The following is a 439,462-nucleotide window of genomic DNA, read 5'->3' as shown; positions in this document are numbered from 1 at the left end:
TCGCCGCGATGGCTCGCGAGATCGGCATCGCCCGCAGTGCACTCGACAACTACGTCACGGGCAAGCGTGCGATCCCCGTGCCCGTCCTCTATGCCGTGAGCACGGCGCTGGACGTCGAGCCCCACGTCGTGCTGAGCCGCGCGGAGGAACGACTCCGCGCCGAGGGCGGACGCCACATCGCGACGGTCACGCCACTGCATCCGCGCACCGATGTCCCCGGTCGACGCCAAGATGAGTCCGAGGTGGCATTCGAGTCGCCTCTCGCACACGACGACGACACCGACGATCTCTACGATTGACGACCCCGCGATGAGGAGGCCTCTTGGAGCTCCTCCTTCGCCTGCTCGAAGAGAACGGCCTGCACCTGGTCGAGCGGCCCGGGCGCTCGCGTGGAGGGTACGAACCGCGCACGGCGACGATCAGGGTGGCTCCCGGCCTGAGCCGCAGAGCGACCTGCAGCGTGCTCGCCCATGAGCTGGGCCATGCGATGCTCGGCCACACCCCCGCCACGGATGCCGCGACGCGGGCCCGACAGGAGACCCGCGCCGACGAGTGGGCCGCGCGCCTGCTGATCACCCCCGCCGCCTATGCCGCCGCAGAGCAGACGCGGGGGTCCCATCCTGCCAGCCTCGCCTTCGAGCTGGGTGTGACGATCGAGATCGTGACCGCCTACCAGCGGCTGCTCCGCCGCACCGGCCTCACGGCTGGTTGAATGGCTGCATGACGTTCCGCACCACCCCCGCTCCGGTCACCCTCACCGGACGCCTCGTCGAGCTGCGACCGCTCGAGGCGTCGCACCACGACGGACTCCTCGACGCGCTGCTCGAGGGCGATCTGTGGAAGAACGCCTGGTACACATCGGTGCCGTCACCGGACGGTCTCGCGGCCGAGATCGACCGCCGCATCGGCCTGGTCGAGACCGGCGGGATGATCCCGTTTACCGCGTTCGACGCGTCAGGTCGCATCCTCGGCCTCACGTCGTACTACGACCTCGACGACGACGCTCCGCGCCTGCACATCGGGTACACCTGGAATCGTCCCTCGGCGCACGGGACCGGAACGAACGCCGAGTCCAAGCTGCTGCTGCTCCGGCACGCGTTCGACGTGCTCGGAGTGTTCCGCGTCGGCCTGACCACCCAGTGGGTGAACTTCCAGTCGCGTGCGGCGATCGAGCGGCTCGGCGCGAAGCAGGACGGCGTGATGCGCGCCATGAGCCGCTACCGCAACGGCGCGTTGCGCGACAGCGTCGAGTTCTCGATCATCGAGCCGGAGTGGCCCGCGGTGAAGGCGAACCTCGAGATGAGGCTCGCCAAACGGGGGTGATCGCCCGGGCGAGCGGCGCCGACTACTCGGTGGGGTTGCCCGACCAGTTGTCCTTGCGGCGGGTGGCCGACCCGCGCTGACGCATCATGAAAGCCAGCGACAGGCTGGTGATCAGGAGACCGGCGACGAAGACGATCGCCTGGAAGTCCTCCAGCGACTGAGCGAACCCCATGAGCCAGATACCTCCGAGGAAGAGGATCATGAAGAAGATGAAGCTGAGGATCACGGGGTCTCCTGTCGTAACGGCCGTCATCCAGGATACCGTCTAGCGCAGACGCCCCGGCGACGGAACCCCCTGGGGCATCCGCGCCGATGATGGTTTCGTGCAGTCATGACCGCACAACTGACAGCCCTGGCCATCTCCTGCACCCTGAAGCCCTCCCCTGCAGACTCGAGCACCGACCTCCTCGGATCGCAGATCCTCGCCGCGCTCGGCGAGCACGGGGTCACCGGCGAGAGTGTCCGAGCCGTCGATCACGTGATCAGCCCCGGTGTCGAAGCCGACATGGGCGGCGACGACCAGTGGCCGACACTGCGTGAGAAGGTGCACGCCGCCGACATCCTCGTGTTCCTCACCCCGACCTGGATGGGGCAGCACTCGAGCGTCGCTCAGCGCGTGCTCGAGAGACTCGATGCGGAGCTGAGCGAGACGGATGACGCAGGAAGGCCGATCCTGTTCGACAAGGTCGCGATCGCCGGGATCGTCGGCAACGAGGACGGCGCGCACCACATCGCCGCGATCCTGTTCCAGTCACTGAACGACATCGGCTACTCCGTCCCTGCGCAGGGATCGGTGTACTGGAACGGCGAGGCGATGCAGACCGTCGACTACAAGGATCTCGCCGAGACGCCCGAGAAGGTCGCTCAGGCGACGGCGACCGCGGCGCGCAACGCGGCGCACCTCGCGCGGCGACTCAAGAGCGACGGATACCCCGCGGAATAGCTCAGGCTCGCGCCTTGCTGTCGCTCGCTGCGCTCGGCTCGACGTAGTCGTCGATCACGAGCTCACCGGTCGCGTTGAGACCGCGCATCATCTCCTCGATGCGGTGCTTCTCGACCGGGAGGGACTCGGCCGAGGTGAAGAGGAACTGCAGCGGGATCGCGGGATGGATCCACACCGTCAGACGCCCGGTGTCGCCGCCCTCGCGGGGGTGCCACGTCATCATGAAGCTCTCCTGCCGGCGCAGCTTCGTTCCGACGATGACCTTCAGATGCGCGAGCGTCGCGTCGTCGATGAGGATCGGCTCCGATGTGCCGTCATACCGCAGTCTTCCCATGAAAGAAACCGTACCTCGTGCGCGCGCTCGCGCGTGCACGCGCGAGGGATCACGCGGCTCGGCGGAAGCGCACCGTCTCGGCACGACGAGAAGGCTCGAGCGTCACGCCCGCGAGCTCGAGGCGGCGGACGACGCGTCGGGGCAACGCGGGGAGCTCCGCCGTGCGGCCTTCCGACGGCTTCGCGAGGCCGACGATGAGGGAGAGGTCGGTGTCGGCTCCGCGGACCTCCACCCGTGCGTAGTCGCTGCGCATCCGCCAGACGAGCGTCTCGAGTTCCGTGAAAGGGATGCGATGGGTCGACGAGTCTGTGCGGATGCGCAGCTCGTCGTTGCCGAAGGCCACCGCGCATGACAGCGTCCGACGACGCAGAGCCGACCTGAGCAGCAGGTACGCCGGAAGCCCGACGACGGCGCCCATCACGATGATCGCGACCCGCGGCCCCATCCTCATCACGGCGTCGTCGAGCGCGATCAGCAGTGCGGTTCCCGCCAGACCCAGGACCAGGACCACTCCGACGACCACGAGCGTGAGCGCGCGCATCCGCAGGTCGAGGGCCCGGAACTCGACACGCGATCCGTCGCCGTGCTCCTCCCGCTGCCAGTCGGGGGGCGTGGGCGCCGGCCGCGTCGCCGTGTCCCGACGCCGGAACAGGTCGGTGATCCGCGAGAGCAGGCCGAGCCAGATCCATCCCACCGCCGGGCCCGCCGCGATCTGCAGCACCAGGATCACCGCTCGTGCGGGCTCGGGAAGGTCTGCGAGCAGGTCTGCTCCGCCGAACTCGATGACGAAGGTCATCAGGGCGGTCAGCACCACGGCGACGCCGATCTGCAGAACCACGCCCGTGCGGGCGAGGCGCATCTCCATGGTCGCGTTCACGAACGAGAACGCGAGGCCGAAGCCTCCGAGCAGCATCAGGAGGAACGGGAAGAAGCTCAGGTCATCGCCCGCGAGCGTCCAGGCGATCGCGGCGGCGAGCAGCACGAGGCCGACGATGAGCGGATCCCGCACGAACCTGCGGGTGACGGTGTCCCTGATCCGCCTGTCAGCGGTGTTCTCGGGGGCCGTGTCGGTCATCGCAGCAATCCTAGAGCGAGCTCGCGCGTCATCACGGGCTCATCGCCCCTCCTGCCGCAGTACCGTGGATCCATGACCGCTCCTGTTGATCCGACACACACCCCCGCCTGGTCCGAGCTCGCCGCACTGCGCGAGTCGATCAGCCCCGATCTGCGCGGGTGGTTCGCCGCCGATGCGGATCGCGCCGAGCGCTTCTCGTTCCCGCTCGCCGACCTCCACGTCGACCTCTCGAAGAACCTCGTCACCGACGAGGTTCTCGCAGCCCTGGTGCGCCTCGCGGAGCAGACCGGCGTCGCCGATCGCTACGCGGCGATGCTCGAGGGCAGCCACCTCAACACCTCCGAGGATCGCGCAGTGCTGCACACGGCCCTGCGACGCCCCGCCGGCATCTCCCCCGCACTCGTCGTCGACGGGCAGGACGTGGATGCCGACGTGCAGGCGGTGCTCGACGCGCTCAGCGCGTTCGCGACGCGAGTGCGAGCGGGCGAGTGGCTGGGCGTCACGGGCAAGAAGGTCACCCACGTCGTCAACATCGGCATCGGCGGTTCCGACCTCGGTCCCGTCATGGTCTACGAGGCGTTGAAGCCCTACGCGGATGCCGGCATCGAGGCGCGGTTCGTGTCGAACATCGACCCCACCGACCTCGCGCAGAAGACCGCCGACCTCGACCCCGAGACCACGCTCTTCATCGTCGCGTCGAAGACCTTCACCACCCTCGAGACGCTCACCAACGCGCGCCTCGCGCGCGACTGGCTGTGGGCGGGCCTCGAGGCATCCGGAGCCATCACCGCCGATGACGACGCCCGCACCGACGCCGTCGCGCACCACTTCGTCGCCGTGTCGACCGCGCTCGACAAGGTCGCCGCCTTCGGCATCGACCCCGCCAACGCGTTCGGGTTCTGGGACTGGGTGGGCGGGCGCTACTCGGTCGACTCCGCGATCGGCCTGTCGCTCGCGATCGTGCTCGGTCCCGACGCGTTCCGCGACCTCCTCTCCGGCTTCCACGCCGTCGACGAGCATGTGCGCACCACCCCGCTCGAGCGCAATGTGCCGGTCCTGATGGGCCTGCTCAACGTCTGGTACGTCAACTTCCACGGTGCGCAGTCGCACGCCGTGCTGCCCTACGCGCAGCAGCTGAGCCGGTTCCCCGCCTACCTGCAGCAGCTGACGATGGAGTCCAACGGCAAGTCCGTGCGCTGGGACGGCACACCCGTCACCACCGACACGGGCGAGGTCTTCTGGGGCGAGCCCGGCACCAACGGCCAGCACGCGTTCTATCAGCTCATCCACCAGGGCACGCGACTCATCCCCGCCGACTTCATCGCCTTCGTGAACCCGGCCTACCCGCTCACCGACGGCGGCCAGGACGTGCACGAGCTGTTCCTCGCGAACTTCCTCGCCCAGACCAAGGCGCTGGCGTTCGGGAAGACCGCCGAAGAGGTCGAGGCCGAAGGCACCACGGGTGCTCTCGTCGCGGCCCGCACCTTCGCCGGCAACCGCCCGACGACGTCGATCTTCGCCCCCGCCCTGACGCCGCAGGTGCTCGGGCAGCTCATCGCCCTGTACGAGCACATCACGTTCACCCAGGGCACGATCTGGGGCATCAACTCGTTCGACCAGTGGGGAGTCGAGCTCGGCAAGCAGCTCGCCATGCAGATCGCCCCCGCGATCGGCGGCGACGAGTCGGCGATCGACGCGCAGGATGCCTCGACCAAGGCCCTGCTCGCGTACTACCGGGCCAACAGGGCGTAGCCAGGACCACACGACGAGAAAGACCCCCGAGCTGATGCTCGGGGGTCTTTCCCTGTCTGTGGACCTAAGGGGATTCGAACCCCTGACCTCCTCGATGCGAACGAGGCGCGCTACCAACTGCGCCATAGGCCCTGACGTCTTCTACGCTATCACGATCGACGGGGCACTCACGCCCATCGATCAGCCTGCGGCCCGCTTGGCCAGGAGGTCGCGGACGTGCGCCTCGATCTCGGCGTCGTCCACGTAGCCCATCTTCGCGAACGGCGACGTGGCGACCGGGATCTGCACCGGAGTCGCCGGCGCCATCCGCTCGGCGCGCTCGCGCAGTTCGGCGAGGCGCGCGGCTGTGCGACGCTCCTCCTGAGCATCCATCTCGGCGCGGGCAATCTGCGCACGAGAGCCCGCCACCGAGACCAGCGGCTCGGGAAGCGGGCGTGGCGTCCACGTGGCACGACCCTGATCATGCAACGTCGGCTCGGCCCGCACGACCGGCTCCTCGGCGATCCGCACCGAGCGACGCGCGGCGCGGCTCGCGACCGACGACATCCGCTGAAGAGCGAAGCCCGCAGCGATCACCACCGCTCCCCCGAGCCAGAGAAGCGTCTGGGCCTGCGTGGCGAGCAGCTGCCACACCCCGAGACCCGCCACGACGAGACCGAGCAGAAGAACGGAGGTCGCGGCCATGCGCACACGCCGACGCGCTCGCGCCTGGCGCACGACGGGATCGGCTCGAGCGGCAGCGAGCTCCTGACGGAGAGCGGTGAGCTCGGCCGCCTCCCTCTCGGACTGCAGACGCTTCGCGAGCTTCTGCTGTGCGAGCGCGGTGCGGGCGTTCAGTTCGAGCCGCACCTCACCGGGTGTCTCGCTGGTCTCGGCCAGCACCCGGAGCGCCTGATTCAGCCGTACGGCGTTGCGCTCGGCGGCGTCGTACTGGAAGCGACCGCGCCACGAGGGCAGCAGATACAGCATCCACAGGAGCACGGCGACGAGCACGATCACTCCTCCGCTCAGCACCGGCCCGTCCATGTCGACAACGGTACGGGAACATCGGCGGCAACGACCCTCAGTCCGGGCGTGTGTCGCGACCAGTTCGGCGTGTCGCGCCCTCAGATCGCCAGTCGGTCGGACGGCGGGATGGTCGCCGCGTCGGGCGGCACCTGACCGTTGAGCCACCGCGCCAGCACACCCTGGGGCACGTCCTCCCGGGTGAGCGCGAATGCGTAGTGGTCGCGCCAGTCGCCGTCGATGTGGATGTAGCGGCGGCGGAGGCCCTCGTAGCGGAAGCCGAGCTTCTGCACCACGCGCAGGCTCGCCGCGTTCTCGGGGCGGATGCAGATCTCCATGCGGTGCAGCGCGTACTCGGTGAAGCACGCGTCGGTCGCGAGCGCGACCGCCGTCGGGGTGATGCCCTTGCCCGCGAAGCGCTCGCTCACCCAGTAGCCGATCGTCGCCGAGCACAGCGACCCCCTGGCCACACCCCAGACGTTCAGCTGACCGGCGACCTCGCCGTCGTACTCCATGACGAACGGGTAGCCCTGCCCGTCGCGATACTGCTGCAGCAGACGCCGGATGCTGAGCCGCATGTCGAACGACACGGAGCCGTACGGCACCGTCGCCTCCCAGGGCTGCAGCCACGCACGGTTGCTCAGCAGCTCGTGCTGCAGCGGCCTGGCGTCACGGGAGCGCACGAGGCGCAACTCGATCGGACCGTGCCGCATCCCCGTCGCCTGATCCATCCGAGCGCTCCGAAGCCGCAAGGACGCCTAGAGGCGTTCCGCGAACTCCTTCAGCCACGGCCGCAGCTCGGGGCCGAGGTCGTCGCGGTCTGAGGCGAGCTGCACGATCGCCTTGATGTAGTCGACGCGGTCGCCGGTGTCGTAACGGCGTCCACGGAAGATGACGCCGACGACGCCAGGGCCCTCGGGCCTGGTGGCGAGCTCCTGCAGCGCGTCGGTGAGCTGGATCTCTCCGCCCTTGCCGGGCTCGGTGCGCTCGAGCACCTCGAAGATCGAGGCGGGCAGCACGTAGCGACCGATGATCGCGAGGTTCGAGGGAGCGTCCTCCTGCGCCGGCTTCTCGACGAGACCCGTCACGCGCACGGCGTCCGAACCGTCGATCTCCTCGACGGCGGCGGCGCCGTACATGTGGATGTTGGCCGGATCGACCTCCATGAGAGCGATGACCGCGGCACCGCTGCGCTCGTGCTCGGCGATCATCTCGGTGAGCAGCGGGTCGCGCTCGTCGATGAGGTCGTCTCCGAGGAGCACGGCGAACGAGCTGTCACCCACGTGGGTGCGAGCACGCAGCACCGCGTGTCCGAGACCCTTCGGCTCACCCTGACGGACGAAGTGGATGTCAGCGAGATCGCTCGACTGCACCACCCGCGCGAGGCGGCCGGTGTCGCCCTTCTCCATGAGCTTGACCTCGAGCTCGGGCACCGAGTCGAAGTGGTTCGAGATGGCGTTCTTGTTGCGTCCGATGATCACGAGGATGTCCTCGATGCCGGCGGTCGCGGCCTCTTCGACCACGTACTGGATGGCCGGCTTGTCGACGACCGGCAGCATCTCCTTCGGCATCGCCTTCGTCGCCGGCAGGAATCGTGTCCCCAGTCCTGCGGCGGGAATGACGGCCTTGATCTTCTGAGAACCCATCTTCACAGCCTAGTGGGGATGCCCGCCGTAGACTCGGAGCCATGTCGAACGACGTCGAGCACGAGAAGCGCGCGCTGCGGGCCGAGCTCCGTGAGCGCCGCCAGCTGCTGAGCGATGCCCAGCGCGAGAGCGCGGCATCCGCCCTCACGCAGAGACTGGACGAACTCGTCGAGTCGCTCGGCGCGCGGTCGATCTCGTGCTTCCTCTCCACCACCACCGAACCGGGGACGAGGGAGTTCGTGACCGGTGCCGTGCGCCGCGGGATCCGTGTGCTCCTTCCGGTCACCCGGGCGGACGGACTTCTCGACTGGGCGGTCGCGACCGACGACGACGACGTCGCCGAGGGCCTGTTCGGGCTGCCCGAGCCGACGGGCGAGGTGCTCGGCCCCATCGCGGTGAACGACGTCGACCTCATGGTGATCCCCGCCGCGGCCGTAGACCGCACCGGGATGCGCATGGGGTGGGGCCGCGGCTACTTCGACAAGACCATCGGATCGATGGAGAAGTGCCCGCCCGTCTACGCGGTCATCTATGATTCCGAGGTACTCGACTTCCTGCCGAGAGAGGTTCACGACCAGCCGGTCACCGGCGTCGTGACCCCCACGCAGACCCTTCTCCTGTCGCAATCGCGACGCTGACCCCCGCGAGGACCGCAATGCCCACCTATGCCTATGCCTGCCGTTCCTGCGGCCACGCCTTCGACGCCGTGCAGAGCTTCTCCGACGACGCCCTCACCGTCTGCCCCGAGTGCGGCGGCGAGCTGCGCAAGCAGTACGGGTCCATCGGCGTGACGTTCAATGGCTCGGGCTTCTATCGCACCGACTCGCGGTCGGGGTCCGGCTCTTCCGCATCCGCCCCGGCATCATCGAAGTCGGAGCCGACGAAGAGCGCCACCCCGGCGCCCGCGTCGAGCACCACCTCTTCCTGACACACAACGGACCTCCGGAGGTTCCCATGCTCAAAGGTTTCAAGGACTTCATCCTCCGCGGCAACGTCATCGACCTGGCTGTCGCGGTCGTCATCGGCACCGCGTTCACCGCGATCGTCACCGCCGTGGTGAACAGCATCATCACCCCGCTCGTGTCCCTGTTCTTCAAGGCCGACGCGGCCGGCAACTTCGGACCGCAGCTGACCAGCCTCTACGGCGACCAGGTCACCTTCCCGATCGGCGATCTGATCTCGGCGATCATCAGCTTCCTCTCGGTCGCCCTGGTGGTCTACTTCGTCTTCGTGCTGCCGATGAACACCTTCAAGGCGCACGTCGAGGCCCGCAAGGGCACCGCCGCAGAAGAGCCGGCGGAAGAGCCGGCCGCCGCGACCGAGGCCGAGCTGCTCGTGGAGATCCGCGACCTGCTCGCCCGGAACGCCCGCAGCTGACACGCATCGCCTCGACGCACGAAAGCGCACGGTCCTCTCGGGCCGTGCGCTTTCGTCATACCGGGCGCGTGGTGCGGCGCGGTCAGTAGTGCGGAGGCACGTCCTGCATCAGGCGGTCGTCGTTGGGACCCTTCGGACCTTTCGGGCCCGTGGATGCAGGCGCCGCCGGCCGCGTCGTCGGCGATGCCGCCGTCTCGGGGTCCGTATCGGTGCCGGGCACCGGGGTCAGCCGCGCACGCCGAGACCCCGCGACCCGCACGACCTTCTGCCGCGGAGCACTCGGGTCGGACTGCTCAGCCATTCTTCGGATCGTCGAGATCGATCGGCTGTGTGTCGTTGTCGGCGCGGGCGGCGGATGCCGAGATCCCCAGCACCCCCGCGATGCGTGACGCCGCGGTGACGGGGTCGCTGTACAGGTCGAAGGCGTGCACGCGGACGTAGTGCCACCCGAGTCGGCGGAGCACGTGCGGCCTGAGACGCAGCGTCTCGCGCAGGGACTCGCCTCGCGACTCCGGGTCGGACTCGATCACGACCGCCTTGCCGCCGTGCTGCGCGACGAGCGGAAGCAGACCGCGGTAGTCGACATCGACAGAGGCGCCGAGGCGGCGCAGCTCCCGCGCGAGAGCGAGCGTCAACGGGTCGGCGAGATCCTCGAGGCGCGCGTCACGACCGCGTGCGGCCAGGCCGCCCAGGATCGACATCAGCATGGCCGCACCGTATTCGAGTCTTCCGTCGTCGAACGAGGAGGGCCGGATCGACGAGACGATGACCATCGAGCGACGGGCCCTCGTCATGCCGACGGTCAGCAGCCGCTCGCCGTCGGGAGTCGACAGGTCGCCGAAGTCGCTGAGCACGCGACCGTGCTTGGTGAGACCGAAGCCCAGAGAGAAGATGACCCGGTCGCGACTCTCGGCGACGGACTCCTCGAGAGTGAGCACCGCGAAGGGCTCTGCCGTGTCCCGCCCCACGAAGTCGGCGACGTCGGATCGGCCCGCGAACGCCGAGGTGACCGCCGCACGCACGCGCTCTGCGTGACGTTTGCTGGCGGTGACGACCATGAGGGACTCGTCCGGGCGATGCACGGCATGCTCGACGACGAGAGTGACGACCCTGGCGACTTCTGCCTCCGGGCTCTCCACGGCTCCCGAGACGGGGTCGGGGGCGCCGGTGCCGCCCTCGACGTAATCGACGGTCAGGCTGCCGCGCCCGAGGTACGAGCCCGCCCAGGGCAGCGAGACGATCTCGCCGCCGTAGAACGCGTCGTTGATCAGTTCGGCGAGGTCCTCGCCGCCCGCGCGGTAGCTGCGCGTGAGCGTCATCACGGGGAGCAGCTCCGACAGGCGCTCGAACACCGACACGGAGTCGAACGGCACCTCGTGCTCCCAGTCGACCCCGGGATCGACGGCGACATGGAACGGCGTCGGAAGCTGGGTCACAGGATCGCCGAACGCCACGATCTGCCGCGCACGGCGGATGGCCGGCGCGGCCTCGGCGAGGTTGATCGCGGCCGCGTCGACGAGGAGCACCGCGTCGAACTCCACCGAGTCGGGAATGTGCGGCACGAGGTACGGCGACGAGATCCACACGGGGGCGAGCACGTCGACCAGCGCGGGAGCGGCGCTCACGATCTCCGCCGTCGTGGTGGTGGGCTGCTTCAGCGCCCGACGCAGGTTCTGCGACTCCTGCGGCTCGTCGACGATCGCGATCTTCCACTGGTTGGCGAGCTGCCAGGCGAGCAGAGGCCCCGCCATGGCCGCATGCGCCTCATCGACGAGGCGGAAGTCGCGCTCGAGTCGGTCGACGACGGCCGTGTTGGCACCGAGGAGAGCCCGGTCGTCCTGCAGCGCGCGCTCGAGAAGCGTCTGCCACCAGGCGAATTCCAGCTCGTCGCCCACGCGTGCTTCGGAGACGTGCCGTACCGAGAGCTCGGCGAGGAGCGGCTCGAGACCGAGTTCGGCGAGTCGATCACGCAGCTGCGCGCGCTCGACCAGGTTGTCGAACACGTCGGACTTGGCCGCGAGCCCCGCGAGGGTGCGCACGAGTCGCGCGACGGGTAGAGTGGACAACGGCTCCCGACGGCCGAGCGCGACGTCGAGTTCGGCGAGCTCGGCGGTGACCCGCTGCCAGGCGACGTAGACGTCCGCGAGGCCGAGAGGGATCTCGGGGGCGACGCCCGCGTCGACGTACCGCTGCCACTGCGTGCGCTGCGTCTGGATGCGCAGCAGCGCCTCATGCATCTCGGTGACATGGACGCCGGGACGCACATACTCCTTGGCCAGACGGCGCAGGCGACGGCGGTCGGCACCCGACAGGTTCGGCGCGTCACGACGCGAGCCGTGGGCCTTGATGAGCTCGCCGAGCGGACGCTCGAACACGGTCGGACTGAAACGGTCGAGGGAGTCGCGGATGCCCTGCAACAGGCGCAGGTACTCACCCAGTTCGTCGATGGTCGAGAACGGTCGCATGTGGGTCTGCGCGATCAGGGCATACCCCCGCTCGAGCAGTGCCGGCACGCTGTCACCGTGCAGACGCCCTGCCAGCTGGTGCGCCGCCCTCGCGGCCTCCGTGCTCGAGAAGCTCACGCCGTACCAGGGTGAGTCGTTCGGACCGAACCGGAACTCGCCGAGACGCGCGGCCTGGGCCAGAGCGGCAGCCGCGGCGGAGCGGTCGTCGGAGAGGCGTCGGAGAGTCTCGGGGCTCAGTCGGGCGGTGGTCGACGGCGGGGTCGGCAGTGACGCGAGCCGCGTGAGGTGACGGGTGGCGTCGAGCACCGAGGCGTTCGTCCCCGCGACCGGGGCCGTGAGCGCCTGCCGGTAGTCCCGCAGCACGGTGCGCAGACGCACGAGCGCGTCGTCGACGTCGCTCACCTTCGGCGCGGTCGCCTTCTCGTTGCGGCCGATCGCGCGCACCAGATCCCGGCGGACGCTCGCGGGCGAGACCGCGAGGCTGTCGAGACCGATGCCGGCGAGACGATGCCGCACGCCGTCGAGGGTCGAGCGGCGCGCCGAGACCACGAGCACCCGCTTGCCTGCGCGCACCAGCTCGCCGAGCGCGTTGATCACGGTCTGGGTACCGCCGGTGCCCGGCAGCGTGGCGACCGTCAGCGAGTGACCGGCGGCGATCCTTGCCAGGACCGCCTCCTGCTCGGCATCCGCATCCAGGAGCAGGTTGTCGGATGCCGGTGCCCTGTCATCCGGGCCGGTGTGATGCGGCGCCGGTCGTCGTGCGGAGACCTGCTCGCGGTCGCCGACGTGTCCGGCGAGCGCGTTGAGCACGATGTGGTCGAGGCTTCCGCCGTCACGCGACATCGCACCGCCGACGTCGGCGAAGGTCGACACCACGAGCCGCGGGAGGACCGTGAAGGTGTCGATCGAGCGGGTGGTCGCCCGCAGGCTGTCGATCACCGGCTGAGGCTTGAAGATGCCGCCGTCGTAGGCGAGCGCGGCGAGCGCCGTCGCGTCGATCGTGATGCCGAAGTGCTCACGCGCGATGCGCACGAGTTCGGGGTTGACCTCGAAGGCGCCCTGCAGCTTGAGTTCGAAATCCGAGTGATGACGACGGATCGCGAGAGGACGCAGGAGGACGGGAGCGGCGAAGTCCGCGCCGCCGATGCGCCACCCTGCGACGCCGACGGCCAGGTGCACGGCCTCGATGCCGCGGACTGTGCGCAGCTCCGTGTTCTTCGCCGTGATCCGCTCGGCGGCGAGGCGTGCCGTGCGCAGACCGACCTCATCGCGATACAGGTTCGAGAGGAGCGTCGACTTGCCGGTGATGAACTGGGGAAGGCTTCCGGGGTGCGCCTTGGAGATGTCGATGCCGGATTCGACGGTGTCACGGAAGGTGACCAGCGGCGAAGAACCGCCCAGATCCGCCGCTTCGGCGCGCAGGCGCGTCCGCTCGGCCTCTGCGGCGTGAGCGATCTCGACGCCGGGGGCCGACTCCTGCAGCCCGCCCAGGGTCACTGAGGCATCGGTCGCTGCATCATCCGCAGCCTTGCCTTCACGTCGCCACACATCTCACACACTAAGCGCGGCTCGCCGTACCGCCGGTATCCCGGGCGGGTTTCACCGTATTTCCGCCTTTCTCCGCGCCTTCGGCACCCGTCCGACCGCTCCTGCACCTCCGCGGCGATCGGACGCGCTCTCCCCCGGTCGCGTACGCGCGCACCCCGGCAGTCGGCCGCGACGGTCAGGATGGTGGCATGACCTTCCGCTACGACTTCGCTCCGACCCCCTTCGGAGACGCACTCGCCGTGTTCTCCGACGACGGGCTCGTCCGATTCGATCTCTCGGAATCCGACGATCCCTCCGTCCCCTGGCTTCTGGAAGAGGTCTCCGGCCGGTTGCGCTCGGTTCCCGACCCCGATCCCGGTGCCGCCGACGAGCTCACCGAGCTCCTCGACGAGTACTTCGCCGGAGTGCCGGTGAGGTTCGACGAGCATCTGACGCTCGACTGGCGTCTGTCGGAGGGATTCGCCCGCACCGCGCTGCAGGCCATCAGCACGATCGAGTGGGGCCAGACGCTCAGCTACGGCGAGGTGGCGATGCTGGCGGGGCGACCGGGCGCCGCACGTGCGGTCGGCACAGCCTGCAGGCTCACCCCGTTCTCGATCGTCGTCCCGGTGCACCGTGTGGTGCGGTGGGACGGCACCCCGGGCCAGTACGGAGCCCACCCCGAGCGGAAGAGGTTCCTTCTCGATCTCGAAGCGCACGGGTGAACAGAAGCGCACGGGTGAGGGCGCACCGCGCCGAGACGGCGTGGACCCCCGACGAGTAGGCCGTCGGGGGTCCACGTGCTCATCCTCTGAAAGCGGCGGGGGATGAGAGATCAGGCGGAGTTCAGTGATCCGACGCCTTCTCCGCACCGAACCCGGTGAGCGAGCGCACCTCCATCTCGGCAGCGAGATGCGGCGATTCCTTCGTGCGGCTGGTGATGGTTCCGAGCCAGCCGAGGAAGAACCCCAGCGGAATCGAGACGATCCCGGGGTTGTTCATCGGCCAGAGCACGATGTCGATACCGGGGATCATCGACGTGGGCGATCCCGAGAACACCGGGGACAGCACGATCAGGATGATCGCCGCCGAGAGCCCGCCGTACATGCTCCACACCGCTCCTCGGGTGGTGAAGGGGCGCCAGAACAGCGAATAGAGGATGGTCGGCAGGTTCGCCGACGCGGCGACGGCGAAGGCCAGCGCGACGAGGAAGGCGATGTTCTGCCCCTGCGCGCCGATGCCACCGACGATGGCCAGGATGCCGATCACGACGACCGTGCGCCGTGCGACCCGCACCTCCCCGTTCGGATCGGGCTCCACGGCGTTGCCGGACGCGTCCTTCTTCCCCCTCTGGATCACGTTCGCGTAGATGTCGTGCGCGAACGAGGCCGCCGCCGTGATCGTGAGACCCGCCACCACCGCGAGGATCGTGGCGAACGCGACCGCTGAGATGAACCCCAGCAGCACGGGGCCGCCGAGGTACAGCGCGAGCAGCGGCGCTGCGGAGTTCGGCCCACCGGGTGCCGCCGCGATGACGTCGGCACCGACGAGGGCGCCGGCACCGTACCCGAGCACGAGGGTCAGCAGGTAGAAGCCGCCGATGAGCCAGATGGCCCAGACCACCGAGCGGCGCGCCTCCTTGGCCGTCGGAACCGTGTAGAAGCGCATCAGCACGTGCGGGAGTCCGGCGGTTCCGAGCACGAGCGCCATGCCCAGAGACAGGAAGTCCCAGGGGTTCGCTCCGTACTGCAGGCCCGGTCCGAGGATCGCGTCGCCCTTGTCGGAGTTCGCCACTGCCGCCTCGAGCAGCGTGTTGAGGTTGAACCCGTTGATCGCGAGCACCCAGATCGTCATGGCGATGGCTCCGCCGATCAGCAGGAAGGCCTTCACGATCTGCACCCAGGTGGTGCCCTTCATGCCGCCGATCAGCACGTACACGATCATGAGGACGCCGACGACGGCGATCACGATCGACTGCCCGACCCTGCCGTCGATTCCGAGCAGCAGAGAGACCAGGCCTCCGGCGCCCGCCATCTGCGCGAGCAGATAGAAGAAGCAGACCGCGAGGGTGGTGATCGCCGCCGCCATCCGCACCGGGCGCTGCTTCAGACGGAACGACAGCACATCGGCCATCGTGAACTTGCCCGTGTTGCGCATGAGCTCGGCGACGAGCAGCAGGGCCACGAGCCACGCCACCAGGAACCCGATCGAGTACAGGAAGCCGTCGTAGCCGTTGATCGCGATCGCACCGCAGATGCCGAGGAACGACGCGGCTGACAGGTAGTCCCCCGCGATCGCGAAACCGTTCTGCGGTCCGGTGAACGAACGCCCCGCCGCGTAGTAGTCCGCCGCGGTCTTGTTGTTGCGGCTGGCGCGGATCACGATGAAGAGGGTGACGGCGACGAAAGCGACGAAGATCGAGATGTTCAAGACGGGATTGCTCTCGACCGCGAGCTCCGCAGCCGCGGAGTGGATCACGTTCATGCGTCGGCCTGCGCCTTCTCGAGTTCTTCCCTGATCTCGGTCGCGATTGGATCGAGCTTCCGATTGGCGAAAGCGACATATCCCATCGTGATCGCGAAAGTGGTCACGAATTGTCCGAGCCCCATCAGGAGCCCGACGGTGATATCACCCCACACCCGCTGTGACATGAAATCGGTGGCGAATGCCGCGAGCAGGACATAGACGAAATACCAGATCAGGAAGAATGCCGCGAGCGGGAAGATGAATGACCGCTGCGTCTTCTTCAGCTCTTGGAATCGCGGGGATTCCTCGACGGCGACGTAGTCGATCGCGCCTGCCGGTTCGGCCGTTGGATGGTCGGACATGGGGCCTCCTTGCCACATGGTCTACGGCTCGCCCTCGTCTGCCGGGCGAATGGTAGGGTCGACGCTACGAAACGGGGAACAGGGCCGTCACCCCCGAAAGTAGGTAGTCGTGAGCACACCGACCGGGTGGGAATCCGAGACCGAGCTCGTCGCCAGAGCGGTGCGCGAGCTCGCCCAGCGCACCCGCTTCCCGGTTGCATTCGGCGGCCTGATCGACGAGGGCGTCGTCAGCGTCACGAGCATCGTCGGCAACCGCACGCACAGCCTCGACGGCCTCAGGGTCCGGCCGGAGCGCGGGCTCGGCGGACGGGCGATGATGGAACTGCGTCCGCGCATGACCAACGACTACGGCTCCTCGCAGCAGATCACCCACGACTACGACGTGTTCGTGCTCGGCGAGGGGCTGCGGACCCTGCTCGCTCTACCGATCGTGGTCGGCGGCCGCCCACGGGGCGTGCTCTACGCCGGCGCCTGGGACCGCACACCGGTCGGCGGGGTGACCACTGCTCCCGCGATGCAGGTCGCTCAGTCCGTCGCGGAGGAGCTCCGCATCCGCGACGAGGTCGAGCGGCGCCTGCGCTCTGCGGGTCCGACATCCGAGTCTGTGGCGCCGCGCCAGCGCGAGGAGCTGCGCGAGAGCTTCGCCGAGCTCCGCAGCATCGCCGCATCCATCGACGACGTCGAGCTGCGGGCCCGCATCGCCCAGGTCGAGCAGCGACTCGTCACGCTCGCAGAAGACGCCGCTCCCGCGGCCGCCACGGGGCCCATTCCGACCGTGCGTCTGTCCCGACGTGAGACCGATGTGCTCGCCTGTGCGGCCCTCGGCGCGACGAATGCGGAGGTCGCAGCGCAGTTGGGCCTGCGGGAGGGAACGGTCAAGGCGTATCTGGGCACGGCGATGTCGAAGCTGGACGCGTCGACGCGCCATGCCGCCGTGGCGAAGGCGCGGCGCGCCGGGCTGCTTCCCTGACCGCTCAGCGGCACCGGATGCGTCGACGCCGGCGCTGCACAGTCCCTGCCCAGACCCGGTCGCTACCATGGATACTGGTCGGTGAACCCCGGCCCCGGACGAGGCAGACCAGTACCCGGTGAGCGAAAAGACTGGTCCGAAAGGACCATCATGTCGTGGATCGTATTGGTCGTATCCGGAGTCCTCGAAGCCGTCTGGGCGACGGCGCTCGGCAAATCGGAGGGACTCACCAAACTCTGGCCGAGCATCATCTTCGTGGGCGGTCTGATCCTCTCCATGATCGGGCTCGCATTCGCCATGCGCGATATCGCGACGGGCACCGCTTACGCGGTGTGGGTCGGAATCGGCGCCACTCTCACCGTCATCTGGGCGATGGCCACCGGCGACAGCGATATCTCCTGGCCGCGAATTCTTCTGCTGCTCGGACTCGTCGGCTGCATCGTCGGCCTGAAGCTGATCGACCCCGGCCACGAATAGACACGACTCGACGTGTCATATTTCGCATTCCCGGGGTAATGTCACTCCCATGGCAAGAAGAATTGTGCACCAGCTGGTCGATGACATCGACGGAACCGTACTCGAGGTCGGCGAAGGCGAGACCGTGCATTTCTCGCTCAACGGCGCCTCCTATGAGATCGACCTGAACACCGCGCACGCGGAGGAATTGCGCAAGGCTTTCGAGCCGTACATCTCGGCCGGACGACGCGCGGGCTCCTCCGGCGCCGTGCGCTCCGCCGCCCCGAGGAAGCGCCCAGGGCGCAACCCCGAGGTGGCCGCGATCAGGGCATGGGCGAACGACAACGGCTACACGCTCTCGGAGCGGGGCCGCATTCCGGCTCCCGTCGTCGAGGCGTACAACGCCGCGCACTGACTCACTCGGAGGTCGCGACTCCGGCCTGAGCCCACGGCTCATCCCGGAGCGTGATCTCCTGCGCCATGTCCGACAGGAACCTGATCACGACGTCACGCTCGTCGGGCGTCAGCCGCGCCGCGGAGTAGAACCGCTTCGCCTGCTGGCGCCCCACCGTCTCCATGGCCGCCTGACGGGTCTCCGGGGTGATCGTGATCGCGAGAGCTCGCCGGTCGGTGGGATGCGGTGCTCGGCGGATGTGTCCGCCCTTCTCGAGGCGGTCGAGCAGCTTCGTCGTCGACGCCGTGGAGATCCCCAGATGCGTGGCGATGCCGCCGGGAGTGGCCGTCGCGCCGCGATTCGCGCACACGATCAGGTAGTGGAGCGCACGCATGTCGGTCTCATTGAGCCGCATGTAGCGTCGGGACGCGAGCGACAGCTTCTGCTCGGCATCCCTCAGGTCCCCCAGAGCGCCCATGACGAGAGCGATCTGCCGGAGGTCTTCCGGGTCGACCCCGGAGCGATCGACCAGCGTGCTCCGAGGGTCGCTCGACTCGACGTCGTAGATCGCCGAATGGGCGAGCCCGTCGGGCGACATCTCGCCACGGAGGGGGATCACCTCTGACGCCCCGATCCCCCGGGGACTGGCGTCAGATCCGTTGTCCATGCCATCATGCTACACACCATTGGATTCATGTTATGTTGATTATTAGCTAAGCTAGCGAAATCGAGGAGGTTCCCCGTTGGATGAGGTCACCCTCCTTTCCGCAGATGGAGTCGCGATCGGCGTGCTCTCGAAAGCCGCGGTGCACACGACGGACACCCCTCTGCATCTCGCCTTCTCGTGCCATGTCCTCGATCGCGACGGGCGCCTGCTGGTGACCCGACGGGCGCTGTCCAAGCTCACCTGGCCGGGCGTCTGGACCAACAGCTTCTGCGGGCATCCTCGCCCCGGCGAAGACATGCTCGATGCCGTCCACCGCCGCGCGCACGACGAACTCGGCCTCCGCATCACCGAGCTCTCCCTCGCGATCCCCGACTACCGGTACCGGGCCGTCGACGCGAGCGGGATCGTCGAGAACGAGATCTGCCCGGTGCATGTCGCCATCGCCGACGGCCCTCTCTCCCCCGACCCCGATGAGGTCTCGGAATGGGCGTGGGTCGATCCGGCGGAGTTCGCCGACGCCGTCTCCGCCGCTCCGTTCGCGTTCAGCCCCTGGCTGGTCGAGCAGCTTCCCCGATTGCGCGAGCTCGGGGCGGTCTGATCGTGTCTGCCACCGCGATCCGAGAAGACATGAGCACGAGGGTCGAACAGCTGCTGCGCCAGCGCTTCACCTTCCACTGCGAGAACGCCGAGGTCTACGGTTCCGAGTTCGCAGCCCTGTGGCGCTCGACGGCCGATCACGCCCTCGGGGGAAAGCTGGTGCGGCCGCGACTGCTTCTCGACATCCACCGTGCCCTGGTCTCGGATGCCTCCCCTGAGCCCAGCATCGCTGCGGTCGACGTCGCCACCCACATCGAACTGCTGCACTACGCGTTCCTGCTGCACGACGATGTGATCGACGGCGACCTGACCCGACGCAAGCGGCCGAACCTGATCGGTGAACTCGCCGCCACCACCCCGGGGGCGACGGAGGAGGATTCGCTGCACTGGGCGCGCTCGAGCGCGATCCTGATGGGAGATCTGCTGCTGTCGGCGGCGATCATGGGCTTCGCCAGAGCCGATGTCCCGCAGAGCGTGCGGGTGCGCCTGCTCGATCTCGTCGAGCAGACGATCCTCGAGACCGTGGCCGGCGAGCACACCGACGTGGCGCTGAGCCACGGGATCATCGCCTCCGACGTCGCCACCGTGCTCACCATGAGCGTGTACAAGACGGCGACCTACTCGTTCTCGCTTCCGCTGCGGGCAGCCGCGCTGCTCGCCGGTTCCTCCGAATCGGCGGAGGAGACGCTGAAAACGGTCGGGCGGCACCTCGGCCTGGCCTACCAGCTGCAGGACGACCTGCTCTGCGTGTTCGGAGACCATCGCAAGCACGGGAAGGATGCCTTCTCGGATCTGCGCGAGGGCAAGGAGACCGCGATCATCGCGTTCGCCCGTTCGACGAGCGCCTGGGCGCAGATCGCCCCTCGTTTCGGATGCCCCGATCTGAGCCTGGACGACGCCACCGCCATCCGCGATCTCCTGCAGGAGTGCGGAGCCGAGAGATTCGTCGTGAGTCTGATCGGCGAGCAGCTCGACGCGGTCTACGCCCTGCTGTCCGACGCGGAGGCTGCCGGCGAGATCAGCTCCGACGCCGCACGATCGATCCTCGTCTCCGCCTCGCAGCTCGAGGGGCGGCAGGCATGACCCCGACGTCGCGCGACGATTCGGGCGAGAGTCTGGGGCGGTTCAGCCGCGCCGCCGACACCGCGTCCACCGAAGTCATCCGCAGCTACTCGACCTCGTTCGGACTCGCCACGCGCCTGCTCGGCGAGCGTCACCGCCAGCACGTGCGCAACATCTACGCGATGGTGCGCATCGCCGACGAGATCGTCGACGGAGTCGCCGCCGAGGCCGGACTCGACGCCTCGGCCCAGTCCGAGGCCCTCGCCTCGTACGTCGCCGAGACCCATCGATCGATGCGAGTCGGCTACAGCACCGACCTGGTACTGCACGCCTTCGCCCGCACTGCACGCGAATGCGGCATCGATGAGGACCTCACCCAGCCGTTCTTCGACTCGATGAGAGCCGACATCGACACCGCCACGGAATTCACCGCCTTCGACGCCGACGCGCACGAGCGCTATGTGTACGGCTCCGCCGAGGTGGTGGGGCTCATGTGCCTCCGCGTGTTCCTCCGAGACGAGAACCCGACGACCGCGCAACGCGAGATCCTGACCCATGGCGCCCGCCAGCTGGGGGCCGCGTTCCAGAACGTCAACTTCCTCCGCGACCTCGCCGATGACACCGACCGGCTGCAGCGCGGGTATCTCGGCGACTCCGGCCGTCTCACCGATGCCGATCGAGACGCCTGGGTGCGCACGATCACCTCGCAGCTCGCCGACGCTCGACGCTCGATCCCCCTCCTCCCGAAGGATGCCCGTGCCGCTGTGCGCAGCGCCCTCGCCCTCTTCGAGGCGCTGACACGTCGCGTCGCGAAGACACCGGCATCGACACTCTACGAAAGGCGGGTTCGGGTGCCCGATCCCATGAAGGCGCTCCTCGCCGCGCGCGCGGTCATCGTCACCTCCGTGGAGCGCGACCGATGAGTCGGGTCGCCGTCGTCGGCGCCGGTGTCGCCGGCCTGGCGGTCGCCGGTCTGCTCGCACGCGAGGGACACGACGTCACCGTCTACGAGAAGAACAGCCGGGTCGGCGGTCGCGCAGGCACCATCGAGCGAGAGGGCTTCCGATTCGACTCGGGACCCTCGTGGTACCTGATGCCGGAGGTGTTCGACCACTTCTTCGCGATGATGGGCACCTCGACCGCCGAACAGCTCGACCTCACACTGCTCGATCCCGGCTACCGCGTCTTCCGGGCGCCCACCGCCGACGGTCACCCCTCGCCGGCCATCACCGTCCCGTCGGGGAGAGCCGAGGTGTCGCGCCTGTTCGAGTCTCGCGAACCCGGCGCCGCGAAGGCCCTCGATGCCTATCTCGACTCGGCGCACGACGCGCGTGTCATGGCCGAGCGCTACTTCCTCTACAACCCGTTCACGCGGCTGCGCGGGCTGATGACGCCCGAGGTGCTGCGCGCTCTCCCCCGACTGTTCACGCTCCTGGGCACACGCCTGCAGTCCTTCGCCGCCCGCCGCTTCCGCGACCCGGTGATCCGCCAGCTGCTCGGATATCCGGCGGTCTTCCTCGGCACCGACCCGCGCACGGCCCCCGCGATGTACCACCTGATGAGCGCGCTCGACCTCGACGAGGGTGTCAGCTATCCGCAGGGCGGGTTCTGGCGCGTCGTCGAGCGCATCGCCGAACTCGCCGAGAACGCGGGCGCCCGGATCGTGCTCGATGCCGATGTCACCGCGATCAGCACCGGCACCCGCTCCGGCGAGACGGCCGTGACAGGCGTCGAATGGCGCGACGGCGACGGAACCACGCACCGCGCCGACGCCGACGTCGTCGTCTCCGGAGCCGACCTCCACCACACCGAGACGGCGCTCCTTCCTCCGCACCTGCGCACGTATCCCGAGTCCTGGTGGCAGCGACGCACGAGCGGACCCGGCGCCGTGCTCGTGATGCTCGGCGTCCGAGGTTCCCTGCCCGAACTCCCGCACCACTCCCTGTTCTTCACCGACGACTGGGATGCCAACTTCGACGCCATCTTCGGCGATCACCCCTCGGTCCCCTCGCCCGCATCGACGTATGTCTGCCGTCCGAGCGCGACCGACGACACGGTCGCGCCGGACGGGCATGAGAACCTCTTCGTCCTGGTTCCGATCCCCGCCGACACCGAGCTCGGCGGCGGCGGCTCCGACGGGAGCGGCTCCGCTCGGATCGAGCAGACCGCGGATGCGGCGATCGATCAGATCGCGCGATGGGCAGGCATCCCCGACCTCCGCGACCGCATCGTCGTGCGTGAGACGAAGGGCCCCGCGGACTTCCGCGACGACTACAACTCGTGGCGCGGAGGCATGCTCGGGCCGGCCCACATCCTCTCGCAGAGTGCGATGTTCCGCGCCCAGAACGCCTCTCGTCGGGTATCGGGCCTCTACTACGCGGGTGCCACCACAGCGCCCGGCGTCGGCGTGCCGATGTGTCTCATCAGCGCCGAGATCGTGCTCAAGCGCATCCGCGGGGACCACTCGAGCGGGCCGCTCGACGCCACGACCACCGCCGCGTCGACGAGCGGGGCCGCGTGATGGGGTTCGTGTATCTGGCGCTCCTCCTCGTGGCCCTCGGCTGCATGCTGTTGCTCGATCGCCGTTTCCGCCTGTTCTTCTGGCGCGACGCGGTGTCGGCATCCGTCGTGACCGCCGTGGGACTCGCGTTCTTCCTGATCTGGGATATCGCCGGTATCGCCGGAGGGATCTTCTTCCGCGGTGAAGCCGCCGTCGCGACCGGGATCGTGCTCGCGCCCGAGCTGCCGATCGAAGAGCCGGTGTTCCTGCTCTTCCTCGTGATCTGCACGATGATCGTCTACACCGGCGCAGTGCGCATCCTCTCGAGCATCCGCAGCAGCGCCGCCGTGGAGGAGCCCTCATGACGTACCTGCAGCTCTCGGCGTGGTTCGTCGGCGCGGCCATCGTGGCGGCCATCCTGCTCTCGGTCCTCGCAGGTCGGCATCGCGCCCACGTGGGTGGGATCGTGCTCACCGTCGTCGTGCTCGTGATCCTCACCGCCGTCTTCGACACCGTGATGATCGCGACAGGCCTCTTCCACTACTCCCCCGAGCACCTGCTCGGCGTGCACATCGGTCTCGCCCCGCTCGAGGACTTCGCCTATCCGATCGCCGGCGCCATCCTCCTGCCCGCCCTGTGGGCCGCGCTCCGCGCCCGCCGCGCGAAGGCCGACCGACGAGCAACCGGCGAGGACGCCTCATGACCGCGCCCGCCGCCCGGGGATCCGTCGGCCGCGACGTCGCACAGATCGTCCTGTCGTCCCGCCCCATCAGCTGGATCAACACGGCGTTCCCCTTCGCGGCCGCCTACCTGCTCAGCACCCGTGAGATCGACCTCACGCTGATCATCGGGACCCTGTACTTCCTCGTGCCCTACAACCTCGCGATGTACGGCATCAACGATGTCTTCGACTACGCCTCCGATCTCGCCAACCCGCGCAAGGGCGGCATCGAGGGCGCGCTCCTCTCGCCCCGCATCCACCGAGCCACCCTGTGGGCTGCCGCGGCGACGAACATCCCGTTCCTCGTCTACCTCGTCGTCGTCGGCAACCCGGCGTCGTGGGTCTGGCTGGCGATCAGCGTGTTCGCCGTCATCGCGTACTCGGCCCCGGGCCTCCGGTTCAAGGAGCGGCCGTTCCTGGACTCGACGACCTCGAGCCTTCACTTCGTGACGCCGGCGATCGTCGGCCTCACCCTCGCCACCGGCGCCGTCACCCCCACAGCCGTCATCGTCCTCGTCGCCTTCTTCCTCTGGGGAATGGCCGCGCACGCGTTCGGCGCCGTGCAGGACATCGGCCCCGACCGTGAGGGCGGCATCGGCTCGATCGCCACGGTGATCGGCGCACGAGCCACGGTGCGGCTGTCGATCGCGTTCTGGACTCTCGCCGGCGCCGCGATGCTCTTCACCACGTGGCCTGGGCCGCTCGGCGCAGTACTCGCTCTGCCCTACATCGTCAACGCCGCCCCCTGGTGGAATGTCACCGATGAGACCTCCGGTGGCACGAACCGCGCCTGGCGACGCTTCATCGCCCTGAACTACTTCGCAGGCTTCCTCGCGACGATGATCCTCATCCTCGCCTGGGTCTCCTGATCGCCCCGCTTGACTCCCCCCATCTGCACGCCCCGAGAGGAACCTGATGTCCAGCCCTGAGCACGCGCCCATTCCGCCGACCCGCGAACGCACGCGTCGACACTCCTGGGTCCGCGTCCTCATCCCTGTGGCGCTGATACTCGTCTGGCTGGTGGGCGCCGGCCTCGGCGGCCCCCTGTTCGGCAAGGTCGACGAGGTGTCCTCGAACGACCAGACCAGCTACCTGCCCGAGTCGGCCGATGCGACGCAGGTGCAGAAGCTCCTCGGCGAGTTCAACGACAGCGACGCCATCCCGGCGATCGCCGTGTTCGTCTCGGACGACGACCTCTCGGAGTCCGACATCACGACCATCTCGGATGCCGTCGCGGACTCCCCCTCGGTGGAGGGCGTGAGCGAGGATGTCTCGCCCGCGCTCGTCTCGGATGACGGCCGTGCGGTTCAGGCCTTCATCCCGATCGAGGGCGATGCCGAGCTCGCCGATGCGATCGATGCCCTGGCCGCGCAGCTGCGCGATGCGGCTCCCGACGGAGTGACGGTCTACATCACGGGCCCTGCGGGCTTCAGTGCCGATCTCGTCGCCGGGTTCGCCGGCATCGACGGGCTGTTGCTCGGAGTGGCGCTCCTGGCCGTGCTGGTCATCCTCGTGCTGGTCTACCGATCGTTCCTGCTGCCCATCGTCGTGCTGTCCACGAGCCTGTTCGCCCTGTGTGTGGCGCTCCTGGTCGTGTGGTGGCTCGCGAAGTTCGAGGTGCTGCTGCTGAGCGGCCAGACCCAGGGCATCCTGTTCATCCTCGTGATCGGCGCCGCGACCGACTACGCCCTGCTGTTCGTGGCGCGGTTCCGAGAGGAGCTCCGCGTCGCGCAGGACAAGGGAACCGCCGTGCTCGCGGCATGGAAGGGCTCCTTCGAGCCCATCGTGGCGTCCGGCGGAACGGTGATCGCCGGGCTCCTGTGCCTGCTGCTGAGCGACCTCAAGTCGAACAGCACGCTCGGCCCGGTGGCCGCGATCGGCATCGTCTTCGCGATGCTCGCAGCGCTCACCCTGCTGCCGGCGCTCCTGCTGCTGTTCGGGCGGGCGGTGTTCTGGCCGAGACGTCCGAAGTTCGAGCCGGAGGTCGTCGCCGAGGAGCACGGCATGCGCAAGACCGGCCTGTGGGCTCGCCTCGCGGGCCTGATCACCAAGCGCCCCCGCGCCATCTGGGTCGTCACGACGCTCGTGCTGCTCGCCGGCGCCGCCGGTGTGCTGCAGCTCAATGCCGTCGGCGTCCCGCAGTCCGATCTCGTGCTCGGCGCGTCCGAGGCTCGCGAGGGCCAGGTCGCGCTGGGCGAGCACTTCCCGGGCGGCTCCGGCAGCCCGGTGTACGTCGTGGTCGCGGAAGACCGGCTTCAGGATGCCGCTGACGTGCTGCTCGCCGATGACGGCATCGACGGGGTGTCGGTCACGGCATCCGATTCGCCGAGCGGTTCGGCGACGGTCACCGCCGACGGGCTCGAGGCCGTCGGCCCTCCCGGAACCCCTGCCCCCGAGCCGACGGTGGTCGACGGAGAGGTGCTGCTGCAGGGGACCCTGACGGATGCCGCCGACTCCGACGCGGCGGCGGCGACCGTCCGCGACCTGCGCACCCAACTCGACGACCTCGACGCACTGGTCGGTGGCGTCACAGCGACGGCGATCGATACGAACGACGCCTCGATCCATGACCGCAACCTGATCATCCCGGTGATCCTCGTCGTGATCATGCTCATCCTCATGCTGCTGCTGCGCTCGATCCTCGCGCCGGTGCTGCTGATCCTCACGACCGTGCTGTCGTTCGGCACGGCGATGGGCGTCTCTGCTCTGGTCTTCAACGGAGTGTTCGACTTCCCCGGCGCCGACCCCGCGGTTCCGCTCTACGGATTCGTGTTCCTGGTGGCACTGGGCATCGACTACAACATCTTCCTGATGACCAGAGTGCGCGAGGAGTCGCTCGAGCACGGCACTCGCGAAGGCGTGCTGCGCGGACTGTCGATCACGGGAGGGGTGATCACCTCGGCCGGCCTCGTGCTCGCGGCGACGTTCGCAGCGCTCTCGGTGATCCCGATCCTGTTCCTCGTGCAGCTCGCGTTCATCGTCGCGTTCGGCGTGCTGCTCGACACGTTCGTGGTGCGCTCGCTGCTCGTGCCGGCGCTCGCCTACGATCTCGGCCGTGTGATCTGGTGGCCGTCGAAGCTGTGGCGTCGCGGTCGCGACTGACGGGGTGCCCTCGACTGGATTCGAACCAGCGACCTGCCCTTTAGGAGAGGGCTGCTCTATCCTGCTGAGCTACGGGGGCGAGGGTTCCATTCTAGAGGAACCCTCGCTTCCCGCTCACGCGGCGAGTGCGAGGTACGGCTCCCATCGTGGGTCGCTGCGCTCGATACCGCGGACCGTCCAGGCGCTGCCGTGGGGCGGACGCGGAGCGAACCGCAACTCCCAGCGCATCTCCTGAGGCGTGCGGTCGCTCTTGGTGTTGTTGCAGCGCAGGCAGCAGGCCACGAGGTTCTCCCAGGAGTCCGCTCCCCCGCGCGAACGCGGCATCACGTGGTCGATGGTCGAGGCGGCTTTGCCGCAGTAGCCGCACCGGTGGTTGTCGCGACGCAGGACTCCGCGTCGGGTGACGGGGACCCGGCGGCTGATGGGGATGCGGACGTAGCGCGAGAGGACGATGACGGCGGGGCGATCGTAGACTCCGTGACTCCCCCAGACGGGGTCGTCCTCGACGCGTTCGATCACGGTCGCCTTGTCGTTCATGACCAGGACCAGGGCTCTCTTGAACGACACGATCGCGAGCGGTTCGTATCCTGCGTTCAGTACAAGTGTGCGCATCGTCATCCTCTCGATCCGCCGGGACGGCTTCCCGGCACTCTCGACTCACACGAAGCCGCACAGGGCGGAGGCGTTCGCGGGGATGCAAAAAAGGCGCTGTCTACAGACAGCGCCTCATGCGCACGGCAAGACCGTGGCGTCCCTGCGGACGATGCAGCAGGACGTGACGACCGAGGGCATCCATGGTTCGGATGTTCGGTATTCGCTCCATCAGCTTCTCCCGACTATGCGACAACGGGTTCAGGCTAACCCATCAGAAGCAGGGGAAGGTCAAACTGCGGGTGAACGCGCGAAGGCGTGTCCCCGAATGAGCGAACGGCAGCGGCCGGCGCTCAGCCGGCGTTGGCGCCGAGCCAGGCGATCGGCTCCATGAGGCCGCCGTTGACCCAGACCTCGAAGTGGAGGTGGTTCGCGGTCGATCGACCGGTGCTGCCGACGAAGCCGATCAGCTGGCCTGCGGCGACGGTCTCGCCGGCCTGGACCTGACGCGAGCCGTACGTCATGTGGCCGTAAGTGGTCTGCACGCGCTGACCTCCGACGACGCTGTCGAGCATGACGCAGACGCCGTAGCCGCCGATGCTCTCGGCGGACGCCCGGACGACTCCGGCAGCTGCCGCATAGATCGGGGTTCCCGCCGGGGCGAGCATGTCTGCACCCTGGTGCGCGCCGCCGACCGTGCGGCTGACGTTGTACGACCCCTGCGGGAGCGGGTAGCGGACCTCGCCCGAACCGGGCGAGACCAGGGCGTAGTTGCCGATGTCGAAGCTGCTGCTGCTGTTCGACGCCGAGGCTGCCGACGCTGCCGCAGCGGCACGCGCCTTCGCCGCCTCTTCGGCCTTCTTCTTGGAGATCTCGTCAGGAGTCGTGGCTGTGAACGTGCCACGGCTGAGCGGCGCAGCCGTCGCATCCGAGGCGACGACGAGCGACTGTGCGTCGACGGCCGCGAGCTGCTGGACCGTCGCGGTGGCGTCGGCAGGCTTCGAAGCGGCGTAGGCGGGCAGCGCGACGGCGGCGACCAGAGCACCGACCGCCCCGAAGATGGCGATGGAGCGGAGGGGCTTCACAGCCTTTCTCGCGTCGATCCGGGTTCCGGAACGGCGGGCGACCACTCGATCTTCAGTTGTCTTCGCGGGCGATTCGATGTCTTTTGCCAAAACTTGATCCTCCTGCGCCTGCACGCTCGGGTAGCGCTGGCTCGTCGGCACTCTGCTCTCGGGGCACCAATGTAGCTCGGGTACGTTGTGCGGTCTGACCGGGAGGGCGACGAGCCTGGAAGGCGAATCCTCTCGGGTGTCGTCAGCGGGCTTCTTCGACGACCTGTCCGAGGTTACCGGAAGATAACGATCCTGTCACCCTGCGAACCTGGCAATCCTCGGAGAGGCGGAATCACGCGGATCTCAGGGCTGATCAGCCGTGGATCAGGCCGGCTCGCCGACCAGGAAGATGTGCGAGGCGAGCTCGACGGGCAGCTCGAGGCCGTCTTCCTTGCCCTCCATCTGGATGAGGACGTACCCCTCGTTGAAGCGGTAGTCGCCCTTCGCGCCCGGCACCACTCCGGCGTCGCGGAGCTGCTCGAGGAGCTCGGGATCGACCTGAGCGGGCTCTGCGAGACGACGCACCGTGCCGTCGATCGGAGCGCCGGCGGCGTTCAGCTTCTGCACGAGGCCGATGACTCCCTCGTCGAACGTGCGCGCCGGGGTGTCTCCGAGCTGGTCGAGCCCGGGGATCGGGTTGCCGTAGGGCGACTCGGTCGGGTGACCGAGCAGCTCGACGAGTCGACGCTCGACCTGCTCGCTCATGACGTGCTCCCACCGGCAGGCCTCTTCGTGCACATAGGCCCAGTCGAGCCCGATCACGTCGGAGAGCAGGCGCTCGGCCAGACGGTGCTTGCGCATGACGTTGACCGCCTTGCTGCGACCGGCGTCCGTGAGCTCGAGCGTGCGGTCTTCGGAGACGACCACGAGACCGTCGCGCTCCATGCGTCCGACGGTCTGCGAGACGGTGGGGCCCGAGTGACCGAGGCGCTCGGAGATACGTGCGCGCAGCGGCACGATGTTCTCCTCCTCGAGCTCGAGGATGGTGCGGAGATACATCTCCGTGGTGTCGATCAAGTCGGTCATGTGGCCCTCCGGGTCTTCTTAGGCAAGCCTACATTCCCGGGGGACATCAGGCGTCACGCGGTGAGGCGGCCGTCGGGTCACGCCGTAGTATCGATCCATGGCGATCGAGATTCCCCGTGACCTCCTGCCCGCTGACGGCCGCTTCGGATGCGGTCCCTCGAAGGTGCGCACCGAGCAGCTCGACGCGCTGCTCGCCGCAGGGCCGACCCTGCTCGGCACATCGCACCGACAGGCCCCGGTCAAGAACCTCGTCGGCAGCGTCCGCGAGCAGCTCGCGGCGCTCTTCCGCCTCCCCGAGGGCTACGAGATCATCACCGGCAACGGCGGATCGACGGCGTTCTGGGATGCCGCGGCTTTCGGCCTGATCGAGCGCCGCAGCCAGAACCTCGTGTTCGGAGAGTTCGGCGGCAAGTTCGCCGCCGCGGCCGCCGCCCCGTGGCTCGAGACCCCGGACGTGCGCAAGTCCGAACCCGGCTCCCGCACCGCGGCGGAGATCGTCGAAGGCATCGACGTCTATGCCTGGCCGCACAACGAGACCTCGACCGGTGTGTCGGCACCGATCGAACGCGTCGTCGCCGACGGAGCGCTGACGGTCATCGACGCGACCAGTGCCGCGGGTGGCATCGACTTCGACGCCACCGAGGCCGACGTCTACTACTTCGCGCCGCAGAAGAACCTCGGCTCCGACGGAGGCCTGTGGTTCGCCGCCGTCTCCCCCGCGGCGATCGACCGGATCGAGCGCATCGCCGCATCCGACCGCTACATCCCCGAGTTCCTCAGCCTGAAGAACGCCGTCGACAACTCGCGGCTCAACCAGACTCTGAACACCCCGGCGCTGACCACTCTGCACCTGCTCGACAGCCAGCTGAGCTGGATCCTGTCGAACGGCGGCCTCGCCTGGGCGGGTGCGCGCACGGCGGAGTCGTCCGGCATCCTCTACGACTGGGCGACGGCGTCGGACGTCGCCACACCATTCGTCACGGATGCCGCGCATCGTTCGCCCGTCGTCGTCACGATCGACTTCGATGACAGCGTCGATGCCGCAGCCGTCGCCAAGACCCTGCGCGCGAACGGCATCGTCGACACCGAGCCCTACCGCAAGCTCGGCCGCAACCAGCTGCGCGTCGCGACGTTCGTCTCGATCGAGCCGGACGACGTGCGCCAGCTGACCCGGTCGCTCGACTACGTCCTCGCGAACACCGGCGCCTGACACCGAGACGACGGAGAAGGGGCCGCGCTCGCGCGCGGCCCCTTCTTCCGTTCATGGACGTCGAGCGTCACTCCTCGTCGTCGGAGTCATCCTCGTCGTCGGAGTCGTCGGAGTCGTCGTCCGACTCGTCATCCTCGTCTTCGTCATCGTCCGACTCGTCGGAACCGTCGTCGTCCGACTCGTCATCGTCCGCGACGGCGGAATCGTCGAGTTCGTCGATGTCGACGCCATCGAGATCGCCGGCATGGAGTTCACGCGGTACAGCGGCCAGATCGAGTTCGTCGTCTTCGTCGTCTTCGTCGTCGTCGTCATCGTCGTCGTCGTCGTCGAGATCCTCGTCCTCCTCGAGGTCCTCATCGAGCTCATCGTCTTCGTCGGACTCCGCCTCGTCCGCGTCGCCCTCACCGGCTTCCGCGTCGGCATCGGCGGCGGCTGCGGCGGCCTGCTCGGCGAGCTCCACCTGGTGGGCGCGGTACTCGGCGAGCCGTTCGGCCCACGGCACCCACTCCGGAGCGAGAAGCGCACCGTCACCGGGGAGCAGCTCGACCTCGAGCACGGTCGGCTCCTCGTCGTCGACGCGGGCGACCGTCACGGTCCAGAACCAGCCGGGGTACCCCGGGAGGCGATTCTCGAAGCGCAGCGACACCGAGCCGTCGTCTTCGGGGAGGTAGTCGGCAGCGGGTCCGACCGTCGACGTCGGCGTGATCTCGTGCAGCGCGGCGAGCGCGAGATCGTGCGCGTCGATCAGACGCTGGTCGACATCAGGCTTCGAGGTCATCGGCTACCTTGCGCAGGACTGCCGCGATCTTGCGGCCGTGAGCGGATGAGGGGTATCGGCCGCGGCGGAGGTCGCCGCCCATTCCGTCGAGGAGCTTCACGAGATCCTCGACGATGATCGCCATGTCGTCGGCCGGCTTGCGCTTCGCCTTCGCGAGGCTCGGCGGCGCTTCGAGCACACGAACCGACAGTGCCTGCAGACCTCGCTTGCCGTCGGCGACACCGAACTCGACGCGGGAGCCCGCCTTCACCGCCGCCCCGGTGGGCATCGCGGAGGCGTGCAGGAAGACGTCCTGGCCGTCATCGGTGGCGATGAAGCCGAAACCCTTGTCTTCGTCGTAGAACCTGACCTTGCCGGTGGGCATGGGAGAAACCTCGCTGAGTCGGTGTGGAGCTGGATCGGACGCACGTATGCGGCCGGTTCCAGCCTACCGGTCACCGGGCGGGTAATCCGTAGGTCACGCCAGGGAACAGGACGCGCCTGCAGCGACTAGGCTGAGACCGATGAGCACCAAGAGTCCCGAACCTGAGGTTCCCGTTCGCCGTATCGATCGCATCCTGGCGTTCTCGGCACTCGGACTCGCTGCGGCATCCATCATCTGCTTCTTCGCCATCATCATCGGCACCGCCGTGGGTATGCAGCAGAAGGACTTCGGGGCCGGCGTGTGGCCGTTCGTCGCCGCTATCCCCTATTGGGGACTCCCTCTGGCATTCGTGATGATCATCGTGCTGCTCACCATGAGCTTCATCCGCAAGGGTCGCGCGGCATCGCGGCCCTGAGGAATCCGGCATGAGCACGCACGCCCGCCCGCTGGCCGAATGGCTGTCCGCGGCGAGCGACGAGCAGCTCACCTCCCTGTTCACCGCCCGGCGCGTGCGTCCGGATGCCGGCTGGCAGGACTTCTTCGATGCGGCCGAAGCCCTCCTCGACCCCGCCTCCATCGCGCGGGCGCTTCCCGCCCTGACGCACGAAGAGGCTGCAGCACTGCTCGTCGCCGCCTCCCGGCCCCTCGACGAACACGCGCCGGAACGGGCGACGCTCGAGCACCTCGCACTCATCCGACCCGACGGCGCCGCCTTCCCGCCGGTCGCAGCCGCGATCGCAGACCGAGACCTCCCCACTCCGCCTCGCATGTCGGCACCGCAGCCCGCCGGAGAGGCTGACAGCGCTCATGCCGCCGAGCGCGCGTTCACGACAGTGTCGGCACTCGCCGACCTCCTGCTGCTCGCCCGCGAGAAGCCGTTCGCGCTGCTCGCGGGCGGCAACGTCAGCGCCGGCGAGAAGCGGGGACTCGGAGAGTCCGGAGTCGCCGCGGAGTCGGTCGACGCTCTCATCGCGATCGCCGTCGACTCGGCGCTCGTCGCACCGGACGAACGCCGATTGCGCACGACCGTTCGCACGGAGGAGTGGCTGCGATCGCCCGTCTCGGACCGGTGGGGTGCACTCGCCGCCGGTTTCCGCGACGCCCTCCCCCGCGGAGTGCGCACGGCGGACGGCGGATGGACTCCGACGACCTCGTGGCCACACGCTCACCCGTGGGATTCCGCCTGGCCCGAGCACAGTGCCGCTCTCCTCGAACGCGCGCGCCTGCTCGGCCTCATCGCCGACGGCGACGGTGAGCCCGCATGGGCCGAGCCCCTGCGTCTCGGCCGCGCCGTGGATCCCGCGCCCCTCACCGCGCTGCTGCCTGCCGAGGTCGACCGCATCTTCCTGCAGAACGATCTGAGTGCGATCTCGCCGGGCCCGCTCGCTCCCGCGCTCGACGTGCGGCTGCGCACGATCGCCGCCCGCGAGTCGGCGGCGCAGGCCTCCACCTACCGGTTCACGCCCGAGTCGATCGCCCACGCACTCGTCGCCGGAGAGACCGAGGAATCGATCCTGGAGTTCCTCGAGGCGCTCTCGCTCACCGGCATCCCGCAACCGCTGCGCTACCTCGTGTCGCAGACGGCGCAGCGGCACGGACTCGTGCGCGTGTCGGTCGACTCCGAGACCGGCCGCACCCGCATCGAGAGCAGCGACCGGCATCTGATCGAGGCGATGGCCGTCGACCAGAGCCTGCGGCCGCTCGCGCTGACGAAGCACGTCGCCGCGCTCTCGACGCGGGTCGGACGCGACACCGTCTACTGGGCGCTCACCGACGCACGCTATCCCGCGACCCTCGTCGCCGAGGACGGCACCGTGATCACCGGGGAGCGGAATCCCGCGACCGAGCCGGCGCCTGAGAGCGCCGCGGACTACGCGCCGCTCATCTCGGCCCTGCGCGCACACCAGGGCCCCGACGCCGATGCCGCCTGGCTCGATCGCGAGCTCGACGCGGCGGTCCGAGCGAAGGCCGTGCTGCGAGTGACCGTGGGAATGCCCGACGGCTCGACGAGAGACCTGATCCTCGAAGCCACGGGACTGGGCGGCGGACGCCTGCGCGGGCGAGACCGCGCAGCCGACGTCGAACGCACGCTGCCGGTGTCGAGCATCCGCGCCGCCACCGTGATACCCCAGTAAACTGGACAGCTATGTCTGATGGACCCCTGATCGTCCAGAGCGATCGCACCGTGCTGCTCGAAGTCGCCCACGCCGATGCCGAGAGCGCCCGCCACGAGCTGGCGATCTTCGCCGAGCTCGAACGCGCCCCCGAGCACATCCACACCTACCGCATCACCCGACTCGGGCTGTGGAATGCGCGCGCCGCCGGACACACCGCAGAGGACATGCTCGAGACGCTCGACCGCTGGTCGCGGTTCCCCGTGCCGCCGTCGGTCTCGGTCGACCTTCGCGAGACGGTCAACCGCTACGGCCGCCTCGTGATCGAGCGCGACGACGAGGGCACCCTCGTCCTCCGCTCCAGCGACCCTGCCGTCCTCGCCCAGGTGGCGAACAACAAGCGCATCCAGCCGCTGCTGATCGGGCACCCGACGCCCGAGACCTTCATCGTCGACGCCTGGGCACGCGGCCAGATCAAGCAGGAGCTGCTCAAGATCGGCTGGCCCGCCGAAGACCTCGCCGGCTACACCCCCGGCACACCGCACGAGATCGAGCTCGCCGAGGACGGGTGGGAGATCCGTCCGTACCAGCAGGAGGCCGTCGACGCGTTCTCGAAGGACGGATCGGGTGTCGTGGTGCTGCCCTGCGGCGCGGGCAAGACGATCGTCGGCGCCGGCGCGATGGCCGCGACCAAGACCACCACGCTCATCCTGGTGACCAACACGGTGTCGGCGCGTCAATGGCGCGACGAGCTGCTCAAGCGCACGAGCCTCACCCCCGAGGAGATCGGCGAGTACTCCGGCCAGGCCAAGGAGGTCAAGCCGGTCACGATCGCGACCTACCAGATCCTCACGGCGAAGCGGAAGGGCGAGTACGCTCACCTGGCGCTGCTGGATGCTCTCGACTGGGGCCTCATCGTCTACGACGAGGTGCATCTGCTTCCGGCTCCGGTCTTCAAGCTCACCGCCGACCTGCAGGCACGCCGTCGCATCGGCCTCACCGCGACGCTGGTGCGTGAGGACGGCCGCGAGGGCGACGTGTTCAGCCTGATCGGCCCCAAGCGCTTCGATGCGCCGTGGAAGCAGATCGAGGCTCAGGGGTTCATCTCCCCCGCGGTCTGCTACGAGGTTCGCGTCGACCTCCCGCCGGAAGACCGGCTCGAGTACGCCGCCGCGACCGATGACGAGCGCTACCGCCTCGCGGCGTCCGCTCCGGCGAAGATCGACGCCGTGCGCGAGCTGATCGCCAAGCACACCGGCGAGCGGATCCTCGTGATCGGCCAGTACCTCGACCAGCTCGACTCGCTGTCGCAGTCGCTGAACGCGCCGCAGATCACCGGCGCGACCCCGATCGACGAACGCGAAGAGCTGTACCGCGCCTTCCGCGAAGGCGACATCTCGCTGCTCGTCGTCTCGAAGGTCGCGAACTTCTCGATCGATCTCCCCGAGGCATCCGTCGCGATCCAGGTGTCCGGTTCGTTCGGCTCCCGTCAGGAGGAGGCGCAGCGCCTCGGCCGGCTCCTGCGTCCGAAGCAGTCCGGCCACACCGCGAGCTTCTACACGCTGGTGGCCCGCGACACGATCGACCAGGACTACGCGCAGAACCGCCAGCGGTTCCTCGCCGAACAGGGGTACAGCTACACGATCATGGATGCCGACGCCATCGCTGCCTGACGGGTCGGACGGGGCTCCCCGGCAGCCGGTACGCGGTGGGCGAAAGCGGCGCTCCGACGGATAATCAGCATCCGCATGGCCGAAGTCACCATAATGGGGACATGACTGATGCGCGCATCCTGGTCGTCGATGACGAACCCAACATCCGCGACCTGCTGTCCACGGGTCTGAGCTTCGCCGGGTTCCAGGTGAAGACCGTCGCCAACGGCGCCGCCACCATCTCCGCCGTCCTCGAAGAGGAGCCGGACCTGATCATCCTCGACGTCATGCTCCCCGACATGAACGGGTTCAGCGTGACCAAGCGCCTTCGCGGCGCCGGGTTCACCGCTCCGATCCTGTTCCTGACGGCCAAAGACGGCACCGACGACAAGATCGAGGGACTCAACGCCGGTGGCGACGACTACGTCACGAAGCCGTTCAGCCTCGACGAGATCGTCGCGCGCGCCCAGGCGATCCTCCGGCGCACCATGCAGGCCGACGAGGAGTCGATCATCCGCGCCGGCGAGCTCTCGATGGATCAGGACACCCACGACGTGCATGTGGGCAAGGAGGCCATCGAGCTCAGCCCGACCGAGTTCAAGCTGCTGCGCTACCTCATGCTCAACCCCAACCGCGTGCTCTCGAAGGCCCAGATCCTCGACCATGTCTGGGAGTACGACTTCAACGGGGATGCGGGCATCGTCGAGAGCTACATCTCGTACCTTCGACGCAAGATCGATCCGCACACCGAGGAGTCGGTCATCCAGACCAAGCGCGGCTTCGGCTACATGCTCAAGGTCGGCAAGTAGTCCGGCCCACCGCCGCACGTCGACGCCGCAGAGCATCCGTCTCCAGGGAGGACCGTATGGCGCGCAAGCCTGACGCGGTCACCCGCTGGTGGCGCTCGATCAGCCTGCGCGCGAAGGTGACGGGAGTCACCGTCGGCGTGCTCGCACTCGGCCTGCTCGCCGCGGGCCTGGGCACCGTCCCGATCCTGCGCAACTCCCTCGTCGACAACATCGACGCGCAGCTTCCCGCACTGGTCTCGGCCGATCTCGCGAACCGCTACTTCGATGTGTCGGTCGACGACGACAAGACGATCTACACGCCCACGGATTCACCTCGGGACTTCTTCGTCGCGATCTACGACGCCGAGGGCGTGCTGCAGGCGACGACCGGGAACTCGGCGAACGGCGCGCCCCTGTTCCCCTCCTCGTACTCGCCCCTCGACGTGCAGGCCAACGAGGACACACGGTTCACGATCGAGGGCACCAAGGGGACGAGCTTCCGCGCGGCCGTCGCACGGGTGCCGGGTGAGGGCGACGGCTCACTGAGGATCCAGATCGTCGCGATGCCGCTCGAGTACGCGGACCGCATCATCAGCCAGTACTTCGGCATCTACATCACGGTCGCCCTCGTCACGATCGTCATCGCCGCGCTGCTGACCCGCGGACTCGTCACCCTCACGTTCCGACGGCTCGGACAGGTCGAGTCGACAGCCATGTCGATCGCCGCGGGAGACTTCACGCAGCGCCTCACCGACCTCGAGCCGACGACGGAGGTCGGCCGTCTGAACAGCGCCATCAACACCATGCTCGATCGCGTCGACGGCTCGCTTGCGCAGCGCGACCGCACCGTGCAGCACATGCGCCGCTTCATCGGCGATGCCAGCCACGAGCTGCGCACCCCGCTCGTGAGCGTCCGCGGCTATGCCGAGCTCTATCGCATGGGCGCCATCAAGGGCGAAGAAGACACGGCCCGAGCCATGGAGCGCATCGAGAAGGAGGCGATCCGTATGGGCGTGCTCGTCGAGGATCTCCTCGCTCTCGCCCGCCTCGACGAGGAGCGCGAGCCCGAGATCGAGGCGCTCGACCTGCGTCCGATCGCCCGCGACGCCGCCCTGGACCTGCGCGCGGCTGCGCCGGCCCGCACGGTGACGGTCGTCGATCGCACCGTCGAAGCGCCCCTGATCGAGGTGACGACGCGCTCGAACCCGATCGTGCCGCCTGCGCAGACCCCCGCCCCCCGAGGGCTGTCGAGGGGCACGCTGGCCCGGCTGCGGCGGCGCCCCCGCAACTCCGCGGCCGAGGTCCCAGCGATCGACTTCACCGAAGCCGCGGACATCCCGGTGCGCACGCCGCCCATCGTGCTCGGCGAAGAGAACAAGGTGCGGCAGGTCGTCACCAACCTGCTGGGCAACGCACGCCGCTTCTCGCCCGAGGAGAGCCCGATCGAGCTCGTCGTCGACGCGGATCGGGTGCGCGGTACGGCGAGCATCTCGATCGTCGACCACGGCGAAGGCATCCCCCCGCAGATCCGCGAGCAGATCTTCGAGCGATTCTGGCGAGCCGACACGTCGAGGGCGCGCGAGACCGGAGGCTCGGGCCTGGGGCTCGCCATCGTCGCATCGATCGTGAAGGCGCTGCACGGCGATGTGGCCGTCTCGGAGACCCCCGGTGGCGGCGCCACCTTCACAGTCACGTTCCCGCTCGCCCCGTCCCGCGCGACTCCGGCGCATCTGCTCGAGGACACGCAGCCGATCGAGCCGCTGAACCTCTGACCCTCTCTCCTGCACGCCACCGCGTCTCTGCGGGTTCTGCACAGTGATCGGAGATCGAAGACCCGCGCGCGGATGCAGGCATCCTCTCCCTCCTATCGTCGGAGCACCACACGAGAGGAGTTCCCATGTCCGTCATCACCGTCGACACCGAAGCCGTAGGTGCCGCCCAGGGAGCGGCACTGGCCACCATGGAGCGTCTGCAGACCGAATCAGCCACACTCATGTCGCAGCTCACGCAGCTGCAGTCGTCATGGGTGGGCACCGCGTCGCATGCGTTCCAGTCCTGCGCGGAGCAGTGGCGCGGGGCACAGCTGCACGTCGAGCAGGTGCTGGAGTCGATCGGTCACTCGCTGGGCAGCGCTGCGACGCAGTATGCGGATGCCGATCAGTACTCGGCCAGCCTGTTCCGCTGACGCGACCGATCGAACGCCCGGACCACCCGGGAAAGCAGAAACGCCCCGACCGAGGTCGGGGCGTTTCTGTCAGTGCGGATGGATCAGAAGTCCATGCCACCCGACGGGTCACCCATCGGAGCAGCGGCCTTCTCGGGCTTGTCAGCCACGACGACCTCGGTGGTGAGGAAGAGAGCCGCGATCGAGGCTGCGTTCTGCAGCGCCGAGCGGGTCACCTTCGCCGGGTCGATGATTCCTGCGGCGAACATGTCGACGTACTCGCCCGTTGCCGCGTTGAGGCCCTGGCCCGAGGGGAGCTCGGAGACCTTGTTCGCGACGACGCCCGGCTCGAGACCGGCGTTCAGCGCGATCTGCTTGAGCGGAGCCTCGATCGCGACGCGAACGATGTTCGCACCGGTCGCCTCGTCGCCCGAGAGCGACAGAGCGTCGAGAGCCTTGGTGCCCGACTGGATCAGCGCGACGCCACCACCGGGGACGATGCCCTCCTCGACGGCTGCCTTCGCGTTGCGGACGGCGTCCTCGATGCGGTGCTTGCGCTCCTTGAGCTCGACCTCGGTCGCCGCACCCGCCTTGATGACGGCGACGCCACCGGCGAGCTTGGCGAGACGCTCCTGGAGCTTCTCACGGTCGTAGTCGCTGTCGGTGTTCTCGATCTCACGACGGATCTGCGTGACGCGACCCTCGATCTGATCTGCCTCACCGGCACCCTCGACGATCGTGGTCTCGTCCTTGGTGACGATGACCTTGCGCGCACGACCCAGCAGGTCGAGCGTGGCGTTCTCGAGCTTCAGGCCGACCTCTTCGGTGATGACCTGTCCACCGGTGAGGATCGCGATGTCCTGCAGCTGCGCCTTGCGGCGTTCGCCGAAGCCGGGAGCCTTGACGGCGACCGACTTGAAGATGCCCTTGAGCTTGTTGAGCACGAGAGTCGCGAGAGCCTCGCCCTCGACGTCCTCGGCGATGATGACGAGCTCCTTGCCGTCCTGGATCACCTTGTCGACGATGGGCAGAAGGTCCTTGATGTTGGAGATCTTCTGGTTCGCGATGAGGATGTAGGCGTCCTCGAAGACAGCCTCCTGGCGCTCCGGGTCCGTCACGAAGTACGGGTTCAGGTAGCCCTTGTCGAAGCGCATGCCCTCGGTGAGCTCGAGCTCGGTGCCGAAGGTCTGCGACTCCTCGACGGTGACGACACCCTCCTTGCCGACCTTGTCGATCGCCTCGGCGATGAGCTCGCCGATCGCGGGGTCGGCGGCGGAGATCGACGCGGTCGCGGCGATCTGCTCCTTGGAGTCGATCTCCTTCGCGCTGGCGAGGAGCTCCTCGGTGATCGCTGCGACGGCCTTCTCGATGCCGCGCTTGAGCGAGATCGGGTCGGCGCCGGCTGCGACGTTGCGCAGGCCCTCGCGGACCAGAGCCTGGGCGAGGACGGTGGCGGTGGTGGTTCCGTCGCCGGCGACGTCGTCGGTCTTCTTGGCGACCTCCTTGACGAGCTCCGCACCGATCTTCTCGTACGGGTCGTCGAGCTCGATCTCCTTGGCGATGGAGACGCCGTCGTTCGTGATCGTGGGGGCGCCCCACTTCTTCTCCAGCACGACGTTGCGGCCGCGCGGGCCGAGGGTCACCTTGACCGCGTCGGCGAGGATGTTGAGGCCGCGCTCGAGGCCGCGGCGGGCCTCCTCATCGAAAGCGATGATCTTTGCCATGAGTTTTGTCGTCCCTCCTGGACGTAGACGTTGGGTTTAGCACTCAGAGTGAGAGAGTGCTAACGCCATTCTGGCACTCGACCCCATCGAGTGCAAGCTGCGGGGAGGGACCGCGCGGCGGCTCAGGAGGCGGGAGTCTCCGCCGGAGTCGCGGGTGCCGACGACGAGCGGTCCACGCCGATGACCACGGTGAGCTGCTTCGCACCCGTGTCGTTCAGATCCGCGTAGAAGTCGCTCTGCTCGACCGCTGCCCCGCCGATGAGGTTGGCCAGCCCGATGGCTGCCAGCTCGTCCTCATCCGCGACGTAGTAGACGGTCGTGGTGGCGAAGTCCTGGCTGGCGCTGTCGCTCGCGAACACCACGTCGGCAGCCCACCCGCTGTTGATGAGCTTGTCGCGCATCTGCTCGTCCAACCCCTCGTCGGGGGAGGCGTTGAGGATCATCACCGAGTACGTCACGTCGACGACGCCCGTCTCGACCGGCGTGGGGGTCGACGACGGCACGGCCTCGGGGAACAGGCTGATGCGCCCCATCACCACGAGAGAGCCGAAGATCCCGCCGATGATCAGCACCAGTGCAGCCACGAACGACCAGAGCAGCACCACCCAGCCGTTCATCCCGGGGGCTTCGGCGCGATGCGCTCCGACGCGTCCGGACGTGGGGGGAACGTCGTCGAATCGATCTCGGCTGGGCTTTGACACCCCTCGATGCTAACGGCACGGGCCCGAGGATCCGCATCCCGCGGCCTCAGCGCGTGGCGGCGGTTCTCTCAGCCGACGAAACCCGGAGTGCGCGAGGCCCTCTGGAACGCCCGCGAATCCCGGATGCGGCGCAGCCGTCGCACCAGCATGGGGTCGTACTCCAGGGCCTCCTCGGAGTCGATCAGACGCCCGAGCAGCTGGTAGTACCGGGCGGCACTCATCCCCAGCTGGGTGCGGATCGTCTCCTCTTTGGCACCGCCGTGCCGCGGCCACGCGGTCTCCAGCGCGAGGATCGCACGATCCCGCTCGCTCAGCTCTCCCAGCATGTGACCAGATTAGGTCGCCGTGGCGCCGACACCGGCGCGCCACTCCCACCACCGGCCGAGTGGGTCGGACGCGGCACGCACCTCTGCGTCGAGCGCCACGACGAAGCCGGGCCACGTGTCGGGGTCGACCGCCGGATCCCACACGTCGAGCAGCGCGGGAGGATCGATGGTCACCCATCGGGCGTCGAGACCACGGATGCGGTCGACGAGAGCGGTGCGCGCCTCGCGGGGGATGTGCACCAGCACGCCAGGGGTCGTGATGACCAGTGCGGCATCGGCGGGGGCCTCGGCTGCGAGCGCGTCGATCCGGTCGAGCGCGTCACCCGCGACGAGGTGCGGCGGGTCGAAGGCGGCGATGTCGAGAGCGGCGGTCACCCGGCGCTCGCGTCCCTCCTCCCCCGGCCACACGAGTCCCTGCAGCCAGCCTCGGTCCCGCTCGACACGGGCGTCGAGGGGTGCGAGGTCGATGCCGGCCCGCCACACCACCTCCGGCATCCGCATCGCCGGGAGCTCGCCCTCGACGCGGCTCTCGAGGACGACGCTCGAGGGCCCATCCACGGGGTCGAGCGACGCGCGCAACCGCCCGTCAGCATCCACGAAGCGGTACGAGTAGCGGTCGGGGTAGAGGCAGAGGCCCGCGGAGGCTCCGATCTCGAGCAGCGCGATCGGGCCGTCGATCTCCGAGAGCACGGGCAGCAGCGGGGCCAGACGCAGCGGCTCGTTCGTCTGCAGACGCCGACCGGTGCACTCGGCGACGATCTCGTCGGCCCGCACCACGACGAACTCCCGCCAGGCGTCGTAGCCGACGAGGCCCGCACCCAGCATCCGCGTCACCGCGAACACGAGCGGAGGCTGTCGCCGGTTCTCCGGGATGCGAGCGAGGATCCCCTGCACCTCCCGGTCGGCTGCGACGCCGGCCGCCCACTCGACATACAGGTCGCTGCGCCCCGGCGCCTCCTGCTCGGCGAAGCGCGCATAGCGCTGCTGCACGGCATCCGTCATGGATCCATTCTCTCGTGGCGCCGAGGGTCGCCGAACGCGAGAGAATGGATCAGACCCCAGGAGGACCTATGTCGTACAGCGTGGACAAGACCGAAGAAGAGTGGCGCGAGGAGCTCGGCGACGAGCAGTACGCCGTGCTGCGTGAAGCCGCGACCGAGCGCGCGTGGACGGGTGAGCTGCTCGACGAGGGTCGCGCCGGCCTCTACACCTGCGGCGCATGCGGCGCCGAGCTGTTCAAGAGCGGCACCAAGTTCGACTCCGGATGCGGATGGCCGAGCTTCTACGAGTCGATCCGTCCGGACGCGGTGCAACTCATCGAGGACACCACCCTCGGCATGGTGCGCACCGAGGTGCGCTGCGCGACCTGCGGCTCGCACCTGGGCCATGTCTTCCCCGACGGCTTCGGCACGCCGACCGGCGACCGCTACTGCATGAACTCGATCGCTCTGAACTTCACGCCCGAAGAGTCGTGAACGCCCTCGAGGCCGTCAGAGCGCGACAGTCCTGGTCGAAGGTCACGGACGACGCGCCGTCGCGCGATGAGCTGCTGAAGCTCGTCGCGGCGGCTGGTCGCGTCGCCGACCACTCGTCGCTGCGTCCGTGGCGGCTCATCGAGCTGCGCGGGTCGGATCGTGAGGTGCTGGGCGCGGCGATCGCGAAGGCCGAGGGCGACAAGTCGCCGTCGTCGAAGCCGCTGCGAGCGCCGCTGCTGATCGCCGTGGTCGCCAGCTACCGCAAGAGCGACAAGGTTCCTCGGTGGGAGCAGGAGGCGGTCGCCTCGGGCGTCGCGCACATGCTCAGCCTGCTCCTCGACGAGGCAGGATGGGGCGTGCTCTGGCGCACCGGGCGGTACACGCGAGCGAAGGCCGTGGCCAAGGCACATGGCATCGGCAAGAACGAGGAGCTCCTCGGCTGGCTGTACGTGGGCGGCAAGCCCGCGGGCAAGAAGCCGGGACGCCGCAAGCCGGTCGATGCCCGCGCTCTCGTCACACGGATGCCGCAGCCGAAGAAGAAGTAGTCAGCCCCGTCGGCGGCGCGGCAGCGCGACGACGACGGATGCCACGGCGACAGCCACCATCCCGACGATCTGCCAGAGCTCGGGGCCCGCGGCCGCGGGCCAGACCAGGTCGATGACCACCGACGTCGCGAGCTGACCCAGCACCGAGCCGAGTCCCATCAGCAGCACGCCGGTGTGCGCCACGATGAAGGCGCCGAGCAGGATGTAGGCCGAGCCGAGGAATCCGCCGAGGTACAGCCACGGCTCGGCCGGCGGCGCCTGCGGCACGCCGCGTACGGCGATGCTGATGCCCGCAGCGACGAGCAGCGCGATCGTGCCGGCGATGAAGCTCATGAACGTCGCAGACAGAGGCGACTGCACCCGCTGGGCGAGACGACCGTTGGTCGCCGCCTGCCAGGCGATGCCGACACCGGCGGCGAACGGCAGCAGGAGCATCCACAGCGGCGCGGTGGCGAGCACGTCGCCGCTGAGCGAGATCCCCACCGCGGCCAGCGCCAGCACTCCGCCGAGCACGCGCCCCGGTGTGACCGCGACGACACCGGCCGGCCCGAAGCCGATGCGATCGAGGACGAGGCCGTGGAGTGTCTGCCCCGCGACGACGCCGACCGTGAACAGCGAGACGCCGAGCACGCCGGCCGTGAGGCCCTGGGTCGAGACGGTGAGGGCTCCGCAGGCGCCGCCGAGCAGCATCCAGAACGGGATGGTGCGATCGCGGATGCCGTCGCGCAATCGGCCGACTCCCCTGCGGGCCGAGGGGATGCAGACGATCACGACGCTCAGAGCGGCGAGCCCGACCGCGAACGAGATGAGACCGGCGACGATGCCGTTGTCGACCTCGACCCCGAGCACGCCGTTGATGCGCGCCTGGACGGCGGTCATGACGCCGATCGCGACTGCTCCGCCGAGGGCCAGGGGCGGGGAGAGTCGGCGGGTCTGGGGCACCTGTCGACCCTAGCCGAGCGCGTGCGGCACGCCACCGCCCGACCCGATGTCGGCGGCCGGGCGTACCCTGGCGGCATGTGCGCGAGTTATGGTCTGGATCCGCGGTTCACCGACAGCGAGCTCCTCGCCGCGGCCGACGAGGCGGTGCTCGAGGGGCTGCGCGGGTGGGCCGAGGCGAACGCCGGTGAGACCGTGCGCCCGACCGGCAAGAACCTGCGCAACCTCAACCCGATCATCGTGCAGCCCGAGACCGCTCCGACGCTCGAGCCGGCGTGGTGGGGTTTCCTGATCGGCGGAGAACCGTCGAAGTTCCCGTCGATCAACACGCGTTCCGAGCGCCTGCAGGACCGCCCCGGCGGGCTGAAGACCAGAGCGCTCGTGCCCGCCACCGGCTGGTTCGAGATGAAGAAGCCCGAACGCGTGTGGCACGAGTTCCTCGTCGACGACGGGGCCCTGTTCGGCATGGCCGCCGTCACCCAACGGGGGCGCACCGCCGACGGAGAGTCGTTCACCTGCTACTCGATCGTGATGCGCCCGGCTCCTCCGCACCTCGCCGACATCCACGACCGGATGCCGTTGCTGATCCCCGCGTCACTGAGCGAGGACTGGCTCACCGCCGAGCCCACGAGAGAGATCATCGACGAAGCACTGGCCGCGGCCACGGCCCTCGACGAGCGGGTGCAGGCCTCCCCGCGAGCGGATGACAAGGGCGCGGATCGGCTGTTCTGAGCACATGGACTCGACACAGTTGAACACTGCCGCCACAGAGCGCGCAGAAGAGCTGCCCGGAGCAGAGCGAGAGAACCCGTTCGGCCCCGAGTGGGACGTGTACAAGGTCCGCGGACGCGTCTTCCTGCTGGTCCCCCTCGACGGCACGGGCAGGATCACGCTCAAGTCGCATCCCGACGACGCCGTGGCTCTGCGCGAGACGTTCGCGGACATCGTTCCCGGCTATCACATGAACAAGAAGCACTGGATCACGCTGATGCCGGGGTCGTCCCTCGAGGAGGACCTCGTGACCGAGCTCGTCACCGAGTCGTACCGGCTGGTCGTCGAGAAGCTCCCGAAGGCGCAGCGACCGGTCGATCCGAATCTGTTCGGACGCCCCGCGCCGTAGACGGGCCCCGCACCCGGCACCACAGGACACTCGGCATCCGCCGGAAGGATGACCCCCGGCATCGGCGGAACGGTACCCCGGGAGGACGCGCCGGCCCACGGGCCGTCTGTAGCGTCGAAGACATGATCACAGCAGAAGGCCTCACGAAGAGATTCGGAGACAAGACAGCCGTCCAGGACGTGTCGTTCACGGTGCAGCCGGGAACGGTCACGGGATTCCTCGGGCCGAACGGCGCGGGAAAGTCCACCACGATGCGCATGATCGTCGGCCTCGACCGGCCGACCTCGGGCACCGCGACCGTCGGCGGCCGCGAGTACCGCACGCTGCGCGCGCCGCTCACCGAGGTGGGCGTCCTGCTCGACGCGAAGGCGGTGCACACGGGCCGCACCGCACGTGATCACCTCCGCGCGATGGCGGCGACGCACGGCATCCCCTCCTCCCGCGTCGACGAGGTCATCGACCTCGCGGGCATCGGACCCGTCGCCCGCAAGCGCGCGGGCAAGTTCTCGCTCGGCATGGGGCAGCGACTCGGCATCGCCTCAGCACTGCTCGGAGACCCGCACACGCTGATCCTCGATGAGCCGGTCAACGGTCTCGACCCCGAGGGCGTGCGCTGGGTGCGTCAGTTCGTGCGCCACGCGGCATCCGAGGGGCGGACGGTCCTGCTGTCCAGCCACCTGATGAGCGAGATGGCGCAGACCGCCGATCACGTGATCGTGATGGGCCGCGGTCAGGTGCTCGCCGATGCCCCTCTGCAGGAACTGGTGCGCGCGTGGACCACGAACACCGTGCGCGTCCGCACCCCTCGCGCCGCCGACCTCGCGGCCGCCGTCGGGGGTCCGTCCGTCGAGATCGTCAGCTCCGCTCCGGATCTGCTCGACATCGTCGGTCTGCCCGCATCTCGCATCGGCGACCTCGCCGCAGATCGCGGCATCCCCCTGCACGAACTCACCCCGACCACGGGATCGCTCGAAGACGCGTACCTCGCGCTCACCGGCGACTCGGTCGAGTACCGCACCAAGGAGATCTCATGACCGTCCAGGCTCCTCCCCTCACCCGCCGTCACGTCGACACAGGTCGACGTCTCACGTTCGTCCGCGCCGTCCGCGGCGAGTGGATCAAGCTCTCGACGCTGCGCTCGACCTGGTGGTCGATCGGCATCGCGGCGGTCCTCACGATCGGCATCGCCGTGCTCATCGCCCAGGCGATCGACATGCCGGGCTTCGAGCCCATCCAGGCCGTCGTGATGCCGATCCAGTTCACGATGCTGCTCGCCGGCATCCTCGGCGCGATCGCTGTCACCGGCGAGTACTCGACCGGCATGATCCGCTCGACACTCGCGGCCAACCCGAAGCGCGGATCCGTGCTTGCGGCCAAGGCCGTCGTGGTCGGCCTCTTCATGTTCGTGTCGTCGCTGGTGATCTTCGCGGCCGCGGCCGTCGCGGTCTCGGCCCTCGTGGCCTCCCGCGACCAGAGCATCGACTGGAGCGACCCGTCGGCGTCGATCCTGCCGATCGTCGTGTCATCGCTCGCCATGGCGGTGTTCGCCCTGATCGGCGTCGCCTTCGGGTTCATCCTGCGATCGGGCGCCGGAGCGATCGCGGCCACCGTGGGGCTCCTGTTCGTGCTGCCGATCGTCGCGAGCTTCTTCGCGATCGCCGGTGAGGCATGGGCCTGGGTGATGGATGCCGCGAACTACCTGCCCGTCGCCGCGGCGCAGAGCGCGATCCTCCCCGATGGCGCAGCCCTCGAGGGCCCGGTCGCGTACGTGACGCTGGCCGGCTGGGTGGCCGCGGGGATGCTCACAGCCTGGGCCGTGCTCCGCACGCGCGACGCGTGATCCTGATGCTCGACGATGCAGCCGCGTAGAGTCGCCCGGTGACCAGAACGCGCAGCCGCAGCACCTCAGTCCGCGAGGACGAGGCGCTGCGGCTTCCGCGTACGCCGGGGGTTCTGCGGCGCTTCTGGGCGCGGCATCCGGTGTTCGCCGACGTCCTGATCGCGCTGGTGTGTCTGCTGCTCTCGCTGGTCCCGGCCGGCGTCATCACGAACGATCTGCCCACGCCTCTCGCCATCGGCGTGGCCATCCTGGTGCCCGCGTCCGTCGTCGCCGCCTGCGCGACGCTGCTGTGGAGGCGCCGACGTCCGCTCGTGCCGTTCGTTGCATCCTTCGCGCTCGAGGCCGGGTTCCTCTTCGCCCTGCAGCCGATCGGCTCGCCTCTGCTGCTGGTCACCTGCTACTCGTTGGCGGTCTACCGCTCGTCGAGGGTCGCCTGGATCGGGTTCGGCATCGGCCTCGCCTCCCTCGCCGCCTTCGGCGGGCTGCTCACGCTCACCGGCGTCATCACGTTCCAGATCGCCGCCAACGCGGTCATCATGTCGCTCGTACTCGGCCTGATCGGTACCCTGATCGGCGTCAACGTCGGCGGGCGCAAACGGTATCTGGATGCGGTGATCGACCGCTCCCGCCAGCTGCTCGTCGAGCGCGATCAACAGGCCCAGCTCGCGGCCGCGGGTGAGCGCGCGCGCATCGCCCGCGAGATGCACGACATCGTGTCGCACTCGCTGACTGTGATCGTCGCCCTGTCCGAGGGAGCCGCCGCGACATCCGACCCGGACCAGGCTCGGGCGGCCGCCACGGCCTCGGCCGAGACCGCGCGCAGCGCGCTCACCGAGATGCGGGCGATGCTCGGGGTCCTGCGCGCCGACGACTCCCCGCTGCCGCTCGCTCCCCTCGCCCCGACGCCTCCGCAGGAGACCGTCGCGCACGCGCAGCGTGCGGGCTACCCCGTCACGCTCTCCGTCAGTGGAGGCACCGATCTCTCCCCCGCTGTCTCCCACGCCGTGGGGCGGATCGTGCAGGAGGGCGTCACCAACGCGATGCGCCACGCACCCGGCGCGACGTCGATCGCCGTGCGCCTGATCTACTCCGCGGATACCGTGACGGCCGAGATCATCAACGACGGAGCCACGGGCCCCCTCGGCACCTCGGGGTTCGGCCTGCGCGGTCTCGCGGAGCGCGCCGCGCACGCGGGCGGCAGCGTCGTCTCGGAACCGATCGAGGGCGGCAGATGGATGCTGCGCGCCGAGCTGCCGACTGCGCCGCCCGATCCCACCCCGACCGCACTCGCCGCTCCCGATCTGAAGGACAGACCATGACCGCCCCGATCTCCCTGCTGCTCGTCGACGACCAGCAGCTCATCCGCCTCGGCTTCCGCATGGTGCTCGAGGCCGAGGCCGACATGGTCGTCGTCGGCGAGGCGGAGGACGGGCACGCGGCCATCGCGCAGGCCGCAGCACTGCAACCGGATGTGGTGCTCATGGACATCCGGATGCCCGGGCTCGACGGCATCGCGGCGACCGAGGCGATCGTGCGGGCGCACCCCGAGACACGGGTGCTCGTGCTCACGACGTTCGATCTCGACGAGTACGCGTTCGGGGCGATCCGCGCGGGTGCCAGCGGATTCCTGCTCAAGGACGCGCAGCGGCAGGAGATGATCTCGGCCGTCCGCGCCATCCATCGAGGCGACGCGGCACTCGCGCCGAGGGTCACGCGGATGCTCCTGGAGCACGTGACTCCCACGCTGGGTGCGTCGTCCGCGGAACCTGCACTCGTCGTCGACGACCCCACCACCGAGCTGACGGACCGCGAGCGCGACGTGTTCCTCGAGATCGCCCGCGGTCTGACGAATGCCGAGATCGCCCAGGCGCTGTTCGTCAGCGAGTCGACGGTGAAGACCCACGTGGGGCGCGTGCTCGCGAAGCTCGGCGCCCGCGACCGCATCCATCTGGTGATCCTGGCCCACCGGCTCGGACTCATCGACGACGACTCCCTGCCAGCCGACTCCTGAGCCGGCGGGCAGGGCGCGAGTAGTGTCAGCCCTTCGCCGGAGTCCACTCCGAGACGCTGTTCAGCGCGTCGACCTCGTCGCTCGTCAGCTCGAGCCGTGCGCCGGCGAGGAGATCCGGCACCTGTTCGACGGTGCGGGCGCTGGCGATCGGAGCAGCCACCGTCGGCTGGGCGCGCAGCCATGCCAGCGAGGTCGCGGCGATCGACGCACCGTGCGCGTCGCCGATCTGCTCGAGCGTGTCGATGATCCGCAGGCCCGCTTCGGTCGCGTACTTCGCGGCACCCGAGGCGCGCGGAGACGTCTGGCCCTCGGTGTCCGCGGAGCGGTACTTGCCGGTCAGGAAGCCGCTCGCGAGCGAGTAGTACGGCACGAGTCCGAGACCGAACTCCTCGGCGACGGGGATGATCGTCTCCTCGACGTCGTTGCGGTGCACGAGGTTGTAGTGCGGCTGTACGGCGACGGGGAGCGCCACACCGGTGCGGTCGGCGATCTCGACCCATTCGCGGATGCGGTCGGCGCTGTAGTTCGACACCGCGATGTTGCGCACCAGGCCGTCGGCGACGAGCTGACCGAAGGCACCGACCGTCTCCTCGAGCGGCACGGTCTCGTCGTCGAAGTGGGCGTAGTAGAGGTCGATCGCGTCGACGCCGAGGCGGCTCAGGGATGCTTCGGCGGCCTTGCGGACGTTCGAGGCAGAGAGACCCGGGAAGTCCGGATGCTGGCTCACCTTGGTCGCGACAGTCACTCCCGCGGGCTTGCGCGAGGCCAGCCACGCGCCGATGATCGTCTCACTCTCGCCGCCCGAGTTGCCGGGCACCCACGCGCTGTACGAGTCGGCGGTGTCGATGAAGTCGCCTCCCCCGTCGACGAATGCGTCGAGCACGGCGAACGAAGCGTCGCGGTCGGCCGTCCAGCCGAACACGTTGCCGCCGAGCGAGAGGGGGAAGACGTCAAGGTCACTGTTTCCGATACGAGTCATACTCGGGACAACCGGAGCACCCCGTGCACTATTTCGTCTGTAACGATGTGTGTCGGTCGCCTGACACGACGCGCCGGCATCCGTTGTGTAGCCTGTCGCCATGAGTCAGACCGACGGTGGGCGGCGGGTGCGCTGGGTGTGGCTCGTCGCTGCCGCGGTCCTCGGCCTCGCACTGCTCCTGACGAGCGGGATCCGCTATGGCGAGTGCTCCGATTCGGTCGAGCCGTTGCTGAGTCGGTGCACTGACGGCTCGGTGATCCCCGGCGAGATGCTCCCCTGGGTGTGGGTCGGGTATGCGGTGCTCTTGGTCGTGGCGATCACCATGGCCGTGCGTCACCGACGGTAGGGGTGCCGGACGCGGTCGCCGTGGCGATCGGATCGAGACGCGGGAGCGGAAGCCCGGCGGAAGCCTCGCCGCCGAGAAACGGGACGTGTGGCGCCGACTACGGGACTCGAACTCCACTTCTCGGGGCGTGAGAATCGACGTTCCGCGGAAATACGGGGACCATCAGGCACCATGACCCATGGTGAACCACGTCTACATGTGGGCAAAACGTGGGCACGCGTCCTATGTGTTCTCTCGTTCCCAAACCGCACGACTCTCTCGCCCCCGATACCGATACCATGCTGAGCGTCGAACTCGGATCAATCTGCTCGCGCAATCGGGACGCCTCGGACCCCGGACCGGTGATCGCTCCGTTACTCGCGACCGCCGGAGACTGCATCGACATCCTGCAGCACTCCGTCGGCTCCTGGATCGGCTACTACGAAGACAAGCACACGAGCACGCTCGCGACGGCACTGCGCGAGCTGCCCGGGCTCGGCCCTTGGATCGCAGAAGGCCCGACCCGGCGCTCGCAGGAAGACCACCGCACCCCGGCCGCAACTACGGGTGCGTCACGGCCGGAACAGCGCGAATCGGCTGGGACGATGCTCATCGCCCTGATTCGCCCCCGAGACCAGCACTTTCTAAGTCATCGGAACCACTCTCGCGGGCGTGCAGACGAAGTCCGAAGAGTAGCGGCAACCTGGTTTGGGCCCCGTGTCAGCACCGGTGCGAACTCTCAAGGCGAGGGCACGACGTTCTCGAGGATGATCGCCGTGCAGCGGTGGTGCTCGGCGAAGCGAGGGATATCCCACATCGTCGCGCGGGACCGGTTCGCGGCCTCGTCGGGCAGCGGTGCGCTGCCGTCGATCTCGAACAGTGCGAGATCCTGCTGGCGCTGCCGCTTGATGCCCTTCGCGATCGAGTGGTTCGTGCACTCGGGCGACCCCCACAGGACGTGCGTCTTCGGGAAATAGCGCGGGTCGACCTGCGAGATGTCCGCCTGCGAGTGATCGGTCTCCAGGTGATTGATCTGGTGCGACTCGATCGCGAGGGCCCAGTGGTTCGCTGCAATGACGACGCGGTATCCGGCCTCCCGGAGGTCCGACGACGATCCGCCAGCACCACAGAACAGGTCTGTCACTGTGAGGCCATTCCACTCGACTGCGGGCGGCGGGTATCCGACCTGCGCGCTCATCGGGTCACCCCCGATAGAGTGCGCAGGTGAATATCGCTGCCGTCCCCGCTATCGATCCGACGCTGACGGACATCGTCATACCCAGCGCGGCGATTCTGGTCAGCGCGGCGATCGCGTTCGTGGCTTTGCGCATCCAACTGGGCGCGACGCGACGCGACAGACGCTCCGACGCGATCGGTAGAGTCGCTTCGTCGATCTCTCATATCCTCGGGGAGGCGGGCCGGAAACGAGGTGGCGAGAACGTCGATCTCGAGCCGGCTTTCAGCGCTTTCGATGCGGCGATCATCCAATTGACCATCGCGGTCCGTGCGAAAGACAGGGTGACTGTCGGCGTCATCCGAGATCAGCTGTTCATGGCCTACCTGAACCAGCCGGCAGATGTCGAGGCCACGGGCTGGGTGGTTCGAACCGAGCTTGAGCAGTGGGCGATCGGAAACATGAAGAACCGGGAGTTTCGCAAGCTGGCCGCTTGGGGCGCCCATTACCGTCTGCGTCTCCGAGTCCCTGTCCATGGATGGGATGAGCTCATCAGGGCCGCGGAGGTCGGGCCGGACATCACGCCCGAAGTCCTCGCGAAGATGACGCGGAATCGAGAGCGGATGCCCCGGGCTTGGCGGGACCAACTGAGCGATCACATTTTTCAGTGGTGGTATCAGCGCTAACGGCGATGCTGCGCTGGCCAGCTTGAACATCATGCTGCGGCTCCTGTCTCGATCGAGCCGAGCCGCTGGCGGAGATGCTCGTGTCCACGGACGGTGACGCGCACCTGAGGTGCGTCGAGGATGAGTTTCGCTCGTGCGCGGGTGGTAGTGTGACTGCGGCTTCTCGGTGAGATAGCCCTTGCCGACGGTCACCGCGTACGCGCGCCACTTCCCGTCGTGCGCCCGGTGCACCCACCGGATGCCGGCGAGCTGCTCGAACAGGCGCTGTGGGCCCGTCTTTACCCCGGCGCGAGCGAGGATCTTCGCGGCATCCGCGACGGAATCGTCTCGCTCGCTACGATGAGCACATGCTCTCCGGAATCTGCGCTTTCTGCGGCAACCACACCCATTTCACAGCCAGATCAGCCCGCGTGAAAGGATCACGAATCAATCCTCATAGCGGCTACGTGTACCGGTTTGAAGTGGCTGCTACTTGCGATGCGTGCCACCGATTTAACACGGCTTACGGCGTCACCGCCGACGTTTCTCGCACTCTTGAGGACGGTCAGATCCTCGTAGGTGCTGCCGCGGTGACTGAGGGGGAAAGCATGAAAATCGTGTCATGGTCGCCCCCTGCCATGCTCCCCGTTGACACCACTTTCATCCCGAGCGGAGTCGCGGGTTTCCTCAAGGAAGCTCACGACGCGTTCAGCATCAGCGCGTATCGGGCGGTTCTGCTCTTGGTACGCAGCGTCGTAGAAGCAACCGCGAAGGACCGCGGAATCCTCAAGGGCGAGTTGGTCGGAAAGATCAACAAATTGTTCGAAGCCGGAGAGATCCGCAAGGGCACTAAAGACATGGCGCACGCGCTGCGCATCCTCGGGAACGACATGGCTCACGGCGACATCGACGCCGTGCCGACGCGAGAGGACGCAGATGACGCCCTCAAGATCGCCCGATTCGTTCTCGATGACGTCTACGTAGCTGACGCCATTAGAGCAGACATGCTCGAACGTCGCGGGGAGGCTAAGTCGTCCGTGCAGCCCTCTGCCGACGCAACGCCCGCAGCCTAAACCGAAGCCCCGGCCCTCACGCAGAGGACACCGGGGCTTCGCTCGTACCGTCAATCATTCACTGGCGCCGCTGCCGGGCTGAGGCCCGCCCGCTGCGTACCGGTAGGCCAGCGCAAGATCCTGCACGACCTTCACCCGCGAACCAAGCGCAGTCAGCTTGCTCACGCTCGCAAGTTCCGCCTCGATCGCCGCGAACAGCGCTGCCCTAGTACTTTCCCGATCTGCCACGATCATTCCTTTCGTAGCCGAGCCCCATGCTCAGCACTCCTCCCCAACGTACGGCGTAGCGCCGACACCGCACAGGGCAAGAGGCCCGAGTCGAGGTGAACGATCATGGCGATCTCTGACGACCAGAAGGCCCGCGTCCTCGCATTTCACACCGAAGGCCTCGCCCGCAACGAGTTCGCCCGCCGCGTCGGCATCAGCGCCGGGTCCGTCACCAACATCTGCCGCGATGCCGGTCTGACCTTTGACCGGTCAGAGACCAAACAGGCGACCGAGGCGCGTCAGGTTGATCTGGCTGCTGGTCGTATCCGTCCGGCGGAGAAGATGCTCGCGGCGTCGGAGGACATGCTCGATCGCATCGATGACGAGTACGTGGTGTACAACTTCGGCGGCAAGGACAACACGTTCGAGCAGCGCACGCTGGACTCTGCCCCGGTCGAGGTGCGTCGGAACGTCATCACGACGGCGGGTATCACGTTCGACAAGCTGACCCGCATCGTCGAGAAGTCGGACTCTGGCCTCAAGCAGGCCGTGGGCGTGCTCGACACGATCGCCGAGGGCTTCGCTGCTGCGGCAGAGCGGTACAGGGGGTCGACGACCGATGAGACTTGACGAGCTCGAACGCCTCGTCTCCCCCGCGCAGCTCCTGTCCCTCGTCGATGCGATGCGGTTCAATTTGGCGCTGTGGTTCGGGGCCGTCTCGTCGGCAGAAGCAGATCGCATCCGGCGCGACGGGCAACCTCGAGATCACGCACGGCGCGAACGCGTCGCTCAACGGTATCGGCCTGCAGATCCTGATCCCGGCGCCAGGGTCCTCCCCCGCATCGGGCAGGGCCGCGGCATCGTCGACCATCACGGGCTCGCCGAGCACCCGGGCGCCCGCGACAGGTGCAGCGGCGTCCTCCACGACCGTCCAGGGCACCGCGGCTGCGCGCACCCCGGCGGCCGGCACGGCTGCTGCCACGACCGAGGCGAGCGGGTCTGTGGGCTCACGTCACCCAGCAGTCGGGGTGGCCGATGTCGTCTGCTCGACGACGGGCGCACCATCCGCGCGCCATCCCGCCTCTGGGACAGTATCGGGCGCTCTCGATGCTCGACGGCACACCGGACGTTCTCACCCCCGGGACCGCCGAGGGGATCGTCCAGGCGACGTCTGCACTGGCCGGTAGCCCGGGATCGGTTCATCCGATTGAGGGTCGCACCGTCGCCTCGAGCGCGATCATCGGCGCGGCTGCCTCTCAGTCGCCGGCGAGCGGCCTGGTGGCTTCCGACTCGCACGTCATTGGAACGGCCCGAGGCCCCGGTCTCGCGGATGGTGCTGACGCCGACCTCACACAGGCCCGCGACCCCTGTCATCCGGTCGCGACAACTCCCGACCCCCCTCGTCCGACCGCGGCCACCGCGGCAACCGATATGGCCGCCAGCCCGACCGACCCCCACCCAGCCACTCCGGCTGGGTGGGGTCTTTCGTCGTTACACGTGACCGGCGGCCGGCGAGACGAACCCGCGCGTCGAGTGCGTGCCGCTCAAGCGCCGCTGCCGACCGCGCTCGATCCAGGCGTCGAGGTCCAGCGCCAGCGCCCTTAGTGCATCTGTGAGGGGCCGCGTTGCGTCGTCCGCATAGAAAACCCGACCCAGAGGCCGATCTCCTCGGCGAGCAACTCAACGCGATCGCCCGCTGTGGCATAGAGCTCAGCGATGACCGGGGCGGGGTCGCGCGCGTACTTGTGTCTCGACATCACACACCCGATATCGATGCGGAGAATCGCTTCGCGAGAGAGCCCATGTGAGGGCATGACCGGGGTTTCTTCCTCCGGCCGAGACGAGAATCGAGTCTACGCCGCAGCGGGGACGCTACCCCAGCGTCCAGTCGACTCGCTCGTTCGTAGCGGGCGACACGTAGCGCGCCGTGGTGAGCGTGACGTCGTCGAGCACAGGGAACGTTATCCACCCCCGCACGCACTCTCCTGCGGGGAGGTCAACTTCCCCCCACGCGTACTGAGGGTTGGGGAACTGGCTGTACCCAGTGCTCGAGGAGTCGAAGCTTCGCGACTCGGCATCCCGAAGCGCCCATGGGTTCGTGGTCGCGTAGCTGTCCTCATCCGAGTTGTTGCACACCTGTACATCGATAGACACCCAGTGGTTGCCAGACGCCTCGGGCAACGGAGCTTCCGGAGCGGATGCGGGTTCGTAGTCCAAGACCGCCACAGTCGAGCCGCTGCTGAGTTCGACCGTGTCGCCGACGGTGTGGACCTCTGGCGCTGCCGACGGGGTGGGCGAGGCTACCGGCGCAGCCGTTGCTGATGCGGACGGCTTGGGCGCGCTTTCCGTGGTCGGTGATGCCGCGCACCCACTGACGACGAGGCCGGCGAGAAGGGCGAGGGCGGCCGCTGGTCGAGTCTTCATGTTGGCGAGCATATCGCCTGCGGTGTCTCGCTCATTTCCGCTGGGTTTCCGCTGGATCTGAGGCGATGTTCTCACTCTGATCCTCCGTATCCCCTACTCTCGTAAGGGATCTGAGAGCCGACTACGGGACTCGAACCCGTAACCCCCGTATTACAAGTACGGTGCGCTACCAATTGCGCCAAGTCGGCGGACGCCACCCAGCTTAGCGAGGGGTGACGGGTGCCGAGAAAACTACGGCGTGGTGGTCGGGGTGGGCGTCGGTGTCGGGCTGGGCGACTCCGTGGCGTAGTAGGCGTCGCTCGCGACGGTGAGCACGAACTGCGAGAACTCGCTCGGGTCGTCGAGCGCACCGACGTAGGCCTCGCCGTTGACGACGATCATGGGCGCTGCGGTGAGCACGAGGTCGTCGGAGCCGACCAGCGGTCCTTCGAGAGCGCGTGAGGTGGCATCCTTCGCCCAGGTCACGTAGTCCTGGTTCTCGATGCACGAGCGCACGCTCTTGACGTTGTCCGAGCCCACGGCTCCCGCGATGTCGGCGAGCTGCGAGTCGGAGAAGCCATCGGTGTTGACGTCGGGCTGGTCGTCGAGCAGATCGTGGTTGAAGGCGTAGAACTGTGCGGGCGAGTGCGTNCACGCCGCGGCCGCCGCCGAGCGCAGCGAGTACTTGGTGCCGTTCGAGCTGGCGGTGAGCAGGGCGACCGGGTGGTAGGTGACGGTCGCGGCGCCCTCGGTGATCCAGTTCACGAGCTGGCGAGCGTTCGCACGCTCGAATTCACCGGCGTCCGGCGAGAGGTAGTCGACGTAGATGTGGATGTCGACGGTGCTTGAGGTGGTCGGCGCGGGGGTCGGAGTCGCCTCGGTGCCGGCCTCGGTCTCGTCGGGGCTGGGGGCGGGCACGCCCTCATCCGATGCGGCGGTCGCGCTGATGTCGGAGACGAGGATGCCGTCGTGGTCCATGCCGCCGGGCGTGAGCTGCGGCTTCGACACCTGCGCCGACACGGCGAGAGTGATGGCGGTGCCGATGGCGCCCACGGCGACCACGGCAATGGCGCCGAGGATGACTCGTCGCATCACGCGCGCCCTCGACTGCTGCGCATGCACCTTCTGTGCCTTCTCCCGCACGACCTCACGCGAATTGCGAGGGCTGGGGACGTTCGGCGTCTCGTCGCTCGACATCGTTCCTCTAGACAGTCTCAGGGGGGCAGGGTGGCCCCGGACGCCACTCGGGCGGCGAACGCCGCGTTGAGCGGCCGAGAACGATGTTAACCAGCCAGGCTGAGAAATACCCAGATAGACAGGTTTCTGGCATACTGAACCCGACCCAATGAGGGGTCACGGCGGATCACTCCGCCGCTCTATCACTACGGATCGTCCGGCACGTACCTGCCGGTGAAGGAGAAACACAATGGCATCTGTGACTTTCGACGAGGCCACCCGCCTCTACCCCGGCGGAACCCGCCCGGCTGTCGACAAGCTCAACCTCGAGGTCGCTGACGGCGAATTCCTCGTTCTCGTCGGCCCTTCCGGCTGCGGAAAGTCCACCTCGCTGCGTATGCTCGCCGGCCTCGAAGAGGTCAACGCCGGTCGCATCCTCATCGGTGACCGCGACGTGACCGACGTGCCGCCGAAGGACCGCGACATCGCGATGGTGTTCCAGAACTACGCGCTGTACCCGCACATGACGGTCGCCGAGAACATGGGCTTCGCGCTCAAGATCGCCGGCGTCGGCAAGGAAGAGCGTGCCAGCCGCGTTCTCGAGGCCGCCAAGCTGCTCGACCTCGAGGAGTACCTGACCCGCAAGCCGAAGGCCCTCTCGGGTGGTCAGCGTCAGCGTGTCGCGATGGGTCGCGCGATCGTGCGTCAGCCCCAGGTCTTCCTGATGGACGAGCCGCTGTCGAACCTCGACGCCAAGCTCCGCGTCCAGACGCGTACCCAGATCGCATCGCTGCAGCGTCGCCTCGGCGTCACCACGGTCTACGTCACCCACGACCAGACCGAGGCCCTCACCATGGGCGACCGCATCGCGGTCCTCAAGGACGGTCTGCTGCAGCAGGTCGGCACGCCGCGCGACCTGTACGAGAAGCCCGAGAACGTGTTCGTCGCCGGCTTCATCGGCTCGCCCGCCATGAACCTGTTCTCGGCCGACCTCGCTGAGGGCGGCATCCGCTTCGGCACCGAGGTCGTCCCGCTCGACCGCGACACCGTGGGTCGTGCCAACGGCTCGCAGGTCACCGTGGGTGTGCGTCCCGAGGACATCACCGTCGGCCCCGCCGACGGCAAGGGCCTCTCGGTCGTCGTCGACCTCGTCGAGGAGCTCGGCGCCGACGGCTACCTCTACGGTCACACCGAGATCAACGGCAAGCGGGCCGACCTGGTCGCACGTGTCGACGGTCGCAGCCACCCCAACGCGGGCGAGACCGTCACCCTCGCAGCGAACGCGGGCCACGTGCACGCGTTCGACATCGAGTCGGGTGTCCGCCTGAACGACAAGCCGATCGTCTCCGCCTGATCGGATCCACAGACGCGGCGCGNCCGCTTCTGCTTTTCCCGCCCCCACCGTCTGGAGAGCCATGCAGGATGCGCTGCGGATCACCGCGAGCTCGATCGACCCGGGGCTGCTCGCACTCCCCTGGTCGACGACACTGGCCAAGTGGCCGTCCGAGCAGATCGTGTCGCTGCCCAAGGGGCTCTCCCGGCATCTCGTGCGGTTCGCCGACCTCTCCGGCCGTGTCGTGGCGGTCAAGGAGACCACCGACGAGATGGCCAGGCGCGAGTACGAGATGCTCGGCAACCTCGCCCGTCTCGACGTGCCCTGCGTCGACCGCGTCGCAGTGATCGCCGGACGCACGGATGCCGCGGGCGAGCCGCTTCCCGCCGCGCTCGTGACCTCGCACCTGCGCTTCTCGATGCCCTACCGCGCCCTCTTCACGCGGGTGCTGCGCCCCGACACCGCCACGCGGCTGGTCGACGCCCTGGCCGTTCTGCTGGTGCGCCTGCACAACGTCGGCTTCTACTGGGGCGATGTGTCGCTCTCGAACACCCTCTTCCGACGCGACGCCGGCGCCTATGCGGCATACCTCGTCGATGCCGAGACGGGCGAGCTGCATGAGGAGGGTCTCACCGACGGCCAGCGCGCCTACGACCTCGATCTGGCCCGCACGAACATCGCCGGCGAGATCATGGACCTCGCCGCCGGCGGCAGGCTCGAGCACGGCGTCGACGCGATCGCGATCGCCGACGGCATCGTCTCCTCGTACCGCTCCCTGTGGGCCGAGTTGACCGTGCAGGAGTCCTTCGCCTCGGCCGAGACCTGGCGCATCACCGAACGCGTCGAGCGCCTCAACGCCCTCGGCTTCGACATCGACGAGATGTCGATGTCGACGACCGCCGATGGCACGGTCGTCGAGATCCAGCCGAAGGTCGTGGATGCAGGACACCATCAGCGCCGGCTCATCCGCCTGACCGGACTCGACGTCGAGGAGAACCAGGCCAGGCGCCTGCTCAACGACCTCGACGAGTTCCGCGCCCGCTCGACCAAGCAGTGGGCCGACGAGGAGATGTACGCGCACGAGTGGCTGACCCGCGTGTTCGAGCCCGTCGTGCGTGCCATCCCGTGGGAGCTGCGTGCCAAGCTCGAGCCGGCCGAGGTCTTCCACCAGGTGCTCGAGCACCGCTGGTACCTGTCACAGGCACAGGGACGCTCCGTGCCCCTCGCCGAGGTGCTGACCAGCTACATCAACGAGGTGCTGCGGCACCGCCGCGATGAGGCGACGATCATGGGACCACCCACCGAGACCATGAGCCTGCCCGTGATCACGGGCGCGAATCCCGTCGCCGATGACGACGACGAGATCGACTGGCGCGACCTCGTCTGACCCGACCCGCGGGATCAGTACCCGACGGTGAACCGCTGACGACGGTGAGCGCCCCGCTCGATCTCGTCGACGACGGCGATCGCGAAGTCGGCGCCCGAGATGAACGACTTGCCCTCGGCATCCCGCACGAGGACGTCGCCGCCGTCGCGGTAGTGACCGGTGCGCTCGCCCTCGGCCCAGGGCCCGAACACCTCTGCCGGATGCACGAAGAACCAGTCGAGCGACTCGTCGGTCGACTCGAGCAGCGCGAGCGAGTCGATGCCGACCTGCGCCTCGTGCTTGTACTCCTCGGGGAAGTCGAGGTCGAACAGACGAGGCCCGCCGGGGGCGACGAGGCTGCCGCCGGCTCCGCCGACAACGCCGATGCGGGTCTTCGTACCGCTCAGCTTCTCGACGAGGCCGCGGAGGGCGTCGAGCACCGAGTCCTCCATGTCGCCACGGGGAGACAGCGCCGACACGACAGCGTCCGCACCGTCGAAGACGTCGCCCAGGCTCGCGAGGTCGAGCACGGAACCCTGCACGTTCCGTGCGCCCTCCACGGGGTTCGACGGCTCCGAGCGCGAGACCGAGACGACCTCGTGGCCGCGGCTCACCGCCTCCGAGACGATGTGGCGTCCGGCGTAGCCGGTTCCTCCGAGGACGACGATGCGAGCCATGTGCTTCTCCCCTACTTCTTCGCGTTGCGGATCGACGAGACCTGGTAGAGCGCGACGGACGTCGCGATGCCGGCGTTGAGCGACTCGGTCACGGCCGAGATCGGAATCGAGACGATCTGGTCGCACGTCTCGGCGACCAGACGCGACAGGCCCTTGCCCTCGGAGCCCGTGACGATCACGACGGGGCGATCGGCGAGCTGGAGTTCGGGCAGCAGCACGTCGCCGTCGCCGTCGAGGCCGAGCACGAAGACGCCCTGCTTCTTGAACTCCTTGAGCTGCGTGGTCAGGTTCGTCGCGAGAGCGACGGGCACGCGCGCGGCTGCGCCGGCGCTGGTCTTCCACGCCGCCGAGTTCACACCGGCCGAGCGACGCTGCGGCAGGATGATGCCGTGGCCGCCGAACGCGCCGGTCGAACGGATGATCGCGCCGAGGTTGCGGGGATCCGTGATGCCGTCGAGGGCGACGAACAGCGGAACCTCACCCTTGTCGATGACGGCTTCGAGCAGGTCCTGCGGGTGCGCGTACTCGTACGGCGGCACCTTGACGGCGACGCCCTGGTGCACGCCGTCGAAGCCAGCCATGCGGTCGAGCTCCTGACGTGTCACCTCGAGAACCGGGATGCCGCGGTTCGTGGCGATCGACAGCATCTCCTTGACGCGGTCGTCCATCTCGACGCGCTGCGCGATGTAGAACGCCGACGCGGGGATCTTCGCGCGCAGGGCCTCGAGCACCGAGTTGCGGCCGGTGACGACCTCGACCTCGGTGGTGTTGTCCTTCGAGCGTGCCGAGCGGTTCGGGTTGCCGCCGGACGTCTGACGCTGCCCCGGCTTGCCCTTTCCGCCCGATGCCGCGTAGCGCTCGGCCGCGGCCTTGCGCTTGCCGGCGGGGTGCCAGGCGCGATCTTCCGCCTTCGGCGTGGGTCCGCGACCTTCGAGCGAGCTGCGGCCCTTACCGCCGGAGCCCTTGGTGGGGCCCTTCTTGCCCTTGCCTGCCGAGGGATTGCCCTGCTTAGCCATCGATACTCCAATGAGTTCCGGCCGGAGAGTCCTCCAGCGTGATTCCTGCCGCGNGATCGGCCGCCGCCCAGTCCTTGTCAGCGCGCGCCTGCGCACGCTGGGTGATCATCGTCTGCACGAGCGCGTCGAGAGCGGATGCCTCGGCCGACGCATCCGTCGTCGACCACGCGTCGTCGAGCGGGTCGAGGCCCAGGATGCCCGTCATCTTGCTGACCTGCAGCGCCCACTCCCATGCCGTGGAGTCGTCGCCCGCATCGAGAGCCGAGTTGCCCGCGCGCACGGCTTCGTGGATCACCGCAAGTGCCTGCGGAACCCCGAGGTCGTCGTCCATCGCCTGGGCGAAGGAAGCCGGCGGCTCGTCGGAGAAGGCGCTGCCGGACTCGGGCCCGAACGGCTCCGCGTCGTCATCGCGACCCTCGCAGTCGGTCTCCTCCGGCCGGTCCGCGCGCCACTCGAACGGGCTCGGCATGCGCCTCACGCGCTCGAGGAAGGTGCGGATGCGCTCCACCGCGGCACCGGCCTCGTCGAAGCCGCGCTGCGAGATGTCGAGGCTCGAGCGGTAGTGTGCGGCGGCGAGCGCATACCGCACGACGAGCGGATCGTACTCATCCAGCACATCGCTCGCGAGCGTGAAGTTGCCGAGGGACTTCGACATCTTCTGTCCGCCGACGGTCACGAGTCCGTTGTGCACCCAGTACCGGGCGAAGCCGTCGCCGGCCGCGGTCGACTGGGCGAGCTCGTTCTCATGATGCGGGAAGCGCAGGTCGAGACCCCCGCCGTGGATGTCGAATTCCGGCCCGAGGTACCGCTTCGACATCGCCGAGCACTCGATGTGCCAGCCGGGGCGCCCTGAACCCCACGGCGACTGCCATGTGGCATCCGCCTGCTCGTCGCGCTTCGCGCCCTTCCACAGCGCGAAGTCCTGGGGGTTGCGCTTGCCTCGGGGGTCGGCATCCTCCGCCGCCTCCATGGCATCGACCGACTGGTTCGTGAGCGACCCGTACTCCGACCAGGAGCGGACATCGAAGTAGACGTCGCCCGAGCCGTCGGGGGCAGGGTACGCGTGGCCGCGTTCGATGAGGGTCGCGATGATCTCCTGCATCTGCGGCACAGAGGCGGTCGCGCGGGGCTCATAGGTCGGCGGAAGGATGCCGACTCCGGCATACGCCGCGGTGAACTCCTGCTCCATGCGGTACGCCAGCGCCCACCAGGGCTCGACGTCGGTCGCGTTCGCGAGCACCTTGTCGTCGATGTCGGTGACGTTGCGCACGAAGGTGACGCGCCCGTACCGGTTGGTCAGCCAGCGGCGCAGGAGGTCGAAGCTCAGAGCCGCGCGGACGTGCCCGATGTGGGGGCCGGACTGCACCGTGGGTCCGCAGACGTACATCGTGATGTTCTCGGGATCGAGAGGCACGAAGTCGCGCAGCTGCTGTGCGCGGGTGTCGTAGAGGCGGAGAGTCACCGCACAAGCTTACCGGGCCGCCGATTCCGAAGACTGGATGGCTCCTCCGTCCCGTCCCGCCGACACCGCGGCGTCACGATCTGCGGATGCGGACCCGATGCGCGGATCGGACGGGGCGCATGCTCCGCGGATCGAGACGCCGCCCGCAGATCGCGCTCACTCCGGTCGCCGCAGACCTCAGTCGACGGGGAAGACCTGCCCCGTCTGCACCCCGAGCACGCTCTTCACGTACGCCTGTCCGACGCGGTGAGACGACACCGGCACGAACCCGGGGAACGACGAGTGATACGACGGGGCGTCCTCGAGCACCGACGGGCTCACGGCGTTGATGCGGATGCCTCGGGGCAGCTCCGTGGCCGCGGCGAGCACGAAGGACTCGACCGCCCCGTTGACGAGCGACGCCGCAGCACCGGTGGCGATCGGCTCGCGCGAGAGGATGCCGGAGGTCAGGGTGATCGATCCGCCGTCGCGGACGTACGGAGTGCCGATGCGCACGACGTCGAGCTGCGAGAGCACCTTGCCGCGGAACGCCGACTCGTAGTCCGCGCGACCGAGCTCGCCCAGCGGACGGAAGGGAACCTCGCCGACCGCGACGATCACGGCGTCGACCTGTCCGACCGACGCGAAGAGACGCTCGACGGATGCCGAGTCGGTGACGTCGACCGACGGCTCTCCGCTGCGCGACGCCGAGACGATCTCGTGTCCCTGCAGCGCGTCGACGGCGGTGCGACCGACCTGTCCGGTGGCTCCGATGACCAGGATCTTCATGATGCCTCCTCCTCGTCGCACGACGGCCGCGCGACGCTCTCCGACAACGAACGCGGATGCCGAGGCATTCCCGCGTCCACGATGCGCCGTGTCAGCGCGGGTGCACCATCGCGACGGCTGTCACGGCGATGCCGTCACCGCGTCCGGGGAATCCGAGTCCGTCGGTGGTCGTCGCCGTGATCGACACGGGCGCCCCTCCGAGGGCAGCGGACAGCACTCGCTCGGCTTCGGCGCGGCGGGCGCTGAACCGCGGTCGATTGCCCTGGAACTGTGCAGAGACGTTGCCGATCGCGAAGCCGGCCTCGTCCAGAAGCTCCCTCGTGCGGGCGAGGAAGACCTCGGCGTGCGCACCGGCGTACTCGGGGTGGGCGGTTCCGAAGTGCTCGCCGATGTCGCCGAGGCCCGCGGCGCCCAGCAGCGCATCCACGATCGCGTGGGCGACCGCGTCGCCGTCGGAGTGGCCCGAGAGCGCCGGCTCCCCGGGCCATTCGAGTCCCGCGAGCCATAGGTCGCCGTCGCCCCCGAACGCGTGCACGTCGGTTCCGAGCCCGACCCGCGGCCCGCGCCACGCCGCGGGGGCAGCAACAGCGGGGGCAGCGTCGCGCGCCTCCGCAGGTGCCTCGGAGACCGCCGCGAGCAGATGACGCGCACGCTCGAGGTCGGCGGGCGTGGTGATCTTGAATCCGCGCGCGGAGCCCGTGATCTGCCGGACCCGATGACCGGCGGCGGCGAACAGGGCCGCGTCGTCGGTGTAGTCGACGCCCGAGGTCAGCGCCGCCTCGTACGCGGACTCGAGCAGCGCGCGAGGGAACCCCTGCGGTGTCTGCGCCGCGGCGAGCTCCGAGCGATCGATCGGACCGACGACCGCATCGCCGTCGACCCGCTTCAAGGTGTCGACCACGGGAAGCGTCGGGATGACCCCCGTCGCGTCGTCGACGGCCGCGGCCACGGCGTCGATGACCTCGGGAGGCGTCAGCGCCCGCGCGGCGTCGTGCACCAGCACCCGCGTGACGTCACCCCACAGAGCGTCGAGCCCGGCCGCCACCGACCGTTGGCGGGTGTCGCCGCCGGTGACGACCCTGCCGAGGTCGACACGGTCGCCCGCTGCGGCGCGAAGCTCGGTCTCGGCATCACCCTCGAACCCGGCGGGCGCGACCACGATCACCTGGGCGGGCGACGCCGCGAAGACGCCGTCGAGGGCGTGGCGCAGGATCGAATGGCTGTCGATGCCCACGAACGCCTTGGGCGCTCCGGCATCCAGTCGCGTGCCGGAGCCGGCAGCGACGACGATGATCGCGGTGTCAGGGACGGGAAGCATGCTCACCCGGTTCACGTTACCGGCGCGCACGAAAAAAGGCGGATGCCGGAGCATCCGCCTTGTCTCGATCCGCTCAGGACGCGAGGACCTCGTCGAGCAGCGCGCTCGCCTTGTCTTCGTCGGTCTTCTCTGCGAGAGCCAGCTCGGAGATGAGGATCTGACGAGCCTTCGCCAGCATCCGCTTCTCACCGGCCGACAGACCGCGGTCCTGATCCCGACGCCACAGGTCGCGCACGACCTCGCTCACCTTGATCACGTCGCCGGAGGCGAGCTTCTCAAGGTTCGCCTTGTAACGGCGCGACCAGTTCGTGGGCTCTTCCGTGAACGGGGCGCGGAGCACCTCGAACACGTGGTCGAGCCCTTCACGGCCGATCACATCGCGGACCCCGACCAGATCGACGTTCTCCGCAGGCACCTCGATGATGAGGTCTCCCTGCGTGACGTTGAGCTTCAGGTATTTCTTCGCCTCACCCTTGATGATGCGCTCCTTGACCTCGATGATGGTCGCAGCGCCATGGTGCGGATAGACGACAGTTTCGCCAACCTCAAAAAGCATAAAAACTTGTCCTTTCGGCAACCTCAAGGATACCACAGGGGACATGCGCTAAGGTTCGCGCCCCCACGTCCTCGGGCGCCCCCTCGCATGCGCATAGAATGGGATGCGGATATCCCGTCGGACCTCAGGAGGACCCGTGAAATCGCGCCTTGTTGCGTCTGCCGCCATCAGCGCCCTCGTTCTTCTCGGCGCGACGGGCTGCACGTTCATCTCGCCGCAGGCGACGAAGATCGAGTACTCGGCCTCGGACGGCGTCAACGTCTCCGACTCCGACGGACCGATCGACGTCCGCAACGCGTTCGTCGTCGCGAATGAAGACGGCTCTGTGGGCAACTTCATCGGCGCGGTCGTGAACCCGACCACCGACAAGGCGACGCTCACGATGCGGGTCGCCGGCGTCGACGAGCCGTTCATCGTCACTGTGCCCGCAGGCAAGACGAAGAGCTTCGGCACCGAGGGCGAGGAACCGCTGCGCATCATCGGACTCGACACGATGCCGGGCGCCACGATCGAGATCCACTTCCAGTCGGGTGACGGCGCAGGCACGAAGACCGAGGTCCCCGTGCTCGACGGATCCCTGCCGTACTACTCCGACCTCGTGCCGTCCGCCGAAGAGCCGACGCCGATGCCGACCGACACGGCGGCGCCCGCTCCGCAGGAGTGATCCGCACCACAGCGTGACGAAGAGGCCGGCACCCCGTGGGGTGCCGGCCTCTTCTGCGATCCGAGAGGGTGCCGACTCAGCCCTCGAAGCGGTAGCCGAGTCCGCGCACGGTCACGAGCATCACCGGCTCGCCCGGGTTCTCCTCGATGCGCGAGCGGATGCGCTTGATGTGCACGTCGAGCGTCTTGGTGTCACCGAAGTAGTCGCTGCCCCAGACCCGGTCGATGAGCTGACCTCGCGTGAGCACACGCCCCGAGTTGCGCATCAGCACCTCGAGCAGCTCGAACTCCTTCAGCGGCATGTTGATCTGCTGGCCCGCGACCGACACCGTGTGCCGGTCGATGTCGAGCGAGACCCGCCCGCCGTCGAGAACGCGCTCGTCGAGCTCGCTCTCGGCCTGCACGACCCGACGCAGCACCGCCCGCATCCGGGCCAGCAGCTCGCGCGACGAGTAGGGCTTGGTGACGTAGTCGTCGGCACCGAGCTCGAGCCCGACCACGATGTCCACCTCGGAGTCCTTGGCGGTGACCATGATGATCGGCACGGCCGAGGTCGATCGGATCTGCCGGCACACCTCGGTGCCGGGCATCCCCGGCAGCATGAGGTCGAGCAGCACGACGTCGGCGCCGCGCTCGCGGAACGCCGTCAGAGCGCCGGGGCCGTCCTCGGCGATCTCGACCTCGTAGCCCTCGCGGCGCAGCAGGTACGCGAGCGGGTCGGCGAGGTCGGGTTCGTCTTCGACGAGAAGGATGCGGGTCATGCGTTCTCTCCGTTTCGGACGCGAGTCGCGGCCTTCGCCGCTTTGCGCTCGCGCTTCTTCTTGTTCTTCTTGTCCTTATCGATGCTCGGGGGAGCGTCGATCCTCGGAAGCCTGATGGTGAAGGTCGATCCGCGTCCGGGGCGCGACCACAGCCGCACCTCGCCGCCGTGTCGCTGGGTGGCGTGCTTGACGATCGACAGTCCGAGACCGGTGCCACCCGTACGACGCGACCGTGCCTCGTCCGCGCGGTAGAAGCGCTCGAAGATCCGCTCGCGGTCGCCCTCGGCGATGCCGATCCCCTGGTCCGAGACGGCGATCTCGACGACGCCCTCGTCGGCCTTCACACCGATGCCGACGCGAGACCCCTTCGGCGAGTACGCGATCGCGTTGGCGATCAGGTTGCCGAACGCCTCGATGAGGATCTGCGAGTCGCCGCGCACCCACACTCCCCTGTCGCCGCCGCGCGCGATCTCGACTCCGGCCGAGTCGGCCTGCACGACGTGCGCCTCGAGGGCGGTGGCGAGCACCTCGTCGATCGCGACCGGTCGCACATCCGACAGGGCATCCTCCGCCTGCAGCCTCGACAGGCTCATGATGCGGCCGGTGAGCTGGCCCAGACGCGAGGCCTCGGCAGAGATGCGCGTGGCGAAGTGACGCACCTGAGCGGGATCGTCGGCCGCCGACTCGATGGCCTCGGCCAGCAGAGTGACGGCCCCCACCGGCGTCTTGAGCTCGTGGCTGGTGTTCGCCACGAAGTCGCGGCGCATCTGGTCGAGGCGCTCCTGCTCGGTGACGTCGCGGATGATCAGCAGCGTCATGCGCGGGCTGATCACACTCGCACGGGCCGAGACCAGGCGGGGGTCGAGGCTGAGTCCGCCTCGCGTCAGGCGCATGGACTCGGAGGCCGATCCTCCCTCGCTCCGGCCACCGCGCACCAGCTGGCGGAGCTCGGGGTTCTCGAGAGGCGCCCCCACCTCGATGCCGAACCGCGTCGCCGCCTTCGACACTGCGAGCACGAGACCCGACGAGTCGACCACGCACGCCGCGTCGTCCATGCTGCCGAGCACCGCGGTGACACCGTCGGGCACCGCGAGCGAGGTCTCCTCGGCCACCCGCGCCCTCGCGCGGTACGCCCACGCCACGAGGAGGGAGAGGCCGATGCCGATCACGAGGCCGACGGCCAACGCGAGCAGCGCGATCTGCGGCAGGGTCATAACCCCAGCGTAGAGTGCGTTCACCTGCCGATCGGCGGGTTCACCTGCCCTGGCGGCAAGGCGAGAAGTACTATTCACGTGCTGGGCACCGTTCGTTAACCTTCGGAGCAGACAATCGCTTTCGGGCCTGTGCGGGAGCGCTGCGCTCCTCTCGCGCGGACGACCCAGCCGTCTCGCGTTGACACACAGCCGAGACCCGAATGAAAGGTTGCGCCGACATGCGCGAAGTCTTCCACCAGTCCCTCGAGGACCTGCAGTCCCGCCTCGTGGAGATCGCCGACCTCGTCACGGTCTCGATCGACAAGGCCACCCGCTCGTTCGCCACGAGCGACGTCGAGCTGGCCGAAGAGGTCATCGCCGATGACGCCAAGATCGACGAGCTCGCCGTGCGACTCGACGAGCAGGCGATCGAGATCCTCGCCCGCCAGCAGCCGGTCGCCCGCGACCTGCGCGTCGTGGTCACCGCACTGCGCGTCAGCGCCTCGCTCGAGCGCATGGGCGACATGTCCGAGCACATCGCCCAGCTCGCGCGCCTGCGCTTCCCCGAGCGCGCGATCCCGAAGGGTCTCAAGGGCACCTTCACGAAGATGGGCGAGCTCGACGTCGAGATCTCGCGCACGCTCTCCGAGCTGCTGCGCACGCAGGATCTGAAGCTCGCCGACACCATCCGCAACACCGACGACGACATCGACGAGCTGCACGCCAGCGTGTTCGAGAAGGTGCTCAGCGACAACTGGAAGGGCGAGGCCACCGCGACCGTCGACGCCACCCTCGCCAGCCGCTACCACGAGCGCTTCGCCGACCACGCGGTCGCCGTCGCGAAGAAGGTCATCTACCTGGCGACGGGCGACTGGCGCATCGAAGAAGAGGACATCGCCCTGGCGATCGAGCAGCAGCAGGAGCTCGGCCACGCCTGATCCTCACGGGGCACACGAAGGGGGCGGATGCTGACAGCATCCGCCCCCTTCGTCTGTGTTCTTACTTCTTGCCCTGCGCGGCGACCGCTGCGGCACCGGCGGCGGCGGCCTCGGGGTCGAGGTAGCGACCGGGGCCCGTGGGCACGTTGTTCTCATCGAGCTCGTACACCAGCGGGATGCCCGTGGGGATGTTCAGCTCGGCGATGTCGTCGTCGCTGATGCCCTCGAGGTGCTTCACGAGTCCGCGCAGCGAGTTGCCGTGCGCGGTGACGAGGACGGTCTTGCCCGCCTCGAGATCGGGGACGATCGCGTCGTTCCAGTACGGCAGCAGACGGTCGATGACGAGCTTGAGCGACTCGGTGCGCGGCACCTCGCCGTCGATGCCCGCGTAGCGCACGTCGTGCACCTGGCTGAACTCGCTGTCGTCGTCGAGCACGGGCGGCGGCACGTCGAACGAGCGACGCCACAGCTGGAACTGCTCGGGACCGAACTCCTCGAGCGTCTGCGCCTTGTCCTTGCCCTGCAGGGCGCCGTAGTGGCGCTCGTTGAGGCGCCACGAGCGCGTCACCGGGATCCACAGGCGGTCTGCGGCGTCGAGGGCGATGTTGGCGGTCTGGATGGCGCGGCTGAGCAGCGAGGTGTGCAGCACGTCGGGCAGGATGCCGGCCTCGGCCAGCAGCTCACCACCTCGGCGCGCCTCGTTCCTGCCCTGCTCGTTCAGGCGGACGTCCACCCATCCGGTGAAGAGGTTCAGTTCGTTCCACTCGCTCCGGCCGTGACGGAGCAGGATCAGGGTGCGCTTCGAAGTCATGCGCCCAGTTTATCGGCGCAGCTCGACGCGTCCACGCCCGAGCCCTGCGAGGATTGACGCATGGCGTCATCTCCTCTCGGTCGGCCGACCCGCGGCACCACCGGGACGAACCGGCTGCGACGCAACGACCGCTGGATCGCCGCGAGCCCCGCCTTCCGTCGTGCGGCCGATCCGCTCGTGATCGACCTCGGCTACGGAGCCAGCGGAGTCACCGCGTTCGAGCTCGCGACGCGCCTGCAGCGCGTGCGGACGGATGCCGAGGTGCGCGGCCTCGAGATCGACCCGGCCAGGGTGGCGACGGCGGAGCGGCAGCTCGTCGAGGTGCAGGCGGGCCGCACGCCCTTCTCCCCCGATCTCCGGGTGTCGTTCGCCCGCGGAGGGTTCGAGGTGCCGCTGCCCGCGGGACGACGACCCGCGGTGATCCGCGCGATGAACGTGCTGCGCCAGTACGACGAGGCCGACGTCGCCGCCGCCTGGCGCACGATGACGGCGAGGCTCTCACCCGACGGCCTGCTCGTCGAGGGCACCTGCGACGAGATCGGGCGTGTGTCGAGCTGGATCGATGTCGACCCGACCGGGACGCCACAGCGGTTCACGATCTCGCTGCGGCTCGCCGACCTCGAGCGTCCGAGCATCGTCGCCGAGCGTCTGCCGAAGGCCCTGATCCACCGCAACGTGCCCGGCGAACGGGTGCATGCGCTGCTCGTCGATCTCGACCGCGAGTGGGACAGGGCGGCGGCTCTGTCGACGTTCGGGGCGACCCAGCGGTTCCTCGCGGCCGTCGCAGCCCTTCGCGACCAGGGCTGGCCGGTGCTCGGGGGCAAGACCCGGTGGCGGCTGGGTGAGATCACGCTCCCGTGGGATGCGGTCGCACCGCTCCCCTGAGGCGAGACCCGGCCCGCGGTTCGGCGCTCAGCCCGCCCGGCGGGGATCCGGCGCGCTCGGGCGCCGCGACAGTCGCGTGAGCCGCGGGATGTCGGCCGTCGCTCCGGCATCCGCGGGAACGATGACCTGCTGCGTCGCAGCGATGTCCGCTCCCTCCGCCCGCACGACGAGGTCGCCGACCGGGGTGCGGCGCGAGAGGATCGCGAGCGCGATCGGTCCGTCCTCATGGTGCCGCGCGACGGACGTGATGTGCCCGACCTCATCGTCGCCGGACAGCACCGGATCGCCGACAGCGGGGAGCACGGCTTCGCTGCCGTCGAGGTGGAGAGCGGCGAGGCGCCGAGGAGGGTGACCGAGGTTGTGGACCTTCGCGACCGTCTCCTGGCCGCGGTAGCAGCCCTTGTTCAGGTGCACGGCCGTGCGGATCCAGTCGGACTCGTGGGGCAGCGAACGCTCGTCGACCTCGGCGGACCAGCGCGGACGCCAGGCGGCGATACGCAGCGCCTCGGCCGCGAGGAGTCCCGCGACCTCGTCGGACGACGCCGTCGCGGCGAACGCGTCGGCGGCCTCCTCGGTCACGATCGCGACACGCCAGGCGAGCTCGGCACCGGGGTGATCGGCGATCTCGGCGTACTGGTGGCCACCGGCGCTCACGCGCTGCCAGGGGTCGACCCACACGAGCGGGACGTCAGCGGGAGCAGATGCCGCGGCGAGCACGCGATCGGCAGCGGCACCGCCGTCGACGAAGCCGAGAAGCGTGAGATCGGTACGCACCTCGACCGTGGCCTGCGTGCGGAACTTCATGCGCGTCAACCATGTCGCGAGCGCCTCGGCATCGTCGGCATCCGCGATCAGCCACGTCGACGAGCCGTCGTCCACGACGCCGGCTGCATGCTCGACGCGCCCCTGAGGGTCGAGCACCAGAAGCTCGGTGCTCTCGCCGGGTGTGAGCCGACCGACGGACTGCGAGGTGATCGAGTCGAGCCACCCCAGCCGCTCAGGGCCTGCGACCTCGATGACCGTCCGGTCGCCGAGCGGCACCACCGCGGAGCCTGCCGCGAGACGACGCTGCTCGCGGAACGCGTCACCGAAATGATCGATCCCGTTCTCGCCGATCACGGCGCCGGGGATGTCGGAGAATCCGGCCATGTCAGACCTTGGCCAGTCGAGCGGACGCGTGCGCCCGCATGGGAGTTCCGAGGGCCGCGATGTCCCATGCCCAGAGGAGGTGATTGTCGACGAGGCCGTACATGCGCGTCGCGGCGCCGTACTCCTTGGCTCCCGCACCGCGGACGATCGCGTCGGAGGCGATGTCGATGCGCGGTCCGGCGATCTCGCCGAGGTAGAGCTCGAGCGTCCCGTCGGCGTGGGCGATGGAGACCTCGATCGGGAAACCGCCCGATGCGGCGCGCAGCTCCTCGACATCGTCGACTCCGCGCGTCACGGGCTCGCCCAGCGGCGGCAGCAGGGCGGGTCCGGGATCCGCGTCGGTCGCCGGACGGCTGAGTCGCCAGAACCCGGTCTCGGCGACGAGCGGGATGGAGACGGCCTGATCGTCACCGGTGAACGTCGCGGTGGCCGAGTAGTTCAGGAACGGACCGCCGTCGTGGCTGAAGCTCACCCGATGGGTGAACTCGCCCTGCAGACGGTCATCGCCGACCGGATAGTCGATGACGCCTGTCCCCTCCCACACGCCGATCAGCCATGCGAACGGCGCGAGGTCTGCGGGGAGGTCTGTGGGCAGATCGAGCACGACGTGCTCAGCGCTGGCCGCGGAAGAGGTTGCGCAGCACCACGACCGAGACGAAGACGATCGCGAGGCTCGCAAGACCCAGAAGGCCGATGAAGAAGAGTTCGAGCGCCATGAGATCCATGACCATCACTTTACCCTCCGTGCGCGCGGGTGTCTCGTCGGAGCCTCAACGTCTCGTCCTGGTCTCAGGTGACGAGCGCGGCGAGGCCGAAGCCGACCGAGATCACACCCATCAGAAGCAGCGCTCCGATCGCGCTGCCGCCCACGCGGAAGATGAATCCCTGGGTGCGTCCGTGCCAGAGCTGCACGGCGAACGAGAGCAGCACGATGCCGCCGAAGGCCACGAGAAGCCACGGCACGCGCCACTCCTCCGGCACGAAGATCCCCACCGCGATGGAGGCGACGAAAGCGACCGCCCAGACGACGAGCACGCCGCCGAGGGCGTTACGCGGTGCGAGTGCTGGTTCCGACATGAGTCCATTGTCACCCATCGGCGCCCGGTATCATGGCGGCACGGCGTACCCCGCCGTCCGGAAGGAGTGCGTGTGGCCCAGGTCCTGGTGTTGACCAATGCTCCGGTCTCGGAGCAGGTCCTTCCCGCACTCGAGCTTCTCAGCCATCGAGTGCGCCAGATTCCGGCCGAGCCCGCCCAACTCGTGAACGCCCCCGACTACGACATCGTGATCGTCGACGGGCGTCTCGACCTCGTCGCCGCGAAGTCGCTCTGCCGTCTGCTGCGCGCCACGGGTCAGGATGCTCCGCTGCTGCTCGTCGTCACAGAGGGCGGCATGAGCGCGCTCTCCGGTGAGTGGGGGATCGACGACGTGCTGCTCTCCACCGCGGGCCCGGCAGAGACCGACGCCCGTGTGCGCCTCGCTCTCGCCCGCCGTGACGAAGTCGCCGAGCCGTCCCGCGTGCAGGCCTCGGGCGTCACCATCGACGAGCAGTCGTATTCGGCGAAGCTCCGCGGCCGCCCCCTGGATCTCACATACAAGGAGTTCCAGCTCCTGCACTTCCTCGCCACCCACCCGTCGCGTGTGTTCACCCGCGAGCAGCTGCTCAGCGAGGTGTGGGGCTACGACTACTTCGGCGGCACCAGGACGGTCGACGTGCACGTGCGGCGCCTCCGCGCGAAGCTCGGCGACCAGGAGCAGATCATCGGCACCGTGCGCAACGTCGGCTACCGGTTCAACGTGTACGACGACGAGACGGTGGCCGCGGCACGGTGACGGATGACGCGTCCGTTCACGCGCGCGTCACCTCACGGTGCTTAGATGTACCCCATGATCGATCCCGCTCTCGCCGACGCAGGTCTCGGTGACGCTGAAGACGACGACTTCGATGCCGTCGAGTCCCCGGACGCGCTCCTGCCCGACCACCGCTACCTCGATCGCGAGCTGAGCTGGCTCGCGTTCAACCAGCGCGTGCTGGAGCTCGCCGAAGATCCGTCGTTGCCCGAGCTCGAGCGCGCGAACTTCCTCGCGATCTTCGCCAGCAACCTCGACGAGTTCTTCATGGTGCGGGTCGCCGGCCTCAAGCGACGGATCATCACGGGTCTCGCCGTCCCCACCAACATCGGCCGCTCCCCCGCCGATGCGCTCGCTGACATCGCCCGCGAGGCGCACGCGCTGCAGCTGCGCCACGCCGAGGCCTGGACGTCGCTCGTGCGCCCGGCACTCGCGGAGTCGGGAATCGAGATCACCGAATGGTCCGAGCTCACCGACGAGGAGCGGGCCAAGCTCTCCGAGTACTTCGGCGCCCAGGTGTTCCCGGTGCTCATGCCGCTGGCCGTCGACCCCGCGCATCCGTTCCCGTACATCTCGGGCCTGTCACTCAACCTCGCGATCCGCATCCGCAACGCCCGCACCGGTCGCCAGGAGTTCGCCCGCCTCAAGGTGCCGCCCATGCTGCCCCGCTTCGTCGAGGTGCCGGGCTCGGGCGAGATCAAGCGCTTCCTCACGCTCGAGGAGCTCATCGCCAACCACCTCGGCGACCTGTTCCCCGGCATGGAGGTCCTCGACCACCACGCGTTCCGCCTCACCCGCAACGAAGACGTCGAGATCGAGGAGGATGAGAGCGAGAACCTCATCCAGGCGCTCGAGGCCGAGCTGCTGCGTCGCCGCTTCGGCCCGCCGATCCGGCTCGAGATCACCGACGACATGGACGAGGTCACGATGGACCTCCTGGTGCGCGAGCTCGAGATCACGGATCAGGAGATCTACCGTCTCCCCGGGCCGCTCGATCTGCGCGGCCTGTTCGACCTGTCGCGCATCGACCGTCCCGACCTGCGCTACCCGCCGCATCTGCCCACCACTGCGGTCGCCTTCCAGCCCACCGGCAGCAACACGCGCGCCGACATCTTCAAGGCGATCCGCAAGTCGGATGTGCTCGTCCACCACCCGTACGAGTCGTTCACGACGAGCGTGGTCTCGTTCCTCGAGCAGGCGGCCCGCGATCCGCACGTGCTCGCCATCAAGCAGACGCTCTACCGCACCTCGGGCGACAGCCCGATCGTGGAGGCCCTGATCAACGCCGCCGAGGCGGGCAAGCAGGTGCTGGCCCTCGTCGAGGTCAAGGCCCGGTTCGACGAGGCCAACAACATCGTCTGGGCACGCAAGCTCGAGAAGGCCGGTGTGCACGTGGTCTACGGCCTCGTGGGGCTGAAGACGCACTGCAAGCTCGCTCTCGTGATCCGCGAGGAGGACGGCGTGCTGCGCCACTACTCGCACATCGGGACCGGCAACTACAACCCGAAGACCAGCCGCATCTACGAGGACTTCGGGCTCTTCACGACCGACGCGCAGGTCGGCAAGGACCTCACCCGTCTGTTCAACGAGCTCAGCGGCTACGCGATCGAGAAGAAGTTCAAGCGCCTCCTCGTCGCGCCGCTGCATCTGCGCAAGGGGCTCGTGCGTCAGATCGACCATGAGCGTCGCAATGCCGAAGACGGCAAGCCCGCGAGCATCCGCATCAAGGTCAACTCGATGGTCGACGAAGAGGTCATCGACGCGCTGTACCGGGCGAGCACGGCCGGTGTGAAGGTGGATGTGTGGGTGCGAGGCATCTGCAGCCTGCGCACCGACCTCGAAGGCGTCAGCGACAACATCACCGTCCGCAGCATCCTGGGCCGCTACCTCGAGCACTCGCGCATCTTCGCCTTCCACAACGACGGCGACGATCAGGTCTACATCGGCAGCGCCGACATGATGCACCGCAACCTCGACCGCCGCGTCGAGGCCCTGGTCAGGGTCACCGACCCGGGCCACATGAAGGATCTGCTCGACTTCTTCGACCTGGCCATGGACCCGGGCACCACGTCGTGGCACCTGGGCGCGGACGGTGTCTGGACACGCCACTCCGAGGATGCCGACGGCAAGCCGCTCATCGATCTGCAGGACAAGACGATGGGGTTGATCCAGCGGCGCCGTCGCGCTCGGGCGGTGCGATGACTCCCTCCTCGACGGCCGAGGCGACGCGCTCGAAGTGGACGGACAAGGCCGTGTACGCGGCCGGGGCCGTCGTCTGGCGCCTCATCGACGGCAAACTGCGGATCCTGCTGATCCACCGGACCAAGTACAAGGACATCACCCTGCCCAAGGGCAAGGTCGACCCCGGCGAGATGCTCGCCGAGACCGCGGTGCGCGAGGTGCACGAGGAGACGGGCATCCGCGTCTCGCTCGGGGTGCCCGTCGGTGTGAGCCGCTACCACCTGCCCTCGAGCAAGCAGAAGGTCGTGCACTACTGGGCGGCCGAGGCCACGGCCGACGCCATCCGGGCCTCCACGTTCGTTCCGAACCGCGAGATCGCCGCTCTGGAGTGGGTCAGCGTGAAGAAGGCGCGTGCGCGCCTGAGCTACCCCGTCGACCTCGAGATCCTCGACTTCTTCGCGAAGCTGGTCGACGACGGCGTGCTGCGCACCTTCCCGATCATCGCCCTCAGGCACGCCAAGGCTCTCTCCCGCTCGGACTGGGACGGCAGTGATGCCGCTCGTCCCTTGACCGACCGCGGACGACAGCAGGCGAAATCCATCGTCGGCCCGCTCCGGGCGTTCGGCGTCCGCAAGATCGTCACGAGCGACGCCGTGCGCTGCGTGCAGACCGTCACGCCGCTCGCGAAAGCCCTCGACCGCAAGACGGTGCAGACGTCGAAGATCAGTCAGGACGCCTGGGAGGACGGCGAGGACGACCTGCGATCGGTGATCGGTCGCCGGGTGCGATCGGGCAAGCCGGCGGTGCTGTGCAGCCACGGACCGGTGCTTCCCGGCCTCCTCTCCGAGATCGCCCTCGCGACCGGAACCATCCGCGGCTCGTACGTGAGCAGCGCCGCCGACCTCGAACCCGCCGCGTTCTCCGTGGTGCATCTGTCGGCCTCGAACCCGGGCTCCGGGATCATCGCGATCGAGACGCACATCCCCAAGGTCTGACCGGTCTCCGGCGTCGGAGCGAGACACGAGTGCGTCCGGGTGCCCACCCCAGAGAGTCGCGCGCCGTTCACCTTCCGTTCACCTGCCCGGGAGAGTCTCGTTAACCGTCGCGCATAGCGTCACTGTGTGCCCTGCACCGGGCCCCACCCATCCATGATCGAAGGATCCACAGTGAAGATCTCCCGAATCGCACGTATCGGCGCCATCGGCGCCGTCGCCGCTCTCGCTCTCGCCGGCTGTGCCGCGAACGAAGGCGGCACCGGCGGCTCCACCGACGCGCCCGCAGAGTCCACCCTCTCGGGCACCATCGAGGCCACCGGCGCCTCCTCGCAGGAGGCCGCGCAGCAGTCGTGGGTCGCCGCGTTCCAGACCGCGAACCCTGACACCACGGTCAACTACACCGCCACCGGATCGGGCACCGGCCGCGAGAACTTCATCGCCGGCTCGTCGAACTTCATCGGCTCGGACCGTGCGTTCAACGCCGACGAGCTCGCCGCGGGCGGCTTCGGCTCCTGCGCATCCGACGAGATCGTCGAGATCCCCGTCTACATCTCCCCCGTCGCGGTCGCCTTCAACCTCGATGGCGTCGACGAGCTGAACCTCGACGGCGAGACCATCGCCAAGATCTTCGCGGGCACCATCACGAAGTGGAACGACGACGCGATCGCCTCGCAGAACGAGGGCGTCGACCTGCCCGACCAGGCCATCGTGACCGTGCACCGCTCCGACCCCTCGGGCACGCAGGAGACGTTCACCAAGTACCTCAGCGCCGTCGCCCCCGACGTGTGGACCTACGAGCCCAGCGACGAGTGGCCGCTGCAGACCGGCGAGGCCGGCGACGGCACCTCGGGCGTCGTCGACGCGATCACCAACGGCTCCGGCTACATCGGCTTCGCCGATGCGTCGCGCACCTCCGAGCTCGGACAGGTCGCCGTCGAGGTCGAGGGCGAGTACGTCCCCTACTCGGCAGACGCCGCAGCCGCGCTCGTCGAGGCATCGCCGCTCGAGGAGGGCCGCTCGGACCACGACCTCGCGTTCGCCGTCGACCCCGCCGCCGCACCGGCAGGCTCCTACCCGATCGCGCTCGTGTCGTACCTCATCGGCTGCGTCGAGTACGACGACGCCGAGACCGCCGGCCTCGTGAAGGCGTACTTCCAGTACGTCGCCTCGGCCGAGGGCCAGGATGCCGCAGCCGAGGCCGCCGGCAGCGCGCCGATCTCGGACAGCCTGCGCGACCAGATCAGCACCGCGATCGACGCGATCGTCACGGAGTGACCGACGGCTCAGCCCACCGCTGAGCCCCGGTCCGACGCCCCCGGGTGTNGACCGACACCCGGGGGCACCCGCATGAAAACCCCCGAAAGTCCCTCAGAGCCTGGAGTCGCTCCGATGTCCACAACCACAACGGGTCCCGATACCACCCGTTCAGCCGGGACACCCCCCAAGCTGCGCCGACGGGGAGACCTCGTCTTCTCGGGCACCGCGCTGGCCGCGGGAATCATCATCCTCGTCACGCTCGCCGCCGTCGCGCTGTTCCTCATCGTGCAGTCGATCCCTGCCCTGTCGGGAGACACGAGCGGCAACCACATCCTCGAGGGCCAGTCGTTCCTGTCCTGGGTCTGGCCGTTCGTCTTCGGAACGCTGTGGTCGAGCTTCATCGCCCTGGTGATCGCGGCACCCATTGCGATCGGCATCGCGCTGTTCATCTCGCACTACGCCCCGCGGCGCCTCGCCGGCTTCCTCGGCTACATCATCGACCTGCTCGCGGCGGTCCCGTCGGTCGTCTTCGGCCTCTGGGGAGCCCTCACCTTCGCCCCGATGCTCGTGCCCTTCTACAAGTGGCTCAACGAGAACCTCGGCTGGATCCCGATCTTCAGCGGCACGCCCTCGGGCACGGGAAAGACGATCCTCACCGCATCCCTCGTCCTCGCCGTGATGATCCTGCCGATCATGACCGCGATCTGCCGTGAGGTGTTCCTGCAGACGCCGAAGCTCCACGAGGAGGCCGCTCTCGCGCTCGGAGCCACCCGCTGGGAGATGGTCCGCATGGCCGTGCTGCCCTTCGCACGCAGCGGAATGGTGTCGGGTGCCATGCTCGGCCTCGGCCGCGCACTCGGCGAGACCATGGCCGTGACCCTCGTGCTCTCACCTCTGGGCATCATCACGTTCAACCTCATCAACCCGGAGAACCCCACCACGATCCCCGCGATCATCGCACTGCGGTTCCCCGAGGCCCATGACGAGGGTGTCAACACGCTCATCGCGGCGGGTCTGATCCTCTTCATCGTCACCTTCGCGGTCAACTTCGTGGCCCGCTGGATCGTCTCGCGCCGTGCCGAGTTCTCGGGAGCCAACTGACATGACCGCCACCCTCACGCCCTCGCCCTCCTCCGCGTCCGTCGCGGCGCCGGTGCACAGCACGTCGGCGGGACACCTGCCCAAGTGGGCGCCCTGGGCACTGCTGCTGGTCGCCTTCGTCGTATCGGCCACGATCTTCGCCTTCGTCAACGCGGGCAACGATCCCGCCGACTTCAACATCGCGCTCACCCTCGTGGTCGGCCTCATCTTCTACATGGTTCTGATCCTCGTGATCTCCACCGTGGTCGAGAGCCGCCGCCACGCGATCGACCGGCTCATGACAGCGCTGGTGTCCGGCGCATTCGTGGTCGCGCTCCTCCCCCTGATCTCGCTGCTCTACACGGTGGTCGTCAACGGCCTCATGCGCTTCGACGGCGAGTTCTTCAGCTTCTCGATGCGCAACATCGTCGGCGAGGGCGGCGGCGCCGTGCATGCCATCTGGGGCACGCTCCTCATCACGCTGGGCGCGACGATCATCTCGGTGCCGATCGGTCTGATGACCTCGATCTACCTCGTCGAGTACGGCGAGGGACGCAAGCTGGCCCGCGGCATCACGTTCCTCGTCGACGTCATGACCGGCATCCCGTCGATCGTCGCCGGTCTGTTCATCTACTCGGTGTTCTCGCTCATCGTCGGCCCCGGCACCCGGATGGGCATCATGGGCTCGCTCGCCCTGTCGGTGCTGATGATCCCCGTGGTCGTGCGCGGCTCGGAGGAGCTCCTGCGGATCGTCCCGAACGAGCTCCGCGAGGCCGCCTACGCGCTCGGCGTGCCGAAGTGGCTGACGATCCTCAAGGTCGTGCTGCCCACCGCGATCGCGGGAATCCTGACCAGCATCATGCTCGCAATCTCGCGCGTGATCGGCGAGACCGCGCCGCTGCTGCTCACCGTCGGAATCGTGCAGGGCATGAACCTGAACATGTTCGGCGGGCAGATGGCGACACTACCGGTGTTCTCGTACATGCAGGCCAAGTACCCGGGCATCCCCGTCGACGCCTACCTCGAACGCGCATGGGCCGCAGCCCTCACCCTGATCGTGATCGTGATGGTGCTGAACCTGCTCGCCCGCATCATCGCCAAGGTGTTCGCTCCCAAGATCAACGGCCGCTGAGCCGTCATACCCGACTGAACAAGAAGGATTCCCCCGTGTCAAAGAGCATCGAAGTCAACGACCTCAACGTCTACTACGGCGACTTCCTCGCCGTCGAAGGCGTCAGCATCGACATCAAGCCCAACACCGTGACCGCATTCATCGGCCCGTCCGGCTGCGGCAAGTCCACGTTCCTGCGCACGCTCAACCGCATGCACGAGGTCATCCCCCGTGCGCGCGTCGAGGGCGAGGTACTGATCGACGGGAAGAACCTCTACGGCGCCGGAGTCGACCCCGTGCTGGTGCGTCGCCAGGTCGGCATGGTGTTCCAGCGTCCGAACCCGTTCCCGACGATGTCGATCAAGGAGAACGTGCTGGCGGGCGTCAAGCTCAACAACACGCGCATGGCGAAGAGCGACCAGGACGCCCTCGTCGAGAAGTCGCTGCGCGGCGCGAACCTCTGGAACGAGGTCAAGGACCGCCTCGACCGCCCCGGCTCCGGCCTCTCCGGCGGTCAGCAGCAGCGTCTCTGCATCGCGCGTGCGATCGCCGTGTCACCCGACGTGATCCTCATGGACGAGCCCTGCTCGGCCCTCGACCCGATCTCGACCTTCGCGATCGAGGAGCTCATCGCCGAGATCAAGTCCCAGTACACGGTCGTCATCGTGACGCACAACATGCAGCAGGCCAGCCGCGTCTCCGACAAGACGGCCTTCTTCAACATCGCCGGCACCGGCAAGCCCGGCAAGCTCATCGAGTACGACGACACCCGCACGATGTTCACCACCCCGTCGGTGCAGGCGACCGAAGACTACGTCTCGGGCCGCTTCGGATAAGCATCCGCCGGTTCATGAGGTGAGGGCTCGACGCTACGGCGTCGGGCCCTCATTCGTCTGCCCGGTTGTGGGGTCGGAAGCCGGCCGGGGTCAGTCGCGGGGCGAGAGCAGGTACCGGTTCAGCTCGGCCGTGAGAGCGTGGTCGACCGGCAGGTCGACGCCGTCGACCGCGGTGATCGGGGCGGCGAGTCGCACGCTCGAGACGAGCCATGCGGCATCCGCACGCGAGAGGTCGGATGCCGGGATCGTGCCGTACTCCGCATCCGAGCCGCGGCCTGCGAGGTACTCGTAGACGCTGAGCTGGGTCGTTCCGTGCAGGATGCCGCCGTTCGGCGCAGGTGTGACGAATCGATCTCCCAGACGTAGGATCAGCGACGCCGTCGGCGCCTCGAGCACGAAGCCGTCGCGGGAGAGGAAGATCGCGTCATCCGCTCCCCTCCGGTGCGCCTCGCGCAGCGCCGCCATGTTCACCGCATACGAGAGGGTCTTCGCTCCGAGCAGCAGCCACGGTGCGCTCTCGGCGACGTCGAGGTCGTATCCGCGGTCGAGGGTCACCACGCGGATGCCTCGCTCGCGCACCTCGGAGAAGTCGGATGCCGGCGCCGCGGTCGCCCACGCGGTCGGCGTCGGCCCGTGCTCCACTCCCCTGCTCAGGATGAGCTTGATGACGTACTCGCCCCGCTCGCAGTGCGCCGCGGCCTGCTCGATCGCCTGGCGCCACTGGGCCTGGTTCGGCAGGGGCAGGTCGCACAGCTGCGCCGAGTGCGCGAGCCGCTCGAGGTGTGGGATCACCTCCTGCGCGTGTCCGTCGACGACACCGATCGACTCGAACACGCCGTCGCCGCGCTGGGTGCTCAGCTCGCCCACGCTCAGGGCGGGAGCCGCTGCATCGACGAGAGTGAACGTGTCTGCGAAATCGGAGCGGTCTGCGTCAGCGGCCGCAGGATCGATCATGAGAGCAAAGCGCCGGGTCATGATCCGAGCCTAGGGCTCCGGGAATAGCAGCGGTGCGATCTTGTTACACTGGAGTGGCCGGGCCGCATAACCCCGGGCTCCAATTTTTGCCGCTGCGAGCGGCCTTCCGCCGAGAGGCGTTCTTGCGGCCCGGTCCTTTCATGTCCGGGCGCAGATCCTCTCGCGGCCGTCGCGGGCTCAGGACAGCGCGTCCATCCTCCACAGCACCGCTGAAGCAGACAGATCCTGCGCGTAGCTGCTCAGCCGCAGCGCCCTGGTCGTGAGCTCGCTCGCGCGTGCCGGCTCGGTGGCCTCGTAGTCGTCGGCGGTGTGGGTCGCCCCGGATGCCTGCAGCCGACAGAAGGCCGCGGCCCGGTCGAGCGCCACGGCGAAGTCGCCGCGGAACGCGCCACGCAGGATCGTGTCGATCAGCGCGACCAGCTCATCCGGGCTCGCCGGAGCGGGCGCACCGGCGATCACCGCGTCTGCCGAGGCCAGCTCGACCCGACCCCGCTCGTAGAGCAGGGCCGCCGTCTGCGGATCGCCGTGGATCGCGAGCTGCAGCAGATACAGGCGCCACAGGGCTCCGGGGAGGGTCCGAGACGGCGCCTTCGACCACAGCTCCGCGATCTCGTCGATGCCGTGCTCCGCGGTGAACGCCACGAGGCGATCGGCGCTCACACCACTCTCGTCCGCGCGCACACGCGTCAGCAGAGCGGATGCGGTCGCGTGCGCGATCCGCGTCTCCTCCGCAGGGTCGTGGGTGCCGACGATATTGTCGAAGGCGCTGGTGGGTCGGCGCACCGGACGGGAGAACTGCTCAGGCATCAGTCCAGGGTACGCGCGATCCGCCGCGTCAGGCGGTCGGGATCACGACGACGGGGTCGGTGGTCGGAGATCCCGAGGGCGATCCTCCGGCCTGTTCCACCGTCACGGCGATCACGTCGCCCGCGTGCATGTCGCCGGCGAGCGCGGCCGTCGCATCCCCGCCATCGGCGGCGAACACGCCCGCGGACACCGGAGTGTCTCCGCGGACGTACCAGAGCTCGTACGTCTCGCCCTCGGGCAGCGACGGCATTCCGTCGGTCACGAGGACGGACTTGCCCAGCGATGCCGACCAGTGCGCGGTGGCCGTGCCTCCGCTCTCGAGCGTGACGGAGGCCTGCTGGGCGTCATCGGCCGACTGGATGTCCTGCAGAGCGATCACGCTCGCCGGACGATTCAGGTACGTGTTGATCGCGACCGTTCCGGCCCCCACTCCGACGAGCAGAGCGAGGCACGCGGCGAGCGCGAAGAGGATGCGAAGACGACGGACCGGTGCCTTGGGAGTCGATTCCGCACCGAGCGGCTTCTGCCCGGCATCCGGGAGTCCCTCGGGGACGGTGTCCGGTGCAGAGACCGTCTGGATCACATCGCCGTTCTGCGGAGTGATCGCGATGCGGGCGAGGAGCGCCGCACGGATGTCGGGCGACGGTACGACCGGGGTCGCCCCACCCGAGAGGAGTCCCGCAGTGTCGGCATCCTCATCGGCGATCCGCTGCCACTCAGGGTGCGCGGCGAGTGCGGAGTGATACCGCTGCTGGTCGTCGGGCGACAACGCGTCGAGCGCTGCTCCTGCCGCGAGTTCCGCGAATTCCTGCTCGTTCATGCCGTCACCCCCATAGCTGTCCTCAGGCGCGAGAGCCCATCTCGCATCCGTGTCTTGATCGTCCCCAGCGGTGCTCCCACGAGCGCCGCGACTTCATTTTGACTGTATCCGCCGTAGTAGGCCAGTACGAGGGCTTCGCGCTGTGCCTCGGGAAGACCGGAGAGCGCGTGAACCACCTTCTCGCTCTCGATGCCCAGTTCCACCGTTTCCGCGACACTGTCGTGCGCGACCCCGATATCCCTGAACCCGGCCCGTACGTCTCTGTCCGCGCTGGACTGGGACGCCCGTACCCGGTCGACCGCACGACGGTGCGCGATCGTCATCACCCAGGTTCTTCCCTGCCCCTTGTTCGGAGCGAACTTCGTAGCGGATTGCCAGATCTCCAGAAAAACTTCCTGAAGCACCTCTTCGCTCTGCGAGCGGTTGACGAGGACACGGAGAATGAGCCCGAACACTCTCGACGAGAGCGAGTCGTAGAGCTCGGCGAACGCGCGCTGATCTCCGTCGCCGATGCGGAAGAGCAGGTCAGCGACAGCATCCCTCGGCGTACCGTCTTCGGGTACGTCCATCCCATCGATGACCATCTCAACCAGCATGCCGCATCCCCGCGCTTTCCCCTGCAACCGCCACCTGAAAGTGACGGAAAAGTTGTGGAGGAGAAGGTCGGCGCCGACATCGTCCGCGTCGCCCTCGTGTCCTCTTAAGTGCTTCTCGTTGAAAGCTGTTCGCGACCGACCCCCGAAACGGATTGGATCGGGGCGGTCTGAGATTTCTTTCGAGAATTTCCCATCCGATCTCGGAGGGGCTCCGAACAGCTGTCAACGCCACGGAGAGGCCGTGGCAAAGTTCTGAAGGAGCTCGAGATGTTCAGCACCAAGAAGAAGGTCACCGCAGCCATCACCCTCGGCCTTGCGAGCGCATTCCTGCTCTCCGCATGTTCCATGGGCGGAACCACCGACGAGCCGTCGGAGTCGACGGCACCGGAGTCGTCCGAGACGACTGCTCCCGAGACGATGGACCCGGCCGCGGACCTCGTCGGCCCCGGCTGCGCCGCATACGCAGAGGCAGTGCCGGACGGCGCAGGATCGGTCGAGGGCATGGCTCTTGACCCGGTCGCCACCGCCGCGTCCAACAACCCGCTTCTCAAGACCCTGGTCGCCGCAGTCAGCGGTCAGCTCAACCCCGACGTCAACCTCGTCGACACGCTGAACGGTGACGAGTTCACCGTCTTCGCTCCGGTCGACGACGCTTTCGCCAAGATCGACCCGGCCACCATCGAGGCTCTCAAGACCGACAGCGCCACGCTGAGCTCGATCCTGACGTACCACGTGGTCCCCGGCCAGATCGCTCCCTCGGACATCGACGGCACGCACGCCACCGTCCAGGGCGCTGACCTCGAGGTCACCGGCAGCGGCGACGACCTGATGGTCAACGACGCGAAGGTCATCTGCGGTGGCGTCAAGACCGCCAACGCGACCGTGTACCTCATCGACTCGGTTCTGATGCCCCCGGCTGAGTAAGCCATGGGACGCCGAGGCAGGACTCGGCACACACCATCTCGCCACTCAGGGGGAGGACGGTGAGATGGAGAAGGAGCCGCTGGCGACACGTCGTCAGCGGCTCCTTCTTTGCGCCCTAGACTGGAGGGGCGGGCCTCTAGCTCAGTTGGCAGAGCATCGGACTTTTAATCCGCGGGTCGTGGGTTCGAGCCCCACGGGGCCCACCGTTATCACCGCCGGAGCCATCCGGCCACCCCCTTCACGGCATCCGGCACCTGCGAGAGTGTCGAGTCATCCCCACCGGGACCTCCACCTCCACGAAAGGACGCATCATGGCGACTCTCACCGACAGCCGAGTGGCATTCCTGGCCACAGACGGATTCGAGGACAGCGAGCTGACCAGTCCCTGGGAAGCGGTGCAGGGCGAGGGCGCGAGCGCCACGCTGATCGCACCCGAAGGACTCCAGATCACCGGCAAGAACGGTCATGTGCAGCACGTCGACCTGACCTCCGACACGGCGAAGGCCGACGAATTCGATGCGCTCGTGCTTCCGGGCGGAGTGGTGAACGCCGATCACCTGCGGCTCGACAAGCCGTCGATCGACCTCGCCCGCTCGTTCTTCGAGCAGCACAAGCCCGTCGCCGTCATCTGCCACGGCGCCTGGATCCTGATCGAGGCCGGCGTCGTCGACGGACGCACGCTCACGAGCTACCCGAGTCTCGCGACCGACCTCCGCAACGCCGGAGCGACCTGGGTCGATGAGGAGGTCGTGGTCGACGCGGGCCTCGTCTCGAGTCGCACTCCCGACGATCTGCCCGCTTTCAACGCCAAGCTGATCGAAGAGGTCGCCGAAGGGCGGCACGCCGAGCAGACCGCGTGATCTGAACCGAGCATCCGGCGGTCCGGCGTCAGGCGCCCGCGCGCGCCCTGTGACGCCGGACCGCCGCTCTGTTCGCGCAGCGCACCGAGCAGAAGCGCTGCCGACCGTTGCGCGTCACATCCACGACGACGTTCGTGCACGGCGACGCCTCGCAGCGACCGAGGCGATCCATGCCGCGCGTGACGAGGTGCAGCGACGTGCCGACCGCGAAGATCGCCCGGAGCACGTACGGCAGTGACTGCACGTCGTCTCGGTAGTGCAGATGCCATCCCTCGCCGTCGTGGTTCGTGAGGCGCGGATACGCCGCAGCCCTTGCCATCTGGGCGTTGAGCACTTCGGCCCTCGCCGAGGGATCCCGCTCGTCGACGATCCGCAACCAGTCGTCGACGACCTCACGCACCCGCTCGTGATCATCAGGTGCGGGCGGGAATGTCATCGTCATGCCCATCTCGAGCGTTCTCGCCTCGATCCCGACGCGATCGGCGGGAAAGTCGTCGGCGAGCGATGCGGCCAACAGCACCGCATACTCGCCGTAAGGGTTGAGATGCATAAGGCCATTACATCACGCTGGATGCATGACCTCGCTGAACACCCTGCCGATCCCCCACCCGACCAGAACCGCGCACGAGCACGCCTGGCTCGTCGAGTCGAGGCATCCGACGAGCGAAGGCGTCGTCGTCTACGTGCGGTGCGGCGACTGCGCGACGCGACGGGTCGACCTGCAGTCGCACCCGCAGGTTCCGCCGACAGCGCTCAGCCGCGAGGCTCGGCACGTCGATCCGCTCATGCCGTGAGCTCGGCGAGCTTTCGCACCGTGCGGAGGTTGCGAGCCGTGCCGGCGACTCCGAGCGCACGGTCGAGCACCGCCTTGGTGAGCTTCGTGCTGTGCACGCCACCCTCGGCGTAGTCGATCCAGAGATCGTCGCCGACGAGCGCGATCCGCTCCCCCGGCACGAGACGCTGCTGCAACGCTTCGATCGCCCCGGCCGCGGGGCGCCCTTCGAGGAACATCGCGTGCAGCAGCTTCTCGGATGCCCCGTCGAAGCGGTGCGAGTCGAGGGCACGCACGAGCGCCTCGTGGGTCCGCAGGATCACAGGAGTGTCGACGCCGAACTCACGGGCGATCAGCGCGCGGACCTCCGCGCACGCGGATGACGGATCGTCCGGATGCGCGCACACGATGTTCCCGCTCGCGATGTACGTCGACACCTCCCCCAGCACCGGGACGAGCGCCTCCCGCAGCTCCGCCATCGGCACGCGGTTGCGCCCGGAGACGTTGACCGCGCGCAGCAGCAGGGCACTGCGCGTCACGCAGCGCCGCTCTCGATCAGAGTGGCGCCCGCATGAGCGAGCTCCGCGAGCGCCGCCTCGCTCGGCTCGGGAGCGACACCCGCGACGAGGTCGGTGAGGATCCGCACCTGCACACCGTGCGCGATCGCGTCGAGGGCGGATGCGCGGACGCAGTGGTCGGTGGCTATCCCGACCACATCCGCACTCAGCACGCCCGCGCTCGTGAGGATCGCCGCGACGGTGTCGCCCTTCTCCGTCGCACCCTCGAACATCGAGTAGGCGGGCTTCCCCTGACCCTTCTGCACGTGGTGCGTGACCGCGTCGGTCACCAGCAGGGGGTCGTACTCGGCACCGTTCGTGCCCGCGACGCAGTGGACGGGCCACGTGTCGACGAAGTCGGGGGCTTCGGCGAAGTGACCGCCGTTGTCCCCGTCGGGGTCGTGCCAGTCCCGTGACGCGACGATCACGTCGTAGTCATCGGCGTGGGCCTCGAGGAAGACGGAGACGGCGGATGCGACCGCATCGCCGCCCTCGACGGCCAGCGCACCGCCCTCGGTGAAGTCGTTCTGCACATCGACGATCAGAAGCGCTCTGCTCATGGTTCGAGGGTACGCCTGTGCATTACGCATCCGTCGTCATGCGATCTGCGGAGAATGGCCACAGGTCCACGTGGACGCCGACGATCTCTGGCCAGGAGTCTTAGATCGGAAACCTCATACACGCTTAGAGTGACCCCGAACGAAGACATAACGTCTTCATGTATAGAGAAAGGTGAGAACAGTGGCACGAAGAAAACTGGGGTTCGTGGCCTCGCTCCTGACCATGGTCGTACTCGCGACATCGATAGGCGCTCCGGCGCAGGCAGAGGATGACACCTCGCGCGCCGAGCAGGCCTCCGAGGCCATCGGGGCAGCAGCTCCCGCATCCGACCTGGCGAAACCGGGCATCGTCGACGACGGACAGGTGCTCACGAGCGCGAACGACACGAGCGCGGCGGTGCCGCTCTCACCGGACGGCGACATCGTCGTCACGGTCGCCGGCGCTGACGGGACGCAGACCGCGAGGATCGCCCTTCCCGACGAGATCGCCGTGGGCTCGGGTGTCGTGACGGACGACGGAACCGTGGTCTACCCCGCCGCCGACGGGTCGGCCGACGCGGTCGCGGTGCAGACGCTGGCAGACGGCTCGACCCGCGTGCAGACGGTGATCGCGGATCCATCGAGCGCGCATGAGTTCGGTTACCGGATGCAGGGCTACCGCCCGTACGAGAGCGACACCGGAGAAGTCGTGTTCGTCAACGCCGCGGGCGACTTCGTCAACGTCGACGCGCCTTGGGCCGTGGATGCGAACGGTGCCAGCGTCGACACCCACTACGAGATCCACGGAAAGGAACTGGTGCAGGTGGTCGAGCCCGACGAATCGACTGCCTACCCCATCGTCGCCGATCCCAGCTGGATCTGGTACGCACCAGCCTGGGGCATGAAACTCTCTCGCACCGAGACCTCCCGGGTCAGGGACCTGGGTGCTGCCGGCTCGATGTGCGCGATCTTCGCACGCGGTGCCCCCGGATTCACCGTCGCCTGCGGTGCATTCGCCGGATACATGAGCGTGCAGGCGAATCTCGCCCAGAGCGACAGCCCGCGGTCGTGCCTGTTCTTCACTGCGGCTCCCATTCCGGGAGTGATCTGGAGGATCAAGTGCTGAGCCTCGCGCGTTCAGAGGGGCGTCGCTGATGTCGGAGGTGCAGCTCGCCACCGTCGTCTGCGTCACGACAGCGGCTCTCGCCGTGAGCGCCGGCTTGTCCTTCGGCGCACCTCTCACCGGCCCGGCACGGTGGATGGGAGTCGCAGCGGGCGCGCTCATCGTCGGGGCGGTCACCGCGGGTGGTCTCGCGTTGGCGTCTCAGACGCCCTGGGTCGGTCCGATGTTCGCGATCGTCACCGGTGCGACTGCCGTCCTGGTGTCTGCTCACGCTCGTCGAGACGAGCCCGGATTCCGTTCCGAGCCCTTCTGGCGGCGCGTGAGGATGGCGCTGAGCACCCGCCGCTGAGAGCGCCTGTCAGAGGAAACCATAAGGCCCCGTGATCTTTTCAGATCACGGGGCCTGCTGGAGCCGCTTGTCAGAATCGAACTGACGACCTTTTCATTACGAGTGAAATGCTCTGCCGACTGAGCTAAAGCGGCGCGATCATCGATATTACCCGTTCCGGAGCCGCACCGCGAATCGAGCCCGACTCACTCGCAGCGAAGGCCGTCTTCGGGCACGACATCGTCGAGGAGGAAGGCCTCCACAGCACTGTCGACACACGTGTTGCCCTTGTTGTATCCCGTGTGTCCCTCGCCGACGCGAGTGATCAGCACACCCTCTTCGAGCTGGTCGGCGAGCGACTCCGACCACTCGTACGGTGTGGCCGGATCGTTGGTGGTACCGACGACGAGGATCGGCCCCGCACCCTCTGCGGTGATCTCGCCCCGAGTGCCGGTGGGCGGGTACGGCCACACCGAGCAGGAGTCAGGCCCGTCCCAGTACGGCGCGATGGTCGGCGCGCCCTCGGCGATCTTCGCGTCGCTCGCGGCCTCGGCGGCGGGGTCGTCTTCGACGGGGTAGTCCATGCAGTTGTACGCGCGGAAGGCTTCGCTCGAGTTGTCGAGATAGGCGCCGTCCTCGCGCCCGTTGTAGAAGTCCGCGAGGAAGAACGCCGTTGTCGGGTCGCCCTGCAGCGTCTCGTCGAAGGCCTGGGTCAGGTACTGCCAGCTGTCGGCGGAGTAGAGCGCCGCGATGATCCCGGTCATCAGGGCGTCGGCTCCGAGCATCCGCCCGTCGCCGTTCTCGAGCGGGTTCGCATCGACGCTCGAGAGCAGAGCGCCGAGGTCGGCCATCGCCTCGTCGACAGTGCCGTTGAACGGGCACTCCCCCGAGTCGAGGCAGTCCTTCATGTACGCGCGCAGGGCCGATTCGAACCCCAGCGCCTGAGTCGCGCCCACGTCGAGACCCGACACCGCCGGATCGATCGCGCCGTCGAGCACGAGGCGCCCCGCCTTCTCGGGGTAGAGGTTCGCATAGGTGGCACCGAGGAACGTGCCGTACGAGTAGCCGAGGTAGTTGAGCTGTTTGTCACCGAGAACCGCACGGATGAGATCCATGTCGCGCGCTGCGTTGATGGTGGTGATGTAGGGAAGGATGCCACCGCTGTTCGCCTCGCACGCGTCGGCGAACTCCTTGTGCGCCTCGAGCAGCTCGGCCTCCCAGTCCTCGCTGCCGCGGGGTGCGTCGGGGATCGAGTACAGGTAGTCGTCCATGCCTGCGGCATCGAAGCAGGTGACGGCGGTCGATTGTCCGACACCGCGGGGATCGAAACCGATCACGTCGTAGTTCTCGATCAGGTCGGCGCCGACCGCGAAGTCGAGGCTGTCGCGGATGAGCTCCACACCGCTGGCGCCGGGCCCTCCGGGGTTCGTGAGCAGGGATCCCTGCGCGGTCCCCGTGGCCTGATGGCGCACGACGGAGAGGGTGATCTCGCCGTCGCCCGGGTTCTCCCAGTCGAGGGGCGCGGTCACGTCGGTGCAGTCGAATCCCGTGCCGCACTCGGTCCACGTGAGCGTCTGCCCGTAGAACGGCATCAGGTCTTGCGCGACGCCCTCGGTGTCGGGTGCGTTGGTGACCGAAGGCTTGGGCTCGGCGCCCTCGGGGATCATCGCGTACAGACACCCGGACAGTGCGACGGATGCGGCGGCGAGACCGGCGACCACCGCCACGGCGCGTCGGATGCGGGAAGTCGGTCGAGTGTTCACGGTGTCCTCCCGCTCGTGACAGTCACGAGCAAGCTCTCGAGGGCGAGCAGTGGTGCGACGTTGCGCTCCAGCGACTGGCGCGTATCGGCAAGGTGGTCGAGTACGACAAGGGTACGGGTCTCGGGCCATGCGGCCGCCAGCGCCGCCAGCTCTTCGCGCAGCTCACGGTTGATCAGCTCGCCGTCCCGGCCGAACTGCAGCATGACCACATCACGGAAGAGCGACTGCAGATCGGTCAGGACCCTGTCGATGCCGTCGCGCAGGCTCCGGGTCGCACGCTTCTTCTGATCGTCTTCGAGCGCGGAGATCTGGCTGCGCAGTGCTGGCGGAACTGCCTGCCCCTCTGCGACGCCGACCATGCGCAGCAGATTGGCGCGCTCGGCCGCATCGCGTTCGGCGGTGAGAGCCTTGGCATCGTCTGTGGCCGCCTGGATGATGCGCCCGGCGACCTCGACCGCGTCGCCGACCCCGCGCACCCCCAGCACGGATCGCAGGGTCTCGTCGCGGCGCCTGCGCGCGGCGTCATCGGTCGCCAGACGCTGGGCCATGCCGATATGACGCTGCGCATGCCGTGCAGCCTGTTCGGCGATCGCCTCGTCGACCCCGGTGCGCAGCGTGATCAGCCGCGCCACGTCTGCGACGTCGGGCTCGCGAAGTCGCAGCGAGCGCACCCGCGAGCGGATGGTGGGCAGCAGATCGGCCTCACTGGGTGCGCAGAGGATCCAGACGGTCTGCTCGGGCGGTTCCTCGAGCGCCTTCAGGAGGACGTTGGAGGTGCGCTCGACCATGCGATCGGCATCCTCGACGACGATCACCCGGTAGCGCCCCGCGGACGGTGCGAAGTACGAACGCTCGACCAGGGCGCGGGCCTCGGCGATCGTGATGATGACCTTGTCGGTGCGCAGCGCCGTCACGTCGGGGTGGGTTCCGGCGAGCACCTGTCGCATCGCCGCTTCGTCGTCGGGATGATCCGCGACCAGTGCGGCGGCGAAGGCGTGGGCGAGCGTGGAGCGCCCTGACCCGGGAGGCCCGGTGATGAGCCACGCATGCGACAGAGCCGTCGGGTCGGATGCCGCGTTGCGCAGCGTCTCGACCGCGGCGTCCTGCCCCCACACATCGGCCCACGGAAACGGGGCGGCGACAGTCTGGGGCATGGTCTCAGCCTAATCGGGAGCGCCGACGTCGGCGGCACTCCCGGCCTGAGGCGAGCGCGCCGAACGACGAGGAGCCCGCGGATGGCTCGACGGGCGTGGTCGAATGCGCGACAGGCGGGCGCGAAAGCCCTCAGCCGAGCAGGGTCGAGACGCGTTCGCGGATCTGAGCGGCGATGGCCTCGGGTGTCGCCGAGGCGTCGAGCACGAGGAACCGCTCGGGCTCCGCATCCGCGAGGCGCAGATACGCGTCTCGCACGCGCGCATGGAACTCGGTCTTCTCGGCCTCGAGCCGATCGAAAGGCTTGTCTGCGGAGTCGAGGCGCACGCGTGCCGACTCGGGATCGAGGTCGAGCAGCACGGTGAGATCGGGAAGCGCACCCTCGGCGGCCCACAGCGAGAGGTTGCGGATCTCGTCGCCGTCGAGCACACGGCCAGCCCCCTGGTACGCCACGGAAGAGTCGAGGTATCGATCCTGCAGCACGACCTCACCGCGGGCGAGCGCCGGCCGGACGATCGTCGCCACGTGGTGCGCCCGATCTGCGGCATAAAGAAGCGCCTCGGCACGCGGGGCGATGTCACCGCGATGGTGCAGGACGATGTCGCGGATCAGCTGCCCGACCTCCGAGCCGCCGGGCTCGCGGGTGCGCACCACCGTGCGGCCAGCGTCGATCAGCCACTCGGCGAGCAGGTTCGACTGGGTGGTCTTGCCCGAGCCGTCTCCGCCTTCGAGCGTGATCCAGACGCCGGAATCCGACGTCACGAACCGGCCTTCTTCGCAGCGTTCGCGGCGCGTGTGGCCGCTGCCTTCTTGGCCGCGGCGGAACGAGCGGCAGCCTTCTCGGCATCCGTCGCAGATGCCTTCGCGGCGGTGGTCTTCTTCGCGGGAGCTTTCTTCGCGGGAGCTTTCTTCGCGGGAGCCTTCTTGGCCGCGCCCCGCTTGGGAGCCGGCCCCTTCGCACGCTTGTCCGCCAGCATCTGCACGGCGATCTCGAAGGTGATGTCCTCGACCTTCTGGCCGCGCGGGATCGTCACGTTGGTCTCGCCATCCGTGACGTACGCGCCGAAGCGACCGTCGCGGATGCGGATCGGCTTGCCGCTGACCGGGTCGGCCTCGAACTCGGCGAGCGCGCTCGACGCACGGCGGGATCCCGCTCCATACTTCGGCTGAGCGTAGATCTCGAGGGCCTTCTCGAGGGTCACGTCGAAGATCTGCGATTCGCTCTCGAGCGACCGGGAGTCCGTGCCCTTCTTGAGGTACGGACCGAAACGGCCGTTCTGCGCGGTGATCTCGTCGCCGGTCTCGGGGTCGGCACCCACGACGCGAGGCAGGCTGAGCAGCTGCAGCGCAGTGTCGAGCTCGATCGTGTCGACCGACATCGACCGGAACAGCGAGGCGGTGCGGGGCTTCGGTGCCGCATCCTTCTTCGCGCCGCGCTTCGGCTTGGGCGCCTCGACGACCTCGCCGGTCGCCTCGTCGACCGCGGCGTCGTCGGACACCGGGTCGGTCTCCTGCACGTACGGACCGAAGCGTCCGTCCTTGACGACGACGATCTTGCCGTTGTCGGGGTTGGTTCCGAGCACGCGATCGCCGGCGACGGGAGCATCGATGAGCTCCTGCGCCTTCGCCGCCGTGAGCTCGTCGGGCGCGAGATCCTCGGGCACGTTGACGATGCGGGGCTTTTCGTCGGGAGCCTCGGGGTTCGCGACCTCGAGGTACGGACCGTACTTGCCGAAACGCAGCGTCGCCGTCTCGGTGATCGGCGTCGAGTTCAGAGCACGCGCATCGATCTCGCCGAGGTTGTCGACGGTCTGACGCAGGCCGACGTGCGAGTCCGAGCCGTAATAGAAGGAGCGCAGCCACTCGACGCGCTTCTGCTCGCCGCGGGCGATCGCATCGAGGTCGTCTTCGAGCGCGGCCGTGAAGTCGTAGTCGATGAGGTCGGCGAAGTGCTCTTCGAGCAGACGGACGACGCTGAACGCGAGCCACGTGGGCACGAGGGCCTGGCCGCGCTTGGTCGCATAGCCGCGATCGATCACGGTGCCGATGATGCTCGCGAACGTCGAGGGGCGTCCAATGCCGTGCTCCTCGAGCGCCTTGACCAGGGATGCCTCGGTGTAGCGCGGCTTCGGGGTCGTGCGGTGCCCCTTGGCCTCGGACTCCGACATGCGCAGCTCGTCGCCGACGGCGACGATCGGCAGCGACTGGTTCTCGTCGGTGTCCTTGTCGTTGCGCTTCTCGTCGCGTCCTTCTTCATAGGCCTCGAGGAAGCCCTTGAACGTGTACACGGTTCCGGATGCCGTGAACTCGGCCTTCTGCCCCGCCGCATCGACGAGGATCGTGACCGTCGTGGTCTCGTACTTGGCGTCGGCCATCTGGCTGGCGACGGTGCGCTTCCAGATCAGGTCGTAGAGACGGTGCTCCTCGCGGTCGAGCTCGGAAGCGACCGACTTCGGGGTGCGGAAGTTCTCGCCCGAGGGTCGGATCGCCTCGTGCGCCTCCTGCGCGTTCTTGCTCTTCGACTTGTAGACGCGGGGCTTGAGCGGCACCGCCGAGTCGCCATAGAGCGCGACGGCCTGGCTGCGCGCAGCCTGCACCGCCTGCGTGCTCAGCGCCACGGAGTCGGTACGCATATAGGTGATGTAGCCCTTTTCGTACAGACGCTGGGCGACGCTCATCGCCTGCTTGGCGCTCATCGAGAGCTTGCGTCCTGCCTCCTGCTGCATGGTGGAGGTCGTGAAGGGGGCGTACGGGCTGCGGGTTCCGGGCTTCGCCTCGACCTTCGTCACCGCACCGGTGCCAGCCGCGTCGACAGCGTGCGCCAGAGCAGCGGCCTTCTTCTCGTCGAGGATGACGACGGCCTTCTTGAGCTTTCCGTCGTCGTCGAAGTCCGTGCCGCGGGCGAGCTGGCCACCGTCGACGCGAACCAGGCGCACCTTGAATCCGGACGACGACGAGGCGAGCGCCTCGACGTCCCAGTACTCGGCCGACACGAAGGCCATGCGCTCGCGTTCGCGCTCGACGATCATGCGGGTCGCGGCGGACTGCACGCGTCCTGCCGAAAGGCCGGTCTTGACCTTGTACCAGAGCACGGGCGAGACGTCCCACCCGTAGAGGCGGTCGAGGATGCGGCGCGTCTCCTGCGCGTCGACGAGGTCGGTGTCGAGCTCGCGGGTGTTGCCGATGGCAGCCTGGATCGCGTCCTTGGTGATCTCGTGGAAGACCATGCGCTTGACCGGGACCTTGGGCTTCAGGGTCTCGAGCAGATGCCACGCGATGGCCTCGCCCTCGCGGTCCTCATCAGTGGCGAGCAGAAGCTCGTCGGCCGTCTTGAGCGCACGCTTGAGCTCGGCGACGGTCTTCGTCTTGCGATCGGAGACCACGTAGTAGGGGTCGAAGTCGTTGTCGACGTCGATCGAGTACTTCCCGTAGGCCTGCTTGTCGGCCGCGGGGATGTCCTTCTTGTCTGCGAGGTCGCGGATGTGTCCGACCGAGCTGAGCACCTCGTAGCCATCGCCGAGGTACCCCTGGATCGACCGCATCTTCGTCGGAGACTCGACGATGACGAGCTTCTTGCCTTCAGCCAAGGGAGCATCCTTTCTTCGAAGCACACCATACACACCGCCGTGATGGGTTGGTCACAGAGGTCGCCTGCATTTTCGCGGGAAAGTGCTTCGTGCCGCCGTCAGGATCCCTCGGGTGGCCCAGCACGGGCTCGGGACACGGCAGCGAGTCCAGCGTACGCCGCGTTCACCTGCACGGTCGCCACGAAGCTGTCGAGGGCGCACGCGATGAGTGTCGCCCCCGACGCCGCAGCCACGCGTGCGGCAAGGGTGCACGGGTCGTCGCCTGTCGCGATCGCTCCGCTGGCGGCGTCCGCTGCGGCGAGCGCTGCAGCGTCGGCGGCCCCGGCTGCGCGCTGCGCCGTGACCGCCGCTCCCCCGACGGCCGCGAGCCCCAGAGAGAGGGCAGCCGCGACCGAGAGGAGCCCTGCGGCGAGAGCTGATCCGGCCATCAGCGCACCCTCCGTCCGGTCGTGGGCATCAGAGTCCGCCACCGAGCGCGCAACTCGACGCCTGCAATCCGAGCCTGATGAATCCGCCGATCGCGTAGTCGGTGCGCGCGGACACGCACACGAGGTCTCCGGAGGACGAGCTCGTCATCCCCGCTCCGGGCACAGCTGCGGTCACAGCCTGCGCCGCTGCCCCATCGTCCTCCCCTCGGCCGAGAAGCCGTGCGGCATCGGCGGTCGCATCCTGCAGCGCGACCTGCCGGGCGGCGGCGCCGAGTGCTCCCGCTCCGAGCAGGAGGGCGAGGACGACCGCCGGGAGGGCGAGCGCGAGCTCTGCCGCCACGGATCCTCGTTCAGCGTCTCGGTCGGGGAGCATCACGACACCGTGAGGGCCCGACGCACCAGGTCGGTGAGGATGCCTCGCACCTCGTCGGAGCGCATGATCACGACGAGCAGTCCGGCGAAGGCGACGGCGGCCATGGTCGTGATCGCGTACTCGGCGGTGGCTGCGCCGGTGTCGTCCCCGAAGAGAGCGGAAGCGCGGCGGCGGGTGAGCGGAGGGACGGCGTTCATGGGTTCCTTCTTTCTGTGGGTGGATGCGACGTGCATCCGGTGGGTTGCGGCAGCGGTCACAGCGGCAGCGGTCACAGCGGCAGCGGGGTCGAGGCGAGCACGCTGAGAAGCAGAGGGGCGACGCCGAGCAGCAGGAACGCCGGCAGCGTGCAGACGCCGAGGGGGATGAGGAGCTTCGTCGAGAGCCTGGCTGCTCGCATGCGGCCATCGATTCGAGAGGCATGCCTGTCTTGTGCGGCGGAGGCACGCAGCAGTTCACCGGCCGGCACGCCCGCCGACGTCGACAGCTCGAGCACCGAACGGATGCGGGCGGCATCACCGCCTCTCGTCGCGGGGGTCTCCGCCACGAGGCGCAGCGCGCGCGGTATCGATGCACCTCCCGACAGCGCGACGGCCATCAGCTCGGCGTGCATCCCCGGGGTGCCGGGCTCCGGCCGGGCACGCCTGAGAAGTCCTGCGGTCCAGGCACGCGCGACGAGCACGAGCAGAAGTCCGGCGACGACGCATCCGGCCCCGGCCGGAGTGCCGACGATCACGCCCAGGGTGTCGAACCCCAGGGCGAAGCCGAGCAGAAGCCCCGCGAACGGCATCCACAGCAGCAGTCGCGCCGTGCCCGCCGGCTCGGCCAGCGCGATGCGCACGTCGTCGGCTGCCGCAGCGGCGTCGCGGAGCGTCTCAGCGATCATCCGCAGCACCTCGGCGAGCGGGGCGCCCACGGTCGTCGCGATCTCCCAGGCGGCGGCGAGGTCTCGCCATGCGCCGCCCTCGGCCTCGATCGCGGCGACCAGCGGAACACCCTCGTCGACGCGCTCGACGACCGCTGCGGCATGCGCGTCGCCGATCGAGGCGAGGTGATGCCAGGCGACCATCGGGACCGCCCCGGCCTGCAGCAGCACGGCGAGCGTCTGCACCGAGGTCGCCGCGTCGGCCCCGCCGCTCGGCTCTTCCCGCCGCGCCCTCCCCCTCACCACGGTCGCACTTCCGCGATGCCGAGTCGGTCGCCGACCACGGCGAACTCCCCGGCCTGCGTGATTCGCCTCTGCCCTCCGGGCGAGCGCTCCAGGTGCAGGACGACGGTGAACGCGCTCACCACCTGACGGGCGAGTGCCGTGGCATCCATGTCGGCGAGCGCACCGAGCGCCTCGAGCCGCGCGGGTACATCGTTCAGACCGCTCGCGTGCAGAGTGCCCGCTCCTCCGTCGTGCCCGGTGTTCAGCGCGGTCAGCAGCTCTCTGACCTCCTCCCCTCGGCACTCCCCCACGACGAGCCGATCCGGCCGCATGCGCAGCGACTCCCGCACGAGACGGGCCAGGCTGATGCCACCTGCACCTTCGAGATTCGACTGCCGCGCTTCGAGCGCGACGTGGTGCGGGTGCCTCGGTCGCAGCTCGGCGACGTCCTCGATCGTGACGATCCGCTCCGAGGCGGGCGCCGCCGACAGCAGAGCGGAGAGCAGAGTGGTCTTGCCCGTGCCTGTGCCGCCGGTGATGAGGATGTTCGCGCGCTCGGCCACCAAGGTGAGCAGCCAGCTGTGCTGCCGCGCGTCGAACGCCCCGAGGGCCGCAAGGGCATCGAGATCGGCGGCACGCACTCTCGGCACGCGGATCGACAGCGCCGTCCCCGACGTCGAGATCGGCGCGAGCACCGCGTGCACGCGGATGCCGGTCTGCAGTCGCACGTCGACGCACGGCGCCTGGTCGTCGAGATGTCGGCCCCCGAGTCCGACGAGCGCGACCGCCAGATCGCGCACCTCGCGTTCGGAGGCGCTCCACGCCGGCACCGGTTCTGCGCCGTGGCCCCGGTCGACGAAGAGACCGGCGGCTCCGTTGACGAAGATGTCGGTGACGTCGTCATCGCGGCAGTACTCCGCGAGCGGCCCGAAGACCGGGTCGATGTCGAGCGGGGCATGGCCGACGGCAGGCACGCCGGGGCTCGGTGCCGACGCGGCACGCGGGCGGATGACGAAGGGATCAGGCATCCCCCGAAGGTAGGCGGCATGACCGACCGGCATCCGTCGCTGCGTCCGGCACGGACGTGTCCTGTGGGCAACTGCGTCGCCGCCGCATCCGTGCAGAACCGATACCGACTGCGGTGCATCGATCAGGTGGGCCCTGGGAGCGCTCACATGCAGAGAAGGGCGGCACCTCACGGGGGGAATGAGATGCCGCCCACGGCGTCCCCTGATGGGGGAATCGGGCACGCCAAGGCCAGAATGAGAATTCGGCTGTCGTCGAGTGTACGCAAGGCAAGCGTCCTGACAAAACCCGTCGCACTACCTACTTTCGACAGTATGCGACGTCGGTGGCCGGGACTAGATTCGCCCTGACCTGATCGTGCCCCCGTACGGTCATGCCCGCAGTACCTGCCATGCCGCAAAGGAGCGCCTGCCGATGAGCAGCCAGATCGACCATCTTCTCGATGAGACCCGCCAGTTCCCGCCGTCCGACGAATTCGTCGCCCAGTCGGTCTCGTCACCGGCCCTGTACGAGAACGCCGCGGCAGACCGCGAGGCGTTCTGGGCAGAGCAGTCGCGCGAGCTGCTCGAGTGGCACAAGCCCTTCACGCAGGTGCTCGACTGGTCGACGCCCCCGTTCGCGAAATGGTTCGACGACGGCGAGCTCAATGTGGCCTACAACTGCCTCGACCGCCACGTCGAGGCGGGCAACGGCGACCGCGTCGCGCTCCACTGGGAGGGCGAGCCCGGCGACTCCCGCTCGATCACCTATGCCGAGCTGACCGAAGAGGTCAAGCGCGTCGCCAACGTGCTCGAGGGCCTCGGCGTCGGCCACGGCGACCGCGTCGCGATCTACCTGCCGATGATCCCCGAGGCAGTCGCATCGATGCTCGCCGTCGCGCGCGTCGGAGCCATCCATTCGGTCGTGTTCGGCGGTTTCAGCGCCGACAGCCTGCGTTCGCGCATCGATGACGCCGGCGCGAAGCTCGTGATCACCGCCGACGGCGGCTATCGCAAGGGTCGCGTGTCCGCTCTCAAACCCGCCGTCGACCAGGCCCTCGCCGACCGGGGCGACGGTGAACAGCAGACGGTCGAGCACGTGCTCGTCGTCCGCCGCGGCGAGAACGAGGTCGAGTGGCACGAGGGCCGAGACCTGTGGTGGCACGAGGTCGTTCCCACGGCATCCCCCGAACACACCGCTGAGGCGTTCCCTGCCGAGAACCCTCTGTTCATCCTCTACACCTCGGGCACCACCGGAAAGCCGAAGGGCATCCTGCACACGTCCGGCGGCTACCTCACCCAGGCCGCGTACTCGCACAAGTACGTGTTCGACCTGCACCCCGAGACCGACGTCTACTGGTGCACGGCCGACATCGGCTGGATCACCGGCCACAGCTACGTCACCTACGGCCCCCTCGCCAACGGCGCGACCCAGGTGATCTACGAAGGCACTCCGGATGCTCCGCACCCCGGTCGCTGGTGGGAGATCATCGAGAAGTACAAGGTCTCGATCTTCTACACAGCGCCGACCGCGATCCGCTCGTTCATGAAGATCGGTCGCAGCGTGCCCGCGAACTTCGATCTGTCGTCGCTGCGACTGCTCGGATCGGTGGGCGAGCCCATCAACCCCGAGGCGTGGATCTGGTACCGCGATGTGATCGGCGCCGGTAAGACGCCGATCGTCGACACCTGGTGGCAGACCGAGACGGGCGCGATCATGGTCTCGGCGCTTCCCGGCGTCACCGCGACCAAGCCCGGTTCGGCGCAGGTCCCCCTCCCCGGCATCTCCATCGACGTCGTCGACGAGTCGGGCGTCGAGGTCGGCAACGGCAACGGCGGCCTGCTCGTGATCACCGAGCCGTGGCCGAGCATGCTCCGCGGCATCTGGGGCGACCCCGAGCGCTACCGCGAGACCTACTGGGAGAAGTTCGAGAAGCAGGGCTACTACTTCGCCGGCGACGGAGCGCGCCTGGATGCCGACGGCGACCTCTGGCTGCTCGGACGCGTCGACGACGTGATGAACGTGTCGGGCCACCGCCTCTCGACGGCCGAGATCGAATCCTCCCTGGTCGCGCATGAGGCCACGGCCGAGGCCGCGGTGGTCGGCGCCGCAGACGAGACCACCGGCCAGGCCGTCGTCGCGTTCGTGATCATCAAGGAGAGCTACCTCTCGGCTCACGACCCGGCCGGCCTCGCCCAGCAGCTGCGCCTGTGGGTGGGCGAGCAGATCGGTGCGATCGCACGGCCCCGCGACGTCTACATCGTCGGCGAGCTGCCGAAGACACGCTCCGGCAAGATCATGCGGCGACTGCTGCGCGATGTCGCAGAGGGCCGCGAGGTCGGCGACACCACGACCCTGGCCGACACGGCTGTGATGAGCATCATCTCGGCTCAGGTCAAGTAGTCCGACGAAGAACGCCCCCAGCCGATGTCCTCATCGGGTGGGGGCGTTCTTCGTGAGAGCGGGCTCAGGCGAGGATGAAGGTGACCTCGACCTCGACCGGGCTGTCGAGGGGCAGCACCGGCACCCCGACGGCCGCGCGGACGTGCTGTCCGGCCTCGCCGAAGATCTCGCCCAGCACGAGGCTCGCACCGTTGATCACGCCGGGCTGACCGCTGAAATCGGGCGTGGATGCCACGAATCCGCCGACCCGGAGGACTCCGGCGATCCTGTCGACGCCACCGGCTGCCGCGGCGGCGGCCGCGAGAGCGTTCAGGGCGCAGGTCCGAGCGTAGGCATTCGCGTCATCGGCACCGACCTCGGCGCCGACCTTGCCGGTGGCGGGCAGCGCGCCGCCGGAGAACGGGAGCTGACCCGAGGTGTAGACGAGTCCGTCATGCACGACGGCCGGCACGTACGCCGCGACGGGGGCGGCGACGACGGGCAGCTCGATGCCGAGCTCGGCGAGACGCGAGGAGACGCTCATGCCGCACCTCCCTCGAACTGGCGAGACGCCTCGGCGGCGGCAGCGAGTCCGGCGTTTCCCGTGGCTTCTGCCGTCACCGGGCGCTTGAAGTAGGCGACGAGGCCTCCTTCGGGTCCCTGGATGACCTGCACGAGCTCCCACCCCTGCTTGCCCCAGTTGTTGAGGATCGCAGCGGTGTTGTGGATCAGCAGCGGGGTGGTCAGGTACTCCCACGTGGTCATGGCACTCCTGTCTGGCAGCACTCGCGCGCGCGGGTGCGTCAAAGGCGGTATTCAGGGAACTCCCCTACGATCAGCGTATGCCTCAAAAGAATCGCACGGTGAAAGGTGCGCTCGGCGGAGTCCTCGGACTCGTCGGGCTCAGCGCCGTCGCCGGTCTCCTCGTCGCGGCCAGCGTCACCCCTGTTCTCGCCATGACGGGTATCGCCGGATCCCAGGCCCTCACCATCTTCGAGAAGCTCCCCGCGAACCTCCAGGTGAACCGGCCGATGGAGCAGTCGACCATCTACGCGATGGACGCCGACAAGAATCCCGTCGAGCTGGCGTCGTTCTACGAGCAGAACCGCATCCCGCTGACGTACGACCAGATCAACCCGGTCGTCTACGACGCGATCCTCTCGAGCGAGGACAAGGACTACTTCAGCCACGGCGGCGTCAACGTCGGCGCGACGGCCAAGGCTCTGGTCGACAACCTCCGAGGCACTGACGACCGAGGCGCATCGACCATCACGCAGCAGTACGTGAAGAACGTGCTGATCCAGGAGTGCGAGCAGGAGGCCGACCCCGCGTCCGGCACGTACGCCGACGACCTCGAGAAGTGCTGGACCGAGGCGACGAACGCCGACGGTGCCAAGGGCATCGAGCGCAAGCTGCAGGAGATGCGCTACGCCCTGCAGATCGAGAAGGAGTACTCGAAGAACGACATCCTCCTCGGGTACCTCAACATCGCGAACTTCGGCGGCACGGTCTACGGCATCGAGGCCGCCGCCAACTACTACTTCTCCACCACCGCGGCGAAGCTGACGGCTGCCCAGGCAGCCACGATCGCCGGCATGGTGCAGAACCCGAACCAGTACCGGATCGACAAGCCCGCGGGCACGTGGACCGACAAGGACGGCGTCGCACACAACACCGAGGAAGACGGCTACGCCCTGACGCTGGATCGCCGTCACTACGTGCTCGACCGCATGCTCACGCTCGGCAAGATCACGCAGGCGCAGTTCGACGAGGCGGATGCCTCCCCCATCACCCCCGCGATCACCCAGCCCACGCAGGGCTGCGTCTCCGCAGGAAACGTCGCGCGCAGCGCCTATTTCTGCGAGTACGTGAAGTCGATCGTGCTCACCGACCCGGCATTCGGCGACGATGAGACGGCCCGCCGGGATCTGCTCCGCCAGGGCGGCCTGAAGATCTACACGACGATGAACATCGACATCCAGACCGCTGCGGCCAACGCCATGGCGGACATCGTGCCGACGAACCCCGACAACCAGTACTTCGGTTCGGCCGGGGTGTCGATCGAGACCGGCACGGGCAAGGTGCTCTCCATCACGCAGAACACGACCTTCAGCGAGACGGTGACGAACGATCAGGCATATTCGGCACTGGTCTGGGCGTCCGACCAGGCCCATGGCGGGTCCGGTGGATTCTCGGTCGGATCGACGTACAAGCTCTTCACGCTGATCGACTGGCTCGAGAAGGGGCACTCGGTCCGTGAGACGCTGAACGGCGCCAACCGGACGATGCGCATCACGGCCTCTTGCGAAAACACGACGACGACCTTCAACAGCAAGGACGTCGGAAACTTCAACGGCGCTTCGGGGTACACCGGCTCCGTGATGACTTTCACGCGCCAGTCGCTGAACACCGGCTACTTCGCGATGGCGGAGAAGCTCGACCTGTGCGACATCAACAAGGTCGCCGACAGAATGGGCGTCACCCTCGCGAAGGGCGGCAAGACCACCGACGAGAACGTGCCGTTCGACGTCCTGGGGTCGAAGTACATCTCGCCGCTCGCCATGGCCGGTGCCTACGCGACGGTCGCGAACAAGGGCATCCACTGCACCCCGGTCGCGATCGAGCGCGTCGTCGACGGCGACGGCAACGACATCCCCGTGCCGAAGTCGACGTGCTCGCAGGTGATCTCGCCCGAGGTGGCCGCCACGGCCGCGTATGCGCTGCAGGGCGTCATGACCTCCGGAGGAACCGGAGCCAACGCGAACACGTACGACGGAACCCCACTGATCGGCAAGACCGGTACCCACAACGGGTGGCAGACCATGATGATCGAGTCGAGCACCAAGGTCACGACGGCCGTGTGGGTCGGTCGCACTCTCGGCGAGGCACCGATCAATCGGAGCTACTACAAGGACCGCAAGCTGAGTGACCTCCGGTACCCGCTCGCTCGCGCCTCGCAGGAGGCCGCGAACAGGATCTACGGCGGCGACCGGTTCCCCGAACCCGACAACAAGCTGATCCGTCAGGTGCTGACCGACGTGCCGAACGTCGTCGGACAGACCGTCGAAGAGGCCACGGCGACCCTGAAGGACAAGGGATTCCAGGTCACGGTCGGTGCCGCGGTCGACAGCGACAAGGCGACCAACATCGTCGTGGCGCAGGACCCTGCCGGTCAGGCCCCGAGCGGTGCGACCGTCACGCTCTCGCCGAGCAACGGCCAGGGAGCGACCGTGCCCGACATCACCGGGCAGGCGAAGGACAAGGCGCAGGAAGCACTGTTCGGCGCCGGCTTCACGTCGATCGATTTCGACGGTTCGTGCAACGGCAACGGGGCGAAGGTCGCGTCGACCTCACCCGCTGCCAACGCCGCAGCGAACAAGAGCACGACCATCAAGGTCACGTGTCAGTGACCTCACGCCGTGCGGCACACCCGGCCCTCATCGCGCTCGGCGCGGTGGGGGCCGCTGGTGCTGCGGCCGCCGTCTGGGGCATCGGCATCGAGCGCTACCTCTTCACGGTGCGGGAGGCGACGGCATCCGCACTCCCACCCGGCTCCTCTCCCCTGCGCGTGCTCCACGTCTCGGATGCGCACATGGCGCCGTGGCAGCACCGCAAGCAGGACTGGCTCGCCTCTCTCGCGCAGTTGAAGCCCGACCTCGTGATCAACACCGGCGACAACCTCGGGCACCGCGACGGCCTGGTGGGCATCCGTCGGGCCTTCGAGCCCTTCGCCGGCATCCCCGGTGTGTTCGTGCACGGCTCGAACGATGTGAACGGCCCCGCCCCACGCAACCCGATCCGCTACTTCGCCGGACCATCGAAACGGCACAGCGAACCGACGTTCCTCGACACGGATGCGATGGATGCGTACTTCACCGACGAGCTCGGCTGGACGGATCTGAACAACACCGCCGCGCGGCTCACTGTCGCAGGGAACCCGCTCGACTTCTTCGGCGTGAGCGACGCGCACCGGCAGTGGGACCGGCTCGAAGACCTCCCCGCCGCGATCAGGACCCTCGGCCCGCAGGATGCCGCGACATCCGTGCTCGGCGTCACGCATGCGCCCTACCAGCGTGTGATGAACCGCTACATCGAGCTCGGCGCCGACGCGATCTTCGGCGGCCACACGCACGGCGGCCAGGTGTGCCTGCCCGGCTTCGGCGCCCTGGTCGCGAACTGCGACATCCCGCTGAAGCAGGCCAAGGGCCTCAGCACCTGGACGCAGGGCGGGCGCACCGTCCCGCTGAACGTCAGCGCCGGCTGCGGTCACTCGATCTACGCTCCCGTGCGCTTCGCGTGCCGCCCCGAGGCGACGCTGCTGACACTCATCCCACGTCGCCGCTGAATCCTCTTGCATGTGCTCGACGCACATAAACCCGACTTCGACTATTGCAACAGTCCAAGGGCTGGTGTTACTGTCAGGTCAAGTCTCGGGGGAAACGAGACTAACCGGAGGATTCAAATGCAAATAAGGTATGCTTTCGCGCCCATCGTGATTGTCACAGCGCTCGCTGTCTCAGCCGCAAGCCCCGCCGTCGCCAGCACCGCTGTGGCCAGCTCACCGCAGGTCAAAACATTCTGGAACGGTTGCAATTCGACTACGTGGAGCACGGGCGTCCCTACGAAGTGCTTCTACCAAGACGTACAAGGCTTTATGCTTTTTGGTTACTACACCGGCTCCGTCGATGGAGCCTTTGGTGTCAATTCTTGGAAGGCAATGCAACGGTATTTGAATGCGGCAGGTTGGAACGCCGGCACAGTGGACGGGATCGCGGGTTACCAGACGAAGACCGCACTGCAGAGACTACTCAAGCACGAGGGACTATACACCGGGCCGATTGATGGAATCTTCGGCGCCGGAACGTACCGAGCATGGGCTGTTCACGTGAGCGGCACCGTGAACTAAGTTCACAACACTTCCGTCTCCTCGGGGCCCTTGAGGCCTCTAACGCAGATTGGCATTGTGCATGCCTGCTGCGACTCACAACACTTGAGAGATAGCGACTGACGCACGTTCCCCTGTTGAACTGCTTGCTCCCCTCCAGGATCGATACGTCCGGGTTTGCTGTCAGACTAGAACGGACCGAGACAAACGAAAAGCATTGCAAAAACACTCGCGACAATATTGTTGACGGCTTACTTTGCCACCACCCCAGCAGGAGCACAAGCAGCAAACGGTCAGACCGCTGAAAGCGCGATCACCCCCTTCTCGGGCGGCTACCCAGAATACAGCTTCTCGGTCAGAATGGGGCCAAGCAATTCGGGCGTCCCCCGCATCCCGGTGCCTTCAACCTCGAACAGCGGCGTGTCCAATTGCACGCTCAACCAGGGCACGGTAAATGACGCAGTCCGCGGAATGCAGCAAGCACTCAATCAGTGCTACGGGAAGGGTCTTACTGTAGACGGCAACTTCGGCCCGGCGACACGAACGGCCCTAAGATCTGTTCAGTCTGCCATCGGCGCGACGTCAGACGGCATCTTCGGTCCAAGCACGCGGGACCGAATGACATTCAAAGGCAATGGTTCAACGTGCCAAACTGGTCTATACATACGCACAAACCACATCGCGTATTTTAACTGATCACCGCGCAGAGAGATAGACATCCGGAGCACTTCATAGATGCTTTACTGTCCGTTTCAGGATCTCGTATCCTGACACGGACTCCGTCGCCATTCGATGAATCGCTAGCCCTACACTCGGCTCCGCTTGCCTCTCGTCGTTGTCTTCGCGTTGAGCCTTCTCTTGCCAGCTGTCAGGGCGGTGCCGGCTCTCTCGCGGCTTGTACCTCGCGGGGCCGTATTCGCGCTCGCCGTTTCGATGCGCGCTTTCGATCTCATGGATCGCGTTCGTCGGATGGTCGTTCACACTCGGCGCGAGTGGCGGAAGAATCGGGCCGCTCACGTCCACGAGCGGATTCGTAGCCGCGCTGATCTGCGTGGCTGTCAGCGCGTGACCTGCCATGCTGCCTGCCCTAGCGATGATGGTCCCCCATCGATTCGTGAGGTTGACAAGTCTGATGGTGATCTGAGTTCTGGGAGCGACGACACTTCTGATCTCGATGACACGCGTGGCGGATGAGCCCTCGATTCGGCGCTGAGACCATTTCGCTGTAGACTCGGAGGGTTGCAAAACGGGGTGTGGCGCAGCTTGGTAGCGCGCTTCGTTCGGGACGAAGAGGTCGCAGGTTCAAATCCTGTCACCCCGACCAGTAACACCGGAAGGCCGCCCTCACGGGCGGCCTTCTCTGTACCAGGACCGAGGCGAAAGGGACCGCGTGAGCAACCTGTTCCCTCCCCCGCGCCGCCTCACCCGCGGCATCGCACTCGGTCTCGGCATCCCGTTCCTCGCCGGTCTCGCCCTGCTCACGCTGACGCCCGCGCGTGTGGAGGAGACGATGCCGAACCTGCTCGATCTCGTGCTCTCGGCGGCTCACCGCCTGGGCTGGGAGTCACTCGACTTCACGCGCCTCGAGATCATCGCGAACGTGCTCGTGTTCGTGCCGGTCGGCATCGTCGCGTTCGTCCTCGTGCCGCGCCGCCTCTGGATGCTCGCGGTGATCGCGGGTCCTGTGCTGTCGTTCACGATCGAGATCGCACAGCGGCTCGCCCTCCCCCACCGCGCTGCGACGATCACCGACGTCGTCGCGAACTCGGGCGGCGCCCTGATCGGCGTCTTCATCGCGATCGCCGGAACGCTGCTGTTCGCCCCGCATCCCACTCCCCGTCCGCCACATACCCAGGAAGCATCATGACCTCGCCTGCTCTGGTCGCCTTCGATCTCGACGACACCCTCGCCGCCTCCAAGGCCGCGATCGACCCGCGGATCGCCCGTCTGCTGCTTGCGCTGCTCTCGAAGGTCGATGTCGCGATCATCTCGGGAGGCAATGAGGCCCAGTTCCGCTCGCAGGTGATCGCTAAGCTCGGCGACATCGATGCGACGGCCGCCGCTCGACTGCACCTGCTCCCCACCTGCGGAACGCGGTACCTGCGGTGGGACGGCACAGGATTCGCTCCGGTGTACGCGCAGGATCTCAGCGCGGAGCAAAAGGCGCGAGCGCTGAGTGCGCTGCGCGAAGAGGCGGAGCGTCTGGGGCTGTGGGAACCCCAGCCCTGGGGTGAGATCCTCGAAGACCGCGGTTCGCAGATCACGTTCTCGGCCCTCGGCCAGAGGGCACCGCACGGCGCCAAGCGCGACTGGGACCCGAGCGGCGCGAAGCGGGAGGCGCTGCGGGATGCCGTCGCCACCCGACTTCCCGACCTCGAGGTGCGCTCGGGCGGATCGACCTCGATCGACATCACGCTCGCAGGAATCGACAAGGCATACGGCATGCGACAGCTCGCCGAGCACACCGGTATCCCCCTGACCTCGATGCTGTTCTACGGCGACCGTCTCGACGAGGGCGGCAACGACTACCCGGTGCTCGCGATCGGCGTGCCCTCGGTGGCCGTGGAGGGCTGGGAGGACACCGCCGACAAGCTCGACGCACTCCTCCCCACGCTCTGACGGCTGCCTACACCCCGCGCGTGCGGCGGAGTTCTAGCATGTCGGTATGGAACCGCTGCTGATCGTCATCCTGACCGCAGCTGTCGCGAGCGCGGCCTGCTGGATCCTGTCTCTCGTGACCCGCGACACCTCGTGGGTCGACCGCGCCTAGTCGATCGTGCCCGTCGTCTACGTGTGGATCTTCGCCGGTGCGGCACTCGCGGGCGGCGACGAGGCCGGCCGCCTGGTGCTGATGGCCGTTCTCGTGACCTGTGGGGTGCGCGTCTGACCTTCAACTTCGCCCGCAAGGGCGGATACACCGGCATGGAGGACTACCGGTGGGCGATCCTGCGCGGACGCATGAAGCCGTGGCAGTTCCAGCTCTTCAATCTGCTGTTCATCATCGGGTATCAGATGACGCTGCTCGTGCTCATCACGCTCCCGGCTGAGATCGCCCTGCAGCATCCGGCTCCGCTGAACGCGTGGGACCTCGTGTTCGCCGCGGTCTTCCTCGCGCTGCTGCTCGGCGAGACGGTCGCCGACCAGCAGCAGTGGGAGTTCCACCGGCGCAAGAAGCAGGCGGGCGGCGCACTCGCTCCCGGCTTCGCGACCGAGGGGCTGTTCCGTTACAGCAGGCACCCCAACTTCTTCTTCGAGCAGAGCCAGTGGTGGGCGCTCTACGCGATCGGCGCGACGGCCGCCGTGGCCTCGGGCGAAGGCCTGCTCGGCGGGGCGTTGAACTGGTCGATCATCGGACCGTTCCTGCTCAGCATCCTGTTCATCGGCTCGACGGTCTTCACCGAGTCGATCACCGCGGGAAAGTATCCCGCGTACGCGGAGTACCGTCGGACGACGTCGATGCTCGTGCCCTGGCCACCGCGGACCCGGCGGGTCGCCGAGTCCGCGGTGTGAGGGTCAGCCGACGACGACGTCGGACGCGGCGCGCGCCACCGGAACGAGGCGCGTGAGCTGCGTGACGTGCGCGGGCTCGAGCTCGGCGAGCGAGGCGACGCCCAGCAGGCGCATGGTGCGCTCGATCTCGGTGCGGAGGATGCTGATCGTGCGGTCGACCCCCTGACGGCCACCCGCCATGAGCCCGTACAGGTAGGCGCGGCCGATGAGCGTGAAGTCGGCACCGAGCGCGACGGCGGCGACGATGTCGGCACCGTTCATGATGCCGGTGTCGATCATGACGGTGAAGTCGTCGCCCACGGCCTTGCGCACCTCGGGCAGCAGGTGGAACGGGATCGGCGCACGGTCGAGCTGGCGCCCGCCGTGGTTCGACAGCACGATGCCGTCGACACCGGCGTCGCGCAGCCGCACCGAGTCCTCGACGTTCTGCACGCCCTTGATCACGATCTTGCCGGGCCAGATGTCGCGGATCACCGCGAGGTCGTCGTAGCTGATCGTCGGGTCCATCGCCGCATCGAGCAGCTCCCCGACGGTGCCGCCGGTGGTGCTCAGCGACGCGAACTCGAGCTTGGGCGTGGTGAGGAAGTCGTACCACCACCACGGACGAGGGATGGCGTTGACGATCGTTCCGAGCGTGAGCTGCGGGGGGATGCTGAAGCCGTTGCGCTTGTCGCGCAGACGCGCTCCGGCGACCGGGGTGTCGACCGTGAACTGGAGTGTGTCGAAACCGGCGGCGGCGGCGCGACGGGTCAGCTCGTACGAGATCTCGCGGTCGCGCATGACGTACAGCTGGAACCAGTTGCGGCCGTGCGGGTTCGCGGCCTTCACACCCTCGATCGAGGTCGTGCCGAGCGTCGACAGCGTGAAGGGGATGCCGGCAGCGGCTGCGGCGCCGGCGCCGGCGACCTCGCCCTCGGTCTGCATCAGACGGGTGAACCCGGTCGGCGCGATGCCGAAGGGAAGCGCGGACGGGCCTCCGAGGATGTCGACGGACGTGTCGACGGTCGGCGCCGGGCGGAGGATGCCGGGGTGGAACTCGACATCCTGGAAGGCCTGGCGCGCACGCGTGAGCGACAGCTCGCCCTCCGCGGCCCCATCGGTGTAGTCGAACGCGGCCTTCGGCGTGCGGCGCTTCGCGATGGTGCGCAGGTCGTCGATCGTGAGTGCCGAGTCGAGGCGGCGCTTCTTGCCGTCGAACTCGGGCTTCTTGAACTTCATGAGCTCGAGCAGCTCTACGGGGTTGGGAAGCTGGCGCTGGACCATCTCGTGTCCTCTCAGTCGGTGGATCGGGTGCTGCGGGTGAGCCCCGCCGCGGTGTAGTAGCCGGTGATGTGGGCGCGCACGAGTGCCTGAGCCGTCGGCGCGTCACCCGCAGCGATGGCCGCGACGATCGCGCGGTGCTCGGAGCGCAGCACGGCCGCCATGGCATCCCAGTCGGCGATGGCCGCGGCCCCCTCCTGCACATACGACTCGATCGAGGTGCGGAGCCCTGCCATGATCGCCGCGACGACGGTGTTGCCACTGGACTCGGCGAGGGCGAGGTGCAGCTGTGCGTCGAGCGCCAGGAACTCGCCAGGGGTCAGCCCCTCGGCATCCATCGCATCGAGCACGCTGTGTGCGTGCGTGAGATCGGGATCGCTGTGCTGCGCCAGGGCTGCGGCGACCGCGTCCTCGAGCAGCAGTCGCGTCTGCACGACATCGGCCAGAGGGAACCCCTGAGCGGCGACCTGCAGCCGCAGCAGCGTCGACATGCCACCGGACGGGGTGGCGATGACGATCGCTCCCGACTGCGGCCCTGAGCCCGTCGCCGTGCGGATCAGACCCATGACCTCGAGCACGCGCAGCGCCTCTCGGACGCTCGAGCGTCCCACTCCGAGGTCGGCGGCGAGGTCGCGCTCGGAGGCGAGTCGGTCTCCGGGGCCGAGGCGTCCGTCGAGCAGATCGCGCTCGACATGTTCGAGCACGAGACGCCAGGCGCGTGCGGGTTGCTCCGGCATCCGCTCTCCTCGTCGTTCGCGTGTCTGCGGGGGTCGATCACCGACGCCCTCCTGTGGTCTGACCACAGTATCGCGTGTGGTCAGACCACGCAATCGGGGCGCACGAGAACACCGCCCGAAGGCGGGGGCACCGGCGGTGTGGCTCTCAGCCCAGGCGTCCGCCGGACTCGTCGAGGTAGCACGCTCCGCACAGCGACTCGTAGGTCGTGAGCTCGGGTGCCGCGGACCCGTCGGCACCCTCGTCGATCGCCACCTGGTCGCCGTCGAACACGAATCGTCCGCCGATCACACGACCGTTGAAGACCGCCTTGCGTCCGCAGCGGCAGATCGTCTTGAGCTCTTCGAGCGAGTGGGAGATCGCGAGCAGGCGCGCAGAGCCGGGGAACGCGTGGGTGAGGAAGTCGTTGCGGATGCCGTACGCCATCACCGGGATGCCGTCTTCGATCGCGATGCGGAACAGATCGTCGACCTGCTCGGCGGTGAGGAACTGCGCCTCGTCGATCAGAAGACAGGCGACGTCGACCGGGCCGCTGGGCAGCAGCTCGTCTTCCGTGGCCCGGCGAACACGTTCGCGGTGCGTCGCGAACAGCGAGCGGACGTCGTCCTCGGGCCCGACGAGGAAGTCGACGTCGCGCGACACACCGAGTCGGCTGTCGATCTGCGACGCGCCCTTGGTGTCGATCTCGGGCTTGGCGAGCAGCACGTGCTGACCGCGTTCCTCGTAGTTGTACGCGGCCTGGAGCAGCGAAGTGGACTTGCCCGAGTTCATCGCCCCGTAGCGGAAGTAGAGCTTCGCCACAGGCCGGTTACTCGTTGATGCCGAGCGTCGCCGCCGTCGCGGAGGTCGACTTCGCGGCGAGAGCGGCGTCCCTGTTCAGCTGCTCGCCGAACGTCGGGATGAGCTCGCGCAGCGCGGACTCCCAGCCCGGGTACTCGGCGGGGAAGCACTTCTTGAGCAGGTCGAGCATGATCGGCACGGCGGTGGATGCTCCCGGCGAGGCGCCGAGCAGGCCGGCGATCGACCCGTCGGCTGCCGAGACGACCTCGGTGCCGAACTGCAGGATGCCGCCCTTCTTGGCATCCTTCTTCATCACCTGGGCGCGCTGACCGGCGTCGATGAGGGTCCAGTCCTCATCCTTGGCGGTCGGCATGAACGTGCGGAGGCTGTCGACCTTCTTCGCGTGGTTCTTGAGCAGCTCGCCCACCAGATAGGTGATGAGGTCGGGGTTCGCGAAGGCGACCCGCAGCATCGGCCACAGGTTGTGCGTGCGCACCTGCGACACGATGTCGAGCATCGACCCGTTCTTGAGGAACTTGGGGCTGAACGTCGCGAACGGCCCGAACATCAGCGAGGCCTCGCCGTCGACCACACGCGTGTCGAGGTGCGGCACCGACATGGGCGGGGCCCCGACGGACGCCTGCGAGTAGACCTTGGCCTTGTGCTGGGCGACGATCTTCGGGTCGGAGGTCTTGAGGAACTGACCGCCGATCGGGAAGACGCCGTAGCCCTTGATCTCGGGGATGCCTGAGCGCTGCAGCAGTTTGAGAGCCCAGCCACCGGCGCCGACGAACACGAACCGTGCCTTGATCTGGTTCGGCGTGCGCCCGATGGTCGTGCGGTAGTTGATGAGCCAGGTGCCGTCCTTCTGCTTCTTCAGGCTCTTGACCTCGTGGTTGGTGCGCAGCGCCACGCCCGAGTCCGTGAGGTGGTCGAAGAGCTGGTGCGTGAGCGCACCGAAGTCGACATCGGTGCCGGCGGGCACGCGTGTCGCGGCGAACGGCTCGCCCTTGCGACGCTGCTGCATGAGCAGCGGCGCCCACTTGTTGATGACGCGGGAATCCTCGCTGTACTCGATGCCGTCGAACAGCGGCTGCTTCTTCAGCACCTCGTAGCGGTCCTTGAGGTACGCGACATCCTTCTCGCCGCGCACGAACGTCATGTGCGGCGTGGCGTTGATGAAGGTAGAGGGGGCGTCGAGCACTCCCCTGTCGACCAGCGACGACCAGAACTGACGACTCTGCTGGAACTGCTCGTTGATCGAGACGGCCTTGGCGGGGTCGAGAGGAGCGCCCTTCTGCTGCGGCATGTAGTTCAGCTCACAGAGCGCTGCGTGGCCCGTGCCCGCGTTGTTCCACGGGTTGGACGACTCCTGAGCCACATCGGAGAGTCGCTCGAACGCGACGATCTTCCAATCCGGCTGCAGCTCGTGCAGAAGGGTACCCAGGGTGGCGCTCATGATGCCACCACCGATCAAGACGACATCGACGGTTTCGGTCACCACGACAGTCTAGTTCGCGGTCACGGCACGACTGACCATGCGGACCGGTCTCGCGAGACCGGTTCCGCATGGCGGCGATGCGGTCAGGCTATGACGGCCAGACGCTCGGCGAGGATCTCGGCGATCTGCACGGCGTTGAGCGCCGCGCCCTTGCGCAGGTTGTCGTTGCTGATGAACAGCACGAGGCCCTTGTTCTCGGGGGCGGACTGGTCGGCGCGGATGCGTCCGACGAAACTCGGGTCCTTGCCGGCGGCCTGCAGCGGTGTGGGGACCTCGTCGAGGACGACCCCGGGAGCGGCGGAGAGCACCTCCGCGGCACGCTGCGGCGTGATGTCGCGGGCGAACTCGACGTTGATCGAGAGCGAGTGGCCGGTGAAGACGGGAACCCGCACGCAGGTGCCGGCGACGCGGAGGTCGGGGATCTCGAGGATCTTGCGGCTCTCGTTGCGGAGCTTCTTCTCCTCGTCGGTCTCGTTCTGCCCGTCGTCGACGAGGTTGCCCGCGAACGGGATCACGTCGAACGCGATCGGAGCCACGTACTTCTCGGGCTCGGGGAAGTCGATCGACGAGCCGTCGTGCACGAGGCGCAGCGTGTCGCCCTGGGCGAGCACGCCCTCGACCTGGCCGAGGAGCTCCTGCGCGCCGGCCAGACCCGAGCCGGAGACCGCCTGGTACGTCGAGACGATCAGGCGCTCGAGGCCCGCCTCGGCATCCAGAGCCTTCAGAACCGGCATCGCAGCCATCGTCGTGCAGTTGGGGTTCGCGATGATGCCACGGGGGCGGTCGTCGATCGCGTGCGGGTTGACCTCGCTGACGACGAGCGGAACCTCGGGGTCGTTGCGCCAGGCGCTGGAGTTGTCGACGACGACGGCCCCGGCCTCGGCGAAACGCGGCGCGTAGGCGCGGCTGGCGGTCGCCCCGGCGGAGAAGAGTGCGATGTCGATGCCCCCGGCATCCGCGGTCTCGACGTCTTCGACGATGACCGTCGCGCCGCCGAACTCGATGGCGGTGCCCGCGGAGCGCGACGACGAGAACAGGCGAAGCTCGCGGATCGGGAAGGACCGCTCGGCGAGAATCTCGCGCATGACGGTGCCCACCTGGCCGGTGGCGCCCACGATGGCGACGGAGAGTCCTGAGTCGGAGATGCGGGTCATGATGTTCCTTGGCGTCGTGCAGTACTGCAAGAGAGGCTTCGGGCGCGACGTCGGGATGCGGATGCCGCGCCTGGCGCCGATGTCAGGGTTTCGGTGAGTCTACCGTGCCGTCCGGTGCTCGAGGACCGACGGCCGGGCGCTCAGCGACCGGTGCCGGCGTGGACGGTCGCCTCGGCGTCGCCGTCGAGACCGTACGCCGTGTGCACGGTGCGAGCGGCCTCGGCGAGGTCGGTGTCACGGAGCACGACCGAGATGCGGATCTCGGACGTCGAGATCATCTCGATGTTGATGCCTCCGGCCGACAGCGCCTCGAACAGCACCGCCGAGACTCCCGAGTGCGTGCGCATTCCGGCGCCCACGACCGAGAGCTTGCCGATCTGGTCGTCGTGCACGAGGTTCTGGAAGCCGACCTCGGCCTGCTCGCCCGCCAGCGCCTTGAGCGCTGCCGCCGAATCGGCCTTGGGAACCGTGAACGAGATGTCGGTGCGCCCGGTGGCCGACACGTTCTGCACGATCATGTCGACGTTCGCGCCCGACTTGGCGACGATCTTGAAGATCTCAGCCGCCTTGCCCGGCACATCGGGGACACCCGCGACGGTGATCTTGGCCTGGCCGAAATCGGTGGCGACACCGGCGACGATCGGTTCTTCCATGGCTTCTGCTCCCTCGGCTTCGCGAGGGTTCTTCATGCCCTCGCCCAGAACGTATGTGCCCTCGGACGACGAGAACGTCGACCGGGCGTGGATCAGGACGCCGTGCCGGCGTGCGTACTCGACGGCGCGGATGTAGAGCACCTTGGCGCCGTTGGCGGCGAGCTCGAGCATCTCTTCGCTGCCGATGTGGTCGAGCTTCTGCGCCTTCGGGATGACGCGGGGGTCTGCCGTGAAGATGCCGTCGACGTCGCTGTAGATCTCGCAGACGTCGGCGTCGAGGGCGGCGGCCAGAGCCACGGCGGTCGTGTCGGAGCCGCCGCGTCCGAGCGTGGTGATGTCGCGGGTATCGCGGTTGAAGCCCTGGAAGCCGGCGACGATGACGATGGCGCCCTCGTCGAGCGCCTCACGCAGACGGATCGGTGTGACGTCGACGATACGCGCGGCGCCGTGCTGCGAGTCGGTGATCATGCCGGCTTGGCTGCCCGTGAACGAGCGGGCCTCGAAGCCCATGGAGTGGATGGCCATGGCGAGCAGCGCCATCGAGATGCGCTCGCCGCTCGAGAGCAGCATGTCGAGCTCCCGCGGCGCGGGGATCGGCGCCACCTCGTTGGCGAGGTCGAGCAGCTCGTCGGTCGTGTCGCCCATGGCGCTCACGGCGACGACCACGTCATGGCCTGCACGACGTGTGTCGACGATGCGCTTGGCGACGCGCTTGATGCTCTCTGCGTCGGCGACAGACGAGCCGCCGTACTTCTGCACGATGAGGGCCACGATCACTCCCTGGGATGTCGGGCGGATCCGCCCACGGCCCATTCTACGATCGGCGCATATGCGCTTCGTCGCATGTGACGGTCGGGCGGCTGCGTCAGGGAGCCGGAGGGAGCGGCGCCGGGGCGAGATCGGTCGCGACGGATGCCGGAGGACGGAATCTCCCACCCGTGGCGGCGAACCAGCATCCGGCGATGATCAGCGGGAACCCGATGAGGAGTCCGGGTGTCAGGGGCTCGGCGAGCACGATCGCGCCCAGGAGGATCGCCACGACCGGGTTGACGTAGGTGAACAGCGGCGCTCGGACGGGACCCACCTCGCGGATGAGCGCGAAGAAGGCGAGGAAGGCGACGGCGGTGCAGATGACCGCGAGCGCCAGGAGGGCGAAGATCGACGGCAGGGTCGGCACCTGATGCTGGGTGAGGAGTCCGATCGGCAGATAGATCACGCCGATCATGAGCAGCGACAGCGTGATCGTGCCGAGGGAGGGCACGTCGGCGAGCTTGCGGGCCACGATGAACGGCGCGATCGCGTAGAGGATGGCGACCAGCAGCACCTCACCCGCGGCGAGCAGGCTGACCTGGCCACCGAAGAGCCCCGGGCCGGCGACGACGATGGCCACCCCGATGAAACCGACGAGCAGGCCGATCGCGCGCGCCGGGCGCAGGACGCCGCGGTCTCCGCCACCCAGGGCGATCAGGGCGGCGAACAGCGGAACCGTGGCGACGAGCAGCCCGGTCATGCCCGAAGGAAGCGTCATCTCGGCATGGCCGAGCAGCACGAAAGGGCCCGCCATCTCGACAGCGCCGAAGGCGAGGATCCACGGCCAGTGCCTCCATGCCGCGCGAAGCGCTCCCCCGCGGATCGCGAACGGCAGCAGGAGCAGGGCCGCGATGAGCGTGCGCCCGGCGACGATGGCCGGTGGCGAGAGCGACTCGACCGCGATGCTGATGAACAGGTACGGCACGCCCCACAGCAGGGCCATCGCTCCGAAGAGCAGCCACCCACGGCGTGAGAAGCCGCCCTGGGTGTTCACCGCACGCGCCGGGGGTTCACAGCACGCGCCGCCCCTCGAAGGCACGACCGAGGGTGACCTCGTCGGCGTACTCGAGGTCGCCGCCGACCGGGAGGCCCGAGGCGAGGCGCGACACCGTGATCTGCATGGTGGTGAGGAGGCGGCTGAGGTAGCTCGCGGTCGCCTCGCCTTCGAGGTTCGGGTTCGTGGCGAGGATGACCTCCTGCACGGTTCCGTCTGCGAGTCTCGTCATGAGCTGCGCGATGCGCAGATCATCGGGACCGATGCCGGCGATGGGACTGATCGCCCCGCCGAGCACGTGATAGAGACCGCGGAACTCACGTGTGCGCTCGATGGCGGCCACGTCTTTCGCATCTTCGACGACGCAGATCAGCTCGGGATTGCGGCGCGGATCACGACAGATCGCGCAGCGCTCCTGCTCTGCCACGTTGCCGCAGATCTCGCAGAAGCGCACCCGCACACGGATCTCGACGAGCAGCTCGGAGAGACGCGCGACGTCGAACGTCGGCGTCTGCAGGATGTGGAACGCGATGCGCTGCGCGGACTTGGGTCCGATTCCCGGCAGCCGACCGAACTCGTCGATCAGCTCCTGGACGATTCCGTCATACATCAGGAGAACCTCGTCGGGGGCTCGTAGGGCTCTTCGCGCACGAATGTCGCGCCGAGCACCTGGCGGATCACGGCCTCACCGTAACGCTGGACTCCCCCGGCGGGGGTGCGCTCGGTGATCACCGGGGCTGCGGCGGCTGAGGCCACCTTGCGCGCCGGCGCAGCAGGCTGCACGGGCGCCGGCTGCGCGGGAGTCGATGACGACGGGCCGGCCTGAGCGCGACCGGCGGACGACGCGGCCTGCGTCGTCGGCACCGGCTCGTACGCCGGGTCGTAGGGCGGCTCGTCGTCGAAGTACGGCGGTTCGTCATCGAGCGGAGGCGGAGGCTCGTCGCCGTAGGCCGGCCGGTCTGCGGCGGGAGCCGTCGGAGCATTCGGAGCTGCCGAGGACGGGGTTGCCGAGGACGGGGCTGCCGGTGCTGCCGCGGCCGAAGCTGCCGGGGTCGCCGCGGCGGGAGGCGACGACGGCGCGGCTGCAGCGACGGCCGGCGCCGCGACAGGAACAGGTGCGGGGTCGGCGGATGCCGGGATGGCGGCGACAGCCCACTCGGTCACCGGCCCTGCAGAAGCACTTCGAGTCTGAGGACGCGGTGACCCCGCTGACGCAGGCTCCGATGCGGTGGCGTCGCCTGCCGGCGCGCCGGATGAGGGGGTCGCCGGCTGACGTGGAGCCCCGCCCGCAGGCATCGGGGCGGGACGGTACTTGACCTTGACGCCGACCTCGTGCTCGATCGCCATGCGAAGGTGATCGGACGGGCCTGCACCCGGAACCGTGCCCTTGAACTTCGCGACGTCGTGCTGACTCGTGAATCCGAGAGTGAGCACGTCGGAATCGGTGTCGAAGGCGAGCGGCTGAACCGCGGTCGCGAGCAGCCACGAGGTACGGCTGAGGCCCTCGAGCCGCTTGAGCACTCCGGGCCAGGCGGCGGTGATGCCGTCGAATGTCACGGGACCTGCCGATGCCGCGGGCGCGGATTCGGGCTCCGCCGACGTGGATGCCGAGGGGGATGCAGACGACGCGCCGGCTTCGCCCGCCCCGGCGTTCTGCGCGGGGGCCTCCGACGAGTCGGGGATGGTCTCGGCCTGGGCCGTCGATGCAGCGGCGATCGCGGCGCCGGGTGCGGTCTGAGCCGCCTGCGCGGCCTGATCCGCCTGAGCGGCCTGATCCGTCTGAGCGGGAGCGGCCGTGGCGGGCGTCGCCGCCGTCGGTTCCGCAGCGCGAGCACGCGGCTCGGATGTCGTCGGGATCGCTGTCGCCTGAGTGCGCGCGGATGCACCCGCTGCTCCGACCTGCGAGGGCGCGGCGACCGTGCCGGTCTCGGCTCCCGCCGCGAGCACGCGCGCGACCATGAGCTCGAGGTGGAGTCGCGGCGAGGTCGCTCCCGACATGTCATCGAGTGCCGCGCTGACGACGTCGGCGGTGCGAGACAGACGCGCGGATCCGAAAGCATCCGCCTGCGTGCGCATGCGGGCGAGCTCGTCTTGGGCGGTACCTCGGAGCACCGACGAGGCGCCCTCCCCCACGGCCGCGATCACGATGAGGTCGCGCAGTCGCTCGAGCAGATCGTCGACGAAGCGGCGAGGATCCTGCCCCGTCTGCACGACGCGGTCGATCGCGGGGAACGCCGCGGCCGCGTCGGCGACGGCCAGAGCGTCGACGATCTCGTCGAGCAGCGCCGCATGCGTGTAGCCGAGCAACGCCACGGCACGCTCGTACGCGACCGTCACGGTGTCGGAGCCGGCGGGCGAATCGGAGCCGGCGATCAGCTGGTCGAGCAGCGAGAGAGTGTCTCGCGGAGACCCTCCTCCGGCGCGCACCACGAGGGGAAGCACACCTCGTTCGGCGACCACGCCCTCTTCGGTGCACAGCTTCTCGACGTACTCGAGCATCGCGGCCGGCGGCACCAGACGGAACGGGTAGTGGTGCGTGCGCGAGCGGATCGTGCCGAGAACCTTCTCGGGCTCGGTGGTCGCGAAGATGAACTTGACGTGCTCCGGCGGCTCTTCGACGAGCTTGAGCAGCGCGTTGAACCCCTGAGGCGTCACCATGTGCGCCTCGTCGAGGATGAAGATCTTGTAGCGGTCGCGGCTGGGTGCGAAGGTCGCGCGCTCGCGCAGATCGCGGGCGTCGTCGACACCGTTGTGGCTGGCGGCGTCGATCTCGACGACGTCGAGCGAGCCTCCGCCCGCGCGCGACAGCTCGACGCAGCTGGGGCAGGTGCCGCAGGGGACGTCGGTGGGACCTTCGGCGCAGTTGAGGCACCGGGCGAGGATGCGTGCCGAGGTCGTCTTGCCGCAGCCGCGGGGCCCGGAGAAGAGGTAGGCGTGGCCGACGCGGTCGCCGCGCAGCGCGGTCATCAGCGGTTCGGTCACCTGGGACTGCCCGATCATCTCGCCGAACGACTCGGGGCGGTAGCGGCGGTAGAGGGCTGTGGTCACCACAACAGCCTACGGCGTGCCACGGACGTTCCGGCAGGCGCGACCGGTCGATCGACCACGCTCCGTGGGCGGCGATGCCGAGATTCCGGTCGCGGCGCCGGGAATCACGTCGAGACGGCCTCGAAGACCCCGCCGACGACCTCGACGATCCCGCCCGTCGCGTCGACCAGATCGCCGACCGCTCCGACGAGGTGCACGACTCCGCCGACCAGCTCGATCGCATCGAACAGGGTGACCGCGATCTCGAGCGCGTCCCCCGCTCCCTCTGCGACCCGCAGCTCCTGCGACTCCGTACGGAGCGCTGCGGTCCACGAGCGTTCCAGCCCGAAGAGCACGGCATACGGAAGCAGCCGCTCGTTCACCAGGAACCGCTGCAGTCGCTCCGACGCCGCCTCCGGCGAGACATCCGACCGCAGCTCCGCGCCCGCCGTCGACTGCAGGAACCGCAGCGGCTCGGCCTCGGCCAGCGCGACGTACTCCCGGATGCCGGCGAGATGCCCGCGGAGCGGCTGCGCCGCGGGCAGGAACCGTCGCCAGGGCCGCGGTGCGACGACGATCACCGCGACGGCGGCCAGGAGACCGATGCTCAGGACCGCGTACAGTGCGGCGCCGGGTTCGCTCACCGCGAGCGCGGCGAAGAGCAGCAGCAGGCAGACCCCGATCACGAGCCAGGCGCCCACGCGCAGCAGGTAGGTGGCCCACGCGCGGCGTCCCCGCGCGATCAGGCCCGCGGCCGCGAGACGCTTCTCGGCCTCGTCGAGCACTGCGCGCACTCGGCGATGCAGCGCACGGGCATCCGAGCTGAACCGTCGCACACGGCCGGGCGTGTGATCAGGGCCGAACAGCGCTTCGAGGACGCTCAGCTCCTCCGGAGCGAACGTCGCGCCCTCCACGACCTCGATGCCCACCGGCGCCCGGCGGCCCGATCCGCGCGCCGGCGGAGCCTCGGCATCCACGAGCAGCCTCACCTTGCGGCGCACCGCCAAGTCGATCAGAGCAGCCGCGATCGCCCTGCGGTCGGCGTTCAGCAGCAGTGCGTCGTGCAGCACCGTCGCACCGGGCGACGGCTCGAACCGCGGTCCGGGCGACGCCACGCGCTGCACCGATCGTGCCCGCTCGACGATCGCGAGCACGAGCAGCAGCAGCGCGGGCGCGAGCCCGAACAGCGACGCCGTGATCAGCACGCTCAGTCGATCGGCTCGATCACCGGGATCGCTGTGGTGATGACGGGGACGGATGCCGACAGCCGCGTGCCATCTTCGCGCAGTGCGTCGGCGAACTGGCGCAGCGACGGGCGGCCCGGGATCAGGGGTCCCTGGTCGTCCAGCGGCACGACGACCTCTTCCTCCGTGGTGGCCACGTACGCCACGTCGCGCACCGTGAACGGCACGGGGTCGCCCGTACGCACCTGCACGCGCAGAGCATCCTTCGTCAGAGTGATCTGCAGCGCAGACCCCTGCCACTGCAGCGGGTACGACAGCGAGGGCCAGTCAGCGGGCAGGCGCGGGTCGAAGCTGAGCTCGCCCGCATAGTCGCGCATGCCGCCGAATCCGCACACGAGAGCCGTCCACACACCGCCGGCGGATGCGACATGCACGCCATCGGCCGCGTTGTGGTGCAGATCGTGGAGGTCGACGAACAGCGACTGCCGGAAGTACTGCAGCGCGAGGTCCTGGTATCCGACCTCCGCGGCCAGGATCGACTGCACGACCGCCGACAGCGTCGAGTCGCCCGTGGTCAGCGGGTCGTAGTAGTCGAAGTCGGCCTTCTTCTCCTCGGGCGTGAAGTGGTTGCCCTGCAGGAACAGGGCGAGCACCACGTCGGCCTGCTTGAGCACCTGGAACCGGTAGATCACGAGCGGGTGGAAGTGCAGCAGCAGCGGACGCTGCTCGGACGGGGTGTGCGCGAGATCCCAGACCTCGCGCTCGAGGAAGAGCGAGTCCTGCGGGTGGATGCCGAGCCGCTCGCTGAACGGGATGAACATCGCATCCGCGGCGCGCTCCCAGCCCTCGGCCTCGCCCTCGGCGAGACCGGTGCGCTCGACGACCCTGGCGAACTCCTCGCCGTTCGCCTCCTGCGCCTCGCGGACGACCTTCGCGGCATAGCGCAGGTTGTAGCGCGCCATCACGTTCGTGTACAGGTTGTCGTTCACGACGGTCGTGTACTCGTCGGGCCCCGTGACGCCGTGGATGTGGAACGTCTCGACCCCGTCGTCGGCCTGGGTGTCGGCCACCAGGCGCGACGTGCGCCAGAACCCGAGCGTCGCCCACAGCCGGGCCGTCTCGATCGCGATGTCGATGCCCTCTCGGCGCAGGAAGTCATCGTCGCCGGTCGCTCGCACGTACTTGCCGAGAGCGAAGCTGACGTCGGCGTTGATGTGGTACTGCGCGGTGCCTGCGGCGTAGTACGCCGAGGCCTCTTCGCCGTTGATCGTGCGCCACGGGAACAGGGCCCCCGCCTCGTTCAGCTGCGCCGCACGCCGGCGCGCGGCCGGGAGCATCAGCGCCCGTGCGCGCAGCGCGTTCCGAGCCCACTGCGGCGACGTGTAGGTGAGGAAAGGGAGCACGTAGATCTCGGTGTCCCAGAAGTAGTGACCGCTGTAGCCCGACCCCGAGACGCCCTTGGCCGGTACGCCGGTGCCGTCGGCACGGGCCGATGCCTGAGCGAGCTGCAGGAGGCACCAGCGGGTGGCCTGCTGGATGTCGTCGTGCTCGCCGATCTGCACGTCGCTGCGGGCCCAGAACGCCGCGAGCCACGCGGCCTGGCGGTCGAACTGCGCCTGGACTCCCTCGAAGGCGACGCGGTCGAGCGAGCGGCGGCAGCGGTCGACGAGCTCTCGAGCGGGCACGCCGCGTGAGGTGTGGTAGCTCACGAGCTTGGTGACCGAGATGGGCACACCGGCTTTCGCCTGCACGCGGAAGACGTTCTTCGAGATGTCCTCCTCGATGAGCGTGCGCGAGGTGTAGTCGTTCTCGGTATCGATGATGTGGTCGGCGACGACCGCCACCGTCATGCCCGATGCCGCGACCGAGTACGACAGAGCGGATCGGAGTCCGTCCTGCCAGTGCTCGGCGGGCTCGAGCACGCGCTCGGCGATCTTCTCGGCCTTGCGGGGGTCGAACCCGCCCTTCGCCTGGTTCGGTGTGCCCGCGTACACGCCGGCCCCGTCCTGACGATTGATCATCTGGCAGCTGATCGTGACCGGGGCGTCGGCGTTCTCGACGACGACCTCGAGGCGGAGCACTGCGAGGTGTCGCTCCTCGAAGCTGACGATGCGCTCGTCGCGCATCCGCACGCGCTTGCCCGAAGGGGTCTCCCACACCACGACGCGCTCGAGCACGCCGGTGCGCATGTCGAGCGTGCGGCGGTATTCGCGCACGTCGGCCTCGTCGAAGGAGATCGGCTCGTCGTCGACGTAGACGCGCATGACCTTGGCGTCGGGCGCGTTGACGATCGTCTGCCCGACCTCGGCGAAGCCGTAGGCCTGCTCCGCGTGACGGATCGGCCACGTCTCGTGCAGGCCGTTGATGAAGGTGCCGTGCTCGTGCGCGCCGCGTCCTTCGATGTGGTTGCCGCGGAGCCCGAGGTAGCCGTTGCCGACGCCGAACAGGGTCTCCCCCACTCCGTCTTCGGAGTAGCGCGTCTCGATGAGTCGCCAGGGGTCGACGGGGAAGCGGTCGCGGTCGATCATGCGGTCTCCTCGGAGTCGGAGTGGGAGCGGGAGGTGGAGTCGGTGGCCGTCGCGGTCTGGTCTGCGAGGAAGACGTCGAGGTCCTCGACGACGACGGTCGCACCTGCGGCGAGCAGAGCATCCGCTCCTGCGCCCCGGTCGACGCCGATGACCGTCGCGAACCCCGCCGCGGCGGCGGAGGCGGCACCGGACGTGGCGTCCTCGACGGCGATGCTGTGCGCGGGGTCGACCCCGAGCGCCACGGCACCGGCGTGGAACATGTCGGCGGCGGGCTTGGAGGCGAGGTTCTCGCGCTCGGCCACGACCCCGTCGACCACGATGCGGAAGAACGAGCGGATGCCGGCGGCGGCCAGCACCTCTTCGGCGTTCTTGGAGCTCGACACGACGCCCAACGGCACTCCTGCGGCGGAGAGCTTCTCGACGAGTGCGAGGGAACCCGGGAACGGTGCGATGCCCTCGGCACGCAGCGACTGGGCGAAGGCGGCGTTCTTGCGATTGCCGATTCCGCAGATCGTCTCGGCCTCGGGCTCGTCGTCGACCTCACCCCACGGGATCTCGACATTGCGGCTGCGGAGCAGGCTCGCGACGCCGTCGTAGCGCTTCTTGCCGTCGACGTAGTCGAAGTAGTCGGCGTCCGAGTACGGCGGGGTGATGTCCCAGCGCTCGAAGACGTCGTCGAACACGACCTTCCACGCGCGCATGTGCACCTCGGCCGTCGGCGTGAGCACACCGTCGAGGTCGAACAGGACGCCTTCGGTACGGAGCGGATCGGGCAGGGCTTCGGGCACAGGAGCCTCCAGGAGAAGGACGAGGGGTTCCGGCACCTCTCCGTGCCACTGTGCAAGCGTAGTGCGGCGCGGCATCGCCGGTAACCCCCGAGGGCGTGTGGATCAGAGCATGCGCGAGGTCTGTCTGGCGATCTCGAGCTCTTCGTTCGTCGGCACCACGAGCACCGTGACGCGCGAGCCGTCGGTGGAGATCCGACGGATGCCCCGCTGTCGCTCCTCGTTGCGCGCGGGGTCGATCTCCACCCCGGCGAATCCGAGTGTCGCCATCGCCTCGGCACGCACGGCGGCGGCGTTCTCGCCGACCCCGGCGGTGAAGGAGATCACGTCGACCCCGCCGAGCTGGGCGATGTAGGCGCCGGCGTACGCGCGCAGTCGGTGGATGTAGACGTCGAAGGCGAGTGTCGCCGCCTCGTCGCCGTCGTCACGTCCGGCGAGGATGTCGCGCATGTCGCTGCGCCCGGCGAGCCCCTTGAGCCCGCTGCGGGAGTTCAGCAGCGCGTCGAGGTCGTCGATCGAGTAGCCGGCTCGACGGGACAGATGCACGAGGGCCGCGGGGTCGAGGTCTCCGGAGCGCGTGCCCATCACGAGGCCTTCGAGGGGGGTGAGTCCCATCGAGGTCTCGACCGAGCGGCCACCGTCGATCGCGGTCACGGACGCGCCGTTGCCGAGGTGGAAGACGAGCTGCCGGAGCGTGCCGATGTCGCGTCCGACGAACGTCGCGGCCGACTCGCTCACGAACTGGTGGCTGGTGCCGTGGAACCCGTAGCGGCGCACCCGGTGCGTCGCGGCGAGTTCGGCGTCGATCGCGTACGTGTAGGCGGCGGCCGGCAGCGTCTGGTGGAACGCGGTGTCGAACACCGCCACATGCGGGACGTCGGAGAAGACGGCCCGTGCAGCGACGATGCCTGCGAGGTTCGCCGGATTGTGCAGCGGGGCGAGCACCGCAAGTTCCTCGATCTGCTCCTCGACGTTTCGGGTGACGAGCGTCGGCGCATAGAACCTCGCGCCTCCGTGCACGACGCGGTGGCCGACCGCGACCGGCGGATGCTCGTCGAGCAGCGGCCCGTGCTCGGCGAACTGCTCCATCATGACCGCGAAAGCGGCGTCATGATCGACGACGGGTCGCTCCGAGTCGTACGAGGCGTCGAGCATCGTCACGACGGCATCGGCCGTGGCATCCGGTCGCACCGTGTGACGGATCGCGCTGACGTCCTGGCCGATCCGCTCGATGAGGCCGGCGGCCAGCTCGTTCTCGTTCTCGATGTCGATCAGGCTGTACTTCAGCGAGGAGGACCCGCTGTTGATGACGAGGATCGCGCTCATGGCCGACGCTCAGGCCTTGATCGGCAGGACCTGGAGCGAGCCCTTGCCCGCGGCGTCCGGCGGGACGACTATCACGTAGGCGCCGTCTCCCTGGGCGGGCGCCGCGAGGATCGCCGGCGGCACCCCCGGGGCGAGGGCAGCGGCGCTCACGCCGGCGAGCACCTTCTGCTTGAGAGCGGCGGATGCGGCGGCCTTCGTGGCCTTCTTGTCGAGAGTGCCAAGGTGGCCGGCGTAGTGCTGCGCGGCTGCCTCGAACTCGGCATCCGGAACACTGGGGTGCGAGATGAAGGCGATCGCGACCTCGCTGTTGCCGTTCTTGACCTTGAGCCCGGGGAGCAGCTGACGACCGATCCATCCGCGCTGACGGTAGCTCTCGTACAGCCCAGCGCCCGCCTTGTCGCGGGTGGCGAAGTGCACGACGAGCAGGATGATGCCCAGGGGCAGCAGCACGAGGGGGCCGTACACGTAGAGGAAGCGCCAGATCTCGCTGCGACCCGAACGACTGCCGGTGAACTCGATCGCTCCGGCGTCGAAGAAGTAACGGAACATGAGCGACCACTGCCAGTCGCTCGCGGACCCGAGCTGGAACAGGTTCATGCCGACGCCGATCGCGCTCAGCACCAGCGAGGTGACCGCGACGCCGTAGATCGTCCTCTTCGGAGTCACGGCCTTGGCGAACCCCTCGGGTGTCGCGAGCTGCTGCTGGATCGAGGTAATCGTCATGCTGGAAAGCATAGGGGCGGCGTCGTCACTCGGCGGTCTGCGCCTGGATCGCCGTGATGGCGACCGTGTTGACGATGTCGTCGACGAGGGCTCCGCGCGACAGGTCGTTGATCGGCTTGTTGAGCCCCTGCAGCACGGGCCCGATCGCGACGGCGCCCGCCGACCGCTGCACGGCCTTGTAGGTGTTGTTGCCCGTGTTGAGGTCGGGGAAGACGAAGACGGTCGCCCGGCCCGCGACGGCCGAATCGGGCAGCTTGGCTTTGGCCACGGCGGCGTCGGCCGCGGCGTCGTACTGGATCGGACCCTCGACCAGCAGTTCGGGCGCACGCTCGTGCACGAGTGCGGTCGCGGCGCGCACCTTGTCGACGTCGGCGCCGGATCCGGACTCCCCCGTCGAGTACGACAGCATCGCGATGCGCGGCTCGATGCCGAACTGGCGGGCGGTCGCGGCCGACGAGATCGCGATGTCGGCCAATTGCTCGCTCGTCGGATCGGGGATGACCGCGCAGTCGCCGTACACGAGCACCCGGTCGGCGAGCGCCATCAGGAACACGCTCGAGACGACGTTCACACCCGGCTTGGTCTTGATGATCTCGAACGACGGACGGATCGTGTGCGCCGTGGTGTGCGCGGCTCCCGAGACCATGCCGTCGGCGAGGCCCAGGTGCACCATCATCGTGCCGAAGTACGAGACGTCCGTGACGGTGTCTGCGGCCTGTGCGACCGTGATGCCCTTGTGCGCACGGAGTCGCGCGTACTCGGTCGCGAAGCGCTCGACCATCTCGGGGTCGTTCGGACTGATCACCTGCGCCGCGGCGATGTCGACGCCCAGCTCGACGGCGCGCGAGCGCACGGCCGACTCGTCTCCGAGGATGGTCAGATCGGCCACCTCGCGCGCCAGCAGCGTCGCCGCTGCGCGGAGGATGCGGTCGTCGTCGCCCTCGGGAAGCACGATGCGCCGACGGTCGGCGCGCGCCCGCTCGATGAGTCCGTACTCGAACATGAGGGGGGTGACCACCCGGGACTCGGCGAGGCCGAGCTGGGTGGTGAGCTCGGTGATGTCGACGTGGGTCTGGAAGAGCCCGAGGGCGCGGTCGTAGCGGCCCCGGGACTCGGGCGAGATGCGTCCGCGCGCCCCCATCACGCGCACCGCCGTGTCGTACGTGCCGAGGTCCGTGGCGATGATCGGCACGGTCGACGTGAAGCCGTCGAGCAGCTGGACGATCGGATCCGGCAGCGGGAACGGGCCGTTCAGGATGATGCCGGCGACCCGCGGGAAGGTGCCCGACGCGTCGGCGAGCAGCGTCGCCAGCAGCACTTCGGTGCGGTCTGCGGGGATCACCACCACCGATTCTTCGGTGAGGCGCGGGAGCACGTTCACCATCGACATCCCCGCGACGACGATCGTCAGAGCCTCGCGTGCCAGCCGGTCGGGATCGCCCTTGATCAGCCGGCCGTCGACGGCCGAGAGGATGCCGTTGATCGACGGTGCGACCAGGGTGCGGTCCTCCGGGATCGCCCAGACGGGCGTGGTCTTCTGCGGGCGCACCGCGGCGACCGCAGCCTCGATGTCGCTGAGCGCGTCGGGGTCGGCCCGGTTCACGGCCACAGCGAAGAGCTCGGCGCGCTCGGCGTCGAGCTCGGAGAGCGCGAGGGCGGCGATCTGTCCGACGGCCGCAGGCGTGCGGGCCGTGGTCGTGCCGAGCTGCTCGGCCTGACGCTGCTGGTCGCGGCCGCTGAGCACGAGGAGCACGGGGGCTGCGAGGTTCGCGGCGATCCTCGCGTTGTAGCCGAGCTCCGCGGGGCTCGCCACATCGGTGTAGTCGCTGCCGATGATCACCACGGCGTCGCACTGGGCCTCGACCGCCTTGTAGCGGGCCACGATGGTCGAGAGCGCGCGGTCGGGATCGTCGCGCACGTCGTCGTAGGTCACCCCGATGCAGTCCTCGTAGTCGAGCTGCACGCCGTCATGCGCGAGCAGGAGTTCGAGCACGTCGTCGCGTTCGGTCACCGACCGGGCGATCGGACGGAAGACCCCCACCCGGGGCGAGACGCGCATCAGCGCGTCGAGCACGCCGAGCGCGATGGTCGACTTGCCCGTGTGTCCTTCGGCCGAGGTGATGTAGATGCTCTTCGCCACAGCTCCACACTAGGTGCAGCTCCCCATGGACGCGCTGGGTTGACAGCCGTGCGAAACCCGCTCAGCAGGGGGCCGAGAGAGCCTCGACGACGGCAGTGGCATCGGCCGAGTACCGCGTGTAGTACGCCGGATCGAGATTGATCTGCACCCGGTGGATCGCGAGCGAGGGGTCGAGCGACTGCCAGTCGTGCACGCGTGCGAGTCGCTCGTAGAACAGCGTCGCGGCGGTCGCGGGATCCATCCGCTGCTCCGGGGTGCCCCACCAGTCCTGCTGCTGGAAGAGTCCGATGCTCGTCGTCCGACTGCCATCGGGGTTCGTGAATCCGCTCGTCTCCCAGTCGCCGTAGTCGATGTTGTGCAGGCTGCTCTCACCCATCGCCGTCATCACGCCGAGGATCTGACCGTCGCGGCCGAAGCCGAGCGCGGTGGCCGTCTGCATGATGGTCGCGGCATTCTCGAGCTGCTCACCCTGCCACCCCTCGATCCCGGCGTCGGGATACGTGCTCGGGTCGGTGAGGCAGATCGCCAGCGGCTTCTCGTGGGCGAGTCCCAGCGGGATCAGCACCGCGGCGAGCGCGACGACGACCACCGCCGCGGCGGACCAGGCGATGCGCCGCAGCACCTTCAGCCGCTGCATCCGGCGCTGGGCACGGCGGCGCGGCGACATCCGGCGCGTGCGCGAGCGCGGACGACGGGTCGGTCGCTTGCGCGTGCGCGGCTTCGCACGGCGCGCTCCTCTGGTCACGCTCATCGGCGCCGTGTTCCGCCCCTGCCGACGAACGCGGCGAGGCCGCCGCCGATCGCGCCGAACAGGTGGGCCTGCCACGAGATGCCCTCACGCACACCCACGACGCCGGCCAGCATGGACCCGCCGTAGAGTCCGATGACCACGAGGGCGATCACCGCATAGAGCACGCGGTGCGCCACTCGGCCGGGGGCGAACACCCGCATCAGCGTGTAGCCGAAGTATCCGAAGACGAGCCCGGAGGCACCGACGGTCAGAGTTCCCGGCGCGTTGACGAGCCAGGTACCCAGACCGCCGATCACGGCGGCGAACGCGGTCGCCGCCCAGAACCGACGCGACCCTTCGACCGCGACGAGGCAGCCGAGCACGAGCAGGGGCACGGTGTTGCCGATCAGATGCGCCCAGTCGGCGTGCAGCAGGGGCCCGATGAGGATGCCGCCGAGACCGGAGAGATCCCAGGAGCGGAGCCCGAAGCCGGTGAAGGATCCGGGCAGGATCGCATCGGCGAGCTGGACGATCCACATGAGGGCGACCAGCAGGACAGGAGACGCGAACCGACCCAGAGCGCTCGAGCGCGGGGCGTCGGCGGTGCTCATCACGTCTGACCTTGTCACGTCACGATCCTGGCAGGACTGCCCCGGAGGACGCTGACAAAAAGAAAGTGACCCTCCGCGCACCCAGCAGAGCCCGGTTACCCTTGCTGCGTTTCCGCCCTGGGGGAATTGGCCTGGATGCCGCCACGCGGAGAGCCGTCGACAAGTCTAGCCGATGTCCGCCCGTGCTCTTTGACAGACTGGGCAGGTCATGGATTCCGCCACCGCCTCTCCCCTGTCGACGTGGCATTTCTCCGGCACCCTGCGCACGTACCAGGCCGAGGTCCTCGACCGGCTCGAACCCGGCGGCGACGACCCGCTGCACATCGTGGCGCCTCCTGGGGCGGGCAAGACCCTGCTCGGCCTGCTGCTCGCCGCGCGCGAAGGGCATCGCGCGCTGGTACTCGCACCGACCGTCACCATCCGTCAGCAGTGGCTGCGCACGGCGACCGAGCTGGCGCCCGAGGCGACAGCGGTCTCCGACGACCCCGATCGGATCGCCGACCTCACGGCGCTCACCTACCAGCTGCTCAGCGTGACCGGCGACGGGTCGCCCTTCGACGACCTCGCCCTCGCGGTCTGGACCGACGAGCTCGTCGCGAGCGGACGCACCGAGGCGGATGCCGCGACCTGGCTGGCCGAGCTCGCGGTCGACAACGCCGGCCGCTACCGCTCCGGCATCCGCAGCCGCACGCGGCGTCTGCGTTCGCGACTCACGCGTCAGCGACCCGCCGAGCTCGCACGCGTGCTGCATCCGAACGCCGTCGCGCTCATCGACCGACTCGTGGCGGCGGGCGTGCGCACCGTCGTGCTCGACGAGTGCCACCACCTGCTCGACCACTGGGCGATCGTCGTGGCGTACCTCGCCGGACGCATCCGTGAGAGCGGCACCGAGCCGACGCTGATCGGTCTGACCGCGACCCTGCCGTCGCCCGACGACGAGACCGAGTTCGAGAACTACAGCACCCTGCTCGGCGAGGTCGACTACGAGGTGCCGACCCCCGCCGTCGTCAAGGAGGGGCATCTGGCGCCGTATCGCGACCATGTGCTGTTCACCGAGCCGACGCCGGCGGAGGCCACCTTCATCCGACGGCACGAATCCCTCCTGCACGACCTGATCAGGCAGGTGCTGTCGACCCCGGATGCGCTCGCCTACCTCGAGCATCAGCTCCAACCCGACGACGCATCCGGCGAGGAGGAGGGCGACGCGTCGCTCGCGCGCCTCGATCGCGCCTTCTCGACCGACTTCGCCCTCACGCGCTCGTGCGCCCTCGTGCTGCGAGAGGTGGCCCCGCAGCATCCGCTCGTCGCCGCGATCCCGCCCGTGCTGCTCGATCGCTGCACCACCGACGACCTGCTGACGGTGCTGTCGCGGTTCGCCCATGCCCGGCTGCTGTCCGATCCGTCCGCCGTGCGTCAGTGGGAGTACGTGCGACGATCGCTCGCTGACTTCGGCTACGCGCTCACCGACCGTGGCATCCGCCGCGGCCGCAATCCGGTCGAGACCACGCTGGCGTTCTCCGCGGCCAAGGACCACGCCGCCGTCGAGATCCTGCGCCGAGAGCTCGCCGGCGAGGACGGCGACAGGATCCGCGCGGTCGTCGTCACCGATTTCGTCGAGCACGGGAACAACCGAGGGCTGGCCGGGGATGCCCCTGCAGGCGCTCTGCGCACATTCGAGCTGCTCGCGGTCGACGCGGTCACCGCGCGGCTGCGCCCGGTGCTCCTCACCTCGCAGCACCTGCGCGTCCGCGCCGAGGATGCCGCCGACATCTCGCGTGGGTTGAGCGATCTGCTCGGCGAGGCCGTCCGGGTCGCCGACGGCGTGGGCCCGGTGCGCGACCTGCAGCTGCGCGGTGCGGGGAGCGGGCGGGTGGTCGGCGCCGTGTCCGAGCTGATCCGGCGAGGAGACGTCCGCCTGCTCGTCGGCACCCGAGGACTCCTCGGCGAAGGGTGGGACTGTCCCTCGGTCAACACCCTCGTCGACCTCACGACCGTGGCCACATCATCGGGCACCCAGCAGCTGCGGGGGCGCACCCTGCGCCTCGACCCCGCGTGGCCCGAGAAGGTCGCGCACAACTGGTCGGTCGTGTGCCTGATCCCCTCCGACGTCGATCTGGACGACGGGTCGGAGTCCGCGCGTCTGAGTCGTCGACACTCGCACCTGTGGGGGCTGAGCGCCGACGGCGAGGGTCGGATCGTCAGCGGGCTCGGTCATGCCCTCGCCGCGCCCGTCGTCGAGGCGTGGGAGCGCGTGCTCGAAAAGGACCCCTCGACCACCGTCGGCGACATCGACTCCTTGCTGCGCGACCGGTGGCGGCCCCGCGCTCGGACCAGAACCGAGTGGCGGATCGGCGAGGCGTACACGCCCCGTGAACGGGAGACGATCTCGATCCGGCGGACTCCGCGGGCGCCGCTGCTGCGCGCCCGGCAGACGGCGACCGCGGGTGCCGTCGTGGCAGCCGTCGCGGGAACCGCGACGGTCGGCGCCCTCGTCGCGGTGCTGGCTGTCTCCGGAGTCCCCCTCTCGCCACTGCTCGGGATCGCACTCGCCCTCGGCGGAGGCGTCGTCGCGGCGACGGCATCCGGTCTGCGCATGCTTCTGCACACTCTCCGCGATCGTGCGCGACCGGCCGAGGTCTATCGTTCGGCGGCGATCGCCGTCGTGCGCACGCTGCGCGACGCGGGGCGCATCGCGCCCGTCGACGAATCCGCGATCACGGCGCGTCCTGACGAGGCGGACCCGACGCGCATCCGCATCGAGATCGGGGGCCGTGCGCAGGATGCCGCCATGATCGCCGACGCGGTGGAGGAGCTCTTCGCGCCCGTGCGCACACCGCGGTTCCTCCTGCGCATCGATGCGGCCGGCCTGCCGCGTCTTCGCGTGCTCGAGCGGCTGGCCGACCGCCTCTCCCCGGGCCGCACGCTGCTCGCCGTGCCGCGCATGATCGCCCGACGCCGCGGCGACGCCGAGTCGTTCCGCGATCATTGGCAGTCTCAGATCGGCTCCTGCGACCTGCACGAGCTGACCGGGGTGCAGGGCCTCGCCCTGCTGCGCCTCGCCCGCAGCGCCGACGATCGACTCGACGCGGCGGAGCCGAGAGCACGTGTCTGGGGCTGACCTGCGCGGGCTGTTCCCACCCCATCGGCAGGCAGCCGGGTTACGATCGGTTCACGCGCACCGCAGCGCTCACGTGAGAGGGAACGCATGCCAGAGAATCCGCCCCTGATCCCGACCGTCGTCGATGCCGAGCAGTTCGCCGCGCAGACGACGGCCATCGTCGAGTCCGTGGGACGGGTGATCGACGGAAAGCCGGATGCCGTGCGGAGCGCGCTCGTCTGCCTGCTCGCCGAAGGGCATCTGCTGATCGAGGACGTACCGGGCGTGGGCAAGACCATGCTGGCCCGCGCTCTGGCCGCGAGCGTGGATGCGACGGTCCGCCGCATCCAGTTCACCCCCGACCTGCTCCCCGGAGACGTGACCGGCGTGAGCGTCTACAACCCCGTCGACCGGGAGTTCGAGTTCAAACGCGGAGCCGTCTTCGCGCACATCGTGATCGCCGACGAGATCAACCGCTCGTCGCCCAAGACCCAGTCGGCGCTGCTCGAGGCGATGGAGGAGGGCCAGGTCACGGTCGACGGATCGACCCACATGCTGCCCGATCCCTTCCTCGTGGTCGCGACGCAGAACCCCCTCGAGATGGAGGGCACGTACGCTCTGCCCGAGGCGCAGCGGGACCGGTTCATGATGCGCATCTCGATGGGCTACCCGGATGCCGCGGCCGAGGCCCTCATGCTTCGCCAGCGCGACACGGTCAACCCGCTCGCCTCGGTGCGGGCCGTGGCCGATGCGGCGTCGGTGTCGGGGCTGATCGCCTGGGCGCGCTCCGTGCACGTCGCCCCCGCCCTCGAGGAGTACACGGTCGCCCTCGCACAGGCCACTCGCGCCGATCCCAACCTGCATCTCGGCGCGAGCCCCCGGGCGACGCTCCAGCTGATCAGGGCGGCCAAGGTGTGGGCGGCTCTCGACGGACGCGACTTCGTGATCCCCGATGACGTCACCGCTCTGCTCATCCCCGTCTTCGCCCACCGCCTCCTGCCCGCCCGTGGAGCGCACCGGGCCGGCGCCCAGCCCATCGAGGCCGCGCTCCGTCAGATCGTCGAGCGCGTGCGCGTCCCCGTGACCGCACGTTCCTGACCCGCCCGGCTCACCATGCCTCGTCGTCGAACCCTCACCCTTCGGGGCACCGGTGCGCTCGTGGCCGGTGTCGGCTGCCTCATCGCGGCGAACATGCTGGGGGCGCAGATCCTCCTCTACATCGGTGTGCTCCTGCTCGCGGTCACGGTCTTCTCGATCCTCGCCGTGCGGCTTCCTCGACGCTCAGGTTCGGTCGCACGGCAGATCTCGACCGACCTGCTGACGGTCTCCGAGACCTCGCGGGTCACCCTGCGCGTCACCCTGAGGGCGCTGCGCGTGCCCCGGGGGCTCTGGCGAGACGTGCTGCCCGATGCCGTCAGCGGCGACTCCGCCGGCGAGTACCCGCCGGAGACGGGGCAGCTGAGCTATCTGATCACCGGTGTGCGGCGGGGTGTGTGGCCGATCGGCCCGCTGGTGCTCCGCACGGTCGATCCGTTCGGACTCGCGCAGCGCGAGCAGGCGTTCGGCGAGACCCGTACCGTGACCGTCGTGCCCGAGGTGTTCACCCTCGCTCCGCTCACCGTCAAGGTCGGCGCGGCCGGCGGCACAGCCCAGACGTCGTCGAGCCGATTGGGCCAGGGCAGCGACAACCTCTCGCCGCGTCGGTACATCCCCGGCGACTCGATGCGCCGCATCCACTGGCGGGCGACCGCGCACCGCGGCCAGCTGATGGTGCGCCAGGAAGAGGAGGAGTCGAGTCCGGATGCCCTCGTCATCCTCGACCGCAGCGCCGCCCGCTGGGCCCGCCCCGGCGACGAGGCCGACCCCGCCTTCGAGACCGCCGTCTCGATGTGCGCCTCAGCTGCCGTGCACCTCGTGCAGGAGGGCTACGGCGTCGACGTGATCGACAGCGCGGGCACTCTCCTCGGCGCGCTCCGCGGTCACGAGGACGACCGAGACGGTCTGCTCGTCGCCCTCGCCCTCGTGGCGCCTCGGGGCGACGCGCGCGACATCACGGCCCTGATCGGCGGCACCCCTCCCGGCCCCCTGGTGTACATCACCGGAGAGCTCGATGAGGAGGATGCCGCGCTGCTGCGGCCCTCGGGGGCAGCAGCGCCGATGCTCTTCGCCACCGCGCCGCTGCCCGGCGCCGCCGAGGCCGCCGTGCGGCACGGCTGGCGGGTCGCGACGCTCGGCGACGACGTGACCGAGTCATGGGAAGACGTCCTGCCCGACCGGGTCGGGCTGGGGCCTGCCGAATCGCAGCAAGGAGCGACCGATGTCGCGCGCTGACCGTACCGCTGAACGCGCCTCCCGCCTGTCGTGGCACCGGGAGCATGAGCTGCCCGCCGGCACCGTCCTGCCGTCGGTGCTGGCCGCGGCCGCCGGACTCGTCGCGATGTGGCCCTACACCTCGGTCATCGAACCCGGCACCTGGTCGTTCGCCGTTCTCGCGGTGATCGTCGTGACGGCGCTCACGGGCATGGCGGTGCGCACCCTGATGCGCCGCCGGGCCGCCTGGGTGCGCGATCTCGTCACGATCGGGGTGCAGATCCTGGTCGCGGTCGGCACGGTCGTGCTGCTCGTGGCGGGTGACACCGCGGTCTTCGGGGTGATCCCCACGGATGCGACGGTCTTCACCTTCCAGACCCTCGCCGCCGCCGCATGGGAAGAGGTCGCCTTCGGCTCCGCCCCCATCGCGGCCTCCCCCGGACTCGAGGCCGTGATGGGCATCGGCTTCGCCGTGGTCGCGATCCTCCTCGATCAGCTCGTGGCACAGCGCGGCGCCATCCTCGCGATCCTGCTGACGGGGGTCGTCGGATCCGTGCCGATGATCGTCACCCTCGGGGGCGTGAACATCGTCTGGTTCGTCATGCTCGGCATCCTGATCCTCGTGCTGCTGCGCTACACGGCGGCGCAGGACTCCGAGTCCCCTCGGCGCACGTCGACGGCCGTCGCCGCCGGAGTCGGGGTCGCGGCGCTCGTGGCGACCGTGATCGTGGCGCCCGTCCTGCCGGTCTCCGCCAGCCTCGCCGGCACCGGCGTGGGCGTCACGGTCGACGCGTCGCTGCGCCTCGGCGACGACCTGCGTCAGCCGAACCCGGTCGAGGTGCTCACGGTGGCGACGACCGCCGACACCGCCCCGTACCTGCGGCTCACGACGCTCTCCGACTTCGACGGACGGGTCTGGGAGCCGGACAGAGGCGACCTGCAGTCACAGAGCGACGGATTCGGCCCCGCGGAGTGGACCGACGACATCGACACCACCGATCAGAACACGTCGATCAGGGTCATCCGCATGTCGAGCTCGTGGCTCCCCGTGCCGTATCCGGCCACGAGCGTGCAGGGCGCCCCCTCGAGCTGGCGGGTGAGCCCCGAGAATCGCACGCTCGCATCGCGGAGCGCGGATGCCGTCGGCAACGACTACACGGTGCGATCGGTCGAGGTGTCTCCCACCCTCGAACAGATCCGCGCCCTCCCCGCCGCCGAGCCGGTCGTCGACCCCGACGCCGAGCCGGTGGATCTGCCGGGGGTGATCGGCGCCACGGCCGCCGAGGTCACCGCGGACGCCACGAACGACTACGACCGGCTGATCGCGCTGCAGTCGTGGTTCCGCAGCCAGTTCGAGTACTCGCTCGACACCCCCGTCGATGAGGGCTTCGACGGCACCGGGGCGGATGCCGTGGCGCAGTTCCTCGAGGTGAAGTCGGGCTACTGCATCCACTTCGCAGGGGCGTTCGCCCTCATGGCCGAGAGCCTCGACATGGATGTGCGCATCGTCGTCGGATACCTTCCCGGCGCACTGACCGACAACACCCGCGGTGCCGAGGCCGTGTATTCGGTCTCCAGCGACCAGCTGCACTCGTGGCCCGAGGTGCTCTTCCCGGGCATCGGCTGGGTGCCGTTCGAGCCGACCGCATCGCTGGGTGTGCCCACCGCTTTCGCCGCCGGCTCGACCACCGGAGGCGGCTCCGGCGGCTCCACGCCGACTGCTCCGAGCGCCACGCCGAGCGCCACATCGACGTCCGGGCCGGACATCGAGCGAGAGGATGCCGGCGACAACGCGTCGTCGAACGCAGAGCTGCGCCGCCTGGATCCCACCCCCGTGATGCTGGTGACGATCGGCGTGCTGGTCGTGCTGCTGCTTCCCGCTCTGATCCGTCTGTCGGTCGGGGCTGCTCGCCGAGGTCGGGCTCGGCGAGGAGACGCGGCGGCGGCGTGGGAGGAGCTCCGCGCCACGGTGCAGGATCTCGGACTGCCGCTGTCGGATGCGGAGACTCCCCGCATGCGCGGCGACGATCTGGTCAGGGACAACGGGGTGGATGCCGGTGAGATGCGCCTCCTGGTCGATGCGATCGAGCGTGCCAGCTATGCACGGCCCTCGGACGATTCGAGCGACGACCTCGCCGGCCCCCTCGGCGACGTGATCGCCGGGTTGCGCCGAAGTGTCGACGGCCGTACCCGCGTGGTGGCGTTGCTGCTTCCCCGCTCGCTCTTCGTCAGTCGTCGAGCGGACGCAACGCTGACCACCTGACCGTGGGATCGTGTCGCGCTCTTCCGGAGCGAGCGGCAGGGTTCCCGCTCGCCCGGCGTGCGTGAGGTCGCCTCGGCTCAGGCCGCGTGCTGCTCGCAGCGCACCGCGTCGCACGATTCGCAGACGACGAACTGCGTGCGGCACGACAGATCGGGGCAGTTGGCGGTGCGCTTGGTCGAGACACCGCATCCGACGCACTCGCCGATGACGGCGGCGCGATCCGAGAAGTCGACGGATCCGCGCTTGTCGAAGACGTAGAGCGACCCGTCCCAGAGGCCGTCGTCGCCGTACTTCTCGCCGTAGCGGACGATGCCGCCCTCGAGCTGGTACACCTCGCCGAACCCGCGCGACGTCATGAGGCTCGAGAGAACCTCGCACCGGATGCCTCCGGTGCAGTACGTGACGACCGGCTTGCCTTTGAGGTCGTCGTACTCGCCGGAGTCGAGCAGCTGCACGAAGTCACGGGTGGTCTCGGTGTCGGGCACGACGGCTCCGCGGAAGCGGCCGATCTGCGCCTCGAGGGCGTTGCGCCCGTCGAAGAACACCACGTCATCCCCGCGTTCGTCCATGAGTTCGTGGAGCTGCTCGGGCGTGAGTCGCGTGCCGCCGCCGACCACACCCTGCTCATCGACGCGCAGTTCGCCGGGTGCTCCGAACGACACGATCTCGTCGCGCACCTTCACGCTGAGCTTCGGGAAGTCGAGGCTGCGCCCGTCGGCGTCGACCCCCGTTCCCTCGCTCCACTTGATGTCGGCGTTCTTGAACGGGGCGTACGACCGGAACGATCTGGACCACTTCTTCAGAGACAGCAGGTCGCCCCCGAGCGTGCCGTTGACACCGTCTTTCGAGATCAGGAGTCGGCCACGGAGTCCCAGTGCCTCGCCGAGGTCTCGCTGCCACACCCGGATCGCTTCGGGGTCGGCGAGCGGGGTGAAGACATAGAAGAGGACGATCTTGGGGGTTGCCACCCAGAGATTTTACGTCGTGTGAGCGCCTCCTCCGCGCCGAAGAGGCATTCGGGTGCCGAGCAGACGGCCGACATGTCGGTGGATCGCGGGCACGAGCTCTCCGTGCTCCCCGGCGTCGGCCCTGGTCAGCAGCTTCGTCAGCACGTACAGCTGAGAGATGACGCCGCCCTCTGTCTCGAGGTCGCGACGGAACCGGCGGGCGATCTGCTCGGCCACGTGCGGCACTGCCAGCGAGTGTCCGAGCAGGAATGCGGCGTCGTACCCCTGCGGAGCGAGACCCCACGACTCCCAATCGGCGATCGCGAACGGCTCGCGGTGGAGGTTGTTCCAGTGCAGGTCTCCGTGGCTCGGCCGCCAGCCACGCTCATCGATGTCGAGATCGACTCCGAAGAACACCGTGATCCGACGGCGCATGATCTCGGAGTCGAGCAGTGTGCGGTCGGTGGCCGTCGCGGAGACCCGGTCGAGGCTGCGCTCGAGCTCGACCCACCATGCCTCGTCGAGCCCGGGAGTGCGCTGGAGCACCGCGGTCGGCGCGCACGCGCGCCCGGGGAGCAGACTCATGAGCTCGGCCCGGTAGACCAGCGGCCCCTCTTCCCATGCGCGCACATCGAGCAGCCGAGGCTTCTCGACCCCTGCGATCGTCGAGGCATCCTGATTGCCCGTCCACCACGCGCTTCGTGCCCAGTCGCGGCGAGCCCACACCACGCGCAGCCAGTGCCGCGTACCCGCACGCTCGACCACGGAGCCGATCGAGCGATCACGCCAGCCGAATCGCACCCGCCCGATCGCGTCGAGGCCGAAATCGACGAGTGCCCGTGAGTGCGCCATGCGCAGCGCTGTGCGCACCGCAGTGCTGGTCGATGCCGCCGTGTCGACTGTCGTCATGGATGTCCTCTCGAGGTGGGCGCCGAATCACGGCAGGGGGGCCGACGTTGTGGCCCATACCGAGCACAGGGGGGGGCAGAAGAGTCATATGAGCGCACAACGTCGATGAATGAAGACTATGAACGCGCTGCGCGTGAGCGCAAGGCATCGTTGCATCGCATACCGGTGCGACGGCATCCCCGCGCTGACGGCGGCGAGCACTCTGGTCAAGGGCACTCGACGCGATCGGATAGACTGTTCAGGTTGTTCCTTGGTGACGTGTCCGAGCGGCCGAAGGAGCACGCTTGGAAAGCGTGTGTTGTGCAAGCAACCGCGGGTTCGAATCCCGCCGTCACCGCCAAAAAGCACGAAGGGTCTCCGCGCCAGCGGGGGCCCTTCGTGCTTTCTCATCGAGCGCTGGGGATTCGGGGAGGAGCGAGCGCAGCGAGCACCGGAGTCCCGCCGTCACCGCCAAAAAGCCAGAGTCCCGCCCTCAGCCGAATCTCACTCCGTAGCTCTGCCCGCCGGGCTCCGCCGGAAGCGGAGACATGCCGAGTCGCTCGTAGAAAGCGGCGGCGCCGGTGTTGTTCGGGTCCATGCCCAGGTGCAACCCCGACACTCCGCGGCGGGTGAGCTCGGCGAAGAGCGTCTCGATGAGTCGGCGCCCGAGCCCCTGCCCCTGCGTCTCGGGCAGCAGGTCGATGTGCAGATGGGCGGGGTACTCCGCTGCGTTCGCGTTGCGCCCTGGCGCCTGGCTGTACCCGTGCTCGATCATCCGCTCCTCGCGAGTCGTGGGCTCGGCTGCACGCGGATACCGCTCCTGCCGAGTCGGCCACCACTCGTCACGGAACCAGGTCGCGAAAGCCTCGGTGTCATCGGTCGCGACGATGTAGCCGATCACGCGCTCGTCATCGGTCTCGACCACCCACGCGAGATCCGGATGCCGCTCGACGTACGGCACGGCGAACAGATCACCCCACAGCGAGTCGTCCGAGAGGATCCCCGTCGCGTCGGCTCCGGCATCCGCGGTCCTGGTGCAGATGTCGTACATCGCGTTGCGGTCTGACGGGCGATACGGGCGGATGCGCGACACTGCTGCTCCTCGAAGAGATGGGGGGGTTCCGTCAGCCTATCGGCGCGACCGCCGGGTCCTCTCGCGCCTTCCTGCTCACCCACGGCAACAGCCAGGCTCCGAGCACGAGCACCACTCCCGCGCCCACGAGCGCGCCGCCGATCGTGTCGGTCGCCCAGTGCACCGACAGCAGTGTGCGCGAGACCGCCATCGCGATGATCCAGAGGATCCCGAGCAGCGCGGTCCACACCCGTGGGAACACCAGCCACAGGACCACCGCGATGGTCGCGGCGTTGGCGGTGTGACCCGAGGGGAAGGATCCGAAGTCGCTGACCACGATCATGTCCTCGGGCCGCGCACGACCGAACAGCTGCTTCAGCAGCTGCACCGCACCGGCGCTCGCGAGGAACGCCGCGGCGGCGAAGACGGCCGCCTGCCACCGCCGGGCGATCAGCAGCGCGATGATCACGAGAAGGGGCACGACGAGGATCGCGATCAGACCGCCGCCGATGTCATTGAGGATCAGGGCGAACGACAGCATCCAGTCGGCGCGGTTCTCGACGACCTCGCTGTTCCACCAGGTGTCGAACCCCGGCGGCTCGGTGTACCCGAACACGATCGCCGCTCCGAGGGCCGTCGCCGCAGCGAGCATCCCTATTCCCCACCACAGCAGCGTGCGTCGTCTCATCGCACCATTCTGCCGGTCGGATGCTGAGAATCAGGGAGCGAGCATGCCGACAGTCCGAGGACGCACGATGAGCCACAGCGACAGGACGCCGATCGCCGCGCATCCGACCATCACCGAGGCCATGGTTGTCGCGGTGATTCCGGCCCCGTGCGAGATCCATCCGACGACCGGGGAGATGAGCCCCGCGACGCCGAAGTTCGTGGCTCCGATCACGGATGCCGCGGTTCCCGCCGCCTTGCCGTGCCGGTCGAGAGCGAGCACCTGCACGTTCGGGAACGTGAATCCGCAGGCCGTCATGAACACGAACAGCGGGATGACCGTGCCCCACAGGCCGAGGCCGAGCTGGTCGGTCACGATGATGGCGGCCCCGGCGAGCAGCAGCACGGCCGTCGAGTACGCCATGACCCACTGCGGGCCGAACCGTGCGGCGAGCCGCGAGGCCGTCTGCACGCCCGCGACGACGCCGAGCGAGTTGACCGCGAACAGCAGTCCGTACTGCTGCGCATCGAGCCCGTGCGTCTGCTGGAACAGGAACGGCGATGCCGACAGGTACGAGAAGAGGCCCGAGAACGTCATGCCTCCGATGATCAGCACGCCGATGAAGACCCGGTCGGAGAAGACCGAACGGTAGCGCTGCAGAACGGTTGACCCGCCCTTCTCCTGGCGACGGGCGACGGGAAGCGTCTCGGGGATGAACACCACGGTCGACACCAGCATCACGACGCCGTAGAGGGCGAGCACCACGAAGATCCCCCGCCAGGGCATCAGGGTGAGCAGCCACGACCCGATCAGCGGTGCGATCACCGGGGCGACGCCCGACACCAGGGCGAGACGCGACAGCATCACGACAAGACGGCGGCCGCCGAACAGGTCGCGCACGATCGCCATGGCGACGACGCCACCGGCGGCGGCGCCGACACCCATCAGCACGCGCGCGCCGCTGAGCAGCGGCAGCGTCGGCGCGTAGGCGGCGGCCACGCTGGCCAGCACGTGCAGGGCGGTCACGACGATGAGCGGGATGCGCCGGCCGACCTTGTCACTCAGAGGGCCCACGACGAGCTGCCCGAGGGCGAAGCCGATCATGGTGCCGGTCAGGGTGAGCTGGATCGCCGCGGCCGTGGTCTCGAAGTCCTGCTCGAGCACCGGGAACGCGGGCAGGTACAGGTCGATCGTGAACGGACCCAGCGCCGTGAGTGCGCCGAGCAGCACGATGTACAGCGCGCGGCGACCGTTCGAGATCGAGTCACCGGGGTGCAGCATGATCGGCGCGGTGGCCGGGTTCGATCCGAGGGTGCGGATGGCGCCCGTCGACGACGGGATGCGGATGCTGCCGGTGGCGGTCCGCTCAGGAACGGGGCTCGTCTGGCGGGGGTCAATGTATGGAGCGTCGGGCACGACGGTCCTTCCGGAGTTCGAGGGGGATGAGATCGAGTCGCGAGAGCGGTCGGATCGTCGAGGAGTCTCGAAACGATTCGATCCGGGCGAAGTCTCCATGCTACAGCCCCGCCGGACCACGGACGCGGCCCGGCGAACACGCGCACAGCCCGGATCACTCACACCTGCAGGCCGAAAATGACGGATGCAGGCCGAAACGCGCGGTTTCGACCTGCATCCGTCATCTGACCATGCATCCGTACGACCTCGGCGCGCGAACGCCGCTCCGGGGTCAGCCCAGGCGCGTGAGCCCCTGCTCGAGATCCGCGATGAGGTCGTCGACACCCTCGATGCCGACCGAGAGACGCACGACGTTCTCGGGCACGGCGAGGGCCGTTCCGCGCACCGAGGCGTGGGTCATGTCCGGCGGGTAGCCGATCAGCGACTCGACTCCGCCGAGCGACTCGGCCAGCTGGAAGAGCTCGGTCGACTCCGCGAAGGCCTTGGCGGCCGCAGCCCCCGCCGAGAGGCCCAGCGAGAGCATCCCGCCGAATCCGCTCATCTGACGTGCGGCGACGTCGTGGCCGGGGTGCGAGGCGAGCCCCGGGTAGTACACGGTCGCGAACTCAGGGCGTGCCGCGGCCCACTCGGCGATCGCCTGCGCGTTCTCGGAGTGCTGGCGCACCCGCACCGCGAGGGTCTTGATGCCGCGGGTCGTGAGCCAGGCGTCGAGCGGGGCCGAGACGGCACCGACCGCGAACTGCTGGAACTTGATCTGCTCGAAGAAACGGTCGTCGCCGAAGACGACGGCGCCCCCGAGCACATCGGAGTGCCCGCCGAGATACTTGGTGGTCGAGTGCACGACCAGGTCGGCACCGAGCGAGAGCGGCTGCTGCAGCGCGGGAGACGCGAAGGTGTTGTCGACGACCGCGATCGCCCCGGCCGCGTGCGCGATCTCGGCGACGAGAGCGATGTCGACGATCTTCAGCAGGGGGTTGCTCGGCGTCTCGATCCAGACGATCTTCGTCTCGGGGCGGATCGCCGCGCGCACGGCGTCGACGTCCGACAGCTCGACCGTCGTGAAGTCGATCCCCCACGGCGAGAGCACACGAGCGAAGAGGCGGTAGGTGCCGCCGTAAACGTCGTTGCCGAGCACGACGTGATCGCCGGGCTTCAGGATGCCGCGCAGCAGCGCGTCCTCGGCGGCGAGCCCCGACGCGAAGGAGAGCGCGTTCGCCCCGCCCTCGAGAGCGGCGAGCTGCGTCTCGAGCGATGAGCGCGTCGGGTTGCCCGCACGGTTGTACTCGTACCCGTCGCGGAATCCGCCGATGCCGTCCTGCACGTGCGTGGACGCCTGGTAGATCGGCGGGATGATCGACCCCGTGGTCGGGTCAGGCGCCTGACCTGCGTGGATGGCTCGGGTGGCGAAAGCATGCTCGGACATGTGTCTCAGCCTACGTCCGCCCCGCCCCGGGCATCCGCCCCTGTTACGCCCGGCGTCAGTGCTCCGCTGCCCGGCGTCAGCGCGAGATGTACGAGAGCAGGTCCTGCCGGGTGAGCACGGTGTGCGGCTTGCCGTCCATCGTCACGAGAAGCGCGTCGACGTCGGCGAGCGCCGCGCGTGCCTGCGCGATCGGAGCATGGATGCCGATCAGCGGCAGCCGCTCCCCCACGTGAGCGCCCACGGCATCCGCCGGTTTCGCGTCTCCGCGGAAGAGCAGGTCGAGCAGCCCCTTCTCGTCGACCGTGCCGACGACCTCGCCCATCATCACAGGAGGCTCGGCGCTCAGCACCACCAGCTGCGAAACGTCGTACTCGGTCATCATGCCGATGGCTTCGAGCACGGTGTCGGTCGGGTGCGCATGCACGAGATCGGGGATGCCCTCACCGAGCCGGGATGAGCGCGCGGCCAGGACGTCGGCGACCGTCTCGCCCTCCTCGACCTCGCTGAACCCGTACGACCGCATCCACCCGTCGTTGAAGATCTTGCTCAGGTAGCCGCGGCCGCCGTCGGGCAGGAGCACCACCATCACGGCATCCGCGGGCAGCTCCCGGGCGACGCGCAGGGCGCCGACCACGGCCATGCCGCTCGATCCGCCCACCAGGATGCCTTCTTCCCGGGCGAGGCGGCGGGTCATCGCGAACGACTCGGCGTCGCCGACCGCGACGATCTCGTGCGGGATCTTCGGGTCGTAGGCGCCGGGCCAGATGTCCTCGCCGACCCCCTCGACCAGATACGGACGCCCGGTGCCGCCGCTGTAGACGCTGCCCTCGGGGTCGATCCCGACGATGCGCACGCGGTCGTCCGAGATCTCGCGCAGGTACCGTCCGGTGCCCGTGATGGTGCCGCCCGTGCCGACACCCGCGACGAAGTGCGTGATCGCGCCGTCGGTGTCGCGCCAGATCTCGGGGCCCGTGGTCTCGTAGTGGCTGCGCGGGCCGTTGGGGTTCTCGTACTGGTTGGGCTTGAACGCGCCTGGGATCTCACGGGCGAGCCGATCGCTGACGCTGTAGTACGACTCGGGGCTGTCGGCTGCGACCGAGGTCGGAGTGACCACGACCTCGGCACCGTACGCACGGAGGACATCGATCTTGTCCTCGCCCACCTTGTCGGGCAGCACGAAGACGCACTTGTAGCCGCGCTGCTGGGCGACGAGGGCCAGCCCCACCCCGGTGTTGCCGCTCGTCGGCTCGACGATCGTGCCACCAGGCTTCAGCTCCCCCGACGCCTCTGCCGCGTCGATGATGCGCGAGGCGATGCGGTCCTTCGCGGATCCGCCGGGGTTGAGGTATTCGAGCTTCACGAGCACCGTGCACTCCACACCCTCGGTGACGTGCTGGAGCTTCACGAGGGGCGTGTCGCCGACCAGGTCGACGATGGAGTCTGCGTACTTCATGTTCACAGCGTACGTGCGACGATGCCGCGACCGGGGTTGTGTTGCACCCGGCCGCGGCATCGTGTGTCACAGATGTCGGCGTGAACCGATCAGCCCTTCGTCGAACCCGCCAGGAGTCCGCGCACGAAGTAGCGCTGCAGCGAGAAGAACACGATCAGCGGCACGATGATCGACACGAACGCACCGGCGGTGAGCAGGTACCAGCCCTCACCACGACCGGTGATCTCGGCGAGCACCTTGGTGATCGGCGATGCGGCGCCGTCGGCGAACACGAGTGCGACGAGCAGATCGTTCCAGACCCAGAGGAACTGGAAGATCGCGACCGACGCGATCGCCGGCATCGTCAGCGGCAGCACCACCCGGAAGAAGATCTGCCCACGAGAGGCACCGTCGACGCGCGCGGCCTCGATGATCTCGCCCGGGATCTCCGACATGAAGTTGTGCAGCAGGTAGATCGCCAGCGGCAGCGCGAACATCGAGTGCGCGATCCACACCTGCGCGTAGCCGCCCGAGATGTCGAGCCCCTCGGTCACCTGGATCCCGAAGAGGTTGATGCCTCGCGAGAACGAGGACAGCAGCGGAACGAGAGCCATCTGGATCGGCACGATCTGCAGCGCGAACACGAAGATGAACAGCGCGTTGCGACCCTTGAACTCGATCCACGAGAACGCGTATGCGGCCATCGCGGCGATCATCAGCGGGATGACCGTGGCGGGGATCGTGATCACGATGGAGTTGAAGAACGACTCCAGGATGGTCAGCTGCGTGGTGCCCGACTGCAGCACGGCCGCGTAGTTGTCGAGGGTCAACTGCGGGTTGGTGAAGAAGGTCCACCAGCCGGTGGTCTCGATCGCATCCCTCTCACGGAACGACGAGATGAAGAGTCCGAGCGTCGGGATCGTCCAGAGGACGGCGATGACGATCGAGGCGACTGTCGCCCACGGCCGGCTGAGGCGCTTGCGCGCTCGCCCTGCGGAGGCTTCGAAGCGTCCGGCGGTGGTGATCGCCCTCGTGCTCTGGCCGGTGTCTGAGTTCACGGTGTCGGTCATCGGATCTCCCGCTGCTTCTTGATCTGGCGCGCGTTGTAGATCACGATCGGCAGCACCAGGATGAACAGGATGACGGAGAGCGCAGCGCTGCGTCCCGCCTCGAACTTGGAGAACTGCGTGTACATCTCATTCGCGAGCACGGACGTGCCGTAGTTTCCACCGGTCATCGTGCGCACGATGTCGAAGACCTTCAGCGATGCGATCGAGATCGTCGTCAGCACCACGATGAGAGCCGGTCGGATCGACGGGATCGTCACCGACCAGAAGCGCTCCCAGGCGTTCGCGCCGTCGAGCTCGGCCGCCTCGAGAAGCTCCGCAGGGACTCCCTTGATGGATGCCGAGAGCACGACCATCGCGAAACCGGTCTGCACCCAGATCAGCACCACGATGAGGGCGAGGTTGTTCCACGGCCCGTTGAGCAGGAACTGCTGCGGCTCTCCGCCGAACCAGACCAGGATCTGGTTGAGGAGACCGATCTGCTCGAACTCGGGGCCACGGTAGGCGTACACGAAGCGCCAGATGATGCTGGCACCCACGAACGAGATGGCCATCGGCATGAAGACCAGCAGCTTGTAGATCTTCTCGCCGCGGGTCTTGTCGATGAACACCGCGTAGGCGAGGCCGATGAGGGTCGACAGGGTCGGCACGAGCAGCACCCAGACGATCGTGTTCACGACCGAGGTCACGCCATCGGACTGCGTGAAGATCCACAGGTAGTTCGAGAAGCCGACGAAGTCACTTCCCGTCGAGTTCCAGAACGACGCGTAGACCGTCTGGATCGACGGGAGGATGAGCCCGGCCAGGAGCAGCAGGATCGCCGGCGCCATGAACGCGACCAGCTGGATCAGGTATCCCACACCGTCGCGCGATCGGTAGTCCAGGAAGAAGAACAGGGCACCGACGGCGACCGCGACTCCCATCGCCCAGTAGTAGGAGTTGAAGAACCACATCACCGCGAGCGGGATGAGGAGGCACATCGCGAGGCGGATGCCGGTGTAGAGGGCGCCCTTGCGGGGCGCGATGTCGACGAGAAGCAGGATCACCACGACGACCACCGCGAAGGCGATGACGACGGCGAGAGCCTGGGCGATCGGGGGCAGAGTCCCGATCCATTGGAAGAACACAGTCGCGTTCATGGATTCCCCTTCATGAGACGGAGCTGATCAGCGGTCCGCGCGACGATGCGCGGACCGGTTGGGAGATGAGAAGGTGGGCCACCCGTTCGGGTGGCCCACCTCATCCGGTCAGCTGGACGGCCAGCCGGTCTCGATCTGCGTCAGCACCTCATCGGTCGAGGTTCCGTTGATCCACGCGACCATGCCCTTCCAGAACGTGCCCGAGCCGACAGCACCCGGCATCTGGTCGGAACCGTCGAAGCGGAAGGTGACGGAGTCGTCCTGCAGCAGCTTGATCGACTCCTGGAGGATCGGGTTCTCGACGGCCTCGATGTCGACGCCCTTGTTGGCCGACGTGACGCCGCCGAGAGCCAGACGCTTGTCAGCCCACTCGGGGCTCGACAGGTACTCGAGCACCTTCTGCGTCGCCTCGTCGTCGCTGAACGCGCCGACGATCTCGCCACCACCGGTGATGAACGTCTCGTCCTCGCTCTTGCTCGGGAGCAGGAAGGCCCAGACGTCGCCGTCCTCGGAGATGTCCGTGCCGTCGGGGAAGAAGCCCGAGAGGAAGGATGCCTGGTGGGTCAGCGCGCACTCGCCGCTCGCGACCTTGGGCGCGACGTCGCCGAACGCGGTCGAGTTGATCGAGCGCACGTCGCCGAAGCCGGCGTTGACGTAGTCGGGGTTGAGCAGGAGCTCACCCGTGGCGTCGAACGCCTCCTTGATCTGGGGGTCCGTGAACGGGACCTCGTTCTTGACCCACTGGTCGTAGACGTCGGCACCGGCGTTGCGGAGCACGAGGTCCTCGATCCAGTCGGTTCCGGGCCAGCCGGTCGCCACACCCGACTCGAAGCCGGCGCACCACGGAGCCGTGCCGCTCTTCTCCTGGATGGTCTTGGTGAGCGTCAGCAGCTCATCCCAGCTCGTGGGCTCCTGGACGCCCCACTCGGCGAACTTCTTGGGCGAGTACCAGACCCAGCCCTTGACGCTCGCCATGAGCGGTGCGCCGTAGAACTCGTCCTTGTACGTGCCGAAGTCGACCCAGCCCTGCGTCCAGTACTTCTTCGCGTTGGCCTCGACCGCGTCGGGAGCCGGCTTCAGGTAGTCGCGCGCCGCGTAGTCCGCGAACAGACCCGGCTGGGGGAAGATCGCGATGTCGGGCGGGTTGCCGCCCTGTGCGCGGGTACCGAGCTGCGTCTCGAAGTCCTGGCTGCCCTCGTACTTGATCGTGATGTCGTTCTCCTTCTCGAAGTCCGACCACGACTCCGCGAGGAGCTCCGCCTCTCCTTCGACGATCGTGCCGTAGATCGTGACGGTGTTGTCGCCGCCGCCTCCTCCGCCGCCGCCCGTCGATCCGCCGGGAGCACCACAACCGGCGAGCGCGATGCCCGCGACTCCCAGCAGGGCGATCGGCGCGTAACGCCGCGAACGCTGTGACAGACCCATGTGAATTCTCCTCTTCGAGTTTCACGGCCCCCCGCTCATTCTGCGCCGCCCCTCGGCACAGAATCGGGAACCGATTCCAGGACAACCTATCGGGGTCGAACACCCCGACACAACACGCCAGGATCACAAGCTCGCAACCTTTTCGACTCCGTGGATCGCCCGCATGGGAGCGCTCCCTCACTTTCGGCCTGGAACCGGTTCCTTTCCCCGCGACGAGCGGCTACGCTGTCATCGGCGCGCAGGAGGGGCTGAGGCGCCGGACGCATGGTCGAGGAGGACCGATGAGCACGATCGCGGACGTCGCGGCGCGCGCAGGCGTGTCGAAGGCCACCGCGAGCCGAGCACTGAGCGGTCGCGGCTACGTCTCGGAGGGCACTCGCAGGAGGGTCGCGGACGCTGCGGACGAACTGGCGTACGTCGCCCACTCCTCCGCCACGAGCCTCGCCACCGGCCGTACGCAGACCGTCGGCGTGATCATGCCCCCGGTCGACCGCTGGTACTTCTCCGAGCTGCTCGCAGGCATCCAGGAGTCGCTGTTCGCCCTCGACTACGAACTCGCCCTGTACGGGATCCGCGAGGGCACCGAGACGAGGCAGCGGCTCTTCGACACGGTGCTTCCCGGGCGGCGGTTCGACGGGATCATCGCCGTCGGCATCCAGCCGAGTGCGCAGGAGCTCGATCGGCTGCACCGCTCCGAGCGTCCGCTGGTCAGCGTGGGCCCGTACAGCGAAGGCTCCAGTGCCGTGTCGATCGACGACGTCGCCGCCGCGCGGATCGCGACGGAGCACCTCATCGAGCTCGGACACACCGACATCGCCTTCGTCGGGGGCGCGGCGGACCCCGATGATCTCAGCTTCGGCGACGCCCAGCGGGTCGAGGGCTATCTCGAAGCCCTCGCCGCGGCGGGGCTCGAGGCCGTCGCGCGAATCGCGGATGCCTCCCCCACGATGCCCGGCGGCTACGCCGCCGCCGTCGAGCTGCTGGCCGATCGCCGGGGCCGCCCCACGGCGATCGTGGGCGTGTGCGACGAGGCCGCGATCGGGGCGATGATCGCCGCACGCCGCCTGGGCATCGCGGTGCCCACGGAATTGAGCATCGTCGGGGTCGACGACCATCAGCACGCCGAGATGTTCGCGCTGACCACCATCAAGCAGTCGCCGCGCGAGCAGGGGCACGAGGCGGTGCGCCTGCTGCAGCAGCAGATCGACCATCCGGACTCGCCCCGGGAGCGCACCGTCACGGCATCCGCCCTGGTCGTGCGCAGTTCCACCGCCGGGCGACGCTGAACCCGATCTCGCCCCCGGACGCACGAAAGCCCCGGGCGGACCCGGGGCTTTCGTGAAGCGTTCAGACGCTTCCAGGGCGAGGCGCTATGCCGCGACCTGGAACGGATTACTTGAGGGTAACCGTGGCGCCTGCCTCTTCGAGGGCAGCCTTGGCCTTCTCGGCTGCTTCCTTGTTCGCGCCCTCGAGCACGGCCTTGGGAGCACCGTCGACGACAGCCTTGGCCTCGCCGAGACCCAGCGAGGTGAGCTCGCGGACGGTCTTGATGACCTGGATCTTCTTGTCGCCAGCAGCCTCGAGGATGACGTCGAAGGAGTCCTTCTCCTCAACCTCTTCAGCAGCTCCGCCACCTGCGCCGGCAACGGCGACGGGGGCAGCAGCGGTGACCTCGAACTTCTCCTCGAACGCCTTGACGAAGTCGTTGAGCTCGACGAGGGTCAGGCCGGCGAACTGCTCGAGCAGCTCCTCAGTGGTGAGCTTAGCCATGATGTATCTCCTAGATAGATGGGGTTTGTTGAACGAGAACGTCAGGTCGCTTACGCGGCCTCGGCGGTCTCCAGCTTTTCGCGAAGAGCATCGATGGTGGCGGCAGCCTTGCCCATCGTGGCCTTCATCATGCCCGCAGCCTTCGCCAGCAGAACCTCACGGCTCTCGAGCGCGGCGTACTTGTTGACCTCGTCGGCGGTGAGGGCGTTGCCCTCGAAGATGCCGGACTTGATCACGAGAAGCGGGTTGGCCTTGGCGAAGTCACGCAGAGCCTTTGCAGTGGCGACGAAGTCACCGTGCACGAACGCGACGGCCGACGGACCCTTGAGGTCGTCGTCCAGCGCGGTGATGCCAGCCTTGTTGGCGGCGATCTTGGTCAGCGTGTTCTTCACCACGGCGTACTCAGCGTCCTGACGGATGCTGTTGCGCAGCTCCTTGAGCTGGGCAACCGTCAGACCGCGGTACTCGGTCAGCAGAACGGCAGTCGAGTCCTCGAATGACTTCGTGAGCTCGGCGACCGATGCATCCTTCTGCGCCATGGTCACTCCTTGGTGTGTACGAGGTGCCTCACGGCGGTGAGGCACCGGTTCCGACCCCTGGCAACAGAAAAGCTCCGGCGCAAGCGCACGGAGCTTTGAGAAGTTCGTGTCCTGCGCGGGCCCCTGCTGAGCAGAGCTTCAATCCTCATGCGCTTGCGCACACGACGATGACCAGCGGTCTTCGGTTACGACAACTGTACCCCACGGCATCCTCGGCCCCAAATCGGTCGGGATCACCGACGGTGCGCGGCGCGACCTCCGTGGCCCGCGAGCGCGTCGGCGGCGCGGATGAGGCTCAGGTGCGAGAGCGCCTGCGGGGTGTTGCCCGCCTGCCGCGCGTTCGCGACGTCGTACTCCTCCGACAGCAGTCCGAGGTCGTTCGTCATCCCGATCAACCGCTCCATCAGATCGCGCGCCTCGTCGACACGACCGCTCGTCGCATACTGCTCGACCAGCCAGAAGCTGCACGCGATGAAGGGATGCTCATCGCCGTCGAGCCCGTCCACACCCGACTCCGTGCGGTAGCGACGGAGGAATCCGTCGGTGAGCAGGGTGCGCTCGATCTGCTCCACGGTGCGGAGCATCCGCGGGTCGTCGGCGGCGCAGTACCCGACCTGTGGGAGCACGAGCAGCGAGGCGTCGACCTCGGTGGAGCCGTAGTGCTGGATGAAGTACCCGTGGTCCGCGTCGACGCCGCGCTCGTCGATCTCGCGGCGCAGACCGTCGCGCACCGTCGCCCAGCGATCGGCGTCACCGGCGAGGCCGTGCTCCCGCACGGCGCGGACGCCGCGGTCGAGAGCCGCCCACATCATGACCCGGGAGTGGGTGAACCACTGCGGCTCGCCCCGGATCTCCCAGATGCCGTTGTCCGGGCGGTCGATGGACGCGATCACCTGCTCGATGAGCGCCCGCTGCAGGGGCCACGAGAAGTCGCCCTCCTCGAGGCCCGCGATCCTGGCGCACTCGAGTGCGACGAGCACCTCGCCGATCACATCTCCCTGGTACTGGTCGACGGCGCCGTTGCCGATCCGCACCGGCGCCGCCCCTCCGTAGCCGGGCAGGCTCGTGAGCTCGCGCTCGATGAGGTCGCGCTCCCCGGCGATCCCGTACATGATCTGCACCTCGTTCGGCTCACCGGCGACGGCTCGGAGCAGCCATCGACGCCAGTGGTGCGCTTCGGTGAGGAATCCATGGGCGATGAGCGCCTCGAGCGTCAGAGCGGCGTCCCGCAGCCAGACGAAGCGGTAGTCCCAGTTCCGCGAGCCGCCGAACTCCTCGGGGAGCGACGTGGTCGCCGCGGCCACGATGCCACCGGTGTCCCTGTTCGTGAGCGCCCGCAGCACGAGCAGCGACCGCACGACCTCGCCACGGTAGGCACCGTCGTGCTGGATGCCGCTCGCCCAGCCCTGCCACCACGCTCGCGTGGCGGCGATCGCGTCGTCGACGTCGAGCGGTGCCGGGTGATGCTCGTGCGAGGGGAACCAGCTGAGAGTCAGGTCTCGGACCTCTCCAGCCGAGACCGTGAGCGTCCCCCGATGCCTGTGGTCCTCCGCGACGAGCCGGAGTCCGCGCACGATCACCGCCTCCGGTCCGGCGGTCGCCGACAGCGCCGGCTGCTCGCTCGTACCCACCTGACGCACCCACGGCAGTCTGCGGGAGTAGTCGAAGTGCAGACGCAGCTCGGTGACGAACTCGACCTGACCTGCGATGCCGACGATCCGACGCACGACATCGCTGCGCGTCGGATGCAGCGGCATGAACTCGTGCACCTCCGCGACACCGTCCGACGTCTCCCACCGGGTGACGAGGATGAACGTGTCCGACACGTAGTGCCGCTCGGAGGTCGCCGTCTCATCGACGGGACGCAGCGTCCAGCATCCGTGAGGCGCCTCCCCCAGCAGCGCTCCGAACAGCGACGGCGCATCGAAGCGAGGCAGGCACAGCCAGTCGATGCTGCCCTCCTTCGAGACGAGCGCGCCGGTGCGGCAGTCGCTGAGCAGGGCGTAGTCCTCGATGGGAGCGGGCATCGACCGATTCTGGCACGACTGTCGACGGGGTGGACGGGTTACGGTGGGGTCATGGCCGATGCGACGACGCTCGTGATCTTCGGAGCCGGTGGCGATCTCGCCTCCCGTCTCCTCCTTCCCGCGCTGGGACAGCTGCTGATGAGAGAGCCCTCTCGCTCGGTGAGCATCGTCGGCGCCGACCGCGAGGAGCTGACCGACGCCGATCTCGAGGCCGTCGTCCGCACGGCGTTCGCGACGATGGATGCCGAGGCCGCCGCCTCCCGCGTCGACGTGGAATACGTGCGGACCGACATCACGAAACCCGACGACCTTCGCGCGGTGCTGAAGGACCGCACCGGGCAGGTGGCGATCTATTTCGCCGTGCCGCCCTCGGTCGCGGCGGCGTCGATCGCTGCGCTGACGCCCGACATGCTGCCCGACGGCGCCGTCCTCGTCATGGAGAAGCCGTTCGGCACCGACGAGGAGAGCGCGCGAGCGCTGAACCGCAGGCTCACGGCACTGGTCCCCGAGAGTCAGGTCTTCCGGGTCGATCACTTCCTCGGTCGTTCGACCACTCTCAACCTGCTCGGCGCGCGCTTCGCCAACCGCATCCTCGAACCGCTGTGGTCTGCCGAGAGCATCGAGTCGGTCGACATCGTCTATGACGAGTCGCTCGCCCTGGAGGGCCGCGCCGGGTACTACGACTCGGCCGGGGCGCTGGTCGACATGATCCAGAGCCATCTCCTGCAGGTGCTCGCCGTGCTGGCGATGGAGGAGCCGACGACGCTCGACGAGGTCGACTTCCGCGCGGCGACGAGCGCCGTTCTCCGGGCGACCACGGTGTGGGGCGACGACCCGGTGGCGTCGTCGCGTCGGGCGCGCTACACGGCCGGCACGGTCGGAGGTGCCGAGAAGCCGTCGTACGTCGACGAGCCCGGCGTCGACCCCGAGCGCCAGACCGAGACCCTCGCGGAGGCGACATTCGAGGTGCGCAACAGCCGCTGGGCGGGGACGCCGTTCCGGCTGCGATCCGGCAAGGCGCTCGGCACGCCGGCGACCGAGATCGTCGTGCACTTCCGTCCCGTCAGGCACCTGCCGACCGGACTGACCGGCTCGTCTGCCGGCGCCGCCCTCCGCTTCTCGCTCGGCCCCGACCGGATCTCGCTCGACCTGAACCTGAACGCCGCAGAGGATCCGTTCGAGCTGGAGCGCGCGACGCTGTCGGCAGAGCTCGGCGAGGGGGCGCTCAAGGCGTACGCCGAAGTGCTCTCCGGCGTACTCGACGGCGACCCGCTGCTGGCCGTGCGCGGCGATGCCGCCGAGCAGTGCTGGCGGATCGTCGCGCCCATCCTCGAGGCGTGGCACCGAGACGAGGTACCCCTCGAGGAGTACGTCGCCGGCTCGCCCGGACCCGACGGCTGGCCCACCCTCGGCTGAGCGACGACCGGACGGACCGGGGGATGCCGCGGAGCGGCGTGTACGGGGAACGAGAGTCCCTGACCGGGGTTACGCTCGATGGGTGACCCCGGAACTCCAAGCTCGCATCGTCGCGGACTCCCGCGACCGCGTGGCCTGGATGCGGGCCCGCTCACGCGGCATCACCGCGACGGATGTGGCCGGTCTCACGAGCGAGCGATCGATCGCACGCGCTGCAGACTCGAAGCTCGGCGGCGGTCCCCGTTTCGGCGGCAACGCGTACACGGATCACGGTCGGCGCCGCGAGCCCGAGATCGCCGCCTGGGTCGCTGCGACGCACGGCATCCTTCCCTCCTCCGCCCTGTTCCGCGCCGAGGTCGAGCACCGCCACCTCGCGACCCCCGACGGCATCGCCGTCGATGCGGGCGGACGCGTCGAGCTCGCCGAGATCAAGACGACGAACAAGGCGTTCCGCGGCATCCCCCGCACCTACCTCCGTCAGGTGTGGTGGCAGCAGCACGTGCTCGGCGCCGAGCGCACGCTGTTCGTGTGGGAGGAGCACGTCGACTTCTCCCCCATCCACGACGAGCCCAAGTGCGTCTGGATCGACCGCGACGACCGCGAGATCGCGAAGCTGGTGGGCCTGGCGACCGACCTCATCGACGAGCTGTACCGGCGCACCACCGGCATGCAGGTGCCGACGCGGATCGCCGAGGCCACGGCCGCCGCAGCCGCCAGCCGCCGTGAGCACCTCCGCGAGCGCGACGCCTTCCGCGCGCTCGCCCTCGCCGACTGAGTCTCGCGGGCCGCGTCACGTCCCGTTCACCGGGGTGCACGAGACCGCCGTCGACAGAAGCGGCGCGTTGTAGGTGACCGTGGTGGGCGTCGTCGAGGTCTTCCAGGTGCCGTATGTGGTGCGCATCTCGATGACGATGTCGGCTCCGAGCAACGACCCGAGCAGTCCGCTGAGCAGACCGGTGGTGATGTCGGCGGTGTAGCGGCCCTGCGCGTCCGGGCCGGTCACCGCGGGGACGATCACGTTGGTGCCCACCCGCCATTCGACGTTGCTGCCGGAGAAACTCGAGTAGGGGGTGACCGCCGGCCACTCCCAGGTGACCTTCATGAACGATCCGCCCAGCGCGGGAGGACGGATGCAGGTGGGGATGCTCGTGATCTGCGGCGGCAGGAGGCGGGCGGTGAAGGTGGTCTGCGCCTGCTCCGCGTCGGTGAAGGACGCGTCGGACACCTGGGCGGCGGGAGCGAGTCCGATGCCCACGAGAAGGGCCGCCCCCGCGATCGCGGCGAGCGCGCGGCGACGGCGCGAGCTCTCTGCGAGGTTCCTCATGGGGCATCCTCCCCTGCCGTCGGTCCTCGACGCGTGCGGGCGGCGATCGTGAGCCCACCGCCGACCAGCACCGCCGCGACGCCGAGCGACCACGGAACGACCGGTGTGAGCCCGGTCGTCGCGAGACCGCCGTCGGGTCCGACGACGACGGATTCTCCGGCACCCGAGGCGTGCACGCGCACCTGAGTCGTCCCCGGGTCCGCTCGCTCGAGTCTGACCTCGAGGCGCAGGTGCATGACCTCGGAGTCCGTCATCTCCGCGAGCGGGGTCTCGGTGCCGTCGCGGGGCACCGGCCAGGCGGCCATGAGCTCGGAGGCGCCGCTCGAGCATCCGGTCGGACCCCACTCCTGCGCGCAGGCGCTCACGTCGACCACGATCGCGGCATCACCGCTCGCGCTCACGCCGACCCTGACGACGCCGGGATCCGACGCCTCGGCGCTCACCGTGACGTCCCACTGCATGGTCTGTCCGGGGAGCATGTCGGACGCGGCCTCCCAGTCGGCGACCGAGACGATCCGCAGCACATCGCCCTGCACGATCTCCGTCGTCGGTGCCGCCCATGCGGGCGCTGCACACACGACGGCCGCCGTCGCGCCGAGCACGATGGCGAGGAGGCGCGACGCCACCGCCCTCGCGTCCGTCATGGTGCCCTCGGGGTGTCGTCGTCACGGCGTCGCCGTGACGAACGCGGCCAGAACGCCCAGACGACGAGCACCGACGCTCCGATCGTGAGACCGCCGAGCACCAGCGGGTCGCCCATGGCCACGATCACGGTCGCGATGCCGGGCACGGAGAAGAGCACGACGCGCACCGTCTGCACGGTGTAGGGGTAGGGGTCGTCCGCCGCGTTCGCGTCTCCGCGCATCGTGATCACGCGCTGGGCGTCGGTCGGGCCGGCAGAGACCGAGGTGACTCGGTGGGTGACGGGCAGATCCCCTTCTCGATCGACCGTGACCACGTCTCCGACGTCGATCTCGGAGGCGGGGACGCTCTGCACGACGGCAACGGAACCGGCCGGGATGGTGGGAGACATGGAGCCGGTGCGGAACATGATCAGCGTGATGTTCGCGGTGAGCGCGAGCACCACCAGCACCATGCAGAGCACTCCGGCCGCTGCAGCGACCCAGAGCAGGGCGTCCCCGAGCATCCGTCCGATCCCGCGATGCCGCGCACGAGGGAGAGAGGACGACACAGCCACGGATGCCGAGGGCTCGCCGACCGTCGACGCCTGCTCCCGCAGGCTCCGCCTCGTCGGCTGCACGGTCATCGTTCGTTCCCTCTTCTTCGCCGTCGCCTCAGGAGGAGGTCCCGGTGATCTGCCACGTCTGGATCGCGGTCAGCCCCTGCGCGGCGTTGAGCGTGCCCGCGGGCAGTGTCACCGCGAAGCAGTAGTTGACCGTCGACGTGCCGTTGGCCGCGACGGCCTGAGTGCCGGTGCCGGCGGTGCCGATCGCGGAGTTGTCGGGCACCACCGCGGTCCCGGCCGTGTACGTGGTGGCATTGCAGGCGATTCCCGCGATCGACCGCACCCCGTAACGCAGGTACGTGCCCAGGCCCGTTCCCCCGGTCGACGACACACTGAGCTGCAGCGTCCCTGCGACCGACGGATTGGCGGTCTTGACGCTGAACAGCGCATAGACGGTCGACCCCGGCGCGAGCGCGCTGAACGGAGTGCTGAACGACAGCGCGCCCGGCGTGCCGACGGGGTGATTCGTGAACGTCGTCCCGTCGACCGCACCGACGATGTCGAATCGGCCCGCGGTGAAGGTCGCGGTGCCGTACTCCGAGTCGTTCCAGGCAGCGAGAGTGGCCGTCGTGCCGATGCCGAGCACCAGCCCTCCCGCGAGCAGGGCGCGCACCCGACGCGCGAGCAGCCTCTTCCGCTCCCGCATGCGTCTGCGGGTGTCGGTCATGATCAGTTCGCGGTCGACGTCGCCGTGAACTTCCAGGTCGCGGTGGCCGATGCACCCTGAGTGAGGCCGGCGCCTCCGGTGACCGCGAAGCAGAGCTGGACGGCGGTTCCGGCCGTTCCCGCGGTGGCCCCCTTCGTGAGCGGTACCGACGTGGGCGCGGTCTGGGCGCTCAATGTCGTGCCCGTGGCCACGACGGTGCCCGTCGCTCCCGCACCGCAGGTGGCGCCCGGCGCTATGGCTGTGACGACGTAGGAGAGATTGGCCTCATTGCCACCGGTGCCGGCGGTGACACCCGTGGGGAGCAGGGTCGCACTGTTGGTCGTGGTGCTGTCGAGACGCACCCAGAACGGTGCGTAGACGACATCGCCGGGGGCCATGGACGACGCCACCGCAGGCAGCTGGAAGACGAGCGACGCGGCGGAACCGCCCGTGTCGACGTTGTGACTCGCGTAGCCTGCCGTCGCGCTCGTCGTCGAGCCCTCGAGGTTGAAGGATCCGGCGGTGAACGTGCCTGTCGCGAACTCCGAGTCGTTCCAGGCGGCGAGCGTCACCCCGATCCCGACACCGAGCACGAGCCCTCCGGCCAACACTGCGAGCACTTTCCTCTGCGTGTCATTCCTTGACATTGCACATTCCCCCTCAGGAATCACGACCCGTGGATGAATGGGGATGGCCGCCCCTCAGCGGCCCACATCGACGTCGTCGCTTCGTTCGGCCAGTTTTGTCCAAGACATCTCGTATTTCAAGGCCGACTTGATCACGATCGAACATCTCTACCCATCTTTTCCGACGAAACGTCTGTGCATAACGCGAACCGATGGGACGGCAGGAGATGGTTGACGAACATCAACCACTTGCATATAGTTGACGAAGTTCAACCATCTACACGCCGCGCCAGAGCTGACGCAGCACGACCCAGCGACTCGCGAAAGGCTCCGCATGACCACGGACTCCCCCACTCGGATGACGCACCGCCAGGTGCTCGAAGCCCTGACCGGCCTGCTCCTCGGCATGTTCGTCTCGATGATCGCCACCACGGTGGTCTCGACCTCCATGCCCGTCATCGTCCACGACCTCGGCGGAGATCAGGCCGCCTACACCTGGGTCATCACCGCGACGCTCCTCACCACGGCGATCTCGACGCCGGTGTGGGGCAAGCTCGCCGACCTGTTCAACCGCAAGCTCCTCATCCAGCTCGCGATCGTGATCTTCGTCGGTGCCACCGCCGCCGCGGGCTTCGCGCAGGACACCGACACGCTGATCGCGTTCCGTGCCATCCAGGGCATCGGCGGAGGCGGCCTCGCCGCCCTCAGCCAGGTCATCATGGCCGACATCATCAGCCCCCGAGAGCGCGGACGCTACATGGGGCTCTTCGGCGCGGTCATGGCCGTCGCGACCGTGGGCGGACCGCTGCTGGGCGGCTGGGTCACCGACACGATCAACTGGCGCTGGAACTTCTTCGTCGCCCTGCCCTTCGCCGTCGCCGCGCTCATCATCCTGCAGAAGACCCTGCACATCAGCACCGAGCGCACCCGCAAGGCATCCATCGACTACCTGGGCATCGTGCTGCTCTCCGCCGCGGTGTCTCTGCTTCTCATCTGGGTGACGAACGCCGGCACGACGTTCGACTGGTGGAGCACCGAGACGGTGCTCATGGTCGGCGGCGCGGTCATCGCCACGATCGCGTTCATCATCGTCGAGATCAAAGTCGTCGAGCCGCTGATCCCGCTGTCGCTGTTCCGCGGCCGCACCTTCACGCTGTCGGTCGTCGCCTCGATCTCGATCGGCGTCGCCATGTTCGGCACCTCGGTCTACCTCGCTCAGTACATGCAGCTGTCGCGGGGGGCCTCGCCGACCGAGGCAGGCCTGATGACGCTGCCGATGATGGCCGGGCTGCTGATCTCGTCGATGGTGATCGGCCAGCTCGTGACGCGCTTCGGCAAGTGGAAGGGCTACCTGATCCTCGGCTCGGTGCTGCTGATCGCGGGCTCCACCATGCTGTCGACCCTGCACTACGACACCAATTTCGCGCTCGTCTCCCTGTACATGTTCCTCACCGGAGCAGGAGTGGGAATGACGATGCAGAACCTCGTGCTGATCGTGCAGAACGTCGCGAAGCCGACCGAGATGGGAGTCGCGAGCTCCGGTGTCACCTTCTTCCGCAGCCTCGGCGGCACCATCGGCGTCTCGGTCATGGGCGCCGTGCTGGCGAACTCGCTCACGAGCCTGTTCAGCGACGGCAAGGAGAAGATCGGCGCGGCCATCGCCCAGCTCGGCGAGAAGGGCGCGGAGGTCGCGGCTCAGCTGTCCAGCGGGACGCTCCCCGAGGTGCGTCTGCTTCCCGAGCCCGTGCGGTCGATCATCGAGGACTACTACGCACAGGCCATCTCGCACGCGTTCCTGATCGGCATCCCGCTCGCCGTGATCAGCCTGATCGCGATCCTGTTCCTGCCGAACAAGCCGCTGACCCGCATGACCACGAGCGAGCGTGCGAAGGCCGACTCCGAGAAGGGCACAGGCACCGTCGAGGGCACCGCCGACGTCGCGATCGCCGACGCCGAGGCGCTCACCGGATCTCCGACCGGGTCCGTCCCCGTGGCACCGCGAACCGACCGGTAGCGCGACACCCGATGTCCGACACAGAGATGATCCCCGCCCCTGCCCGGGGTTCCGAGGGAGTGCGGGCCGACGCGGTCCGCGCCCTCGAAGCCGAGTTCAGCGAGTTGATCACCCACTTCCGCCGGCTGATCATGGAGAACGCGGATCGGGTGAGCCCCGGCATGCTTCCCGGGGCCTACAAGACCTTCACGACGATCGCGCGGTGCGGCCAGGTCACCGCCTCGGCCCTGTCGGAGCGGATGCTCGTCGACAAGGGCCAGATCAGCCGCACCGTTCGCGAGCTCGAGTCCCTGGGTCTGATCGAGCGCTCCCCCGACCCGCGAGACGGACGCTCCTCACTGCTGAGCCTGACCTCGCACGGTGAGGCGAAGCTCGCCGAGGCGCGGCTCCCGCAGGAGGGGCTGCTGATGCGGCACCTGTCGGAGTGGAGCGTCGACGACATCGACAACCTCACGCGGCTGCTGCACGCTCTCGGCTCCGGCCGCACCCCCGACACCGGGGCCTGACACCCGCCCTGGCGGCTCGCAGGTCAGTGCACCGACCGAGCGGGCTCAGTGAGCCAGAACGCGTCGTGCCTCGGCGGCGACCTCGGCGGCGATGGTGTCGAGCACGCGCGACCGCAGGTTCCACTGCTGCCAGTAGAGGCGCACGCGCAACGGCGGCCCGCCGAGGGGCACGAGCCGATGGTCCGACTGCTGCAGGAGCGGCATCATCCCCCACCCCAGCCCGAGGCGGACGGCGAGGGCGTAGTCATGGGATGCGGGGACGTAATGCCTCGGCACGCCCTGCGGCGTCACACCCCTGGCCGTCAGCCACTCGTGCTGCAGGGTGTCTCGCCGGTCGAAGTCCACGAACGGCGCGGCCGCCAGAGCATCGCGGGTGACGCCTCCCGGGAACCAGCGCTCGACGAAGGCGGACTCGCCCATCGCGTGGTACTCCAGCACCCCGAGTGGCGACACCGAGCATCCGGCGACCGGCGCCGACTCGCTCGTGACGGCGGCCATCACCGTCCCCGATTCGAGCAGCCTGGCGGTGAAGTTCTGATCGTCCCGGTGCAGGTCGAAGTCGAGATCGTGCACTGCGGAGAGCCGAGCGAGCGGGGGCAGGAACCACGTCGCCATCGAGTCGGCGTTGACGGCGAGGGGGATGCGGGTGCGCGTCGTCCTCTCCGACTCGAGGCCCAGTTCGCCGAGGGTGTCGTGCTCGAGCAGCGCGACCTGACGCGCGAGCCGCACGACCGCCTCCCCCGCCTCGGTGAGACGCGCCGGCTTCGAGCGCACGACGAGCACTCGACCCAGCTGCTCCTCGAGGGCTTTGAGACGCTGACTCACCGCAGACGGAGTCACCTGAAGCAGACGAGACGCCGCATCGAGTGTTCCCTCGTCGGCGACGGCGGCGACGGTGGCCGCGAGCTCAGGATCGATCTTCACGTAAGTGATGCTAATGGTTCGACAGTAATCCTCGCTGGTGCTCATGTTCGAGTCCCGCCTACCGTGGACCCATGCTCTCCGTGTTCTCGGGCCTCGGACTCGGCCTGTCCCTCATCGTCGCCATCGGCGCGCAGAACGTCTTCGTGCTGCGCCAGGGCATCCGTCGCGAGCACGTGCTGCCGGTCGTCGTCATCTGCGCCCTGTCCGATGCCCTGCTGATCGCCGCGGGTGTCGCGGGCCTCGGGTTCGTCATCTCGGCAGCCCCGTGGCTCGTCGTCGTGGCGCGATGGGCGGGTGCCCTGTTCCTCCTGGCGTACGGCATCCTCGCCGCACGACGCGCATGGCTCGGCGGCGAGGAGCTGCGGGTGGATTCCGCGGATGCCGACACCACTGCCTCGGCGCCGGCCACCCATGGCGTCGCGACCGCCACGCGGCCGCGCGCCGCCACCCGCACGGCTCTCGGGCCGGTGATCGCGACCGTCCTCGCCCTGACGTGGTTGAACCCGCACGTCTACCTCGACACGGTGCTGATGCTCGGCTCGATCGCCGCGACGCACGGCGACGAGCGCTGGCTGTTCGCGGCGGGCGCCATCGCCGCGAGCATCCTGTGGTTCACCGCCCTCGGCTTCGGCGCGCGCTACCTGGGCCGGTGGCTGCGCACCGAACGCTCGTGGCGCATCCTCGACGCGCTCATCGCCGTCGTGATGATCACGCTCGCCGTCAGCCTGGTCCTGCCGGTCATCGGCGGCTGACCGCGAACCGAGCCGTCGTCAGTCCCCGTCGAGGGGGCGCAGGATGCGGGTGAGGAACCGCTGCGTGCGCTCGTGCTGAGGAGCGCCGAAGATCTCGGAGGGCGGGCCCTCCTCGATGACGACTCCCGCATCCATGAAGAACACCCGATCAGCCGCCTCACGAGCGAAGCTCAGCTCGTGGGTGACCACGACCATGCTCCATCCCTCATCGGCGAGCTCCTTGATCACGAGCAGCACCTCGCCGACGAGCTCGGGATCGAGTGCACTGGTCGGCTCGTCGAAGAGCAGGAGGTCGGGGCGCAGCGCGAGCGCGCGCACGATGCCGACCCGCTGCTGCTGCCCACCGGACAGCTCGTGCGGGCGGGCACCCGCCTTGTCGGCGAGCCCGACTCTGGCGAGGAGCACCTGCGCCTCTGTGACCACCTCGGCCTTGGGGCGCCCCTGCACGCGCCACGGCCCCTCGATCACGTTCTCGAGCACCGAGAGGTGAGGGAAGAGGTTGTGGTGCTGGAAGACCATCGCCGAGCGATCACGCAGCGCCAGACGCTTCTGGGTCCGCTCACGCGGCTTCACGGGCGGGTCCGGAGCGAAATCGATGTCGGGGCCCCCGGCGACGACGATCGTGCCGGAGTCCGGTGTCTCGAGGCCGTTGAGCGACCGGAGCACGGTGGTCTTGCCGGAGCCGCTCGGCCCGATCAGCACCACGACCTCGCCGCGGTGCAGCGTCAGGTCGATGCCGCGGAGCACCTCGTTGTCGCCGAAGCGCTTGTGCAGGTCGCGCGCGGTCAGCAGCGCGTCGGTCATGGGCTCACCCGAGCCGGTGCGGTCAATGCGCGACATCGCGGTCGAGCCTCCTCTCGAGGGCGCTCTGCGCGAACGACAGGATCAGACAGATCACCCAGTACACCAACGCCGCAGCCAGATAGACCACCATGAACTCGAGGGTGGCCGATGCGATCTGCTGCGCCACCTTGAACAGGTCCGTCACGAGGATCAGGGATGCCAGCGAGGTGTCCTTGACGAGCGAGATGAACGTGTTCGACAGCGGCGGGACCGAGACCCGCGCGGCCTGCGGGAAGATGACGCGGGTCAGAGTGCGAGTCCGATTCATCCCGACCGTGTACGCCGCCTCCCACTGCCCCTTCGGCACCGACTGGATCGCGGCGCGGACGACCTCTGCTCCGTATCCGCCGACGTTGAGCGACAGGGCGATGATGGCGCTCGGCCACGGGTCGAGCTTGAGCCCGATCGACCCGAGGCCGTAGAAGATCACGAACAGCTGCACGATCATCGGCGTGCCGCGGATCACCGAGATGTAGAACCGCGCGACGCCCGACACGATCGGGATGACCGAGATCCGCATCAGGGCGACGCCGATCGCGATGACGAGCCCCAGCGCGAACGACACGAGCGCGAGCGGCACCGTCACCGTCACCCCCGCCAGGGCGATCGGCCCGAGCGATGAGAGGAACAGCTGCCAGGGGTTCTCCATGGGTTACTGGGTGACGTCTTCGCCGAAGTACTTGTCGCTGATCTCGGCGAGGGTGCCGTCGGCGCGCAGCTCGTCGAGAGCCCCGTCGATCGCCTCGACGAGCGCCGTCTTGTCCTTCGTGAACACGAAGGCCTGCTTTCCGGCGTCGTCGGTCTCGGCGGCGATCTTGAGCCCGGAGGGGCTGTTCGTCTTCTCGTAGTCGAGGAAGGTCAGCTTGTCGTTGACGGTCGCATCCACACGACCCTGGCGCAGCAGCTCGACGGCCTGCGCCCAGCCCTCGACTCCCTCGACCGTGGCACCGGAGTCGGTCGCCAGCTCGTACCAGTTGCTCGTGAGGGACTGCGCGGTCGTCTTGCCCTTCAGGTCGTCGAACGACGAGATCGAGTCGTCGTCCTCGGCGACCACGATGACTCCGGGCGAGACGGTGTACGGCTCGCTGAACAGGTACTTCTCCTCACGCTCGTCGTTGATGCTCACCTGGTTCGCGATCACGTCGAAGCGCCCCGCATCGAGGCCCGCGAAGATCGCGTCCCACTGGGTCTCCTGGAACTCGACCTCGAGGTCGAGCTTGTCGGCCACGGCCTGGATGATCTCGACGTCGAAGCCCGTGAGGTCTCCGGTGCCGCCGTCGGCATGGAAGCTGAACGGACGGTAGGTGCCCTCGGTCGCGACCGTGAGGACGCCGTCCTTGACGAGTCCGAAGCTGCTGTCCGCCCCGCCCTCGCTCGAACTGCTCTCAGAGGGGGTCGTGCTTCCGCTGCATGCGGTGAGTGCTGCGGCGGCGACGACCAGTGCGGTGACGGCGATGAGGCGACGGGACATGTGAGTACCCTCCTGGGGTGCGATGTGAGGCGCGTGAGCTGTGGCGCGGAACTCACCCACAGTACGTGGCATCCGGCCCGCATCCCAACATCTGATGACGCTCGATGTCGTCGTGGGATGCAGAAAGGCCCCCGCGCGATGCGGGGGCCTTTCAGGAATCACACTCAGATGGCGTTGACGTCCAGCGGGATGCCGGGGCCGAACGTGGTCGACACCGCACCCTTCTGGATGTAACGGCCCTTCGAGCTCGACGGCTTGAGGCGGACGATCTCCTCGAGCGCTGCGCCGATGTTCTCGTCGAGCTGCTCGGCCGAGAACGACGACTTGCCGACGACGAAGTGCACGTTGGCGTGCTTGTCGACGCGGAACTCGATCTTTCCGCCCTTGATCTCCTCGACGGCCTTGGCCGTGTTGGGGGTCACGGTGCCGGTCTTCGGGTTCGGCATGAGTCCACGCGGACCCAGGACCTTTCCGAGACGACCGACCTGGCCCATGAGCTCCGGGGTCGAGACGGCCGCGTCGAACGCGGTCCAGCCTGCGGCGACCTTCTCGATGAGCTCGGCGCCGCCGACCTCATCTGCACCTGCGGCGATCGCTGCCTCGGCCGCGGGGCCGGTGGCGAAGACGATGACGCGGGCGGTCTTACCGGTGCCGTGGGGCAGGATGACGGTGCCGCGCACCATCTGGTCTGCCTTGCGGGGGTCGACCGAGAGCTTCAGCGCGACCTCGACGGTCGAGTCGAACTTCGACGAGCCGGTCTCCTTGGCGAGGGCGACTGCCTCGGTGGGAGTGTAGAAACGGTCTGCCTCGATCTTCTCGGCGGCAGCCTTGTAAGCCTTGGACTTCGTAGCCATGATTATTCTCCTCAGCCCTCGACCGTGATGCCCATGGAACGGGCGGTGCCGGCGATGATCTTCGAGGCAGCCTCGATGTCGTTCGCGTTCAGGTCGGCCTGCTTGGTCTCGGCGATCTGACGGACCTGGTCCTTGGTGATCTTCGCGACCTTGACCGTGTGAGGCGTCGACGAGCCCTTGGGCACGCCGGCGGCCTTCTTGATGAGCTCCGCGGCCGGCGGGGTCTTCAGGATGAACGTGAAGCTGCGGTCCTCGTAGACGGTGATCTCGACGGGGATGACGTTGCCGCGCTGCGACTCGGTCGCGGCGTTGTACGCCTTGCAGAACTCCATGATGTTGACGCCATGCTGACCGAGCGCGGGGCCGATCGGCGGCGCCGGGTTGGCTGCACCGGCGTTGATCTGAAGCTTGATCAGGCCGGTCACCTTCTTCTTCGGTGCCATATCCTCTTCCTTTCATCGAACGGATGCGGGTGCATCCGCTCTCCCGCGAACCCGGCATCTCCGGGCTGCGGTCGTCTGCGCGCACGCCGAAGCGGCACACAAACCACATAAGTCTACCTGATCCGAGGGCATGCCTCATACGCGAGAACGGCCGCCCCGGAGGGGACGGCCGTTCTCGTGAAAGCGTGTGTCAGATCATCTTGGTGACCTGGTCGAACGACAGCTCGACCGGGGTCTCACGCTCGAAGAGCGAGACGAGGACCGTGAGCTTGCCGCTCTCGGGCTTGATCTCGCTGATCGAACCGGGAAGACCCGCGAACGAGCCCTCCTTGATCGTGATGGTCTCGCCGACCTCGAAGTCGACCTCGGCGGGAAGCGGACGAGCGACGGCGACGCCGCCCTTCGACGCGATGTTCTTGGCGGTCGGGACGTCCTTGACCTCGACGAGGGACTTCAGCATGTTGAAGGCCTCTTCGAAGCGCAGCGGCGTCGGGTTGTGAGCGTTGCCCACGAAGCCGGTGACGCCAGGCGTGTGACGGACGACCGACCAGGTGTCTTCCGTGAGCTCCATGCGCACGAGCACGTAGCCCGGGATGCGCACGCGGGTGACCATCTTGCGCTGGCCGTTCTTGATCTCGACGACGTCCTCCATCGGGACCTCGATCTGGTAGATCTCATCCTCGACCTCGAGCGTCGACTTGCGCTGCTCGATGTTCGCCTTGACCTTGCGCTCGAAGCCCGCGTACGAGTGGATGACGTACCACTTGCCGGGGAGCATCCGCAGGTCGAGGCGGAACGCCTCGTACGGGTCTTCCTCGGCGTCGTCGTCGGACTCGTCCTCGTCGGACTCGGCGTCTTCGTCGCCGTTCACGTCGGGACCGTCGTACGGGGTGACCTCGTCGGCCTCTGCGGCCTCGAGTTCGGCGGTCTCCTCCGCCACAGAATCGTTGAGGACCTCAGCGGCAGCCTCAGACTCAGCCGCTTCGTCCAGGTTGAGAGCGTCGTTCACGATCGCGTCGGCCTCCGGGTCGTCGATCTCGATGTCGGTGTCGTCCTGCGTGTCGGCGTCTTCCTCGCCGTCGACGTCCTCGATGTGGAGGGCGACGTGCTCAGCCGAAGTGACCGAGTTCTCCTCCGCAGCGAGGACGTTGCCCTCCTGGGCCTCGTCCTCTTCGCTGGACTGCTCGGCAGCCGTCGCCCAGTCGGCGTCGTCGGAATATCGTTCAGACACGTTGTTTCTTTCCAATCACTGCGGCCGGGGCCGCGAGGGCGTCAGGCGCCCGGAACCCCGAAGACGATGTGCGTCACCCAGGCGAACAAGGTGTCCAGTCCGTAGACGATGCCCATGACGATCAGAACGAAGACGAGCACCACTGCGGTGAACTTGACCAGTTCCTTGCGGGTCGGCGTGACGACCTTGCGCAGCTCTGCGATGACCTGACGGAAGAACAGGGCGATGCTCCCGAAGAAGCCTGCGATGCCACGCTTCTTCTCGCGGGTGGCTCCTGACGCGACGACCTCGCCGCGCGGTTCGTCCTGATCCATCCTGAATGTACCTTTCGTGTGTCAGCGTGCGCTGACGCGCAGGGCGGACAGGAATCGAACCTGCAACCTGCGGTTTTGGAGACCGCTGCTCTGCCAATTGAGCTACCGCCCTAGAGACCGGGAGGTCTCGGGGTGTCATCTTCATCCTGCCACCGCATCCGGACCGGAAGGACCGGGGCACGGCGAAAGAATGCAGACAACAACTGCTCGTCAAGCATACGGCATCCACCGGCCGGTGCCGAACCGGGCCCGGCCCGGGCGTTGTTGTTAGGCTCGGCGGGCGGATGCAATCGGAGGGAGCGCAGTGAGCGCTGACGTGCAGCAGTTCCAGGTGGACCTGCGCGGGGTCGTCGACCTTCTGAGTCGCCACATCTACTCGAGCCCTCGGGTCTACCTGCGGGAGCTGCTGCAGAACGCCAGGGACGCGATCACGGCCCGACGCGAGGTCGACGGAGAGGGCGGACGCATCCGCATCACCCCGCTGACCGAATCCTCGGGCGAGTTCGTCCTGCGCGACGACGGCGTGGGTCTGACCGCCGACGAGGTGGCCGACCTGCTCGCCACCGTCGGGCGCAGCTCGAAGCGGGACATCTTCGACCTGCCCCGCAGCGATTATCTCGGCCAGTTCGGCATCGGACTGCTCAGCTGCTTCATGGTCGCCGACACGATCGTGATCCGCTCCCGCAGCGCACGCGGCGGCTCGGCCGTCGAGTGGACGGGCAGCGCCGACGGCACGTTCCGCGTGGTCGAGATCGACGACGACCTGCCGATCGGCACGAGCGTGCACCTGGTGCCGCGGTTCGACGCCGACGATCTGCTGCGCCCCGCGGCCGTGCGGGAACTCGCGACGACGTTCGCCGAGTTCCTCCCCGTGCGGGTCACGCTCGACGCCCCGAACGGCGACGTCGAGGTGACCCGGCGCGCACCCTTCCTCGACGCGGCGGAGAACATCGACGACGCGGTGCAGTACGGACGCGACCTCCTCGGCGCCTCCCCCCTCGATGCGATCGAGCTCTCGGAGCCGGCCACCGGCACCCGCGGACTCGCGTACGTGCTCCCGTACGCTCCCCCGCCCGGCGCGCGGCAGGCGACGCGCATGTACCTCGGCCGGATGCTGCTCGGCGAGCGCGTCGACGACGTGCTTCCGGAGTGGGCATTCTTCGTGCGCGCCGTCGTCGATTCGACCGGCCTCGCCCCGACCGCGAGCCGTGAATCGCTCGTCGACGACGCGGCGCTCGAGCGCGTGCGCGAGCAGTTCGGCGCCGGCATCCGTCGCTGGGTCCTCGAGCTGGGCCTGCGCGAGCCGCACCGGCTCGCCCAGTTCGTCGCGATCCACGAGGTCGGCCTCAAGTCGCTCGTGCGACACGACGAAGAGCTCGCGCGGTTCATCACCCGATGGCTGACCCTCGAGACCACGCACGGCACCCTGCGCATCGGCGACCTCGTCGAGCGGTACCCGCACGTGCGCTTCGCCCCGTCGGTCGACGAGTTCCGCCAGGTCGCCGGCATCTCACCGAGCTCGGAAGTACTGGTCAACGGCGGTTATCTGTACGACGCCGACCTCGTGCGGATGCTGCCCGACCTCTACCCGCACGTCACGGTCGAACTCGTCGACGTCACCGGCGAGCTCGACCGCCTCGACCCTCCTCCCCTCGATGACCGCGATGCGGCGGTGGCACTCGAGGCTCGCGCAGGCGCGGTGCTCACGGCGTCCGGATGCTCGGTCACGGTGCGCTCGATCGACCAGCCCCAGCTCGCCGCCCTCTATGTCGCCGACCCCGAAGTGCTCCGCCGCATCGACCGGGGCCGCACCAAGGGCATCACCGGTTCACTGTGGGGCGGGGTGCTCGACCGCATCGACTCGACGCTCTCGGCATCCCGCGACGACGACCTGAGCGCACGGCTCTGCCTGAACTGGTCGAACCGGGTCGTGCGCGCCCTCGTCCGGGTGCAGGACGACGCGGTGTTCGCCCGCACGGTGCAGCTGCTCTACATCCAGGCGCTGCTCGCGGGGCACCACCCGCTCTCCGATGCGGACCGCACCCTGATGACCACGGCACTCACCGATCTCGTCTCGCTCTCGGCCGGCATCGAAGAGGACTCGGTCCCCTTCGACGACGCGCTCTGACCCCCCCTCCGTTCGAAGGAACCCCGCATGGCACGTCCGCAGAAGCGCTTCACCCAGCTCATCGAGGAGATCGACCGCACCCCGTGGGGCCCGGCGGAACAGGCACTGGTCGCCGAGGCCGTCGCCCTCGCCGTCGAGCTGGGAGACGAGCAGCTCGAGTACGAGGCACGGATGCGCCAGACGGCGTCGGCGAACATGAACGGCGCGACCGACGTCATGCTGAACTCGTTCGCGTGGTGCCTCGCCCGGCACGACGCCGACCCGCAGCGCTTCCCCGCCGACCTCGAGTACGGCGGCGCCGACCTGATGTGGCAGTTCAAGTGGATGGCCTCGTCGCTGCGCTCGTCGCCCGCCTTCTCGCTCGATCAGATCGCCGCGGTGCTCGACGACATGGAGGAGCACTACCGCGCGGCGGGGCTCGGCATCAGCGGCGTGCTCACGGCGCGATTCGAGGATGCCTGGGACGCCGGTCGCATCGATGAGGCCGAGGCTCTGCGCGTGCAGCTGGAGGCCACTCCCCGCGACGACCACAGCCACTGCGACGCCTGCGGCCGCAGCCAGGTCGCGGGCTTCTTCGCCGAGACCGACCGAGATGCCGAGGCCATCCGGCTCGTCGAGGAGATGCTCGAGGGCGGATTCTCGTGCGGAGAGGAGCCCGAGCACGCACTCTCCCGCGTGCTCGTGCCGTACCTCCGAGCCGGGCGCCCTGATGACGCGAAGAGCGCGCACCTGCGCAGCTATCGCCTCGCGAAGGACAACCCCGATAACCTGCGCATCGTCGCGAACAACATCGTGTTCTCGGCACTGACCGGCAACGAGGCCCGCGCTCTCGCGCAGATCGAGCGCCACATCGGGTGGCTCGCGCACGACGGACTCAACGTCGACGCGCACTTCGCCGCCCTCGCCGCGTTCGCCTTCGCGCTCGACCGCGTGACGGCGGCCGGCCATGCCCACACGCCCGTGCGCGGCGCCGACTCTCCCACGCTCACCGTGTTCTTCGGAGACCATGACGGCCCCTGGGGTGCCGCCGACCTGGCCGCGGCCGCCTGGGCGTCCGCCGAGCGCATCGGAGCCGAGTTCGACCACCGCGACGGCACAGACGGCCACGCCCGTGCACTCGTGCGCCTGCGGGCTCTCGCCGACGAGAGCTACGACGTGCCCATCCGATCGGATGCCTTCCTCTCGTCCCCCGACAGCACGACGCCCGCTGACGCGGACGCGTGGTTCGACCGGGTCATGGACCTCGCACAGTTCGGAGCGGAGCACGAGACGCTGCAGGCGCTCCCCCACGCCCTGGCGGTGGAGGATCCGTCGAAGCTCGCGCAGCTCATGTCGATGCGCCTCGGCATCCTGATCGCCCTCGACCGCGCCGACGAGGCCGCAGAGCTCCTCCCCGCACGGATCGACGCGCTCCGCGCCGCGGGGCTCGACGTGCAGGCAGACCTCGAGCAGCGGCTGGGACTCGCGACGTTCGGGCTCGACACCCCGGAGGCCGCGGCAGCCCTCGAAGACGAGCTGGCGACCGCAGCATCCCTTCTCGCGTGGTCGCGAGGCGACCTCGCGATCAGCCGCGCCTCGCTGCACATGCACGCGGAAGAACCCGGTGCGGCGCTCGACATGGCCGAGATCGCCGCTCGGGCGTTCGCGGAAGCGGGAGACGTGCGGCTGTCGAACACCACCACGCTCGTCGCGATCGCCGCGGTGCTGCAGAAGGGCGACATCGAGGCCGCCTCCGCCCTGCTGGATCGCTTCCTCGACCAGGACGACCTCAGCATCGGACACCGAGCACAGGCGTTGCAGACCCGAGCACGGGTGCGCGGCGGCAGTGAGGCGTTCGTGGAGGGTGCGGCGGATGCCGACGAGGCCACGCGCCTGCTCGCCGGCCTCGGCGCGACCACGGCACTGGCGGCGGCGCATCTGCTCGCCGGCGCGCTCTGGGAGGACGCCGGCGACCCCGAGAAGGCCGTGACCCGGTATCGCGTCACCTCTCGGCTCGTCGCCCAGGAGGGCGGCGATCAGGCGGGAGCCGACTTCCGCCTCGCCAGGGCGATGCTGGCGGCGGGTGACGCCGAGGTCGCGGCCGAGCTCTTCGGGCAGGTGCTCGAGAGCGAGGAGCAGGCCGAGGTCCACGCCGCGTCGCGCGCGATGACGGCATCTCTCCTCGCTCGCGCGCTGGCCGCATCCGGCGAGTTCGGGCAGGCCGTCGGCGCCTTCGGATACGCGGCGGAGCTGTTCGGCGAGGCCGAGGAGCACGCAGACCAGGCCGTGGCTCTGACCGAGCGTGCGAAGATCCTCGCCCGCTTCGACGAGAACGATGAGGCGATCGAGACGCTGGAGGCGGCATCCGAGATCGTGCGCAAGGCGCCGGACGCCGTCGGCGCTCTCGCCGACGTGCTGCACAACCTGGGCCAGGCCTACGGGGCACGGCAGGACGATCGGGCCTTCGCCCTCTTCGACGAGGTCGCAGCGCTCGCCCAGGAGCATGAGGCCGGCTGGCTGCTCGCCGACGTCACCGACTCGCGCGGCCGTGCGCTCGCCCAGTTCGGACGCACGGAGGAGGCGGTGGCGGCCGCGCTGACCGCCGCCGACGGGTTCGCCGCGATCGGGGATGCCGGTTCGGCCGGGGGCTCCGAGCTGTTCGCGGCCCGTCTGCTCGCCGGCGACGACCGAGCCGCGGATGCCGTGCCGATCTACCGCAGCGCGCTCGAGCACGCCGCCGAGGTCCCCCCTCTTCGGCAGGTGTCAGCCCTCGAGCTGGGCACCGTGCTCGAGTCGCTGGGCCGACACGTCGAGGCCGCCGAGGTGCGCGCGCTGCTCGACGCCTGACCGTCAGCGCGCGCGACTCAGAGGAGCTGACGCCAGTTGGCCCGCGCGAGGTCGAGCAGTTCGTCGCCCTTGCCCGACATGACCGTGCGGATCGCGTACAGCGCGAATCCCTTGACCTGCGCGGCCTCGATCGCCGGCGGCATCGACAGCTCCTGACGCTCGGTGACGACGTCGAGCAGCGCCGGGCCGTCGTGGGCGAGCACCTCGCGCACGGCATCCGGCAGGTCTTCGCTGTTCTCGACCCGACGGGCGAAGATGCCCATGGCCTCCGCGATCGCCGCGAAGCTCGGGTTGTCGAGCGAGGTGCCGTAGTTCACGAAACCAGCGGCCTTCATCTCGAGCTCGACGAAGTTCAGCGACGAGTTGTTCACGACGATCGTCTTCACCGGCAGCCTGTTCTGCGTGAGGGTCAGCAGCTCCCCCAGCATCATCGCGAGCCCGCCGTCTCCGGCGAGGGCGATCACCTGGCGGTCGGGGTGCGAGACCTGCGCGCCGATGCCGTGCAGCAGCGCGTTGGCCATCGACCCGTGCGTGAACGAGCCGATCAGTCGCCGGTTCTCGGTCATCGACAGGTACCGGGCAGCCCACACGGTGGGCGAGCCGACATCGGCGGTGAAGACCGCGTCATCCGCCGCCTGCTCGTTCAGCAGTCGGGCGAGGTACTGCGGGTGGATCGGACGGCCGGCCTTCGTCGGCGTCGCGAGGTCGTCGAGCTTCGCCCTGGTCTTGCGATAGTGCGCCGTCGAGTCGTCGAGGTGGTCGCGGTCGGCCTTCGCCGCGAGCCGAGGCAGCAGAGCCGCGGCGGTCGCCCCCACGTCGCCCACCAGACCGAGATCGAGCGGATGCCGTTTGCCCAGCTGCGACCCGCGGATGTCGACCTGGATGGTCGTGGCGTGATCCGGATAGAACTGCTCGTAGGGGAAGTCGCTGCCGAGCACCAGCAGGGTGTCGGCCGCCTCCATCGCCCGATAGCCGGAGGCGAAGCCGAGAAGCCCGGTCATGCCGACGTCGAAGGGGTTGTCGTACTCGATGAACTCCTTGCCGCGGAGGGCATGCACGATCGGGGCGCCGAGGCGATCGGCCAGCGCGATGACCTCGTCATGCGAGCCCTCGACACCCGCACCCGCGAGGATCGTCGTCTTCGTCGAGGCGTTCAGCAGGGTCGCCGCCCGCTCGAGCTCGTCGCCGCTCGGCACGATCACTGGATGCGTGCGCTCGATCACCACGGCACGGTCATCCGCGATCTCGGCGAGGGCGACGTCACCGGGGATCACCAGCACCGCGACTCCGCGCTGCTCGATGGCCGCACGCATCGCGATCTCGAGCAGGCGCGGCATCTGCTGGGGGTCGGCGACGTACTCGACGTACACGCTGCACTCGCGGAACAGCTCCTGCGGGTGCGTCTCCTGGAAGTACCCGGTGCCGATCTCGGTGGTCGGGATGTGGGCCGCGATCGCGAGCACGGGCACGCGCGAGCGGTTGGCGTCGTACAGGCCGTTGATCAGGTGCAGGTTGCCCGGGCCGCAGGATCCTGCCACCACAGCCAGGTCGCCGGTGAGCGCCGCATCCGCCGCCGCCGCGAACGCCGCCGACTCCTCGTGCCGCACGTGCACCCACCGGATGCTCCCGTCCTTGCGGAGCGCATCGGTGAATCCGTTGAGGGAGTCGCCGGGGAGGCCGTAGACACGGTCGATCCCGTTGGCGCGGAGGGTCTTGACGATGTTCGCTGCGACGGTTGCCATGCTTCCAACCTACGCCCGGGTGCCTGTGCGGGCTCCGGTCCGGAGACGACGAAGGGACGGATGCCGAAGCATCCGCCCCTCCTGTCGCGCGCGTCGCTCAGCCGATGCGAATGAGCTTCTTGTTGACGAACTCGTCGGCCGCGAGGTGGCCGAGCTCACGCGAGGTGCCGCTGCGCTTGATGCCGCCGAACGGCAGCTCGGGGCTGTCGGCGAGCACGAGGTTGACGTAGACCATGCCCGCCTCGATGTTGTCGGCCACGCGCTCGGCCTGCTCGGCGTCGGTCGTGAAGACGTACGAGCCGAGGCCGAAGGTGGTGTCGTTCGCGAGGGCGACCGCGGCGTCCTCGTCGGCGACCCGGTAGACGACGGCCGCGGGGCCGAACAGCTCCTCGCGGTAGACGTTCATCTCGGGCGTCACATCGGCCAGCACGGTCGGAGCGAAGAACGCGCCGTCGCGCGTGCCGCCGGTGAGAAGGGTGGCACCCTGCTCGACGGCCTGGTCGATCTGCTTCTGCAGGTTCTCGGCCGCCGTCTCGGACGAGACCGGGCCGAGCACGGTGTCGTCCAGCATCGGGTCGGTCGCCGTCACCGAGGCCATCGCGGCGGTGAACTTCTCGACGAACGAGTCGTAGAGGCCGTCGACGATGATGAAGCGCTTGGCCCCGTTGCACGCCTGACCGTTGTTGTCGAGACGTGCGTCGACGCCGGCCTGCACCGTGGCGTCGAGGTCGTCGGTCGACAGCACGATGAACGGGTCGGATCCGCCGAGCTCCAGCGCGACCTTCTTGAGGTTGCGCCCTGCGATCTCGGCGACCGCCGCACCGGCACGCTCGGACCCCGTGAGCGAGACGCCCTGCACGCGCGGGTCGGCGATCATGTCGGCGATCTGGTCGTTCGTCGCGAGGATGTTCTGGTACGCGCCCTTCGGGAATCCGGCGTCGCGGTAGATCGCCTCGATGGCGGTCGACGACTCCGGGCACTGCGGGGCGGGCTTGAGCAGGATCGTGTTTCCCACGATCAGGTTCGGCGCTGCGAAACGCACGATCTGATACGCCGGGAAGTTCCACGGCATGATGCCGACGAGCGGTCCGAGCGACGAGCGACGGACGATCGCCGAGCCCTCTCCGAGGATGGCGATCGGCTGGTCGGCCATGATCGCCTCGGCCTGGTCGGCGTAGTACTCGGCGATGTCGGCGGCGAAGTCGACCTCTCCGAGCGCGGCCTCGCGGGGCTTGCCCATCTCGCGCACGAAAACGTCGGCGAGCTCCTCGCGGCGTTCGCGGTGCAGCTCGGCCGCACGACGCAGCAGCGCTGCGCGCTCCGCCACGGTCGACGAGCGGGACCACTCGCGGTGCGCCTCGTCGGCGGCCGCGACGGCCTCCTCGATCTGCGCATCCGTGAACGTGTCGAAGGACGCCAGCGTCTCTCCGGTGGCGGGGTTGATGACGGCGTAATCGGTCATGTTCTCTCCTCCTCTGGCCGACCGGTCAGGAGACCGGGATCAGCGTGTACTTGGTGGACAGGTACTCGTGGATGCCCTCGAGGCCGCCCTCACGACCGACGCCGGACTGCTTGACGCCGCCGAAGGGGGCTGCCGCGTTCGACACCACGCCCACGTTGAGACCCATCATGCCGGTCTCGAGCTTGTCGATCATCCGCTGACCGCGCTGCAGGTTCTCGGTGAACACGTACGAGACCAGCCCGTACTCGGTGTCGTTCGCGAGACGCACGGCGTCGTCCTCGGTGTCGAAGGTCGCGATCGCGAGCACCGGTCCGAAGATCTCCTCGCGGAGGATCGCGGAGCCGGCGACGACGTCGGTGAGCACGGTCGGCTCGTAGAACGTGCCGGTGCCCTCGAGCGCCTTGCCGCCGGCGAGCAGCGTCGCACCACGGCCGACGGCGTCGTCGACGAGCTCGCCCGCCTTGGCGACGGCATCCGCGTCGATGAGCGGTCCGATGGCGACTCCCTCTTCGGTGCCGCGGCCGATCTTCATGGCGTTGACCCGCTCGGTGACCTTGCGGGCGAACTCCTCGGCGACGTCCTTGTGGACGATGAAGCGGTTCGCCGCGGTGCAGGCCTGACCGATGTTGCGGAACTTCGCGGCCAGCGCGCCGTCCACGGCCTTGTCGAGGTCGGCATCGTCGAACACGACGAACGGGGCGTTGCCGCCGAGTTCCATCGACACTCGCAGCACGCCCTCGGCGGCCTGCGCGATGAGCTTGCGGCCGACCTCGGTCGAGCCGGTGAACGACAGCTTGCGCAGGCGAGGGTCGGCGATGATCGGGGCCGACAGCGCCGAGGACTTCGACGTCTGCACGACGTTGACGACACCGGCGGGCAGGCCCGCCTTCTCGAGCAGCGACGTGAAGAAGATCGTCGTCAGCGGTGTGAGTGCCGGGGGCTTGATGACCACCGTGCAGCCGGCGGCCAGCGCGGGGGCGATCTTGCGCGTCGCCATCGCGAACGGGAAGTTCCACGGCGTCACGAAGAACGACGGACCCACCGGGCGCTGCGAGACGACCATGTGGCCGGTGCCCTCGGGGTTGATGCCGTAGCGGCCGCTGATGCGCACCGCCTCCTCGCTGAACCACCGGAGGAACTCGCCGCCGTAGGCGACCTCCCCGCGTGCCTCGGCGAGAGGCTTGCCCATCTCGAGCGTCATCAGCAGCGCCAGGTCCTCCTTGTGCTCCTGCACGAGGTCGAACGCGCGGCGCAGGATCTCGCTGCGGGTGCGCGGAGCGGTGGCCGCCCACGCGTCCTGCGCGGCGACGGCTGCGTCGAGAGCACGGATGCCGTCACCGGGCGTCGCGTCCGCGATCGTGCGGATGACCGCACCGGTCGCCGGGTCCTGCACGTCGAACGTGCCACCGGTCTCGCCGTCGATCCACTCGCCACCGATGAAAAGGCCGGTGGGGATGCTGTCGAGCAGCGCCTGCTCTGTCTGAGTGCTCATGGATTCTCTTTCTGTGGGGACGTGGGTGGGGATCAGCGGCGGCGGGCGCTCGGCGGCGCGTTGACGCCGAGGGTCTCGCCGCGGAAGAAGGCGGGGCGCTTGATCGCCTGCCAGATCATGATCACGATGCCGATCACGATGATGCCGACGCCGAGGACGAACACGAGGCCGAGGCCGCCGATGCTCGAGCCGCTGCCGTAGGCCGGGTCCATCGAGTCGATGAGCGTGGTCACGAACAGCACCGCGAGGATCGCGCCGCCGACGAGCGGGAACAGGAACGTGAAGAAGAAGCTCCTGGCCGAGTCGAACCACTGCTTGCGGAAGTACCAGACGCACGCGAACGCGGTGAGCCCGTAGTAGAAGCAGATCATCATGCCGAGCGACAGGATCGTGTCGGTGAGCACGTTCTCGCTCAGCAGGCGCATCACGGCGTAGAAGACGGAGGCGACCACCGCCGACACGATCGTCGAGTACCCGGGCGTGAAGAACCGGGGGCTGACGCGGGCGAACTTCTTGGGCAGGGCGCCATAGTGCCCCATCGCCAGCAGCGTGCGTGCGGGGCCCACAGCCGTCGACTGCAGCGAGGCCGCGGAGCTCGAGAGCACCGCGAGCGAGACCAGGAACGCGAGCGGGCCCAGGATCGGGTCGGACAGCGCGAAGAACACGTTCGCCGAGATGTCCTCGTTGGCGAGACCGTAGTCGCCCGTGCCGACGCCTGCGAACATGATCAGGCCGATCGCGAGCAGCAGGTAGAGCGCCACGACGACCACGACCGTGACCATCGCCGCGCGACCGGGGGTCTTGGCCGGGTCCTTGGTCTCCTCGTTCATGGTGAGGACGACGTCCCAGCCCCAGAAGATGAAGATCGACAGCGAGAGGCCGGCCGCGAAGGCGCTGAACGACGGGACCTCGAACGGGTTGAACCACGACCACGAGAACGCGGTGGGCTCGGGGGCGTCGCCCGAGACGGCCTTGACGATCGCGACCGTCGCGAAGATGACGAGCACGAGCACCTGGAAGCCGACCAGGATGTACTGGAACTTCTGCGTGGTCTGCATGTCGCGGTACGACACCAGCGTCGCGCCGAGCATGAAGAGCAGACAGACGACCACGTTGATGATCGGGTTGAACGCCAGATCGGCGATCGCGGGGTTGCCGCTGACCTGGGCGATCAGCAGGAACAGGAACTCGACGGCGATGCCGGCGAGGTTCGACAGCACGATGACCGTGGCGGCGATGAGCCCCCAGCCGGTCATCCAGCCGATCCAGGGTCCGAACGCTCGCACGCCCCAGGTGAACGAGGTGCCGGAATCGGGCATCATGCGGTTGAGCTCGCGGTATCCGAACGCGGTGAGGAGCATCGGGATGAAGCCGACGAGCATGATCGCGGGCACCTGGGTGCCGACGACCGCGACCGTCGGTCCGAGGGATGCCGTGAGCGTGTACGCGGGGGCGATCGTGGAGACGCCGATGACGACGGCACCGAGCACGCCGACGGCGCCGGCGCTCAGACCCTTCTGGGAGATGCCGGTCGTCACACCGGATTCGGGCTCCGTCGCCCGGTTCGAGCTGCTCATCAGCGGACTCCTGCTTCGGCGCGGGTGCGCGGGACGACGATCATGGGTACGGGCAGTTCGTGCAGCATCTTCGCTGCGGTGGAGCCCAGGAACAGGCGGCGGGGCTGCGCCAGACGGCTGGAGCCGACGAGCACGACCTCTCCGGGAAGCCACGAGAGGTTCGCGACCGCGTCCTCGACCGTGTCGCCGGGTGCTTCCTCGAGCTCGGCGGTGAGCTCGTCAGGGAGCAGACCCTTCGCGGCGGCGAGCACATCGTTCCCGTGCTCGTTGCCGACCACGCGGATCGCGCCGGTGTCGAGTCCCGGAGGCACGTCGAACGGCACGAGCGAGACAAGACGCAGGCCGACCCGCGACTCGGTCGCGATCGCCGCAGCCTCGTCGAGCAGGTTGTCGGCGCCGGGGCGGGTGCCGATCGCGACCGTCAGCCGCGGGAGCACGTGATCGTCCTGCGCGGCCGTGCCCGACGGCGCGAGCGCGACGGGGATCGTTGACGAGTGCAGCAGCTCGGAGGCGACGCTGCCGAGACGGTGGCGGCCGAAGATGCTGCCGTTGGCCGTGCCGACGACGATCAGGCGCGCGTTGAACTCCTCGCCGGCCGCGATGAGCCCCTCGGCGAACGACTCCGCGAAGCGCACGTGTCCCGTGCGCGTCAGCTCCTGCGGCAGCCGGACGACCGCATCCTCGAGCCACTCCTTCGCCTGGCGGCGGATGTGGTCCTCGTAGGCGCGCTCCGGCGGCACGGCCGCGCTGCGGGTTCCCTCGAAGGGCAGCACGATCACCAGATGCAGGACCGCGCCCAGGCTGCGGGCGAGTCGGGCTCCGAGCGCCGCGGCATCCGCTCCCGCATCCGTCGCCGTGTAGCCGACGACGACCGCACCGGTCATCAGCCGGCCTCGACCGTGTCGCCCGCTGCGCGGCTCGACTCGACGATGTTCGACGCGACGAGGTGCCCCATGCGGATCGCGCCGTCGACGTGTTGGTAGCCGGCGCCGGCGAGGTCGCTGCATGCGAAGTGGATCGGTCCGACGGCCGAGCGCAGGTCTGCACCGTAGCGGTGCAGGCCGCCCATGTCGAAGCTCGCGGCGTACGCACCGCGGGTCCATTCCTCGGTGCCCCAGTCGCTCTCGTAGTAGACGACCGGGTTCTTGGCCTCGGGGCCGTAGTAGTGCGACAGCGACTCGAGGATCCGCTCCTTGCGCTCCTCGGCCGTGAGCGCGAAGAGGTCATCGGCGTTCTGGTCGCTCACGAAGCCGACCAGCGTGCCGCGCTCGTCGCCGTGGTTCGTGTTGTCGTACGCCTCGTGCGACAGCTCGTACGGGCTGAACGCGGTGCCGCTGAGTCCCTGCTCGCGCCAGAACGGGCGGTCGTAGACGGCGTGCACCTTGATGACGAAGCCCATCGAGATGTGCTGGTGCATCTGGTGCTGGCGACGCGGCAGCGGCGGCACGAAGGCGATGCGGCTGTAGAGCACCGGAGCGTGCGCGAGGATCGCGAAGCGCGCGCGCACCGTGAGCTCGTCGGTCGTGGCGGTCACGCCGTCGGCGCTCCACTCGAGCGAGCGCACCGGCTGGTTCAGGTAGACGTCGTCGCCGAGGCGCTCGGCGAGCAGCACCGGCACCTTCTGCAGGCCGCCGACGACGCGCTTGTCGAGGATGAAGTCGGCGTCGACGAGATTCGAGTAGGAACCTGCGGATGCCGCCATCAGCAGCGACTGCAGCAGCGAGAACGAGTGCGTGGGCTTGGTGAGCATCGCGGATCCGGTGGCGAAGGCCAGGTTGCGCACGGCCTCGTCGTCGTCGGTCTGAGCCCGCAGCCAGGCGTCCCACGTGACGGAGTCCCATTCGGTGGCCTTCGCGTGCGCCCAGGGGCGATCCGGGTCGATCTCGGCGACCATGGCGTCGAGGCGCTCGGTGATCTCGGCGATGACCGCCTCGGTCTCAGCCGACACCGGGAACATCTCGCCCGTGAACCGGTGCGTCTGACCGTCGGGGCCGACGTACACGCTGTCGCCCTCGCGGTAGCGGCTGTAGGTCTCGAGCCCCAGCTCCTCGATCGTGTCCTTCAGCGCATCCTGATCGGGCGAGACCCACTGGCCGCCGAGCTCGAGCATCGCGCCGTCGATGACGTCGGTCCACAGACGCCCACCGACGCGGTCGCGGGCCTCCAGCACGGCGACCGACAGGCCGGCCTTGCGCAGGTCGTTCGCCGCCGTGAGCCCTGCGGCTCCCGCACCGACGATCAGCACGTCACGAGTGATCTCAGCCATCTGCTTCTCCTTCGTTGGAAAGTGGGTAGTGCCGGTCGCGATCCGAAATCCCCCGATACGGATCGCGACCGGACGTGTGTTCAGGTCGCGACGGCGTCGCTTCCCGATGTTTCGGCCGCCTGTGCGGCGTTGCGCTTCTTCAGATTGCGGCGCACGAACGGCCAGAAGAGCACGAGCACGCCGGTGGCGATGAGGCTCGTCCAGACCTGGGTGCGTCCGCCCTCGGTCGTGAGCATCACCACGAGCACCGCGGCGATGCAGGCGATGAGCAGGATGTTGAGCCACGGGTGCAACCACATCTTGAGCTTGAGGTTCGCGACCTCCTCCGGCGTCATCTTCTGACGCAGCCGCCACTGGGTCAGCGCGATGAAGACGTAGACGAACAGCGCGACGAGACCCGCCGAGTTCATGATGAAGTCGAAGATGCCGGAGCCGGGCGTGAAGAAGTTGACGAGGGTGGCGATGAGGCCGCCGATGGTCGAGGCGAGCAGCGCCATGACGGGCACGCCGCTCTTCGACTTCTTCGTCATGATCTTCGGTGCGAAGCCCTGCTCGGCGAGCGCCGAGAACATGCGCGACGCGGAGTACAGGCCCGAGTTCAGCACCGAGATGACCGCGGTGAAGATGACGAGCTGCATGATGATGCTCGCGCCGGGGATGCCGAACTGCTCGAGCGCGTACGTGAACGGCGCGTTCGCGACGTCGGTCGGCACGGGCAGCTCGTTCCACGGCACGACGGTGACGATGATGAGCACCGAGCCGACGAAGAAGAGCAGGATGCGCCAGATGATGGTGCTCGTGGCCTGGCGGATGCCCTTGGCCGGGTTCTCGGACTCGGCGGAGGCCATCACCGCGATCTCCGTGCCGAAGTACGAGAAGATCACCAGCGCGACGCCGGTGAACGCGACGCCGTAGCCGTTCGGGGCGAAACCGCCGTGCTCCCACAGGTTCGAGACCGAGACCTCGGAGTTCGGCCAGAGTCCGAAGGCGAAGAGCAGACCGGCACCGAGGAACACGACGATCGCGAGCACCTTGATGCTGGCGAGCCAGAACTCGACCTCGCCGAACGTGCGCACCGAGATGACGTTCGTCCCGACGAAGATCCCGATCAGGATCAGCGACCAGGCCCACGACGGCACCACCGGGAACCAGCTGGCCATGGTCTCGCCGCCGAGCACCGCCTCGTAGGCGAGCACGCCGACCCAGAAGTACCAGTACAGCCAGCCCACGAGGTAGGCGGCCCAGTTGCCGAGGCCGACCCTGGCGTACTCCATGAACGATCCGATGGCCGGACGCGAGGCCGCCATCTCGCCGAGCATCCGCATGGCGAGGAACACCAGCAGACCGCCGATGAGGTACGACAGCACGGCGGCGGGTCCGACGGCGCGGATCACGTTGCCGGATCCGACGAACAGGCTCGCGCCGATGATCCCGCCGAGCGTGATCATCGTGACGTGACGGGACCGCAGCTTCTTCGTGCGCGGGTTCGCGCCGGCGAAACCGGCCGACGTCTCAGGAGAGACGGGCCGATCCCACTGCGATTCCGGTTCGGTCGACATGTCAGGCCGCAGCGAGCGCTGCCGCGACCACGTCGAGGCCCTCGTTCAGAAGGGCGTCGCCGATCGCGAGCGGCGGCAGGAAGCGGATCACGTTGCCGTAGGTGCCGCAGGTGAGCACGATGACGCCCTGGGCGACGCACGCCTTGGCGACGGCCGCGGTGAGCGCGGCATCCGGCGCCTTGGTCTCGGGATCGACGAACTCGGCCGCGATCATCGCGCCGTGTCCGCGGATGTCGCCGATGCGGGCATCCTTCTCCTGCATCGCGCCGAGACGCTGCGTGAGGATCTCACCGATCTCGCGTGCACGCTCGATCACACCGTCGTTCTCGAAGACGTCGATCGCTGCGAGGGCTGCCGCGCAGGCGATCGGGTTGCCGCCGTAGGTGCCGCCGAGGCCGCCCGAGTGCGAGGCGTCCATGATCTCTGCGCGGCCGGTGACGGCGGCGAGCGGCAGGCCGCCCGCGATGCCCTTGGCCGTGGTGATCAGATCGGGCTCGATGCCGAAGATCTCGCTCGCGAACATGTGGCCGGTGCGGGCGAAGCCCGTCTGCACCTCATCGGCGATGAAGACGACGCCGTTCTCACGGCACCACGAGGCGATCGCCGGCAGGAAGCCCTCGGCCGGGACGATGAAGCCGCCCTCGCCCTGGATGGGCTCGATGATCACGGCGGCGAGGTTGTCGGCGCCGATCTGCTTCTCGAGCTGGAGGATGACGCGGGATGCCGCCTCGGGGCCGGCGAGTCCGTCGCGGAACGGGTAGGACATCGGAGCGCGGTACACCTCGGGGGCGAACGGACCGAAGCCGCTCTTGTAGGGCATCGACTTGGCGGTCAGCGCCATCGTGAGGTTGGTGCGGCCGTGGTAGCCGTGGTCGAAGGCGACGACCGCCTGGCGACCGGTGTGCTTGCGGGCGATCTTGATCGCGTTCTCGACGGCCTCGGCGCCGGAGTTGAACAGCGCGCTCTTCTTCGCGAAGTCGCCGGGGGTGAGGCGGTTGAGTGCCTCGGCCACACCGATGTACGACTCGTACGGCGAGATCATGAAGCAGGTGTGGGTGAACTGCGCGGCCTGGGCGGCGACGGCGGCCGCGACCTTCGGGTGCGCGTTGCCGACCGTGGTCACGGCGATGCCGGATCCCAGGTCGATGAGCGAGTTGCCGTCGGCATCGACGACCACTCCTCCACCGGCGGCGACGGCCGCGACGGGAACCGTGTGTCCGACTCCGGCTGCCACCGCGTCGGCCTTGCGTGCGAGGATCTCCGCCGACCGCGGGCCGGGAAGGTCTGTCACGAGGCGACGCTCCTGGGGGAGCTCGGGTCCGCCGAGGGGAACTGCAACAGCTGCGTTGTCGAGGAGTGCCATGTGGGCGAGCGTACGACCCGAGCATCGACCGCCGCATTCACCCGGCTGTACAATCTGATCTAGATGATCGCCGGGCTGTACAAACGTGCCGTGCGAGTCGGAGAGGAGCACAGGACATGGATGCCGCCGAGCAGCCCACGCTGCGAGCCCTGCTCAGCCGTCGCGACCTCGGCCTGGGTCTCATCTCGACGGAGGGCGACCTTCCACCCGGTGCGCTCGATCACCCCCTGCGCTGGGTGCACAGCTCCGACCTCGCCGACCCGACGCCGTTCCTCGCCGAAGACCTCGCGCTGCTCACCACCGGCACCCAGTTCGACGCCGGCACCGACGTCGACGTCTACGTCGGACGCCTCTCCGACCGCGGAGTGCTCGGTCTCGGATTCGGCACGGACGTGCACCGGGCAGGCATCCCCGATGAGCTCGTCACCGAATGCGCCCGCCGAGGGATCCCCCTGTTCGAGGTGCCCTATCGCACGCCGTTCATCGCCGTCGCCCGCGCACACTCCGAGGCGATCGCCGCTCAGGCCTACGCCCGCCGGTCGTGGGCGCTCGACACGCAACGGGCACTGGCACTCGCCGCGCTCCGCCCGCACGGCCTGGATGCGACCGTCGCCGAACTCGGCCGACGCCTCGGCGTCTGGGTCGGCATGTACGACGCCTCCGGCGCTCTGCAGCTGTCGCACCCGCGAACGTCTGTGTCCGCGGGTCGGCTGGCTTCGCTCGGCGAGCGGGCCACCGAGGTCCTCACCCGCGGGCTCGAGGCCGGCCAGTCGCTCACGATCGACGAGCAGACGTTCATGCTCTTCACGGTCGGCCGCGGTGGACAGCTGCGCGGCGTGATCGCGCTCGCGGTCGATGCGCTCGACCCCGAGGCGCGCACGGTCGTCACCTCGGTGATCGCGATGGCGGGGCTCGCCCTCGAGCAGAGCGACCAGCTGGCCCGCAGCCGACGCCGCCTCAACTCCCAACTGCTGAGCTCCCTGCTCGACGATGATCCGGCTCTCGCCCGGAGAGTGCTCGGCAGCATGCCCGCCGCGCCCGTCGTGGTGGCGATCGCGGCCGACGCCCCCGCCGGCCCTCTGAGCGACTGGTGGGAGCGGCGACGCTCGGAGCACGGCACCGCGAGCTTCCTCGCGGAGTCGCCCGAGGGCGTCGTCGTCTGCCTGTCGATGGCCGACGAGTCGCTGCTCGACGAGATCGCCACCCGCTTCGGCATCCGGATCGGGGCGTCCGGGTCGGAGTCGTACGACGCGTTCTCCCGAGCGCACGCACAGGCGCTCGCGGCGCTCCGCCAGCAGTCGGATGCCGGGGTGTTCCACTTCGCGGATGCGGCAGGGTCCAGCATCCTCAGCGCGCTGGCGACCGACGAGGCGCGGTTGGTCGCCGAGTCCCGTCTCGCCCCGCTGCGAGACCACGACGCGCGATCGGGCAGCGACCTCGAAGGCTCACTGCGCGTCTGGCTCGAGCACGACGCCAAAGCCGAACCGGCGGCCGCAGCCCTCGGCGTGCATCGCCACACGCTCCGATCGCGCATCGCGCAAGCCGGTGCGCTGCTCGGATCCGACCTGTCGTCGTTCCCCGCCCGCGCCGAGCTGTGGACGCTGCTGCAGACCGCGCGGGATTGAACGCGCCCTCTCGATCAGCTGGCTGACGTTCTCCCGCCTGGCGGCGAATCCGGATGCCCTCGTCCAGCCATCCGAGGATCGCTCAGCCGTCCGTCCCCTCGGCGGGATGCAGGTACCGTCCGACGAACTCCTCGAACAGGGCCACCATGTCGACGGAATCGTCCAGCAGCCACTGCAGCTGGATGCCGTCCATGACCGCGCTGATCAGTCGTGCCGCGAGCGCGGGGTCGATGTCGTCGCGCACCTCTCCGTCGAGCTGGCCGCTGCGGAGGATCTCCTCGGCCTCGGCGGCGCGGTCGCGATACCGGGCGGCGAAGTCGGAGTGCGAGGGGTGACCGGGATCCGTCGCTTCGGCCGAGACGATGGCGTACAGCGACGTCAGTCCTCTCGACGTCCGGTTGTGCGAGACGACCCGCTTCGCCTGCTCGATCAGCGTGTGCTCCGCGGGATCCCCCGCGGCCTCTCGCACCTTCTCGTCACGCTGGTGGATCACCTCGGCGAACAGCTCCTCCTTGTCGGCGAAGTGATGCAGCAGGCCGGCGGGCGTCACGCCCACGCGCTTCGCGATCTCTCGCAGGGATCCTCCGCGGAATCCCGAGCGCGAGAAGACCGCGAGCGCTTCGTCGACGATCGCCTGCCGGCGCGCCTGCCCCGNTAGGGGCCTCGGGGCCCGCGCGCCGGCGCCCCCTGCTGCTCATCCGTGCTCATCGCCCGCTCCTGTCGTCGGCGCGGGTGAGGCGGAGCCTCAGCCGTGGTGGCCGTTCCCCGAACCCCATGACGAGCCGAATACCTGCTGCTTCATCGCGGGCCGCAGGCGCTGTTCCATCTCGCGGTCCACGAAGTAGTCCTTGAGTGTATCTTTCGTGAGCTCATTGCCGATGGCCGCCATGATCATCGACTGATCGAGAGACAGATAGCGCTCGGCGATCGTGCCGCTCTTCACGGCCACGGCATCGTAGAAACCGCCGGGCCCGTAGGCGTCGAGCGTGTCCTCTATGCCGTGGAGGTTCTTGAGCACCCCCTTGCGGTCGTACGGCAGCGCGAGGAACGCCGCATGAGGCGTCACCACTCCGTCGCCGAACTCGGGGGACGGATTCGTTCCCGTCGTGCATCCGGGCCGGTCGACGTCGACGTCGGTCTTCTCGGCATCCGACGTGTAGCCGTCGGATCGCATACCGGCGATGTCGACTCCGTACTCGGCGTAGCCGCCGAAGGGATCGCTCGCGGGCGAGAAGCCCCAGTAGCCGTACCCGGCCTCGTCGAGCCCGTGCTGCTTCTGCACGGCGACCGTGATCGGGTGGTTCAGCTTCCACGACTTCGGTCCCCACTTGGTCTCCGGCACCAGGAGGTCGGGCATCAGCGACTCGAACATGCTGCCGCCCCAGCTCGGGACGAACGACATCCCGTCGTAGTCGTACACGCCCTCCCAGACCTCGACTCCGTCGTAGGTGCGGTATTCGCCGTGCGGGAGCTGCTCCTGCCAGGCCCAGTCGCAGCCGGGAGGCATCGTGCGATGCGTCCCGGAGAGCGCCGTGGCGGGGATCTGCCCGTTGGCGATGCCGAGATAGGTCGCGATACGGCTCTCGCTCACGGTCGTGTCGTAGTGATGGCACGTGTAGTAGGCGGTCTCGCCCGAGCCGTTGTACATGGGCGCCTCGACACTGCAGTCCGGCGGAGCCGCATCCCAGAACCCTCCACGGTTCGTGCCCGCGGGCAGGCCGGCGGCGCCGGCAGGATCGAAGAACGCCCCGAAGTCCATCGAGTCGTACAGGGCGTCCGCCTCGGTCGCGAGCTCCGGCTCCGCCTCACGCACGACGCGCAGGGCGGCGGCGAGCCATCCGTTGTCGACCGTGCTGAGGAACGGGTGCACCGTGTCGCCCGAGTCCGGCCAGGTCGTCAGCTTCTCGCCCGTCGTCGGCGAGTACCAGTTGTAGAACATCCCGCTGGCGTCGTTGCGCTCGAGTCCCGCGAGGGTGTCGAGTGTGGTCGACAGGCGACTGCGCGCCTCGTCGTCGGTGATGATCCCCAGGTCGCGGGCCGTGACCGTCGACCACAGGTAGCCGCCGATGTTCGTCGGCGACGTGTAGTCGCCCGGTGTCTCGAGATCACCGGTCACATTGTCGGCGGGCAGACCCGTCTGCTCGTCCGTCATCGCGTCCAGGGATCGCCAGGTGTCCGTCGCCCAGCGGTTCAGGTCTTCGGTACCCGGCCGCCCACCGCCCGCGGTCGCGGGTCCGGCGAGGCTCAGCCCCGCGACCACCAGTCCGGCCGTCGCCACTGCGCTCATCCATCGCTTCATCGTGTCTCCTCATCGAGAACGGCGCTGCGGGCAGCAGCGCACCGATGCACGAAAACCTAACATGTGTTCGGTGTTCACTCAACCCCTTCCGAGGCCCCCTGCAGGGCACTGCTCTCGCAGGAGAGTGCGCCTCACTCTGGCGCGTCGAGCGCATCGAGCAGGTCGGCTGCCGTTCCCGTGAACTCGGGGCCGTGCCCCGGGAAGATGCGAGTCTCCGTAAGCGCCCGAAGCTTCTCCAGGCTGCGACGAGTCTGCGCGGGGTCGTCGCTGAACGGCGCGAGCCGTGCGCCCTCCACCCCGGTGAGCACGTGTCTGGTGGTGATCGCATCTCCGAGGAACAGCGCGTCGACCGCCGACACCCGGATCGCCGCCGAACCCTTCGTGTGACCGGGGATCGCGATGATCTCGGGCGCCCCGGGCAGATCGAGCACGTCGCCGTCAGCCATGGGCACGACGATCGACGGACGCCTGGTCCGTAGCGCCCCTCGACGCAGCCCGGTCCAGATGAAGCCGAGCAACGGGCCGACCTTCCAGGCATCGGCCTTCACGCCGCGCGCCGGCACCGCGCCCGTGGCGAGCTCGGCATCCGCCTGCAGGATGCGCACGGGGATGCCACGCTGCGAGCGCAGGGCCTCGGCAATGCCGATGTGGTCGGTGTCACCGTGAGTGAGCACGACCCCGCGGATGTCGTCGAGCGAACGCCCGACTCCCGCGAGCGCCGCGGTGAGGATGCCGAGGTCTCCCGAGAGGCCTGCATCGATGAGCGTGACGCCGTCGTCAGTGACGATCGCGTGGATGGCGATGATGTCGTCGCCGATGCGGAGGAGCTGAGCTGTCATGTTGGCTACCGTACATAGCCTTGATGGCTACAGTCAATAGCCTTATGCTGAGAGCATGCCCGCACCGCAGAGAGTGAGCACTCCCGCGCTCGTCACAGCCATCCGCTCGATCGCCGAACGCGACGGAGTGGATGCCGTCACCATGAGCGCCGTCGCTGCGGCCGTCGGCGTTCGCGCCCCGAGCCTCTACAAGCGCGCGGCGAACCGGCATGACCTTCTCCGCCTGGCGGCCGACGATGCCGCGGCCGAGCTCGGCGTCGCGGTCGACGAGGTCGTCGAGAACTCCACCGACGCTCGCGAGGTCCTCGCCGGCGTCGCCCGCGCGCTGCGCGCCTTCGCGACCAGGTCGCCCCGCGTGACCACCCTGCTGTTCAACTCGCCGAGCGCCGAGGCGACACCCTCGCAGGAGGCCCTGGCCCCACTGATGACGACCCTGCTCGGCGCGGTGAGCGCACTGACGACGGCTGATCCGCTCCCCGTCGCGCGCACCCTCACGGCCTGGGCATACGGCTTCTGCATGATGGAGCAGAACGGCGGTTTCCGTCAGGGCGGCGACGTCGACGAGGCGTTCGACCGCGGGCTCGAGATCGTCCTGCGCGGCATAGAGGCCTGAACCGCCCGGTCGTCAGCGGGGCGCGTGCGCCTCGAGGAACTCGTACACGTCGGTGGTGTCGACGCCCGGGAACGAGCCTGTCGGCAGGGTCGCCAGCAGCGTGCGCGGGGTCTTCACGTTCGGCCAGGAGTTCTCGCGCCAGCGCCCTTCGAGGTCGGCCGGCGCCCTGCGGCAGCAGACCTCGACCGAGTGCTTCGAGACTCCGCGATGGGGGGTGTCCCGGCCGACGAACCATCTGGTGTCGTCGAAGCGCACGCCCACGCTGACCGAGTGCAGTCCCTCGCTCGACGCCTCGACCCGGGCCGTGCACCAGTACGTGCCGTTGCCGGTGTCGGTGTACTGGTAGTACGGATTGAAGCGGTCGTCCTCGTCGAACACGACGCGACTCGTCCACCGGCGACAGCACATCTGCCCCTCGATCGCGCCGAGCCGATCGGTCGGGAAGTTCACGTCGTCGTTCTCGTACGCCTTGGTGATCGTGCCCGACTCGTGCACCTTGAGGAAGTGCACGGGGATGTCGAGGTGGCGCGTGGCCAGGTTCGTGAAGCGATGCGCGGCGGTCTCGTATGAGACCGAGTAGGCGTCGCGCAGATCCTCGATCGAGATGGCCCTCCGTGTCTTCGCATCCTTCAGCGCGGGAACCACGTGCGCTTCGGGCACCAGCAGCGCACCGGTGAGGTAGTTGGTCTCCACGCGCTGCCGCAGGAACTCGGCGTAGCTGCGCGGCTCCGAATGTCCGAGGATGCGGCTCGACAGGGCCTGCAGCACGGCCGTCCGCGCGTCGCCCTTGGCGGGAACGCTGCTCGACAGATACAGACGCCCGTGCGCGAGGTCGGCGACGCTGCGCGTGGTCTGCGGCAGGTCCGGCGCATAGTGCAGCGTGAACCCGAGATAGGCGGCGATCTCGGAGGCCGTCCGCTGGGTGAGCGGGCCGCCCGGATGCCCGACGGCTGCGAGGATCTCGGCGGCCTTCTGCTCGAGGTCGGCGAAGTGATTGTCCTGTCGGCGCATGAGGTGGCGCAGTTCGACGTTCGCACGCCGGGCCTCCTCCGGAGTGGCGGCCCGCTCGTCCTTGAGCCGGTCGATCTCTCCGTGCAGGGCGAGCAGCGCCTTGAGGGCATCCGTCGGCATGCTCTTGGCGATCCGGAACGGCTCGATCCCCAGCGCCTGGAACGTCTGGCCCTTCATGGCACGTTCGAGGGCGATCTCGATCGCGCTGCGCTCGTCGAGCGGCTCACCCTCCAGAAGCGCATCGATCGTCACGCCGAGCGCCCGTGCGATCGCCTGCAGCTGGGTGAGCTTCGGTTCGCGCTTGCCTGTCTCGATCATCGACATCTGGCTCGGGGCCCGGTCGACGGCGGCGGCGAGGTCGTCGAGGGTCATCCCCCGCGCCGTGCGGAGCTGACGGATGCGGCGTCCGATCGTGAGGGCGTCGGCGTCTTCTTCGACCACTGAGGTGCTCATGCGCCCGATTCTGTCACAGAAACAGAATTTCTGGCGATCTTCACACGCTGATCGGTCAGGTGAGCGTGACTTCTTCACCCACAGTGGAAACACGCCACCCGGCTTCACGGTCCGGGCATCCAACGGAGGAGACACCATGACGAACACCGCTCAGAACCACGCACCTCGCCCCGCCGGCCTGCGCGCCGGCGACCAGGTTCAGACGGCTGCCGAGCTCCGGGAGATCTGGGAGACGGATCCCCGTTGGGACGGCGTCGAGCGCACCTACTCGGCCGAGGACGTCATCCGCATCCGCGGATCGGTCCGCGAGGACTCCACCCTCGCCCACCGCGGCGCCGAGAACCTCTGGAACCTCCTGCACACCGAGGACTACGTGCGGGCGCTCGGCGCCTACACCGGCGGGCAGGCCGTGCAGCAGGTCCGGGCGGGCCTCAAGGCGATCTACCTCTCGGGCTGGCAGGTCGCGGCCGACGGCAACCTCGCCGGCCAGACCTACCCCGACCAGTCGCTCTACCCCGCGAACTCGGTGCCGGCGGTCGTGCGTCGCATCAACAACGCGCTGATCCGTCAGGACCAGCTCGAGCATGCCGAGGGCGACGTCACCCAGGATTGGCTCGCGCCCATCGTGGCCGACGCCGAAGCAGGCTTCGGTGGGCCGCTGAACGCCTACGAGCTCGCGCAGTCGCTGATCCAGTCGGGCGCCGCCGGCATCCACTGGGAGGACCAGCTCGCGAGCGAGAAGAAGTGCGGCCACCTCGGCGGCAAGGTGCTCGTGCCGACCCAGCAGCACATCCGCACCCTGAACGCGGCACGCCTCGCGGCCGACGTGGCCGGGGTCCCGACGGTCATCATCGCCCGGACAGATGCTCTCGCCGCCGATCTGCTCACCAGCGACGTCGACGAGCGCGACCAGCGATTCACCACCGGCGAGCGTACGACCGAGGGCTTCTACCGCATCCGCCCCGGCATCGAATCGGTCATCAGCCGAGGTCTCGCCTTCGCGCCGTACGCCGACCTGCTCTGGGTCGAGACGGGTGAGCCCGACATCGAGCTGGCCCGCGACTTCGCCGCCGCGATCCACGCGCAGTTCCCGGGCAAGCTGCTCGCCTACAACTGCTCCCCGAGCTTCAACTGGAAGCGCCACCTGTCGGACGCCGAGATCGCGACGTTCCAGCAGGAGCTGGCTGACTTGGGCTACAAGTTCCAGTTCATCACGCTCGCCGGCTTCCACGCCCTGAACCACTCGATGTTCGACCTCGCCCGCGGCTACGCCGAGCGCGCCATGAGCGCGTACGTCGAGCTGCAGGAGGCCGAGTTCGCCGCCGAGGCGAACGGCTACACCGCCACCAAGCACCAGCGCGAGGCGGGCACCGGCTACTTCGACGTCATCTCCACCGCGCTCAACCCCGACAGCGCGACCCTCGCCCTCGCCGGCTCCACCGAAGCCGCGCAATTCCACTAAGCCATCCCCAAGGACTCAGATCATGACCACTCCCACCGCTCCCCCGACCACCGCTCCGATCCAGACGACGCAGCAGGGCCCGGCGATCACCGTCACCGGTCCCCTGTGCGACCGCTACGACGAGATCCTCACCCCTGAGGCGATCGCGTTCCTCACCGAACTGCACCACCGTTTCGCCTCCCGTCGCCACGACCGGCTCGCCGACCGCATGCGTCGCCGGTTCGAGATCGGCAACGGCCACGACCCCCGATTCCGCGACGACACGGCGCACATCCGCGAGGATGCCGAGTGGCGCGTCGCCGGCGCGGGCCCCGGTCTCGAAGACCGCCGGGTCGAGATCACCGGACCGACCGACCCGAAGATGACGATCAACGCCCTGAACTCGGGCGCTCGGGTGTGGCTCGCCGACCAGGAGGACGCCACGAGCCCCACCTGGAAGAACGTCATCGAGGGTCAGCTGTCTCTGCGCGACGCGATCCGCGGCGAGCTCTCCTTCACCGGCCCCGCGACCGAATCGGGGCCGGGCAAGGAGTACCGCGTCACCGCCGAGCGCACCCCCACGATCGTGATGCGGCCCCGCGGCTGGCACCTGCCCGAGAAGCACCTGCAGTTCATCGATCGGGCTGGGCGCCGCACCGCGGCATCCGGTTCGCTCGTCGACTTCGGGCTCTACTTCCTGCACAACGCGACCGAGCTCATCGCGAACGGCCGCGGCCCGTACTTCTACATCGCGAAGATCGAGTCGAGCGAGGAGGCGAAGCTCTGGGACGACGTGTTCTCCTTCAGCGAGGAGTACGTCGGCATCCCGCACGGCACGATCCGGGCGACGGTGCTCATCGAGACCCTGCCCGCGGCGTTCGAGATGGACGAGATCCTCTACGAGCTGCGCGACCACTGCGCGGGCCTCAACGCGGGCCGCTGGGACTACATCTTCTCGATCATCAAGAACTACCGCGGCCGCGGGGCACGATTCGTGCTCCCCGACCGCAGCGAGGTCACCATGACCGTCCCGTTCATGCGGGCCTACACCGAGCTGCTCGTGCAGACCTGCCACAAGCGGGGCGCGTACGCGATCGGCGGCATGAGCGCCTTCATCCCCAACCGACGAGACCCCGAGGTCACGGCCCAGGCGTTCGAAAAGGTCTCGGCCGACAAGAAGCGCGAGGCCGGAGACGGCTTCGACGGCACCTGGGTGGCCCACCCGGATCTGATCCCCACGGCACAGGCGGAGTTCGATGCCGTGCTCGGTGAGCGACCGAACCAGGTCGACCGTCAGCGTCCCGAGGTCACGGTGTCCGCGGCGCAGCTGCTCGATGTGCACATCGGACGCCCGATCACGGCGAGGGGCGTGCGCGACAACGTCTCTGTGGCGATCCGCTACCTCGAGGCGTGGTTGCGAGGCCTCGGTGCCGTCGCCATCGACAACCTCATGGAGGATGCCGCCACCGCCGAGATCAGCCGCTCCCAGGTGTGGCAGTGGATCCACCAGGACCGCACCACGGAGGACGGAACGCCGATCACCGCCGAGTACGTCGAGGGACTGATCCGCGATGTGCTCGCTCAGGCGACACGGTCGGCCGGCGACCGCTTCGATGATGCGGCATCCGTGTTCCGCGAGGTGGCTCTGCACGAGGAGTTCCCGGCCTTCCTCACCCTCGGCGCGTACAGCCGCTTCCTCGTCGACGAGGCCTGACCCGCACGACACAGGAGCCCCTCGGATGCCGGATCGCGGCATCCGAGGGGCTCCGCCCTGTCCCCTGCCGACCGGGCGTAACCTGAGATCATGAGCGACGCCTGGTCCGACATCTCCTCCGAGTTCCTGCACCTGTATCCGCGAGGACAACGGCTGGTCGTGGTCGCCGGAGCGGATGCCGAGCGATCGCGCCAGGCGGCCGACGGCCTCGCACAGGCCCTGACCGCCGCTGGCCAGCAGGTCGAGCGGCAGCATTCGATTGACGGCGACGAACAGGCGCTGCGTGCCGACGTCATCTCCCCCTTCCGCGACTCGGGTGACGACACCGGCATCCTCATCGTCTCGGGACCGCCCGCGCTGCTGAGCGAGACCGCGCGAGGGCTCTGGAACTTCATCGTGTGGCAGCTCGCCGGCGATGAGGCTCCGCACGCGATCGCCTCGGCTCTCGTCGACATGACCGACCCCGCGAACCCGACCCGCCGCTTCGCGGACTACTGCGCGCTGCCCTCGTCGTTCGAAGCCTGAGGTCCGTCTCCGAGAAGGTCGCGGATGCCCCGGTCCCCCCGACCGGAGCATCCGCACGTCCACCTGTGCTCCCGCGCAGGTGGTCCGTCATGCCCGACGCTCGCGCGCCTGTCCCCGAGCTTCCGGACGGGCGAGACCGCCACGCCCGGAAGCCGTGACGGACAGGAGAATCGGGAGCCGCGGCTCCTTCCTCACCCGCCGTCATGACCCGCCTGGGGACACGGGCAGGCCCAGATTATGGACGCCTGAACGCCCTCGGAAGAGGGTCGGCAGCTTCTGTCACCGGGTGCGCCGACCCCGGCACTCATCACCGCACTTGGCACGCGATTCGCGACCGCCTGGCACTCGAGAAGCACGGCCGCACCCACGGCTCGCCGGACAGCACCGGGCGATCCGAGTCAGAGCGTCGGGCCGGACTGCTCGTCGGTGAGGAGCATCGCCTCGGCCAGTCGCGGCGGCTGCGTGCGCGCGGCCAGACGGAAGGCGCTCGGACTCAGACCGACGTGACGGGAGAACTGTGCTCGAAGCGCCGCAGCGTCGGCGAACCCCGACCTCAGGGCGACCGCGGCGAGATCCTGCGGTGGAGTCGACAGCAGCTCCTCGCGGGCCGTGATCAGACGGCGGCGCTGCAGTCTGCCCGCGAGGCTCTCGTCCGTTCCGGCGTAGAGGCGGAAGAGCTGACGTCTGCTGACGTGCAGTTCCGCGGCGAGCGCCTCGATGTCGAATCCGGCGTCGCGGTGCCGCCGCTCGATGATCCTCCCCGCCTCCGCGCGGAGCTCGCTCGCCCGATCCGTCTCGCCGTCGCCGGGGAACTGCCGGAACAGGCCACGGACCAGCGCGAGGAGCGCCGCCTCGGTGCCGGCCAGAGCTCCCGCACCCTGGTCGGGGTCCTTGGCCCACTCGAACAGCATCCGCCCGAACGATGCACCCGCCGCCCGCGTGAGAGGGGTGTCGGGGAACATCTCCGCTCCCCGGGCCAGCACATGCCGGTACCCGGGGATCGCCGCGACCGGGACGACGACTCCCGTCGTCTCGCTGACGCCGAGATGCTCGACCGCGGAGGCCCCCATGCTCGACATGAAGCCCATGCGTCCGACGCTCATCAGCTGGACTCCTGCGGCCGTGCGCAGTCGCTGACCGCCCTGGTTCGACATCCCGACGATGACGATGTCCTCATCCTCGGGGGAACCGCGGTCGTAACTGACCGTGTGCGGAGTCTCGAGCGTGCTGTACAGCATGGTCGCACCGATCGATCTCCGCAGCAGCGCGGCCTCGAAAGCGTCCGGGTCGTCGGCCCGCATGGCTCCGAAGTTCGAGAGCTGGAGCATCCCGAGGTTGCCGTCGAGACGGATCACCTCTGCGGAGAACCAGGACGGAAGCCCGGGGCCGCTTTCGGAAGCGCCACCCGTCGGCGCCCACAGGCCACCGGACAGACGGCCCAGCCACGCGGCCAGCTCGGCATCATCGATCATGCGCCCCATCGCATCCCCCATCGGGTGCGGGCAGCGTCTGCGACGTGAGCCCGATCCCGCCCTCACCATATTCACGCGGGCGAGGTCGTGCAATATACGTTGACGTCCGCGCCGCGGCTGTCGGCGCCGCGCGCCGGTGGCGGGCTCAGCGGAACGAGGCCGCGACCGAGTTGCGGTGGTAGTCGAACACGATGCTGGTCCTGGTCGAGGCCACACTGCTCTGCGCCGACAGATGCTCGAGCACGAACTCGCGCATCTCCGACGAGTCGGCAACTGCGATGTGCAGCAGGAAGTCGTCGTCTCCGCCGAGGAAGAACACCTGGATCACCTGCGGAAGCGCGCGCACGCGGTCGGCGAACTCGACGATGCTCTCGCGCCGAGCACTCGGGCGGAGGCTCACCCCGATGATGGCCTGCAGGCCCGCACCGAGCTTGCGCTCGTCGACGCTCGCGTGGAAGCCGCTGATCACCCCGCGGTCGACGAGCGCACGCAGACGCGCGTGCGCGGTCGACGGTGCGACGCCGAGGTGGCCGGCGAGCTCGGCGTTGGTCATCCGACCGTCGGCGCTCAGCAGCTGCACGATCCGTGCATCGATCGGATCGAGCGCCGGAGCCCGAAGGGTGTTCGGCTGAGGGGTCTCGGACGTCGTCTCCATGCGAACGATTATGCAGGATCCGCTGGACGAACGAATGTTCTTCAGGCATTCTGTCGATCAACCGACGTTTCTGCGATTCTGAAATGCACTCACGCAACCGTACTTTGGAGGATCGATGAAGATCGGCGTGCCCACAGAGGTCAAGAACAACGAGAACCGCACCGCCCTCACCCCCGCAGGGGCCGACCGCCTGGTCCACGAGGGCCACCGTGTGCTCGTGCAGTCCGGAGCGGGTGTCGGGTCGGGCATCTCCGACGAGGCGTACCGCATCGCGGGCGCCGAGATCGTCGAGACCGCCGAGGAGACCTGGGGCGAGGCGGATCTTCTCATCAAGGTGAAGGAGCCGATCGCCCAGGAGTACGGCTTCCTGCGCCCCGACCTCACACTCTTCACCTACCTGCATCTGGCGGCAGACCGCGCGCTCACGTCCGCGCTCGTCGACGCGGGCACCACCGCCGTCGCCTACGAGACCGTGCAGCTGCCCGACCGAAGCCTGCCGCTGCTCGTGCCGATGAGCGAGATCGCCGGGCGCCTGTCGGTCACGATGGGCTCGTACTCGCTGATGCGATCCGCCGGAGGCCGCGGCGTGCTGATGGGCGGCATCGCGGGAGCTCCTCGTGCCAAGACGGTGGTGATCGGCGGAGGCGTCGCCGGCGAGCATGCGGCGGCGAACGCCCTCGGACTCGGTTCTCAGGTGACGGTGATCGACATCTCGCTTCCGCGACTTCGCGAGCTCGAGCACCGCTACGGCGGCGCCCTGCAGACCCGCGCGTCGAGCAGGTACGACATCGCCGAAGAGCTGGCGAGCGCCGACCTCGTGATCGGCTCGGTCCTGATCCCCGGCGCCGCGGCACCGAAGCTCGTCACCGACGACATGGTCGCCACCATGAAGCCCGGCTCGGTACTCGTCGACATCGCGATCGACCAGGGCGGATGCTTCGAGGGGTCCCGCCCCACCACTCACGACGACCCCACGTTCGCCGTGCACGACTCGATCTACTACTGCGTCGCGAACATGCCCGGGGCTGTGCCCGAGACGGCCACCCGCGCGCTGACCAACGCGACACTCCCCTACGTGTCGGCCATCGCCGGCAAGGGCTGGGAGCGCGCGGCATCGGACGATGCGGCCCTCGCCAAGGGGCTCAACGTGCAGGGCGGCCGCATCACCCTCGATGCCGTCTCCCGCGCACACGGCTTCGCGAGCGCCTGACCGCTCCGAGCGAGGGGCAAGGACAGCGCACGGAGAAGGGCCGGGGATCATCTCCCCGGCCCTTCTCCGTCTCCCCCGGTCGCGCGCCTACGGCCCGTCGTCGAACCGAATGGTGTTGCGCAGTACGCCGATCCCCTCGATCTCGGTGGTGACGACATCGCCGTCGCGGAGCCACCGCGGCTCCGGCATGCCGAGCGCCACTCCCCCCGGCGTCCCGGTGAGCACGATGTCACCACGACGCAGGACCGTGATCTGCGACACGTACGCGACCAGGTCGGCGGCGTCGAAGACGAGGTCGGCCGTGTCGGCGTCCTGCACGAGCTCGCCGTTCACCGCGCAGGTGATCCGCAGACCGCCTTTCGGGTCGATCTCGTCGGCGGTGACCACCCACGGTCCGACCGGCGTCGTGGCGTCGAATGCCTTGCCCTGCAGCCATTGCAGTGTGCGCTGCTGCCAGTCGCGCATCGAGATGTCGTTCGAGACGGCGTACCCCAGGATCGCCGCCTGCGCCTGCACGCGATCGGCCCGATGCACCTCGGTGCCGACGATGACCGCGAGCTCGGCCTCCCAGTCGAGCCTGTCGGTGTTGTGCACGACGATGTCGTCTTCGGCCCCCGTGAGCGTGTCGGCGAACTTGGCGAACAGGGTCGGGAACTCCGGCACGGCACGACCGGTCTCGACGATGTGGTCGCGGTAGTTCAAGCCGCAGCAGAACACCTTCGCCGGTCGTGGCACGGGATTCGCGAACTCCTGCATCTCGAGCGCGATGCGCGCGGGATGCCGCAGTGCGGCCTCGGCACGGTCTCGCCACCCCTGCGTTCCGACGAGCTCTTGGGCATCCGCCTCGTCGAAGAGCACCCACCCCCGGTCATCGCCGACCGCCGCGTGCGTGCGGTCGGCCCGGCGCACGGTCGCGAGTCGCATCAGCTCTCCTGCGAGCCGGAGAGGTGGGCGACGCCCTGGATCTCGATGAGCGCCTCGGGCTGCCAGAGTCTCGTCACACCGATCCCCGCCATCGCCGGGTACTCGGTTCCGGCGAGCTCCCGCCAGCGACGACCGATCTCCCGGCCGTTGCGCTGATAGTCGTCGACGTCGGTGAGGTAGATCGTGACGTCGACCAGGTCGCTCGGCTCACCGCCGGCCGCGGCGAGCGTCGTGAGCACGTTCGAGAACGCCTGCACGAACTGCTCGACGATGCCTCCGGGCACGATATGCCCCTCGGCATCCATGGCGGTCTGGCCGCCGAGGTAGACGAATTCTCCTGCCCGGACGCCGTGGGCGAAGCCGACCGGCTTCACCAGGGAGTCGGGGTTGATGATCTGCCGCGACATGTGCGGTCTCCTTCGTGTCGGTCTGGCTGTCGATCCGCGTCGCGGGCGACGTTCGAGTGATATTCCGAGGGCGTATGCGCTCTCAGCGGGAGAGGGCATCGGCAGTCACGGACCGCGGAACCCATCGCCGGCGGCTCGGGTCGGCGTCGTCCGCCCGCGCATCCCGCACGAGGGCCAGTCGCGGCCGCACCGCATCCGTGCGCGACGTCGGCGGCTTGCGGGACCCTGCCCGGAACTGCGGCACCCAGTCGGCACCGGCTCCGCGGTAGGTCTGTTCCGCCGCCGCATGCAGGGTCCACTGCGGGTCCCACAGATGCGTGCGGCCGAGGGCCACCAGGTCCGCACGCCCTGCGAGCAGGATCGAGTTGACGTCGTCGTGGCTCGAGATCGCCCCCACGGCGATCACGCTCACACCCGCAGCCGCGGCCACCCGATTGCGGATCGCGTCCGCGAAGGGCGTCTGGTAGCTGCGCCCGAACTGCGGATGCTCGTGCGATGCGATCTGTCCGGATGATACGTCGATCGCATCCGCGCCGTGCGCGATGAACGCCCTGGCGATCTCGACGGCGTCGTCGATCGTGTTCCCGCCCTCGATCCAGTCCTCGGCCGAGAGACGCACGGTGAGCGGCAGCTCGGCGGGCCATGCCGCGCGCATCGCGTCGAACACCTCGAGCGGATACCGCAGGCGGTTCTCGAGCGAGCCGCCGTAGTCGTCGGTGCGCCGGTTCGAGACCGGCGAGAGGAACGACGAGATGAGGTAGCCATGGGCGGCATGAAGCTCGGCCAGATCGAATCCGGCGTCCGCCGCCCGCAGAGTGGCCCCCACGAATTCGTCGCGGATCCGGTCCATCGTCTCGCGATCGACCTCCTGCGGGACCTGATTCTCGGGGCTGTAGGGCAGAGCCGAGGGTGCCACGGTCGCCCAGTTGCCCTGCTCGAGCGGTCGATCGATCCCCTCCCACATCCGACGTGTCGAGCCCTTCCGACCGGAGTGACCGATCTGCACGCCGATCATCGCGGTAGAGTGGCCGTGCACGTATCCGACGATGCGCCGCCAGGCATCGGTCTGCTCGTCCGAGTACAGACCCGCGCACCCCGGCGTGATCCGCCCCTCGGAAGACACGCACACCATCTCGGTCATCACGAGTCCGGCGCCGCCCATCGCCTTGGAGCCGAGATGGACCAGGTGGAAGTCGCCGGGCACCCCCTCGATCGACGAGTACATGTCCATGGGCGACACCACGATGCGGTTCTTAAGCTCGAGGCGCCCGATGCGATGCGGGCGGAACATCGCAGGTTCCGCGTCGTCGCGACTCGCGAGCGGCGCGCTGCTGACGATCTCGGCCGCGAATGCGGGGTCGCGCATCGCGAGGTTCTCGAGGGTGATCCGTCGACTGCGCGTCAGCAGGTTGAACGCGAACTGCAGAGGCTCCTGATCGGCGTACTGACCGATCCTCTCGAACCACTCGAGCGACGCCTGCGCCGCGCGCTGCGTCGAGGCGACGACGGGACGACGCTCCTCCTCGTAGGCGTCGAGCGCCACGTCGAGGGACGAGTGCTCGTGCACGCACGCGGCGAGCGCGAGAGCATCCTCCATCGCCAGCTTCGTGCCGGACCCGATCGAGAAATGTGCCGTGTGCGCGGCGTCTCCGAGGATGACGAGGTTCTCGTGGTGCCAATGCTCGTTGCGGACCGTGGTGAAGTTCAGCCACTTGGAGTTGTTCGTCAGCACCTCATGCCCGTCGAGCACCTCGGCGAACAGCTCTCGGATGCGCGCGACCGAGTACTCGTCGCTGACGCCGGGCGGGAACACCTGATCCTCCGTCGCGTCCAGACCCGCCGCGCGCCACACGTCCTCGTGCATCTCGATCAGGAACGTGCTGCGACCTTCGGAATACGGGTAGCCGTGCAGCTGCATGATCCCGTGCGGGGTGTGCAGCACGGCGAACGTGAACGCCTCGAAGACCCGGTCCGTCCCGAGCCACATGTACTTCGAGACGCGACGATCGAGATCGGGTCCGAATCGGTCGGCGAACTGACCACGAACGAAGGAGTTCACGCCATCGGCGGCGAGGACCAGGTCGTACTGGGTCATCAGCTCGGCGGCGTCAGGCGCGGGCGTGCGGAACAGGATCTCCACGCCGAGTTCGAGGCAGCGCCCCTGCAGCAGTTGCAGCAGCTCCTTGCGCCCCATGGCCGCGAAGCCCTGGCCGCCGATCGTGTGCGTGGCACCGCCGAAGACGATGTCGATGTCGGTCCACCGGGCGAACTGCTCGCCCATCCGCGCCGCGATGACCGGGTCGGCGTTCTCGATCCCGCCCAGGGTCTCGTCGCTGAAGACGACCCCGAACCCGAAGGTGTCGTCGGGGGCGTTGCGTTCCCACACGGTGATGTCGTGGGTGGGGTCGAGCTGCTTCATGAGAGCGGCGAAGTAGAGCCCTCCCGGGCCTCCGCCGATGACGGCAACGCGCATGTCAGGCTCCTCTGTTGTGAGATGGGGCGACGTCGGCGTCGGCGGCCGCACGTTCGCGCAGGATGAAGTGCTGCACCTTCCCGCTCGGGTTGCGGGGCAGCTCGTCGAGGTAGTCGACGCGGCGGGGGCACTTGTAGATCGCCAGTCGCGACTTGACGTGATCGAGGATGCTCGTGGTGAGCGCCTCGGACGGGTCGATGCCTTCTCGGGGCACGACGAACGCGGCCACGATCATCCCCCGCTCGGGGTCCATGCACCCGACCACGGCGCACTCCCGCACGTCGGGGTGGCCGAGCACGACCTCCTCGACCTCGGGGGCGCCGACGTTGTAGCCGGCCGTGACGATCATCGAGTCGTTGCGGGCCTGGAAGGTGAAGTAGCCGTCTTCATCTCTCACGAACGTGTCGCCGGTGATGTTCCACCCGTCGTGCACGTAGACGCTCTGGCGCTCGTCGTCGAGGTAGCGGCACCCCGTCGGTCCGATGACGGCGAGGCGCCCGGGTTCGCCGGCACCGAGCTCTCGCCCCTCCTCGTCGAGGATGGTCGCGCGATAGCCCGGCACGGCTCGACCCGTGGTGCCGGGGCGGATGTCGTCGCCGGATGCCGAGATGAAGACGTGCAGCATCTCGGTCGCACCGATGCCATTGATCAGCCGCAGGCCGCTGGCCGCCTCGACGGCCTCGAAGGTCGAGGTCGTGAGGTGCTCGCCCGCCGCGACCGCGATGCGCAGGCGTCGGAGCTCATCGGCCAGGCCCTCTTTGATCACGCTGCGGTAGCCCGTCGGAGCGGTGTAGAGCACCGTGATCCCCAGCCGTTCGATGAGCCTCGCGAGCTCGACCGGTGTGGCTCTCTCGACGAGCACCATCGAGCCGCCCGTACGCAACGGGAAGACGACGTTGCCACCGAGGCCGAAGGTGAAGGCGAGGGGCGCCGTGCTCGCACTCACATCGTCGGACGTCAGGTGCAGCACGTGGCGCGCGAACGTGTCGGCGTTGGCGAGGATGTCTCGGTGGAAGTGCATGGTGATCTTCGGCACACCCGTGGTGCCGCTGGTCGCGCCGAGGAGTGCGACGTCGTCGGCTGCAGTGTCGACGGCGGTGAACACCCCGCTCTTCGCATCGCAGGCCCGTGCCAACGCATCGTCCTCGCCCCCGGCGATGAGCACGACGGGTGGAGCACCCAGGTCGGCGAACGCCGCCTCGGCCTCGACGACGCCGCGATGATCGACCACGGCCACGCCTGGCCGAACCCGCTGCGCGATCGGCCGCACCTCCCTGGCACGCCACGCCACCATCGTCGTGACGACGACCATTCCGGCTTTGAGAGCGCCGAGCCAGCAGACGACGGTCCACGGCCCGTTGAGCATCCGCAACAGGACCCGGTTGCCCGGGACGAGGCCGAGATCCTCGGTGAGCACCTGGGCGAACTGGTCGACCCGTCGGCGGAGCTCGCCGTACGTCCAGTGCGCGCCGTCGGCGAGGAGGATCGCGGGGCGTTCAGCGCCGAACCGGTCGATGGTGCGGTCGAGGAGCTCGGATGCCGCGTTCAGTCGCGCGGGGTAGCGGACGTCGGGGATCGTGAACTCGAGAGTGGGCCACCGGTCGACCGGTGGCAGTGAATCGCGCGTGAACGTGTCGACGTGCGCGGAGGGGGAAAGCGTCATTGCTGGTCCCTTCGAAGCGAAGATGAGGTGAGATCAGAGCGGACGACCCGGGCGGATCATCCCCTCCTGGGCGACGGTGGCGACCAGCCGGCCGTCGCGTGTGTAGAACCGACCGATGCCGAGGCCGCGCCCATCGGAGATCGCGGCGCTCTCCTGCGCGTACAGCAGCCACTCATCGGCGCGCGCCGGCGCATGGAACCACATGGCGTGATCGAGACTGGCCGTCACCAGCCCCGCGGAGCGCCAGGGCAGCCCGAGCACGCGGAGGATCGGCTCGAGGATCGTGTAGTCGCAGACGTAGGCGATCGCGATCTGATGCGTTCGAGGGTCGTCGTCGAGCCGATCGAAGGCGCGCACCCACACCGCCTGATGCGCCGTGCGCTCTCCCTCGATCTCGATGTACACCGCCCCGGGCACGTGCCGCAGGTCGAAGCTCCGGCCGTGCGACCAGTAGTCGGCGTCGGCACCGTCGACGCCCTCGAGCACCTCTGCGGACGACCGGAGCAGCTCCGGCATCGGTGCCTCCGGCATCGGCGGCGCATGCGCGGGGAACTCCTCCGGGACGTGGAAGGACGCCGTCGCCATGAACGAGAGTCCACCGTGCTGGTGCCCGCGTACGTGCCGGGTCGAGAACCCTCGGCCGTCGCGAAGGATCTCCACCGCGTAGTGCACCGGCTCGGTGTCGTCGACACCGCGGAGGAAGGTGCTGTGCACCGAGTGGAGCACCCGATCATCGGCCACCGTGCGCAGCGCCGCCGCGATGCTCTGGGCGACCATGTCACCGCCGTACGCCTTCGGCCAGGGAACAGGCTGCGGCTGGGCCTCGAAGGCACGTTCTGCATGCGTCGTCGACACCTCGGTGAGGGCGATCGCTCGATGGAACGGCGCGGACGTGCTCATGCGCGACGGAAGCCCTCGAGTGTCGAATCGTCGACGTCGTCGAGGTTCACGACGATGTTGTCGGGGGTGCGGGTGGTGAGCCAGACGAGCTCGTCGGTCACCGACATGTTCGCCTCGACATGCGGCATGAACGGCGGCACGAAGACCCAGTCCCCCGCGGTCATGTCGAGGTACTCGCGGTATCCCTCGCCGAAGTAGATGCGCGCTGTTCCCCGAAGGACGTATCCGCCGGTCTCGGCCTCGCCGTGGTGATGCGGCAGCGACCGGTAGCCGGGATCGTTCGACACCTGGCCGAACCAGATCTTCGTGGCTTCGGTGTGCTGCGGACCGACCCCGGAGACGCGGACGCACCCGCCCGACGACATCGTCTGGGTGTCTTCCTCGCCGCTGCGGGTCACCTGCGGGGCGCGGTCCCAGCGCAGTTCATGCTCGGTCATGAAAGCTCCTTCGCTTGCGTGTCGAAGAAGTGTCACATACGTGACGACCGTCACGCAAGCGTGACAGCAATATGAAGCGTCAGGGCATCACCGAGGTCACGAACCGCTCCGCCGCAGGCTCCAGAGCCGCATGGAGCTCGGCGAAGACGCGCGCGGCCTCGACGCCGATCCACCCGTCAGGCAGCAGACTCAGCGGCAGCCCCGGGTCGAGGTAGACGAGGCGGCGCCACTGCGTGATGGCCCGCACGTGCGCCGCGAAGGCCGCGCGCTCATCTGTCTCGCCGATCACGCCGCCGAACGTGTCGACGAACGCGCGATACAGGGGTTCCATCGCGGCGAGATCCCACCACTCCCGCACCGATTCCTCGGCCGGCTCGGACGACACCCGCGAGCCGAGGAACAGGTCGACGTAGTCGTCGAGCCCCGCGCCGCGCAGCGCCGCCTCGGTCTCGTCGACGATCAGCCCGGGAGCGATCCAGAGCCCGCCACTCACCTGCCCGAACCCGAGTCGCTGCAGGAGCCTGCGCAGCTGGTGGCGCACCGGACGCTCGCTCTCGGGGACGCTGAACGAGGCCAGCAGCCACGGGTCCCCCGCCTCGGCTCTGCGGGAATCGAAGATGCGGCGGTCACCCGCCGCGAAGACGCCGTCCAGAGACTCGGACAGCCGGTAGGCACCGCCGCCCTCGCTGACGAGGACGCCGCGCTGCTTCAGCCGCGAGACGGAGGAGCGTACGACTCCCGCGTCGACCCCGAGCGCCGACATCATCTCGATGAGGGACGCGATGCGGACCTCACCTCCGTGCGCACGGACGTAGCGTCCGAAGACCGTCACGATGAGGTTCGGAGGCCTGACTCCGGACTCTGGCACCAGATCGTCGGCATCCGCTGCACTCGAATCCGCCCTCATGGGAATTCAGCGTAGTGCGCCGACACTCGCGCCGAGGTCAGGCGGGAGCGCCGCCGATCGCGTGCTCGAAGATGAGCTGCGTCTGCGACTGACCGAGGTCCGGGTGCGAGCCGAGGTGCACCCTGATGAATTCACGCAGAGACGGCACGTCGGCCATCGCGACATGCACGACGATGTCCCTGTCGCCCCCGAGGAGGAAGACCTGCTGCACTCCGGGGACCCCCTGCAGCAGCGGCACGATCTCGGTCACCTGGCTGCGCGCGTGATTGAGCACGGCGACCGAGATCAGCGCGTTGATCGCGGCGCCGGCAGCCTGGGCGTCGACGACGGCCCGGTAACCGCGGATCACCCCGGCGTCCTCGAGCATCCGCACCCTCCCATGGCAGGTCGAGGGCGCGAGCCCCACGCGCACCGCGAGCTCCTTGTTCGACAGCCGGCCGTCCTGCGAGAGCTCTCGGAGGATCCGCCGGTCTGCATCCGTCATCGTGAACGTCATCGTTCTCCTTCGCCAATGACGAGAATCGCACAGGATTCGATAATCAGCTGAATTCTCGAATGATCTTCACGACTGTGTCATGACCTCCGAATCCTTGCAAGAATCTCGACGCGCCGCAGGGCCGACGACCGATCCCGCGCGGCATCCTCATCCACGAGCAACGACGCCGAAGGACACCCATGGCTGAATTCACCGACATCCAGACCCGAGAGATCGGTCTGCAGAAGGCCCTGACCGCGCGGCAGCTGAGCATGATCGCGCTCGGCGGCGCGATCGGCACAGGTCTGTTCCTCGGCAGCAGATTCGCCATCGGCTTCGCCGGACCCAGTGTCGTGCTGAGCTACCTGATCGGCGGCATGATCGCACTGCTGCTCATGGCGGGGCTCGCCGAGATGACGGTGCAGCACCCGACGTCCGGCTCGTTCGGCGCCTACGCCGAGCACTACATCGGTCCGCTCGCGGGCTTCCTCGTGCGTTACATGTACTGGGGATGCATCGTCCTCGCGGTCGGCACCGAGGTGACCGCCGTCGGCGAGTACATGCAGCTGTGGTTCCCCGGCATCCCGCCCTGGATCTGGGTGGTGCTCTTCGGCGGTGCGCTGATCCTGGTGAACGCGATGAACGTCAAGAGCTTCGGAACCCTCGAGTACTGGTTCTCGGCGATCAAGGTGTTCGCCATCCTCGCGTTCATCGTCGTCGCCGGCTGGCTGGTGTTCTTCTCGGGCGACCAGAAGCGCGGCCTGCACAACTGGGGAGCCGAGGGCGGCTTCATGCCGAACGGCCTGAGCGGCATGTGGTTCGCCGTGATCGTCTCGATCTTCAGCTACCTCAGCATCGAGATGATCGCGGTCGCCGCCGGCGAGGCCGCCGAGCCCGAGAAGGCGGTCAAGAAGGCGTTCAAGGTCACGGCGTTCCGACTGCTGATCTTCTACATCCTCACTCTCTCGCTCATCGTGTCGATCGCGCCGGTATCGGAGATCCTGTCGGGGTCGAGCCCCTTCGTGACGGTCATGCAGGTCATCGGCATCCCGTTCGCCGATTCGGTGCTGAACTTCGTCGTGATCATCGCCGCACTGTCGGCGATGAACAGCCAGCTCTACATCTCCACCCGCATGATGTTCTCCCTCTCGCGCGCGGGCGAGGCGCCGGAGGTCTTCGGCAGGGTCGGCCGCAACGGCGCCCCGTTGAACGCCCTCCTGCTGTCGACCGGCGGCATCGTCGTGGCGACCGTGATCTACGTGCTGAATCCCGACCAGGCCTTCACGATGATGTTCGCGATCTCGATGTTCGGCGCCCTCTTCACCTGGTTCATGATCTTCGTCACGCACGTCGCCTTCCGCCGCACGCTGGCCGCGCGCGGAGAGAAGCCGACGTACACGGTGTGGGGCTCACGGATCGGAGCGATCGTCGGGGCGCTGCTGATGGTGGCGATCGCGGCGTCGACGGCTCTGACCGAGGAGTTCCGCGCGACGCTGCCGTTCGGCATCCCGTGCCTGGTGATCGCGATCGTCGCCTTCCTGCTCGTGCAGAGGCGTCGACGCCGCACCGCCGCAGACCTCGAGGCGGCGGATGCTCCGACGTCGCACGGAAAGAACCGCGATTCTTGACGACGCTCGAGCCGTCATCCGCCTGGGCGATCCGAGTACGCTCGTAGTCGTGACCGAACGCGCTCCTCTCTCTCGCAAGCTCTCCGCCATCGCCGAATCGGCGACCCTCAAGGTCGATGCCAAGGCGAAGGCCCTCAAGGCCGAAGGCAAGCCCGTCATCTCGTATGCCGCAGGCGAGCCCGACTTCGCGACGCCGCAGTTCATCGTGGATGCCGCGGCCGAGGCGCTCGCAGACCCGGCGAGCTACCGGTACACGCCGGCGGCCGGCCTTCCGGCACTCCGCGAGGCGATCGCCGCGAAGACCCTTCGGGACTCGGGCCTCGAGGTGTCGCCGAGCCAGGTCATCGTGACCAACGGCGGCAAGCAGTCGGTCTACCAGGCGTTCCAGGCCGTGGTGAACCCCGGCGACGAGGTGCTGCTCCCCGCCCCGTACTGGACCACCTACCCCGAGGCGATCCGCCTGGCTGACGGCACCCCGGTCGAGGTGTTCGCCGGCGCCGACCAGGACTACAAGGTCACGGTCGAGCAGCTCGAGGCCGCCCGCACCGAGCGCACCACCGCGCTCGTGTTCGTCTCGCCCTCCAACCCGACCGGGTCGGTGTACACCGCCGAGGAGACCGCTGCCATCGGCGAGTGGGCCCTCGAGCACGGCATCTGGGTGATCTCCGACGAGATCTACCAGAACCTCACCTACGAGGGCGTCAAGGCGACCTCCATCGTCGAGGCAGTCCCGGATCTCGCCGGCCAGACGATCCTCGTGAACGGCGTGGCCAAGACCTACGCCATGACCGGATGGCGCGTGGGCTGGATGGTCGGACCGGCGGATGCGATCAAGATCGCCGGCAACCTGCAGTCGCACCTGTCGAGCAACGTGAACAACGTCGCGCAGAAGGCTGCGATCGCCGCCCTCAACGGTCCGCAGACCGAGGCCGAGCAGTTCCGCGAGGCCTTCGACCGCCGCCGCCGCCTGATCGTGTCGGAGCTGTCGAAGATCGACGGGCTCGTCGTGCCCAACCCGCTCGGCGCGTTCTACGTCTACCCCGACGTGCAGGGTCTGCTCGGCCGCACGTGGGGCGGTGTGACGCCCACCACCTCCCTCGAGCTCGCCGATCTGATCCTCGAGCAGGCCGAGGTCGCCGTCGTTCCCGGCGAGGCCTTCGGTCCCTCCGGGTACATCCGGATGTCGTACGCGCTCGGCGACGACCAGCTGCTTGAGGGCGTCCAGCGCCTGCAGCGGCTGTTCAGCTGACCCGCGACACCGACGCCCCATCCGGCCGTCCACGCCCACCGGGCTGAGGACGGCGGGGTGGGGCGTCGTCGTGCCGGCGTGCCACCGGCGGCGGCTGACTGCGGTCAGTCCTCGTCGTGGAATCCGATGAGCCATCGGATTCCGTATCGATCGATGAGGGTGCCGTCGTAGTCGCCCCAGGAGCGCTTCTGCAGAGCGTCGATCACGCGGCCACCGGACGACAGCTGATCGAACCAGCTGGTCAGCGTCGTGGCATCGGCGGTGCCGAGCAGCGAGAGGAACATCCCGCTCATCTGCACGGCGTCGTCGTCGGCCCCGGCATCGGCCCCCGCCAGCTCGACAGGGCCTGACAGCTGCCCGTGCGCGACCGCATCGCCCGGCCCGTCGTGACGGCCGGCTGCGGCATAGTCGAGAAGCTGCAGATCGCCACCGAAGACCGCCCGGTAGTGCTCCAGCGCTTCGGCCGCGTTTCCGGGGAACAGCAGGTAGGGGGTCAGTCCGCTCATGCCGCGAGTGTACGGCGAACCGGCGACGTTGTCAGTCGGGGCGACGGAGTCAGTCGGGAACGGTGCTGCGGTACCGCCGCGGTTTGCCCTCGCCGAGATCGATGAGCCGCTCGACCAGGCGCAGCTCGATCGGCACGCCGAGCAGGGCGGTCAGCGCGAGACGGATGCCTGCCTCGTCGCCGCCCGCGATCATCGCGTGCAGACCGCCGTCGGCGTGCTGCTCGATCGACCATCCGAGCGCCCCACGAGCCTGAAGCTGCTGCGTCAACTCGACGCACGGCACGAGCGTGCCGTCCGCCGCGCGGAAGCGCGTGTTGTCGCGCCCTTCGAGGTCGGCGATGCCGAACGCGCCGTCGTCGAGGGTGACCAGCCGACCGAAGTCGCCGGTGCGGTACCGCACCAGCGGCAGCAGCGGATTCTCCCCCGCCGTCACCACGATCTCGCCCACGGCGCCCGGTTCCACCGCGACATCCCGCCGAGGATCCAGCACCTCCACGTGCACGCGCCGGTCGAGCATCCGGAAGGGGCCGTCATCCGTGCGCGCCGCGATCGGTCGGGTCTCATGCAGCCCGTAGACATCGATCACCGGGCACGCGAACGCCGCCTCGAGTCGCGCGCGCAGCGGGGCGGACAGTGCCATGGCACCGGAGAAGACCACGGTCGGATGCAGCACGGAGTCGAGTCCTGCATCCAGCAGTTCGGCGAGGCTCGTCGGGTGCCCGCTGAGGATCTGCGGATCCGCGTCGGCCAGGAAACGGTCGCGTGATGCGACATCGGCCCATGAGGACGGATGCAGGTTCAGCCGCGCCATGGCTCGGTGCGCGAAGCTCGAGATCACCGACACGTAGGTGAAGGCCTGTTGCTGGAAGACGAGGTTCGCCACCGCCATCCGCTCGCCGTCGGCACGGACAACGGACCCGGCGGATGCCGCGAGCGCGACGAGCAGATGGAAGCCGCGCGCGACCTCCTCGACGTCGTCGGGGATGAGCAGTGCCGCCCCCGTCGACCCGGAGCTCGTGCCGTGCAGCATGCGGGAGAGGTCCGCGTCGAGGGGCACGAACGCGGCGAGGTCGTCGACGAGGTCGGCTCGGGAGATCGTCGGGAAGTCCTCGAGCGCGGCATCCGTCGGCATCGCGCGGTAGCGCAGCGTGCGCCGCGCGGCATCGAGGTGCTCGGCGAGCCAGCCGGTCGTCGACAGCGGCTGCCGCGCCCGATCGACCTGCTCCGCGCTGAGCCGATCTCCGGTCGCATGGGTCCAGTGCGGGGCGTCCGGATGCGCACGCCAGCGCGTCAGTCTCGCCGCACCCGCCGCGTCGATGGTCGGCCAGCGCTCGCCGTCCGTGAGCACCGCTGCCTCTCCCGGCGCGTACTCGGCGAGGGTCAGCGCCCCTCGGAGGTCGGGATCACTCACTCGAGTACCGTGCCGCTGCCTCCTTGCGGCGCGCCTCGTGGAGCTTGCGGGCGATGTCGGCGCGGTGCCTGTGCCCCTCGTACGCCTCGGCGAGGGCCCGGTTGCGGGCGAGTGAGTCGCAGGCGGCGAGAAGCGAGGCCGCCGTCTCCGCGTCCTCCCCCGCGGGGAGGAATCCGCACCAGAGCAGGAAGCTGCGGGCGGCCTCGGTGCGGCGCTCGTCGTCGGACGTCCACTCCGAGGGCGAGGAGACGGGGGCCACGCGCAGCGCGAGCGCGTCGACGGCGAGAGCCGTCGACCCGGTGGAGAGCGGCGGGTCGAGCGGTTCGAGGAGGCCCTCGGCGGCGACCAGCCACAGCCCGATGGCTGCTCCCTGCCGCACCCGCGGGTCGTCGTCGAATCCCGACGCGACGATCTGCGCCCCGAGCACGTCTCCGGCGAGCGCACGCAGTGACACCCGCTCGTCGAGGAACTCCTGGGGGACGCGCGAGATCCGCGCCGCGACGGATTCGAGGGACGGGCCCGTGCGTGTGCGGGCCCAGGCCTCGGCCTCGCCGCCCGAGCGCTCGCTCCACGCCGCGAGAAGATCCTCGGTGTCAGCCATGCAGGGTCACCGCCAGGGCTGCGCACGCCGCGGGAGCGTCAGCCATCGTCTGCAGGTACACCACGTCGTAGCCGTCGCGTTCGGCGAGGTGCGCGACCTGGTGCCTGCGGTCCATGAGCACGAGCGTACCGGTGGTGAGCACCTCGCGAACGGCGCGAGCGACACCCGCATAGGGCTCGTTGCCGACGCCGAACATCGACACCAGCCCGTCATCCGAGAGCACGACCACATGGCGCTGCGCATCGTCGCCCGTGGGTGGCAGACCCGCGTACCGGGCGGAATAGAGGTCGAGCGGGAACGACGTCGACCGGCCGAAGAACAGCGAGATCGCGGCGATGATCTCGGCGGGGTCGCGGCCGAACCGCGGCATCCCCGCCACCTCGCCCGTGCCCGAGAAGCTCGTGACCCTGACTCGGCCACCGCCGCGGAGGATCGAGAGCGCGAGGATCGTCCCCGCGAGCACGGCCGGGGAGCCGTTGCGAGGATGCGTCATCGAACCGGAGGAGTCGATGTAGAGGTCGAGTTCGAGACTCGTCTCCTGCACGATCGGCTCATCGTCGAGCTCCGAGCGCCGCCGCGTCGTGACGCCGGGGATCACCGTGCCCGAGCGGAGGGTCAGCGGCCAGTCGAGGTCGGCGAGCGCATCACCCACCTCCCACAGTTCCACCGGACCCGGGATGCCTCCGGTCGGCGTCGACGGTGCGGAGCGTGTGTAGGGGCGCACCCACGCCGCGGCCTCGTTGCGATACCAGGCGGCCAGTACCGCATCCTCTCCGCTGTCGCGATACAGGGCGAGCGTGCGGGCGATCGTGAGCCGTTGGCCGTCCTTCTTCGCCGCGTCGTCGGTCGTGTCATCCGGGTCGCCCTCGTCGCCCGGATCCCGCACCATGCCCGGGTGGAGCGGAAGGTCGTCGCGCAGCCGCTGGTCGGCGAGGATGCGTCCGAGCTCGTCAGCGGTGGCCGGGGCGTCGTCGATGCCGCATCCACTGCCCGATCTGCCGCCCCCGGCCAGCGCCTCCTCCGCGAGGTAGGGCGCCGCGATCACCCCGAACAGCGCAGCCCCCGACACGGGATCGGTGGAAAAGGACCGCACCGCATCGGCGATGAGGGAGGCATCGACATCGGGATTGGTGGCGGTCGCTCCGGCGAGTTCGGCGGCGACGCGCTCACTCTCGGCCCGGGCGGCGCGCAGCAGACGCTCCTTCTCCCGATGCTTCTCGGGGATCTCGCTCAGCGGGACCTGCGTGGTCCGCACGGGCGCACGCACGGGTCGAGGCGGTGGCTCGAGCGCGCAGAGGGTTCCGGCCGACAGCTGCCAGAGCAGCTCGTAGGCACGGCAGTACACCCACCACAGCCGATCGGCGCTGCCCTCGGGCGCAGGGTAGAGAGCCAGGCCGAGGCGGACGATGCCGAGATCGCGCGTCGCGGTCACCGTGCTGCCCTGCTCGGTGCGCTGCAGCTGGGCGACCCGTGTGTTCACGAGCAGATCCGACCACAGGTTGGAGAGCCGACGGGCACCGTCGCCCGGATTCGCCCGCGGCGACGCCGCCGCGATCGCGCGAGCCATCTGGTGGTCGATCTTGAGCGAGTCGATGCGCGTACTGGGGGCCAGCATGTGGTGCCCGATCTCGTGCGCGAACATGCTCCACAGCTCATCCGAAAGCCCGCGGTCGGCGAGATACCGGGGGTCGACGGTTACGGAGGGCGGGAACGAGAACCAGGCGGGGGCTCCCTGGGCCTGTGCCGCGCCGGGGCGGACGGACGGATCGTCGAGACGTACCCGCCACAGCGCCAGTGCCCGCTCCCACGCGGAGCGGGCGTCGGCGGTCAGCGGCACCGGATCGGGCAGCCCGCTCACTGCGGCTCCCGCACGTGCACCCAGGCCAGGTGCGTGTCGGGGCCGATCACGATGCTCACCGCGTCGTCACGGGGTGCTACGGTCTCCGGCCGATCCGGAAGGAGTGCGAGCCGCGCCCCCCAGACATCGCTGTCGAGGCGCCACCACGACCCGGCGACGAGGAATCCGAACGCACCGGCATCCGCCAGGAATTCCACCCGCTCGGGAGGACGGATCCAGGCGCCGCCGAGGCCCCGGAAACCGCCGGTCGCGAGCACGTAGCCACGCTGGTCGGCGCGGCCGGGCCACCAGAACCGATCGTCTCGCTGCCGACGACGGAACTCGTCGAGCGCATCGACGCCGAGTCCGAGAGTCGCGGCGGCGGCGAGCCTCTGCTCCGCCGAGTCGAGCCGATCGAGTCGGGCGAGCGCATCGGTGCGCAGACCGAGTGCCCCCGCACGCCACCCCGCGAGCGAGACGAGTCCGAGCGCACGCTCGCGGTCGGTCAGCGCCGCCGGGTCGTGGGCTGCCCCGGCGGCGAGCGCCCGCGCGAACAGCAGCGGGTCACCGTGGGCGCTGCGCACCGACGACGCCGCGACGGAGGCGTCGAGCCCCGCCGACGCCAGATCGGGCAGTTCAGCGGGCGGGAAGGGTGCCGACACGTTCGCCAGCTGCACGGGGACGCGGTTCACCCGCGCAGCTCCTGCCAGCGCACATAGGCGGTGTACCTCTGATGCAGGTACTTCAGGGCGATGACGTCGTCGAAATCGCGACCGTAGAGCTTGCCGACCGTGGCGATCCGGCGCAGCTGTGCCTCGACCGCGGTGATCCGACGAGACGCCTCGATCGCCGCGACGCCGTCGAGCCCGCGGTCGAATTCGGCGAGCAGGGCCGCGACCTCGTCGTCGGTGTCGCGTCCGAGCGCGTCGTACTGTCGGCACGACTGCGCGAACAGGTCGGCCAGCCAGCTGACGGTGTCGGTGCTGAGCTCGCGCTCGGCTCCGACGTCGAAGCGCGGATGCGTCGCGTTCGGCAGCAGCTTGCCGCGGAGCACGAACGGCAGGACCGCCGCGACGTCGTCGAGTTCGACGGCATCCACACCCCGGAACCAGGCCATCGCCTTCGCGTACATGATGAGCGTCTGCAGCGCGCGAACCGACAGGCCGTTGCGGGTCTGCGCCCCGAGGTCGACCTCGAGGTCGGCGCCGCTGTTCGCCTCGATGACCTCGCCGACCCGACCGCCCGCCGTCGTCACGACGTCCTTCGTGCGGTACTCGAAGCGGCGTCCGCCGTGCTGCACGAACTCGAAGTGGCTCAGGAAGAACCGCAGGCGCTCGCGCACGGCATCCGGGATCGGCACCGCTCGGATCTGCGCGCGCATCTCGGACTGCTGCGCCGCATCGAACGAGAGCTCGGCGGGCACATGCTCCTCGGGCTTCTCCCCCGCTTCGACCCGGGTGATGAGCTCGTCGAAGAACCGGCTGTTGAACCCGGCCGCCTGCACCGTGACGTCCATGCGATCGCGCAGAGCCTGGATGACGGGGAATGTTCCGCCGCCCGCGTCGTCGTTGGCGGTGAAGAACCAGCTCTCCACTCCTCCGTCCGGCGCGGTGCGACGCATCTGGTCGTGGCTCTCGACATACCCCTCGGCGACCATCGTCAGCAGCGCCGACTGGGTCTTGGTGGGGATGCGGTTGTACTCGTCGATGATCTTGACGGGCAGACCCAGCCAGTCGCGCCAGGCGATGCGGATGTCGGTCAGCTTCTCGGCTCCGACGAGATCACGGGGCAGCGGGATGCCGACGAGGTCGCTGACCGTGAGCTGCGGCTGGCCCTGCTGCACGGCCCGCCGGACATCCGCCGACGCCGTGCCCGCGAGCACGCCCATGAGCACGGCCACGGTGGTCTTGCCGCGACCCGGTCCGCCGATCAGCAGGCACTTGCCGCCGACCGCGAAGGTGAGCAGCGGCACGAGCACGTTGGAGGAGAACGACGCCTGCGTCGGCAGTGACACCGTCGCCCCGGCATCCCCCAGCCCGATCGAGAGCGGCTCGCCGTGCGAGAACTCCATGTCGTAGTACGGCGAGATCACCGCACGATTGACGATCCAGTAGTACACCTGGCGGAGCTTCTCGTCGAGAGGCACGGCCGCCTGTGCTGTCGGACGGAACAGGTCCTCGGCGGTCAGTGCCTCGACGCCGTGGCCGCTGCCGGGGTTCGTGGGTGATGCGGAGACTCTGTTCCAGCGGTCGGGCATGCGATCATCCTAACGATGTCGATCGGGCGTCCTTCTGGAGCGCTCTTTGCTCGTCGAGCGGCCGCGCCTCGAGCGGAATCGCGAAGCGCAGGTGCTCGGCGAGGAGCGGTGCGAGAGCGGATGCCGCGGCCTCGACCCGCGTCGGCACATCCCCTCGCACCTCGAGCCACGGCACGTCCTGCGCCGCCAGGACATCGCGGAAGCGCTGCTGCATCCCGTGGCGGATGTGCTCACCGTCGCGCATCCCGTCCTGCTCGAAGGGGATCTCGTCACCCGTGAGCACGTAGAGCAGTGGCGGATGCGCGGCTACCGCTGCGTACAGGCGCGCGGCCGTCGAGCCGACGTAGCGCTCGTGCCACAGCGCTGTCGCGAGCACGTCCGTGTCGCACACCAGCACCGGCGACGGAACCTCCCGCAGAGCCTGCTGCTCGAGGGCGATCTGCCGGTCGACGATGAGGTCGAACTCGTCGCTGCGCCACGGCGCCGCCAGGCCCCCCTCGCGGATCTCGGAGTGCTCGCGTCCGTACTCCGGCACCCACAGCGTTCCCAGCCTCTCGGCCAGCGCGGCAGCGAGAGTGGTGGATCCGGTGGACTCCGCCCCCAGCACCACGACCCGGGCGGTCAGCCAGGCGCGTACCGCCGGCGCCAGCTCATGCCAGTTGCCGGCGACGTCGGCGCGGATGCCAGTCCCCGAGACCGGGTTGATCCGTCGCCCCTCATCGATCCGCACCCACCGCGCGTCGAGCCGCCTCGCCAGCTCACCCCCGTAGGCGTCGCACGAGAACACCGTGTCGACGGGCTCGTCGAGCAGCGACCCGATCAGCGCCATGTGCTCGTCCCACGCGGCCTCGGACTCGAAGTCCACGGGGGCGTCGTCCATCGCCGCGACCACGCGCACGCCCGGGTGCGACTCACGGATCCACTCGGCGCGCACCTCGAGCGGGATCGACTCGACCGAGGCGCCCAGCACCTGGACGGTGACCCGGTCGCTGTCGCGCTGGGCCTGGCGGATGAGGTGCGAGTGCCCGCTGTGGAACGGATAGAACTTGCCGAGGACGAGTCCGTGACCGCTCATGCGTCTCGCCTCACGATCGGGCGGACTCGGAGGTCATCGCCGAGGGCACCGCCGGGTGGGCCTCGCGATCGGTGAGCGCGGCTCGCCGCCACGACCGGTAGCCGATCACGCAGAGGACGATGAAGAGCGCATAGAGCGCGGCGATGACCCAGAGACCCGCGACGATCGAGAGGGCGACGAAGGCGATGTCGACGCCGATCCAGACGAACCAGTTCTCGATCCACTTGCGGTTGAGCATGTACTGCGCCACGAGGCTCGCGGCCGTCGTCGCGGCATCCGGGATCGCGACCTGCGAGTCCGTGAACGTCGTGAGCACCCACACCAGCACGGCGGCTCCGACGACGGCCGCGAGCACCAGCCACGGCCACGCGCGCCTCGGGGTGTTCGCCACGTAGGTGCGGCTCTGCTCGGCACCGCGCGTCCAGCGCCACCAGCCGTGCGCGCCCATCAGCAGATAGACCACCTGCAGCACGGCCGTGGCATACAGGCCTGCGCCGATGAAGACGACGAACAGCACCACGTTGTTGGCGATGCCGATCGGGTAGTTCCAGACGTTGCGTCGACCGGCGAGCCACACGCAGATCGCGCCGGTGACGAAGCCGAGAACCTGAGGCCACTCGGCCTGGAGCCATTCGAGCACGGAACTCCTACAGCTCGACGCCGAGCAGCACGGGCTCGGGCTGCAGCACGAGACCGAACTCGGCGTGCACACGGCTCTGGATGAACCGGGCGAGCTCAGAGACCTCGGCCGCCGTCGCTCCACCGCGGTTGGTGAGCGCGAGGGCGTGCTTGGTCGAGACGGATGCCCTCGATCGGGGCAGCTTGAACCCCTTGCGGATCCCCGCCTGCTCGATCAGCCACGCCGCGCTCACCTTGACGTCCGGAGCCTCGGTCTTGGCCGGGGGCACGAACCCGTCGTACGCCGCGAGCGGTATCACCGTCACGGCATCGAGGTCGGGCGACACGGGCCAGCGCGGGCATTCGGGCGGCAGCGAGCGGGCGACGACCTCGGGCACGATCGCGTTCTGGAAGAACGAGCCGACGCCGTGCGTGTCGGGGTCGTTCTCGTCGAGCAGCATCCCCTTCGACGCGCGAGTGGCGAGGATGCGCTCGCGCACCCAGCCGAGCGGCACGGGCGCGTCGGAGTCGAGACCGAGCGCCCGGCGCAGCTGCTCGCCGCGGACGACACGCTCTCCTGCGACGACGAGGTCGACCGTGACCGACAGGATGACGGCACGGCGCTGCGGCACGCTTCCGTAGTGGTGCTTGAGCACGGACGTGCGGAACCCGAGCCCGAGGTCTGCGGCAGAGACCACGGAGATCTTCCCCGTCGCCTCGTCGATCAGCTCGACCTCGACGAGGGTCTCCTGGATCTCCTGCCCGTAGGCGCCGATGTTCTGCACGGGAGCCGCGCCGACCGTGCCGGGAATGCCGCTCATCGCCTCGAGGCCGGCGTAGCCGTGCTCGACGGCGTAGGCGACGAGGTCGTCCCAGCCGTGCCCGGCCTCCACACGCAGACGGATGCGGCCGTCGTGCGGCGACGGAAGTTCGTCGATGCCGCGGGTCAGGACGCGGATGACCGTGCCCTCGAACGGCTCGTCGCCGATGAACAGGTTGGAGCCGCCACCGAGGACGAACCACTCCTCACCGCGCGACCACACATCGGTGAGCGCGTCGACGAGCTCCGCTGAGGTCGTCGCCTCGAGCATCCGCTCGGGGGCACCGCCGGTGCGGAGGGTTGTCAGGGTCGAGAGCCGCAGCGGCTCGACCTCGTGCACCACGGGATCACCCATCAGGAGGCGATGCGCAGCTGCGCCTTGACGAGCACGGTCGTCTCGCCGAAGGTGACCTTGAGATCGACCCGCGTCGAGGCCTCGTCCACCGCGCCCACGGTGGCGAGCACATGCAGGTCGGCTCCGTCGTTCGGGTCGACGACGACGGGCTTCGTGAAGCGCACACCGTAGTCGAGGATCCGGGTGCCCGGCTCGAGCGCGGCGACGACCACCGACGAGGCGATGCCCATCGTGAGCATGCCGTGCGCGAGGACTCCGGGGAGGCCCACCGAGGCCGCGACGTCGTCACGGTAGTGGATCGGGTTGAAGTCCCCCGACGCGCCCGCGTAGCGGACCAGGGACTCCCGGGTGAGGTGGACGGTGCGCTCTGCGACGACGTCTCCGACAGCGAACGGCATCACGCGGCTCCTTCTTCGGCGCCGACCAGCAGCACGCTGGTGGCGGTGACGACGTGCTCGCCGGCGGCATCCGTGATCTCTGCTTCGCTGGTGATCATGGCGTTGCCGCCCATCATGCGGATGCCGGTCACACGCAGCCGCCCCGTGAGCTCGTCGCCCGCCACGATCGGCCGGGTGTACGTGAACTTCTGCTCGGCGTGGATCGTCCGTGCCAGCACGATGCCCGAATCCGGTTCGGCGAGCAGCTGCTGCAGCGTGTGGTCCTGGATGACCATCGCGAAGGTCGGCGGCGCCACGACGTCGTCGAAGCCCGCCGCACGAGCGGCCTCGACGTCGGTGTGCTGCGGGGCATCGGCGAAGACGGCGCGCGCGAACTCGCGCACCTTCTCGCGGCCGACGAGGTAGGGGGACGTCGGCGGGAACTCCCGGCCGACCAGATCTTGGTTCACTGCCACCCCTCGATCCTACGTTCTCGGTCACGGCGCGCGGTGACCGGCGACCGGATCAACGGCCGTTCAGTCCTTCTTCCTGCGGCCCTTGATCGCCTTCATCGCCATCTGGACGGCGATGACCACGAGGTATGCCGCGAACAGCATGTTGCCCACCACCGGGTCGATCAGGGTCGCGAGCCATGCCCCGAGGGCCGTGGTCGTGCACGCCGAGACTCCCACGATCGCCGCGGCGAGGAGGTCGACGTTGTGGTTGCGGAGGTTGCCGATCGTGCCCGAGATCGCGGTGGGGATCATCATGAGCAACGACGTCCCCTTGGCCACGAGGTCACTCGTACCGAACACGAGCATGAGCACCGGCACGACGATCACTCCCCCGCCGACGCCGATCAGACCCGCGAGGATGCCGGTGCCGACACCGACCACGAGCAACCCGAGACCGTTGAGCAGCTGCAACTCGAACTCGGCATCCCTCGAGGGGATGACGAGGAACAGGCTCACGATCACGATCACGAGGAAGCCCACGAAGAACCAGCGCAGCACGGTCTGCGAGATCTTCGGAAGCAGTCGGGTGCCGATCTGGGCGCCGACCACTGCACCCGCCGCGAGGATCAGCGCGGGGATCCAGGCCACCGAGCCGTTGATCGCATAGGAGATGACGCCGACCGTCGCGGTGGGGACGATCGCCGCGAGCGAGGTGCCTGCGCCGAGTCGCTGGTTGAAGTGCAGGAAGAGCACGAGCAGCGGGACGATCACCGTGCCGCCGCCCACGCCGAAGAGGCCGGAGAGGAGGCCTGCGATCAGGCCGATGCCGATGAATGCGGTGTAGGCGCGAGGCCCTCTGCTCAGGGTCTCTGCATCAGTCACCGGATCAGCCTACTCCCGGGCATCCGGCTCCGTGGACGGGTCGCACGCAGGCTCTGGGACTCGGTGCCTGACTGTGCGACACTGGATCGCACCAGACGGCGTCGTCGCCTCCCCGGATCGAAGGAGATCTCATGGTGCGCAGTTCCTATCCCGATGTCGAGATCCCCGCGGTCTCGATCCACGAGTTCCTGTTCGGCGATGTCGACGAGGAACGCCTCGACGCGGTGGCGATCGTCGACGGCATGAGCGGCGCGACGACCACCTACCGCCAGCTCATCGGACAGATCGACCTGTTCGCCGGGGCACTCGCGGCCCGGGGCGTCGGAGTCGGCACGAAGGTCGGCATCCTCTGCCCGAACGTCCCGGCATTCGCCACGGTGTTCCACGGCGTCCTCCGGGCGGGTGCGACGGCCACGACCATCAACTCCCTCTACACCCCCGACGAGATCGCCAACCAGCTGACGGATGCCGAGGCGACCTGGCTCATCACGGTCTCGCCCCTGCTCCCCGGCGCGAAGGCTGCTGCCGCGGCGCTCGGGTTCGACGACGACCACGTGATCGTGCTCGACGGGGCCGACGGGCATCCGTCTCTGCCCGCGCTGCTCGGCGAGGGCCGCTCGGCCCCCGCGGTCTCGTTCGACCCGGAGACGCACCTCGCCGTGCTCCCCTACTCGTCGGGAACGACCGGGCGCCCCAAGGGCGTGATGCTCACTCACCGCAACCTGATCGCGAACGTGAGCCAGTGCCGTTCGACGATCTCTCTCGGTGACGACGACCGTGTGCTCGCCGTCCTCCCGTTCTTCCACATCTACGGCATGACCGTGCTGCTGAACTTCGCCCTGCGACAGCGTGCGGCACTGGTCACGATGCCGAAGTTCGACCTCAGCGAGTTCCTCCGCGTCGTGCAGGAGCACCGCACGACGTGGGTGTTCATCGCCCCGCCGATCGCGGTCGCCCTGGCGAAGCATCCGCTCGTCGACCAGTTCGACACCTCCGCGATCAAGGTGATCTTCTCGGGTGCGGCGCCCCTCGACGGCGCCCTGGCCTCGGCCGTCGCGAACCGTCTCGGCTGCATCGTCTGCCAGGGCTACGGCATGACCGAGACCAGCCCTGTGACCCACGCGATCCCCTACGACCGCCCCGACATCGACCGCTCCTCGGTCGGCATGCTGCTGGCGAACACCGAGGCCAGGCTGGTCGCCGAAGACGGCAGCGACGTCGAGGCGCCCGGCGAGGGTGCGAGCGCACCGGGCGAACTGCTGATCCGCGGACCCCAGGTCATGAAGGGCTACCTGAACAGGCCGGATGCCACGGCCGAGATGCTCGACGCGGACGGGTGGCTGCACACCGGCGATGTCGCGACGGTCACGCACGACGGCATCTTCCGTATCGTCGATCGGCTGAAGGAGCTCATCAAGTACAAGGGCTACCAGGTGGCCCCCGCCGTGCTCGAAGCGGTGCTGCTCGAGCATCCGTCCATCGCCGACGCCGCCGTGATCGGCGCGCTCGACGACGACGGTCAGGAGGTTCCGAAGGCGTTCGTGGTGCTGCAGCAGGGGGCGGACCTCGATGCGGATGCCGTGATCGCCCACGTCGCGGCCCACGTCGCCCCGCACGAGAAGGTGCGGCAGGTCGAGTTCATCGATGCGATCCCGAAGTCCGCGTCGGGCAAGATCCTCCGCAAGGACCTACGCGCCCGCTGATCGCGGGTCGTGACGCCCGGAGAACGAAGAAGCCCGCCGTCCCTGTCGGGGCGGCGGGCTTCTTCATGCGAGCGAGGTGCTTACTCGGACTTCTTCTCGACAGCGTCCTCGGCGACAGCCTCGGCTGCCTCTCCCTCGGCCTGCGACTCGGCACCGGCGTCGGTGGTCTCCTCGACGGGAGCCTCCTCGGCGGGGGCCTCGTCGACGACCTCGGCGGGCTTCTCAGCCTTGGCGGCCTTCTTGGTCGACTTCACCTTGGGGGTGACGGGCTCGAGGACGAGCTCGATCACGGCCATCGGGGCGTTGTCGCCCTTGCGGTTGCCGACCTTCGTGATGCGGGTGTAGCCACCCTCACGGTCAGCGACCAGCGGTGCGATCTCGGCGAAGAGGGTGTGCACGACGTTCTTGTCGCCGATGACCGAGAGGACGCGGCGACGAGCGTGAAGGTCTCCGCGCTTGGCGAAGGTGATCAGGCGCTCGGCGAGCGGACGCAGGCGCTTGGCCTTGGTCTCGGTCGTCTTGATCGACTTGTGGGTGTACAGAGCCGCCGCGAGGTTGGCAAGCAGCAGACGCTCGTGTGCGGGGCCGCCTCCGAGGCGGGGACCCTTGGTGGGCTTGGGCATATCTAGCTCCTGGTCAGGAAAGGTCGGGTCAGCTGGCCGCTGCCAGATGACAATCCGGGTGGGTCAGAAGGACTCGTCTTCGCTGCCGCCGTAGAAGTGGGCGCCGTCGAAACCGGGCACCGAATCCTTGAGCGACAGACCGAGCGAGATGAGCTTGTCGCGCACCTCGTCGACCGACTTCTGGCCGAAATTGCGGATGTTCATGAGCTGCGTCTCCGACAGGGCGACGAGCTCGGAAACGGTGTTGATGCCCTCACGCTTCAGGCAGTTGTACGAGCGGACCGAGAGGTCGAGGTCCTCGATCGGCATCGACAGCTCGCTGGAGTTCACTGCCTCCACCGGTGCCGGACCGATCTCGATGCCCTCTGCCTCGACGTTCAGCTCGCGAGCGAGACCGAACAGCTCGGTGAGCGTCTTCGCAGCCGACGCGACAGCGTCGCGGGGGCTGATGGCGGACTTTGTCTCGACGTCGAGGACGAGCTTGTCGAAGTCGGTACGCTCACCCGCACGGGTGGCGTCGACGCGGTAGCTGACCTTGAGGACCGGCGAGTAGATCGAGTCGATCGGGATCTGACCGGCCTCTGCGTACTCGTTGCGGTTCTGCGTCGCCGAGACGTAGCCACGGCCACGCTCGATCGTGAGCTCGAGCTCGAACTTCGCGGTCTCGTTGAGCGTCGCGATGACGAGCTCGGGGTTCTGGACCTCGACACCGGCCGGAGCCGAGATGTCAGCGGCGGTCACTTCGCCCGAACCGGTCTTGCGCAGGTACGCCGTGATGGGCTCGTCGCGCTCCGACGAGACCACGAGCTGCTTGATGTTGAGGATGATCTCGGTGACATCCTCCTTCACGCCGGGGATGGTGCTGAACTCGTGCAGCACGCCGTCGATGCGAACGCTGGTGACCGCGGCGCCGGGGATCGACGACAGCAGGCTGCGACGAAGCGCGTTGCCGATCGTGTATCCGAAGCCGGGCTCCAGAGGCTCGATGATGAACCGGCTCCGGTTCTCGACGATCTTTTCCTCGGTCAGTGTGGGACGCTGTGCAATAAGCACTCTGTGTTCCTTTCGATCACATGCCCGCTATATGACATGTGGTGGGGTGAGGTCTTGAGTTTTGTGAGTCGATGCCCGCTGGCGGGCGTCGAGCCGCTCGGGCCCAGGGGCACGAGCGGCTCAACAAGCCTGATCAGACGCGGCGACGCTTCGGCGGGCGGCAACCGTTGTGCGCCTGCGGGGTGACGTCCTGGATCGATCCGACCTCGAGGCCGGCGGCCGTCAGCGAGCGGATCGCGGTCTCGCGACCCGATCCCGGTCCCTTGACGAAGACGTCGACCTTCTTGACGCCGTGCTCCTGCGCCTGGCGGGCGGCCGACTCGGCAGCCATTCCAGCGGCGTAGGGCGTCGACTTGCGCGAGCCCTTGAAGCCCACGCCACCCGACGATGCCCAGCTGATGACAGCGCCGGACGGGTCGGTGATCGAGACGATGGTGTTGTTGAACGTCGACTTGATGTGGGCGTGGCCCAGTGCGATGTTCTTCTTTTCCTTGCGGCGCGGCTTGCGCGCGGCGGCCTTGGGTGCAGCCATGAAAGTGTTCTCCTAGTCCCTGGGGGCCGCGCTTAGCGGGCCTTCTTCTTGCCTGCGACGGTGCGCTTCGGGCCCTTGCGGGTACGGGCGTTGGTCTTGGTGCGCTGACCACGGACCGGGAGGCCACGACGGTGGCGGATGCCCTCGTAGGAGCCGATCTCGACCTTGCGGCGGATGTCTGCGGCGACCTCGCGGCGCAGGTCACCCTCCACCTTGTAGGTACCTTCGATGTGGTCGCGGAGGGCGATCAGCTGGTCATCGCTGAGGTCCTTCACGCGGATGCTCTCGTCGATCTCCGTCGCCTTGAGGATCTCGACCGAGCGGGTACGGCCGACGCCGTAGATGTAGGTAAGGGCGATCACCACGCGCTTGTCGCGCGGGATGTCAACGCCGGCAAGACGTGCCATGCGGTTCTCCTGAGTGTTGTGGAGGTGTGGAGCAGGATCGGTGCTCGGGCCTCCGCCCCGAGGTGTCCCCCACTCGCGTGGGTTCTGATCCTGCCGTTGTGTGTATTGAGTTGTGAGTCAGATCCGAAGAGTCCGCCGGCATCGCCGACGGGCGGTCAGCCCTGGCGCTGCTTGTGGCGCGGGTTGCTCTTGCAGATCACCATGACGCGGCCGTGACGACGGATCACCTTGCAGTGATCGCAGATGGGCTTGACGCTGGGGTTGACCTTCATGATGTTTCCTGTTCGCTGTCTTCGTACCGCCCCGAGCTGGGGCAGGCCGTTACTTCTCGACCGATCAGCGGTAGCGGTAGACGATACGGCCGCGGGTGAGGTCGTAGGGGCTGAGCTCCACGACCACGCGGTCCTCGGGGATGATGCGGATGTAGTTCTGCCGCATCTTGCCGGAGATCGTTGCCAGGACCTTGTGTCCGTTGGAAAGCTCAACGCGGAACATCGCGTTGGGCAGAGCCTCGGAGATCACGCCCTCGATCTCGATGACACCGTCTTTCTTAGCCATAGCCTCGCTGACGCTTCTGCAGATCGGTCGATCTGCGGTGGGTGGTTGGATTGCGATGCCTCTGCCGATTCAGACACGCCGAATCAAGGCGCAAGGCACCAAGGATCTATGTTATCCGACAACGGGAGTTCCGGCAACCTGAGCAGGATGCCGGAACTCCCGAGTCGATATCGGACAGATCAGCCGAGGATCTTGGCGAATTCGGTGGCGATCTCACTGTTGTCGATGCGCGTGCCGTTGACCTCGACCGTCGGAGTTCCCTTGATGTCGTGGGCCTTCGTCTGCGAGTCGGCGAACTTCGTGTACGTGCCGTCCGCGATGCAGTCGGCGGCAGCTCCCGCACCCGCCTGCTCGGCGAGAGCGCTCAGCTCCTCGACGCTGAGGCCCGCGGAGTTCTCCTCGGGCTGGTTCGTGAAGAGCAGGTTGAAGTAGTCCAGGGTCGCATCGGGTGCCTCGGCGGCGACGCAGTACATCGAGCCGGCTGACAGCGACGAGTACTGACCCGTCGTCGAGTACCGGTTGAGGATCGAGACCGGGTGGATGTTCAGCGTGATCTTGTTGTCGGCCGCCGCCGTCTGCAGCTGCTCGCCGTACGCGTCCTCGAACTGACCGCACACGGGGCACATGAAGTCGACGTACGTGTCGATCTCGTCTTCGCCCGCGCCGAAGGAGATCGCGCCGGTCTCCTCATTCACGATCGAGCTCTGCGGCGCGGTGCCTGGGTCGGTCGCCTGGTTGTTGAGCGACACGACGACGAAGGCGAGGACGGCCAGAACGACCACCACTGCCGCCGAGACGCCGATCACGAACCAGTTGGTGTTGCTCTTCGCGGCTGCCATGGTTTTCCGTTTCTGTCGAGGACCGCTCGCGGCGGACCCGGCCTGAAGTCTGCGGGCGCACGCGCACCCATACATCCATTGTGCCCGGAGAAACCTATGTGCGCGTTGTGACGATCCCCTGTATGACGAGCGGACGCCGCTCAGGGCATCCGCGGTTCAGGCGATGGGCGTCGGAGTCACGCCGAAGGGCGCGAGACCAGCTGCTCCCCCGTCGGCCGCGGTGAGCACCCAGATGCCACCCACATGCAGCGCGACGCTGTGCTCCCAGTGCGAGCCGTCGGTGCCGTCGGTCGTCGAGACCGTCCAGTCGTCGTCCTCGACGAACGTCTCATCGCTCCCCGCGGTGACCATGGGCTCGATCGCGAGGACGAGGCCCGGCTTGAGCTCTGGCCCCGGATCGGGCGTGCGGTAGTTGAAGACGCTCGGCGCTTCATGCATCTTGCGACCGATGCCGTGACCCACGTACTCGCGGAGGATCCCGTACGTCTCACCGGAGACCGCCGAAGGCCCCTGAGCCTCGATGTATCCCTGAATCGCTGCCCCGATGTCACCCAGGTGCGACGCGGACGCCATGGCGGCGATTCCGGCCCACATCGACCCCTCGGTGACGCGGGAGAGCTCCTGGCGCTGGGCGACGACCTCAGGGCGGGTCTCGTCGGGCACGACGACGGTGATCGCGCTGTCGCCGTTCCAGCCCTGGAACTGCGCACCGCAGTCGATCGAGACGATGTCGCCCGCCTGCAGCACACGCTCTCCGGGGATGCCGTGCACGACCTCGTCGTTGACCGAGATGCACGTGGTGTGGCGGTAGCCACGCACGAGCTGGAAGTTCGACTCCGCGCCACGAGCGAGGATGACCCTGTTCGCCTCGGCATCCAGCTCGAGCGTCGTGACGCCCGGCCGGATCAGCGGACGGACCGCGTCGAGAGCCGCGGCCGTGATGAGGCCCGGTTCGACCATGGCCCGCAGCTGAGCGGCGCTCTTGTAGATCGACTTGCGGAACATCGTGCGCAGATCAGGCCGCGAGGCGCAGACCGCGTGCGGTCAGCGCCGCGAAGACGCGCTCGGTGATCTCGTCGAGGCTGCCGACGCCGTCGATGCGGTCGACGATTCCACGGGGACCGTAGACCTCGAGGATCGGCGCCGTCTCGTGCTCGTAGATGTCGAGACGGTGGGCGATGGCCTCGTCGGTGTCATCCGATCGCCCCTGCTCCGCTGCGCGGAGCTTGAGACGCTCGATGCTCTCTTCGCGGGACACATCGAGCAGGATGACGGCGTCGAGCGACTCGCCGCGCTCTGCGAGGAACGCATCGAGGTGCGCCACCTGAGCCGCGTTGCGGGGGTAGCCGTCGAGCAGGAAGCCCTTCGCCGCATCGTCCTGCGACAGACGGTCGCGGACGATCTCGCTCGTCAGCTCGTCGGGGACCAGGTCGCCCTTGTCGAGGATCGCCGTGACCTGCTGGCCGAGCGGTGTGCCCTCTTTGATGTTCGCGCGGAAGATGTCTCCGGTCGAGACGACCGGGATGCCGTACGACTCGGCGATGCGGACACCCTGGGTGCCCTTGCCGGATCCCTGCGGGCCGACGATGAGGAGACGAGCGGTGGCTGTCATCGGAGGAGCCCTTCGTAGTGACGCTGCTGCAGCTGTGCATCGATCTGCTTGACCGTCTCGAGACCGACACCCACGATGATGAGGATCGATGCGCCACCGAACGGGAAGTTCTGGTTGGCGCCGACGGTGGCGAGAGCGATCAGCGGGATCAGCGCGATCAGGCCGAGGTAGATCGAGCCGGGCAGCGTGATGCGGGTGAGCACGTAGTCGAGGTACTCGGCGGTCGGACGACCTGCGCGGATGCCCGGGATGAATCCGCCGTACTTCTTCATGTTGTCGGCGACCTCGACGGGGTTGAACGTGATCGCGACGTAGAAGTACGTGAACCCGATGATCAGCAGGAAGTACGCGGCCATGTAGACCGGGTGGTTTCCCGTCGTGAAGTTCGCGCTGATCCAGGTGACCCACGCGGCGGGCTCGGAGCCGTCCTGCGGGGTGTTGAACTGCGCGATCAGTGCCGGGATGTACAGCAGCGACGAGGCGAAGATCACGGGGATCACACCCGCCATGTTCACCTTGATCGGGATGTAGGTGTTCGTGCCGCCGTACGTGCGACGGCCGACCATGCGCTTCGCGTACTGCACCGGGATGCGACGCTGCGACTGCTCGACGAACACGACGAGAGCCATGACGATGATTCCGACCAGAAGCACCAGCAGGAAGACCTCGAAGCCCTTGCTCTCCCAGATGAGCCACATGGCACCGGGGAACGTCGCGGCGATCGAGGTGAAGATGAGCAGCGACATGCCGTTGCCGATGCCGCGCTCGGTGACGAGCTCGGCGAACCACATGATGAGGCCGGTACCGGCGGTCATCGCCATGATGATGAGCAGCTGCGCCCACCACACGTCGTTCGTGAGCAGGTTCTGGCAGGCCGCGACATCGGTCGTGCCGAAGAGCTGACCGCTGCGAGCCACCGTGACGAGCGTGGTCGACTGCAGCAGCGCTAGGGCGATGGTGAGGTACCGCGTGTACTGGGTGAGACGGGCCTGGCCGGCCTGTCCTTCCTTGTGCAGTGCCTCGAAGTGAGGGATGACGACCCGCAGGAGCTGCGTGATGATCGTCGCGGTGATGTACGGCATGACGCCGAGCGCGAAGATCGACAGCTGGAGGAGCGCCCCGCCGGAGAAGAGGTTGACCAGCCCGAGGAGCCCATCAGTGCCTGAGTTCTGAGCCAGGCACTCCTCGACGTTCGGGAAGTTCACGAACGGAGCAGGGACATTCGAGCCAAGTCGATAGATGGCGACGATGGCGAGGGTGAAACCGATCTTCCGACGCAGGTCGGGCGTGCGGAAGATCCGCGCGATGGCGCTAAACAAGGACGTTCCTCCTGAAAAGGTTGCCGTCCCTGAAGGACGGCTGAAAGAACAGGCTAACCCATAAGAGGGGCCGGAGAATCTCCGACCCCTCTCATGAAGTGGTTACTTGACGGATCCGCCAGCAGCCACGATCTTCTGCTCGGCGGAACCCGAGACCTTGTCGACCGCGACGGTGAGCTTCACGGCGATGTCGCCGTTTCCGAGAACCTTGACCTTCTCGTTCTTGCGAACGGCACCCTTGGCGACCAGGTCGCTGATGGTGACGTCGCCACCCTTGGGGTACAGCTCCGCGAGCTTCTCCAGGTTCACGACCTGGTACTCCACGCGGAACGGGTTCTTGAACCCGCGCAGCTTCGGGGTGCGCATGTGCAACGGCATCTGCCCACCCTCGAAGCCGACGCGAACGGTGTTGCGAGCCTTCGTACCCTTGGTACCGCGACCTGCGGTCTTACCCTTGGAGCCCTCACCGCGACCGACACGGGTCTTCGCGGTGTTGGATCCGGGGACCGGACGCAGGTGGTGCACCTTCAGCACGCCGGCGCGGGATGCCGGAGCATCCTTCTTCGGCGCGGCCTTCTTGGCAGTCGGCTTCGTGGCGGTCTCGGCCTTGGCCTCGGACGCCTTCGCGGGTGCCTTCTTGGCGGCGGGCTTCTTCTCGGCTGCGGCCTTGGGAGCTGCGGCCTTCTTCGGAGCCTTCGCGGCGCCTTCGGCTTCGTTCTTCTCAGCCATTAGTCGATCTCCTCAACCTTGACGAGGTGGGCGACGGTCTTGACGTAACCGCGCGTCTGCGCGTCGTCGGGGCGAACGGTGCTGTCACCGATGCGCTTCAGACCGAGGCTGCGCAGCGTGTCACGCTGGTTCTGCTTCTCGCTCACCTTGGACTTGACCTGCGTGACCTTCAGGCGCGCAGCCATCAGGCACCTACCTTCTGTGCGGCGATGGCGTCAGCCTCCGCACGGACGAGACGCGCGGGGGCGACCTGGTCGAACTCGAGGCCACGACGTGCGGCGACCGCACGGGGCTCCTCGAGCTGCTTCAGAGCCGTCACCGTCGCGTGCACGATGTTGATCGTGTTCGACGAGCCGAGCGACTTCGACAGCACGTCGTGGATACCGGCGCACTCGAGCACGGCGCGGACCGGACCACCGGCGATGACACCGGTACCGGCAGCGGCCGGACGAAGCAGGACGACGCCTGCCGCAGCCTCACCCTGCACGGGGTGCGGGATGGTGCTTCCGACGCGCGGAACGCGGAAGAAGTTGCGCTTGGCCTCTTCGACACCCTTCGAGATCGCCAGAGGGACCTCGCGGGCCTTGCCGTAGCCGACGCCCACCAGACCGTTGCCGTCACCGACGACCACGAGAGCGGTGAAGCTGAAGCGACGACCACCCTTCACGACCTTCGAGACGCGGTTGATGGTGACCACGCGCTCGAGGAACTGGTTGTCCCCACGATCGCGAGAGTTGCGGTCACGACCACCCTGGTTGCGGTCACCACGGCCACCGCCGCGGCGGTTGTCGCGCTGAGACGGCTCAGCCTGCGTGGTGCCGGCGGCAGTCTCGGAAGTGGCAGCTGCCGCTTCGGTCACTTCGTTCTCCTTGTTGTCACTCACAGTGCCAGACCCCCTTCGCGGGCGCCGTCGGCGATGGCGGCGACACGACCGGCGTAGCGGTTGCCGCCACGGTCGAACACTGCCTCGGAAACGCCGGCAGCCTTCGCACGCTCGGCGAGAAGCTCGCCGACCTTGCGGGCCTTGGCGGTCTTGTCACCCTCGAGCGAGCGCAGGTCGGTCTCGAGCGTCGAGGCCGACGCCACGGTGTGACCCTTGCTGTCGTCGACAAGCTGCACGAAGACGTGGCGAGCCGAACGGTTGACGACGAGGCGCGGACGCACCTCGGTGCCGACGACCTTCTTGCGAAGGCGGGCATGACGACGCGCGCGGGCGTCAGACTTTGACTTGAGAGCCATGTTACTTACCACTCTTTCCGGCCTTGCGACGCACGATCTCGCCGGCGTAGCGCACACCCTTGCCCTTGTACGGCTCGGGCTTGCGGATCTTGCGGATGTTCGCAGCTGCCTCGCCGACAGCCTGCTTGTCGATTCCGCTGACGGTGAGCTTGTTGTTGCCCTCGACCGTGAGCGTGATACCGGCGGGCGGGTCGATGAGGACCGGGTGCGAGAAGCCCAGGGCGAACTCGACCGAGCTGCCCTTCTGAGCGACGCGGTAACCGGTTCCGACGACCTCGAGACCCTTGGTGTAGCCCTGGGTCACGCCGATGATGTTGTTGTTGATGAGAGTGCGGGTCAGGCCGTGAAGCGACCGGGACTCGCGCTCGTCGTCGGGACGGGTGACGAGAACCTGGTTCTCCTCGACCGCGACCTCGATGGGCTTGGCGACCGTCAGGGTGAGCTCACCCTTGGGGCCCTTCACCGCGACCTCACGGCCGTCGACCGAGATGGTCACGCCCGCGGGAACGTCGATGGGAAGTCGTCCAATACGCGACATTTTCGATTACCACACGTAGGCGAGAACTTCTCCGCCCACGCCCTTCTGCTCTGCCTGACGGTCGGTGAGAAGACCGGAGGAGGTGGACAGGATGGCCACGCCGAGTCCGCCGAGGACCCTGGGGAGCTCCGTGGACTTCGCGTAGACGCGGAGACCGGGCTTCGACACGCGCTTGATGCCCGCGATCGAACGCTCACGGTTGGGGCCGTACTTCAGCTGCAGGGTGAGGTTCGAGCCGACGCGTGCGTCAGTCGTCTCCCAGCCGGCGATGTAGCCCTCCTGCTGGAGGATCTCGGCGATGTGCGTCTTGAGCTTGCTCGACGGCAGGGTCACGGAATCGTGGTGCGCCGAGTTCGCGTTACGCAGACGGGTCAGCAGATCTGCGACCGGGTCTGTCATTGTCATTGTTGTTTTCCTTTGTTCATGAGGTTCCGGCTGCCGTTACACGACAGACGGCCTGCGATGACACGCAATCTTCAATTGTACGGGATCGGGNCCCGAAACCGCTTACGCCTTGGCGTCTTCCGTACGGAAGGGGAAGCCGAGGTGACGCAGAAGTGCGCGACCTTCGTCGTCCGTCTTCGCGGTGGTGACGACAGTGATGTCGAAACCGCGAACCCGGTCGATCTTGTCCTGATCGATCTCGTGGAACACGCTCTGCTCCTGGAGACCGAAGGTGTAGTTGCCGTTGCCGTCGAACTGCTTGGCCGACAGACCGCGGAAGTCGCGGATGCGGGGCAGTGCGAGCGAGACGAGGCGGTCCAGGAACTCCCACGCACGGTCACCACGGAGGGTGACGTGTGCGCCGATGGCCTGGCCCTCACGCAGCTTGAACTGCGCGATCGACTTGCGAGCCTTCGTGACGAGCGGCTTCTGACCGGTGATCTTGGTGAGATCGTCGATCGCGCCGTCGATCACCTTGCTGTCACGGGCCGCTTCACCGACACCGGTGTTCACGACGACCTTGACCAGACCGGGGATCTGCATCACGTTGGTGTAGCCGAACTCATCCTGCAGCTTCTGCTGGATCTCGGCCTTGTACTTCGCCTTCAGGCGGGGCTGGATCTTGCCAGCCACCGCAGCGTCGGTGGTTGCCATCAGAGGTCCTTACCTGACTTCTTCGCGTACCGCACACGGACGGTGCGCTTGACGCCGTCCTTGGTCTGCTCCTCGACCCGGTGGCCGACCTTGGTCGGCTTCTTGGTCGAGGGGTCGACGAGTGCGACGTTCGAGATGTGGATGGAGGCCTCGACAGTCTCGAGGCCGCCCGTCTTGGTGCCGCGCTGCGTCTGTCCGACGCGCGTGTGCTTGGTGACGTAGTTCACGCCTTCGACGATGATGCGGTTCTTCTCGGCCAGGATCTCGAGGACCTTGCCCTGCTTGCCGCGATCGCCGCCACGCTCCTGCGTGGCTCCGGTGATGACCTGAACCAGGTCACCCTTCTTGATCTTCGCCATGACTTAAATAACCTCCGGCGCCAGCGAGACGATCTTCATGAACTTCTTGTCACGAAGCTCGCGACCGACCGGTCCGAAGATACGGGTGCCGCGGGGCTCCCCGTCGTTCTTCAGGATCACGGCGGCGTTCTCGTCGAACTTGATGTACGAGCCGTCGGGACGGCGCGTGGACTTGACCGTGCGGACGATGACGGCCTTGACCACATCGCCCTTCTTGACGTTTCCGCCCGGGATCGCGTCCTTGACGGTCGCGACGATGGTGTCACCCAGACCGGCGTAACGACGACGCGAGCCGCCGAGAACACGGATGGTGAGCAGCTCCTTCGCGCCGGTGTTGTCGGCGACCTTGAGGCGGGATTCCTGCTGGATCACTTGGCCTTCTCCAGAATCTCCACCAGACGCCAGCGCTTCGTGGCGCTGAGCGGGCGGGTCTCGTTGATCAGGACGAGGTCGCCGATGCCGGCGGAGTTCGCCTCATCGTGCGCCTTGACCTTCGAGGTGCGGCGGATGACCTTGCCGTAAAGCGGGTGCTTCACGCGGTCCTCGACCTCGACCACGATGGTCTTGTCCATCTTGTCGCTGATGACGTAGCCACGACGCGACTTGCGGTACCCACGGGCATCCGCATCGCGGACGTCGTGTGCGGCGTGCTCAGCCTCGACAGCGGCTTCCTTCTTGGTGGCCATCACTCAGCCTCTTCCTTCACGGCGTCGTCGGCGGAGTCCGCCTTCTTCGCCTTCGACTTGGTCGCCTTCTTGGCCGGAGCCTCGACGGGAGCGGGCGTCGCACGGATGCCCAGCTCGCGCTCGCGGATCACGGTGTACAGGCGCGCGATGTCGCGCTTGACCGCGCGGATGCGGCCGTGGCTCTCCAGCTGGCCGGTGGCCGACTGGAAACGGAGGTTGAACAGCTCCTCCTTGGCCTTACGCAGCTCCTCAACGAGGCGCTGGTCTTCGAACGTGTCGAGCTCTGCCGGAGCGAGCTCCTTGGTGCCGATCGCCATTACGCGTCGCCCTCCTCGCGCTTGATGATGCGTGCCTTCAACGGCAGCTTGTGAATTGCTCGGGTCAGTGCCTCGCGAGCGAGCTCTTCGCTCACACCGGAGACCTCGAAGAGGACGCGACCCGGCTTGACGTTGGCAACCCACCACTCGGGGGAACCCTTACCGGAACCCATGCGGGTCTCGGCAGGCTTCTTGGTGAGCGGACGGTCGGGGTAGATGTTGATCCACACCTTTCCGCCACGCTTGATGTGACGGGTGACCGCGATACGAGCGGACTCGATCTGACGGTTCGTCACGTAGGCAGGCGTGAGCGCCTGGATGCCGTAGTCACCGAAGGAGACCTTGGTGCCACCGGTCGCCTGGCCGCTGCGGCCGGGGTGGTGCTGCTTACGGAACTTGACCTTGCGGGGAATAAGCATCAGGCAGACGCTCCTTCTGCGACAGGGGCCTCGTTGCGCGGCGCGCGGCGGCGGTCGCCACCACGGTCGTCACGACGGGACTTCGGTGCGTTGGCCTGCTCGCGGGCAAGCTCCTTGTTGGTCAGGTCGCCCTTGTAGATCCAGACCTTCACGCCGATGCGGCCGAAGGTGGTCTTCGCCTCGTAGAAGCCGTAGTCGATGTTCGCGCGCAGCGTGTGCAGCGGCACACGACCCTCGCGGTAGAACTCCGAACGGCTCATCTCGGCGCCGCCGAGGCGGCCGGAGACCTGGATGCGGATGCCCTTGGCACCAGCGCGCTGCGCGCCCTGGAGACCCTTGCGCATCGCACGACGGAACGCCACACGAGCAGAGAGCTGCTCGGCGATGCCCTGCGCGACGAGCTGAGCGTCGGCCTCGGGGTTCTTGACCTCGAGGATGTTCAGCTGGATCTGCTTGCCCGAGAGCTTCTCGAGGTCGCCGCGGATGCGCTCGGCCTCGGCGCCACGACGACCGATCACGATGCCCGGACGGGCGGTGTGGATGTCGACGCGGACGCGGTCACGGGTGCGCTCGATCTCGATGTTCGAGACACCGGCGCGGTCGAGCTGCGTCTTCAGCAGGTTGCGGATCTTGATGTCCTCGGCGACGTAGTCGGCGTAACGCTGACCCGGCTTCGTCGAGTCCGAGAACCAGCGCGACACGTGGTCCGTGGTGATGCCGAGGCGGAAGCCGTACGGGTTTACCTTCTGTCCCATTACTTGCTCGCCTTCTTGTTGCTGTCGCTCGCAGCAGCCGGGGCTGCGGCGGGCGTCGAGAGCACGACCGTGATGTGGCTCGTGCGCTTCTTGATCTGGAAAGCGCGACCCTGTGCACGGGGCTGGAAACGCTTGAGCGTCGTGCCCTCGTCTACGTAGGCGTTAGCCACGTACAGGTCCTGCTCGTCGAGGTACTCGCCGTCACGATCCGCCTTGACCTGCGCGTTGGCCATGGCCGACGCGACAAGCTTGTAGATCGGCTCACTGGCGCTCTGCTGTGCGAACTTCAGGATCGCCAGAGCCTCCTGGGCCTGCTTGCCCTTGATGAGCGCGACGACACGACGAGCCTTCTGAGGGGTCACGCGGATGTGTCGCACGCGTGCGATGGACTCCACCATTTCTCTCTCCTCTATCGCCACCGCGTCAGCGGCGGCGGCCCTTCTTGTCGTCCTTCTCGTGGCCGCGGAAGGTGCGGGTGGGCGCGAACTCGCCCAGTTTGTGGCCGACCATGGTCTCGGACACAAACACGGGGATGTGCTTGCGACCGTCGTGGACCGCGATCGTGTGACCCAGCATGGCCGGGATGATCATGGACCGGCGGGACCAGGTCTTGATGACGTTCTTGGTGCCGGCTTCGTTCTGCACGACCACCTTGCGAAGCAGGTGATCGTCGACGAAGGGGCCCTTCTTAAGACTGCGAGGCATCTTCTCTTACTCCTACTTACGCTTCTTGCCGGCGTTACGACGACGCACGATGTACTTGTCGCTTTCCTTGTTGGCGTGACGGGTACGACCCTCAGCCTGACCCCACGGGGAGACGGGGTGACGTCCACCGGACGTCTTGCCCTCACCACCACCGTGCGGGTGGTCGACCGGGTTCATCGCGACACCACGCACGGTCGGGCGGACGCCCTTCCAGCGCATGCGGCCGGCCTTACCCCAGTTGATGTTCGACTGCTCGGCGTTTCCGACCTCGCCGATGGTCGCGCGGCAGCGCGCATCGACGTTGCGGATCTCGCCCGAGGGCAGACGCAGCTGAGCGAAGTTGCCGTCCTTGGCGACGAGACGGACGGATGCACCGGCCGAACGTGCCATCTTCGCGCCGCCACCGGGGCGGAGCTCGATCGCGTGGATGACGGTACCCGTCGGGATGTTCTTCAGCGGGAGGTTGTTGCCCGGCTTGATGTCGGCACCGGCACCCGACTCGACGACGTCGCCCTGCTTCAGCTTCGCCGGCGCGAGGATGTAGCGCTTCTCGCCGTCGAAGTAGTGCAGCAGCGCGATGCGTGCCGTGCGGTTGGGGTCGTACTCGATGTGAGCGACACGGGCGTCCACGCCGTCCTTGTCATTGCGACGGAAGTCGATGACGCGGTACTGGCGCTTGTGGCCGCCACCGATGTGACGGGTCGTGATGCGGCCCTGGTTGTTGCGACCACCGGTCTTCGAGAGCGGGCGCAGCAGCGACTTCTCCGGCGTCGATCGGGTGATCTCGGCGAAGTCAGCCACCGACGAGCCGCGACGGCCCGGGGTCGTGGGCTTGTACTTGCGAATAGCCATTATTGTCCTTATCCCCCGGATCAGCCGATTGCCGTGAAGATGTCGATGGTGCCCGACTTCAGGGTCACGATGGCGCGCTTGGTGTCCTTGCGCTTGCCGGTGCCGAAGCGGGTGCGACGAGCCTTGCCGACGCGGTTGAGGGTGTTGACCCCTGCGACCTTGACGCCGAAGATCTTCTCGATGGCGAGCTTGATCTCGGTCTTCGAAGCGCGCGGGTCCACGAGGAAGGTGTACTTACCCTCGTCGATGAGACCGTAGCTCTTCTCGGACACGACCGGCTTCAGGATGATGTCGCGCGGGTCCTTGTTCAGGGCCGTCTGGAGAACAGATGCCTGCTCGCTCATGCGGAGACCTCCTGGTTGGCGCCGGACTTGGAGGCGATGAAGCCCTCGAGCGCGGCCTGGGTGAAGACGATGTCGTCGGAGACGAGCACGTCGTATGCGTTGAGCTGGTCGAACGTCAGCACGTGCAGGTTCGACAGGTTGCGGATGCTCTTCAGCGTCACGTCGTCGTTGCGCTCGATCACGACGAGCACGTTCTTCGACGAGACGACGTTGGTGAGGAAGTTCACCGCGGTCTTGGTCGAAGGCGTGCCGTCGATGCCGAAGGACTCGATGGCGTGGATGCGCTCACCGCGGAAGCGGTCGCTCAGCGCACCCAGGAGGGCGGCGGCGATCATCTTCTTGGGAGTGCGCTGCGAGTAGTCGCGCGGCTTGGGGCCGTGCACGATTCCACCACCGGTCATGTGCGGCGCGCGGATGGAGCCCTGACGGGCGTTACCCGTGCCCTTCTGCTTGAAGGGCTTGCGGCCGGCACCCGAGACCTCACCGCGACGCTTGGTCGAGTGGGTTCCCTGGCGAGCCGCCGCGAGCTGCGCGACGACGACCTGGTGGATGAGCGGGATGTTCGTCTTGGCGTCGAACAGTGCGGCGGGAAGCTCGATCGAGCCAGCCTTCTTGCCGTCTGCCTTGAGGACGTCAAGCGCGAGAGTGGAGTCAGCCATGATCAGGCACCCTTCACTGCGTTGCGGACGTAGACGATGCGGCCACGAGCACCGGGGACGGCGCCCTTGACGAGCAGCAGACCCTTCTCGATGTCGATGGCGTGCACCGTGAGGTTGAGGACGGTCACGCGCTCGCCACCCATACGGCCGGCCATGCGCATGCCCTTGAAGACGCGGCTCGGGGTCGACGATGCGCCGATGGAGCCGGGCTTGCGGTGGTTGCGGTGCGAACCGTGCGATGCCGAGACGCCCTTGAAGTTGTGACGCTTCATGACACCGGCGAAGCCCTTGCCCTTGCTCGTGCCGACGACGTCGACGAGCTGGCCTGCTTCGAAGGTGCCGTCGACCGTGAGCTCCTGGCCCAGCGAGTAGTCAGCGGCATCCGCGGTGCGGATCTCGGTGACGTGACGACGCGGCGTGACGCCTGCAGCCTCGAAGTGAGCGGTCAGCGGCTTGTTCACCTTGCGCGGGTCGATCTGGCCGTACGCGATCTGCACGGCGTTGTAGCCGTCCTTCTCGGGGGTACGGATCTGCGTGACCACGTTCGAGGCGAGCTCGATGACGGTGACGGGAACGAGCTTGCCGCTCTCGTTCCAGACCTGGGTCATGCCGAGCTTGGTGCCGAGCATGCCCTTGGAAACCTTGGAGTTGATGTCAACCATGTCCGACCTCAGAGCTTGATCTCGATGTTGACATCGGCAGGCAGGTCGAGACGCATCAGCGAGTCAACGGCCTTGGGCGTCGGGTCGACGATGTCGATCAGACGCTTGTGGGTGCGCATCTCGAAGTGCTCGCGGCTGTCCTTGTACTTGTGGGGCGACCGGATGACGCACACGACGTTCTTCTCGGTCGGAAGGGGCACGGGGCCGACGACGGTTGCGCCCGCACGGGTCACAGTGTCGACGATCTTGCGTGCGGACGTGTCGATGACCTCGTGGTCATACGACTTCAGGCGAATGCGGATCTTCTGTCCCGCCATTGTCTGCTCTCTCTCTTTAGGCGTCTTACCGACCTGGGCCGGGTGACCCAGGGGCATTGGACGCACGTCGGCGCTGTTCGCGCCTCGGCACTCGAACGGCTCTCGCGAGTCGATCTGCTGCACCACTGTTCTGCTGTCATTCCGCACGCCTCTCAGCGAGCGGATGTCCGACCTCCGCCGCGCACGGCGAAGCCCTCGTGATGAAGATGTCGGGATCGTTCTGCCACCCGCGGCCTAGGTCCCTGCGCGCCTGCGCCGCCTATGCACTGCCGTGATGGTGATCCGGCCACGCTGAGCGCGCCGGAATGTCGAACCTGTCTATTCTGCCACGGCCGATTTCACTTGCGCAAACCCGGGCGTGTCGCGCCGGCTGTGCATCCCCTGAAGGCACGCCCCAGCCGTCGGATCGGCGCCTCTGATCGACGCCGCCGACGACCCCTCAGCGCGCTGAGGAGAGCGGGGCGAGGNCCTCGCCCCGCTTGGGGAGGGCGTTCAGTGCGAGGGGGCACACCGAACGCGAGGAATCCGGCGTGAAGGGACGCCGGGATCCTCGTTCGAGGGCGCGGCGAAGCAGCCGCCGCGCGGGCGGGATGACGTCAGAGCGCACTGAGTGCGCGCGTCGCACGATGATCCCCAAAATCGTTCCCCAGTTTGACGCGGCGAACCGCGTGAGTTCGGGAAGTCGAACCCCTTCGACATCCCTGATCGCAAGTTCCCCAGGCGATCAGCACCATCCTACGCGACGAGTCCGGTGAAACGCGATACCGCCGGGCAGAATACTTGGTTCCCGAGACAGCGGAGCGGCGACTCCCCCTCACGGGGGAGCCGCCGCTCTCGATGATGCCGGTGAGTGCTACTCGTTGCCGACCGCCTTGTCGGCGCTGTCGCGGATCTCGTCGATCTTGTCCGCAGCACCGGGGGCGAGCTTCTTCGCGAAGTCCGCGACCCCGTCGAGGACCTTGTCGCTGATGTCCTCGGCCTGCTCGCTCTTGACGGCCTCGGCGATCTTGTCCTTGTTCTGCTCGTAGAGATCCTTGCCCTTGTTGACGGTGTCCTCGATACCCATGCGGGCCCCCTTGTATGCGATCCGATGCGGCGGATCCCCGACGCACGTACATTCTGCCCGCAACCGTGCGCCGACGGAAGAGACGCGAAAGGGGCGGTCATGAAGACCGCCCCTTCCCCGTCGGCGCTACTCGGCGGCGACGGCGTCCCGTCGCCGGCGGTAGGCGAGGAACAGCCCTCCGGAGAGGAGCATCAGCAGCGCGACGACGAGCAGTCCCCACGCGGCCTCCGCTCCCGTCGTGGCGAGCGGATCGGCGGCCTTGACGTCGACGGTCGCGTCGTCGACGAGCTGCGCCTGATCGGTCTGCTCCGTCGGCGAGTCCACGACGACGGCATTGGTCACCGACGGATACGCCTGCTCGCCGATGCGCACGCGCAGAGTGAGCGTGACCTCCTCGTCGAGCGCGAGACCGTCCGCGAGCGTCCACGTCACGACACGGCCGTCGACCTGCACGCCCTCGTCGGGCGAGCTCTCGAACGTGAGGCCTGCGGGCAGGGCATCCGTGACGGTGACGGGACCGGGGTCGGCGGTGGGGCCGTCGTTGCGCACGACGATCTCGTACTCGCCGACCTTGCCGACCTGGAAGGCGCCGACAGCCGTCTTGGTGACCACGAGCGCAGCGAGTCCGGGCACACTCACCGCGTCGGACGCGCGGTTGTCGTCCGGCGTGCGATCAGGGTGCGCGTCGGTGATCTCCGAGGCCGTGACATCGGCCACGTTGACGACCTCGGAGTACGCCGAGACCAGAACACGGGTGTTCACGAGGAGCGCGGATGCGGACTCACCGGGCGCGAGCGACAGCGCGTAGCGCGCCGTCACGCGGGTGCCCGAGAGTGGATCCGCGGCGTCGACGGGCTCGACCGACTCGATCGCCCAGTCGTCTCCCACCATGTCGCCCGGGACCGTCGTGACCTCGAGCCCCGCGGGCACGACGTCGGTCACCACGATGCCGGTCGCCTCGGACGGTCCGCTGTTGCGCACCTCGAGGGTGAACGGCAGCAGGTCGCCGATGCGCACGGCATCCGCATCATGCGTCTTGGTGATCGCGAGGTCGACCTCGCGATCCACCGTCACGGCTGCCGTGTCGGTGTCGTTGTCGGGGTTCGAGTCGGGCGTGCCCGACGACACCGTGGCGGTGTTGGTGAGGGTGGCCCCGTGCACCACGGTCGGGTCGACGAGCACGTCGAACACGATCGCGGGCGCCGAGCTGCCGCTGACGATTCCCGCGTCTCCGGAGAGAAGCGTGAAGGTCACGGTCTGCGGGTCCGCGTCATCCACGACGGCCGTCCAGGCGTCCGTCGACGTACCCGCGAGAGCGGTGAAGCTGACGCCCTCGGGCAGTCGGTCGACGACCGTGATCGGACCGACCGCGTCGCTGTCTCCGAGGTCGGCGACCTCGATGCGGTAGCGGACGCTCTCGCCTGCCACTGCTGCGGAGACCTCCGCACCCTCGGTGTCGATCGCCGTCTTCGTGAGCTGGAGATCGGCATCCGTCGTCACGTCGATCACCGCGTCATCCGAATCCTCGTGCGGCGAGTCCGACCGGCTGTCCGACCACGACAGGGTCGCCGTGTTCGTCAGCTGCGTACCCGTCGGGACACCGGAGGCGACGAGCGCGATGACGGTGATGGTGCTCTCACCCAGCGGGTGGTCCGCACGCAGGCAGCTCTCGCTCGCGTCGTCGCAGGTCCAGCCGTCACCGGCGATCGAGACCGCGCTGAGCCCGTCGGGCAGGACGTCGGTGACGAACGCGTCGGCGACCGAAGGGCCGTCGTTGCGCACCGTCAGCGTGTACTGCACCTCGGTACCCGCGATCCACGGACCGTCGGCGACGACCTTCGTGATCGAGAGCTCGGCGAGCGTCACGATCTCGACGTCCGCCTCAGCGTGGTTGTCGGTCGGATCGAAGTCCTCCGGACCCGTCACGTCAGCCACGTTCACGAGACGCTGCGGGTGCACGTCCGCAGCGACCGCTGCGGTCACCTCGATCACGACCGTCGCGCCGGATGCGAGGGTCTCACCGTCGGCCAGTGCGGACCATGCGATCGAGCGTCCTCCGTCCGTCACCGCCGCGTCGGCCGCGACAGCACCGGAACCGGCGACGTCGATGCTCGACGAGACGTACGTCATCCCGGCCGGCAGGCGGTCGGTGATGTCGATCGGCGCGCTCGAGATGCTCGGACCGTTGTTCGTGACGGTCAGCAGGAAGCGCGTCTGCGTCCCGGCCGTCACCTCGGGTGCATCCGCACCGCCGACAGGGGCCCCGTCGCCGTCGATCGCCTGCTTGACGATCGACAGGTCGGCCACCCGATCGGTCGCGGTGGTGTCGCCGTCACGCGGGGTGTTCGTCGAGTTCTCGGCCTCGGCCTGCACCCAGTTCACCACCTCGGAGCCGGGAGCCAGGGCCGAATCCACGGCGTACGTCACGATGAACGACCGGGTGTTCTCCCCCGACGCCGCCGGAACGCTGCCCGACACCGCGAAGGTGTCGTTCGCGCCCGGTCCCGCCGTGCGGGTCCAGGTTCCGTTCTCGTCCTGCACCGAGGAGTAGGTGAGCATCGACGGCACCTCGTCGACGATGCGCACGTCCCTGGCATCCGCCGGTCCGTTGTTCGTCACGACCACGCGGTAGCTGACGGTCTCCCCCGCGGAGACGTCCGGCAGTGCCGCCCCGAACTGGGAGGCGTCCTTCCAGTCGTCTCCGTCGCGCACGACGCGCGTCTTCGTGACCGCGAGTGTCGTGTCGTCGCCCGGCGTGACCGTGACCTCCGACGAGTTGTTGCCCGGGACGGGGTCTGTCGTCGCGCCGGGAGCGACGGATGCCGTGTTGCTGATCTCTCCGGCGGTCCACGACGAGTCGACCGTGCCGGTGAGCGACAGATCCTGCGCGGGCCCGACCGGCATCTGCGCGCCGACGAAGGTCCAAGTGACCGTGTCGCCGGCGGCGGCCGGCCATCCGTCGGATGCCGTGGCGACCCAGGCCGTCAGGCCTGCGGACGGATCCCGCACGTCGCTGATCCCCGCGGGGATCGTGTCGGTCACCGTGATCCGGTCGGAGCCGGTGGAGACCGCGACCGACGGGCCGTTGTTCCGCACCTTGATGCTCCAGGTGAGCGAGCGACCGGCCGTGACCTCCGCCGTGTTGACCGACTTCGTGACGGCGAGGTCCGCCGCGCTCGAGATCGGCTTCGACGCCGTGGCGGTGTTGTCCTTCGTGATGTCCGCAGGACGCTCGAACGTGCGGCCGGTGACGGATGCCGTGTTCGTGGCGGTCCCCGTCGCGGGCGCCTGGATCGACACGTTCGCGACCAGGACGACCCGGTCGGTGCCTGCGGCGGCGAGTGTGCGCGTCCGGTCGCCCACCACGAACGGGTCGGATGCGGTGCCGGTGCCGGTCAGCGCGAGCGCAACACCGGTGGTGTCGGACGCGGACGAGTAGTACCGCGCGGTGAACGCGCCCGTCGAGACTCCCGAGGGGAGGACGCTCTCGTCGGTGACGACGAACGGTCCGCTCGCGGCATCCGGTCCCTGGTTCGTGACGGTGATGCGCCACTGCGGCTGCGTGTAGCCGGAGCGCGCGGCATCGCCGGCGGTCCACGCACCCTGCGCGTCGCCGCCGATCGCCGCCTTCACGATCTTCAGGTCGGCTCGTGCGATGTGCGCGTCAGCCGTGGCATCCGGTCCGACGTATGCGCCGCTCGCGTTGCGCGTGGCTCCCGTCGGATCGGTCGCGGCTCCCGTCACCGTGTTGCGGTGGTTGATCGAGAGGCCTGCGCCTGCGTCCGTCACCGCACCGGGGTGCGGCGTGGCCGCGAAGGTCACGAGCAGTGTGCGCTGACCGACCGTCGCGCCCGACGCCGTGCCGGGCAGGAGTGCCTGACCCGTCGAGGATCCGAGCGTCCAGGTCACCGTCTCACGACCGTTGGCGACACCGAGAACGGGGGCTCCGAGGTCGACCGCGGCCTGCGTGCCCACCGTGAGGCGAGGCGTCACGGTCGCGTCGTACTGCCAGTTCGCCGGAAGCGTGTCGGTGAGCGTGACGGTCTGGGCCGCGCCCGTTCCGGTGTTCACCGCCTGCAGAGTCCACGAGAAGCTCTCGCCGACGAAGGCCTCGGAGCCGGCGGTGACCCGCTTGCTCAGGGCGACCTGCGGGAAGCGCGGCGTGATCGCCGCACTGCCTGTGGTGTTCGTCGTGACGTTCGGCGCGCCGCCGGGGCGGGTGCCGGTTCCGGGCGTGTACACCCAGCCGTCGGTCGCGGCCGACTCGTAGCGCGTGACGGCGACCTGGTTGCCCAGCGCGCCCGTCCCGAGCGATGCGGACGCCACGAACGTGCCCTGGTAGACGAGGTCGTACGTGTTCGATCCCGCGATGTTGCTCAGCGGACCGGCGAGGGTCCAGGTGATCGTTCCGCCCTTGCCGGCGCGCAGCGCGTCCGCGTCCGAGAACGTCGCCCCGGAGAAGACCGCCTGAGCCGTGTCGATGCGGATGCCGGCACCCACCGTGTCGGTGACGACGACGCCGTAGGCGGGCGACGTGCCTGCACCGGTCGCGTTCGACACGCGGACGCGATAGGTGAACGACTGGTCTGCGCCGCCCGCGGATGCCGCGCCGTACGTGCTGTCGGCCGCACCGGTCGTCTTGACCGCCTTGGCGATCGTCACGTTCGGGTTGCGCACCGTGACGGTGGCGGTGTCGCTCTGCGACGTGCGCTCCGACGTGGATCCGTTCACCCGGCTCCACGTGAACGTGGCTTTGTTCACGAGCGAGGCCGCGGTCACGGCCTTCGTGATGCGTGCCTGATAGGTCACCGTGATGGTGCGGGTCTGATCCCAGGCGATGATGTCGTCAGGGCTGACGCTCCACGACAGCACCCGGCCGTTCAGCGTCGGCTGTCCGATCGCGGGGGCATCCGGCGCTCCGGCCCACTGCGTGGATTCGGTGTGCGTGCCGCTCGCGACGAACTCGACGCCCTCGGGAAGCGTGTCGGTCAGGGTCACGTCGTAGAAGTTGGTGCTCGTCGGCAGCGTCGTGGTGACGGTGTAGGTGACGGTGTCGCCGACCGGCGCAGACGACGTGCTGACCGACTTGTCGATCGCAGCATCCGGCATCCGGACGGTGGCATCCGCCTTCGCCGCGTAGGCGCCGCTGCGGTCCGACGTGTCACTGTCGGCGCCCACTGCCAGGGGCAGCGTGCGACCGGTCAGCTCTGCGCGGTTCGTGAACTGCGAGCCTCCACCGGCCAGCGCCTCGACGGTGCCGATATACGTGAGCGTGGGCGCGGAGCCGTCGCCGCGGAGGGCGGGGATGGTCCACTCGATGAGGATCCCGGTGCCGGATCCGCGCTGGATCACGTCGCCGGCTCCGATCGCGCAGGTCTCGGCGAGGATGCGAGGGGCGCCGGCAGACGCCGACAGTGCGCTCGGCGTGATCTCGGCCGGGACGCAGTCGAGGATCACGACGTCGTAGAGGGCGGGGCTGTTCGCCGCATTCGCCGCCGTGAGCGTGTAGTTCACGGTGCCGTTCGCGGAGACGGTCGCGGACGACGCCTTCTTCGTCAGCGTGGGAGCGGGCTCGACGAACTGCACCTCAGCGGTCGCCGTGCGCGTGAGGCGCGACGCGCCCTCGGTGTTCGGGTCGAGGAAGCTCAGGCTCGCCGTGTTCGCCATCGCGCCGGGGAGCACGTTCACCACTGCGGCGTTCGCCGCGGAGGCGTCCTTGTCCTTGACCCAGAGGGTGATCTGCACGCGGAACGTCTGCGCCGTGGCGGTGTCGTTCGTGTAGGTGTCGGGGAAGGTCAGCACACCGTGAGCTGCATCCACGGTCTCGGCCGTGCGGAAGTCGCCCGTACCGGTGCCGATCGTGAGCGGCGCATCCGTGGGTCCGAAGTACCTCGCGCTGCCGGCGACGTACTGGTACGCCACGCTGCCGTTCTGCAGTGCGAGCGCCCCGCCGTCGGACAGCACGGCACCCTTGACGGTGGTGTGCGCCGGGATCGTCGCCGAGTACTCGAACGTGGCGTGCTCGCCCTGCACGATCTGCGAGGCCGTGTTGCGCGTTCCGTCACCGAGGTCGGTCACACCGGTCGACGCCGTGGGGGCCACCTCGGTGGAGACGAGCTTCTTCGCGATCGCGACGTCGGGCAGGTGCACCTCAGCGGTACCGACGGTGTCGATGTCGGATACCGACACCTCGCCGTCACCCGGGGAGCGGGTGGTCAGCTGCTGGCCGCCCGCGTCGCTCTGCGGAACCACGGTGGTGGTCTTCGACCCGCTGTTCTCGATGCCGTAGCTGACGATGCCCGCGGAGTTGGTGTAGCTCTGGGTCGGCTGCGCGGCCTCGCCGCCACCCGGGACGCCCGATGGGACGGTGAGCGTGTAGCCGAACGTGAGGCCACGGACGACCGCCGGCGCGGCATCCGTCGCCGCAGTGGATCCGGCGACCGAGGCGCGGACCGTCCACGCGATCACCGAACGGTCGGCGAAGGCGCGGGTCAGCGCGATGCCGTCGGGCAGGGTCTCGCCCGGGTCGAACGCCGCGACATCGACATCCGCGTCGTCGATCGCGGTCTCGACGCCCGCGGCGGAGAGCGCGGAGGTGAATGAGGCCACGTCCGCCTTCTTCACGCCGGCGGGAAGCACGTCCCACACGACGTAGTCGGTGGTCGGGTTCTGCGGCGCCTTCACATCGATGCGGTACTCGACCTCGTCGTTCTGCACGACCTGTCGCGTGGGCACACGCGAGCCGAACGCGGCACCGACGACCTCGTCGTTCACCGAGCGGATGCCCTTCGTCAGCGTCGACCCCCAGTCGAGGTCGATCGTGGCCTCGCGACGAAGGAACGAGAGCACGCCGTCGACGTTCACCTGCTGGTACTTCGCCTGGTTGGCCGGGCTGTCGACCTCGTCCGGCGACGCGGACTGCGACTGCACCTCTCCGCGCACGTACACGGTCACGCTGCTGCCGGCCGGGACGAACCGGTCGGTGCTGGTGCCGCGGTTGCGAGCGCCGAGCTCCCAGGTGAGCGAGGTGCCGGTCGGGGCGGTGTTCGGGATGTACGCCGTCGGGAAGGATCCCGTGCCGTAGGCGACAGGGGTGGTCACGTCGGCGAAGCCGGTGATGCCCTGGTAGGCGTAGAGGATCTCACGGACCTCGACACCCTCGGGAAGGTAGTCGGTGAGGAGCGGGTTGCGCGTGTCGATGCCGTCGGCGAACGGCACGACCAGGCGGTACCAGACGTCGTCACCCGGCGAGAACGGCTGCGTGGCCGCCGTCACCCAGTCGGCCTCGGTCGCGCCTGCGAACGACTGTCCGCGCTCGAGCACGGTCTTGCTGAGGTCGGTGAAGTTCGACGTGATGACCGCCGACGAGTCGTCCTTCACGAAGCGGGTGCCGCCGACGCGGTCACTCAGCGCGGGGTCGTTCGCGATCGCCGCGATCGGCTCGGTCTGGGCGGTCACCGTCACGTGGTTGAGGAAGCTGTCACCCGAGCTCGTGCCACCGGCCGCGCCCGTGTAGTTCGGGCGCTGCATCACGGAGTACTCGGCCGTGAACGACTCGCCCGCGGCGAGGTCGTCGACCGCGAACACGACCGTGAAGGTGCCGTCGGCGGGCGTGTAGCGGATGGAGGCGAGGTGCAGTTCGGGCGAGAGCACCGCACCGTTCGCCTCGGTCGGGAAGCTGCAGGCGTCTCCGGGCACCTGGGCGTTCCAGGTCTGCTGCGAGACCTCGAGGTCGCCGATCATGAGGGCGACGCCGTCGGGCGAACCGGGGAACGCCGGGCACAGCCCGTTGGCGATCACGTCGGTGAGCACGATCCCCCGCGCATCGACGTATTCGCTGACGTCGACCTGCACCGAGTACGTGGCGATGGACCCCGTCGTGAAGGCCTTTCCGTCGTCGACGCTCTTGAGGACCCGCACGTCGACGGCTTCGATGATCTCGTCATCGTCGTCTCGTGCCGCCCGAAGATCCGCGTCGTCGTTCAGCACCGGCCCCTGGTAGGTACCGGCCACCGCGGCGACGTTGCGGAAGGACTGCGCGTCCGTCGGTTCGCTCTCGCCGCCGTGACGCGTCGATGCGCCCGTGTTGTTGTCGAGGTTGGCGGCCTGCGCCCCTCCCTCGGGTGCGGGTGCCGTGCCGTCGGGCCACAGCGCGTTGGCGAACAGCGGAACGGCGGCGTGGTAGCGGATCTGCGCCTTCGCACCGGCTGCGAGATCGCCGAGCGACCAGGTGATCTTCGTGTAGACGCCCGCACCGGGAAGACCCAGCGCCGCCGCTTCGGGGGCGGTGAACTGAACGGTGTCGACGCTCTCGCCTGCCGTCACGCCGCCCACCACGCGGCCCGAGCCGTCGTACTCGACGTCGGTGGAGTTGTCTCCGGTGGCGAGACCGAGGTACTCGAGGCCCGCGGGGAGGTAGTCCGTGACGGTCGCATCCGTCGTGGCGCCCCGGGTCGTGTTCTCGACGTCGAGCGTGTAGGTCGTCACGTTGCGGTGCACGCCGCGCAGGAGCTCGGTCTCTGCGCTCGGTTCGGTCTTGACGATGCGCAGTGCCTGCACGGGCACGTCATCGGTCGCGACACCCGCGCCGGACGTGTGCGCGGTGGTGCGCGAGACACTGGGCGACCCGTCGAAGGTGGGGAGGCGCGTGGGATCGTTGCTGGTGTACGCGCGGATCGAGAAGCCCACCTCGCTGCCGACGGGGTAGTCGTCGCCGTTCGGAGCGATGGTGACGCGCGAGGAGACCGTGCCGCCCTGCGGGAGGTCGTTGACGTTCGACCACACCCACACCTGCTGGCCGGCGGGCACAGCGCAGAGCAGCGACTGGCCGGGCGCTTTCACGAGGCCGAGCGACTCGCACGAGGCATCGGATGCCGTGCGCGAACGGTTCGGGAGCACATCGCCCTCGGCATAGACCGTCGGCGTGCCGAACGTCCCGCCCGAGACGAGCGTGACGGTTGCGGGGACCGCTGCGATCAGGCTCAGGTTGAACTGCGCTCCCCCGCCGCTGTTGGTGACGTCGATGTCGAATCCGACGTTCTCGCCCGCCAGCACGAAGTCCTTGCCGGCCGACACCGGATCGACGTTCTGCGCCGAGACCGTGGGTGCCCACGGATCCGCGGATGCGGTCTGCGCCGTCACTCCGAGAGCGAGCGCCCCGGCGATGAGCGAGACGACGGCGGTGATGGCCGTCAGTCTCCGGGCGCGCTGAATGTTCTTTCGACGCAGGGTCGAACGCATGCTGAATTCCCCTTAACCCTGCACGCCACTCCCCGGTGTGCAGGCACTCCCCTATGCGCAGGCGCGCCGCTGAAAGGGCTCAGGGAAGCAGCGAGGCTCGCCGAGCGTCAGAGGCGTGTGACCGACCTTGACCTCGGGCACGAGCATGCGCGCTGCGCGGAACGCAGCAGTCATAACGATATATGACACTTCGCGTTATATTCAAGGACATAGACCGGCGCGGCGCGTCGAGGGGACGAAAAAAGGGGCCGGACCCGAAGGTCCGACCCCTTTTTCAGGAAGCAGATGCTTACTTGATGATCTTCGTGACCGTACCGGCGCCGACGGTGCGTCCACCCTCACGGATGGCGAACCCGAGGCCCTCCTCCATGGCGATCGGCTGGATCAGCTCGACCGTCACGTCGGTGGTGTCGCCGGGCATGACCATCTCGGTGCCCTCAGGCAGCGTGATGACGCCGGTGACGTCGGTGGTGCGGAAGTAGAACTGCGGGCGGTAGTTCGTGTAGAAGGGGTTGTGACGCCCACCCTCATCCTTGGACAGGATGTACGCGGTACCGGCGAAGTCGGTGTGCGGCGTGACCGAACCCGGCTTGACGATGACCTGACCGCGCTCGACGTCCTCACGCTTCGTGCCACGGAGCAGGAGACCGCAGTTCTCGCCGGCCCATGCCTCGTCGAGCTGCTTGTGGAACATCTCGATACCCGTGACCGTGGTCTTGACGGTCGGACGGAGTCCGACGATCTCGACCTCGGAGTTGATGGCCAGCGTGCCACGCTCGGCGCGGCCGGTGACGACGGTTCCACGACCGGTGATCGTGAAGACGTCCTCGACGGGCATCAGGAACGGCTTGTCCTTGTCGCGCACGGGGTCGGGAACGTTGTTGTCGACGGCCTCCATGAGGTCGAGGATGGACTGGGTCCACTTCTCGTCACCCTCGAGTGCCTTCAGAGCGGAGACGCGGACGACAGGAGCGTCCTCGGCGAAGCCCTGCGAGGCGAGCAGCTCGGAGACCTCGAGCTCGACGAGCTCCAGGATCTCCTCGTCGTCGACCATGTCGGCCTTGTTCAGCGCGACGAGCAGGTACGGAACGCCGACCTGCTTGGCGAGCAGAACGTGCTCACGCGTCTGAGCCATGGGGCCGTCGGTGGCGGCGACCACGAGGATCGCGCCGTCCATCTGAGCCGCACCGGTGATCATGTTCTTGACGTAGTCGGCGTGGCCGGGAGCGTCAACGTGCGCGTAGTGGCGCTTCGGGGTCTCGTACTCGATGTGCGAGATGTTGATGGTGATTCCACGCTGGCGCTCTTCCGGCGCCGAGTCGATGGAAGCGAAGTCGCGCTGCACGTTCGTGTCGGAGGGGTACTTGTCAGCAAGCACCTTCGAGATCGCTGCGGAGAGCGTGGTCTTGCCGTGGTCGACGTGACCGATCGTTCCGATGTTGACGTGCGGCTTGGTCCGCTCGAACTTGGCCTTAGCCACTTGGTCCTCCTCAGGACGTCGTGTAGAGGTCACCGGGCACTGGATTGCGACCGGGTCTCTACGGGTTAGGTTCTCAGTTTAGTAGAGAGGGAATGTGAAGTTGTAGGGGACCTGGGAGCCGGGCCGGAACCCGGCTCCCAGGAAGTTGTTACTCGCCGCCCTGGTGCTTCTGGACGATCTCGTCCGCCACAGCGCGGGGAACCTCAGCGTAGCTGTTGAACTCCATCGAGTAGACGGCGCGACCCGAGGTCTTCGAGCGCAGGTCACCGATGTATCCGAACATCTCGGACAGCGGGACGTGTGCACGGACGACCTTGACGCCTGCGGCGTCCTCCATCGACTGGATCTGACCGCGACGCGAGTTCAGGTCACCGATGACGTCACCCATGTACTCCTCGGGAGTACGCACCTCGACCGCCATGAGCGGCTCGAGGAGCGCCGGGCTCGCCCGACGCAGGGCTTCCTTCATACCCATCGATCCTGCGATCTTGAACGCCATCTCCGAGGAGTCGACGTCGTGAGCAGCACCGTCGACGATCGTCGCCTTGACGCCGACGATCGGGTAGCCGGCGAGGACGCCGACGTTCATCGCGTCCTGGAAACCGGCGTCGATCGAGCCGATGTACTCACGCGGGATGCGACCACCGGTGACCGCGTTGACGAACTCGTACGTCTTCTCGTCGTCGAGGTCGAGCGGCTCGATGTTGAACTGGATCTTCGCGAACTGACCCGATCCACCCGTCTGCTTCTTGTGCGTGTAGTCGTACTTCTCGACGCCCTTCCGGATCGTCTCGCGGTACGCCACCTGGGGCTTTCCGACGTTCGCCTCGACGTTGAACTCGCGCTTCATGCGGTCGACGAGGATGTCGAGGTGCAGCTCGCCCATGCCCTTGATGGTCGTCTGACCGGTCTCGGGGTTGAGCTCCGTGCGGAAGGTCGGGTCCTCTTCAGCGAGCTTCTGGATGGCGACACCCAGCTTCTCCTGGTCGGCCTTGGTCTTCGGCTCGATCGCGACCTCGATGACGGGCTCGGGGAACGTCATCGACTCGAGGACGACCGGCGAGGCCGGGTCGGTCAGGGTGTCACCGGTGGTGGTGTCCTTCAGACCGATGACCGCGTAGATGTTGCCCGCGGTGACCGAGGGGACCGGGATCTCCTTGTTGGCGTGCATCTGGAAGATCTTGCCGATGCGCTCCTTCTTGCCCTTGGTCGAGTTGACGACCTGGGCACCGGAGTCGAGCTGGCCCGAGTAGACGCGCACGTAAGTGAGGCGACCGAAGAACGGGTGCACCGCGACCTTGAACGCGAGAGCGGCGAACGGGTCCTTGGCGTCGGGGTGACGCTCGATGATCGTGTCGTAGTCCTTGGGGTCGTGCGCCTGGATCGAGCCCACGTCGAGCGGGTTCGGCAGGTAGTCGACGACCGCGTCGAGCATCGGCTGGACGCCACGGTTCTTGAACGCCGAACCGCAGAGGACCGGGTAGATCTCGGAAGCCACGGTGAGCTTGCGGATCGCGCCCTTGATCTCGGCGACGGTCAGCTCTTCGCCACCGAAGAACTTCTCGAGCAGGGCGTCGTCGGTCTCGGCGACGGTCTCGAGGAGCTGCTGACGGTACTCGTCGGCCTTCTCCTTGAGGTCGGCCGGGATCTCCTGGATCTCGTAGGAGGCGCCCATGGTGACGTCACCCTTGGAGTCACCGGCCCAGACGAGCGCACGCATCTCGACGAGGTCGATGACGCCGATGAAGTCGTTCTCCGCACCGATGGGCAGCTGGATGACCAGCGGCTTGGCACCGAGGCGGTTGATGATGGTGTCGACGGTGAAGTAGAAGTCCGCGCCGAGCTTGTCCATCTTGTTGACGAAGCAGATGCGGGGGACGTTGTACTTGTCAGCCTGACGCCACACGGTCTCGGACTGGGGCTCGACGCCCTCCTTGCCGTCGAACACGGCGACAGCACCGTCGAGGACGCGGAGCGAGCGCTCCACCTCGACCGTGAAGTCCACGTGACCGGGGGTGTCGATGATGTTGATCTGGTTCTTGTTCCAGTAGCAGGTCACGGCGGCAGACGTGATCGTGATGCCGCGCTCCTTCTCCTGCTCCATCCAGTCGGTGGTCGATGCACCGTCGTGGGTCTCGCCGAGCTTGTGGTTGACGCCCGTGTAGAACAGGATGCGCTCGGTCGTGGTGGTCTTGCCAGCATCGATGTGAGCCATGATGCCGATGTTCCGAACCTTGTTCAGGTCGGTGAGCACGTCTTGTGCCACAGGAGTGTCCTTATCTTTCGTGCAGTCGTACTGCGAAGAGGGGGGTGCCCGCCCCCGATGTGTGATCGGGGGCGGGCGAAGCTGTTACCAGCGGTAGTGAGCGAACGCGCGGTTCGACTCGGCCATCTTGTGCGTGTCCTCGCGGCGCTTGACCGCTGCACCGAGACCGTTCGACGCGTCGAGGATCTCGTTCTGGAGACGCTCGGTCATCGTCTTCTCACGACGACCCTTGGCGTAGCTGACGAGCCAGCGCAGCGCGAGGGTGTTCGCGCGGTGAGGCTTGACCTCGACCGGAACCTGGTAGGTCGAGCCACCGACACGGCGGCTCTTGACCTCGAGAGTCGGGCGCACGTTGTCGAGCGCCTTCTTCAGAGTGGCGACGGCATCCTGACCGTTCTTCGCCTCGACGCCCTTGAGGGCGTTGTAGACGATCGACTCGGCGAGCGACTTCTTGCCGTCGACCAGGATCTTGTTGACCAGCTGGCTGACGATCGGAGCGCCGTATACCGGGTCGTTGACGACGGGACGCTTGGGGGCGGGACCCTTACGAGGCATTGGACTCAGCCCTTCTTCGCGCCGTAGCGGCTGCGAGCCTGCTTACGGTTCTTGACGGCCTGGGTGTCCAGGGCGCCACGGACGATCTTGTAACGAACACCGGGGAGGTCCTTGACACGACCACCACGGACGAGCACGAGCGAGTGCTCCTGAAGGTTGTGACCCTCACCCGGGATGTACGCGGTGACCTCGGAGCCGTTGCGGAGCTTCACACGAGCGACCTTGCGCATCGCCGAGTTCGGCTTCTTCGGGGTGGTGGTGTAGACGCGGGTGCAGACCCCGGCCTGCTGCGGGTTCGACTTGAGTGCGGGCGCCTTGGTCTTCGTGACCTTGGGCGAGCGACCCTTGCGAACCAACTGCTGAATGGTTGGCACGTTCTCTCCTCATAATGCTGCACGGTGACAGCGTGATGGGTTTCACATCATGACCCACCGGCACGCCGGAACCGACGAGCTTTTGTGGTGGTGGGTATGCCGTGGGGGCGGACCGGCCATGGAGCCGACGCCCAGCGCGCACGTCGAGACGTGCACACACCTGATCAAGTGTAATGCCGCGTAACGTGGCGGTCAAATGAGAGTCGGCTTCGCCGCGCCCAGGTCACCGGAGATCCCTCATGCGCGCAGCCACGCCGCCACTCTCCCCCGTGCGGCGTTCGGCCGTCACGGCGATGATGAGGAGCACCGCTCCCATGACCGCGAGCGTGATCCACCAGGGCATCGATTCGACCCCGCGGCCGATCTGCACGGAGAAGACGAACACGTTCTCGATCGGCAGCACGACGAGTCCGAGCACGAACGGGGCGGCGAGTCGCTCGCGGGATCCGATCAGGATCGCTGCGAGCGCGAGCACCATCACGAGGATGGCCCTCCAGGTGAGCGGATCGGTGAACGTCGAGACGATCGACGCGATCATCATCGTGACGATGCCCGGCGCGAGCAGCGCCCACGACCCGGTCCAGCCGGCGGGCCAGCTGTTCGGAGTTCCTCGTCGTACCGGCCGTTCATCGGGGTTCCGTCGCAGCGCGAGCGCACCGGCAGCGAGGAGGAATGCGCCGAGCGGAAGCGAGAACCACTCGACCCGCAGATCGCGCGGGCTCCACGCCACGACGGCCGTCACGAACGCGATCGAGAAGAGGAACCACACCGGCGGGGCGGTCGTTCCTCCCCGAGTCCCCGTGCGGGCGGTCGCGACCATCGCGATCAGGTAGCCGAGCATCAGCATCCACATGGGCCAGATCGAGAGCCAGTCGCGCTCGATCGCGGTCCAGGTGCCCGCGGCGAGCGCGAGGGCGGCCGGCGCCCCCAGCCACCGCGTCGTCCGCAGAGGCGCGCTCTCCCCCGCAGCGGTGCGGATCGCGCGAGCGGCGAGTGCGAGCACGAGGGCGCCCATCGCGCTCACGCCGATGCAGGCGAGGAAGAGCCCGAGCCCGTGCAGGCGTGCGAAGTCCCATCCGAGTCCGATGCGGATGCCCTGGAGGGGCCCGGCGACCGCCGCGAGACCCGCCGCGACGAGCGTCGGGATCCGCAGCGCCCGAAGTCTGTGCATCCGCGAGCCGGGGTGCGCCCGACGCACCACGACCTCGAGCGCGAGCAGCGTCCATGCGGCGGCGAGAAGCGCCGCCACCCGCCACGAGACCGCCTGCTGGCTGACGGCATCCGGTTCGATGAGGGCGACGATCGCCAGGATCGGTCCGATCGCGGCGAGCAGCCCCGCGACGAAGAGCGCGGTCGCCCTGCTGCCGCGGATCGTGAGGAACACGGCCACGAGTGCGGCACCCAGCGTCGGCGGGAGCAGGTAGGCCTCGAGCAGGTCGACGCCGGCGATCCCCCAGACGCACCACAGGGCCCCGGTGAATGCCGCACCGGCGACACCCCAGGCGTAGCGGCGACCGGCGAACAGGGCTGCGGCGACGGCGCCGATCCCGATGACGAGGAGCACGATCAGCGCGGTACCGAATCCTGCCGCCTCGCGGCCGACCGCCAAGCCCGTCGCGATGATCCCGGTCAGCAGCGCCGACGATTCGATCGCGACACGTGCGGCATCGGCGGTCGACACCGTGTGTCCTCTCGCGACGAGCGCTGTACGGACGGACGTCGACGACGCCAGGGCCAGAGCCACGAGCACCGCGACGATCGGGAGAGCCACGGGCGATCCGCTCGAGTCGAGCAGCTGGGCTCCGAGGCAGACCACCAGGACCGCGAGGGTCGGCACGAGCATCCCCGCCGCAGCCGTGCGCACGAGGCGTGTGAGTCCCGGGCGGCGCGTGAGCAGCAGCGTCAGCGCCAGCACGAACATCAGACCGGTCGAGAGCGCGGTCCAGCCGCTGCGCTCCTCGACCACCTGCAGCACGCCGATGCCGAACGGGACGGCGGAGACGACGAGGATCGCCTGCCAGGAACGCGCACCGATGCGCGGCAGATACGTCGCCGAGATCGCGACGAGCAGCCCTGCGGATGCCGTCAGGCACAGGAGGGCGATGCCACCGACACCGCTCTCGCCCAGCGCCGTCGCGACGAGGACGAGCCCGTAGGCGAAGCCGATGCCGACGGAGAGGAACCGCCGGGCGGCCGGAGGTGCGGCGGCGAGGGCGCCCAGCGCGATCAGCGTCGCGATGCCCGCGAGCGGGACGGCGGATGCATCGCGCCAGGCGATGATCACCGAGGCGACGAGGGCGAGATATGCGCCGATGAGCAGGAGAGGCACGATGCCTCTGCCCGCAGTGCGCTCCGGTGTCCGCGTCATCACCGCCGCGGCCGCGACGACCGCACCCGTCAGGACGGCGACGGCGGCAGGCAGCACCAGCAGTCCGCTGCAGCCGAGAACCAGCACCGCGAGCGCGCCGGACACGAGCGACAGCCGCGCCGACGACACAGCCAGTGACCGGATGCCGTCGCGGCCGCGTGCGAGACGACCGAACACGAGGAGACCGACGCAGACGGCCGCGAGCCCGAGAGGTGCCCCCGCACCGGCGATGCCGACGGCATCCGCCTCGTCCGCCTGTCGGAGGAACCCGCCGACGGTGGTCATACCGGTGATCACCGCCGCGGCGAGGAGAGCGAGGGCCGGCAGCGCGAGCACCGACAGCACTCCCCCGGCCACGAACCCGCGGGGGACCCGTGCGGGGAGCGGAACGACCGCGCCGATCAGCACGAGCATGACCGAGGCCGCAGCCGGGATGATCGCGAAGTGCCACGAGACCTCGAGCGCCCGGATGCCGGGGATGGCGTACACGAGAAGCACGCCCGCCGCGGATCCCGTCGCCCCCGCGACATATGCCCACAGAGGACCGAGCACTCGTCGAGCCGCGATCACGGCGTGCACCGCGATCAGCGCGAGCAGCCCGCTCACGGCGAGCAGGAACGCCGTCTCGCTCCCGAGATCGATCCGCCACACCCGCACGAGGGCGCTCGCACTCGCGATCAACTGCACGACCACGAGGGTGATGCGCTCGACGTTCGGCGGACGCATCCACTCGATGATCGCCGCCGCGGCGAAGGCGACCCCGACGGCGCCCGCCACGCCCGCGAGCGTCGTCGCTCCCGCCGCACCCAGCATGCCCGGGATGAGCGCCAGCGTGACCACCGCGGTCCACTGCCAGACCCTGATCCCGCGTTGCGCGCCGGCACCCCGCATCACGATCGCGGCGACGGCCGACACGACAGCGGCCGTGAGCCAGGGGTCGACCTCCGGTGCGGCGAGCTGGGCGATCGCGTGCACGTCGAGCCCCGCGAAGACCAGTCCGAGGCCGCCCACCGCCTCGGCGGAGAAGCGCAGGCCCCGGCGGGACAGCAGCCAGGCTCCCCCGAGGAACAGCAGGGTGATGAGACCGACGATGACGCTGCGCAGAGCGCGATCGGCGAGGTCGGGGTTGAAGTAGGTGAACACGATCGCCGCCACCGCGAACAGCCCCGCTCCCGCGGTCGCGAGAACCGACTGGAGCGTGGCGCTGCTCTGCGGCGATGCCGCCGAGCCGGTTTTGGACGAACCCGGCGGAGGCTGCGGGGGTTCCGCGGAGAGCGTCGACGATCCGTCGACGCTCACCCCCGGCCCGACGGCGGATGCCCGGGGCGACGACGCGTGATCCGCCACGGACGCGGTCGCCATGTCGGCTGACGCCCACACCACGGGGACACGCTCCAGCACGGCGTCGCGAGCGCGCATCGCCGTCGCGGCGGCGAGCGACGCGTTCCACACCTCGATCCCGATGGCGCCGCGCAGGTCGGAGCGGCATCGATTGCAGCATCCGTCGACCAGCACCCCCGTGCACACCGGACAGGTCGTGCCGTCGAGAAGCCGCAGGGCGACGGACTCGCCCCAGGTGGTCGACGGCGCGGACGCACCCGACCGGTTCATGGATGTGACGCTCATCACTGCTCCCCGGACTCGGGGACCCACCGCAGGATGTCGCCCGGCTGGCAGTCGAGCACGCGGCAGATCGCCTCGAGAGTCGTGAAGCGCACCGCCTTCGCCCGGCCGTTCTTGAGCACCGCCACGTTCGCGGGGGTGATGCCGATGGCGTCGGCGAAGTCCTGCACGCTCATCTTCTTGATGGCGAGCTGCACGTCGAGGTCGATGACGATCGGCATCAGACGACCTCCGACATGTCCTGCTCGAGTTCGAGAGCCTTGCGCAGGAGACCGCGCAGCACGACCACGAGAAGAGCGAGTGCAGCGCTCACGACGATCCCCAGGACGGCGAGCAGCGACAGCGACAGCGAGACGGCCCGACTGGCGACGATCACGATGTACGAGACGAGGATGATCGCGCCGGCCGCGACGAGAGCGCCGAGGATGATGTCGACGTACCGGAACGCCTCGACGCGGAAGATGCGATCCTCCTGCACGAGCGAGAGAAGGAACCAGATGCAGACGAGCGTCACCTCGATCAGGGCGATGAAGACCACCGCGCCGATGATCCCCGGGACCTCGAGCTGCGCGACGTCGGGATTGCGGATCGCGGTGATACGGGCGACCTCGGGGATGACCAGGGTCTGGCTGGCCAGGAGCAGTCCGAGCAGGACGATGATCAGCGCCTTGAGAACGCGAGAGACACGAGGATGCATGGGTAGCCCTATCGATCGCCAATGGGTATCTATCGAAAAACGATACCCACAGGCTGCTCCCGCCGCCAGTCGCGCGGACGTCTCTCAGCGGATCCGCAGGCTGACGCAGAGCGCCGGCTCCGGCCGCGCCGCTCGGGACTCAGGAACTAGGACTGATCGGGGTCGAACGGAGAATCGAGCGAGTCGGTGAGCTCGGCGAGCAGTGCCTCGATCTGGGGTTCGACATGCTGAGAGATCGCCGCCTGGATGTAGATGCGATGACGCAGCAGCATGGTGCAGATCTCGCGGCCCACCATGTTCGCGTACTCGTCGGCGAGTGCGACCTCCTGGCGCAGCGCGACCTTGGCCTCATCGCTCAGCGGAGGGAGGGGCGGAAGGTCTGCTGTCGCGTCGTCTGCGAGACCGGCGATCGTGAAGAGGAACGGGGCTCCGGGAACGGGTTCCGGGTCCAGCGGCAGGCCGTCGAACTCCGGATCGAGACCGTCGGCCGGGCGGTAGCTGCGAGCACGGTTGCGGGCGGCCTGCTGATCGAGTTCGCGCTGCAGCATCGGCAGGTTCCTCGCCGTGTACTCGGCCACCGCGTGATCGACGATCGTCTTGATCCGCGTCGACAGTCCGTGCTGCACGCCGTGCGGCGTGTTGGCTCCGATGCCCGCCGCCGAGAGGATCGGGGAACCCAGACACCTCCGGCACGGCGCGACCCTTCCGCGGTGGGTGGCCGGCTCCCACCGGGGCACCCAGCGCAGCCAGGCCTCGACGGCCTGGTCGACCTGCGTCTCCAACGAGCGCTCCACACGTAGAGCGTACGGGGCGCGCGGCCTCTCCACGCCGATTTCCGGCATGACGGCGGGGCGTCACTCCTCGTCGTCGCGCTCCCACGGCCACCGAGGATGCTCCGCGCGGGTGCGCCGGAGCGCGATACCGCCCCAGGCCGCCACCGCGGCGGCGGCCAGCAGCACCGCGCTCGCTCCCCCTCGGACGAGGTCGCCGGCGACCGCCGTCGCGACGATGAGGTCGCCTCGCGCCATGGCCACGCCGATCCAGACGGCGATCAGATGAGCCAGGGCCGTACCGACCGCGATGCCGGGGACAGCCAGGAACGACGGACGCGGTCGCCGCAGGGCGAGCCAGAGCCCGAGCGCGAAGGCGATCACGGCGACCAGCATCCCGACCGCGCCCGGCACCTGCCCGAGCCCGGGGGCCGAGATGATGTCGCTGTCGGTCACGATGCTGACGGCGCCGAGTCCGAAGACAGCGAGGGCGAAGAAGCTGATGGTCGCGAGCACCAGCGCCAGAAGAGCAGAAACCCCCGCGGACTCGGGTCCGCGGGGGTTCGACGATGACATGGTCGTGACTACCTCGACAGCGTCGGGCCGGCCTCGAGCGTGCGCTCATACTCGCGCTGCGCCTCGGCGTTGAGCTCGGTCTTGCGGGCGCCGCTGCGGGCGACCCAGGCTCCGAACCAGATCGTGAGCTCGCGGGCGAACACGAATGCGGCGATCGCCAGCGGGTGGAACAGCTGCGCACCCACGAGATCGTTGCCCTCGCGAGCGGTGAGCAGCCAGAACGGGGCTTCGAACAGCGCGCCGAGGATGTGGCCGCCGTAGGCGATCAGCCCGACGATGATGCCGAACACGACCCAGAGGCCCCAGCGTCCGCGGTTGATGAAGGCGCCGAGCAGCCAGAACCCGAGGAAGAACACGACGACGGGAACCCAGAAGCCCCAGGTCGTGAGCGGCGCCAACGCGGCTTCGCCGATGTTCTCGGTCGTGACGTCGCCGGCGAAGGCGCCGAGTCCGAGCGTCGCGCCCAGGTACAGGATCGCGAAGGCGAGCGTGGCGAGAAGGCCGATGCCTCCTGCGGTTCCGCGGTTGCCACGCTCGCGCGGAGGCTCGGGGGCCTGCACGAAGATCGGCTGCTGCTGCTGGGTCGGCGCGACCACCGGCTCGGCGGCGGCGGGCTCCGAGGGCACGATGCGCGTCTCGGTGTCGTCGGCCGACGAGTACGCGGATCCCGCGAGGGCGGACGAACCGTATGCGGCCGGCGGCGTGTACACGGCGGTGGCATCGGCATCGGAGTTCCACGACGACGCGGTCGTCGTGGTGTCGTCGTCGAGGTACTTCGGGTCGTTCAGCTCCGGAGTCGCGAAGGTGCCGGGGTGCTCGTTCTCAGCGGCTTCGAACGCGGCCAGGTCGGGGTCGACAGCAGGACTCGTCGTGACGGCGGGCGTCTCGTCGGCGGTGTTCGCGGGCGCGCCGGGAACACCGGCACCCGCTGCGGCGGCGGCGTCGAGTCCAGCATTCGCGCTGTCGACGACGTCGTTGACGTCCTTCGGCCGCTCGGGCTGGGGAACCTCGGGGTCACTCATGGGGTGCGCCTCTCATCGGATGTGTGCTCTGAGAGGTTACCGCCGCGCCCCCGCGCCCCGAGGGAGGCGTGCCGACGTGTCGCCCAGCCCGTGAGCCGCCTCGGATCGGGCGGCGGCGGCACGTCGGGCGTGTCAGGGGAGGACGGAGCGGAGCGCGTCACCGACGAAGGCGGTCATGACGGGCATCATCGGCATCGAGAACCAGACCAGGGCGGCGACCACCCCGGCACACATCACACCGGCGATCCAGCTGATCGCCACGTTGCGCCCCGCGACCCGTGTCATGCCTTCAGGCTAGAGCCAGGATCAGGCGGTCGCCCGGCGCAACGCCGACGACGATCCCCTCGTCAGCGCGCGGTGCGGCCGCGAAGTCGCCACAGCAGCCAGAGACCCGAGAGCGGGACGAGGATGATGCCGAGCGCGATCACTCCGAACCAGATCAGGTCGTACCAGGTGGGCAGGAGAGGGTTCATGACCTCCGCGCCGCCACCCGTGCCGCTGCCGGTCGAGCTGCCGCTGCTCGACCAGCTGGCGAAGCCCAGCCCGGAGATGAGGATGCCGGAGAGCGTGCACAGCGCGAAGGGGACGACGATGGCGATGACCTTCTCCCCCGTCTTCCACAGGCTGCTGAGGCTCACCAGCACCGCGCCGACGAACCACCCGACGATCGGCAGCACGATGCCGCCGAAGCTCAGCGTGAGGGCCGCCGCGATCGCGTACCCTCGCGTGCTCGTCGCCGGCACGCGGGGCACCGGCGCGACCGCATCCTCCCCCACGCGTTCTCCGCGCCATGCGTCGTGGGCCTCCCTGGCGATGGCGCCAGGGTCGCCCAGGCGCCCGATCCGCTCGGCCGTCTGGGCGGGATCGAGCCCGTCGAGCTCCTCGGCGATACCGCCTCGGATGTCGGCGGCCACACCGTGCGGCAGTCCGCGCATGGCCTCGTCGAGCCGCGCGAGATAGTCGTCGCGCAGGCTGTCAGCACTGGTCCGGGTCATGATCTTCCCTCTCCCACGATGCCCGTGACCACACGGGCGAACGGTGCCCACTGCGCGCGGAACCGGGCGAGCTGCTCGGTCCCCGCATCCGTGAGCCGGTAGTACTTGCGCACCGGTCCGCTCTCCGACGGCAGGTCGAAGGTGCTGACCCAGCCGTTGTCGCGCAGCCGCCCCAACAGGGGGTAGAGCGTGCCGATGCTGGCGATGAGCCCCGCGCGGGTGAGCTCGTCGGACAGCTGCCAGCCGTACATGGGCTCGCGCGAGAGCAGGCCGAGCACGCAGTACTCGACGACGCCCTTGCGCATCTGCGCGCCGATGTCAGCTGTCATGCATCACAAGGTAGCATGTCACGCACGCTACCGATAGCCGCATCCTCCCGCTCGGCGCCTGCGCCGGGAGGACGGAGGATCAGCCCTTCGTCGCGCCCGCCGTCAGACCGCCCACGATGTACCGCTGCAGGAAGAGGAACAGGATCATCACCGGAACGGCCGCCATCACGGCGCCGGCCGAGAACGCCGACCAGTCTGCGTACCGCGGGTTCGCGACGAGCTTGGTGAGGCCGACCACGAGGGTCTGCTGCTCGACGTCGACGAGCATGACGCTCGCGATCACGTACTCGTTCACCGTGCCGATGAACGACAGCAGCGCGACCACCGCGAGGATCGGCGCCACCAGCGGCAGGATCATCGTGAAGAAGATCCGCGCATGACCCGCGCCGTCGATGCGGGCCGCCTCGTCGAGCTCCATCGGCAGGGTGTTGAAGAAGCCGTACATCAGGTAGGTGTTCACCCCGAGGGCGCCGCCGAGGTACACGAGGATGAGCCCGGTGTGCGTGTTCAGACCGATGGCCGGGAACCAGTCGCCCAGCGTCGACATCAGCAGGAAGATCGCGACCACGGCGAGCAGCTGCGGGAACATCTGGACGACCACGATCGTGACGAGCCCGATGCGACGGCCGGCGAAGCGCATGCGCGAGAAGGCATATGCCGCGAGAGCTCCGATGAAGACGGTCGCGGCTCCGGTGACCACCGCGATGATCAGGGTGTTCAGGAACCACAGGCCGTACGGGTTCTGCGGATCGCTGAGGATGCGCACATAGCTGTCGATGCCGAACGCGGAGAACAGCTGGTTGGATCCCGTCAGGGTGCCGCGCGGGTTCAGGGACGCCGACACGACATAGAGAAGCGGGAACAGCGCGAACGCGCTGACGATGATGGCGACGACATGGCGCCACCCGGTGTCGGCGAACCAGGCGCCGATCGAGCGAAGACGGGGGCCGAGATTCCGCTCGACCGTGACGGGTGCGGCGGCGCGCGTATCCGTGGTGCTCATGTCAGTTCAGCTCCTCGAGGGCCTTGGTCTTGCGGAAGCTGATGATCGAGATCGTCGCGACCACGATGAAGATCAGGATCGTGAACGCGGATGCGAGGCCGTAGTCCCGGGACTGCCCCGTGAACGCCACCTTGTAGACCATCGAGATCAGGATGTCGGTGTGTCCGACGGGGATGCTCACATCGTCGAACCGGGGTCCGCCCTTGGTCAGCATGTAGATCAGGTTGAAGTTGTTGAAGTTGAACGCGAACGACGAGATCAGCAGCGGTGCGACGGTGACGAGCAGCAGCGGCAGCTTGATACGGCGGAACACCTGCCAGGGGTTCGCACCATCCATCACGGCGGCCTCGTTCACGTCCTCGGGGATGCCCTGCAGCGCCCCCATGCAGACCAGGAACATGTACGGGAATCCGAGCCAGAGGTTCACCAGGAGCACCGACACCTTGGCGAGGTTCGGATCGGTGAGCCACGGGATGTCCGCCCCGCCGAAGATCACCTGATTGATGAAGCCGAAGCTCTCGTTCATCATGCCCGCCCAGACCAGCGCAGAGAGGAACGCGGGGAACGCGTACGGGAGGATCAGGATGATGCGGTAGCCGTTGCGGAACCGCATCCGCGTGTTGTTGAAGACCAGTGCGAGCAGGAGCCCGAGGAAGAACGTCGTCGCGACCGAGAGCAGCGCGAAGACGAAGGTCCAGATCGTCACCGAGATGAGGGGTCCGCGGATGGACTCGTCGGTGATCGCGCGCGCGAAGTTGTCGAGGCCGACCGTCGTCTGCCATCCGGGCAGAAGCTCCGCGCCGTCCTCGGCGGTGAACGCGCCCTCGCCGGTGTCGGTGTAGACGGCACCGGTCGTCGTGTCGGTGATGGTGTCGGCATCCGCGTCGTACTCGAGGCTCGAGACGTACAGATACCCCTTCTGCCCGTCGGGGGCTCGGAGGCTGCCGTCATTCGGGTCGTCGCTGAACGGGACCGAGAGCTTCTCGAGCTCGGAGGAGAGCGTGAAGACCTTCGCGAGCGGGAGCGTGTTCCACCCGTCGACCGCGACCGCCTGGCCGCCCTCGAAGTCCGCGTCCACCTCGGCCAACGGCTGCTCGGCCGTGCCGAGCAGCGCCTCGCCGGATTCGGGATCGGTGACGAGGAGGCCGTAGGTGCCGAACTGCTCGACGACGGTCACGGGGTAGGTGGCGGAGTCCTCGACCCGCTCCTGCGAGGAGGCCAGGAGCGAGGAAATCGCCTGATCCTTGGTGCCGTTGTGCCCGGTGCCGTAGTTCGTGAAGCCGATGTACCCCGTGTACAGCAGTGTGAACACCTGGAAGATGATCAGGAAGATGATCCCTGGCGTGAGGTATTTCGCCGGGACCCGCTTGCGCGAGAAGTAGATGTGGTTGACGAGGACCGTGACGGCCACGACGAGGCCGAGCACCAGCCACTCCTGCTGACCGAAGAGCACGAACGCCGCATAGAGCGCGATCGCGTCGACGACCGCCAGCAGCAGGATCTTCAGCAGCATCCAGCCGATCGGTCCGGATGCCGCGTCGGCGATCCTCGCCGCCTGGCGCTGGCGCTTGTTCAATGGAGCCGTGGGCTCAGCGAGTTCTGTCATCTCGTCCCCGTCGTCGAGCTGCCGGGGCGGACGACGTCCGCCCCGGCAGGGATCGTGCTGTGTGCTACTTGATCGCCGCGGTCACGTCGTCGACGAGCTTCTGCCACGTCGTCTTCGGGTCCGAGCCGTTGATGATCGCCGCTTCTGCGACACCCCAGAACTCCCAGACCGAGCCCATGGCGGGGATGGCCGGCATCGGCACGGCGTCGGCGCCGACGGCCTGGAAGCCGGCGATGATCGGGTCGGATGCCGCGGTGTCCGCCGCCGCCGTCAGGGCGGGAAGCACGTTCCCGGCCTTGAACAGCTCGAGCTGGACCTCTTCGGTGCCGATGTAGTTGACGAGGAAGTCGTTCGCGGCGACCTTGTTCTTCGACTCGGAGCTGACGAAGAAGCCCTTCACACCGGCGAACGGCGAGGCCGTCTCGCCCGTGGGGCTGGGGGCGGGGTCGATCGCGACGTTGATGCCGGCATCGGTGGCCGCGCCCACGTTCCACGGACCGGTCAGCCAGAAGGCCGCGGTGCCGTCGAGGAACTGCTGCTTCGCGATCTCGCCGTCGATGTCGGTGTTCAGCGTGCCCGCTGCACCCTGCGCGGCGAGCCAGTCGGCGAAGGCGAAGCCGCCGTCGCTGCCGAGCTGGAGGTCGGTCGAGTCGTAGCTGCCCGAGTCGTCGGTGCCGAAGACGGGAGCCCCGAACGCGGTCTGGAACGGGTACAGGTGGTACGGGTTGCCCTCTGCGCCCTGCTCGACCACGAATGTGCCCTTCGAGACCATGTCGTCGAAGCTCGTGGGCGCCTCGGGAACCATGTCGGCGTTGCGCAGCACGGCGATGTTCTCGACCGCGTACGGGAGCATGTAGACCGTGCCGTCGTAGGTGGCGGCCTGGAGGGCGACGGGCAGGTAGTCCGCCGACGAGTCGCCGAGTTCGAGCGGCGCGACGACACCGTTGGTCGACAGCTCGCCGAGCCAGTCGTGGGCGCCCATGACGACATCGGGGCCCTTGCCGGTCGGCACCTGCTGGATGAAGTCGTCCTTCATGTCGTCGACGGACTTGCCGACGAGCTCGACCTTGACGCCGGTCTTCTCCTCGTAGGAGTCGGCCGCACCCTGCAGCGCATCGACGCGCTCGGCGTCGACCCAGACGGTCAGCGTTCCGCCGCTCTCGGCGCCCGACGAGTCATCGCCGTTCGTCGCGGTCGAGCAACCGGCAAGGGAAAGAGTCGAAACGATCGCGATGACGCCGGCGGCGACGATGCCCCTCTTGTTCACCTTCATTGGTGTGTGCCTCTCTGAGTACTGGTGGCCTGCGGTACTGCAAGCGCTTACAGTATGCAACGAGATCGACGGGATCTGCAACGAGAATGCAGGTCGATACCAAGCTGTGACCGCGATCTCGGCGATGAAACGTTGTGGAAACGCTTCCAAAGAGGCGTGGAATCAGCGGTATCGATACACTTTGCGTATGGCTGACAGTTCCTTTGACATCGTCTCGAAAGTGGATCACCAGGAGGCCGAGAACGCCCTCAACCAGGCGCGCAAGGAGATCGAGCAGCGCTACGACTTCAAGGGCACCGGCGCGTCGATCGCCTGGAGCGGCGAGCAGATCCTGATCATCGCCGGCACGGAAGAGCGCGCGAACGCCGTTCTCGACGTGTTCCAGAGCAAGCTCATCAAGCGCGGGATCTCTCTCAAGAGCCTCGAGTCCGGCGACCCGTTCGCAAGCGGCAAGGAGTTCCGCATCGTCTCCTCCCTCAAGGACGGCATCTCGTCGGAGAACGCGAAGAAGATCAACAAGATCATCCGCGACGAGGGGCCCAAGGGCGTGAAGAGCCAGATCCAGGGCGACGAGCTGCGCGTGCAGTCCAAGAGCCGCGACGACCTGCAGTCGGTGATCGCGCTGCTCAAGGGCTCCGACCTCGACCTCGATCTGCAGTTCATCAACTACCGCTGAGTCACGCACACAGAGAGGGGGCGGATGCGCGGCATCCGCCCCCTCTCTGTGTGTCCAAAGATCCCATTCCGATATATGGGCGTCGGTGCCGGAGACTTGATGCTGTCGCGTCCCGATGCGACAGACGATACGGCGATGCACGATGCGCTGCCGGGCCACGGTTCCGCGGCTTCGCGAATCGCGGTCCTCGCCTTGTGGGGACTGGGCAAAGTACAGCTCCGTGTACGCCATCGTCTATGGCCGGCGGGTGTCTCAGACACTCGCCGGCCATAGAAGAATCCTGTACGAGATCCCGCGAAGACGCACGCCCGACGAGCGCCTGCGCGCACGTCAGAAAATGCGTCTGTGGATTGTTGGCATCGCGATCTACTTCGTGATGTAGTGGCCGTCCGGGCACATCATGGGGGGCTCGGATCTGGAAAGCAACTGGGGGCAATCCATGAACAGCAACAGCTCGATGACGAGTATTCGAGAAAGCAAGCAGCTCTTGGCCGAGGAGGTGTTCCAGCACATCGGCGCGCAGATCGTGGACGGCGTGCTGGAGCCGGGGCATCGCATCCGCGATGTCGACGTCGCCGAAGAACTGCACGTGTCGCGGACTCCGGTGCGAGAGGCGTTGCAGCGCCTCGAGCGCCTCGGGCTCGTGACGATGTACCCGAGCCGATACACCGAGGTGACCGCAGTCACTCCGGAGACCGTGGAGCAGACGCTCGAATTCGCGGGGTATCAGGCGGGGATGGCGGCTCGCATGGGCGTCGCACGGATGACGCAGCACGACCGCGAGACCCTCGCCGACCTCGTCGAGGAGATGTTCACGGCGCTCGACGACGACGTGCGCATCTCCCACACACGGTGGGCGGTGTTCTCGTTTCTCAGCGAGCGCAGTCGCAACGTCCAGCACCAGGTGCTGATCAACGACGCGAGCATGGCGCTGTTCCGCAACCTCCGCGGCTGGACCGTGCCCGACGACGACAGGGAGCGGATGCTCCAGGTCTATCGGGACTTCCGGCTCGCGGTGCTGCGCGGCGATGCAGACGATGCCGAGCGTCTCGCTCGGCTGATGCACTACGTCTGATCACCACCGGCTGCGGCCGACCAGCCTCTGACCCAGCGGTCGAGGCGGCGATACGCTTCCTCTCTCGCCTCATGGCGAGAGAGGAAGACGTCGTGCAGCGCACCGTCGATGCGCTCGACCGTCACCGAGGGCCCGAGCTTCAGCGCCGCACGTGCGATGTCGTCCACCACGAGCACCGAGTCAGCCCGCGTGAGGTCCTCCGACCACCGCGTGGGCGTCGCGGAACGCGCCGAGAGCAGCACGCACACGGGCGCGTCGATCGTCAGCCCCGCGGCCACTGCGGCGTGCCCCGAGAGCACTGCGTGGAACCAGCCCGCATGCACGGCCATCGTCTGCGCAGGCCGCCACACGGGGTTCACCTCGACCGGATCGTCGGGGTCGGCGACTTCCTGCTGCGCTCGCGTGTAGAAGCCCAGATCGACCTGCGGAGCGACCTCCCGCGGCGCCCAGCGCGCCTGCAGCTCGGCCACGGGCGCGATCAGCGGCCGCGCGGACGCGACCTGGAACTCCAGCCACGGACTGTTCAGGATCAGAGCGGACGCGGCATGCGGGTGCCGTGACGCCCACAGACTCAGGGTGAGCCCCCCGGTCGAATGCCCGAGTAGCACCAGACGGCGGCCGGAGGTGGATCCGTCGACGCTGCGCCCCATCGCCTCGAGGGCTGCGGCGATGTCCTCGTCGTAGGCGGCGAGGTCGGTGATGTACCCGGGCGTCTGCCCCTCCCGCAGGCTGCGACCGTACTTGCGCAGATCGAGCGCGAAGAACCGCGCGCCTCTGGCCGTCCAGAACCGGGCGAGCCTCTTCTGGAAGAAGTAGTCCGACCACCCGTGCACGTAGAGCACATCGACGTCGTCGAGAGGGCGACGGCGTCCGCGCAGCCGATCCCACCAGCTCCGCTCCCCCGGCAGAGCGCGCACAAGAGTGGCGACGACCGCTCCCTCGTCGTCATCGGCGAGCGTGAGCGTGAGCTGCTCGAACTCGTCGCCGAGGACGTCCGCGATCCAGTCAGCCATGTCGCCAGGCTAGCCGACACTCTCCTGCTCCTACGGAGCGGCGTGTCCGTCGGTGAGGTTCAGATGACCGACGACGGTCACTCCCCGCGGGAGACGCGCACCATCTCGTCGCGAGGGACGACCTTGACGCGGGCACGCTCGTGCGGGGCACCGAGAGAGACCTCGTGCTCGTCGAGACGGTGCCAGCCGTCGAGGTCGGTCCACTTGACGTCGCGCTCCTGCAGCAGAGCGGGGATCGCCTCTTCCGAGGGGTCCTCCGGGTGCCACCAGGAGCCCTGGTCGTTGATGATGTGACGCACGGTCTCCATGGCGTCGGACTTCGTGTGACCGATCAGGCCCACCGGTCCACGCTTGATCCACCCGGTCGCGTAGATGCCCGTCATCTGCTGATTCGAGTCCTTCGCGAGCACCTGGCCCTCGCGGTTGGGGATCACACCATGCTTCTTGTCGAACGGCACGCCCGGCAGCGGCGAACCGAAGTAGCCGATCGCGCGGTAGAGCGCCTGCAGCGGGACCTCACGCATCTCGCCGGTGCCCACGGCACCGCCCTGACCGTCGGGCTTCGTGCGCTCGTAGACGAGTGCGGCGACGCGCCCCGCCTCGTCCTTGCGGACCTCGACCGGACGGGCCCAGAAGTGCAGGTGCAGACGACGGGATGCCGTGCCACCGACGTTGTTCTCATCGCCTCGGGCGTCGTTGACGGACGGGCGCTTGCGCCACGACTGCAGGATGCGATCGATGACCATGACCTGCTTGTTGCTCGACACCGCATCCTTCGATGCCTCGTCGTAGTCGAAGTCCTCGTCGTAGACGACCATGTCGACGTCGCGCAGCTCACCGAGCTCACGCAGCTCGAGCGGGGTGAACTTCACCTGCGCAGGGCCACGTCGTCCGAAGACGTGCACGTCGGTGACCGCGCTGGCCTTGAGTCCCTCGTAGACGTTCTCGGGCACCTCGGTGACCAGCAGGTCTTCGGCGTGCTTCGCGAGCATCCGGGCCACGTCGAGGGCGACGTTGCCGTTGCCCAGCACGCCGACGGATGCGGCATCCAGCGGCCATTCGCGCGGCACGTCGGGGTGGCCGTCGAACCAGCTGACGTAGTCGGCGGCGCCGTAGGAGGCCACTGCGTCGATGCCGGGGATGTCGAGCGACGTGTCGCGGATCGCACCCGTGGCGAAGATCACGGCGTTGTAGTGCTTCTTGAGGTCGTCGAGGGTGATGTCCTCACCGAATCGCACGTTGCCGAACAGGCGGATGTCGCCCCGGTCGAGCACGTCGCGCAGCGCGTTGATGATGCCCTTGATGCGCGGGTGATCGGGCGCGACGCCGTAGCGGACCAGTCCGTACGGCGCGGGAAGCTGCTCGAAGAGGTCGATCGAGACGTCGAACTTGCGCTCGGCCTTCAGCAGGATGTCGGCGGCGTAGATGCCGGCGGGGCCCGCTCCGACGATGGCCAGTCTGAGCTTGGTCATAGGGGGTCCTTTCGTAGGCCGTCACGCTCGGCACAGGCGGCGCAGCGCCGCGGGACGATCAGCTGGAGCGTTCGACGAGGGTCTCGGCGAAGCGCGTGAGCGCCTCGCGCACGGTGCCACGCGGAAGCGGGGCGAGCGCGTCGATCGCATCCTGGGTCCAGGAATGCGCGAGCGCCAGGGTCTTCTGGGTGCCGGTGTGGTCGCGCAGCTCGGTGAGCGGTCCGTCGAGGATCGACGGGTCGGCACCATCGGCGATACGGGCGACACCGTCGTCGATGCGGGACGCGAGGTCGATCGACGCGTCGTCCGGCTCTGCCTTGAGCAGCAGGTACGGCATGGTCGGGACTCCGGCGCGCAGGTCGGTTCCCGGGACCTTGCCGGTGTCCTCGGGCTTCGCCGACAGGTCGATCACGTCGTCGAGCAGCTGGAACGCGACGCCGATCTTCTCGCCGTACACGCGCAGCGGCTCTTCGTACTCCGACGGTGCGTTCGAGAAGATGACGCCACCCTGGGTGGCGGCCGCGATCAGGGACCCGGTCTTGTCGGCGAGGACCTGGATGTAGAACTCGATGGGGTCGTCGTCGGGCTGCGCGCCGATCGTCTCGTGCATCTGGCCGAGGACCAGGCGCTCGAACGTGTCGGCCTGCAGGCGGATCGCCCGCTCACCCAGACGCGACATCAGCTGGCTCGCACGGGAGAAGAGGATGTCGCCGGTGAGGATGGCGATGTTGTTGCCCCACACCGTCTGCGCCGCGGGCACACCGCGTCGACGATCGGCGCCGTCCATGACGTCGTCGTGGTAGAGGGATCCGAGGTGCGTGATCTCGAGCGCCTTGGCGACATCGATCACCTGCTCGGTGTTGCCGTCGCCGAGCTGGGCGGCGAGCAGCGTGAGCACGGGACGGATGCGCTTGCCTCCGGCCTCGTACAGGTAGCGGCTCGCGGCGTCTGCCAGCGGATCCGCGACGCGCACGTCTTCTGCGAGGCCCGTCTCGACCTTCTCGAGGCCGTCTTCGATCGCCCGCGCGACGCGTCGGCCAGCGGTGCCGATGAAGACACGGTCGCTGAAACCGAGACGGCTCGCCAGTCGCGAACCAGGGGCTACGCGGCTCGAAGTCACGCTCTCAGCCTACCGTCGTCGGAGATGCGGGTTCGCGCACGATGTTCACGCGGGCTTGAACGCCCGGTGGAGCGCGACGATGCCGAACGAGAGGTTGCGGTACTCGACCTCGGTCCAGCCCGCCTCGCGGATCCAGGCCGCGAGCTTCTTCTGATCGGGCCAGTCGCGGATCGACTCGTTCAGGTAGTCGTAGGCGTCGCCGTTCGTGCCGGCGACACGGGCGACCCGAGGCAGCACCTGCGAGTTGTAGAAGCGGTAGGCGGCACGGAACACGGACCCGGGAGGGGTCGAGAACTCGTTGATGACGAGGCGGCCGCCCGGCTTCGTGACGCGGAGGAGCTCGCGAAGCGCCTTCTTCGGGTCGTTCACGTTGCGCAGCGCATACGACATCGTGACCGCGTCGAACTCTCCGTCGGCGAACGGCAGATCGGTGGCATCCGCCTGCACGAACGAGAGATTGCGGATGCCGCCGTGACGGCGCTGCCCTTCGGCGAGCATGCCCGGCGAGAAGTCGGCGGCGACGACCTCTGCGCCGCTGCGCGCGAGGGACGCCGACGACGAGGCGGTGCCCGCACCGAGGTCGAGGATCTTCTCGCCCGGCTTCGGGGCGACGGCGCGGGTCGTGGCCGCGCGCCACAGCGCATCGTTGCCGACCGTCATCGCCGTGTTCGTGCGGTCGTAGCCCGCGGCGACCTGGTCGAACATGCCGCTGACGCGGGCGGGGTCCTTACCGAGATCGGCGCGGTTTGCTTCGTTCGAGGTCACGGCTCCAGTCTAGGCGCGAGGTGCAGGGCTTCGAGGCGGTCGAGCCAGAGATCTGCGGTGGCATCGTCGAACGGAGCGCTCTGCTCGCGCACGCGCTGCTCGAGATCGAGCGCGAGTGCTTCGAGCCGCGTCATGATGTCGGCGGGATACCCGAACTGCGCGCTGTGCTCGGCCCACTCGTCGCGGTCGTCGACCCACGTGCCCCGCTCACCCTCGACACGGACGACGTCGAGGTCCATGTCGATGCCTGTCGCCAGCAGCGGGTCGTCCGACCAGCGCACATCCCATCCGAGGTCGATGTAGATGCGCATCCCCTTGGGGTGGTCGCGGTTCACCGTCAGCGCGTAGTCGGTCTGCCGAGGCACCAGGGTCACGTTGGGGCCTGCCGCGATGAAGGACGCCCCCGGACGCGCACTGCGCCAGCCGACGGGCTGCCCGATCCAGTCGCCCCATCCGTCGGCGCCGAGGTACACGCACTCGTGCCGCCAGTGCGGGGAGCCGTCCCACTTGCGCCACTGGAAGATCATCTCGGTGCCGGGTGCGGGGCGCGCGTCGCTCATGGACTCAGCGTAGGCGCCGCCTCGGGCCCTGCGTGTCGGCGACGAAGTAGGCTGGAGGGGTGAGCACCAGGCTGGTCGTGGAGACCCGTGAGATCGATCCGGTGGAGGACCTCCTGGCCTATGCCGATCCGGCCCGACCTCTCGCGTGGTTGCGCCGCGGAGACGGGATCGTGGCCGTCGGCGACGGTGTCGTCGAGACCGTGCGGGTGCCCGCGGGCACCTCTGGTCTGCGCTCGGCGGCGATCTCGACCGCGTGGCGTGAGCTCTCGGAAGATGCCGAGATCCACGACGACCTGGGCCTTCCCGGCACGGGACTCGTGGCCTTCGGAGCGCTGACCTTCGACGAGGACTCGGCCGCTGACAGCGTGCTGATCGTCCCGACGCTCGTGATCGGCCGCAGTCACGGTCGCACGTGGCTCACGAGCATCCGTTCCTCGTCGTCCGACGCGGCACCCGATGCCACGACGCACGAGTACGGCCCGCACTGGGCGGGAACCGTCGGCCCGGGCGCGCAGAGCCCCCAGGGCTACCAGGATTCCGTGAGCCAGGCCCTCGCACGCATCGCCGCCGGTGAGCTGAGCAAGGTCGTGCTCGCCCGCGACCTCACCGGCAGCATCCCCGCCGGTTCCGATCTGCGTCGCCTCGTGCGGGCGCTGTCGACCGGCTACCCCGACACGTGGGCCTTCGCGGTCGACGGGCTGATCGGCGCGAGCCCCGAGACGCTCGTGACGGTGCAGCAGCGCACGGTCACCGCACGCGTGCTGGCGGGGACCATCGGACGCGGTGCCGACGCGGACGCCGACACCGTGGCATCCGCCCATCTCGCCTCGAGCACGAAGGACCTCGACGAGCACGAGTACGCCGTGCAGAGTGTCCTCGCCTCGCTGCGCCCGCACACCCGTGCTCTCGCGGCGAGCGAGCAGCCGTTCCTGCTCAAGCTGCCGAACCTCTTCCACCTGGCGACCGACGTCGAAGGCGAGCTCGCCGACGGCGGCTCGTCGCTCGACCTGGTGGGTGCACTGCATCCGACCGCCGCCGTGGCCGGCACCCCGACCCCTGCCGCGATCGCCGCGATCCGCGAGCTGGAGCCGTTCGACCGAGGCCGCTACGCGGGTCCGGTCGGATGGGTGGATGCCGCGGGCAACGGGGAATGGGCGATCGCCCTGCGCTGTGCGCAGTTCTCCCCCGCCGCGACCGAGATCGCCGTCACCGCCTACGCGGGTGCCGGGATCGTGGCCGGTTCCGACCCCGAATCGGAGCTGCTCGAGACCCGCGTCAAGTTCCGCCCGCTGGTCGACGCCCTCGCCTGACCGTCCCGACCTCGACGGTCAACTGGCGGCGAGGCGCTTCTTCTCGGCCTCGACGTCGAAATCGGCGGCGGGCCACTGCGGGTCGATGCTCTGCAGCGCGTCGAGGAGCAGCTCCTGCACGGCGAGCCGCGCGTACCACTTGCGATCCGCCGGAATCACGTGCCAGGGAGCTGCAGCGGTCGACGTGCGGTCGAACACGGTCTGATACGCCGCCATGTAGTCGTCCCACAGCAGGCGCTCGTCGACATCACCCGGGTTGTACTTCCAGTGCTTGTCCGGCCGCTCGAGGCGTTCCATCAGGCGCGCTTTCTGCTCGTCGGGCGAGATGTGCAGCATGACCTTGATGATGCGGATGCCCGATGCCGCAGCCTCGGCCTCGAACGTGTTGATCGCGTCGTAACGGCGCTCGATCTCGTCGGCCGGAGCCAGGGAGCGCACCCGACCGATCAGCACGTCCTCGTAGTGAGAGCGATCGAAGACGCCGATGAACCCGGGTTCCGGCAGACGCGGCGTGACCCGCCAGAGGAAGTCGTGGGCGAGCTCCTCCGCCGTCGGCGCCTTGAACGCGGTGAGCGCGACGCCCTGCGGATCGACGCCGCCCACGACGTGACGCACGATGCCGCCCTTGCCTGCCGAGTCCATGGCCTGCAGGATCAGCAGCACCGAGTCCTTCGCGACGCCGACCCTGCTCTCCGCGAACAGGCGCTCCTGCAGCTGGTTGAGTTCGTCGAGGCCGGATTCGAGGGCCCGCGCACCGTCGGCCTTGGAGCCGTCATAGCCGGGAGTGCTCCTCGGGTCGACGTCTGCCAGACGGAATCCGTCGCCGACCTGCAGTGTCTTGGCCCACTCGTGCGCTGTCATGCGTTCATCCTGCCACCGCGGCCGGCCGTCGCAGGGGAAATCAGGGTCAGCGGGTCAGCGGGACCTCGATCAGCTGACGACCGCCCGTCGGTGTGGTCAGCACCTGATCGAGCGCAGTACGCGTCGTGACGCGCTGATACTCCCAGCCGTAGGCGAGCGCGAGCTTCTCGAGTCGCACCGTGTGCGGGGTGTAGAACGCACGGTCGAGATCGGCACGGTCTGCCGTGGCTCCGACTTCGAGCCCGTCGAAGATCGTGCCGCCGCCGTCGTTGCCCACGATCACCTGCAGTCGCGGTTCGTCCTCATCAGGCGGCAGGAGGAGCGCGCCGACGTCGTGCAGGAACGCGAGGTCGCCCAGCAGCACCCGGGTGACACCGGGAGCCCCGCCCGCCTGACTGGCGAGGGCGATTCCCGTGGCGGTGGCGACGGTGCCGTCGATCCCCGCGAGGCCGCGGTTGGCATGGACCGGCACCTTCTTGCCGCCGAGCACCGCATCGGCGACGCGGACGAGGCGCGACGAGCCGAACACGAGACGGTCATGGGGCCAGGTCGCCCGCCACACGGCATCGGCGAGGAGCTCACGGTCGAGCGGGCGCCGCACGGCCGCGAGCTCGACCTCGACGGCGTCTCGCCGCGCACGGGGGTCGGACGACGCGAGCCCGTCGTGATCCGGGGCACGCTCACTCAGGTCGACGATCTGCGAGGCGGATGCGGTGAGCCAGGCGCCGAGCCAGTCGCGGTCGCCCGCACCGGGGGCCATGGTGACGGTAGCCGCGGGCGTCGTGCGTCCGTTGAGGTTCAGCTCTTCGCCGCCTCGACGCACGGCGATCACATCGACGTCGGCCCGGGACAGCAGTCGGGTGACCTCGCGGCTGAGGGTCGGGTGGCCGAGCACGACCGCGCGCTCGACGCGTCCACCGAGCTCGTCATCGCCGAGCAGGGCGCGGTAGCCGTGCACGATCTGGCGTCCGAACCGAGCGCCGCTGACGACCTCGGCGATGAGCGGCCAGGATCCGGCGTGCGCGACCTCCTCGGCGTCGGCGCCGGCGTCCGCACCCGCGATCACCACGGTGCGAGGGCCCCGGTCGAGCACGATCGGCTCGGGCAGTGCGGGGCGTGCCGCTTCGCCCGGCACGATCTCGACGGCCGGGAGTGCGCCCGACAGCGGCTCCCGCGACGGAAGGTTGAGGTGCACGGGGCCGGCGACGCCGGGGTGGCCGTGCGGAGCATCCGCCCCCATCGCGATCCCGACCGCACGGGCGGCGATCCCCGACCAGTCGCCGTCGTCGGGACCGTCGCCGGGAACGGGAGCGTCGACCTGCTCACGCACCCAGGGTGCGAACATGCCGGGCTGGGCAGTCGCCTGGTTCGCTCCGATGCCGCGGAGCTCGGGCGGGCGGTCGGCGGTCAGCAGAAGCAGGGGCACACCGGAGTGGAATGCCTCCATCGCGGCGGGCAGGAGGTTTGCGGCGGCGGTTCCCGAAGTGCAGAGCACCGCCGCGGGAACACCGGTCTCCCGCGAGAGGCCGAGAGCGGTGAACCCGGCGACGCGTTCGTCGATGCGCACGTGCACCCGCAGGTGCCCCTGGTTCGCGGCGTGTACCGCGGCGAGCGCGAGCGCCTGCGAACGGGAGCCGGGTGAGAGCACGAGGTCACGCACTCCGTGACCGATGAGGTCGGCGATCAGGGATGCCGCGGCATCCGCAGCCGGCGACGCCGACTCAGCCGATGCCGTCACGGACGCGGATCCGGCGCGGCGCCGTCGTCGGTCTCGTCCTCGAGGCGGGCGAGCTCCTCTTCGAGGCGGCGGATGCGGGCATCCTGCTCGCTCTTGCTGATGGTGCGCAGGAACGTCGGGTCGTCGTCCGGGCCGGTGATGCGGATGGCATCGCCCGGGTCGTTCGCGCGGCGGCGACCGATGACGAACCAGAGGATCCCGCCGATGACCGGGATGAAGACGACGATCGCGACCCAGGCGGCCTTGGGCACACCGCGGTGCCGCGTCGACGGCTGCACGGCGCAGTCGACGATGCTGTACACCCAGAAGATGGCGGCCAGGAAGCCGCCCACGATCAACAGTCTTGCCACCCCTCCAGTGTAGGCGGGTGTGCGAAGGCGGGATCGGTCGTGCCGCCCCACGAGGGTTGAGATCTCATTCCGACACCCGATTGTTAGACTGCGCGGACCATGCCCCACCCGTCGATGCGCCTGCGACAGCACGGCACCGAGCGGATGCTGATCCTCCGGGTCGCTCTCACCCTCGGCCTCGCCGTGCTGCTGGTGATCGGTGCGTGGTCGACCTCGCACGGCAAGACCGATGCCCACTCCGCGCTGTGCCTCGCGCCCGGTGCGTCCGCTGCGTCGGCGGCATCCGCCTCCGGCCATCACGACGCCGGGATCACGGTCGTCGATGCGGTGTCGTCAGACGGAGGCCTCGTGGTCGCGGCCGCGCTGTGCTGCTTCCTGCTCGTGCTGCTTCTTCTGCGCTTCGGTCGCGCCTCGCATCTCATCGTGACGAGCAGAGCGCTCGCGACCTCCGCCCCGACACGCGCCGGCCCTCGCCTGCACGTCCCCGCTCTCACGCTCACCCAGCTCTCCCTCTCCCGGACCTGAATCAGGCACGCCGTCGTTCGGCGACCCCGGCCGCGCCGCGGCATCCTCACCCTGCCTGATCCCCACCGTTGGAGAGCCCCATGAAGACCCCTGTCAAGGCGACCCTGATCGCCATCGCCGTCGCCATCGTCCTCGCCGTCGTCGGCATCGTCTACGCGATGTCGCAGCGCGCCGCGGAGCCGACCGCCCCCGAGGGCGAGAAGCTGCAGACCGTCCGCACCGACTCGCACGTGCTCGACGACGGAGGAGCGGATGCCGTGACCGTGGTCGAGTTCCTCGACTTCGAGTGCGAGGCCTGCGGCGCCTTCTACCCGATCGTCGAAGACCTGCGCGAGCAATACGCCGGTGACATCACCTACGTGGTGCGGTACTTCCCGCTGCCCGGCCACATCAACTCGACCCAGGCAGCGCTCGCCGCCGAGGCCGCGGCCCAGCAGGACCGCTTCGAGGACATGTACCACCGCCTGTTCGAGACGCAGTCGCAGTGGGGCGAGCAGCCGCAGGAGACGCCCGAGGTGTTCCGGGGCTTCGCGTCAGATCTCGGACTCGACATGGCGGCCTACGACGCGGCCGTCGCCGACCCCGCGACCCTTGCGCGCGTGCAGGCCGACAAGAGCGACGGAGAGAAGCTCGGCGTGCGCAGCACCCCCAGCTTCTTCATCGACGGCGAGCCCGTGGTGCTGGAGGCGTGGGACGACCTCGAGGCCGCGATCGACAAGGCCGTCGGCGACTGAGGGCGCGGGGTCAGTCGAGCCCGAGACGGATGATGCGGTCGTCGCCGTCGGACGGGTTCCCGCGGCCGTCCGTGTTGTTCGTGAGGAACCAGAATGTGCCCCCGGCTCCGATCACGACGTCACGCAGCCGACCGAACTCCCCCACGTACTGTTCGGTGCTCGTGGTCAGGTCATCGAGAGGAACGGTGCGCAGGCGCTCGCCGCGCAGGTTGGCGATCACGATGTCGGATCCGGTGACCGCGATGCCGCTCGGGCTCGCGTCGTCGGGCGACCACTGCTGCACCGGGTCGATGTAGTCGGGGTCTCCGGCGATGCCCTCCACCTCGGGCCAGCCGTAGTTGCCGCCGGCGTCGATGACGTTCAGCTCGTCCCAGGTGTCCTGCCCGAACTCGCTCGCGTACATCGCGCCGTCGGCATCCCACGCGATGCCCTGCGGATTGCGGTGTCCGAAGCTGTACACGGGCGACCCCTCGAACGGGTTGTCGTCCGGAACGTCGCCCTCGGGCGTGAGACGCAGGATCTTGCCGGACAGAGCATCGGGGTCCTGGGCGCTGTCGCGGTCGCCCGCATCTCCGGTGGTGACGTACAGCATGCCGTCGGGACCGAACGCGATGCGGCCGCCGTTGTGGTTTCCCGCCGAGGGGATGCGTTCGATCACCGTCGTCGGCTCACCGAGAGACAGGTCACCGGCCTCTCCGCGGATCTCCCGACGCTCGACGCGGTTCCCGTTCTGCGCCGTGAAATAGGTGAACAGCTCGCCGTCATGCACCGCGAGTCCGAGCAGGCCGCCCTCGCCGCCGGGCGCGACACCGTCGATCACGGCGACCTCGCGCGTCTCGCCGCTCTCGGCGATCTCGAGCACTCGCGCGGAGTCGCGCTCGCTCACGAGAGCGACGTCGTCATGGAAGGCGATCGACCAGGGCGCATCGAGCCCTTCAGCGAACGACTCGGGCGCCGGGAGTGAGACCGACGTCGGCTCGGACATGCACGAGACGAGCAGGAGGACCGTCGACAGGGATGCGGCGGCGAGCGCGGCGGCTGTGCGCGGGTGTGATGTCGGACGGCGGCGGGTCGTCTTCGCGTGCATGACTCCATTCAAGGCGGGATCGCCACCGAGCGACACCCTCGAGCCGCGAACCGCCCCGCGGAACCGGTATCGGAGACCCCGGACGCACGAGCACAATACCGATATGAGCGAAGGCTCCTCCCTGGAGCTGCCCGTACCGGATGAGGGGCCGGAACCGGCATCCGACGATGAGATCGCACCGCCGACGAGGGAATCGGATGCGGTGCTGGGCCGCCGCGCGCAGCTGCTGGCCACCGAGCACTGGGGCCTGCTCGCGGCACGCAGCACCGCGCAGAGCGAGGTGCTCACCCGGATCACGATCTTCCTGACCCTCGTGTCGGCCGGTCTCGTGACGATCGGGCTGCTCGGGCAGGCCTCCGATTTCGGCGGCTGGTTCGGCGGCGCCTCGCTCGCGATCCTCGGGTTCCTCGCGCTCATCGGCTTCATGACGCAGGTGCGGGTGATGAACGTGTCGGAGGAGGACATGATGTACGTCGTCGCGATGAACCGCATCCGCGGCGCGTACGTCGACCTCGACCCCGCGGTGGCGGATGCGTTCCTCGCCTCGCCCTACGACGACGCCGCGGGCATGAAGCGCACGTACTCGTTCCTGCGACCTCGGGGCGCCAGCATCCTGCTCGGCAGCTCGGTGATGCTGCTGATCGTCGTGAACGCATGCGTGGTGGGGATGCTGGTCGGCTCGGCGATCATCGCCGGCGGAGGCTCGTTCGCGTGGGCCATCGGATGCGGGATCATCGCCGGCCTGCTCTTCACCGTCGGCTTCATGACGTTCGGCGGCATCGGGTTCCGGTGGGCCTGGAGTCACTACACGCCCCGGCGCCCCACTCCGGACGGAGGCACGTCGTCGCTACGCTGAGCGCATGACCGAGACGCGAACCCCCGCGCATCCCGTTCTCGCCGTCGTGCGACGACTCCCCGCGACCCTCACGATGATCGCGCTGATCCTCGTCGTCGGAGTGGTGTGGCAGGGCCTGTGGCGCCCCTTCGAAGACACCCCGTTCTTCGCCACCGTGGCCTACGGACTGCCGAACTTCCTCGACGGCAAGTGGTGGACCCCCCTCACCGGCACGTTCTTCGTGAACCAGCCGTGGGTCTACGTCTTCACGATCTCGGGATTCTGGGGCATGGCGTACCTCGAGTTCCGCCGGGGAACCCGAATCGCTCTCGCCTACTACTGGATCGGTCAGCTGTTCGCGATGTTCGCGACCGCTCTGGTGCTCGCCGTCGCATCGCAGCTGCCGTGGGCGTGGGCCGAGGCCCAGGCGCAGGCGCTCGACGTCGGCGCCTCCGGCGGAACGATGGCCTGCATCGCGGCGGCCGTCGGCCTCTTCCGCCCGCCGTGGCGGGTGCGCGGCTGGCTGGTGCTGCTCGGTTTCGTGTTCACCGCGATGCTGTTCTGGGGCGCACTCGCCGACCTCGAGCACCTGCTCGCGGTGCTGCTGATCCTGTTCGCCGACCGCACCCTGCGTGTGCGGCGCACGACAGTGCGCGAGCAGAGGCTGATCGCGGTGATCGCGCTGCTGGTGCTGGGGGCGGTCGAGATCATCACGACCTTCGTCGCCACCGACGGCCCGTTCGGTCCGACGGAGCCCGCTTCGGGGGGATTCATCGACCTGGCGATCGACCTCGTCGTGATCGTCGTGCTCATGAACGGACTCCTGCGTGGTCGCCGGTGGGCGTGGGTGCTCGTGCTCCTGCTCGGCCTGTTCAACGTCCTGGTGGCGGCACTCCTGCTGATCCTCATCACGGTCTTCTCGCAGGCGCAGGTCGACCTGCGGTGGGACGGCGAGACCGAACTCTCGCTCGCCAACGGCTTCCTCTGGCTGATCCTGCTCGTCTACCTGGTGTGGGTGCGGCGCGCGTTCCGGGCGAAGCGCAAGTCGCTGCTCGGCATCCAGCCGGCTCCCTCGGTCGACGAGGTGAAGACCGAGCTGCGTGCGCACGGCGGCGGCACCCTGTCGTGGATGACGACCTGGGAGGGCAACAGCTACGCCCGCACAGCCGGGGGAATCGTCGCGTACCAGCGGCGAGCCGGGGTCGCGCTGGCGCTCGCGGATCCGATCGGACCGGCGGATGCCCGTGCCGATGCCGTCGCGGAGTTCATCCGAACCGCGGAGCTCGCGGGACTCGTCCCGTGCTTCTTCAGCTCGGACGACGCCACCCGCCAGGCCGTGCCGTCGACCTGGCGGAGCATCGTGGTCGCCGACGACACGATCGTCGACCTTCCTGGTCTCGAGTTCACCGGCAAGCGCTGGAACTCGGTGCGCACCTCGCTGAACCGCGCCGGCCGTGACGAGATGACCTTCCGGATGACGCATCTGAAGTCGGAGTCGTGGGGCGTGCAGCAGCAGCTGCGCGCGATCTCGGAGGCCTGGGTCGGTGACAAGGACCTCCCGGAGATGCGATTCACGCTCGGCACCCTCGAGGAGGCGGAGGATCCCGAGGTCCGCCTCGCCCTCGCTCTTGCTCCGAATGGCGACGTCGACGGGTTCCTGTCGTGGCTGCCGGTCTACGGCGACGCCGGAACCGTGCGGGGCTGGACGCTCGACCTCATGCGCCGTCGGGAGGGCGGCTTCGCACCGGTCATGGAGTACCTGATCGGGTCATCCGCTCGTCAGTTCTCCGAGGAGGGCGCGCAGATCATGTCGCTGTCGGGTGCTCCCCTCGCCCACGACTATCCGCCGGATGCCGGCATGATCGCCGCACTCAGCGACCGCCTCGCGGAGGCTCTCGAGCCCGTGTACGGCTTCGGATCGCTGCACCGGTTCAAGCAGAAGTTCCACCCTCGCTACGAGACCATGTACCTGCTGTTCCGCGACGAGAGCGACCTCGCCGCGATCGGCACCGCCCTCACTCGGGCGTTCCTGCCGGATGCGACCCTGCGACAGTTCGCCGGCGCTGGTCTCGAACTCGTGCGCGGCGGCAAGGACTGATCGGGGATTCGTCACCCGTCGCGCGGCGGCTTGCGCATCTGCTTGACGTCGGTGCGCCGCTTCTTCGCGGTCAGCCGCCGCTCCTTCGACCCACGGCTCGGCTTCGTCGCGCGACGCTGAGGCGCCGGCGGCCGCAGAGCATCGGCGACGAGCGCCACGAGGCGTTCCCGTGCGGCATCACGATTGCGCAGCTGCGCGCGGTGCTCGGAGGCCGCGATCGTCAGCGCTCCGTTCACCAGACGACTGCTCAGTCGGTCGAGGATGCGGTCGCGCTGATGGGGCGTGAGAACGGCGCTGTGTGCGGCATCCCACACGAGCTCCACGCGCGAGTCCGCCGTGTTCACGCCCTGCCCGCCGGGCCCCGACGAGCGCGAGAAGCGCCACGACAGCTCGGCCTCGGGGATCGTGAGGCCCGAGGAGACCCGGAGCCCGGGGCGGTGGGATGACGGCATGCATCCATCATCCCTCCGCCCAGGTCAGTTGTCGGCGTGCGCGAGCTCGGTAGGCAGGTCGGCATCCGCATCGGCATCGGTCGGCTCGCGCTTCGCGGTGTTCGCGACGTGGGCGCGGCCGACGACGATCGCGGCGACGACCATGAGCGCGGCACCCAGCCAATACGGGGCCGCGTGGCTCACGGTGACGTAGAGGGCGCCGGCGATCAGCGGTGCGACGGTGTTCATCGCCGCGGCGAGCGACTGGGTCGCTCCTCCGAGCCAGCCCTGCTCGTCGTCGCCGACCGCGTTCGACATGGCTCCGTCCATCGCTGCCTGCGAAGCCCCCTGGCCTGCGGCGAGCATGAGCGCACCCACGATGAACACCCACGGCTGCGCGAAGATCGAGGCGACGACCGCGAGGCCGATCAGGCCGATCATCTGCGCGACGATGCCGCTCACGATCACGCCGCGCTCTCCGATGCGCGGGAGCAGGATGCCGAGCAGCACGCCCTGGATGAGGATGTCGATGATGCCGACGGCCGCGGTGAGCAGACCGATCTGCGTGGGCCCCCACTGGATCGAGTCCAGGGCGAGCACGCTGAAGTTGTTGACGAAGAAGCCGAACGGCAGCGCGAGCAGACCGAAGCCGATCATGAGGCCCCGGAGCTCCTTGCGGCGGAAGGCGTCTTTGAAGACGGCGAACGGCTGCAGGTCGCGGACGGCGATGCGCGGGATGCGGTTCTCGGGCTTCAGGCTCTCGGGAAGCAGGAAGATGCTGAGGATCGCGATGATGAGCCCGACCGCCGCGGTGAGGAAGACCGGGAGCTGCAGACTCACGGCGGCGAGGAGACCGCCGATCGCCGGGCCGATCATCATGCCGATCCCCGACAGGGCACCGAGCAGTCCGAACCGCTGCGCGCGCTTCTCGGGCGGGGTGATGTCGGCGAGGTAGGCGAAGAGGGCGGGCATGTCGCCGGCGGTCAGCCCCTGGATGACGCGGGCGAGGACGAGCACCCAGATCGCTCCCCCGATGCCGAACAGCGTCATGGCGAACGCGGCACCGAATGCGGCACCGATGATGACGGGGCGACGGCCGAAGCGGTCGGAGAGACGACCGAGGAAGGGAGCGACCAGGAAGGCGCACAGGCCGTTGATCGCTTCGAGCACTCCGACCCAGATCGCGAGATCGCCCTCGTGCGACACGTATTGCAGCACGACGAAGGGCAGGACGGGGAGGACGACGGTCATGCCGATGACGGAGAGCATCGTCAGCACGATGAGCATGATCCAGGCGCGCTTTTCGCTGCGCGCAGGCGGGTTCGTAAGTGAAGTCACTCCGAAACTGTATCAATACCAGTTTTGTTGTCAAGCCAGTTTTGTATCGAGTGCGCGATATCGTTGAGACATGACGAACTCCGCACCCCTCGGACGCCGGGAGCGCAAGAAGGCGGCCACCCGCAAGAACATCTCCGACGTCGCGACGATGATGTTCCTCGAGCGCGGCTTCGACAACGTCAGCATCCGCGAGGTCGCCGATGCGGCCGACGTGTCTCCCACGACGGTGTTCGCGCACTTCCCCCAGAAGGAGGCGCTCGTGTTCGACGAGGACGACGAGCAGCGCGATCGGCTCGTCGCTGCCGTGCGCGACCGCGCAGCCGGGATCACCATCAACCGCGCGATCCGCGATTTCTACACCGCCGAGGTCGGCGCCAACATCGACGAGCACGGCAACGACGTGACGCGGATCTTCCTCGCGTTCCTCAATGAGACCCCCGCGCTGCGCGAGTACGCCGCGAAGATGTGGCTGCGGCACGAGGATGCCCTCGCGGATGCGATCGCCGACGAGCTCGGACTCTCCGAGCCGACGGCGGAGATCCGCGTGTACTCGCGATTCGTGCTGCAGATGCAGCTGCTCGTCAACGAGCACGAAGACCAGCTCGGAATCCTCGATGCCGGGTTCGCCGTGCTCGAGAACGGCTGGGCTCCGGTCGAAGCGGCCATGACGGCGTCGGAAGACTGAACCCGCCCTGGCGGCGTCAGCACCCTCCGCCGTAGCGGCGATGCCAGGATGGTCGCATGGCATTCGGAATGGTCCGCGACGTGCTGCGCCCCACGGACTCTCCGCGCGCGGATCGGGTGACGTACGTCGAGCTGTTCTTCGACCTCCTGTTCGTCCTCGCGTTGACGCAGCTGTCTGCCTACCTCTACGACAACCAGACGCCTCTGGGCGCCGTCGAGGGCGTCATCATGGTGTGCGCGCTGTGGTGGGCGTGGGTGTCGACCACCTGGGTGACGAACTGGCTCGACCCCGTCAAGCTCCCCGTGCGCGCGGCGGTGATCGCACTGGCCTTCGTGGCGCTCGTGATGAGCGTCTCGATCGCCGAGGCGTTCGGCGAGCGCGCGTGGGCCTTCGCGATCGCCTATGTCGTCTTCCAGGTCGGACGCACGGCCTTCATCGTGTGGGCGACAGCCCGCCACGATCGGCGGGTGGCCCGCGACTTCTCGCTCATCCTGTGCTGGACGGTCGCCGGTGGCGCCCTGTGGATCGCGGGCGCACTGATGCCCCTCGGGTGGCAGCTGCCGTTGTGGGCCGCAGCACTGGCACTCGAACTGCTGGGCACTGTGCTCGGTTTTCCGGTCCCCGGACACGGGAAGGTCCGGCTGAGCTCGTGGGACCTCTCCGGTCCGCACATCGCCGAGCGCACGTCGCTGTTCGTGCTCATCGCACTCGGTGAAGGCCTGCTGGTGACCGGCTTCGCGTTCGTCGACAAGGAGTCGTCCGTCGCATCGATCGCTGCTATGATGACGGCGTTCGTCGCGGCAGCGGCGACCTGGTGGATCTACTTCGATCACGGCGAACGCATCGGCGCCGAGGCGATCGAGGCATCGGACGAACCGGCACGGCTCGCCCGCACCGTCTACACCTGGGTGCATCTTCCGATCATCGCGGGCATCGTGCTCCTGAGCGTGGGCGACAAGGAGATGCTCGCACTGCCCGACCAGCACGGCCTCGCCGCGACGGTCGTGGTCGTCGGCGCACCGATCCTCTTCCTCACCGGCACGGTGCTGTTCCGCCGCGTGCTCGAAGGGCGCTGGGCGCGGGCTCAGCTCATCGGTCTGGTGGCTCTCGTCCTGCTCGCCGGTGTGGGGCTCGCAGGTGTCATCGTCACCGTCCTCGCCCTGTCGATCGCGACCGCGCTGGTGCTCGTCGGTGTAGCAGCGGGCGAGACCGTCGAGCGTCTGCGTCGAGGCCGCCGCTCAGGGGGCTGACCGGGCGTTCAGATCCCGGACAGAGTGGACGCGACGGCGGGAGTCGAACCCGCAACGCCGTCAGATATGAGCTGAGGCCCGGGACCGCCCGGATCGCCGCGATGGGAATGACGCTACCTCGCCGTGATCTGGATGACCAGCATCGTTGCGGGGATTGACAAAGTGAGTCCTCGCGTGTCGAGAGGCGTCACGCCGCGTCATCCGACTCCGTCCGGAGCGAGGTGTACGGTCACCTCATGGCCGTTGATGAGGACACCGCCCCCACCGGCCTCAAGACGCATCGATACCTGCGACTGTCCCTCGTCTTCATCGTCTTCACGCTGCTGCTCAGCGTGGTGATCCAGACGATCGTCACCTCGTGGGAGCCGTTCACTGTCGGATGGACTCCTCTGCCCTCGATCAGCCACTACTTCTACACACCGGCTCGCACCGTCTTCGTGGGGGCTCTGATCGCGGCATCACTCGCACTCCTCGCGCTGTCCGGGCGTGACCGCGCGACCACCCTGCTCGACATCTCGGCGCTTTTCGCGCCGTTGATCGCGATCGTGCCGACCAGTCTCGCGAACCACCAGCGAGTCGGCCCGTTCGAGTGCCCTGACAACGTCGAGTGCGTACCGGTCGAGTTCCAGGGCGACATGCGACTCGGCATCGCCGTCTACGCCATGGTCGTCGTGGCGCTCGTGATCACGATGGCCGTGATCCGGCGCCGCACCCGCACGCCGAACCCCTCGGCCCGACTGGTGTCGATCATCGCGCTGATCACGGCGGCCGCCGTCGCCGCCCTCGCTTTCGCACCCGCACTCAACGAGTACTTCCCGTTCAACCTCTGGCCGGTGCACAGCATCCACTTCGTCGTGACCCTGCTGTTCTTCGGCGTATTCGCCGCGGTCCCGATCCTCTACGCCGGCGGGCCGCTCGACCCCGGCGAGACCCCGCCCACTCCTCGCCAACGATCGATCTACCGCTGGATCGCAGGTCTCCTGATCGTCGACCTCCTGCTGCTCGTCGCGGCGCTCGCCTTCCGCCAGGTGTTCGGCGAGACCCCGGTCGTGCTCTTCGGCGAAGCCGTCGCGCTGACCCTGTTCGCCGCCTTCTGGTGGGTGCAGACCTTCCAGCGATGGGATGACCCGAACCCGCCGTCGATCATCGCCCGAGGTGCCGACGGCGGCTGATCAGACCTCGAGCGTGGCCACGATCTTGCCCCGACCACCGCCGGCCGCGAGATCGGCGAGCGCCGCAGGGATCTGGTCGAATGGATAAGTCTTCGAGACGACCGGCGTGATCACTCCGTCATCCACCAGAGTCGCGATGCTGCTCAGCTGGGCGCCATCCGCACGCATGAACAGGAACTCGTACCTGACCCCGAGGCGCTTCGCCTGGCCCCGGATCCTGCGGCTCAGCGCGGCGATCGCGAGCCGCACCACGGCGTTCAGCTTCTTGCGCTTCGCGAACGCGGGGTCGGGGGGACCCGAGATCCCGATGGCCAGGCCACCGGGCTTGAGCACCCGCAGCGACTTCTCGAGGTTCTCCCCGCCGAGGCTGTCGAGTACGAGGTCGTAGTCCGAGAGCACCTCTTCGAAGTCCTCGGTGCGGTAGTCGACCACGACGTCGGCACCGAGGCGGCGGACGAAGTCGGCGTTGGCTGCGCTCGCGGTGGTGGCGACCGTGGCTCCGAGGTGCTTCGCGAGCTGGATCGCGATCGAGCCGACACCGCCCGCGCCCGCGTGGATCAGGACCCTCTGACCGGACCCGACCCGCCCCCGCTCGACCAGCGCCTGCCAGGCGGTGAGCGCCACGAGCGGCAGCGACGCGGCCTCCGCCGCCGTGATGCGCGTCGGGACGAGAGCGAGATCCGACTCGGCGACCGCGATGCGTTCGGCGAACGCCCCCATCCGGCGCTCGTCGGGCCGGGCGAACACCTGATCGCCCGGGCGGACGGACTCGACGAGCCCGCCGACGCGGATCACGGTGCCGGCGACATCGTTACCGAGCACGACCGGCAGGGAGTACGGCAGGATCTGCGCGAACTCGCCCACGCGGATCTTCTCGTCGAGCTGGTTGAGTCCGACGGCCTCCACCCGGATCAGGACGTCTCGGTCACCGACCTCGGGTTCAGCGGTCTCCCTCAGCTCGAGCGGCTGCTTGTACTTCGTGAGCACGAATGCGCGCATGAGTGTTCTCCGTGGCTTCTCAGGGAAGATGTCAGACGGCCGAAGCGCGCAGCTGCGGGTAGACCGCGTCGAGCGGCGCACTGAGACCGGCCTTGAGCTGCACCGAGATCTCGTCCGCGAGCACCTCGTACTCGCCCCGTTCGGTCGCATCGAGGATCGCCCGCACGAGGTCGGCCGGGTCGGTCTTGGGGTCGGACACATGCTCGGCCATCGCCGTGTCGACGTAGCCGACGTGCACGCCGACGACGTGCACTCCCTCGGGCGCCAGCTCGAGACGCAGCGAGTTGGTCGCCGACCACAGGGCCGCCTTCGTGGCGCTGTAGATGCCACCCACCGCGAACCATGCGAGAGCCGAGTGGATGTCGATGACCGTGGCTCCGTCGCGACCCGACAGCAGCGGGGCATATGCACGCGTCAGGAAGAGCGGGCCGAGGAAGTTCGTCTCGACGTTGCGCCGGATCTCGTCGTCCGTGTGCGTGAGGATCCCCGCCGTCGGCACGGACGCGCCGGCGTTGTTGATCAGCACGGTCACGTCGGATGCCACCTCCACGGCGTCGCGGATGGACTGCGCATCGGTGACGTCGAGGGTCAGAGGGACGACCCGGGCGTCATTCCACTCGCGCGGCGTGCGTGCACTGGCGTAGACCTTCGCAGCCCCGCGCTCGAGCGCCTGGTGCACGAACTGGGTGCCGATGCCTCCGTTCGCACCGGTGACGAGGACGACAGCTCCGTTGAGTGAAGGCATGGACCGCTCTTTCTTCTCTGCGACTTCTTCTTGCGACAATGAGGTGTGATCGCTGAGCAGATGCACAAGCGACTTCACTCATAACCGACTGTACTCAGTTTCTATTCCGAGGGGACGCGAATGTCGAGCCAGGCCACACCTCTCGGGCGACGCGAGCGGAACAAGCAGCAGAAGCTCGAGCGGATCACGTCCGCCGCCGCCGAGCTCTTCGCCGCCCACGGCATCGACGACGTCACGACGCAGCAGATCGCCGAGAAGGCGGATGTCGGCACCGGCACGCTCTTCCTCTACGCCAAGACGAAGGGCGAGCTTCTCCTGCTCGTGCAGAACGTGCACTACGCCGAGGCGCTGGAGGCCGGACGCACGGCGGCCGAGGCGACGACCGACACACTCGACGCGGCGATGGCCCTCCTGCGTCCGATCATCGAGTGCAACCGCGTGCAGGTCGAGAACGGCCGCACGTACCTCCGTGAGATGGTGTTCGGCAACCCCGCAGATGCGCATCATGCCGAGGCGCTGAGGATCGTCGGCGAGACCGAGGCGGCGCTGACCGATGTTCTGAACCGCGATCCGCGGATCGACGAGCACCGTGCCGCGACATTCGCCCGCATCGTCTCGGCGGCGATGTTCGTCACCATGGCGGCGAGCGTGAACGCCGAGGCGAGCATCGACGAGATCGCCGCAGACGTCAGGTCGCAGATCGCCGCGCTGCTCGACCGATGACCCCGGCGCTCACCGCCTGATCGAATCGTGGAACGGGTTCGGCTCGAGCGTGACGTCGGTCGACGCATCCGCCCAGGTGCCGCCGTCGCCCGAGGCCCGTCCCCGACGCAGAGCCCCGAGCACCTTCGTCGCGGGCGCACCGATCGCGAGTGCGGCCGCACCGCTGAGGGTGCGGTCCGCGGTGCCGAGTACGCTCGCGCGGTGCCACGCCTCGTGCAGGGCGCCACCCCGTGCCGCGGGCACCGGTCTCGCCGGCAGAGCACCGGCCCTGCGCAGCGCGACGAGCTGCTCGACGTGCTCCCACCAGGTCGATTCGGCCGAGGAGTGGAAGTAGTTGTCACGCAGCCAAGCGGGCAGCGGATGCCGGAAGCGCCCCGCCACGACCTCGCTGCGCCCGCCGAGCAGACCGCTGCCGACGAACACCGTGTTCAGCAGGCTCTTGCTCACTCCGAACGAGTCGAGTGCGATCACCGGAACGCCGAGCGCCACGGCCTCGACGGCCGCGGTCGAGCTCACCGTGACGAGCCCGGCCGCCGTCGACAGCGCCTGCGCCATCGATCCGTAGGACACGACGAGGTTGTCGGGCAGCCGAGCGGGCAGGAGGTCTAGATAGGGGTCGCGCTCGAGGTGGGTCTCGGACTCCCCCGGTCGCGAACGCAGCTTCACGACGACACGACGGTTCGGATCCGCCTCGGCCGCCCGCACGAGGGTCGCCGCGATCTCCGCGCGCTCGTCGCGGCCGACCGGCACCAGCGCCTGCGCGGCGAACACGATGTCCGTCGCCGGCATCCGCACCGGACGCATCTCCGCCTGCGGCACCTGTTCCGGCGACCGGGGTCGCTCGGCCACGAGAGTGCCGGTCACGCCTGCGGACTCCGACGTCAGCACGCGCGCGCGATCGTGCGCGAGCATCCGCGAACGCGACCGTGCGAACGGCAGAGTCGCGAGCGCTGTCGGCACCTGCACTCCGATCAGGCGTCCGAGCTCGGCGAACGCCCGCTCCTCCCGATGCGAATGCACGACGAGCAGGTCGGCGTGCCGGCGGTAGTCGAGGGCGCCGCGCTGCGCGGGGATCGCCATGCCGGGGAGCCCCGCGACGACGACCGGGCGACGCGACAGCCCGTCGATGATCCGGCCCAGGAGGCGCACGAAGGGACCACGCCCGGCGAGCAGGACGACGTCGGGGCGCTGACCTTCGAGCCACCCCGCAGCCTGCGCGAAGGCCACCCTGGTGATGTTCTCGGGCAGCATCCCCGTTCCGCTCAGTGCCGTGCGCTGCTGCTCGACGCTCGCCGTCAACAGCGTCTGCACCAGCAGCAGGTGCGGGCGGATGCCGGGCACGCTGCCGAGCAGCGACGCCGACCACTTCACGAACGAGTCGGCGTCGGCGATGGCGACGACCCGCAGCCCATCCGAACTGCTCATCCGCGTTCCGCTCATGCCCGTCCCACTCCCGCCTGATCTGCCCGCGCCGTTCCGGTCACGCCGGAACGCGTCGCAGCTTCGCCATCGGTGCGCGCTCGCTGTCGAACACGCGCTTGACGCCGTCGCCGAGGGCCGTCTCGATCACGCGGATGTCGCGCACGAGGTGCTCGAGGCCGGTCGGCTCGAGCGAGGCCGCGTGGTCGGAGCCCCACATGGTGCGGTCGAGGGTGATGTGGCGCTCGACCGCGACGGCGCCGATCGCGACGGCCGCGAGCGAGATCTGCAGGCCGCGCTCGTGGCCCGAGTATCCGACCGGCACGCCGGGGTAGCGGTCGCGCAGCGTGGCGATCGCCCGGAGGTTCGCCTCCTCGGGCTCGAGCGGATACGTCGACGTGGCGTGCATGAGCACGACGCGGTCGGTGCCGAGCGTCGAGAGCGCGCGGTCGATCTGCTCGATCGTCGACATCCCGGTCGAGAGGATGACGGGCTTGCCGGTCTCGCGCAGCGCGACGAGCAACTCGGTGTCGGTGAGGCTGGCCGAGGCGACCTTGTGCGCCACGACGTTGAGGTCCTCGAGGAACTCGACGCTGGGCACGTCCCACGGCGAGGCGAACCAGTCGAGGCCGAGCATCGTGGCGTGGTCGCCGATCGCGACGTACTCGTCGCGACCGAACTCGACGCGGCGACGGTAGTCGAGGTAGCTCATGGTGCCCCACGGCGTCTCACGCGGAACGTCGCGCATGTGCTCGGGGGTGGAGATCTCGGGCGTGCGCTTCTGGAACTTCACGGCGTCGGCACCCGCCTTGGCCGCGACGTCGATCAGACGCTTGGCGATGTCGACGTCACCGTTGTGGTTGAGGCCGATCTCCGCGATGAGGTAGGCGGGGTGACCGCCGCCGATCACGCGTGAGCCGATGCTGACAGTCATGGTTCCTCCGGTCGTCGAAATGGCCTTCTCCCCTGAGTACGCGCCGGGGGTGAACGCCGTGCGACAGGAGGGTTACCGGAGTCGGTCAGGCGGGCAACACCCGTTCGATCAGCTCGCGCACGGCACCGTGGCCGCCCGTTCGGCCGAGGACGACGCGGGCCGCTTCGAGGACGAGTGGATGCGCGTTCGCGACCGCGATGGGCCACCCGACGATGCGCAGCGCGGGCAGATCGTTCACGTCGTTGCCGAGGTAGGCGATCTCGGCGAGAGGGATGCCCTTCTCCTGCGCCCACCCGCGCAGCGCCGACTCCTTGTCGTCGATGCCGTGCAGCACCGGGACGCGCAGCTTGTCGGCCCGCGCCCGCACGACGGGGTTCACCTCGGTCGAGAGGATGAGCATCGGGATGCCGGCACGTCGGAGCAGCGACACCCCCATGCCGTCCTCGCGGCTGACGCGCACGCGTTCGACGCCGTCGGCGTCGACACTCGCGGTGTCGTCGGTGTGCACGCCGTCGAAGTCGGTCACGATCGCCCGCACGGGAATCCGCTCGGGAGTCTCGTGCAGCGCGGCGAGCGCGCGCGCGATCCTCAGCTGCTGCTCGTCGTCGATCTCGATGGCCGTCCACTCGGGCACCTCGGCGATGCGGATGCGTCCGAAGAAGCGGTGCATCGCCTGACGGAAGCCGTCGGCCCGGAACACGTAGAACGCCCCGGTCTCGAGGAAGTGCGGTTCGCGGTCCTGGCGCCGCGGCCGGTGGGTGGCGTCGTGGTTGACCGCGACGGCCGCCCCGGCATCCGCCTGATCCGGATGCTCGCGCGCCCACAGGAATCCGTAGGTCTCGTGCGCCGAGAACACACTGTCGGCGGTCCCCGAGCGCACCTCGCGCACAGCCTTCGCGAGCGCATCGCTGGGGATGAACGGCGAGGTGGCCTGCAGGAAGGCCACCACGTCGACCCGGTCACCGGACCTGTCGAGTTCATCGAGCGCATGCAGGATCGCGCTCTCGGATGACGCGCTGTCGCCGGAGATCTCGGCGGGACGCCGGACGACCCGCGCGCCGGCCGCACTGCTCACCGCGGCGATCTCGTCGTCGTCCGTCGAGACCACCACGAGGTCGACCCCCTCGGCTGCCACCGCGCTGCGCACCGCCCGTTCGATCAACGGCACCCCGCCGACCCTGCGCACGTTCTTGCGGGGCACACCCTTCGACCCACCCCGCGCCGGGATGATCGCGACCACCCTGAGGGCGTCACCCTCGCGACTCTCATCCGTCATCGTCGTCTCCTTCATCGTCCCCGCAATGCGCGCCACGCGCGCCCGATCCGTCGACGCGCGCCCAGCGCCGTCAGCCGCACCTGTTCCACTCGACCGATCCCGCCGGCCGGACGCAGCGCACGGCGCACCGCCGTCTCGGGTGGCGCCCCCGGCAGCCGCAGCTCGGCCAGCCGCTCCGGCGCGAAGTAGCGGTCGCGATCGGAGGGGCGGATGCTCGTCAGCAGCTCGACCGCGCGCCGCCGCAGGTGTGCCGCGACGACCGGCTGCATGGCGTAGCCGACCGCGTCGACCAGCAGCTGCATCCGCTCGGGCTCCCGATAGGGGGAGCCCGGCCGTGTGAGCACGTCGACGATGGTCGCGGGCACCCGGTTGCTGTTCTCGTACGGGGTCAGTCGAGAGAGCACGGTGTCGGCACCGACTGCCTCGATGTCCCTGCCGAAGAGGGCGCGCACGGTCGGCAACGCGGTCGAGAACCCGGCGATGACGGCGTGTGCGTCGATCCGCTCGGCCAGCGTCTCTGCGGCGAGCGCGCCGCGGTACTCGTGGAAGACGGCATCGTGCGCCCCCGCCCGATCACGCAGCGCGTCGCTCAGCCGGGGCGGCGCGGCAGGATGCGGCTTGAAGACGATGTGCCGAGGGTGAAGGCTCGCGGCCCGGTCGATCATCTGCGTCTGGAGAGCCACCTCCTCGCTCTCTGTCACGAGGCCGAGCGCCGAGAGGTACTGGCCCAGCACGAGCACCGTCGGCTCCCCCGTGATGACGCTCTCGAGCTCCGCCGTGTCATCCACCCCCGCGGCCGTCTCGGCGAGCACCGTGCGGAACAGCGCGGGAGAGACGGGCACCGCCGTCGCGGTGGGCGCGCCGACCAGCGGGGTCACGCCCGGCACCACGTCGGCGTGCACGACCCGCCCGATCCGCGCGGTCACCGTGTGGGGCAGGCGCACCCGCATGGGCGAGTACGTCATCAGCCCGTCACCGATGATCGTGAGGCGCGCGTGCGGGAACAGCATCATGAGAGTGCGAGCGGGAGCGACCTGCGGGCTCTGCACCAGCACCTCGAGGTCGTCGCCGTCGAGACCCCAGGCACGCGTGAACAGTCTGCGCAGCAGTGGCAGATCGGCGGCATCCGGCTTCCACGAGCTCGGATGCAGCGGCCCGAGCAGCGCGTCGAGGTCCTCCACCCGGTCGAAGCGGTCCCGAAGGGTCGCGAGCGCGGGGTCGGCGAGGATCCCGACCGACGTCTCGGGGATCCTCGACGACACGAACGGCACGAGGATGCGCTCACCGTGGTCTCCGAGGAGCCCGTCGTCGAGTGCGGCCGCGGCGGTGGCGAGGCCGTAGGCGCTGTGCAGCGCGAAGAGCTGGGTCATGCCGCCCGCCCGACCGTGCGCAGCAACGGGGCGAGCACGCGGCGCCGCGGGCCGTCGAGCCTGGCCAGCACGGCCGACGACTCGGCCTCGGGCAGCCGGGCGAGAAGCCCGCGGATGCCGGCGCGCATCTCCGCACGAAGCGACGGCGTCATCCGTCGCGCGCGCACGAGGTGACGCGAGCTGAGCGCCAGCACGGTCCACACGGCCTTCGGGAGAAAGCGGTCCGCCTCGGCATCCTCCGCCGCGATGTCGAGGACCTCGTCCATCGCACGCACGAAGTCGAGCTGGCGCCGATCGCGCACCTGCGTGAGCGAGGTCGACACCCCTCGGCGATAGAGCAGGGCTGGGGCATCGACCACCGCGAACGAACGGGCCTGCAGATGCAGCCGCCAGATCCAAGGGCGATCCTCGGCGGTGAAGAGCCCGGGGGTGAACGCGGCCAGCCCGTCGTCGATCAGCCGGCGGTGCAGCACGCCCGCCCAGGCGAAGGGGTAGTCGACCATGGTCGGCTCGTTCTCGGGAAGGATCGCCTCGCGGGGTGACCCCACTCGCTCACGCCACGGGTACGGCGCTGGCACAAGCGTGCGCACGCCGGCCTTCACGGTCACGTGATCGGTGCGGAGGAAGTCGGCGTCCAGCTCGCGCAGGCGTCGCGTGAGCACCGCCAGCCGCTGCGGCTGCATCCAGTCATCGCCGTCGAGGAAGCAGACGGCGTCGCCCTCGACGTGCGCGAGCCCTTGATTGCGGGCACTCGCGAGCCCCCGGGGCTGCGGATTCTCGATGACCGTCGAATGCGGGAAGCGCTCGGCGTAGTGACGCATCAGCGTGCCCGTGTCATCGCGGGATCCGTCGTCGATCGCGACGAGCTTGAGCGAGGCCGGATCGTCGAACTGGCGGGTCAGCGTCTCGAGCGTCGTGCCGATGTACAGGCCCGCGTCCTTGGCGGGCACGATGACGGTGACGAGCGGTGTGCGCACGGAACTCCCCGGGTCGACGGTCTCGGCATGCTCTCAGGCGTTCGTTGCCGTTCGGGGACGTGAGGGTGAACGGGCGGTGACGCTGCCCGGTGCGTCTGCGCAGCGCGCGCGCCGGATTCGCACCGAGGTCGGCGATCGGCGACGATGGGACCATGCTCTGGCCGTTCGGAACGACATGGCGCCCGGTGCGGCAGAAGCGCCGCGGCACGGTCGACCTGCGCTGGCTCAGCGCCCGCACGTGGACGCGCCGCTGGTATCCGCAGGGCATCGATCTCGGACTGTGGCACGGCCGACGCACCCTCGCGGTGAGCTGGTTCCGTCAGCGGCTCGACGGGCACCACCTCGCATCGCGTGTCGCGTTCGTCGATCTCGACCGCTCGCGCCACCTCGACGTGCTGCTCGCGGTCGAGGAGGACGGCGAGCTGCAGCCCGCGCGCATCCACGCCGGTGGCCTGGCCTGGTTCGACGATCGTCTGTTCGTCGCAGCGACCGGCAAGGGCATCTGGGAGTTCGACCTCGCCGGCATCCGCCGCGTCCGCGGTGCCGAGGCGCGACGCCTCGCCGGCGCCGACGGTCGCGGCCTGCGCGCGACCTCTCTCGTCGCGGTGCGCACGCGCGTGCATCCGATCGACATCCGGTGCTCGTATCTCGGTCGCGTGTTCGACGACGACGGCACACCCCTGCGTCGGGTGCTGATCGGCGAGTATCTGAAGGACGACACGGGTCGCATCGCGGAGTTCTCGATCCCGGAGTCGGACGACGACGCGTTCCGCGAAGAGAGCCGCTTCTCCCCCGGCATCCGTCGCATGCAGGGCGCGGTGCGCTGGGGCGACCGGCACTTCATCAGTCAGTCCGATCGCATGCACCCCGGAGTCCTGTGGACGGGGACCCGCGACGCACTGGTGCGCGACCGGGTGCCGCTCCCGGTCGGATGCGAGGACCTGGCGCTCGACCTCGACGCGAAGCTGCTCTGGTCGCTCGGGGAGCATCCGTGGAAGCGCGTGGTGCGCGGAATTCCGTTCGCATCGCTCGGGGTCGACGGCTGACAGCGGACGCCTCAGGTCGCGAACGTAGACTGTCCGGGTGAAGAACCGCGCACCTTTCCTCGTCTACACCGTGCTCCGACTGCTGGCTTTCCTCGTGCCGCTCGCGATCCTGTGGTTCTTCTTCCCGATCTTCCGCGAGTTCTGGTGGCTTGCCGCGATCTTCGCCGCCCTCATCGGCGTCAGCATCTCGATGCTGTTCCTGCGCGCGCCGCTGACCGACGCGTCCGCGCGGCTCGTCGAGCGCCGGGGCGGACGCAGCGAGGCCGAGCAGGCCGATGCGGATGCCGAAGACGAGGCGATCGACGACGCCACCGCGGCCGACACAACCCTCTCCGCCGACACAGCCCTCCCCGCCGACACAGCCCCCCGCCGCGAGGACTGACTCAGAAGGCGAGCGCCCAGAAGAACGCGCCCGAGTACAGCAGTGCTGTCAGCGAGGTCAGCGCGAGGGCGATGACCAGCTCCTTCGCCTGGCGGTAGGTCCAGACGATCAGGATCGCCGGGAGCCCCCCGAGCAGCGCCAACAGGCCGATCCAGGCGATCGGGTACAGCAGAGCGATGAAGGCCAGGATGCCGAACGGCACCAGCACGAACAGGGTGAACAGCACCTGCGTCGCGCGCTTGCCGATCAGCACCGTGAGTGTGCGCTTGCCGACCACGCGATCCTGATCGATGTCGCGCAGGTTGTTGGCCAGAAGCACGGCGCAGGCGAACAGACCCGCGGCGACGGCTCCGAGCCAGGCCTGCTGCGGCAGCACGAACACCTGCACCCAGGTGGTGCCGAGGGTCGCGACGAGTCCGAAGAAGATGAAGACGAAGACCTCGCCGAGAGCGTTGTAGCCGTAGGGCCTCTTGCCCCCGGTATAGAACCAGGCGGCGATGATGCAGGCCGCGCCGATCGCCAGCATCCACCACTGCTCCGTGCGGATGACGATCGCGACGCCGACCGCGGCGGCGAGTGCGAAGAACACGAGCGCCGCGATGAGCACGGTGCGGGGCTTCACGCGGCCGGATGCCGTGAGACGGGCGGGGCCGACACGCACGGCGTCGGTGCCGCGGATGCCGTCGCTGTAGTCGTTCGCGAAGTTCACGCCGATCTGCAGCAGCACAGCGACCGCGAGGCAGGCGAGGGCGATGACCCAGTGGAACTCGGGCCCGGTGCTGCGCGCGGCGCCGGTGCCGATCACGACCGGCGCGACCGCGAGTGGCAGGGTGCGCAGGCGTGCCGCGCCGATCCAGTCGCCGACCGTGACCGGACCCGCCTCGATGACGGGTCGCTGGGCCGGGTTGCCGCTCGCCCGCTTCGCGGGATTGCCGCTCACGCGGGTCGGATTCTTCTTGCGCTTCGAGGATGCTGCCACGCAGGGAATCCTACTGGGGCACCCGATGAGCGCCGTGGCGAGGGGACCTCAGTCGCGGGTGAAGGTCAGGTGCGTGACGCCGGACTCGGCGACCTCGGACGCGACGTCGTAGCCGTTCTCGATGCCTCGCAGGCCGTCCCAGATGCGCTCTCCGCTGCCGAGCACGAGCGGAGCGACCGCGAGGTGCACCCGGTCGACCAGTCCTGCGCGGAGGAACTGCCGCACGACGTCGATGCCCCCGCCGATGCGCACGTCTCCGCTGCCCGCCGCCTCGATCGCACGCGGCAGGATCTCTTCGGGCGCCGCATCGACGAAGTGGAAGACCGTGCCGTTCGCGAACTCGATCGAGTCGCGGGCCGTATGCGTGAGCACGAAGACAGGGACGTGGAAGGGGGGCTCGTCACCCCACCAGCCACGCCACTCAGGGTCGTCCGGATTCTGGTGCAGACCGAACATGCCCGCGCCCATGATCTCGGCGCCGATGCCTTCGAAGTAGGCGTGGGCGTACTTCTCGTCGACCCCCGTCGTGCCGGCGCCGGAGTCGTCGCCGAGCACGCGGGTGCGGAACGTGCGCGTGGCCGCATAGGCCGCGACCAGACGCGGCCAGTCGTCACCGAACGGCTTCTCGGGTGTCTGATCGGTGGTGGTCGCGAATCCGTCGAGGGACACGTTGAGATCGACGCGGACGGCCATGATGCTCTCTCTTCTGCAGGTGTCGGCTGGTGCGGGTCAGGCGTTCGGGTTGCTGTCCTTGCCGTCGAGCCAGAGCGTGTCGGATGCATCGCCGTGGGCCCCGCCCTTGCCGACGTGCTTGTCGCTGATCTTCGGTCCCTTGAGGATCACGTGCACCATGGCCTGGGCATGGCCGTGACCGAGGCTGTACTCCTCTTTGAGCCAGTTGAGCACCACGGTCGACTTCGTGCTCTCGTCGAAACCCTGCTCCTTGGCGAGCTCGACGAACTGCCGCGGGGTGAGGCCGGTCTGGGTCTCGACCTTGTCGAGGTATGCCTGGAAGGACATGGGTGCTCCTGGGAGTCTGCGCGGGCTGTGGGATCCTCTGCGGTGAGAGATCTGTCACAGTATGGCCCGTGCGACGCCGATGTTCCAGAGTGCGATCAGGCCTCGACGGATGTCTCCGGGGCGACGGCGATGATCGGCCGGTGCTCGTAGTAGGTCTGCAGCACGACCGTGGTGCGGGTGCTCACGTTCGCGGCCAGGCGGATGTCGCGGACGAGCTCTTCGAGCGCACGGGGCGAGGCCACCCGCACGAACAGCATGTAGCTCGCGTCCCCGGCGATCGAGTGGCACGCCTCGATCGCGTCGAGGTGTTCGAGAAGCTCCGGCGCATTGTCGGGCTGGGCGGGGTCGAGAGGGGTGATCTCGATGAACGCCGACAGCGGTGTGCCGACGAGTTCGGGATCGAGGATCGCTCGGTATCCGGTGATGACTCCGCGGGTCTCGAGGCGACGGAGTCGCGACTGCACGGCCGACACCGACAGGCCCACGGCATCCGACAGCTGGGACAGTGTGGCCCTTCCTTCGCGAGAGATCGCGGCCAGGATCGCGCGGTCGACAGAATCATCCATGGATGTAAGATTATCGTCAGGATTCCGTATATGCCGGAATCTTTCCGTCAAACTCTCCGATCGGAGGTCCCGATGTCCATCATTTCCGCCCACAGCACCGCTGTTCAGGCCATCGTCGGCGAACCCGAGGTCGTCGAGGACGCATCGATCGCCGAGCAGAGCACCGCCTGGGCGCAGCTGAAGGATGCGGCGATCGCGATCCGCGAGATGCAGATCAAGGATGGCTCGATCCCGGATGCCGCGCACCACGCCGCCGCCCGCGACCTCGTCGCCGCGATCACCTCCGGCATCCGCGCTCTCGCCCCTGCCTTCCCACACGACGCCGACTACCTCGCCGCCTCCGTGGTCGACTTCGACCGCTGGGTCGCCGAGGGCTTCGGCGTGCCGGACTTCCTCGATTCGCTCATGGCCTTCCAGCCGCAGCAGCACCGCGTCGACGGCATCCGTCACCTGGTCGTCTTCCCGATGTACACGCAGAACGGCTCGAGCGACCGCCTCGTCGAGGCCCTGATCGTCGAGACGATCTGGCCGGAGTTCATCGCCGCCCTCGAGGCCGGCGACTACGGCAACAAGCTGTTCGTCTCGCTGCGCCTGGTCGATTTCACGCCCGGGTACGACACGAACTCGGCCGTGCTGTTCCCCGAGACGGTCGCGATGCGTGAGATCCCGTCGTTCACGTGGGGTGCGATCTTCCAGGACCGCGAGGCTGCTCGCTATCGTCGGGTCACCCGCGCGGCGGCCGAGATCACCAACCTCGAGCTGCCGGAACGCGCTGCCGCGATGCTCGACGACCAGCAGATGGCCGAGAAGACGTTCGTGATGTGGGACATCATCCACGACCGCACCCACATGCGCGGCGACCTTCCGTTCGACCCGTTCATGATCAAGCAGCGGATGCCGTTCTTCCTCTACTCGCTCGAGGAGATGCGCTGCGACATGACGGCGTTCCGCGAGTCGGTGAACATCGAGCGCACTCTCGCCGCCCGTATCGCCGCGGGTGAGGAGCTCACCGAGACCGAGCAGGAGATGCACGACTACGCGCACCTCGTGCAGTACGCGGTGATCTTCGATCGGATCTTCCGCTTCTCGATCACCGGCACTCGCACGCGCAACTACGACGCCGTCGGCGGACAGCTGCTGTTCGCCTGGCTGCACCAGCGTGGAGTGCTGCACTGGACCGACACCGCCCTCGCATTCGACTGGGACAACGTGCCGGACGCCGTCGTGGCTCTGGGCGACGCGATCGACGACCTGTACTGGCACTCGATCGACCGCCCGAAGGTCGCCCACTGGCTCGCCGCGTACGAGCTCGTGCGCGGAACGCTCACGCCGCACCCGGCATCGCAGTGGGCCCGCGGCCTGCCCGACGAGATCCTCGCCGGCGCGCCCAAGGGGTACACGGATGCCGTGATGGATGACGAGTTCCCGCTGTCGATGTTCTTCGAGACCCTCGACAAGAAGATGAAGACGGTCATCGAGTCGACCGTCGGCATCCGGGGCACCGACGACTGACTCGAATCGCGCATTTCTGGGGTTCGGTCGCGTGGGGCGACCGGGCGCAGCGTCTGCGGCCATTCCTGCCCGGGGTGGCCGCAGACCTGTTTCTTCACGAGAGTTGAGCACATGAGCGTCACAGATCGCACGATCGTCCTCGCCGGAGCCACCAGCGACTCCGGCCTCGCCCTCGCGCGCGCACTCTCGGAGGCGGGTGCGCGGGTCGTCGCGACCGGCCGCTCTGCCGATCGCCTGGAACCGCTGCGGGCGGTCGGCGCGGAGGTCGAGGTGGCGGACGCCACCTCCCTCGATTCGATGACAGACCTGGCCGCGCGTCTCGGCGCCGTCGACGCCGTGATCCCCCTGGTCGGCGGCTGGCGTGGGGGCGGCGGGCTCGCCGGACAGTCGGATGCCGACTTCACAGCGCTCCTCCCCGCCCTCGAGGCGGTGCGCGCGACCAGCCGGGCGTTCGACACCGCGCTGCGCGCGTCGGATGCCGGCCGCTTCGCGATCGTCTCGTCGACCGCGGTCGGTCGCCCTCTCGCCGGCGGTGCGAACTATGCGGCCGTGAAGGCGGCGAGCGAGGCGTGGACCCGCGCGGTCGCGCAGGGCTTCGCGAAGGCTGCACGGGATGCCGCGGAGCCGTTGCGGGCAGCATCCGTCGTGTTCCGTGCGAAGGCCCTCGATCCGGCATCCCTCGTGCCGCGTGTCCTGGCCCTGTGGGATGTCGACGCCACAGACCTCAACGACCAGATCATCACGCTCGACTGACGGACCCGATCATTGCGGGCGCCGCGACCCCGCCCTCGTCACCGTCTCGCCTCTGCCTGCGTCAGCGCCTGATCTCGGGGACCTCTGGCGGCAGCCCGCGCACGGGCGGCGGGGCGTCGGGCCTCGGGGCTCGGCCCTCCTCACCTGGGACAGCTCGGGCCGGAGCTTCCTCTGCCTCGCCGGCGGCGTGGTCGCCCTCGGCACCCTCCGCACCGTCGGAGTTCTCCGCGTTCGGGTTCTGCTCCGGCGCATTCGCGTAGAGCTCCGTGAGCTTGCGATACGACTTCGTGAAGAACGCCAGTGTTCCCGCGATGACCATGATGATGCCGGCGAACAGGCAGATCAGCGCGATACCTCGGGCCTCGCCCTCGCCGAGCAGCCACTCCCACTGCCGCTGACCGGCGTCTGTCTTCATGTACGGGATGATCAGGAACTCGGCGATCGGCGCGATCAGGAACGCCGTGATCGGTGCGGCGGCGGCCTCCATCGCGGCGGCCACTCCGAACACTCGACCCTGCCGGTCATAGCGGACGACCTTTTGGATGATCGTCTGCTCGGCGGCCTCGACCGGTGGCACGAGCGCCATGTAGACCCACATGCCGATGACGTACAGCGGCCACCACTCGCGCAGCATGAACACCGACCCGAGCAGCCCCATCGCGATGACGACGAGCAGGAGTGTGCGCATGGGTTTCGCGCCGAGACCGAACTTCGCGACCAAGCCGCCACCGATCAGGAAGCCGGTCGAGGCGAACGCGAGCGCGAATCCCCACATCTGGGCGTTGAACAGGGTCAGCCCGTACGGATCCATCAGCGCCATGTACACGCCGCCGATGAGGTTGTTGAAGGTCGAGAAGATGATCAGCGCGAAGAGCCCGGGCGCGAGTCTGATGGCCTTCACGCTGCCGCGGAAGTCGAGCGCGCTCGTGGCACCGGGGTCGGGGGTCGGCGCGCCCTCGGGGATGCGGATGAAGAGCAAATGCACGAACGTGAGCACCATGGCACCGATCGCGATCGCGAGCGTCCACCCCATGCCGAGGAAGCCGATCGACAGGCCCGAGAACACGCTCGTCACGAGGAAAGCGAGGCCCTGCACGGTGCCGACGAGGCCGTTGGCGTTGGCTCGTCGGTCTTCGGGCACGAGCAGCGTGACAGTCGTCGAGAGCGCGATGTTGCGCAGCTGCTCGATGACCCCGCCGAACAGGATGACCGCCGAGAACACCCAGAACCACGGACCGCCGAGGTCGAGCAGTGCCGATTCGGGCTGCCAGAGGTAGAGCACGCCGGCGACGAGGAAGGCGACGGCCGAGATGACGCTCGAGAGCAGCATCACGGTGTGCTTGCGATTGCGGTCGACGATCGTGCCGAAGATCATCGCGAAGAAGGCGATGAACAGCATGTACGCGCCGCCGATGACACCGGTCGCCAGCACCGACTGCGTCTCGATGTAGACCCAGAACGTGAGGGCGAACCACAGGAAGCTCGTCGTCACGTTCGCGATGAGCGTGTTGACGAGGACGTTGGCGAAGGCGGTCTTCGCAGCGGTGCGCTCCATGGGTTCGAGGGTAGGCGGGGCATCCGACATCCGGTAGGGGTCCCGATCCGCGGACCCGGCCCCGATCCGCGGACGAATCCGGCGGAACAGCGCGCAGATCGGGACACCGTGCGCAGATCGGGACCGGCATCCGCCCCGTAGGCTTGTCCGGTGACTATTCAGCATGACCCCGCTGTCCGGGGCTTCGCCAGCGACAACTATTCCGGCGTCCACCCCGAGGTCCTTGCGGCCATCGCGACCGCGAACGGCGGCCACCAGGTCGCGTACGGCGAGGATGCCTACACGGAGCGCCTGCAGGAGGTCTTCCGCACGCACTTCGGCGAGGGCGTCCAGGCCTTCCCCGTCTTCAACGGCACCGGTGCGAACGTCACCGGACTGCAGTCGATGCTGCCGCGTTGGGGCGCCGTGATCTCGGCATCCACCGCGCACATCAACGTCGACGAGGGCGGAGCGCCCGAGAAGATCGGCGGCTTCAAGATCCTCGCCGTGCCGACCGAGAACGGCAAGCTCACCCCCGAGCTCGTCGACCGCGAGGCCTGGGGCTGGGGTGACGAGCACCGCGCGCAGCCGCTCGTCGTCTCGATCACGCAGTCGACCGAGCTCGGCACCCTCTACTCCGTCGACGAGATCCGTGCACTCGCCGACCATGCGCACGAGCGCGGCATGACCCTGCACCTCGACGGCGCCCGCATCTCGAACGCCGCCGCCGCCCTCGACGTGCCGCTGCGCGCCTTCACCCGCGACGCCGGCGTCGACGTGCTGAGCTTCGGCGGCACCAAGAACGGCGCCATGCTCGGAGAGGCCATCGTGGTGCTGAACCCCGAGGCGTCGAACGGCCTGCAGTACTCGCGCAAGTTCAACATGCAGCTGTCGTCGAAGATGCGCTTCGTGTCCGCCCAGCTGATCGCCCTGCTCGAGGGCGACCTGTGGCTGCGCAACGCCCAGCACGCGAACGCGATGGCCCAGCGCCTGCGCGGGTCGATCGAGGCAGGCATCGCCGACGGCACGATCAACGGCGTCGCCTTCACCCAGGCGACCCAGGCGAACGGCGTCTTCGCTCAGCTTCCCGACGGCATCGCCGACCAGCTGCGCGAGTCGTTCCGCTTCTACGACTGGGATGCCGCTCGCAACGAGGTCCGCTGGATGTGCGGCTTCGACACCGAGGAGTCCGACGTCGACGAGTTCGTCGCCGAGCTCGCGCGCCTCACCTCGCGCTGAGCATCGGGTCGCGGTCGCGACATACGAAAAGACCCACCGTCAGAAGTCATGACGGTGGGTCTCTTGGTGTGCGGGATCTCGCTCAGCGCTTCGACTTGCGGTACCCGGCCTTCACGGCCGCCGCCTCACTCGAGAAGCAGGCCTCCGGCTTGGTCTTGGCGTAATACGCGCCGGACTTCACGTGGTAGATCATCGAGCTCGCGTTGCCCTTGATCGGCGCCCATGCCGGGCAGTTCCAGGTCGAGACGGGCTTCGCCTGCGCGGGGTAGCTGACGACTCCGGTCGCCGCCGACACCTTCGCCGCCGAGATGTATCCGCTCTTCGTGCCGGTGACCTTGACCGTGATGCGCGACCGCACGAGACCTGCTGTCAGCGCGAGCGACGAGCTCGTCGCACCCTTGATCGCCTTGCCGTTCGCGTACCACTGGTACGAGAGCTTGGTGCCGCTCGTCCAGGTGCCGGGCGCAGCGGTCAGGCGCGAACCGAACAGCGCCGCGCCCTTGATCCCGGGCACCGGAGCCGCGAGGATCCCCTTCACCGCAGCGGTCGCCTTCGAGCGCTTGGCCGCCGTCGCATACCCCGCCTTCGTGCCGGTGACGACGACGGTGATCGTCTTGACGGCTGCGGATGCCGGGATCTTGAACGAGGCCGCGGTCGCCTTCGAGACGGCGACGCCGTTGACGTACCACTGGTACGCCAGCTTCGTGCCTGCTGTCCAGGTGCCTGGCTTGGCCGTGAGCGTCTGCCCGACCGTCGCTGTGCCGGCGACGGTGGGCACAGGAGCGGCGAGCAACCGCAGCACCGCTCCGGTGGCCGCGGAGACGAGCGACTTCGGCGCGAACCCAGTCTTCGAACCGGTGACCTTGACGGTGATCCTCTTGCCACCGACCGCGGCCGCGAGCACCAGAGACGACGTGGTGGCCTTCGCGATGGCGACTCCATCGGCGTACCACTGGTAGCTCAGCGCCGCGCCCGTGGTCCAGGCACCGGGCGTGACCTTGAGCGTCTGGCCGACGGTGGCGGTACCGGCCACCGTGGGGGTGGAGCTGTCGATGATACGGAGGGCGGCGAGAACGGCCGAGACTCCCGAGGCGACGGATGACCCATCGAACTGCACCGTCGTCGCCTTGGCGAACGTCGGGGAATCGTTCCACCACTCCGACACCGCGCCCGGTGCGGCCGACAGGAACGCGACGCGGTACTGTCCGACGGGCATCCCGCCGACCGCGTAGGTGCCACCGTCGGTGACATAGTTCGCCGCCACCGCGACCTCGCCGCTGCCGTCGAGCGGATAGACCGCGACCGCCACCTTGTTGCCCGCAAGGCTCACGCCCGCGGGCCCTGTGACGGCGCCGGAGATCAGCGCAGAGGGCTGAAGCACGATGTCCTGGCCCGTGAGCCCTTCGGCCGGAAGCGTGATCGCCGCAGGTTCGGTGTCGATCACCGCCCGCCCCTCCGAGAGCACCGAGAGGATGAGATCGCCGATCGGCGCGCGCAGCACATAGGTTCCGTCGAGAGCGACGGATGCCGCCGCGACCGCCGAGTTGTCGCCGTCGGCTGCGTAGGCCACGACGAAGGTGCGGCCCGTCGTCGGCACCGCCGGGAAGACGATCGTTCCCGAGATGTCAGCCGAGCCCTGGGGTGCATCGGCGGGAGGCGTGGCGACCAGGGCCGCGGCATCTCCCAGAGCGAGGGGCAGCTGATCGGCGACCCCTGCGTGTGCCGGAGCGACGACTGTTGCAGGTGTCGAAGCCGCGACCGGCACGGATGCAGAGGCCGGCGCCGCAACCGCGACGAGAGTCGACGTCAGCAGAGCGGCAGCGATGCCGATGGCCGCGACGCGCGACGAACGGGTGAGGGCAGGGAACACCATGAGGCATCCTCTCGGGCACAGGACGTGGCCACGAGACCGCCGTCAGACACGGCGCTCTGGACAGATCACCTGAGATATAGATACACCGGAATACAGTTCCGCGCCACACTCGATGGAGAAATTACTCGGTCGCGGCAGACCTCGGTGTCTAGCGCAGCAGTCCGAGGTTCGCGAGAGCCTGGCGGATCAGCGTGCCGCGGCCGCCCTCCATCTCGGCGGCGACGGCATCGGAGCCGGCGGCCTCAGGGGTGAACCAGGTGACCTCGAGCGCGTCCTGACGCGGCTCGCAGGTACCGGTCACCGGCACCACGAAGGCGAGCGAGACCGCGTGCTGCCGGTCGTCGTGATACGCGCTGACGCCGGGGATCGGGAAGTACTCGGCGACCGTGAAGGGCAGCGGCTGCGGAGGCAGCAGCGGGAAGGCCATGGGGCCCAGGTCGTTCTCGACGTGACGGAACAGCGCGTCGCGGATCGTCTCGCCGAAGCGCACCCGCCCCGACACGATCGTGCGCGTCATCTCACCCATCGGAGTGGAGCGCAGCAGGATGCCGATCTCGATGACCTGGCCCGACCCGTCTGTGCGCACAGGGATCGCCTCGACGTACAGCATCGGCAGACGGCGGCGCGCCTCTTCGAGCTCGAAGTCGCTGAGCCAGCCCGGATTGCCGTCACGAGACGGGGTCTGCGCGGAGTCGAAACCTCCGAGACCGTCTTCGGGCTCGGGCTCGGGATCAGGTGTGCGGACGGACATGTGTCCTTTCTACCAGCCGCACCCGTGACCGGACACCGACTTGACAGCCGCCACCGGCATACGATTCGGGCTCAGGCCCCCACCCGTGTCAGACCCCACTGGCAGGATGGTGCACGTGAGCGAAGAACTGACGATCGACGACGCCCTCACACGCTGGTCCACCGCGGATCGGTCGGGCACACCGCTGCTGGTGCTGCTGCACGGCTACGGTGCCGACGAGCACGACCTCTTCGGGCTGATGCCCTACCTGCCGGAGGGCATCGCCGTGGCATCCGTCGCCGCTCCTCTCGCTCCCCCGTGGCCGATGCCCGGTCGTTCCTGGTACGCGATCGAGGGTCTCGACGGACGCAACTCCGACTCCGTCACCGCGGCCGCGGAGGCGTTTCTGCGGTGGCTCGACGACGCGGCGGCGAATGCTCCGGCCGTGGCCCTCCTCGGCTTCTCGCAGGGCGCGGCCGTCGCGCTCCAGGCCATGCGTCTCTCCCCCGAACGGGTCGCCACCGTCGTGGCGCTCAGCGGATACGTCGCCGAGGGAGAGCTGCCGAACGACGACGCATTGACCGAGCTGAAGCCCCACGTCTTCTGGGGGCGCGGCACCAATGACCAGGTGATTCCCGAGGCACGCGTCGCCCACACGGCGCAGTGGCTTCCGGCGCATTCCGAGCTGTCGGGTCGCGTGTACACCGGGCTCACGCACAGCATCTCCGAAGACGAACTCCGAGACGTGCACACCTTCCTCACGAAGTGGCTGGATCGCGCCCAGAAGGCGTGAGTCCAGAACTGCGACACGCCCGGGGTTGCGAGAACGCGACACGCCCGGGTATCGTCGTGGAGTCCTGTCCGCCGTGTCTGGAAGTCCTTTGATCTGATCCGTCGCTTCCGCGCCCACTCTTTCGCGCGCTGACCCGACGATCGCCGACTCCACGGCAGACCATCACCGCTGTCTCTTTCGACTGCGCGTCCCGCTCAGACGGGACCATCGGTGACCGGTGTCAGTGCACCCTCGCACTCGACAGGAGACACCATGTCAGTCCCCACTCTTCATTCCTCGGTCACTCTCGACCGTCTCACCTTCACCTGGCCCGACGGCACGACCGCGCTCGACGCGGTGTCCGGCTCCTTCGGCTCCGGTCGCACCGGTCTCGTCGGTCGCAACGGCGCGGGCAAGTCCACGCTGCTGCGCCTCATGGCCGGCGAGCTGACCCCGACCTCGGGGTTCCTCACCGCGACCGGCGAGGTCGCCTACCTGCCGCAGCAGCTCACGCTCGACGTCGATCGCAGGGTCGCCGATCTGCTCGGAATCGCCGCGCCTCTGGACGCGGTCCGGGCGATCGGCGCCGGCGACGTCGATCAGGCCCATTTCGATGCGGTCGGCGACGAGTGGGACATCGAGGCGCGCGCCGAGATGTCGCTCGCCGACGCCGGTCTCGCACCCGAGTTCCTCGACCGCACCGTCGGCGAGCTCTCGGGCGGTGAGGCCGTGCTCGTCGCGATCGCCGGCATCCGGCTGCGGCGTGCACCGATCACGCTGCTCGACGAGCCGACCAACAACCTCGATCGCGATGCCCGCGCGAAGCTGGCGTCGATGGTCAGGTCGTGGAAGGGAACGCTGATCGTGGTCAGCCATGATCTGTCGTTGCTCGAACTCATGGACGACACCGCCGAGCTCTATGCCCAGACACTGAGCGTGTTCGGCGGCCCGTACTCCGAGTGGCGCGCGTGGCTGGACGCCGAGCAGGAGGCGGCCCGGCAGGCGGAGGTCACCGCGAAACAGGAGTTCCGCAAAGAGAAACGTCAGCGAATCGAGGCCGAGGTGAAACTCGCCCACCGCGCCCGCACGGCGAAGAAGGCCGAGATCGAGAAGCGCGTGCCGAAGATCATCGCGCACGGTCGCAAGATGGCCGCCGAGGTGTCGGCGGGCAGATTGCGCACCGAGGTCGGCGCGAAGGAGGATGCCGCGCGCACGGCTCTCGACGAGGCGGGTCGGCGCCTACGCTCCGATGCCTCGATGAAGATCGAGCTGCCGGATCCGCAGGTGTCGCGCAGCCGCCGGATCGCCCAGATCGACGACGGCGAGCACTCGTGGATCATTCAGGGCCCCGATCGTGTCGCGCTGATCGGGCGCAACGGCGCAGGCAAGACGACGTTGCTTGAACGGCTGGTGGCGGATGCCGCCGGCGGCGTTCACGATTCAGCACAGATGCCGCCGATCCGTTCCGATGACGGCTCGGCGGGTGCCCGTGAGGAATCCCTGCTGAATACGGAACGACCGGCGCCCGGCACGGATCGCCCGGTGCTGACGGCGACCGCCCTCACCGACCGCATCGGGTACCTGCCGCAGCGCGTCGACGGGCTCGACGAGAGCCGGTCGGTGTTCGAGAACATCGCGGATGCCGCCCCGCAGGTGCCCGAGAAGGAGCTGCGCAACCGACTCGCGAGGTTCCTCATCAGAGGGGCCACCGCCGAGAGGCCGGTCGCGGCGCTGTCAGGCGGCGAGCGCTTCCGTGTGGCGCTGGCGAAACTACTGCTCACGGACCCCGCGCCTCATCTCCTCGTGCTGGACGAGCCGACCAACAACCTCGATATCGACACCGTCGATCAGCTGATCGAGGCTCTGCGCGTCTACCGCGGGGCGGTGCTCGTCGTGAGCCACGACGACGCGTTCCTCGCCAGGCTCAATCTGGGGCTCACTCTCGAGGTCCAGTCGGACGGCTCGCTCGCAATGACTCCATGAGGACGGCTTCCCTGCGCACGCCATAATGATCTCGTGTCCGAGAACCCGATGGGCTTTCCGCTCAGCGCGCAGGAGCGCGGCGTACTCAAGACGCGCCTCGTGGCCGACCCGCTCGACCACGAGGCGCGCCTCGGCCTCGTCGCCTGGTACCGCGGGGAGGGCCACGGTGATCAGGCGGGCCGTTATGCGATAGCAGTGGATGACCTCGCCACTCAGGACGAGCTCCGCCAGTACGCGTCACTGCTGCGCGGATCGGGCGCGGACGACGATCGGATGCGCGAGTTGAGCAGGTTGCCGAAGGACTCCGTGGTCGAGCAGCGAGCGTCGGCGATGCTGAAGTCAGCGCTGGCACCGACCCCCACCCGATTCGGCAATATCGTCGACGGTCTCGCATCGATCGCGTGGGTGGTCTTCGGGATCCTTGTGCTGGTCACGCTGATCACCACCTTCGTGGTCACCCTGCGCGGTGAACCCTCCGCGCCCGACATCGCCGCGACGTGGGCCGCGATAACTCTGTTCGCTGCGGCCTTCGCCAGCGGCATCTCAGCGATCGCGCTCGCTGTCGGGAGAACTCCCATCGCCTCGTCGGTGTTCGCCGCAGTAGCGATCCTGGCCACCTGGGGTGCGATCGCGCTCCACCCCTTCGTCCTCTGAATCCAGCTCGCAGGGCGCCGGCCGAGTAACCGAGTGTGGGCGATCTCGTGGTCCTTTCGAAGGCCGCGCTGCGCGAGGTGGGGTGAGAACCGGGGCTCAGACGAGGCCCGCCTCGTAGGCGAAGATCACCGCCTGCACGCGATCACGCAGATCGAGCTTGTGCAGGATGCGGCCGACGTGGGTCTTCACCGTCGATTCCGACACGAAGAGCGCTTCCCCGATCTCGGCGTTGCTGAGCCCTTTCGCGATCGCGAGCAGGACATCCTGCTCGCGATCGGTGAGGATGCTCACCCGCTCGTCGTCCGGCTCCGTCTCCCGGGGCAGCTGGGCGGCGAAGAGGTCCAGCATCGCCCTGGTGACGCGCGGGGAGACGAGTGCATCCCCCGCCGCGATCGAGCGGATCGCGGCCATCAGTTGAGCCGGAGGCGTGTTCTTGAGCAGGAATCCGCTCGCTCCGGCACGCAGGCTTCCGAACGCGTACTCGTCGAGATCGAACGTCGTGAGCACCAGAACGCGACTGCCGGGCGAACTGCGGACGATGCGGCGCGTCGCCTCGATGCCGTCCATCTCCGGCATCCGGATGTCCATCAGGATCACGTCGGGGGTCAGCTCTGCCGCGAGATGCACGGCTTCCGCACCCGAGGCCGCCTCTCCGACGACCTGCATCTCCGATTCGGCGTCGAAGACCATGCGCATGCCGCGCCGGATCAGCTCGTGGTCGTCGACGATCAGCACTCGGATGGGCTGCGGGTTCATCGCTGCTCCTCTTGTTCGGGTCTACCCTGCCCGGGGATCACAGCGCGCACGCGCCAGCCGCCGCCCGGCATCGCCCCTGTCTCGACCGAGCCCTCGTAGAGGTGCACCCTCTCGCGGATGCCGATGAGCCCTCGACCGGAGCCGACCGATGCTGCTGCCGGACCGGGCTGCCCGTCGTCGGTCACGTCGATCACCGCATCGGATCCGGCGAAGTCCAGGGTGACGACGACCTCGCGCGGCTCCCTTGCATAGCGCAGGGCATTGGTGAGCGCCTCCTGCACGATCCGGTGGACCGCGTTCTGCAGCGCGGACGAGGAGGGAGCAGATCCGAGCACCTGGACGGTTACCGGCAGCCCCGCCGAGCGGAAGTTGTCGACCAGCGCCGGGATCTCCTGCAGGCCCGGATTCGGACGCAGCGGATCGGTCTGATCCTGCGATTGTGGGTCGTCTCCGAGTGCGCCGAGAAGCTGTCTCATCTCGACCAGAGATTGCCTCCCGACGTCGCCGATCTCGCCGATCGCACTCCGCGAACGCTGCGGGTCCTTCTCCGCGAGCGCTCCGGCGCCGTCCGCCAACGACACCATCACGGACAGGCTGTGCGCGACGACGTCGTGGATCTCGCGAGTGATGCGCGCCCGCTCGGCGAGTGTCGCCAGCCGCGCCTGCTGATCGCGCTCACGGGCGAGTTGATTCGCACGATCGACGATCGCCCCGATGTAGCGTCTCCGGTCACCCACGGTGATCCCCATGAGCGCCGCGATCAGCAGGAAGACCGATGAGATGAGATCGATCGGACCGAACGGGAAGGCAGGACGGTCGCGCAACAGACCATCCACGAACGGCACGAAGAGTGCGACGACCAGCATCAGGATGCCGAAGGCGATCCAGCCGCTGCGGCTCGATCGGTAGACGAAGACCGCGTAGAGCGCGAGCGCCGCCCCCAGAGGCTCTGCGACGACCCCGAGGATGATCGAGACCACCGCGATCGCCCCGAAGACCGCCACCGCAGCCCAGGGGTGCCGGCGCCGGAACATCAGCGAAACTGTGCCGACGATTGCGGCTGCCGCGGGGAACACGACGTCGACGCTCGGTGTCCAGACACCCGAGGACAGGGGCGTGAGCAGCGCCGCGAACGTCGCGAGGATCAGATAGACGCCGGCCACCACGGAGTCGACGAGCCAGGGATGCCCGTTCCAGAAACGGCGAACCGCTCCTGCGGGCCGTGGGAGCGCGGCGGTCGCCTCGGAGACCGACGGTGACTCTGCCATGCAACGACTCTACGCACCCCACCGGATCAGTGCATCGAGACGAGCGAGCGCTCGTCCACGTCTGCACCGATCACGTCGGTCTGTGTCGTGACAGCGCGCGTCGACATCTCGGCGGCATCGAGTCCGACCGCATGCGCTGTCGCGAATCCGAGGATCATGAGCCAGCCCATCCCGATCGTGGTGGCGACGAGTTCGAGGATGCTCCCGATGTCGGTGCGGAACTGCAGCAGTGAGAGGATGCCGCCGGCCCCGGCGATCACGGCCGTGAGTACGCCGGCCCCGAGCGACAGCCTGCGCAGCACCGGGCGGCCGTCGATGAAGGACGCCTGGAGCATCGCCACCGCGGCGAGCGCGAAGGCGAGCACCGCGGCCGCGGTGTGCACGAGATCCTGCCACGTGAAGGTGTCTCCCACCGGCAGCGGGCAGCCCGAAGTGCACGGCACCTGGGAGGCGAGGAGGAACAGCGACGACGCGATCGCGATGGAGAGTGCCGGCGTCCACAGGCTGAGCACCGGGGCGGTCGAGCGCAATCCGCGAGCCGCCCATGCGACGGCGAACCCGCCGACGGCGAGCAGGATCAGCGCGATCTCGAACGCGCCGGCGGTGGGTTCCCCGTCCGCTCCGAGGCCACTCACGTAGAGAGTCCTGTCGGTGCTCAGACGGGCGAGCCAGATGAGCCCGAGTGCCACTCCGACGAGTACGCTGCCGACGATCGGGGCGGCCGCTCGCGTGACGACGAACGTGGACGGGATGGAGCGGGCGGAGGTATCGGTGGAGGACATACTGCGACGCTAAAATCGCGCCCCCACTCGCCGCGTCGGCCTGGGACACCCCCTTTCGGGCGGTGTCGTACTTGAGGATGACCCGGCTCACGGCACGGTCGTTGGCCTGTCTCCTCGTGCGTCGGGCGACAATGACGGCTCGCCCGGCCAGACCCTCAGGCGCGCCGGCTCCGCATCGCGCGAGTGTGGACGATCGCGGGGTCGGCGGCGAGCAGCGTGTAGTCCTCGGACTCTCGAGGCACGAGCGCGACCCGCCCCTCGGCATCGTGGGCGATGCCCCATCCGTAGCGCTTGCCCAGAGGTGAGGAGCGCAGGCAGGGCTGGCCTTTCGAGAAGAACGCCTCACGCGCCGCGGCGTCGTCGGGGTCGATCCCGGCGCGCAGCGCATGGGTCGTGAAGATCACGTCGTCGGAGGTGTGCGCATACGGCTCCTGCGCGATCAGCCGGTAGTGCAATGCGGCGACTGTCGGCTTCTCGCCCGTCGGCGGCTCCTCGGCGTGGTCGACGGGGCAGTCCTCGGCCACCTCGATGAAGGTGCTCAGATAGTTCGTGGTGTGCGCCGCCATGCCTACAGCATGCCCTGCCCCTCCGACAATGGCGACGCCGATGTCGGAGGCTCGGGTGATGATGGAGGGATGAGCGACGTGCTCGAACGCTTCACCCCTGCCACACAAGACTGGTTCCGGGGTGCGTTTCCCGCACCCACGCCCGCCCAGGCAGGAGCCTGGAACGCGATCTCGGCAGGAAAGCACGCTCTCGTCGTCGCCCCCACCGGCTCCGGCAAGACCCTCTCGGCGTTCCTCTGGGCCATCGACAGCGTGTTCCGCGAGCGCACGGCGAGCATCGAACGCACAGGGAAGAAAGAACCCGCAGGCAAGAGGGAGCGGAAGACAGACCGGGAGAACGACAGCTCTCGCACCCGCATCCTCTACATCTCCCCGTTGAAAGCACTCGGTGTCGACGTCGAGCGCAACCTGCGCTCTCCGCTGATCGGCATCGGACAGTCGGCGCGGCGGCTGGGCGTCGAAGCTCCGGCGGTGACGGTCGGCGTGCGCTCGGGCGACACGACGTCGAGCGATCGCCGCAAGCTCGTCTCCGATCCCCCCGACATCCTCATCACCACCCCCGAGTCGCTGTATCTGATGCTCACCAGCCGCGCGGGCGAGACGCTGCGCGACGTGCATACGGTCATCATCGACGAGGTGCACGCGGTCGCGGCGACGAAGCGAGGCGCCCACCTCGCGGTGAGCCTCGAACGGCTCGACGCCCTGCGTCGCTCCCACGGTCACGAGAGCCCCGCTCAGCGCATCGGCCTCTCCGCCACGGTGCGCCCGATCGATGAGGTCGCGCGCTTCCTCGGCGGTGCCGCCCCGGTCGAGATCGTGGCCCCACCGGCGTCGAAGACGTTCGAGCTCGGCGTCGTCGTCCCCATGGACGACATGACGAACCCGCCGCCACCTCCCGGCGCGCCGAAGGATGCCGGCGACTCCGCCGACGCCGAGTACACCGAGGTCACCGGTTCCGTGTGGCCGCATGTCGAGGAGGCGATCGTCGATCGCATCCTGCAGAACAAGTCGACCATCGTGTTCTCGAACTCGCGCCGTCTCGCCGAGCGCCTCACCGGACGCCTGAACGAGATCTACTCCGAGCGCATCGGCGTCGCCCTGCCCGAGGCATCGGTGCCGGCGGCCATGATGGCGCAGGCCGGCGCGACCGCCGGGGCCGACCCCGTGCTCGCCAAGGCCCACCACGGCTCGGTCTCGAAGGAGCAGCGCGCCCAGGTCGAGGAGGAACTCAAGTCCGGCGTGCTGCGCTGCGTCGTCGCGACGAGCAGCCTCGAGCTCGGCATCGACATGGGAGCGGTCGACCTCGTGATCCAGGTCGAGGCTCCGCCGTCGGCCGCATCCGGGCTGCAGAGAGTCGGACGAGCGGGCCACCAGGTCGGCGAGATCAGCCGCGCGGCTCTCTTCCCGAAGCACCGTGGCGACGTGCTGCACACCGCGATCGTCACCGAGCGGATGCTGGCGGGCAAGATCGAGGCGATCCAGGTGCCGCGCAATCCGCTCGACATCCTCGCCCAGCAGACGGTCGCCGCTAGCGCCCTCGGCGAGATCGGCGTCGAGGAGTGGTTCGAGACCGTGCGGCGCTCGGCGCCCTTCCAGTCGCTTCCCCGATCGGCCTATGAGGCGACCCTCGACCTGCTCGCCGGGCGGTTCCCCTCCGACGAGTTCGCCGAGCTGCGGCCGCGGCTGGTGTGGGACAGAGATGCCGGCACACTGACCGGGCGCCCCGGTGCTCAGCGCATCGCCGTCACGAGCGGCGGCACGATCCCCGACCGCGGCCTGTTCGGGGTGTTCGTGGCCGGCGAATCCACCGGCGCCCGTGTCGGCGAGCTCGACGAGGAGATGGTCTACGAGTCGCGGGTCGGTGACGTGTTCACCCTCGGCACGACGAGCTGGCGCATCGCCGAGATCACGCACGACAGGGTCAACGTCATCCCCGCGTACGGCCAGCCGGGCAAGGTGCCGTTCTGGCACGGCGACGGCATCGGCCGTCCGTTCGAGCTGGGCGAGGCGCTCGGCAAGTTCTCTCGAGAGGTGTCGGCGGCGACGCCCGAGAAGGCGGCACAGCGGCTGATCGAGGCCGGACTCGACGAGCAGGCGCGGATGAACCTCATGGCGCACCTCACCGAGCAGCGCGAGGCGACGGGCACGCTGCCGACCGATCGCACCCTCACGGTCGAGCGCGGTCATGACGAGGTCGGCGACTGGCGGGTCATCCTGCATTCCCCCTACGGCATGAAGGTGCACGCACCCTGGGCTCTGGCGATCAACGCACGCATCCGCGAGCGCCTCGGTGTCGAGGGTTCCGCGGTCGCGAGCGACGACGGCATCATCGTGCGCATCCCGGATGCCGAGGCCGAGCCGCCCGGCGCCGAGCTGTTCGTGTTCGACCCCGACGAGCTCGAGCAGCTCGTCACGCAGGAGGTCGGCGGATCCGCGCTGTTCGCCTCCCGGTTCCGCGAGTGCGCAGCACGTGCCCTGCTGATGCCGCGCACGAATCCCAACCGGCGCACACCTCTGTGGCAGCAGCGCCAACGGTCGGCGCAGCTGCTCGAGGTGGCGCGTCGGCATCCGACCTTCCCGGTGATCCTCGAGACGCTCCGCGAGGTGCTGCAAGACGTCTACGACCTCCCGTCGCTGCGCAAGCTCGCGGTGTCGATCGCCGACCGCCGCATCCGACTGATCGAGACCCAGCCGTCGCAGCCCTCGCCCTACGCACGCGACCTGCTTTTCGGCTACGTGGGCGCGTTCATGTACGAGGGCGATTCTCCGCTCGCCGAACGCCGTGCGGCCGCCCTCTCGGTCGACCCCGCGCTTCTCGGCGAGCTGCTCGGCACGGTCGAGCTGCGCGAGCTGCTCGACCCCGACGTCATCGCCCAGTTCGAGCGCGAGGCGCAGCGCCTTGACCCCGAGCGGCGCGCACGGGGCCTCGAGGGCGTCGCCGACCTGCTGCGGATGCTCGGTCCGATGGACGCTGCCGAGATCGACGCGCGGCTCGACCCCGAGACCGGGTCGGCCGCGGATCATCTCGATGCGCTGATCGCCGCACGACGCGCGATCCCCGTCACGGTCGCCGGCACGACCCGCGTCGCCGCCATCGAAGATGCCGGGCGACTGCGCGACGCGCTCGGCGCGGCGCTGCCCACCGGCATCCCGGTGGCGTTCCTCGAACCCCTCGCCGACCCGCTCGGCGATCTCGTCGCGCGGTACGCCCGCACGCACGGCCCCTTCACCACGGATGCCGTCGCGACGCGCTTCGGTCTCGGTGCGGCCGTCGCCCGACACACCCTGCAGCGGCTCGAGCACTCGGGGCGCCTCACCAGCGGATACTTCCTCCCTGAGGCCTCCGGCTCGGGGAACGAGACCGAGTGGTGCGACACCGAAGTGCTGCGGCGTCTGCGGATGCGGTCACTCGCCGCGATCCGCGGCAGCGTCGAGCCCGTGTCGCCGGAGGCGTATGCACGGTTCCTTCCCGACTGGCAGCACCTCGGCCGCCCGCTCGAAGGGCTCGACGGCGTCCTCGCGGTGATCGAGCAGTTCGCCGGCGTTCCCATCCCCGCGAGCGCCTGGGAGTCGCTCGTGCTCCCGTCGCGGGTGCGCGACTACTCCCCTGCCCTGCTCGACGAGCTGACCGCGTCGGGAGAGGTCATCTGGTCGGGTCACGGCACCCTGCCCGGTCGCGACGGCTGGGTCTCACTGCATCCGGCCGATCTCGCGCCCTTCACCCTGCCCGAGCCCGACGACGAGATCGCCGCCGACTCGCTGGAAGCCCGCGTGCTGGTCGCACTCGAGGCCGGCGGGGCCTACTTCGCCTCCCAGCTGAAGGAGATGACCACCGCGGAGAACGAGCAGTCCGTGCTCGAAGCGCTGTGGGCGCTCACCTGGGCGGGCCGAGTGACGAACGACACGTTCGCCCCGATCCGCTCGTTGCTCGCGGGCGGTTCGCAGGCGCACCGGGTCACGAGGCGCGCACCCCGCACGCGGACGTACCGGGGCATGTCGCTGGCCCGCACCGCAGCGCGACCGTCGTCGATCGGCGGGCGCTGGTCGCTGCTCGCCTCGGTCGACACCGACGCCGCTCGCCGGGCCACTGTCACCGCCGGCCTCCTGCTCGACCGGTACGGCGTCGTGACCCGCGGTGCCGTGCAGGCCGAGGGTGTGCCGGGCGGCTTCGCCCAGACCTACCGTGTGCTCGCCGGATTCGAGGAGGCCGGGCATTGCCGCCGTGGCTACGTGATCGAGCGGCTGGGTGCCGCGCAGTTCGCGGCATCCGCCACCGTCGACCGCCTTCGCACCTTCGCCGGCCTCGCCGATCCACCCCCGCGGAAGGCGGTCACGCTCGCCGCGACCGACCCCGCCAACCCCTACGGAGCCGCGCTCGGCTGGCCGAAGCGAGACGATGTGTCGCACCGCCCCGGACGCAAGGCCGGCGGTCTGGTCGTCCTCGTCGACGGATCACTGACCCTCTACCTCGAACGCGGCGGGCGCACCGTGCTGTGCTTCACCGACGACGCCGAGGTCCTGCGCGCCGCGGCGACGGATCTGGCCGCGACCGCTCGCGCACGACGCCTCGACACCCTCACGGTGGAGAAGGTCAACGGCGAGGGCGTGTACGGCACCGATCTCGCCCTGGCGCTGCAGGAGGCGGGGTTCGTCGCGACGCCCCGCGGCTACACACTCCGCAAGGCGATCTGACGGTGGCCGTGATCGCTGCTCCTAGGCTGGACGCATGATCGGGGAGTTCTTCGACGGCATCCGCACTCTGTTGCGCGGCTTCGGCACCTGGCGCCGCCGCCCCGGCCTGATGGCCCTGGGACTCGTTCCCGGCATCATCGCCGCGGTCGTCCTGCTCGCCGGACTGATCCCTCTGGCCCTCTCGCTCGGACCGATCTCCGACGCACTGACGCCGTTCGCCGACGGCTGGATCCCCGCCTGGCGCTCCGCCCTCCGGGCCGCCGTGGGGGTCGTGATCTTCGCCGCCGCCCTCGCCCTCGCGAGCGCGGTGTTCAGCGCCCTCGCCCTCGCGATCGGCGATCCCTTCTATCAGCGCATCTGGCGCGCGGTCGAGACGGACCTCGGCGACGCACCTCCCTCCGACGGCGGCGGATTCTGGATGGCGGTCGGCGAGGGCCTCCGTCTCATCATCCTCGGAATCCTGATCGCGATCCTCGTACTGCTCCTGGGGCTCGTTCCGCTGGTCGGCGGATTCCTCGCGGCGGTGACGGGCGTCGTGCTGTCGGGGCGGATGCTGGCACGCGAGCTCACGAGCCGCGCTTTCGACGCCCGCGACCTCACCCCGGTCGACCGCGCCACACTGTTCCGTGGCAGCAGGGCGCGAGTGCTCGGTTTCGGCGTGGCCACCCAGCTGTGCTTCCTGATCCCCGGCGGCGCGGTCGCCGTCATGCCGGCCGCGGTCGCGGGTGCGACGACGCTCGCGCGCACCATGATGCAGCGGACACCCTTGCAGGCGGTCGCTCACGAGACTCGGCCGCCTTCCTCGCCTGGCTTCCGCCAAGCGCCCCTCCCCCCGCCGCCTGCGCCCGGGGCCGCGTCCGCCCCTCTGCCGCCCCCTGGACCGGGTCGCATCTGATGCCCGAGGGCGATACGGTCTTCCGCGCCGCCAAGCGGCTCGATGAGGCGCTGGTCGGCGGCGAGGTCGCCCGCTTCGACCTCCGCGTCCCCCGCTTCGCGACCCTGGACCTGACCGGCCAGCCGATCCACTCCTCCATCGCGCGAGGCAAGCACCTGCTGCTGCGCATCGGCGACAGCACCCTGCATTCCCATCTGCGCATGGACGGCGCTTGGCTCGTCTATCGCGCGGGTGAGAAATGGCGGCATCCGGCGTTCAAGGTCCGTGCGATCGTCGGCACCGCGCAACGCGAGGCCGTGGGCATCGATCTCGCCGAGATCGAGGTCGTGCCGACGCGCGACGAAGATGATCTCGTCGGCTATCTGGGTCCGGATCCGCTCGGTCCGGACTGGGATGCGGCCGAGGCGGCGCGGCGTCTGAGCGCCGACACCCGGAGCATCCACGTCGCCCTGCTCGACCAGCGCAACGTCGCAGGGTTCGGCAACGAATACGCGGCCGAGCTGCTGTTCCTGCGCGGAGTTCTGCCGACCACGCCTGCCCCCGAGGTCGACGTCGCCGCCCTCCTCGACCTCGGCGTGCGCACGATCCGGGTGAACCGCGATCGCCGTCACCGCACCTTCACGGGCGTCGATCGCCCCGGCCAGGGCACCTGGGTGTACGGCCGGGCAGGGCACCCCTGCCGACGGTGCGGGACCCTGATCCTCCGCGGGGAGCAGGGCGCGGATCCGACCCGCGAACGCATCACATTCTGGTGTCCGGTCTGCCAGCGCTGACCCGCTTCCACGCTCGGAACGACCCGCTTCCATGCTGGGGAATGAATCCGGCGACCTCGTGGTTATTGATATATCCGGAGCACTCCGGAACACGGGGAGGAATCGTGGGCAAGAACTACGTCGACATCGAGAACGACCAGGGAGCGACGCTGCGCTACCGCAAGCACGCCAACGGTCGAGGACTCGTCGCGCACGGCGCGAAGGTACACCCGAAGGCGCTCATCGAAGCGGGTGCGTACATCGAACCCGGAGCGCGCATCGGCGCCGGGGCGACGATCGCCCGTGGCGCCTGGATCGAACCGGATGCCGTGATCGGCGAGGGTGCGCACGTCGACGCGCACGCACACATCGGCCAGGGCGCAGCCGTCGGTGACGGCGCGCACATCGGAGTCCGCACCGAGGTCGGCGCCGGAGCGCGCATCGTCCGAGGCGCTCGTATCGGCGATGACGAGACTGTCGCCGCCGGCCTGACGGTGGCGACAGACCCGAAGGGCCTCTGGCTCGCAGCCTGACGACGACGGGTACCCTGGAGCACATGGCGACTCAGGGACGACGACCGGCGGGGCGCGCCGGCAAGGGTTCGCCCGTGCGCCGCAACAAGGCGGCCCCGGCGCAGCGCTTCCCGCCGCCCAAGCCTCCGAAGAAGACCGCCAAGGTCGTCTTCGACGCCCCCGGGGCAGAACCCGAAGAGCCCCGGACGTTCCGCCTCGGCGTCGTGCCGGGAGCCACGCCGGGTAAATGGATCGATGCCTGGAAGACGCGGATGCCGCACGTGCCGGTCGAGCTCGTGCCGATCGAGGTCGCGACCCAGACCGAGTCCCTCGACGACCTGGACGCGGCGATCGTGCGTCTGCCCCTGGCCGACGATTCGCTGCATGTGATCACGCTCTATGACGAGGTGCCCGTCGTGGTCGCCTCGATCGAGTCGCACCTGCTCGCCGTCGACGAGCTCACTGTCGCCGACCTTGCCGGTGAGCTCGTGATGACGCCGATCGATGATCCGCTCGGCCCCCTCGACATCCCCGGAGCCGTCGCACCGACCTTCGCGCCGCTTGCCGTGGCCGACGCGATCGCGACCGCCGCGACCGGCACGGGCATCGTGATCGTCCCGATGTCGCTGGCGCGTCTGCACCACCGCAAGGATGCCGGCCACCGACCGCTCATCGACGGTCCGGTGTCGACGGTGGCGCTCGCCTGGCGTCGCGATCACACCACCCCTGACGTCGAGACGTTCATCGGAATCGTCCGCGGCCGCACCTCGAACTCCTCCCGGTGACCGGAGAGCGACGAGGTCGTCGTTAGACTCTCGTGGTGGTCTCGCTTCTCTACGTCTGTGTGCGCCCCGAGCTGGGGGCGGCGGATGCCGAACACGCCTCGTTCCGACGGGCGCTCGGCGTCGATGTCGTGGACCGCCTCGATCTGCTGACCGAGCGTCTGGACCCGGCCCGCCTCGTGCGGTACACCGGCGTCGTGGTCGGAGGCTCGCCGTTCAACGTGAGCGATGCGCACAAGTCTCCGGTGCAGCTGCGGGTCGAGGCCGATCTCGAGCAGATCGCCCGACGGGCGATCGCGAGCGAGATCGCCGCGTTCTTCACGTGCTTCAGCATCGGGGTCGTGACCCGGATGCTCGGCGGCGAGGTCACGTCGGACACTCCCGAGTCGGCGAGCGCCACCGTGATCGAGACGACCGAGGCCGGGGCAGCGGATCCGGTGTTCGGCCCGAGCTCCCCCGCACTCACCGTCTTCACGGCACACAAGGAGAGCGCTGCCGCCGTGCCCGAGGGCGCTGTGCTGCTCGCCACGAACGACACGTGCCCCGTGCAGGCGTACCGCGTGGGCACGCACCTGTACACGGCGCAGTTCCACCCCGAGCCCACGCCGCGCGACTTCGCCGACCGCATGACGTTCTACCGCACCACCGGGTACTTCGACCCCGACGAGTTCGACCTCGTGCAGGGGCAGGTGCTCTCGGCATCCGTGACCGAGGGCGCGGCGCTCCTGCGTCGGTTCGCGCAGACGTTCGCCGCGGCCTGAGCTCAGCCCCGCAGCAGCTCGACGCGCTCGCGCAGGTACGCCTCCAGCGGCATCCACCCGCCTGCCGTGCTCCAGTGCACCGACGGCACGCCGTCGATCAGCTTCAGCGGACCGGACTCCCCGCCCGCATCCACCGCCTCCACGTCGATCACCGTCCAGCCGATGTGCGCGACCTCACCCTCGCTGAAGCCTCCGCGCAGCGCGAGTGCCCGCCGAGCGGCACGCTCGCGTGCGGACTCCGCCGTGTACCCGCGCCGACCGGGATCGGCAGCGCGCAGCACCTCCGACGTGGCGAACGCGTGGGTCTCGGTGAGCAGCAGCACGCCGAGGTGCCAGGCTTCGCCGACGCGGACGATCCGCTGGCCGCGCCAGCGCGAGTCGCGCTCCTCGCCGAGCCCCTCTTTCGGAGCGCCCGCGAGCGCCTCCCTCGCGTCGGCGAGAAGCTGCGAAGCCGTGCGGCCGATCTCCTGCATCCCTCCAGGGTAGGACCGCGATTCGCCCGGGGGTCGCATCCACGGCAGAATCGATGCACACCCCCGAGGAGTCCCCATGTCTCAGCCCGACACCGCCCGCCTGCTGATCGCCTGCGACGATCAGCCCGGCATCGTCTCCGCCGTCGCCGGTGTGCTCGCAGCCCACGGCGCGAACATCATCTCGCTCGACCAGCATTCGACCGACTCCGAGGGTGGTCGGTTCTTCCAGCGCACGGTGATCCATCTGCCCGGCCTCTCGGCCGCGCGACCCGCTCTCGAGGCAGACATCGCACAGGTCGCCGAACGGTTCGGCATGGAGTGGTCGCTGCATGACACGGCCCGTCGCAAGCGCGTCGCGATCTTCGTGTCGAAGTACGACCACTGTCTGATGGAGCTGCTGTGGCGCACCCAGCGCGGCCAGCTCGACGTCGACATCACCATGGTGGTCTCCAACCATCCCGACCTCGCCGAGTCGGTGCGCTCGTTCGGCGTGCCGTTCGTGCACATCCCCTCGGGCGACAAGCAAGCGATGGAGCAGCGTCAGCTCGAGCTGCTGAGCGGCAACGTCGACCTCGTGGTGCTGGCGCGCTACATGCAGATCCTCACCGACGGCTTCATCGAGGGCCTCGGCGCACCGATCATCAACATCCACCACTCGTTCCTGCCCGCGTTCATCGGCGCGAACCCGTACGCACGCGCGAAGGACCGCGGCGTGAAGCTGATCGGCGCGACCGCGCACTACGCGACGGCCGACCTCGACGAGGGCCCGATCATCGAGCAGGATGTCACCCGCGTCACGCACTCCGAGTCGGCCGCCGACCTGCAGAGCCGCGGTGCCGACGTCGAGCGCCTGGTGCTCGCACGTGCCGTGCAGTGGCACGCCGAGGACCGCGTGATCGTGCACGGCCGGTCGACCGTCATCCTCTGAGTCGAGCAGGAGCGCGAGCTGTGCGGCGTATCTAGCCGATCACGTCGACAGCGAGCCCACGCGAGGCGGTCGCCAGACGCTTGTCATTCGTCCAGAGCTCCGTGCACTCCGAGAGCTGGGCTGCGGCGAGATGCACGGCATCGGGGGTCTTGAGCCTGAAGTCCGCGCGCAATTCTGCGGCCCGGACGAACACGGCCACGTCCAGATCGACGATCTCGATCCGATCGAACAGCGCGAGGTACCGGTCTCGCACCTCGACATTGCGATCTCGCAGTGGTCCGACGAGACATTCCTGCAGGGCGAGAGGGCTGGATGCCACTGGTGAGTCGACCGCTGCGAGCGCTCTTCTCACCGCGTCGCCGCGTGGGCCGGAGTCCTCGAGCGCATAGATGAGGATGCACGAGTCGAGATAGATCATTCCCAGGAATCTCGGCTGTCTTCGATCTGAGCATCGAGTTCCGACGCTTCGCGGGTGAGTCGCTCAGGAAGGGGATTCCCCTCGATCCACTCGACGAGAAGCCGTCCGCTGCGCACCACGTCGACCGGACCGACAGGAACGATCCTGGCCACGGGTGTTCCCCGCTTGGTGATGACGACGTCTCCCCCGGCCTGGGATTCGGCGATCAGCCGGGAGAGGCTGTTCCGCGCCTCCAGCACATTGTGCGTTGACATGAGGCCATTCTAGCCATCTTCCTAGCCAGGATCCACGGTCAGGGGCACCGATCACGGCCTGGGCGGCACCCCCGCCAGCATCTCGGCGAACGCATCCGCGGCCGTGGCGTAGCGTGCGAGCGGTGCGCCTTGGCCCATCCACAGCGACTGCAGCTCGCCGAGGTTCTGCTGTCCGGCCGCCGCGCGGAATTGACCCGTGAGCCAGTTCTGCATCGGGAACCGTGCGATCGTCCCGCTGGCCTCGATCGCCCGCACGACGCGATTGCGGGCGCCGCGAGCGAGACGCCCACTCATCGCCCGGGTGAGCACGGTGGCGTCGGCGGCGGTCGTGCGGATCGCGTCGCGGTGCGCGTCGTTCGCTGCGGATTCGGCGGTGGCGAGGAACGCGGTGCCCACCTGCACGCCAGAGGCCCCGAGCGCGAACGCCGCAGCGACTCCGCGCCGGTCGGCGATCCCACCGGCGGCGATCACGGGCACATCCACCGCATCGACGACCTGCGGGATGAGCGCGAACGTGCCGACGAGCGACTCCTCGGGCGGACGCAGGAACGACACCCGATGCCCGCCCGCCTCCAGCCCGGTCGCGACGACGGCATCGACCCCGACGTCGTCGAGCGCAGTGGCCTCGGTGACGGTCGTCGCTGCCCCCACGACCCGGATGCCGCGGCTGTGGGCCTCGTCGACGATCTCGACCGAGGGCACTCCGAAGACGGTGCTGAGCACGGGGGGCGCGGACTCCCAGATCGCGTCCAGCTGCTCGTCGAGTGGGGGCAGGTAGCGGTCGGGCCTGCTCGGAACCTCGACGCCCACGGCCTCGAAGAACGGTTCGAGCGCCTGGGCGAACACGGTGTGCTGCGGGTTCGGCGCGACCTCGTCGCCGGTGGGCAGCCAGATGTTGACCGCGAACGGACGAGACGTCGCCGCGCGAAGGGCCGCCACGGTCGAGCGGATGCGATCGCCGTCGTAGCCGTAGAGGCCGTATCCGCCGAGGCCGCCGGCTTCGCTGACAGCGGCGGCCAGTGCCACGGACGAGAGTCCGCCGAACGGGCCGAGGAAGATCGGATGCTCGATGCCGAGCAGCTCGCACAGGTCAGTCATTCTTCGAGGCTATCGCCGCCCCGCTGCGTCGCGGCGGGCCCGCCGACCGATCCTGCTCCCGGATGCCGGTGTTACGCTCGCTGTGAGGGAGGCGCGCATGAGCGAGTGGTTCGGGCAGATGCTCGGCTTCGTCGCGTCCGCGCTCGGCGTCGTCGCGATGCCCGATGCCGCCGCCCTCGGTGTCGCGATCGCGCTGATCGCCCTGACCACGCTCACGATCGTCGTCGCACTGAGTGTCGCACCGACCTCGCCGAGCACCGCCCCGCATCCGCTGCGGGCGATCGACGTCTCGACGCTGCTCGCCCAGAGCGATCCGGATGCCGCCGGTCACCCGCGCCCTCGTGCGCCGGGAGTCGCCGTTCCCGCGTAGTCCGTCCTCGTACGGGACTGCGCGGCTTTCGCCGACCCTTCCCGACACACGAACGGACTTCCATGGACATCTTCGCCTTCCCTCCCCTGACCGCCCTTCTGGATGCGGCGTACGGCGCCCTCGCCTGGCTCGCCTCATTGCTCGAACCTCTCGCCGGAGCATCCGCCGCCGCTCTCGCGGTGGTGCTCGTCACGCTGCTCGTACGCGCCCTGCTCATCCCCGTCGGCTTCTCCCAGGCCAGAGCCGAGCAGACGAGGGCTCGACTCGCGCCGAAGCTGCGTGAACTGCAGCGCCGACACAAGAAGAACCCCGAACGCCTGCAGAAGGAGATGCTCGAGCTCTACCGCTCCGAGAACACGTCTCCGTTCGCCGGCATGCTGCCCGTGCTCGCGCAGGCACCCGTCGTCGGACTGCTCTACACGCTCTTCATCCGGCCCGAGATCGCCGGCCACCCCAACGACCTGCTGACCCACGACCTCTTCGGCGCTCCGCTGGGCACGAGCCTCGTCTCGTCGGTGTTCGGCGGCACCGCGTCGCCGTCGACCCTGCTGGTGTTCGGCGTGCTGATCGTCATCATGCTCGTCGTCGCCGACATCACGCGTCGCGTCTTCACGCCGGCGCCGGTCGAGGGCGACTCTCCCCTGAACTCGCCGACCATGCTGCGCGTCACGAGTGCGCTGCACTACCTGACGGCGGTGTTCGCGGTGTTCGTTCCGCTCGCTGCGGCGCTCTATCTCACCGTCACGGTCGTGTGGACGCTCGTGCAGCGCGCGCTGCTGCGCCGCCGCTACCCTCTGCCCGTGCCCGCCACGGTCGCCGCCTGACGGACGGTCGTCGCCTGACGGGCGGTCGCCGCCTGACGGATGGTCGTCGCCTGACGCGAGGCAGGGTCATTCCGGCAGCGGAATGGGAGCGGTGAAGGGACCGGTCTCGTCGTCGGATTCGCCCTCGTCGTCGCGGTCGGCGGCGGCATCCGCTCGGCGTCGCTGTCGACGCACCCCGAGCGTGGTGCCGACGCTGGCGGCGACGACGAGGGCGATCGCGAGCATCCGCAGCGGCGTCGCGCTCTGGCCGAGGATCAGCCATCCGGCGAGGGTCGCGAACGCCGGCTCGAGGCTCAGCAGCACGCCGAACACGCGCTGCGGCAGGCGGCGGAGCGCCGCGAGCTCGAAGCTGTACGGGATGACCGACGACAGCACGGCGGTGACCGCGGCGAGGAGCAGCAGCTGCATGTCGCCGGCGACCGTGACCGCCGCAGGAACACCCACCGGGATGAGCAGCACGGCGGCCACGACGAGCCCCACCGCGAGGCCGCTGCTGCCGGGGATGATCGCACCGACGCGCGCGCTCATCCGGATGTACATCGCCCAGAACCCCGCCGCGATCAGGATGAAGAGGAGGCCGAGTGGATCCAGCGGCTCGGAGCCGATCAGACCGTCGACGCCCAGAAGCACCATGCCCAGAAGCGCGACACCGACCCACGCCGCATCCGCGAGACGCCGCGTGAGCACCGCGGCCAGCACGAGCGGACCGAGGAACTCGATCGCGACGGCGGGGCCGAGCGGGATGCGGTCGATCGCGGCGTAGAAGAATCCGTTCATGCCCGCGAGCGACAGCCCGAAGAACACGGCGGCGAGCCATTGCGACCGATTCCAGCGGATGGGTCGCGGCCGCACGATGACGACCAGCAGCAGCGCGGCGATCGCGACGCGCAGCGAGGTCACACCCCACGGGCCGAGCACCGGGAAGAGCTGAGCTGCCACAGCGGCGCCGAACGGCAGCGAGAGGCAGGAGCAGACGACGAGAGCGACGCCCACGAGAGGGCGGGACGACGCGGACTGCTGCACCCGTCCAGCCTACGGGCCGGTCAGGTCAGCTCGACGACGGGACCGACTCTCAGACGGCCGGAGCGGCGGGCGCCTCGTCGGCGCCCTGAGCCGAGCCCGGGGTGTCCTGCGGCTCGGGCACGAGGTACAGGCCGCTCGGTGCGTTCGCTGTGAAGGCGAGAGCCTCGATCCACGCCCGGTTGATCGACGGCTGCCGACTGCCGAAGTACTTGAAGACGAGCGAGCTGCCCGGCTGCACCCACACGGTGGTGCGACCGCCGCCGACGCTCGAATCCTCACGCCAGCTGAACGGGAACGGCTCCGCGCGGCGCAGCTTGGCCGTGATCACGAGCTGCAGGTGAGTGAGGGCGCGATCCTCGATCTCGGTCTTCACGCTGCCCTCGTAGATGAACTTGCCCATGCAGCCGTCTCCTCCCATGTTTCAGGTGCATCGCATCGATCATAAGCAGAACAGACGACGTCTCCACGCCTCCGGTCCCGCCGGTGATCCGAGCTTCTCCGCAGGAGATCTTGCGGGTGGAGGGCGGCGAAGTCAACCCCCTCCGCCCGGACTTCTCGGCCACATATCCTGGCGGGGATTGCGAGGAGGCGGCACCCATGAACGCACGACACATCGACGACCGACCCGACGAGGGATACACCCCCACGACGACTCACGCAGAGTTCGGCGCGGGCAATCCTCGACTGCGCGTCACGCGGAACGATGATCGACAGGAGTTCGCCCTCGAGGTCGAGATCGTGCGGATCGGCTCGGCAGCCGACAGCGAGCTGCGCCTCGACGGTGCGGACCCGGTGCACGCGACGATCACACACGACGATCGCGACGAGTACGTGCTCGAGCTGCACGGCGAGGGCGAGATGAACACCAACTCGTCCGCCGACGCGACGCACCCGGGCGAGCGCACTCAGACGCTGCGCACGGGAGCCCGATTCACGGTCGGCGAGTGGGAGCTTGTCTTCGCCCGCGACGAGTTCGCCGATCACGGGCGCCCCTACGGCGGACGCCAGGGCGGCGAGTACTCCGACCAGCCGCTCCAGCCGTCGCGCCCCGACTACTCCGACGCCGCGGAGGTCGAGGCCGACGCACCGACGCAGGCCGACTCCCCCGACGAGAAGTGACGCACGCGGGCTCGAGTCGGAGCGCGTGAGGAGACTCTGAGCGCTCAGCGCCCCGGCACGAGTCCGATCCGCAGTGGAGCCCCCGGTGCGGATGCGGCGGTGATCGCCTCGTCGATCGCCGCCAGCTGTCGCACTTCGCCGACCGCGTCCGCGAACGGATAGGCGCGACCCCGGCCGGCGAGGAATCCCACCGCGTCGGCCAGCTCGGAACCCGTGTAGTTGTGCACCCCGGTCACGGTGACCAGTCGCCGCACGATGCTCTCGGCGTCGACGGGCACGGGTTCTGCGGGGAACACGCTGCCCACGAGCACGACCGTCCCGCCGGTGCCCACGCCCGCGAGCGCCTCGGACACGGCATGGCCCGATGCCTCGATGACGACGTCAGGGTCACGGTCGAGCTGCACCGCACCGAACCGTGCGGCGAGCGCGAGACGGTCGGGCGCGGGATCGAGCACCTCGACGGTCGCCCCGTGCTCGACGGCGATCGCCGCGGCCGAGAGTCCGACGAGACCCGCGCCATGGATGCGCACCGCTGCACCATCGAGGTCGTGGTCGCGCGCGGCGCGGGCCACGGCGGCCCAGGCGGTGGCGGTCGCGCACGAGGCGGGTGCGAGGACGGATGCCGGCAGCGACTCGGGCACCCGCACGATCGTCGTGCCCGCTCGCACCTGCACGTGGGTGCCGAAGGCACCGGTGAGGTCGCCGTGCACGCCGACCCGATCATGACCGTACTTGCCGAGCGTGCGGCACTTCTGCGTCAGACCGCGTGCGCATCGATCGCACGTGCCGCACGAGATCGTCACCGACCACACGACACGGTCGCCGATGCGCAGCGGCGTGCCGTCGACCGCGGTCGCCCCCGCGTCGCCCGTCGCGATCACGCGTCCCACGCTCTCGTGTCCGAGCACCAGCGGCACGGGAGCCGACCGGCGCCCCCGCACGGTGTGCACGTCGGACCCGCAGATCGTCGACATCTCCACCGCCACGAGCACGTCGTGATCCGCCAGAGCGACGCCGGGAACCGCGATCATCTCGTGGGCGTGCCCCTCGCCGATCCACACCATGGCGGTAGCGGCCGGACGCAGGGCGACGTCGCGGCGATGGCCGGGAGGACGGATCAGCAGCGTTCCCATGTCATCGCCCGATTCAGACGGTCGCGACGAGAGGCAGCAGACCGCGCTCGGCGAGTGCGTCGTGGAGCCCGGTCACATCCGCGAGCACCGCGTCGGCTCCGGCATCCGTGAGCGCCCGGACGTCGTGGGCGCCGGTGAGCACACCGGCGACGAAACCGGCCCCCGCACGGCGACCGGATTCGACGTCGCTGACGGTGTCGCCTGCGACCGCGACCGCGGCGACCGAGGAGGTCTGCGTGCGGATCAGCGCCGTCAGCACGAGGTCGGGCGCGGGGCGCCCACGGCCGGCATCCACGGGCGACAGCACCAGGTCGACGAGACCGCCCCAGCCCAGGCCGTCGATCAGCGCATCCCGGGTCACGGGCGCGAACCCGGTCGTGAGGACGACCGAGAGACCGGCATCCTTCAGCCCCTGGATCGCATCCGCCGCGCCGGGGATCTCGGTGACCCCCTGCTCCGCGACGATCTCCGCGTAGGCGCCCTCGAAGGCGGCGGTGGCACGCTCGGCCGCGGCGCGGTCGCCCCCGGCGAGATGCGTGAACACGTCGATCTTCGACTGCCCCATGGTCGCTCGCACGTGAGCGAGTGCGTCATCCCACGGCATGCGATCGGCGACCCCGGTGCGCTCGGCGGCGCGCTGGAACGCGGTCTCGACGACTCCGTCGTCGAGCACGGTGGTGCCGGCCATGTCGAGGACGACGAGTTCGAGTGCACGGGCCTCTTCGAGTGCACGGCTCTCTTCTGGTGCAGCGGTCATGATGATCCTTCCATTGCGGGTGCCCACCCGAAGGCGGCGGTGAGATTCTCTTCGGCGAGCCCCAGACCCGTGGTCATTCCGATGCCGGTGGTCGCGGCGAGCACCAGCACCCCCTCATCGCCCCTGTCGATGAGGAAGTCCTGCGCGGCCTTCGCGTAGACGCCCTGCCAGCGCTCCAGCACGCGGGGTGCCGGCATGTCGAACAGCGCTTCCGCCTCAGCCAGGAAGGCGGCGAACGCGGCCTCCGGCTGGAACGGGTCGGGCGCGGTCGACGTGGAGTGCGAGTCACCGATGATGAGGGTGCCGTCCGGCAGCTGCGTGTACATCTGGTTCAGGTCGAGGGCGGCGAGATCGGGGCGCTCCGCATGCAGCCTCTCTCTCAGAGCGGCCGCCGCGGGCCCGTCGGCGAAGCGCCCGTACCGCACGAGCGACCAGCCGGTCAGCAACGGCGCGGCCAGCGGATGCCGCAGCGTCACCGCCGCGCGCATCATGTCGAGCGCGCAGCGGACGACGCCGACGCGCTCGGCGACCTCGGGCAGCAGCTGGTCGATGTCGTGGTTGACCGCGACGACGACGGCACCCGCCGTGATCGCACCCCGGGTCGTGTCGACACGTCCGCCAGACACCGCGGTCACGGCTGTGCGGAAGCGGAACTCCACGCCCAGGCGCGAGAGGTGCCGGACGATCGCCGAGGCCGCGGTGCGCGGGTCGGTCTGCAGGTCGGTCTCGATGTGGGCTCCGCCCACCAGTCCCTCCGCACGCAGCGGCGCCCGTCGCAGCAGCTCGTCGGTCTCGAGCATCCGGATGCCGCCCTCGGCCGACGCATGTTCGAGCACCGCGATCTCGTCGGCATGACGGGCCGCGACCAGGGTGCCGGATTCGCGCAGCCAGAAGCCTGCGTCACGTGACAGACGCAGCCACAGGTCGCGGGAGGCATCCGCATACCGTCGCGCCTCCCCCGCCTGTGCTCCGATGCAGAGGTGGCCGAAGTTGCGGATCGTCGCTCCGACCGGAGCATCCGCTCTGTCCACGACGATGACGCTCAAGCCCCGACGCGCGGCCGCATAGGCCGCGCCGAGGCCGACGATGCCCGAGCCGACGACGACGAGATCAGCCATGCCTGCGGGGATGCCTGCGGGGATGCCTGCGGGGATGCCTGCGGGGCTCATCGGAACACCTTGCGCATCCACATCGCGAGTCCTTCGACCACGAGCACCGTCACGAGGATCATCAGCACGATGGCGGTGACCGTCTCGTACCGCGACCCCTGGCTGGCATTGAGCAGGTAGTAGCCGACTCCGCCCCCGCCGACGATGCCGAGGATCGTCGCCGCGCGGATGTTCGTGTCGAGCATGTAGAAGCTGTGCCCGATGAGCGCCTGCATGCCCTGCGGCACCGTGGCCGAGGCGTAGGTCTGCAGACGGGTGGCGCCCACCGCGCGGAGCGCGCGCTCAGGCCCGCGATCCACCTCCTCGAACGAGTCGGCGATGAGCTTTCCGAGCAGTCCGATACCGCCGATCGCCAGGGCGATCACGCCCGCCTGCGCCCCCAGCCCGGTGATCACGACGAGCACGATCGCGAGGATCAGCTCCGGGATCCCTCGGATGCCGACGAGCAGGAAGCGAGCGGCGCCGCGGGCGCCGGAGCTCGGTGCGACGTTGCTCGCGGCCAACGACCCGAGGATCAGCGAGGGCAGCAGCGTCAGCACAGTGGCCGCGAGTGCGATCGCGACGGTGTCTCGCATGGCGGCGATCATCGCCGACGCCTCGTAGCTGCCGAACGACGGCGGCCAGAACTTGGCGGCGACGTCGGGGAGCTTGCCCCAGAACGTGAAGAAGTCCATCCAGTTGATCTGGCTGACGATCACGCTGCCGATCACGACCAACACCGCGATCACGACACCGGTCGTGTTGCGCACGCGCTCTGCCGTCCACGGCCGACGCACGGCCGCCTGGGGAGATGCCGCCCACGCGGGGCTGGTGCTCGCGGCGTCACTCACCCGGTCGCCGAGGCGGGGGTGGATGAGGCGATCGATCCACGAACGGGTCTGCTTCTGCTGTCCGAGCATCGCGCCGCGCACCATGCTCGAGATGATCTCCATCGCGACGCAGAGCAGGAAGATGACCAGCGCGATGCCGAGACCCTTGCCGTAGTTGAGCGCCTTGAACGCATACGACATCTCGAGTCCGAGCCCCGCGACGCCGACATAGCCGAGCACGACACTGCCACGGAGGTTGATGTCATTGCGGTGCAGGACGGTCGCGACCCAGCTCGGCAGCACCTGCGGCAGGATGCCCGAGGCGAACTCCTGCATCTTCGACCCGCCTGCCGCGCGGATCGCGAGGCGGGGCCCCTCGTCGATCTGCTCGATCGCATCGGCGAACATCTTCGAGATCATGCCGATCGAGTGGATGCCGATCGCGAGGATGCCGGGGAGAGTGCCGAGCGAGAACATCAGCACGAACGCCATCGCGAGCACCACATCGGGGAGCGCTCGGGTGAGCACTCCGACGAATCGCGCTGCGGCACGCCATCCGTTGCCCGGAGTCGTGTTCGATGCGGCGAGGTAGGCGATGGGCACCGACAACACGGCAGCGAGCAGCGTGCCGACCAGCACCAGCCCGACAGTGAGGGCGATCAGCCAGGCGAGATCCCCGGGTTCGGGAAATGTGAGCCCTCCGACGCGGGCCATGAAGTTCTCGGCGTTGCCCCAGCTCTGCACCATCGCCGGGATCGAGAGGCCCACCTCGTCTACGGCGAGGATCCCGAGCGCGACGAGAGCGAGCAACGTGAGCCCGGCGGCGATCCGCTCGGGCGAGATCGGGCGTCGGGGAGCGCGATCGGCGACGGTCGCTGGTGCCGAGCCCGCGCCACGGGTGGCGCCGGATGCCGACCGTGCGGCCGGTGGGCCGGAGAGCAGGGTCACGAGACGCGCGCCTTCTCGGTCAGCGCGGCACCGATCTCGGCCGCGTCGACGACGACATCCGTGGTGATGTCGGTGAGCTCGGCCCGCACTGCCTGGATCTCGGCGGTCGTCGTGGCGACGCGGCCGTAGATCTCCATGACCTCGGCCTTGGTGAGGTCGGTGGTGGGGGTGTCGAGCACGATCTCGCCGTGACGGAGCCCCACGATACGGTCGGCCCACGAGATCGCGAGGTCGACCTGGTGCAGACTGCAGACCACGGTGAGCCCCTCGTCGGCGGCGATCTCGCGGATCAGCGCCATCACCTGATCGCTGGACTCGGGGTCGAGAGAGGCGACGGGCTCGTCGGCGAGCAGGATGTCGGGCTTCTGCATGAGCGCTCGCGCGATCGCGACGCGCTGCTGCTGACCGCCCGAGAGGGTGTCGCTGCGCTGGTAGGCACGGTCGAGCAGGCCGACGCGATCGAGGTGCCCGAGCGCCCGCAGCTTCGCGGCTTTCGAGTAGCCCCACAGGCCGAGACGCGGGCCCCGGACCTCGGAGAGAGAGCCGGTGAGCACGTTCTCGAGAACGGTGAGCGAGGGCACGAGCTCGAACTGCTGGAAGATGAAGCCCACGCGGCTGCGGAGCGTGCGCAGCGCCCTGCCCCTGAGGGCCGGCACCTTCGCACCGAGGACCTCGATGTCCCCCGAGGTGGGCGTCTCGAGTCCGTCGAGATGGCGGAGCAGCGTCGACTTGCCCGAACCGGAGAGTCCGAGAAGCACGACGATCTCGCCGCGTGACACCTGCAGCGACACATCCTTGAGTGCCGTCGTCGAACCGAAGTTCTTGGTCACGCCGTCCAGGCGGATCAGGGCATCGGATGCCGCGTTCATGTCAGTTCTCCTCGTGATTCTGTGAAGTCCGATCGTTGAGCGAGTGAAGCGAGACGGAACGCGGTGGGTCTTCAGCGCGTTCCGTCTCGCTCGCTCCGCTCCCTCGCTCAACGAACGGGAGCGGAGCGGACGCCGGGGGGGGTCAGCCCTGGCACTGCTCCGCTTCGGTCTCCTTGCAGATGTCGCGGATCAGGTCGTAGTACGCGTCGTCGACCGGCTTCGTGGCGTAGAAGACGCTTCGGAAGGCGTCGGTGTCGGCGCTCTCGATACCGGCGGCAATGATGTCGTCGATCGTGATCTCGGACAGCCCGTCGATGAGCTTCTTCGAGACGTCATCCGGAAGCGTCGAGGAGTAGACGAGCGGAGCGCCCGGGACCATGGTCTCGTCGATGACCTTCACGGCATCCGACTTCTCGACCTCGGAGTCTTCGGCGAAGCCGACTTCGCACTCGACTCCCTCGCCGACCTTCTGCACGCTCACGTCGTGCTTGCCGGCGAAGACGGGGGTGATGTCGGTCTTCGGGTCGATACCCGCCTCGAGCAGGTTGTACGACGGGAAGAGGTAGCCCGACGTCGACGACGGGTCGACGAAGCAGACCTTCTTGCCCTTGAAGTCCTCGATGCTCGAGATGTCGCTGTCAGCGGGGACGATCGCCTGGGAGTAGTAGCCGGGTTCCTGGCCCTCTTCGGTCACGATCGACGAGATCGGTGTGAGCTTCGCGCCGTTGTTCGTCGCGGTGACGTAGGTGAAGCCCGAGAACGAGGCGACGTCGACCTTGCCGGCGACGGCGGCCTCGATGAGAGCCGCGTAGTCGGTGGACTCGTGGTACTCGACGGTCTTGCCGGTGATGTCGGCGATGTAGTCCATGAGCGGCTGGTAGTTCGTCTCGGTGTCGACCGAGTCGGGCACGACGCCGAAGACGAGGGTGTTCTCGTCGACAGCGAAGCCGCTGGTGGCGGACGACTCGTCAGCACCGGCACTGCCGGTGGCCTCAGCGGTGCCGGAACAGGCGGCGAGGCCGAGCGCGAGGATCGCGGCGCCGGCGAGTACGGGGAGAGCGCGGAGCTTCATGAGGACCTTTCAGAGTGGGAGGGGTGATCCAGGAGCCACTCTGACAGCCCGTAGCGGGAGATATATACCTAACTCGGCAGAGTTCAGAGTCCGTTCATCCGCGGTTTTCCGAGATGAACGCGGTCAGAACAGGCGAGCATCCGGGGTGATTACCCAAGTAGTATGCCTATGTGGCCGAAGCTGTATACACCCAGATCGCCGACGACCTGCGATCCCGGATCGCGGACGGTACTCTGCGCCCCGGCGATGACGTTCCCACAGAGTCGGAACTCGCCGACCGGTGGCACACCTCGCGTGGTCCGATCCGCAATGCACTGGCCGCGCTGCGGAGCGAGGGCCTCATCGAGACGGGGCGCGGTCGTCCGGCTCGCGTGGTCGCCCGCAAGGCGAGTCAGGCCGTCGACGTGTCGGTCCCCTTCACTCGCTGGGCCCGCGAACTCGGGGTCACGCCGGGTGCACAGACCCAGGAGCTGAGCCTGCGTCGCGCCGGCGATCGCGCCGAGATGCTCGGCGTCGCTCCCGACGACACGATCGTGAGCGTCGTGCGTCTGCGGCTGCTCGACGGCAGGCCGACGATGCTCGAGCGACTCTTCTACACCGAGGCCGTCGGACGACGACTGTTCGAAGTGGACCCCGACGAGATCTCGATCACCGAGTACCTGGGCTCGGTCGGGCATCCGATCGTGGGACTGCAGCACCAGATCGACGCGGTCGCGGCCGATGAGCAGGATGCTGCGCTGCTGCGCGTGCCGCAGGGGACGCCGATCCTTCGGTTGAGCAGGATCTCCAGAGACGCGGACGGTCGCATCTTCGAAGCGTCGGAAGACCGGTACCTCAGCGAGGTCGTGCGCTTCACGGTCGCCGCATCCGGGATATCGACGGACGGCCACTACATGCGTGCAGTGGGCGGCTAGGAGGCGGGCAGCCAGCTTCATGGCTGAGCCGGCACATGGCTTCATGCCCGGGAGCCGGGCAGCCGGCTCCATGCCTGGGAGCCGGGCAGCTGGCTTCGACTCCTTGGGGAGGAGAGAAGCCGATCGCGAGCGCGATGGGGATCAGATTCCAAGGACCGCGCTCGCGATCACAGCGCTGGGGATGCGCTATTTCTGGGGTATACCCAATGTAAGCGCCCGGCTACACCATCGAACACGGTCTATAGTCGAGATCTCACATAGACCTTTGTCTAGGCTTCCGCTCGCGAAGCCCGGAATTCCGCGGATCTCGGATTGGATACCGGTATTCCGCGACCGCGGTGGGAGATCGTACGGGGTGCCGCGTCAGGGGGTCGCGACGGACCGCGCGATCGGTAGACGTGCGGTCACGACCCATCGACCATCGTCCTCGCCGGCGGTGAACTCGCCGCTCGCTCCGAGCACGCGCTCAGCCATGCGGCCGATGCCGGTGCGACTGGAGGAGAGCTCGCGACGTGGAGTCACGGAGAGGGGGCTGCTGATGACCAGCCCGGCCATCTCGTCGTCGACGTCGAGTCGGATCTCGATCTCGCCCGGACCGGCGTACTTGAGGGCGTTCGTCGCAGACTCGCGCATGATGCGCGCGAGGATGATCTCGGCCGCGCGCGGGATGCGCTCGTCCGTGGGGTCACCCTTGATGAGCACCGGATGCCCGGCGGCCTCGAACTCCTGCTTGGCCTCGTCGACGGATGCTGCGAGGTCGCCTGCCGGCATGCCCTCGGAGCGGGGGCCGTCATCGGCGAGGTCGATCACGAAGCGGAGATCGGTCATCGCCTTGCGGGCGGCGATGCGGATCGCTTCCTGCGATTCGGTACTGGTGCGGTCGTCGTCGAGCATCTGCACGTGCAGCGACACCACCGTGAGGTGGTGAGCGATGCTGTCGTGCAGCTCGCCGGCGATCCAACGTCGTTCGGCGAGTACTGCTTGGCGTTCCTGCTCGGCTTTCTCGGCCAACTGCACTTCGAGCGTGCGCCCTCGGGCGAATGCCATGCGTAGCGCGAAGCCGACGGCTCCGGACACAACGGCGACGACGAGGTAGATGCCGATGTTGACCGCGACACGCGTGTCGGTGTAGGCCGTGAGCGCGGTCGCGAGGAGGAAGCCTCCGGCGTACGAGAGGACCAGGGAGGTCCACCCCAGTCGAACGATGAGGCCCGCCGCGAATGCGGCGACCGTCAACACCTGGGACTCGATGCCGGGGATGAAAGAGAGTGCGACGACGACGCCGAGCGCGTACGTCGCGATGAGAGGCGACCAGAGATAAAGGGCGAGGACCGCGGATGACGCGATCCCAATCACCGCAGCCAGTGGCTCCAGCCCCGGAGGGAGGAACAGGCCGACGATGTCGAAGATCACGATCGTTCCGATGACCGCCACGATGGCGATCCGTTCGATCGTGCTCAGCTTCTCGCCCTTGCCGAGCCGCGCGACATCAGACCTGTCACTGCTCGAAAGACTTAAAGCCATGCTTCAGTATCTCCTATCCGCCAGATATATTAACGGTAGAAGCCGAAGAAGTATCCAACCTGGTTCCAGAAAGACATAGAGATTCACCTCATTTCTTGCACTTTTGACTAGCGATGTATTCATCTTCTCGGTGATCTGCACGTCGCACATCTGTCTCTCGTCTAGACCTCAATAGCCAAAAGTCCAATACATCGCGGCTGAGGTCACCCCCGGTTAGGCTTCCTGCATGTCCCAAATCCGCGTTGTGATCGTCGATGACGATCCCCTGGTGCGCTCCGCGCTCTCTCACTTCGTCTCGCGAGACCCCGAGATCACGGTGATCGCCGAAGCCGAGTCGGGGCTGGAGGGCATCGAGGTCGTCGAACGCGAGCGCCCTGACGTGGTCATGATGGACGTGCAGATGCCCGAGATGAACGGCATCGAGGCGACGGCCGTGATCAGCGAGCGCTGGCCCGAGATCAAGATCCTCGCGGTCACTACTCTCGACGGCAGTGACACCGTGCTTCCGATGCTCAGCGCCGGCGCGTCGGGCTACCTGCTGAAGGACTCGAGCGCAGCGAGCATCCTCGAGGGCGTCCGCGAGGTGTACAGCGGTGCGAGCTCGCTTTCGCCGCGGATCGCTTCGCTGCTGATCAAGCACGTGCGTGATACCGAACCTGTGGCGAGCGACGGCACTCTCGAGGTGCTCACCGATCGCGAGCAGGAAGTCTTGCAGCGTCTCGCACAGGGTATGTCGAATGCGGAGATCGCGCGGACACTCATCGTCTCGGAGGGGACGGTGAAGGCCCACCTGGGACGCATCATGTCGAAGTGGCATGTGCGCGACCGCGTGCAGATCCTCGTCACCGCAGCGCACGCCGGACTGGTCGAGTTCCGCTGAGCCGGTTGTCTCGCTGAGCCGGGTATCTCGCTGAGCCGGGTCTGCGGCTGAGCCTGTGCTGGGCGCGCGTAATCGTCTGACTATCGGTGCAGTTCATTCGCGGCAGGTCAGCCGGTGCAGTTTCAGCTTGCAGGCCAGTCGCTGCAGTTCGGTCAGTGCAGTTCATTCGCCGCAGTTCCGTCGCCGCAGGTCAGCTGGTGCAGTTCAGCCGGTGCGGGCAAGCGCCATCGAGCTGACGGGCTTCTTCGGGAGGCTGAGTCTCGGGGTGCGCCACCGCTGTTCGGGGTCCCACCATCGCGGCCCTCGCACCTGTGGGACGCCCTCGTTCATCCGGATCTCCCACCCCGATGTGCCGAGGGATCGGTGATGCCACCAGCACAACGGCACACCGTTATCCGTGTGGGTCGGACCACCCCGCGCGTGTTCGGTGACGTGATGGATCTCGCACCAGGACGCCGGAACATGACACCCGGGGATCAGACACTCCTTGTCGCGGGCGATGATCGCCCGGCGTTGATGCACCGTGAAGACGCGATCCGTGGTCGTGATCCCGATGATCCGCCCCTCATCCATCAGCACCCGCTGGATCGACCCCGCGCATCCGACCTGCGCGGCCACCGACACGGGGACATGCGCACCGGACCCGGGAATCGTCGCCCACCCGCCGTTGCCATGGCTGCGGCTCGTTCCGTAGGGATTGCCTCCGAAGGCGGCACCGGAGGCGGCACCGGCCACGCCGCCACCATGGGCGGCGAGGTCGTTCGCATCGACGTTCACGACAAGCACCGGTGACGACCCACCGAGAGTGGGCATGTCCTTGTGACGGGCAGCGATTCCGAACACCATCGCGAGAGCATCATGGCGTTTCTGCGCCGCAGTGCGATCATCGAGCACACAACGCGGGTCAGAGTTGAACGGATCGGAACCCTCGCCCTCGCGCTCGTCATCCACACCCGTATCCGCATCCGCACCTGTATCCGCATCCGCATCGAAGTTCTTACCCTCGTCGGCAGCGTCGCTCGGGGCGAAGTGCACGCCCGGTATCGGCGGGCCGTCGCCTTTCGGGTTGAGGATCGCGTCCAGGATGAGTTGCAGCTGTGCGGCCGCCTCCGGGGTCAGATACCCCCGGATCGCATGCAGGCCGTCTTTCAACCGACCGATCGTGATCCCCCGCCGCCGACGCGCGTCCTCATCCTTCGGCTCCTCCCCGTCGGGGTCGAACATCGACGCGAGATCCTCCGCGAGAGCCTTCAAGTCCTGCACCGTCGGCGCAGGACCCGACTCCCCCTCGTCTTCATCCGGATCAACATCGGCATCGGTATCGAGGCCGTGCCCCCGGGCGCACCCCGCCAACGCGACATCCGCCGCCAGGCGTTGATCGATCGTGAGTCGATCCCACACCCTCTCGATCGGCCCCGTCGCCGCCACAAACCCGGCCACACCGACCACCCCGTCCAGCAACGCGAGCCGCAACTCCGCCCACCGGGCCGGCATCCGCTCCCCCGACAGACTCACCGGACGCCGCACCAGATCGACGACCCTGTCGACCCGCGCCGCACCCCGCACATCCACCCGCAACATCCGCTGCACCAACTCGTTCATCCCCCGACACCCCGCCGCATGCGGGAAGTCGGCCGCATCACCCGTCGCGACGGTCTCCACGATCACCGCCTCGACCCGCCGGAACGCCGCCCCCGCACCCTGCAACACCCTGATCCGGTCCGCATCACTCAGCCCCGCGAGAGCGTCGTCGGACAGCACCATGTCGAGGTCGGCGATCACCCGATCCAGAAGCTCCACAGTGCTGTTCATGCCCGTAAGTCAACACGGGACCACCGACATTCGAGCCCCGAAACCACCCCGATTTACCCCAGATCAGAGCACGTATCCCAGCCTTCCGGAATGCTGCACCGTGGCAGGCATACCGGTGGGATGAAAGAGGAGAAGAGAAGACATGAGAACGGGAGATGAGAGGGGAGGAACAGAAGACACGAGCGGGAGAGGAGAGGAAAGGAGGAAAAGACACGAGTCGAGACGAGCCGAGATGAAAAGCAATGAGTCTCCCGGGAGAGGTGAGACAGGTGGATGGACCCGACCCAGGTGCCAACCGGCGGATGGCGTCGGTGAGCGAGAGCTGAGGTGGAACAGCGGGCAAGAACGGGCGGGCGGGACCAGAGGCGGAACAGGTTGATGCGACATGTGGCCAGCGCGGGTCAGACCCGGCCGGTGGCCGCGGGCGGGACCGGACGTGGGCCAGCTCGGGTGAGAAGTGGGGCGGGCGGGAGCTGCGCGCAGAAAAAAGATGCACGAGCGAGCGGACGATCAGGTCCGCGGCGATTCCGCCTTCATGAACACATCGACCTCGTCTTCGGTATCGAGGGCGAACCCGTGCCTCTCATACAGGCGCCGCGCGGGGCTCCCCTGCAGCACGTTGAGCCGAAACGGGCGCTCCTCGCCCCCGTCCGCGAGCAGCTCCGCGAGAACCGCAGAGCCGAGCCCTCGCCCCTGAACGGCCGGGTCAAGGTAGAAGTGCTCGATCCATACCCCGTCATTCGCGTGCCGGACCGCGACGAGACCGACGTCTTCTCCGTCGACGACGATCACACGCGTGTTCTCGGGAACGAACGCGTCGAGGAACCGCTGCCGCACGCGCACCGGATCGTATCGATCCAACCGCTCGAGATCAGGGCGCATGACGATCGCCCGCAGTTCCGCCATCCACGCGGCATCCGACGCACTGCTCGCTCGAAGACTCCATCCGACTGGCACGGCCTCAATCCAATCACCCCATCAACCGCACGACGAATGCTCACGCCATGTGCTCACAGCGCGAGCAACACGATGCCGACCGCGACCACCGCGGAGGCGGCGATCCGCCATCCCGGCCGACTCTCCTTCAGCGCGAAGACGCCGAACAGCGAGACCAGCACGACGCTGACCTCGCGCAGCGGCGCGACGAGGGCGACGGGGGCGATCTGGATGGCCGTGAGCACGAGGATGTACGACAGCGGCGACAGGATGCTGAATGCCACGATCCGGCGCCACTGCGTGCGTCCGAGAGTGCGTACGGCCGCCCATCGACCTCGCACGCCGATCGAGTAGAACGGGATCTCGAGCAGCATCGTGCCGACCATGAACGCGACGGGCGACAGGTTCCAGGTGCGCACGGCGTTCGCGTCCCAGATCGTGTAGATCGCGATCGCCACGCCGGTGAGCAGGCCGAACAGAAGCCCCGGATCGATGCCCCGTCGCGAGCCCGAGGAGCGGCGTCGGTCGACGACGCCGATCGCGACGACTCCGAGGATGATCGCGCCGACGCCGACCAGCGCGAGAGCTGACGGACGCTCCCCCAGCAGCACGACGGCGATGATGACCGACAGGAAGGGTCCGGTTCCCCTCGCCGTCGCGTAGACGGTCGAGAGGTTACCCTCCCGGTATCCGCGCTGAAGCACCGCCATGTAGACCACGTGCAGCACTGCAGAGACGCCGACCCCCAGCAGGAATCCCTGCACGTCGCCGGTGCCGAGTCCCCCGGTGACCGGGATGACTCCGATCCACACGGCCGTGCCGCCGACAGCACCCCACCACAGGAACGGCATCCCTGCCCTGCTCACGCCATGGGCGATGACATTCCACGCGGCGTGGGTGATCGCGGCGGCGAAGACGAGAGCGAAGGCGAGAGCGGACATGCGAGACCCTTCCGTCCGTCGCGAGGCGCGACGAACAGGGTCCTCCGGGCTTTTGTCCTGTCAGATGACGGCGCCCCTGCGGAGAGGCGCCGTGGCGCCGCTCGGACCAGACGGGACGAACCCCGGAACCCTAGGCGCTATCGAGAGCGACAGTACCCGGAGACGGTGACCAGCAGGTGAACAGAAGACCCCGTCACGGAGGATGCGTACCCGCGCGCCGATTACGATCGAAGGACCCCCTTCAGGAAGGTCGCTCATGCCCGTCACCCCGGATGCACTCGCCCACGCCGAGGACCTCGCCGACTTCGTCGCCGCCTCGCCCTCGAGCTATCACGCCGCCGCCGAGGTGGCCAGGCGGCTGGAGGATGCCGGATTCGAGCCGCTCGCCGAGGAGGACGCGTGGGACGTGACTCCCGGAGGACGCTACCTCGTCGTCCGCGACGGGGCCGCCATCGCGTGGACCGTTCCGGCGGATGCGACGGCCGTGACCCCCGCGCATGTGCTCGGCGCCCACACCGACTCCCCCGGGTTCAAGCTCAAGCCTCAGCCGACCACCGGGTCGAAGGGCTGGCTGCAGGTGGCCGTCGAGGTCTACGGCGGCCCGCTCCTCAACTCCTGGCTCGACCGGGAACTGCGCCTCGCCGGACGCCTCGCCCTCGCCGACGGCCGCGTCGTGCTCGCCGACACCGGTGCACTGCTGCGCCTTCCCCAGCTCGCCGTGCACCTCGACCGTGAGGCGAACAGCGGACTCGCGCTCGACAAGCAGTTCCAGACGCAGCCCGTCTGGGGGCTCGGCGACCCGACCCAGGAGGACATCCTCGCGGAGCTCGCGGACTCGGCCGGCGTCTCGTCATCCGACATCCGCGGCTACGACGTCGTGATCGCCGACTCGGCGCGCGGCGCGGTGTTCGGCAAGGACGACGCGTTCTTCGCCTCCGGCCGTCTCGACGACCTCGCCTCCGTGCACGCGGGAATCGTGGCGCTGGAGGCTCTCGGCACGCCCGCGACCGGTCCCATCGCGGTCCTCGCCGCCTTCGACCACGAGGAGCTCGGCTCGAACTCGCGGTCCGGCGCTGCGGGTCCTTTCCTCGAAGACATCCTCGGCCGCGTGTATGACGCCCTCGGCGCCGACTCGTCCGAGCGTCGTCGCGCCTTCGCCGCCTCGTGGTGCCTGTCGAGCGACGTCGGCCACTCCGTGCACCCGAACTACGTGCACAAGCACGACCCGGTGGTGCAGCCCGTGCTCGGCTCGGGACCGATCCTCAAGCTCAACGCCAACCAGCGCTACGCGACGGATGCCGTCGGCTCCGCCGCCTGGCGCGACTGGTGCGAGGCGGCCGACGTCGTCACGCAGGAGTTCGTGTCGAACAACAATGTGCGGTGCGGGTCGACGATCGGCCCGATCACGGCGACGCGCCTCGGCATCCGCACGGTCGACGTCGGCATCCCGATCCTGTCGATGCACTCGGCGCGCGAGCTCGCCGGGGTCTCGGATCTGCACGACCTCGCCCGCGTGGCGGGAGCATTCTTCGCCGGCTGAGCCACCGGAGCGCCCCCGCAGCGCTCCTGCAGTGCCAGGATGATGGCATGACGGACATCAAGCCTGCTCTCATCGAGCGCGCGGGCATCGAGATCATCCCCGAATCCGAGCGCACGGCGAAGCCGCGCGACCTGTTCTGGCCGTGGTTCGCGGCGAACGTGTCGGTGTTCGGCATGTCGTACGGATCGTTCGTGCTCGGCTTCGGCATCTCGTTCTGGCAGGCGACGATCGTGTCGATCATCGGCATCGTCGTGTCGTTCCTGCTGTGCGGGCTGATCGCGATCGCCGGCAAGCGAGGATCCGCGCCGACCATGGTGCTCTCCCGCGCCGCCTTCGGCGTGCAGGGTCAGAAGGTGCCCGGCATCGTCTCCTGGCTGACCTCGATCGGCTGGGAGACGTTCCTCGCGATCATGGCGGTGCTCGCCACAGCCACCGTCATCACCCAGCTCGGCGGCGACGGCGACAGCATCGCGCTGAAGATCATCGCCACCCTGATCGTCGCCGCCCTCATCGTGACGGCCTCCGTGCTCGGCTATCACACGATCATGAAGCTGCAGTCGGTGCTCACCTGGGTGACCGGCGCCGTAACCATCCTCTACATCATCCTCGCGGCCCCGAGCATCGACATCGCCGCCGTGATGGCCCGGCCGGACGGCGGCACCGGACAGGTCATCGGCGCGCTCGTGATGGTGATGACGGGCTTCGGCCTCGGCTGGATCAACATCGCTGCGGACTGGTCTCGGTACCAGAAGCGCACCGCATCCGACGGGGCGATCGTGCTGTGGAACACCGTCGGCGGCTCCGTCGCACCGGTGATCCTCGTGGTGTTCGGTCTGCTGCTCGCCGGCTCCGACGACGAACTCAGCACCGCGATCGCGGCCGACCCGATCGGTGCCCTCGCGACGATCCTGCCCCTCTGGGTCCTCGTGCCGTTCCTGCTCACCGCCGTGCTCGCCCTCGTCTCGGGCGCCGTGCTCGGCATCTACTCGTCCGGCCTCACACTGCTGAGCCTCGGCATCCGCATCCCCCGCCCGTCGGCCGCCGCGATCGACGGAGTGATCCTCACGATCGGCACGATCTACGTCGTGTTCTTCGCCACCGACTTCCTCGGCCCCTTCCAGAGCTTCCTCATCACGCTCGGCGTTCCGCTGGCGTCGTGGGCCGGCATCCTGATCGCCGACATCCTGCGCCGCCGGAAGGACTACGACGAGGAGGCCCTCTTCGACAGCCGCGGCCGCTACGGCGCCTGGGACTGGATCTCGATCGGCACCATGGTGGTCGCGAGCGTCATCGGCTGGGGCTTCGTACTCAACGGCTTCGCGGATGCCGCGCCCTGGAACAACTGGCAGGGCTACCTGCTCGGTCTCGTCGGCGGAGTCGACGGCGCCTGGGCGTACGCCAACCTCGGGGTGTTCTTCGCGCTGGTGCTGTCGTTCGTCGTGACGTGGTTCGCCCGCGCGGGCAAGATCCGTCGCCAGGAGCAGACGGCGTGAGACGTGGCCCTTCGGCGTCGGCGGCGGACTCCTGGCTCGTCGTCATCGACCCGCAGGCGATCTTCGCATCGCCCGACTCGGCGTGGGGATCGCCGTTCTTCGCCGATGTGGTTCCCCGCATCCGGGCGCTCGCCGACTCGTTCGGCGAGCGCGTGATCGTGACGCGGTGGATGCCGACCGCCGACCGCTCGACCTCCTGGGGTGAGTATTTCGCGGCCTGGCCGTTCGCCGACCAGCCCTCGAGTGACCCGCTCTTCGACCTCGTATCCGACGCGATCGGGCTGTCACCGCATCCGACGCTCGATCTGCCCACGTTCGGCAAGTGGGGCGGCGAGATCGAGGCGATCGTGGGTCGCGGGGCTCACGTCGTGCTCACCGGCGTCTCGACCGACTGCTGCGTCATCTCGACCGCGCTGGCCGCAGCGGATGCCGGAGCGCACGTCACGGTCGTCGCCGACGCGTGCGCCGGGTCTACGGCCGAGAACCACGCGGCCGCGATGCAGGTGATGGGGCTCTACCCGCCGCAGATCACGATCAGCGACACGGCCACGGTGCTGGCCGGGCGCTGACGCAGTTCCCCACCGCGCGTGGGGCCGCGCCCTGCGTCACGATCTGCGGAACATGGCCCGATCTGCGGACGAAGTGACCGGATCCGTCCGCGATACGTACGCGCGTCCGCACATCGGGCGCACGAGGCCTACTTCATCGTGTCGAGGATGCCGACGAGGTCGTCGAAGGTCGTGAGCGGGTTGAGGATCGCGAAGCGCGTGTTCGGACGCCCGCGATGCGAACTCGGCACGACGAACGCGCGCTGCGAGTCGAGGAGTTCGTCGGACCAGCGGTCGTAGTCCTCGCGCTCCCACCCTTCACGCTCGAACACGACGACCGAGAGCTGAGGATCACGCACCAGGCGCAGCTCGGGACGGGCGGCGATCTCGGCGGCGATCGTCTTCGTGAGAGTGAGCGTCGCGCTCACGGCCTCGCGATAGGCGGTCACGCCGTAGGTCGCCAACGAGAACCACAGCGGGAGCCCGCGAGGGCGCCGGGTCAGCTGGATCGAGTAGTCCGACGGGCTGAAGTCGCCCGCGTCGGTGAGGGTGTCGAGGTACTCGGCGTGCTGAGTGTGCGCGCGGCGTCCGGCGTCGGGGTCGCGGTAGATCAGGGCACAGCAGTCGAACGGCGCGAACAGCCACTTGTGCGGATCGACGATGACCGAGTCCGCGCGCTCGACGCCCGCGAAGATGCCTCGGGCCTCGGGGGCGAGCATCGCGGTGAGACCGTAGGCCCCGTCGATGTGCAGCCAGAAGTCGAACTCGTCCTTGAGCGCGGCGATGCCGGCGATGTCGTCGACGATGCCGAAGTTGGTCGAGCCTCCGGTGGCCACGACCGCGCAGATCTCGTCTCCGTGTTCGCGCAGCGCCTCGCGCACGGCATCCGCCCGCAGCACCCCGTCGTCGCCCGCGGGCACGAGCAGCACATCGGCATCCATGACCTTCGCCGCCGACTTGTTCGACGAGTGCGCCTCGACGCTGCAGACGATCTTCCATCGCGTCGGCAGCTCTTTGCCCGCCTCGAGAAGCTTCGCCTTCGCGGACTCGCGAGCCGCAACCAGAGCCGACAGGTTGCCGATCGTGCCGCCCTGCACGAACACCCCGCCCGCGGTGTCGGGGAGGCCGAACTCGGAGGCGAGGAACGAGAGGACCTCGTTCTCGGCGTGCACGGCTCCTGCCCCTTCGAGCCAGCTGCCGCCGTAGAGGCCGGATGCCGAGACCACGAGGTCGAACGCGATCGAGGCGATCGTCGGCGCAGTGGGGATGAACGACAGGTACGACGGGTGGCTCGTCGTCAGGCACGCGGGAGCGAGGATGTGCTCGAACACGCTCAGAGCGCGCTGCGAGCCGAGGCCCGCATCGGTGATCGTCGTGCCGACCAGCCGGTTGAGCTCGGCCGGGCTCTGCGGCTTGTCGAGCGGCACGTCGGCGGCGAGCATCCGTCGTCGCGAGTAGTCGAGCACCGCGTCGACGATCGCCGTCGATTCGGCCGAGGCGGCGTGCATGCGTTCTGCTCCCATGAGCTGTCCTTACCTGTGGGTTTCTGCGAGCTGTGAGGGGGTGACCGTTGCCGGAGCGACCGGCACGTCGAGCACGGCCGCGAGGGTGCGGCGGGCGAGGTCGGCCCGGTCGCGAGGGGCCCAGTGCACGAGCGAATGGGCACTCATGCCGTCGACCATGGCCAACAGCATCCACGCCGAGGATGCGGGGTCGATACGGGACGCAGGATCGACCGACAGCGCCGAGTCCTCGGCGATCGCCCGGGCGATGAGGTCTTCGAGCGCGCTGTGCCAAAGGTCCATCTCGGCCCGCACTCGCGCGCCGAGTGCCTCGTTCCGCGCACCGAGCGCCCACGACTGCACCCAGACCATCGCGACGTCGTCTCGCGAGTCGTCGAGCAGCGTCTCGATGAGGCGCAGGAGGTTCGCGCGCAGGTCGACGGCGGGGTCGTACGCGGCGATGACCTCGTCGCGCTCGGCCGCGACGATCGCCGTGAACACCTCGGCGACGAACGACTCCATCACGGGCCGGTAGTGCGCCACGAGGGCGGGCGTCACGCCGACGCGGGCGGCCACGGCACGAACCGTCAGTGCCTCGAGTCCGCTCTCGGAGGCCAGCGCGACGGCGCCGTCGAGGATCGAGCGCTCACGCTCCTCGGGCGGCAGCCGGCGGGGTGCGGCAGCTCTTGACGTCGTCTTCATCACGGGCTACCGTATCACTAGTTGGACACGTGTTCAATAGTGATCGCGACTCCTCATCCGCGAGGTCGCGATCAGCAGCGAGGGAGACAATCATGGCCTGGCACATGCCCGCCGAGACCGCACCGCACGACCGCACCTGGATGGCGTTCCCCGCCGAGGGGCCGACGCTCGGCGAGACCGCGGCCGAGCGCGAAGAGGGCTACGTCACCTGGACGGCCGTCGCCCACGCGGTCGCCGAGTTCGAGCCGGTCACGATGATCGTCGATCCGGCCGAGATCACCCGCGCCCGGCGGATGCTGGGCAGCGGCAGCGGCATCGACATCGTCGAGGCGCCCGTCGATGAATTCTGGATGCGCGACTCCGGCCCCACCTTCGTGATCGACGACCACCGCCCCGGCGTTCTCGGCGCCGTCGACTGGATCTTCAACGGCTGGGGCGCCCCTGCCTGGGCGCAGTGGCAGAAGGCGGCGCAGCATGCGCGAATCATCGCCGGCGCGGTCGGCGCCGAGCTCGTCAGCTCGACCCTCGTCAACGAGGGCGGCGGCATCCACGTCGACGGCGAGGGCACCGTGCTGCTCACCGACACCGTGCAGCTCGATCCCCGGCGCAACCCCTTCGCCGACAGGCAGCGCGTCGAGGCCGAGATGGCTCGCACGATCGGCGCGACCAAGGCCGTCTGGCTGCCCCGAGGACTCACCCGCGACTACGACGACTTCGGCACGAACGGGCACGTCGACATCGTCGCCACTCTCGTCTCTCCCGGCCGACTGCTGCTCCACGACCAGCAGAACCCCGACCATCCCGACCATGCCGTGACCCGCGAGCTGCGCGCTCACCTCGCACAGCAGACGGATGCCGCCGGCCGCCGCTTCGAGATCATCGACCTGCCCGCGCCCGCCACGCTGCGCGACGAGGAGGGCTTCGTCGACTGGAGCTATGTCAACCACCTGGTCACGAACGACGGCGTCGTCGCGTGCGGATTCGGTGACGAGCATGCCGACGCCACGGCCAGAGAGATCCTCGCCGACGCCTATCCGGGTCGACGCGTGGTCACGGTCGATGCCCGCCCGCTCTTCGACCGCGGCGGCGGCATCCACTGCATCACCCAGCAGCAGCCGAGCGTGGCGGTGCACTCATGATCGACGTCGTCGAGACCTCTATCGCCGACCTGCGGCGAGCGCTCGAAACCGGCGCAGCAACCGCGGTCGAACTCGTCGACGCGTACCTCGCGCGCATCGCCGCCTATGACAGCCCCGAGACCGAGACCGCGCTGAATGCGGTCGTGGTGTCGAACCCTGACGCCCGCGCGGAGGCAGAGTCATCGGATGCCCGACGCGCACGAGGCGAGACGCTCGGCCCGCTCGACGGCATCCCGTACACGGCGAAGGACAGCTACCTGGTGCGCGGACTCACCGCCGCCGCCGGAAGCCCCGCGTTCGCCGATCTGGTCGCACAGCGCGACGCGTTCACGATCGAGCGACTGCGCGCGGGCGGGGCGATCTGCCTGGGCCTCACCAACATGCCCCCGATGGCGAACGGCGGCATGCAGCGCGGTGTCTACGGCCGAGCCGAGAGTCCCTACAACGCCGGCTACCTCACCGCGCCCTTCGCCTCCGGATCGTCGAACGGCTCGGGCACCGCGACGGCGGCGAGCTTCGCGGCGTTCGGTCTGGGCGAGGAGACGTGGTCGAGCGGTCGCGGGCCCGCCACGAACAACGCGCTGTGCGCGTACACACCCTCACGCGGCGTGATCTCGACGCGCGGCAACTGGCCGCTCGTCCCGACCATGGACGTCGTCGTGCCGCACGCGCGCACCATGGCAGACCTGCTCGAGGTGCTCGACGTGATCGTCACCGATGACGCCGAGGTGCGTGGCGACTTCTGGCGCGCCCAGCCGTGGGTGACCCTGCCGTCGTCGTCCGAGGTGCGTCCGGAGTCCTATCCGGTACTGCTCGAAGACGCGGCGTCTGCACTCCGCGGCGCGCGCATCGGCATCCCCCGCATGTACATCAACGCGGATCCGGATGCCGGCACGGGTGACGAGCCGGGAATCGGCGGCCCCACGGGGCAGCGCATCGAGACCCGCTCGTCGGCGATCGAGCGCTGGGAGGCCGCACGCCGCGACCTCGAGGCCGCCGGCGCCACGGTGGTCGAAGTCGACTTCCCGGTGGTCTCGAACTACGAGGGCGACCGACCCGGTGCGCCCACGATCGCGACCCGCGGGCTTGTGTCTGCCGAGTACCTGCAGCGCGAGATCGTCGATCTGTCGGCGTGGGGCTGGGAGGACTTCCTGCAGGCGAACGGAGACCCCCAGCTGCACACGCTCGCGGAGGTCGACGGGGCGTCGATCTTCCCGCACCCCGAAGGGGCGCTCCCCGACCGCTATACCGGCTTCGACGACGACATCGCCGAGTACCCGGGCTGGGTGCGCGACAACCCGGGCGTCGGATTCCAAGACATGCCCGAGCTCCCCGACGGGCTTCGCGGACTCGAAGAGACACGTCGTATCGACCTCGAGTCGTGGATGGACGAGCACGAACTCGATGCCGTCGTCTTCCCGGCGGTCGCCGACGTGGGGCCCGCCGACATGGACGTGAACGTGGCGTCCGCTGATCTCGGCTGGCGCAACGGCACCTGGATCGCCAACGGCAACCTGACCGTGCGTCACCTGGGCATCCCGACCGTCACCGTGCCGATGGGCCTCATGGCAGACATCGGCATGCCGATCGGCCTGACGTTCGCCGGTCGCGCCTATGACGATTCCGCACTGCTGCGCCTCGCGGCCGGCTTCGAGGCGATCGGGGCACCGGGCGAGCGGCGCACCGCTCCCCCGCGCACGCCGAGGCTGTGATGGGGCGAGTCCCGGGTCTACTCTGAGGCCATGGACAACGGGGCGTTTCTGCTCGTCTTACTCCTGCCCTTCAGCCTGGGCCTGTTCCTCGCTGCGGTCGCGCTGCTGCATGGCGCGTCAGCGGGGATCAACTCCCTTGTCATGACCATGAGAGGTCGCATCATCGCCGCCCGCGCGTCTCGAAGAGCGCACGCCTACGTGCGGAAGCACCAACGCGACACCTCCCACCACGGGCTGATCTGACGCTCATGGACAGTGGAGCGGTCCCCTTCGCGCTGTTCGCGGTGCCGTTCTGGGCAGGTGTCATCGGCGCCTGCATCCTCCTCGTGCTCCTGATCCCGATCGGGATCAATGTCGCCATCCGGATCGCCATCGACGGCATCCTCGCTGCCAGACGTCGTGCCCGCGAGCGAGTCGAAGAAGACTCTCCGCAAGACATTTCACTATTGTGACGCTCGGCACGATCGTTATATGTTCTTCCTGTCCCCCACGACAGGAAGCGACCCATGAGCACCGAGAACAACGAGCGCGAGCTCGAGGCCGGCATCGTCACCGATCTGTCCGGACGCATGACCTACGGGTCGTATCTGTCGCTCGACCAGCTGCTCACCGCGCAGAACCCGGTCAGCGTTCCCGAGCACCACGATGAGCTGTTGTTCATCATCCAGCACCAGACCACCGAGCTCTGGCTCAAGCAGCTGCTGCACGAGCTGTCCTCCGCCCGCGAGCTGCTCGCGAGCGACGACCTTCGCGAGGCGCTGAAGCGCGTCGCGCGGGTCAAGCGCATCCAGGATGTGATGACCCAGCAGTGGGCGATCCTCGCCACGCTCACCCCCACCGAGTACGCCCAGTTCCGCGGCGCGCTCGGCAACTCCTCGGGTTTCCAGTCGGTGCAGTATCGCGCTGTCGAGTTCGCGCTCGGCAACAAGAACGAGAAGATGCTGAGCGTCTTCAGCGATCACCCCGCCAACCTCGCGCTGCTCACCGCTGAGTGGCACAAGCCCACGCTCTACGACGAGTTCCTGCGTTACGCGTCTCGCCGCGGCCTGCCGATCCCTGCCGAGATCCTCGACCGCGACGTGCGCCTCCCCTATCGCGAGACCCCCGAGCTGGTGCCCGCGATCCGCGAGATCTACCAGAACCACCAGCAGCACTGGGACCTCTACGAGGCGTGCGAAGACCTCGTCGACCTCGAGGACAACTTCCAGTTCTGGCGCTTCCGCCACCTGAAGACCGTCGCCCGCACGATCGGCATGAAGGTCGGCACCGGCGGCTCGAGCGGAGTCGGATTCCTGCAGCGCGCACTCGACCTGACGTTCTTCCCCGAGCTGTACACCGTGCGCACCGAGATCGGCGGCTGATGCACGCCGCGACGTTCTTCGACGGAGAGGGATGGCGCGACGGGATCGTCGAGCTGCGTGACGGACAGATGCTGTTGCGCGAGGAGTCCCCCGCGCACGATCTGCCCCGCCTCGACGGCGTGATCGTCGGCGGGTTCACCGACCACCACGTGCATCTGCAGCTCGTCGACCACGCTCTGCTGCACGGCTCGACACTCGGTCGCGTCGTCGATCTCGGCGCGAACCCGGCGGTCATCGCCACGATCGCCGCCCGCGCACTCCCCGCAGCGCCGATCCATGGAGACCAAAACGCACCCGACCTTCCGGGCGGGGTCAGAAACGCACCCGAATCGAGGGTTCACGGTGCGTTTTCGACCCCGCAGAGCGAGCGAGGTGAGGTGAGCGGTGCGTTTTCGACCCCGCAGAGCGAGCGAGGTGAGGTGAGCGGTGCGTTTTCGACCCCGCACGCGGTCACCGTCGAGTTCGCCGGCGCGTTCCTCACCCCGGTCGGCGGTTACCCCAGCGACCGCAGCTGGGCACCCGCCGGCTCCGTCCGCGAGATCGCCGACGCCGCCTCAGCCAGTACTGCCGTCGCCGAGATGGCGGATGCCGGAGCATCCTCCATCAAGGTCGCCAGCAACAGCGCCGCCGGCCCCGTCTTCTCCGACGACCTGTTCCGCGCGATCGTCGCCGCCGCCGCCGAGCGCGGACTTCCGGTCGTCGCACATGCCGAAGGCCCCGGCGAAGCGCAGCGCACGCCACGACTCGGCGCCGCATTCCTCGCGCACGCGCCCTTCACCGAGCGCCTCGACGACGCAGACATCGCCGCACAGGCAGTCTCCGTCTCGTGGATCTCGACGCTGTCGGTCCACGACGGCGACGCCCAGAAGACAGCTGTCGACAACGTCCGCCGCTTCCACGCGGCGGGTGGCACGGTGCTCTACGGCACCGACATGGGCAACGGTCCCACCCCGGTCGGCGTGAGCACGGCAGAGCTCACCGCGCTGCGAGCCGCCGGCGTCACCGGCACCGACCTGTTGCGCGCGCTCGCACCGCAGGATCCGCTCGATCCCGCATCCCTGCTCCTCCTCCTTCCCGACACCGGCACCCCCGCCGACACCGGCCACGACACCGCCCCCTCTCTCGCCCGCCCGCTGACCAGCGCTGATCTGAAGGCATGACATGACCGACACTCGAGACTCCACCCGCATCGATGACGCTCTGCTCGAGGCAGCGCGCTCGCTCGACGCCGCCGACCCGCTGCACGCCCACCTCGCCGCGTTCGCTGACGCACCGGGTGTCGGCGCCTACCTCGACGGCAACTCGCTCGGCCGTCCGCTGCGCGACACCCCCGAGAAGCTCGCCGCGTTCGTCCGCGACGACTGGGGAACCCGGCTGATCCGCTCGTGGGACGAGCAGTGGATGGCGCTCCCGATGGAGCTCGGAGACCGCATCGGCAGCCTCACCCTCGGCGCCGCCGCCGGTCAGACCGTCGTCGCCGATTCGACGAGCGTGCTGATCTACAAGCTGATGCGCGCCGCCGCGACCGCCGATCCGACGCGCACCGAGCTCGTGATCGAGGCGGGCAACTTTCCGACCGATCGGTTCATGGCCGAGGGCGTCGCCGCAGAGACGGGCATGACCGTGCGCTGGATCGAACCCGACCCCGTACTCGGCGTGCGGATCGCCGATGTGGTCACCGTGATCTCCGACAAGACCGCGCTCGTCTCACTGAGCCACGTCGACTACCGCTCAGGGGCCCTGGCCGACATGCCGGGGATCACGGATGCCGTGCACGAGGTCGGCGCTCTCATGATGTGGGACCTCTGCCATTCGGCCGGGATCATCCCGATGCAGCTCGACGCCTGGGGTGTCGACATGGCGGTCGGTTGCACCTACAAGTACCTCAACGGCGGACCGGGCTCCCCCGCGTTCGCGTATCTGCGACGCGAACTCCAGGGAGTGCTGCGCCAGCCGATCCAGGGCTGGTGGAGCGCCGCCGACATCTTCGCGATGGGTCCGGAATACGTTCCCGCCGGCGACATCCGCCAGCTCCTCAGCGGCACCCCGCCCATCACCTCGATGGTCGCGATGCAGGGGATGCTCGACCTGATCGAGCAGGCCTCGATCGAGGCCGTCCGTGCGAAGGCCGTCTCCCTCACCGACTTCGCCGTCCGCACCTACGACGAGCTCCTCGCGCCTCTCGACGTGCGCCTGCTCAGCCCGCGCGACGCCGAGCTGCGCGGAGGCCACGTCACGATCGGACACCCCGATTTCCGCGCCGTGACGCAGCGCCTGTGGGCCGACGGGATCATCCCGGACTTCCGCTTCCCCGATGGCATCCGCCTGGGTCTCTCACCGCTGAGCACGTCGCACGTCGAGACGCTCACCGGCGTGCTCGCAGTGCGCGATGCGCTGGAGTCGCATGACCACTGAGCCCACCGGGGAGGTCGTGAAGGGCCCCGTGCTCGACGACATCGATGCGCGGCCCGGCAGCACGGCCTCGCTTCTCCGCACGATCGTCGGACTCTATCTGCGCCCGATCGGCGGCTGGATCTCGGCCGCCGATCTCGTGTCGCTCGCGGGTGACCTCGACATTCCGACGGCGCAGGCGCGCACGGGCATCACCCGTCTCAAGCAGAAGGGTCTGCTGCTCGCCGAGCGCGGGCACGCCGTCGGCTACCGGCTGAACCCTGATGCCGTCACCATGCTGGAACGTGGCGATCGCCGCATCTTCGAGATGAGGGAGATGACGGATGCCGACAGCTGGTGCCTCATCTCGTTCTCGATCCCCGAGAGCGCGCGCAGCATCCGCCATCAGCTGCGCCGCCGTCTGCAGTGGATCGGTGCGGGAGTCGTGTCGCCCGCACTGTGGATCTGCCCCGGTCATCTGCAGGACGAGGTCCTCGAGATCGTCGCGGAGCTCGACGCGCGCGCCTGGGTGACGCTGTTCCAAGCAGGCGCACCGACGACGCCGCGCACGCTGCCCGAGGCCGCCGCCGAATGGTGGGACCTCGACACGCTGCGCGCCGAGCACCTCGCCTTCCAGCAGTCCCTGACGACGCTTCCCGCCGAACCGTTCGCCGCCTACGTGCAGCTCATCGACAGATGGCGGGTGCTGCCGTACGTCGACCCTGGCCTGCCCCCGTCGATGCTCCCGGCCGACTGGCCGGGGCGTCGCAGCGTCGCCGAGTTCACGCGGCTGTCGACGGACCTGGCGGATGCCGCGTGGCAGCATGCGCGGGAGGTCACCGCGGCGGTGCGGCCGTCGTAGCCCTCACGACCAGTCGCGTGGGCAGGATCACGTTCATCTCGTCGATCTCGCCGCCCGAGAGCAGCGTGAACACCATGTCGGCCGCCACCGCGCCCAACCTCCGCATCGGCTGCTGGATCGTGGTGAGCGGCAGAGCCCGCCTGGTCGCCTCTGGCACATCGTCGAATCCCACCACCGAGAGGTCCGCGGGCACGCGCAGGCCCAGCTGATGGGCCACGTCGATGACCGCGATCGCCGAGAGGTCGTTCGCGGCGAACACCGCCGTGGGGCGGGAGTCTCCGCTGAGCATCACCCGCGCGGACTCGCGCGTCGCCTCGAGCTCGTAGCGGCCGATGCCGATCAACGACGGGTCGAGCGGGATGCCCGCATCGGCGAGCGCACGTCGATACCCGGCGTCACGCAGGCCCGCCGATCGCAGATCGGGCCGTCCGGCGAGGAACCCGATCCGCCGGTGGCCGAGTTCGATCAGATGCCTGGTGGCGGCGAGCGCGCCTCCGAAGCTGTCGGATTCGACGGTGGGCAGGTCTGCCCGGCCGGTGTGCGGATCGACGGCGACGACGGGGATCTCGGTGCCGGCGTTCACGACGGTCGGTGTCACCATGATCGCGGCGTCGATCAGTGTGCCGGAGAGCCTGCTGAGCGACCGCCGCTCCCATCCGTCGCTCGCGCCGTGGTGCGAACCCGCGTAGGCGAGCAGGTCGAAGCCCGTGTCGTGCATGGCCGCACCGACGCCCTTGAGGATCTCCGCGCTGAACGGCTCGAAGTCGGCCAGGAGCACGCCGATGACCCCGGTGCGTCGCGCTCTCATGCTGCTCGCGACGAGGCTCGACTCGTACCCGAGCTCCTTCACGGTGTCGAGCACACGCCGCACCGTGGCATCCGCGATCCCGTATCGTCCGTTGACCGCCTTCGAGACGGTCGACACCGAGACTCCGGCCGCCTTCGCGACGTCGTGGATCGTGGTCCGAGCCCCCATGAGACGCCAGCGTAGCCCCGCTCGCAGTCCCGCGGAAACTGTTTTCGAAAACGTTTGACGATCGTCGCTGCCGACTGAAGACTGCATCCCACTGCGGTCTCACCCGAGCTGCCGCAGGCGACCGCAGCGACGCGGTGCGCACATCTCGATGAGGAGAACGATCACATGAACAGCAGAAGGCTCCCCCTCGCCGCAGCGGTGTCGGTGCTGGCCGTCGGAGCGCTCACGCTCGCGGGCTGCACCGGCGACACGAACGGCGGTGGCGGTGGTGACGGCACCACCACCATGACGCTCTGGCACAACTCGACGACCGGCCCCGGAGTGGAGTTCTGGGAGAAGACGGTCGCCGACTTCGAGGCGGACAACGAGGGCGTCACGATCGAGATCCAGTCGATCCAGAACGAAGACCTCGACGGCAAGCTGCAGACCGCACTCAACTCCGGCGACGCACCCGACATCTTCCTGCAGCGAGGCGGCGGCAAGATGGCCGCGATGGTCAAGGCCGGCCAGCTGAAAGACCTCACCGACTCGATCGCCGGTGGAGCGAAGGACGAGATCCCGGATGCCGCGTACTCGGCCAGCAGCCTCGACGGCAAGGTCTACGCCATGCCCGTGGCCGTGCTGCCGGGAGGTCTCTTCTACAGCCAGGATCTGTTCGACGAGGCGGGCATCACCGAGAACCCGACGACCCTCGACGAACTCGAGGCCGCGACCGAGTCGCTGAAGTCCGCGGGCATCGACCCCATCGCCCTCGGCGCGAAGGATGCCTGGCCCGCCGCGCACTGGTACTACTGGCTTGCTCTGCGCGAGTGCAGCTCGGACACGCTCGCCACGGCCGCGGACGAGATGGACTTCAGCGACGACTGCTGGGTGCGCGCGGGTGAGGATCTGCAGGCGTTCGCCGAGACGGAGCCGTTCAACTCCGGCTTCCTGACGACCCCGGCCCAGCAGGGCGCCGGCAGCTCGGCCGGTCTGATCGCCAACCACAAGGCCGCGATGGAGCTGATGGGCGCGTGGAACCCCGGTGTCATCGGCTCGCTCACCCCCGACCAGAAGCCGCTGGCCGACCTCAGCTGGTTCCCGTTCCCCGAGGTCGACGGCGGCGACGGCGAACCCGGGTCCATGATGGGCGGCGTCGACGGCTACTCGTGCTCGGTCGATGCGCCCGACGCCTGCGTCGACTTCCTGAACTACCTCGGCACGTCCGCGGTGCAGACCGAGTACTACAAGGCGTTCAACGCCCCGCCGGTGAACACCGTCGCGCAGGAGGCCGTCACGGAGCCGTACCTGCAGGACATCCTCGCCGCGTATAACGACGCACCGTACGCGACCCAGTGGCTCGACACCGTCTACGGGCAGAACGTCGGCAACGCTCTCAACGTCGCGGTCGTCGACCTGCTCGCCGGCAACAGCTCTGCGAAGGATCTCGTCAAGGCTGTGCAGGATGCCGCAGCGAAAGCGTGAGAAGGGCGCCCGGCTGGAAGTGATCCTTCTGGCCGGGCCCGCCCTGCTCGTCTTCCTCGCCTTCGTCATCTTCCCGGTGCTGATGGCGGCGTACTACGGCTTCTTCAGCTGGCAGGGGTACGGCCCTCCCACCGACTTCGTCGGACTGAAGAACTACCTGACGATCCTTCAGGACCCCCTGTTCCACGACGCGCTCGCGCACAACGGCTTCATCCTGGTCTTCTCCCTCGTGCTGCAGGGACCGATCGCCGTCCTGTTGGCTCTGCTGCTGAACAGGAGGATGCGGGGTCAGTCGCTCATCCGGGTGCTGATCTTCGTCCCCTATGTGATCTCCGAGGTCGTCGTGGGCACCGGGTGGAGTCTGATGCTCCAGACCAACGGCGCACTCAACGCGATGCTCACGAACATGGGGCTGGGATTCCTCGCGACCGACTGGCTGTCGGATCCGGGCATCGCGATCTGGACCCTGATGGCGATCATCACGTGGAAGTACATCGGCTTCGCCGTCATCCTCTTCCTCGCGGGCCTGCAGGGCATCCCCGAGGAGCTGCACGAGGCGGCGGCGATCGACGGCGCGTCGTACTGGCAGATCCAGTGGCGCATCACGCTGCCCCTGCTCGCACCGACGCTGCGCATCTGGGCATTCCTGTCGATCATCGGCTCGCTGCAGCTGTTCGATCTCGTCTACATCATCTGGGGTCAGTACATCGCGTCGACCGCGGGCACCTCGACCATGGCGACGTACATGGTCTCGGAGGGGCGAAACGCCGGCAACTACGGCTACGGAAACGCGGTCGCCGTCGTGCTCTTCCTGATCTCGCTCGTGGTCGCGCTGATCTACCAGCGCGCCGTGCTGCGCCGAGACACCGACGGCGCGCTCACCGGTGCCCCGTCATCACGCAAGAGGTCACGGCATCCGGTCGACCCGCAGCCGACCGCACCCGAACTCGAGAAGGAGCTGGTCCGATGACCGCCACCTCGGTACTCGTCACGCAGCGGCCCGGCCGCTCCGGCCGCTCGGGCCGCGCCGCGAAGGCTCGGCTGCCGTGGGCCAACCCCGCCGTGTACTTCGTCGCACTGATCGCCGTCGGCCTGATGCTGGCACCGATCGCGTACATCATCACCGGCGGATTCCGCACGAACGCCCAGATCACGACCGATCCGGCGGGGCTCCCCCAGCCGTGGGTGGCGTCGAACTATCTCGACGTGCTCACCGGCGACGTGTTCTGGCGTCTGGTGGGCAATTCGACGATCGTCGCCCTCGCGACGACCGTCGGCACCGTCACCCTCGGGCTCATGGCCGCGTACGTGCTGGCCCGTTACCGGTTCGCCGGACGCGGGGTGCTCTACGCGTTCTTCGCCGCCGGACTGATGTTCCCGCTGACCGTCGCGATCACCCCGCTCTACATCGTGGTGCGCAGCCTCGGACTCATGAACTCGCTCGGCGGCGTCATCCTGCCGCAGATCGCGTTCGCCCTGCCGACGACGATCATCATCCTCGTGCCGTTCCTGCGGGCGATCCCCGACGAGATCCAGGAGGCCTCGTTCATCGACGGATGCAGTCGCCTCGGATTCTTCTGGCGGATGGTGCTGCCGCTCTCCCTGCCGGGCGTCATCACGACCGGCATCCTGGCCTTCATCGGCAGTTGGAACGGCTATCTGCTGCCGCTGTTCATCCTCAACGACCAGGCGGCGTTCACCCTGCCGCTCGGGGTGCAGTCGTTCGCCTCGCAGTACTCCGTCGACACGGCGAAGGTGCTGGCCTTCACCTCGCTGTCGATGATCCCCGCGCTGATCTTCTTCAGCCTGTTCGAGAGGCGCATCGTCGGAGGGCTCACCGGTGCTGTCAAGGGCTGAGCCGGTCGCACCCGCGACGCCCCCGGCCGAAGAGATCGAGAAGGAGAACACGATGCCGCAGTCCCCCGGCTCCCCCACCCGCTCGCCCCGCGTCGAGGCGCTCCTCGCCCGGATGACCCTCGAAGAGAAGCAGGCACAGCTCGTCGGCTACTGGATCGACCAGGGCGTCGAGGTCGTCGCGCCGATGTCAGGAGAGAAGAAGAGCTCCACGCGCTACGAGGATGCGTCGGCGAACGGCATCGGCCACCTCACCCGCGTCTACGGCACCAGACCCGTCGACCCGGTCGAGCGGGCGGCGTGGCTGTGGGCCGAGCAGCGCCGACTGCAGCAGCAGACACGACTGGGCATCCCGGCGATCGTGCACGAGGAGTGCCTGACCGGTCTCGCCGCGTGGAAGGCCGCGACCTTCCCGACCCCCCTCGCCTGGGGCGCCTCGTTCGACCCCGCGCTGGTCGAGGAGGTCGGGGCGGCGGTCGGTTCGTCGATGCGGGCTCTCGGCATCCATCAGGGGCTCGCACCCGTGCTCGACGTCATCCGCGATCCCCGGTGGGGGCGGGTCGACGAGTGCATCGCCGAGGACCCGCTGGTGGTCGGGCGCGTCGGCACCGCCTACGTGCGCGGGCTGCAGTCCGAGGGAGTGCACGCGACGCTGAAGCACTTCGTCGGATACTCCGCGTCCAGAGCCGGCCGCAACCATGCGCCCGTAAGTGCCGGGTCACGCGAGATCGAGGACGTGCTGCTGCCGCCGTTCGAGATGGCGGTGCGCGAGGGCGGCGCACGCAGCGTGATGAACTCCTACTCAGACATCGACGGTGTGCCGCTCGCCGCGGACCCGCGCTATCTCACCGGCATCCTGCGCGAACGCTGGGGTTTCGACGGCGTCGTCGTCTCGGACTACTTCTCGGTCGACTTCCTGCACAGCATGCAGCGGGTCGCCGCGGACTCCGCGGATGCCGCACGCCTCGCGATCACGGCGGGGATCGATGTGGAACTGCCCTCCCCCGATGCGTTCGAGACGCTCGCAGAGCAGGTGCGCGACGGACGTCTGGCTCCCGAGATTCTGGATCAGGCGGTTCGCCGTGTGCTCGCGCAGAAGGAGGCGCTCGGCCTGCTGGATGCCGACTTCGACACGCCGCCGACCGCGATCGACCTCGACCCCGCCGAGCACCGCGCGCTCGCCCGACAGCTCGCTGAGGAGTCCGTCGTGCTGCTGAGCAACGACGGAGCGCTTCCGCTCGACCCGGCCACCGCGTCGCGCATCGCGGTGATCGGCCCCAACGCCGACAGCGCGGAGGCGTTGATGGGCTGCTACTCGTTCGTCAACCACGTGCTCGCCACTCACCCGGGAACCCCCGCGGGAATCGAGCTGCCCACCGTCGTCGACGCACTGCGCGCCGAGTTCCCCCGCGCCGAGTTCACGAGCACGACCGGGTGCGACGTCGAGGGCGCCGACCGCTCACGCCTCCCCGTCGCGGTCGAGGCGGCGACGCAGGCGGATGTCGCGATCGTCGTCGTGGGCGACCGTGCCGGTCTGTTCGGACGAGGCACGGTCGGCGAGGGCAACGACGTGGAAGACCTGGAGCTCCCCGGCATCCAGCGCGAGCTCGTCGAGGCGGTCGTCGCGACCGGCACCCCGGTGATCCTGATCACGATGACGGGGCGCCCCTATGTGCTCGACTGGGCGCTGCCACCGCGCGCAGGTGCGGCAGGCACGACGACCGGGTTGGGAGTGGTGGATGCCGCCGGCACCGCGACTCCATCTCCCGCCGCCCTCCCCGCAGCCGTGCTGCAGACGTTCTTTCCGGGAGAGGAGGGCGCGCCCGCCCTCGCCGGGTTGCTGAGCGGGCGCGTCGCGCCGTCCGGACGCCTCCCGGTGTCACTGCCGCGGTCGGCCGGTGCGCAGCCGTACTCGTACCTGCACCCGGTGCTCGGCGGGCGCACCGATGTGACGAGTGCCGATCCGACCCCGACTCGGCCGTTCGGATTCGGCCTCAGCTACACGACGTTCACGCACGACGATCTCGCGGTGCCCGCGACCGTCGCGGCGGGAGAGACCTTCCGGGCGACCGTGCGGGTGCGCAACACCGGCAGCGTCGAGGCGACCGATGTCGTGCAGCTCTACGCCAACGACGAGGTCGCGAGCGTGACCCGCCCGGTCGCCCAGCTGGTGGACTTCCGACGCGTCACGCTCGCCCCGGGCGCCGAGACCGTGGTCGAGTTCGACGTGCCGATCGATCGGCTCGCCTTCACCGGCCTCGACGGCGTGAAACGCGTCGAGGCCGGGACGATCCGCCTCTGGGTCGGCGGGTCCTGCGACGACGAGGAGACGGTCACTCGGCTCGAGATCGTGTGAGGCGGATCAGCCCTTCACCGCGGCGACGAACGCGGCGACGTGCTCCTGCAGCCTGACGATCCGCATCTCCCGCGCGAGCTCGCGGTCGTACCCGTCGTAGGCGAGGGGCGGCAGCACCCGCACGTTCTTCGAGCATCCGAACTCCGTGCACACGAGAGTGCCGATGGTGTCGCCCTTGCGGCCGGCAGGACCCGCCTTGCGGGCGACGTACAGCTGCACGTCGTTGCGCAGCGTCACGTCCTCGCACCATGAGCACTGGGCCCTGGCGATGACGCGCTGCTCGGCGCGCTGCAGGATCACGCCGGTGACCACGTCGTCGATCCACGCGACGACGTACGAGCGACGAGGGAGCTTGGGGTCGACCCAGCCCAGGTAGTCGAGCCTGTCGAACTCGATCTCGGCGAAGCCGGGCGGCAGGGTGAGGTCGGAGACCTCCTTGCGGGAGGCGTTGAGGAAGGAGGCGCGCAGGGTGCGCTCGTCGATGGGACGCATGAGAGAGGTGCTTTCGTGAAGGCCGCGGATCGCGACAGAAGGAGAAGAGAGGGAGCATCCGGACCGGATGCCGGGTACGACGTGGCCCCGGGGACGGGATGTTCCGCCTCCGGCCGATCGTCAGCCTCTGCCTGCGGCGCGGAAAGCGCCTGCGGCTCCGTTCTGCGCTCGATCCGGCATCCGGAGAGCGCTCATCGACAACAGCACCCGGCGAGTCTACGCCCGTTTGTTTCACACCGTGTCGGCCCGGGTTCCCTCGCCACTGGTGCCGACCTACTCTTGCCGGAACGTCCACTCACGAAGGAGACCACCGTGTCCACGCCGCTGAACCACCTTTCGCCCCTCTCGGTGCGTGAGCGTTCTGCGTGCATGTGCCGGCACGGGTTCGCCTGCTCGTCGTTCGCGGCGGGTCACGCCCTGCACCTGATCCAGGCGCGCATCGCCTCGGCGACTCCGTCGGAGTGGATCGACGCGATCGTCGAGCACGCAGACGCGACGACGGGCGACCTGGTCGTGCGCACCCTCGACGGATCTGCCCACGTGCTGTGGAACGGCGCAGGCGCAGCGCTCGAGGCGCCGGCGGGCACGCCGATCGCCCTGCATGTGCGCTACGGCGTGCTGGCCGTGGGCCGCACGCAGTTCAACGTCGCGCTCTCCTGATCGCGTGTCGTCTCGTCGCTGCGCTCCTCGCTCAACGACCCGGGCAGCTGCTCAGGCAGCCGCCATCATCATGTTCTTGACGGCCATGCACGCGTCCATGCAGGCCTGGCACGCCTGAGCGCACATCTTGCAGACCTCGCTGCTGTCGGCGTGCTGCATGCACTCGTCCATGCACGTCTGGCACATCGCGATGCAGGCATCGAGCATCGCCATCATCGACGCGGGTGTCATGCCCTGCATCCGCATCATCGAGCGCATCATGGTGTTGCACATGTCGGCGCAGTTCATGCACGCCGGCGAGCAGTCCATCATCTGGGTCGAGCACACGGTGCATGCCTGCTCGCAGGCCGAACACGCGTCCATGCACGCCTGCATGACGGACATGTCCATCATCGCCATGTCGGGCATCGACATCATGTTCGAGCGCATCGCGCCCATCATCATCGAATCCATCTCGTACCGCCTCCGTCGTCGGCCGCAGCCGAGGTGAGAGCGGGCAGGGCCACCCGCCTGAGGCCAGGTTAGCCCTCGCGGTGGCCTGCGTCGATGACGGATTCCGTCTGTCACGCGCGGTCGTCGTTGTCAATCCCGTGTGCAGGATTCCGGGCCCGTGCGACGGTGGTCATCCATTGATCGACGGATGAAAGGAATCTCCCCATGAGTGGTGCAGACGACGTCAAGAACGCAGCCGAGAAGGCCGGCGGAAAGATCAAGGAGGGCGTCGGAAAGGCGACCGACAACGAGAGCCTCGAAGCCGAGGGTCGCGCCGACCAGACGAAGGCTTCGGTCAAGCAGGCCGGGGAGAACGTGAAGGACGCCGCTCGCAACGTCGGAGACGGCCTGCGGGACGCTTCCAGGGACTGATCCCGAAAAACGGAGTGAGGCCCGCCGAAGCGGGCCTCACTGCGTAGATCAGCGGGTGCGGTTGCCCGAGATCGATCGGATCAACCAGGCGATGACCGCAATGGCCAGCAGCACCAGTCCGACCCACAGCAGGAACTGCAGGGACTGAACCAGTCCGCCGGTGATCGCGAGAATGACGGCGACGACGATGACGATGATCAGCAGGATGTTCATCGGATTTCCCTTCTTGAGGACGCAGGGGGGCGCCCGTCTACGGTGAATCAACCTAGACCCGCGCCCCCTGCGCCCCAGAGCCCCTTGACGCGGGGGTTCCCGACGTGCGAGAGGAGCACAGGACATGCCAGGACGCAGGAACGACTCCCTGAAGGACCCGGAGCTGTACGAAGAGCTCCGCAGCGACGGCGCCTCGAAGGAGAAGGCGGCGCGTATCTCGAACGCCGCAGCCAAAGAGGGTCGCAGCGCCGTGGGACGCCGAGGCGGAGAGCACGGCGACTACGAGGACTGGACCGTCGACGAACTGCGCGCCCGCGCGAAGGAACTCGGCCTCACCGGGTACAGCGGCAAGCGCAAGGCCGAGCTCATCTCGGCACTGCGCGAGCACTAGGGCCGCCCTCCGTGGCCCGGTTCGGCATCGAGGAGGAGTTCGTCCTTCTCGATGAGCAGACTCTCGTCCCGACGGCCATGAGCCCGCACACCCGCGAACGCCTCGCTGACGAGGTGGGCGCGGGGCTCACTCCCGAGTACCTGACCTGTCAGATCGAGTCGGCGACGGCGCCGATCGAGAACAGAGCGGATGCCGAGGCGCAGCTGCGCCGCACGCGACGTCTTCTCGGCACCTACGCCGCTGATCAGGACGCGATCGTGGGCGCGACCGGCACACCCTTCATCTCCCCCAACCGCTTCGCGGTGTCGTCGTCGGCGCACTACGACGCCGTCTCGACCCAGCTCGTCGAGATCACCCGCGAGCACGAGGTCAACGGCCTGCACGTCCATGTCGAGGTCACCGATGACGAGGAGAGGGTCCGCGTGGTCAACCGCGTCCGCGCCTGGCTGCCGACCCTGCTCTCCCTCACCGGCAACGCACCCTTCGCGCACGGCCGGGATTCGGGCTTCGCGAGCTGGCGCAGCATCCTCATCCGCCGACTCCCCTCGTCGTGGAGCCCACCGCACTTCCGCGATCTCGACGACTATCGCGCGCAGCTCGCTCGGCTCGTCGGCATGGGGGCGATCCCCGAGGCGAGCTCGCTGTCGTGGACGGTGCGGCTTTCGGAGCGATTCCCCACCGTCGAGGTGAGGGTGTTCGACGCGCAGCTGACGGTCGACGACACCCTGCTCGCCGCCGTCCTCACCCGAGCGCTCCTCGTGAGCGACGCGCTCGACGGTCTGCCCGAGCTGGGCCTCGACGCGATCGACGCGTCACTGTGGACGGCGGCGAGGTACGGACCCGAGGCACTGCTCGTCGACCCGGTGAGCGGCGACCCGGCCCCTGCCTCGGCGATCGCCGACGACCTCCTCCGGAGGCTGCGCCCGACGCTCGCGCACCTGGGCGACGAGGACTTCGTCATGGAGGGGATCGCCCGCATCCGTGCCGAGGGTTCCGGAGCCCGGCGCCAGCGCGACGCGTATGCCGAGAACGGAACCGCGGGCCTCCGCGAGCTCTACCGTCGAAGCACCGCGACGGACTGACCCGCCCGCGACCCCTCCGACGGCAGTAGTGTCGGCCTGTGGCATCCTCTCGCTTCGCACCCCTGCAGCGGCTCGTGATCTCGGTCGCCGTGCTGGCCTCCTTCGTGACCTTCCTCGACGGCACCGTCGTGACGGTCGCGCTCCCCGCGATCAGCCGGGAGCTCGGCGGCGGGATCACCACCCAGCAGTGGGTCGTCGACGCGTATCTCATCACGCTCAGCGCGCTCATCCTGCTCGCGGGCTCGCTGTCGGATGCCTACGGACGCGTGCTCGTGATGCGTGTCGGCCTCATCGCGTTCGGGGTCGCATCCGTCGCGGTCGCCGCCGCCCCCGATCCGCTGTTCCTGATCATCGCGAGAGCGGCCCAGGGCGCAGCGGGCGCCCTGCTGGTGCCCAGCTCGCTGGCGCTGATCACCGCGACCATGCGCGCCGACGTGCAGTCGCGCGCGATCGGCATCTGGACCGCGTTCACGACCTCGGCCCAACTGATCGGCCCGCTGCTCGGCGGCCTCTTCGTGGACTTCCTGTCGTGGCGGTTCGTGTTCCTCATCAATGTCGTCCCGATCGCGGTCACCCTCCTGCTGCTCTCCCGCCTGAAGCTGAAAGAGCATCCGAGCGGCGCCCGGGTCGACTGGGCCAGCGGTGCCCTGTGCGCGATCGGACTCGGTGCCGTCGTGTTCGCGCTGATCGAGCAGCCGAATCTCGGCTGGCAGTCCCCCGTGATCTGGCTGCCCGGCATCGGCGGCGCCGCACTGTTCGCGTGGTTCCTCATCCGCCAGCAGCGCTCCTCCACCCCGCTGATGCCGCTGTCACTCTTCCGCGTGCGCGACTTCGCGTGGGGCAACCTCGCGACGCTCTTCGTCTACGCCGCGCTGTCTCTCAACGGCTTCGTGCTGGGCGTGTACCTGCAGCAGGGCGCCGGTCTCAGCGCCACCGCCGCCGGTCTCGCGAGCCTGCCGATCACGATCCTGATGATCCTCCTCAGCTCGCGCGCAGGCTCGTGGGCCGGGCGATTCGGGCCGCGCATCTTCATGACCGTCGGACCGCTCATCATGGCGGTGGGAGCGCTGATGCTGCTGCTCGTCGCTGAGGACTTCGACTACTGGTGGCAGGTTCTGCCCGCCATGATCGTGCTGGGTCTGGGGCTCGCGCTCACCGTCGCCCCGCTGACCTCGGCCATCCTGGGGGCGATCGACGAATCGAGATCGGGGATCGCCTCTGCCGTGAACAACGCCGTCTCCCGTGTCGCGGGCCTCCTCGTCGTCGCCATGCTGTCGACCATCATCGGCGGCACGCTCAACCTCGCCGGATTCCACAACGCCGCCATCGTCACCGCGGCGCTCCTGGTGCTCGGCGGAGTCGTGTCGTGGATCGGCATCCGCCGGAACCCCGCCGAGGAGGTGCCGAGCGAGGCCGTCGACGCACCCCGTTGACCGTGTCGGTGGCTGAGCGCAGACTGAGGGGACCGTCTCTCTGAGCATCCGGAGGTCCACCGTGAGCACGACCCAGACGCCCCTTCCACCCGTCGTCGACGCCGAGACCTGGCGACGAGAACTCGACGTGCTGCGCGTACGCGAGAAGGCGGCGACCCGGGAGCTCGATGCGATCGCAGCCGAGCGACGACGCCTGCCGATGGTGGAGCTCCCGGAGTACACGCTGGTCGGCGAGGAGGGCGCGGTGCCGCTCTCGGACGTCTTCGACGAGCATCCTCAGCTCATCGTCTACAACCACATGTGGAGCGACGGCAACGAGTGGCAGTGCCCCGGATGCACGGGGTTCACCTCGCAGTTCACGCGGCTCGACGTGCTCGAGCGGTACTACGACGCCCGGTTCGTGATCGTGACGAACGGACCGATCGACGAGGCCCTCGCCTATCGCGATCGAGTGGGCAATCGGATGCCGTGGTACTCGAGCGCCGACAGCCCGTTCGGGGCCGACATGGACGCGGGGCCGAACGAGGGCTTCGGTGTGAACGTGTTCCTGCGCGACGGCGAGACCGTCTACCGCACCTGGCACACGAACGGGCGGGGCACCGAGCGGCTGAGCCATCTGCAGGGGCTCGTCGACCTGCTGCCGTACGGACGCCAGGAGCAGTGGGAGGACTCCCCGGTCGGCTGGCCGCAGCACGGCACGTACGATCGGGGTATGGGTTCGAAAGAGATCGCCGCGCTGTACGGAGCGGGCAGCTGAGGCGGGCGACGGCGGTCTTCGCCGCTGCCGCCGCGCTGGCCCTCGCGCTGTCGGGGTGCGCGTCGACCGCCTCCGATGGCACCTCGACCTTCGTGCTTCCGCCCGCGGGAGCGACCCCCGACTATCAGCTCGGCGGTGCGTACGACCCCGCCGACGGCGTCGGCATCGTCGGCCGCGATCGCTCGGACGATCCCGCAGACGGCCTCTACTCGATCTGCTACGTCAACGGTTTCCAGACCCAGCCGGGCGAGCTCGACTCGTGGCCCGATGACCTGCTGCTGCAGAGCGACGGCACGCCCGTGTTCGACCCCGACTGGCCCGACGAAGCCCTGCTCGACACCTCGACCGACGACCGTCGCCAGCGCATCGCCGAGACGGTCGGGCCGTGGATCGAGGGCTGCGCGGATGCCGGTTTCGACGCCGTGGAGTTCGACAACCTCGACTCGTACACGCGCTCGGACGGCGCGCTCACGCTCGACGACAACCTGGCCCTCGCCGCGCTGCTCGTCGACGTCGCTCACGACGCGGGCCTGGCCGCCGGGCAGAAGAACGCGGCGGAGGATGCGGCGGTGCTCCACGAGCGCGCCGGCTTCGACTTCGCGGTCGTCGAGGAGTGCGCCGCTTACGAAGAATGCGCCGCGTTCACCGACATTTACGGCGACGCGGTGGTCGACATCGAGTACTCCGACGAGCTTCCTCGCACGTTCGCCGAGATGTGCGCCGACGACGAGTCACCGGCATCCATGGTGCTGAGGGATCGCGATCTCGTCACGCCCGGCCATGCGGAGTACGTGTTCGAGACGTGCCCCTGACCGCCTCCGCCTGAACCCCCTCGCTAGGCTGACCCCGTGAGCAAGACGGGGGATCACGACGGCGCCGTGCCGAAGATCACTGCGCGCGCGATGGTGTCGCGCTGGGCGCGTTCCCTCGCCGAAGTCCCCCGCTGGATCTGGATCGCCGCTGCCACCGTCATCGCCCTGGTCCTCGTCGTGGTCGCGATCGGAGGCTTCGCCCAGGCACAGGCCGCCCCGACCGAGCTCGGCGTGGGCGACGAGGCGCGTGCCTCCGTCTACGCCGTCACTGTGCTCGATGCCGAGTTCACCGACGAGGTCGAGTCCGAATACCTCGAGGCGGAGCCGGGCGAGACGCTGCTCGTCATGACGATGCGGATGGAGAACCTCTCCGATGCTCCGATCGGCGTGGGCACCGCGGCCGACCGCACCAAAGCGGGCCTCGTCAACACCGAGAACCCGCTGCTCGACCTGAGCGGAGTCTCGGCGACCGACACGGTGTCGGTCTGGCGCGCCGACGGCTCGGCCGGGCAGGTCATCCTGCAACCGGGCGTGCCGAGCGAGGTCACGCTCGCCTGGTCCGTCCCGGAGGATACCTTCCCCGACGGTGTCGTCTCGCTCGACGTGCACGAGGTCGAGATCCGCCGTGGTGCCGTCATCCTGTCGGCGAGCGTCGTCACCTGGCGCGCGGCCGAGACGTTCGCCCGCATCAGCGTCACCCCCACGGGGGCGCCATGAGACGCGCGCTCCCCTGGATCCTCGGCGGCCTGCTCGTGATCGCCGCCGGAGCGATCACCGCCGTGACCCCCGATGACGAGTCGCTCGTCGGAGCGACCGTGCAGCGCGGATCCTTCGGCGACACCGTCGAGTCGCGCACCCTGATCGCGACGGCCTCCGACGCGACATTCGCCGATGAGCTCGCCGTGCCCTCGTCCGACTGGAGCGCTGACGGCAACTGGCTCATCGTGACCGTCGTCGCCTCGGCCCCGACGACCGAGGTCGATTCCGCGATCCAGCTCGCCACGCTCGTGGTCGGCGACCGTGTGTTCCACTCGAGCGAGCGACCGTCGGCCTCACTGAAGGGAACGCCTCTGCGGGTGGGCATCGACACGGTCGGCACCCTCGCGTTCGAACTGCCGCCCGACGTGACCACAGGAACCGCCGAACTGCGCCTGACCACGTCGTACGTCACCCCCGAGCTCGACGACCTCGTCGCCATCCCGTTCGCTCTCGACGACCTCGAGCGCACCGCCAGCATCGAGCTCGTCGACTCCGGGGTGAGTGCCCCGTGAGCTGGTGGCGCAGGCAGCGCGCGGCGGTGATCGCCCTCGTGATCGCCGCCGCCGCGGTGGTCGGGGCCACCGTCTGGCTCGACGTCGTACCGAGCATCCGGCCGACGGACCGGGTGATCGAGGCCGAGTCGACCGTCGAGGTCGCAGGCCAGACCCTCGAGCTGGGCCCCACCGAGTGGGGCGAGTTCGAGGCGCCCGACGGGTCGCGGACGCTGAGCGTCCGGCTGAGCTCCACCGGTGGAGCCGACGCCTCGGTGTGCGGTCAGGCGACGCTCACCGACACGGACACGGGCCGCACCTGGGTCAGCTCACGGACCGGGCTCGACGTCTCGTACGAGGATGGCGAGAGCTCATGCACCATCGAGGCGTCCGCGTACCGCATCCTGCTCGTCTTCCTGCTTCCGCAGGACGCCGACGGGCCGTTTCTGCTCGACATCGAGGGCAACGACGCCGATCTCGCCCGCTTCGTCATCGAGCCCTGACGGACGCGTGTCGAGGCCGGCCTGCGGGCGTCCGATCACACCGTCGTAGGCGGTCGCGACGATGGCGACCCGCAAAGGCTCGGCCACCGCGGCGACCGCGACCGTGACCAGCGGGAAGAACCCGGCCCAGAACGACGCCTCATGGCCGCCGACGAGCTGCAGCGCACCCCGGGTTCCCGCCTGCTCGGCGAATCCCCAGGCCGCATAGGCCAGCGCATACACGCCGAAAAGCAGGGGTCCGCCGCGCCAGATCACCGCGACGGCGGCCCAGAGCCCCTCGAGTCGCATCACGAGCGTGCGGGCGACGCTCATCGCGGCGCCGCGGGCGGCGCCCCCACCCCAGCGCCCGAACGACGGGGTCGAATCGAACGTCGTGCCGAAGATCACACCGGCGACCGTCAACCACGCAGCGGGCACGATGAGGGCCGCGACGAGGATGCCGGACAGCCAGGTCGCCCCCTCCCAGACGGCCGCCACCGGTGCGAGGTTGACGGCGAACCAGTCGCCGAAACCCTGCAACCAGCCGACCGCCTCGCGTTCGGCGAACCAGTCGAGCACGCCGTTCCACCACCGGGCGACCAGCGTGAAGAGCATGAATGTCCACAGCACCTCGGCGTACGTGGCGAGGATGATCGTCCACCGCGGCAGCCTGTCGGCGAATCGGGTGAACAGCAGACGCGCGACCAGCGCGACGATGAGAACGGTCACCGGCAGCACGCCGACGGCGATCAGACCCCCTCGATCGCCCACCTGGGCGAGGTCATACCCCGAGTCTGCGAGGGCGATCGCGCTCGCGATGCGGAAGAAGGCGATCTGGTCGACGTCGAGCAGACCCCACGCCGTGTAGAACGCGAAGAAGGGCAGGATCGCCGCAAGCGTGGCCGAGCCGAACTCGCGGATGCCCCCGGCATCCTCCCTGCGGCTGTGCGGCAGGGACGGGCGCACAGTCAGGTACATCGCGACGTACGAGACGAGACGCGCGGCGACCGCGAGCGGCAGCAGCAGCAGCCCTCCGAGCGTCGTGTGACCGCCGACGAAACCGGACAGCTCGACGAGCAGTCGGTGCAGTGCCTCTCCGCCGAGGTACCACGCCATGAGCGCCGGCCAGTGCCGTGCGACGATGCGCCCGAACGTCCGGAGGGCCTGTGACATGTGCCCTACCGTATCCGGTCGCACCCGGTGGCCGGCCTCGGGCCGCCGGATCGACCGCCCTACCGATGGAAAGGACACCCGCCGGATGCCGGAGCAGCCGCCGACCGAACCTTCCCGCCGGAGCGCGGCTTGGTGGGGAGTCTGCGACGGTTGACGTCGAGGCCCTCGTCGAGGATCCGCAGCTCGGGGTCGCTCAGCACCGTGATCGCGGCGGCGAGACCGGCGATCGCGAGCTTCTCGCCCGGGCAGCGGTGGCCCGTCGCGACGTCGGCACCGCCGTGCGGGATGAATGCGGCGAGCGCCTCGTAGTCGTCGCCGACATCGCGGAAACGCTCGGGGTCGAAACGCCGGGGGCGGGCCCAGAAGCGCTCATCGGTGTTGGTGCCGAGGATGTCGAGCACGACGCGTCCGCCGGCATCCACCCTCTGTCCGTCGAGTTCGACGTCGGCGATGGCCCACCCGGGGAGCATCGGCACGAACGGGGAGGTGCGGCGCACCTCCTGCGCGAACATGACCGACAGCGGGCCGCCGACCAGGGCACCGCGTTCGGCGGACTCGGCCGCGATGCGCTCACGCCAGTCCGGGCGCTCGTGCAGTTCCTTCGCCGCGAACGCGACGAACCGGGCGACCGCGATCATCGGGCGGATGCTGTTCTGCAGCTCGACGCCCGCGATGCGCGCGGGGAGGAGCTCGCCGTGCTCGTCGCGGTGATGCGCCCACTGCTCGAGGGCGGTGCCCGTCTCAACGCTCAGCGCTCCGTGGCGCACGGCCTCGATGAGTCGTGCGGAGTGCCGATCCGACCACCAGCGGTTCGCCAGTGCCGCGACGTACTCCGGCGAATAGGGGGATCCGAACCCGTCGACGATCTGCGCGAGCCGGGCTGCCCACCGGGTCTTCGCCGCCGGGGTGCCAGGCACTCCCGCCCACCCCATGATCGCGCGGCCCAGGGCGCCGACGGCCGCGTCGTACGCGCTTCGCGTGCCGCCGTCGATCCACGCCTGCCGTTCGCTCCGCCACTCGCGCTCGAGCCAGGGAGTCAGCCGGTCGACCTGCGCGTCGTCATAGGCGACCTCGACGAAGGTGGCTTTGCGGTGCTTGTGCGCGTCGCCGTCGAGGCTGTGCACCGACCCGTGCCCGAACAGGCTCTCCTGCACGACCGAGGGCATGGCACCCGAGCGCGCGATGCGGCTCTCGTCGTAGAAGAGCTCCACACCTTCGACCCCTCGCACGAACACGGTGTCGTCGCCGAGCAGACTCATCGGCGCCGATCGTGCCCCCGGTCGGACCCTGCGCCAGATGCGCGGGCCGAAGCCGTAGCCGCGGGTCAGCAGGTGGGGAGCGTCGTCGTGCGCGAGGGTGCCGAGTCTGCGGGCGGCGCGGGCGGGGAGGTCGATGAGTGCCATGACCCGACATTCGCAGAGCGACCGCCGCTGTTCCAGGGGGAGGCGTGGCGGCGGGGCTTGTGCTAGCGCCGCCGTGCATCAGCGTATCCGTCCGCGTCAAGCCCCTGGGCGGTGCGGGCAGAGGGCACGACGATGTCTTGAGGAGAGAAGAGACCGACATGGCGAAGAACGTCCGCACGATGAACTGCCACCCCGATGACGTGTTCCGGGTGCTCCGCGATGCCTGGCTCTACCCTGCGTGGGTCGTCGGCGCCTCGCGCATGCGCGATGTCGACGAGTCGTGGCCGCAGCCCGGAGCAGAGCTGCACCATTCGGTCGGTGTCTGGCCGGCTCTCCTCGACGACACCACGGTGGTCGAGGAATGGGATCCGCCCCACCGGATGGTCATGCGTGCGAAGGGCTGGCCGATCGGCGAGGCACGGGTCACGCTGCGCGTGCGCTCGCACGACGAGGGCGCGATCGTGCGCATCGACGAGGAACCGGTCAGCGGACCGACCACGATGCTGCCGAGCATCGTGACCGCTCCCCTGCTGCGCTGGCGCAACTCCGAGACGCTGCACCGCCTGGGCTACCTCGCCGAGGGCAGGGCCCGCTGAGTCAGGGGATACGTGTCGCATCGGGCCGCGCGAATCCCGCGGCCCGACACGACGCGCTGACACTCAGACGCGCGACGGCTGCAGCACGACCTTGATGCATCCGTCCTCTTTGCGCTGGAACGTCTCGTAGAGGTCCGGCGCATCCTCGAGCGGCGCGGTATGGGTCGTGAGATCCATCACGCCGAGCGGATCGCTGACGTCTTCGACCAGTGGCATCAGGTCGTCGATCCAGCGCTTCACGTTGCACTGCCCCATACGGATGCTCACCTGCTTGTCGAACAGGGTCTTCATGGGCATGATGTCGGCGTCGCCCGCATAGACCCCGCTCAACGAGACCGTGCCGCCCCGGCGCACGACGTCGATCGATGCGTAGAGTGCAGCCAGGCGGTCGACGCCCGCCCTGTCGAAGACCTGCCGGGCCGCCGCGTCGGGGAGCAGCCCGACTGCCTTCTGCACGAGCGAGATGCCCGGGTTGCCGTGTGCCTCCATGCCCACGGCGTCGACGACGGCATCCGTTCCTCGCCCGCCCGTGAGGTCACGCAGCTGCTCGACGACGTCATCGGCGAGGTCGAAGACCTCCGCGCCGTGACGCGCCGCCATCTCGCGGCGCTCGGCGACGGGATCCACCGCGAGCACCCGGTAGCCGCGATGTGCGCCGACCCGGGCGACGAACTGCCCGACCGGACCGAGCCCCATGACGGCGAGGGTTCCGCCGTCGGGGACGTTCGCGTATTCCACGCCCTGCCATGCGGTCGGCAGGATGTCGCTGAGGAAGAGGTAGCGCTCGTCGGGCAGATCCGATGCGACCTTGATGTGGTTGTAGTCCGCGAGAGGCACGCGCAGGAACTCCGCCTGCCCTCCGGGCACCTGGCCATAGAGCTTGGTGTACCCGAACAGCGAGGCGCCGCTGCCGTACTCGGTCACCTGGGTCGTCTCGCACTGCGACTGCAGACCGCGCAGGCAGTAGAAGCAGTGTCCGCACGAGATGTTGAACGGCACGACGACGCGGTCGCCGACCTTGAGATCCCGGACGGCAGCGCCCACCTCGACGACGACGCCCATCGGCTCATGCCCGAGGACGTCCCCCTTGTCGAGGAACGGACCCAGCAGTTCGTACAGATGCAGGTCCGAGCCGCAGATCGCCGACGAGGTGATCCGCACGATCGCATCCGTCGGACGCTCGACCACCGGGTCCGGCACCTCCTCGACCGTCACGTTGCGCGTGCCCTGCCAGGTGAGTGCCTTCATGGTGCGTCCTCCTCGTGGGATGTCGAAAGTCCACCCTCCGTCGAACGCGCACGATACGACAGAGGGTTGACAGTGGTCGGTCAGCGGGAAGCCGCGACCAGGTGGTCGCGCTGGTCGGCGAGCGGACATGAGAAGACGTCTCGCTCCCCGAGCCCCACGCGATTGATGTAGCGCACCACGATCGCGTACGACGTGAACAGTCCGACCTGCGTATACCTGACGTCGTGCGCTTCGCAGTAGGCCGCGACGAGAGGTGCCGCCCTGCGCAGGTGCGGCCGGGGCATCGACGGGAACAGATGGTGCTCGACCTGGTAGTTCAGGCCGCCCATCAAGACATCGAGCACGCGGCTTCCCCGCACGTTGCGGCTCATCAGCACCTGGCGGCGAAGGAAGTCGAGCGTCAGGTCCTTCGGCACCACCGGCATCCCCTTGTGGTTCGGAGCGAAGGCGATGCCCATGTAGAACCCGAACAGGCCCAGCTGCACCGCGAGGAAGGTGAAGGCGATGCCCGGGGACAGCACGATGAACACCAGCGTCACGAATCCGATGATCCGGATGCTGAGGAAGGCGATCTCGGCCCATCGACGTTCGAGGCGGCCGCGCGTCACGACCCGACGCACGCTCGACGCATGCAGCGACAGCCCTTCGAGGAGCAGGATCGGGAAGAACGCGAGCCCCTGATGCGCCTGCAGCCACGTGACCGCCGGGCTGTGATGACGCGCCGCCGTCTCGGCCGTGACCGCGATGACCGGGAGCTCGATGTCGGGGTCCGCTCCGAGCTTGTTCGGATTCGCGTGGTGGCGTGTGTGCTTGTGCTGCCACCAGCCGTAGCTCATGCCCACGAGCAGATCGCCGAGGATGATGCTGATCCAGTCGTTCCACCGTCCCGACACGAAGATCTGCCGGTGGGCGGCATCGTGGCCGAGGAACGCGATCTGGGTGAAGACGATCGCGAGCACGGCGGCGGTGAACAGCTGCCACCACGTATCGCCGATCCACACGAAGGCCGTGAGGCTGAGAGCAACCACGAGCGGAGCCGCGATGAGCTTCGTCCAGTAGTAGCCGTACCGGCGCCGCAGCAGGCCGCGTTCGCGGATCTGCTGCGCCAGCTCGGTGAAGGTGCTCGATCCGCCCCGGGCGCTGTCGCGCGGACGGGTGCGGACGGTCGGACGGATGCCGTCCACGATGACCTCTTCTCCGGCGTCGTCCGCTCTACGAGCGGAAGGCACCGCCCTCTTCGACCCAGTCCTCGATGCGCGCGTCCTCATCGGACACGGCAGCGATCGGACGTCGGGTGAAGCTCACCGATTCCGCGAGAGCCGCGACGGATGCCGCGCGCTCCTGCTCGCGATCGGTGGCGTCCTGGAAACGCAGGGCCGCGATCTCGCGTGCGGCCACGAGGGCCGCACTGATCTCGGCGAGGCGTTCCGCGATGACGGCAGCGAGGCCGTCGCGGAGTTCTTCCAGGTTGGTGTTCGCGATCTCCAGACGACGATCGGCGACATGGAGCTCGACGGTCGGGAATCCGTTCGCGGACAGGTGGGCGCGCGTCTCGCTGCCCTGGATCGCGGCGACCTCGTCGCGATCGGTCTTGCGCGTGAACACCGCTTCGACGGTGTAGCGGTCGGGAGCCTCGTCGGTCATCATGGCCGCCGGAAGCGAGCCGATGAGGATGGATTCCAGACCCAGCAGTTCGGAGCTCGGCCCCGCGATCTTCAGTTGTGCGTTCATGTGCTGACGTTACGCCTGCATGCTGTATGCGTTCACAGTCTCGGGCCTCGATTCGGCGGCGAGCGCGTATCGCTGGAGTACTGGAATATGGGAAACTGGATCCACCACCGGTGATCATCCAGATCGCGCCTCATGACACAGGTTCCGTGGCGAGCTGAGGAGATCATTGTGGGCAAGCTCATCTATGAGGGCAGCGTCAAGTCCGAGATCGAGGATCGCGCTCTCACGCACCTGCAGCTGGTCATGACCGCGAAGCTGCGACGCGGCGAGCCGTTCGCGTTCACCTGGCGTGAGGACATGAGCGTCGGCGGCGGACGCACGACCGTCTGGATCCATGCAGGCAGCTCGCTGGTCTTCAAGTACAGCGGCAGCCGACAGCCTTCGATCAACCGCGCCTGGGTCGAGGCCCTCGCCTTCACGGCGAGCGCACCGAGCGGCCTGTACCTCGTGCACGAGCCTGCCGAGGGCAGTGCACCTCCGGCTGAGCGCCTGGACGTTCCCGCGCACGCCTGACTCAGGGAGAATGGGGGGATGTCCCCGAACCCCCAGCGGCGACTGCTCGCCTCCGTGCGCAGGATCCTGCACACCGACCCCTCTGCCGTCGCCCACACCGAGGCCATGCCCGTCATCGACGAGCGCACGGTACCTCGAGTCCTCGACCTCGCGACCCGCATCGGCGAGTCGATGTTCGCCGTCGGCGCCTCCGCGCACGAGGTCACCCTCGCCATCACACGGGTGTGCTCGGCCTACGGGATGCGGGATGTGCAGGTCGACGTCACCTACAACTCCATCACCGTCTCGTTCCACCTGAGCGGCGAGGTGTGGCCCGAGACCCTCGTCCGCGTCGTCCGCGTGGCGGCTCCCGACCACGCCAAGCTGCAGCGGGTGCAGGCGCTGGTCGCCGACATCGACGACGGGCTCGACCTCGAGTCGGCCCGCACCGCGTTCCGGGTTCTGCGCCGGGTTCCTTTCCGCTACCAGCAGCCGGTGGTGATCGTCGCCCGTGCCCTGCTCGCGGTCGGCGTCAGCATCATGCTCGGGGCCTCGCCGATCATCGTGGGCCTCACGTTCGTCGCGGCGCTCTGCGCAGCCGTCACCCAGGCGGGACTCGCGCGGGCCCGCGTGCCCCTGTTCTTCAGCCAGATCGCCGGTGGCTTCGTCACCACGGTCGTCGCGGTGGCCGTCTCGGCGCTCGGCTCTGCCGGGATCGAGCCGTTCGTCGACATCCGCCCCTCGATCATCGTGGCCTCGGGCATCGTGCTCATGCTCGCGGGCCTCACTGTGGTCGGCGCTGCCCAGGATGCGATCGACGGGTTCGCACTCACCGCGGGCGGCCGCATCCTCGACCTCACCATGCAGACGCTCGGCGTCGTGATCGGCATCCTCGTCGGACTCGAGCTCGGCAGCGTGCTCGGCTTCACGATGGGTCTGCCCGACGACCCCGCCCCGTTCGGACCACTGCTCAACCAGTTCGCGGGCGCGATCATCATCGCCGTCGCCGTGGCGGTGTTCAACGGCGCCGGCATCCGGATCATCCTCGTGAGCGCGCTGCTCAGCGCCGTCACGATCGCCGGGTACTCGGTCATGGTCGGCCTGAATCTGCACCCGGCCGCGGCGAGCGCGATCGGCGCCCTGCTGGCGAGCTTCATCGGCATGCTGATCGCGGTGAACCTCCATGTGCCGTCGGTCGCGGTGACGACCGCGGCGATCGTGCCGCTCGTGCCCGGTGTCGCAGTGTTCCAGGGACTCCTCGAGATGATCCACTCCGCGGGATCCACCGCCGGCGTCGTCGGAATCGGCGGATCGCTCGTGGATGCCATGGTGATCGGCATCGGGCTCGCCTCTGGAGCATCCCTCGGGCTCTACCTCGGCACGCCGGTGCGCGCGACCCTCAGCAGCGTCGCGAAGACGCGGGCGCGCGTCGTCCGACGCTGACGTCGATCAGGCCGGCCCGCCCGAATACGTCTCCCCCACCGGGACCGCCACCTGCAGCACGTTGCCGGGCTGGGCGAGGGGGCAGGCCCACGCCGGATCATAGGCGCACGACGGGTTGTACGCGAAGTTGAAGTCGAGCACGATCGTGCCGCGCTCGGCATCCGATCCCAGGTCCGCGCCCTTGATCGTGTCGATCAGGTAGCGGCCGCCGCCGTAGGTGCCGCCGGGGCGTCCGGAGAGCGCGTCGCGCACGGGGATGAACAGTCCCCCGCCGTAGGTCGTCAGGCGCCAGATGTCGAGCGATCCGGTGTCGGGGATCTCGACCCTGCCGACGCGCTCGAACGGCACGACGCCGTCGGTCCCCGTCGCGAAGTCGAAGCCACCGGGCTCGGCAGGCAGGATCGGCAGCTCGAAACGCCACTGCGGATCGTATGAGGCGATGGGCAGCCCTTCGAACAGGGCTCTGTCGCCCGGCAGCAGCGGGGTCGCCGGATGGTGCAGCATCAGGTCGTCGCGTTCGATGCGCCAGAGCTCGTGCGCTTCCTCCGGCGACTCGGCCCGCCGAACGGCGTCGTACAGGGCGAACACGCGACGTCGCCAATCGACGACCTCGGCGGCGGTGCGGGCTTTGGTGAGCGTCATGTGGTTCAGGCTACGCGCCCGGCTCGGCCGCGTCGCTCAGGTTCGCGGTCCGAGAGCCGCCGGGTCGATCTCGCCCGCGGCATCGCCCTTCAACTCGATGAGGATCGTGTGCGTGGGCGTGGTCCCGGTGTTCTCCCCCGCGTGGCGCTGCGCCGCGAGCCATACCGCCTGCCCCGTCGTCAGCTGCGTGTCGAAGCTGCGCTCCCCCGCCGACAGCCGACGCGAGAAGTCGCTGAGCGTGACCATCACACTGTTCGGGTGGTCATGCGGGGTCGTGCGATCGCCCGGTTCGTCGGTGTACTCGAGCACCCGGACGAAGTCGTTCTCCCACAGCGTGCGGTAGTGATCGGGATTCGTCAGGGTGGGATCGTCGGTGACCATGGCCACACAGTACGCCCGGCGATGCCACCCCGACAGGGGGTCTTGAGACGATCAGCTGTCGGTGTCGCGAGGAAGCACGGTCAGCACCCGTTCGATATGGTCGCGGAACTCGGCCATGTACGCCCGCAGGAAGGTCGCGGTCCCCGCATTCGTCACCGTGCCGTCGTCGGCGTAGTCGTCGGGGACGAACTGGATGTACGCCTCGGGAGCCGTCATCTGGCGGGCGTTGCAGAAGCTCAGCACTCCGCGCAGACTCTGCTGGGCGACCGCTGTGCCGATCGCGCCGACGGATGCGCCGATCACGGCCGCCGGAATGTGGTCGAACGAGTTCTGCCCCCACGGCCGCGAGGCCCAGTCGATCGCGTTCTTGAGCCCGCCCGGTATCGACCTGTTGTACTCCGGGGTCACGAACAGCACCGCATCCGCCGAGTCGATGGCTTCCTTCAGTGCGACCGCCACCGGCGGATACTCCTCATCGAAGTCCTGACTGTAGAGCGGGAGATCGCGGATGGGGATCTCGAAGAACTCCAGGTCCTCCGGAGCGAGCCCGATCAGCGCTTTCGCGAGGATGCGGTTGATCGAGGTGGACGAGAGACTTCCGACGAAGTATCCGACTCGGTATGTCATGACTGCTCCCCTTCTCTTGTGACGTCTCCTGCGACGCCGGGTCCAGTCTCCTCTCACCGAGTGTCAGGGTCCAGTGGCCCTGCGACACGCGCTCGTCCGACGTCGCCGCAGACGCATCGACGGGTGGGAGCCGAAGCCCCCACCCGTCGATAGACTCGCCCGCTCAGGCTCCGGCGCGGACGCTCTCCAGCGACGGGTAGTCGGTGTACCCCTCGGCGGTCCGACCGTAGAACAGCACGGGCCGGGGCTCGTTGAGCTCGGCATCCTGACGCCAGCGCTCGACCAGGTCGGGGTTCGCGATCACGGGGCGGCCGGCGGCGACGGCATCCGCCCATCCGTCCGTCACGAGGGCGGTCGCTTCGTCGCGGCTCGTGGGCTCCGCGAAACCGGAGTTGATGATCAGCGGCACCCCGAGCGTGCGACGGATGCGCTGCACGAGCTCGCTCGTCGGCGCGGCGTTCAGGATGTCGACGAACGCGAGGCCCAGAGGTGCGAGGCCCTCGGCGACGGCGAGGTAGGTGGCGAGCGCGTCGGCGTCGTCCTCTTCGAGCACGCCCTGGATGTTGTGCTGCGGCGACAGGCGGATGCCGGTGCGGTCGGCGCCGACCGCCTCGGCGACGGCGGTCGTGACCTCGATCGCGAAGCGCGCACGGTTCTCGGGCGAGCCACCGTACCGGTCGTCGCGGATGTTCGACACCGGCGACAGGAACTCCTGCACGAGGTAGCCGTTGGCACCGTGCACCTCGACACCGTCGAGACCGGCGGCGATCGCGTTGCGCGCGGCCTGCACGAACTGCTCGACGACCTCGGGGATCTCGTCGAGGGTGAGTGCATGGGCGACCGGCATGGCCGCCTTGCCCTCGGGCGTATGCGTCTCACCGGGAGCCGCGAGCGCGCTCGGCGCGACGACGCGGGGTTCTCCCGAGATGGCGGGGTGCGAGACGCGGCCCCCGTGCATGAGCTGCATGACGATCGTGCCGCCGGCCTCGTGCACCGCATCGGCGATGCGGCGCCAGCCCTCGATCTGTGCAGGCGTCACGATGCCCGGCTGCCCCGGGTAGGACTTGCCCTCGGCCGCGGGCCATGTGCCCTCGGTGATGATGAGCCCCTGGCCCGCCCGCTGACGGTAGTACTCCACCATCGTCTCGGTCGGCACGCCCTCGTCATCCGCACGCGTGCGGGTGAGGGGCGCCATGACGACGCGGTTGGACAGCGGAAGGGCGCCGAAGGCGGCAGGTTCGAAAAGACTCACAGTGAGGGGTAAGGCTCAGCGCTCGTCGAGTATTCCCCGGTCAGGACGCCGGGGTCTTGCCGTCCGTCCGATCGGATGCTCCGCCGCCGAGCTCCGCGAGCATCTCGGCGAAGCGATCGAGGTCCGCCTGCGACCAGCGGCCGAGGCGCTCGGCGAGCCTGGCCTCGTAGCGCGAACGTGCGGCCGTGACCCGCTCCTGTGCCAGCTCGGTGGCGACGAGCACACGCGCACGGCGATCGTCGGGGTCTCGCACGCTCTCGACGAGCCCGAGCTGCTCGAGCTGGCGCACCTGACGGCTCACGGCGGTCTTGTCGGTCTGCAGACGCTCGATGATCGCTCCGGCCGATGTGGCCTTGCCCGTCGCGATCGACGTCAGCACCTGGTATCCGAGGGGCTGCAGATCGGGATGCACGGTCGTCGCCGCCTCGCGCCAGCTCACCCGGATGCGGGCGAAGAGCCGCCCGAGCTCGTGCTCGACCCGCGCCACCGCCTGCTCGATGTCGGGGACCGCCGCGGCGGCGGGCTCGTCGGCGGGCTCGCCCGTTCGGGCGGGTTCGTCGGTCGGGGCGCTCATGGTGGCCAGCTTACGGCGAAGCCCCGCCGTCAGCGGGGACGGCGGGGCTTCGGTCGAGGTGATCAGACCTCGGCGAGGAGTCGGAACACCTTCGAGGCGACACGGATCTCGTCGGGCGTCAGCTCGGCCACCACGCTGCGCAGACGAGTGGCATGATCCCGACGAAGCTCCGAGAGTGCGGCGCAGGCCGACGGCGTCGGAGTCAGCACCCGCAGCCGCCCGTCGCGCTCGTCAGGACGCGACTCGATCAGCCCCAGGTCTTCCAGCATCCGGACCTGGCGGCTGATGACCGACTTGTCCATCTCGAAGCGCTCGGCGAGCTCGTGCGCATTGGCGGTCTCGGCCCGCTCGATGAAGGTCAGCAGCTTGTAGCCGCCGACCTGCAGCTCGGGGTCGATGCGTGCCGCCGACTCCTTCCAGAGCGTCCTGGTCCTCGCGAAGATGAGGTTCAGGTGCGTCTGCAGATCGCCGAGTGCGGTGTCGACGTCGAGCGACGCCGGCGCTTCCGAGGTGACCATGTCAGCGCCTCGACTCCCGGTCCTCGCGTTCGAGGACGGTCACCGATCCGGTCGTGGGCGACGCGGAGTCGACACCGGCGATGCGGATCGTGCCGGTCGACATCGTCGCACCGACCTCGGCCTCGGAGACCTCGAGCACCGACTCCTCCGCCTGCTCGCGCAGCTGCTCGGCGGCGTTCTTCGTCGACAGCGGCTTGTTCTTGATGAACGCGATCGCGAGGATCGAGATCACGGCGAGCGGGATCGCGATGATGAACGAGTCGGCGATGCCGTGGCCGTAGGCGCTCTCGACGATCGCACGGATCGTGTCGGGGAGCTGCGTGATCTTCGGCACGTCACCCGAGGCGAGGTGCGTGAGCGCGTCGATCTCGTCCGGCGTGGTCGGCGTGAAGCCCTTGAGCGCATCGGTCATGTAGTTCGCGACGCTGGTCGACAGCATCGAGCCCATGACCGTGACGCCGATGGTGCCCGCGATCGTGCGGAAGAAGTTCACGTTCGACGAGGCGGCACCCAGCTGCTGCGGCGCGGTGTCGTTCTGCACGATGAGGGTGAGGTTCTGCATGACCATGCCGAGGCCCGCGCCCAGCACGAACATGTAGACGGCGACCAGCGGGAACGGCGTGTCGTAGCGCAGCGTCGCCATGAGCGAGACGCCGACCGTGGTGAGCACGGAACCCGTGAGCATCCAGCCCTTCCACTTGCCGAATCGGCTGACGAGCTGGCCGATGATGATCGACGCACCCATCTGGCCGATGATCATCGGGATGGTCATCAGACCCGACTCGGTGGGCGTGGCGCCACGGGCGAGCTGGAAGTACTGCGCGAGGAACACGGAGGTCGCGAACATCGAGACGCCGATCGCGATGGACGCGATGACCGACAGGGTGAAGGTGCGGTTGCGGAACAGCGACATCGGGACGATCGGTTCCTTGACGAAGAACTCGACCGTGATGAACGCGGCGATCGCGACACCGGCGGTGACGGCGAGCATGATGCTCGTCGAGGAGTCCCAGTCGAACTGGCTGCCGCCCATGGAGACCCAGATCAGCAGGGTCGAGACGCCGACGGCGAGCAGCACGATGCCGAAGTAGTCGATCGAGACCTTGCGGTCGCGCTGCGGCTTGGGCAGGTGCAGCGTGAACTGCAGCAGCACGAGGGCGAGGAGCGCGAACGGCACGCCGACGAAGAAGTTGGAGCGCCAGCCCCAGACATCGGTGAGGAGGCCGCCGAGCAGCGGGCCGCCGATGGTGCCGAGGGCCATGATGCCGCCGACGACGCCCATGTACTTGCCGCGCTCGCGCGGCGAGATGATGAGGGCGACGGCGATCATGACGAGGGACATGAGTCCGCCGACGCCGATGCCCTGGATGACGCGGACCGCGATGAGCATGTTCGTGTCGGTCGAGAATCCGGCGATCACCGTGCCGGCGGTGAAGAGGATCAGCGAGATCTGCACGAGGATCTTGCGGTCGACCAGGTCGGCGAGCTTGCCCCAGATGGGCGTCGAGACGGCGGTCGCCAGAAGGCTCGCGGTGATGACCCAGGTGTACTGAGACTGGGTGCCGCCGAGGTCGGCGATGATGACGGGCATCGAGGTCGACACCACGGTGCCCGAGAGCACGGCGACGAACATGCCGACGACGAGGCCGGAGATCGCGGTGAAGACCTCGCGCGGCGAGCGCACAGGCTCAGCGATGGAGGAAGAAGAAGGCGTTGTCACAGTGGAAGAGCTCCTGCGTAGAAAGTTGATTGGTGTCAACTATACCCCTATTAGTTGCAGAAGCGCAACTATCGACCGGATGCAACCATTCAGCCGGACCGGTTTTAGGGGTGGCGCGTCATCACGACACTGTGTGAGCATCGGTCATGGCCATCATCGTGAACTCCGACAACTTCGTCCGAGCCGAGAACGATCGCATGCTGCATGACCTCCAGCGGGATGCCGGCGGCATCAACAGGTTCCTGCACAACCGTGAACCCGCGGCGATCGACAGGCAGACCGTGATCCGCCTCAATCGCGACACGCTCTACAGCTTCGCCGTTGTCGACATCTCGGAAGGCGCATCGTTCACGATCCCCGAGCACGGTGACCGCTACATCTCCGCGATGGTCGTCAATCAGGACCACCACATCAACCGTGTGTTCCACGAGCCCGGGGAGCACACGCTGAGCGTCGAGGAGTTCGGCTCGCCGCACGTCGTGCTCGCGGTGCGCATCCTCGTCGACCCACAGGACGCCAGCGACGTCGAGGCCGTCGTCGCGCTGCAGGATCAGCTGGAGTTGCACGCGGAGTCCGCTTCCCCCTTCGAAACCTCCGAGTACGACCGCGCGTCGTTCGACGACACCCGCAACGCTCTGCTCGCCCTCGCACGGCACCTCACCGGCTTCGACCGCATGTTCGGCACGATCGAGCAGACCGATCCCGTCCGGCACCTCATCGGCACCGCCGCCGGGTGGGGCGGCCTGCCCTCGACCGAGGCGAGCTACGTGGGCGTCGACCCTGGGCTGCCTCCGGGACGATACGAGCTCACGGTCGCCGACGTCCCCGTCGACGGGTTCTGGTCGATCTCGGTCTACAACGCCGCCGGGTACTTCGAGCCGAACGAGCAGGGCGCTTACACGGTCAACAGCATCACCGGGGTGCCGAATCCGGACGGTTCGATCACGGTGCGGTTCGGCGACTGGCCTGCGGACACGGCGAATGCGATCCCGACACCCGTCGGCTGGAACTATCTCGTGCGGCTGTATCGTCCACGCGCCGAGATCCTCGACGGCACCTGGACGTTCCCGGTTCTACAGCCGTAGCATCCGCGGCGAGCGTCCCCGATCCCCGGGGGGGGCCCGCTGTGACCCGCGGTTCTCGTCAGACCCGCCCTGCGCCCGAGCCGTCGAGATCCAGATCGAGGTCGAGGCGCCACTCACCGGCATCGTCGAGGTGTGCATCCGAGGAGTCGGCATCACTTTCGGGGTACAGACGGTGCGCCTGGAGACGTGCGGAGTGCGCGCCGAAATCCGGCTCGGTCCCCTCGAAGTCGTCATGGGGACCGACCAGAAGATCGTTGCCGACACCGACGACCAGTTCAGCGCAGTCCTCGCGCCCGTTCAGGATGATCGGGATCTCGACCGCGTCGGACTCGCCCTCGGCCGCGATGGCTGCGGCGAGCCTGACGAGCGAGTCCGCCACGTCATCCGTGGTGACCAGCTGCTGACCTGCATACGAGACGATCTTCATGGATCGATCATCGCCCGGATCACGGATTCCCGGCTCGGGGTTGCGCGGGTCGGTGGCCGTTCGATATGGCGCACCCGGGCGCGCACACAGCTGCTCACATGCGGGCGTAGCGGGCGCGCGCGAAGCAGAACAGCCCGTAGAGCACGAGTCCGGCACCGACGATCCAGAGGATGATCGGGCCGTAGGGCAGTCCCGCGAGGGTGCGTAGCGCTGAATCCAGGCCTCCCGCGGTCTCGGGGTTGTGCGTGAGCGCGGCGATGACGAAGAGCACTCCGGCCACCCCGACGGCGACGCCCTTGGCGATGTAGCCGGCGACGCCGAACGCGACGATGCCCGAGCGCGCCGTCCCGCCGGGAGACGAGAGGTTCTTCATGAAGGCCTTGGTGAAGCCGCGGACGATGAACGCGATGCCGATCGCGGCGACGATCAGTCCGACCAGGACGAGCAGCGCGACCCCGGCGGGCGCGGCGAGGAGCTTCGCGCTGAACGACTGCGACGACTCGGAGGACTGCGACTGGCCGCCGAGCGCGTAGACCAGCGCCGTCGCACCGATCGCGATGTAGGCCGCGGCGGTGCCGAGGAACTTCACCCGGTGGCCCCACTTCTTCTTCGTGTCGGGGTCGCGTTCGACGACGGCCTCCGCGATCTGCCAGATCGCGAGCGCGAGCAGCCCGAGCACGATCAGCCACAGCAGGAAGACGCCCGCGGGCGACTGCTGGATCTGCTGCATCGCCCCGCCCTGGTCGGCATTCTCCCCGCTTCCGCCGGTCGCGATCGAGATCGCGATGCCGCCGATGAGCAGATGGAGGATGCCGAGCACCACATAGCCGATCCGGGCGAGTACCCGGAACGTCGTGGAGTCCTGCGCCGCGCTGGCGGCCGACGCCGCTGAGTTGCGAGTGTTCATGGGTGAACCGTGCTTTCGATCGTGTCGTCGCTGGTCGGCGACGGAAGTGTGCGAGAGGCGCGCCGAGCTCTGACGGCCTCGACGCAGACCCATACGAAGCAGGCGACGGCGATGCCCTCGAGCAGCCCCGCCACGACATCGCTGAGCCAGTGCGCGTGCAGGTAGGTGCGGCTCCACATCATCGTGACGACCCACACCGCCCCTATCGCCCAGACGTACCAGCGCCGGAACGTCAGGGCCAGGATGATCGTCACGGTGGTCGCCACCGCGGTGTGCCCCGACGGGAAGGATGTCGCCACGCTCTCGGCGAGCGAGTCCTCGGGGCGGGTGCGGCCGATCACGGCCGCCATGGTGGCGCCGATCGCCACGACCGCCACCATGGCGATCGCCAGCGTCGCGGCATCCCACCGGCGCTTGCGCCACACCAGCCACGCGATGAGTGCAGCTCCGATGACGATCATGCCGATGGTTCCGCCGACGATGGCCGGAATCCAGGCGATGACGACCCACACGTCGCTGGTCAGCGACACCATGAGATCGTGCCACCACACATCGGCGGGGAGGGGCTCGTGCCCGCCGAGGGCCACGAGCGTGCGCAGCACGACGAACGCGACTGTCGCCGAGACGCCGGCGATCAGGGCCGCGGTTCCGCGCGCGACGTCGACCACGCCGGGGTCAGGCGATCGGATCGTTGTTGCGGATGCTGCGACGGGTCACGCGCTCGCCGGTGGCGGGGTCGACGGCGGTGCGGTCGACCGTCTCGGTGCGACGACTGCGCATCACGAGGACGAGGCTGATCAGGAACACGACGACGCCGGCTCCCATGAGGATGTAGCCGATCAGGTCGAGGTCGACGTAGCCGCCGGTGTCGATGTTGATCGCGAAGACGAGGATCGCTCCGATGACGAAGAGCGCGATTCCGCTGCCGATGCCCATGTTGTCCATTCCTCTCCGAGACCGCCCCTGCGGTCTCGCGACGACAACAATAGGGTCAATGACGGTTGAGTCAATAGCCGTGGACACGACTCACGCGGCGTGGTATGGATGAAGACGATGACCGATCTGGAACGACGCGCCGGCATCTTCGCCGCACTCGCCGATCAGACGCGCCTGAGCATCGTCGACCTGCTGACGCTCGGGGACCTCTCGTCATCCGAGATCGGCACCGCGCTCGATCTGCGGTCCAATCTGATCGCGCACCATCTCGGTGTGCTCGAATCCGCGCAGATCGTCACCCGCACGCGCTCCGAGTTCGACAAGCGGCGCAGCTACATCGGTCTGCGGCCCGAGGTCTTCGACACCCTCGCGCCACCGAGCGTCGCGCCTCCGCGGCGGGTGCTGTTCGTCTGCACCGCGAACTCGGCACGATCGCAGCTCGCCGAGACGATCTGGCGCGACCTCAGCACGATCGACGTGGCCTCGGCCGGAACCCGCCCCGCTGCCGCCGTCAACCCCGAGGCGTCCGCATCCGCCGCCCGGCACGGGCTCACGATCGACCGCGGGCGCCCGCCGAGGCATGTCGACGACGTCCGAGCCGAGGGCGATCTGGTGATCACGGTCTGCGACGACGCCCATGAGAGGCTGCGCAGCCGCGACGACCTGCACTGGTCGATCCGCGATCCCGCACGGGTGGGCACCCCCGCCGCGTTCGACGCGGCCTTCGACACGATCCTGCAGCGCGTCCGCGCACTGTCGTCACGCCTCATCGCGGCCTGAGCCGATGTCCCCGGTGCGTGCGATCATCTGCACGTCGATCGGAGGACGGGATGCGGGGCGAAGCCACCGTGCTGCACGCAGACCTCGACGCGTTCTACGCCTCGGTCGAACAGCGCGATGCACCCGAGCTTCGGGGCAGGCCGGTGATCGTCGGCGGCGGAGTCGTGCTCGCCGCCAGCTATGAGGCGAAGGCTCGCGGGGTCCGCACCGCGATGGGCGACCGTCAGGCGCTCGAGCTCTGTCCGGATGCCGTGGTCGTACCGCCGCGGATGGAGGCGTACGCGGCCGCGAGCACAGACGTGTTCGCGATCTTCCGCGACACGACACCGCTGGTCGAGGGCCTCTCGATCGACGAGGCCTTCCTCGAGGTCGGGGGCCTGAGGCGCATCGTCGGCACCCCGGAAGAGGTCGCCGTGCGGCTGCGGGAGCGCGTACGCCGTGAGGTCGGACTCGCGATCTCGGTGGGCGTCGCGCGAACGAAGTTCCTCGCCAAGGTCGCGAGCGCTGTCGGCAAACCCGACGGACTGCTCGTGGTCGAGCCCGAGCGCGAAGAGGAGTTCCTCCTCCCCCTGCCCGTCGAGCGGCTCTGGGGCGTCGGAGCGGTGACGGCCGAGAAGCTGCACCGGTACGGCATCCGCACCGTCGGTCAGCTGGCCGAGCTCGAGGCGGCGACGGCGGAGCGGATGCTGGGCAAGGCCGTCGGCGCCCATCTGCACGCGCTCGCCAAGCTGCGGGATCCACGCCCCGTCGACACCACCCGACGGCGCGGCTCGATCGGCTCGCAGCGCGCGCTCGGCAGCCGCCCGCGCTCGATCGAGGAGCTCGATCTCTTCCTCACCCAGATCGTCGACCGCCTCGCGCGGCGCCTGCGCGACGGCGACCGGGTGTGCCGCACGGTCGTCCTGCGTCTGCGGTTCGGCGACTTCACGAAGGCCACCCGGTCGCGCACGCTCGGCTCCCCGACCGACCGCACCGCGATCCTGCTGACCGTCGCGCAGACACTGCTCGCCGCCGCGCGGCCCGAGATCGCCGAGCGGGGCATCACGTTGATCGGCATCTCCCTGTCTCAGCTCGACCGCGCCGAGAACATGCAGCCCGAGCTGCCGATCGACTGGGGCGACGAACAGCGCCTCGACACCGTGCTCGACACCCTGCGTGATCGCTTCGGCGCGGCATCCGTCTCTCGCGCGGCGCAGCTGGGTCGTGACCCCGGCTGGTCGAGCCCGATCCTGCCGGAGCACGAGTGACGCGGGGAACGCGCCATGGCGTCCCTTTGGCAGAAACGGCGGAAGCTCTTAAGGTGTTCTCATGGCAGGACCAGAGACCATGATGCAGACCGAGATCGTGCTCGACGGCCAGAGCTTCCTCCTTGCTCAGGTTCAGGACCTCCACGACCTGAAGCGTCGCATCGAGGCAGCGGTGAAGAGCACGGGCGCCTTCGTCGACTTCGTCGTCGTCGGCAACCGGGAGGTGAGCGTGCTCATCACTCCGCACTCCCGAGTGATCATCAGCGCGTCGACGGTGCTCTTCGACGAGCGCGATACGGGAGACGTCGACTTCCCCTTCGGCGGCTACTACGACGGTTTCTGACCGTCCGTCCGGTCAGAGCTGATCGAGCACGAGCTCGCCACGCGAGTTCAGCTGCTCCATCATGTGCGTGACTCGGCCCGCCTCGATCGTGGGCACCGCCGGCTGGTCGAATTCGAACACCAGCGGGATGCTCGGATGCACCCAGATGGTCAGCCGACCGGACGGCACCTCGGGCTTCGGCAGCCAGGTCATCATGAAACTCTCATTGCGGCGCAGCTTCGTCCCGATGACGATCTTCAGGTGCGCCAGAGTCACGTCTTCGATGTCGATCGCGGGGCGCGAGCTGTTGTACTCCAGTGTTCCCATGTGGAGAACTGTACGCGGGGTCGGCGACCTCGCTCTCACTCCTCGACGTTCGCGGGCAGGGAGACGGCACTCCTCGCCGCTGGCCGACCTGCGGAGAACGCGCTCTGCTGACGCGCCGCTGATCCGGACTGCTCTATCGATGTTCTGCTCAGATCCGGACGTTTCTCGATGACAGAATCGAGGGATGACGGAATCGTTCGATGCTCTGATCGAGGCAGGTTCGACCGCAGACGTCTCGGGATGGGACTTCTCCTGGCTCGACGGGCGGGCGACGGAGGAGCGGCCGCCGTGGGGATACGCACGCCTGCTCGGCGAGCGCCTGGGCGCAGCATCCGCCGCCCTCGACATCCAGACCGGCGGCGGCGAAGTGCTGTCAGAGGCGCAGTCGTTCCCGCCGGTCGCGGTCGCGACCGAGTCCTGGCCTCCGAACATCGAGCACGCCACGCGTCTGCTGCATCCGCGAGGTGTGGTCGTGGTCGCGGATCAGGACGAGCCGCCGCTGCCGTTCGCCGATGGCGCCTTCGATCTGGTCACGAGCCGCCACCCCGCCACGATCTGGTGGGACGAGATCGCACGTGTGCTCCGCCCCGGCGGCACCTATCTCGCCCAGCACGTGGGGCCTGCGAGCGCCTTCGAGCTGATCGAGTTCTTCCTCGGGCCGCAGCCGGAGGCCAGCCGCGGGCGGCACCACGATGACGAGGTCCTCGCGGCCGAGGCCGCAGGACTCGAGGTCGTCGATCTTCGCACCGCGAGATTGCGGATCGAGATCCACGACGTCGCCGCCGTGGTCTATCTGCTTCGCAAGGTGATCTGGTGGGTTCCCGGTTTCACGGTCGAGACATACGTCGATCGGCTGCGTGATCTGCACGAGCTCATCCAGGCGCAAGGCCCGTTCGTCGCGCACTCGACTCGGCATCTGATCGACGCGCGTCGGCGCTGACAGCCTCAGCCCCTCGAACGTCCCTGATCAGCCGGCCGTGCGCGCGGCATCGCACACGCCGCAGTGCCGCCGGGAAGGCGATGCCGGAAGCGAGCGATCAATGAATACCCGAGCGATGCCGCCCACGAGAACGGCATCGTCACGAGCAGATGGCCGAGGAAGCGCAGGATCCCCTGCGGTTGCAGCTGCAGGAGCACGGCGAACGCCGCGTGGCCGCGGAATCGTCTCCCACCCGCCAGCAACCAGACGTAGTGGGTCACGTCGTCACGGCTGAGCGCGAGTTCGTCGAGGTCGAGCCACTGCCAGGGCTGCGCGTCCGGAAATCTGTCGAGGGCGTTCTCGAGTCGACGCACCCACGTCGTGCAGAAGGCGCAGTCGCCGTCGAAGACGAGCAGGGGCTCGGTGGGCATGGGTCCGACACTACGCTCCGAACCACAGGACTCCCACGATCTCAACCCCCTGTACCCGTGCACGGGCATGGCGGACTCTATGGGCATGAGCCACCCCGACGACATCAAGCAGCCCCTCGACCATCTGCCGCCGCTCGATGAGCGCGACAAGGCGATCGACATCGACGAGCCGAGCTATCCGACCTCCGAGGCGCCGACGGGCCCCGCGCACGCATCGCCCGAGACGGCCGCAGAGCCCGACAAGCCGAACCGCCACGGCGTCGACAAGCTTCCGCCGACCTCGCGCTGACTGCTCGGCCATATGAATCACCCCAGCGATGTCCGTACATCGACCCCACTGGACGAGTGGCTCGCAAAGCTCGGCCGGTCCACCGGAGCACCGGGAGGCGGCGCCGCGTCGGGCGTGATGCTCGGCATCGCCGCGTCTCTGTTGAGCATGGTCGCCGCGTACACGCACGATGATCCGTGCGCAGCAGAGTGCGGGCGTCGAGTGGCACGACTGCGCGGCGAGGCACTCCAGGGCGCGGAGAGCGACGGAATCGTGTCGGCCGAGTTCGGCGCCGCGCTCGCCCTGCCCGCCGACGACCGGGATCGCGACGCGCGGGTGCGCGCTGCGGCCGTGTGCGCGGCGGAATCAGCGGCGCGGCTCGGAGCGGTCGGCATCGCCCTGCTGAGCGAGATGCGCGTGCTCCGCGATATCGGGAATCGGAGCCTGTCTGCGGATCTCGCCGTGGCGGCCGGAGCACTCGACGCGGGTCTTTCGGGGTCCTCCATCAACCTTCGCGCGAACCTCCGTACCGCTCGAGCGCATCACGCGTCAGCGGCAGCACTGGCGGAGCTGCACGTCGACGCCGCGCGGCTGGCGGAGGCACAGCAGAGCACCGCGCGGATCGCGGAAGAGCTCTCCGCGGAGTTCGACGACTGATCCTCCCGCCGGCGTCGGAGCGGTCTAGTCGACCTCGTACTCCGGCCCCTCGGGGGCGTCGAGGGGCGGACCCGACGGCGATTCGACACCGCGGGTGAGTGCCTGTAGCCGACGCACCAGCTCAGGGTCCTCGAGTTCCGGCCCGCTGTCGCTGAGCTCCTTCGCCACGATCTGACTCGCCGGACCGATCAGGAACTTCGCCGTCACGACGGTTCCGTCGTGCTCCCGCACCGGTATCTCGACGATCTCGGCGCGCTCCTCATCGCCCAGCGCCCGCCCGTACGCCAGCAGCGCGTCCGCGATGTCGTCACCGGTCAGGAACTCGTCGCCGCCGTACAGGATCGATTGCATAGTGCCGTTCTATGCCCCTGCGCCGGGATCCCCGCGCCCCTTGCTCGCCCGTCCGGTCGGTGCTAGCGGCTGCGTCGTCACCGCGCAGTGGAGAAAAGGTTACGCCCACCTGAGCGCATCCACCATGGGATGCCGTGGCGAACGACACGCGCGTATCGTCACTGACTGAGAGCCGGCGCCGTAGGCGTCATGGGGATCGCCCCGGAGTGGCTCCGGTCGAGGGGCTCTGTGCCGACGGTTGCGAAAACGCCCGTCGAGAGAGAGTCCCTCCACTGTGGGTGATGACAGCGCGAGGGGCGATGATTCGCGGTGTCAGACCGTGATGGGCGCGAGCTCCTCGCGCAGGAGCGCAGCTCCCGCGCTGAGCGCACGCAGCTTGCCTCGGGCGACATCGCGAGGCAGCGGCGCCAAGCCGCAATTGGTGCTCGGGATGAGCTTGTCCGCGTCGACGAAACGGAGGGCAGCCCGGAGGGTCTCGGCGACCTCCTCCGGGGTCTCGATCGTCTCGCTGGCGACGTCGATGGCTCCGAGCATGACCTTCTTACCGCGGATGAGCTCGATGAGGTCCAGCGGGACGTGCGAGTGGTGGCTCTCGAGCGAGATGGTGTCGATGCTCGACTGCTGCAGCAGCGGGAACGAGGTCTCGTACTGCCTCCACTCCGCCCCGAGCGTCGCCTTCCAGTCGGTGTTCGCCTTGATGCCGTAGCCGTAGCAGATGTGCACCACGGTCTCGGCGCGCAGCCCCTCGGCCGCTCGCTCGAGAACCGCCACGCCCCAGTCCTTCACATCGTCGAAGAAGACGTTGAAGGCCGGCTCGTCGAACTGGATGATGTCGACCCCCGCCGCCTCGAGCTCGCGCGCCTCCTGATTCAGGATCGCCGCGAACTCCCAGGCCAGCTTCTCGCGGCTCTTGTAGTGGCGGTCGTAGAGGGTGTCGATCATCGTCATCGGCCCGGGCAGGGCCCACTTGATCGGCTGATCGGTCTGCTGGCGGAGGAACTTGGCGTCCTCGACGAACACGGGCTTCTCGCGGCTCACCGCACCCACGACCGTCGGCACGCTCGCGTCGTAGCGGTTGCGGATGCGGACCGTCTCCCGCTGATCGAAGTCGACGCCGGACAGATGCTCGATGAACGTCGTCACGAAGTGCTGGCGGCTCTGTTCGCCGTCACTGATGATGTCGAGGCCGGCCAGACGCTGCTCCTGGACGGTGAGTCGCAGCGCATCCTGCGTACCCTCCACCAGGGCCTCGCCCTCCAGCTTCCAGGGGGACCAGAGGACCTCGGGCTGGGCGAGCCAGGACGGCTTGGGCAGGCTGCCGACGATCGAGGTGGGCAGAAGCGTGTTCATGGCGGGGAACTCTCCGTCGGTCGGGCGAGGAAGTCGGTCAGGCGACGGGTGCGAGGTCATCGGCAGGCACTCGGTCGTCAGCGGCGGCGCCGTACGCGGCGGCCCACTGCTCGAGGAGCTCTCCGTGAGGCTGCATGAGGTGCTCGTCCGCGAACCTGCCCTGCGCGGTCGCGAGTCGACTGCGCTCCTCCCGGTCGTACGCGATCTTCGTCACCGAGTAGTCCTGCTGGTCGAGGGTCGGCTGATAGACGCCCGCCGCGGCCGAGTTCGCGTTGTAGATCTCCGGTCGATAGATCTTCTGGAACGTCTCCATCGTGCTGATCGTGCCGATGAGCTGCAGGTTCGTGTAGTCGTTCAGCAGATCTCCGCGGAAGTAGAAGGCCAGCGGCGCGACGCTGCCGCGAGGCATGAAGTACCTCACCGAGAGCCCCATCTTGGCGAAGTACGCATCCGTCAGCGACGAGTCCTTATGCTCGTACTCGACGCCGAGGACCGGGTGGTGATTGTCGGTGCGGCGGTACGTCTTGCTCGTCGAGACGCTAATGCAGATCACCGGCGACAGGGAGAACCGCTCGCGGTACGCCTCGGAGTCGAGGAAGTGTTGGAAGAGCTTGCCGTGCAGATCGCCGAAGTCGTCGGGAAGGGCGAAGCCACCCGCGGCTTCGCTGGCCGCAGGCAGGCGCACGCTGAAGTCGTAGTCGCGCACGTACGACGAGAAGTTGTTCCCCACGATCCCCTGGGTGCGCGTGCCGGTGAGACGGTCGAGGATCTGGATGTCCAGCACCTCGAGCAGCGGGAACTCCCTGTCTTCCCCCTCCGCGGCGAACTGCACCGCGACCGAGATGATCTCGAGCTCGAGTGTGTAGCGGTCACCGCCCGGGTTGTCCCAGCGGGCGAGGTCGTTGAACCGACGATCGATCATCGTCAGCGCGTTGCGCAGGTTCTGCTGACGGTGCTCACCGCGCGCCAGGTTGGCGAAGTTCGTGGTGATGCGGGAATCGTGCGACGGCGAGTAGTCCTCGTCGAACCGGGTCGTCGTGATGCGGAACGTGAACTCGTGTGCCATGAGGGGCCAATCGGTGAGCTGATCGGCCGAATACGGCCTCGCGGAAGGGGGTACCTCCATGGTGCTGTCATCGCGCGCCCATCGGGTAATGCACCGCGACTATGCCGTGCCATAGTCTGGAGCTATGGCCAAGCGTTCGAGCGGCATCACCCTGCAGCAGCTCACCTACTACATCGAGGTCGCCGCGGAAGGATCGATCAGCGCCGCCGCCGACCTGCTCTACGTCGCGCAGCCCACCATGTCGGCCGCCATGAAGGACCTCGAGAGCAGGGTGGGGCGCGATCTGCTCGTCCGCTCGGCCCGCGGCGTGACGCTCACCACCGACGGCGTGGAGTTCCTCGGATACGCCAGGCAGGTCGTCGAGCAGGTCGCGCTGCTCGAACAGCGTTATCTCGGTCGTCCGCCGTCGAGGCGTCTGCTCGGGGTGTCGACGCAGCACTACTCGTTCGCGGTCGACGCCATGGTGCGGATGGTGCGCGCGAGTGACGCCGACGAATACGAGTTCTCGCTGCGGGAGACGCGCACGTGGGACATCATCGAAGACGTCCGCACGCTGCGGAGCGAATTGGGGATCCTCTATCGCAACGACTTCAACCGCAATGTCATCGACAAGCTCCTCCGTGACTCGGGGCTCGCATTCCGGCCGCTCTTCATCGCCGAACCGCACATCTTCATCTCCCGGAAGAACCCCCTCGCCTCTCGTGCGCACGTCACCCTCGACGATCTCGCCGAGGTGCCGCGCCTCACCTTCGACCAGGGCGCGAACAACTCCTTCTACTTCGCCGAGGAGATCCTCTCCACCCTCTCGAGTCGGCGGGAGATCCGGGTCTCCGACCGCGCGACGATCTTCAACCTCATGATCGGTCTCGACGGGTACACGATCTCGACGGGAATCATCAGCGACGACCTCGACCCCGAGATCGTCGCGATCCCCCTCGACGTCGACGAGCGCATCGAGATCGGCTGGATCGGCCACTCCGCGATCCCTCTCACCGAGCAGGCGCAGCGCTACCTCGCCGAGCTGCGGACGGTTGTCGCGAGCTTCGGTGTGACACTGCTCGGTTGACGTCGTCGCTAGCACCTCGCGACCATCGGGCGCAAGAGCCAACCGTCATCTCCGCTCGCATGCCACGATCAGCTCATGAGCATCCGCAGCGTTCCTCCCCTCACCGGGGATGCGGCGCGGGGTGCCGAAGCCGATCTGCTGGCGGCGATCGCATCGGGCAGCCAGACGGCATTCGCCCAGCTGTACGACCTCACATGTGCTCGCGTCTTCGGACTCCTCCTCAGCGTGATCGGTGCGAGGGCGTCCGCGGAGGAGGTCCTCCAGGACGCCTACCTCCACGTCTGGTCGAACGCATCGGAGTTCGCGACGTACAGAGGAAGCGCGAACGCGTGGATCTCCGAGATCGCGAACCGTCATGCGGTCGAGCGGATCCGCCAGACCACAGAAGCGTCGTCGAGTGCGATCGACGGCCTCACCGCACCGTCCGAAGCGGCCTGATCGCGCGACCGCCCAGTGCTCAGTCGGCCGAGGCCGACTCTCGCACGCGGAACCACAGCGTGAGCTCCATGATCGCCCGACCGATCATGTCGTGATCCCCCATGCGGAGGTCGTCGAACGAGTCACGGTATCCCGTCGCCATCTCCGGCGCTGTGGCGATCAGGGACTGGTAGCCCATCGTCCACTCCTCGAACCGTCGCTCATGCAACGGCTCCTCGATCAGCACGCGGACATCCCGATGGCGAGGATCACGGCCGATCGTCTGCATCAGGCCTTCGACGCCGGACCTCGGACCCTCCAGGATCTGAACGAACTCACCGCCGCGGTAGAGCAGCATCCCGGTGATGCCGCGCGCACTGTTCCGCGCACGGCTCACCGTGAGCAGCTGAGCGAGCTCGGCGTCATCGAACGGGCGAGTGGCGCTGCTGGAATACACGAGCGAGACCAGCGCGTCCTCCGCGGTCATCCGGCATCCCCCTGTCGCACGTGCGCGTCTGCGGGTGCCGCCCCGACCGCCTCGGCACCGGACACCGCATCCATGGCCCGGTGGTGGTCCTCGTAGTCGCCGAGCGGACGCGAGGCCGTGTCGAACGCACGCCATGCGCCGTCGGCCTGGCGGTCGACGTATCCGAGGAACGAGCCGTCTCGACTGCCGACGTAGAAGCCGTCGGCCACGCTCGCCCAGAGGGGGCGGGAGGAGAGCGGCGATTGATCACCCATCTCACCAGCGTACATTCGCGGATGCGGCCGGGCTCGGATCATCCTCGAGGATGATGCCGATACCTCGCCCGCTCGATGCCCGGACGATCCGTGCCGACGAAGCTGGAGGCATGAACGCACGAACGGCCCTCGCGGCCCCCGCCCTCATCGCCGCCGGGCTGCTGTCCCTGACCGGATGCTCCGCCTACGACAGCCTCGTCCACAAGCAGGCGACGTCGACCTTCGACGACGTCGCGGCCTTCGACGACGGGGGCGAGGTGGATGCCGAGTGGATCCCCGCCGACGCCACCGCGATCACCGTGCGGACGTCGACGATCGACGACGCCGCGGATGCCGTCATCCTGCTCTCCAGCGACTCCGCGCTCGCCGACGACTGCGCGGAGGTCGAGAGATACTCGGCCCCCGCCTGGGTGCTCGACGACGCCCCGGACCCCTATAAGGCGAAGACGGTCTTCGCCTGCGGCGACTGGAGCGTGATCGCATCCGGTGACGGCTGGTTCGGCTGGACCCCGAACTCCGAGGAGGAGCGGAACGCCGCCGCGGCGGAGTGACGGGTCAGGAGAACTCGGCAGACCCGCCCCAGCCTGCGAGCCAGGCCGAGACCCTCGGGTCCGGGCGCAGAGGCAGGATGCCGAGGACTTCGACCTGCCTGCGCTCGAAACCCTCCTCCGTGCCCCAGCGTCGGGATCGCCGCGTTGCCCGTCGAGACCGCAGTACACCGAACGAGGCCCCCTCGGGGCCGACGAGCTCGACGGTGCCGACGTCGCCCGCACCGAGGGTCGCGATGCACTCCGCAATCGGGGCGCGGTCGAGGACGACGATCGGTCGGTCCACCTCCCAGATCACCCGCGCGTCCTGCTTGCTCCCGCCGACCACGACCCGGGGGTCGTCGAGAAGGCCGGCGGCCTCGCCCGACAGGACCACCCGCGCCAGGGGGAACGCCGCGAGGATCGAGTCGACCATCACGAACTGCGCCGCCGCCGGGTGACCGCCCCCGATCTCGATGACGAGGTCGGGCGCGTCCGACAGCAGCCCCCTCGGCGCGGAGCCGGCGACCGGGATCGACGACAGGAGACTCAGGGTCTGGGTGTTCGCGCGTTCCAGGCTCGAGCTTCCGCGCTCTCCCCAGTCGGGTCCGTCGTGCCATGCCGCAGCGCTCGGCACGTGAGCGAACACGGCGCCCGCCTGCCACATCCGATGCGCCCACTCCCAATCCTCCCCGCCGTACGCGGAGAAGGACTCGTCGAAACCACCGACCTCGTCGAACAGCGCACGGGAGCATGCGATGACCGCGCCGATCACGAATCGATACGAGCGGTCATCGGCGTGCAGGAGGTCACCGGTGCGCGCGTACTCCTCGGCCAGCCACGCGGGTTCGGCGAGCTCCCGCCCCGCCGCGGCCTCGACGACCGGAACCTCGGGATCGATGCCGGTGAAGTCCGCGTGCCGACGGCGGCCCACGGTGACCGCATCGGCGAGGAGAGCGGGAAGCCTGGTGAGCGCGCGGACGTAGCCGGGTTCGGGGGCGGTGTCGGCATCGAGGAAGCACAGCAGGTCGCCGCTGCTCGCGCGGGCGCCCAGGTTGCGCGCCGCCGCAAGGCGGAAGCCGCGGTCCTCCTGCCGGACGAGGATCACGCCGTCCGGTACGGAGATCCCTCCCGGGGAGCCGTCGTCCGCCACCACGACCTCGAGAAGCTCTCGCGGGTAGTCCTGGGCGTACAGGGCGTGCAGCGTCCGGGCGAGCTCGTCGGGCTGGTCGTAGTGCGCGACGATCACGGACACCGTCGGAAGGGCCTCGGGCTCGAGGCCGTCGAGCGCGTCCCATCGATTGTCCACGACCCGCGGGTGACGCATCACCGCCCGCGCCCGCCCCACCAGCGCACGTACGCGTCGGCGGCCTCGGGCCACGACATCGGCAGTCGGGTGAGATCGTGCCAGGTCGAGTCGGGCCGTTCGAAGGCATCCCCCACCGCTGCGGCCAGCGCGGACCCGTCGACGGCCCGGAGCGTTCCCGGGCGCAGCGTCGCCATCTCGTCCATGTACCGGTTGCGCACGGCGACCGGCCGTCGTCCCCAGCTGATCCATGACGCCAGCGAGCCGGAGGCCGACACATGGCGGTGGGCGATCACCGGCACCGACACGGCGCGGCCCCGTCGTGCGATGTCGGCATCCTCGAGCCAGCCGGTGACCTCGACCTCGACGCCGAGCGCGCCGGCGCTTCGCACGAAGGCCGCGAGCTCTTCGGCATGACCGTCCGAGGCGCGACCGAGGACGGTCATCCGGGGGATGCCGGCTGCGGCCGCGGCACGCGCAGCCTCGTCATGTCCCTTACCGGGGTAGAAGAAGCCGAGCACCCCGACGGATCGGTCGGGCGGCATCCGCTGCACATCGGACAGAAGCGCGACAGGGAGAGGGATGCTCGCGACCGGCCCCGACCACACATGCTCCTCGACGAGCAGCGCGCGCTCGTGCTCGCTGTTGACCACCACGCCTCGGGCCGCCTGTGCCACGGACGCATAGGCCGCGCGCCGACGGGGAAGATTCCGCTCTCCGTCCGAGGCCTGCGGGACGTCGTGCAGGGTGACGCTGACCGGCCGTGATGCGGCGAGCGCGGCGAACGCCGCTGCCGCCTCCTCGGGGGATCCTCCCCACAGCCGGTCCGTGAAGTGCGCGTGCACGGGCGTGCCGCCGCCTTCTGCATCCAGGCCGTCCGGCGAGACGATCCTGATGGCCGGGTGCGCCGCGCGCACCGCCGCGGCCATGTCGCGGGCGTACATCGCGACCCCGTGCGTCCCGGGGTGCACGAGCAGCAGCGGCATCGCGCTCACCGCGCTCGCCACACGTCGAGAAGCGGAGCGAGACGCACGAGAGCCGCGACGACGAAGTCGGGGTGCGCGGCGTACCACTCGAGGTGGGCGGTGCGCACCTCGCCGTCGTCGACCGGCACGCCCTCGACGATCCAGTGCGCGCGCGGCGCGTCGTCGAGCGACCATGCATCGATGACCTCGGGTTCCAACGGCGCCTGCACGGAGTCCAGCAGCGGGCGGCCGGGGTCTGTCGGGCCGCCCGGGTGTCCGAGCTGCTCGAGCACGCGGGCCCCCAGCGGCATCCACACGGCGTCGCCCGGATGGTTGACGGTGCGCGCATGATCGGCTGTGACCGAGTCGAACAGGTCCGACACCCGAACGTCGGCGCTCTGCTCGCGGGTGCGCAGCGTGTCGACCGACATCCCGCCGACCGCGCGCACCGCGTCGGCGGTGAGCGCGGCGACGACGGGGATCCCCGCCGCGGCGGCGAGCGTGCGGATGTCGTGATAGGCCACGACCGGCGGATCCCCCTCGGTCCCCGGCACCCGGATGGCGGCCTGGAAGGGATGCAGCCCGGCGAACCGCACCGGGGGCACCGTCAACACGCGTGCATCCGTGATCGCGGCGATCTGCCGGGTCCCCAGCGGCAGATCGTGATAGTCGTCACGGATGGGCTGACTCACGACGGTCTCCGCCGCTCGGACGATCTCATGCAGACGCGCGGTGTCGGTGCCGGTCATCTCGTGCACTGCGGGAACACGCACGAAGCGGTGGTCGTCCGAGTCCATCACCATGCGCAGCGACTCCGCCTGGCAGTTGCCGAGGACGACCCCGAAGCGCTCGGGAAGCGGGCTGAGACCATAGAACTCCGAATAGTGTCTCTGACGCGCTAGCACCTGGGAGGCTGCCTGCGCAACGGCCGTGCCCTCTTCCGGATCATGGCTCATGATACGAACGTATACCTTCGACTCATCAGTCTTGCGTCCCCCATCGCCCTGCGGCCTCTCCGTCATCGCGATACGCGCAGTTCGGGTGCTCAGCCCCGTCACGGAGAACCACATCCTCATCGAACCCGCCCTCATCCGCGTCGCCTCGATCCCGGCCGCCCACCCCTATGTGCGTGCGATCACCGACATGCAGATGGTGCAGGTGCTGCCCGATCCCCCGGTGCCCGGCGCCGACGCGGGCGTCTGGTGGCCGCCGGTCGCCCTCACGTCGGAGTGGCTCGATTCGCACGCCGCGGACTACGACGTGCTGCACGTGCATTTCGGTCTGGAGTCGTTCTCGCCCGAAGAGCTGCGCGACGCCCTCGACGTCGCGCGTCGGCACGGCCGACCCGTCGTCTACACGGTGCATGACCTCGACAACCCGCAGCTCGTCGACCAGGCGCCTTATCGCGCGCTGCTCGACGTGATCATCCCCGCTGCCGACCGGCTCCTCACGCTCACCCCGACCGCCGCCGCCGAGATCGAGCGCCGCTGGCACCGCGACAGCGAGGTGCTCGCACATCCCACTTTGCTGGAGGATGCACCCGTGGCCGCGCGCCCGATCGACGGCGTCTTCCGCATCGGCATCCATTTGCGGGACCTTCGCCCCAACATCGCAGCCGACCTCGCCCTCCGCGCCGCCGTCGACGCGTCCGCCGCGCTCGAGAGCGCGGGGCGCGCGGTCGAGTTCGAGGTGCTGATGAACGAGCGCGTGCGCGATGACGTGACGGCCGCCCGGCTGACCGCCGCCGCTGACGCGCACCCCTCGGTGCATCTGCTCCGCACTCCGCATCTCAGCGACGCCGGCATCGAGGCCTGGATCGCGAGTACGGACCTCTTCCTGCTGCCGTACCACCACGGCACGCACTCGGGTTGGGTGGAGCTCTGCTACGACCTGGCTGTTCCCGTGGCGGGCACGGATGTGGGGCACGTCGCGGCCCAGCATCCCGCGGACTTCCTGGTGATCGATCTCGACGACCCGCAGACCGTGGTCGACGCGGTGGTCCGGGCTTCCGACGCGCGGATATCGCCCCGCACCGCGCTTGTGGCCGAGCGACGGGCGGAGCGCCTGGCCGAGCGTCTGGCCGTCCGCGCCGCCCATTCCCGGGTGTACGCCGACGCGCGCGGCCGCATCTCCGCGGGGGTCCACGCGTGATCGGCCGGGAGCGCCTGCGGGTGCTGGTCGTCGCCCCGGAGCGTCATGCTCTCCGACAGCCGCACGCCGGCGGTCTGGAGGCCGTGGTCTGGAACCGCGTGCGGTGGCTGCGCAGTCGGGGTCACGACGTGCAGCTCTGCGCCGCGGAGGGCTCGGACTTCCTCGGAGCGGATGCCGGACTCCACCTGCCCACTCCCCGCTGGCATCGATCGCACGATGCCTCGGACACCGACTTCCCCGAGGGGCATCGCCGGCTCATGGCCGACGCGTTCGATCGCATCCGGGAGCGGCTCGACTCCCCCGAGACGACGGTCGACGTCGTCGACAACCACAGCCTGCACGGCGATCCGATCCTCTGGAGTCGCGACGTCGGAGTGCCTGTCGTCACGACGCTGCACACCCCGCCCCTCTCCGAGATGGTGATCGCGTCGAACGCCCTCACCGGATCGTCGCCGCACCGCTTCCTCGCGGTCAGTCAGTACACGGCTCGCGCGTGGTCCGTCGAAGGCGTCGAGGCGTTCGTCTTCGCCAACGGGGTGGACAGGGACCAATGGCGCCTCGGCTTCGGTGGCGGACACTGGGTCTGGTTCGGGCGGATCGTTCCCGAGAAGGCTCCGCACCTCGCCATCCTCGCCGCCCGACGTGCGGGAGCGAGTCTGAAGCTCGCCGGCCGCGTCGGCGATGCCGTGTACTTCGACCGCGAGGTGCGACCTCTGCTCGGCGACGGCATCGAGTACGTGGGGGCGCTGCGGCAACCCGAGCTCGCCGACCTCGTCGGACGAGCCGCCGTCGCGCTCGTGACCCCGGTGTGGTCCGAGCCCTTCGGTCTCGTGATGGCCGAGGCGCTCATGACCGGCACGCCCGTGGCGGCGTTCGACTCCGGCGGCACCAGCGAGGTGCTCGCGGGGATCCCCGGCACCGCCATCGTGCCCGCGGCCGACGTCGAGGCTCTCTCGCACGCCGCGACCGGCCTGGTCGAGCAGGCGAGGAACGGACTGGCCCGCCGTCGCGTGCGCGAGGCCACCGCAGCCCGGTATTCGCTCGACCGCCGGCATCGAGACATCGAGCGGGCCCTCACGGTCGCCGCCCGGAGCGCCGCATCGCCGCACGAACTCGTCGAAGCGGTGGGCGCATGATCGGCTGGTACGTGCACCACCACGGGTGGGGGCACGTGACCCGGATGCAGGCGATCCGCCCGCACATCGACGACGACGTCACCGTGTTCTCGAGCCTGCCCCAGCCCGCGTCGCTGCCGGCGCGCACCACCTGGGTGCAGCTGCCGTCGGACTCCGAGCCGGTCGTCGGACCGGACGGAGTGCACCGCGAGGCGCACGAGCTCGGCGACGTCACCGCCGGCGGCACCCTGCACTGGGCGCCGCTTCGGCACCCCGGACACCAGGCGAGGCTGGCGGCGATGGCCGACTGGGTGGCGATCCACCCGGTGTCGACCTTCGTGGTCGACGTCAGCGTCGAGGTCACTATCCTCACCCGGCTGCTCGGAGTACCGACGGTGGTCTTCGCGCAGCCCGGTGAGCGCACGGATGCGCCCCACCGTCTCGGATACGACCTCGCCGACCGCATCCTGGCCCCCTGGGCCTCGGGCACGATCGAGGCCCAGGGACTCGCCGATCACGACGAGCGCGTCCATCGCGTGGGCGCGGTGTCGCGCTACGACGGCCGCGAGCGAGCCGCCGGCGCCCGCCACGAGCGCCGCGTGCTGTTCCTCAGCCGTACGCTCGACGCCCCCCGGCTCGCGGCGACCATCGAGCTGCTGACGGCGGACGGATGGATCGTCGACACTGCGGGTGCCGGTGACGACGACCGGGTCGCCGACGTCTGGCCGCTGCTGCGTCGAGCCACCGTGGTCGTGAGCGCTGCGGGACAGAACGGCATCGCCGATCTCGCCGCGGCCGACACCCGCGCACTCGTGATCGCCCAGGAGCGGCCCTTCGGGGAGCAGGAGCACACCGCGCGCGTGCTGGCCGACCTCGGCCTCGCTGTCACCGTGCGCGACGACGCGACGCCGGACGAGGTCGTCGATGGCATCCGACGAGCGGCGGTGATCGCACCCGGATGGCAGGCGTGGCAGGCCACCGGCGCGGCAGCCCGTGCGGCCGCCGTGATCGCCGGAGTCGCCGCATGAGCACCCGTGTCGCCGTGATCACCCCGGCCTCGATCACCCGTCTCGACCATCTGCATCGCCAGCGCCGTTTCCTGCGAGACCTCCAAACTCCCGGCATCGAGATCCTCCGCATCGAGGCGTGGCTCGACCCGGAACCGGCGCCGGCACCGCCGGCGGTGTCCTCGGTGCACGTGCCTCCCGGTGCGGACGGCATGCGTGTGGGCGCCGCCCGCAACGCGGCGGCCCGCCTCGCCCTGACGCACGACGTCGACCTCCTCGTGTTCCTCGACGTCGACTGCCTGCCCGGATCCGCGCTGCTCGAACGGTACGTCGCGGCCGCACGGACCCACCCGGACGATCTGCTCTGCGGGCCGGTGACCTATCTCGAGAGCGTGCAGCGCCCCTCGACGATGTCCGAGCTCGACGCCATGACGCACCCGCACCCGGTGCGTCCCCTACCTCTCGACGGCACAGTCGTCCCCGCCTCCGACGAGGAGTTCGACCTCTTCTGGTCGCTGTCGTTCGCGGTGACCCCCGAGGCGTGGACCCGTCTCGGAGGATTCGACGAGGCCTATCAGGGCTACGGTGCGGAGGACACCGACCTGGGCCGCCGAGCCCGATCGCTCGGCATGCGGGTGCAGTGGGTCGGTGGCGCTCACGCCTACCACCAGTGGCATCCCGCCGGATCCCCGCCCTGGCGGCACCTCGACGACATCCTGCGCAACGGCGCCCTGTTCGCGGAGCGGTGGGGCGAATGGCCGATGGGTGGCTGGATCGACGCCTTCATCACCGGCGGCGCGGTCGAACCGCACGGAGACGGCTACCGCCGAGTCGTTCGGTCCTGACCGGACGCAGACCGCGAAGCGCCCGACCTCCGCGTCAGTCCACTGCGAAGGAGGCGAGCGCGTTCCGGTACTCGACGCTGTCTCTCCGCACCTCATCAGTGACCAGGAGCGTATGAGGACCCACCTGGCGCACGTGCATGTCGCGGCACGGAATCGTCACCACCGTGGTGAGGCCTCGGCGCCACGCGGCGGTGAGCGCCTCGACATCCCGATGCTCCGGGCTGTCCGCGAGCATTGCGGGTCGAGCAGCGACGTGCGAGTCGAAGCCGCGACGTTCCCACTCTCGGTTGGCCTCGTCGTCGAAGACCTCGTGACCGAACTCGTCGCCCCACGTGGGTCCGATCAGCTGCCGGAGAAGGCTTTCGCGCTCCACCGAGCCCGCCTCCGTGTCGCCGACGGCATCGAACATCGCCTGATCGTGCTCGACGGCGGAGTGGGCGAGGACATCGCTCCAGATCCGCGCCCATCCTTCCGACCAGAGCTCTCGGGTCGCCGCGTCCACCGGGTTCGCCGCCGGTGCAGGCGGATCCGTGAGCACCGACGGGAGCTCGTCACCGACGGGACGCAGGTCGTGGGCCTCGCGGATCCAGAGCAGCTCGAGCAGCGCCTGGGGTCGATCCTGGACCGTCATGGTCATGTCGTGCGGCCACGGGTTTCCCGGCATGGGGGTTGTCGATCGCATCACGACAGTCCACGGGATGCGCGGGTCCTGGTCAAGGGCCTGAGCAGGGGAATCGCTCTGACAAGCTGGACGACATGATCACCGTTCACCTGCGCTACGAGATCGACCCCGACAAGCTCGACGACTTCACCGAGTACGGGCGCCGGTGGATCCGACTGGTGGCGAAGCACGGCGGAACCCACCACGGCTACTTCCTGCCGAGTGAGGGCGACAGCGACGAGGCGTTCGCGCTGTTCACGTTCCCCTCGCTCGCCGAGTACGAGGTCTACCGCACGGCCTCGAAGACCGACCCCGAGTGCGTGGATGCCTTCGAGCTCGCCCGCAGGACGCAGTGCATCCGGCGTTATGAGCGTCGCTTCCTGAGCCCCGTCTTCTCGGCTGACGCCGACTGAGCCGCCGACGAGCGAATAGAGAAGCCCCCTCACGAGGAGGGGGCTTCTCTGTTCGCGTCCGTCGGATCGGAGTCAGCCGATGCCGTCCATCGCCGACGTCTCGGTGTTGCCGATGCGTGCGATCACCTCGGGCTGACGCGCCTTCAGGTACCAGTACCGCGTGAGGGCGGCGAGCACGCACACGATGAACACGTAGGGGATCACATTGAACGGGAACGCCGGCACCGGGAACACGTTCGCGAAGAAGACGTATGCCATGGTGGCGACGGCGATCGTTGCGCAGGCCCAGACCAGGCCGTTGCGCATCCCCGCGCGCTGCGTGTAGACGACGCACGCGATCGCGACCAGGGCGTAAGCGACCATGTAGCCGTAGGTGCCCCAGGTGTTGACCCACACCAGGATCTCCATCGGGTCGGCGCCCGCGATCAGGAACACGATGTCGACGACGATCGCGAGCGCTCCCGCTGCCAGCAGCACGCGATGCGGCGTGAGGTGGCGCTCGTGGGTGCGTCCGAATCGCTCATGGACGACTCCCTCCTTGCCCATGACGTAGACGATGCGTCCGATGACGTTGAGCGGGGCGACGACCACGGCGAAGAACGATGCCGCGACGCCGAACGTGAGCACCGGGGCGAACCACGCCGGCATGCCGATCAGCTCGGACATGCTCTCCAGCGGGCTGGCGGCGGTGGCCAGGTCGTCACCGAGAACGGCGATCTGCGTGTACGCCGCGAAGACATAGAGGATGCCGACGGTCAGCGCGCTCCACATGATGGCGCGAGGGATGGCCTTGTACGGGTTCTTCGCCTCACGGCCGAGCGCGTCGGCCGAGGAGAATCCGACGAAGCCCAGGATGCCGAGCACCATGCCCGCCGCGATGCCCTGGAAGGACGAGCCCTGCGCGAGCAGCTGCGCCGGATCCCACGCGTTCGGCCCGGCCCAGACGAGGGCCGAGATCAGCAGCACCAGGATGATCGCGACCGAGAGCAGCTCGAGCACGAGGGACACCCGCGCCGAGAGTCGGATGCCGCGGATCGTGAACAGCGTCGCCAGCCCGCCGAGCACGATGGCGAGACCGATGTCCCAGCCGAGACCCGCGGCCGGCACGCCGAGCAGTGTGAGGAACTGACCCATGTACGAGACCGACCCCATGAGGGATGCCGCGGCGATGCCGAAGCATCCGATCAGCAGCGTCGCGCCCGCCAGGTACGCGCCGGCCGGACCGAGGCCCTTCGACACGTAGGTGTAGAGCGAACCCGCCGAGGCGTGCTTGCGGGCGAACACCACCACGCAGTAGCCGACGCACAGGATCACGATCGTGGCGAGGCCGAAGGCGTAGATGGTGCCGTTGCCGGCGCCGAGGAAGATCGCGGCGGCGGTGAAGGCGATCACCGCACTGGGCGCGATGTTCGCGATCGCCTGAGCGGCCAGCTCGGGGCCGCTCATCACGCCGCGGCGGAGACCCGCGTCGGTGGGCATGGTCGGGGGCCGCTGGGGGGAGGTGGTGGTCAAGGGGTGCTCCTTCGCATCGGGTCGGTCGGAGTGGTGCGGTGAGGGGATGTGGCGTGTGGGTGAGGGGCGATCAGGGGATCAGGAGCGTGCGCAGAGCTTGGCCGGACTCGAGCTCGGCGAACGCCTCCGCAGCCTCGGACAGCGGGCGGCGCGACGAGATCAGCGGGTCGAGGATCAGCTGGCCGTCCATGTACCGGTCGACGAGGGCCGGGATGTCGATGGCGGGCCGCACCGAGCCGTAGTTCGAGCCCAGGATGCGCTGGTCGGCTTCGGCCAGCACGAGGGGCTCGAACGATGCGCGGGCGCCGGTCGGGGGCAGGCCGACGATGACTGCGGCGCCGCCGAGGCCGAGCATCTCGATCGACTGCTCGGTCGTGACGGTGCGGCCGATCGCGTCGAACGCGTAGTCGACACCGTCGGGCAGGAGAGCCCGCAGCTGAGCGACCGCGTCGCCGTCCGGGGCGACGATCTGATCGGTGGCGCCGAACTGTGCGGCGAGGCGGGTCTTGTCCTCCCGCACGTCGATCGCGACGATCCGCTCGGCGCCGGCGAGCCGCGCTCCCTGGATGACGTTGAGGCCGACGCCGCCGCATCCGATCACAGCCACGAGGGCACCGGGCTCGACGCCGGCGGTGTTCATCACGGCGCCGACACCGGTGGCGACCGCGCAGCCGACGACGGCGATGACGTCGAGGGGGGCGTCGTCGCGCACTTTGATGGCGCCGGATGCGGGAACGACGACCTCCTCGGCGAACGAGGAGACACCGAGGTAGTGGTGGATGGTCTCGCCGTCCTTGCTCAGCCGCGAGGTGCCGTCGAAGAGCACGCCGAGCGGAGCCACGACCGTCGCCACCTTCTGGCAGCGCGCCTCGTGGCCGGAGCGGCAGTAGCGGCACTCGCCGCACGGCGGCACCCAGCTGAGCACGACGTGATCCCCGACCGCGAGGGACGTGACGCCCTCGCCCAGCTCGGTGACCACACCGGAGCCCTCATGCCCCATGACCATCGGCGCCGGAGCATCCCACTCCCCCCGCTTGACGTGCAGGTCGGAGTGGCAGACGCCCGCAGCAGCGATCTTCACACGCACCTCACCGGCAGCCGGCGGCGCGAGTTGCACCTCGGTGTGCTCGATCGGACTGTCGGTGTCGCGGAATACGATGGCCCGCATGTGGCCCCCTTCGTTCGTGTAGGTCGGGCTTCATCGTAGAAACGCGGTCGCTGTCGTGTCATTCATCGAAATGATGATCTGAGATACCGATACTCGACATTCCTTATACTGCGGATATGACGCGGGACCTCGCATCGATCGCTCGCCTGCTCGGCGCGACCCTCGTCGACGGCGGAGCGCTGGGCCCGAAGGCTCCCGTGTCGAGTGTCGTCCCGCTCGTCGATTTCGCGGTCGTGCCGCATCCGCAGTTCGCGACGCTCGTCGTCGGCCACCCCGCAGAGATCATGACCGCACTCGAGAGGGACGATCGACGAGACCGACTCGCGCTCGCCGTCGTGGTGGTCACCGGACCGCTCGACGACGTGCCGGACGACGTCACCGCGATCGTCGATCCGGACATGGAGCCCTCCGTCGTGCTGCCGACGCTCCAGGCGCTCCTCGCGACGGATGCAGCGGCGGAGGACCGGGCAGTGCTCGCCGCCACGAAGGTGCTGGCGCTCGCAGCCCGCCGCAGCGGCGTGGCCGGCGTCGTGGCCGAACTCGCCAGGAGACTCGACGGATGGGCGGTTCTGCTCGATCGTGACGCGCAGCCCATCGCCTCCGCCGGCGCGGGCGCTCTGCACATCGGGGATGCCGTGGCCGTCGCCTTCAACCGACCGGTGCGGGTGCGAAGTCGAGCGCTGCAGGTGCATCCCGTCGGAACGGACGACGACATGTCGGCCTTCCTCGTCGTGACCGCGCGAAGCGGATCGACGAGCCGAGCCCGAGACCTCAGCTCCCAGGCGGCCGCCCTGCTCGACCTGCTCCTGCGCACCCACGACGGCAGCCGCACCGAGAGGCTCGGCCGAGCGACGATGATGCGAGTCCTCGAAGACGGCGGGCCCACCGCTCTCTCCCTCGCACGGGAATGGGGCGTGCGGGATCGCACCCTGGCCGCTTTCACCCTCTCGGCGCGGTCCGCCAGCGTCGACGCCGAGCGAGTGGTGATCCACTGGCTCGAAGACCTCGGCGCCCCGCACCTGCTCACCGCCGCGCACGGCACGGTGTCGGGCTTCGCTCGCGACGAGCACGTCGACGAGCTGGCCCGCCGCGCGTCGGCCTTCTCCGTGCCCCTTCACCTGGGCCTCGGGTCCTCGGCGCCGATCGATGCGCTCGCGATCTCGACCGAGGAATCGCGCCGAGCGCACGATGCGGCCGTCACCGAGAGGCGCGCCGTCGTCCGCTACCGCGGCATGCCCACGGTGGAACTCGTGCTCGACAGGCTCTCCCCTGCAGACGCCCGGCGGCTGACATCACTGCTCGAGCCGCTCCAGGACGCCGATCTGATCGACACCCTGAGGTGCTTCCTCGCGGAGAACGGCGCATGGGGAGCGGCGGCGACACGCCTCGGCATCCATCGGCAGACGCTGACCGCACGCGTGCACCGCATCGAACAGCTCACCGGTCTTTCGATGTCGAGTCCGGACGACCGGGCCGCCGCATGGATCGCACTCCGGGCGTGGGCCTGACGCTTGTCCCCCGAACGGCCGATACCGGAGGTTGCGGACATCCGCGAGGATGGCATTTTCTGAGGATTGCCAGCGACAGGTGGCGCGCGATGAGGGGCTCTCGATGACGACACCCGATCAGCCGGTGGATGAGCTGTCCGATTTCGCGGCGCTCATGGCGCACGAGCAGGAGTTCGGCGGCGATCGGTTCGACCCCGCAGTGCGCAGACGACGCAGGCGACGAGGGCTCATCATCACCGCTGTCTGCCTCGTCCTCCTGCTGGCGGTGACCGGAGGCTACGTCGGCTGGGCGCTCACGGCGCCGGTGGATCCGCCGGCGGTGACCACTCACACACCGGAGGTCCCGGTCGGCGCCGCAGCCGCCATCGCCGCGCCTGCCGCCGCGGCATCGGCGATCAGCATCGCCGGCGCTGACGCCTATCTGGGTGAGGGGGCCAGCGGGTCCTGGTCGACGACAGGCACGGGCGAGCCTCTTCCGATCGCCAGCATCACGAAGCTCATCACGGCCCTCGTCATCCTCGACGCGTCGCCGCTCAGCTCCGCGGAGGACCCCGGGCCGACCATCACGTTCGGCAAGGCCGACCACGATCTCTACGACGAGTACTACGTGCGGGGCGCGACCATCGCTCCGATGCCCACCGGCACCTCGATGTCACTGCATGATGCACTGGCCGTCATGCTCATCCCGTCCGCGAGCAACTACGCCGTGGCGCTGTCATCGAGGATCTTCGGATCGCAGAGCGCGTCCTCGGGGCGACGCGCGAGTGGCTCGCAGCCCACGGGCTCACCGGGACGACGGTCACGGAGCCGACGGGAATCAGTCCGCGCAACACGAGCACGACCGCCGACCTGCTGGCGATCGCGAAGCTCGCCGCCGCGAATCCGGCGATCGCTCAGATCGTCGCGACGTCGTCGACCTCGATCCCCGGAGCCGGCCGGCTGCACAACACCAACGCCCTCCTCGGCACGGCCGGGATCACGGGGCTGAAGACCGGAAACCTGGGCGAGGGCGCGCACAACCTGCTGTACACCGCGACGCTCGACGTGGGGGCGGGCGACCCGCTCGCCGTCACCGGCGTCGTCCTCGGGGGCGCGTCGCGCGAGTCGGTGAACGCGACAGTGGTGGCCGCGCTCGACAGCATCCGCTCCGGTTTCCACCAGGTGCCCGTCGCGACCGAGGGTCAAGAGGTCGGGTCAGTGTCGACGCCGTGGGGAGCCGCCGCCACGCTCGTCATCGGCGAGAGCGCGTCGATCTTCACCTGGTCGGACACGCCGATCGAGGTGACCATGGACATCAAGACCCCACCCGCGTACCGAGACGGCACGGCCGTGGGGACTGTCACCTGGACGGCCGGCCCGAACACCGTCACGGCTCCCGTGACGATCGCGGGGACCATCGACCCGCCCACCGAATGGTGGCGACTGACGCACCCGTCCGAGCTCGGCACCCCGTGGGATGCGCGGGACTGAGCTGCTCGACAGGACGAGCCACCGGATGACCCACTCCTTGCGCACGCCGGATGCGACGACGAAGAGCGCGGTGAACACCGTCGGAATCATCCCCTCCACCGCGCAGAGGCCATCCGTCGGCGCCTCGGCGACGAACAGAGATTATGCGCCATCCCCGCTCTCTCGCATCCGTGATCGCCCTCGCTCTGGGCTTCACAGCCTGCAGCGCCGCGCCCGCACCCGACACCTCGGCACCAGCGGGAACCGGACCACTCGTGGCGTTCTACGGCGACTCCTACACGCTCGGCACCGGGGCGAGCGATCCGTCGCTCCGGTGGTCGACGGTCATCAGCGAGGAGCGCGGGTGGCGGGAGTTCAACCCGAGCGTCAACGGCCTCGGGTTCGTGAACCATCGAGAGAGCTTCGGCGAGGACGATCTGCCGGCGCTCATCGTCGAGCAGGAGCCCGACATCGTCTTCGTCACGATGGGTCTGAATGACAACTTCAGCTACGAACGTCGTGCCGACCTCATCCACGACACCATCACCGCCGATCTCACCCGCATCCGCGACTCGCTCCGCTCCGCGCGGATCGTCGTCGTCGAGCCGTTCTGGTACACGGAGAAACGCCCGGCATCGCTCGAACAGATCATCGGTTGGGTCGAGGACGCAGCGGTCGAGATCGACGCGGACTGGATCCCCGGAGCGAGCCACTGGCTCGACGGGCACTATGCGGGGTCGGAAGACAGCTGGATGGCGTCCGATGGACTGCATCCGTCCGACGTCGGCTACGAGCACATGGCCGAGCAGATGGATGCTGCGCTGATGCGCCTCGATCCGGCGCTCTGACAGCGGCCGTCAGGATGCGTCACAAACCCGGAACACCGATCACCGCCCGCCGTCGCCGCGAAGCCGATCGACGACAGCTCTCGCCCCGCGCACCGCGATCGCTGTGCTCATCAGAGTTGGGTTCATCGTGTTCGCCGTGGGGATCAATGCGTTTCCGCCGACCACGAGATTGTCGACGCCCCACACCCGCGAGTACGGATCCGCCACCGTGGTGCCATCGTCGTCGACGCCGAAACGCATGGTCCCCATGTAGTGCAGGCTGGATCCGTTCGGCAGAAGGCGCGGTTCCGCGATGAAGGTGCCGAGCGCCGCTCCCGCACGACGCAGAAGCTCGGTCGCAGCGGTGATCTCCGCGTTCTCGACACCGGTCAGCGCGTACTCGATCGTCATGTTCGGCATCCCGCGATAGTCGAGCTCCGCCTCTGAGAAGGTGACACCGTCCTCGACCCGCGGATGCTTGCGCACGCCGTAGCCCATGTTCACGTACCCCCAGGGGTTCCCCGCGTGCGGGTGCGCCGGGTCGAGAGGGAACGGCGGGTTCTCGGCGTACATGACCTGCAACGAGAACGGGTGGTCCGGCTCCGAGAAGGGGATTCGGTTGACCGCGGCCACCGGGTCGGTGGGGTTCTTGGCCCGACGGACGAGCTCGCCCTGGAGCTCCTCCTCGGTGACGAGTTCGGCCATTCGGTCGCCGTTGAGCGAGACGGTGGAGATCACCACGTGATGCTCTGTGAGATAGCGTCCGAGTGCTGCGGGGCGCACGCCGGATGCCCAGAGCAGCTGCGGCGAACGGAAGGCATCCGCGGCGACCACGACCACGTCGGCTGCGAACAGGTAGGTCTTTTTCGTCCGGAGGTCGTCAACGGTCACCCCCGTGGCACGATCCGCATCCATCTCGATCCGTCGAACGAAGGACAGATCGCGCAGCTCGAATCGTCCGCTCTCCTCTGATCCCTCATCGAGGAGTGGTCCGAGGACCATGTCGGCGCCGGCCCAGATCATCGAGCCGTCCGGCTGCGGATCGCCCGCGACCGGCAACGTGCTCACTCCGTAGCCGTCTGGCAGCCCCGCGGCGAACTCGCCCTCGAGGAGCGTGCGGATGGCGCCTCCGACCGGTGAGTCGGCGAAGGCCGCCGCCTGATGGTGCAGCAGGGATTCGGCCGTCGAGATCAGGTCCTCCCATTCTTCGTCGCCGATGAAGTCGACACGCTCACTGAAGGAGGGACGCGGAATCGCACATGTCCAGTGCGACCCCTGTCCACCCACGTTCGTCGCGGCCGCCGCTGCCGGGAACGTCGGCGCATGGGCGGAGCCCGCGCCGCCGAAGTCGAGCAGATGCGTGCCCTGTCGCGCGGTGAACATGCCCTCGACGACGGCTCCGGCCGGTATGCCGAGCGATTCGCGGAACGCCCCCGCCTGCGGCCCCTGCGCCATCTCACGGGCCCTGGCCTTCTCGTCGGGGTCGACGATGTTGCGAACGCTCGCTCCGGGACGCTCCGTGATCTGCGGCCCGGCTTCGAACATCACGACGCGAGCGGTGCGATGCGCCTGCAGGATGGTGCGCGCGTACGCGGAGCCGATCGGTCCGCTGCCGACGATCGCGATGATGGGGTGCTGCTCAGACATGGGGGTTTCTCCCGGGTTTCAGGCGGTGGCGGGTTCTGCGTGGAGGACGGGATCCTGTTCGTCCGACAGGCGGCCGGACGGCATCAGGAGTGCGACGACCAAGCCGATCGCATAGGCGACGGCGAGGCCGGCGAAGACGGGTGCGAAGACGTCGTGGTAGATGGCGGCGACCTGCGCCTGCGTGGCGACGTCCGCGGCGCGCACGACCTGCGGCGTCAGCTGCGCGGCATCCAGACCGACCGGCAGGAGCGCCGAGACGCCGAACCCGACCGCACCGCCGATCACGGCAGTGGTGACGGTGGCCCCGATCTGACGCACCAGATTGACGGCCGCGGTGATGCTGCCCGTATCACGGCGGGACACGGCGCTCTGCGCGACCGCGACGATCAGACTCATGAACGCCCCGGTGCCGACGCCGACGCCGAACATCACGACCATCGGCACCCATAGCGGAGGCCCGACCGGTAGTAGTGCCATGACCGTGAGGCCCCCGGCACCCAGCGCCGTACCGATCACCGGATAGAGCCGGTATCGGCCAGTGCGACTCGCGAGGAATCCTGTGCCGAGGTTGCTGAGGAGCATCCCGAAGACCGTCGCGATGGGGACCAACCCCGACACTGTGGCCGTCGTCTGATACGCCATCTGCACGTAGGTCGGCAGATAGGCCGTGATCGAGAAGAGCCCGACGCCGATGATGAACGACAGGGTCGTGGCGACTCCGATCGTGCGGTTGCGGAAGAACCGTAGCGGGACCAGGGGCTCCGCGGCGCGGTTCTCGGCGAGCAGGAACCCGGCGAACGCCATCAGCGACACCGTGAAGGCGACGATGGCCACGGTACGCAGTGCTGGTTCCGCGACCCAGGTGACGGCCAGCACGAGCGAGATCAGCGAGACGGTGAAGGCGAGCGCCCCGCGCACGTCGAAGCGACGCTGCGTGCCCGGTTCGATGTGCGGAACCGCGAAGATCGCGAGGAGCAGCGCGCCGATACCGACCGGGATGTTGACCCAGAAGACCCACTGCCAACCCCAGAAATCCGTGATCACACCGCCGAGCACGGGACCGACGAGGATAGCGATCGGGAAGGCGGCGCCGATCACCGCCATGTGCTTGGGACGCTCGCGTGGTGACGTGACCTGCGCGATGATCGTCTGCGACATGAGCTGGAGGCCGGCGGAACTCATACCCTGCAGCACCCGACCGGCGATCAACCAGGGCATGCTCCCCGCGAATCCGCAGGCGAGGGAGGCGAAGAGGAAAACCACGAGCGAGGTGAGAAAGACGGCTCGAGGGCCCACGAGGTCGCCGAGCTTGCCGATCACGGGCAGCAGGACAGTGCTCGCGAGGGTGTACCCGACGACGACCCACCCCATGTGCTCGAGTGCGCCCAGGTCGCCCGCGATGGTGGCGAGCGACGTGGAGACGATGGTGTGATCGAGCGCCCCGAGGAAGGACACCGTGAGCAGGGAGACGACGAGGAGACGCAATCGTAGCGTCGAGAGTGCAGGCATGGCGGAGGACCCGAGAGATCGGGCGATCGACGCGACTCTGTGTGCCCCGACCACGACTTCGCGAGCGGGAACGGGCCGTTCTGGCCCCGACGCCGACATCAGTCTACGCCCACTTTAGTCTGATTTCAACTAAAGCCGTCGCCGCGACCGAGAACGAACCCGCGCCTGAGGCACCATCGGCGCCTCGACCGCCGCCCCCACGGACCCGACGAGCTCCCCGATGCCTTCGATCGCCATGCGCACCTCGTCTCCCTCGACCAGCGGTGCGGGGACGAGCGCACCGTTGCGGCCCCACAGCTCGCCCAGGCACCCGCCGTTGCCGACCGTGCCGCTGCCGAGCACGTCGCCCGGAACGACTCGGGAGTTGCGGGACGCGTAGGCGACGAGTTCTGCAAAGGTCCACCCCGCGTTCGAGACCAGGTCCTCCCCGATCAGCTCTCCGTTGATTCGAACCTCGGCGCGCACGGCGATGTATCCGTCCTCGTCCTCGAACTCCGCGAACTCGTCGGACGTCACGATCCAGGGGCCGAGCGACAGTCCGAAGTCCTTGCCCTTCGCCGGCCCCAGTCGCACCTTCATCTCGCGCGACTGAAGGTCTCTGGCCGACCAGTCGTTCATGATCGTGTATCCGAAGATGGCTCCGGCAGCCGCAGCGACGTCGAGGTTGGCGCCGTCAGCGTCAGGCCCGAACCCGATCACTGCGGCCATCTCGAGTTCGAAATCGAGTCGCTCGGAGACCGGTGGGACCACGGCGTCGCCGGGCCCGAGCACAGTGTGCGGGTTCGTGAAGTAGAACGTCGGAGCCTCGTACCATTCCGGTACGACCTCGCTCTTCCCGTCGACTGATGCACTGACGCCCTCGACGTGCTCCTCGAACGCCACGAAGTCTCTGATCGAAGCGGGCACGACTGGTGCGAGCAGACGCACCGAATCGAGCGCCGCGGCCTGCGCGGTCGCCCTCACCCCACCCGAGGCGTCGACGACGCGATCGTGCACTCGACGCGCTCCCTCGAGTCCCTGCGAGAGGATCTCGGCGACCCGCAGCCCGTCTGGGAACGCGACAACCTGATCACCGATCACGAATCCTTCTCCGACGTCGGCGCCGTCGAGCCACCGCGCGATCCTCATGCTCGGACTCGGGATTCCAGCAGCGCGTCGGCGTTCTCGCTCAGGATGCGACGGATGATCTCTGCGGGCAGGTCTGCTCCGCGGACAAGGGCGACCGGGTCGTCGAGTCCCATGTCGAACGGGAAGTCACTGCCGAGCAGCACCCGGGAGCCGCCGGCGACCTCGACCAGGTGCCGCAGCGCCATCGGATCGTGGACCACAGTGTCGAACCAGATCTTTCTCAGATAGGTCGACGGCGGGTGCTCGCACCCGTGTGCCTCCGGGCGCACGCGCCACGCCCTGTCAGACCTCCCGATCGCGAAAGGGAGGTAGCCGCCGCCGTGCGCTGCGACGATCGTGAGATCGGGGTGCCGGTCGAGCACTCCCGCGAAGATGAGATGCGACAGGGCGACGGCGTTCTCAGTAGGCTGCCCGACGGTGTTCGAGAGGTAGAAGCGATCCAGTCGCTCATCGAGACTGCATCCGAAAGGGTGCAGGAAGACGATGCAGCCGAGCTCCGCCGCGCGCGCCCAGAACGGCTCGAGACGCGGGTCCGAGAGCTCCACCTCGCCGGCGAACGACGATATCTCCACGCCGGCCAGACCGCGCCCGAGCACGGCGTCGTCCAGGTATTCGACGACGCGCTCGGGATGCTGCAGCGGGACGACCCCGAGCCCCGTGAGACGATCGGGCGCATGGGCGACGTGCTCCGCGATCAGCCGGTTCGTCTCGCCGGCGATCCACCCCGCGAGGCCCTCGTTCGCCCACGGGTAGAAGTGGTTCGGCGACACGCTGATCCACTGCCTGTCGATGCCCTGCGCGTCCATCGCCGTGAGCCGGGCGTCCACGTCGGTCAGCTTCGGGATGCGGCTGCCGATCATGGCACCAGATGCTTTGAGGCTTTCGATGCCGTTCCGCCGCAGCTCGAGGTCGGCTGCCGCGGCCACTTCTTCTGGGGCGCGACGCTCGACCTCCGCGTGCAGGTGCGGGAGGAGGAGGTGCGCGTGCACGTCGGTGGTCATGCCGGCTGCGCCATCTGCTGCGCCACGCTGAAGATGAGGCCACCCGCGTCGGCGTCCCGGTTCCCGTCGATCTGCCACTGGCCCAGTTGAACGGATGCCGCCACGACAGCGGACGCCCGCGGGACGCGACGCGCGTGGAACTCGTCCCAGAGGCCCTGATCGACCGCGTCGTTCGCCACCAGCAGCTCGGTCAGGACGAACGCGTCCTCCAGCCCCTGGGCTGCACCCTGCGCGATGGTGGGAGGGCAGGAGTGCGCGGCATCTCCGATGATCACGACCCGACCACGGTTCCAGGAACCCTCGACGAGGTGCTGCGTGAACCAGGTGTAGTTGGCCGCAGCGCCGGCGACGAGATCGGCCCTGATGTGATTCCAGGGACCGTCATAGGCACGCGACTCGTCGAGCATGATCTGCGTCGCGTCCTCGGCAGAGACGCCGAAACGGTCCTGCGCCTTCTCGACCAGGAAGGCATACATCGTGTCATCGCCGGTCGGCGTGTAACCCGCGATGTAGACCGGGCCACCGTAATAGAGTTCGGTGCGCACCACGTCGTCGGGACGCGAGACGAACGTGCGCCAGATCCCCATCCCGGTCGGCTGTGGCACGGTCTCGATGCCGATGAGTCCTCGTACGGTGGAGTTCAGTCCGTCCGCGCCGACGAGCAGGTCGTAAAGGCCGACCGACTCTCCTCCGACGAAGACCTCGACGGCCGCGGCGTCGGAATCGTCGATGCCGGTGACTTCCGCCCCGAAGTGCACGCGCGCTCCCGCGGCCGTGGCGTGTGCGAGCAGGATGCGTGTCAGCTCTGCTCGCGGCATCCCCATCGCCGAGGGGAAGTCCGGACCACCCGTCTTCACATCGGGCAGCTGCGCGACCACCGGCGCGCCGGGACCCGGCGCGCGCAGGGCGAGACCCTCGAACGCGAGGCCAGCCTCGCGGATGTCATGCCACGCACCGAGTGCGCCGAATACTCGCAGAGCATTCCCCTGGAGCGTGATGCCGGAACCCAGCGCGCTGAGCTCCGCCCGGGAGTCGAACACGTCAACCTCGACACCGGCCTTGGCGAGTTGGATGGCGGCCGCCAGACCGGCGACCCCGCTCCCGGCGATCGCGACCTTGTTCACTGCGGTCATTTCAGAACCTCCCTGTTCTGCGTCAATCTTCTACGAGTATCAGTTCGTGCGTCGGGTCAGAGGATGGCGACCGGGTTGATCGGCGAACCGACGGCCCCTGTGATCGGCAGCGGCGCGGCGGACAGCAGGAAGTCCCATCGGCTCCGTGCGGCACAGGACTCGGCCAGCGCTTCGAGGTTCCACATCTCGCCGATCGTGAGCCCGATGTTGGGGATCACGACCTGGTGGAGGGGTTGGAACGCCGGCACGTCGAACTCGTTCGGCCGCACCTCGAATCCCCAGGTGTCCGTCGCGATCGCGGCGATCTCCGAGCGGTGCAACCACCCGGCGGTCGTGAGGGAGAGACCTGGCGCGGCGCCTCCCGCGTAATCGCCCCAGCCCTCGCGGCGGGTGCGCGCGTACTGCCCCGTGCGGACGACGACGATGTCGCCACGACCGACGGTGCTCGAGTCTCCCTGCGCGGCGATGGTCGCCTCGAGGTCCGCGACAGTGATCGCGTAGCCGTCGGGAAGCTCACCGGTGTCGGGGACCAGATGGCGACCGACGTCGAGTAGGACTCCGCGCGAGACGATGACCGACGCAGCATGCTCGATGCCGGTCACGAGGTCGCCCTCGCTGGTCACGACATCGCCAGCCCTGCGACCGTTCCACGCGCTCCCGTGGTCGAAGATGTGGCCGAGCCCGTCCCACTGAGTCGAGCACTGCAACGGCATCGCGATCACGTCGTCGGCACCGCCGATCCCGTGAGGGAAGCCCTGGTTCCCGCGCTCCGCGTCCACCCCGGTGTCGGTCATGGTGTGCACGGGGTTGGTCCGACGGCGCCAGCCCTTCTGGGGGCCATCGGTGTCGAAGGCCTGGGCGAGGGAGAAGACCACGCCGTCGCGCACGAGCGCGGCCGCATCGACGCGCTTGGCCGCGTCGATGAAGTTGAGGGTGCCGAGCACATCGTCAGCGCCCCAGCGCCCCCAGTTGCGGTATCGCTCCGCTCTGGCGTCGATCTCGCCCTCAGGGTCGGAGCGGTCCAGATCGGCAGGGCTCTCGCCGTGCGCGGTCATCGTGTCGGTCCCGCGATGCAGCGGACGACCTGCGTGCCCAGACCGTTGATCGACGCGGTCATGACATCGCCGTCGCGCAGGAAACGCTTCCAATGCTGGCCGTTGCCCGCCGGGCTGCCGGTGAGCAGAACATCACCCGGCAGCAGCGGCATCGTCTGAGATGCACCCGAGATCAGAGCGGGCACGTCGAACAGGAGGTCGTCGGTCGAGGCATCCTGCATGACCTCGCCGTTGAGCTCCAATCGGAGAGTGAGGTCAGCAGGATCCACGAAGGGTGCAGGCACCAGGAACGGACCGGTCGGCAGAAAGCCCGGAGCGTTCTTCGCGCGATACCAGTCGGTGCCGATCTCCTTCATGTCCTTGCGGAACACCAGATCCCGGGTGGTGATGTCATTCACGATCGTGTAGCCGGCGACGTGGTCGAGCGCGTCATCACGGCTGACCTGGAACGCTTCGCGGCCGATCACGACGGCGAGTTCGAGCTCCCAGTCGTGCACATCGCTGTACGACGGTAGCGCCAGCGGTACATCGTCGCCGACGACGCAGGCAGGCAGGCCGATGAAGAAGTACGGCTCCCCCTCCGCCTTGCGACGATCCATCATCTCCGCGGCGAAGGTCCGCGCCTCCTCCGGCGTGCGGTCCGTGTTCTGGGTGAGTCCGGCGGCGACGAGCTGGATGACGTGCTCGCGGTAGTTCGCCCCCGTCTGCAGCACCTGGCGCGGTTCGATGGGGGCAGTCAGGACCACGTCGCGCAGCGGGATGCTCTCGCCCGTGCCGACCAGTGTCGCAAGGCTCTCCCAGTCAGGCGAGGAGAGGAACCCGTTGAGGCCGTGACCGCCGATCTCCTGGTCCGACAGTGGGCGGATCACGTCGTCTGTGACCAGGCCGATACGGATGGCTTCGCCGTCACGGTAACGGGCGAGTGCGAAGGGGGCGTGCAGCCCTGCTGACGTCGTCGTCATGAGTGGTCCTCTGTATCTGCTGCGGTCGTGTCTGCGGAAGTGGAGCGAGAGCGGGCACCGTCGTCGGCGCCCGCTCTCGGGTCTCAGCCCTGTCCGTGCTTGGCGTACGGGTTGAAGAGCGCTTCCTTGATCTCGTCGGGCACACCCTCCTCGGTGGCCGAGGGGCCGTCCGCGGGCGGGAACGACTCCGTCATCGACATCGGCATCGCGCCGTTGCGGTAGAAGTTGTTCGAGCCGAGCGAGGGCTTCCAGGTGTTGGCCTCCCAGTCCGGCACGTAGTTGCGGTATCCGCCGGTGTTCAGCTCGATGCGCAGAGTAGACGGCTCACGGTAGTAGAGGAACGTCTGCTCCCCGATGCCGTGGATGTTGGGGCCGTACTCGATCGGGACGCCGTTCTCCATGAGGGTGTCCGCGGCGATCAGCAGCTCCTCGCGGGTGTCGACCCAGAAGGCGTAGTGATTGACCCGACCGGCACGAGTGGATCCGTCGAGCACGACGCCGAGATCATGCGATTTCTCGTTCGTGGTGAGCACGGAGAACACCGAGATGGGCGCCTCGTCGAGCACCGTGCGGGCCATGAAGCGGAATCCGAGCACATCGACGTACCACTTCACGAAGGCGTCGACATCGCTGGTCGCGACGGTCACGTGGTCGAGCTGACGAGGTGCTCCGGCGATGTTGCTGCGCTTCTCCGGGCGGTCGGGGTAGATCGAGGCGGCATCGCTCGACGCCGAGTGTCGCTCGACATCCCAGTGCAGGGTCATGTCGTGCCCGAACGGACCGATGAAACGGTAGGCGCGTCCGATCTTGAAGCCGTCGATCCATTCGCCGCGGATGCCGGCGGCCTCGACGCGCTTCGCGGCCTCTTCGAGCGCTTCGGCACTCGATGTGCGCCATGCCATGGTCTCGAGCGTGGGCTCGTCGCCCGGCACGACCACGACCGAGTAGGCGTAGTAGTCACCCCAGCAGCGCAGGTACACGCGGCCGTCCTCGCGGGCGACCTCCGTGAGACCGACCTGGGACTTGTAGAACTCGACGGACGCCTCGACGTCGGGCGTGGTGATCGCCACGTACGAGAGATGAGAGAGCAGTTTGATCATCTTCGATCCTTTCGTGGGGGCTCTGGGACCTGCCCCGCGCTCTACTTTTGTCGGAATCGAGCAATTCAGGAATCCCCTGATTGCTATACCGGGGATCAGCCTCAGTTATCCGACGACGAGAGCAGCCGCAGAGCGAGCGCCGCGTCGTGCCGGAAAGCCTCCAGATCATCGACCGGGCGCCCTCCCGTCAGCGCGGAGATCGCACCCCGCAACGCGAGCCGCTCATGCGACTCCCGACGCCGCGGGAGCCGGAGCGCGCCCTCGATCGTGGAGACCTCGACCACGGCGACGTCGGCGGCATCATCGAGCTCGACCTCTGTGCGCGTCTCCCCAGCCGCCTGCACACGCAGGCGCGATCCCCCGCGACCCGCGAGCAGCGACACCGTCACCACCGCTGCGCGACCTGTCGCTGCTTCGTCCAGCAGAGCGAGCACTCCGTGGGCGGAGACCGCCCGGGAACGCAGTGTCAGCGGGCCGCCCGCGACGACTCGAAGCCACCCCACGGCATCACGGACGACGGCACGGAAGGATGCCACATCAGCGGCCGCATCCGCCGCCAGATACCGCGCCGCCGCCGTGACCCCGGCATCTGCGACGACATCGGCTCGCATCCGTGGCCTGTCCAGCACCACCGGCGCACGTCCGGCGACAGCCGCCAGCTCAGCGACGACCTTGTCATCCTCCTCGCCCGGGTCTGCGACCACGATGCCGACCGCGCCCTCGCGCAGAGCCGAGATCGCACGCTCGGCCCAACCGTGGGAGCCTTTCACGATCACGACGGCGTCCTGACTCGCCGTCGCCGGCGAGACGCTCATCGGCAGCTCCGCGACCGCGACCCGATAGCCTCCGGTGGCTCCACAGATCCCGATCATGACGTCCACCCCTCCCGCACGGCCTCAGCGGCCGCATCAGCCAGATCGATCGCATACTGCGCGTCGGCGAGGAGTTCGTCGTACTCGACCGCCTCCACTCCGGCGCGCGCGGTTGCGAGCGCCTTCCACTCGGCGAGGTATCCGTCCTCCGGGATACTCGAATACTCGGACACCCCACCGTCCACGTGCCGCACACGCGCTCGCGCGCTGCCATCGTGCACGAAGGGCGGGGGGAACTCGACGTCGATGAGATCTCGAGCCGTGGACACCGAGAATCGCCACAGCGCGTCGGCTCCTTCCGGCACCATGACGGCCGTGAGACGGATGATCACGTCGCCGGAGATGAGCCCGATGCAATAGCCGATCGGCGCGACGGGACGCGCGAACACGACCCGGTCGATGCGGGGTGCGAGGTCACGCAGCAAGGGGAGGTCATGGATGCCGAGCCCCAGCACCAGCTGTCGTACGACCGCCGAGGCGAAGTCCACATCACGCCAGTCCGGTGCCGGGCGAGCGGGCGCCGCGCCGGGCAGGGATTCCGTCACGACGTCGTGGTAGCGGCCGTTCGGGGGCAGGGAGACGGTGATCGAGATGGCTCGCACGGAGGCGTTCTGTCGTGCGATGTGATGGCGGGCACGCCCCCAGGCCGGGTCGAAGAGGTGGTTCGTCCCGACGACGAGTGCTGTGCCGGACTCCCTGCAGGCCTCGATCACGGCGGATGCATCCTCATGGGTGAGCGCGAGCGGCTTCTCACACAGGATCGCTCGCTTTCCGGCCGCCACTGCCGCGAGGACCTGGCGGGCGTGATGCTCCGGCGAGCTGCAGATCGCGACGATCTCCACCGTCGGATCCGCGAGGAGATCGTCCATGCCCCTGGACCAGGCGGCGTCCGTCCGCCCCGCCAGCGCTTCCGCGCGTCCGCTTCCGGCGTCGGCGATGTGGACGACGCGGAAGAGCTCCGTCATCCGGTCCAGTGTGGGCAGGTGCAGCGCTGATACTCCGGGGCCTGCGCCGATGATTCCGACACCTTTGTGCATGAAATCCTCCGCATCTTTGGTTCGAACAGTACCTAAGTGTGGACCCGAACGACAATAGACCGTCGATGAACGCGGAAACCGGTGGATCTTGTGCGAAAATCGCCAGATGTCACGCGAGTCCACCCTCCGCTTCGGCGCTCAGACCGACGAGGTGACGAGCCTGCTCCGGATCGTCAACCTCGTCCGCACCGGCGAAGCCCTGACCAGGCCGGAGATCGGCAGATTGACGGGACTCGGACGCGGGGTCGTAGCTCAGCGGGTCGATCACGCCATCGCCGCCGGCTTCCTGGAGGACGGCGAGTACGCACCGTCCTCGGGCGGACGCGCGCCGCGCACCCTCCGCTTCCGGGCGGAGCAGGGACTCATCGTGGTCTGCGCTCTCGGAGCCCTGCACATCCACGTCGGCATAGCCGACCTCGACGGCGAGACGCGGGACGACACCCACGTGGCCTGGGACATCGCCAGGGGGCCTGAAGCGACCCTCGAGACCGCGATGACGATGATCGACGATCTCCTCGCCCGACACCCGGCCACGCCCGTGTGGGCGATCACGGTCGGCGTTCCCGGGCCCGTGGACTTCGCGACCGGTCGCCCGGTCGCGCCGCCCATCATGCCAGGATGGAACGGCTTCGATATCCGAGGGCGCTTCGAGGAGCGTTACGACGCCGCCACCTGGGTGGACAACGACGTCAACATCCTCGCCTTCAGCGAGCGCGAACGCCGAGCTGACGACGGTGTCGACTTGATCTACTGCAAGATCGGGTCCGGGATCGGCGCCGGCCTGCTCTCCCGCGGACGTGTGCACCGGGGCGCCAACGGCGCTGCGGGAGACATCGGTCACGTGCGCGTGCGTGACTCCGAAGCCCTCTGCCGCTGCGGCAAGGTCGGTTGCCTTGAGGCCGTGGCCGGAGGGTGGGCGCTCGTGCGCGATGCGGAGGCCGCACTCGCCGACGGCACCGTCAGCGCCCTCACCGAGACGGTCGCCGCCGGAGGGCGGATCACCCCCGAAGTGATCTCGGTGGCGGCAGGCGCAGGAGACGCACTCAGCATCTCGCTCATCCAACAGTCCGCCCGAGTGGTCGGGGAATCCATCGCGACTCTCGTGAACGTCTTCAACCCGAGCGTCATCGTGATCGGCGGAGCGGTGGCTTCAGCCGGGGAGCTCTTCCTCGCCGAAGTGAGACAGCGGGTGTACGAGCTGTCCCTCCCCCTCGCGACGAGAGACCTCTCGGTGGTCAACTCGCCGAACGATCCGAAGGAGCCCCTGCGCGGTGGGGCCGCACTCGCACGCGAAGAACTCTTCGATGGCACCTTCCCCCGATGGTTCGCCGACGGACGCCCGACGGTCTCACGCTTCAGGGCGGTCGACTAGCCGTCTCGACTTCTTCCAGATTCAGACATAAGCGTGTATCTTTTGTTCTGAAGTTGAAGGAGGGTGTCACTGATGACACACAACCCGTTCCCCGCGTGGGCTCGTTCGTTGCCCGTCCGTCCGACCGCGGGCGGCGGCCCCGGTGCTTGAGGCGCTGCGCGACGACGCGCTGACCCTCACCACGACCGGATACGTGGTGCGCCTCTCATTGCCGTGGATCCGCTCACTGCCGTTGGCCGCCCTGACGGACCTGTCGGTGGAGGTCGATGGAGAGGACATCCCCTTGGAGGCGATCTCTGTCGGAGAGCGCCTGATCCCGTTCTCGGATCTCGCCGAGGAACCGGGATGGTGGTTCGTGCAGGATCGCGTGGCTCTGCACGTCGACCGTCAGCTCGCCGCGGGGACTCACGAAGTCCGCGTCGCTTTCCGACTCGCGGTCCCCTACCTGCAGGTGGGGCCCGACGGCCCGCTCGTCCTCCCCTTCCTCGTCAGCCGTGAACTCGACACGGACACGGTGGCGCCTGCAACCGACGTCGCCCGCGATGCCGCCTGAATCGGAGTTGAATCCATGAACCCTTCCCTTCCGGCCGGCTGGACCCTCTCGGCCAGCGCCTTCAATTGGACGTCATCCGCTGTGAGAGCCGAGCGCTCCGCGACCGATATCGCTGTCGACATCGTGTCGACCGGCGTCGCACCCGTGATCGAGGTCGAACTCGGCCAACTGTGGCGATCGTTCCCGCTCACCTCTGACGCGGAGGCCGAGGGGCTGCGCGACGCGCTCGCAGCCGTCGGCGGTCGCGTGAGCATCGTCGGCGCGAGCATCGACGACTGGGACCTCCCCGCGCGCCGCCGCACCGACGCCGAGCGGTTCACATTCCTCCTCCCTCAGCTGCGTGCCGCTCATCGCCTCGGGGCGACCGGTGTGCGCCTGCCGATCGGCCAGGCAGGCCCCGGGCTGACGAATCGCCTGCTCCCCCATCTCCATGAGCTCGATCTGGTGCTCTTCGAGGAGGCTCAGGGACGCCAGACACCGGCCGCCGATCCGGCGGTGTACGACGCGATCGCCGCGATCGACGACCCGCATGTGCGCGTGCTGATCGACATCAGCATGCTCATGCGCGCCCTTCCGCCGTCCTACTTGGAACGACTGGCTGCGGCCGGGGTGCCGCCCGAGCTGATGACGCAGCTGACCGATGCCTGGCGCGATCCCGCGACCCACGACGCGGTGATGGCGCTTCTCCGCGGGGGCGGCGTGCCCGGTCCGATCCACACGCTGTACATGAACCTGCTCGTGCGCTTCGGACGCTCCGACGTCCGAGAACTGCGCGATGTGCTGCCGTTCGTCGGGGCGTTCCACCTCAAGTTCTGGGACCTCGACGACGCCGACGGACGGGTGTCGGCACCGATCCACGATCTCGGCGCGGAGCTCGCGAACAGCGACTTCACCGGCACCTTCACGAGCGAGTGGGGTGGCCTGGAGTGGCTCGATGACGACGCTGCGGTCATGACGCGGGCGCACATGGCGTTGGCCGGATCAGCCCTCAGCGAGGGTGCCGCCTCTTCCCGCCGTGGCGAAGTGGCGCTCAGCCCTTGTGGTTGTAGTACGGCCACGGGAGGAAGCGGCGTTCGCCCCGACGATCCGGCCCCTCGAGCGTGATCTCCCCGGTAGCGGCCCACTCGACCCCGCGCGGAAACATCCGGATGAATTCGATGCGCCGGAACGTATCGATGTCGTGCCCGATGGTGATGGTGAAGGAGCGTCCGGCACCGTACTCGTTGATCCAGGCGATGGGCTGATCCGTGTCGACGCCAGGCAGCCCTGCGATGCCCTCGGCGGGGATCGCGACCGGATAGTGAGACATCGGCCAGACAGGAGCACTCTGGTACGACTCCAGGTCATCGAAGGTCGTCAGCAGCACCCGCGCGCCGTCGTACAGTTCGACGCCGACGAGGATGTCATCCCCGGTTACGGTCCACGTCTCGTTGATGCCCTCGGTGATCCCATGACGCGGCTCGACCGTCTTCAGCACCGCCTCACCCCAGGGGCGTGGGCGGATGCCGGTGGGCACGCTGAGCTTCGCGCCACGCATGACGTTGTACTCCTCCGGGTAGCCCCAGTCGTCCTCCTGCACGGCAGAGCCATGGAACCAGACGATTCCCTTGCCCTCGTCGTGCACGAACCGCAGGAGCGCAGCATCCGTCTCCGCTCCGAACCCGACGGCCCTGTCGTGGTAACCGTCACGCCCCTCGAAGACGACGATCACGACGTCATAGCGGTCGATCATCGTGAAGCCCAGACCTCGCGGATCCTCCACGACCCGCACCCGGAAACGTCCGGTGTCTTCGAGCAGCGTCGTGAGCCACTGGTTGTGCGTGCGGAAGCTGCGGTGCTCGTTATCGTGCTCGATGGTCATGTGCCCCGAGAGGATCAGGACTTGCAGAACATCGCTCATCCGCAGGTCACCCCTCGGCCTGGGTCGAGAAGGCGGCGTCGAAAGCCGCCGCCGGCGGAGTGATCTCCGCGAGCTTGCGCACGAAGGCGAGCGCCTCCGGCGCTCCGACCAGACGGTCCATCCCGGCGTCCTCCCACTCGACGCTCGTGGGTCCGTCGTAGCCGATCGCGTTCAGCGCGCGGAACAGCGGCTCCCACGTCACTGCGCCGTGTCCGGTCGACACGAAGGTCCACCCGCGGCGTGGGTTGGCCCAGGGGAGGTGGGACCCCAACACGCCGTTGCGCCCGTCGAGGTTCGTGATCGATTCCTTCACGTGCACGTGGAAGATGTGGTCGGCGAAGTCGAGCACGAACGCGACGGAGTCGAGCTGCTGCCACACGAAGTGGGAAGGATCGAAGTTGAAGCCGAAGCTCGCGCGATGCCCGATCGCCTCGAGCGTGGCCTTCGCGGTCCAGTAGTCGTAGGCGATCTCGGAGGGGTGCACTTCGAGAGCGAACCGCACGCCGACCTCCTCGAACACGTCAAGGATCGGATTCCAACGATCGGCGAAGTCCTGGTACCCCGCGGCGATGTACTCATCCGACGCCGGCGGGAACATCGCGACGGCCTTCCAGATGCTCGATCCGGTGAAACCGTTCACGGTGGTGACGCCGAGTTTCGCGGCGAAGCGTGCGGTGTCCTTCAGGTCCTGCGCGGCGCGCTGACGAACGCCCTCCGGATCCCCGTCGCCCCACACCCGGTCGGACAGGATGTCACGGTGACGCTGGTCGATCGGGTCGTCGCACACCGCCTGGCCCGTGAGGTGATTCGAGATGGCCCAGACGCGCAGCCCGTTGCGTTCGAGGATGTCGAGGCGACTCTGCACGTACGCGTCGTCATCCCAACGGGACACATCGATGTGGTCGCCCCAACAGGCGATCTCGAGTCCGTCGTATCCCCACTCACCCGCCAGACGGGCGACCTCTTCGAACGGAAGATCGGCCCACTGGCCGGTGAACAACGTGATCGGACGTGCCATGAACGACTCCCTTGTGTTTTCTGGCGTGAAACGTGAAACGGAATACTCAGCGAGCGCCCACCGGCGCATCGACCAGGACACCGACCCAGGCGGAACCGGCGGCAGCACTGCGCTCGACGGCGTCGAGCACGCGCTGCACTCCCAGCCCCTCCTCGAAACTCGGATGCGGTGAGGTGCCGTCATGGATTGCGCGAACGAGGTCGACCACCTGGTGGCTGAAACCATGCTCATAGCCGAGCATGTGACCGGCCGGCCACCACGCTCCGACGTACGGATGCTCAGCCTCCGTGACCAGGATCTTCGTGAACCCCTGCCGATCGCTCGGCGCGGTGCGATCGTAGAACTGCAGGCTGTTGAGATCTTCGAGGTCGAAGGCCAGTGCCCCCTTGTCACCCGAGACCTCGATCGTCAGGGCGTTCTTGCGTCCCGTTGCGAAGCGCGTCGCTTCGAAAGAGACGATCGCTCCGCCCGAGAGCCGTCCGGCGAACAGCGCCAGATCGTCGACGGTGACATCGCCGTACCCCTCGGTCGCGGTTCCGCTCAGGCCTGATCCGCCGCCACTCAGCGGGCGCTGCGACACGATGGTCTCGACGACTCCGCTGACCGATTCGACGGTCTGCCCCGTGACGAACTGCGTCAGGTCGATGATGTGCGCGCCGATGTCACCGAGGGCACCGGAACCGGCGTGCTCTTTCTGCAACCGCCAGGCGAGCGGCATCTCCGGGTCCACCAGCCAGTCCTGCCGATATGCCGCGCGCACCTGCTGCACGCGACCGACGACACCCTCCGTGATGAGGTCGCGCAGGAAGGTGGCGGCGGGTACGCGACGATAGGTGAACCCGACCATCGAGGTGATGCCGTGCTCGGCGGCGCGCGCGGCGGCAGCCGCCATCGCCTCCGCCTCTTCGACCGTGTTGGCGAGAGGCTTCTCGCAGAGCACGTGCTTGCCCGCGTCCAGCGCAGCGATGGCGATCTCGGCGTGCGAGTCGCCCGGGGTGACGATGTCGACGATGTCGATGTCGGGACGAGCGATGACGTCGCGCCAGTCCGTCGCCGACTCGGCCCAGCCCCACTGCTGAGCGGCTTCGCGGACCGTCGTGGGGTTGCGGCCGACCAGCACCGCCATCTCCACGTCGTCCGGCAGTGCGAATACCCGGGGGGCCTGACGCCATCCCACCGAATGGGCCGCGCCCATGAAACCATGGCCGATCATCGCCACCCGCAGAGTCATGCGAGCACGACTTCCCGCTGCACGGGGACCCGGTTGGTGACGTAGCGACCGGGGCCGCCGTCGACACCGGGCATGATCTGCATGTAGAGCAGGCGCATCGTCAGGACGACCTCGACCGTGAACTTCTCGCCCACAGCGGGCACCTGCTCCAAGTCGATGAGCACCTCAGGGCGCTCAGCGACGAACCACAGCGTCTCGTGCTGTTCGGGAAGCTCTTCCACGCGGTAGGCGCGACCCTCCAGCACGAAGCGCAGCGACTCGGTCGGAATAGCGACGCCGTTCACCGTGGCGGCGACGCCGTCGACGGCAGAGAGCCAGAGGCTGCGGTACCAGGGCAGCTGCACCGAGACGGCGATGCCGGTGTCGGTACGGCGGACGTCCTTCTCGGAGAACAGGGAGTTGTGAGTGGCCATCAGTGACTCCGATTCAGACCGCGACTGCGGTCTCTTCGATCGCACGACGCATGAGGTCGTGCTGCTTCTTGACGAGTTCGATCGGGTCGCTCTCACCGAGGTCGGAGAACGCGTGGCCCTCCCACTCGCTCGAGAGATACCCCTGATATCCGCCCTCGACGAACTGGCGCACGATACGCGGGATGTCCATCGCCGGCTCCTCCCCGTCGGGGCCGATGTCGTAGAACTTGGCATGCACGTGGAAGATCTGCGGCATGATGTCGAGCCACTCCTCCGGCGGCACGAGGCCGTGCATGTTGAACGCCAGACGCGTGAAGGGGCCGAGGCGGGCGAAATCGAAGTTCTCGGACGTCAGGAAGTCCTCGAACTTCTGGTTGCGCACGTGCATGGGCGTCGGCTCGTGCCAGATCTCGTCCATCACGGCGAAGTACTCCTCGGGCATGCCCATCTGACGCATGGTGCGAAGCAGCGTGGGCGAAAGCGAGTGCATGGTCGACGAGAAGTCGGCGGTGAACCCGAGACGATCGGACTGGAGCTCGTCGTACATCTCGCGCATCTGCAGCACCTGCGGGTTGTTCGGACCCGATGGCGCATGGATCTCGTAGCCGAGCTTCTGGTCGTACTTCTCAGCGAGCGGAAGCAAGCTGCGCAGCAGCTCCTTGCCGTGCGAGCGGATCACGATCTTCTTGAACCCGAGCGTGTGCGCGGTCTTCAACTGGCGGGCGAGGAAGTCGTGCTCCTCATCGGGCGTCATGTCGCGGTCCTTGCGACGACCCATGTCGAGGTTCGTGCCGATGGCGCTCGGCTCGAAACCGTAGCGATCCATGCTGTCGCGCCAGAGCCGCACGAACTCGGCGTCGACGTCGGGGTACGTGCGCAACATCTGAGCGATGTTGAACTCGATGCCGGGGCCGAGACCGTGATCGGCCGCTGCCTTGATGAGCGTTTCGGGTGTGTACAACCCCGCGGCGAACTCGGAGGTGAGTGAGTAGAGCGTGATGCCCAGCTTGATGCCGGTGCCGGCGATGCCGTCGGTCATGCGCGGAGTCCCTTCGTGAGAGCGTGCGGGAGGTGAGCGGCGAGAGCGCGCCGCGCCTCATCCGCGCCGGTGATCATGCGGCTGCCGGCGTTCTCGGCGGCCGAGCGCTGCACGGCCTGCTCGCCGGTGATGATGTCGAACGGGCTCTGCCAGTGGTTCCAGTGCCAGCCTTCGTACTCACTCGAAACGGCACCGGAGTAGCCGTTCTCGACGAGCAGGGTGATGAGGTCGCGCACGGGCACCGACGGTTCTTCGCCGTTCTCGTCGATGCCGAAGAACTTGCCGTGCACGTGCTTCACCCACGGCATGATCTCGAGCCAGTCGTCGACTCGGGCGGGACCGAACAGGCCCGTGCCGTTGATGCCGAAGTCGATGCCGAGGTCGGGGCGGCCGTTCTGGGCGGCGAGGCCGATGAACGAGCCGAAGCGCTGGCCGTGGACCGCCTGATCCTCGGGCGGTCCCTGCTCGTAGTAGGTGTTCCACAGATCGACGACCTTGCCGAGCAGCTCTTCCGAGGCGCCGCGTCGACGGTACGCTTCGATCAGCGACGGCGCGAAACCCGAGACCGTTGCTCCCCAGTCCATCGTGAACCCGAGGAACGGCGAGCCGACCTTCTCGTAGCGGTCGCGGAGCGCGAGGATGCGCGGGTGCGATGCGTACTGATCGGCGTGCACCTCGAGAGCGAGAGTGACACCGTGCTCCTCGGCGATCGGCGCAAGCGCCTCCATCGAGTCCGGGGTGATCGAGATCTGCACGCGGGCGATGGGGAAACCGAGCTTCGCTGCCGCCTTGATCTGCAGCGTCATGTAGTCGATCAGCTCGTGCTGAGTGAGCATCCGATCACGGTGGATGCCGATATCGGCGTTGACCGCGAGCGATGTCGTGACGAGGCCGACCTCATCGACGAGGTCACGGAAACCGCCGGCGAACGCGTCGTCGATGTGCGGGAAGCCGCGGAAGCTGGAGAAGCCGATGATCTCGAGTCCGGGCCCATGACCCTCGGCGGCGACCTTGCGGATCAGCTGCTCGAGATCGTACTCGCGACCGTGGAAGGCGCGGGTGTAGCTGTAGAGCGTGACGCCCTGGATGGGCGTGCCGAGAGAGGTCATGCTGCCACCGCCTTCATGGTCTTGATGTCGTGCTCTTCGATGTGCAACGTCTCGGAGTCGGAGATGATGATGTACGGGATGTAGAGCGTGAGGTCGACGCGCACCTCGTGGTCGCCCTCGCCCGACACCGGCACATCGCCCGAGAGCTCGGCGGAGTCGACGGGGAACCACCACTCGTCGATGTTGGTCGAGAGCTCCTCGAATGTGAAGTCCCGGCCGTTCATGCGCCAGCGGAGTGACTCGCTCGGTGCCTCGATGCCGTCGACGGTCAGCTTCGCGCCGGCGATGCAGCTGCCGGGCAGAGCGCGGTACCAGGGGAGTCGGACTTCGACGGAGGCGCGGTCGGCTCGGTTGACGAGGGTGCCCTGCTCGATGATGCGATCGGGAATCACAGGTGTTCTCCTTGACTACTTTGTCACTATTTTGACAGACTAATGTGTTTTTCCTACATAAGCAAGGGTCAGCCGAGGTTCTCGGCGATCCGACGAGCACCTCGCACCGCGAGCGCGACCGAGGTGAGCGTGGGGTTGCATGCGGTCGAGGTCGGGATGACGTTGTTGCCTGCCACGAACAGACCCGGCACGCCCCACACCTCGCTGTCGGGCGAGCACACGCTGCGACCGTCATCGGTGAGCCCCATCCGCGTGCTCCCCTGATAGTGCAATGAGGCTCCGGCGGGCATCGTGAACGGACGCTCATCGAGCGGATCCCCCACCGCGCGACCCAGGCGGACGAGTTCTTCTCGCGCGCGCTCCATGACCGCGTGGTCGCGGGGAGTGAGGGTGTAGTGGATCGTCATCGCAGGCATTCCGTAGCCGTCGACCGCGTCGTCTGAGAAGTCGACCCTGTCCTCCCACTGCAGCTCTTTGGCCGTGAAGAGACCGAGCCCGACGATCGACCCCGGCACGACGGGATCGTCGTCGGCCAGCGGCACGGGCGAGGCGTCGAGCTGCATGATCTGGCCGTGGAAGGGCATCTCGTCAGTGAACGGCACCCAGGTGACGCCGCTCTGCTCGCTCAGCGCCCCGGCGGTCGCGACCGCATCCGCGTCGCCGGTCTGCACATCGCGCAGCCGCGACGCGAAGACGATCTGCGTCTGATCGTTCAGCATCCGTCCGAGCGCCGGGGGACGGATGCCGGAGGCCCACAGCACCTGCGGCGTGCGAAGGCCGTCGGCGGCCACCACCACATACCGGGCAGCGATGGTGTGCACGGAATCGGTGCGCAGATCACGCACCTCGACTCCCGATGCGCGTCCGCCGTCGGTGAGCACACGCGTGACCAGCGATTCGTCGTAGAGCGCGAAGTTCGCGTTCGCACGGGTGACGTCACCGAAGACCACATCCGATCCGGACCACACGAGGCGGCCGTCCTCTCGACGGTGCACGGCCAGCGGCATCCGCTGTGCGCGGTGCGCGTGGTCGCGCTGGGCGTCGACCGCCTCGGAGAGGCGCTCCCGAACGATGGTCGCGAACGGTGAGGCGTCGAAGGCGTCGGTGGTCACGGCGAGGAGGCGCTCGGCCTCGTCGAGCAGTTCGTCGAGGTCGGCGAGGAAGTCGATGCGCTCGCTGTCGAAGGGCCGAGGGCATGCCGCGGTCCAGTGCGCGCCCATGCCGCCCACGTTGCTCGAGAAGGCGGCGACCGGCATGCCCTCCTCACCCTCGACCCGGAAGCCCTCGGGGAGGAGGTAGGTTCCGGCGCGGCCACGCCGCTGACCGGACTTCGCCGCACCGGGATCCGAGATCGTCGCCGCTCGCTCCCCCGGCCCTTCGGACCGAGCCTGCGCGAGAGCACGCTCCGCGGCATCCTCGATGTTCTTCACGTGCGCACCCGGCGGATTCGACACGGTCGGACCGACCTCGAACATCGCGATCGAGGCATCCGGAGCGAGCTCGCTCAGGATGCGGGCGTATGCCGCGCCGTTCGGTCCGCTGCCGACGATGACGACGTCGGCCGAAGCGGGATAGTGCCGCGCATTCATGCCGTGGCCGCGACCTCTCGGATGAGGCGGACCGACTCCTCGGAGGCGGTCTGCGGGTAGTACTCGAGACCGATCGGCCCGTCGTATCCGGACGACCGGAGGATCCCGAAGCGCTCGGCCCAGTCGAGAGAGCCGGTGCCGGGCTCGCCGCGGCCGGGCGCGTCGGCGAGCTGCACGTACTTGACGATGTCGCCGGCGTTCGCCAGCTCCGCAGCCATGTCCTCTCCCTCGACCGTCGAGTGGTAGATGTCGTAGAGCACGCCGAAGTGCGCCGAATCGACGCCGCGCGCGACGTAGACCGCCTCGGCCGTGCGGTCGAGGAGCGAGCCCGGGTGGTCGACGCGCACGTTCACCGGCTCGAGCACCAGGGTGAGGCCGGAGCCGTCGATCTGCGCGATGGCCTTCTGGTAGATCTCGATCAGCTTGTCGAGCTGAACCTGTCGCTTCCAGCCGCCGAATCCCGTGCCACTGCCGACCACGAGGCGAGGCGTGCCGAGCGCGTGGGCGATCTCGACCCCCTCGTCGAGCTTGCGGAAAAACTCCGTGTGGTCCCACGGCGGAATCATGAACTGCGTGCGAGGCTCAGCCAGCTGTGCTGTCAGCTGCACACCGGTCTCCTCGAGTGCGGCCTTGAGCGCTGGGATGTCCTTGGCGGTCGCGGGGGCATCGACGCCGGTCGGGCCCCACATCTCGACGGCGGTGAATCCCGCGGCCGCTGCGGCCCTGACGCGGTCGTGATAGTCGCCTGCCTCAGTGAAGAGGAGCTCGATATTGGGCGCAAGAAGGTACATGATGCTCGTTTCTCGACGGATGTCGGTGCTGAGGAGAAGGTGCGAAGGGTCGGTGAAGGTCGGTGAGTGCGGGAGCACCCCGGAGGGTCAGCCTTTGAGTCCGCCCGCGAAACCCTGGATGAATCGCTTCTGCGCGAAAAGGTAGAACACGAGGATCGGGATCATCGACACGATGACGATCGCGAAGATCTTGTTCCATGACGAGACCAGCGAGCCGATGTAGTAATACATGGCGACCGGCAGCGTCTGGTTGGCTGAACCACCGAGGAAGATCAGCGAGGTGAAGAAGTCGTTCCAGACGATCAATCCCGCGAGGATCGCCACCGTTCCCGTCGCCGGCGACATCAGAGGCAGGACGATGCGGAAGAAGATCTGGGTTCGCGAGGCGCCGTCGATCGTGGCCGCCTCCTCATACTCGGTGCCGAGACTGCGGAAGAACCCCGCGTACAGGAAGATCGACAACGGCAGCAACATCCCCGTGTAGAGGATGACCATCCCCCACAACGACCCGGTCAACCCGATCGTGCGAGCCCCGATGTAGAGCGGAACCGTGCCGAGCTGCGTCGGCAGCACGATCGCGATCAGGAACAGCATGTAGGCGGTGCGGCTCCACCGTCGGGTGCTGCGCGAGATGACGTAGCCGGTGATCGCCCCGAGGAGAACGAGGCACAGGATGCTGCCGGCGGTGATGATGATGCTGTTGACCAACCCCATCACGACGTTCGAGTTGCCCTGGGCCGTGAGCACCTCGACGAAGTTGCCGAAGTCGAGGCTCGCCGGCGGAGCGAGATTCGACGAGGTGATGACCTCCTGGTCGGACTTCAGCGCCGTGGTGACGAGGAAGTAGAACGGTGCCAGGAAGACGATGGCGATGATCCAGATCAGGATCTCGCGCAGAGCAGTGAGCTTCGTGTAGCGGAACATGTCAGTCCTCCTCGGGGCGACCGTTGGTCAGGCGCTGCTGGATGATGGCGAACACCAGGATGATCACGGTGAGAAGCAGCGCGAGCGCGGCACCGTACCCGAAGTTGCCGAGTGCGAAGGATTCCTTGTACACCTGGGTGGCGAGGGTCTCGGTCGCGCCTGCCGGCCCCCCGCCGGTCATCGCCATGATCTGGTCGAAGATCCGGAGTCCGTTGACGAGGCCGAGCGTCGTCGCGATAGCCACGGCGGGGCGGATCGAGGGCAGCGTCACGTGCCAGAACCGCTGCCAGAGATTGGCGCCGTCGATCGCCGCTGCCTCTTCGATCTCGACCGGCACGGCCGCGAGACCCGCCATGTAGATGACCATCGCGAAGCCGATGTTCTGCCAGACGACCACGACGAGGATCGTCCAGATCGCCCACATGGGGTCGGCGACCCACGCACGGGCGAACTCGTCGAACCCGAGGGCCCGGAGGAACGCGTTGATCGGCCCGTTGTAGTCGAAGATGAACTTCCACACGTACGCGACGGCAAGCGGGCTGAGCACGACAGGCATGAAGAACAGCACTCGCAGTGCGTAACGGGTCTTGAGACCGCGATTCAGCCCGAGCGCCAGGGCGAGGCCCGCGATGTTGCTGAGGATCACCGACACGAACGCCAGGAACAGGGTGTTGCCCAGAGAGCCGATCTGCGTCGGGTCTCCGAAGATCCTGGCGAAGTTGTCGAATCCGATCCACGCGAAGGAGCCGATGCCCGACCAGTCGGTGAAGGCGAAGAACCCACCGATCGTGGTGGCGACGTAGTGCACCGCGAGGACGAGGATGATGCCGGGCAGTGCCCACCACCAGTGGCCGAACTTCAGCAGACCGGGCCGGCGCGGAGTGGGCGGCCGGCGGTGCCCCTTCCGCGCGCTCTTCGGCACGATCACCAGCTCGGTTTCGGACCCTGTCCTCAGGCTCATGATTCCCTCATGTTCGTACGTCGTCGTGCGAGTTACGGGAGTGGCCGTCCGGGGCGGTGCCGTTCACGATCGCGAGGGCCGCGCAGTTCCACGAGTTCGCGGGGCAACTGCTCTCGGGGATG

447 protein-coding genes, 8 tRNA genes, 1 other RNA gene, 2 pseudogenes and 1 riboswitch (1 of these 459 cut by a window edge) are annotated in these 439,462 nt (G+C 68.6%); of the genes and pseudogenes, 169 read left to right on the top strand and 289 right to left on the bottom strand.

The window, feature by feature from the left end:
- The 3 genes in view from ACTJKH_RS02290 to ACTJKH_RS02280 are tightly spaced (at most 23 nt apart) and all read left to right on the top strand, a layout consistent with a single transcriptional unit that may run on beyond the window.
- Positions 1-299: the 3' portion of a helix-turn-helix transcriptional regulator gene (locus ACTJKH_RS02290; RefSeq protein ID WP_307803618.1), read on the top strand. Its footprint begins 79 nt before the window's first position; the window shows 299 of its 378 coding nt (coding positions 80-378); the start codon falls outside the window, past its left edge; it ends in the stop codon at positions 297-299.
- A 23-nt stretch (positions 300-322) separates the two neighbouring features.
- Complete coding sequence (locus tag ACTJKH_RS02285; RefSeq protein WP_440735589.1) at positions 323-712, top strand: ImmA/IrrE family metallo-endopeptidase; 390 nt, start codon at positions 323-325, stop codon at positions 710-712.
- 8 nt (positions 713-720) lie between these two features.
- On the top strand, positions 721-1,323 hold the full coding sequence (locus ACTJKH_RS02280; RefSeq protein ID WP_210098546.1) for a GNAT family N-acetyltransferase: 603 nt from the start codon (positions 721-723) through the stop codon (positions 1,321-1,323).
- A gap of 22 nt (positions 1,324-1,345) precedes the next feature.
- On the opposite strand, the gene ACTJKH_RS02275 is transcribed toward ACTJKH_RS02280, so the two are convergent.
- The gene (locus tag ACTJKH_RS02275; protein ID WP_235560774.1) at positions 1,346-1,576 is read right to left on the bottom strand and encodes a hypothetical protein; all 231 of its coding nucleotides are present in this window, start codon (positions 1,574-1,576) and stop codon (positions 1,346-1,348) included.
- A gap of 78 nt (positions 1,577-1,654) precedes the next feature.
- On the opposite strand from ACTJKH_RS02275, the gene ACTJKH_RS02270 reads away from it, so the two are divergent.
- Entirely contained in the window at positions 1,655-2,266 is a 612-nt protein-coding gene (locus ACTJKH_RS02270; protein ID WP_440735588.1) for a flavodoxin family protein, read from the top strand.
- 1 nt (position 2,267) lies between these two features.
- Here ACTJKH_RS02270 and ACTJKH_RS02265 read toward each other — a convergent pair whose 3' ends face one another.
- A complete protein-coding gene (locus tag ACTJKH_RS02265; RefSeq protein WP_440735587.1) occupies positions 2,268-2,600 on the bottom strand; it encodes a DUF7882 family protein in 333 nt (110 codons plus the stop codon).
- Between the two features lie 49 nt (positions 2,601-2,649).
- On the bottom strand, positions 2,650-3,675 hold the full coding sequence (locus ACTJKH_RS02260) for a hypothetical protein (protein WP_440735586.1): 1,026 nt from the start codon (positions 3,673-3,675) through the stop codon (positions 2,650-2,652).
- 72 nt (positions 3,676-3,747) lie between these two features.
- Here ACTJKH_RS02260 and pgi point away from each other — a divergent pair, with 72 nt between their 5' ends.
- Positions 3,748-5,427 carry a glucose-6-phosphate isomerase gene (gene pgi, locus ACTJKH_RS02255; RefSeq protein WP_440735585.1) on the top strand — a complete coding sequence of 560 codons (1,680 nt, stop codon included), beginning with the start codon at positions 3,748-3,750 and terminating at the stop codon, positions 5,425-5,427.
- Positions 5,428-5,486: 59 nt separating this feature from the next.
- Here the strand turns inward: pgi and ACTJKH_RS02250 are convergent.
- The 4 genes from ACTJKH_RS02250 to galU all read right to left on the bottom strand — a co-directional run bounded on the left by ACTJKH_RS02250 (position 5,487) and on the right by galU (position 8,078).
- Positions 5,487-5,559, bottom strand: a tRNA-Ala gene (locus ACTJKH_RS02250).
- Between the two features lie 48 nt (positions 5,560-5,607).
- A complete protein-coding gene (locus tag ACTJKH_RS02245; RefSeq protein ID WP_440735584.1) occupies positions 5,608-6,453 on the bottom strand; it encodes a hypothetical protein in 846 nt (281 codons plus the stop codon).
- Positions 6,454-6,533: 80 nt separating this feature from the next.
- Positions 6,534-7,145: a GNAT family N-acetyltransferase gene (locus tag ACTJKH_RS02240; RefSeq protein ID WP_210099231.1), complete on the bottom strand. Its 612-nt coding sequence runs from the start codon at positions 7,143-7,145 to the stop codon at positions 6,534-6,536.
- Positions 7,146-7,190: 45 nt separating this feature from the next.
- Positions 7,191-8,078: a UTP--glucose-1-phosphate uridylyltransferase GalU gene (galU, locus tag ACTJKH_RS02235; protein ID WP_440735583.1), complete on the bottom strand. Its 888-nt coding sequence runs from the start codon at positions 8,076-8,078 to the stop codon at positions 7,191-7,193.
- A 41-nt stretch (positions 8,079-8,119) separates the two neighbouring features.
- Here galU and ACTJKH_RS02230 point away from each other — a divergent pair, with 41 nt between their 5' ends.
- From ACTJKH_RS02230 to mscL, 3 genes are read left to right on the top strand one after another with little or no spacing between them, the layout of a single operon-like run.
- A complete protein-coding gene (locus tag ACTJKH_RS02230) occupies positions 8,120-8,716 on the top strand; it encodes a 5-formyltetrahydrofolate cyclo-ligase (RefSeq protein WP_210098554.1) in 597 nt (198 codons plus the stop codon).
- Between the two features lie 17 nt (positions 8,717-8,733).
- Complete coding sequence (locus ACTJKH_RS02225) at positions 8,734-9,006, top strand: FmdB family zinc ribbon protein (RefSeq protein WP_210098555.1); 273 nt, start codon at positions 8,734-8,736, stop codon at positions 9,004-9,006.
- Positions 9,007-9,032: 26 nt separating this feature from the next.
- On the top strand, positions 9,033-9,455 hold the full coding sequence (mscL, locus tag ACTJKH_RS02220; protein ID WP_440735582.1) for a large conductance mechanosensitive channel protein MscL: 423 nt from the start codon (positions 9,033-9,035) through the stop codon (positions 9,453-9,455).
- A gap of 82 nt (positions 9,456-9,537) precedes the next feature.
- On the opposite strand, the gene ACTJKH_RS02215 is transcribed toward mscL, so the two are convergent.
- Both ACTJKH_RS02215 and ACTJKH_RS02210 read right to left on the bottom strand, forming a co-directional pair.
- Entirely contained in the window at positions 9,538-9,756 is a 219-nt protein-coding gene (locus tag ACTJKH_RS02215; protein WP_440735581.1) for a hypothetical protein, read from the bottom strand.
- Positions 9,749-13,468, bottom strand: a complete 3,720-nt coding sequence (locus ACTJKH_RS02210; protein WP_440735580.1) for an AAA family ATPase — start codon at positions 13,466-13,468, stop codon at positions 9,749-9,751. Before ACTJKH_RS02210 ends, ACTJKH_RS02215 begins: the two co-directional genes overlap by 8 nt.
- 188 nt (positions 13,469-13,656) lie before the next feature.
- Here ACTJKH_RS02210 and ACTJKH_RS02205 point away from each other — a divergent pair, with 188 nt between their 5' ends.
- Positions 13,657-14,172, top strand: coding sequence for a methylated-DNA--[protein]-cysteine S-methyltransferase (locus ACTJKH_RS02205; RefSeq protein ID WP_440735579.1), 516 nt, complete (start codon positions 13,657-13,659; stop codon positions 14,170-14,172).
- A gap of 121 nt (positions 14,173-14,293) precedes the next feature.
- On the opposite strand, the gene ACTJKH_RS02200 is transcribed toward ACTJKH_RS02205, so the two are convergent.
- Positions 14,294-15,931 carry a solute symporter family protein gene (locus tag ACTJKH_RS02200; protein ID WP_440735578.1) on the bottom strand — a complete coding sequence of 546 codons (1,638 nt, stop codon included), beginning with the start codon at positions 15,929-15,931 and terminating at the stop codon, positions 14,294-14,296.
- Positions 15,928-16,275, bottom strand: coding sequence for a DUF485 domain-containing protein (locus ACTJKH_RS02195; protein ID WP_440735577.1), 348 nt, complete (start codon positions 16,273-16,275; stop codon positions 15,928-15,930). Before ACTJKH_RS02195 ends, ACTJKH_RS02200 begins: the two co-directional genes overlap by 4 nt.
- 109 nt (positions 16,276-16,384) lie before the next feature.
- Between ACTJKH_RS02195 and ACTJKH_RS02190 the strand changes: the two genes are divergently transcribed.
- From ACTJKH_RS02190 to ACTJKH_RS02180, 3 genes are all read left to right on the top strand, one after another.
- Positions 16,385-17,245 carry a LuxR C-terminal-related transcriptional regulator gene (locus ACTJKH_RS02190; protein ID WP_259162057.1) on the top strand — a complete coding sequence of 287 codons (861 nt, stop codon included), beginning with the start codon at positions 16,385-16,387 and terminating at the stop codon, positions 17,243-17,245.
- A gap of 72 nt (positions 17,246-17,317) precedes the next feature.
- Positions 17,318-17,385, top strand: a riboswitch (guanidine-III (ykkC-III) riboswitch).
- 10 nt (positions 17,386-17,395) lie between these two features.
- Positions 17,396-17,722, top strand: a complete 327-nt coding sequence (locus ACTJKH_RS02185) for a DMT family transporter (protein ID WP_440735576.1) — start codon at positions 17,396-17,398, stop codon at positions 17,720-17,722.
- 49 nt (positions 17,723-17,771) lie between these two features.
- Positions 17,772-18,116 (top strand): histone-like nucleoid-structuring protein Lsr2, encoded by a 345-nt coding sequence (locus ACTJKH_RS02180; RefSeq protein WP_210098563.1) that lies wholly within the window; start codon positions 17,772-17,774, stop codon positions 18,114-18,116.
- Position 18,117: 1 nt separating this feature from the next.
- On the opposite strand, the gene ACTJKH_RS02175 is transcribed toward ACTJKH_RS02180, so the two are convergent.
- On the bottom strand, positions 18,118-18,693 hold the full coding sequence (locus tag ACTJKH_RS02175) for a MarR family winged helix-turn-helix transcriptional regulator (RefSeq protein ID WP_440735742.1): 576 nt from the start codon (positions 18,691-18,693) through the stop codon (positions 18,118-18,120).
- Between the two features lie 145 nt (positions 18,694-18,838).
- Between ACTJKH_RS02175 and idi the strand changes: the two genes are divergently transcribed.
- From idi to ACTJKH_RS02135, 8 genes are read left to right on the top strand one after another with little or no spacing between them, the layout of a single operon-like run.
- The gene (gene idi / locus ACTJKH_RS02170) at positions 18,839-19,360 is read left to right on the top strand and encodes an isopentenyl-diphosphate Delta-isomerase (protein WP_440735575.1); all 522 of its coding nucleotides are present in this window, start codon (positions 18,839-18,841) and stop codon (positions 19,358-19,360) included.
- Between the two features lie 29 nt (positions 19,361-19,389).
- A complete protein-coding gene (locus ACTJKH_RS02165) occupies positions 19,390-20,442 on the top strand; it encodes a polyprenyl synthetase family protein (protein ID WP_440735574.1) in 1,053 nt (350 codons plus the stop codon).
- Positions 20,439-21,344, top strand: a complete 906-nt coding sequence (locus ACTJKH_RS02160; RefSeq protein ID WP_440735573.1) for a phytoene/squalene synthase family protein — start codon at positions 20,439-20,441, stop codon at positions 21,342-21,344. The genes ACTJKH_RS02165 and ACTJKH_RS02160 overlap by 4 nt, the downstream gene beginning before the upstream one ends.
- The gene (gene crtI / locus ACTJKH_RS02155) at positions 21,341-22,942 is read left to right on the top strand and encodes a phytoene desaturase family protein (RefSeq protein ID WP_440735572.1); all 1,602 of its coding nucleotides are present in this window, start codon (positions 21,341-21,343) and stop codon (positions 22,940-22,942) included. The genes ACTJKH_RS02160 and crtI overlap by 4 nt, the downstream gene beginning before the upstream one ends.
- Complete coding sequence (locus ACTJKH_RS02150) at positions 22,942-23,286, top strand: lycopene cyclase domain-containing protein (protein WP_440735741.1); 345 nt, start codon at positions 22,942-22,944, stop codon at positions 23,284-23,286. The genes crtI and ACTJKH_RS02150 overlap by 1 nt, the downstream gene beginning before the upstream one ends.
- Complete coding sequence (locus ACTJKH_RS02145) at positions 23,283-23,624, top strand: lycopene cyclase domain-containing protein (protein ID WP_440735571.1); 342 nt, start codon at positions 23,283-23,285, stop codon at positions 23,622-23,624. Before ACTJKH_RS02150 ends, ACTJKH_RS02145 begins: the two co-directional genes overlap by 4 nt.
- Positions 23,621-24,511, top strand: coding sequence for a prenyltransferase (locus ACTJKH_RS02140; RefSeq protein WP_440735570.1), 891 nt, complete (start codon positions 23,621-23,623; stop codon positions 24,509-24,511). Before ACTJKH_RS02145 ends, ACTJKH_RS02140 begins: the two co-directional genes overlap by 4 nt.
- Before the next feature lie 46 nt (positions 24,512-24,557).
- Complete coding sequence (locus ACTJKH_RS02135) at positions 24,558-26,744, top strand: MMPL family transporter (protein WP_440735569.1); 2,187 nt, start codon at positions 24,558-24,560, stop codon at positions 26,742-26,744.
- A gap of 5 nt (positions 26,745-26,749) precedes the next feature.
- Here the strand turns inward: ACTJKH_RS02135 and ACTJKH_RS02130 are convergent.
- From ACTJKH_RS02130 to ACTJKH_RS02115, 4 genes are all read right to left on the bottom strand, one after another.
- A tRNA-Arg gene (locus ACTJKH_RS02130) sits at positions 26,750-26,823 on the bottom strand.
- 35 nt (positions 26,824-26,858) lie between these two features.
- Complete coding sequence (locus ACTJKH_RS02125) at positions 26,859-27,356, bottom strand: HNH endonuclease (protein ID WP_259162069.1); 498 nt, start codon at positions 27,354-27,356, stop codon at positions 26,859-26,861.
- Between the two features lie 332 nt (positions 27,357-27,688).
- Positions 27,689-28,420 carry a M23 family metallopeptidase gene (locus ACTJKH_RS02120; protein WP_259162070.1) on the bottom strand — a complete coding sequence of 244 codons (732 nt, stop codon included), beginning with the start codon at positions 28,418-28,420 and terminating at the stop codon, positions 27,689-27,691.
- 354 nt (positions 28,421-28,774) lie between these two features.
- On the bottom strand, positions 28,775-29,476 hold the full coding sequence (locus ACTJKH_RS02115) for a metal-dependent transcriptional regulator (protein WP_210098574.1): 702 nt from the start codon (positions 29,474-29,476) through the stop codon (positions 28,775-28,777).
- Positions 29,477-29,573: 97 nt separating this feature from the next.
- Here ACTJKH_RS02115 and serC point away from each other — a divergent pair, with 97 nt between their 5' ends.
- Positions 29,574-30,686 carry a phosphoserine transaminase gene (gene serC, locus ACTJKH_RS02110; protein ID WP_440735568.1) on the top strand — a complete coding sequence of 371 codons (1,113 nt, stop codon included), beginning with the start codon at positions 29,574-29,576 and terminating at the stop codon, positions 30,684-30,686.
- Positions 30,687-30,753: 67 nt separating this feature from the next.
- On the opposite strand, the gene ACTJKH_RS02105 is transcribed toward serC, so the two are convergent.
- Together ACTJKH_RS02105 and ACTJKH_RS02100 are read right to left on the bottom strand one after the other, a co-directional pair.
- Positions 30,754-31,464 (bottom strand): DUF3027 domain-containing protein, encoded by a 711-nt coding sequence (locus tag ACTJKH_RS02105; protein ID WP_440735567.1) that lies wholly within the window; start codon positions 31,462-31,464, stop codon positions 30,754-30,756.
- On the bottom strand, positions 31,448-31,828 hold the full coding sequence (locus ACTJKH_RS02100) for a cold-shock protein (protein ID WP_210098577.1): 381 nt from the start codon (positions 31,826-31,828) through the stop codon (positions 31,448-31,450). Before ACTJKH_RS02100 ends, ACTJKH_RS02105 begins: the two co-directional genes overlap by 17 nt.
- Positions 31,829-31,967: 139 nt before the next feature.
- Between ACTJKH_RS02100 and ACTJKH_RS02095 the strand changes: the two genes are divergently transcribed.
- The 6 genes from ACTJKH_RS02095 to ACTJKH_RS02070 all read left to right on the top strand — a co-directional run bounded on the left by ACTJKH_RS02095 (position 31,968) and on the right by ACTJKH_RS02070 (position 38,567).
- The gene (locus ACTJKH_RS02095) at positions 31,968-32,243 is read left to right on the top strand and encodes a multidrug ABC transporter ATPase (RefSeq protein ID WP_210098578.1); all 276 of its coding nucleotides are present in this window, start codon (positions 31,968-31,970) and stop codon (positions 32,241-32,243) included.
- 10 nt (positions 32,244-32,253) lie between these two features.
- Positions 32,254-33,963, top strand: coding sequence for a helicase-associated domain-containing protein (locus ACTJKH_RS02090; protein WP_440735566.1), 1,710 nt, complete (start codon positions 32,254-32,256; stop codon positions 33,961-33,963).
- Positions 33,964-33,974: 11 nt separating this feature from the next.
- Positions 33,975-35,615, top strand: coding sequence for a DNA repair helicase XPB (locus tag ACTJKH_RS02085; protein ID WP_440735565.1), 1,641 nt, complete (start codon positions 33,975-33,977; stop codon positions 35,613-35,615).
- Positions 35,616-35,716: 101 nt separating this feature from the next.
- Entirely contained in the window at positions 35,717-36,403 is a 687-nt protein-coding gene (locus ACTJKH_RS02080) for a response regulator transcription factor (protein ID WP_201471433.1), read from the top strand.
- A gap of 56 nt (positions 36,404-36,459) precedes the next feature.
- Positions 36,460-38,154, top strand: a complete 1,695-nt coding sequence (locus tag ACTJKH_RS02075) for a sensor histidine kinase (protein ID WP_440735564.1) — start codon at positions 36,460-36,462, stop codon at positions 38,152-38,154.
- A gap of 125 nt (positions 38,155-38,279) precedes the next feature.
- Positions 38,280-38,567, top strand: coding sequence for a WXG100 family type VII secretion target (locus tag ACTJKH_RS02070; RefSeq protein WP_210098582.1), 288 nt, complete (start codon positions 38,280-38,282; stop codon positions 38,565-38,567).
- Positions 38,568-38,650: 83 nt separating this feature from the next.
- Here the strand turns inward: ACTJKH_RS02070 and groL are convergent, their stop codons facing one another.
- The 4 genes from groL to ACTJKH_RS02050 form a co-directional block, all read right to left on the bottom strand.
- Complete coding sequence (gene groL / locus ACTJKH_RS02065; protein ID WP_440735563.1) at positions 38,651-40,270, bottom strand: chaperonin GroEL; 1,620 nt, start codon at positions 40,268-40,270, stop codon at positions 38,651-38,653.
- Between the two features lie 122 nt (positions 40,271-40,392).
- A complete protein-coding gene (locus tag ACTJKH_RS02060) occupies positions 40,393-40,971 on the bottom strand; it encodes a LytR C-terminal domain-containing protein (protein WP_440735562.1) in 579 nt (192 codons plus the stop codon).
- A 68-nt stretch (positions 40,972-41,039) separates the two neighbouring features.
- A complete protein-coding gene (locus tag ACTJKH_RS02055; RefSeq protein ID WP_440735561.1) occupies positions 41,040-41,297 on the bottom strand; it encodes a DUF3263 domain-containing protein in 258 nt (85 codons plus the stop codon).
- A 9-nt stretch (positions 41,298-41,306) separates the two neighbouring features.
- Positions 41,307-42,299 carry a DUF2332 family protein gene (locus tag ACTJKH_RS02050; protein WP_440735560.1) on the bottom strand — a complete coding sequence of 331 codons (993 nt, stop codon included), beginning with the start codon at positions 42,297-42,299 and terminating at the stop codon, positions 41,307-41,309.
- 68 nt (positions 42,300-42,367) lie between these two features.
- Between ACTJKH_RS02050 and msrB the strand changes: the two genes are divergently transcribed.
- Entirely contained in the window at positions 42,368-42,772 is a 405-nt protein-coding gene (msrB, locus tag ACTJKH_RS02045; protein WP_210098585.1) for a peptide-methionine (R)-S-oxide reductase MsrB, read from the top strand.
- Positions 42,769-43,317: a nitroreductase family protein gene (locus ACTJKH_RS02040; protein ID WP_259162082.1), complete on the top strand. Its 549-nt coding sequence runs from the start codon at positions 42,769-42,771 to the stop codon at positions 43,315-43,317. Before msrB ends, ACTJKH_RS02040 begins: the two co-directional genes overlap by 4 nt.
- Here ACTJKH_RS02040 and ACTJKH_RS02035 read toward each other — a convergent pair whose 3' ends face one another.
- Positions 43,318-44,259, bottom strand: a complete 942-nt coding sequence (locus tag ACTJKH_RS02035; protein ID WP_440735559.1) for a DMT family transporter — start codon at positions 44,257-44,259, stop codon at positions 43,318-43,320.
- A gap of 75 nt (positions 44,260-44,334) precedes the next feature.
- On the opposite strand from ACTJKH_RS02035, the gene ACTJKH_RS02030 reads away from it, so the two are divergent.
- From ACTJKH_RS02030 to ACTJKH_RS02005, 6 genes are all read left to right on the top strand, one after another.
- Positions 44,335-44,988 (top strand): SOS response-associated peptidase family protein, encoded by a 654-nt coding sequence (locus ACTJKH_RS02030; RefSeq protein WP_440735558.1) that lies wholly within the window; start codon positions 44,335-44,337, stop codon positions 44,986-44,988.
- 4 nt (positions 44,989-44,992) lie between these two features.
- Positions 44,993-45,376: an MmcQ/YjbR family DNA-binding protein gene (locus tag ACTJKH_RS02025; protein ID WP_210098588.1), complete on the top strand. Its 384-nt coding sequence runs from the start codon at positions 44,993-44,995 to the stop codon at positions 45,374-45,376.
- Between the two features lie 122 nt (positions 45,377-45,498).
- Positions 45,499-46,410, top strand: coding sequence for an ABC transporter ATP-binding protein (locus ACTJKH_RS02020; protein WP_210098589.1), 912 nt, complete (start codon positions 45,499-45,501; stop codon positions 46,408-46,410).
- Positions 46,407-47,216, top strand: a complete 810-nt coding sequence (locus tag ACTJKH_RS02015; RefSeq protein ID WP_440735557.1) for an ABC transporter permease subunit — start codon at positions 46,407-46,409, stop codon at positions 47,214-47,216. Before ACTJKH_RS02020 ends, ACTJKH_RS02015 begins: the two co-directional genes overlap by 4 nt.
- 38 nt (positions 47,217-47,254) lie before the next feature.
- Entirely contained in the window at positions 47,255-48,535 is a 1,281-nt protein-coding gene (locus ACTJKH_RS02010) for a sensor histidine kinase (protein ID WP_440735556.1), read from the top strand.
- Entirely contained in the window at positions 48,532-49,227 is a 696-nt protein-coding gene (locus ACTJKH_RS02005) for a response regulator (protein WP_440735555.1), read from the top strand. The genes ACTJKH_RS02010 and ACTJKH_RS02005 overlap by 4 nt, the downstream gene beginning before the upstream one ends.
- 25 nt (positions 49,228-49,252) lie before the next feature.
- Here ACTJKH_RS02005 and ACTJKH_RS02000 read toward each other — a convergent pair whose 3' ends face one another.
- Positions 49,253-50,206, bottom strand: coding sequence for an aldo/keto reductase (locus ACTJKH_RS02000; RefSeq protein ID WP_440735554.1), 954 nt, complete (start codon positions 50,204-50,206; stop codon positions 49,253-49,255).
- A gap of 100 nt (positions 50,207-50,306) precedes the next feature.
- Between ACTJKH_RS02000 and ACTJKH_RS01995 the strand changes: the two genes are divergently transcribed.
- Positions 50,307-50,552, top strand: a complete 246-nt coding sequence (locus tag ACTJKH_RS01995) for a hypothetical protein (protein WP_440735553.1) — start codon at positions 50,307-50,309, stop codon at positions 50,550-50,552.
- A 718-nt stretch (positions 50,553-51,270) separates the two neighbouring features.
- On the opposite strand, the gene ACTJKH_RS01990 is transcribed toward ACTJKH_RS01995, so the two are convergent.
- Positions 51,271-51,729: a DNA cytosine methyltransferase gene (locus ACTJKH_RS01990; protein WP_440735552.1), complete on the bottom strand. Its 459-nt coding sequence runs from the start codon at positions 51,727-51,729 to the stop codon at positions 51,271-51,273.
- Between the two features lie 26 nt (positions 51,730-51,755).
- Here ACTJKH_RS01990 and ACTJKH_RS01985 point away from each other — a divergent pair, with 26 nt between their 5' ends.
- Positions 51,756-52,391, top strand: coding sequence for a hypothetical protein (locus ACTJKH_RS01985; RefSeq protein WP_440735551.1), 636 nt, complete (start codon positions 51,756-51,758; stop codon positions 52,389-52,391).
- Positions 52,392-52,520: 129 nt separating this feature from the next.
- On the opposite strand, the pseudogene ACTJKH_RS01980 reads toward ACTJKH_RS01985, so the two are convergent.
- Positions 52,521-52,706 (bottom strand): annotated as a pseudogene (locus ACTJKH_RS01980) (phage antirepressor KilAC domain-containing protein); the annotation flags it as partial.
- 32 nt (positions 52,707-52,738) lie between these two features.
- Between ACTJKH_RS01980 and ACTJKH_RS01975 the strand changes: the two are divergent.
- A complete protein-coding gene (locus tag ACTJKH_RS01975) occupies positions 52,739-53,443 on the top strand; it encodes a DUF4145 domain-containing protein (protein WP_440735550.1) in 705 nt (234 codons plus the stop codon).
- 54 nt (positions 53,444-53,497) lie between these two features.
- Here the strand turns inward: ACTJKH_RS01975 and ACTJKH_RS01970 are convergent, their stop codons facing one another.
- Positions 53,498-53,671, bottom strand: a complete 174-nt coding sequence (locus ACTJKH_RS01970; RefSeq protein WP_440735549.1) for a hypothetical protein — start codon at positions 53,669-53,671, stop codon at positions 53,498-53,500.
- Between the two features lie 105 nt (positions 53,672-53,776).
- On the opposite strand from ACTJKH_RS01970, the gene ACTJKH_RS01965 reads away from it, so the two are divergent.
- Positions 53,777-54,280: a hypothetical protein gene (locus ACTJKH_RS01965; RefSeq protein ID WP_440735548.1), complete on the top strand. Its 504-nt coding sequence runs from the start codon at positions 53,777-53,779 to the stop codon at positions 54,278-54,280.
- A 1,242-nt stretch (positions 54,281-55,522) separates the two neighbouring features.
- On the opposite strand, the gene ACTJKH_RS01960 is transcribed toward ACTJKH_RS01965, so the two are convergent.
- Both ACTJKH_RS01960 and ACTJKH_RS01955 read right to left on the bottom strand, forming a co-directional pair.
- Positions 55,523-56,074: a DUF4352 domain-containing protein gene (locus ACTJKH_RS01960; RefSeq protein WP_440735547.1), complete on the bottom strand. Its 552-nt coding sequence runs from the start codon at positions 56,072-56,074 to the stop codon at positions 55,523-55,525.
- 115 nt (positions 56,075-56,189) lie between these two features.
- Positions 56,190-56,262: transfer RNA gene (locus tag ACTJKH_RS01955), tRNA-Thr, on the bottom strand.
- Between the two features lie 1,217 nt (positions 56,263-57,479).
- On the opposite strand from ACTJKH_RS01955, the gene ACTJKH_RS01950 reads away from it, so the two are divergent.
- Together ACTJKH_RS01950 and ACTJKH_RS01945 are read left to right on the top strand one after the other, a co-directional pair.
- Positions 57,480-58,583 (top strand): ABC transporter ATP-binding protein, encoded by a 1,104-nt coding sequence (locus ACTJKH_RS01950; protein ID WP_259162088.1) that lies wholly within the window; start codon positions 57,480-57,482, stop codon positions 58,581-58,583.
- A gap of 61 nt (positions 58,584-58,644) precedes the next feature.
- On the top strand, positions 58,645-59,949 hold the full coding sequence (locus ACTJKH_RS01945) for a DUF4032 domain-containing protein (protein WP_259162089.1): 1,305 nt from the start codon (positions 58,645-58,647) through the stop codon (positions 59,947-59,949).
- Positions 59,950-59,963: 14 nt separating this feature from the next.
- Here ACTJKH_RS01945 and ACTJKH_RS01940 read toward each other — a convergent pair whose 3' ends face one another.
- The 6 genes from ACTJKH_RS01940 to ACTJKH_RS01915 all read right to left on the bottom strand — a co-directional run bounded on the left by ACTJKH_RS01940 (position 59,964) and on the right by ACTJKH_RS01915 (position 65,725).
- On the bottom strand, positions 59,964-60,605 hold the full coding sequence (locus ACTJKH_RS01940; protein ID WP_210098595.1) for an NAD(P)-dependent oxidoreductase: 642 nt from the start codon (positions 60,603-60,605) through the stop codon (positions 59,964-59,966).
- An 11-nt stretch (positions 60,606-60,616) separates the two neighbouring features.
- Entirely contained in the window at positions 60,617-61,621 is a 1,005-nt protein-coding gene (gene rlmB / locus ACTJKH_RS01935) for a 23S rRNA (guanosine(2251)-2'-O)-methyltransferase RlmB (RefSeq protein ID WP_210098596.1), read from the bottom strand.
- Entirely contained in the window at positions 61,614-63,083 is a 1,470-nt protein-coding gene (gene cysS / locus ACTJKH_RS01930) for a cysteine--tRNA ligase (protein ID WP_440735546.1), read from the bottom strand. Before cysS ends, rlmB begins: the two co-directional genes overlap by 8 nt.
- A gap of 177 nt (positions 63,084-63,260) precedes the next feature.
- A complete protein-coding gene (locus ACTJKH_RS01925) occupies positions 63,261-63,851 on the bottom strand; it encodes a short chain dehydrogenase (RefSeq protein ID WP_440735545.1) in 591 nt (196 codons plus the stop codon).
- Between the two features lie 91 nt (positions 63,852-63,942).
- On the bottom strand, positions 63,943-65,169 hold the full coding sequence (gene ispD / locus ACTJKH_RS01920) for a 2-C-methyl-D-erythritol 4-phosphate cytidylyltransferase (protein WP_440735740.1): 1,227 nt from the start codon (positions 65,167-65,169) through the stop codon (positions 63,943-63,945).
- 73 nt (positions 65,170-65,242) lie between these two features.
- Positions 65,243-65,725 carry a CarD family transcriptional regulator gene (locus ACTJKH_RS01915; RefSeq protein ID WP_056312597.1) on the bottom strand — a complete coding sequence of 161 codons (483 nt, stop codon included), beginning with the start codon at positions 65,723-65,725 and terminating at the stop codon, positions 65,243-65,245.
- 136 nt (positions 65,726-65,861) lie between these two features.
- On the opposite strand from ACTJKH_RS01915, the gene ACTJKH_RS01910 reads away from it, so the two are divergent.
- Positions 65,862-66,389 (top strand): DNA modification methylase, encoded by a 528-nt coding sequence (locus tag ACTJKH_RS01910; protein WP_440735544.1) that lies wholly within the window; start codon positions 65,862-65,864, stop codon positions 66,387-66,389.
- Between the two features lie 76 nt (positions 66,390-66,465).
- Here ACTJKH_RS01910 and ACTJKH_RS01905 read toward each other — a convergent pair whose 3' ends face one another.
- Both ACTJKH_RS01905 and ACTJKH_RS01900 read right to left on the bottom strand, forming a co-directional pair.
- Entirely contained in the window at positions 66,466-67,149 is a 684-nt protein-coding gene (locus ACTJKH_RS01905; RefSeq protein ID WP_210098601.1) for a response regulator transcription factor, read from the bottom strand.
- The gene (locus ACTJKH_RS01900; RefSeq protein WP_440735543.1) at positions 67,146-68,363 is read right to left on the bottom strand and encodes a sensor histidine kinase; all 1,218 of its coding nucleotides are present in this window, start codon (positions 68,361-68,363) and stop codon (positions 67,146-67,148) included. The genes ACTJKH_RS01905 and ACTJKH_RS01900 overlap by 4 nt, the downstream gene beginning before the upstream one ends.
- A gap of 218 nt (positions 68,364-68,581) precedes the next feature.
- Between ACTJKH_RS01900 and phoU the strand changes: the two genes are divergently transcribed.
- Complete coding sequence (gene phoU, locus ACTJKH_RS01895; protein ID WP_210098603.1) at positions 68,582-69,280, top strand: phosphate signaling complex protein PhoU; 699 nt, start codon at positions 68,582-68,584, stop codon at positions 69,278-69,280.
- A gap of 61 nt (positions 69,281-69,341) precedes the next feature.
- Here phoU and ACTJKH_RS01890 read toward each other — a convergent pair whose 3' ends face one another.
- Positions 69,342-70,091 carry a phosphoglyceromutase gene (locus tag ACTJKH_RS01890; RefSeq protein WP_210098604.1) on the bottom strand — a complete coding sequence of 250 codons (750 nt, stop codon included), beginning with the start codon at positions 70,089-70,091 and terminating at the stop codon, positions 69,342-69,344.
- Positions 70,092-70,151: 60 nt separating this feature from the next.
- Between ACTJKH_RS01890 and ACTJKH_RS01885 the strand changes: the two genes are divergently transcribed.
- On the top strand, positions 70,152-70,976 hold the full coding sequence (locus ACTJKH_RS01885; protein ID WP_440735542.1) for a class I SAM-dependent methyltransferase: 825 nt from the start codon (positions 70,152-70,154) through the stop codon (positions 70,974-70,976).
- A gap of 27 nt (positions 70,977-71,003) precedes the next feature.
- Here the strand turns inward: ACTJKH_RS01885 and ygfZ are convergent, their stop codons facing one another.
- The 3 genes from ygfZ to ACTJKH_RS01870 all read right to left on the bottom strand — a co-directional run bounded on the left by ygfZ (position 71,004) and on the right by ACTJKH_RS01870 (position 73,202).
- On the bottom strand, positions 71,004-72,125 hold the full coding sequence (ygfZ, locus tag ACTJKH_RS01880) for a CAF17-like 4Fe-4S cluster assembly/insertion protein YgfZ (RefSeq protein ID WP_440735541.1): 1,122 nt from the start codon (positions 72,123-72,125) through the stop codon (positions 71,004-71,006).
- A 1-nt stretch (position 72,126) separates the two neighbouring features.
- On the bottom strand, positions 72,127-72,729 hold the full coding sequence (locus ACTJKH_RS01875) for an FABP family protein (protein WP_440735540.1): 603 nt from the start codon (positions 72,727-72,729) through the stop codon (positions 72,127-72,129).
- Positions 72,730-72,914: 185 nt separating this feature from the next.
- Complete coding sequence (locus ACTJKH_RS01870; protein WP_440735539.1) at positions 72,915-73,202, bottom strand: hypothetical protein; 288 nt, start codon at positions 73,200-73,202, stop codon at positions 72,915-72,917.
- 72 nt (positions 73,203-73,274) lie between these two features.
- On the opposite strand from ACTJKH_RS01870, the gene ACTJKH_RS01865 reads away from it, so the two are divergent.
- The 7 genes from ACTJKH_RS01865 to pstB all read left to right on the top strand — a co-directional run bounded on the left by ACTJKH_RS01865 (position 73,275) and on the right by pstB (position 81,436).
- Positions 73,275-73,958, top strand: a complete 684-nt coding sequence (locus ACTJKH_RS01865; protein ID WP_210098609.1) for a winged helix-turn-helix transcriptional regulator — start codon at positions 73,275-73,277, stop codon at positions 73,956-73,958.
- A gap of 54 nt (positions 73,959-74,012) precedes the next feature.
- The gene (locus tag ACTJKH_RS01860; RefSeq protein ID WP_210098610.1) at positions 74,013-76,178 is read left to right on the top strand and encodes an RNA degradosome polyphosphate kinase; all 2,166 of its coding nucleotides are present in this window, start codon (positions 74,013-74,015) and stop codon (positions 76,176-76,178) included.
- On the top strand, positions 76,175-77,152 hold the full coding sequence (locus ACTJKH_RS01855; RefSeq protein WP_440735538.1) for an NUDIX hydrolase: 978 nt from the start codon (positions 76,175-76,177) through the stop codon (positions 77,150-77,152). The genes ACTJKH_RS01860 and ACTJKH_RS01855 overlap by 4 nt, the downstream gene beginning before the upstream one ends.
- A gap of 171 nt (positions 77,153-77,323) precedes the next feature.
- Complete coding sequence (gene pstS, locus ACTJKH_RS01850) at positions 77,324-78,427, top strand: phosphate ABC transporter substrate-binding protein PstS (RefSeq protein WP_440735537.1); 1,104 nt, start codon at positions 77,324-77,326, stop codon at positions 78,425-78,427.
- Between the two features lie 114 nt (positions 78,428-78,541).
- Positions 78,542-79,510, top strand: coding sequence for a phosphate ABC transporter permease subunit PstC (gene pstC / locus ACTJKH_RS01845; protein ID WP_440735536.1), 969 nt, complete (start codon positions 78,542-78,544; stop codon positions 79,508-79,510).
- Between the two features lies 1 nt (position 79,511).
- Positions 79,512-80,621: a phosphate ABC transporter permease PstA gene (pstA, locus tag ACTJKH_RS01840; RefSeq protein ID WP_440735535.1), complete on the top strand. Its 1,110-nt coding sequence runs from the start codon at positions 79,512-79,514 to the stop codon at positions 80,619-80,621.
- Between the two features lie 35 nt (positions 80,622-80,656).
- Positions 80,657-81,436 carry a phosphate ABC transporter ATP-binding protein PstB gene (pstB, locus tag ACTJKH_RS01835; RefSeq protein ID WP_440735534.1) on the top strand — a complete coding sequence of 260 codons (780 nt, stop codon included), beginning with the start codon at positions 80,657-80,659 and terminating at the stop codon, positions 81,434-81,436.
- 90 nt (positions 81,437-81,526) lie between these two features.
- Here the strand turns inward: pstB and ACTJKH_RS01830 are convergent, their stop codons facing one another.
- The 4 genes from ACTJKH_RS01830 to sigK form a co-directional block, all read right to left on the bottom strand.
- Complete coding sequence (locus tag ACTJKH_RS01830; RefSeq protein ID WP_440735533.1) at positions 81,527-82,411, bottom strand: aminotransferase class IV; 885 nt, start codon at positions 82,409-82,411, stop codon at positions 81,527-81,529.
- A gap of 177 nt (positions 82,412-82,588) precedes the next feature.
- Positions 82,589-83,218, bottom strand: a complete 630-nt coding sequence (locus tag ACTJKH_RS01825; protein ID WP_259162106.1) for a DNA-directed RNA polymerase subunit beta — start codon at positions 83,216-83,218, stop codon at positions 82,589-82,591.
- Between the two features lie 28 nt (positions 83,219-83,246).
- Positions 83,247-84,038, bottom strand: coding sequence for an anti-sigma factor (locus ACTJKH_RS01820; protein ID WP_440735532.1), 792 nt, complete (start codon positions 84,036-84,038; stop codon positions 83,247-83,249).
- Positions 84,035-84,634, bottom strand: a complete 600-nt coding sequence (gene sigK, locus ACTJKH_RS01815) for an ECF RNA polymerase sigma factor SigK (RefSeq protein ID WP_210098619.1) — start codon at positions 84,632-84,634, stop codon at positions 84,035-84,037. Before sigK ends, ACTJKH_RS01820 begins: the two co-directional genes overlap by 4 nt.
- A gap of 267 nt (positions 84,635-84,901) precedes the next feature.
- On the opposite strand from sigK, the gene ACTJKH_RS01810 reads away from it, so the two are divergent.
- The 3 genes from ACTJKH_RS01810 (at position 84,902) to ACTJKH_RS01800 (ending at position 86,418) form a co-directional block, all read left to right on the top strand.
- Positions 84,902-85,558 carry a fasciclin domain-containing protein gene (locus ACTJKH_RS01810; RefSeq protein ID WP_259162109.1) on the top strand — a complete coding sequence of 219 codons (657 nt, stop codon included), beginning with the start codon at positions 84,902-84,904 and terminating at the stop codon, positions 85,556-85,558.
- Between the two features lie 130 nt (positions 85,559-85,688).
- Positions 85,689-85,761: transfer RNA gene (locus ACTJKH_RS01805), tRNA-Lys, on the top strand.
- A gap of 108 nt (positions 85,762-85,869) precedes the next feature.
- A complete protein-coding gene (locus ACTJKH_RS01800) occupies positions 85,870-86,418 on the top strand; it encodes a type 1 glutamine amidotransferase domain-containing protein (protein WP_440735531.1) in 549 nt (182 codons plus the stop codon).
- A gap of 28 nt (positions 86,419-86,446) precedes the next feature.
- On the opposite strand, the gene ACTJKH_RS01795 is transcribed toward ACTJKH_RS01800, so the two are convergent.
- Complete coding sequence (locus ACTJKH_RS01795; protein WP_440735530.1) at positions 86,447-86,968, bottom strand: CGNR zinc finger domain-containing protein; 522 nt, start codon at positions 86,966-86,968, stop codon at positions 86,447-86,449.
- A 25-nt stretch (positions 86,969-86,993) separates the two neighbouring features.
- Here ACTJKH_RS01795 and ACTJKH_RS01790 point away from each other — a divergent pair, with 25 nt between their 5' ends.
- Positions 86,994-87,212 carry a hypothetical protein gene (locus ACTJKH_RS01790; protein WP_440735529.1) on the top strand — a complete coding sequence of 73 codons (219 nt, stop codon included), beginning with the start codon at positions 86,994-86,996 and terminating at the stop codon, positions 87,210-87,212.
- Here the strand turns inward: ACTJKH_RS01790 and ACTJKH_RS01785 are convergent.
- Together ACTJKH_RS01785 and ACTJKH_RS01780 are read right to left on the bottom strand one after the other, a co-directional pair.
- Positions 87,202-87,729 (bottom strand): DUF1697 domain-containing protein, encoded by a 528-nt coding sequence (locus ACTJKH_RS01785; protein ID WP_440735528.1) that lies wholly within the window; start codon positions 87,727-87,729, stop codon positions 87,202-87,204. The genes ACTJKH_RS01790 and ACTJKH_RS01785 overlap by 11 nt on opposite strands.
- Positions 87,726-88,307: an isochorismatase family protein gene (locus ACTJKH_RS01780; protein ID WP_440735527.1), complete on the bottom strand. Its 582-nt coding sequence runs from the start codon at positions 88,305-88,307 to the stop codon at positions 87,726-87,728. Before ACTJKH_RS01780 ends, ACTJKH_RS01785 begins: the two co-directional genes overlap by 4 nt.
- 181 nt (positions 88,308-88,488) lie before the next feature.
- Here ACTJKH_RS01780 and ACTJKH_RS01775 point away from each other — a divergent pair, with 181 nt between their 5' ends.
- A complete protein-coding gene (locus ACTJKH_RS01775) occupies positions 88,489-89,412 on the top strand; it encodes a hypothetical protein (protein WP_440735526.1) in 924 nt (307 codons plus the stop codon).
- 28 nt (positions 89,413-89,440) lie between these two features.
- The gene (locus tag ACTJKH_RS01770; RefSeq protein WP_440735525.1) at positions 89,441-89,758 is read left to right on the top strand and encodes a hypothetical protein; all 318 of its coding nucleotides are present in this window, start codon (positions 89,441-89,443) and stop codon (positions 89,756-89,758) included.
- Positions 89,759-89,816: 58 nt separating this feature from the next.
- On the opposite strand, the gene ACTJKH_RS01765 is transcribed toward ACTJKH_RS01770, so the two are convergent.
- The 10 genes from ACTJKH_RS01765 to ACTJKH_RS01720 all read right to left on the bottom strand — a co-directional run bounded on the left by ACTJKH_RS01765 (position 89,817) and on the right by ACTJKH_RS01720 (position 99,215).
- Positions 89,817-89,892 (bottom strand) — tRNA-Thr (locus ACTJKH_RS01765).
- A 51-nt stretch (positions 89,893-89,943) separates the two neighbouring features.
- Positions 89,944-91,500, bottom strand: coding sequence for an alpha/beta hydrolase (locus tag ACTJKH_RS01760; protein WP_440735524.1), 1,557 nt, complete (start codon positions 91,498-91,500; stop codon positions 89,944-89,946).
- Positions 91,497-92,654, bottom strand: coding sequence for a DNA polymerase III subunit delta' (locus tag ACTJKH_RS01755; protein WP_440735523.1), 1,158 nt, complete (start codon positions 92,652-92,654; stop codon positions 91,497-91,499). Before ACTJKH_RS01755 ends, ACTJKH_RS01760 begins: the two co-directional genes overlap by 4 nt.
- A gap of 130 nt (positions 92,655-92,784) precedes the next feature.
- Positions 92,785-93,414: a dTMP kinase gene (gene tmk / locus ACTJKH_RS01750; RefSeq protein WP_440735522.1), complete on the bottom strand. Its 630-nt coding sequence runs from the start codon at positions 93,412-93,414 to the stop codon at positions 92,785-92,787.
- On the bottom strand, positions 93,411-96,239 hold the full coding sequence (gene topA, locus ACTJKH_RS01745) for a type I DNA topoisomerase (protein WP_440735521.1): 2,829 nt from the start codon (positions 96,237-96,239) through the stop codon (positions 93,411-93,413). The genes tmk and topA overlap by 4 nt, the downstream gene beginning before the upstream one ends.
- A 98-nt stretch (positions 96,240-96,337) precedes the next feature.
- Entirely contained in the window at positions 96,338-96,667 is a 330-nt protein-coding gene (locus ACTJKH_RS01740; RefSeq protein ID WP_440735520.1) for a helicase, read from the bottom strand.
- A gap of 28 nt (positions 96,668-96,695) precedes the next feature.
- Positions 96,696-97,040 carry a TadE family type IV pilus minor pilin gene (locus ACTJKH_RS01735; RefSeq protein ID WP_440735519.1) on the bottom strand — a complete coding sequence of 115 codons (345 nt, stop codon included), beginning with the start codon at positions 97,038-97,040 and terminating at the stop codon, positions 96,696-96,698.
- Complete coding sequence (locus ACTJKH_RS01730) at positions 97,040-97,237, bottom strand: DUF4244 domain-containing protein (protein WP_440735518.1); 198 nt, start codon at positions 97,235-97,237, stop codon at positions 97,040-97,042. The genes ACTJKH_RS01735 and ACTJKH_RS01730 overlap by 1 nt, the downstream gene beginning before the upstream one ends.
- Positions 97,238-97,308: 71 nt before the next feature.
- Positions 97,309-98,208 (bottom strand): type II secretion system F family protein, encoded by a 900-nt coding sequence (locus ACTJKH_RS01725; RefSeq protein WP_440735517.1) that lies wholly within the window; start codon positions 98,206-98,208, stop codon positions 97,309-97,311.
- Positions 98,202-99,215, bottom strand: a complete 1,014-nt coding sequence (locus ACTJKH_RS01720) for a TadA family conjugal transfer-associated ATPase (RefSeq protein ID WP_440735516.1) — start codon at positions 99,213-99,215, stop codon at positions 98,202-98,204. The genes ACTJKH_RS01725 and ACTJKH_RS01720 overlap by 7 nt, the downstream gene beginning before the upstream one ends.
- Positions 99,216-99,627: 412 nt before the next feature.
- On the opposite strand from ACTJKH_RS01720, the gene acs reads away from it, so the two are divergent.
- Positions 99,628-101,595 carry an acetate--CoA ligase gene (gene acs, locus ACTJKH_RS01715; RefSeq protein WP_440735515.1) on the top strand — a complete coding sequence of 656 codons (1,968 nt, stop codon included), beginning with the start codon at positions 99,628-99,630 and terminating at the stop codon, positions 101,593-101,595.
- A gap of 64 nt (positions 101,596-101,659) precedes the next feature.
- On the opposite strand, the gene ACTJKH_RS01710 is transcribed toward acs, so the two are convergent.
- Positions 101,660-102,118 (bottom strand): RidA family protein, encoded by a 459-nt coding sequence (locus ACTJKH_RS01710; RefSeq protein ID WP_210098638.1) that lies wholly within the window; start codon positions 102,116-102,118, stop codon positions 101,660-101,662.
- Positions 102,115-102,339, bottom strand: a complete 225-nt coding sequence (locus tag ACTJKH_RS01705; RefSeq protein WP_440735514.1) for a hypothetical protein — start codon at positions 102,337-102,339, stop codon at positions 102,115-102,117. Before ACTJKH_RS01705 ends, ACTJKH_RS01710 begins: the two co-directional genes overlap by 4 nt.
- 77 nt (positions 102,340-102,416) lie before the next feature.
- On the opposite strand from ACTJKH_RS01705, the gene ACTJKH_RS01700 reads away from it, so the two are divergent.
- The 8 genes from ACTJKH_RS01700 to ACTJKH_RS01665 all read left to right on the top strand — a co-directional run bounded on the left by ACTJKH_RS01700 (position 102,417) and on the right by ACTJKH_RS01665 (position 109,969).
- On the top strand, positions 102,417-104,984 hold the full coding sequence (locus ACTJKH_RS01700; RefSeq protein ID WP_440735513.1) for a transglycosylase domain-containing protein: 2,568 nt from the start codon (positions 102,417-102,419) through the stop codon (positions 104,982-104,984).
- Complete coding sequence (locus ACTJKH_RS01695) at positions 104,981-105,919, top strand: metallophosphoesterase (protein WP_440735739.1); 939 nt, start codon at positions 104,981-104,983, stop codon at positions 105,917-105,919. Before ACTJKH_RS01700 ends, ACTJKH_RS01695 begins: the two co-directional genes overlap by 4 nt.
- Positions 105,920-106,036: 117 nt before the next feature.
- Positions 106,037-106,480, top strand: coding sequence for a peptidoglycan-binding domain-containing protein (locus ACTJKH_RS01690; RefSeq protein WP_440735738.1), 444 nt, complete (start codon positions 106,037-106,039; stop codon positions 106,478-106,480).
- 339 nt (positions 106,481-106,819) lie between these two features.
- On the top strand, positions 106,820-107,155 hold the full coding sequence (locus tag ACTJKH_RS01685; RefSeq protein ID WP_440735737.1) for a peptidoglycan-binding domain-containing protein: 336 nt from the start codon (positions 106,820-106,822) through the stop codon (positions 107,153-107,155).
- A gap of 551 nt (positions 107,156-107,706) precedes the next feature.
- Positions 107,707-107,783, top strand: a tRNA-Pro gene (locus tag ACTJKH_RS01680).
- 66 nt (positions 107,784-107,849) lie between these two features.
- Entirely contained in the window at positions 107,850-108,326 is a 477-nt protein-coding gene (locus ACTJKH_RS01675; RefSeq protein ID WP_440735512.1) for a VanZ family protein, read from the top strand.
- Entirely contained in the window at positions 108,323-109,078 is a 756-nt protein-coding gene (locus tag ACTJKH_RS01670; protein ID WP_440735511.1) for an HAD-IIB family hydrolase, read from the top strand. The genes ACTJKH_RS01675 and ACTJKH_RS01670 overlap by 4 nt, the downstream gene beginning before the upstream one ends.
- Positions 109,079-109,381: 303 nt before the next feature.
- A complete protein-coding gene (locus tag ACTJKH_RS01665; protein WP_440735510.1) occupies positions 109,382-109,969 on the top strand; it encodes a DUF1295 domain-containing protein in 588 nt (195 codons plus the stop codon).
- 3 nt (positions 109,970-109,972) lie between these two features.
- Here ACTJKH_RS01665 and ACTJKH_RS01660 read toward each other — a convergent pair whose 3' ends face one another.
- From ACTJKH_RS01660 to ffs, 18 genes are all read right to left on the bottom strand, one after another.
- On the bottom strand, positions 109,973-111,232 hold the full coding sequence (locus tag ACTJKH_RS01660) for an alpha-hydroxy acid oxidase (protein WP_259162133.1): 1,260 nt from the start codon (positions 111,230-111,232) through the stop codon (positions 109,973-109,975).
- 11 nt (positions 111,233-111,243) lie between these two features.
- On the bottom strand, positions 111,244-111,966 hold the full coding sequence (locus tag ACTJKH_RS01655; protein WP_440735509.1) for a FadR/GntR family transcriptional regulator: 723 nt from the start codon (positions 111,964-111,966) through the stop codon (positions 111,244-111,246).
- 145 nt (positions 111,967-112,111) lie between these two features.
- A complete protein-coding gene (locus ACTJKH_RS01650) occupies positions 112,112-112,765 on the bottom strand; it encodes a thymidine kinase (protein ID WP_440735508.1) in 654 nt (217 codons plus the stop codon).
- 7 nt (positions 112,766-112,772) lie between these two features.
- Positions 112,773-114,245: a malate:quinone oxidoreductase gene (locus ACTJKH_RS01645; RefSeq protein ID WP_440735507.1), complete on the bottom strand. Its 1,473-nt coding sequence runs from the start codon at positions 114,243-114,245 to the stop codon at positions 112,773-112,775.
- Between the two features lie 83 nt (positions 114,246-114,328).
- Entirely contained in the window at positions 114,329-115,399 is a 1,071-nt protein-coding gene (locus ACTJKH_RS01640) for an aspartate-semialdehyde dehydrogenase (protein WP_210098649.1), read from the bottom strand.
- A gap of 140 nt (positions 115,400-115,539) precedes the next feature.
- On the bottom strand, positions 115,540-116,823 hold the full coding sequence (locus ACTJKH_RS01635) for an aspartate kinase (protein ID WP_210098650.1): 1,284 nt from the start codon (positions 116,821-116,823) through the stop codon (positions 115,540-115,542).
- A gap of 94 nt (positions 116,824-116,917) precedes the next feature.
- On the bottom strand, positions 116,918-117,856 hold the full coding sequence (locus ACTJKH_RS01630; RefSeq protein WP_440735506.1) for a DMT family transporter: 939 nt from the start codon (positions 117,854-117,856) through the stop codon (positions 116,918-116,920).
- Between the two features lie 16 nt (positions 117,857-117,872).
- Positions 117,873-118,466, bottom strand: a complete 594-nt coding sequence (recR, locus tag ACTJKH_RS01625; RefSeq protein WP_210098652.1) for a recombination mediator RecR — start codon at positions 118,464-118,466, stop codon at positions 117,873-117,875.
- Positions 118,466-120,904 carry a DNA polymerase III subunit gamma and tau gene (locus tag ACTJKH_RS01620; protein WP_440735505.1) on the bottom strand — a complete coding sequence of 813 codons (2,439 nt, stop codon included), beginning with the start codon at positions 120,902-120,904 and terminating at the stop codon, positions 118,466-118,468. Before ACTJKH_RS01620 ends, recR begins: the two co-directional genes overlap by 1 nt.
- A gap of 104 nt (positions 120,905-121,008) precedes the next feature.
- The gene (locus ACTJKH_RS01615) at positions 121,009-122,088 is read right to left on the bottom strand and encodes a DUF2207 family protein (RefSeq protein WP_440735504.1); all 1,080 of its coding nucleotides are present in this window, start codon (positions 122,086-122,088) and stop codon (positions 121,009-121,011) included.
- A 2-nt stretch (positions 122,089-122,090) separates the two neighbouring features.
- Positions 122,091-124,595 carry a glycoside hydrolase family 65 protein gene (locus ACTJKH_RS01610; RefSeq protein WP_440735503.1) on the bottom strand — a complete coding sequence of 835 codons (2,505 nt, stop codon included), beginning with the start codon at positions 124,593-124,595 and terminating at the stop codon, positions 122,091-122,093.
- Positions 124,592-125,383 carry an HAD family hydrolase gene (locus ACTJKH_RS01605; protein ID WP_440735502.1) on the bottom strand — a complete coding sequence of 264 codons (792 nt, stop codon included), beginning with the start codon at positions 125,381-125,383 and terminating at the stop codon, positions 124,592-124,594. The genes ACTJKH_RS01610 and ACTJKH_RS01605 overlap by 4 nt, the downstream gene beginning before the upstream one ends.
- A 102-nt stretch (positions 125,384-125,485) precedes the next feature.
- A complete protein-coding gene (locus tag ACTJKH_RS01600) occupies positions 125,486-126,706 on the bottom strand; it encodes an acetate/propionate family kinase (RefSeq protein ID WP_440735501.1) in 1,221 nt (406 codons plus the stop codon).
- 9 nt (positions 126,707-126,715) lie between these two features.
- Positions 126,716-127,429 (bottom strand): hypothetical protein, encoded by a 714-nt coding sequence (locus ACTJKH_RS01595; RefSeq protein WP_440735500.1) that lies wholly within the window; start codon positions 127,427-127,429, stop codon positions 126,716-126,718.
- Between the two features lie 25 nt (positions 127,430-127,454).
- A complete protein-coding gene (pta, locus tag ACTJKH_RS01590) occupies positions 127,455-129,569 on the bottom strand; it encodes a phosphate acetyltransferase (RefSeq protein ID WP_440735499.1) in 2,115 nt (704 codons plus the stop codon).
- Positions 129,570-129,630: 61 nt separating this feature from the next.
- Positions 129,631-130,320, bottom strand: coding sequence for a hypothetical protein (locus tag ACTJKH_RS01585; RefSeq protein ID WP_440735498.1), 690 nt, complete (start codon positions 130,318-130,320; stop codon positions 129,631-129,633).
- Positions 130,317-130,928 (bottom strand): rhomboid family intramembrane serine protease, encoded by a 612-nt coding sequence (locus tag ACTJKH_RS01580; RefSeq protein WP_440735497.1) that lies wholly within the window; start codon positions 130,926-130,928, stop codon positions 130,317-130,319. Before ACTJKH_RS01580 ends, ACTJKH_RS01585 begins: the two co-directional genes overlap by 4 nt.
- A gap of 43 nt (positions 130,929-130,971) precedes the next feature.
- An RNA gene (gene ffs, locus ACTJKH_RS01575) (signal recognition particle sRNA small type) lies at positions 130,972-131,068 on the bottom strand.
- 50 nt (positions 131,069-131,118) lie between these two features.
- Between ffs and ACTJKH_RS01570 the strand changes: the two genes are divergently transcribed.
- The 4 genes from ACTJKH_RS01570 to ACTJKH_RS01555 all read left to right on the top strand — a co-directional run bounded on the left by ACTJKH_RS01570 (position 131,119) and on the right by ACTJKH_RS01555 (position 138,580).
- Positions 131,119-134,028, top strand: a complete 2,910-nt coding sequence (locus ACTJKH_RS01570) for a DEAD/DEAH box helicase family protein (RefSeq protein WP_440735496.1) — start codon at positions 131,119-131,121, stop codon at positions 134,026-134,028.
- Between the two features lie 87 nt (positions 134,029-134,115).
- Complete coding sequence (locus tag ACTJKH_RS01565; protein WP_210098662.1) at positions 134,116-135,105, top strand: AAA family ATPase; 990 nt, start codon at positions 134,116-134,118, stop codon at positions 135,103-135,105.
- Positions 135,106-135,120: 15 nt separating this feature from the next.
- Positions 135,121-136,338, top strand: a complete 1,218-nt coding sequence (locus ACTJKH_RS01560; RefSeq protein ID WP_440735495.1) for a DUF58 domain-containing protein — start codon at positions 135,121-135,123, stop codon at positions 136,336-136,338.
- Positions 136,325-138,580 (top strand): transglutaminase family protein, encoded by a 2,256-nt coding sequence (locus ACTJKH_RS01555; protein WP_440735494.1) that lies wholly within the window; start codon positions 136,325-136,327, stop codon positions 138,578-138,580. The genes ACTJKH_RS01560 and ACTJKH_RS01555 overlap by 14 nt, the downstream gene beginning before the upstream one ends.
- A gap of 77 nt (positions 138,581-138,657) precedes the next feature.
- Here the strand turns inward: ACTJKH_RS01555 and trhO are convergent, their stop codons facing one another.
- Both trhO and ACTJKH_RS01545 read right to left on the bottom strand, forming a co-directional pair.
- A complete protein-coding gene (gene trhO, locus ACTJKH_RS01550) occupies positions 138,658-139,548 on the bottom strand; it encodes an oxygen-dependent tRNA uridine(34) hydroxylase TrhO (protein WP_440735493.1) in 891 nt (296 codons plus the stop codon).
- A 9-nt stretch (positions 139,549-139,557) separates the two neighbouring features.
- Entirely contained in the window at positions 139,558-140,436 is an 879-nt protein-coding gene (locus ACTJKH_RS01545) for a hypothetical protein (protein ID WP_440735492.1), read from the bottom strand.
- A gap of 252 nt (positions 140,437-140,688) precedes the next feature.
- On the opposite strand from ACTJKH_RS01545, the gene ACTJKH_RS01540 reads away from it, so the two are divergent.
- Positions 140,689-140,776: transfer RNA gene (locus ACTJKH_RS01540), tRNA-Ser, on the top strand.
- A 132-nt stretch (positions 140,777-140,908) separates the two neighbouring features.
- Here ACTJKH_RS01540 and ACTJKH_RS01535 read toward each other — a convergent pair.
- The 8 genes from ACTJKH_RS01535 to ACTJKH_RS01500 all read right to left on the bottom strand — a co-directional run bounded on the left by ACTJKH_RS01535 (position 140,909) and on the right by ACTJKH_RS01500 (position 150,056).
- Positions 140,909-141,508, bottom strand: coding sequence for an N-acetyltransferase family protein (locus ACTJKH_RS01535; RefSeq protein WP_440735491.1), 600 nt, complete (start codon positions 141,506-141,508; stop codon positions 140,909-140,911).
- A gap of 31 nt (positions 141,509-141,539) precedes the next feature.
- Positions 141,540-142,175 carry a phosphatase PAP2 family protein gene (locus tag ACTJKH_RS01530; protein WP_440735490.1) on the bottom strand — a complete coding sequence of 212 codons (636 nt, stop codon included), beginning with the start codon at positions 142,173-142,175 and terminating at the stop codon, positions 141,540-141,542.
- Between the two features lie 30 nt (positions 142,176-142,205).
- Complete coding sequence (locus tag ACTJKH_RS01525; protein ID WP_210099238.1) at positions 142,206-143,435, bottom strand: multidrug effflux MFS transporter; 1,230 nt, start codon at positions 143,433-143,435, stop codon at positions 142,206-142,208.
- Between the two features lie 406 nt (positions 143,436-143,841).
- Positions 143,842-144,993, bottom strand: a complete 1,152-nt coding sequence (locus tag ACTJKH_RS01520) for a cystathionine gamma-synthase (RefSeq protein WP_440735489.1) — start codon at positions 144,991-144,993, stop codon at positions 143,842-143,844.
- Positions 144,994-145,069: 76 nt separating this feature from the next.
- Positions 145,070-146,446, bottom strand: a complete 1,377-nt coding sequence (locus tag ACTJKH_RS01515) for a cystathionine beta-synthase (protein WP_440735488.1) — start codon at positions 146,444-146,446, stop codon at positions 145,070-145,072.
- Between the two features lie 89 nt (positions 146,447-146,535).
- On the bottom strand, positions 146,536-147,495 hold the full coding sequence (locus ACTJKH_RS01510) for a carbohydrate ABC transporter permease (protein WP_210098670.1): 960 nt from the start codon (positions 147,493-147,495) through the stop codon (positions 146,536-146,538).
- Entirely contained in the window at positions 147,492-148,631 is a 1,140-nt protein-coding gene (locus ACTJKH_RS01505) for a carbohydrate ABC transporter permease (RefSeq protein WP_440735487.1), read from the bottom strand. Before ACTJKH_RS01505 ends, ACTJKH_RS01510 begins: the two co-directional genes overlap by 4 nt.
- 108 nt (positions 148,632-148,739) lie before the next feature.
- Positions 148,740-150,056, bottom strand: coding sequence for an ABC transporter substrate-binding protein (locus ACTJKH_RS01500; RefSeq protein WP_440735486.1), 1,317 nt, complete (start codon positions 150,054-150,056; stop codon positions 148,740-148,742).
- A 281-nt stretch (positions 150,057-150,337) separates the two neighbouring features.
- Here ACTJKH_RS01500 and ACTJKH_RS01495 point away from each other — a divergent pair, with 281 nt between their 5' ends.
- A complete protein-coding gene (locus ACTJKH_RS01495; RefSeq protein ID WP_440735485.1) occupies positions 150,338-151,342 on the top strand; it encodes a LacI family DNA-binding transcriptional regulator in 1,005 nt (334 codons plus the stop codon).
- A 106-nt stretch (positions 151,343-151,448) separates the two neighbouring features.
- On the opposite strand, the gene rplL is transcribed toward ACTJKH_RS01495, so the two are convergent.
- From rplL to ACTJKH_RS01480, 3 genes are all read right to left on the bottom strand, one after another.
- Entirely contained in the window at positions 151,449-151,826 is a 378-nt protein-coding gene (gene rplL / locus ACTJKH_RS01490) for a 50S ribosomal protein L7/L12 (protein WP_042539579.1), read from the bottom strand.
- 50 nt (positions 151,827-151,876) lie between these two features.
- Positions 151,877-152,365: a 50S ribosomal protein L10 gene (gene rplJ / locus ACTJKH_RS01485; RefSeq protein ID WP_210098674.1), complete on the bottom strand. Its 489-nt coding sequence runs from the start codon at positions 152,363-152,365 to the stop codon at positions 151,877-151,879.
- Positions 152,366-152,598: 233 nt separating this feature from the next.
- A complete protein-coding gene (locus tag ACTJKH_RS01480; protein WP_440735484.1) occupies positions 152,599-154,392 on the bottom strand; it encodes a glycoside hydrolase family 15 protein in 1,794 nt (597 codons plus the stop codon).
- A 51-nt stretch (positions 154,393-154,443) separates the two neighbouring features.
- Here ACTJKH_RS01480 and ACTJKH_RS01475 point away from each other — a divergent pair, with 51 nt between their 5' ends.
- Both ACTJKH_RS01475 and ACTJKH_RS01470 read left to right on the top strand, forming a co-directional pair.
- On the top strand, positions 154,444-155,808 hold the full coding sequence (locus ACTJKH_RS01475; RefSeq protein ID WP_440735483.1) for a glucose-6-phosphate dehydrogenase: 1,365 nt from the start codon (positions 154,444-154,446) through the stop codon (positions 155,806-155,808).
- 82 nt (positions 155,809-155,890) lie between these two features.
- Entirely contained in the window at positions 155,891-156,583 is a 693-nt protein-coding gene (locus ACTJKH_RS01470) for a YqaJ viral recombinase family protein (protein WP_210098677.1), read from the top strand.
- Between the two features lie 15 nt (positions 156,584-156,598).
- On the opposite strand, the gene ACTJKH_RS01465 is transcribed toward ACTJKH_RS01470, so the two are convergent.
- From ACTJKH_RS01465 to ACTJKH_RS01445, 5 genes are read right to left on the bottom strand one after another with little or no spacing between them, the layout of a single operon-like run.
- Positions 156,599-157,132, bottom strand: a complete 534-nt coding sequence (locus tag ACTJKH_RS01465) for a hypothetical protein (RefSeq protein ID WP_440735482.1) — start codon at positions 157,130-157,132, stop codon at positions 156,599-156,601.
- Positions 157,129-157,776, bottom strand: coding sequence for a hypothetical protein (locus ACTJKH_RS01460; RefSeq protein ID WP_440735481.1), 648 nt, complete (start codon positions 157,774-157,776; stop codon positions 157,129-157,131). Before ACTJKH_RS01460 ends, ACTJKH_RS01465 begins: the two co-directional genes overlap by 4 nt.
- A complete protein-coding gene (locus ACTJKH_RS01455) occupies positions 157,773-158,399 on the bottom strand; it encodes a signal peptidase I (protein ID WP_259162172.1) in 627 nt (208 codons plus the stop codon). Before ACTJKH_RS01455 ends, ACTJKH_RS01460 begins: the two co-directional genes overlap by 4 nt.
- Positions 158,400-158,427: 28 nt before the next feature.
- Complete coding sequence (locus ACTJKH_RS01450) at positions 158,428-159,045, bottom strand: SipW-dependent-type signal peptide-containing protein (protein WP_440735480.1); 618 nt, start codon at positions 159,043-159,045, stop codon at positions 158,428-158,430.
- A 2-nt stretch (positions 159,046-159,047) separates the two neighbouring features.
- Complete coding sequence (locus ACTJKH_RS01445; protein ID WP_440735479.1) at positions 159,048-159,644, bottom strand: SipW-dependent-type signal peptide-containing protein; 597 nt, start codon at positions 159,642-159,644, stop codon at positions 159,048-159,050.
- Positions 159,645-159,984: 340 nt separating this feature from the next.
- On the opposite strand from ACTJKH_RS01445, the gene ACTJKH_RS01440 reads away from it, so the two are divergent.
- A complete protein-coding gene (locus ACTJKH_RS01440) occupies positions 159,985-161,664 on the top strand; it encodes an MDR family MFS transporter (RefSeq protein WP_440735478.1) in 1,680 nt (559 codons plus the stop codon).
- Between the two features lie 11 nt (positions 161,665-161,675).
- Entirely contained in the window at positions 161,676-162,170 is a 495-nt protein-coding gene (locus ACTJKH_RS01435; protein ID WP_440735477.1) for a MarR family winged helix-turn-helix transcriptional regulator, read from the top strand.
- Between the two features lie 45 nt (positions 162,171-162,215).
- Here ACTJKH_RS01435 and ACTJKH_RS01430 read toward each other — a convergent pair whose 3' ends face one another.
- A complete protein-coding gene (locus ACTJKH_RS01430; protein WP_440735476.1) occupies positions 162,216-163,094 on the bottom strand; it encodes a LysR family transcriptional regulator ArgP in 879 nt (292 codons plus the stop codon).
- A 71-nt stretch (positions 163,095-163,165) separates the two neighbouring features.
- Between ACTJKH_RS01430 and ACTJKH_RS01425 the strand changes: the two genes are divergently transcribed.
- Positions 163,166-163,846, top strand: a complete 681-nt coding sequence (locus tag ACTJKH_RS01425; RefSeq protein ID WP_440735475.1) for a LysE/ArgO family amino acid transporter — start codon at positions 163,166-163,168, stop codon at positions 163,844-163,846.
- Between the two features lie 18 nt (positions 163,847-163,864).
- Here the strand turns inward: ACTJKH_RS01425 and ACTJKH_RS01420 are convergent, their stop codons facing one another.
- The 8 genes from ACTJKH_RS01420 to ACTJKH_RS01385 all read right to left on the bottom strand — a co-directional run bounded on the left by ACTJKH_RS01420 (position 163,865) and on the right by ACTJKH_RS01385 (position 169,114).
- The gene (locus tag ACTJKH_RS01420; RefSeq protein WP_440735474.1) at positions 163,865-164,686 is read right to left on the bottom strand and encodes an amino acid ABC transporter ATP-binding protein; all 822 of its coding nucleotides are present in this window, start codon (positions 164,684-164,686) and stop codon (positions 163,865-163,867) included.
- On the bottom strand, positions 164,673-165,338 hold the full coding sequence (locus tag ACTJKH_RS01415) for an amino acid ABC transporter permease (protein WP_440735473.1): 666 nt from the start codon (positions 165,336-165,338) through the stop codon (positions 164,673-164,675). The genes ACTJKH_RS01420 and ACTJKH_RS01415 overlap by 14 nt, the downstream gene beginning before the upstream one ends.
- A gap of 3 nt (positions 165,339-165,341) precedes the next feature.
- Complete coding sequence (locus ACTJKH_RS01410) at positions 165,342-166,160, bottom strand: amino acid ABC transporter substrate-binding protein (protein WP_440735472.1); 819 nt, start codon at positions 166,158-166,160, stop codon at positions 165,342-165,344.
- Between the two features lie 164 nt (positions 166,161-166,324).
- Positions 166,325-167,014: a 50S ribosomal protein L1 gene (gene rplA / locus ACTJKH_RS01405; RefSeq protein ID WP_210098688.1), complete on the bottom strand. Its 690-nt coding sequence runs from the start codon at positions 167,012-167,014 to the stop codon at positions 166,325-166,327.
- Between the two features lie 11 nt (positions 167,015-167,025).
- Positions 167,026-167,457, bottom strand: a complete 432-nt coding sequence (rplK, locus tag ACTJKH_RS01400; protein WP_053097443.1) for a 50S ribosomal protein L11 — start codon at positions 167,455-167,457, stop codon at positions 167,026-167,028.
- Between the two features lie 190 nt (positions 167,458-167,647).
- Entirely contained in the window at positions 167,648-168,688 is a 1,041-nt protein-coding gene (nusG, locus tag ACTJKH_RS01395; protein ID WP_440735471.1) for a transcription termination/antitermination protein NusG, read from the bottom strand.
- A gap of 41 nt (positions 168,689-168,729) precedes the next feature.
- A complete protein-coding gene (gene secE / locus ACTJKH_RS01390; protein ID WP_056312767.1) occupies positions 168,730-169,002 on the bottom strand; it encodes a preprotein translocase subunit SecE in 273 nt (90 codons plus the stop codon).
- Positions 169,003-169,041: 39 nt separating this feature from the next.
- Positions 169,042-169,114, bottom strand: a tRNA-Trp gene (locus ACTJKH_RS01385).
- 192 nt (positions 169,115-169,306) lie between these two features.
- Between ACTJKH_RS01385 and ACTJKH_RS01380 the strand changes: the two genes are divergently transcribed.
- Both ACTJKH_RS01380 and ACTJKH_RS01375 read left to right on the top strand, forming a co-directional pair.
- Positions 169,307-171,130: an HSP90 family protein gene (locus tag ACTJKH_RS01380; RefSeq protein WP_440735470.1), complete on the top strand. Its 1,824-nt coding sequence runs from the start codon at positions 169,307-169,309 to the stop codon at positions 171,128-171,130.
- A gap of 27 nt (positions 171,131-171,157) precedes the next feature.
- A complete protein-coding gene (locus tag ACTJKH_RS01375) occupies positions 171,158-173,956 on the top strand; it encodes a hypothetical protein (protein ID WP_440735469.1) in 2,799 nt (932 codons plus the stop codon).
- A gap of 17 nt (positions 173,957-173,973) precedes the next feature.
- Here ACTJKH_RS01375 and poxB read toward each other — a convergent pair whose 3' ends face one another.
- From poxB to gabT, 8 genes are all read right to left on the bottom strand, one after another.
- Positions 173,974-175,698, bottom strand: coding sequence for a ubiquinone-dependent pyruvate dehydrogenase (gene poxB / locus ACTJKH_RS01370; RefSeq protein ID WP_440735468.1), 1,725 nt, complete (start codon positions 175,696-175,698; stop codon positions 173,974-173,976).
- 97 nt (positions 175,699-175,795) lie between these two features.
- A complete protein-coding gene (locus ACTJKH_RS01365) occupies positions 175,796-177,160 on the bottom strand; it encodes an NAD-dependent succinate-semialdehyde dehydrogenase (protein ID WP_440735467.1) in 1,365 nt (454 codons plus the stop codon).
- A 25-nt stretch (positions 177,161-177,185) separates the two neighbouring features.
- Complete coding sequence (locus ACTJKH_RS01360; protein WP_440735466.1) at positions 177,186-178,652, bottom strand: NAD-dependent succinate-semialdehyde dehydrogenase; 1,467 nt, start codon at positions 178,650-178,652, stop codon at positions 177,186-177,188.
- 32 nt (positions 178,653-178,684) lie between these two features.
- Positions 178,685-180,229: an APC family permease gene (locus tag ACTJKH_RS01355; RefSeq protein WP_440735465.1), complete on the bottom strand. Its 1,545-nt coding sequence runs from the start codon at positions 180,227-180,229 to the stop codon at positions 178,685-178,687.
- Positions 180,229-181,113: a universal stress protein gene (locus ACTJKH_RS01350; protein WP_440735464.1), complete on the bottom strand. Its 885-nt coding sequence runs from the start codon at positions 181,111-181,113 to the stop codon at positions 180,229-180,231. The genes ACTJKH_RS01355 and ACTJKH_RS01350 overlap by 1 nt, the downstream gene beginning before the upstream one ends.
- Entirely contained in the window at positions 181,113-182,495 is a 1,383-nt protein-coding gene (locus tag ACTJKH_RS01345) for a flavin monoamine oxidase family protein (protein ID WP_440735463.1), read from the bottom strand. Before ACTJKH_RS01345 ends, ACTJKH_RS01350 begins: the two co-directional genes overlap by 1 nt.
- Before the next feature lie 80 nt (positions 182,496-182,575).
- Entirely contained in the window at positions 182,576-184,054 is a 1,479-nt protein-coding gene (locus tag ACTJKH_RS01340) for an amino acid permease (RefSeq protein WP_440735462.1), read from the bottom strand.
- A gap of 1 nt (position 184,055) precedes the next feature.
- The gene (gene gabT / locus ACTJKH_RS01335; RefSeq protein ID WP_259162200.1) at positions 184,056-185,417 is read right to left on the bottom strand and encodes a 4-aminobutyrate--2-oxoglutarate transaminase; all 1,362 of its coding nucleotides are present in this window, start codon (positions 185,415-185,417) and stop codon (positions 184,056-184,058) included.
- Between the two features lie 116 nt (positions 185,418-185,533).
- Between gabT and ACTJKH_RS01330 the strand changes: the two genes are divergently transcribed.
- On the top strand, positions 185,534-187,042 hold the full coding sequence (locus tag ACTJKH_RS01330) for a PucR family transcriptional regulator (RefSeq protein ID WP_440735461.1): 1,509 nt from the start codon (positions 185,534-185,536) through the stop codon (positions 187,040-187,042).
- A gap of 82 nt (positions 187,043-187,124) precedes the next feature.
- On the opposite strand, the gene ACTJKH_RS01325 is transcribed toward ACTJKH_RS01330, so the two are convergent.
- The 3 genes from ACTJKH_RS01325 to ACTJKH_RS01315 all read right to left on the bottom strand — a co-directional run bounded on the left by ACTJKH_RS01325 (position 187,125) and on the right by ACTJKH_RS01315 (position 190,180).
- Positions 187,125-187,673, bottom strand: coding sequence for a TetR/AcrR family transcriptional regulator (locus ACTJKH_RS01325; RefSeq protein WP_440735736.1), 549 nt, complete (start codon positions 187,671-187,673; stop codon positions 187,125-187,127).
- A gap of 114 nt (positions 187,674-187,787) precedes the next feature.
- Entirely contained in the window at positions 187,788-189,341 is a 1,554-nt protein-coding gene (locus ACTJKH_RS01320; RefSeq protein ID WP_440735460.1) for a glucoamylase family protein, read from the bottom strand.
- Between the two features lie 131 nt (positions 189,342-189,472).
- Positions 189,473-190,180, bottom strand: a complete 708-nt coding sequence (locus ACTJKH_RS01315) for an MBL fold metallo-hydrolase (RefSeq protein WP_440735459.1) — start codon at positions 190,178-190,180, stop codon at positions 189,473-189,475.
- A gap of 55 nt (positions 190,181-190,235) precedes the next feature.
- Here ACTJKH_RS01315 and ACTJKH_RS01310 point away from each other — a divergent pair, with 55 nt between their 5' ends.
- On the top strand, positions 190,236-190,793 hold the full coding sequence (locus ACTJKH_RS01310) for a TetR-like C-terminal domain-containing protein (RefSeq protein ID WP_440735458.1): 558 nt from the start codon (positions 190,236-190,238) through the stop codon (positions 190,791-190,793).
- A gap of 12 nt (positions 190,794-190,805) precedes the next feature.
- Here the strand turns inward: ACTJKH_RS01310 and ACTJKH_RS01305 are convergent, their stop codons facing one another.
- Positions 190,806-192,257 (bottom strand): helix-turn-helix domain-containing protein, encoded by a 1,452-nt coding sequence (locus ACTJKH_RS01305; RefSeq protein WP_440735457.1) that lies wholly within the window; start codon positions 192,255-192,257, stop codon positions 190,806-190,808.
- A gap of 136 nt (positions 192,258-192,393) precedes the next feature.
- Between ACTJKH_RS01305 and aceA the strand changes: the two genes are divergently transcribed.
- The 3 genes from aceA to ACTJKH_RS01290 all read left to right on the top strand — a co-directional run bounded on the left by aceA (position 192,394) and on the right by ACTJKH_RS01290 (position 195,937).
- Positions 192,394-193,719 (top strand): isocitrate lyase, encoded by a 1,326-nt coding sequence (aceA, locus tag ACTJKH_RS01300; RefSeq protein ID WP_259162210.1) that lies wholly within the window; start codon positions 192,394-192,396, stop codon positions 193,717-193,719.
- 22 nt (positions 193,720-193,741) lie between these two features.
- A complete protein-coding gene (aceB, locus tag ACTJKH_RS01295; protein ID WP_440735456.1) occupies positions 193,742-195,412 on the top strand; it encodes a malate synthase A in 1,671 nt (556 codons plus the stop codon).
- Positions 195,413-195,502: 90 nt separating this feature from the next.
- Positions 195,503-195,937, top strand: coding sequence for a hypothetical protein (locus ACTJKH_RS01290; RefSeq protein WP_440735455.1), 435 nt, complete (start codon positions 195,503-195,505; stop codon positions 195,935-195,937).
- A 398-nt stretch (positions 195,938-196,335) separates the two neighbouring features.
- On the opposite strand, the gene ACTJKH_RS01285 is transcribed toward ACTJKH_RS01290, so the two are convergent.
- Both ACTJKH_RS01285 and ACTJKH_RS01280 read right to left on the bottom strand, forming a co-directional pair.
- Positions 196,336-197,409 (bottom strand): helix-turn-helix domain-containing protein, encoded by a 1,074-nt coding sequence (locus ACTJKH_RS01285; protein ID WP_440735454.1) that lies wholly within the window; start codon positions 197,407-197,409, stop codon positions 196,336-196,338.
- 145 nt (positions 197,410-197,554) lie between these two features.
- Entirely contained in the window at positions 197,555-198,064 is a 510-nt protein-coding gene (locus tag ACTJKH_RS01280) for an Lrp/AsnC family transcriptional regulator (RefSeq protein WP_210098711.1), read from the bottom strand.
- Positions 198,065-198,179: 115 nt separating this feature from the next.
- Here ACTJKH_RS01280 and ald point away from each other — a divergent pair, with 115 nt between their 5' ends.
- Positions 198,180-199,274, top strand: a complete 1,095-nt coding sequence (gene ald / locus ACTJKH_RS01275) for an alanine dehydrogenase (protein ID WP_210098712.1) — start codon at positions 198,180-198,182, stop codon at positions 199,272-199,274.
- A gap of 87 nt (positions 199,275-199,361) precedes the next feature.
- Here ald and ACTJKH_RS01270 read toward each other — a convergent pair whose 3' ends face one another.
- From ACTJKH_RS01270 to ACTJKH_RS01235, 8 genes are all read right to left on the bottom strand, one after another.
- Complete coding sequence (locus ACTJKH_RS01270) at positions 199,362-200,198, bottom strand: fumarylacetoacetate hydrolase family protein (RefSeq protein WP_440735453.1); 837 nt, start codon at positions 200,196-200,198, stop codon at positions 199,362-199,364.
- Positions 200,198-200,605 carry a RidA family protein gene (locus ACTJKH_RS01265; RefSeq protein ID WP_440735452.1) on the bottom strand — a complete coding sequence of 136 codons (408 nt, stop codon included), beginning with the start codon at positions 200,603-200,605 and terminating at the stop codon, positions 200,198-200,200. Before ACTJKH_RS01265 ends, ACTJKH_RS01270 begins: the two co-directional genes overlap by 1 nt.
- An 82-nt stretch (positions 200,606-200,687) precedes the next feature.
- Positions 200,688-203,078, bottom strand: coding sequence for a bifunctional salicylyl-CoA 5-hydroxylase/oxidoreductase (locus ACTJKH_RS01260; RefSeq protein WP_440735451.1), 2,391 nt, complete (start codon positions 203,076-203,078; stop codon positions 200,688-200,690).
- A 1-nt stretch (position 203,079) separates the two neighbouring features.
- Entirely contained in the window at positions 203,080-204,741 is a 1,662-nt protein-coding gene (locus ACTJKH_RS01255; RefSeq protein ID WP_440735450.1) for an AMP-binding protein, read from the bottom strand.
- Positions 204,742-204,774: 33 nt separating this feature from the next.
- Positions 204,775-205,641 carry an acyl-CoA thioesterase gene (locus ACTJKH_RS01250; RefSeq protein WP_440735449.1) on the bottom strand — a complete coding sequence of 289 codons (867 nt, stop codon included), beginning with the start codon at positions 205,639-205,641 and terminating at the stop codon, positions 204,775-204,777.
- Positions 205,638-206,078, bottom strand: a complete 441-nt coding sequence (locus ACTJKH_RS01245) for a cupin domain-containing protein (RefSeq protein ID WP_259162221.1) — start codon at positions 206,076-206,078, stop codon at positions 205,638-205,640. The genes ACTJKH_RS01250 and ACTJKH_RS01245 overlap by 4 nt, the downstream gene beginning before the upstream one ends.
- A gap of 79 nt (positions 206,079-206,157) precedes the next feature.
- Complete coding sequence (locus ACTJKH_RS01240; RefSeq protein WP_440735448.1) at positions 206,158-206,985, bottom strand: PaaX family transcriptional regulator; 828 nt, start codon at positions 206,983-206,985, stop codon at positions 206,158-206,160.
- A gap of 37 nt (positions 206,986-207,022) precedes the next feature.
- Positions 207,023-207,481, bottom strand: coding sequence for an Lrp/AsnC family transcriptional regulator (locus ACTJKH_RS01235; RefSeq protein ID WP_440735447.1), 459 nt, complete (start codon positions 207,479-207,481; stop codon positions 207,023-207,025).
- Positions 207,482-207,660: 179 nt separating this feature from the next.
- On the opposite strand from ACTJKH_RS01235, the gene ACTJKH_RS01230 reads away from it, so the two are divergent.
- Positions 207,661-209,088 carry an amino acid permease gene (locus tag ACTJKH_RS01230; RefSeq protein WP_440735446.1) on the top strand — a complete coding sequence of 476 codons (1,428 nt, stop codon included), beginning with the start codon at positions 207,661-207,663 and terminating at the stop codon, positions 209,086-209,088.
- A gap of 49 nt (positions 209,089-209,137) precedes the next feature.
- Positions 209,138-210,337 (top strand): pyridoxal phosphate-dependent aminotransferase, encoded by a 1,200-nt coding sequence (locus tag ACTJKH_RS01225; RefSeq protein ID WP_210098722.1) that lies wholly within the window; start codon positions 209,138-209,140, stop codon positions 210,335-210,337.
- Between the two features lie 104 nt (positions 210,338-210,441).
- Here ACTJKH_RS01225 and ACTJKH_RS01220 read toward each other — a convergent pair whose 3' ends face one another.
- The 12 genes from ACTJKH_RS01220 to ACTJKH_RS01165 are packed head-to-tail and all read right to left on the bottom strand — an operon-like array spanning position 210,442 to position 221,531.
- Positions 210,442-210,843, bottom strand: a complete 402-nt coding sequence (locus ACTJKH_RS01220; RefSeq protein ID WP_440735445.1) for a VOC family protein — start codon at positions 210,841-210,843, stop codon at positions 210,442-210,444.
- Positions 210,844-210,892: 49 nt separating this feature from the next.
- Positions 210,893-212,254 carry an AMP-binding protein gene (locus ACTJKH_RS01215; RefSeq protein ID WP_440735444.1) on the bottom strand — a complete coding sequence of 454 codons (1,362 nt, stop codon included), beginning with the start codon at positions 212,252-212,254 and terminating at the stop codon, positions 210,893-210,895.
- A complete protein-coding gene (locus ACTJKH_RS01210) occupies positions 212,247-212,855 on the bottom strand; it encodes a phosphohydrolase (RefSeq protein ID WP_440735443.1) in 609 nt (202 codons plus the stop codon). The genes ACTJKH_RS01215 and ACTJKH_RS01210 overlap by 8 nt, the downstream gene beginning before the upstream one ends.
- A complete protein-coding gene (locus tag ACTJKH_RS01205; protein ID WP_440735442.1) occupies positions 212,848-214,713 on the bottom strand; it encodes a VWA domain-containing protein in 1,866 nt (621 codons plus the stop codon). The genes ACTJKH_RS01210 and ACTJKH_RS01205 overlap by 8 nt, the downstream gene beginning before the upstream one ends.
- Positions 214,710-215,384 (bottom strand): potassium transporter Kef, encoded by a 675-nt coding sequence (locus ACTJKH_RS01200; protein WP_440735441.1) that lies wholly within the window; start codon positions 215,382-215,384, stop codon positions 214,710-214,712. Before ACTJKH_RS01200 ends, ACTJKH_RS01205 begins: the two co-directional genes overlap by 4 nt.
- Positions 215,381-216,949 (bottom strand): AAA family ATPase, encoded by a 1,569-nt coding sequence (locus ACTJKH_RS01195; RefSeq protein WP_440735440.1) that lies wholly within the window; start codon positions 216,947-216,949, stop codon positions 215,381-215,383. Before ACTJKH_RS01195 ends, ACTJKH_RS01200 begins: the two co-directional genes overlap by 4 nt.
- Before the next feature lie 4 nt (positions 216,950-216,953).
- A complete protein-coding gene (locus ACTJKH_RS01190; RefSeq protein WP_440735439.1) occupies positions 216,954-218,024 on the bottom strand; it encodes an AAA family ATPase in 1,071 nt (356 codons plus the stop codon).
- 10 nt (positions 218,025-218,034) lie between these two features.
- On the bottom strand, positions 218,035-218,664 hold the full coding sequence (gene pnuC / locus ACTJKH_RS01185) for a nicotinamide riboside transporter PnuC (RefSeq protein WP_440735438.1): 630 nt from the start codon (positions 218,662-218,664) through the stop codon (positions 218,035-218,037).
- A 7-nt stretch (positions 218,665-218,671) separates the two neighbouring features.
- A complete protein-coding gene (locus tag ACTJKH_RS01180) occupies positions 218,672-219,817 on the bottom strand; it encodes a UDP-N-acetylmuramate dehydrogenase (protein WP_440735437.1) in 1,146 nt (381 codons plus the stop codon).
- Positions 219,817-220,215 (bottom strand): MaoC/PaaZ C-terminal domain-containing protein, encoded by a 399-nt coding sequence (locus tag ACTJKH_RS01175; protein ID WP_259162233.1) that lies wholly within the window; start codon positions 220,213-220,215, stop codon positions 219,817-219,819. The genes ACTJKH_RS01180 and ACTJKH_RS01175 overlap by 1 nt, the downstream gene beginning before the upstream one ends.
- A complete protein-coding gene (locus ACTJKH_RS01170) occupies positions 220,215-220,670 on the bottom strand; it encodes an FAS1-like dehydratase domain-containing protein (RefSeq protein WP_210098730.1) in 456 nt (151 codons plus the stop codon). The genes ACTJKH_RS01175 and ACTJKH_RS01170 overlap by 1 nt, the downstream gene beginning before the upstream one ends.
- A 60-nt stretch (positions 220,671-220,730) precedes the next feature.
- Complete coding sequence (locus tag ACTJKH_RS01165; protein ID WP_440735436.1) at positions 220,731-221,531, bottom strand: sulfite exporter TauE/SafE family protein; 801 nt, start codon at positions 221,529-221,531, stop codon at positions 220,731-220,733.
- Positions 221,532-221,662: 131 nt separating this feature from the next.
- Here ACTJKH_RS01165 and ACTJKH_RS01160 point away from each other — a divergent pair, with 131 nt between their 5' ends.
- Positions 221,663-223,234: an AMP-binding protein gene (locus tag ACTJKH_RS01160; RefSeq protein WP_440735435.1), complete on the top strand. Its 1,572-nt coding sequence runs from the start codon at positions 221,663-221,665 to the stop codon at positions 223,232-223,234.
- Positions 223,235-223,314: 80 nt separating this feature from the next.
- Here the strand turns inward: ACTJKH_RS01160 and rplQ are convergent, their stop codons facing one another.
- The 48 genes from rplQ to ACTJKH_RS00920 all read right to left on the bottom strand — a co-directional run bounded on the left by rplQ (position 223,315) and on the right by ACTJKH_RS00920 (position 267,099).
- Positions 223,315-223,857, bottom strand: a complete 543-nt coding sequence (gene rplQ / locus ACTJKH_RS01155; RefSeq protein WP_440735434.1) for a 50S ribosomal protein L17 — start codon at positions 223,855-223,857, stop codon at positions 223,315-223,317.
- Positions 223,858-223,920: 63 nt separating this feature from the next.
- Positions 223,921-224,910, bottom strand: a complete 990-nt coding sequence (locus ACTJKH_RS01150) for a DNA-directed RNA polymerase subunit alpha (protein WP_042538798.1) — start codon at positions 224,908-224,910, stop codon at positions 223,921-223,923.
- Positions 224,911-225,043: 133 nt separating this feature from the next.
- Complete coding sequence (rpsK, locus tag ACTJKH_RS01145) at positions 225,044-225,442, bottom strand: 30S ribosomal protein S11 (protein ID WP_045253826.1); 399 nt, start codon at positions 225,440-225,442, stop codon at positions 225,044-225,046.
- A 32-nt stretch (positions 225,443-225,474) separates the two neighbouring features.
- Positions 225,475-225,849 carry a 30S ribosomal protein S13 gene (gene rpsM, locus ACTJKH_RS01140; RefSeq protein WP_056312854.1) on the bottom strand — a complete coding sequence of 125 codons (375 nt, stop codon included), beginning with the start codon at positions 225,847-225,849 and terminating at the stop codon, positions 225,475-225,477.
- Positions 225,850-226,004: 155 nt separating this feature from the next.
- Positions 226,005-226,121 (bottom strand): 50S ribosomal protein L36, encoded by a 117-nt coding sequence (gene rpmJ / locus ACTJKH_RS01135; protein ID WP_005050492.1) that lies wholly within the window; start codon positions 226,119-226,121, stop codon positions 226,005-226,007.
- A gap of 64 nt (positions 226,122-226,185) precedes the next feature.
- The gene (gene infA, locus ACTJKH_RS01130; RefSeq protein ID WP_017201569.1) at positions 226,186-226,407 is read right to left on the bottom strand and encodes a translation initiation factor IF-1; all 222 of its coding nucleotides are present in this window, start codon (positions 226,405-226,407) and stop codon (positions 226,186-226,188) included.
- Between the two features lie 179 nt (positions 226,408-226,586).
- Positions 226,587-227,246 carry a DsbA family protein gene (locus ACTJKH_RS01125; RefSeq protein WP_440735433.1) on the bottom strand — a complete coding sequence of 220 codons (660 nt, stop codon included), beginning with the start codon at positions 227,244-227,246 and terminating at the stop codon, positions 226,587-226,589.
- Between the two features lie 156 nt (positions 227,247-227,402).
- Positions 227,403-228,251, bottom strand: a complete 849-nt coding sequence (gene map, locus ACTJKH_RS01120) for a type I methionyl aminopeptidase (RefSeq protein ID WP_440735432.1) — start codon at positions 228,249-228,251, stop codon at positions 227,403-227,405.
- 10 nt (positions 228,252-228,261) lie between these two features.
- On the bottom strand, positions 228,262-228,858 hold the full coding sequence (locus ACTJKH_RS01115) for an adenylate kinase (RefSeq protein ID WP_210098736.1): 597 nt from the start codon (positions 228,856-228,858) through the stop codon (positions 228,262-228,264).
- Complete coding sequence (gene secY, locus ACTJKH_RS01110) at positions 228,855-230,177, bottom strand: preprotein translocase subunit SecY (RefSeq protein ID WP_210098737.1); 1,323 nt, start codon at positions 230,175-230,177, stop codon at positions 228,855-228,857. The genes ACTJKH_RS01115 and secY overlap by 4 nt, the downstream gene beginning before the upstream one ends.
- Positions 230,178-230,279: 102 nt before the next feature.
- On the bottom strand, positions 230,280-230,906 hold the full coding sequence (rplO, locus tag ACTJKH_RS01105) for a 50S ribosomal protein L15 (protein WP_440735431.1): 627 nt from the start codon (positions 230,904-230,906) through the stop codon (positions 230,280-230,282).
- Positions 230,906-231,091, bottom strand: a complete 186-nt coding sequence (rpmD, locus tag ACTJKH_RS01100) for a 50S ribosomal protein L30 (protein WP_042538783.1) — start codon at positions 231,089-231,091, stop codon at positions 230,906-230,908. Before rpmD ends, rplO begins: the two co-directional genes overlap by 1 nt.
- The gene (rpsE, locus tag ACTJKH_RS01095; RefSeq protein WP_056514163.1) at positions 231,091-231,789 is read right to left on the bottom strand and encodes a 30S ribosomal protein S5; all 699 of its coding nucleotides are present in this window, start codon (positions 231,787-231,789) and stop codon (positions 231,091-231,093) included. Before rpsE ends, rpmD begins: the two co-directional genes overlap by 1 nt.
- Positions 231,786-232,145, bottom strand: a complete 360-nt coding sequence (rplR, locus tag ACTJKH_RS01090) for a 50S ribosomal protein L18 (protein WP_029260926.1) — start codon at positions 232,143-232,145, stop codon at positions 231,786-231,788. The genes rpsE and rplR overlap by 4 nt, the downstream gene beginning before the upstream one ends.
- A gap of 1 nt (position 232,146) precedes the next feature.
- Positions 232,147-232,683: a 50S ribosomal protein L6 gene (gene rplF / locus ACTJKH_RS01085; RefSeq protein WP_431071059.1), complete on the bottom strand. Its 537-nt coding sequence runs from the start codon at positions 232,681-232,683 to the stop codon at positions 232,147-232,149.
- A gap of 6 nt (positions 232,684-232,689) precedes the next feature.
- Positions 232,690-233,088, bottom strand: coding sequence for a 30S ribosomal protein S8 (rpsH, locus tag ACTJKH_RS01080; RefSeq protein ID WP_045253835.1), 399 nt, complete (start codon positions 233,086-233,088; stop codon positions 232,690-232,692).
- Between the two features lie 102 nt (positions 233,089-233,190).
- Positions 233,191-233,781 carry a 50S ribosomal protein L5 gene (gene rplE / locus ACTJKH_RS01075; protein ID WP_210098739.1) on the bottom strand — a complete coding sequence of 197 codons (591 nt, stop codon included), beginning with the start codon at positions 233,779-233,781 and terminating at the stop codon, positions 233,191-233,193.
- On the bottom strand, positions 233,781-234,140 hold the full coding sequence (rplX, locus tag ACTJKH_RS01070; RefSeq protein ID WP_140037892.1) for a 50S ribosomal protein L24: 360 nt from the start codon (positions 234,138-234,140) through the stop codon (positions 233,781-233,783). The genes rplE and rplX overlap by 1 nt, the downstream gene beginning before the upstream one ends.
- Before the next feature lie 3 nt (positions 234,141-234,143).
- The gene (gene rplN / locus ACTJKH_RS01065) at positions 234,144-234,512 is read right to left on the bottom strand and encodes a 50S ribosomal protein L14 (RefSeq protein ID WP_053097479.1); all 369 of its coding nucleotides are present in this window, start codon (positions 234,510-234,512) and stop codon (positions 234,144-234,146) included.
- Positions 234,509-234,826 (bottom strand): 30S ribosomal protein S17, encoded by a 318-nt coding sequence (gene rpsQ / locus ACTJKH_RS01060; RefSeq protein WP_042538763.1) that lies wholly within the window; start codon positions 234,824-234,826, stop codon positions 234,509-234,511. Before rpsQ ends, rplN begins: the two co-directional genes overlap by 4 nt.
- On the bottom strand, positions 234,826-235,143 hold the full coding sequence (gene rpmC / locus ACTJKH_RS01055; protein ID WP_017829202.1) for a 50S ribosomal protein L29: 318 nt from the start codon (positions 235,141-235,143) through the stop codon (positions 234,826-234,828). Before rpmC ends, rpsQ begins: the two co-directional genes overlap by 1 nt.
- Positions 235,143-235,562 carry a 50S ribosomal protein L16 gene (rplP, locus tag ACTJKH_RS01050; protein WP_042538761.1) on the bottom strand — a complete coding sequence of 140 codons (420 nt, stop codon included), beginning with the start codon at positions 235,560-235,562 and terminating at the stop codon, positions 235,143-235,145. The genes rpmC and rplP overlap by 1 nt, the downstream gene beginning before the upstream one ends.
- Positions 235,562-236,317, bottom strand: a complete 756-nt coding sequence (rpsC, locus tag ACTJKH_RS01045; RefSeq protein ID WP_042538759.1) for a 30S ribosomal protein S3 — start codon at positions 236,315-236,317, stop codon at positions 235,562-235,564. The genes rplP and rpsC overlap by 1 nt, the downstream gene beginning before the upstream one ends.
- Positions 236,317-236,715 (bottom strand): 50S ribosomal protein L22, encoded by a 399-nt coding sequence (gene rplV, locus ACTJKH_RS01040; protein WP_194765133.1) that lies wholly within the window; start codon positions 236,713-236,715, stop codon positions 236,317-236,319. Before rplV ends, rpsC begins: the two co-directional genes overlap by 1 nt.
- Before the next feature lie 25 nt (positions 236,716-236,740).
- The gene (rpsS, locus tag ACTJKH_RS01035; RefSeq protein WP_017829205.1) at positions 236,741-237,022 is read right to left on the bottom strand and encodes a 30S ribosomal protein S19; all 282 of its coding nucleotides are present in this window, start codon (positions 237,020-237,022) and stop codon (positions 236,741-236,743) included.
- Between the two features lie 12 nt (positions 237,023-237,034).
- Positions 237,035-237,874: a 50S ribosomal protein L2 gene (gene rplB / locus ACTJKH_RS01030; protein WP_053097483.1), complete on the bottom strand. Its 840-nt coding sequence runs from the start codon at positions 237,872-237,874 to the stop codon at positions 237,035-237,037.
- Positions 237,875-237,894: 20 nt separating this feature from the next.
- The gene (rplW, locus tag ACTJKH_RS01025; protein WP_017829206.1) at positions 237,895-238,218 is read right to left on the bottom strand and encodes a 50S ribosomal protein L23; all 324 of its coding nucleotides are present in this window, start codon (positions 238,216-238,218) and stop codon (positions 237,895-237,897) included.
- Positions 238,215-238,877 (bottom strand): 50S ribosomal protein L4, encoded by a 663-nt coding sequence (rplD, locus tag ACTJKH_RS01020; RefSeq protein ID WP_194765132.1) that lies wholly within the window; start codon positions 238,875-238,877, stop codon positions 238,215-238,217. The genes rplW and rplD overlap by 4 nt, the downstream gene beginning before the upstream one ends.
- Before the next feature lie 2 nt (positions 238,878-238,879).
- Positions 238,880-239,539, bottom strand: a complete 660-nt coding sequence (gene rplC / locus ACTJKH_RS01015) for a 50S ribosomal protein L3 (protein WP_210098740.1) — start codon at positions 239,537-239,539, stop codon at positions 238,880-238,882.
- 8 nt (positions 239,540-239,547) lie between these two features.
- Complete coding sequence (rpsJ, locus tag ACTJKH_RS01010; protein WP_017201594.1) at positions 239,548-239,856, bottom strand: 30S ribosomal protein S10; 309 nt, start codon at positions 239,854-239,856, stop codon at positions 239,548-239,550.
- An 853-nt stretch (positions 239,857-240,709) separates the two neighbouring features.
- Positions 240,710-240,922 (bottom strand): hypothetical protein, encoded by a 213-nt coding sequence (locus ACTJKH_RS01005; protein WP_056312873.1) that lies wholly within the window; start codon positions 240,920-240,922, stop codon positions 240,710-240,712.
- 126 nt (positions 240,923-241,048) lie between these two features.
- Positions 241,049-250,162: an isopeptide-forming domain-containing fimbrial protein gene (locus ACTJKH_RS01000; protein WP_440735430.1), complete on the bottom strand. Its 9,114-nt coding sequence runs from the start codon at positions 250,160-250,162 to the stop codon at positions 241,049-241,051.
- Positions 250,163-250,451: 289 nt separating this feature from the next.
- Entirely contained in the window at positions 250,452-251,642 is a 1,191-nt protein-coding gene (gene tuf / locus ACTJKH_RS00995; protein WP_053097508.1) for an elongation factor Tu, read from the bottom strand.
- A gap of 148 nt (positions 251,643-251,790) precedes the next feature.
- A complete protein-coding gene (gene fusA / locus ACTJKH_RS00990) occupies positions 251,791-253,908 on the bottom strand; it encodes an elongation factor G (RefSeq protein ID WP_210098742.1) in 2,118 nt (705 codons plus the stop codon).
- Positions 253,909-253,992: 84 nt separating this feature from the next.
- Positions 253,993-254,463: a 30S ribosomal protein S7 gene (rpsG, locus tag ACTJKH_RS00985; RefSeq protein ID WP_042538706.1), complete on the bottom strand. Its 471-nt coding sequence runs from the start codon at positions 254,461-254,463 to the stop codon at positions 253,993-253,995.
- Between the two features lie 5 nt (positions 254,464-254,468).
- The gene (gene rpsL, locus ACTJKH_RS00980) at positions 254,469-254,837 is read right to left on the bottom strand and encodes a 30S ribosomal protein S12 (RefSeq protein WP_056223944.1); all 369 of its coding nucleotides are present in this window, start codon (positions 254,835-254,837) and stop codon (positions 254,469-254,471) included.
- 223 nt (positions 254,838-255,060) lie between these two features.
- Positions 255,061-258,831, bottom strand: coding sequence for an SCO7613 C-terminal domain-containing membrane protein (locus ACTJKH_RS00975; protein ID WP_440735429.1), 3,771 nt, complete (start codon positions 258,829-258,831; stop codon positions 255,061-255,063).
- Positions 258,831-259,049: a helix-turn-helix domain-containing protein gene (locus tag ACTJKH_RS00970; RefSeq protein ID WP_440735428.1), complete on the bottom strand. Its 219-nt coding sequence runs from the start codon at positions 259,047-259,049 to the stop codon at positions 258,831-258,833. Before ACTJKH_RS00970 ends, ACTJKH_RS00975 begins: the two co-directional genes overlap by 1 nt.
- Complete coding sequence (locus tag ACTJKH_RS00965; protein ID WP_210098745.1) at positions 259,049-259,525, bottom strand: DUF2975 domain-containing protein; 477 nt, start codon at positions 259,523-259,525, stop codon at positions 259,049-259,051. Before ACTJKH_RS00965 ends, ACTJKH_RS00970 begins: the two co-directional genes overlap by 1 nt.
- Before the next feature lie 146 nt (positions 259,526-259,671).
- The gene (locus ACTJKH_RS00960) at positions 259,672-260,319 is read right to left on the bottom strand and encodes a spermidine/putrescine ABC transporter substrate-binding protein (protein ID WP_210098746.1); all 648 of its coding nucleotides are present in this window, start codon (positions 260,317-260,319) and stop codon (positions 259,672-259,674) included.
- A 60-nt stretch (positions 260,320-260,379) separates the two neighbouring features.
- Complete coding sequence (locus ACTJKH_RS00955; protein ID WP_440735427.1) at positions 260,380-260,871, bottom strand: hypothetical protein; 492 nt, start codon at positions 260,869-260,871, stop codon at positions 260,380-260,382.
- Positions 260,872-260,879: 8 nt separating this feature from the next.
- Entirely contained in the window at positions 260,880-261,893 is a 1,014-nt protein-coding gene (locus tag ACTJKH_RS00950) for an ABC transporter (RefSeq protein WP_440735426.1), read from the bottom strand.
- A gap of 132 nt (positions 261,894-262,025) precedes the next feature.
- Positions 262,026-262,178, bottom strand: coding sequence for a hypothetical protein (locus ACTJKH_RS00945; protein ID WP_440735425.1), 153 nt, complete (start codon positions 262,176-262,178; stop codon positions 262,026-262,028).
- Positions 262,179-262,240: 62 nt separating this feature from the next.
- Positions 262,241-262,888, bottom strand: coding sequence for an HAAS signaling domain-containing protein (locus ACTJKH_RS00940; RefSeq protein WP_440735424.1), 648 nt, complete (start codon positions 262,886-262,888; stop codon positions 262,241-262,243).
- The gene (locus tag ACTJKH_RS00935; RefSeq protein WP_210098750.1) at positions 262,885-263,217 is read right to left on the bottom strand and encodes a PadR family transcriptional regulator; all 333 of its coding nucleotides are present in this window, start codon (positions 263,215-263,217) and stop codon (positions 262,885-262,887) included. Before ACTJKH_RS00935 ends, ACTJKH_RS00940 begins: the two co-directional genes overlap by 4 nt.
- A gap of 79 nt (positions 263,218-263,296) precedes the next feature.
- Positions 263,297-264,220, bottom strand: a complete 924-nt coding sequence (locus ACTJKH_RS00930; RefSeq protein ID WP_440735423.1) for a sugar ABC transporter permease — start codon at positions 264,218-264,220, stop codon at positions 263,297-263,299.
- Position 264,221: 1 nt separating this feature from the next.
- Complete coding sequence (locus ACTJKH_RS00925) at positions 264,222-265,826, bottom strand: ABC transporter permease subunit (protein ID WP_440735422.1); 1,605 nt, start codon at positions 265,824-265,826, stop codon at positions 264,222-264,224.
- A 64-nt stretch (positions 265,827-265,890) separates the two neighbouring features.
- Positions 265,891-267,099: a sugar ABC transporter substrate-binding protein gene (locus ACTJKH_RS00920; RefSeq protein ID WP_440735421.1), complete on the bottom strand. Its 1,209-nt coding sequence runs from the start codon at positions 267,097-267,099 to the stop codon at positions 265,891-265,893.
- Positions 267,100-267,286: 187 nt separating this feature from the next.
- Here ACTJKH_RS00920 and ACTJKH_RS00915 point away from each other — a divergent pair, with 187 nt between their 5' ends.
- From ACTJKH_RS00915 to ACTJKH_RS00905, 3 genes are all read left to right on the top strand, one after another.
- On the top strand, positions 267,287-267,775 hold the full coding sequence (locus ACTJKH_RS00915) for a YajQ family cyclic di-GMP-binding protein (protein ID WP_210098754.1): 489 nt from the start codon (positions 267,287-267,289) through the stop codon (positions 267,773-267,775).
- Positions 267,776-267,995: 220 nt separating this feature from the next.
- On the top strand, positions 267,996-268,157 hold the full coding sequence (locus ACTJKH_RS00910) for a hypothetical protein (protein WP_440735420.1): 162 nt from the start codon (positions 267,996-267,998) through the stop codon (positions 268,155-268,157).
- A gap of 57 nt (positions 268,158-268,214) precedes the next feature.
- Positions 268,215-268,850 carry a GntR family transcriptional regulator gene (locus ACTJKH_RS00905; protein WP_440735419.1) on the top strand — a complete coding sequence of 212 codons (636 nt, stop codon included), beginning with the start codon at positions 268,215-268,217 and terminating at the stop codon, positions 268,848-268,850.
- Here the strand turns inward: ACTJKH_RS00905 and ACTJKH_RS00900 are convergent.
- From ACTJKH_RS00900 to ACTJKH_RS00880, 5 genes are all read right to left on the bottom strand, one after another.
- Entirely contained in the window at positions 268,841-269,863 is a 1,023-nt protein-coding gene (locus ACTJKH_RS00900; RefSeq protein WP_440735418.1) for an alpha/beta hydrolase, read from the bottom strand. The genes ACTJKH_RS00905 and ACTJKH_RS00900 overlap by 10 nt on opposite strands.
- 77 nt (positions 269,864-269,940) lie before the next feature.
- Entirely contained in the window at positions 269,941-271,335 is a 1,395-nt protein-coding gene (locus tag ACTJKH_RS00895; RefSeq protein WP_440735417.1) for an FAD-dependent oxidoreductase, read from the bottom strand.
- 58 nt (positions 271,336-271,393) lie between these two features.
- A complete protein-coding gene (locus tag ACTJKH_RS00890) occupies positions 271,394-272,455 on the bottom strand; it encodes a polyprenyl synthetase family protein (RefSeq protein WP_440735416.1) in 1,062 nt (353 codons plus the stop codon).
- Between the two features lie 45 nt (positions 272,456-272,500).
- Positions 272,501-273,160 carry a ubiquinone/menaquinone biosynthesis methyltransferase gene (locus ACTJKH_RS00885; RefSeq protein WP_374759112.1) on the bottom strand — a complete coding sequence of 220 codons (660 nt, stop codon included), beginning with the start codon at positions 273,158-273,160 and terminating at the stop codon, positions 272,501-272,503.
- A gap of 56 nt (positions 273,161-273,216) precedes the next feature.
- Positions 273,217-273,780, bottom strand: a complete 564-nt coding sequence (locus ACTJKH_RS00880; RefSeq protein ID WP_440735415.1) for a hypothetical protein — start codon at positions 273,778-273,780, stop codon at positions 273,217-273,219.
- A 59-nt stretch (positions 273,781-273,839) separates the two neighbouring features.
- On the opposite strand from ACTJKH_RS00880, the gene ACTJKH_RS00875 reads away from it, so the two are divergent.
- Positions 273,840-275,090: an isochorismate synthase gene (locus tag ACTJKH_RS00875; RefSeq protein WP_440735414.1), complete on the top strand. Its 1,251-nt coding sequence runs from the start codon at positions 273,840-273,842 to the stop codon at positions 275,088-275,090.
- Between the two features lie 18 nt (positions 275,091-275,108).
- On the opposite strand, the gene ACTJKH_RS00870 is transcribed toward ACTJKH_RS00875, so the two are convergent.
- Genes ACTJKH_RS00870 through ACTJKH_RS00860 form a run of 3 tightly spaced genes read right to left on the bottom strand, consistent with a single transcriptional unit; the run spans position 275,109 to position 278,039 of the window.
- Positions 275,109-275,951, bottom strand: a complete 843-nt coding sequence (locus ACTJKH_RS00870; protein ID WP_440735413.1) for a polyphosphate kinase 2 family protein — start codon at positions 275,949-275,951, stop codon at positions 275,109-275,111.
- Positions 275,952-275,997: 46 nt separating this feature from the next.
- Positions 275,998-277,689, bottom strand: coding sequence for a 2-succinyl-5-enolpyruvyl-6-hydroxy-3-cyclohexene-1-carboxylic-acid synthase (gene menD / locus ACTJKH_RS00865; RefSeq protein ID WP_440735412.1), 1,692 nt, complete (start codon positions 277,687-277,689; stop codon positions 275,998-276,000).
- Positions 277,686-278,039, bottom strand: a complete 354-nt coding sequence (locus ACTJKH_RS00860) for a PLD nuclease N-terminal domain-containing protein (RefSeq protein ID WP_210098762.1) — start codon at positions 278,037-278,039, stop codon at positions 277,686-277,688. The genes menD and ACTJKH_RS00860 overlap by 4 nt, the downstream gene beginning before the upstream one ends.
- A gap of 99 nt (positions 278,040-278,138) precedes the next feature.
- Here ACTJKH_RS00860 and ACTJKH_RS00855 point away from each other — a divergent pair, with 99 nt between their 5' ends.
- Together ACTJKH_RS00855 and ACTJKH_RS00850 are read left to right on the top strand one after the other, a co-directional pair.
- Complete coding sequence (locus ACTJKH_RS00855; RefSeq protein WP_440735411.1) at positions 278,139-278,564, top strand: hypothetical protein; 426 nt, start codon at positions 278,139-278,141, stop codon at positions 278,562-278,564.
- 80 nt (positions 278,565-278,644) lie between these two features.
- Positions 278,645-279,298 carry a DsbA family protein gene (locus ACTJKH_RS00850; RefSeq protein WP_440735410.1) on the top strand — a complete coding sequence of 218 codons (654 nt, stop codon included), beginning with the start codon at positions 278,645-278,647 and terminating at the stop codon, positions 279,296-279,298.
- 10 nt (positions 279,299-279,308) lie between these two features.
- On the opposite strand, the gene ACTJKH_RS00845 is transcribed toward ACTJKH_RS00850, so the two are convergent.
- Positions 279,309-280,385, bottom strand: a complete 1,077-nt coding sequence (locus ACTJKH_RS00845; protein WP_440735409.1) for a PQQ-dependent sugar dehydrogenase — start codon at positions 280,383-280,385, stop codon at positions 279,309-279,311.
- 103 nt (positions 280,386-280,488) lie between these two features.
- On the opposite strand from ACTJKH_RS00845, the gene ACTJKH_RS00840 reads away from it, so the two are divergent.
- A complete protein-coding gene (locus ACTJKH_RS00840; protein ID WP_440735408.1) occupies positions 280,489-281,241 on the top strand; it encodes a hypothetical protein in 753 nt (250 codons plus the stop codon).
- 4 nt (positions 281,242-281,245) lie between these two features.
- Positions 281,246-283,318 (top strand): phosphatidylglycerol lysyltransferase domain-containing protein, encoded by a 2,073-nt coding sequence (locus tag ACTJKH_RS00835; RefSeq protein ID WP_440735407.1) that lies wholly within the window; start codon positions 281,246-281,248, stop codon positions 283,316-283,318.
- An 11-nt stretch (positions 283,319-283,329) separates the two neighbouring features.
- Here ACTJKH_RS00835 and arfB read toward each other — a convergent pair whose 3' ends face one another.
- Positions 283,330-283,770, bottom strand: coding sequence for an alternative ribosome rescue aminoacyl-tRNA hydrolase ArfB (gene arfB, locus ACTJKH_RS00830; protein ID WP_259162284.1), 441 nt, complete (start codon positions 283,768-283,770; stop codon positions 283,330-283,332).
- 24 nt (positions 283,771-283,794) lie between these two features.
- Positions 283,795-285,087, bottom strand: a complete 1,293-nt coding sequence (locus tag ACTJKH_RS00825; protein ID WP_440735406.1) for an MFS transporter — start codon at positions 285,085-285,087, stop codon at positions 283,795-283,797.
- A gap of 70 nt (positions 285,088-285,157) precedes the next feature.
- On the opposite strand from ACTJKH_RS00825, the gene ACTJKH_RS00820 reads away from it, so the two are divergent.
- Positions 285,158-285,772, top strand: coding sequence for a TetR/AcrR family transcriptional regulator (locus ACTJKH_RS00820; RefSeq protein ID WP_440735405.1), 615 nt, complete (start codon positions 285,158-285,160; stop codon positions 285,770-285,772).
- Positions 285,773-285,828: 56 nt separating this feature from the next.
- Positions 285,829-287,022, top strand: a complete 1,194-nt coding sequence (locus tag ACTJKH_RS00815) for a low temperature requirement protein A (RefSeq protein ID WP_440735404.1) — start codon at positions 285,829-285,831, stop codon at positions 287,020-287,022.
- A gap of 25 nt (positions 287,023-287,047) precedes the next feature.
- On the opposite strand, the pseudogene ACTJKH_RS00810 reads toward ACTJKH_RS00815, so the two are convergent.
- Positions 287,048-287,123 (bottom strand): annotated as a pseudogene (locus tag ACTJKH_RS00810).
- A 135-nt stretch (positions 287,124-287,258) separates the two neighbouring features.
- Here ACTJKH_RS00810 and ACTJKH_RS00805 point away from each other — a divergent pair.
- Complete coding sequence (locus tag ACTJKH_RS00805; RefSeq protein ID WP_440735403.1) at positions 287,259-288,194, top strand: hypothetical protein; 936 nt, start codon at positions 287,259-287,261, stop codon at positions 288,192-288,194.
- On the opposite strand, the gene ACTJKH_RS00800 is transcribed toward ACTJKH_RS00805, so the two are convergent.
- Complete coding sequence (locus tag ACTJKH_RS00800) at positions 288,195-289,193, bottom strand: NADP-dependent oxidoreductase (RefSeq protein ID WP_440735402.1); 999 nt, start codon at positions 289,191-289,193, stop codon at positions 288,195-288,197. It lies immediately after the preceding gene.
- A gap of 31 nt (positions 289,194-289,224) precedes the next feature.
- Positions 289,225-289,938: an SDR family oxidoreductase gene (locus tag ACTJKH_RS00795; protein ID WP_440735401.1), complete on the bottom strand. Its 714-nt coding sequence runs from the start codon at positions 289,936-289,938 to the stop codon at positions 289,225-289,227.
- A gap of 120 nt (positions 289,939-290,058) precedes the next feature.
- Here ACTJKH_RS00795 and ACTJKH_RS00790 point away from each other — a divergent pair, with 120 nt between their 5' ends.
- A complete protein-coding gene (locus ACTJKH_RS00790; RefSeq protein WP_440735400.1) occupies positions 290,059-290,661 on the top strand; it encodes a TetR/AcrR family transcriptional regulator in 603 nt (200 codons plus the stop codon).
- 9 nt (positions 290,662-290,670) lie between these two features.
- Here ACTJKH_RS00790 and ACTJKH_RS00785 read toward each other — a convergent pair whose 3' ends face one another.
- From ACTJKH_RS00785 to ACTJKH_RS00765, 5 genes are all read right to left on the bottom strand, one after another.
- Complete coding sequence (locus tag ACTJKH_RS00785; protein ID WP_440735399.1) at positions 290,671-292,086, bottom strand: DUF6716 putative glycosyltransferase; 1,416 nt, start codon at positions 292,084-292,086, stop codon at positions 290,671-290,673.
- A gap of 55 nt (positions 292,087-292,141) precedes the next feature.
- On the bottom strand, positions 292,142-293,014 hold the full coding sequence (locus ACTJKH_RS00780; RefSeq protein WP_210098786.1) for an N-acetylneuraminate synthase family protein: 873 nt from the start codon (positions 293,012-293,014) through the stop codon (positions 292,142-292,144).
- Positions 293,015-293,099: 85 nt separating this feature from the next.
- Positions 293,100-294,290, bottom strand: coding sequence for a cytidylyltransferase domain-containing protein (locus ACTJKH_RS00775; protein WP_440735398.1), 1,191 nt, complete (start codon positions 294,288-294,290; stop codon positions 293,100-293,102).
- Positions 294,291-294,301: 11 nt separating this feature from the next.
- Positions 294,302-295,660 carry a polysialyltransferase family glycosyltransferase gene (locus tag ACTJKH_RS00770; RefSeq protein ID WP_440735397.1) on the bottom strand — a complete coding sequence of 453 codons (1,359 nt, stop codon included), beginning with the start codon at positions 295,658-295,660 and terminating at the stop codon, positions 294,302-294,304.
- A complete protein-coding gene (locus tag ACTJKH_RS00765; protein ID WP_440735396.1) occupies positions 295,657-296,637 on the bottom strand; it encodes a glycosyltransferase family 2 protein in 981 nt (326 codons plus the stop codon). The genes ACTJKH_RS00770 and ACTJKH_RS00765 overlap by 4 nt, the downstream gene beginning before the upstream one ends.
- Positions 296,638-296,789: 152 nt before the next feature.
- On the opposite strand from ACTJKH_RS00765, the gene ACTJKH_RS00760 reads away from it, so the two are divergent.
- Both ACTJKH_RS00760 and ACTJKH_RS00755 read left to right on the top strand, forming a co-directional pair.
- A complete protein-coding gene (locus tag ACTJKH_RS00760; RefSeq protein WP_440735395.1) occupies positions 296,790-297,683 on the top strand; it encodes a hypothetical protein in 894 nt (297 codons plus the stop codon).
- Positions 297,684-297,720: 37 nt separating this feature from the next.
- Complete coding sequence (locus ACTJKH_RS00755; RefSeq protein WP_440735394.1) at positions 297,721-298,065, top strand: DUF4229 domain-containing protein; 345 nt, start codon at positions 297,721-297,723, stop codon at positions 298,063-298,065.
- 1 nt (position 298,066) lies between these two features.
- Here ACTJKH_RS00755 and ACTJKH_RS00750 read toward each other — a convergent pair whose 3' ends face one another.
- From ACTJKH_RS00750 to ACTJKH_RS00735, 4 genes are all read right to left on the bottom strand, one after another.
- Positions 298,067-299,044, bottom strand: a complete 978-nt coding sequence (locus ACTJKH_RS00750) for a 1,4-dihydroxy-2-naphthoate polyprenyltransferase (protein WP_440735393.1) — start codon at positions 299,042-299,044, stop codon at positions 298,067-298,069.
- A 48-nt stretch (positions 299,045-299,092) separates the two neighbouring features.
- Complete coding sequence (locus tag ACTJKH_RS00745) at positions 299,093-299,740, bottom strand: dihydrofolate reductase family protein (RefSeq protein ID WP_259162549.1); 648 nt, start codon at positions 299,738-299,740, stop codon at positions 299,093-299,095.
- A gap of 33 nt (positions 299,741-299,773) precedes the next feature.
- Positions 299,774-300,064, bottom strand: coding sequence for a DUF4287 domain-containing protein (locus ACTJKH_RS00740; RefSeq protein ID WP_440735392.1), 291 nt, complete (start codon positions 300,062-300,064; stop codon positions 299,774-299,776).
- A gap of 95 nt (positions 300,065-300,159) precedes the next feature.
- On the bottom strand, positions 300,160-300,630 hold the full coding sequence (locus ACTJKH_RS00735; RefSeq protein WP_440735391.1) for an Lrp/AsnC family transcriptional regulator: 471 nt from the start codon (positions 300,628-300,630) through the stop codon (positions 300,160-300,162).
- A gap of 72 nt (positions 300,631-300,702) precedes the next feature.
- Between ACTJKH_RS00735 and ACTJKH_RS00730 the strand changes: the two genes are divergently transcribed.
- Entirely contained in the window at positions 300,703-302,142 is a 1,440-nt protein-coding gene (locus ACTJKH_RS00730; protein ID WP_440735390.1) for a DUF6421 family protein, read from the top strand.
- A 111-nt stretch (positions 302,143-302,253) separates the two neighbouring features.
- Positions 302,254-302,895, top strand: a complete 642-nt coding sequence (locus tag ACTJKH_RS00725; protein ID WP_440735389.1) for an SDR family NAD(P)-dependent oxidoreductase — start codon at positions 302,254-302,256, stop codon at positions 302,893-302,895.
- Positions 302,896-302,956: 61 nt separating this feature from the next.
- On the opposite strand, the gene ACTJKH_RS00720 is transcribed toward ACTJKH_RS00725, so the two are convergent.
- A complete protein-coding gene (locus ACTJKH_RS00720; protein ID WP_440735388.1) occupies positions 302,957-304,450 on the bottom strand; it encodes an MFS transporter in 1,494 nt (497 codons plus the stop codon).
- A gap of 150 nt (positions 304,451-304,600) precedes the next feature.
- Here ACTJKH_RS00720 and ACTJKH_RS00715 point away from each other — a divergent pair, with 150 nt between their 5' ends.
- Entirely contained in the window at positions 304,601-305,668 is a 1,068-nt protein-coding gene (locus ACTJKH_RS00715; protein WP_440735387.1) for a threonine aldolase family protein, read from the top strand.
- 82 nt (positions 305,669-305,750) lie between these two features.
- Here the strand turns inward: ACTJKH_RS00715 and ACTJKH_RS00710 are convergent, their stop codons facing one another.
- Together ACTJKH_RS00710 and ACTJKH_RS00705 are read right to left on the bottom strand one after the other, a co-directional pair.
- A complete protein-coding gene (locus ACTJKH_RS00710; RefSeq protein WP_440735386.1) occupies positions 305,751-307,541 on the bottom strand; it encodes a sunset domain-containing protein in 1,791 nt (596 codons plus the stop codon).
- A gap of 148 nt (positions 307,542-307,689) precedes the next feature.
- Positions 307,690-308,292: an NUDIX hydrolase family protein gene (locus tag ACTJKH_RS00705; protein ID WP_210098799.1), complete on the bottom strand. Its 603-nt coding sequence runs from the start codon at positions 308,290-308,292 to the stop codon at positions 307,690-307,692.
- A gap of 106 nt (positions 308,293-308,398) precedes the next feature.
- Here ACTJKH_RS00705 and ACTJKH_RS00700 point away from each other — a divergent pair, with 106 nt between their 5' ends.
- From ACTJKH_RS00700 to ACTJKH_RS00690, 3 genes are all read left to right on the top strand, one after another.
- Positions 308,399-309,064, top strand: coding sequence for an alpha/beta hydrolase (locus ACTJKH_RS00700; RefSeq protein ID WP_440735735.1), 666 nt, complete (start codon positions 308,399-308,401; stop codon positions 309,062-309,064).
- 252 nt (positions 309,065-309,316) lie between these two features.
- A complete protein-coding gene (locus ACTJKH_RS00695) occupies positions 309,317-311,026 on the top strand; it encodes an ABC-F family ATP-binding cassette domain-containing protein (RefSeq protein ID WP_440735385.1) in 1,710 nt (569 codons plus the stop codon).
- 33 nt (positions 311,027-311,059) lie between these two features.
- Positions 311,060-311,680, top strand: a complete 621-nt coding sequence (locus tag ACTJKH_RS00690; protein WP_440735384.1) for a hypothetical protein — start codon at positions 311,060-311,062, stop codon at positions 311,678-311,680.
- Positions 311,681-311,776: 96 nt separating this feature from the next.
- Here ACTJKH_RS00690 and ACTJKH_RS00685 read toward each other — a convergent pair whose 3' ends face one another.
- The 4 genes from ACTJKH_RS00685 to ACTJKH_RS00670 all read right to left on the bottom strand — a co-directional run bounded on the left by ACTJKH_RS00685 (position 311,777) and on the right by ACTJKH_RS00670 (position 315,052).
- Positions 311,777-312,436 carry a response regulator gene (locus tag ACTJKH_RS00685; RefSeq protein ID WP_440735383.1) on the bottom strand — a complete coding sequence of 220 codons (660 nt, stop codon included), beginning with the start codon at positions 312,434-312,436 and terminating at the stop codon, positions 311,777-311,779.
- Complete coding sequence (locus ACTJKH_RS00680) at positions 312,433-313,704, bottom strand: histidine kinase (RefSeq protein ID WP_440735382.1); 1,272 nt, start codon at positions 313,702-313,704, stop codon at positions 312,433-312,435. The genes ACTJKH_RS00685 and ACTJKH_RS00680 overlap by 4 nt, the downstream gene beginning before the upstream one ends.
- Before the next feature lie 26 nt (positions 313,705-313,730).
- On the bottom strand, positions 313,731-314,486 hold the full coding sequence (locus ACTJKH_RS00675; protein ID WP_440735381.1) for a DUF998 domain-containing protein: 756 nt from the start codon (positions 314,484-314,486) through the stop codon (positions 313,731-313,733).
- A gap of 155 nt (positions 314,487-314,641) precedes the next feature.
- Entirely contained in the window at positions 314,642-315,052 is a 411-nt protein-coding gene (locus ACTJKH_RS00670; RefSeq protein ID WP_440735380.1) for a DUF6157 family protein, read from the bottom strand.
- Between the two features lie 69 nt (positions 315,053-315,121).
- Between ACTJKH_RS00670 and ACTJKH_RS00665 the strand changes: the two genes are divergently transcribed.
- The 6 genes from ACTJKH_RS00665 (at position 315,122) to ACTJKH_RS00640 (ending at position 323,446) form a co-directional block, all read left to right on the top strand.
- Entirely contained in the window at positions 315,122-319,744 is a 4,623-nt protein-coding gene (locus ACTJKH_RS00665) for an ATP-dependent helicase (RefSeq protein ID WP_440735379.1), read from the top strand.
- A gap of 34 nt (positions 319,745-319,778) precedes the next feature.
- Positions 319,779-320,639, top strand: a complete 861-nt coding sequence (locus tag ACTJKH_RS00660) for an EI24 domain-containing protein (protein WP_440735378.1) — start codon at positions 319,779-319,781, stop codon at positions 320,637-320,639.
- Entirely contained in the window at positions 320,639-321,412 is a 774-nt protein-coding gene (locus ACTJKH_RS00655) for a DNA-formamidopyrimidine glycosylase family protein (protein ID WP_440735377.1), read from the top strand. Before ACTJKH_RS00660 ends, ACTJKH_RS00655 begins: the two co-directional genes overlap by 1 nt.
- A gap of 104 nt (positions 321,413-321,516) precedes the next feature.
- Positions 321,517-321,924 carry a DapH/DapD/GlmU-related protein gene (locus tag ACTJKH_RS00650; protein ID WP_210098806.1) on the top strand — a complete coding sequence of 136 codons (408 nt, stop codon included), beginning with the start codon at positions 321,517-321,519 and terminating at the stop codon, positions 321,922-321,924.
- Between the two features lie 23 nt (positions 321,925-321,947).
- Complete coding sequence (locus tag ACTJKH_RS00645; RefSeq protein WP_440735376.1) at positions 321,948-322,688, top strand: LysR substrate-binding domain-containing protein; 741 nt, start codon at positions 321,948-321,950, stop codon at positions 322,686-322,688.
- Positions 322,689-322,723: 35 nt separating this feature from the next.
- Positions 322,724-323,446, top strand: coding sequence for a glutamine amidotransferase-related protein (locus tag ACTJKH_RS00640; RefSeq protein ID WP_440735375.1), 723 nt, complete (start codon positions 322,724-322,726; stop codon positions 323,444-323,446).
- Positions 323,447-323,448: 2 nt separating this feature from the next.
- On the opposite strand, the gene ACTJKH_RS00635 is transcribed toward ACTJKH_RS00640, so the two are convergent.
- A complete protein-coding gene (locus ACTJKH_RS00635) occupies positions 323,449-323,919 on the bottom strand; it encodes a glutaminase (protein ID WP_440735374.1) in 471 nt (156 codons plus the stop codon).
- Between the two features lie 76 nt (positions 323,920-323,995).
- On the opposite strand from ACTJKH_RS00635, the gene purU reads away from it, so the two are divergent.
- Positions 323,996-324,847 (top strand): formyltetrahydrofolate deformylase, encoded by an 852-nt coding sequence (gene purU, locus ACTJKH_RS00630; RefSeq protein WP_210098810.1) that lies wholly within the window; start codon positions 323,996-323,998, stop codon positions 324,845-324,847.
- A 31-nt stretch (positions 324,848-324,878) separates the two neighbouring features.
- Here the strand turns inward: purU and ACTJKH_RS00625 are convergent, their stop codons facing one another.
- Genes ACTJKH_RS00625 through ACTJKH_RS00615 form a run of 3 tightly spaced genes read right to left on the bottom strand, consistent with a single transcriptional unit; the run spans position 324,879 to position 326,617 of the window.
- Positions 324,879-325,265, bottom strand: a complete 387-nt coding sequence (locus ACTJKH_RS00625) for a type II toxin-antitoxin system VapC family toxin (protein ID WP_210098811.1) — start codon at positions 325,263-325,265, stop codon at positions 324,879-324,881.
- On the bottom strand, positions 325,262-325,519 hold the full coding sequence (locus ACTJKH_RS00620) for a type II toxin-antitoxin system Phd/YefM family antitoxin (RefSeq protein ID WP_440735373.1): 258 nt from the start codon (positions 325,517-325,519) through the stop codon (positions 325,262-325,264). The genes ACTJKH_RS00625 and ACTJKH_RS00620 overlap by 4 nt, the downstream gene beginning before the upstream one ends.
- 51 nt (positions 325,520-325,570) lie before the next feature.
- Complete coding sequence (locus ACTJKH_RS00615; RefSeq protein WP_440735372.1) at positions 325,571-326,617, bottom strand: NAD(P)H-dependent flavin oxidoreductase; 1,047 nt, start codon at positions 326,615-326,617, stop codon at positions 325,571-325,573.
- Positions 326,618-326,714: 97 nt separating this feature from the next.
- Between ACTJKH_RS00615 and ACTJKH_RS00610 the strand changes: the two genes are divergently transcribed.
- The gene (locus ACTJKH_RS00610) at positions 326,715-326,987 is read left to right on the top strand and encodes a DUF6412 domain-containing protein (protein ID WP_210098814.1); all 273 of its coding nucleotides are present in this window, start codon (positions 326,715-326,717) and stop codon (positions 326,985-326,987) included.
- 62 nt (positions 326,988-327,049) lie between these two features.
- A complete protein-coding gene (locus tag ACTJKH_RS00605; RefSeq protein WP_440735371.1) occupies positions 327,050-327,811 on the top strand; it encodes a YidC/Oxa1 family membrane protein insertase in 762 nt (253 codons plus the stop codon).
- Positions 327,812-327,877: 66 nt separating this feature from the next.
- Here the strand turns inward: ACTJKH_RS00605 and ACTJKH_RS00600 are convergent, their stop codons facing one another.
- Together ACTJKH_RS00600 and ACTJKH_RS00595 are read right to left on the bottom strand one after the other, a co-directional pair.
- A complete protein-coding gene (locus ACTJKH_RS00600; RefSeq protein WP_440735370.1) occupies positions 327,878-328,834 on the bottom strand; it encodes an EamA family transporter in 957 nt (318 codons plus the stop codon).
- A gap of 49 nt (positions 328,835-328,883) precedes the next feature.
- Positions 328,884-329,234: a DUF7882 family protein gene (locus tag ACTJKH_RS00595; protein ID WP_210098817.1), complete on the bottom strand. Its 351-nt coding sequence runs from the start codon at positions 329,232-329,234 to the stop codon at positions 328,884-328,886.
- A gap of 197 nt (positions 329,235-329,431) precedes the next feature.
- Here ACTJKH_RS00595 and ACTJKH_RS00590 point away from each other — a divergent pair, with 197 nt between their 5' ends.
- Complete coding sequence (locus ACTJKH_RS00590; protein WP_440735369.1) at positions 329,432-329,953, top strand: FHA domain-containing protein; 522 nt, start codon at positions 329,432-329,434, stop codon at positions 329,951-329,953.
- 44 nt (positions 329,954-329,997) lie between these two features.
- Here the strand turns inward: ACTJKH_RS00590 and ACTJKH_RS00585 are convergent, their stop codons facing one another.
- The 6 genes from ACTJKH_RS00585 to ACTJKH_RS00560 all read right to left on the bottom strand — a co-directional run bounded on the left by ACTJKH_RS00585 (position 329,998) and on the right by ACTJKH_RS00560 (position 336,710).
- Positions 329,998-331,086, bottom strand: coding sequence for an alcohol dehydrogenase catalytic domain-containing protein (locus ACTJKH_RS00585; protein WP_440735368.1), 1,089 nt, complete (start codon positions 331,084-331,086; stop codon positions 329,998-330,000).
- Positions 331,087-331,099: 13 nt separating this feature from the next.
- Positions 331,100-331,843 (bottom strand): HAD family hydrolase, encoded by a 744-nt coding sequence (locus ACTJKH_RS00580; RefSeq protein WP_440735367.1) that lies wholly within the window; start codon positions 331,841-331,843, stop codon positions 331,100-331,102.
- The gene (locus ACTJKH_RS00575) at positions 331,840-333,012 is read right to left on the bottom strand and encodes a TIGR03364 family FAD-dependent oxidoreductase (protein ID WP_440735366.1); all 1,173 of its coding nucleotides are present in this window, start codon (positions 333,010-333,012) and stop codon (positions 331,840-331,842) included. Before ACTJKH_RS00575 ends, ACTJKH_RS00580 begins: the two co-directional genes overlap by 4 nt.
- On the bottom strand, positions 333,009-334,769 hold the full coding sequence (phnE, locus tag ACTJKH_RS00570) for a phosphonate ABC transporter, permease protein PhnE (RefSeq protein ID WP_440735365.1): 1,761 nt from the start codon (positions 334,767-334,769) through the stop codon (positions 333,009-333,011). Before phnE ends, ACTJKH_RS00575 begins: the two co-directional genes overlap by 4 nt.
- Positions 334,766-335,638 carry a phosphonate ABC transporter ATP-binding protein gene (gene phnC, locus ACTJKH_RS00565; protein WP_440735364.1) on the bottom strand — a complete coding sequence of 291 codons (873 nt, stop codon included), beginning with the start codon at positions 335,636-335,638 and terminating at the stop codon, positions 334,766-334,768. The genes phnE and phnC overlap by 4 nt, the downstream gene beginning before the upstream one ends.
- Before the next feature lie 142 nt (positions 335,639-335,780).
- Positions 335,781-336,710 carry a phosphate/phosphite/phosphonate ABC transporter substrate-binding protein gene (locus tag ACTJKH_RS00560; RefSeq protein ID WP_440735363.1) on the bottom strand — a complete coding sequence of 310 codons (930 nt, stop codon included), beginning with the start codon at positions 336,708-336,710 and terminating at the stop codon, positions 335,781-335,783.
- A 170-nt stretch (positions 336,711-336,880) separates the two neighbouring features.
- On the opposite strand from ACTJKH_RS00560, the gene ACTJKH_RS00555 reads away from it, so the two are divergent.
- Positions 336,881-337,624 (top strand): GntR family transcriptional regulator, encoded by a 744-nt coding sequence (locus ACTJKH_RS00555; RefSeq protein WP_440735362.1) that lies wholly within the window; start codon positions 336,881-336,883, stop codon positions 337,622-337,624.
- Between the two features lie 363 nt (positions 337,625-337,987).
- Here the strand turns inward: ACTJKH_RS00555 and ACTJKH_RS00550 are convergent, their stop codons facing one another.
- Positions 337,988-339,148 carry a sensor histidine kinase gene (locus tag ACTJKH_RS00550; RefSeq protein WP_440735361.1) on the bottom strand — a complete coding sequence of 387 codons (1,161 nt, stop codon included), beginning with the start codon at positions 339,146-339,148 and terminating at the stop codon, positions 337,988-337,990.
- Between the two features lie 226 nt (positions 339,149-339,374).
- On the opposite strand from ACTJKH_RS00550, the gene ACTJKH_RS00545 reads away from it, so the two are divergent.
- A complete protein-coding gene (locus ACTJKH_RS00545) occupies positions 339,375-340,028 on the top strand; it encodes a response regulator (protein ID WP_245340835.1) in 654 nt (217 codons plus the stop codon).
- A 204-nt stretch (positions 340,029-340,232) separates the two neighbouring features.
- Here ACTJKH_RS00545 and ACTJKH_RS00540 read toward each other — a convergent pair whose 3' ends face one another.
- The 3 genes from ACTJKH_RS00540 to ACTJKH_RS00530 all read right to left on the bottom strand — a co-directional run bounded on the left by ACTJKH_RS00540 (position 340,233) and on the right by ACTJKH_RS00530 (position 343,717).
- The gene (locus ACTJKH_RS00540; protein ID WP_440735360.1) at positions 340,233-341,840 is read right to left on the bottom strand and encodes a DUF222 domain-containing protein; all 1,608 of its coding nucleotides are present in this window, start codon (positions 341,838-341,840) and stop codon (positions 340,233-340,235) included.
- A 510-nt stretch (positions 341,841-342,350) separates the two neighbouring features.
- The gene (locus ACTJKH_RS00535) at positions 342,351-342,746 is read right to left on the bottom strand and encodes a GNAT family N-acetyltransferase (RefSeq protein ID WP_440735734.1); all 396 of its coding nucleotides are present in this window, start codon (positions 342,744-342,746) and stop codon (positions 342,351-342,353) included.
- 104 nt (positions 342,747-342,850) lie between these two features.
- A complete protein-coding gene (locus tag ACTJKH_RS00530) occupies positions 342,851-343,717 on the bottom strand; it encodes an EamA family transporter (protein ID WP_440735359.1) in 867 nt (288 codons plus the stop codon).
- 256 nt (positions 343,718-343,973) lie between these two features.
- Between ACTJKH_RS00530 and ACTJKH_RS00525 the strand changes: the two genes are divergently transcribed.
- From ACTJKH_RS00525 to ACTJKH_RS00515, 3 genes are read left to right on the top strand one after another with little or no spacing between them, the layout of a single operon-like run.
- Entirely contained in the window at positions 343,974-345,257 is a 1,284-nt protein-coding gene (locus tag ACTJKH_RS00525) for a M18 family aminopeptidase (RefSeq protein ID WP_440735358.1), read from the top strand.
- A gap of 47 nt (positions 345,258-345,304) precedes the next feature.
- Positions 345,305-346,750, top strand: a complete 1,446-nt coding sequence (locus ACTJKH_RS00520; RefSeq protein WP_440735357.1) for a purine-cytosine permease family protein — start codon at positions 345,305-345,307, stop codon at positions 346,748-346,750.
- On the top strand, positions 346,747-347,319 hold the full coding sequence (locus tag ACTJKH_RS00515) for a cysteine hydrolase family protein (RefSeq protein WP_440735356.1): 573 nt from the start codon (positions 346,747-346,749) through the stop codon (positions 347,317-347,319). Before ACTJKH_RS00520 ends, ACTJKH_RS00515 begins: the two co-directional genes overlap by 4 nt.
- A gap of 128 nt (positions 347,320-347,447) precedes the next feature.
- On the opposite strand, the gene ACTJKH_RS00510 is transcribed toward ACTJKH_RS00515, so the two are convergent.
- Together ACTJKH_RS00510 and ACTJKH_RS00505 are read right to left on the bottom strand one after the other, a co-directional pair.
- On the bottom strand, positions 347,448-348,821 hold the full coding sequence (locus ACTJKH_RS00510) for a pyridoxal phosphate-dependent decarboxylase family protein (protein WP_440735355.1): 1,374 nt from the start codon (positions 348,819-348,821) through the stop codon (positions 347,448-347,450).
- 9 nt (positions 348,822-348,830) lie between these two features.
- Positions 348,831-349,502 carry a TetR/AcrR family transcriptional regulator gene (locus ACTJKH_RS00505; protein ID WP_440735354.1) on the bottom strand — a complete coding sequence of 224 codons (672 nt, stop codon included), beginning with the start codon at positions 349,500-349,502 and terminating at the stop codon, positions 348,831-348,833.
- 92 nt (positions 349,503-349,594) lie between these two features.
- Between ACTJKH_RS00505 and ACTJKH_RS00500 the strand changes: the two genes are divergently transcribed.
- Genes ACTJKH_RS00500 through ACTJKH_RS00465 form a run of 8 tightly spaced genes read left to right on the top strand, consistent with a single transcriptional unit; the run spans position 349,595 to position 356,967 of the window.
- Positions 349,595-350,641 carry an agmatine deiminase family protein gene (locus ACTJKH_RS00500; RefSeq protein ID WP_440735353.1) on the top strand — a complete coding sequence of 349 codons (1,047 nt, stop codon included), beginning with the start codon at positions 349,595-349,597 and terminating at the stop codon, positions 350,639-350,641.
- Positions 350,638-352,353 carry an amidase gene (locus ACTJKH_RS00495; protein ID WP_440735352.1) on the top strand — a complete coding sequence of 572 codons (1,716 nt, stop codon included), beginning with the start codon at positions 350,638-350,640 and terminating at the stop codon, positions 352,351-352,353. The genes ACTJKH_RS00500 and ACTJKH_RS00495 overlap by 4 nt, the downstream gene beginning before the upstream one ends.
- A gap of 30 nt (positions 352,354-352,383) precedes the next feature.
- Positions 352,384-352,596, top strand: coding sequence for a hypothetical protein (locus ACTJKH_RS00490; protein ID WP_440735351.1), 213 nt, complete (start codon positions 352,384-352,386; stop codon positions 352,594-352,596).
- A 5-nt stretch (positions 352,597-352,601) separates the two neighbouring features.
- Positions 352,602-352,805 (top strand): hypothetical protein, encoded by a 204-nt coding sequence (locus ACTJKH_RS00485; protein ID WP_440735350.1) that lies wholly within the window; start codon positions 352,602-352,604, stop codon positions 352,803-352,805.
- A gap of 54 nt (positions 352,806-352,859) precedes the next feature.
- Entirely contained in the window at positions 352,860-353,714 is an 855-nt protein-coding gene (locus tag ACTJKH_RS00480) for a tryptophan 2,3-dioxygenase (RefSeq protein WP_056313088.1), read from the top strand.
- Complete coding sequence (locus ACTJKH_RS00475; protein ID WP_440735349.1) at positions 353,714-354,874, top strand: amidohydrolase family protein; 1,161 nt, start codon at positions 353,714-353,716, stop codon at positions 354,872-354,874. The genes ACTJKH_RS00480 and ACTJKH_RS00475 overlap by 1 nt, the downstream gene beginning before the upstream one ends.
- Position 354,875: 1 nt before the next feature.
- Entirely contained in the window at positions 354,876-356,129 is a 1,254-nt protein-coding gene (locus tag ACTJKH_RS00470) for a kynureninase (protein WP_440735348.1), read from the top strand.
- The gene (locus ACTJKH_RS00465; RefSeq protein WP_440735347.1) at positions 356,119-356,967 is read left to right on the top strand and encodes a PaaX family transcriptional regulator; all 849 of its coding nucleotides are present in this window, start codon (positions 356,119-356,121) and stop codon (positions 356,965-356,967) included. Before ACTJKH_RS00470 ends, ACTJKH_RS00465 begins: the two co-directional genes overlap by 11 nt.
- Here ACTJKH_RS00465 and ACTJKH_RS00460 read toward each other — a convergent pair.
- Positions 356,942-357,943, bottom strand: a complete 1,002-nt coding sequence (locus ACTJKH_RS00460; RefSeq protein ID WP_440735346.1) for a LacI family DNA-binding transcriptional regulator — start codon at positions 357,941-357,943, stop codon at positions 356,942-356,944. The genes ACTJKH_RS00465 and ACTJKH_RS00460 overlap by 26 nt on opposite strands.
- Positions 357,944-358,108: 165 nt before the next feature.
- Between ACTJKH_RS00460 and ACTJKH_RS00455 the strand changes: the two genes are divergently transcribed.
- From ACTJKH_RS00455 to ACTJKH_RS00440, 4 genes are read left to right on the top strand one after another with little or no spacing between them, the layout of a single operon-like run.
- Entirely contained in the window at positions 358,109-359,407 is a 1,299-nt protein-coding gene (locus ACTJKH_RS00455; protein ID WP_440735345.1) for an extracellular solute-binding protein, read from the top strand.
- A complete protein-coding gene (locus ACTJKH_RS00450; protein ID WP_440735344.1) occupies positions 359,388-360,377 on the top strand; it encodes a carbohydrate ABC transporter permease in 990 nt (329 codons plus the stop codon). Before ACTJKH_RS00455 ends, ACTJKH_RS00450 begins: the two co-directional genes overlap by 20 nt.
- A complete protein-coding gene (locus ACTJKH_RS00445) occupies positions 360,374-361,264 on the top strand; it encodes a carbohydrate ABC transporter permease (RefSeq protein WP_440735343.1) in 891 nt (296 codons plus the stop codon). Before ACTJKH_RS00450 ends, ACTJKH_RS00445 begins: the two co-directional genes overlap by 4 nt.
- A gap of 52 nt (positions 361,265-361,316) precedes the next feature.
- A complete protein-coding gene (locus tag ACTJKH_RS00440) occupies positions 361,317-363,617 on the top strand; it encodes a beta-glucosidase family protein (RefSeq protein ID WP_440735342.1) in 2,301 nt (766 codons plus the stop codon).
- A gap of 6 nt (positions 363,618-363,623) precedes the next feature.
- Here the strand turns inward: ACTJKH_RS00440 and ACTJKH_RS00435 are convergent, their stop codons facing one another.
- Positions 363,624-364,109 carry an FBP domain-containing protein gene (locus tag ACTJKH_RS00435; protein WP_440735341.1) on the bottom strand — a complete coding sequence of 162 codons (486 nt, stop codon included), beginning with the start codon at positions 364,107-364,109 and terminating at the stop codon, positions 363,624-363,626.
- 312 nt (positions 364,110-364,421) lie between these two features.
- Between ACTJKH_RS00435 and ACTJKH_RS00430 the strand changes: the two genes are divergently transcribed.
- Positions 364,422-364,769: a hypothetical protein gene (locus tag ACTJKH_RS00430; RefSeq protein ID WP_440735340.1), complete on the top strand. Its 348-nt coding sequence runs from the start codon at positions 364,422-364,424 to the stop codon at positions 364,767-364,769.
- Between the two features lie 51 nt (positions 364,770-364,820).
- Here ACTJKH_RS00430 and ACTJKH_RS00425 read toward each other — a convergent pair whose 3' ends face one another.
- Positions 364,821-365,222, bottom strand: coding sequence for a hypothetical protein (locus tag ACTJKH_RS00425; RefSeq protein ID WP_056313102.1), 402 nt, complete (start codon positions 365,220-365,222; stop codon positions 364,821-364,823).
- Positions 365,223-365,426: 204 nt separating this feature from the next.
- Between ACTJKH_RS00425 and ACTJKH_RS00420 the strand changes: the two genes are divergently transcribed.
- Positions 365,427-365,633, top strand: a complete 207-nt coding sequence (locus ACTJKH_RS00420) for a CsbD family protein (RefSeq protein WP_056313104.1) — start codon at positions 365,427-365,429, stop codon at positions 365,631-365,633.
- Between the two features lie 48 nt (positions 365,634-365,681).
- On the opposite strand, the gene ACTJKH_RS00415 is transcribed toward ACTJKH_RS00420, so the two are convergent.
- Positions 365,682-365,846: a hypothetical protein gene (locus tag ACTJKH_RS00415; protein WP_164481753.1), complete on the bottom strand. Its 165-nt coding sequence runs from the start codon at positions 365,844-365,846 to the stop codon at positions 365,682-365,684.
- A gap of 124 nt (positions 365,847-365,970) precedes the next feature.
- On the opposite strand from ACTJKH_RS00415, the gene ACTJKH_RS00410 reads away from it, so the two are divergent.
- The 7 genes from ACTJKH_RS00410 (at position 365,971) to ACTJKH_RS00380 (ending at position 371,592) form a co-directional block, all read left to right on the top strand.
- On the top strand, positions 365,971-366,237 hold the full coding sequence (locus tag ACTJKH_RS00410) for a DUF7218 family protein (RefSeq protein ID WP_440735339.1): 267 nt from the start codon (positions 365,971-365,973) through the stop codon (positions 366,235-366,237).
- Between the two features lie 11 nt (positions 366,238-366,248).
- Positions 366,249-367,319 (top strand): carboxylate-amine ligase, encoded by a 1,071-nt coding sequence (locus tag ACTJKH_RS00405; protein WP_440735338.1) that lies wholly within the window; start codon positions 366,249-366,251, stop codon positions 367,317-367,319.
- A 38-nt stretch (positions 367,320-367,357) separates the two neighbouring features.
- Positions 367,358-368,752: an MFS transporter gene (locus ACTJKH_RS00400; RefSeq protein WP_440735337.1), complete on the top strand. Its 1,395-nt coding sequence runs from the start codon at positions 367,358-367,360 to the stop codon at positions 368,750-368,752.
- A gap of 61 nt (positions 368,753-368,813) precedes the next feature.
- Positions 368,814-369,509: a DUF899 domain-containing protein gene (locus ACTJKH_RS00395; protein ID WP_440735336.1), complete on the top strand. Its 696-nt coding sequence runs from the start codon at positions 368,814-368,816 to the stop codon at positions 369,507-369,509.
- Positions 369,506-370,321 (top strand): endo alpha-1,4 polygalactosaminidase, encoded by an 816-nt coding sequence (locus ACTJKH_RS00390; protein WP_440735733.1) that lies wholly within the window; start codon positions 369,506-369,508, stop codon positions 370,319-370,321. Before ACTJKH_RS00395 ends, ACTJKH_RS00390 begins: the two co-directional genes overlap by 4 nt.
- Before the next feature lie 36 nt (positions 370,322-370,357).
- Complete coding sequence (locus ACTJKH_RS00385) at positions 370,358-371,038, top strand: hypothetical protein (RefSeq protein ID WP_440735335.1); 681 nt, start codon at positions 370,358-370,360, stop codon at positions 371,036-371,038.
- On the top strand, positions 371,035-371,592 hold the full coding sequence (locus ACTJKH_RS00380) for a hypothetical protein (RefSeq protein WP_440735334.1): 558 nt from the start codon (positions 371,035-371,037) through the stop codon (positions 371,590-371,592). Before ACTJKH_RS00385 ends, ACTJKH_RS00380 begins: the two co-directional genes overlap by 4 nt.
- 350 nt (positions 371,593-371,942) lie before the next feature.
- Here ACTJKH_RS00380 and ACTJKH_RS00375 read toward each other — a convergent pair whose 3' ends face one another.
- Both ACTJKH_RS00375 and ACTJKH_RS00370 read right to left on the bottom strand, forming a co-directional pair.
- A complete protein-coding gene (locus tag ACTJKH_RS00375) occupies positions 371,943-373,226 on the bottom strand; it encodes a hypothetical protein (RefSeq protein WP_440735333.1) in 1,284 nt (427 codons plus the stop codon).
- Positions 373,227-373,285: 59 nt separating this feature from the next.
- Positions 373,286-374,629, bottom strand: coding sequence for a cytochrome P450 (locus tag ACTJKH_RS00370; protein WP_440735332.1), 1,344 nt, complete (start codon positions 374,627-374,629; stop codon positions 373,286-373,288).
- A 158-nt stretch (positions 374,630-374,787) separates the two neighbouring features.
- On the opposite strand from ACTJKH_RS00370, the gene ACTJKH_RS00365 reads away from it, so the two are divergent.
- The gene (locus tag ACTJKH_RS00365; protein WP_440735331.1) at positions 374,788-375,225 is read left to right on the top strand and encodes an SRPBCC family protein; all 438 of its coding nucleotides are present in this window, start codon (positions 374,788-374,790) and stop codon (positions 375,223-375,225) included.
- 63 nt (positions 375,226-375,288) lie between these two features.
- Here the strand turns inward: ACTJKH_RS00365 and ACTJKH_RS00360 are convergent, their stop codons facing one another.
- From ACTJKH_RS00360 to ACTJKH_RS00350, 3 genes are all read right to left on the bottom strand, one after another.
- On the bottom strand, positions 375,289-376,473 hold the full coding sequence (locus ACTJKH_RS00360; RefSeq protein ID WP_440735330.1) for an alcohol dehydrogenase catalytic domain-containing protein: 1,185 nt from the start codon (positions 376,471-376,473) through the stop codon (positions 375,289-375,291).
- Between the two features lie 80 nt (positions 376,474-376,553).
- Positions 376,554-377,657 (bottom strand): fatty acid desaturase family protein, encoded by a 1,104-nt coding sequence (locus ACTJKH_RS00355; RefSeq protein WP_440735732.1) that lies wholly within the window; start codon positions 377,655-377,657, stop codon positions 376,554-376,556.
- Positions 377,658-377,685: 28 nt separating this feature from the next.
- Positions 377,686-378,204, bottom strand: a complete 519-nt coding sequence (locus ACTJKH_RS00350) for a hypothetical protein (RefSeq protein WP_440735329.1) — start codon at positions 378,202-378,204, stop codon at positions 377,686-377,688.
- Positions 378,205-378,372: 168 nt separating this feature from the next.
- Between ACTJKH_RS00350 and ACTJKH_RS00345 the strand changes: the two genes are divergently transcribed.
- Together ACTJKH_RS00345 and ACTJKH_RS00340 are read left to right on the top strand one after the other, a co-directional pair.
- Positions 378,373-378,717, top strand: coding sequence for a DUF7882 family protein (locus tag ACTJKH_RS00345; RefSeq protein WP_259162398.1), 345 nt, complete (start codon positions 378,373-378,375; stop codon positions 378,715-378,717).
- A gap of 18 nt (positions 378,718-378,735) precedes the next feature.
- A complete protein-coding gene (locus tag ACTJKH_RS00340; protein WP_440735328.1) occupies positions 378,736-380,139 on the top strand; it encodes a threonine/serine ThrE exporter family protein in 1,404 nt (467 codons plus the stop codon).
- A gap of 6 nt (positions 380,140-380,145) precedes the next feature.
- Here the strand turns inward: ACTJKH_RS00340 and ACTJKH_RS00335 are convergent, their stop codons facing one another.
- The 7 genes from ACTJKH_RS00335 to ACTJKH_RS00305 all read right to left on the bottom strand — a co-directional run bounded on the left by ACTJKH_RS00335 (position 380,146) and on the right by ACTJKH_RS00305 (position 385,853).
- The gene (locus ACTJKH_RS00335; RefSeq protein ID WP_440735327.1) at positions 380,146-380,781 is read right to left on the bottom strand and encodes a DUF1684 domain-containing protein; all 636 of its coding nucleotides are present in this window, start codon (positions 380,779-380,781) and stop codon (positions 380,146-380,148) included.
- A gap of 36 nt (positions 380,782-380,817) precedes the next feature.
- The gene (locus tag ACTJKH_RS00330) at positions 380,818-381,162 is read right to left on the bottom strand and encodes a cytoplasmic protein (protein WP_440735326.1); all 345 of its coding nucleotides are present in this window, start codon (positions 381,160-381,162) and stop codon (positions 380,818-380,820) included.
- A gap of 51 nt (positions 381,163-381,213) precedes the next feature.
- The gene (locus ACTJKH_RS00325; RefSeq protein ID WP_440735325.1) at positions 381,214-381,789 is read right to left on the bottom strand and encodes an NADPH-dependent FMN reductase; all 576 of its coding nucleotides are present in this window, start codon (positions 381,787-381,789) and stop codon (positions 381,214-381,216) included.
- A 163-nt stretch (positions 381,790-381,952) separates the two neighbouring features.
- On the bottom strand, positions 381,953-383,041 hold the full coding sequence (locus ACTJKH_RS00320) for an alkene reductase (RefSeq protein ID WP_440735324.1): 1,089 nt from the start codon (positions 383,039-383,041) through the stop codon (positions 381,953-381,955).
- A 40-nt stretch (positions 383,042-383,081) separates the two neighbouring features.
- Positions 383,082-383,615 carry a MarR family winged helix-turn-helix transcriptional regulator gene (locus tag ACTJKH_RS00315; protein WP_440735323.1) on the bottom strand — a complete coding sequence of 178 codons (534 nt, stop codon included), beginning with the start codon at positions 383,613-383,615 and terminating at the stop codon, positions 383,082-383,084.
- A 62-nt stretch (positions 383,616-383,677) separates the two neighbouring features.
- Positions 383,678-384,133, bottom strand: coding sequence for a MarR family winged helix-turn-helix transcriptional regulator (locus ACTJKH_RS00310; RefSeq protein ID WP_440735322.1), 456 nt, complete (start codon positions 384,131-384,133; stop codon positions 383,678-383,680).
- Position 384,134: 1 nt separating this feature from the next.
- Positions 384,135-385,853, bottom strand: coding sequence for a DHA2 family efflux MFS transporter permease subunit (locus ACTJKH_RS00305; protein ID WP_440735321.1), 1,719 nt, complete (start codon positions 385,851-385,853; stop codon positions 384,135-384,137).
- 146 nt (positions 385,854-385,999) lie between these two features.
- On the opposite strand from ACTJKH_RS00305, the gene ACTJKH_RS00300 reads away from it, so the two are divergent.
- Positions 386,000-386,938, top strand: a complete 939-nt coding sequence (locus ACTJKH_RS00300) for a DUF1214 domain-containing protein (RefSeq protein ID WP_440735320.1) — start codon at positions 386,000-386,002, stop codon at positions 386,936-386,938.
- A gap of 58 nt (positions 386,939-386,996) precedes the next feature.
- On the opposite strand, the gene ACTJKH_RS00295 is transcribed toward ACTJKH_RS00300, so the two are convergent.
- From ACTJKH_RS00295 to ACTJKH_RS00280, 4 genes are all read right to left on the bottom strand, one after another.
- Positions 386,997-387,365, bottom strand: a complete 369-nt coding sequence (locus ACTJKH_RS00295) for a hypothetical protein (protein ID WP_440735319.1) — start codon at positions 387,363-387,365, stop codon at positions 386,997-386,999.
- A gap of 94 nt (positions 387,366-387,459) precedes the next feature.
- A complete protein-coding gene (locus ACTJKH_RS00290; RefSeq protein WP_440735318.1) occupies positions 387,460-388,272 on the bottom strand; it encodes a DUF1206 domain-containing protein in 813 nt (270 codons plus the stop codon).
- Positions 388,269-388,940 (bottom strand): phosphatase PAP2 family protein, encoded by a 672-nt coding sequence (locus ACTJKH_RS00285; RefSeq protein WP_440735317.1) that lies wholly within the window; start codon positions 388,938-388,940, stop codon positions 388,269-388,271. The genes ACTJKH_RS00290 and ACTJKH_RS00285 overlap by 4 nt, the downstream gene beginning before the upstream one ends.
- A gap of 7 nt (positions 388,941-388,947) precedes the next feature.
- A complete protein-coding gene (locus tag ACTJKH_RS00280) occupies positions 388,948-389,208 on the bottom strand; it encodes a DUF6458 family protein (protein ID WP_056514962.1) in 261 nt (86 codons plus the stop codon).
- 117 nt (positions 389,209-389,325) lie between these two features.
- On the opposite strand from ACTJKH_RS00280, the gene ACTJKH_RS00275 reads away from it, so the two are divergent.
- The 3 genes from ACTJKH_RS00275 (at position 389,326) to ACTJKH_RS00265 (ending at position 391,578) form a co-directional block, all read left to right on the top strand.
- Positions 389,326-389,988: an arsenate reductase/protein-tyrosine-phosphatase family protein gene (locus ACTJKH_RS00275; protein ID WP_440735316.1), complete on the top strand. Its 663-nt coding sequence runs from the start codon at positions 389,326-389,328 to the stop codon at positions 389,986-389,988.
- Between the two features lie 50 nt (positions 389,989-390,038).
- Positions 390,039-391,235: a DNA polymerase IV gene (gene dinB, locus ACTJKH_RS00270; protein ID WP_440735315.1), complete on the top strand. Its 1,197-nt coding sequence runs from the start codon at positions 390,039-390,041 to the stop codon at positions 391,233-391,235.
- Positions 391,236-391,296: 61 nt separating this feature from the next.
- Positions 391,297-391,578 (top strand): hypothetical protein, encoded by a 282-nt coding sequence (locus ACTJKH_RS00265; RefSeq protein WP_440735314.1) that lies wholly within the window; start codon positions 391,297-391,299, stop codon positions 391,576-391,578.
- Between the two features lie 12 nt (positions 391,579-391,590).
- On the opposite strand, the gene ACTJKH_RS00260 is transcribed toward ACTJKH_RS00265, so the two are convergent.
- A complete protein-coding gene (locus ACTJKH_RS00260) occupies positions 391,591-391,884 on the bottom strand; it encodes a DUF7882 family protein (protein WP_120493713.1) in 294 nt (97 codons plus the stop codon).
- A 184-nt stretch (positions 391,885-392,068) separates the two neighbouring features.
- Here ACTJKH_RS00260 and ACTJKH_RS00255 point away from each other — a divergent pair, with 184 nt between their 5' ends.
- Positions 392,069-392,824, top strand: coding sequence for a class I SAM-dependent methyltransferase (locus ACTJKH_RS00255; protein ID WP_440735313.1), 756 nt, complete (start codon positions 392,069-392,071; stop codon positions 392,822-392,824).
- A 5-nt stretch (positions 392,825-392,829) separates the two neighbouring features.
- Here the strand turns inward: ACTJKH_RS00255 and ACTJKH_RS00250 are convergent, their stop codons facing one another.
- The gene (locus ACTJKH_RS00250; protein ID WP_440735312.1) at positions 392,830-393,234 is read right to left on the bottom strand and encodes a thiol-disulfide oxidoreductase DCC family protein; all 405 of its coding nucleotides are present in this window, start codon (positions 393,232-393,234) and stop codon (positions 392,830-392,832) included.
- Between the two features lie 85 nt (positions 393,235-393,319).
- On the opposite strand from ACTJKH_RS00250, the gene ACTJKH_RS00245 reads away from it, so the two are divergent.
- Together ACTJKH_RS00245 and ACTJKH_RS00240 are read left to right on the top strand one after the other, a co-directional pair.
- Positions 393,320-393,523 (top strand): hypothetical protein, encoded by a 204-nt coding sequence (locus ACTJKH_RS00245; protein ID WP_056313699.1) that lies wholly within the window; start codon positions 393,320-393,322, stop codon positions 393,521-393,523.
- Positions 393,524-393,535: 12 nt separating this feature from the next.
- A complete protein-coding gene (locus ACTJKH_RS00240) occupies positions 393,536-394,159 on the top strand; it encodes a cyclodeaminase/cyclohydrolase family protein (protein WP_440735311.1) in 624 nt (207 codons plus the stop codon).
- Between the two features lie 24 nt (positions 394,160-394,183).
- On the opposite strand, the gene ACTJKH_RS00235 is transcribed toward ACTJKH_RS00240, so the two are convergent.
- From ACTJKH_RS00235 to ACTJKH_RS00225, 3 genes are all read right to left on the bottom strand, one after another.
- Positions 394,184-394,510, bottom strand: a complete 327-nt coding sequence (locus ACTJKH_RS00235) for a hypothetical protein (RefSeq protein ID WP_440735310.1) — start codon at positions 394,508-394,510, stop codon at positions 394,184-394,186.
- Positions 394,511-394,822: 312 nt separating this feature from the next.
- Positions 394,823-395,860 (bottom strand): methionine synthase, encoded by a 1,038-nt coding sequence (locus tag ACTJKH_RS00230; protein ID WP_440735309.1) that lies wholly within the window; start codon positions 395,858-395,860, stop codon positions 394,823-394,825.
- A gap of 37 nt (positions 395,861-395,897) precedes the next feature.
- Positions 395,898-396,926 carry a DUF1852 domain-containing protein gene (locus ACTJKH_RS00225; RefSeq protein WP_440735731.1) on the bottom strand — a complete coding sequence of 343 codons (1,029 nt, stop codon included), beginning with the start codon at positions 396,924-396,926 and terminating at the stop codon, positions 395,898-395,900.
- A gap of 124 nt (positions 396,927-397,050) precedes the next feature.
- On the opposite strand from ACTJKH_RS00225, the gene ACTJKH_RS00220 reads away from it, so the two are divergent.
- Positions 397,051-397,992 carry a LysR family transcriptional regulator gene (locus tag ACTJKH_RS00220; protein WP_440735308.1) on the top strand — a complete coding sequence of 314 codons (942 nt, stop codon included), beginning with the start codon at positions 397,051-397,053 and terminating at the stop codon, positions 397,990-397,992.
- A gap of 75 nt (positions 397,993-398,067) precedes the next feature.
- Positions 398,068-398,430 (top strand): sigma factor, encoded by a 363-nt coding sequence (locus tag ACTJKH_RS00215; RefSeq protein ID WP_440735307.1) that lies wholly within the window; start codon positions 398,068-398,070, stop codon positions 398,428-398,430.
- A gap of 19 nt (positions 398,431-398,449) precedes the next feature.
- On the opposite strand, the gene ACTJKH_RS00210 is transcribed toward ACTJKH_RS00215, so the two are convergent.
- Positions 398,450-398,896 (bottom strand): BLUF domain-containing protein, encoded by a 447-nt coding sequence (locus ACTJKH_RS00210; protein WP_440735306.1) that lies wholly within the window; start codon positions 398,894-398,896, stop codon positions 398,450-398,452.
- A complete protein-coding gene (locus ACTJKH_RS00205; protein WP_440735305.1) occupies positions 398,893-399,150 on the bottom strand; it encodes a hypothetical protein in 258 nt (85 codons plus the stop codon). Before ACTJKH_RS00205 ends, ACTJKH_RS00210 begins: the two co-directional genes overlap by 4 nt.
- A gap of 110 nt (positions 399,151-399,260) precedes the next feature.
- On the opposite strand from ACTJKH_RS00205, the gene ACTJKH_RS00200 reads away from it, so the two are divergent.
- Entirely contained in the window at positions 399,261-399,701 is a 441-nt protein-coding gene (locus ACTJKH_RS00200; RefSeq protein WP_440735304.1) for a hypothetical protein, read from the top strand.
- A 4-nt stretch (positions 399,702-399,705) separates the two neighbouring features.
- On the opposite strand, the gene ACTJKH_RS00195 is transcribed toward ACTJKH_RS00200, so the two are convergent.
- Genes ACTJKH_RS00195 through ACTJKH_RS00185 form a run of 3 tightly spaced genes read right to left on the bottom strand, consistent with a single transcriptional unit; the run spans position 399,706 to position 402,904 of the window.
- Positions 399,706-400,986: a glycosyltransferase family 2 protein gene (locus tag ACTJKH_RS00195; RefSeq protein WP_440735303.1), complete on the bottom strand. Its 1,281-nt coding sequence runs from the start codon at positions 400,984-400,986 to the stop codon at positions 399,706-399,708.
- 17 nt (positions 400,987-401,003) lie between these two features.
- The gene (locus tag ACTJKH_RS00190) at positions 401,004-401,978 is read right to left on the bottom strand and encodes a hypothetical protein (RefSeq protein ID WP_440735302.1); all 975 of its coding nucleotides are present in this window, start codon (positions 401,976-401,978) and stop codon (positions 401,004-401,006) included.
- Positions 401,975-402,904, bottom strand: coding sequence for a WcbI family polysaccharide biosynthesis putative acetyltransferase (locus ACTJKH_RS00185; protein ID WP_440735301.1), 930 nt, complete (start codon positions 402,902-402,904; stop codon positions 401,975-401,977). The genes ACTJKH_RS00190 and ACTJKH_RS00185 overlap by 4 nt, the downstream gene beginning before the upstream one ends.
- An 85-nt stretch (positions 402,905-402,989) precedes the next feature.
- On the opposite strand from ACTJKH_RS00185, the gene ACTJKH_RS00180 reads away from it, so the two are divergent.
- The 4 genes from ACTJKH_RS00180 to ACTJKH_RS00165 are packed head-to-tail and all read left to right on the top strand — an operon-like array spanning position 402,990 to position 407,066.
- Positions 402,990-404,099 carry a glycosyltransferase gene (locus ACTJKH_RS00180; RefSeq protein WP_440735300.1) on the top strand — a complete coding sequence of 370 codons (1,110 nt, stop codon included), beginning with the start codon at positions 402,990-402,992 and terminating at the stop codon, positions 404,097-404,099.
- Positions 404,096-405,235 (top strand): glycosyltransferase, encoded by a 1,140-nt coding sequence (locus ACTJKH_RS00175; RefSeq protein WP_440735299.1) that lies wholly within the window; start codon positions 404,096-404,098, stop codon positions 405,233-405,235. Before ACTJKH_RS00180 ends, ACTJKH_RS00175 begins: the two co-directional genes overlap by 4 nt.
- Entirely contained in the window at positions 405,232-406,242 is a 1,011-nt protein-coding gene (locus tag ACTJKH_RS00170; protein WP_440735298.1) for a glycosyltransferase, read from the top strand. The genes ACTJKH_RS00175 and ACTJKH_RS00170 overlap by 4 nt, the downstream gene beginning before the upstream one ends.
- Positions 406,239-407,066, top strand: a complete 828-nt coding sequence (locus tag ACTJKH_RS00165; RefSeq protein WP_440735297.1) for a galactosyltransferase-related protein — start codon at positions 406,239-406,241, stop codon at positions 407,064-407,066. Before ACTJKH_RS00170 ends, ACTJKH_RS00165 begins: the two co-directional genes overlap by 4 nt.
- A 34-nt stretch (positions 407,067-407,100) precedes the next feature.
- Here the strand turns inward: ACTJKH_RS00165 and ACTJKH_RS00160 are convergent, their stop codons facing one another.
- Positions 407,101-407,703, bottom strand: coding sequence for a hypothetical protein (locus ACTJKH_RS00160; protein WP_440735296.1), 603 nt, complete (start codon positions 407,701-407,703; stop codon positions 407,101-407,103).
- A gap of 119 nt (positions 407,704-407,822) precedes the next feature.
- Between ACTJKH_RS00160 and ACTJKH_RS00155 the strand changes: the two genes are divergently transcribed.
- Complete coding sequence (locus ACTJKH_RS00155) at positions 407,823-408,140, top strand: NIPSNAP family protein (RefSeq protein ID WP_440735295.1); 318 nt, start codon at positions 407,823-407,825, stop codon at positions 408,138-408,140.
- A gap of 72 nt (positions 408,141-408,212) precedes the next feature.
- Here the strand turns inward: ACTJKH_RS00155 and ACTJKH_RS00150 are convergent, their stop codons facing one another.
- Both ACTJKH_RS00150 and ACTJKH_RS00145 read right to left on the bottom strand, forming a co-directional pair.
- Positions 408,213-409,586 (bottom strand): APC family permease, encoded by a 1,374-nt coding sequence (locus tag ACTJKH_RS00150; RefSeq protein WP_440735730.1) that lies wholly within the window; start codon positions 409,584-409,586, stop codon positions 408,213-408,215.
- Positions 409,587-409,722: 136 nt separating this feature from the next.
- Entirely contained in the window at positions 409,723-410,820 is a 1,098-nt protein-coding gene (locus ACTJKH_RS00145; protein WP_259162442.1) for a Zn-dependent alcohol dehydrogenase, read from the bottom strand.
- Between the two features lie 116 nt (positions 410,821-410,936).
- Between ACTJKH_RS00145 and ACTJKH_RS00140 the strand changes: the two genes are divergently transcribed.
- The 4 genes from ACTJKH_RS00140 (at position 410,937) to ACTJKH_RS00125 (ending at position 414,625) form a co-directional block, all read left to right on the top strand.
- Positions 410,937-412,328 carry a PucR family transcriptional regulator gene (locus ACTJKH_RS00140; RefSeq protein WP_440735294.1) on the top strand — a complete coding sequence of 464 codons (1,392 nt, stop codon included), beginning with the start codon at positions 410,937-410,939 and terminating at the stop codon, positions 412,326-412,328.
- Between the two features lie 103 nt (positions 412,329-412,431).
- Positions 412,432-413,316: a hypothetical protein gene (locus ACTJKH_RS00135; protein WP_440735293.1), complete on the top strand. Its 885-nt coding sequence runs from the start codon at positions 412,432-412,434 to the stop codon at positions 413,314-413,316.
- Positions 413,317-413,372: 56 nt separating this feature from the next.
- Positions 413,373-413,798: a hypothetical protein gene (locus ACTJKH_RS00130; protein ID WP_440735292.1), complete on the top strand. Its 426-nt coding sequence runs from the start codon at positions 413,373-413,375 to the stop codon at positions 413,796-413,798.
- A 143-nt stretch (positions 413,799-413,941) separates the two neighbouring features.
- Positions 413,942-414,625 carry an SGNH/GDSL hydrolase family protein gene (locus ACTJKH_RS00125; protein ID WP_440735291.1) on the top strand — a complete coding sequence of 228 codons (684 nt, stop codon included), beginning with the start codon at positions 413,942-413,944 and terminating at the stop codon, positions 414,623-414,625.
- 39 nt (positions 414,626-414,664) lie between these two features.
- Here ACTJKH_RS00125 and ACTJKH_RS00120 read toward each other — a convergent pair whose 3' ends face one another.
- From ACTJKH_RS00120 to ACTJKH_RS00075, 10 genes are all read right to left on the bottom strand, one after another.
- Positions 414,665-416,251, bottom strand: coding sequence for a GMC oxidoreductase (locus ACTJKH_RS00120; protein ID WP_440735290.1), 1,587 nt, complete (start codon positions 416,249-416,251; stop codon positions 414,665-414,667).
- Between the two features lie 18 nt (positions 416,252-416,269).
- Positions 416,270-417,760: an MFS transporter gene (locus tag ACTJKH_RS00115; RefSeq protein WP_440735289.1), complete on the bottom strand. Its 1,491-nt coding sequence runs from the start codon at positions 417,758-417,760 to the stop codon at positions 416,270-416,272.
- 129 nt (positions 417,761-417,889) lie between these two features.
- Entirely contained in the window at positions 417,890-418,888 is a 999-nt protein-coding gene (locus tag ACTJKH_RS00110) for a fumarylacetoacetate hydrolase family protein (RefSeq protein ID WP_440735288.1), read from the bottom strand.
- Positions 418,885-419,889 carry an amidohydrolase family protein gene (locus ACTJKH_RS00105; RefSeq protein ID WP_440735287.1) on the bottom strand — a complete coding sequence of 335 codons (1,005 nt, stop codon included), beginning with the start codon at positions 419,887-419,889 and terminating at the stop codon, positions 418,885-418,887. The genes ACTJKH_RS00110 and ACTJKH_RS00105 overlap by 4 nt, the downstream gene beginning before the upstream one ends.
- Positions 419,886-421,022 carry an FAD-dependent monooxygenase gene (locus tag ACTJKH_RS00100; RefSeq protein WP_440735286.1) on the bottom strand — a complete coding sequence of 379 codons (1,137 nt, stop codon included), beginning with the start codon at positions 421,020-421,022 and terminating at the stop codon, positions 419,886-419,888. The genes ACTJKH_RS00105 and ACTJKH_RS00100 overlap by 4 nt, the downstream gene beginning before the upstream one ends.
- 56 nt (positions 421,023-421,078) lie before the next feature.
- Positions 421,079-422,077, bottom strand: a complete 999-nt coding sequence (locus ACTJKH_RS00095) for a cyclase family protein (protein ID WP_440735285.1) — start codon at positions 422,075-422,077, stop codon at positions 421,079-421,081.
- Positions 422,074-423,039, bottom strand: a complete 966-nt coding sequence (locus tag ACTJKH_RS00090) for a fumarylacetoacetate hydrolase family protein (RefSeq protein WP_440735284.1) — start codon at positions 423,037-423,039, stop codon at positions 422,074-422,076. Before ACTJKH_RS00090 ends, ACTJKH_RS00095 begins: the two co-directional genes overlap by 4 nt.
- Before the next feature lie 83 nt (positions 423,040-423,122).
- Positions 423,123-424,139, bottom strand: coding sequence for a VOC family protein (locus tag ACTJKH_RS00085; protein ID WP_440735283.1), 1,017 nt, complete (start codon positions 424,137-424,139; stop codon positions 423,123-423,125).
- Positions 424,140-424,240: 101 nt separating this feature from the next.
- On the bottom strand, positions 424,241-425,011 hold the full coding sequence (locus ACTJKH_RS00080) for a hypothetical protein (protein ID WP_440735282.1): 771 nt from the start codon (positions 425,009-425,011) through the stop codon (positions 424,241-424,243).
- The gene (locus ACTJKH_RS00075; RefSeq protein ID WP_440735281.1) at positions 425,008-426,048 is read right to left on the bottom strand and encodes a Gfo/Idh/MocA family protein; all 1,041 of its coding nucleotides are present in this window, start codon (positions 426,046-426,048) and stop codon (positions 425,008-425,010) included. Before ACTJKH_RS00075 ends, ACTJKH_RS00080 begins: the two co-directional genes overlap by 4 nt.
- A gap of 106 nt (positions 426,049-426,154) precedes the next feature.
- Here ACTJKH_RS00075 and ACTJKH_RS00070 point away from each other — a divergent pair, with 106 nt between their 5' ends.
- From ACTJKH_RS00070 to ACTJKH_RS00060, 3 genes are all read left to right on the top strand, one after another.
- Positions 426,155-427,420 carry an ROK family protein gene (locus tag ACTJKH_RS00070; RefSeq protein WP_440735280.1) on the top strand — a complete coding sequence of 422 codons (1,266 nt, stop codon included), beginning with the start codon at positions 426,155-426,157 and terminating at the stop codon, positions 427,418-427,420.
- Positions 427,421-427,562: 142 nt separating this feature from the next.
- Positions 427,563-427,973 carry a C-glycoside deglycosidase beta subunit domain-containing protein gene (locus tag ACTJKH_RS00065; protein WP_440735279.1) on the top strand — a complete coding sequence of 137 codons (411 nt, stop codon included), beginning with the start codon at positions 427,563-427,565 and terminating at the stop codon, positions 427,971-427,973.
- A 15-nt stretch (positions 427,974-427,988) separates the two neighbouring features.
- Positions 427,989-429,077 (top strand): restriction endonuclease subunit R, encoded by a 1,089-nt coding sequence (locus tag ACTJKH_RS00060; RefSeq protein WP_440735278.1) that lies wholly within the window; start codon positions 427,989-427,991, stop codon positions 429,075-429,077.
- Here the strand turns inward: ACTJKH_RS00060 and ACTJKH_RS00055 are convergent.
- The 11 genes from ACTJKH_RS00055 to ACTJKH_RS00005 all read right to left on the bottom strand — a co-directional run bounded on the left by ACTJKH_RS00055 (position 429,004) and on the right by ACTJKH_RS00005 (position 439,340).
- Positions 429,004-429,873: a ThuA domain-containing protein gene (locus ACTJKH_RS00055; protein WP_440735277.1), complete on the bottom strand. Its 870-nt coding sequence runs from the start codon at positions 429,871-429,873 to the stop codon at positions 429,004-429,006. The two genes, ACTJKH_RS00060 and ACTJKH_RS00055, sit on opposite strands and share 74 nt — an antisense overlap.
- A 7-nt stretch (positions 429,874-429,880) precedes the next feature.
- Complete coding sequence (locus ACTJKH_RS00050; protein ID WP_440735276.1) at positions 429,881-430,891, bottom strand: sugar phosphate isomerase/epimerase family protein; 1,011 nt, start codon at positions 430,889-430,891, stop codon at positions 429,881-429,883.
- Between the two features lie 46 nt (positions 430,892-430,937).
- Positions 430,938-432,122: a Gfo/Idh/MocA family protein gene (locus ACTJKH_RS00045; protein ID WP_440735275.1), complete on the bottom strand. Its 1,185-nt coding sequence runs from the start codon at positions 432,120-432,122 to the stop codon at positions 430,938-430,940.
- The gene (locus ACTJKH_RS00040; RefSeq protein ID WP_440735274.1) at positions 432,119-432,535 is read right to left on the bottom strand and encodes a C-glycoside deglycosidase beta subunit domain-containing protein; all 417 of its coding nucleotides are present in this window, start codon (positions 432,533-432,535) and stop codon (positions 432,119-432,121) included. Before ACTJKH_RS00040 ends, ACTJKH_RS00045 begins: the two co-directional genes overlap by 4 nt.
- A gap of 13 nt (positions 432,536-432,548) precedes the next feature.
- Positions 432,549-433,574, bottom strand: coding sequence for a sugar phosphate isomerase/epimerase family protein (locus tag ACTJKH_RS00035; protein WP_440735273.1), 1,026 nt, complete (start codon positions 433,572-433,574; stop codon positions 432,549-432,551).
- Entirely contained in the window at positions 433,571-434,683 is a 1,113-nt protein-coding gene (locus ACTJKH_RS00030) for a sugar phosphate isomerase/epimerase family protein (protein WP_440735272.1), read from the bottom strand. The genes ACTJKH_RS00035 and ACTJKH_RS00030 overlap by 4 nt, the downstream gene beginning before the upstream one ends.
- Entirely contained in the window at positions 434,680-435,075 is a 396-nt protein-coding gene (locus tag ACTJKH_RS00025) for a C-glycoside deglycosidase beta subunit domain-containing protein (RefSeq protein WP_440735271.1), read from the bottom strand. Before ACTJKH_RS00025 ends, ACTJKH_RS00030 begins: the two co-directional genes overlap by 4 nt.
- A 68-nt stretch (positions 435,076-435,143) precedes the next feature.
- Complete coding sequence (locus ACTJKH_RS00020; RefSeq protein ID WP_440735270.1) at positions 435,144-436,664, bottom strand: GMC oxidoreductase; 1,521 nt, start codon at positions 436,662-436,664, stop codon at positions 435,144-435,146.
- The gene (locus tag ACTJKH_RS00015; RefSeq protein WP_440735269.1) at positions 436,661-437,455 is read right to left on the bottom strand and encodes a TIM barrel protein; all 795 of its coding nucleotides are present in this window, start codon (positions 437,453-437,455) and stop codon (positions 436,661-436,663) included. Before ACTJKH_RS00015 ends, ACTJKH_RS00020 begins: the two co-directional genes overlap by 4 nt.
- Before the next feature lie 87 nt (positions 437,456-437,542).
- Positions 437,543-438,379, bottom strand: coding sequence for a carbohydrate ABC transporter permease (locus ACTJKH_RS00010; protein WP_440735268.1), 837 nt, complete (start codon positions 438,377-438,379; stop codon positions 437,543-437,545).
- A gap of 1 nt (position 438,380) precedes the next feature.
- Positions 438,381-439,340, bottom strand: coding sequence for a carbohydrate ABC transporter permease (locus tag ACTJKH_RS00005; RefSeq protein ID WP_440735267.1), 960 nt, complete (start codon positions 439,338-439,340; stop codon positions 438,381-438,383).
- Positions 439,341-439,462 lie beyond the last annotated feature (122 nt).

The organism is Microbacterium sp. 22215 (genome assembly GCF_052045655.1).
Taxonomy (GTDB): domain Bacteria; phylum Actinomycetota; class Actinomycetes; order Actinomycetales; family Microbacteriaceae; genus Microbacterium; species Microbacterium phyllosphaerae.
Note: the sequence above shows the minus strand (reverse complement) of the source record. Positions and strands in the feature narration are given on the sequence as shown.

What these genes read in the sequence shown, in the direction of transcription:
- ACTJKH_RS02125 (WP_259162069.1), bottom strand. Translation starts at nt 27,356, where the DNA reads ATGCGCACACTTGTACTGAACGCAGGATACGAACCGCTCGCGATCGTG.
- rplB (WP_053097483.1), bottom strand. Translation starts at nt 237,874, where the DNA reads ATGGCTATTCGCAAGTACAAGCCCACGACCCCGGGCCGTCGCGGCTCG.
- ACTJKH_RS01365 (WP_440735467.1), bottom strand. Translation starts at nt 177,160, where the DNA reads ATGACCGATTACGCCGTCATCAACCCCGCCACCGGAGAGACGCTGGCG.
- aceA (WP_259162210.1), top strand. Translation starts at nt 192,394, where the DNA reads ATGACGAACACCGCTCAGAACCACGCACCTCGCCCCGCCGGCCTGCGC.
- ACTJKH_RS00445 (WP_440735343.1), top strand. Translation starts at nt 360,374, where the DNA reads ATGACCGCCACCTCGGTACTCGTCACGCAGCGGCCCGGCCGCTCCGGC.
- ACTJKH_RS01410 (WP_440735472.1), bottom strand. Translation starts at nt 166,160, where the DNA reads ATGTCCCGTCGCCTCATCGCCGTCACCGCACTGGTCGTCGCCGCCGCA.
- ACTJKH_RS00290 (WP_440735318.1), bottom strand. Translation starts at nt 388,272, where the DNA reads ATGAACACTCGCAACTCAGCGGCGTCGGCCGCCAGCGCGGCGCAGGAC.
- phnC (WP_440735364.1), bottom strand. Translation starts at nt 335,638, where the DNA reads ATGAACGCGGCATCCGATGCCCTGATCCGCCTGGACGGCGTGACCAAG.
- ACTJKH_RS01195 (WP_440735440.1), bottom strand. Translation starts at nt 216,949, where the DNA reads ATGCCCGACCGCTGGAACAGAGTCTCCGCATCACCCACGAACCCCGGC.
- ACTJKH_RS01975 (WP_440735550.1), top strand. Translation starts at nt 52,739, where the DNA reads ATGCTCTCCGGAATCTGCGCTTTCTGCGGCAACCACACCCATTTCACA.
- ACTJKH_RS02160 (WP_440735573.1), top strand. Translation starts at nt 20,439, where the DNA reads ATGACCCCGACGTCGCGCGACGATTCGGGCGAGAGTCTGGGGCGGTTC.
- ACTJKH_RS00535 (WP_440735734.1), bottom strand. Translation starts at nt 342,746, where the DNA reads ATGGCGGAACTGCGGGCGATCGTCATGCGCCCTGATCTCGAGCGGTTG.
- rpsC (WP_042538759.1), bottom strand. Translation starts at nt 236,317, where the DNA reads ATGGGACAGAAGGTAAACCCGTACGGCTTCCGCCTCGGCATCACCACG.
- ACTJKH_RS00155 (WP_440735295.1), top strand. Translation starts at nt 407,823, where the DNA reads ATGATCACCGTTCACCTGCGCTACGAGATCGACCCCGACAAGCTCGAC.
- ACTJKH_RS00965 (WP_210098745.1), bottom strand. Translation starts at nt 259,525, where the DNA reads ATGCATCCTCGTGTCTCTCGCGTTCTCAAGGCGCTGATCATCGTCCTG.
- ACTJKH_RS02215 (WP_440735581.1), bottom strand. Translation starts at nt 9,756, where the DNA reads ATGGCTGAGCAGTCCGACCCGAGTGCTCCGCGGCAGAAGGTCGTGCGG.
- ACTJKH_RS01330 (WP_440735461.1), top strand. Translation starts at nt 185,534, where the DNA reads ATGGATGCCGCCGAGCAGCCCACGCTGCGAGCCCTGCTCAGCCGTCGC.
- phoU (WP_210098603.1), top strand. Translation starts at nt 68,582, where the DNA reads ATGCGCGAAGTCTTCCACCAGTCCCTCGAGGACCTGCAGTCCCGCCTC.
- rlmB (WP_210098596.1), bottom strand. Translation starts at nt 61,621, where the DNA reads ATGGCTAAGCAGGGCAATCCCTCGGCAGGCAAGGGCAAGAAGGGCCCC.
- ACTJKH_RS01545 (WP_440735492.1), bottom strand. Translation starts at nt 140,436, where the DNA reads ATGACGACAGTCGACACGGCGGCATCGACCAGCACTGCGGTGCGCACA.
- rplX (WP_140037892.1), bottom strand. Translation starts at nt 234,140, where the DNA reads ATGGCGAAGATCAAGAAGGGTGACCTGGTTCAGGTCATCACCGGAGCC.
- ACTJKH_RS02070 (WP_210098582.1), top strand. Translation starts at nt 38,280, where the DNA reads ATGTCCGTCATCACCGTCGACACCGAAGCCGTAGGTGCCGCCCAGGGA.
- ACTJKH_RS01905 (WP_210098601.1), bottom strand. Translation starts at nt 67,149, where the DNA reads ATGACCCGCATCCTTCTCGTCGAAGACGAACCCGACCTCGCCGACCCG.
- ACTJKH_RS00540 (WP_440735360.1), bottom strand. Translation starts at nt 341,840, where the DNA reads ATGAACAGCACTGTGGAGCTTCTGGATCGGGTGATCGCCGACCTCGAC.
- ACTJKH_RS00940 (WP_440735424.1), bottom strand. Translation starts at nt 262,888, where the DNA reads ATGACCCGGACCAGTGCTGACAGCCTGCGCGACGACTATCTCGCGCGG.
- ACTJKH_RS00660 (WP_440735378.1), top strand. Translation starts at nt 319,779, where the DNA reads ATGATCGGGGAGTTCTTCGACGGCATCCGCACTCTGTTGCGCGGCTTC.
- ACTJKH_RS00740 (WP_440735392.1), bottom strand. Translation starts at nt 300,064, where the DNA reads ATGTCCTTCCAGGCATACCTCGACAAGGTCGAGACCCAGACCGGCCTC.
- ACTJKH_RS00260 (WP_120493713.1), bottom strand. Translation starts at nt 391,884, where the DNA reads ATGGGAACACTGGAGTACAACAGCTCGCGCCCCGCGATCGACATCGAA.
- ACTJKH_RS00275 (WP_440735316.1), top strand. Translation starts at nt 389,326, where the DNA reads ATGACCGATCTGGAACGACGCGCCGGCATCTTCGCCGCACTCGCCGAT.
- ACTJKH_RS00790 (WP_440735400.1), top strand. Translation starts at nt 290,059, where the DNA reads ATGTCGAGCCAGGCCACACCTCTCGGGCGACGCGAGCGGAACAAGCAG.
- ACTJKH_RS02175 (WP_440735742.1), bottom strand. Translation starts at nt 18,693, where the DNA reads ATGTCGCCCGACGGGCTCGCCCATTCGGCGATCTACGACGTCGAGTCG.
- ACTJKH_RS01950 (WP_259162088.1), top strand. Translation starts at nt 57,480, where the DNA reads ATGGCATCTGTGACTTTCGACGAGGCCACCCGCCTCTACCCCGGCGGA.
- rplV (WP_194765133.1), bottom strand. Translation starts at nt 236,715, where the DNA reads ATGGTGGAGTCCATCGCACGCGTGCGACACATCCGCGTGACCCCTCAG.
- ACTJKH_RS01115 (WP_210098736.1), bottom strand. Translation starts at nt 228,858, where the DNA reads ATGACAGCCACCGCTCGTCTCCTCATCGTCGGCCCGCAGGGATCCGGC.
- crtI (WP_440735572.1), top strand. Translation starts at nt 21,341, where the DNA reads ATGAGTCGGGTCGCCGTCGTCGGCGCCGGTGTCGCCGGCCTGGCGGTC.
- ACTJKH_RS00315 (WP_440735323.1), bottom strand. Translation starts at nt 383,615, where the DNA reads ATGAGCGCCCCGACCGACGAACCCGCCCGAACGGGCGAGCCCGCCGAC.
- ACTJKH_RS01415 (WP_440735473.1), bottom strand. Translation starts at nt 165,338, where the DNA reads ATGGAGAACCCCTGGCAGCTGTTCCTCTCATCGCTCGGGCCGATCGCC.
- ACTJKH_RS01855 (WP_440735538.1), top strand. Translation starts at nt 76,175, where the DNA reads ATGACTCCCTCCTCGACGGCCGAGGCGACGCGCTCGAAGTGGACGGAC.
- ACTJKH_RS00850 (WP_440735410.1), top strand. Translation starts at nt 278,645, where the DNA reads ATGAAGACCCCTGTCAAGGCGACCCTGATCGCCATCGCCGTCGCCATC.
- ACTJKH_RS00005 (WP_440735267.1), bottom strand. Translation starts at nt 439,340, where the DNA reads ATGAGCCTGAGGACAGGGTCCGAAACCGAGCTGGTGATCGTGCCGAAG.
- ACTJKH_RS00820 (WP_440735405.1), top strand. Translation starts at nt 285,158, where the DNA reads ATGACGAACTCCGCACCCCTCGGACGCCGGGAGCGCAAGAAGGCGGCC.
- ACTJKH_RS00380 (WP_440735334.1), top strand. Translation starts at nt 371,035, where the DNA reads ATGAGACGCGCGCTCCCCTGGATCCTCGGCGGCCTGCTCGTGATCGCC.
- ACTJKH_RS00620 (WP_440735373.1), bottom strand. Translation starts at nt 325,519, where the DNA reads ATGTCAACGCACAATGTGCTGGAGGCGCGGAACAGCCTCTCCCGGCTG.
- ACTJKH_RS00150 (WP_440735730.1), bottom strand. Translation starts at nt 409,586, where the DNA reads ATGAGCGGCCCCGAGCTGGCCGCTCAGGCGATCGCGAACATCGCGCCC.
- ACTJKH_RS02230 (WP_210098554.1), top strand. Translation starts at nt 8,120, where the DNA reads ATGTCGAACGACGTCGAGCACGAGAAGCGCGCGCTGCGGGCCGAGCTC.
- ACTJKH_RS02090 (WP_440735566.1), top strand. Translation starts at nt 32,254, where the DNA reads ATGAGCACGCACGCCCGCCCGCTGGCCGAATGGCTGTCCGCGGCGAGC.
- ACTJKH_RS00200 (WP_440735304.1), top strand. Translation starts at nt 399,261, where the DNA reads ATGAACGCACGAACGGCCCTCGCGGCCCCCGCCCTCATCGCCGCCGGG.
- ACTJKH_RS01315 (WP_440735459.1), bottom strand. Translation starts at nt 190,180, where the DNA reads ATGACAGCTCAGCTCCTCCGCATCGGCGACGACATCATCGCCATCCAC.
- ACTJKH_RS00705 (WP_210098799.1), bottom strand. Translation starts at nt 308,292, where the DNA reads ATGTCCGTCCGCACACCTGATCCCGAGCCCGAGCCCGAAGACGGTCTC.
- ACTJKH_RS02000 (WP_440735554.1), bottom strand. Translation starts at nt 50,206, where the DNA reads ATGACTCGTATCGGAAACAGTGACCTTGACGTCTTCCCCCTCTCGCTC.
- ACTJKH_RS01720 (WP_440735516.1), bottom strand. Translation starts at nt 99,215, where the DNA reads ATGCCTGATCCCTTCGTCATCCGCCCGCGTGCCGCGTCGGCACCGAGC.
- ACTJKH_RS00950 (WP_440735426.1), bottom strand. Translation starts at nt 261,893, where the DNA reads ATGAGTGACCCCGAGGTTCCCCAGCCCGAGCGGCCGAAGGACGTCAAC.
- ACTJKH_RS00480 (WP_056313088.1), top strand. Translation starts at nt 352,860, where the DNA reads ATGAGCACCGAGAACAACGAGCGCGAGCTCGAGGCCGGCATCGTCACC.
- ACTJKH_RS00605 (WP_440735371.1), top strand. Translation starts at nt 327,050, where the DNA reads ATGGACATCTTCGCCTTCCCTCCCCTGACCGCCCTTCTGGATGCGGCG.
- ACTJKH_RS00370 (WP_440735332.1), bottom strand. Translation starts at nt 374,629, where the DNA reads ATGGCACTCATCGACCTCCCCGCCCGCGCCGCCCGCAGACTCGGCACC.
- ACTJKH_RS00460 (WP_440735346.1), bottom strand. Translation starts at nt 357,943, where the DNA reads ATGGGGGCTCGGACCACGATCCACGACGTCGCGAAGGCGGCCGGAGTC.
- rpsM (WP_056312854.1), bottom strand. Translation starts at nt 225,849, where the DNA reads ATGGCACGTCTTGCCGGCGTTGACATCCCGCGCGACAAGCGCGTGGTG.
- dinB (WP_440735315.1), top strand. Translation starts at nt 390,039, where the DNA reads ATGCGGGGCGAAGCCACCGTGCTGCACGCAGACCTCGACGCGTTCTAC.
- ACTJKH_RS00185 (WP_440735301.1), bottom strand. Translation starts at nt 402,904, where the DNA reads ATGAGCCATGATCCGGAAGAGGGCACGGCCGTTGCGCAGGCAGCCTCC.
- ACTJKH_RS00145 (WP_259162442.1), bottom strand. Translation starts at nt 410,820, where the DNA reads ATGCGGGCCATCGTATTCCGCGACACCGACAGTCCGATCGAGCACACC.
- ACTJKH_RS00530 (WP_440735359.1), bottom strand. Translation starts at nt 343,717, where the DNA reads ATGTCCGCTCTCGCCTTCGCTCTCGTCTTCGCCGCCGCGATCACCCAC.
- ACTJKH_RS00245 (WP_056313699.1), top strand. Translation starts at nt 393,320, where the DNA reads ATGAGCCACCCCGACGACATCAAGCAGCCCCTCGACCATCTGCCGCCG.
- ACTJKH_RS00020 (WP_440735270.1), bottom strand. Translation starts at nt 436,664, where the DNA reads ATGAATGCGCGGCACTATCCCGCTTCGGCCGACGTCGTCATCGTCGGC.
- ACTJKH_RS02140 (WP_440735570.1), top strand. Translation starts at nt 23,621, where the DNA reads ATGACCGCGCCCGCCGCCCGGGGATCCGTCGGCCGCGACGTCGCACAG.
- secE (WP_056312767.1), bottom strand. Translation starts at nt 169,002, where the DNA reads ATGGATCAGGACGAACCGCGCGGCGAGGTCGTCGCGTCAGGAGCCACC.
- ACTJKH_RS00665 (WP_440735379.1), top strand. Translation starts at nt 315,122, where the DNA reads ATGAGCGACGTGCTCGAACGCTTCACCCCTGCCACACAAGACTGGTTC.
- ACTJKH_RS00945 (WP_440735425.1), bottom strand. Translation starts at nt 262,178, where the DNA reads ATGACACGGGTCGCGGGGCGCAACGTGGCGATCAGCTGGATCGCCGGT.
- ACTJKH_RS00575 (WP_440735366.1), bottom strand. Translation starts at nt 333,012, where the DNA reads ATGAGCCCCGCAGGCATCCCCGCAGGCATCCCCGCAGGCATCCCCGCA.
- ACTJKH_RS00615 (WP_440735372.1), bottom strand. Translation starts at nt 326,617, where the DNA reads ATGACTGACCTGTGCGAGCTGCTCGGCATCGAGCATCCGATCTTCCTC.
- ACTJKH_RS01350 (WP_440735464.1), bottom strand. Translation starts at nt 181,113, where the DNA reads ATGACCGGTGCGGTCGTCGTCGGCTACACGGCGACGGATGCGGGAGCG.
- ACTJKH_RS00710 (WP_440735386.1), bottom strand. Translation starts at nt 307,541, where the DNA reads ATGGTGTTCCCTGCCCTCACCCGTTCGTCGCGCGTCGCGGCCATCGGC.
- ACTJKH_RS02270 (WP_440735588.1), top strand. Translation starts at nt 1,655, where the DNA reads ATGACCGCACAACTGACAGCCCTGGCCATCTCCTGCACCCTGAAGCCC.
- recR (WP_210098652.1), bottom strand. Translation starts at nt 118,466, where the DNA reads ATGTATGACGGAATCGTCCAGGAGCTGATCGACGAGTTCGGTCGGCTG.
- ACTJKH_RS00500 (WP_440735353.1), top strand. Translation starts at nt 349,595, where the DNA reads ATGGCCTGGCACATGCCCGCCGAGACCGCACCGCACGACCGCACCTGG.
- rpsK (WP_045253826.1), bottom strand. Translation starts at nt 225,442, where the DNA reads ATGGCTGCACCCAAGGCCGCCGCGCGCAAGCCGCGCCGCAAGGAAAAG.
- pstC (WP_440735536.1), top strand. Translation starts at nt 78,542, where the DNA reads ATGTCCACAACCACAACGGGTCCCGATACCACCCGTTCAGCCGGGACA.
- ACTJKH_RS00975 (WP_440735429.1), bottom strand. Translation starts at nt 258,831, where the DNA reads ATGAGCGTCACATCCATGAACCGGTCGGGTGCGTCCGCGCCGTCGACC.
- ACTJKH_RS01790 (WP_440735529.1), top strand. Translation starts at nt 86,994, where the DNA reads ATGACCTCGCTGAACACCCTGCCGATCCCCCACCCGACCAGAACCGCG.
- ACTJKH_RS02025 (WP_210098588.1), top strand. Translation starts at nt 44,993, where the DNA reads ATGGACTCGACACAGTTGAACACTGCCGCCACAGAGCGCGCAGAAGAG.
- ACTJKH_RS00075 (WP_440735281.1), bottom strand. Translation starts at nt 426,048, where the DNA reads ATGCACAAAGGTGTCGGAATCATCGGCGCAGGCCCCGGAGTATCAGCG.
- ACTJKH_RS00505 (WP_440735354.1), bottom strand. Translation starts at nt 349,502, where the DNA reads ATGAAGACGACGTCAAGAGCTGCCGCACCCCGCCGGCTGCCGCCCGAG.
- ACTJKH_RS01255 (WP_440735450.1), bottom strand. Translation starts at nt 204,741, where the DNA reads ATGACGCTTTCCCCCTCCGCGCACGTCGACACGTTCACGCGCGATTCA.
- ACTJKH_RS01655 (WP_440735509.1), bottom strand. Translation starts at nt 111,966, where the DNA reads ATGCCGGAGCAACCCGCACGCGCCTGGCGTCTCGTGCTCGAACATGTC.
- ACTJKH_RS01740 (WP_440735520.1), bottom strand. Translation starts at nt 96,667, where the DNA reads ATGGCCGGATCAGCTCTCGCCGCAGGGCTCCTCTCGGTCGCGGCTGCC.
- ACTJKH_RS00300 (WP_440735320.1), top strand. Translation starts at nt 386,000, where the DNA reads ATGGCCATCATCGTGAACTCCGACAACTTCGTCCGAGCCGAGAACGAT.
- ACTJKH_RS01525 (WP_210099238.1), bottom strand. Translation starts at nt 143,435, where the DNA reads ATGCTGCACCCCGGTGACTCGATCTCGAACGGTCGCCGCGCGCTGTAC.
- ACTJKH_RS00560 (WP_440735363.1), bottom strand. Translation starts at nt 336,710, where the DNA reads ATGAAGCTCCGCGCTCTCCCCGTACTCGCCGGCGCCGCGATCCTCGCG.
- rpmC (WP_017829202.1), bottom strand. Translation starts at nt 235,143, where the DNA reads ATGGCGATCGGCACCAAGGAGCTCGCTCCGGCAGAGCTCGACACGTTC.
- ACTJKH_RS01210 (WP_440735443.1), bottom strand. Translation starts at nt 212,855, where the DNA reads ATGGCTGACACCGAGGATCTTCTCGCGGCGTGGAGCGAGCGCTCGGGC.
- ACTJKH_RS00510 (WP_440735355.1), bottom strand. Translation starts at nt 348,821, where the DNA reads ATGGGAGCAGAACGCATGCACGCCGCCTCGGCCGAATCGACGGCGATC.
- pgi (WP_440735585.1), top strand. Translation starts at nt 3,748, where the DNA reads ATGACCGCTCCTGTTGATCCGACACACACCCCCGCCTGGTCCGAGCTC.
- ACTJKH_RS00110 (WP_440735288.1), bottom strand. Translation starts at nt 418,888, where the DNA reads ATGAGGATCGCGCGGTGGCTCGACGGCGCCGACGTCGGAGAAGGATTC.
- ACTJKH_RS00835 (WP_440735407.1), top strand. Translation starts at nt 281,246, where the DNA reads ATGACCGAGACGCGAACCCCCGCGCATCCCGTTCTCGCCGTCGTGCGA.
- ACTJKH_RS00815 (WP_440735404.1), top strand. Translation starts at nt 285,829, where the DNA reads ATGGCATTCGGAATGGTCCGCGACGTGCTGCGCCCCACGGACTCTCCG.
- ACTJKH_RS00375 (WP_440735333.1), bottom strand. Translation starts at nt 373,226, where the DNA reads ATGTCACAGGCCCTCCGGACGTTCGGGCGCATCGTCGCACGGCACTGG.
- ACTJKH_RS02105 (WP_440735567.1), bottom strand. Translation starts at nt 31,464, where the DNA reads ATGACCTCGAAGCCTGATGTCGACCAGCGTCTGATCGACGCGCACGAT.
- ACTJKH_RS02075 (WP_440735564.1), top strand. Translation starts at nt 36,460, where the DNA reads ATGGCGCGCAAGCCTGACGCGGTCACCCGCTGGTGGCGCTCGATCAGC.
- ACTJKH_RS01945 (WP_259162089.1), top strand. Translation starts at nt 58,645, where the DNA reads ATGCAGGATGCGCTGCGGATCACCGCGAGCTCGATCGACCCGGGGCTG.
- rplO (WP_440735431.1), bottom strand. Translation starts at nt 230,906, where the DNA reads ATGGCTGAGAAGAACGAAGCCGAAGGCGCCGCGAAGGCTCCGAAGAAG.
- ACTJKH_RS01285 (WP_440735454.1), bottom strand. Translation starts at nt 197,409, where the DNA reads ATGATCGATGATGCCGAGCTGGCCGCGTGGCTGGGCCGTCTGTCCGGT.
- rplJ (WP_210098674.1), bottom strand. Translation starts at nt 152,365, where the DNA reads ATGGCGCAGAAGGATGCATCGGTCGCCGAGCTCACGAAGTCATTCGAG.
- ACTJKH_RS01280 (WP_210098711.1), bottom strand. Translation starts at nt 198,064, where the DNA reads ATGGAGACGACGTCCGAGACCCCTCAGCCGAACACCCTTCGGGCTCCG.
- ACTJKH_RS00770 (WP_440735397.1), bottom strand. Translation starts at nt 295,660, where the DNA reads ATGACCCAGCTCTTCGCGCTGCACAGCGCCTACGGCCTCGCCACCGCC.
- ACTJKH_RS01515 (WP_440735488.1), bottom strand. Translation starts at nt 146,446, where the DNA reads ATGAAGTACGCAGACTCCATCGTCGACCTGGTCGGCGACACGCCCCTC.
- ACTJKH_RS01780 (WP_440735527.1), bottom strand. Translation starts at nt 88,307, where the DNA reads ATGAGCAGAGCGCTTCTGATCGTCGATGTGCAGAACGACTTCACCGAG.
- ACTJKH_RS01495 (WP_440735485.1), top strand. Translation starts at nt 150,338, where the DNA reads ATGAGCACGATCGCGGACGTCGCGGCGCGCGCAGGCGTGTCGAAGGCC.
- ACTJKH_RS00225 (WP_440735731.1), bottom strand. Translation starts at nt 396,926, where the DNA reads ATGGCACACGAGTTCACGTTCCGCATCACGACGACCCGGTTCGACGAG.
- ACTJKH_RS01890 (WP_210098604.1), bottom strand. Translation starts at nt 70,091, where the DNA reads ATGACTTCGAAGCGCACCCTGATCCTGCTCCGTCACGGCCGGAGCGAG.
- ACTJKH_RS02020 (WP_210098589.1), top strand. Translation starts at nt 45,499, where the DNA reads ATGATCACAGCAGAAGGCCTCACGAAGAGATTCGGAGACAAGACAGCC.
- ACTJKH_RS01450 (WP_440735480.1), bottom strand. Translation starts at nt 159,045, where the DNA reads ATGACCGACACCCGCAGACGCATGCGGGAGCGGAAGAGGCTGCTCGCG.
- ACTJKH_RS00955 (WP_440735427.1), bottom strand. Translation starts at nt 260,871, where the DNA reads ATGTCATCGTCGAACCCCCGCGGACCCGAGTCCGCGGGGGTTTCTGCT.
- ACTJKH_RS02225 (WP_210098555.1), top strand. Translation starts at nt 8,734, where the DNA reads ATGCCCACCTATGCCTATGCCTGCCGTTCCTGCGGCCACGCCTTCGAC.
- ACTJKH_RS02095 (WP_210098578.1), top strand. Translation starts at nt 31,968, where the DNA reads ATGAGCACCAAGAGTCCCGAACCTGAGGTTCCCGTTCGCCGTATCGAT.
- poxB (WP_440735468.1), bottom strand. Translation starts at nt 175,698, where the DNA reads ATGGCAACCGTCGCAGCGAACATCGTCAAGACCCTCCGCGCCAACGGG.
- ACTJKH_RS02135 (WP_440735569.1), top strand. Translation starts at nt 24,558, where the DNA reads ATGTCCAGCCCTGAGCACGCGCCCATTCCGCCGACCCGCGAACGCACG.
- msrB (WP_210098585.1), top strand. Translation starts at nt 42,368, where the DNA reads ATGTCGTACAGCGTGGACAAGACCGAAGAAGAGTGGCGCGAGGAGCTC.
- ACTJKH_RS01610 (WP_440735503.1), bottom strand. Translation starts at nt 124,595, where the DNA reads ATGATCGACCGCGACCGCTTCCCCGTCGACCCCTGGCGACTCATCGAG.
- ACTJKH_RS02205 (WP_440735579.1), top strand. Translation starts at nt 13,657, where the DNA reads ATGACCTTCCGCTACGACTTCGCTCCGACCCCCTTCGGAGACGCACTC.
- ACTJKH_RS01420 (WP_440735474.1), bottom strand. Translation starts at nt 164,686, where the DNA reads ATGTCGCGCATTGACCGCACCGGCTCGGGTGAGCCCATGACCGACGCG.
- ACTJKH_RS00330 (WP_440735326.1), bottom strand. Translation starts at nt 381,162, where the DNA reads ATGGTCACCGACGATCCCACCCTGACGAATCCCGATCACTACCGCACG.
- ACTJKH_RS02265 (WP_440735587.1), bottom strand. Translation starts at nt 2,600, where the DNA reads ATGGGAAGACTGCGGTATGACGGCACATCGGAGCCGATCCTCATCGAC.
- ACTJKH_RS01965 (WP_440735548.1), top strand. Translation starts at nt 53,777, where the DNA reads ATGGCGATCTCTGACGACCAGAAGGCCCGCGTCCTCGCATTTCACACC.
- rpsH (WP_045253835.1), bottom strand. Translation starts at nt 233,088, where the DNA reads ATGACAATGACAGACCCGGTCGCAGATCTGCTGACCCGTCTGCGTAAC.
- ACTJKH_RS00525 (WP_440735358.1), top strand. Translation starts at nt 343,974, where the DNA reads ATGCCCGTCACCCCGGATGCACTCGCCCACGCCGAGGACCTCGCCGAC.
- ACTJKH_RS00125 (WP_440735291.1), top strand. Translation starts at nt 413,942, where the DNA reads ATGCGCCATCCCCGCTCTCTCGCATCCGTGATCGCCCTCGCTCTGGGC.
- ACTJKH_RS01960 (WP_440735547.1), bottom strand. Translation starts at nt 56,074, where the DNA reads ATGAAGACTCGACCAGCGGCCGCCCTCGCCCTTCTCGCCGGCCTCGTC.
- ACTJKH_RS00055 (WP_440735277.1), bottom strand. Translation starts at nt 429,873, where the DNA reads ATGAGCGATGTTCTGCAAGTCCTGATCCTCTCGGGGCACATGACCATC.
- ACTJKH_RS00590 (WP_440735369.1), top strand. Translation starts at nt 329,432, where the DNA reads ATGAACGCACGACACATCGACGACCGACCCGACGAGGGATACACCCCC.
- aceB (WP_440735456.1), top strand. Translation starts at nt 193,742, where the DNA reads ATGACCACTCCCACCGCTCCCCCGACCACCGCTCCGATCCAGACGACG.
- ACTJKH_RS01455 (WP_259162172.1), bottom strand. Translation starts at nt 158,399, where the DNA reads ATGACCGTGCAGCCGACGAGGCGGAGCCTGCGGGAGCAGGCGTCGACG.
- ACTJKH_RS01600 (WP_440735501.1), bottom strand. Translation starts at nt 126,706, where the DNA reads ATGAGCGCGATCCTCGTCATCAACAGCGGGTCCTCCTCGCTGAAGTAC.
- purU (WP_210098810.1), top strand. Translation starts at nt 323,996, where the DNA reads ATGTCTCAGCCCGACACCGCCCGCCTGCTGATCGCCTGCGACGATCAG.
- ACTJKH_RS01250 (WP_440735449.1), bottom strand. Translation starts at nt 205,641, where the DNA reads ATGAGCACGTCCGCGCCGTTCCATCGAGCGATCGCCCTCACCGAGGTG.
- ACTJKH_RS00695 (WP_440735385.1), top strand. Translation starts at nt 309,317, where the DNA reads ATGTCAGTCCCCACTCTTCATTCCTCGGTCACTCTCGACCGTCTCACC.
- ACTJKH_RS00030 (WP_440735272.1), bottom strand. Translation starts at nt 434,683, where the DNA reads ATGACCTCTCTCGGCACGCCCATCCAGGGCGTCACGCTCTACAGCTAC.
- ACTJKH_RS00495 (WP_440735352.1), top strand. Translation starts at nt 350,638, where the DNA reads ATGATCGACGTCGTCGAGACCTCTATCGCCGACCTGCGGCGAGCGCTC.
- ACTJKH_RS01520 (WP_440735489.1), bottom strand. Translation starts at nt 144,993, where the DNA reads ATGTCCGAGCATGCTTTCGCCACCCGAGCCATCCACGCAGGTCAGGCG.
- ACTJKH_RS00520 (WP_440735357.1), top strand. Translation starts at nt 345,305, where the DNA reads ATGACGGACATCAAGCCTGCTCTCATCGAGCGCGCGGGCATCGAGATC.
- ACTJKH_RS00070 (WP_440735280.1), top strand. Translation starts at nt 426,155, where the DNA reads ATGTCACGCGAGTCCACCCTCCGCTTCGGCGCTCAGACCGACGAGGTG.
- ACTJKH_RS01820 (WP_440735532.1), bottom strand. Translation starts at nt 84,038, where the DNA reads ATGAACGAGCAGGAATTCGCGGAACTCGCGGCAGGAGCAGCGCTCGAC.
- rpsG (WP_042538706.1), bottom strand. Translation starts at nt 254,463, where the DNA reads ATGCCTCGTAAGGGTCCCGCCCCCAAGCGTCCCGTCGTCAACGACCCG.
- ACTJKH_RS01125 (WP_440735433.1), bottom strand. Translation starts at nt 227,246, where the DNA reads ATGGCAGCCGCGAAGAGCAACACCAACTGGTTCGTGATCGGCGTCTCG.
- ACTJKH_RS02005 (WP_440735555.1), top strand. Translation starts at nt 48,532, where the DNA reads ATGACCGCCCCGATCTCCCTGCTGCTCGTCGACGACCAGCAGCTCATC.
- ACTJKH_RS00735 (WP_440735391.1), bottom strand. Translation starts at nt 300,630, where the DNA reads ATGGATGATTCTGTCGACCGCGCGATCCTGGCCGCGATCTCTCGCGAA.
- ACTJKH_RS01360 (WP_440735466.1), bottom strand. Translation starts at nt 178,652, where the DNA reads ATGAGCACTCAGACAGAGCAGGCGCTGCTCGACAGCATCCCCACCGGC.
- rpsS (WP_017829205.1), bottom strand. Translation starts at nt 237,022, where the DNA reads ATGCCTCGCAGTCTTAAGAAGGGCCCCTTCGTCGACGATCACCTGCTT.
- ACTJKH_RS01700 (WP_440735513.1), top strand. Translation starts at nt 102,417, where the DNA reads ATGCCTCAAAAGAATCGCACGGTGAAAGGTGCGCTCGGCGGAGTCCTC.
- ACTJKH_RS00160 (WP_440735296.1), bottom strand. Translation starts at nt 407,703, where the DNA reads ATGACCATGACGGTCCAGGATCGACCCCAGGCGCTGCTCGAGCTGCTC.
- rpmJ (WP_005050492.1), bottom strand. Translation starts at nt 226,121, where the DNA reads ATGAAGGTCAACCCCAGCGTCAAGCCCATCTGCGATCACTGCAAGGTG.
- ACTJKH_RS01885 (WP_440735542.1), top strand. Translation starts at nt 70,152, where the DNA reads ATGGCGTCATCTCCTCTCGGTCGGCCGACCCGCGGCACCACCGGGACG.
- ACTJKH_RS00905 (WP_440735419.1), top strand. Translation starts at nt 268,215, where the DNA reads ATGAACAGCAACAGCTCGATGACGAGTATTCGAGAAAGCAAGCAGCTC.
- pstA (WP_440735535.1), top strand. Translation starts at nt 79,512, where the DNA reads ATGACCGCCACCCTCACGCCCTCGCCCTCCTCCGCGTCCGTCGCGGCG.
- ACTJKH_RS00325 (WP_440735325.1), bottom strand. Translation starts at nt 381,789, where the DNA reads ATGACATACCGAGTCGGATACTTCGTCGGAAGTCTCTCGTCCACCTCG.
- ACTJKH_RS00090 (WP_440735284.1), bottom strand. Translation starts at nt 423,039, where the DNA reads ATGACGACGACGTCAGCAGGGCTGCACGCCCCCTTCGCACTCGCCCGT.
- ACTJKH_RS00440 (WP_440735342.1), top strand. Translation starts at nt 361,317, where the DNA reads ATGCCGCAGTCCCCCGGCTCCCCCACCCGCTCGCCCCGCGTCGAGGCG.
- ACTJKH_RS00655 (WP_440735377.1), top strand. Translation starts at nt 320,639, where the DNA reads ATGCCCGAGGGCGATACGGTCTTCCGCGCCGCCAAGCGGCTCGATGAG.
- rpsJ (WP_017201594.1), bottom strand. Translation starts at nt 239,856, where the DNA reads ATGGCGGGACAGAAGATCCGCATTCGCCTGAAGTCGTATGACCACGAG.
- rplW (WP_017829206.1), bottom strand. Translation starts at nt 238,218, where the DNA reads ATGAGCGAGCAGGCATCTGTTCTCCAGACGGCCCTGAACAAGGACCCG.
- ACTJKH_RS00490 (WP_440735351.1), top strand. Translation starts at nt 352,384, where the DNA reads ATGGACAACGGGGCGTTTCTGCTCGTCTTACTCCTGCCCTTCAGCCTG.
- ACTJKH_RS00040 (WP_440735274.1), bottom strand. Translation starts at nt 432,535, where the DNA reads ATGGCCACTCACAACTCCCTGTTCTCCGAGAAGGACGTCCGCCGTACC.
- ACTJKH_RS00215 (WP_440735307.1), top strand. Translation starts at nt 398,068, where the DNA reads ATGAGCATCCGCAGCGTTCCTCCCCTCACCGGGGATGCGGCGCGGGGT.
- ACTJKH_RS00925 (WP_440735422.1), bottom strand. Translation starts at nt 265,826, where the DNA reads ATGACAGAACTCGCTGAGCCCACGGCTCCATTGAACAAGCGCCAGCGC.
- ACTJKH_RS00720 (WP_440735388.1), bottom strand. Translation starts at nt 304,450, where the DNA reads ATGGAGCGCACCGCTGCGAAGACCGCCTTCGCCAACGTCCTCGTCAAC.
- ACTJKH_RS00280 (WP_056514962.1), bottom strand. Translation starts at nt 389,208, where the DNA reads ATGGGCATCGGCAGCGGAATCGCGCTCTTCGTCATCGGAGCGATCCTC.
- ACTJKH_RS01990 (WP_440735552.1), bottom strand. Translation starts at nt 51,729, where the DNA reads ATGAGCGCGCAGGTCGGATACCCGCCGCCCGCAGTCGAGTGGAATGGC.
- ACTJKH_RS00805 (WP_440735403.1), top strand. Translation starts at nt 287,259, where the DNA reads ATGGCCGTTGATGAGGACACCGCCCCCACCGGCCTCAAGACGCATCGA.
- ACTJKH_RS01565 (WP_210098662.1), top strand. Translation starts at nt 134,116, where the DNA reads ATGCCAGAGAATCCGCCCCTGATCCCGACCGTCGTCGATGCCGAGCAG.
- ACTJKH_RS00845 (WP_440735409.1), bottom strand. Translation starts at nt 280,385, where the DNA reads ATGCACGCGAAGACGACCCGCCGCCGTCCGACATCACACCCGCGCACA.
- mscL (WP_440735582.1), top strand. Translation starts at nt 9,033, where the DNA reads ATGCTCAAAGGTTTCAAGGACTTCATCCTCCGCGGCAACGTCATCGAC.
- ACTJKH_RS00080 (WP_440735282.1), bottom strand. Translation starts at nt 425,011, where the DNA reads ATGATCGGGATCTGTGGAGCCACCGGAGGCTATCGGGTCGCGGTCGCG.
- ACTJKH_RS00410 (WP_440735339.1), top strand. Translation starts at nt 365,971, where the DNA reads ATGCCAGGACGCAGGAACGACTCCCTGAAGGACCCGGAGCTGTACGAA.
- ACTJKH_RS01755 (WP_440735523.1), bottom strand. Translation starts at nt 92,654, where the DNA reads ATGCCCCAGACTGTCGCCGCCCCGTTTCCGTGGGCCGATGTGTGGGGG.
- ACTJKH_RS01900 (WP_440735543.1), bottom strand. Translation starts at nt 68,363, where the DNA reads ATGACCCTGCCGCAGATCGCGCTGCTCGCGTTGGCCGTCGGCCTCGTG.
- ACTJKH_RS01570 (WP_440735496.1), top strand. Translation starts at nt 131,119, where the DNA reads ATGGATTCCGCCACCGCCTCTCCCCTGTCGACGTGGCATTTCTCCGGC.
- ACTJKH_RS01735 (WP_440735519.1), bottom strand. Translation starts at nt 97,040, where the DNA reads ATGCTCCCCGACCGAGACGCTGAACGAGGATCCGTGGCGGCAGAGCTC.
- ACTJKH_RS00015 (WP_440735269.1), bottom strand. Translation starts at nt 437,455, where the DNA reads ATGTACCTTCTTGCGCCCAATATCGAGCTCCTCTTCACTGAGGCAGGC.
- ACTJKH_RS02200 (WP_440735578.1), bottom strand. Translation starts at nt 15,931, where the DNA reads ATGAACGTGATCCACTCCGCGGCTGCGGAGCTCGCGGTCGAGAGCAAT.
- ACTJKH_RS00060 (WP_440735278.1), top strand. Translation starts at nt 427,989, where the DNA reads ATGAACCCTTCCCTTCCGGCCGGCTGGACCCTCTCGGCCAGCGCCTTC.
- ACTJKH_RS00095 (WP_440735285.1), bottom strand. Translation starts at nt 422,077, where the DNA reads ATGACCGCGCACGGCGAGAGCCCTGCCGATCTGGACCGCTCCGACCCT.
- ACTJKH_RS02275 (WP_235560774.1), bottom strand. Translation starts at nt 1,576, where the DNA reads ATGACGGCCGTTACGACAGGAGACCCCGTGATCCTCAGCTTCATCTTC.
- rplQ (WP_440735434.1), bottom strand. Translation starts at nt 223,857, where the DNA reads ATGCCCAAGCCCACCAAGGGTCCCCGCCTCGGAGGCGGCCCCGCACAC.
- ACTJKH_RS01320 (WP_440735460.1), bottom strand. Translation starts at nt 189,341, where the DNA reads ATGAAGCGATGGATGAGCGCAGTGGCGACGGCCGGACTGGTGGTCGCG.
- ACTJKH_RS02055 (WP_440735561.1), bottom strand. Translation starts at nt 41,297, where the DNA reads ATGCTGGGAGAGCTGAGCGAGCGGGATCGTGCGATCCTCGCGCTGGAG.
- ACTJKH_RS00885 (WP_374759112.1), bottom strand. Translation starts at nt 273,160, where the DNA reads ATGTTCGACCAGGTCGCCGCGGGCTACGACCGCACGAACACGGCGATG.
- ACTJKH_RS00255 (WP_440735313.1), top strand. Translation starts at nt 392,069, where the DNA reads ATGACGGAATCGTTCGATGCTCTGATCGAGGCAGGTTCGACCGCAGAC.
- rpsQ (WP_042538763.1), bottom strand. Translation starts at nt 234,826, where the DNA reads ATGGCCACCAAGAAGGAAGCCGCTGTCGAGGCTGAGCACGCCGCACAC.
- ald (WP_210098712.1), top strand. Translation starts at nt 198,180, where the DNA reads ATGAAGATCGGCGTGCCCACAGAGGTCAAGAACAACGAGAACCGCACC.
- ACTJKH_RS00250 (WP_440735312.1), bottom strand. Translation starts at nt 393,234, where the DNA reads ATGCCCACCGAGCCCCTGCTCGTCTTCGACGGCGACTGCGCCTTCTGC.
- ACTJKH_RS01000 (WP_440735430.1), bottom strand. Translation starts at nt 250,162, where the DNA reads ATGCGTTCGACCCTGCGTCGAAAGAACATTCAGCGCGCCCGGAGACTG.
- ACTJKH_RS00970 (WP_440735428.1), bottom strand. Translation starts at nt 259,049, where the DNA reads ATGCCGATCGTCATCGACCTCGACGTGCAGCTCGCCATCAAGAAGATG.
- ACTJKH_RS00340 (WP_440735328.1), top strand. Translation starts at nt 378,736, where the DNA reads ATGTCCCCGAACCCCCAGCGGCGACTGCTCGCCTCCGTGCGCAGGATC.
- ACTJKH_RS00760 (WP_440735395.1), top strand. Translation starts at nt 296,790, where the DNA reads ATGCTCTGGCCGTTCGGAACGACATGGCGCCCGGTGCGGCAGAAGCGC.
- ACTJKH_RS01190 (WP_440735439.1), bottom strand. Translation starts at nt 218,024, where the DNA reads ATGAGCGGTCACGGACTCGTCCTCGGCAAGTTCTATCCGTTCCACAGC.
- ACTJKH_RS00585 (WP_440735368.1), bottom strand. Translation starts at nt 331,086, where the DNA reads ATGGGAACGCTGCTGATCCGTCCTCCCGGCCATCGCCGCGACGTCGCC.
- ACTJKH_RS00010 (WP_440735268.1), bottom strand. Translation starts at nt 438,379, where the DNA reads ATGTTCCGCTACACGAAGCTCACTGCTCTGCGCGAGATCCTGATCTGG.
- ACTJKH_RS01555 (WP_440735494.1), top strand. Translation starts at nt 136,325, where the DNA reads ATGTCGCGCGCTGACCGTACCGCTGAACGCGCCTCCCGCCTGTCGTGG.
- ACTJKH_RS00465 (WP_440735347.1), top strand. Translation starts at nt 356,119, where the DNA reads ATGACCACTGAGCCCACCGGGGAGGTCGTGAAGGGCCCCGTGCTCGAC.
- rplE (WP_210098739.1), bottom strand. Translation starts at nt 233,781, where the DNA reads ATGGCAACCACCGACGCTGCGGTGGCTGGCAAGATCCAGCCCCGCCTG.
- ACTJKH_RS02015 (WP_440735557.1), top strand. Translation starts at nt 46,407, where the DNA reads ATGACCGTCCAGGCTCCTCCCCTCACCCGCCGTCACGTCGACACAGGT.
- ACTJKH_RS02150 (WP_440735741.1), top strand. Translation starts at nt 22,942, where the DNA reads ATGGGGTTCGTGTATCTGGCGCTCCTCCTCGTGGCCCTCGGCTGCATG.
- ACTJKH_RS00545 (WP_245340835.1), top strand. Translation starts at nt 339,375, where the DNA reads ATGTCCCAAATCCGCGTTGTGATCGTCGATGACGATCCCCTGGTGCGC.
- ACTJKH_RS02180 (WP_210098563.1), top strand. Translation starts at nt 17,772, where the DNA reads ATGGCAAGAAGAATTGTGCACCAGCTGGTCGATGACATCGACGGAACC.
- rplA (WP_210098688.1), bottom strand. Translation starts at nt 167,014, where the DNA reads ATGGCTACGAAGTCCAAGGCTTACAAGGCTGCCGCCGAGAAGATCGAG.
- ACTJKH_RS00140 (WP_440735294.1), top strand. Translation starts at nt 410,937, where the DNA reads ATGACGCGGGACCTCGCATCGATCGCTCGCCTGCTCGGCGCGACCCTC.
- ACTJKH_RS00100 (WP_440735286.1), bottom strand. Translation starts at nt 421,022, where the DNA reads ATGACCGCAGTGAACAAGGTCGCGATCGCCGGGAGCGGGGTCGCCGGT.
- ACTJKH_RS01465 (WP_440735482.1), bottom strand. Translation starts at nt 157,132, where the DNA reads ATGAGGAACCTCGCAGAGAGCTCGCGCCGTCGCCGCGCGCTCGCCGCG.
- rplK (WP_053097443.1), bottom strand. Translation starts at nt 167,457, where the DNA reads ATGGCACCGAAGAAGAAGGTGACCGGCCTGATCAAGCTTCAGATCAAC.
- groL (WP_440735563.1), bottom strand. Translation starts at nt 40,270, where the DNA reads ATGGCAAAGATCATCGCTTTCGATGAGGAGGCCCGCCGCGGCCTCGAG.
- ACTJKH_RS00595 (WP_210098817.1), bottom strand. Translation starts at nt 329,234, where the DNA reads ATGGGCAAGTTCATCTACGAGGGCAGCGTGAAGACCGAGATCGAGGAT.
- ACTJKH_RS00485 (WP_440735350.1), top strand. Translation starts at nt 352,602, where the DNA reads ATGGACAGTGGAGCGGTCCCCTTCGCGCTGTTCGCGGTGCCGTTCTGG.
- ACTJKH_RS01175 (WP_259162233.1), bottom strand. Translation starts at nt 220,215, where the DNA reads ATGCCGTTCGCTGTCGGAGACGTCGTCGCAGAGCGCACCGTCCACCTC.
- ACTJKH_RS01440 (WP_440735478.1), top strand. Translation starts at nt 159,985, where the DNA reads ATGACCACGGACTCCCCCACTCGGATGACGCACCGCCAGGTGCTCGAA.
- ACTJKH_RS00645 (WP_440735376.1), top strand. Translation starts at nt 321,948, where the DNA reads ATGGCGACTCAGGGACGACGACCGGCGGGGCGCGCCGGCAAGGGTTCG.
- ACTJKH_RS02145 (WP_440735571.1), top strand. Translation starts at nt 23,283, where the DNA reads ATGACGTACCTGCAGCTCTCGGCGTGGTTCGTCGGCGCGGCCATCGTG.
- ACTJKH_RS01375 (WP_440735469.1), top strand. Translation starts at nt 171,158, where the DNA reads ATGGCACGTCCGCAGAAGCGCTTCACCCAGCTCATCGAGGAGATCGAC.
- ACTJKH_RS01640 (WP_210098649.1), bottom strand. Translation starts at nt 115,399, where the DNA reads ATGACCCGCATCTCCGACTCAGGACTCTCCGTCGCCATCGTGGGCGCC.
- ACTJKH_RS00775 (WP_440735398.1), bottom strand. Translation starts at nt 294,290, where the DNA reads ATGACGGATGAGAGTCGCGAGGGTGACGCCCTCAGGGTGGTCGCGATC.
- ACTJKH_RS00420 (WP_056313104.1), top strand. Translation starts at nt 365,427, where the DNA reads ATGAGTGGTGCAGACGACGTCAAGAACGCAGCCGAGAAGGCCGGCGGA.
- ACTJKH_RS00580 (WP_440735367.1), bottom strand. Translation starts at nt 331,843, where the DNA reads ATGACCGCTGCACCAGAAGAGAGCCGTGCACTCGAAGAGGCCCGTGCA.
- ACTJKH_RS01475 (WP_440735483.1), top strand. Translation starts at nt 154,444, where the DNA reads ATGGCCGATGCGACGACGCTCGTGATCTTCGGAGCCGGTGGCGATCTC.
- ACTJKH_RS00220 (WP_440735308.1), top strand. Translation starts at nt 397,051, where the DNA reads ATGGCCAAGCGTTCGAGCGGCATCACCCTGCAGCAGCTCACCTACTAC.
- ACTJKH_RS00425 (WP_056313102.1), bottom strand. Translation starts at nt 365,222, where the DNA reads ATGGATTCGATGATGATGGGCGCGATGCGCTCGAACATGATGTCGATG.
- ACTJKH_RS02280 (WP_210098546.1), top strand. Translation starts at nt 721, where the DNA reads ATGACGTTCCGCACCACCCCCGCTCCGGTCACCCTCACCGGACGCCTC.
- ACTJKH_RS02195 (WP_440735577.1), bottom strand. Translation starts at nt 16,275, where the DNA reads ATGTCCGACCATCCAACGGCCGAACCGGCAGGCGCGATCGACTACGTC.
- ACTJKH_RS01310 (WP_440735458.1), top strand. Translation starts at nt 190,236, where the DNA reads ATGCCCGCACCGCAGAGAGTGAGCACTCCCGCGCTCGTCACAGCCATC.
- ACTJKH_RS01665 (WP_440735510.1), top strand. Translation starts at nt 109,382, where the DNA reads ATGGAGGACTACCGGTGGGCGATCCTGCGCGGACGCATGAAGCCGTGG.
- ACTJKH_RS00450 (WP_440735344.1), top strand. Translation starts at nt 359,388, where the DNA reads ATGCCGCAGCGAAAGCGTGAGAAGGGCGCCCGGCTGGAAGTGATCCTT.
- ACTJKH_RS00915 (WP_210098754.1), top strand. Translation starts at nt 267,287, where the DNA reads ATGGCTGACAGTTCCTTTGACATCGTCTCGAAAGTGGATCACCAGGAG.
- ACTJKH_RS01435 (WP_440735477.1), top strand. Translation starts at nt 161,676, where the DNA reads ATGTCCGACACAGAGATGATCCCCGCCCCTGCCCGGGGTTCCGAGGGA.
- ACTJKH_RS01860 (WP_210098610.1), top strand. Translation starts at nt 74,013, where the DNA reads ATGATCGATCCCGCTCTCGCCGACGCAGGTCTCGGTGACGCTGAAGAC.
- ACTJKH_RS01690 (WP_440735738.1), top strand. Translation starts at nt 106,037, where the DNA reads ATGCAAATAAGGTATGCTTTCGCGCCCATCGTGATTGTCACAGCGCTC.
- ACTJKH_RS00265 (WP_440735314.1), top strand. Translation starts at nt 391,297, where the DNA reads ATGGCAGGACCAGAGACCATGATGCAGACCGAGATCGTGCTCGACGGC.
- rplL (WP_042539579.1), bottom strand. Translation starts at nt 151,826, where the DNA reads ATGGCTAAGCTCACCACTGAGGAGCTGCTCGAGCAGTTCGCCGGCCTG.
- sigK (WP_210098619.1), bottom strand. Translation starts at nt 84,634, where the DNA reads ATGCTGGTTGAGATGGTCATCGATGGGATGGACGTACCCGAAGACGGT.
- ACTJKH_RS01870 (WP_440735539.1), bottom strand. Translation starts at nt 73,202, where the DNA reads ATGTCGGAACCAGCACTCGCACCGCGTAACGCCCTCGGCGGCGTGCTC.
- ACTJKH_RS00725 (WP_440735389.1), top strand. Translation starts at nt 302,254, where the DNA reads ATGAGCGTCACAGATCGCACGATCGTCCTCGCCGGAGCCACCAGCGAC.
- ACTJKH_RS00880 (WP_440735415.1), bottom strand. Translation starts at nt 273,780, where the DNA reads ATGAGCGACGCGCGCCCCGCACCCGGCACCGAGATGATCTTCCAGTGG.
- galU (WP_440735583.1), bottom strand. Translation starts at nt 8,078, where the DNA reads ATGGGTTCTCAGAAGATCAAGGCCGTCATTCCCGCCGCAGGACTGGGG.
- infA (WP_017201569.1), bottom strand. Translation starts at nt 226,407, where the DNA reads ATGGCTAAGAAAGACGGTGTCATCGAGATCGAGGGCGTGATCTCCGAG.
- ACTJKH_RS00210 (WP_440735306.1), bottom strand. Translation starts at nt 398,896, where the DNA reads ATGACCGCGGAGGACGCGCTGGTCTCGCTCGTGTATTCCAGCAGCGCC.
- ACTJKH_RS00935 (WP_210098750.1), bottom strand. Translation starts at nt 263,217, where the DNA reads ATGACAGCTGACATCGGCGCGCAGATGCGCAAGGGCGTCGTCGAGTAC.
- ACTJKH_RS02185 (WP_440735576.1), top strand. Translation starts at nt 17,396, where the DNA reads ATGTCGTGGATCGTATTGGTCGTATCCGGAGTCCTCGAAGCCGTCTGG.
- ACTJKH_RS01305 (WP_440735457.1), bottom strand. Translation starts at nt 192,257, where the DNA reads ATGAGCACCTCAGTGGTCGAAGAAGACGCCGACGCCCTCACGATCGGA.
- ACTJKH_RS00800 (WP_440735402.1), bottom strand. Translation starts at nt 289,193, where the DNA reads ATGCGCGCATTCGTGCTCACGAAGTACAAGCAGCCGCTCGAGCTGAGG.
- ACTJKH_RS02245 (WP_440735584.1), bottom strand. Translation starts at nt 6,453, where the DNA reads ATGGACGGGCCGGTGCTGAGCGGAGGAGTGATCGTGCTCGTCGCCGTG.
- ACTJKH_RS01180 (WP_440735437.1), bottom strand. Translation starts at nt 219,817, where the DNA reads ATGGGTGATCCCGTGGTGCACGAGGTCGAGCCGCTGCGGCTCTCGACC.
- serC (WP_440735568.1), top strand. Translation starts at nt 29,574, where the DNA reads ATGGCGATCGAGATTCCCCGTGACCTCCTGCCCGCTGACGGCCGCTTC.
- ACTJKH_RS00870 (WP_440735413.1), bottom strand. Translation starts at nt 275,951, where the DNA reads ATGACAGCGCACGAGTGGGCCAAGACACTGCAGGTCGGCGACGGATTC.
- ACTJKH_RS01685 (WP_440735737.1), top strand. Translation starts at nt 106,820, where the DNA reads ATGGGGCCAAGCAATTCGGGCGTCCCCCGCATCCCGGTGCCTTCAACC.
- ACTJKH_RS00455 (WP_440735345.1), top strand. Translation starts at nt 358,109, where the DNA reads ATGAACAGCAGAAGGCTCCCCCTCGCCGCAGCGGTGTCGGTGCTGGCC.
- ACTJKH_RS00700 (WP_440735735.1), top strand. Translation starts at nt 308,399, where the DNA reads ATGGTGCACGTGAGCGAAGAACTGACGATCGACGACGCCCTCACACGC.
- ACTJKH_RS00675 (WP_440735381.1), bottom strand. Translation starts at nt 314,486, where the DNA reads ATGTCCTCCACCGATACCTCCGCCCGCTCCATCCCGTCCACGTTCGTC.
- ACTJKH_RS00240 (WP_440735311.1), top strand. Translation starts at nt 393,536, where the DNA reads ATGAATCACCCCAGCGATGTCCGTACATCGACCCCACTGGACGAGTGG.
- ACTJKH_RS00295 (WP_440735319.1), bottom strand. Translation starts at nt 387,365, where the DNA reads ATGAAGATCGTCTCGTATGCAGGTCAGCAGCTGGTCACCACGGATGAC.
- ACTJKH_RS02085 (WP_440735565.1), top strand. Translation starts at nt 33,975, where the DNA reads ATGTCTGATGGACCCCTGATCGTCCAGAGCGATCGCACCGTGCTGCTC.
- ACTJKH_RS00235 (WP_440735310.1), bottom strand. Translation starts at nt 394,510, where the DNA reads ATGCAATCGATCCTGTACGGCGGCGACGAGTTCCTGACCGGTGACGAC.
- ACTJKH_RS00635 (WP_440735374.1), bottom strand. Translation starts at nt 323,919, where the DNA reads ATGCAGGAGATCGGCCGCACGGCTTCGCAGCTTCTCGCCGACGCGAGG.
- ACTJKH_RS00895 (WP_440735417.1), bottom strand. Translation starts at nt 271,335, where the DNA reads ATGACCAAGCTCAGACTGGCCATCGTCGGAGCGGGCCCCGCCGGCATC.
- ACTJKH_RS01220 (WP_440735445.1), bottom strand. Translation starts at nt 210,843, where the DNA reads ATGAGCGGACTGACCCCCTACCTGCTGTTCCCCGGAAACGCGGCCGAA.
- ACTJKH_RS00685 (WP_440735383.1), bottom strand. Translation starts at nt 312,436, where the DNA reads ATGAACCCGCAGCCCATCCGAGTGCTGATCGTCGACGACCACGAGCTG.
- ACTJKH_RS01940 (WP_210098595.1), bottom strand. Translation starts at nt 60,605, where the DNA reads ATGGCTCGCATCGTCGTCCTCGGAGGAACCGGCTACGCCGGACGCCAC.
- ACTJKH_RS01770 (WP_440735525.1), top strand. Translation starts at nt 89,441, where the DNA reads ATGTCGGAGGTGCAGCTCGCCACCGTCGTCTGCGTCACGACAGCGGCT.
- ACTJKH_RS00625 (WP_210098811.1), bottom strand. Translation starts at nt 325,265, where the DNA reads ATGATCTATCTCGACTCGTGCATCCTCATCTATGCGCTCGAGGACTCC.
- ACTJKH_RS00050 (WP_440735276.1), bottom strand. Translation starts at nt 430,891, where the DNA reads ATGGCACGTCCGATCACGTTGTTCACCGGCCAGTGGGCCGATCTTCCG.
- ACTJKH_RS02260 (WP_440735586.1), bottom strand. Translation starts at nt 3,675, where the DNA reads ATGACCGACACGGCCCCCGAGAACACCGCTGACAGGCGGATCAGGGAC.
- ACTJKH_RS02030 (WP_440735558.1), top strand. Translation starts at nt 44,335, where the DNA reads ATGTGCGCGAGTTATGGTCTGGATCCGCGGTTCACCGACAGCGAGCTC.
- ACTJKH_RS02165 (WP_440735574.1), top strand. Translation starts at nt 19,390, where the DNA reads ATGAGCACGAGGGTCGAACAGCTGCTGCGCCAGCGCTTCACCTTCCAC.
- ACTJKH_RS00170 (WP_440735298.1), top strand. Translation starts at nt 405,232, where the DNA reads ATGATCGGCTGGTACGTGCACCACCACGGGTGGGGGCACGTGACCCGG.
- ACTJKH_RS01355 (WP_440735465.1), bottom strand. Translation starts at nt 180,229, where the DNA reads ATGAGCAGCTCGAACCGGGCGACGGAGCCCGAATCCGGTGTGACGACC.
- ACTJKH_RS00550 (WP_440735361.1), bottom strand. Translation starts at nt 339,148, where the DNA reads ATGGCTTTAAGTCTTTCGAGCAGTGACAGGTCTGATGTCGCGCGGCTC.
- ACTJKH_RS02115 (WP_210098574.1), bottom strand. Translation starts at nt 29,476, where the DNA reads ATGACCGACTTGATCGACACCACGGAGATGTATCTCCGCACCATCCTC.
- ACTJKH_RS00230 (WP_440735309.1), bottom strand. Translation starts at nt 395,860, where the DNA reads ATGAACACGCTTCTGCCCACCTCGATCGTCGGCAGCCTGCCCAAGCCG.
- ACTJKH_RS00680 (WP_440735382.1), bottom strand. Translation starts at nt 313,704, where the DNA reads ATGGCAGAGTCACCGTCGGTCTCCGAGGCGACCGCCGCGCTCCCACGG.
- ACTJKH_RS00930 (WP_440735423.1), bottom strand. Translation starts at nt 264,220, where the DNA reads ATGAGCACCACGGATACGCGCGCCGCCGCACCCGTCACGGTCGAGCGG.
- ACTJKH_RS01345 (WP_440735463.1), bottom strand. Translation starts at nt 182,495, where the DNA reads ATGGCTGAGATCACTCGTGACGTGCTGATCGTCGGTGCGGGAGCCGCA.
- ACTJKH_RS01810 (WP_259162109.1), top strand. Translation starts at nt 84,902, where the DNA reads ATGTTCAGCACCAAGAAGAAGGTCACCGCAGCCATCACCCTCGGCCTT.
- ACTJKH_RS01480 (WP_440735484.1), bottom strand. Translation starts at nt 154,392, where the DNA reads ATGCCCGCTCCCATCGAGGACTACGCCCTGCTCAGCGACTGCCGCACC.
- ACTJKH_RS00205 (WP_440735305.1), bottom strand. Translation starts at nt 399,150, where the DNA reads ATGGGTGATCAATCGCCGCTCTCCTCCCGCCCCCTCTGGGCGAGCGTG.
- ACTJKH_RS01560 (WP_440735495.1), top strand. Translation starts at nt 135,121, where the DNA reads ATGCCTCGTCGTCGAACCCTCACCCTTCGGGGCACCGGTGCGCTCGTG.
- ACTJKH_RS01830 (WP_440735533.1), bottom strand. Translation starts at nt 82,411, where the DNA reads ATGACCCGGCGCTTTGCTCTCATGATCGATCCTGCGGCCGCTGACGCA.
- ACTJKH_RS01265 (WP_440735452.1), bottom strand. Translation starts at nt 200,605, where the DNA reads ATGTCGCGGCAGATCATCAACCCCGACTCCCTGGTGAAGCCGGTCGGC.
- rplD (WP_194765132.1), bottom strand. Translation starts at nt 238,877, where the DNA reads ATGGCTGACTCCACTCTCGCGCTTGACGTCCTCAAGGCAGACGGCAAG.
- ACTJKH_RS01670 (WP_440735511.1), top strand. Translation starts at nt 108,323, where the DNA reads ATGACCTCGCCTGCTCTGGTCGCCTTCGATCTCGACGACACCCTCGCC.
- ACTJKH_RS00120 (WP_440735290.1), bottom strand. Translation starts at nt 416,251, where the DNA reads ATGTCTGAGCAGCACCCCATCATCGCGATCGTCGGCAGCGGACCGATC.
- gabT (WP_259162200.1), bottom strand. Translation starts at nt 185,417, where the DNA reads ATGGCACTCCTCGACAACGCAGCTGTTGCAGTTCCCCTCGGCGGACCC.
- ACTJKH_RS01160 (WP_440735435.1), top strand. Translation starts at nt 221,663, where the DNA reads ATGGTGCGCAGTTCCTATCCCGATGTCGAGATCCCCGCGGTCTCGATC.
- ACTJKH_RS01730 (WP_440735518.1), bottom strand. Translation starts at nt 97,237, where the DNA reads ATGAACGCCGTCCCTCCGCTCACCCGCCGCCGCGCTTCCGCTCTCTTC.
- ACTJKH_RS00670 (WP_440735380.1), bottom strand. Translation starts at nt 315,052, where the DNA reads ATGGCGGCGCACACCACGAACTATCTGAGCACCTTCATCGAGGTGGCC.
- ACTJKH_RS01505 (WP_440735487.1), bottom strand. Translation starts at nt 148,631, where the DNA reads ATGAACGCGACTGTGTTCTTCCAATGGATCGGGACTCTGCCCCCGATC.
- ACTJKH_RS00350 (WP_440735329.1), bottom strand. Translation starts at nt 378,204, where the DNA reads ATGAACGCACAACTGAAGATCGCGGGGCCGAGCTCCGAACTGCTGGGT.
- ACTJKH_RS01585 (WP_440735498.1), bottom strand. Translation starts at nt 130,320, where the DNA reads ATGAGCGTGACCAGAGGAGCGCGCCGTGCGAAGCCGCGCACGCGCAAG.
- ACTJKH_RS01800 (WP_440735531.1), top strand. Translation starts at nt 85,870, where the DNA reads ATGGCGACTCTCACCGACAGCCGAGTGGCATTCCTGGCCACAGACGGA.
- ACTJKH_RS02240 (WP_210099231.1), bottom strand. Translation starts at nt 7,145, where the DNA reads ATGCGGCACGGTCCGATCGAGTTGCGCCTCGTGCGCTCCCGTGACGCC.
- ACTJKH_RS00730 (WP_440735390.1), top strand. Translation starts at nt 300,703, where the DNA reads ATGTCCATCATTTCCGCCCACAGCACCGCTGTTCAGGCCATCGTCGGC.
- ACTJKH_RS01340 (WP_440735462.1), bottom strand. Translation starts at nt 184,054, where the DNA reads ATGTCGACCGAACCGGAATCGCAGTGGGATCGGCCCGTCTCTCCTGAG.
- ACTJKH_RS01510 (WP_210098670.1), bottom strand. Translation starts at nt 147,495, where the DNA reads ATGACCGACACCGTGAACTCAGACACCGGCCAGAGCACGAGGGCGATC.
- ispD (WP_440735740.1), bottom strand. Translation starts at nt 65,169, where the DNA reads ATGCTTCCCGTCCCTGACACCGCGATCATCGTCGTCGCTGCCGGCTCC.
- ACTJKH_RS01240 (WP_440735448.1), bottom strand. Translation starts at nt 206,985, where the DNA reads ATGAGGGCGGATTCGAGTGCAGCGGATGCCGACGATCTGGTGCCAGAG.
- ACTJKH_RS01425 (WP_440735475.1), top strand. Translation starts at nt 163,166, where the DNA reads ATGCTCTCCGTGTTCTCGGGCCTCGGACTCGGCCTGTCCCTCATCGTC.
- ACTJKH_RS01260 (WP_440735451.1), bottom strand. Translation starts at nt 203,078, where the DNA reads ATGCGCGTTGCCGTCATCGGCGGAGGCCCGGGAGGGCTCTACTTCGCC.
- ACTJKH_RS00335 (WP_440735327.1), bottom strand. Translation starts at nt 380,781, where the DNA reads ATGACGCTCACCAAAGCCCGCACCGCCGCCGAGGTCGTCGATTGGCGA.
- ACTJKH_RS01005 (WP_056312873.1), bottom strand. Translation starts at nt 240,922, where the DNA reads ATGGGTATCGAGGACACCGTCAACAAGGGCAAGGATCTCTACGAGCAG.
- ACTJKH_RS01245 (WP_259162221.1), bottom strand. Translation starts at nt 206,078, where the DNA reads ATGACCGAGCATGAACTGCGCTGGGACCGCGCCCCGCAGGTGACCCGC.
- ACTJKH_RS00105 (WP_440735287.1), bottom strand. Translation starts at nt 419,889, where the DNA reads ATGACCACCGACGTGCACGCGCACCTCCTCCTCCCGCACCTGCACGCG.
- ACTJKH_RS00785 (WP_440735399.1), bottom strand. Translation starts at nt 292,086, where the DNA reads ATGAGCAGTTCGGATGGGCTGCGGGTCGTCGCCATCGCCGACGCCGAC.
- ACTJKH_RS01230 (WP_440735446.1), top strand. Translation starts at nt 207,661, where the DNA reads ATGGCTGAATTCACCGACATCCAGACCCGAGAGATCGGTCTGCAGAAG.
- ACTJKH_RS00435 (WP_440735341.1), bottom strand. Translation starts at nt 364,109, where the DNA reads ATGCGTCCCATCGACGAGCGCACCCTGCGCGCCTCCTTCCTCAACGCC.
- ACTJKH_RS01925 (WP_440735545.1), bottom strand. Translation starts at nt 63,851, where the DNA reads ATGAAGATCCTGGTCATCGGAGCCACCGGACAGGTCGGTCGCACCGCC.
- rplP (WP_042538761.1), bottom strand. Translation starts at nt 235,562, where the DNA reads ATGCTTATTCCCCGCAAGGTCAAGTTCCGTAAGCAGCACCACCCCGGC.
- ACTJKH_RS01710 (WP_210098638.1), bottom strand. Translation starts at nt 102,118, where the DNA reads ATGAGCGTCTCCTCGCGTCTCGCCGAGCTCGGCATCGAGCTGCCCGTC.
- ACTJKH_RS01595 (WP_440735500.1), bottom strand. Translation starts at nt 127,429, where the DNA reads ATGACGATTACCTCGATCCAGCAGCAGCTCGCGACACCCGAGGGGTTC.
- ACTJKH_RS00310 (WP_440735322.1), bottom strand. Translation starts at nt 384,133, where the DNA reads ATGGTCACCTCGGAAGCGCCGGCGTCGCTCGACGTCGACACCGCACTC.
- ACTJKH_RS01530 (WP_440735490.1), bottom strand. Translation starts at nt 142,175, where the DNA reads ATGAGACGACGCACGCTGCTGTGGTGGGGAATAGGGATGCTCGCTGCG.
- ACTJKH_RS00365 (WP_440735331.1), top strand. Translation starts at nt 374,788, where the DNA reads ATGGCGAAGAACGTCCGCACGATGAACTGCCACCCCGATGACGTGTTC.
- ACTJKH_RS00360 (WP_440735330.1), bottom strand. Translation starts at nt 376,473, where the DNA reads ATGAAGGCACTCACCTGGCAGGGCACGCGCAACGTGACGGTCGAGGAG.
- ACTJKH_RS01915 (WP_056312597.1), bottom strand. Translation starts at nt 65,725, where the DNA reads ATGCTTTTTGAGGTTGGCGAAACTGTCGTCTATCCGCACCATGGCGCT.
- ACTJKH_RS01995 (WP_440735553.1), top strand. Translation starts at nt 50,307, where the DNA reads ATGAGTCAGACCGACGGTGGGCGGCGGGTGCGCTGGGTGTGGCTCGTC.
- ACTJKH_RS01270 (WP_440735453.1), bottom strand. Translation starts at nt 200,198, where the DNA reads ATGCGACTCGCGACCGTGCGCCGGGCCGACCGCACGCACGCGGCGGTC.
- ACTJKH_RS00610 (WP_210098814.1), top strand. Translation starts at nt 326,715, where the DNA reads ATGAGCGAGTGGTTCGGGCAGATGCTCGGCTTCGTCGCGTCCGCGCTC.
- ACTJKH_RS00475 (WP_440735349.1), top strand. Translation starts at nt 353,714, where the DNA reads ATGCACGCCGCGACGTTCTTCGACGGAGAGGGATGGCGCGACGGGATC.
- rplC (WP_210098740.1), bottom strand. Translation starts at nt 239,539, where the DNA reads ATGGTTGACATCAACTCCAAGGTTTCCAAGGGCATGCTCGGCACCAAG.
- ACTJKH_RS00115 (WP_440735289.1), bottom strand. Translation starts at nt 417,760, where the DNA reads ATGCCTGCACTCTCGACGCTACGATTGCGTCTCCTCGTCGTCTCCCTG.
- acs (WP_440735515.1), top strand. Translation starts at nt 99,628, where the DNA reads ATGAGCAGCCAGATCGACCATCTTCTCGATGAGACCCGCCAGTTCCCG.
- map (WP_440735432.1), bottom strand. Translation starts at nt 228,251, where the DNA reads ATGTTCCGCAAGTCGATCTACAAGAGCGCCGCTCAGCTGCGGGCCATG.
- ACTJKH_RS00780 (WP_210098786.1), bottom strand. Translation starts at nt 293,014, where the DNA reads ATGACTGTCAGCATCGGCTCACGCGTGATCGGCGGCGGTCACCCCGCC.
- ACTJKH_RS01290 (WP_440735455.1), top strand. Translation starts at nt 195,503, where the DNA reads ATGAGCGACGCCTGGTCCGACATCTCCTCCGAGTTCCTGCACCTGTAT.
- ACTJKH_RS00135 (WP_440735293.1), top strand. Translation starts at nt 412,432, where the DNA reads ATGACGACACCCGATCAGCCGGTGGATGAGCTGTCCGATTTCGCGGCG.
- ACTJKH_RS00855 (WP_440735411.1), top strand. Translation starts at nt 278,139, where the DNA reads ATGCCCCACCCGTCGATGCGCCTGCGACAGCACGGCACCGAGCGGATG.
- rplR (WP_029260926.1), bottom strand. Translation starts at nt 232,145, where the DNA reads ATGGCTCTCAAGTCAAAGTCTGACGCCCGCGCGCGTCGTCATGCCCGC.
- ACTJKH_RS01235 (WP_440735447.1), bottom strand. Translation starts at nt 207,481, where the DNA reads ATGACGTTCACGATGACGGATGCAGACCGGCGGATCCTCCGAGAGCTC.
- rplF (WP_431071059.1), bottom strand. Translation starts at nt 232,683, where the DNA reads ATGTCGCGTATTGGACGACTTCCCATCGACGTTCCCGCGGGCGTGACC.
- ACTJKH_RS00415 (WP_164481753.1), bottom strand. Translation starts at nt 365,846, where the DNA reads ATGAACATCCTGCTGATCATCGTCATCGTCGTCGCCGTCATTCTCGCG.
- arfB (WP_259162284.1), bottom strand. Translation starts at nt 283,770, where the DNA reads ATGCCGTCATCCCACCGCCCCGGGCTCCGGGTCTCCTCGGGCCTCACG.
- ACTJKH_RS01500 (WP_440735486.1), bottom strand. Translation starts at nt 150,056, where the DNA reads ATGGGTCTGTCACAGCGTTCGCGGCGTTACGCGCCGATCGCCCTGCTG.
- ACTJKH_RS00085 (WP_440735283.1), bottom strand. Translation starts at nt 424,139, where the DNA reads ATGATCAAACTGCTCTCTCATCTCTCGTACGTGGCGATCACCACGCCC.
- ACTJKH_RS00470 (WP_440735348.1), top strand. Translation starts at nt 354,876, where the DNA reads ATGACCGACACTCGAGACTCCACCCGCATCGATGACGCTCTGCTCGAG.
- ACTJKH_RS00165 (WP_440735297.1), top strand. Translation starts at nt 406,239, where the DNA reads ATGAGCACCCGTGTCGCCGTGATCACCCCGGCCTCGATCACCCGTCTC.
- ACTJKH_RS00035 (WP_440735273.1), bottom strand. Translation starts at nt 433,574, where the DNA reads ATGACCGACGGCATCGCCGGCACCGGCATCAAGCTGGGCATCACGCTC.
- ACTJKH_RS02080 (WP_201471433.1), top strand. Translation starts at nt 35,717, where the DNA reads ATGACTGATGCGCGCATCCTGGTCGTCGATGACGAACCCAACATCCGC.
- ACTJKH_RS00920 (WP_440735421.1), bottom strand. Translation starts at nt 267,099, where the DNA reads ATGAAGGTGAACAAGAGGGGCATCGTCGCCGCCGGCGTCATCGCGATC.
- ACTJKH_RS02100 (WP_210098577.1), bottom strand. Translation starts at nt 31,828, where the DNA reads ATGCCCACCGGCAAGGTCAGGTTCTACGACGAAGACAAGGGTTTCGGC.
- ACTJKH_RS00795 (WP_440735401.1), bottom strand. Translation starts at nt 289,938, where the DNA reads ATGCCTTCACTCAACGGAGCTGTCGTCCTCGTCACCGGTGCGAACGGA.
- ACTJKH_RS02050 (WP_440735560.1), bottom strand. Translation starts at nt 42,299, where the DNA reads ATGACGGATGCCGTGCAGCAGCGCTATGCGCGCTTCGCCGAGCAGGAG.
- ACTJKH_RS01825 (WP_259162106.1), bottom strand. Translation starts at nt 83,218, where the DNA reads ATGCCTGAGCAGTTCTCCCGTCCGGTGCGCCGACCCACCAGCGCCTTC.
- ACTJKH_RS01660 (WP_259162133.1), bottom strand. Translation starts at nt 111,232, where the DNA reads ATGGTCCAGCGCCAGCTTCCCAACCCCGTAGAGCTGCTCGAGCTCATG.
- ACTJKH_RS00840 (WP_440735408.1), top strand. Translation starts at nt 280,489, where the DNA reads ATGAGCGAAGGCTCCTCCCTGGAGCTGCCCGTACCGGATGAGGGGCCG.
- ACTJKH_RS01460 (WP_440735481.1), bottom strand. Translation starts at nt 157,776, where the DNA reads ATGACGGACGCGAGGGCGGTGGCGTCGCGCCTCCTCGCCATCGTGCTC.
- rpmD (WP_042538783.1), bottom strand. Translation starts at nt 231,091, where the DNA reads ATGGCTGCGCGCCTGAAGGTCACGCAGGTCAAGTCCAAGGTGAGCGAG.
- ACTJKH_RS00900 (WP_440735418.1), bottom strand. Translation starts at nt 269,863, where the DNA reads ATGGCTGACTGGATCGCGGACGTCCTCGGCGACGAGTTCGAGCAGCTC.
- ACTJKH_RS00045 (WP_440735275.1), bottom strand. Translation starts at nt 432,122, where the DNA reads ATGACTCTGCGGGTGGCGATGATCGGCCATGGTTTCATGGGCGCGGCC.
- ACTJKH_RS01795 (WP_440735530.1), bottom strand. Translation starts at nt 86,968, where the DNA reads ATGCATCTCAACCCTTACGGCGAGTATGCGGTGCTGTTGGCCGCATCG.
- ACTJKH_RS01705 (WP_440735514.1), bottom strand. Translation starts at nt 102,339, where the DNA reads ATGACCACGTGGGAGTACCTGACCACCCCGCTGCTGATCCACAACACC.
- ygfZ (WP_440735541.1), bottom strand. Translation starts at nt 72,125, where the DNA reads ATGGCCGGATTCTCCGACATCCCCGGCGCCGTGATCGGCGAGAACGGG.